Here is a 461,373-nt window from a genome sequence, read left to right on the forward strand (position 1 = left end):
TCACCGACGGGGTCTGGACATTCAATACGCCCGAATTATCAGAAGCCAGCCATGCGCTAACCTTCAGCGCGACTGACGATGCTGGAAATACCACGGCGCAAACCCAGCCGATCACTATTACCGTGGATATCACTGCCCCGCCCGCGCCAACGATCCAGACGGTGGACGACGATGGCACGCGCGTCACCGGACTTGCCGATCCTTACGCTACCGTTGAAATTCACCATGCCGATGGCACCCTGGTCGGCAGCGCTGTCGCTAATGGCACCGGTGAATTCGTCGTTACGCTCAGTCCGGCGCAAACCGATGGCGGTACGCTGACGGCAATTGCTATCGATCGCGCGGGGAATAACGGCCCGGCTACGAATTTTCCCGCTTCCGACAGCGGTCTGCCCGCCGTCCCGGCCATCACGGCGATTGAAGATGATGTCGGGAGCGTACAGGGGAATATTGCGGCGGGCGGCGCCACGGACGACACCATGCCGACGCTGCGCGGCACCACGGATATCGGCTCTACCGTTGAAGTTTTCATTGATGGCGATTCGGCAGGCTTTGCCACCGTTGACGCCAGTGGGAACTGGATCTTTGAGATCGCGACGCCATTAAGCGAAAGCACACATTACTTCACCGTCCAGGCAACCAATGCGAATGGCCCGGGCGGCCTGTCCGCACCGGTCGGGATCACTGTCGATCTTAGCGCGCCGGCGCAACCGGTTATTACCAGCGCAACGGATGATGTCCCCGGCATGACCGGTACGCTGGATAACGGCGCGCTCACCAATGATTCACGCCCGACGCTCAACGGAACGGGAGAAGCTGGCGCCACGATCCGCATTCTGGATAACGGCGTAGAAATCGGTTCCGCCACGGTAGATCAAAGCGGCAACTGGCGCTTCACCCCGAACGCGCCGCTAGAGAGCAACGCGCACATCTTTACCGCCGTGGCGACCGATCCCGCTGGCAATAGCGGCCAGCCTTCGGACGGCTTTACGCTGAACATTGACGCGCAGGCGCCAGATGTGCCGGTTATCACGTCCGTGATTGACGATAACAATCAACCGACCGTTCCGGTGTTACCGGGGCAATCCACCGACGATCGGCAGCCAATACTGAACGGAACTGGCGAACCTGGCGCGACAATCACCATTTTTGATAACGGTACGCCGCTTGGCACGGCTCAGGTAGGCGAAAACGGTAGCTGGACCTTCCCGGTGCCCCGCAATTTGTCAGAGGGAAGCCATAATCTGACGGTTAGCGCTACCGAGCCGGCGGGCAATACCAGCGCGGTCTCCGCGCCGTGGACGATCGTGGTCGATATTACGCCTCCGGCGATCCCGGTTCTCACCTCCGTCGTGGATGACCAGCCCGGAATTACCGGCAACCTGGTTAGCGGGCAGCTAACGAACGATGCGACGCCCACCCTGAACGGGCGCGGAGAGGCAGGCGCGACGATTAATGTCTATCTTGACGGTAATCCCGCGTCCATCGGTACCACGACGGTGAATAGCGACGGCACGTGGAGTTTCACGCCGCAGACGCCGCTTGCAAACGGTAGCCACACGTTCACCCTTAGCGCCACCGATCCGGCGGGTAATAGCAGCTCGGTGTCCAGCGGATTTGTGCTGACGATTGACGCCACACCGCCCGCCGCGCCGGTTATCGCCAGCGTGGCAGATAATACGGCGCCGGTAACGGGCATCGTCCCCAACGGCGGCTCGACGAACGAAACCCGACCAACACTCTCGGGTACCGGTGAGGCGGGTACAACCATCTCGATTTATAATGGCAGCGCGCTGGTCGGTACGGCGCAAGTTCAGGCCAACGGTAGCTGGAGCTTTACACCGTCTACCTCGCTGGGCGCGGGCGTCTGGAACCTGACGGCGACAGCAACCGATGCGGCAGGCAATACCAGCGCCGCGTCCGAAATACGCTCGTTTACTATTGATACCACGGCTCCCGCCGCGCCTGTTATTGATACGGTCTACGACGGTACGGGCCCCATTACCGGCAATCTGAGTTCAGGACAGATCACAGACGAGGCGCGCCCTGTCATTAGCGGCACCCGTGAAGCCAACACAACTATTCGTCTCTACGATAACGGCACGCTGCTGGCTGAAATTCCCGCCGACAATAGCAGTAGCTGGCGCTACACGCCCGACGCCTCGCTGGCGACGGGCAACCATGTAATTACCGTCATTGCCGTTGATGCCGCAGGCAACGCCAGCCCCGTTTCGGACAGCGTTAATTTCGTCGTCGATACTACGCCGCCGCTGACGCCGGTAATCACATCAGTCAGTGACGATCAGGCGCCAGGCCTCGGCACGATCGCGAACGGCCAAAATACCAACGATCCTACGCCAACCTTCAGCGGCACCGCAGAAGCCGGCGCCACGATCACGCTCTATGAAAATGGTACGGTCATTGGCACGACAACGGCTCAGCCTGACGGCGCGTGGAGCGTCTCCACCTCAACGCTGGCAAGCGGAACGCACGTCATCACCGCCGTCGCCACCGATGCCGCAGGAAACAGCAGCCCGAACAGTACGGCTTTCACCCTGACGGTCGATACCACCGCGCCGCAAACGCCAATCCTGACGTCCGTGGTGGATGACGTCGCGGGTGGGGTCACAGGAAATCTCGCTAATGGTCAGATAACCAATGATAACCGCCCCACGCTGAACGGCACTGCCGAAGCGGGCAGCGTGGTCAGTATCTATGATGGCGACACTCTGCTTGGCGTCACCCCGGCTAACGCGAGCGGCGCGTGGAGCTTCACGCCGACGACAGGGTTAAACGACGGCACGCGCACATTAACAGTGACCGCCACCGACCCGGCAGGCAACGTTAGCCCGGCCACCAGCGGTTTTACTATCGTGGTCGATACCCTTGCGCCAACGGTTCCGCTTATAACCAGCATCGTTGATGATGTCCCGAACAATACCGGCGCCATTGGCAATGGACAATCGACCAACGACACACAGCCGACGCTCAACGGTACTGCGGAAGCCAACAGCGCGGTAAGCATCTTCGATAATAGCGCGCTGGTCGCGACCGTGAACGCCAATGCCAGCGGCAACTGGAGCTGGACGCCAACCGCCGCGCTCGGCCAGGGAAGTCACGCCTATAGCGTTAGCGCCGCCGATGCGGCTGGCAACGTTAGCGCCGCTTCGCCATCGATAACGATTATCGTGGATACCATTGCGCCCGGCGCGCCCGGCAACCTGGTCATCAATGCTACCGGTAATCGGGTGACGGGCACCGCGGAAGCAGGCAGTACAGTGACGATTACCTCTGATACTGGTGTGGTACTGGGAACCGCCACCGCCGACGGTACAGGCAGCTTCACCGCCACACTCACGCCCGCGCAGACCAATGGTCAGCCGCTACTGGCATTTGCCCAGGATAAAGCAGGCAACACAGGCATTGCCGCCGGATTTACCGCGCCCGATACGCGTGTGCCGGAAGCACCGATCATCACCAACGTAGTAGATGATGTGGGTATTTATACCGGCGCTATCGCCAACGGCCAGGTCACTAATGACGCACAACCCACATTGAATGGTACCGCTCAGGCGGGCGCCACGGTGAGCATTTATAACAACGGGGCGCTGCTCGGCACCACCACGGCGAACGCCAGCGGAAACTGGAGCTTTACCCCGACAGGCAATTTGACCGAAGGCAGCCACGCCTTCACCGCCACCGCGACTAACGCCAACGGTACAGGCAGCTTCTCCACCGCCGCGACGGTGATTGTCGATACGCTGGCGCCCGGTACGCCGTCAGGTACGCTCAGCGCCGATGGCGGTTCACTTTCCGGGCTGGCAGAGGCAAACAGCACCGTAACCGTCACGCTGACGGGGGGCGTGACGCTCACCACCACCGCTGGCAGCAACGGCGCATGGTCTCTCACCTTGCCGACAAAACAAATTGAAGGTCAGCTCATTAACGTGACGGCCACTGACGCTGCGGGTAACGCCTCCGGCACGTTAGGCATTACCGCGCCGGTTCTGCCGCTGGCGGCAAGGGATAACATCACCAGCCTTGATCTGACCTCTACCGCCGTCACCAGCACGCAAAGCTATTCGGATTACGGCCTGCTGCTGGTTGGCGCGCTTGGCAATGTCGCCTCGGTTTTGGGTAACGATACCGCTCAGGTTGAGTTCACCATTGCTGAAGGTGGTACGGGCGACGTCACCATCGATGCCGCCGCAACGGGAATCGTGCTTTCGCTGCTCAGTACTCAGGAGATTGTGGTACAGCGCTACGACACCAGCCTCGGCGCCTGGACGACGATCGTCAACACCGCCGTTGGCGACTTCGCGAATTTGCTTACCCTGACCGGGAGCGGCGTTACCCTGAACCTGAGCGGCCTGGGCGAAGGCCAGTACCGGGTACTCACTTATAACACCAGTCTGCTCGCCACCGGGTCATATACCAGCCTGGATGTCGATGTACACCAGACCAGCGCAGGTATTATTAGCGGGCCAACCATCAGTACCGGCAACGTCATGGCTGATGATACCGCGCCGACGGGCACCACGGTCACCGCCATCACCAACGCCAACGGCGTCAGTACGCCGGTCGGCGCGGGCGGCGTGGATATCCAGGGACAATACGGCACGCTGCACATTAATCAGGACGGCAGTTACACCTACACGCTGGCTAAGCCCACGGCAGGATACGGACATAAAGAGAGCTTCACCTACACCATTACCCAGAATGGCGTCGGTAGCAGCGCCGCGCAACTGGTTATCAATCTGGGTCCCGCGCCTGTACCGGGCAGCGTGATAGCGACAGACAATAACGCCTCGCTGGTCTTTGATACTCACGTTAGCTACGTCAACAACGGTCCCTCGACACAAAGCGGCGTCACGGTATTAAGCGTCGGACTTGGTAATGTACTGAACGCGAATCTGCTTGATGATATGACTAATCCGATCATCTTTAACGTTGAAGAAGGCGCTACGCGAACCATGACGTTACAGGGAACCGTCGGCGGCGTCTCACTGGTTTCCACGTTCGATCTGTACGTTTATCGCTTCAACGATGCCATTCAGCAATATGAGCAGTTCCGGGTGGAAAAGGGCTGGATTAACACCCTGCTGTTAGCCGGACAGTCCCAGCCGCTGACCCTGACGTTGCCTGGCGGCGAATACCTGTTCGTGCTGAATACCGCCAGCGGCATTAGCGTCCTCACTGGCTATACGTTGGCGATTTCCCAGGACCACACCTATGCCGTTGACAGTATCACCGCCAACACCACCGGCAACGTACTGACCAATGATGTCGTCCCTACGGACGCCCTCCTCACTGAAGTAAACGGCGTGGCGATTGCGGCGACCGGCACAACGGAGGTAAACGGGCTGTATGGCTCGCTCATCATTGACGCAAGAGGCAACTATACCTACACGCTGAAGAACGGCGTCGGCGCCGACAGCATTAAAACGCCGGACAGCTTTATCTATACGGTCAAAGCGCCAAACGGCGATACCGATACGGCCTCGCTCAATATCACGCCAACCGCCAAGGCGCTGGATGCGATTAATGATGTCAGCGATATCCTCAGCGTCGCCACGCTTCAGGATACCGCTGCCTGGCTGGACTCCAGCGTCGGCAGCGCCAGTTGGGGGCTACTCGGCAAATCGGGCAGCGGGAGCGGCACCTTTGACGTTGCAACGGGCACCGTACTTAAAGGCGCGTCACTGGTCTTTGATGTCTCCACGCTCATTACGCTGGGCAATCTGAATATTAGCTGGGCCATTCAGGAGAACGGGACCGTCATACGCAACGGAACCGTTCCGGTGGCGAATATCACGCTGGGCAGCGCGACGGTGACCGTCAACCTGAGCGGTCTGGAGCTGGATGCCGGAACGTACACGCTTAACTTTACCGGCACCAATACCCTGGCCGGGGCGGCGACGATCACGCCACGCGTCATCGGCACCACCGTCGATCTGGATAATTTTGAAACGTCCGGAACGCATACCGTTCTCGGCAATATTTTTGACGGCAGCGACGCGGCGGGGGCGATGGATCAGCTTAATACGGTGAATACCCGCCTGAGCATTAGCGGGTATAACGGCAGCGCCGCCACGCTGGACGCCGCGGCGAATACCACCAGCGCCACGATTCAGGGACATTACGGCACATTGCAAATTAACCTCGATGGCGCTTACACCTACACCCTGAATAATGGCGTCGCGATGTCGTCCATCACCAGTAAAGAGGTCTTTACCTATCAACTGGATGACAAGATGGGTCATACGGATAGCGCCACATTGACCATTGATATGGCGCCACAAATCGTCAGTACCAACCAAAACGATGTTCTCATCGGCTCCGCCTATGGCGATACGCTGATTTACCATCTGTTAAACGGCGCGGACGCGACCGGCGGCAACGGCGTCGATCGCTGGCAAAACTTCTCTACCGCGCAGGGCGACAAGATCGATATCCACGAACTGCTGACCGGCTGGGATCACCAGGCGGCGACGCTGGGTAACTTTGTGCAGGTTCATACCAGCGGCGCCAATACGGTGATATCCGTCGATCGCGACGGCGCCGGCAGTGCGTTTAAATCCACTGACCTTGTCACTCTGGAGAATGTGCAGCTCACGCTAAATGATCTGTTGCAGAACAACCACCTGATAACCGGCGGTTGATAAAAAAGCCCCGAACGCCACGACGTTCGGGGCAACAAGCGGTGATATTTAAAAGGGATAAACTATGGGAAGAGTCGCGCCTGCCGCCATCGTACTGGCATTTGCTTTGTTTCATCACCAGCCCCGGGGCGCAGAAGCGCCGCCAATGATTACATCCGAAGGATTAGCAACGGACCAGATGCTTCCTTCGCTGGATGGCTCCGCCGCTGAGTTGCCGCTCAGCGCCGCCGCGCCGGGCAACCTGACGCTCAATGACGCGGTCAATCGCGCCGTTAACTGGCATCCTTCTATTCGCGAAGCCATCGGCAAACTGCTCGCACAGAATGAACAAATAGAGGTCGCCAAATCGAAATATTATCCGCAAGTCAGCGCTGGCGTGAACAATGGGTACAGCAATACCTACACCGATCACGGGTATAGCCCCTCGCTAGTGCTGTCGGTATCGCAAATGCTTTATGACTTCGGCAAAGTGGCAAGCCAGGTTCGCGCCGAAACCGCAGGCGCAGCGCAGCAACAGGCCAATGTGTTGCTCAGTATTGATACCGTCGCGCACGAAACCGCCAACGCCATTGTACAAACGCAGAGCTGGCAGCAAATGGTAGAAGCGGCGGAAGAACAGCTCGTCGCGCCGGACGGCATCGGTAAACTTATCCGGCAGCGCAGCGATGAAGGCGCTACGTCGCTCTCTGACGTGGTGCAAACCGAAGCCAGAATCGAATCCGCCCGCTCGCAACTGGCGCAGTATCAGGCCAATCTCGACAGTGCGAAAGCCTCACTGATGAGCTGGCTGGGCTGGAATTCGCTTAACGGTATCAATAATGACTTCCCGGCGAAACTTGCTCGCAGCTGTGAGACGGCGACTCCCGACGATCGACTGGTGCCCGCGGTACTGGCCGCCTGGGCGCAGGCCAACGTTGCGCGGGCGAATCTGGACTATGCCAGCGCGCAAATGACGCCGACGATTTCGCTCGAACCTTCTGTACAACATTATCTTAATGATAAATATCCCAGTCATGAAGTGCTGGATAAAACCCAGTATTCCACCTGGGTAAAAGTTGAGATGCCGCTTTATCAGGGCGGAGGGCTGACTGCCCGACGCAACGCCGCCAGCCATGCGGTAGACGCGGCTCAGTCGACCATTCAGCGCACCCGGCTTGATGTCCGCCAGAAACTGATGGAGGCGCGCAGCCAGGCAATGAGTCTTGCCAGCGCGTTACAAATCCTTCGTCGGCAACAGCAGCTTAGCGAACGCACGCGCGAACTGTATCAGCAGCAATACCTTGACCTCGGTTCCCGCCCGCTGCTCGACGTGCTTAATGCGGAGCAGGAAGTTTACCAGGCGCGTTTTGCCGAACTGCAAACGGAAAGCCAGTTGCATCAGTTACAACTGAACTGTCTGTATAACACCGGCGCGCTTCGTCAGGCGTTCGCGTTAAATCATCGCAGCATTCAATCCGTGGAGATCCAGCCATGACCCGCGCCGCCCCCGATGTAGAAGAGGTACTCAGTGAGCGCGCGCTAAGCCAATGGGCGCAGGCCATCAGCTATGTCGCCGGTCATTATCGCGTTGCCTGTTCTCCCGGTTCAATTCAGGCCAACGCCCCGTGGTTTAGGGGTAAAAGCAGAACGACCGCCTTAACGCAGCTCGCGCGGCAGGCGGGTTTATCCTTTCATGCGCCGGACATAGACAAAACGGCATTTAGTCAGTGGCGATTGCCGTTGGTTGTCGAGCTCCGGGACGGGCAGTTATTGGTCATCGAGCATGTTAATGGCGAAGATGCGGTAGACGTTTTTGTGATTGAAGAAGAGGGTCAGCGTAACCGCCTGACGCTCAGCGAGTTATTGCCGGAGATCCTCTATGTTGCCGCGCTACGCCCGCTATCGGCGCTCAAGGATAGCCGCGTCGATCGCTATATCTCCCGCTTTAAACCCGACTGGATGCGCGAGCTGGTTCTGCAGGATATTCGCCCTTATTTACCTGGTCGCCGCCTTTCTGATTAACGTGCTGTCGCTGGCCGGGATTGTGTTCTCTATGCAGGTTTACGATCGGGTGATCCCCGCTCAGTCATATCCTACCCTGTACGTGCTCTCCTTCGGCGTGCTGGTAGCGGTGCTGTTCGGTTTTCTGCTGCGTGAAGCGCGTACGCACATTATGGACGTGCTCGGTAAACGCGCCGATATGCGCATTTCCGATCGGGTATTCGGTCATGCGTTAAGGCTGCGCAACAGCGCTATCCCCCGTTCCACCGGCAGTTTTATCTCGCAGTTACGCGAACTAGAGCAGATCCGCGAGATGATTACCTCTTCAACGCTGGCGACCATTGTCGATCTGCCTTTCTTTTTCCTGTTTATGATAGTCCTGGCGATTATTGCCCCACCGCTGGCATGGATAGCGCCCGTGGCGGCTCTGCTGATGATCCTGCCGGGCGTCGCACTGCAAAAAAAACTGGCTGTCCTCGCCAACCAGGCCGCCCACGAAGCGACGCTACGCAATGCAGTCTTGGTCGAAAGCGTTCAGGGGCTGGAGGATATTAAACTGATGCAGGCGGAGAACCGCTTTCTTCAGCAGTGGAATAGCTATATCCGTATTACCGGCGAGTCGGGTCTACGCACCCGCAAACTCACGCAAGGGCTTATCAGTTGGGGGATGTCGGTACAAAGTCTGGTGTATGCCGCAGTGATTATGTTCGGCGCGCCGATGGTCATTGAAGGCAGTATGACTACCGGCGCCGTGGTCGCCGCGTCGATGCTCGGCTCACGGATGATCGCGCCAATGGCTAACCTGTGCGGCGTGCTGGCGCGCTGGCAGCAGGTGAAAGCGGCGAAGATGGGTCTCGACAACATTATGCAACTGCCCACCGAGACACAGCATGACGATAGCCTGATACACCGCGACATCCTCCACGGGCATTACCTCTTTGAAAATGCTCAGTTTCGTTACCATAACGACGATCAACGCATACCGCTGCGCCTCGTGCGTCTGGAGATCATGCCAGGCGAGCGGATTGCGATACTGGGGCGTAACGGCGCGGGTAAATCCACACTTTTACAGGCGATGGCGGGCGGCCTGGAGATGATTCAGGGAGATGCCCGGCTTGATAATCTCAGCTTGTCGCACATCGATATGGCGGATTTACGCCGCAACATCGGCTTTCTTAGCCAGAACGCGCGGCTTTTCTTCGGCACCCTACGAGAGAACCTGACGCTCGGCGCGCCGCACGCCAACGATGAACAGATTTTTGACGCGCTCGAAGTCAGCGGCGGCGCCGTCTTCGTCAGGCGGCTGGCAAAAGGGTTGGATCATCCCATTATGGAGGGCGGTAACGGCCTGTCCGGTGGGCAGCGCCAGTCCCTGTTGCTGGCGAGAATGCTGCTGCGCTCCCCCAATATTGTGCTACTTGATGAACCCAGCGCCTCGCTGGACGAGCATACGGAACGAGAGTTTATTCAGCGGTTACATCAGTGGCTTGGCAACCGTACCCTGGTCGTCGCGACGCACCGGGTACCAATACTGGAGCTGGTTGAGCGTGTCGTTGTCCTGAAAGAAGGACAACTGGTGATGGATGCGCCAAAAGCGCAGGCGCTTAACGCGGATCGGATGCAAAGTCACCGTCGGGAGTGGAAAAATGAAAATCAATCAGCATGATGCCGCGATGGACGATCCCGATATTCAGCGTGAACGGGCGTTTTCCGGCGCGGGTCGTATTGTTCTGATCTGCTCACTGTTATTTCTCATTCTCGGCATCTGGGCGTGGTTTGGCCGACTGGATGAGGTTTCCACCGGCAACGGGAAAGTGATCCCCAGTTCACGCGAACAGGTTCTGCAGTCGCTGGATGGCGGCATTCTGGCGCAGTTGACGGTGCGGGAAGGCGACAGAGTTCAGGCTAACCAGATTGTCGCCCGGCTTGATCCGACGCGTCTGGCGTCCAATGTGGGTGAAAGTGCGGCAAAATATCGCGCTTCACTCGCCTCCAGCGCACGGTTAACCGCGGAAGTCAACGACTTACCTCTCGCCTTCCCCGCTGAGCTGAACGGCTGGCCGGATCTGATTGCCGCAGAGACGCGTCTCTATAAAAGCCGCCGCGCGCAGCTGGCCGATACCGAAGCCGAGCTACGGGATGCGCTGGCGTCGGTTAATAAAGAGCTGGCCATTACCCAGCGTCTGGAGAAAAGCGGCGCGGCCAGTCATGTTGAAGTGCTGCGCCTGCAACGACAAAAAAGCGATTTAGGCTTAAAAATTACCGATCTGCGCTCACAATATTATGTGCAGGCACGCGAAGCGTTATCAAAAGCGAACGCTGAGGTCGATATGCTCTCCGCCATTTTAAAAGGACGCGAGGATTCCGTCACCCGCCTTACCATACGTTCGCCGGTACGCGGCATTGTTAAAAATATCCAGGTCACGACGATTGGCGGCGTGATCCCGCCTAACGGTGAGATGATGGAGATAGTGCCGGTAGACGATCGTCTGTTGATTGAAACCCGCCTTTCGCCGCGTGATATCGCCTTTATTCATCCCGGCCAACGCGCATTGGTTAAAATTACTGCTTACGATTACGCCATTTACGGCGGGCTTGACGGCGTGGTGGAGACCATTTCACCGGATACCATTCAGGATAAAGTGAAACCGGAAATTTTCTACTATCGCGTGTTTATCCGCACCCACCAGGACTATCTACAAAATAAATCAGGACGCCGTTTTTCGATTGTTCCAGGCATGATCGCCACGGTGGATATCAAAACCGGTGAAAAAACCATTGTCGACTATTTAATCAAACCGTTTAATCGCGCGAAAGAAGCGCTGCGCGAGCGGTAAATCGTTGAAGATAAGAAGATACGGGGGCTGGTCACGCGTGTCACAAGTCTGTTATACTTACCTTACACATTGGGGCTGATTCTGGATTCGACGGGATTTGCGAAACCCAAGGTGCATGCCGAGGGGCGGTTGGCCTCGTAAAAAGCCGCAAAAAAATAGTCGCAAACGACGAAACCTACGCTTTAGCAGCTTAATAACCTGCTTAGAGCCCTCTCTCCCTAGCCTCCGCTCTTAGGACGGGGATCAAGAGAGGTCAAACCCAAAAGAGATCGCGTGGATGCCCTGCCTGGGGTTGAAGCGTTAAAACGAATCAGGCTAGTCTGGTAGTGGCGTGTCCGTCCGCAGGTGCCAGGCGAATGTAAAGACTGACTAAGCATGTAGTACCGAGGATGTAGGAATTTCGGACGCGGGTTCAACTCCCGCCAGCTCCACCAAATAAAACAAGGGGTTACGTGAAAACGTAGCCCCTTTTTCTTTGGTAGTGGCGGCAAAATGGCGACAGCGTGTCGGACTGGCGGCAACAAAAAACCCGCCATTAAAGCGGGTTTTGTTCAGAAACTCATGTGGCCTTGACCACCTTTTCCCGGATGTGGTGGCGCAGAAGAAATTAGATTCGGTTTTATGATGTGCCGTACAAACGTTTCATGAGTAACGAACGTACAGCCACAATTTATATTTTGGCACTGGTTGTAACGTTCTTTTGTCGTAGCTGATACCTGAAAGCTGCTTCTGGTATGTGCTGCATGACCGCACTCTGGACAGTTCATCATTGCTGTTATCCCACCACTTTTGCCGTAATCGCAATAATGATACATCATTATTCAATATTGAGAACCAATTATTCGATTTCAAGACCATCAATCTTTACTTCAAGCTCCATGCTGGTCGTAAATCCATTATCCGAGCTGACAGAATGCGTCAGGGTGGTAATGGTCCATTCTGCATCATCAATCGGCTGCTTAAATCCCGTCACCTTCACCGGCATTTCCGTATAGAGATCAGCCCGCCCCTCAGCGAGCTGCAGGGAAAATGAAGCAACCCCGCGCTGCAGGCGTTCCCACTGCATTTTTGCTGCGCGCTCTGCATTGCTCCGGTTGGCGTAGGTACGATTAAGAACCAACACGTTTTCATCCGTTCCCACCAGATAATCACCCTGTTTTGCTTCCGGCTCTTTGGGTGTGGTGGCTTTCTTTCGACGACGCTTAACACTGGTTGTCTCTTTTTTCCTGGGTTCACGCGTATGCAACCAGCTGGCAATAACACCGGTATAGGCACCACGATCAGCAAGGGTGAACCGATGACCGTCACCGGCTTTGCGCGTGATGGTGATAACCGGCAGCGGCTTGCCGCTTGCCGTTCTTCCCTGTCCCTGCCGGATAAATAGCAGGTTCCCGTCTTTAACGGAAGCAATCGCCCCATACTGCCTCGCCAGTTTCATCAGAAAACTTGCATCGCTTTCATTGGTCTGGTCCATATGATCCAGCGCCTTATCCGTCAGGTCTTTACCCAGCGCCACTTTGAGGTTATGCCGGGCGGCGATTTCCTTTACCACCTCCCCCACCGTTGTCTGATGCCATGATTTTTCGCGCCGTGTATTGAGGGTTTCACGGAAATCTGCGCTACGCGCCCTGATGGTCAGCCGGTCAGGGGCACCGCTGTGTTCAATTTCATCTACGGTAAAAACCCCTTTAGGGAAAAGCGGCTGGCCTTTCCAGCCCAGCGCCAGCTGAATCACAGCCCCACGTCGCGGCAGGGCGATCAGCCCGTCGGCGTCGTCCAGCTCCAGATCAAGCTGGTCCGCTTCAAAGCCCCGGTTATCCGTCAGTGTCAGACTCATCAGGCGCGCGTCCATCACCGTCGTCACGTCTTTGCCTTCGATGGTGATACTGAAAGCCGGGCTTTTGCTGTTCAGATTCAGGAGATCAGAATTAACGTTCACTGCAGCAATCCTCCAACCGTGTTTTTAATCCCCCCAATAGCAGATGCTGCGGAGTCCTGCAGGTTGCTGAGCTGGTCACTCAGGCTCCCGAACATGTCAGAGAGCGACTCATCAACCCGTTTGAGGGTGATCGTAAACTCAATGCGCCTGGGCATTCCGCTGGCAAAAAACTCCGTCTTTGTCTGGCTCAGACTCTCAATAACAAACATGCCGTAAATGGTTCCACTACCTTCAATCAAAGGCCATGCCTTGCCCAGTTCAGCCATTTGTTCCAGCGCCAGTAATGACAGTCTGCCGCCAGTCACTTCCGGCAGCAGAACCCCGGACAGTGTCAGTGAATCGTTATCCGGGCCAAGAAACTGCGTTGACGGACGGCGGTTCACCCGGCTGTTGGCGGCGTGTCGCCAGCTGCGCTGATACTGCAGTTCCTGATAAGGGACAGTGCGCAGCATAAATACATATAAACCCAGTACCATCATCATGATTCATACCCCCCCTGATCGCTGAAATTGCTGCGTGCTTTTGCCCTGGCCCGGCGCTCCCGTTCGTCAAGCTGGCGTGCCACTTCACGGGCAATATCCTGCGCGTTCTGCCCAGGCTGAGCGACAATATGAATGGGCGCATTTATCTCATAACGAATAACCGGCGGCGGGCTATCTGCCTTAGCAAGCGGGGGCTGGTATGCCCTCGCAGGCAAACTGAACGGATGAAGCGGAGCCGCTTCTGCAGGTGTCGCAGCTCCCCCCATCACGCCAGCAACGACAGAGGCCAGTGCAGCAGTACGCCGCCTGCTGGTAACATTTGCCGGTCCGTTCACAATTTCAGGGCCATTTTCTCCGACAATGCCAAACTGCCCGCGTGGAATGATCCCGCCCGTGTCATACATCCCCGCGTAAGCCGGGAACCCGCCTGGCGGCAGCACCACTTTGCCGTCACTGTTCACTGTGGCGGACTGCGGCTGCGTAACCTGCGCAGGTAGTTTCGCCTTTGCCGCCTCCTTACTGACAATACCGAGCTTTTCCAGCAGCCATGACACACCGGATTTAAGTGACTCAAGTGGGTGCATCACCATATTCAGACCTTCCGCCAGCGCCTCACCAAACCGACGCCCCATTGCAGCTGCGCTGTTCAGTTCTTCGGAAGTGGATTTAACCGGGGTAAGTAAATCATTGAACCAGCCCCACAAGGCCTGCACCCTGTCACCAATCCACTGAAACACGGGTCTGAGCGGCTCAAAGGCGGCGCTGATGGGCGCAGCAGCGGCTCTGAACCCTTCCACCACGCCCCCCAGAAATGCACTAATGGGCTGCCAGTATTTCCAGATAACCAGCGCCACGCCTGCCAGTGCAGCCACAACCAGCCCTACAGGACTGAGCAGCGCACCCAGCAGGCTACCAACAGCAAATAATGCCACGCGCAGCAAAGCCAGCGGACCAGAGATCAACAAACGCAGCACGCTACCTGTACGTGTGGCAGCGGCGGCTGCAGAAGGTAACGCTTTAACTGACAGCATTGACAGGCCAAACCGGATAACCGCCAGCGGCCCTAGTACCGCAGCCACCGCCACTGCCAGCGCCCCCAACCCAACAGTAATGGCTGCCGTAGCTGCCGCCACTTTCATCAGCGTGCCAGCCAGCACGGGATTCTGTTCAACCCAGCGACGCAACGCCCCGGTCACGCGCTTAACCATGCCCATAATATCCATCAGCGGCTGGCGCAACGTTTCCCCCAGGCTGCTGAAAGCGTTCTGCGCGCCCGTCTTAACCAGCAACCACTGCGCAGACAATGAATCCTTGTTAATGTCGGATTCTTTCTGCATAGAGCCATTAGCACCACTACCTGATGTGAGTTTCAGCTGGCGCTGCAGCTCCGGCAGGTTGTTAGCCAGCTTTGCCGCATCATCGCCAAACTCTTTGCCAAAAATCATTGTCATGGCTGACAAGCGTTTATCCTGCGGCAGATTGTTGACCTTCTCCAGAACCCGCTGAATTGTGCCCATGGCATCGGTGGTCATCTGCTTTTCAATCTCCGCCGGATTGAGTTGCAACAGATTCATGCCTTCAAAAAATCGTTTACTTTGCATGGTAGCAATGGACAGTTCACGCACCATGGCATTAGAGGCGCTGGCGGCGATTTCCGGGGCAGCCCCAAGAGAAAGGAATGTTGAACCCAGCGCCGCGGCCTTTCGGAAGTCAAGGCGGTCAGCCACGCCCCCCATACGCTGCAGGACGTTGATAATGTCCCCACCCTTTGACATGGCGTTATCGTCCAAGTAGTTCAGCGCATCGCCCAGTTGTTCAATATTGCGCGTCGGAACTTTATAGAGCTGCGCGATTTTCCCCAGTCCTTCTGCCAGTTCATCTGCGGGCAGCTCAAAGGCCGTTGCCGCTTTTGCCGCCGTGGATGCAAAAGCCAGCAGGTCACGTTTCTGCTCTTCGTAAGGATCGTCCTGATTGGTCACCCCCATGCGAGCACCACCTTCAACCAGCGCGGCATAGTCTATAGCGCCGTTCTCCATCGGTAGCTGTTCGCTGGCGGCCTTGATGGCATCCTGCATGTCATAAAACTGTTTTGTGCGGTTGCCATTATCGTCCCGCAGCCCGTTTACCTGCTTTGCCACACCTTTCATGGCATCTTCCATGCTGGCGTAGCTCTTAACTGCCGCCACAACAGGTGCGCCCATTGCCCCCCCTGCAGCCGTAGTGGTAGCCCCTGCCCCGGCGATGCGATCCCGCACCTCAAGACGGCGCGAATACTGATCGCGGACGGCGTTCATTCGCGCCTGCTGTTCGCCCAAGCTTTTAAGGGATTTCTGCTGCCGGTCCAGGGCCTGCCGGGTTTCGTCGGCATTCTGCCGCAGTTCCCGCTGCGCACTACTGAGCTTTTTCGTGTCCAGTCCGGCTTCATTGAGCGCAAGACGCTGGCGCTGCACCGACTGACGTAGACCGTTATATTTGCTCTGTAACTCCGTAACGCGGTTTTTTGCCTGCTCAAGCAGCCGTGCCTGCGCCGCCGTCGGGCGGTTGGTGGCAGAGAATTGCGTGGCAAGTTTCGCAGCTTCTTCGCGTGCGGCTTTCAGGCTGTTACCGGTGACTGCCAGCTGCGCGCTGGCCTTGCGGAAACCGTCAATGCGGCCCGCCTGAGCATCTAATTCTTTTAAACGGGCGCGGCTTTGCTGAATGGCTGCAGCCAGCTCTTTTGAGCTGGCCTGCGCGGATCGAAATGGGCGGGTGAGCTTGTCAACCGCATTAAGAATCACCTGCAGACGCAGGTTATTGTCACTCATCGCTGGCCCCGCTTCGCTGAATTGCCTTATACCGCCACGCCAACACCTCAGTCAGCGGCATAACGTCAGTGATGGATGGCGACCAGTGAAAGATGGTGGCGATATCCGCCACAAGATCATCAATCGTCAGGCTGTCGGTAAACCGGCAAGCACCGACTTCTTCAACAAAAAAGTCACCACCTCTACCGACAGCGCGGTGAGATCGGCGGGGTCCAGCTCTGCCATTTCCTGCGCGGTCAGCGTCGGGGTGGAGATTCGTGGGATCACAGTCATCATTGCGCCCACGTCCATATCCATAATGGCCTGCAGACGGGTGCCACGCAGTGCGCCGGACTGAGGCTTGCGCAGCACAATTTCGGTAATTTCAGTTTTACCGCGCATGATGGGGGTATCCAGTTTTACGGTCTTTTCAGTCAGCTTGTCGCTCATGTTCGTTTCCTGTTAATGAAATACTGGCGCGGCTGCCCGCGCCGTTAAGGTTAATCAGAGGCCAAGGGCATTACGGTGTTCTTCCATCAGGTCCACGCCGCCAACGATTTCTACCATGTTGACCAGATCGACCTCATAGAGCACCTCACCATTAATGGTCAGCTTCGCGTAGCTGTTGGTACTGCTGACTTTGGTGCTGCTGCTCTCGCCGGTTTTCCACTCGCCGGAATCCACCTCTTTATGGCGCCCGCGCACAACCAGCTCAACGGCCTGCACTTCGCCGGTATCGTCACGCTGAATGGAACCTGTGAAACGCAGCTGGATGCCGTCAACGGTTGCCTTGCCCATCTGCTTGAATAACAGCAGCTCGGTACCGCCGATTGAAAATTCCGTGTCCAGTGCGCCGTCATCCAGCCCCATGTCCACATCCACTGCGCCCGGCATACCGCCGCCGCGATACTTCTCAAACTTGCGGGTAAATTTCGGCAGGGTCAGAGACTCAACGATCCCCTGCCAGTTGTTCCCGTCGTTGAACAGGTTCAGGTGTTTTAACTTGCGTGGTAAAGCCATGATTCCCCCTTATGCAGCGACACGGCTGGCAAAATCGACCAGGTAACGATCGGTGATGCGCTGGCGCAGCATCAGGTTTTCAAGCGGAGGCACCGGAGTGTAGTCATAATCAATGGTCAGTTTCCCGGCTTTAAGGGTGTCTTTATCGTTAACGGACTCATCCAGCCAGCAGTCACCACCAATCAGGTATCCCTGGTTGACCAGACTGCGCATCTTGGCGCGTAGTCCTTCAATAATGTCGCGGGCCAGCGACGGATTAAGCACGCCATCCACCGCCCACATGTGCGCCTCCGCCATAGTGTCAGCCAGCACCTGCGCCGTGCGGGTGTAGTTCTCAAAGGCAAACAGCGGATCGTCACTGAGACAACGGGAACCCCAGAAGCGGAAGCCGTCTTTGCGGATCAATGTGGTGACGTCATTTTTGTTCAGCAGTCCCGCATCGGTTGCCGGGTCCTGCAGATCCCAGAACACATCAGCGGAAATGCCGGTGACACCGTTCACACCCACATTGGACAGGGTTTTATGCCAGCCAATCTGCTCGTCGATTTTGGCACGCAGGCCGAGCGCACGGGCGGAGGCGTAAGCCGTGGCGTCTGCTTTCAGCACGGTGTCAAAGTTGATGAAGTCAGGCCAGATCAGCATTCCCTCGCGCTGACTGAAATTCTCGCGATAGGCAATAGCTTCCTCCACCGTTTTGCAGCCATTAGCAGCAAGGTAGGCAAACCCGCGCAAGCTTTGCGCCACGCCCAGCAGTTCAGTAGCAACGGCCTGAGTGTCATGTCCCGGCACCCCAAGAATGCGCGGCTTAACACCGAGCTGCGACTGCGCCGACAGTAGCGCTTTCATGCCCGTTTTCTTACCGTCGGGAGTTACGCCGCCGATAATATTGGAGGTGGTTTCCGCTTCGGTTTCGCCCTGCGCCACACGCACAACGACAGTTACGGGTTTTGCCTGATCTGCAATCGCGTCCAGCGAGCGGGCCAGCGTGCCGGACTCCCCCGCTTTACCGCTGGCGGTGAGCACATCAGTCAGCAGGACCGGCTTATTGAGGGGGAACACGGACGCATCAGCATCATCGCCGGTGCAGACCATGCCCACGATGGCAGTGCTCACCGTGGTAATAGGTCGGGTGCCTTCGTTGATTTCAACAACGCGCACCCCGTGGTGGTAATCCTGAGCCATAAGGCAGTCTCTCCGGTTGACAGGGATACCTTATGTTCTGGTTGATACGCACGCGGCGCACGCGATATACGTTGTACAGGAGATGGCACAATGGAAGGGATAAAAAGACCCCGCTAACGCAGGGACGGAGTTACTTTTTCGGATACACAGGCCAGTTAATATTTGGCGCAGCAGTTAAATCCATTCGTCTTAGTTTCGTACGATATTCACGCAGTGCTGAAAGTTCCAGCAGTTCTGTCGCCGTAATATCGCTATCGTCCTGAGCTTCCATAAGCTGATTGATTTTTATCGTGACCGCAGCCATACGCCTGTCGCGATCTGCCGTCGCTAAAGCAACATAATCAGTCTGAACAGGGGCGATAGTGCCGTTGCTGTAGGTGAAATTACCTGGCTGGAAATCATCAGGAATATCAGTATCAGCAAATTCCACAACAGAGCAATTCAGTGGAAATAGCTTTGTCACATCTTTATCTGCAGAAATAATTAGTCCTGTTTTGTCATACTGGATTTTCAGTGTATCGGAGTGGAATAATTTTTGTAATATATACCAGTCAATACCTGCTTCATCATTGATAAACTGGATGCTGCAGTTCTCTGATAATTCCTGCTGAACGGGTGTTAATTCCGTTGTTTTAGTGAAATTTTTAAAATGTTTCATTTTTATGCCCCCACCGTATACCACTGACCATTCACTTTAAGCTGTAACAAGCGTCGTTGGATCCTGTCTGGTGTTTCGTTCGAGTCTCCATTCTCAACACCTGTAATGACGTAACCTAACTGGTCTGCAAATCCGGGCGAACGATATACGTTTCCATGCTCAACGGCACCGAATCGAATTGACTGAACATACCCACTTAGCATGTCAGTTGTAGCAAGGAATACACCAGAACCATCATCATGAAGCATAAATGGCTTTGTTTTGTCGTTCTGGTACACACCGACCATGGTGATGTATTGTCGTAACGGTCTGCCTGCAATATACGCACTCAACCAGCCAGGCCCGCTGCCTGTGCCCCATATATCGCCGTAAACATCGCCGTTTTTGTTGAATATCGCATTTCCGGCCTGCAAATTTTCAGCAGCTGCGATAACACCGAGTCGGGTGCTGATATATGCCCGGATAGCCAGGTCTTCTGAGTTCTGAAATCCGATACCATTCCATGACTTAATGTTCAGATTGTTACCATTAAAACCTGCACCATCAACGTCACCTTTAGCCATCCCACCAGTGCCATCCCCAACCGTAACCAGGGTATCGCCACGCATATTTGGAGCAGAAATACCCCCCGTAAAGGCGCCCCCCTCCAGCATCGCCACTTGACGCCATGAGGTAATACCCGCTCCTGTTCCGTGACCAAACAATACGTTATTGCCACTGACTGCAAGAACATCCACAACAGTGGTCGGACTTACCACCTCGCTAAGGGTAATAATTTGCCAGAAACTTACCTGGTCTGGCGCATCAGGTGCCTGATGTGCGCGCATAAACTGACAGCCTGTAGCCGCTCTGGCACCAATTGATGTTCGGTCAATTGCGTCACTGACAAACGTTCCCGCAAGGAATCGCCCGTCACCTTTTAAAAGTGCGTCTTTTAAACCGAGGTATTGGAGAATCCCTGCATTGTCTTTTCCACTCAGATTCGTCAGCGTGGTATCGAGAGGTTGTTTTCCTGCCAGCGCATTCATCACTGTTGTCGCAAAGTTTGGATCATTCCCCAGCGCAGCAGCCAGTTCATTTAATGTATCCAGCGCCGCTGGCGTTGGCGCTTTGGGTGTCCCGGTAAACGTCGGACTTTCTTTGGGTGCATACTGTGAATGCGGGTCCGGTGCAGCAAGATGCTTTGCCATCAGGTCGTCTACATATACCTTCAGCTCCAGCGCCTTATCATCTACATATTTACGGGTTGCCAGTACTACTGCAGGATCAATTTTCAGGGTGATGTTATCGGTGCTGCTGGTAATCAGTACCATGCGCACGGTCTGCGTACGTCCGCTCCCTTCTGTCAGCTGCGGCTTGTAGCTCTCAGGGCTGTTACCCACGGCGATCAGTGCGCCGGTTTCATCAAACAGGCCGACCTCACGAATCCACCATCCCCCCTCAGTTTCCGGGATCACTTGCTCAGCAATAATCTGGCTGCTGTTCTGCGGGTCGATATACAGCATATTCAGCGCTGCTCGACGCTTCTCAGCAACTAACGCGGTCTGTTGCGCGCTGGGTGTGGGCAGCACACCGCCACCGTCGCCCACCGCCATATGGGTAATTTTCAGCGGGACACCGAGCGCGGCGGCGCTTGCCAGTTTCGCCGCGCCGATCTCCGTCAGCAGGGTATAAAATTTTGCGCTCATGGATTCACTCTCATTGTGTCAATAACATGGACCGCCCCGCCCTCATAAGCGGTGCCGCCGGAAATAATGGTTTCGTTGATATACGGGTAGATCGTGATTTCTTCGCCGGTGTAGGTGGCTGCCCCCACAAAATACGGGCCACCTGTCTGCAGGTTGATGGACATACCAACCAGATGACGGCTGCATGGTTTGGCATCGCTTATCAGGCGCTCAAGCTCCAGATAGGTGTCTTCGGTGATACCATGATCCTGTACGCCAATATCCAGACGGAACGTTCCCGGCGTTTCGCCGGTCTGCCACCACTCAATGATGCGGATCAGGAAGCCGAACGGCTCCACCACGCGCCGCACGGCGCGGGTTGTCCCCTTGTGCTGATGGATATAAAAAGCGTCCTGCACAACGCGGCGCTTGACGCTTTCTGTCCAGCTCTCATCCCAGCGGTCAACAGAAAACGCCCAGGCCAGATAAGGCAGGAATCTGATCGGGCAGGTTGCCGGGTTCCACAAATCACGCAGCGATACCTGCAGATCGGAAATCCCGCTGCAGGTCTGCGCCAGTCGGCGCTCAAGCGGCGACGAACCCGGCGGCAACAGACTATTCATCCGTGCCCCCGTTGGTAACGCTCCATTCAGTACAGGATGCCGCCTGCGTCTTATCCAGCACCACATCCTCCAGAGGGGACGTTAGCTCCACACGCTGGACGCCCTCCACGTGCAGCGCGGCATAAATGGCGCTGCGGCGGATATCACGTCCCAGCCTCGTCTGACTGGCGATGTACTTCTGCAGGCTGGCTTTTGCCGCCGCCATAACAGGCTCCGCTTCCGGCCCCGGATAAAGAAAAATGGTAGCCTCCACCCGGTACGGTATGATCTCCGCACTACGAACCGTCAGACGGTCAGCCACCGGGCGTACACTCTCACTGTTCAGGGCTTTTTCAACCACATCCAGCAGGTCTTTTACTGCTGTACCGTCACCCTCCCGGCTCAGTACGGTAAGTACCACCTCTGCAGGGGCCGGACTGGTTGCGCTGGCATCTGCCACACGTCCGTCCGCACTTCTGGCGTGAAATTCATAGGCTCCCGTCGGGCCAGCAACGGACAGTCCCTCAAATGCTGCAGGGATGCGCTGGCGCAGCGCATCATCATCTTCCATCACTGCGGCGACCGGCGGTACTGCATCATTATCAGCAGGCACTACCGTCAGACGTTTCACGTTGCAGTTGGCTGCCAGCTGCTCAAGATCATTTCCTATCGAATAGGCCACCATGACCGCCTGCGCAGCCTCGTTAATACGCTGGCGCAGCAGGATTTCGCGGTATGTACTTTCCTGCAGCAGCTTGGTGACGGGTTCAGATTCCAGCGCCAGTGTGCGCCGCACCGCGTCCTGTTCATCCGCCGGATAAAGGAGCACAAAAGCGGCCTTGCGCTCAGCCAGCAGCGTCTCAAAATCCGGCACGTCCACTATCTGCGGCGCAGGCAACTGGGAAAGGTCAATGACTGCCATTGTCTGCTCCTGTTGATACGGAAAGGGAAACCGGCGCGCCGTTGTTGCGCTGTCCGGTAAGCTCAACCACCATGGAGCCATCAAAATTGCTGCTGATGGTGATGGAATCCAGCGTCAGTCGTGGCTCCCAGCGACTCAGGGCCACGTAGACCGCAGACATGATCTGCAGTCTCAGCGCCGGGTTCTGCGGCCGGTCAATCAGGGTCGACAGCAGGGAACCGTATTCCCGGCGGGCAATGCGGCTGCCCTGCGGCGTCAGCAGAATATCCCGCACCGACTGGCGCAGATGGTCGGTATCCGTAATCGCTTTTCCATTGCTCTGACTCATGCCGAGATACAGCGTCATACCGGGCCTCCGGTTGTATCGCCGCCTTTCAGGACGCCAGTATGCTGATGCGCATCAACCACGATCCCGTTAGAACTCATCGCACCGCCGCCCTGGGTAACGCCACCATTGATCACCACTTCGCTGTTAATACGCGTGCGGTCAGCCTCCAGCACAAACTCACTGGTTTTCAGGGTGATATTGTCAGCGGTCTCAATGACCATTGATTTGATGCCCCTGACAAACCAGCGCCCGGTGGCGGGTTCATATTCAAACCAGCCGCCGTCCGGGTATTCCGTCACGTTACCGTCCTCAGAGTCTGAAGGTGGCGGAAACTGGTTTGAGTAGACCGCAGGCAGGGCAAACGCGGTTTCCAGATTGCCGCCAAGGCTGAACAGCACAACCTGCTCACCCACAGACGGTTTCCACCAGGTGCGCGATTTGCCCGCACGCAGTGTCAGCCAGTTAATCCAGTTGGTTTCAAGGTCGCCCGTTTTCACCCGGCAAAGCCAGTTCTCCCGGTCCACTTCGGTAACTACACCTGTGCGGATCAGATTGGTGATAAGGCGCATGATTTCAGTCAGTTGTGCATTCATGAGAGCGATCCTTGCACAACCAGGTAGAGTGATGTAATACAGAGCGTATGTATGGAGAACCACACAAAAGAGAAACAATTTCTAAGGTATTTAAGATGACACAAATCGCAATTTATGGATTTAATTTCACTAAAAAAATCACATTTGACGGTGGTGAGTTAACTCCTATTTTCAGTTCATGGAGTGAGTTAAAAAAAAATGGCTGGGCTAATGATAGGTACATCCTCACTGGTTTTTTCAAACCAAACTCGAATAACTACGCCGCTCAACAGCAGCTTATTTTTGATTTACAAGCAGTTCTTAGTTTCATTGAACAAAAAAATGTAATCATTTCAGGAGAACTTGAAAATGATGAAACCCCTTTCAATTTCAAACCATCTCTACCCAAAAAGCTTGACAAAAAAAGAGATAAGGGTGCGGGCATTATCATCATGGAAGATTATTTTGCACCAAACAGCCGAGAAAATTTTATTTGCTTAGCCATGGAAAAACTAAATAGTAAAGCCATGCTAAAACAAGATGCCTTTAGAACATCATTTTTTAAATCAATGCTAGCTTTCCGCGACTCAATAAATTATATCGACGTCAGATATTATTTATTATTCTCGGCACTAGAAGCACTTTGCAGATTTATTAAAAATGACTACTCCCCTGCCAAAACACCACAAATAATCACTCAGGTTTTAAAAGAATATGGTTTTAATGTCGAAAAAACAGGACATACATTAGCTCAAAGAAACATTATGCATTACTGCAAACTCCGTCACTCGCTGTTCCACAATGGTAAATACATTGCCTATCTTGATGAAAAAAACTCAGATGGCAAAATTGAAATTCAAGATTACTCATCAAATTTGAATTTACTGGTGCCACTTGTACTAATGAAATTCATAGGATTTGATGACAATTATATAAACTGGGACTCATGGATTGATAGGAATCCATTTATCAGTAAAAAGTAAACTAAATTTTATAAATGTGGTTTTATTTATCTCTGTAACCAATTTAGCAAAGCATCCTGAATGACAGTTTCCACATCATCATTTACACCAAGAAGGCGACGCTCTGCGTAACGGACCTCTGGCCCTTTACGACTGACGCGATCACGCAGGCCGTAATGGTGAACGCGGGCAATGCGCTGCACCTTACCTTCAAACTGCACGCTGGCAGAATTGGCGCTGGCGGTAGTTTGAAGGTATTTGGTGGTGCGCAGCTTTGTAAACATCTGACGTTTGATGCGCCCCTTTTTGCTGCGTGCTGTTACCCTACGCGGTTCATAACTGCTGCCATCTGGATTGCGCTGCATCCTGATGTTCTGCTGCTGTGTCCGGCGCAGTTCCTGCGCCAGCTGACGCATCATGCGGCTTCTTGTGGCTGGCTCCAGATTCGCCAGCAAAGCACTCAGCCAGTCGTCCACCTTCTGCAGTTCAGCCACGTTTCACCGTCCACATTTCTTCAGGTTCATCGGGCTCTGCTACAGCTTCAACGCTCGACACACTGCCGTCAGTGCTGACCAGCACACGCTCCGTCAGTTGCAGGTTAAGGCTGATATCACAGACATCGTTGCGCAGAATATCCACCTCAAAGGTGAATAACTTTTCCCGTAACGCCGGATTATTGATGGCATCGGGCTGGTTATCCCGCAGCCACAGCAAGACCGGGGCCATCAGCAGATTCTGGTCGCCGCTGAAATCCTCAATCACCGCGTTCAGGGTGTAACGGTACTCCCATGACATGGAGCTGGCCCCCGTGGCAACCAGCGAACCGTTATCCACAAACAGATGCAGTTTATCCGGGTTATTACGGACATAAGGCACTGCTTTATTGAGGGCGTGGCGCAGGGATTGTGGTTTGTTCACTGTTTCGCTCCTGACACGCAATAATCATGTCCACTTTGTCTGCACAGACCGCCCAGGCGGCCTCCGTTTCATCCAGCAATGCGTTCAGATCACCGTTATTGTGTGGCGCTGCCTGATCCAGCTGACACGGCGTCACTCGCGGACAACCACTGACGGTAAGCTGCACCTCCGGTGAGTGCCGGACGTTCCCGCAGCCGGATAATGTCAGCAGGCAAAGGAGTATCAGCCCAGCGGCGTAAATCCTCGTTCTCACGTTTCAGTTCCTCAATCCGATGTTGTCGTTGTCTCAGCAGCGCGCTGGTCTGTTCTGCTTCGGCATAGAGCCGCGCCTGCTCCCGGTTATTGGTTTCAGTCAGAATGGACAGGCTGATAAGCTGGCTGTTGCTCTTTGCCAGTGCCTGACTTTTGCTCCGCAGCTCGTCTGCCTGCGTGCTGATGGTCTGGCTGGCATCAGCCAGCCGCCACGTCTGCCAGCCCAGCGACGCCAGTAATAACGCCAGCACAACCAGCAGCAACCGGTTCATGCTGCTACCTGTTGCGCCATCTGGTTACGAGTGATCCAGAAGGCAATAACGGTCAGCAGATAAAAGACCAGGGTAATGGCCCACCCCGTCCAGGCGAGACTTACGATAATCAGCAATCGCATCACCCAACTGATAAATACGTTTTCTTTTCGGGTAATTGTCTTCAGCAAAGATGCCCTTAACTCCTGCCAGAGCGGGCCATTCTTAATTAACGCAGCCAGTGCTACCGGAATTACCGCCCATGTCAGCAAACAGGCTACCCAAACGCCGGACGCTGCCAGTACCGGAAAAATCCCCTGCGGATACACCATTGCTGCGATTAACAGCGCCATCCATAACATCAGAAACAGTCCGCTGATTAATTTCTTTTTCATTTCAGTTTGCTCCCTGTAAGCACCAGGCCATCTCCCGCGCACGGCGGTTATCCAGCCCCTGATTAAACACACCTTTTACATAAACCCAGCGCGGCAACTGTCGGCACGCATCCGCCCAGCGCCGCTGATTGAGCAATTTCACCAGCGTGGAGCTGCAGGCATTGCCCGTCCCCACGTTGAAGGCAAACGACACCGTAGCGTCATACACCTTCTGTGGTGGCTGTTGCTTCACACACCTTTCCAGTGCCCGCTCCACACGCAGCACGTTGGAGATCAGCCCTTCTGCTGCCTGTCGTTCCGTGATTGTTTTGCCGGGAATGACGCCCGATGTATTACCAATGCCGTCGGTCCAGACACCCGCGCTGCACTGATACGGCTGCAGACGACAGCCTTCGTAATCGGCAATCAGTTTCAGCCCCTCCACGGAGGTGTGAAGCTGCTGAAACCCCGGCAGCGTGGCAGCAATAGCCAGCACGGCCCCGACAAGGCAGCGTTTAACGATTGATGGATTCATAGTCCTCCCGCGAGATCTGCCCGTCGCGCAGAAGCTGGTAGGCTTTGTGTTTGTAGTACCAGTTGATAGCCAGCATCAGCACACCGATCATCAGGCCGCCCAGCGTTGAGGCATCCTTGATGGACAAATCGCCCAGCCAGGCCAGCACGACGGCGATGCAATACGTGATAAAGGCGCTGATTCGCTCAAGCGTCATAATTCAGTCCCATAGCTGGACGGTCTGCACGGTGGTGGTTGTCGGAATGTCCGGCAGCTCCACCTGCAGCCCGTGAGGTAAAAAGGGGCCGTATTCGGCAAGCCCCGGATTTGCCTTCAGTACCTGCTCCGTGACACCCTGCGTGCGCCCGTAATGACGCCAGCAAAGTGCGTCCACCGTGTCATACTGATGCGCACGCACTTTCATCAGATAAGCTCCACTGTGCAGTGCGGCGCATCCTGCACCCGGCTGATGGCCCAGCGGGCGTCACGCCATAAATCACCGCTTGCTTCCGCCAGTTCCTCGCCTCGCTTCGCACCGGATGCCGTGGCGTCATAGTCCTGGTAACGTTCGTTGAGCATGGCGCGTGCCCAGCAGTAAACCGCGTTGAAATAGTGCTGAATGCGCTCGCTTTTGCCGTCCAGTTGTTCCGCCGGGACTTCTGCCAGCGAGGCATACCCCAGCATCTGCTGGCGTCTGCGAAACTCATACAGCTCTGCGTTGACCTCCGAAATTGCCGACAGCGCAACTTGCTTTAAACGCGGCTGCGTCACCGTGCCGTCGGTGCGCATGACACTGCGAAACTCCGACAGGTCCACATCAGGCCAGAACGGCGTATTTCTGATGATTTCCGCCTGTTCCGGTGCCTGTTCTGGCGCAACAAACTTCATGCTGCTTTCTCCTGAAATAAAGGGCGGTGGACGGGGTTTTGATGTGGCAGTGCCTTTCGCCACCCCGTGCCGCCCGTGCGCGGGGGCACGTTCTGTCAGCGGCTGTCATTGCGCAGTCTGCGCTCCAGCTGCTGTTTGTCTTTTTTCACGCCACAGCGGGGATCGAGCTGTAACGCATGGTTGAGATGATTAAGGGCGGAAGCCGGATTGCTTTCACTCAGGACAGCGCCAATCGCTTTATGCAGACGCGCCCGTGACTGGTCCGGCATATCCAGACCGTCTGTCAGCTCCAGCGTCTGCAGCAACAGATCGGCATCAAAGCCGGTGGCGGCAAGCATTGCGCTCTGCGCTGCATCTGCCATTTCCTCTGCCAGCACGGTCTGCACGTTGCGGTTACCCAGCGGCATCACCCAGCCATGACGCAGGGCATGACGCCCGATCTCCAGCGCCCCGGCATAATCTCCGGCATCAATGCGCCACAGCATCACGTACATCAGCACGTCATCCTGTTGAGCGCCTCCGGCAGCCAGGACGCCCTCCGCCCAGGCGGCATATTTCGGCAGCAGCTCCACCTTTATTTCCGCTTTTTTCACCGTGGACTGAACGCCCTTGAGACGGCGGCGGTCTTCCGCCAGTTGCAGCAGCATCAGGTCATAGCCCGACGCGTGGCGAACGCTGCCGCCCTCGCGGGCGGCCTGTTCAGCCTGAACGCGCAGGCGATGCTGCCGTGCGGGACTCAGGCTCATGGTTTACGCTCCGGCTTCTGCTGCGGCGGCGCTGAAGTCGCCAATCTGGAGGTTTTCCACCAGTGCGGCGCAGCGGTAGTCCTCAACCACGTAGGCTTCGTTAACGGATTCAAAATTTTCAATCCGGTCACGTTTCGGGTTGTCGATAACTGAACGGCGGCGGGTGTCTTCCTGCCAGTAGATGGACAAGTTATCCAGACGGGTGATCAGCAGCGCATTCGGCGGGAAGAACGGCGCACGCACGGCCTGCAGACCGCCCATGCGTTTCTGACTGATAATCATATCGGCTGCCAATTTTTCACTGTTTTCCTGCTCTTTGTTGACCAGCGGGAAATACTTGTCAGACAGCAGTTCACGACCGCAAATCACCACCAGATCGTCATCGTCCTGGTAGACCACGTCGATAAGCTCATTGACCGCATCCATCACCACAGCGTCCAGGTTGGCATATTCGCCACCTTTCCCGACTTTCACCGCACCCGGTGTGGTTTCGCCGCCCGCGGTGGTGCTGCCCATGACGTGATCCGGTGCATCCTCACGGATTTTCTGCAGCCAGCCTTTATTCACATCCTGCAGCAGCGGGTTTTCACTACGGTTGGAGGTTTTCGCACGCTTCACGCCGTTAAAGCCGATCATGATGCGGTCCAGTGCCTGACGTTTCACGATGGCGTCACGGATACGCACCTGGAAATCCTGAAACTTCGCCCACAGGTCCAGCTTCGCGTAGGTCAGCACCGTGTCAAAGTTGGTCTGCTCGCATTTATATTCCACATCGACCATCAGCGTCGGATCGACAGGTTCACGCTCTTTCGCAGTGGTGTCAGTGGTTCCGGCAATGGTGCTGCCAACACCCAGCCCCAGCAGCTGACCGGACTGCTCAGTCACTGGCGTGACGTTAATCAGCGTCAGGAATGCGGCGGACTGCTGGATCTGGTCTTCCAGCGTCTGCTGCACAGACGGCTCTACAGTGAACTTGCTGGACAGTTCTTCAACGGCCACACCGTTCAGACGCGCCAGCTGCTGCAGGTAAGCGTTAAAAGCAAAGCGGGTATTCTTCTTCATCGGGTTTTGTGCTCCATCAGCAATTGGTCAGAGTGTCAGCGGAGGCGTTACCGCCTGTTGCACGCTGGCGGTAGTCCTGGCGGCTGTCTTCATGACTCAGCTTATTCACCAGTTCGTTAAAGGCGGTCTGCTGTGCCTGCAGGGCAGTCTCCAGCTCAGACAGGCGTTCATCCTGCTCAGACAAAGATTTTTCGGTGCGTGCGCTCAGGTTCTGCTGCTCAGTGGCGACCAGTTCCACGGCCTTATGCATATCAGAGAACCGGGCGTCATCGGACTGCTCTTTTTTGGTAAACAGCGCCGTGACACGGGCAAACAGGGACGGTTTGTCGTCCTGGGCTTCTTCCAGTTCGATCACCGTTTCCTCTGCAGCGGTAAAAAGATTGGCGGGATTCTGCTTGCGGTTTGCCAGCGGGTTATGGGCTGCACTGGCGCTGAATGTCAGCATTTCCGTACCCAGACTGGCGGGATCATCAGTGGCGGCCAGGCCAACCAGGTAGGCTTTGCCCGTATCAGCGAACTTCGGGCTGACTTCCATAGAGGTGAATAATTTCTGGCCTTTTTTCACCAGTTCCACCAGGGACTCCGTTGGCTCAACGTCGGCATACAATGCCATCTTGCCTGCCAGCGGACCTTCCGTGATTTCTTCAGCAAACAGCGCCGTTACCTTGCCGTAGCGGTTAAAGGTGCTGTCCGGCAGATAAGACTTGATGTGCTCAAGGTTAATCAGCGCGGTGTACACCGCCGGGTTGTAGCTGGCTGCCATCTGTTCCAGCCATTCACGCTGGATTTCGCGTCCGTCGGTGGTGGCACCTTCCACCCCGATGCGAAAACGCTTTGCTTTCACTGTCATGAGCCGTGCTCCATTAGAAAAAACTTACTGGAGCCTTATGGTTGCGGTGATGGGGGCAGTGAAACAATGCGCGGTATTTGTACCGACAACCACACAAACCGCAGGCGGGGAAAGCCTTCATTCAAGGCTGTAGGTTTGTGCCATGAACACCACACTAACATCCGCAGAGCTCGATCCCCGTCGGCAGGCCATGCTGCTGTACTTTCAGGGATACCGCGTAGCCCGCATTGCTGAAATGCTGGGCGAGAAAGTTGCAACCGTTCACAGCTGGAAAAAACGCGACAAGTGGGGTGACTATGGGCCGCTGGATCAGATGCAGCTCACCACCGCCGCACGCTACTGCCAGCTCATTATGAAGGAGCACAAAGAAGGGAAAGATTTCAAAGAGATTGACCTGCTGGCGCGCCAGTCGGAGCGCCACGCGCGCATCGGCAAGTTTAACAATGGCGGTAACGAAGCCGACTTAAACCCAAACGTCGCCAACCGCAACAAAGGCCCGCGCCGTCAGCCGGAAAAGAATGTTTTCACCGATGAACAGATTGAGAAGCTGGAAGAAATCTTCCATTCCTCCATGTTCAACTACCAGCGCCACTGGTGGGAAGCTGGAAAAACCAACCGCATCCGCAACCTGCTGAAGTCACGCCAGATCGGCGCGACCTTTTACTTTGCCCGTGAAGCCCTGATTGACGCTCTGCTTACCGGACGTAACCAGATTTTTCTTTCCGCCAGCAAGGCACAGGCTCACGTCTTTAAGCAGTACATCATAGACTTCGCCAAAGAAGTCGAGGTGGAGCTGAAAGGCGATCCGATGGTGCTTCCTAACGGAGCCACGCTTTACTTCCTCGGCACCAATGCCCGCACGGCCCAGAGTTACCACGGCAACCTGTATCTGGATGAATATTTCTGGATACCGAAATTCCAGGAGCTGCGCAAAGTGGCTTCCGGTATGGCTATTCACAAAAAATGGCGACAAACCTATTTTTCCACGCCATCCAGCCTGACACACAGTGCTTATCCGTTCTGGTCCGGTGCGCTGTTCAACCGTGGGCGCAATAAAGCCGATAAGGTGGACATCGACCTGTCCCACAGCAATCTGGCCCCCGGCCTGCTGTGCGCAGACGGGCAATACCGCCAGATAGTCACCGTGGAAGATGCAGTGCGCGGCGGATGTAACCTTTTCGACCTCGATCAGTTGCGCATGGAGTACAGCCCGGACGAATACCAGAACCTGCTGATGTGCGAGTTTGTGGACGATCTCGCGTCCGTGTTCCCGCTCAGCGAGCTGCAGGCGTGCATGGTGGACAGTTGGGAAGTCTGGACCGACTTTCATGCACTGGCCCTGCGCCCGTTTGGCTGGCGCGAAGTGTGGATCGGTTATGACCCGGCAAAAGGTACGCAAAACGGCGACAGCGCCGGGTGCGTGGTGGTGGCACCGCCAGCCGTGCCGGGCGGTAAGTTCCGCATTCTTGAGCGTCACCAGTGGCGCGGGATGGACTTCCGCGCCCAGGCTGACGCCATCAAAAAACTGACTGAACAGTACAACGTGACATACATCGGTATCGACTCAACCGGCGTCGGTCACGGGGTTTACGAGAACGTGAAAGCGTTTTTTCCTGCCGTCCGGGAGTTTGTCTACAACCCCAACGTTAAAAACGCCCTGGTACTCAAGGCCTACGACATTATTAGCCACCGCCGCCTGGAGTTTGACGCCGGGCACACCGACATAGCGCAGTCCTTTATGGCAATCCGTCGCGCCACCACTGCCAGCGGCAACCGCCCGACCTATGAAGCCAGCCGCAGCGAAGAAGCCAGCCACGCCGATCTGGCCTGGGCAACAATGCACGCACTGTTTAACGAGCCGCTGCAGGGCGAGTCCGCCAATACCAGCAATATTGTGGAGATTTTTTGATGGGAAAGAGTAAGAAAAACCGCGCTGCGGCGACGAATCAGCTCAAGCATAAAAGCCAAACTTCAGCCGAAGCATTCAGCTTTGGTGATCCCGTTCCTGTTCTGGACCGCCGTGAACTGCTGGACTATGTGGAATGCGTACAGATGGACCGCTGGTATGAGCCGCCCGTCAGCTTTGACGGACTGGCACGAACCTTCCGCGCCGCCGTGCATCACAGCTCACCAATTGCGGTGAAATGCAACATTCTGACCAGTACCTACATCCCTCACCCGCTGCTCAGCCAGCAGGCTTTTTCACGTTTTGTGCAGGACTATCTGGTATTTGGTAACGCCTACCTGGAGAAACGCACGAACCGCTTCGGTGAAGTTATCGCCCTTGAGCCTGCTCTGGCAAAATACACCCGACGCGGGTTAGACCTGGATACCTACTGGTTTGTGCAATACGGTATGACAACCCAGCCGTATCAGTTCACGAAAGACAGCATTTTTCATCTGATGGAACCGGACATCAACCAGGAGATCTACGGCCTGCCAGGTTATCTTTCTGCCATTCCATCAGCCCTGCTCAACGAGTCCGCCACGCTGTTCCGCCGGAAGTATTACATTAACGGCAGTCATGCAGGCTTCATCATGTACATGACCGATGCCGCGCAGAACCAAGAGGATGTGAACAACCTCCGCAATGCGATGAAAAGCGCCAAAGGCCCTGGCAACTTCCGCAACCTGTTTATGTACTCGCCTAACGGCAAAAAGGACGGGCTTCAGATCATCCCGTTGTCAGAAGTCGCGGCGAAGGATGAGTTTCTGAATATCAAGAACGTGAGCCGGGACGACATGATGGCGGCACACCGTGTGCCGCCGCAAATGATGGGGATAATGCCTAATAATGTTGGGGGGTTTGGGGATATCGAAAAAGCTAGCAAGGTATTTGTTAGGAATGAATTAACCCCCCTTCAGAAGCGATTTAGTGAGTTAAACGAATGGATTAATGAAAAAATAATCACTTACTCACAATATTCTATTGGAGACTAAGGTTTCATTTCAGCTAGCTTATCAGTTAACTTTCCTAGCAGGCCATCGCATAATTTTTTTATTTGCTCAGTGGCCTCTTTAAGCTCATTAGCAGTTACAACATCAAAACCCTCTCCATGAGCGATTCTATTTCTCTTTTTCAGAAGCTCATCAATAACGTTAAGATATCCAACTCGTCTACGTTTTTTCTTAGGTGCCCATTTTGATTCAATTATATTCACTATACCTTCAACTTGATTTGAATTTCCCTCTAAAAGGATAAATATAGACCCCTTCAACAGCTCATTTACTTGTGATTCTAAGTTATACATATTATCAACATCAAAATCATTGATTGATAACTCATCTAATACTAAAGGAATATCGAACATATTAAATATCCGCTCAATAGTATCAACTGTAGGATTAGCATTTGTTGAAGATAATTTATCACTATCTAGTTGTATAGGTAGTGATTTCTCAACATTTATTATAAAATCATTAAAAGGTTGGCATTTGTTATTTTTATTTTATCTGAACAGGCGTTAACATGCTCTGAAAGCATTCGCAAAGGAATTTTTGAAGGTGGGATACCCAAATCATTGAGCTCCTCAACAAACTCTTTACACATTTCACGAAGAAAACCTTCAAAATAGCCACACAATAATACTAGCCCAGAACGAGTCAATGCGTTCATAGCCATAATATTCCCACCAAGCTCAGAATTCTTCTCTGCCATCGTTGCAAGAAGATTTATCTCCTCAAATCTTTGCATGTAAACAGCTCTGCATTCCATGCCATTACCCCATTAATGCCTCAGTAAGAATTGTACTTCTATTCAATGCCGAGTTCTTTTTTGAAGTCCCTTGGAATAAGGTTTTCCAATAGCCTTCATTTTTAAACACACTAAATGCCTTAACTGCAAGATCTTCCTTTTTCCCCTGTTCAAATGCTCTGGAAAAAGCAACCATTTGTGATTCATAAATAGAGCCATTAATTCTATTTTGAAAATACCCTTTACTTGGATCTGTTTGATCTTTGGGTTTTCTAAAAGCAATACCTGGACCTAACACATCGTGAATTAAGTCAACAGTTCCATAAAAAAGAGAGGTAACACTTTCTGCTCTTGCTGTAGAAATTTCGCGATTTTCCTCCATATGTAAATTCAAATACTCAGAGTAGTTATCTGAGTAATCAGAAGACGCTGATAATTCTCTATACGCTAAGAAGCGCAACACTAACTCAACAGCCTTCATTGACTTAGCATCTTGCTCAGGCAGCGAAATCAACTCAACGAATTTATCATATTGTGCCAATTTTTTCAGTAGTTCATTATAACTACCTCGATATACACAATTACGAACTTCTTGATCAGAGAGCGATGCACTCCCTGTATTTAAGCGTTCAAATACTTCAAACTTTAAAGCCTCATCTGATTCATTGAGAACAACAATGCACCTAATAGCTCTTTTCGCAATATTAGATCTTAATACACGATCTAACTCAAGATATTCTTTACCATTTATTTCTGAGATTATTTTTAACCCAGTTAGCTTTAATGGCATCAATCCTGAGTCTGGGAATAAATTCTCAATCTCGTTAGCTTTAATAAAGCGGAACAAGGATGTCAATCGCTGTTGTCCATCAATGACACTAAATGTACCATCTTTTTCCTCAGCCAAATACACAACTGGCACAGGTATATTTAAAGCTATCGATTCAATAAACCTTGACGCTTTAATATCATCCCATTGATATTTCCTTTGATAATCAGGCTCAAGAATTAAATCCCCTTCAATTATCATATCAACAAGAGTTCGTACCGCATAATCATATGGCTGAATAACAACCTTACGCTCTTTTATATGTTCATAAGGCTCAATTTCATTCTCAATCTCAATCTCAATCTCGTCATTTTGCTCTGTTAGAATTTGTTGAACATTTACATCAGTCATTATAATCACCCTTCAATTTCTCGTGGAACTTCGAATTTATAACACTATAGATAATTGTAATAAATAATACCATAGCCAGATGCTGGCGCGCGCTCGTATCCCCGCCACGCCTGCCCGCTTTCTGTAGTGGTTTTCATGCACCTGCATGATCTACGCAGAAGCCCACCAATTCTGGCGGGCCTTAGCAAAAACGATCCTCAAACGATCATGCGATCTCATGCGGCATAGACATGCATGACATGGAAATCGGTAGAACAGTGAAACGAGTCATAGCACATCAGCCATCTTATATGCACTAGCGTCAGCTCTTTCGGGTAACTGATTCCATCTTAAAGCGAACAGGATTTTCAAGTTTCAACATGAGGATCCGTACAGGTTTTCTCAGACCAGTAGCTTGCACAGCACACCTTGGCACATGATATGGCTACGGGTTTGTCATGCCAGATAATCCTGTTAGGATTAGTCTTGTTTGTTTACGATTGGGATAGGGATATGAAGAAATTAACTGGCGTAATTGTTCTTGCACTGCTGCTTACTGCTTGTGACAAACCGAAGATCGATGCATCAAGCGATCAGTCGATGAAAGAGTCCATTCAAAAGGTAAGAGAGTCCTTACCTGCAGATAAAAAAGCTCAGTTTGATGATGCGGTTAAAGTCGTTGCCTTTAGCCAAATCAACATGAGAGAGCTAATGCAAGCTGGAGCGTCTTCTGGGGACGTTTACGAAACAAAAATTAAGACAGCGCTGGAAGGTAAAACTGGTGATGAGGTTATAAATTACGCAGAAACTATTCGCCTTGAGCGTGAGAGGAGGGAGAGAGAACAGGCTCTGCAAGAAATAAAAGAACTGGAAGCCAAACAAACCTCGGCGGCACAGGCAGCTGAAAAAATGAAAGCCTTCAAGGTCGAACGCTCCCGTTTTTATTTCCAGAAAGAGAATTACGGCAATGACCAACCAATTCTGGATATTAGCGTTGAAAACGGAACAGACAAAGCGGTTGCTAGAGTATTCTTTAAAGGAGTTATTGCAAGCCCTGGAAGAAGCGTCCCTTGGTTCTCTGACGTCTTCAACTATAAAATTTCTGGAGGTCTGGAACCAAGTGAGAAAGCCAACTGGAAATTAGCCCCTAACAGGTACTCTGATTGGGGAAAACTTGAGGTTCCGGCTGATGCAGTATTTACCGTCACAGTCACTGGCCTTGAAGACGCAGATGGAAAATCGATCTATGGTGACGCCGAGTTTTCAGAACGCGATGCTGATAGACTGAATCAACTTAGAGAAAAGTACCTTTCTAAATAAGGTCGTAATTAAAGCTGATACAGCATAGTCCCTGAGAATATATCTTGGGGACTACTAGGCACTCGTAAGTAATCCTTAATTAAATAATACCAAACGCTTAGAAAGATACCATGAAAAATATAACTCTCCCCTTTACGTTAGTAGCAATCATCATAGCTCTGGCTGGATGTGCTTTTCCGGATAAAGACGGCGACTTCGGAGCTTATGTCCATGCCTGTCAGCAATACGCATACGGAAAATCCTATGCCTTTGAGCATAGAGACTTCGCGTATAAAGTCTGCAAGGATGCGGCTAAACTATGGGGTGATGAAGTTCCTAGCTATGTCATTAGGCAGATCCAATTACATCCTGAAATACCTGCCGATGAAATTAAATATGCTGCGATGGCAGGCTCACTGGGGAACAACTAAATCGACGTATGTGAAAGGGGCCTTATGCCCCTTTTGGATTATCCAATCAAGGGCCATCAGGACACTGATCAACTGGTTACATCCATAGACCTGCTGTATTCATGGCTGCGAATTTTTGCCATCAGTTCGTCTGTCAGTTCGGATACCCACTGGATAGCCAGCCGCTTCTCTTCGTCGCTGCACTCACTAGCCGCCACAAGCTTGATAAAAAAATCAATGCGCTGGAGCTTCAACGACTCCAAAAGATAGTCCTGCATCTTCCCTCCTTTCACTGCTACGGAACACAATGCTGTATATATAACCACTATTTATAATTACAGTATATTAGGAAGCTAGAAATGTAAAACTCTTTTTATCTGTCAATTAGATAGCCCTGACACCGATCAATAACCGCATAAATTATTAACCCGCGTCAGCCGTACCATTGCCGCCATCTATCATCTTCCTGCAACCGCTGGTTACGGTAAAAAATACGCAACCCAGCCCCGGATGGAATACTGCCGCCACGCAGAAGCAAATCAATCTCCGATGCACTACCTTCAAACCCTCTGGCAGTCAGTTCTGCCTTAAGCTGCAGGCGCTGCTGCTCCGAAATATTCTGTTTGTATACTGTTTTCCGCTTCGGTTTTACCAGTCTCAACCTGGCGGTAAGTTCCCGCCGTTCCTTCTGGCCCATATTGTGGAGATAATCCTGCAGTTCCTTCTCATTCATGGTTTTAATATCGGGCAGATCCCCCCCTGATTTGTTCGTATTTTCAACAGGGGGACAGTTATTGCCACGAGTCCAAGGGGCGCAAGCGCCCTGGTCGGCTGCCGCCTCCTGAACGTCAACGGCCTTACGAACCATTTTCCACTTCACTGCATGAGTGCAGATCTTACCCTCTGCAATGGGTGACCAGATGCCATAAATACGAATGCCGTGATCGCCATAGGCGGTCGGCTCTTCGTTGATTTCATAAGCGGTTCTGATGAGGTGATATTTACGGGGAACCAGTACGCCGCCCTGCTTCATGATGTAGGTGGCAAAACAACCAGCATCAGCTGCAGCCAGAATGGCATCAAGGCGCGGGTTATCCAGTACCGGCGCACCTGCTTTTTTGTCACCCTGTTGCCTTGCCGCCTGACCAGCCAGCAATCGCAGTTCACGGTAAGCCTGACGCCCCGGAATGCCAAAGAAGCGGAATTGCTGAACACGATGCAGAGACGCCCAGGCATTAACGTATTCAGCGTTATCACGCAGAGATTTACCCGTTTCCTTGCTGATCCCGCCAGCCAGACCACGCCCGTCAATGTTCTTACTGATGTATTTCGCGATGTAGCTAGTCGGCGTTCCTTTGCGCGGGTTTATCAGCTCAGACTTAAAGCGTGGCCCCGTGTTATTACCCAGCTCCTCGCGGTCTTCACGGATAGCAAACTTACGCAACAATGCAGTAATGGCGCGGCGGTCTTTTTTGCGCATGAAACACAACAGGTGCCAGTGAACTGTGCCGTCATGATGCGGCTCAGCCACCCGCACGCCATACCAGCGCAATCCGGCTTTGTGCATCGCCTTACGAAATGCAGCAAACATGCCGACCAGATAATCACTGCTTTGTCTTACCGTCGCATTTGTCCAGGTCGGGTTGGGCCTGCCGTTATTTAGCGTGGAATGGAAACGTGACGGACAGGTGATGGTGTAGAAAACGGCGCAGTCACCGCGCATTTCCGCGATAAGCTCCAGACCTTTAACACAGGCCATCATCTCATTGCGGCGATGCGCAGGGTTGCTGCTGCTGGCGTTTACCACATCCTCCATGTCCAGCGTGTCGCCGTCTTCGTTCACCAGTTCATGAGAACGGAAAAACTCCAGCGACTTACGGCGCTGCTCACGTTTATGCATCACGACTTCATAGCTGACATAGGGAGATGCTTTTTTGCTGACCAGGCAAACAGCACGCAACTGCTCTTCCCGCCATTCGCAACGCATCTTCCATAATTTCCGGTACCACCAATCGGCGCACAACATACGCGCCAGCGAACCCGGAATGAGTTCATAGGGCACGGGTTTACGGCGGTTTCTTTTCCGGCGGAGTTGCTCAAACGCAGGCGGTATGACATCCAGTCGCAGGGTTTCTGCTGCCACCTTTTCCCATGTCTTGCGGATTTCTTCTGGCTTAACATCATCGGTGGCATACAAATCACCACAAGCGGCATCAAGACACATACTCATATGCGCAGCGACAAGAGTAGACAGGCGTTTCACCTGATCCTGACTCATTTCAGGCAAGATCAGCAGGCCGTCCAGCCCTTCATGGCTTGCCATAAAGCGAAAAGAAGTGGATAGCTGACTGTCGCGTACATGCTCCAGTCGTTCCAGACATGGCTTAATCGTCTCACGCAAATAGCGGGAATAAGCCTTTGGCCTGCCCAGGCTGCTGAAGTATTCAATACGTTGCATCAGCGGCTTGCTGATATGGGAAGGCTGGGCGTTAACGTCCGCCAGTATGACCATGTCCGGATTAAAACGCTGCTGCTCATGCGCCAGCTTTGCCCGGCTAATGAGCTTATCCTGCTCCATTTCGCGCTGGACAGGATCACGGGATTCATTAAAGAAATAACGCTCCCAGACCTGATCACTCAGTGCCTCGCGGCGCAGTTGTTCCTGCTCGTTATCGGCAGCGTACAGAGTGATCAGGTTTGAAAGCGCAGAAACCGGCGCAACTTCCGCCGGGTCCAGATAAGGGTTAATAGCCTTTTTCGGGCTGTTCCATGAGAATGCTGCGGCGGCCTCGTTAAAGCCGCTGCAGTTGTTCATATCAGCATGGCTCATGCACGCACTCCGTACACGGCAGAACTATCCACGCCACGCGAAGGATCAAATCCCACCCAGCAGCGTGCCCCAGAAACAGCGATGATTTCTGTTGCAGATTTACTCTCACCAGCTGCTACGCCGATGCTGCGTTTTGCCTTGATGTAGTGGTGAGTAAAATTGCGATACAGCGAACGGATCAGGGATGTGTCACTGTTAGAAACAATGACCGGATGTCCTTCTGATGACCGATGTTCAAGAACGGATGCTAGGTGATACTGGTCATCTTCAGTGAAACCATCAGTGTGATAGCCGGAAAACGTACCGTCATACGGCGGATCGCAATACACCACATCCCCCGCCTTCAACATCGCCAGCGTTTCATCAAAGCTGGCGCAGATAAACGTTGCTCGCTGGGCCTTTTCTGCAAATGCGCGAATTTCTTTTTCAGGGAAATACGGATTTTTATAATTACCGTAGGGAATGTTGAAATGCCCGCTCTTGTTATAGCGACATAAACCACGGTAACCGTGACGATTGAGATACAGGAAATATACCGCTTTCATGAAATCAGTAATTTCAGTTGAGTAATTAAACTCCTGCCTTATGTTGTAATAAGCCACCTCCCTGTTTGCGATCTCAAATAAAACTCTGGCGCGAGATATAAACGATTCACAATCAGCAGCAACCTTTTTATAGAGGTTGATTAAATCAGGATTAATATCCGCAACAAGATAACTGGGGTAATCCGTCTCCATCATCACAGCACAGGAACCCGCGAAAGGTTCAACCAGTCGCGGGCCAGCAGGAAGATGTTTTTTCAGTTCGGACATAATGGTAGTTTTATTACCCGCCCATTTCAGGATGGTGCTCATACAGCACCTCCGTTGTAGTGTTTGCCTTTCAGCTCTGCGATTTCCTGACAGGTGATGCAGCACTGCACGCCCGGAATGGCGCGGCGGCGTGCTGGCGGAATCGGTGCATCGCAATCAATGCAGAGAACACGGGAAACGCCCGGCGTTTTATTGCGGGCGGTATGGATGTGGCGCTGGCGTTCTTCTTCAACGCGCTGCTGTACGAGGTCCATTGAATCAGCCATCAGTGGATCTCCTGCGCTTCGTTCTGAATCTTCACCGCTTCTTGACGCAGCAGCTCAGCCGCTTCCGTGTGGTTAAGCTGACGTGACACGATATGGGCAGCCAAAGAGTCCAGACGTGCTGCCATCAAATCAGCGCGTCCACGGCGTTCTTCCATGCGCGCATCAGTCAGCAGCTGATTAAGGCCAGCATCATCTGGTCCGGTTTTAGTGATACGGGTTTCAATATTTCGCATTGTTGTTTCTCCTGAATTTGGGCAATAAGAAGCCCGGCGGGTTTACGCCATTAATTTCTGTTGTGGGTTAATTCGGCATGGTTAGCCGTTTTGGAAATAAGCTCACCACTGCACGAAAATGATTCATTGCTTTAATCAGTTCCCGCTTTTCGTCAGTAGTCAGATCACTAATATTGACGCTATGACGTTCTGCTGGAATCTTTGCCATATAGAATATGGCTGCCAGTGCCCTCTCATTTTGTTTATTGTTAACATCCCTTTGGTCGCGCATATCTTCAATGAACCTTTCAAGCTCCGACTCAATATTCAGGCCGAACACTTTTGCGCGTAATTCAGCAATATGATTCAACCCATCCAGGCGTTTGCCGGGGCTTAGTGGAACTGTCGCCACCGGACCATCAATAGCCATTCTCCCTCCTATCTCGTCGTACATATACCTATTTGAAGTTGTGCCGGGAATTTTTTCACACGCCCGGCGCGTGCCTTAGTGGTAGACTATTTGCGCCAACAATCACCTACCCCTCGAAGGAGAAACCTGATGTCAGACTCTGACAACTTCCATGTATTGCCTCGTCCTGCCCCTGCACCTAAGCCAGAACCGGGGCAAGATAAAAAATAGGAATCCGGCATGACTAAACAAAGCTCCGAATATTTCCAGTTGCATTACTGCTATTACCTTGAGCTTATGACAGCGACACTTCACGGTAGGGCTGACAAATTGATGACTGCTATTCAGATTATTAGCGGTACTGCTGTCATAGCCGATACCGGGCTGGAATGGGTATTCGCTTTGCCCGTTGTTGTAATCGCAACAATTCAACTTGTGTGGCAACCCGCAATTATTTCCGAGCGTGCTAGCGTACAAAGCCGTCAGTACGGTGAATTGCTTTATGCTGGGGATGAATTGACCCCGGAACTGATTGCACAAAAATTGAAAACACTGCATCACTCTGATTCCGCACCTTTCGGTTCTTTGTTAAATCCAGCCTACAAAAGAGCAGCTATTGCATGTGGTCGGTCTGACGACACTAAGCTCAGCTTCCAGGAAAAGCTTTTCGCCTGGTTTGCAGGATGCCTGCCACGTTAAAACTTAGACGTTGTAGCAATCTCTTTTTACCTATTCCCCGGACAGCCTGCTGCCGGGGAGACAGTTCAATACATGGATGCCACTTTTTTCCGCAAGGTAAATAAATCCAGCCGTGACCGTAGTGCATTGCTGGGCTTTGCTTAACGAGAAGTGATGCAAAAGATGGTTCTCTAGTCAGCATAGCCACCTCAGATCAGACCGAATGAAGCGCCGAGGCCCGTCACGGTATCCACCGCGCTTGCCATCGCCGGGTTAGCCTGCAAACGTGCCTGTATGGAAACGGCAGCCAGTGCCATTAAGCGAGTAACAGAGTTTGATGCTACTGATAACATCGCGGCGGCCTGCAGTAGTTTTCACATCACCCGATACAGCACCGGCAGCAATACGTCCGATTTCAGCAGTAGCGCTCATGACATAATGTGGCAGCTTCTCTTTTGCCACTTCGTTCATCGGTACGCATGGCAGGCAGTGAATCTGAGCCAAAAAACCGTCAACGAGCGTAGAGTCCTCAGTAAGATCGGTAAGCAGCCAGATCTCCGACGGCGTGAGCTGATGCGGTTGTTCCGGGTTCAGCTTGTTACGCAGCGTCTGGACTTTCATTCCCGCGCGTTCTGCCAGCTTCGCCATGTTGTGACGCAGCGCGAAAACCCGGCAGGCTTCGTCAAAGTGTGGATGTTTGGAAATCTTATAATCAAACATGCAAGCCCCTTAGAAAGTTCTCATAATCGAACTTACTAACCAACAATGACGCGGAAGTTGGAATGACCAAGAGACTCACGAACCTGGTCGGTTTTGTACATCAGGTACCGCAGGCTTACACGTCCTTTATTTTTTTCTTTCTTCACCATGTACTTAGCAAGCTGACCATGGTGAATTTTTTGATACACAGAGCCACGGGAGATACCTTCCCACTCCGCGAACTCAGCAGGCGTTGCCATCTCTTTTGGTACACGAATTGAAATATCAGTACTCATAGTGCAGTATCTCTTAGTTTGGGTTCGTTTTATCTTGTTTTATGTGGTTTGGTTTTGCTTTTCAAACCATTAATGGATATTAAGATCACTTTTTATATACGTCAAGAGGTTTGATTATGAGTTTAATCAAGGCGGGGAATGATAGTGGTGGGCGCGATGCGATTAACAGGCTTATTAAGGCTTACAATTTCAGCTCACGACAGCAGCTCTGCGAACATCTGGAAGTATCAAAAAGCACTATGGCTAACAGATACTTAAGGGATAGTTTCCCTGCTGAATGGGTAATTCAATGCGCTCTTGAAACAGGAATTTCCCTTCTATGGCTGGCTACGGGACAAGGAGATATGTATGCGTGTGAGAACGAAGAAAGAAATCTCAAAAACGAAACCTCCGTCACGGTAAGACCACTTTCTAAAATTGTTGCTCCTAGCATCAAACATGTTGAACTGAAGAACGGTGAACTGCAGCCAAGTGATGAAATTCTTCTTGATAGCAGACTGCTCGATGGTGACTCATCCAACTCTTTATTTGTAAAAACAGCTACTGATAGCTTTGTTGTGGATACGTCTGTTAAACAAGTCAGTAATGGCTTCTGGTTAGTCGATATGGACGGAGTTAAAAGCATCGTCAAAATCGCTCGCATTCCAGGCAACAAAATTGTAGTTCACCAAGATGAAACATCATTTGAATGCTCGGTCGACGACATTGAAGCTATCGGGCGTGCAGTCAAAGTAATCAAGAGCCTCTAACTTATGAGCATCAGAAAACAGCCTAACGGAAAATGGTTGTGTGAATGCTACCCGAACGGACGGGATGGCAAACGTGTACGCAAGCAATTTGCGACTAAAGGCGAGGCCATAGCATTCGAAAACCACACCATGGATGAGGTGAACAAAAAACCGTGGCTGGGGGAGAAGGAAGATCGGCGGCATTTGTCAGAAGTGATTGATCAGTGGCATTTACTTTATGGGCAGACGCTGGCAGACCCCAAACGCCTGATGGCAAAACGCAGCATTATTTGTAATGGCTTGGGCGATCCCATTGCCTCAGAGTTAACCGCAGGCGATTTTACGAAATACAGGGAAGCACGGTTAAAAGGTGAAGTAAAAAATGAAGATGGCGTGCTTATGTCGCCAGTTAAGCCCCGTACGGTAAACCTTGAACAACGTAACCTATCATCTGTTTTTGGCACACTGAAAAAGCTGGGCCACTGGTCAGCACCCAACCCGCTCGCTGGGCTACCAACATTCAAAATCGCAGAGGGCGAACTGGCGTTCCTGGCACCGGAAGAAATTAAACGTCTACTGGATGCCTGTGCTGATTCTCAGAGTCCCAGTTTGCTGATGATTGCAAAAGTATGCCTGGCAACTGGCGCCCGATGGAGTGAAGCTGAAAACCTGCAGGGCCATCAGCTATCAAAATACCGCATCACTTATACCAAGACGAAGGGCAAGAAAAACCGTACCGTGCCAATATCTCAGGATCTGTATGAAGAACTCCCCAAAAACAGAGGGAAGCTATTCACGCCATGCAGAAAAGCTTTTGAGCGTGCAGTAAAAAGAGCTGGTATTGAGCTACCAGAAGGCCAATGTACCCACGTGCTGCGCCATACCTTCGCCAGCCACTTTATGATGAACGGCGGAAACATACTGGTACTGCGCGATATTCTGGGCCACGCAGATATAAAAATGACGATGGTTTACGCTCACTTTGCCCCTGACCACCTCGAAGACGCAGTGACAAAAAACCCGCTTCACAACCTCAATTGGAAACGCTAATTTATGGCGGCATTTTGGCGGCAGGGCATTAAAAATGCGTAAAACGGACGAACACTGAATAATACTAACTCGCTGTTTTTAAACGCAATACACTGTTTTTACTATACTAAAAATGGTATGTAGGAATTTCGGACGCGGGTTCAACTCCCGCCAGCTCCACCAAATATAACAAGGGGTTACGTGAAAACGTAGCCCCTTTTTAATGTCCAGTGTCCACTTAGCGTCCACCTAAGATCAGGTGACCAGATAGGGATAAAAAATGCCAACACCTGAAAGTTTGTGGAAAATTCTGGCTTCACCCATTTCGACAAAGACGGCTGTTAGGTATGGATTCCTCTCTGTAGCAATTGTCCTTTCTATCCGCTTTATACTCCCAATACTTAAGGACATTGCGCCTCTAACTGAACAAGACTTGCCGGGGTATTCCTATGCAGCGCATTTTGCTCTAACGATTTTGTTTTCACTTATTGCGGAAACTCTAACCTTTGAACTAGTAGCTTGGATGTATCTCAAGCTCGAAAAATTCATAGAAAGGAGGAAATTAAGAAAAGAACTCGCCCGCAAACAAGAGATTGAGAGCAAGGAAATCAAGAGAATCCAAGAAAAGTTTATTGAAAATTTCATACTGGCATGGCCCCTCATAGCCCCCCGCTATAAATATTTTGTCTATGAGCTACGAAGGGGCCACAAGGGCTACTCAGATACGAATTCGGCCATCAATTACCTTAGACAACAAGGTTGGATTCACCCAATAACTGAACTACCTTATAGCCATTGCCTTTATCGGTTAGACGAACTCATTTTTGAAGCCCTAAATAGGATAGAGTCAGCCGCAACAGCAACAGACTCCTAGCTTTGCATAGCTGCCCGCTATGCAAACTAGTGAGCCAAATAAATTTAGACTTCAGGCAAAGCCTGCTGGCTGAATCGCCACGGATAATCTAGACATTTCCGAGCCGTTGATAAGATTGTTTTTCATATTCCTTCCACGTCAGCCCTCTTAATGTGGTGGATTTCATGCACCTGTAGCAATCGTAGCGATCCGGATCAATACTTGCTAGGACGATGAAACACTCCACGGGAGCTCATACAAACCCGTGCGCGGATTTGCGTTTCTGGCTAGCCAAAACCCCACCAGCACTTTCAACACGGCTCCATCCTCAATGGAAATCAAATCTTATCCTTATCAACCCGTTAAGAATGTGGTTAAATCATAACCTTACGTCTAATATCCATTCATGAAGGGTAAACATGGAATCGAACGATCCTGGAAAGCTGATTTGGCATGTCGCCTGCGATGAATCAGGGATAGATGGTCAGCGATTTTATGGATTTGGTAGCTTATGGATGAAATACCAGAGGCGTGGCGATTTTGCGCGTATTGTCCGCGAACTTCGTGAGAAACATAACTGTAGCGATGAAATTAAATGGCAGAAAGCTCATTCCAAGCGTAACGCTGCATTCTATCAGGATTTAATCGAGACCTTCTTCAAACACCCTTGGCTAGCTTTTCATTGCATAGTCGTGGAAAAGTCGAAGGTAGAAAAATCTTTCCACGGTGGCGACTATGATCTTGCAATGCGTAAGCATTTTGGCAAGCTAATAGAGACTAAAATTGGCAATGTCATCAAAGCCCACCCCGACAGAGAGTGTGAGTTTCGTGTTGAAGTAGATCCATTACCATCCCGCTACAAAAAAGCTGATGAGGAATTCCATGTAATCACCAACCACACTTTGGCACGTAGGTTTGGGCGCAAAGATATTATCAAAAGCGTAGTAAGTAAAGACTCAAAGGCGTCAGAACATATTCAGATAGCAGATTTTTTGCTAGGTGCGGTCATGTGCGCTTATCAAGGTAAAGCAACTTCTGAGGCAAAGCTAGCCGTCGCAAACAATGTTGCATCCTACTTGGGATGGGACTCACTGATGCATGATACTTGGCCAACAGAACGTAAATTCAATATTTGGTTTTTCTTCGACAGGTCAAAAGGACCAAGGGATATTGTCACCCAAGAAGTTAAGCTCACTTACGCCCTTCCCAACACACGAAAATAGTAGATCCGACCTCTCAGCCGGCACGGTTGGAGTCCCAGTCATTCGACGAAGTTACCAACTAGGCGGTATCAACTTTCGGGGGGCCGCCTCTAGATCCCCAAAATCTTAAACTCGTTATAAGTAGCATACCCCGTAACCAATATGACTTCAACAAATCCTTAAGAAAATCATAATTTAACAAGATACAACTTATCTATCTTATCTATCTCAACCTAAAAACTATTGACCTATAAATGTGCCCTAATTTTAGCTATCTAAGTAGAGTTGTGAAACGTCCTCTCTTGGCCTTGCCACAAGACGGACTAAAAGGAAGCGACAACACTTTAACTGCCATTCAGGACAGTTAGTCAACACGCAAAACCCCGCCTCTCAATAATCAACTTAAAAATCAAAAAATATACAAAACCCCTTCCATATCAACACCATCGCCACTCTTTTGCGCCTTCGCGCAAAAAATAAAAATCCCCAACAAACTCAACCACCTCCCCCACCAATTACAAGGACGCCAGCAAATAAAACAAGGGGCAACGTGAAAACGTAGCCCCTTTTTGTTGTCTATGGAAAACCCCCAGCTAGGCTGGGGGTTCCGGAAAGCTTTCAGCTTTAAGCCAGTTATTAAAACCCCTTTTGATTTGTTAAAACATCTTGCGCTCTGGCAACTGCAAAAGTTCAACAAGAAATCAAAAGGGGGTCCCAATGGGGGACGAAAAGAGCTTAGCGCACACCCGATGGAACTGTAAATATCACATAGTTTTCGCGCCCAAATACCGAAGACAAGCTGTAAATAGACCCGTTTTAGTTCCATACATTTTTTGAGTTCCCGGCCAAATAATGGTGCTGTCGGTATTCCTCCGGTGTCATATTGTTCAGCGATTCATACGGGCGTTCACAGTTATATTCTGATAACCATTTTTCCGTGATTTCACGTACTTCATTCAGCGTTCTGAACAGATAAAAATCGAGTATTTCTGTGCGATATGTCCTGTTAAAACGCTCAATGAAAGCATTTTGTGTCGGCTTACCCGGCTGGATAAACACCAGTTTTACGGCATGTTTCTCTGCCCATTCAGTCAGTGCCAGAGAGATAAATTCTGGGCCGTTATCCATGCGAAGCATGGCCGGATAGCCACGGTTTGCCGCGATCCTGTCAAGCACCCGGACCACTCGTGGGGCTGGCAGATTCCGATCTATTTCAATCGACAACGCCTCACGGTTAAAGTCATCAACGACATTGAACGTGCGAAAACGACGCCCACAGACCAGGGCATCATGCATAAAATCAACAGACCAGCTCTGGTTCAACGCTTCCGGCGTGGCCAGTGGCGAAGGGTTACGCACCGGCAGCCGTTGTTTGCCCTTACGGCGAAAATTCAGCTTCAGCAGACAATAAATACGGTGGATCCTTTTGTGATTCCACATGTATCCCTGCCGCCGCAGAACCTGAAAAAGCTTCGGAAAACCGTATCGTGGATACCGTTCAGCTGCCGCCTGCAGTGCGGTAATAACGGGTTCGTCACGTGTGTTATCCGGACGGTAATGATAAACCGTTCTGCTCAGGTTCAGGCTCCGGCAGGCCTGACGGATACTGAGTCCGAATGCCGTTATCAGATGAGTGACCAGCTCACGCTTAAAGGCTGGTTTTAAAGCTTTTTTTCGATAACGTCTTTCAGCGCCCGGTTCTCAAGGCTCAGGTCGGCAAACATCTGTTTGAGGCGTCGGTTCTCGTCCTCAAGATCTTTTATCTTTTTAATATCAGAAGGTTCCATGCCGCCGTATCTGGACTTCCAGTTATAGTAGGTGGCCTCAGAGATACCGGCCTCCCGGCAGACATCTTTAACGGTTCGTCCAGCTTCAACCGACTTAATCACAGTGATGATCTGATGCTCAGTAAAACGGGCTTTACGCATAGCGATCTCCTTCGTTGGCAGATTGATTATGCCGGATGATCTCTAAATGTGAATGGCACGATTATGCGGGATACTTACAAAGCGTTCTATGGAGAGAAGCGTAGGGCAGTAGGCAGCATATTAAGAAAATTGTGTGAATGGAAAAACGTACGAATTCTGGAAGCAGAATGTTGTGCAGATCATATTCACATGCTTCTGGAGATCCCGCCGAAGATGAGTGTGTCGAGTTTCATGGGATATCTGAAGGGTAAAAGTAGTCTGATGCTTTACGAGCAGTTTGGGGATCTAAAATTCAAATACAGGAACAGGGAGTTCTGGTGCAGAGGGTACTATGTCGATACGGTGGGTAAGAACACGGCGAAGATACAGGACTACATAAAGCACCAGCTTGAAGAGGATAAAATGGGTGAGCAATTATCGATCCCTTATCCGGGCAGCCCGTTTACGGGCCGTAAGTAACGAAGTTTGATGCAAATGTCAGATCGTATGCGCCTGTTAGGGCGCGGCTGGTAAGAGAGCCTTACAGGCGCATCAGAAAAACCTCCGGCTATGCCGGAGGATATTTATTGTCTATGTCCACTTTACGTCCACCAAATTAAAGGATTTAACGCCAGGATTAATGCAGTCATTAAAAGTATGGCACTGACTACTTTAGGAAGAGGCGTCCGTCACATCACTGCACGGAAAGTCTGCACAGAACACGATCTGCCGCCGGACACCATTAAATTGCCCCGCAACGTGTTATCAATACTACTCCCTACGTTTCCCGTTACCTTGCTGTCGGTACGTTTACCTCATTGTCTGAAAGGTTATTTGCGAAGTTATCATTAATAATCCACGGGCGTCTGGTATGCGAATCCAGTTCCCCAATCCTGGCGCTTTGCCTGTGCGACCATACGCGCGTAAATAAGCCTGAAACCAAACTTCACCGCTTAACGCTCTCCCCTTCCCCGATTTTTATGAAAAAAATCATCACATGATCAAGGGTCGTATTTGTTATTGCATTTTTCAAATGATATTGGTAATTATTATCATTCTCATTAATGACTTGTTCGATTTATGACGTGGAGAGAGAGGATTTCTCATGCGTATTCTGTTTGTCGGTCCACCACTGTATGGACTGCTATACCCTGTGCTGTCCCTGGCGCAAGCGTTTCGTGTTAATGGCCATGAAGTGCTGATTGCAAGCGGTGGAAAATTTGCACAGAAAGCAGCCGAAGCTGGGTTGGTGGTATTTGACGCTGCGCCTGGTTTCGATTCGGAAGCGGGTTATCGCCGTCAGGAGGCATTACGAAAAGAAAATAACATTGGAACAAAAATGGGGAACTTCTCATTCTTCAGCGAAGAGATGACTGACCCGCTGGTCGCGTTCGTCGGGCAGTGGCGACCAGATCTCATCGTCTACCCTCCCCTTGGGGTCGTTGGACCACTGATTGCCGCTAAGTATGACATTCCGGTAGTGATGCAAACCGTCGGCTTCGGTCATACTCCCTGGCACATCAAAGGCGTGACGAAATCACTTTCTAACGCCTACCGCCGCCATGGGGTCAGCGCGCCACCAAGAGATCTGGCGTGGATAGACGTCACACCGCCCAGCATGAGCATACTGCAAAATGACGGAGAGCCGGTTATCTCCATGCAATACGTCCCGTATAACGGCGGCGCCGTCTGGGAAGAATGGTGGGAACGTACACCTGATCGCAAGCGTCTTCTGGTTAGCCTCGGCACCGTCAAACCGATGGTGGATGGCCTGGATCTGATTTCCTGGGTAATGGATTCTGCCGGCGAAGTAGATGCCGAAATCATCCTGCATCTTCCGGCAAACGCCCGCTCGGATTTACGTTCGCTGCCGTCGAATGTCCGTCTGGTCGACTGGCTTCCGATGGGCGTTTTCCTTAACGGCGCCGACGGTTTTATCCACCATGGCGGCGCAGGCAACACCCTGACGGCGCTACATGCTGGCATTCCGCAGATAGTCTTTGGCCAGGGTGCCGACAGACCCGTCAATGCCCGCGCCGTGGTCGAGCGCGGATGCGGCATTATTCCCGGTAAGAGCGGGCTTACGAGCAGCATGATCAATACCTTCCTCGGTAATCGCGCGCTTCGCGAGGCGTCGCAGGAGGTCGCGGCGGAAATGGCGGCCCAGCCTTGCCCGACCGAGGTGGCAAAAAAACTGATCGCCATGCTGCAACACGGCTAACCGCGGCAGCGCAATGACAATATGGCGGCTGAACCCAGCGTGTGTCGCCATATCTCATCTTTCACCGATAAGGAGGCTTAATGCCCGCGACTCATTCCCCCATGCCCGCTCGTGCCTGGATAGTTCGCCTTGCCCGCGTGTGTTGGGAACGTAAAACACTGAGCATCATTGTCATCGTAGCATCAGTATCGACCATTTTACTGGCTGCGCTGACGCCGCTAATAACGCGTCAGGCCGTCAATGACGCGATAGCAGGCGATACGACCCACCTGCCGTTACTTGCCTGCGGCCTGCTGTTAATTGCCCTTTTTGATTTTATCGGGAATTACGTGCGCCGCGGCTATGCCGGGGAACTCTCGCTGTGGGTTCAGCATACGTTACGTAGCCGTGCGTTCGACAGTATTCAAAAACTGGACGGCGCAGGCCAGGACGCCTTGCGTACCGGGCAGGTCATTTCGCGTACCAACAGCGATCTTCAACAGGTACACACCTTGCTACAGATGTGTCCGGTGCCGCTGGCGGTGCTCACTTACTATGTGGCCGGTATCGCGGTGATGCTATGGATGTCGCCATCCATGACGCTTATCGTGATTTGCGTACTGGCCGCCCTTGCTATTACCGCCCTGCGCGCCCGTCGCCGTGTTTTCGCACAAACGGGGCTTGCCTCAGACCGGCTGGCGCACATGACGGAACATATGCGCGAAGTATTGGAACAGATCTCAGTGGTGAAGTCCTGCGTGGCGGAGTTACGCGAAACGCGTTGGCTCGATGGTCAGTCGCGGCAGATGGTGCGGGTACGCATCGGCGCCGCTATCTCACAGGCGATGCCGGGCGCAACCATGCTGGCGCTACCGGTGATAGGGCAAATCGTCCTGCTGTGCTATGGCGGCTGGTCGGTAATGAATGGGCGCATCGATCTGGGAACCTTCGTTGCGTTCGCGAGTTTTCTCGCTATGCTGACCGGCCCTACCCGCGTACTGGCATCGTTTTTGGTTATCGCACAGCGCACACAGGCGTCGGTGGAGCGCGTCTTCGCGCTTATCGACACGCGTTCTCGCATGGAAGACGGTACTGAGTCGGTTGAAGGTCAGATTATCGGGCTGGACGTGGAGAAGATGAGTTTCCACTACGACAACGGTAACCGTATCCTCAATGAGATCTCGTTTTCCATTCACGCCGGTGAAACCGTGGCAGTGGTTGGCGCCTCCGGCTCCGGGAAATCAACGTTGCTGATGTTGCTGGCGCGCTTTTACGATCCCACCTCCGGCGGGGTGTGGCTCAACACCACTACGGGTCAACAGAATATTCGCGACCTGAAACTGACGGCGCTTCGTCGTCGCGTTGGCGTAGTGTTTGAAGACGCGTTTCTGTTTGCCGGTACGGTGGCGGAAAACATCGCCTATGGGCACCCGCAAGCGACTCAGGACGACATTCGACGCGCCGCCGATGCCGCAGGCGCCAGCGGGTTCATCAATGCGCTACCGCAGGGGTTCAACACCCGACTGGCCGAACGCGGAAGCAACCTCTCCGGCGGCCAACGCCAGCGTATTGCGCTAGCCCGGGCACTGATTACCGCGCCGGAACTGCTGATTCTCGATGACACAACCTCGGCGGTCGATGCCGGTACTGAAGCGGAAATTAACACGGCTCTTGGTCGTTATGCCGATAATGAGCATATGCTGCTGGTGATTGCACGCCGCCGTTCAACGCTGCAGTTAGCCGATCGGATCGTCGTGCTGGATAAAGGCCGCGTCGTGGATATCGGTACCCAGGCGGAGCTGGATGCAAGGTGTCCGACGTTTCGCTCGCTGATGAGCGGCGAGGGTGATTTTCTCGCCCTTGCCCCGGCAGAACAACGGACGCTATGGCCAACAACGCAGGCGGCAAAATCCGACGACGCGCATGAGCGCCAGACACCCGCCGGAAAAGGTTTTGTCGACCGGATGACGCGCGTTCCGGAACGCGCCGTACAGATGGCGCTGGCAGGCCACGGGCGTCAAGTCTCATCGCTGCTGACGCCAGTAGCCTGGATGTTCGTCATCGCCGCCCTGCTTATCGCGCTTGATTCCGCCGCAGGCGTTGGCGTGCTGGTGCTTTTGCAGCGCGGTATTGACTCAGGCGTTGCCGCAGGGGATATGTCGACTATTGGCATATGCGCTCTGCTCGCGCTGTGTCTGGTAGCGATCGGTTGGTGCTGCTATGCGCTGCAAACGATCTTCGCCGCCCGCGCGGCAGAGTCGGTACAGCATACGGTACGCTTACGCAGCTTCAGCCACCTGCTACGCCTGAGTCTTCCCTGGCACGAGAAGCACATCGACTCGCGTCTTACTCGCATGACCGTCGACGTTGATTCACTCGCCCGATTTCTGCAAAACGGTCTTGCCAGCGCGGCCACCAGCATCGTGACGATGGTCGCTATCGCCGCGGCAATGTTCTGGCTTGACCCCATTCTTGCGTTAACGGCATTAAGCGCCGTACCTGTAGTGATACTGGCGACGTGGATTTACCGCCGTTTGAGCTCGCCTGCCTACGCCCAGGCACGGCTGGAAATTGGTAAGGTGAACAGTACGCTTCAGGAAAAGGTCTCCGGTATGCGGGTAGTGCAGTCACACGGTCAACAGAAGCAGGAAGCCGCCAGGCTACGGGCGTTATCAGACAACTTCCGCGCCACCCGCGTGCGGGCGCAAAAATACCTTGCTGTCTATTTTCCGTTCCTGACCCTCTGCACCGAGGCCGCCTATGCCGCCGTGCTTTTAATCGGGGCTACCCGGGTCGCCGGAGGCGAAATGACGCCCGGGATACTGGCGGCGTTCTTCCTGCTACTGGGACAATTTTATGGCCCGGTACAGCAGTTGTCAGGCATTGTTGATTCCTGGCAGCAGGCGACCGCCAGCGGCAAACATATCAATGCGCTATTGGCGACTGAGGAAACGGAGAATATTGAACCGTCCTCCATAACGCCTGGCACTGGCGGCGCGCTACGTCTGGAGGCATTGACATTCCGCTATCCCGAAAAAACGCAACCTGTGCTTGATAATCTCTCGCTCACCATTCCGCCAGGAACGGTGGTCGCGGTGGTCGGACGTAGCGGCGCCGGCAAATCGACGCTGATCAAGCTGCTGGCCGGGCTCTACTCTCCCGGCAGCGGGCAAATCCGTGTCGGTGAGCGCCTAATTGATGCCGCGTCGCTTAGTGATTATCGTCGCCAGACGGGGCTGGTCACTCAGGATGTCGCATTATTTAGCGGCGATATTGCCGAAAATATCCGCTATTCGCTGCCAGACAGCAGCGACACGGAGGTGGAGATCGCGGCGCGACAGGCGGGACTCTTTGAAACTGTGCAACATCTGCCGCTGGGGTTCCGTACTCCGGTCAATAACGGCGGCACGGATCTGTCCGCGGGCCAGCGTCAGTTGATTGCCCTCGCCCGCGCCCACCTGGCGCAGGCGCATATTCTGCTGCTCGACGAGGCGACAGCGCGTATCGACCGTAGCGCCGAGGAGCGCTTAATGACCTCGCTTACCAGGGTGACGCATACCGAGAAACGCATCGCGCTTATCGTCGCGCACCGGCTGACCACCGCTCGCCGTTGCGATGTTATTGTCGTAATCGATAAAGGATGTATCGCTGAATATGGCAGCCATGAGCAGTTGATAGCGACTCATGGCCTGTATGCTCGTCTGTGGCGGGACAGCATCGGCCAGACACGCGATACGCAAGGAGAGGTCATAGGATAGTTTTTATCGCCACGATTTACGCAAAAGAAAGCCCGCAAGCGGCTGTTCCTGTAACAGCCGCTTTAGCTATTAGTACTGACCGAAATATAAATGAGATGGAATACAAAGAATGAGACTGAGCCCGCCCGTCGCTCCTGTCGCTATACAGACCGCTACGCGCCTTCGCCGCCAACTCGCCGCCGGAAGCCAGGTTGACGCTTCTCACTTCTGGCGAGAAGCAAACTCGCTCGCACTGCCGCTGGTGACAGCCATTAACGGCGCAGACGATGAACGGGAAGTCACCTTCCTGTGGCGTGCCGCCTCTCCTCTGCGGGGGGTTTATGTTCGCCTGAACCGTGTCACCGATAAAGATAACGTGGCGAAAGGTATGATGACGCAACTGCCCACAACGGATATCTGGCATCTGACGCTTCGCTTACCGGCGTCCTACTGCGGTTCCTATACGATGGTCGAAATACCACCGGAAACCCCGGACGAGACGGTGTTGCAGCTTGGAAGCCGTTTCGCCTCCCTTGTCGGGAAGGCGGACCCGCTGAACAGCACGCCGGGAATAAATGTTCGGGGCAATGCGCAGGAGTCCGTTCTGGCGCTGGATCATGCCCCGGCACAGGAGGAGTGGTCAGGCTGTCGCGCTTACGCCGGGCAGCTTTTCACCTCAGAGCATCGGCTCGCCGGACAATGTCGCCGTGTGCGGCTGTATCTTCCTGACGTTCCTGTCGTACAACCGCTGGGCTTGCTGGTACTCACGGATGGCGAGATCTGGTTCGACCATCTTGGGGTAAGCGCCGCCATTGACGCCGCCATCCGCAGCGGACGCATCGCGCCGGTGGCCGTACTCGGCATTGATAACATCAACGCGCGTGAACGCGTCGCAATCCTCGGCGGTCGCCGCGAGCTGGTGCTCGACATTGCCGAACGCCTGCTGCCAACTCTTCGCGCCAACTACCCGGAACGGCGGTGGGCGGACCGTACACAAACGGTGCTGGCAGGGCAAAGCCTCGGCGGCGTGACCGCGCTGATGGCGGCCCGCCACGCGCCAGAGAGCTTCGGCCTGGTGCTGAGCCACTCCCCCTCAATGTGGTGGACGCCGGACAACCGCAATCGCCCGCCCCATTTCAGCGCAGAAGAGCGCTCATGGGTCAGCGAACATGTGTTATCCGCGCCCTCGCCAGCCGTACGTACGCATCTGTGCGTGGGAGCGCTGGAAGGTTCGACGGTCCCGCAGGTCAAACAGTTGCATGAAAAATTGCGCGCCGCCGGCGTTGAAAGCCATTGCAGCGTGTACACCGGCGGTCACGATTATGCCTGGTGGCGCGGCGCGCTGATTGACGGATTACGTCTACTGCCCCGATAAAACTTCACCTGCCAAAAAGGAATCACATCCGATGTATGGTCGCCAGTACCACAACAAGTGCTATCGCATGGCGCTATTTTTAGTGAGTTTTTGTTTTAGCGCGCTGAGTTATGCGCAGCCGGATATGCAGCCATTAGGACCGAATATTGCTGATAAAGGTTCGGGATATTACCATTTTAGGGTCAATGACTTTCAATCTGCCGATGGCGCAAGACATTACCGGGTATGGACCGCTATTCCCAATAAAGCCGCCCCGCCGTCGGGTTATCCTGTCTTATATATGCTGGACGGCAACGCAGTGATGGACAGACTGCCGGAGACGCTGCTCAAACAGCTGGCAGACCACTCGCCGCCGGTGATTGTGGCGATTGGCTATCAGACTAACCTGCCGTTTGATCTTAACGGCAGAGCTTATGACTATACGCCGGCGCCGGGAATCGAAGGCAGTGAAAATAACCCGCGTTTTCATCGTAAGACCGGCGGCGGGCCAGCGTTCCGCCAGCTACTGGAGAGACATATCGCGCCGCAGGTGGAACAAGGAATAACCATCAACCCCGAACGGCGCGGGGTATGGGGACATTCTTATGGCGGCCTGTTCGTTTTAGACTCCTGGCTGTCATCATCCTTCTTTCATATCTATTACAGCGCCAGCCCGTCACTCAGCAGGGATAACTTTGCCCTGTTGAATCGCCTTACGGCAGTGAAGCCGTCGCCGTTCTGCCATAAAAAACTCATCATAATGGAAGGTTCAGCGTCGAATGGGGATAGCAGGCAACGCCAGATGGCCGAGCTCCTGCAAAAAGTTCAGGAGACCGTGAGAACGCTTGAGAACAACGGCGTTAACGCGGCCCTGCAGCATTACCCGGGCCTGGGCCACGGGCCCATGTTTAACGCCTCTTTTCGCAGTGCATTGCTGGATATCAGTCGCGAACCGGCAAGCCAAAAACCACGCTGTCATTAACCCGCCGCCAGAATATGCCCGCCAGCGACGGGCATAATCCATCAAAACGAGGCCGTCACACCGGCATAATAAGCCCGACCCGGTTCGTTATAGGTATTTGCCCCTTCGGCGGAGCGATAGATCTGTTTATCGAAGATATTGCTGATACCGACATTAAGACGCAGGTTCTTATTGATATCGTAGTTAACGTTAGCGCCGACCAGTGAGTAAGCCCCCAGCGCTTTCCCGGACAATCCTTTGGTCTCTTCACTACGCGACTCCGCATGTGTTCGCGGTTTTTGCTTGCCGTATAACGTCCAGTTGACGTTAGCGGAGAGCGCGCTGGTGATAGTCCAGTCGAGGAAGGTATTCACCGTATATTTCGGGATTATCGATAAGGGATTACCGGTATCTTTTTGCTCAGAAGTGATCATATAAGTCGCATTGGTATTCCAGTTCAGACGGTCCGGCATCAGCGGAACAGCCATGCTGGCTTCAATACCTTCAATCAGCGCTTTACCGCCGTTCTGCCACTGCAATACATAAGCGCCAGATGCGCTTCTGCCAATAATCTGATCACCTGCGACAATCTTATTCTGATAATCGTTACGGAAATACGTTACGCTTGCGTGATAATCGTCTACGGTAAATTCCAGCCCAATCTCTTTATTGATACTAATTTCAGGATCGAGGTTCTTATTACCGACCAGGTAACAGCCGCCTGACGTAATATCTTTTGGACAACCGTTGCCTTTCGAATAGAGTAAATACCCCTCACTGGTTTGATACAAGTTCGGTGCCTTAAAGGCCCGGGCAATACCGGCTTTCACCTTGACGTATTCACCTAACTCCTGGGAAAGGTTAAGACTGGGACTAAAATTACTCCCGGATTCGCTCAAATAGTCAAAACGCAGACCCGGAATAATATTGGTACCGGCCATGGGTTCGATATTATCTTCAACGTACAGCGCACTGATTTCCGATTTATTTTTGCTGCTACGGTTAGCCGCCGAACCGGGAATCCCGGCGATATTGCTATCCTTAACCGTCAGACTGGTAGAGGAAGGATCGTTCAGCTCATCGCGGTTCCACTCCGCGCCGACGGTGAGCGTTTGCTCAAATAGCCATATCACCGGGACATTCACCTCGCCGCTGGTGCGATACGAGATCAGGCGGTTAGTGGTGAACGTCTGGTCGTTGGTAATGCGCCCCTCGCCGCCGCCGGAGAGTCCCTCATTCATGCGGGTATTATCGGTTTTTTCATAGTAGAACCCCAGGCGGCTTTGCCCCCAGTCCCAGATGCCGTTATGAGTTAGACCGTAATTCTGCCGGTACAGGCGATTGGTCTCCCGCCCGGACTGCGCCAGACTTTTAGTAACCGCGTTCGAAGTACTGTTTTGCGTATCGCCGGCATAGATATTCCCCTGCCGACTGTATCCCGCTTCAAAATCAAGGATTTGCTGCGGGGTCATTTTCCATGAGAAGACGCTATTAATATCTTTATTGGTGACCCCCTCCCGTCCGGCGGCATTCTTGGTACCGGCGGAGGAGTTAATATCCCAGCTGTCGGCATCGGTTCTGTTGAGATTACCGTACAGACGCATCGTCAACGTATCTCCAGCCAACGGGCCGCTAAGGCTAAAGTTACCCCGCCGGGTGTCACCTTCTTTGCTGCTTTCCGGCTGGTTGGTATAGAGCGACAGCGAACCATGCCAGTCGTTAGTCGGACGTTTGGTGATGATATTCACCACCCCGCCAGCGGCACCGGAGCCATAGCGCGCGGCGGCGGGCCCACGGATCACTTCAATACGTTCTACCATCTCCGGCGGTACCCAGTTCGTATCGCCACGGGTGTCGCGTTCTCCGCGCCAGCTATAGCGAACCGAATTTCGTGACGTCACCGGCACGCCGTCAATCAGCACTAAGGTATTTTCCGGCCCCATACCACGAATATCAATTTGTCGGTTATTTCCGCGCGTCCCCGAGGCGCTATTGCCGGTAAGATTAACCCCAGGCATCTTACGAATAATATCGGCAAGATCGTTAACGGGAGGATTCTTCTGAATATCGTCACGAGTAATAATCGAAACGCCCGGCTGTTGCTTTAATACTTGCTCGGCAGTGGATTCAACCACCATCGTTTCGCCGTTGTCGTCTGTAGATTCTGCTGCTGATAATGGACTATTAACCCCTGTAGAAACCACGGTTATTAACCAGAGGAACTTATTAACTTTCATACCCATTCCCTAAATAATGTCTAAAGTAGCGCTGTTGCCCTCAAGCTCACATCCTTGCCAGGTTACGGCTATATAGTAATTATTATCATATGCTAATGATAATAATTATCATTCAATTAAGAAAAAGGCAATCTTTCGACCGCAAAAATCTGGTCATAAGAAAACAGAAACGGGATTTTGCAATATGACTCTCTGTCCGGGCTCCGCTTTGCCAATAAATCCGGGAAGGGTGGCAGAATGCGCCTACTGAGCGGAGGTTTTACAAAACAGGAATAGATAAAATAAAACTATTTTTCAAAGCGTTAATGACAAGAAACAACCAGGAAAAATGGTATAGCGCGGTTCAGAGTCCATCGGCGCTTCCCTGCCGACGGCGAACCGTTCTTACAGTTTGCCAGAGGCTTTCCGTCAGGGTAATGGCGGGATCGGATACGATTGTAGTCATTCGATATATGACGATGAAAGTGATGTTGGCGCCAAAATACAAAGCGCCTGGTAATATTTATCAGGCGCTTTGCAGACAGAAAACCATCAAACATCGGTTTCTCGTTCTCCAGCATCTACCGGGAAAAATGACAACCCACTGTTAGTGGATTTTACTGTCGGGTCTTGCCAGGGATTTTGTGTTACCCCCAGGTCTTTTAAAAGACCGCGTAACAGCACTAAATCCTTGGGTGTCATTTTTTGCTTTGGTTCACCCTCTTTAGGTGGACGAATATCCTCCTGACTAGTACATGTAACACAATAACCTTTTAACTCTATCCACTTAGGCTTAGGGGGGGCCTTAGGATCGGTAGGCGTCGAGCTGACAACGCACGAACAGGCACTTATACATCCAGGCATAGCGTTTTCCTTTTCAAACAATTCGCTTTAGTTGGAAGTTCTACTTGAGAAAATAGGAATGGTTATTCAGATATTTTTACCGTCGCATACTCCTGTAATAATAAAAGATACTGTAAATAATTTACTCTCAGCTACTATTCAGTAGCAGATTGTTATTCTTACATTGCTTTTATTTCAGGTTTACGTCAAAAAGGGCTAAATATTTTCACTATAAAATTCGTTAAAGAGTGTTTGTGTACTTGTAGACATTGTGGCGTCTTCGGTACGCAAATGGGTTAGTGTACAATCTTTAAAACAGGTATTGTTTAAATTAGCCTCAGCCAAATCAGCCCCGTCCAGGTTCGTAGAAATGAAACTCGCCTTTCGCAGATTTGCCCGGGTTAAGACAGCGTCTTCCATAATTGCAGCCATTATAGTAGCACCCTGTAATGTCGCACCGCTCATATCAGCACGTATAAGGGTTGCGCCTGAAAGATTAGTGTGATCCATATTTGCACCGGAGCAATTACATTCTATCATGCTACAGCCTAACAGACTCGCGTGTTGTAAATTGGCGCCAGTAAGATTAGCGTGATCGAGGGTAGCGCCACACATAATGCTATCTTCCAGACAGGCGTTCTTGAAATTACTGTCGCCTAGTGATGTTCCCGATAGATTTGCGCCCTTAAAATTTGCACCTTCACAATCCGCCATAAACAGCACTGCCCCCTCTAAATTTGCGCCGCTTAAGTCTGCGTCACATAAATTTTCTGACGTCAGATTTGCTCCGGTAAGGACAGCGCCTTTAAGATTCATGCCTCCCTGGGCAGTTAATATTACAGAATCCTGAGGGAGAGAAAATTCGCATCTGAATAGTAAAGCTCGGCATATTTTTTCAAAAGAGGCAAGCGGAATTTCTCTTGTCTCAGAATGGTCGCCTTTACTGACTCGTACAATAACTTGTCCAGCTTCGTTATTCTCACCAGGAAGATTAAATTCGACACGACACCCATCCATATCATCCAGGATGATGTTTTCTGGCAACGGAGCACCTCTGTCAGGCATTGTACTTTTCAATGTCTCAGCCATAGTCTCTATCAATTCCTGATATTGTGTTTCATTTCTCCGACGTATCCCACCACAGGTAAAAAAGTTAATGATATATTCCAGAATGGTTTTGGGCGAGGTAGCTTGCCGCATAGCAGCAGAAGTCCCCGCGCCAAAAGCAGATTTAGCCATACCAGCCAGACTATCGAGTGAACGCTCCATATATTTTCTCCCAGAGACAGCAACACAGTGCATGATAAAATTTATCATATAGATTTGCATTTAGAGATAAGGTGAATACCCCCTTTACGTCTGGTTACATAATAACGTATCACGACGCGTTGCTGTCTGGCTTACACAATAGCAGCCAAATAAATATATTGGCTTATACTCGTCATACTTCAAGTTGCATGTGCTGCGGCCGCGTTCCCTCACCCCAGTCACTTACTTTAGTAAGCTCCTGGGGATTCGCTCGCTTGCCGCCTTCCTGCAACTCGAATTATTTAGAGTATATAACATCATTTAAAATAATAAACACGGCATTCGTTTTAATACTACGTTCAGGACTCATCCCACTCATTAGCAGAAAACCTATTAAAAAGCGTGTTCAGGCGTTTTATTACCGCCATTGATAAACTGTTTAACAACATCGTCTGTACAGACCTTCTTCGTTGCCTTTACGTTTAACTCAATCAGGCTACCGTCTCGGTTATAAGTCTATCGAGTAGTAGGGACGTAGTATGACGATGCAGCAAAGTGATATGGAAAGATATAATCCATTATTAATGTTAAAAGAAGTCATGGCGCAGACGCCTTATCGCCATAAACGCTGGGGAGAGCGTAAGTTTCGCTATAAATTTGTATTACGTTGCCTTATTAACCCCGTAACGACAATTAAATACTTCAATGAATTATGCCATCTGTCTCAGCCCAGAACGCTGATTATTCATCGTCCACTGTTGCCGGCAAAAATCCAGCGGCCCTATTTGTATACCGGGCTTAGCATACGTTGCCGGGCAAAAGCTATTCTGGAACACTACCAGTTCGTTCAGTCCTTTCCGGAAAGTAAAATTAAAAAGATCCTCCTGTCCGAGGAACAAATCTTGCTCGCTCACCTGGAAGGAAAAAACGACGCTCTGGTAGATATCTACTGCGGTCCCTGTGGCTATGACAGAGAAGGTGAGCTGACATTAACGCTGTGTTTCAATGATACGCCGTTGGCACGTTTATCATTTTCCTTTATCCGCCATGAAGGGAAGCAAATAGCGCTGGTTGCCGGGTTACAAGGGCCCAGTAAACATGTCGGCCCACAAGTCATACGTAACGCCACCAAAGATTGTTACGGTCTCTTTCCTAAACGGATGCTGTATGAAGCTTTTGCAACATTGATGCAGGCCTGTAATGTCGACGAGATTTATGCGGTAAGTGAAAACAACCATGTTTATCGTCAACTCAGGTACTTATTCCAGAAGAAAAAAACTTTTGTGGCCAGCTATAGTGAATTCTGGGAGTCGCTAAACGGCGTTAAGAAAGGTGCCTTATATCATCTGCCATCACAGGTGATGCGTAAAGCGCCTGAAAGTATCCCCAGCAAAAAACGCGCAGAGTATCGGAAACGCTATCATATTCTGGATACAATAATACAAGAGGTTAACAGCCTCTCCCGGTAGAACTATTTCATACGCGGATGTGCAGATCCTGCTACCGTTCAGCGGATCTCTTTGAAATCTGTATCGCTACTGGATGGTTAAATACAGAATGGCTTGCGAGTGAATAGCGCGGCATTTAACCGTCGCTTTCACTCATGCTATGATCAACATCTTAATCTTATTCCCTTCACCATAACGCCATCGATTAGCATGTTAACCATTAAATACAAGCTAAACATTTGTCACATTTTTATTTGGTTAAGCAAAAAAATAATACAAAATAGAATTTTCAGTAAACCAAGTCAGGAGTTTTGGTGAAAATACAAGAAGTTAAGCGTATATTAACCCGCTGGCAGCCGTCTTCCTTTACCCTATACCGGGAGGTGTTTACGCAATACGGCGGTAGTATCAATATGCACCCAGATATTGTTGATTATTTTATGAAGCGCCATAACTGGCATTTTAAATTCTTCCACTATAAAGAAGATGATAAGATTAAAGGCGCCTACTTTATCTGTAATGATCAGAATATTGGCATCCTGACGCGCAGAACCTTCCCGCTATCGTCAGATGAGATACTTATTCCAATGGCACCAGATTTACGCTGCTTCTTACCCGATCGTACTAACCGACTTTCGGCGTTGCATCAGCCACAAATACGCAATGCCATATGGAAACTCGCCAGAAAGAAACAAAATTGTCTGGTCAAAGAAACGTTCTCTTCTAAGTTTGAAAAAACACGCCGTAATGAATATCAGCGATTTCTTAAAAAAGGCGGAAGTGTAAAAAGCGTTGCTGATTGTTCTTCTGATGAACTGACTCATATTTTTATCGAGTTATTTCGGTCTCGTTTCGGCAATACTTCATCCTGCTATCCCGCTGATAACCTTGCCAACTTTTTTAGTCAACTGCATCACCTTCTGTTTGGGCATATTCTTTATATTGAAGGGATACCCTGTGCATTTGATATCGTATTGAAATCTGAAAGCCAGATGAACGTCTACTTTGACGTATCTAATGGTGCAATTAAAAATGAGTTCAGACCACTCAGTCCCGGCAGCATACTAATGTGGCTAAATATTAACCGTGCCAGACATTACTGCCAGGAAAGACAAAAAAAATTGCTTTTTTCCATCGGCATACTAAAGCCTGAATGGGAATATAAGCGCATGTGGTCGACCCCCTATTTTACCGGAAAATCGATTTGCTAAAAAGAAAGCCTGGACGTAAATATGTTTTTTACGTCCAGATTTTTCATAAGTCCTGATGAACTGATAAAAAACGAAAGTTTAATCATAATTTGAAAAATAAGTTAACCACCATATAATCATAATGACAATTACTCGAAATTCACTTACACTACACTCGGTTTTACGGAATTGATTAACACAGTATGTTACAGATAACGTGCTAAAAAGCGTGCAGCGGTTATACATTTTCATATGTGTGTGTCATTAACCTGGCGTCAGGAACAGATGATGATGACAACTACCCTTTTATCTCTTCTGGCCTGGCATACCGTCAGTAGATTAAAGGTGTAGCCTTGCTTTATGGCATTACAAAAATGTGGGTGAGGTCTATGCTCAATGTATACGTTATTTGTAACAACGCTCTTGTGCATAAACAATACGTTATTGCCAACAGCACTGAACGGGTACAGTGGTTCTTGCTGACAACAGGCTTAAAGATCGCCTTAACACGGGATACCTGATAACTGGATTATATTATGACACATGCAGACTGGCTGATTCTTGGGTATACAACTGTTATTATTATTTTTGGTATTGTATGTTATATCGGATTGCTTAAATTGATAACGAAAGGCAAGCATGAAAAATAACGCACTTACCGGGAAGAATATACTCTCAGGAGATAAAATGCTTCGGCAATGATATGACACCACTGCCGAAATGCTATTTTTAAAGAAATCAATCAGGTATTGAGGGTGATTTTATCATAGCCGCGCCAGCGATAATTCAACAACGAGAGCAGCCAGAATAGCACAAAAGCACCCACTACCCAGAAGCCCACATTCCCCATATGATCGTTAAGCGTGCTGACGGTCTGCCAAAATGTTCCGCTTAACTGTAACGCATCATCAATCAACCCCAGCGCCTCAAGCCCGCCAATCGCCAGCGCGACAATGACGGATGCGGCGGTAATGGTCATATTATAATAAAGCTTGCGTAATGGATGCGAGAAAGCCCAACCGTAAGCGCCGACCATGACAAAGTTATCCAGGGAATCTACCAGCGCCATCCCGGCGGTAAACAGCACAGGAAAAATCATCATTGACCAGAGAGATAGCCCCTGGTTGGCTGCTGAAGCGGAAATGCCCAGCAACCCAACCTCGGTTGCGGTATCAAATCCCAGACCAAACAGAAAACCGACAAAATACATATGCCAACTGGAAGTGACCAAACGAAACGTACGCTGAAATATACGCGTCATCAGCCCGCCAGGTATGGCCTCGTCATGCGCCCTCACTGACTCGCCGCGGGTAACCGAGCGAAATTGCCGCCAGACGTTGAACAAAATAAACAGGTTAAGCAGGGCCATCGCCAGCAGAAAAAAAGCGGAAACAGCCGTACCAATCAACGAACCATATTGATGCAAAACATCAATACGATCGCGAAATGCCATCGACGTCACAACAATCGCCAGACATGCCAGAACGACAATGGTCGAATGACCCAATGAAAAAAACGCCCCCACGCCTAAAGGCGTTTTACCCTGCTGCATCAGTTTACGGGGGACGGTATCGATGGCTGCGATATGATCGGCATCAACCGCATGACGCAGCCCAAAGCTATACGCCAGTATGGCTGCACTTAGCATGACTGCATGGTGATGAAAAACACAGAACGCCCAAATCCAGGCCAGGATGTTAACCCCGACAAGAAAGACGGTTAATGCTATTCCCCGTCGTTTAGTATGATTATTCATGCCCCTGCACCCACTATATTTTTAATTAACGCTACGGTTTGTAGGGGGAATGTATGATTATTTGATTAAAACGTCACACCTCAAGATGCGACTTTTTGTAAACGTGCTTTACCGCTGACACATTTGTGCGCATTACTGCGGAACAAGGCTTAAAAAGCGTATCCGAACGTATAACCCTCCCAACGCTTCACTACGGGAAAAATGGGGATGAGTACGGTGCAGGCGTGCAATATCATTGACCAAAGCCAGACCAATGCCCGCCCCGGCCACATTTCCTACGTTATCGAGCCGGTGGAACGGCTGTAGCGCCAGATGGATGTGTTCATCATCAATGCCGGGGCCGCTATCTTCGACAACCAGCGTCACGGCATCGCCATCCCGTTCAAGCCGCGCGGTGACGATACCTTGCTCAGGCGTGTATTTCAGCGCATTATCCAGCAAGTTTCCGCATAGCTCGCTAAGCAGTACCTCATCCCCCTCGATCCACATCGCTTCCTGTTCGCCTTCGTAGCCCAGGTCGATATGTTTACTCCGCGCCTGCGCCAGGCGGGTAAAGCAGCCGCTCTGTACGATATCGTACAGATTCACCGGGGAAAAGCGCCGCTCGCCCTGCTCTTTATGCTTTACCGCAGAAAGTTGCAACAATCTTTCCGTGAGCTGAATGGTACTATCCAGCGTTACGCTCATCGCCTGCAGACTTTCGTACCAATGATGAGGGTGCTGGCTGGCTAACGCCACCGCCGCCTGCGTTTTTAACACCGCCAGCGGCGTTTTTAACTGGTGAGAAGCATCGGCACTAAAGCGTTCCTGCCGGGAGAGAATGCCGCGGAGCCTGTCAATGTAGCGATTAAACGCCACGATTAACAAGCGTGTTTCCGACCACGGCAGCAGTTCCGGCAGCGGCGTTAACAGACCCGGTTCGCGGCGTACCATTAATGACGAAAGTTGACGCATAGGGCGCAGGATCCGGCGTAATAACCAGCCAACCAGCACCAGGGTCAGCAACACCAGCAGCCCCTGTGAGATCCAGGAAGAGAACAGCAGTTGGCCCGCCAGATAACGACGGGACTGCAGCGTCTCTGCGACATAAATCTCCGCCATGCCGATAATGCCGCCTTCGTTGACCGGCTGTAGCAAACGCGCCACGCGGATCGCCTCGCCGCGATACTCGGTATGATAGAACCACGCCAGCGCCGGATAAAGCCGGGTACGGGGCGTAGCGGGCGGCATGACGGGCAGATCGTCATAACCGGAAATGACCTTTCCGGAAGGGTCGACGACTTTGTAATAGAGTCGATCATTCATATTAAGCTCGAAGCTATCCAGCACCACCCAGGGCACGTTAACTTCCAGATGGTTATTGCGCACCACCAGCCGTTCCGATACCGTTCGCGCCGAGGAGAGCAACGTACGATCATAAGCCTGAGTGGCGGCCTGTAGCGCATTGACATAGCTGTTAAACGCCGACAGCCCCCATAGCAGAATCAGCGGCAACCCCAGGAACAGTAAGAGTTGCAGGTACAACGATTGCGGCTTAACCCACTTCATCGCCGCGCTCCAGCACATAACCCAGGCCGCGCAGCGTCGTAATTCGTACATCGCTTCCCTGGAGTTTTTTACGCAGTCGATGAATATAAAGTTCGATGCTTTCAGGGCTTACCTCATCGTTCAGGCTGAACACCTGTTCAAAAAGCTGCTGACGCGAAACCGGCCGCGTTCGTCGGTACATCAATACGGTTAAGAGCGCCTGCTCACGCGGCGTCAGCGCTAACGGCTGTCCCTGTAACAGAAAATACCCTTCATCATGAAAGATCAATTCCCCCAGTTGCTGAACTTCATGAACCTGCCCAGCGCTGCGTCGCAGCAAGGCCCGTAAACGGGCATCCAGCTCTTCCAGTTCAAAGGGTTTCGGCAGATAGTCATCGGCGCCGACGTTGAGACCTTTTACACGATCCGCCACCGCGCTTCGCGCCGTGAGCAGCAAAACGGGCAAGGTCTGACCGCGTTTACGCAGCCGTTGCACCACCTCCAGTCCATCCATTCCCGGCATATTGATATCCAGCACCGCCAGCGCGTACATTTCACTGTGCAGAAGATGGTCAGCCGCCAGGCCGTCAAATACGCAGTCCACGGCAAAGCCGTTTTGCACCAGCGCTTTCTCCAGCCAGTGAGCCAGCTCACGGTTATCTTCCGCCAATAAGAGACGCATATCACATCCTGTAAAGTTTCTGCCGCATTGAAAGGGAATTGAAAGGTTATTGTTTTAACAATCACGCAACCGAACTGCTACATGTCGGCTCACATAATCACAAAAATCTTCTTCCGAACCTGAAAAATCCGGACGTCCGGCGTGAGGATAAAAAATGAAAAAACAATTACTTCGTACCCTTACTGCAAGCATTTTATTAATGAGTACCTCTGTTCTGGCGCAGGAGGCGCCGTCGCGAACGGAATGTATCGCGCCAGCCAAACCTGGCGGCGGTTTCGACCTCACCTGTAAGCTGATTCAGGTGAGTTTGCTGGAGACTGGCGCTATCGAGAAACCCATGCGGGTAACGTATATGCCCGGCGGCGTCGGCGCTGTGGCCTATAACGCGATAGTCGCTCAACGCCCTGGCGAACCCGGGACTGTGGTCGCCTTTTCCGGCGGTTCGCTGCTCAACCTGTCGCAGGGGAAATTTGGTCGCTACGGCGTGGATGATGTGCGCTGGCTGGCAAGCGTGGGCACTGATTACGGCATGATCGCCGTGCGTGCGGATTCCCCGTGGAAAACGCTGAAAGATCTGATGACGGCGATGGAAAAAGATCCCAACAGCGTGGTCATTGGCGCTGGCGCCTCTATTGGCAGCCAGGACTGGATGAAGTCGGCGTTGCTGGCGCAAAAGGCGAACGTCGACCCGCACAAGATGCGCTACGTTGCCTTTGAGGGCGGCGGCGAGCCGGTGACGGCATTAATGGGCAACCATGTTCAGGTTGTCTCCGGCGATCTCAGTGAAATGGTGCCTTATCTGGGCGGCGACAAAATCCGCGTGCTTGCCGTCTTTTCAGAAAATCGTCTGCCGGGCCAGCTTGCCAATGTCCCTACCGCTAAAGAACAGGGCTACGACCTGGTGTGGCCGATTATTCGCGGCTTCTACGTCGGGCCCAAAGTCAGCGATGCCGATTACCAGTGGTGGGTGGATACCTTCAAGAAGCTCCAGCAAACCGACGAGTTTAAAAAGCAGCGCGATCTGCGCGGCCTGTTTGAGTTCGACATGACCGGCCAGCAGCTCGATGACTACGTGAAAAAACAGGTTACTGATTACCGTGAACAGGCGAAAGCCTTCGGACTCGCGAAATAATCGCGGAGGCAATGATGAGCGATCGTATCTTTGCGGGTATCTGGCTGTTGCTCTGTATCGCCGGGCTATTCATCGCCTGGCAGATCCAAAGCGAATACAGCTATGAACCCGTCGGCCCCCGCCCTTTTCCGCTGGGGATTATCGGCCTGATGGCGCTCTGCGCGCTGGCGCTGTTATTGCGCCATCCCGACACGGTGAGCTGGCCGCGCCGCCATGTTCTGCAAAAGCTAATTACCATGATCATCATCCTGCTGATGTATGCCTGGGGATTCGAATGGCTGGGTTTTCCCATCGCCACCGCGCTTCTCACCATGGTTATCGGGATGCTGTTCGGCGCCACGATTCCGGCGGCGGGTATCTCCGGCGCGGTATTGGGTATTCTGCTGTGGTATGCCTTTGACCGGCTGCTTGATGTCACCTTACCTCTCGGCGCCTGGCTGAGTTAACGGAGCAACGATGGATACCTGGATATATCTTTCTCAGGGCTTTGCGGTGGCGATGACGCCGGAAAACCTGGTTATCGCGTTGATTGGCTGCTTCGTGGGCACGATCGTCGGTCTGCTGCCGGGCCTGGGACCGATCAACGGCGTGGCAATCTTACTGCCGCTGGCCTTTGCGTTGCATCTGCCTGCGGAGTCGGCGCTAATTCTGCTGGCGACGGTGTACATTGGCTGTGAGTATGGCGGCAGGATCTCCTCCATATTGCTCAACGTCCCCGGCGATGCGGCGGCGATCATGACGGCGCTGGACGGTTACCCAATGGCGCAGCAAGGGAAAGGCGGCGTAGCGCTGTCGATTTCCGCAGTCAGCTCATTTTTCGGTTCATTAATCGCTATCGGCGGCATCATTCTGTTCGCCCCTTTACTGGCGCAATGGTCGCTGGCCTTTGGTCCTGCGGAATATTTCGCCTTAATGGTTTTTGCCATCGCCTGTCTTGGCAGCATGATGGCGCAAAACCCGCTTAAATCATTTCTGGCAGCGCTGATCGGTCTTGGCCTTGCGACCGTCGGCGTGGACGCCAACACCGGGGTTTATCGCTTTACCTTTGACAGCGTTCATCTTTCCGACGGCGTACAGTTTATCGTCGTGGTGATCGGCCTGTTCTCGGTATCAGAAATACTTTTAATGCTGGAACATACCAGCAGCGGGCAAACAATGGTCCGCAAAACGGGTCGAATGTTGTTCAACCTGAAAGAAGGCGCGCAGTGTATCGGCACCACCCTGCGTTCTTCGGTAATCGGCTTTTTTGTCGGCGTATTGCCCGGCGCCGGGGCGACCATTGCCAGCGCCATTACCTATATGACCGAGAAAAAACTCAGCGGCAACAGCGATAGCTTCGGCAAAGGGGATATTCGCGGCGTCGCGGCGCCGGAGGCGGCAAACAACGCCTCAGCCTGCGGCTCCTTCATCCCGATGCTGACGCTGGGCGTTCCCGGTTCCGGTACTACGGCAGTGATGATGGGGGCGCTGACGCTGTACAACATCACGCCAGGCCCGGCGATGTTCACCGAACAGCCGGATATCGTCTGGGGACTCATCGCTGCGCTGCTGATTGCGAACGTGATGCTGCTGATCATGAATATCCCGTTGATCGGTCTGTTCACCCGTATGCTCACCATTCCGCTGTGGTTCCTGGTACCCGCCATCGCTGCCGTATCGGCGGTAGGGGTGTATGCGGTACACAGCACCACCTTCGATCTGGTGCTGATGGTCGCGCTCGGCGTGTTAGGGTACATTTTACGTAAAATGCACTTCCCCATGTCGCCGCTGATCCTGGGATTCGTACTGGGGGAAATGCTGGAGCAGAACCTGCGTCGCGCACTCTCCATCAGTAACGGCAATATGGCGATTTTGTGGCAAAGCGGCGTTGCCAAAGCCCTGCTGATCATGGCGATCATGGTCATTGTCGTACCGCCAGTGTTACGTCTGCTCCGTAAACACAGCCGTAAACCGCAGGTTGACGCCGGTTAATTGACTGCTGAAATACGTTGTACTTGTCCGGCCTACGCGCTCATGTGTCAGGCCGGGCAACCCCGCCAGCATCACTTTCCCCATAACGCTCTCATTTTACACCCCTTCTTGCCGTTGTCAGGCTCGTGGCGCCGTTAACCTCACCCTTTGTATTGTTAAATATTTGTTGTTTTTGATCGCAATAATTAAACAAAAGCGGTTATTTCATACGCGTTCCTGGAAAATGTCGATATTTTTAATTTATGGCTACGAAATGAGCATCGCCATGTCTCCCTGACCATCTTACCGAGAGGAATGATTCTGATGAATGCACTGACTGCCGTAAAAGCGAACACAGATGATTTAGCCCAACGCCATACTGGTTTCACCCTTGCCCCTTCGGCGCAGTCGCCGCGTCTGCTGGCGTTAACGTTTACGGCGGATACCACAAGACAATTTCTCCATCAGGTTGCACAGTGGCCGGTGCAGGCGCTGGAATACAAATCTTTCTTACGTTTCAAAATCGGCAAGATCCTCGACGATCTGTGCGGCAATCAGCTACAACCGCTGTTGATCAAAACGCTACTCAATCGTGCACAAGGCGCGCTGTTGATCAGCGCCGAAGGGCTCGATGATGTCGCACAGGCAGAAGAGATGGTCAAACTGGCGACGGCGGTGGCGCATCTTATTGGTCGCTCCAATACGATGCGATGAGCGGCCAGTATTACGCGCGTTTCGTGGTCAAAAACGTCGACAACTCCGACAGTTATCTGCGCCAGCCCCACCGCGTAATGGAACTGCACAATGACGGCACCTATGTTGAGGAGGTGACCGACTACGTGCTGATGATGAAAATCGACGAACAAAATATGGAAGGCGGTAATTCGCTGCTGCTGCACCTTGATGACTGGGAACATCTGGAGTCGTTTTTTACCCATCCGCTGGCGCGTCGCGTCATGCGCTGGGCGGCACCGCCAAGCAAAAATGTTAGCCATGACGTCTGGCACCCGGTGTTTGATGTCGACCAACAAGGCCGCCCGGTCATGCGTTATATCGACCAGTTCGTCCAGCCAAAAGACTTTGAAGAAGGCGTCTGGCTCAGCGAGCTTTCAGACGCGCTGGAAACCAGTCAAAACATCCTCTCCGTGCCGGTACCGGTCGGCAAATTCCTGCTGATTAACAATCTGTTCTGGCTACATGGACGCGATCGTTTTACGCCGCATCCTGACTTGCGTCGCGAACTGATGCGCCAGCGCGGTTACTTCGCCTACGCCGCCAGCCATTATCAAACTCACCAATAAGCGCCACGGCGAAGGAATTACGCGGATGTATGATTTTGTGATTATCGGCGGCGGCATTATCGGCATGTCGACCGCCATGCAACTTATTGATGTCTACCCGGATGCGCGCATCGCATTGCTGGAAAAAGAGTCCGCGCCAGCCTGCCACCAGACCGGGCATAACAGCGGCGTGATCCATGCCGGGGTGTACTACACGCCCGGCAGCCTCAAAGCGCGGTTTTGTCTGGCGGGCAATCAGGCGACCAAAACCTTTTGCGATCAAAACAACATCCGCTACGACACCTGCGGCAAAATGTTGGTCGCCACCTCGGAGCTGGAAATGGCGCGGATGCGCGCGCTATGGGAGCGGACGGCGGCCAACGGCTTAGAGCGCGAGTGGTTAAGCGCGGCGGAGCTGCGTGAACGCGAACCCAATATCATTGGCCTGGGCGGGATTTTTGTCCCTTCCAGCGGGATTGTCAGCTATCGCGATGTCGCGACGGCCATGGCGAACCGCTTTCAGGCCAAAGGCGGCGAGATCATCTACCATGCCGAGGTCAGCGCGCTAACAGAACATGCCGCTGGCATTGTTATTCGCACCTCGCAAGGTCGGGAAATAGAAACCGCTACGCTTATCGGCTGTGCAGGGCTGATGGCGGATCGGCTGGTCAAAATGCTGGGCGTGGAGCCCGGTTTTATTATCTGCCCTTTCCGCGGCGAGTACTTTCGTCTGGCCCCGCGACACAACCGGATCGTTAACCATTTGATCTACCCGATCCCCGATCCGGCAATGCCGTTTCTCGGCGTCCATCTTACCCGCATGATCGATGGCAGCGTCACGGTCGGGCCGAATGCGGTGCTGGCGCTTAAACGCGAAGGCTACCGTAAGCGCGACGTTTCCTTCACCGACACCCTGGAGATTTTCCGCTCCGCCGGCATTCGCCGCGTACTGCAAAACCATCTGCTTTCCGGGCTGGGCGAGATGAAAAACTCGCTGTGCAAAAGCGGCTATTTGCGGCGAGTACAAAAGTATTGCCCCAGCCTGACCGTCAACGATCTCCAGCCCTGGCCGGCAGGCGTGCGGGCGCAGGCGGTTTCACCGGACGGCAAACTGATTGATGATTTTCTGTTTGTCACGACGCCGCGTTCCATTCACACCTGTAACGCCCCCTCCCCGGCGGCGACATCCGCGATACCTATCGGCGCGCATATCGTCAGTAAAGTTCAGGCGCTACGCGCAAGCCAGAGCAACCCCGGACGTACGCTGCGTGCGGCACGCAGCGTGGACGCATTACACGCCGCATTTACCCGTTAACCCTTCAGACAGGAAGCAATTATGCAACTTAACGACTCTACCCTGTTCCGCCAGCAGGCCTTTATCGATGGCGACTGGCGCGACGCGCGCGGCGGCGATGTCATCCCCGTGAGCAACCCCGCCAACGGGAAACCGCTCGGCAATGTGCCCAAAATGGGGGCGGAAGAGACGCGCGACGCCATCAACGCCGCCAATCGCGCCCTGCCCGCCTGGCGCGCGCTCACCGCCAAAGAGCGAGCCAATATCCTGCGTCGCTGGTTCAATCTGATGATGGAACATCAGGACGATTTGGCGCATCTGATGACGCTGGAACAGGGTAAACCGCTGGCGGAAGCGAAAGGCGAAATTAGCTACGCCGCCTCGTTTATTGAATGGTTCGCCGAAGAGGGGAAGCGTATCTATGGCGACACGATTCCAGGTCATCAGGCCGATAAACGGCTGCTGGTGATTAAACAGCCCATCGGCGTCACCGCCGCGATTACCCCGTGGAACTTTCCCTCAGCAATGATCACCCGTAAAGCCGGCCCCGCGCTGGCCGCAGGCTGCACGATGGTACTCAAACCCGCCAGCCAGACGCCGTTTTCCGCGCTGGCGCTGGCGGAACTGGCCCGGCGCGCCGGAATTCCCGCAGGTGTATTTAACGTCGTTACCGGTTCGGCAGGCGATATCGGCGGCGAGCTGACCAGCAACCCGCTGGTACGCAAACTGTCGTTTACCGGCTCGACGGAGATTGGCCGCCAGCTAATGGAACAATGCGCCAAAGACATTAAAAAAGTGTCGCTGGAATTGGGCGGCAATGCGCCGTTTATCGTCTTTGACGATGCCGATCTGGATAAAGCCGTCGAAGGCGCGCTGGCTTCGAAGTTTCGCAACGCCGGGCAGACCTGTGTCTGCGCCAATAGATTGTATGTTCAGGACGGCGTTTACGATCGTTTTGCGGAAAAACTCAACCAGGCGGTAAATAAGCTCGCGGTCGGCGACGGTCTGCAAGCCGACGTTGCTATCGGGCCGCTGATTGATGAAAAAGCCGTGGCGAAAGTCCAGGAGCATATCGCCGACGCGCTGGAAAAAGGCGCCCGCGTCATTACGGGCGGTGAAGCGCACAAATTGGGCGGCAACTTCTTTCAACCGACCATTCTGGCGGATGTTCCTGATAACGCGAAAGTCGCCAAAGAAGAGACATTCGGGCCGCTCGCGCCTCTGTTCCGCTTCAGCGACGAGGCGGATGTCATCAGGCAGGCTAACGATACCGAGTTCGGCCTGGCAGCCTATTTTTATGCACGCGATTTAAGCCGCGTTTTCCGCGTCGGCGAAGCGCTGGAATACGGCATCGTCGGTATTAATACCGGCATTATCTCCAACGAAGTCGCGCCTTTCGGCGGCATTAAGGCCTCCGGATTAGGCCGAGAAGGTTCCAAATACGGCATCGAAGATTATTTAGAAATCAAATATATGTGCATCGGCCTTTAACAGGAGAGTCGCTAATGAATACCAATAACGCTTTAATGCAGCGCCGTCATAACGCTGTTCCTCGCGGCGTGGGGCAGATTCACCCGATTTTCGCCGAGCGGGCGGAAAATTGTCGGGTGTGGGATGTCGAAGGCCGTGAGTATCTCGATTTCGCGGGCGGCATTGCCGTCCTGAACACCGGTCATTTACATCCGGGCATTGTTTCAGCGGTCGAAGCGCAGTTGAAGAAATTGTCCCATACCTGTTTTCAGGTGCTGGCCTATGAACCGTACCTGGCGTTGTGCGAACGCATGAACCAGAAGGTACCGGGCGATTTCGCCAAAAAAACGTTGCTGGTCACGACCGGTTCAGAAGCGGTTGAAAACGCGGTGAAAATCGCCCGCGCGGCGACAAAACGCAGCGGCGCTATCGCGTTTAGCGGCGCTTACCACGGTCGTACCCACTACACGCTCTCTCTGACCGGGAAAGTACACCCGTACTCTGCTGGTATGGGATTGATGCCAGGCCATGTCTACCGCGCGCTTTATCCTTGCCCGCTACACAACATCAGCGACGACGACGCCATCGCCAGCATTGAACGCATCTTTAAAAATGATGCCGCGCCGGAAGATATCGCCGCCATTATTATTGAGCCGGTACAGGGCGAAGGCGGATTTTACGCCGCCTCTCCCGCGTTCATGCAGCGACTGCGCGCGCTATGCGACCAACACGGCATTATGTTGATTGCCGACGAAGTGCAAAGCGGCGCGGGCCGGACCGGTACGCTGTTCGCCATGGAACAGATGGGCGTTGCGGCAGATATAACCACGTTTGCGAAATCGATCGCCGGCGGCTTTCCGCTGGCAGGCGTTACCGGCCGGGCAGACGTGATGGACGCTATCGCGCCGGGCGGTCTGGGCGGCACCTATGCCGGAAACCCGATTGCCTGCGCCGCCGCGCTGGCGGTACTGGACATTTTCGAGCAGGAAAATCTACTGCAAAAGGCGAATACGCTTGGCAACACGCTGCGCGATGGCCTGATGGAGATAGCGGAAACGCACCGTGAGATTGGCGACGTGCGCGGACTGGGCGCCATGATCGCCATTGAGTTGTTCGAAAATGGCGACCCCGGCAAACCGAACGCGACTCTGACCGCCGACATTGTGGCCCGCGCCCGCGAGAAAGGGTTAATTCTGCTCTCCTGCGGTCCTTACTACAACATCTTGCGCATCCTCGTTCCACTCACTATTGAGGCCTCGCAGATTCAGCAAGGCCTGAAGATTATCGCCCAGTGCTTTGATGAGGCGAAACAAGCGTAATGTCCAATAAGCAGCATCGGGTGGCGACGTAACTGTCTTATCCGGCCTACAAAAACCGTTTCGATTGTAGGCCGAATAAGCCAGGCGCCATCCGGTAAACGAGCGCAATAACAATAAAGAGGTTTTAGGATGGGGCAATTGTCAGAATCACATGCATTAGGGGGCGGGCTGAAATCACGCCACGTCACCATGTTATCGATCGCCGGCGTCATCGGCGCCAGCCTGTTTGTCGGTTCCAGCGTGGCGATTGCGGAGGCCGGCCCTGCGGTACTGCTGGCCTATCTGTTCGCAGGACTTTTAGTCGTCATGATTATGCGAATGCTGGCTGAAATGGCCGTCGCCACGCCGGATACCGGATCTTTTTCCACCTATGCGGATAAAGCGATCGGCCCCTGGGCCGGGTATACCATCGGCTGGTTATACTGGTGGTTTTGGGTGCTGGTTATTCCGCTGGAGGCCAATATTGCCGCCATTATTCTGAATTCATGGATACCGGGTATTCCGGTATGGCTATTTTCATTAGTGATTACGCTTGCCTTAACCGGAAGCAATTTATTGAGCGTCAAAAATTACGGCGAGTTCGAATTCTGGCTGGCGCTATGTAAAGTAATTGCCATTCTGGCGTTTATCGCGCTGGGCGCGACGGCGATTAGCGGTTTTTATCCGTATGCCGAGGTAAGCGGTATCTCCCGGCTCTGGGATCACGGCGGTTTTATGCCTAACGGCTTCGGCGCGGTGTTAAGCGCCATGTTGATCACCATGTTCTCTTTTATGGGCGCGGAAATCGTTACTATTGCTGCCGCGGAATCCGATACGCCGGATAAACATATCGTACGCGCCACCAATTCTGTTATCTGGCGAATTTCCATCTTTTACCTGTGTTCCATTTTTGTGGTGGTGGCGCTGATCCCGTGGAATATGCCGGGTCTGAAAAGCGTAGGTTCGTACCGTTCGGTACTGGAGCTGCTTCATATTCCGCACGCAAAATTCATTATGGACTGCGTGATTTTATTGTCGGTGACCAGTTGTCTGAACTCCGCATTATATACCGCCTCCCGGATGCTCTATTCCCTTAGCCGCCGCGGCGATGCGCCTGCGATAATGGGAAAAACTAACCGTAGCAAAACGCCCTGGGTGGCGGTTCTCCTCTCTACCGGCGCGGCCTTTTTAACCGTTATCGTCAATTATTACGCCCCGGCAAAAGTGTTTAAATTTCTTATCGACAGTTCCGGCGCCATCGCGCTGCTGGTCTATCTGGTGATTGCGATTTCGCAATTGCGGATGCGTAAAATTCTGCTGGCGCAGGGCGGAGAAATTAAGTTGAAAATGTGGCTTTATCCGTGGCTCACCTGGCTGGTTATCGGCTTTATCTGCTTTGTTCTGGTGGTGATGCTATTTCGACCGGCACAGCAACTAGAAGTCATTTCAACGGGGCTGTTAGGGCTGGGCATAATAGGTACTGTCCCCATTATGTCTCGCTGGAAAAAACTGATAAGGTGGCAAAAAGCCCCCCTGCAAAACCTACGTTAGTTATTCCCGGCGTCAGCCGGGAAGCTTCTCAGGAGTAAAAGATGACCGCCCTTTCCCAACCGACGGCCATAGATGGCTATCGCTGGCTTAAAAATGACATTATTCGCGGCACTTATCAGCCGGATGAGAAACTGCGGATGAGTTTATTAACCGCCCGCTATGCGCTCGGCGTAGGGCCGCTGCGTGAGGCGCTGTCGCAACTGGTGGCGGAACGGCTGGTCACCGTGGTGAATCAAAAAGGCTATCGCGTGGCATCCATGTCAGAGGCGGAACTCCTCGATATTTTTGACGCGCGCGCCAATATGGAAGCGATGCTGGTACGCCTGGCGATTGAACGCGGCGATGATGCGTGGGAGGCGGAGATCCTGGCGCGAGCGCATATGCTCAGTAAACTGGAAGCCAGCGATGCCAGTGAACATATGCTCGATGAATGGGATCAGCGCCACCAGGCGTTCCATTCCGCCATTGTCGCCGGGTGCGGCTCCCACTATCTGCTACAGATGCGCGAACGCTTATTTGACCTGGCGGCCCGCTACCGCTTTATTTGGTTACGTGAAACCGTTCTGTCCGTCGAGATGCTGGAAGATAAACATATCCAGCATCACACGCTAACCGATGCGATACTGGCGCGCGAGGCGGCACGCGCCAGCGAATTAATGCGTCAGCATTTGCTGACGCCGATTTCCATTATTCGCCAGGCGATGGCAGGGAAAATGTAGCCTGGCGCGACCTGATAGCCATTATTCTTCAGGAATACGCAACACTTGTCCCGGATATATTTTTTCCGGGCTTTTCAGCATCGGTTTATTTGCCTCGAAGATTTTATTATACAGATTGGCGTTACCATACACTTGCTTTGAAATAGCGCTCAGGGTGTCGCCTGATTTTACGGTATAAAACTGACTTTCAGCCGCTGGCGTCGTGGTTTTAACCTGATCGTCAACGCTGCTAATCCCGGCGATATTCCCCACGGCAACCAGAATTTTTTCTTTTGCCTCCTGACTCAGCCCATCCCCCGTCACTGTCGCTTTTCCATCCGCAATTTGCACATTCACTTTATCAGCGTCGGGTATTCCCGTTTTATTTAAATGTTCCTGGACTTTTTTCGCCTGATCGTCCTTATCATGATTAGCGGTTACCGCGTCCCAGAGTTTTTCACCTGCATCTTTTACAAAATTGAAAAGTCCCATATTCACCTCGCTTGTCAAAAATACACACAAAGAAAAGTGTAGCAGAGGGAATGAGGTTATCCTGATAAGCGGCGCTTATGCGCCGCCGGTGGCCGGTAATTAATGACGCATCTGAACCCAAAATGCGTGGATAAGCCCCGGAATATATCCGAGTAATGTCAGCAGGATATTAAGGATAAATGCCCAACCGAACCCTTTTCCTAAAAGTACGCCGAGCGGAGGCAAAATAATCGTAAATACAATTCTCCAGAAACCCATATACACTCCATACAAGCAAAATTAGTCATTGTTTAAAAAGAGATTTTATCTCTAAGCATAGTCAGTTTACCTGAGCCTGCCAGTCGCGCGCCGCGCTTTTACCCTCCTTTACGCTCTTTACGCTGGCATTAGGTTGATGTTTATTTTAGAATTAACTAAATTTAGATAATGCTTAAATAACTATGACAGAGCTTGAACAACTTCAGGCCAGCGCAGAACAGGCGGCGGCCCTGCTCAAAGCGATGAGCCACCCAAAAAGATTACTGATTTTATGTATGCTTTGCGGTTCGCCAAAAACCAGCGCAGGCGAACTGGCGCGCATTACCGGGCTAAGCCCCTCCGCGACGTCGCAACATCTGGCGCGGATGCGGGAAGAAGGGCTGATTGATAGTCAACGCGATGCCCAGCGCATTCACTATTTCATTAAAAATGAGGCGGTTAATACGATTATCGCCACGTTAAAGAATCTCTATTGTCCATAAGGAGGCACGATGTCCATTGGGATAGTTTCCCCCCGTGAGGCGCAAGCGCTGATAGCGCAAGGCGCGAAACTGATTGATGTACGCGACGCCGACGAATATCTGCGCGAGCATATTCCACATGCGCAACTGGCGCCGCTTTCCCGGCTTGAACAGGGCGATTTGCCCGCCAACCTGCGAGCGGAACAGATTATTTTTCACTGTCAGTCAGGTAAACGAACCAGCAGCAATGCAGCAAAACTACAGGCCATTGCCGCCCCAGCTCAGGTCAGTCTACTGGAAGGCGGTATCGACGGATGGAAAGCGGCAGGATTGCCCGTCACAGAAGACAAATCGCAACCGTTGCCACTGATGCGTCAGGTGCAAATCGCCGCCGGCGGGTTGACGTTGCTTGGGGTGATTCTGGGCTATACGGTCCACGGCGGCTTTTTCCTCATTAGCGGTTTTGTCGGGGCCGGGTTAATGCTGGCAGGCATGACCGGCTTCTGCGGAATGGCGCGACTACTGGAAAAAATGCCCTGGAATACCCGTACTCATTAAGCGGTACCTTCACCGCGCGTCGGTAGGTGTGTAGTAGACTGAAGGCGGGTTTATACCATTGTTCAACAGGAGAGCGTGATGTTCACCCCAGGCGATATCGTACAGCCCCGAATGGGTGGGCCGAAACTGAAAGTGATTGAAGTCAACGAGGATCATATTGTCGCGGTACAGGTCGGTAATGAGCCGGGCGAAAAATTGATCCTCAAAGCGGCAGATGTCACCCCCTATTGCGAAGAGGGCGATTTTGGCGTGTGCTGATTTATCAGAATGAGCATGGCGCAACGTTCCCGGAGTCCCGATTAATAGAGACAGGAAACGAAGCGCCATCTGTTAAAAGCTATCCGTGATTAGATTAAGAAATCATCCAGAGATTTCCCCGCCGCCAGCGCCTGGGCAATCGGTTTAGGCGTACGACCTTGTCCGGTCCAGGTTTTTTCTTCGCCATTGAAATCAGTAAAACGATATTTTGCCGGACGCGGCTGGCGCTTTTTAGCAGAACGCGGCATTGCTGAATCCATGGCAAATAACTCTTCCGGGTTAATACCGTCTGCTTTCATCAGCTCCAGAAAGGCATTAATTTTCTCCTGCTTCTCGGCAAGCTGGCGTTGCTGCAATTCTTCTTCTTCGCGTCTTTCTTTAGTGACAACCCTGAATTTTTCGAGCATTTCTTCAAGAACGTCAATGGAGAATTCGCGAGCCATAGCGCGCAGCGTGCGGATATTATTTAAGTTCTGTAACATCAAATTCATATCAATAAAAACCTTTTAACGCAGAAAACAAAAACTATTACAGGCGGTATTGTATGCGATTGTTGATTATATTTCCAGATCCTAAAGTTCATACAGATATACACAGCATAACTCGATTAATTATATTAATCTGTTAACCAGAAGGTTATATTCATTACCCCCTGCGTGTTTCAGGTTATTCTGCCTACGGTATATCTGTAGGTTTCCCGTTCGGCTGTTTATAGCGTATTGCGTATCTCAGTAACCGCGGTGGCCCTCACGGTGGCTGATCTTATACAGAAGTGAATATTTCAGCACAATAATAGATTAACCATTCAAAAATTATCATCAGAGCTTTATGCTAAAAATCAGCCTGCAATAGCTATAATTATGCTGAGAAAAGTAGAGCGCGTGCCGTTAGCCGAGAATAAATCGCATCTGACAACATTTGGAATGTGGCTGAAAATCGCCAGAAAAACAATGCATTATAATGCATTGATTTAAAAGTAATTAATGACTAACAACAACGAAAATCTCGCCGCGAGCAAAAAACACACGATCACAGAGTATTTTATCGACAAAAAGCCTATAAATAAAAATATTACACTAGTTTATAGTTATTATATAGGGATATACTCTATTCAAAGACAAAAGTGCTTTATGATTTCACTACCAACCATCACCTCATTCTGATTGATACGCTACAAGGAGCATTAACATGTTCTCTCCACAGTCACGCTTGCGTCATGCCGTAGCAGACACGTTTGCGATGGTTGTTTACTGTTCTGTTGTGAACATGTTGATCGAGATATTCCTCTCCGGAATGAGCTTTGAGCAGTCGCTTTCTTCCAGGCTGGTAGCGATACCTGTCAACATTTTGATTGCATGGCCATACGGCGTTTACCGCGATCTGATTATGCGCGTCGCGCGTAAGGCAAGCCCGGCGGGATGGGCCAAAAACCTGGCGGATGTATTGGCTTATGTCACCTTTCAGTCACCCGTTTATATTATCATCTTGCTGACCGTCGGCGCCGGCTGGCATCAGATAGTGGCCGCCGTGAGTTCAAACATTGTTGTTTCAATGTTAATGGGCGCGGTTTATGGCTACTTCCTGGATTATTGTCGCCGCCTGTTTAAAGTGAGCAGCTATCATCAGGCTAAGGCGTAAGTTAACGTCGCGACTGGCATTGCCAGTCGCGCTTTTAGTCGGTTTTTTCGTCGCCAAAAAGCCCGTTCAGATAACGTTCTAACGCTATTCGGGAACTAAAGCCGTGGGGAATACCGTAATGTTCGTGGGTCTCGCCGCCTAAATAGAGCGGAAAGTTTTGGTAATGATCGCAGGTTTTAATATCCGAAGCCGGGTCAGCCAGTGATGAGCTACGGTCTTTTAATCTGGGGTGAATGATCAGCGCGGTACGCCCCATACGCGCCTCGCGGTTAACATAAACATAATTCTCGCCGCGTCGATAACCATACGTCTTATTCGTCACCACATCGACGGTAAACCCTGCCTTTTCCAGTACACGCGCCACCTCGTCAGGTCGTAAATACATATTTTATCCTCATTCTCTTGTACTGCGGGCTTACCTTACCCGATAGCGCGTTATCAACGCTTTCAGAAAAGTCCAGAAACGCATGATATCGCCGTAACAAGCCTCAGCAGGTAAAAATATGAACTACACTGAAAGCTACATCGAAATCAATGGAGGATCATATGCTTAACAAACCGAACCGAAACGACGTCGATGATGGTGTTCAGGATATTCAGAATGATGTCAATCGATTAGCCGACAGTCTGGAAGATGTCCTTAAATCCTGGGGAAGCGATGCGAAAGACGAAGCTGAGGCTGCGCGACGCAAAGCACAGGCGTTGCTGAAAGAGACCCGGGCGCGGATGCAGGGTCGTACTCGCGTAAAACAAGCCGCCTGTGATGCGATGGGATGCGCGGATACGTTTGTGCGTGAAAAACCCTGGTGTAGCGTAGGAACCGCCGCAGCGGTAGGGATTTTTATCGGGGCGCTGCTTAGCCTGCGTCGCTAACGACGTGCGCAGCCGGATGGCGACATACTTTATGGGGCCTGCATCATTGCCGCAGGCCCAGGTCGCGCCATTCGGCGAAACGGTTACCGTATCACCTGTCGAAGCTGCCATGCGACCTGTTTCGCCATGCCAGCGGAAGTAATATTGGTAAACGACAGTAGAATGCCCCCCTTTCCTGACGAAACCACTCGCCAACGGCTTAGCGCCTGTACCGCCAGTCCGGCCTGATTCGCTTTTGCTACCTGCGCTTTATCATCACCTTCAACTTCAATAACCAATTGAATACCGCCTTTCTGTAATGTCACGACAAATCCCTGTTCTGCCAGCGCCTCTTCAATCCATAACCGTCGCTGAGCATAATGTTGGCGCATCTTTTTCAGATGCCGCCAGAAATGGCCATCACGGATAAAATCAGCCAGCGTGTGCTGCCATAACAACGGTACGCTACAGGGCATCAGCGACGCCTGCTGGCGGAAATGCTCAATCTGCTTTATCGGCACCACCAGCCAGGCGGTACGTAATGCCGGAAAGAGCGACTTACTGAACGTTCCGGCGTAAATCACTCGCTGCGGGGCATCCAGACTCTTGAGCGGCGGAAGCGGTTTACCGTGATAACGAAATTCGCTGTCGTAGTCATCTTCAATAATCCAGGCCTGCACATTCGCCGCCCATGCCAGAAGTTGCCGTCGGCGAGTTAACGACAGCGCTACCCCCAACGGACTTTGGTGGGCGGGCGTCACCAATGCAAAGCGCCCCTGCGGGCAATCCCGCATCCCCGCCGCGACATTCAGCCCATCCGCATCGACCGGAATCGGCGCCAGCGTAATCCCCTCCTGCGTTATCACCGGGCGAATTAACGGAAAACCGGGATCTTCCACCCACATGCTGTCTCCCGGCACAGACAATGTACGCAGGATTAGCCGCATAGAATCCGCATATCCGGAGGTAATAAATACCTGTTCCGGCAGGCATTCAATGCTACGCGAAACCCGCAGGTAATCGACTATCGCCTGGCGCAAAATCACCTCGCCGCAGACGTCGCCTAATGCCAGATCGAAGCGCGTCTGCGTGCGCAACCGACGTCCCATCACTCGCGCCCACTTCTCGCGTGGAAAGAGATCCAGCGCCGGTAACCCCATCTGAAAGGGTTTCGGTTCCGGACTTTCTCCGGCAAAAACAGCGGGTATCGGCGGCGCCGTCTCAAACCGTAGAGCGTTGCTCACAAACGTGCCTGCCTGGCCACGTCGCTCCAGCCAGCCCTGCGCCACCAGCTCGCCATAGGCATTTTCCACCGTGGCGCGAGAAACGCCCAGTTCCTGCGCCCACGTCCGACTGGAAGGCAAACGCGTTCCGGGCGCGAGTTCTCCTTGCTCAATGGCCGTTTTTAACTGACGAGCAATGTGCTGATAGCGCGGCATATGGTCTGCTTTTTCTGTAAAAATATGGCTCTCTTTTACAGACCATTATAGTGCTACAGTGCTCGTCATCAACACGAGGAGAAACATGATGACAACGTTACGCCAACCCTATTATGAACTGAGCCCGGAGGTTTATAGCGCTCTGGTGCAGGCGAAAAACGCGCTGGAAAAGAGCACGCTTGACCTCACTCTGATGGAGCTGATTTACCTGCGTGTTTCGCAAATAAATGGTTGTGCATTTTGCCTGGAGATGCACAGTAAAGCGCTGCGTAAGGCTGGCGTGAATCAAGCTAAATTAGATGCGCTGGCAGGATGGCGGGTAAGTCACCATTTCAGCGAGCAAGAGTGCGCGGCGTTAGCCTGGGCGGAATCGGTGACGCACATTGCTGAAACCCACGCTGAAGATAATGTTTACCTGCCGCTGCTCGATCATTTCAGCGCGCGTGAAATCAGCGATCTGACCTTCGCTATTGGTTTAATGAACTGCTTTAACCGTCTGGCGATCGGTATGCGAATGTGACGCATTGTTGCCGGATGGCGCTGATGTCAGCCAACTCTGTTATGCGTCAACCTGCAGGCCGGAGCGGGCGTTCACGCCGCCATCCGGCAAAAATTAGCCATGCCGCCCCTACCCCGCTGCGTTCATCAGCGACGTTAAAATCAATCGAAAATTCCCATATCTTGTATGGTTGAATCTTAATTCAACTACATCTAGTATTTCCTGTATCAACACCCGACGATCCGACGCGTTTCATCGCGCCGTTTTCTCATTTTAAATGGAAATACGAATCATGAGCATTACTATTTACACTCGCAATAACTGTGTTCAGTGCCACGCCACAAAGCGGGCGATGGAAAGCCGTGGATTTGAATTTGAGATGGTGAACGTCGATCTGGTGCCGGATGCAGCGGATACGCTCCGGGCGCAAGGATTTCGTCAATTACCGGTGGTGATGGCAGGCGATGTGAGCTGGTCTGGCTTCCGCCCGGACATGATTAACCGTCTGCACCCGACACCCCACGCGGCAAACGCATGAGCGCGCTCGTCTACTTCTCCAGCAGCTCTGAAAATACGCACCGCTTTATGCAGCGTCTGGGGCTGCCTGCCACGCGTATTCCGCTCAATGAGCGGGAGCGAATTCGGGTAGACGAACCGTACATTCTGGTTGTGCCGTCATACGGCGGCGGCGGGATGGCCGGTGCGGTGCCGCGACAGGTGATCCGCTTTTTAAATGATGAACACAACCGGTCGCGCATTCGCGGCGTCATTGCCTCCGGTAATCGCAATTTCGGCGATGCCTGGGGATGCGCTGGCGATGTGATAGCACAAAAATGCGGCGTACCCTGGCTGTACCGCTTTGAGCTCATGGGCACACAACGCGACATCGATAACGTCCGAAAAGGAGTAAATGAATTTTGGCAACAACTATCCCGGAGCGCGTAATGCAGGAAACCATGGATTACCACGCCCTGAACGCGATGCTGAATCTTTACGATAAAGCAGGCCATATTCAGTTCGACAAGGACCAGCAGGCGATCGACGCCTTCTTTGCCACCCACGTCCGCCCGCATTCCGTGACGTTTGCCAGCCAGCATGAACGTCTGGAGACGCTGGTTCGGGAAGGGTATTACGATGACGCTGTCCTCGCGCGTTACGACCGCGCCTTCGTCCTCCGCCTGTTCGAGCACGCCCACGCCAGCGGCTTTCGCTTCCAGACGTTTCTTGGCGCCTGGAAGTTCTATACCAGTTACACGCTGAAAACCTTCGACGGCAAACGTTATCTGGAACACTTTGAAGATCGGGTGACAATGGTGGCGTTGACGCTGGCGCAGGGTGACGAAACGCTGGCCACCCAACTGACCGATGAAATGCTTTCTGGTCGCTTTCAGCCCGCCACCCCGACTTTTTTAAATTGCGGTAAACAGCAGCGTGGGGAACTGGTCTCCTGCTTCCTGCTCCGTATCGAAGACAACATGGAGTCGATCGGGCGGGCGGTGAATTCGGCGCTGCAACTCTCCAAACGCGGCGGCGGCGTCGCGTTTTTACTCTCCAATCTGCGCGAGGCGGGCGCGCCGATCAAACGCATTGAGAATCAGTCTTCCGGCGTGATCCCGGTGATGAAAATGCTGGAAGACGCGTTTTCGTATGCCAACCAGCTTGGCGCGCGCCAGGGGGCCGGCGCGGTTTATCTCCATGCGCACCACCCGGATATTCTGCGTTTTCTGGATACCAAACGGGAAAACGCTGACGAAAAAATCCGGATCAAAACGCTCTCTCTCGGCGTGGTGATCCCGGACATCACCTTCCGGCTGGCGAAAGAAAACGCGCAAATGGCGCTCTTTTCGCCCTATGACGTACAACGACGCTACGGCAAACCGTTTGGCGATATCGCCATTAGCGAACGGTACGATGAATTAATTGCCGATCCGCACGTGCGTAAAACCTATATTAACGCCCGTGACTTTTTTCAAACACTGGCGGAGATTCAGTTCGAATCCGGGTATCCCTACATCATGTTTGAAGATACGGTAAACCGCGCGAATCCCATTGCTGGGCGCATTAATATGAGCAACCTGTGCTCGGAAATTTTACAGGTCAATAGCGCCTCCCGTTACGACGATAACCTTGACTATACCCACATCGGGCATGACATTTCCTGCAATCTCGGCTCGCTGAATATCGCTCACGTCATGGATTCACCGGACATTGGTCGTACCGTAGAAACCGCTATTCGCGGCCTGACGGCGGTGTCGGACATGAGCCATATACGCAGCGTACCCTCAATAGCCGCCGGTAATGCCGCCTCTCATGCCATCGGTCTGGGCCAGATGAATCTGCATGGCTATCTGGCGAGAGAAGGCATTGCCTACGGTTCGCCGGAGGCGTTGGATTTCACCAATCTCTATTTTTACACCATTACCTGGCATGCCGTGCATACTTCAATGCGGCTGGCCCGCGAACGCGGCAAAACCTTCGCCGGATTTGCGCAGTCGCGCTATGCCAGCGGCGACTATTTTACGCAGTATTTACAGGACGACTGGCAACCGAAAACGGCGAAAGTCAGAACGCTATTTGCCCGCAGCGGCATTACGCTGCCCACACGAGAAATGTGGCTAAAGCTGCGCGACGATGTGATGCGCTATGGCATCTATAACCAAAATTTGCAGGCGGTGCCGCCGACCGGTTCGATTTCTTACATTAATCATGCGACCTCCAGCATTCATCCGATTGTGGCCAAAATTGAGATTCGCAAAGAGGGCAAAACCGGGCGTGTGTATTACCCCGCGCCGTTTATGACCAATGAAAATCTGGACATGTATCAGGATGCTTACGATATCGGTCCGGAAAAAATTATTGATACCTATGCCGAGGCCACGCGCCACGTCGATCAAGGACTGTCGCTCACCCTGTTTTTCCCCGATACCGCCACGACCCGCGATATCAACAAAGCGCAGATCTATGCCTGGCGAAAAGGTATTAAGTCACTGTATTACATCCGGCTTCGCCAGTTGGCGCTGGAAGGTACTGAAATTGAAGACTGCGTATCCTGCGCGCTATAAGGAAAGCCATATGAAATTATCTCGTATTAGCGCCATCAACTGGAACAAGATCCAGGACGACAAAGATCTGGAGGTATGGAACCGGCTGACCAGTAACTTCTGGCTGCCGGAAAAAGTGCCGTTATCGAATGATATTCCGGCCTGGCAGACGCTGAGCGCCGCCGAACAGCAGCTCACCATTCGCGTGTTTACGGGACTTACGCTGCTCGACACTATCCAGAACATCGCAGGCGCGCCGTCGTTAATGGCAGATGCCATCACGCCGCATGAAGAGGCAGTGCTGTCGAACATCAGCTTTATGGAAGCGGTACACGCCCGCTCTTACAGTTCTATTTTTTCCACGCTGTGCCAGACGAAAGAGGTTGATGTCGCCTACGCCTGGAGCGAAGAAAACCCGCCGCTTCAGCGTAAGGCGCAGATTATTTTGGCTCATTACGTCAGCGATGAACCGCTAAAGAAAAAGATTGCCAGCGTCTTTTTAGAGTCTTTTCTGTTCTATTCCGGCTTCTGGCTGCCGATGTATTTCTCCAGCCGCGGTAAGCTCACGAACACTGCCGACCTGATTCGTTTAATCATTCGCGATGAAGCGGTTCACGGTTATTATATTGGTTATAAGTATCAGATAGCGCTACAAAAACTATCGGCAATCGAGCGTGAAGAGTTAAAGCTTTTCGCGCTGGATTTGTTGATGGAACTGTACGACAACGAAATCTGCTACACAGAAGCGTTATATGCGGAAACCGGCTGGGTTAACGACGTCAAAGCCTTCTTGTGCTACAACGCCAATAAAGCCTTAATGAACCTGGGTTATGAGGCGTTATTTCCGCCAGAGATGGCTGACGTGAATCCCGCAATCCTTGCCGCGCTCTCGCCGAATGCCGACGAAAATCATGATTTCTTTTCCGGATCAGGTTCATCTTATGTGATGGGGAAAACAGTCGAAACCGAAGACGAAGACTGGAATTTTTAACCTTGCGGGCATGGGAAATAACGTTACATTTTCCATGCCTTTATTTCAAGCAATACCGGGTTAAATCGCGCAAATATTACAACATGTCCTACACTCAATACGAGTGACATTATTCACCTGGATTCCTCCAATTCAGGTGGATTTTTGCTGGTTGTTCCAAAAAATATCTCTTCCTCCCCATTCGCGTTCAGCCCTTATATCATGGGAAATCACAGCCGATAGCACCTCGCAATATTCATGCCAGAAGCAAATTCAGGGTTGTCTCAGATTCTGAGTATGTTAGGGTAGAAAAAGGTAACTATTTCTATCAGGTAACATATCGACATAAGTAAATAACAGGAATCATTCTATTGCATGGCAATTAAATTAGAAGTGAAGAATCTGTATAAAATATTTGGAGAGCATCCGCAGCGTGCCTTCAAATATATTGAAAAGGGACTATCGAAAGAGCAAATACTGGAAAAAACGGGGCTATCGCTTGGCGTTAAAGACGCCAGTCTGGCCATTGAAGAAGGCGAGATATTTGTCATCATGGGATTATCCGGCTCGGGTAAATCCACAATGGTACGCCTTCTCAATCGCCTGATTGAACCCACCCGCGGACAGGTACTGATTGACGGCGTTGATATTGCCAAAATATCAGACGCTGAGCTTCGCGAGGTGCGCAGGAAAAAGATTGCGATGGTCTTCCAGTCATTTGCGCTCATGCCGCATATGACCGTGCTGGATAATACGGCATTCGGTATGGAATTAGCGGGCATCGCGGCGCAAGAGCGTCGCGAAAAAGCGCTGGACGCCTTGCGTCAGGTGGGGCTTGAAAATTACGCTCATGCCTATCCGGATGAACTTTCCGGTGGGATGCGTCAGCGTGTTGGACTTGCCCGCGCGCTGGCAATCAACCCTGATATCTTATTAATGGACGAAGCGTTTTCCGCCCTCGATCCATTAATTCGTACCGAAATGCAGGATGAACTGGTGAAATTACAGGCGAAACATCAGCGCACCATTGTCTTTATTTCCCACGATCTTGATGAGGCTATGCGTATTGGCGACAGGATTGCCATTATGCAAAATGGCGAGGTCGTACAGGTTGGTACGCCGGATGAGATCCTGAATAATCCGGCAAATGATTATGTCCGCACGTTCTTCCGTGGCGTGGATATTAGTCAGGTCTTTAGCGCCAAAGATATTGCCCGTCGCAGTCCGGTCGGCTTAATTCGTAAAACGCCAGGTTTCGGTCCCCGTTCGGCACTGAAATTATTACAGGACGAAGACCGTGAATATGGTTACGTCATTGAGCGTGGCAATAAATTCGTGGGCGTCGTGTCCATCGACTCATTAAAAGCGGCATTAAGCCAGGCGCAAGGGATTGAAGCGGCGCTTATCGACGACCCTTTAGTTGTTGATGCGCAAACCCCACTCAGCGAGTTGCTCTCTCACGTCGGCCAGGCGCCCTGCGCGGTGCCGGTTGTCGATGAAGAACACCAGTATGTTGGCATTATTTCAAAACGTATGTTGCTACAGGCTTTAGATCGCGAGGGGGGTAACAATGGCTGATCAAACGAATCCGTGGGATACCGCACAGGTGGCCGATACTACGACGCAAACGGCTGATGCCTGGGGAACACCGGCAGGCGTAGCCACGGACGGCGGTAGTACCGACTGGTTGAACAGCGCGCCCGCGCCAGCCCCTGAACACTTTTCTCTTCTGGACCCGTTCCATAAGACGCTGATCCCGCTGGATAGCTGGGTCACAGAGGGAATCGACTGGGTCGTCACCCATTTCCGTCCCCTTTTTCAGGGGATTCGTGTGCCGGTGGATTACATCCTCAACGGCTTTCAGCAACTGCTGCTGGGAATGCCCGCCCCTGTGGCGATTATTCTCTTTGCGCTGATTGCCTGGCAGGTTTCCGGCGTGGGCATGGGGATCGCGACGCTGATATCGCTGATCGCGATCGGCGCGATCGGTGCCTGGTCGCAGGCGATGATTACCCTGGCGCTGGTGTTGACCGCCCTGTTGTTCTGCGTCGTGATCGGATTACCGATGGGAATCTGGCTGGCGCGCAGCCCGCGTGCGGCCAAAATAGTTCGTCCGCTGCTGGATGCGATGCAGACCACGCCCGCGTTTGTCTATCTGGTGCCGATTGTCATGTTATTCGGCATCGGTAACGTGCCGGGCGTGGTGGTGACGATTATTTTTGCTCTACCGCCGATTGTACGCCTGACGATCTTGGGCATTAACCAGGTGCCTGCCGACTTAATTGAAGCGTCGCGCTCGTTCGGCGCCAGCCCGCGCCAAATGTTGTTCAAAGTGCAACTACCGCTGGCGATGCCCACCATTATGGCAGGCGTTAATCAGACGCTGATGCTGGCTCTCTCGATGGTCGTCATCGCCTCGATGATTGCGGTCGGCGGACTTGGCCAGATGGTACTACGCGGCATTGGTCGTCTTGATATGGGGCTGGCAACCGTCGGCGGCGTCGGCATTGTGATTCTCGCCATCATTCTGGACCGTCTGACGCAGGCCGTCGGGCGCGACTCGCGTAGCCGCGGTAACCGTCGCTGGTATACCACCGGTCCTGTTGGGCTAATCACCCGCCCTTTCGTTAAGTAACTCTCCTGACGCCCGGTGACATTGCGCTTACCGGGCTTACAACTCCCTACCATAATTAAAGGAACAACGATGCGACATACCGTGATATTTGCCTCAGCGTTTGCCACCCTTGTCACCGCCAGCGCTTTCGCTGCCGACCTGCCTGGCAAAGGCATTACCGTCCAACCTATCCAAAGCACGATTTCTGAAGAGACCTTCCAGACGTTACTGGTCAGTCGGGCGCTGGAAAAGTTGGGTTATACCGTAAATAAGCCGAGTGAAGTCGATTACAACGTAGGCTATACCTCCATCGCCTCTGGCGATGCGACGTTTACCGCCGTGAACTGGCAGCCGCTGCATGATGATATGTATGCCGCAGCAGGCGGAGACAACAAGTTTTACCGCGAGGGCGTCTTCGTCTCCGGCGCTGCGCAGGGCTATCTGATCGATAAAAAAACCGCCGAGCAGTACAACATCACCAATATCGCTCAGCTAAAAGATCCGAAAATCGCCAAAATCTTCGATACCAATGGCGACGGAAAAGCGGACATGATGGGCTGCTCGCCGGGCTGGGGCTGCGAAGCCGTGATCAATCATCAGAATAAAGCGTTTGATCTGCAAAAAACCGTTGAGGTCAGCCACGGTAACTATGCGGCGATGATGGCTGATACCATTACCCTTTTTAAAGAAGGCAAGCCGGTGCTGTATTACACCTGGACCCCGTACTGGGTGAGCGACGTAATGAAGCCGGGTAAAGATGTCGTCTGGCTACAGGTGCCGTTCTCCTCCCTGCCGGGCGAACAGAAAAATATTGATACTAAACTGCCGAACGGCGCGAACTATGGGTTCCCGGTCAATACTATGCATATTGTCGCCAATAAGGCATGGGCGGAGAAAAACCCGGCGGCGGCGAAACTGTTCGCCATCATGAAGCTGCCGCTGGCGGATATCAACGCGCAGAACGCCATGATGCATGCCGGTAAATCGTCTGAAGCCGATGTTCAGGGCCACGTAGACGGCTGGATCAACGCCCACCAGCAGCAGTTTGACGGCTGGGTGAAAGAAGCGCTGGCCGCGCAGAAATAAGATCGTTTTTTATGCCGGATAAGGCGCAGTTCATGCGCCGCTATCCGGCCTATTCAATCTCTCCTCAAAGCGCACGATTCATCACGTCACTGTTCCCCTTTATTCATCAACATCCGCTATGATTGTTTTCCCAGGAAATAATTATCTAAATCACGATTACCATAATGACGAAACCCACTCATGGGCTTAGCCCGGCGCTGATCGTTTTAATGTCTGTGGCCACGGGTCTGGCGGTCGCCAGCAACTACTATGCCCAGCCGCTGCTTGATACCATCGCGCATCACTTTTCGCTTTCCGCCAGCTCCGCAGGGGTTATCGTTACCGCCGCGCAGTTGGGCTATGCCGCTGGCCTGTTGTTTCTGGTGCCGCTCGGCGACATGTTTGAACGCCGAACGCTGATTGTCTCCATGACGTTGCTGGCGGCTGGCGGAATGCTGATCACCGCCAGCAGTCAGTCGCTTAGCATGATGATACTCGGAACGGCCTTAACCGGACTGTTCTCCGTGGTGGCGCAGATTCTGGTTCCGCTGGCCGCCACACTTGCGACGCCCGCCACCCGCGGTAAAGTGGTCGGCACCATTATGAGCGGCCTGTTGCTGGGGATCCTGCTGGCGCGAACGGTCGCCGGACTGCTGGCAAACCTCGGCGGTTGGCGCACCGTATTTTGGGTAGCGTCGGCGCTGATGGCGCTGATGGCCGTCGCGTTATGGCGCGGACTGCCAAAGCTCAAATCCGACACCCATCTTAACTACCCGCAACTGTTGGGTTCTGTATTCAGCCTGTTTATTCACGATAAGCTGCTGCGTACCCGCGCACTGCTGGGCTGTCTGACCTTTGCTAATTTCAGCATCCTCTGGACATCAATGGCCTTTTTGCTCGCCGCGCCGCCGTTTAGCTACTCCGAGGGGATGATTGGCCTGTTTGGCCTGGCGGGGGCCGCCGGCGCTTTAGGCGCGCGTCCGGCTGGCGGATTTGCCGATAAAGGTAAATCTCACCTCACCACCACGTTCGGCTTACTGCTGCTGTTACTCTCCTGGCTGGCTATCTGGCTTGGGCACACCTCGGTACTGGCGCTGATTATTGGCATTCTGGTACTGGACCTCACCGTTCAGGGGGTACATATCACCAATCAGACGGTCATCTATCGTTTGCATCCGGATGCGCGTAACCGGCTCACCGCCGGCTATATGACCAGCTACTTTATCGGTGGCGCCGCGGGGTCGCTGATTTCCGCCTCCGCCTGGCAACATGCCGGCTGGGCCGGCGTTTGTCTGGCGGGTGTCACGGTAGCCTTACTTAATTTACTGGTCTGGTGGCGAGGTTTTCACCGACAGGAAGCCGTAAATTAAGCGGATAGTGAGCGTTTACCTTTGTTTAAGCTCCTTAGGGTGTTAAGGAGCTCCCCAGTCTGTTAAGGTTATGCTATTCATTTATCATGGTTATTTTTATACCGGTGAAGAATAATATAATTCTATGGAAAGCCCTGCATCCCCATCTGCTCCCAGGCCAATAGCGCCCGTTCAAGGATTCGAAGGTCGTTCACCGATAGCTATCCGTGATATTCCGGTGGCTTTTGCATCGGGTTGTAAGGCCGTTTACCCGGCTTTCGCCCCTCCCGCTTATCGTTCTCTCCTGATTTTTTCATGCAGGCACTCACGCTTTTCTCGTCATTCCTGGATTTGCCGCAGGCGGCGCTTTACCGGGCCCAATGTTCCCGCTGACGTCTCAGTCTGCGTATCATTGGTTGCTTTATAGCCTGAAAGAATGATTTTGTATTAATAATACATTTACTTTATTTGTCACTGTCGTTACTATATCGGCTGAAATTAATGAGGTCATGCCCAAATGGATAGTTCGTTTACGCCCATTGAACAAATGCTAAAATTTCGCGCCAGCCGTCACGAAGACTTTCCTTACCAGGAAATTCTTTTGACTCGTCTTTGTATGCACATGCAAGGCAAGCTCCTGGAAAAACGCAATAAAATGCTGAAGGCTCAAGGGATTAACGAGACGTTGTTTATGGCGTTGATTACGCTGGAGTCTCAGGAAAACCACAGTATTCAGCCGTCTGAATTAAGCTGCGCGCTGGGTTCATCTCGCACCAATGCGACACGCATTGCAGATGAGCTGGAAAAACGCGGCTGGATTGAGCGTCGTGAGAGCGATAACGACCGCCGTTGCCTGCATCTGCAATTAACGGAGAAAGGCCAGGCATTTTTGCAAGAAGTGCTTCCGCCTCAGCATCATTGTCTGCATCAACTCTGGTCATCACTTAGCACAGCCGAAAAAGATCAACTTGAGCACATCACTCGTAAACTCCTGACGCGTCTTGATCAAATGGAGCAGGAAGGCACTGTTCTTGAGGCGCTGCGCTAAAGCGCCGACCCGCTCAACAATCCAGATTAATAACAGGAAAGCGGACAGGCCGGCACGCATTACTGCTGGCCTTTCTGACAACAGGTCGGCTCAGCCGATGTGAATAATAAGATCGTGGAGAACAACATGAGCGCAAATGCGGAGATCCAAACCCCGCAGCAACCGGCTAAGAAGAAAGGCAAACGCAAAACAGCGCTGCTACTTCTTACCTTGCTCTTTGTTATTATTGCCGTGGCATATGGAATTTATTGGTTTTTAGTATTGCGTCATATTGAAGAGACAGATGATGCTTACGTGGCAGGGAACCAGGTTCAAATCATGGCGCAGGTGTCAGGCAGCGTGACGAAAGTCTGGGCTGATAACACCGACTTTGTAAAAGAGGGCGATGTTCTGGTCACGCTCGATCAGACTGACGCCAAACAAGCGTTTGAAAGAGCCAAAACGGCGCTGGCCTCCAGCGTGCGCCAAACGCACCAGTTGATGATTAACAGTAAGCAGTTGCAGGCGAATATCGACGTGCAAAAAACCGCCCTGGCGCAAGCGCAGAGCGACCTTAACCGTCGTGTGCCGCTGGGTAATGCCAATCTTATTGGCCGGGAAGAGCTGCAACACGCCCGCGATGCCGTCGCCAGCGCGCAGGCACAGCTGGATGTCGCCATTCAACAGTACAATGCCAACCAGGCAATGATACTCAACAGTAATCTGGAAGATCAGCCTGCGGTTCAACAAGCGGCGACCGAAGTGCGTAACGCCTGGCTGGCGCTGGAGCGTACTCGCATCGTCAGTCCAATGACCGGTTATGTCTCCCGCCGCGCCGTCCAGCCTGGCGCGCAGATCAGCCCCACCACGCCGCTGATGGCCGTGGTGCCTGCAACCGATCTGTGGGTGGACGCTAACTTTAAAGAGACCCAATTAGCGAATATGCGCATTGGGCAGCCAGTGACGATTATTACTGACATTTATGGCGACGACGTAAAATACACCGGTAAAGTCGTCGGTCTGGATATGGGGACAGGCAGCGCCTTCTCCCTGCTGCCAGCGCAAAATGCGACGGGTAACTGGATTAAAGTGGTTCAACGTCTGCCGGTACGCGTCGAACTGGACGCCCGCCAGTTAGAACAACATCCGCTGCGCATTGGTTTATCGACGCTGGTCACCGTGGATACCGCTAATCGCGACGGTCAGGTACTGGCCAGCCAGGTACGAACGACGCCGGTTGCCGAAAGTAACGCACGCGAAATTAATCTCGCGCCGGTCAATAAACTGATCGACGACATCGTACAGGCTAACGCGGGTTAATCCTGAGGTGCGTGTGATGCAACAGCAAAAACCGCTGGAAGGCGCGCAGCTCGTCATCATGACGATCGCGCTGTCGCTGGCGACATTCATGCAGGTGCTGGACTCCCCCATTGCCAACGTGGCGATTCCGACCATCGCCGGGAACCTGGGTTCTTCCCTAAGCCAGGGGACATGGGTTATCACCTCTTTCGGGGTGGCGAACGCTATCTCGATTCCCTTAACCGGCTGGCTGGCGAAACGTTTTGGCGAAGTCAAACTGTTCATGTGGTCGACGGTCGCCTTTGCCGCGGCTTCCTGGGCCTGTGGCGTATCCAGCAGTCTGAATATGCTGATCTTCTTCCGCGTGGTGCAGGGCGTGGTCGCCGGGCCGCTGATTCCGCTCTCGCAAAGCCTGTTGCTGAATAACTATCCGCCTGCAAAGCGCTCCATTGCGCTGGCGCTCTGGTCAATGACCGTCATTGTCGCGCCGATTTGCGGCCCGATTCTGGGGGGCTATATCAGTGATAATTACCACTGGGGATGGATTTTCTTCATCAACGTGCCGATTGGCATCGCCGTCGTCCTGATGACGTTACACACGCTGCGCAGACGTGAAACGCATACCGAACGGCGACGTATTGACGCCGTCGGGCTGGCGTTACTGGTGATTGGCATCGGCAGCCTGCAAATTATGCTCGATCGCGGTAAAGAGCTGGACTGGTTCTCCTCACAGGAAATTATCATCCTGACCGTGGTCGCCGTCATCGCCATCAGTTTCCTGATCGTCTGGGAACTGACCGACGATCACCCTATCGTCGATCTTTCTCTTTTTAAATCGCGTAACTTCACGATTGGCTGCTTGTGCATCAGCCTTGCCTATATGCTCTATTTCGGCGCCATTGTTCTACTGCCGCAGCTTTTGCAAGAGGTGTACGGCTATACCGCAACGTGGGCAGGTCTGGCGTCGGCGCCAGTCGGCATTATTCCGGTAATTTTGTCGCCGATTATCGGACGCTTCGCGCATAAACTGGATATGCGCAGGCTGGTCACATTCAGCTTCATTATGTACGCCGTCTGTTTTTACTGGCGCGCCTGGACGTTCGAACCGGGTATGGATTTCGGCGCTTCCGCATGGCCGCAGTTTATTCAGGGATTTGCCGTCGCCTGCTTCTTTATGCCGCTGACCACCATTACGCTCTCCGGGTTACCGCCCGAACGGCTGGCGGCGGCATCAAGCCTGTCGAACTTCACGCGAACGCTGGCGGGCTCCATTGGCACCTCGATTACCACCACTATGTGGACCGATCGTGAGTCGCTACACCATGCGCAGCTCACCGAGTCGGTTACAGCGTATAATCCAAACGCTCAGGCTATGTACGATAAACTGGAAGGCTTAGGGATGACGCACCAACAGGCGTCAGGCTGGATAGCCCAGCAAATCACGAATCAGGGGCTGATTATTTCCGCCAACGAAATCTTCTGGATGTCGGCGGGGATCTTCCTGGTGCTGCTCGGCCTGGTGTGGTTCGCCAAACCGCCCTTCGGTGCGGGCGGCGGCGGTGGCGGCGCGCACTAACTATCTGATAAAAGGGATCTGCGGATCCCTTTTTTAGTAAACCAACAATCAAAAGAAATATTTGAATCTCAGACGCCCGCCGTAACGCGCATCTTCACTGTTATCGCCATTATTCGGATTGGCCTCTACCCATGAAGCATAGGCACCGAGGTAGATGTTAAAGTTTTTCATATCCATCACGTTGGGGAATAAATATGAGGCATGAATAGTGTGAATATCATAATTGCCGGGATCGGTGATCCAACAATCGTCCTCACAAACGGCATCGATATTGGTAGCATTGAAGGCTTCGATTTTGTTATGCGCATAGATATAACCCAGTTCAAATCGATGCCACAGCGCATTCACCCCAGCGGTAAAATCTGTCTCATCGGTCGCATCCATATAGGCGGTATTCAGGTTAATCACTGCGCCATCTTCCGGGTCAGTTTTTTGACCATTCCAGGTCATGGTAAAACCATAGCCCGTACGATCTGACTGATCGATCCACTTCCCATTCTCATAATAGCCATAGGCGTTGTTAACGACGTTACTTTCCATCGCTATCGCCGTTGAAAAACGCCCGTTTTGCCAGGCGATAACCGGACGGACGTAAGCCACGTTTTTATCGTTGGTTAAATCCATTCCGTGGTACTGCTTCTCTGTATATAACGTACTGCCATTTTCCAGCAATGTGTTAACTTCGAAATACCAGTTGTCGATGGTTTTGCTCAGCAGGAAGTTACCCCCACTGTCGCTACGTCCCCGTCCTTCTTTCATCATATAGATATAGCCGTAACCGTCACTGTAAAGATCGTTCGCTGTATTCCCCGAATATTCAATAAACGTATCCTGATTCAGCGGGAACATATCGTAGGCTTCAAAACGACCAACCTTAATTTTCCAGTCATTCTCACGACCAAAGAAGAAAACGGCATCATCAAGGTTCATTTTTCCGGTCAGGTCCGCCAGAGGCTGTACAGAGAATCCGGCAAAATTACCGTTGTCCAGCCGCTGGTAGCCATCAAAGCCCAGCAACAAGCGCCCGTTAATATCCCAGCGTTCATTGGTTCCTGATGCCCAATCTTTATTCGCTGACGTTCTCATCGAGGTCAGGCTACCGGAACGGCTTGCCGCATCCATATTAAATTCGACATCGCCATAGAACTTAATATCGCTGAATCCGGATAAGGTCAGCTTCGGCGGCGTTTTATCTGCTGCAATGGGCTCGGCGGACTGGACATTCACCGTCGGCGTAGCGGCGACCTGCTGCTGTTTCAACGAGCGAATTTGCGCCTCGGCATCGGATGCCCGTTTTTCAGCATTAACAACACGTTGCTCCAGTTCAGCCAGACGCTGCTCAATAGTGATATTATTCGCTGCCCAAAGGTTATGAGAAAAGCAAGCACCGATCATCAGCGCCAAATATTTAGCCTTCATTTTTTATCCCTTAAGTTTGATGTATACCAGATAAGATTTGCTAAAAACCCCATCGACCGGCTATTAGTAGAGTCTTGTTATTACCTGGATATCTGGCGCATTCCATTATGTTTTTCTATTAATTATTTATGATTTTTAGTTTATGTGATCAATACACTCTGGCATCGTGAGTTATCCGCCTTTTCTGTTTACCAGATCACATTTTATTATTTAACAGGCCAGGCATTACTTAATTTAAAATGTATTCTTGCCGCAAATATAATAAATACAAATTATATTAAGCAATAAAAAACCCCGGTCATAAACCGGGGTTAATTTAAATACTGGAACCGCTCACCAATAAGACTAAATATGCAATTCCTGCAGTTTTTCTTTCGGCAGCGCCAGCTCTTTATTGCTGTTCACGCGCACATCACGCTCCAGAATATGACGGGCAATGTCCTGCGCTTCACTGAGCGAGTGCATCTGATACGTACCGCACTGGTAAACGTTCAGCTCCGGGATCTGGTTTTGATCCTGCACTTTCAGCACATCCGCCATCGCCGCTTTCCACGCGTCGGCGACACGCTGCTCGTCCGGCGTGCCAATCAGGCTCATGTAGAAACCGGTACGGCAGCCCATCGGCGAGATATCGATAATCTCAACGCCGTTACCGTTGAGGTGGTCGCGCATAAAGCCAGCAAACAGATGCTCAAGCGTATGAATCCCTTTTTCCGGCATCACTTCTTTGTTCGGAATGCAAAAACGCAGATCAAACACGGTGATTGCGTCGCCATGCGGGGTGTTCATCGTTTTTGCAACCCGGACCGCCGGCACTTGCATCCGGGTATGATCGACTGCGAAGCTATCTAATAATGGCATTTAGTCACCTCCGATAATTTTTTAAAAATAAACTGAACTCTTTGTTCCGGGGCGAGTCTGAGTATATGAAAGACGCGCATTTGTTATCATCATCCCTGTTTTCAGCGATGAAATTTTGGCCACTCAGTGAGTGGCCTTTTTCTTTTGGGTCAGGCGTGTTTTGCAAGCCACGCGGCAAACGGCTCGGTATCCGCCGCCTCAATCTCCTGCTGACGACGTACTGAAGCGTCACGTTCAGCAATAAACTCTTCTTCCTGTAAAATCTCCAGCGGCTCTTCGCGTAACAGATTACGGTAAGCCTCACCGAACGCTTTCCCGGTGCCGCCAATGCCTTCATCAATCATAGACCGTAAGATTCGGGCAGAGAATGTCAGTTCAGGATTATCAAAGCAGGCGACCAACTCGTCACATACCTTTTGATACTCCTCTCCCCCGTGGATACTGTCCAGCGTTTGCGCCACGCGTTTCAGATCGCGGAAGAGATCTTTCCCTACTTTAGGCAGCGGGAACTGCGCGGTTTCACAGCCAATCCCCAGGGTAAGGCCCGGCTTACGCCCTTCCAGAATAACGCGATTCCAGTTAGTACGCGTACATAACAGCTCATCGCTACTCATTTCCGGCGCATCGGCCAATACGCACCAGACCATAAACAGATCGAGGAAGCGCACCTGTTGCTCGTCTACGCCGATCGGTGAGAACGGATTAATATCGAGAGAACGAACTTCGATGTACTCAATACCACCACGCAGAAGCGCATCTGAAGGCGATTCGCCGCTGCGCGTCACGCGCTTGGGACGAATGGGCGCGTACAGCTCATTTTCAATTTGCAGAACGTTGCTGTTAATCTGTAGCCGCTTACCGTCTTTTTCCACACCAATCCGCGCGTACTCCTCGGAAGGGGTTTTAATCGCACGCTTCAGACCTGCAACGTATTCATGCAAATCGTTAAACGTAATTCCGAGATTGCTTTGCGACTTATTGGTATAGCCCAAATCACTCAAACGCAGCGACGTCGCATACGGCAGGTAGTACATACCGCAGTCCGTTTTTTCAAACGGTAATGTGGTTGGCTTTCCTTGCAGGAAAGAGGAACAAATGGCCGGAGACGCGCCAAATAGATAGGGGATGACCCAGCCAAAACGGTAATAGTTGCGAATCAGACGAAAATAGCCGGCAGAAATTTTTTCTTTTGCCGCTTCGCCTTCCGTAACGCCGCATTTCGCCTGCCAGAACGCCATCGGTAATGAAAAATTGTAATGTACGCCGGAGATGGTTTGCATCAAAGCGCCATAACGATTTTTCAGCCCTTCGCGATAGAGCGTCTTAAAGCGCCCGGTATTGGATGTGCCGTACTGCGCCAGCTCTATGTCCTGCCCTTCCGCAATATAGCAGGGCATACTTAATGGCCACATCCGCTCATCGCCCAGTTTCCTGGCCGTATACCGATGGAGATCGCGCATAAAAGTGAGCATATGCTGGATATCGCCATCGACTGGCGTAATAAACTCCAGTAGGGCTTCCGCAAAATCCGTGGTAATCCATTTATGGGTCAGCGCTGAACCTAACGCTTCAGGATGACCTGTTGTCGCCAGCGTGCCATCAGCATTGACACGCAGCGTTTCGCGCTCTAACCCGCGCTGTATCCCCTTTAACGCCTGAGGATGTTTTTCCAGCCAGGCCAGAGCCTGTGATACGTCCGGGATCAAATTGACCTCCCGCCTGTCCAAATCGTTTTAATAAGCATAACTGTAATGGCGGCCATACATGCCAAACCTACAATTATTACCACCACATCATGCCCTGAACCGTCGCCGCTGCGAGCGCAACATAGCGCAGCGCCTTACCAAGACACAAAAAAAAGATCGTCCGCCCCCACGGGATGCGCATCCATCCCGCTAACAGGCACAACAAATCACCGATGACCGGCATCCAGCTTAATAATAGTGTGGCTGCGCCATAACGCTTTAGCCAGCCAGTCGCTTTTTCCTGCCAGCGCGACGTTTTGCGCAGCGGAAAGAAACGCCCAAGAATAACGTTAGTTACCCCTCCAAGGCTATTACCCATTGTTGCTGTTAAGACTAAGACCCAGGGATGACTGACGCCGGAGACCAGCATAGCAACCAAAACCACCTCAGAATTACCGGATAACAGCGTCGCGCTGAGAAAACTACTGGCAAACAGAGACAGGAGTGACAGTCCGTCACTCACAATAGTCGGACATCCACGGCATCCATTCCCGCCGCCCGCGCCGCCTGTAAACCAAAATCGGCATCTTCAAATACCACGCACTGCGTCGGCATGACGCCCATCCGCTGGGCGCACAGTAGGAAGGTGTCAGGCGCGGGTTTGTGATGCTGTACGTGATCTGCCGCCACAACCGCATCAAAATAACGACGCAGCCCCAGATGCGCTAACAAGGCTTCCGCGATAGCGCTTTCGCTACCGGTACCGACCGACATGGGACGCCGCCCATGCCACGCTTTGACCACCTCAACCAGCGGCAGCGGTTCTACGCAGTCCAGCAGGATGCTTTTTACCGCGTCGGTTTTCTCACGCGCCAGTGACAGGGGATCAAGATCGGCATGGTTAAGCTCAATGATTGACTGGGCGATAAGCCAGGTTGGCGAACCGTTAAGCGCGACCATTGCCTGTTCATCAAAACGAAGACCATAGCGCCCCAAAACCTCACGCCACGCTTTGCGATGCGTGGGTTCGGTATCCAGGAGAGTACCGTCCATATCAAAAATCAAACCAGCATAACGTGCGTACATCGTGTTCTCGCAAACCGAATAACCAGACAGTACTTTATCGCAATTGGTTGATTTTGTCGCTAATAGAGATGAAGAGGTATATTCAGGATAAGGGGAAAAGCGATTGCAGGGCAGTGACGTAGCCGGGAGGATTATTCACCTTATGGGCCGTTGCTGACGCAACGTTATCCTTCTGATGCCAGCGGTGATTACCGCTATCTTATCTGCATTGCTGAAAGTACGGAGAATATGGTGCATCCGGGAGGATTCGAACCTCCGACCGCTCGGTTCGTAGCCGAGTACTCTATCCAGCTGAGCTACGGATGCATTGGGAAACTTGCTTTACTGCTGATATTGATACCGCGGTGAAAGCCGTATCAAGTAAGAGATGGTGCATCCGGGAGGATTCGAACCTCCGACCGCTCGGTTCGTAGCCGAGTACTCTATCCAGCTGAGCTACGGATGCATCGGAAAACTTGCTTTACTGCCGATATTGATACCGCGGTGAAAGCCGTATCAAGTAAGAGATGGTGCATCCGGGAGGATTCGAACCTCCGACCGCTCGGTTCGTAGCCGAGTACTCTATCCAGCTGAGCTACGGATGCATCGGGAAACTTACTTTACTGCAGATTTTGATACCGCGGGAAAGCCGTATCAAGTAAGAGATGGTGCATCCGGGAGGATTCGAACCTCCGACCGCTCGGTTCGTAGCCGAGTACTCTATCCAGCTGAGCTACGGATGCAAATGGCGGTGAGGCGGGGATTCGAACCCCGGATGCAGCTTTTGACCGCATACTCCCTTAGCAGGGGAGCGCCTTCAGCCTCTCGGCCACCTCACCACACGCCTCTTACGAGTGCTTCGAAGAACTTGTTCTGCTCATCGTCGCTGCGTGGCGCACATATTACTTTCTGGGACTTATAAGTCAAACAATTTTTCCAGAGCTTTTATCGTTTGCACACTTCACGCTCAATTAGTCTGTAAAAAAGCCAAAAAGAATGTTTTATCAACAGATAATTTGATGACACGCTGGCCGCCAAAAGCGCACCATATCAACAGTGAGGTTGAAAAAAGTCATGAAGGGACAACGCGGGCGAGCGAGAAGAGAGGCTGCGTCTCACCCGAAAAGTGAGACGCGAAAACCTTAGTAACTGGACTGCTGGGATTTTTCAGCCTGGATACGCTGGTAGATCTCTTCACGATGGACAGAAACTTCTTTCGGGGCGTTCACGCCAATACGCACCTGGTTGCCCTTCACCCCTAAAACTGTCACGGTGACCTCATCGCCAATCATGAGGGTCTCACCAACTCGACGAGTCAGAATCAGCATTCTTTGCTCCTTGAAAGATTAAAAGAGTCGGGTCTCTCTGTATCCCGGCATTATCCATCATATAACGCCAAAAAGTAAGCGATGACAAACACCTTAGGTGTAAGCAGTCATGGCATTACATTCTGTTAAACCTAAGTTTAGCCGATATACAAAACTTCAACCTGACTTTATCGTTGTCGATAGCGTTGACGTAAACGCCGCAGCACGAGCTGCGGCGCCAACGAACGCTTATAATTATTGCAATTTTGCGCTGACCCAGCCTTGTACACTGGCTAACGCTGCAGGCAGAGCTGCCGCATCCGTACCACCGGCTTGCGCCATGTCCGGACGACCGCCACCCTTACCGCCCACCTGCTGAGCGACCATCCCAATCAATTCCCCTGCTTTAACCCGGTCGGTCACATCCTTCGACACGCCCGCAATCAGAGAAACCTTACCTTCAACAACCGTTGCCAGTACGATAACGGTAGACCCCAGTTGATTTTTCAGATCATCAACCATGGTTCGCAGCATTTTCGGCTCAATACCAGCAAGCTCGCTAACCAGGAGCTTCACGCCGTTGAGATCGACCGCTTTACTGGAAAGATTTGCACTCTCCTGCGCTGCGGCCTGGTCCTTCAACTGCTGCAACTCTTTTTCCAGCTGACGTGTACGTTCCAGCACGGCACGCACTTTGTCGCCCAGATTCTGGCTGTCGCCCTTCAGCAGATGCGCAATATCGTTTAAGCGATCGCTTTGCGCATGAACGGTGGCCATAGCGCCTTCACCGGTTACCGCCTCAATACGACGAATGCCCGCTGCGGTGCCGGACTCAGAGATAATACGGAATAGACCGATATCACCGGTACGACTGGCGTGAGTACCGCCGCACAGTTCGGTAGAAAAATCGCCCATGCTCAGAACGCGTACACGTTCGTCGTATTTCTCGCCAAACAGCGCCATGGCCCCTTTCGCCTTCGCCGCGTCGAGATCCATGATGTTCGTTTCAATCGGCAGGTTGCGGCGAATTTGCGCATTCACCAAATCTTCAACCTCACGAATCTCCGACGGCTTCATCGCTTCATTGTGCGAGAAGTCGAAGCGCAGCACTTTATCGCTAACCAGCGAACCTTTCTGCGCAACGTGTGTCCCAAGCACCTGGCGCAACGCCGCGTGCATCAGGTGCGTGGCGGAGTGGTTCAGACGGATACGTGCGCGGCGCGCTTCATCTACGTCAGCCTGTACCGCATCGCCCACTTTCAGAGCGCCCGCAGACAATTTGCCGAGGTGACCAATCGCCTGACCATATTTTTGCGTGTCGTCCACAGCGAAAGTAAATCCAGCGCCTTTCAGCTCGCCTTTATCGCCAACCTGACCGCCTGATTCCGCATAGAATGGGGTCTGATCCAGCACGACAACAGCTTCCTGTCCCGCGTTAATCGCTTCAACCGCTTTACCATCGACAAACAGCGCAGTCACTTTGCCGTTCAGTTCCAGATGGTCATAACCTTTAAATTCAGAAGCGCTATCAACGCGGATCATCGCGTTGTAGTCCGCGCCAAAACCGCTAGCTTCGCGCGCGCGACGGCGTTGCTCTTCCATGGCGGCTTCAAAACCGGCTTCGTCGACTTTGATGTTGCGCTCACGGCAGACGTCCGCCGTTAGATCGACCGGGAAACCATAAGTATCATACAGACGGAAAGCGGTTTCGCCGTCCAGGGTGTCGCCCTGCAATTTCGCCAGTTCTTCATCCAGCAGCGCCAGACCGCGCTCCAGCGTACGAGCGAACTGCTCTTCTTCCGTTTTCAGAACCTGCTCGACCTGCGCCTGCTGACGTTTCAACTCTTCGCCTGCGGAGCCCATTACCTCAATCAGCGGCCCAACCAGCTTGTAGAAGAAGGTCTCTTTCGCGCCCAGCATGTTGCCGTGACGAACCGCGCGACGAATAATGCGACGCAGCACATAACCACGGTTTTCATTCGACGGCAGCACGCCATCGGCAACCAGGAATGCGCAAGAACGGATGTGGTCGGCGATAACGCGCAGCGATTTATTACCCAGATCGGTAGCGCCGGTGACTTTCGCTACCGCTTCAATCAACGTGCGGAACAGGTCGATGTCATAGTTAGAGTTAACGTGCTGCAGTACCGCGGCAATACGCTCCAGCCCCATACCGGTATCTACAGACGGTTTCGGCAATGGTTCCATCGTCCCTTCAGCCTGACGGTTGAACTGCATAAAGACGATGTTCCAGATCTCAATATAGCGATCGCCGTCTTCTTCCGGGCTTCCCGGAGGGCCGCCCCAGATGTGGTCGCCATGATCGTAGAAGATTTCGGTGCACGGACCGCAGGGACCGGTATCGCCCATCTGCCAGAAGTTATCCGATGCGTATGGCGCGCCTTTATTGTCGCCAATACGGATAATACGCTCGCGCGGGATGCCGACTTCTTTTTCCCAGATCTCATAGGCTTCGTCGTCGGTTTCATAGACGGTGACCCATAAACGCTCTTTTGGCAGAGCAAACCAGTTTTCACCGGTCAGTAATTCCCATGCGAACTGAATGGCGTCGTGTTTGAAGTAATCGCCGAAGCTGAAGTTGCCCAGCATTTCGAAGAAAGTATGGTGACGTGCAGTGTATCCGACGTTTTCCAGATCGTTGTGTTTCCCCCCCGCGCGTACGCAACGCTGGGAAGTGGTTGCACGGGAATAATTACGTTTATCGAGCCCAAGGAAAACATCCTTGAACTGGTTCATCCCGGCATTGGTAAACAACAGAGTGGGGTCATTGTTAGGCACCAGGGAACTGCTGGCAACTACCTGATGCCCTTTACTATGGAAAAAGTCGAGAAACGCCTGACGGATCTCAGCGGTGCTCTTGCTCATAATTATCCTGAAATCAAGCTACACTTCATCCTTCAGGCCGCCTCTGCGTTAGCTGCGAGTTTCCCGGTCACGCGTTCCCGAGGCTCACTTGCCGCTTTGATGCGGCTTGAATGATTTTGTGTATTTAAGGAATATTCGTCGCAGACGCTGTTCGCCGTTAAGCAACCCGCGTCCAGACGGAAAAAGTGGGAATAAGATAAGTTTTCTTTACCGGGAAGTAAAATCCCGTATGCGCTCAATCTGCAAAATTTCGCCATATTTGCTGGATATCGTCCATCAGATACCCGCGATAGAGCAAAAAGCGCTGTACCTTAACCTTTTCTGAAAAGTTTGAAGGGAGCGGCTCGCCATATTTGCGAACGGCCTGTTCACGTGCCATTTCACTCCAGTCAATTTCACATTCTCGCATCGCTTTTTCAGTCGATTCACGGGAAATGCCTTTCTGATTCAACTCCTGGCGAATACGCGCCGGGCCATAGCCTTTGCGGCTACGACTGGCGATAAAGCGCATCACGAAGCGCTCGTCATCAAGATAGTGATGTTCGTGGCACCAGGCGATCACGCGTTCATAATCGTCTGCCGTCGCATCAATCTCTTCCGGCCCATTTTTGCCCATCACCGGCGCGGAGAGTTTACGCCGTAATTCCTGCTCGCTGTGATCGCGGACAGCAAGAATACGTACCGCACGATCAAGGAGACGAGCATAAGCGGGACGGCGCGATGTGGGTTCACTCATAAAAAACCTTAACAGGGAGAAATGCCAAAAGGGCCGCATAAATGCAGCCCTTGATGGTAATTTAACGTTTTGCTGAATGGCGGTTTCGTTTTGCCCGACCCACCATCACCTGATGATTAAAAATCTTCGTTGGTTTCTGCAACGCCTTCGCTATCGTCAACGGCGAAATCGGGCGTGGCATTCTGATTACTCAACAGTAATTCACGAACCCTTTTCTCGATCTCTTTCGCTGTCGCCGGGTTCTCTTTCAGCCAGGTAGTCGCGTTCGCTTTACCCTGGCCAATCTTCTCGCCGTTGTAGCTGTACCATGCGCCCGCTTTCTCGATCAGCTTCTCTTTCACGCCCAGGTCAACCAGTTCGCCATAGAAGTTGATGCCTTCACCGTAGAGGATCTGGAACTCGGCCTGCTTAAACGGCGCGGCGATTTTGTTTTTCACCACTTTCACACGCGTTTCGCTACCTACGACATTATCGCCCTCTTTCACCGCGCCAATACGACGGATATCAAGACGAACAGAGGCGTAGAATTTCAGCGCGTTACCGCCGGTGGTGGTTTCCGGGTTACCGAACATCACGCCAATCTTCATACGGATCTGGTTGATGAAAATCAACAGCGTGTTGGACTGTTTCAGGTTCCCCGCCAGCTTACGCATCGCCTGGCTCATCATACGCGCCGCGAGGCCCATGTGAGAGTCGCCAATTTCACCTTCGATTTCCGCTTTCGGCGTTAGCGCCGCTACGGAGTCGACCACAATGACGTCCACCGCGCCTGAACGCGCCAGCGCGTCACAGATTTCCAGCGCCTGCTCGCCGGTATCCGGCTGAGAGCAGAGCAGGTTATCGATATCGACGCCCAGCTTGCGTGCGTAAACAGGGTCAAGCGCGTGTTCCGCATCGATAAACGCACAGGTTTTACCTTCACGCTGCGCAGCGGCAATCACCTGCAGCGTCAGGGTCGTTTTACCGGAAGATTCCGGCCCGTAAATTTCGACGATACGCCCCATCGGCAGACCGCCCGCACCGAGTGCGATGTCCAGTGAAAGCGAACCGGTGGAGATAGTTTCCACATCCATAGAACGGTCTTCACCCAGACGCATGATGGAGCCTTTACCAAATTGCTTTTCAATTTGGCCCAGTGCTGCCGCCAACGCTTTCTGTTTGTTTTCGTCGATAGCCATTATTACTCCTGTCATGCAACTTGGTATTGAACCGGATAGTGAATTCGTACTGTTGAAGCAATTATACTGTATGCTCATACAGTATCAAGTGTTTTGTAGAAATTGTTGCCACAGGGTTTGTAGCGCGTACGTCGTCGCCTGTCGACGCACCGATTCACGGTCGCCGCTGAAGCATTCCCGACGCGTAATCCCTTCTCCGCTGACGCTGGCGAAAGCAAACCACACCGTACCAACCGGCTTTTCTTCACTGCCGCCATCCGGCCCGGCAATTCCGCTAATAGCGACAGCAAAATCGGCGCGAGCGGCCTTCAGCGCCCCGATCGCCATTTCGACCACTACGGGTTCGCTGACCGCGCCATGCTGCGCCAGAGTCTCTTCACGCACGCCAATCATCTGCGCTTTGGCTTCATTACTATAGGTGACAAAGCCGCGTTCAAACCAGGCGGAGCTTCCGGCGATGTCGGTAATGGCTTTCGCCAGCCAGCCGCCGGTACAGGACTCTGCTGTCGTTACGGTCGCCCCGCGCGCTTTTAACGCCAGCCCGACCTGTTCGCTAAGCCGCATCAGTTCACTGTCAGTCATCATGACCTCTGTCAGTTAGAAATCCTGCCGCACAAGATAGCACTTTCTCACCAGAGATGGGGACGAGCAGTCGATTTTACGAGTCGGATTCCGAAAAAATGCCAGCAGGTTATTTATGCAGAATGAAATGAGGTAGCACATGACTAAATAGCAGTACCATGTCGCTAAATTTACACGCACGGAGAGAAAGCAAGGATGTCACTCAAAAAAACGGAAAGCACACAGCACAAACTGAAACAAACCTGTCAACTACGGCTGTGGTTAATTGTGGGTGGAGTATGTTCATTAGGAATGGGAGTACTGAATATATTGTCGTCAGGCTATTTTGAACCGTATGATGGCGGTCAAATTATCTTAGGCCTGGGATGTCTGGGATATAGTCTGGCACTATCAAAGAAGATATCCCACTTGCAGGCAGAGAATCAGCCCAAAAAGCCATAATAATAGCGGAGGGGGTGCTCCCCTCCCTAAGCGTAAATTAGCGCACCCGCGCCAGCGCTACCGCCTGGCCCAGTTGCCAAACCGCCATCGCATAATGCGTGCTGTGGTTATATCGGGTAATAGTGTAGAAGTTCGGCAGGCCGTACCAGTACTGGTAGCCCGTACCGATATCCAAACGAAGCAGGCTGGCTTCCTGATGATTGCCCAACGATTGCTGCGGCGTTAAGCCTGCGGCGGCAAGCTGAGAGAGGCTGTATTTTGTTTTGAAACCATTCGCCAGTCCCGGCGCCTGACCATTCGCTGGCACCGCAACCGTATCGCCTTTCACCCAACCATGCGCCTTGAAGTAGTTCGCCACACTGCCGATGGCATCTACCGGATCCCACAAGTTAATGTGCCCATCGCCATTGAAATCGACCGCATATTCTTTATAGGAAGATGGCATAAACTGGCCGTAGCCCATCGCGCCCGCAAAGGAACCTTTCAGATTGAGCGGATCGTCTTGCTCATCGCGCGCCATGAGCAGGAAGGTTTCCAGCTCGCCGGAGAAATATTCCGCCCGGCGCGGATAGTTAAATGACAGCGTCGCCAGCGCGTCCAGAATCCGCGTTTTCCCCATGATACGTCCCCAGCAGGTTTCCACGCCGATAATCCCCACGATGATTTCCGGCGGTACGCCGTATACCTGCCAGGCGCGGTTCAGCGCGTCTTCATACTGATTCCAGAACGCGACGCCGTTTTGCACGTTATCCGGCGTAATAAATTGTTTGCGGTAGCGCAACCAGGCGCCATTTGGTCCGGCGGGCGGCTGAGTGGTCGGCGCTTGTCTGTCCATCAGACGCAGGACGTAATCCAGTCTTTTAGACTGCGAGAGGATCTCCTGCAGCTGCTGACGGTCGAAACCGTGTTTATTGACCATTTTATCAATGAACTGCTGCGCATTAGGGTTGTTGGCGAAGTCGCCGCCCATTTGCATGACGTTATGCTGCGGCTCAAGCAGAAAGCCGCCGGAAGGCGTGCCCGTCGTCGCTTGAGTCTCGGAAGATTTTGGCGTGCTGCTACAGGCAGCAAGCAATACGCAAAGTGGAAGTAACGCTACATAACGACGCTTGAACATGAGACATCCATTAAACAAATTCAGCCAGGGAGAAGTATGGTAAAGCATCCCCCGCCACACAAGGAAGCGGCACAAGAGAATAAATCACCTTTCTCCTCTTTTCAGTTTGTATCCGCTCCCCCACTCCCGCAATCTTTCAACTTAAAATATTTTTCTTTTATTTTGCGATCACAATAACACTTTTGAATCTTTCAACATGATTACAATGAACAGGAAATTAGCAAGAAAACTAAAAACCCTACAGGAGAGAACAATGATCGAAACCATTACACATGGTGCGGAGTGGTTCATCGGGTTATTCCAGAAAGGCGGAGAGGTGTTTACCGGTATGGTGACAGGTATTCTTCCGCTACTGATAAGCCTGCTGGTTATCATGAATGCGCTCATCAATTTTATCGGCCAGCAGCGTATTGAGCGTTTTGCCCAACGCTGCGCCGGAAATCCGCTATCCCGCTACCTGCTTTTACCGTTTATCGGAACGTTTGTTTTTTGTAATCCGATGACCCTGAGTCTGGGACGCTTTATGCCGGAGAAGTACAAGCCGAGCTATTACGCGGCGGCCTCCTATAGCTGTCACTCCATGAACGGTCTGTTTCCGCATATCAATCCCGGCGAACTGTTTGTTTATCTGGGGATCGCCAGCGGACTCACCACGTTAGGGCTTCCTCTCGGCCCGCTCGCGGTGAGCTATCTGCTGGTAGGTCTGGTGACGAACTTCTTCCGCGGTTGGGTCACCGATCTCACCACCGCTATTTTTGAGAAAAAAATGGGGATTCAACTTGAGCAGAAAGTTCATCTGACAGGAGCGGTATCATGACACGGGTTCGTATTGAGAAAGGCGCCGGCGGCTGGGGCGGCCCGCTTGAACTGGACGTTACGCCAGGCAAAAAGATCGTCTATATCACAGCCGGTACGCGCCCGGCGATCGTCGACAAACTGGCGCAACTAACAGGCTGGCAAGCGGTGGACGGCTTTAAAGAAGGCGAACCGCCGGAAGCGGAGATCGGCGCGGCCATTATCGACTGTGGCGGTACGCTGCGCTGCGGTATCTATCCGAAACGCCGGATTCCAACCATTAATATTCACTCGACGGGTAAGTCCGGCCCACTGGCGCAGTATATTGTTGAGGATATTTATGTCTCCGGCGTAAAAGAAGAAAACATTACTCTTGTCGGCGAAACGCCTGCCAGTCCTCAGCCTGCCAAAACGACATTAGGACGTGACTACGACACCAGCAAAAAAATCACCGAGCAGAGCGACGGGCTGCTGGCAAAAGTCGGTATGGGAATGGGCTCCGCCGTGGCGGTACTGTTCCAGTCCGGTCGCGACACCATTGATACGGTCCTGAAAACAATCCTGCCGTTTATGGCGTTCGTTTCGGCGCTGATCGGCATCATTATGGCCTCAGGTCTTGGCGACTGGATCGCCCACGGCCTGGCGCCATTAGCCAGCCATCCACTGGGGCTGGTGACGCTGGCATTGATCTGCTCTTTCCCGCTGCTGTCGCCCTTTCTCGGCCCTGGCGCGGTTATCGCTCAGGTCATTGGCGTCCTGATCGGCGTTCAGATAGGCCTGGGCAATATCCCCCCGCATCTGGCGCTTCCCGCCCTGTTCGCGATTAACGCGCAGGCGGCCTGCGACTTTATCCCGGTCGGCCTGTCACTGGCGGAAGCGAAACAAGACACCGTTCGCGTCGGCGTACCTTCTGTGCTGGTCGGACGCTTCCTGACTGGCGCGCCCACGGTACTTATCGCCTGGTTTGTTTCCGGCTTTATCTATCAATAAGAGGTTCAGACATGAGCGTGATTTATCAAACCACCATCACCCGTATCGGCCAGAGCGCGAAGGAGGCGCTCGGCGAACAGATGCTGATTACGTTTCGGGAAGGCGCGCCGGCGGATATCGAAGAATTTTGCTTCATCCATTGCCATGGCGAACTGACCGGCGCGCTGCAGCCTGGCGCGCGGTGTGAATTGGGTCAACATTGCTATCCGGTCACGGCGGTCGGCAGCGTAGCCGAGCAAAACCTGCGTGAACTGGGGCATATCACTTTGCGCTTCGATGGTCTGCGCGAAGCAGAATTTCCCGGCACCGTACACGTTGCGGGGCCTGTACCGGACGATATCGCGCCGGGCTGTATTTTGACGTTTGTCGCTTAAGGAGAAAAAACATGAATCAAGTTGCCGTTGTCATTGGCGGAGGCCAGACCCTGGGGGCATTCCTTTGCCGTGGGCTTGCAGAAGAAGGATACCGCGTGGCGGTCGTTGATATTCAAAGCGATAAAGCCGCGAATGTCGCCCAGGAAATTAACGCCGATTTTGGCGAAGGTATGGCGTACGGTTTTGGCGCCGACGCCACCAGCGAGCAGAGCGTGCTGGCGCTTTCCCGCGGCGTAGACGAGATTTTCGGGCGCGTCGATCTGCTGGTTTACAGCGCGGGTATCGCCAAAGCGGCGTTTATCAGCGATTTCCAGTTGGGCGATTTTGACCGCTCGCTACAGGTGAATCTGGTGGGCTATTTCCTCTGCGCCCGTGAGTTTTCCCGCCTGATGATCCGCGACGGCATTCATGGGCGCATTATTCAGATTAACTCTAAATCCGGCAAAGTGGGCAGTAAACACAACTCCGGCTACAGCGCGGCGAAATTCGGCGGCGTGGGGTTAACCCAGTCTCTGGCGCTGGATCTGGCGGAATACGGCATTACCGTACACTCGTTGATGCTCGGCAACCTGTTGAAATCGCCGATGTTCCAGTCACTGCTGCCGCAATACGCCACTAAACTGGGCATTAAGCCCGACGAGGTGGAACAGTATTACATTGATAAAGTACCGCTCAAACGCGGGTGTGATTATCAGGATGTGCTGAACATGCTGCTATTTTATGCCAGCCCGAAAGCGTCTTATTGCACCGGGCAGTCGATCAACGTAACCGGCGGTCAAGTGATGTTCTGACCGTGAATTGCCGGATGGCGCCGTAAGCCGGATAAGACGGTTACGCCGCCATCCGGCAAAACAACAGGAGCACATTATGGTTTCCACTCTGATTACCGTCGCCGTTATCGCCTGGTGTGCGCAACTGGCGCTGGGCGGCTGGCAGATTTCCCGCTTTAATCGGGCCTTCGATAAACTTAGCCAACAGGGGCGGGTCGGCGTCGGGCGCTCCGGCGGGCGTTTTAAGCCCCGGGTGGTGGTTGCCGTGGCGCTGGACGAACAGCAGCGGGTGACGGACACTTTATTGATGAAAGGCCTTACGGTATTCGCCAGACCGGTTAAAATTGCCGCAATGCAAGGAAAACATTTGCATGAATTACAGCCTGATGTGATCTTTCCCCATGATTCGCTCGCGCAGAATGCACTATCATTGGCGCTTAAACTGAAACATGGGTAATTTCGTTGTGAATGCGTATAGCTTGCGAAATTATCATTTTGCAACCAATACCCTAAATAATTCGAGTTGCAGGAAGGCGGCAACGCAGTGAATCCCAGGAGCGTACATCAGTACGTGACCGGGGTGAGCGAGGAAAGCCAACGCACATGCAGCGTGAAGTATGACGGGTAAATACATAAGTCAGGGTAATCACGCCTATGAAACCTCGTCAGCGTCAGGCCGCGATTCTGGAGCACCTGCAAAAACAGGGAAAATGCTCGGTTGAAGAACTGGCCCAGTACTTTGACACGACAGGCACCACTATCCGTAAGGATCTGGTCATTCTGGAAAATGCCGGAACCGTCATCCGCACCTATGGCGGCGTGGTGTTGAATAAAGAAGAGTCCGATCCGCCTATTGATCACAAAACGCTTATCAACACCCACAAAAAAGCGCTGATAGCCGCAGCCGCTGTGAAATATATCCATGATGGCGATTCCATTATTCTGGACGCCGGAAGTACCGTGTTACAGATGGTGCCGTTGCTTTCGCGTTTTAGCAACATCACGGTGATGACCAACAGCCTCCATATTGTCAACGCGCTATCGGAACTGGACAACGAACAAACTATCCTGATGCCCGGCGGCACCTTCCGTAAAAAATCGGCGTCGTTTCACGGTCAACTGGCGGAAAACGCCTTTGAGCAATTCAGCTTTGATAAACTTTTCATGGGAACTGACGGTATTGACCTGAACGTCGGTGTGACCACGTTCAATGAGGTTTACACCGTCAGTAACGCAATGTGCAATGCAGCACGCGAGGTGATTCTGATGGCGGACTCCTCAAAATTTGGTCGTAAAAGCCCCAATGTGGTGTGCAGTCTGGAAACCGTCGACAAACTGATCACGGACGCGGGTATCGATCCGGCATTTCGTCAGGCGCTGGAAGCAAAAGGGATTGAAGTAATCATAACCGGAGAAAGCAATGAGTGATGCACTACTAAACGCGGGCCGTCAGACCTTAATGCTGGAGCTACAAGAAGCCAGCCGTCTGCCGGAGCGTCTGGGCGATGATTTTGTCCGCGCCGCCAATATCATTATTCACTGTGAAGGCAAAGTGATCGTTTCCGGTATTGGTAAATCAGGTCATATTGGTAAAAAAATCGCCGCGACGCTTGCCAGTACCGGTACTCCCGCTTTTTTTGTTCATCCGGCGGAAGCACTGCATGGCGATCTGGGGATGATTGAAAGCCGCGATGTGATGTTATTTATCTCCTATTCCGGCGGCGCAAAAGAACTCGACCTCATCATCCCGCGTCTGGAAGATAAATCCGTCGCGCTGCTGGCGATGACCGGTAAACCTCTCTCTCCGCTGGGGCGAGCGGCAAAAGCCGTTCTGGATATTTCCGTCGAGCGTGAAGCCTGTCCGATGCATCTGGCGCCGACATCCAGTACCGTCAATACGCTGATGATGGGCGATGCGCTGGCGATGGCGGTCATGCAGGCGCGCGGTTTTAACGAAGAAGATTTCGCCCGTTCGCATCCGGCTGGCGCACTGGGCGCGCGTTTGCTCAATAATGTGCATCACCTGATGCGCCAGGGCGATGCAATACCGCAGGTGATGCTCGCCACCAGCGTGATGGATGCCATGCTGGAACTTAGCCGTACCGGGCTGGGGCTGGTGGCGGTTTGCGATGAGCAACATGTTGTGAAAGGCGTCTTTACCGACGGCGACCTGCGCCGCTGGCTGGTGGGCGGCGGCGCGCTCACCACGCCGGTAAGCGAAGCCATGACGCCCAACGGTATTACGCTCCAGGCGCAAAGCCGCGCCATTGACGCCAAAGAGCTCCTGATGAAGCGCAAAATTACCGCCGCGCCAGTGGTCGATGAAAACGGCAAACTCACCGGCGCCATTAACCTACAGGATTTCTACCAGGCGGGGATTATCTAATCCTTCAGTCCCAGACGCTTCGCCAGCCGATGCAGGTTGGCGACGTCGGTTTCCAGCGCCCGCGCGCTGGCCGCCCAGTTATGATTATTTTGCGCCAGCGCCTGGCGAATCATCTCTCGCTGGAAGTTCTCCGTCGATTCGCGCAAATTGCGGCAAGTCGGCAGCGCCAGAAAGCTTTCCGCAGGCGGCGCGGGTAAAACGTCCTCTGGCAAAGCAAAATGCTGCGCCTCCAGTATCACCTCATCCCCTGCCCGGGTCGCTCTCGCCAGTACAACCGCACGGTGAATGGCATGTTCCAGCTCCCGGACGTTGCCCGGCCAGCCATAGTTGAGCAAATGGCGGCGCGCGTCGGGACTCAGCACCACGCGGGACAGCCCCAGCCGCAGTCGGCACTGCTCGCAAAAATAGCCCGCCAGCAGCACCACATCATCGCCGCGCTCGCGCAGCGGCGGCACAAAGAGCGGGAAAACGCTCAGGCGATGGAACAGATCGGCGCGAAAACGCCCCGTCAGCACCTCTTCACGCAGGTCACGGTTGGTCGCCGCCAACACCCGCACATCCACGCGCAGGCTACGATCGTCGCCGACGCGCTGAATATCGCCATACTGCAACACGCGAAGTAGCTTGGCCTGTAGCGCCAGCGACAGTTCGCCAATCTCATCCAGAAACAGCGTACCGTTGTCGGCCATTTCAAACTTACCGCTACGATTACTGATAGCCCCGGTAAAAGCCCCTTTTACATGACCAAACAACTCGCTCTCCGCCACGCTTTCCGGCAGCGCGGCGCAGTTGAGATAGACCAGCGGATTAACCGCTCTGGGGGAGCCCTGGTGAATAGCTTTCGCCACCAGCTCTTTACCGGTCCCCGTTTCACCGCCGATCAGCACGTTAAGATCGGAGCCCGCCACAATCTCGATCTCTTTTTTCAACTGCGTCATCGCCGGCGACAGGCCGATCATGTGCGTCTCTTTTATCGGTTCAAACACGCCTGACGACCCCGGCAGCATGTTCTGGCTTTCCAGTTGTTCAATTAACAGCGCATTACTCAATGCCCCGGCGGCCAGCGCGGCGACAAGCCGTAGCTCTTCATCGCTAAATACCTCGAACTGCTCCGGCGTCATAGCATCAAGGGTCAGCGCACCGATGAGGTTCTGCCCGGCAAACAGCGGCAGACCAACACAAGCGTGGACTTTCAGGCTTTCCTGTCCGGGAATTAATCCGTCATACGGATCGGGTAAATCGCTATCAGCCGGAAAACGCACCACGTCCCCCGCGCGGGCGATGGCTTCCAGGCGCGGATGCCCTTCCAGGGTAAAACGTCTGCCGAGAACGTCCTGCGCCAGGCCATCAATCGCCAGTGGAATAAATTGTCGTGATTCATAGCGCAGCAGCGCCGAGGCGTCGCACGCCAGCACCTGACGCAGCGTAGTAATCAGCCGCTGAAAACGATCCTGATGCCCAATGCCGCGTTGTAACTCAATGGCGATGCCCGCCAATACCTCCACGGAAAAACTCATGGTTACCTCATTGTCATTTTGACAACCTATAGTGTCATATTGACAGCATCACTTATAGTCTTTTTGACTACATCAAAAATACAAAACAAATATAACTCAATACAAATCAATAAGATGAAAAGTTGGCACACTAGCTGCAATAAGCAAAACAACTTTTTGTAAACGTTGAATGAATTGAGGTGGTTATGTCTATTCTGGTTAAAAATAATATTCATTGGGTTGGCCAACGCGACTGGGAAGTACGTGATTTTCACGGCACTGAATACAAAACGCTGCGCGGCAGCAGCTATAACAGCTATCTCATTCGTGAAGAAAAGAATGTGCTGATCGATACCGTCGATCATAAGTTTAGCCGTGAGTTTGTGCAAAATCTGCGCAGTGAAATCGACCTCGCGGATATCGACTACATCATCATTAACCATGCCGAAGAAGACCATGCAGGCGCGCTGACCGAACTGATGGCGCAGATCCCGGACACGCCTATCTACTGTACCGCCAACGCCATTGACTCTATCAACGGCCATCACCATCACCCGGAATGGAATTTTAAGGTGGTGAAAACCGGCGATACGCTGGATATCGGCAACGGCAAGCAGTTGATCTTCGTGGAAACGCCGATGCTGCACTGGCTGGACAGCATGATGACCTATATGACCGGCGACGCGGTGTTATTCAGCAACGACGCCTTTGGTCAGCACTACTGCGACGAGCGCCTGTTCAATGATGAAGTGGACCAAACCGAACTGTTTGAACAATGCCAGCGCTACTACGCCAATATCCTGACGCCGTTCAGCCGTCTGGTAACGCCAAAAATTACCGAAATCCTCGGCTTCAACCTGCCGGTGGATATGATTGCCACCTCACACGGCGTGGTATGGCGCGACAACCCAACGCAAATCGTGGAACTGTATCTGAAATGGGCGGCAGATTATCAGGAAGATCGTATCACTATTTTCTACGATACCATGTCGAACAATACTCGCATGATGGCGGATGCCATCGCGCAGGGTATCAATGAAGTGGACCCGAACGTGGCGGTCAAAATCTTTAACGTCGCCCGCAGCGATAAAAATGAAATACTGACCAATGTCTTCCGTTCGAAAGGCGTGCTGGTCGGCACTTCTACCATGAACAACGTGATGATGCCGAAAATCGCTGGTCTGGTGGAAGAGATGACCGGCCTGCGCTTTCGCAACAAACGCGCCAGCGCCTTCGGTTCTCATGGCTGGAGCGGCGGCGCGGTGGATCGACTGTCCACGCGCTTACAGGATGCCGGTTTTGAAATGTCCCTGAGTCTGAAAGCGAAATGGCGTCCGGATCTGGATGCGCTGGAGTTGTGCCGTCAGCATGGTCGCGACATCGCGCGTCAGTGGGCGCTTGCTCCGCTGCCGGAAACCACACAGAAAACCGCGCCAGTCGAAGAAACCACAACCTGCGCCGCCGCAGACCTCGGCCCCAAAATGCAATGCAGCGTATGCCAGTGGATTTACGACCCTGCGCTGGGCGAGCCGTTGCAGGATGTCGCGCCGGGTACGCCGTGGAGCGACGTGCCGGATAACTTCCTGTGCCCGGAATGTTCATTAGGTAAAGACGTGTTCGACGTACTGGCGACGGAGGCAAAATGAGTCGGGGGATCATCATTATTGGGTCGGGCTTCGCCGCCCGCCAGCTCGTCAAAAATATTCGTAAACAAGATGCGCATGTGCCGTTAACCCTGATTGCGGCGGACAGCATGGATGAGTACAACAAGCCCGATCTCAGCCACGTTATCAGCCAGTCGCAGCGCGCCGATGATCTCACCCGCCAGTTAGCGGGGGAATTTGCTGAACAGTTTAATCTGCGACTGTTCCCGCATACCTGGGTTGCTGACATTGATGCCGATGCCCATGTGGTGAAAAGTCAGGATAAGCAGTGGCAGTACGACAAGCTGGTACTGGCGACCGGAGCGACAGCCTTTGTGCCGCCGATTGCAGGACGTGAGTTAATGCTTACTTTGAATAGCCAGCAGGAGTACCGCGCCTGTGAGACACAACTGCGCGACGCGCAGCGAGTGCTGATTGTCGGCGGCGGTCTCATTGGCAGTGAATTAGCGATGGATTTCTGCCGCGCCGGGAAAACGGTAACGCTGATGGATAACGCCGCCAGCCTTCTCGCCTCACTGATGCCACCGGAAGTGAGCAGTCGCTTACAGCATCACCTGACCGATATGGGGGTGCATCTGCTGCTGAAATCGCAGTTGCAAAAACTGGAGAAAACCGAAGCCGGTATCCGCGCTACGCTGGTAAGCCAGCATAGTATTGAGGTCGATGCGGTGATTGCCGCCACCGGCTTACGCCCGGAAACCGCTCTGGCGCGCCGCGCCGGGGTAGTCGTCAACCGCGGCGTCTGCGTGGATAGCTATCTACAGACCAGTCACCCGGATATTTATGCGATCGGCGACTGCGCGGAGATCAACGGTCAGGTGCTGCCCTTCCTGCAACCAATCCAGTTAAGCGCGATGTACCTGGCGAAAAATCTGCTTGGCGGCAACGCGCCGCTGAAGCTACCGGCGATGCTGGTCAAAGTCAAAACGCCGGAACTGCCGCTGCATCTGGCGGGAGAAACTCAGCGCCGCGATTTGAGCTGGCATATTACCGCAGAATCTGACGGTATGATTGCCAAAGGCATGAGCGGAGAAGGCCAACTACGCGCCTTTGTGGTGAGTGAAGACCGCATGAAAGAGGCCTTTGCACTGCTAAAAACGTTGTCGGTATAAGCCTGTGATGCCGGATGGCGCCGCTTCGCGTCTTATCCGGCCTACGAGTGAGCATCTGTTTACAGACCGGATAAGGCGCAGTCGCCATCCGGCGCCCTACACTTCACTTAACGCTCGCGCTGCGGCAATCACGCCCTGTCCAAACGACAGCCCGCCGTCGCCCGCTGGTAACCGCTGCGGAAATAACAATTTAAAATCATAAAGATAAAAGGCAAGACGCGCGCGAAGTAAGCGGTTGTGTATCACCCCGCCGCTGAAGACCAGAGTGGTTATCCCCCGCGCCGTAGCCTGCTGGCGCATTAGCGTGGCAAACCCGCACGCCAGCGCATCATGAAAAGCCCAGGCGCGTTGCGCGGGCGTGGCCTGCCAGTTCAACCATTGCCGCCAGAAAACAGCGACGTCCAGTTGAGCGCCGTTAAGCGGCATCGTTACCGGATGCTCAACGTTAGCGCATTGAGAGGCCAGCGCCTCCAGCGCGCAGGCGGCCTCGCCCTCATAGCTAAGCGATGCTGGCGCGCAGCGAAGCGCGGCAGCCACCGCGTCAAACAACCGCCCGCAGGAAGACGCCAATGGGGCATTGACGCCGCGCTCAATGGCGCGCGCCAGGACATTCCAGTTTTGCTGTTGCAGCCCCGCTGTCTCCGGATAATCCTGCCAGTCCGGCACAAAGCGCAGGCACTGCGCCAACAGATTACGCCACGGATGTTTGGCAGCCAGATCGCCTCCCGGCAGCGCCACGGCGGGTAAACCGCCTAAATGTTCGCATTCGCGATAATTGACCCGCAAACATTCTCCGCCCCATAGCGCGCCATTCTCACCCATGCCGATACCGTCTACCGTCAGGGCAATCACCTCTCCGCCGTCCAGCGGCCAACCATGCTCGGCCAGGCAAGCCGCCGCATGGGCATGATGGTGTAACACCGTCTCTGTCGGCAGACGCATCTCACTGGCCCACTGACTGGAAACATAGCCCGGATGCGCATCACAGACGATACGCTCTGGGGTAAAATCGTAGATTGACTGGATCAGACGCAATGCCTCGCGCCACTGCGCCTGGATACCGTCATCGCTGAGATCGCCTAAATGCTGGCTGACAACCGCCTGTTCGCCGCGTACCAGACAGAACGTGTTTTTCAGATCCGCGCCCAGACAAAGTATCGGCGGCACATCGCGAAATCCGGGCGGCAACGCAATCGCGTCCGGCACGTATCCCCGCGAACGACGCAGCATTTCGCCGCTGTCGCGCACGACAGAGTCGTCCATGCGCTGTACAATGTCGCGATTGTGCAACAGAAAACCATCGGCAATATCGTGTAAATCGTCCAGCGCCTGTTCGTTGGTGATGGCGGGCGGTCTGCCGCTCAGGTTGCCGGATGTCATCACCAGCGGGTAATTGAGCTCCTGCAACAAGAGGTGTTGCAATGGGTTGGCTGGCAGCATCACACCCACCTCCGTAAGTCCTGGCGCGATGCCCTCACTCAGCGAAGGTATATACTGCTTATCCACCAGCACAATCGGGGCCGCTGGCGTGGTCAGCAGCGAACGCGCCGCGGTCGGCAGCGTTTGCGCCGTGGGCAACATCACCGCCAATGGTTTCGCCGGACGATGTTTACGCGCCCGCAGCATCGCCACTGCGTTATCGTTGCGCGCGTCGCAGGCCAGATGAAAACCACCCAGCCCTTTAACGGCAATAATGCCTCCGGCGTTCAGTTGGGCGACCGCCGCCTGCAAAGCCGCCTCTTTTTCCGCTCGTTCATGTTGGCTCCGCCACTCAAGATGCGGCCCGCATGACGGACAGGCAACGGGCTGGGCATGAAAACGGCGATCGTACGGATCCCGGTATTCGCTGTCGCATTCCGGACACAAGGGAAACGCCGCCATCACCGTAAATGGCCGGTCATAGGGCATAGCGCGAATAATGGTGAAGCGTGGTCCGCAGTGGGTGCAATTGATGAAAGGATAACGGTAGCGCCGCTCGCCTGGGGTATTCATCTCGGCAAGACATGCCGGGCAGGTCGCCGCATCCGGCACGATTTGCGTGTTCATCGAACCGCCTGCGCTCTGACGAATGGTGAAATCCCTCGGTGCGCGCTCCCATACCAACGACGCGTGTTCAACGCTGTCAATGCGCGCCAGCGGCGGGCAATCCTGATAGAGCGCGGCAATAAATTGCGACGGATCTTCCAGCAGCCGAACGACGACGCCGTCGCCGTCATTACACACGTCGCCGTGTAATTGCAACTGCTGCGCCAGCTGCCAGACAAAAGGACGAAAACCGACGCCCTGTACTTTGCCCCGAATGCGTAGCTGTACGCCGGAAGGTGTGTCTATCGCCATCTTATTTTCCCGCCATCATCGAACCCGGATGCCTGATGGTGCGACGCTTATCAGGCCTACAACCGCACGGACCGTAGACCGGATAAGGCATTGATGCCGCCATCCGGCAATGCTTTGTGGCGTATTCTACGCGCAATCGCAGAAATCAGAAAAGCAGCGATGCCGTTGAATCCAGCGCCGCACGACGGCGTTTTTCCGCGCTCAGCTGTTCGAGCTTATTGCGGTCAACGCAGATGAGGGCGTGCGTTGGGCAAGCGGCCATACAGGCCGGACCGGATTCACGGTGGTGACACAGATCGCACTTGTTGGCTTCGGCTTTTTCGGCACGCACGTTCAGCCCCGCGCCGCTATTGCGAACCACCGGACGTACCACCACTTCCATGGCGCCGTAAGGACATGCCACTACGCAAGTTTTACAGCCAATGCAACGTTCCTGCATCACATGAACAAAACCTTTGTCACGGCTGATGGCGCCATTCGGGCAAACGTTGGCGCACGGCGCGTCTTCACACTGGCGACACAGCGTTGCCGTGGAAACATTCACGCCTTTGATGACATGGATACGAGGTAAAAAGGTTTCAGGGGTCAGCGATGCGCAATCCTGATTTTCCTGATGGGATACGACGCAAGCCACTTCACAGGTACGGCAACCAATGCACTTACTCGCGTCTGCAATGATGAAACGGTTCATCAAATTCTCCAGCAATAACAGATGATGTGCCGATATACACACGAATCGTGCCAATTTTTATTTCATTGTTATTTAAGAATATTATTTCTATTTTCGTGAGCATTTACGTGTCATCGTCACAAGTGTCGATGACACGTAATGTCGCCAGTGGTGGTCAAGATTTACAGTGATAGCCATCCGATTCTGCACCGAAACTGGCATCAATCCTGATTAACGCCTGGCAATACGTTACCGCGTATTAAACAGCGCTGCGTAAGGGAAAGATCGTCCGTTTGCGGATTCCTTCCGGCAATAGGTTTGATAATTAATTTACGGCCAGGATAGTGATTAAAACGGGTCAGCGCCGGATAACTCAACCGGCCAAACCAGCCGTGTACGCGCTGCCAGCGGGCGTCCTTCACCTGATATAAATTGGTTATCCAGTAGCCTGAGTCAAACTGCATATCCAACAGTTGCGTGCGCCCATTGCCCTGTAAATCAAGCAAATCATCGACGCCAGTATCGGTGGCGGTATAAAACCCCCACGGTTCAAAGACGCAGGGGCGGCCATTATTGAGAAAGGTGAAAATGATGTATTGCGCGCTCGGCGCCAGGCCCAACCCAGGATTGCCCAACCAGATAACCAGATCCTGAATGCCGTTACGATCGAGGTCAGCGCGATAAAATTGCGCATTACCCGCCAAATTAATCAGCCTTCCCACCGGGACAACCCACGAATTACCGGCTCTGTCTTTTCCGCTAATCCGCCATTCGTTATCTTTTTTCGGCTCCGGCAGTAGCGTCACGCCACTGACTCCGACCTGGCGAAAATGCCATGTCTGGTCGGGCGATACAGAATAAGGCAGGGTCAACAGAGGCTTTAGCGCACGCTTTTGCACATATTCACCGTCGCTCATCGGCAGGTAACCGACAACACCGGTGGCCAGTGCGCGTGCGGCGAGGCAGAGAAATAGCAGTCCGCTCCATACGATAATCTTCACGTCCTTCTTACAACCTTTGCCGTGTAACACAAATTCTCCCTAAATATGTGCGCATTTTACGCCTCCGGCGCTTCCAGCGCGGCAAATCCGCCGTTTCCCTGCCAGCCTTCCAGGCGCTGATAGACGATGTTTACCGCGTCCTTAATCGGTTGAGTCATCGGATAATAAAACCCGACGATATCCGGCTGGATACCAACAAAAATCACCTCGCCGACATCCTCTTTCAGCTGATCGATAAGGTAGTTGAGCGGCATATTGTGGGTGGTCATCATAAACATTTCGGCGATATCATCCGGATCGATAATGCGGATCTCGCCCGGATTAAGTCCCATGTCGGTGGCGTCGACAATCAACAGACGCTGCGGGCGCAGTTCGCGAATCGCCACAATGTCGTTTTCCGGCGCGCTGCCGCCATCAATCACCACCCAATTCCCCTTCGGCTGCGCCGCGCACATTTCCGCCAGTAATGGGCCTGCGCCGTCGTCGCCCATCATGCTGTTGCCGACACAAAGTAAAACGTCAGTCACGAAGCCTCCTCACCATCAGGTAGATGGCGCTTTCCTGATGAATGTCATGCAGCATACTGAGCATCAGTTTGCTCCATTCTTGCTGCTGCGGGGTCTGCGCGGCGCGCGCCTCATCAAACGCGCGCGCCAGCATTTGCACATGGTTGAAATCGATGACGATCTCGCCATACTTCGGCACGCCTTCCATTTTACGCCGGGCATCGCTACCGGCTTCCAGGGTGGCGATCCACGCCAGATACTCATCCCATGGGCAGGTGAGCGCGGCCTCCAGGCAATCGATAACCCCCAGGTGGTGACCAATCGCCAGGCTGTAATAGACAACCTGCTGCGCCTCGGCGGGCGTCGCATCGTTCTCATCAATAAACTTACGGCTCAGTTGACTGAACACCACCTGTTCGCTCATCGGATACGCGCCTCTTCAACAACATGATTGAGATGGGTGACAATTTCGGTTAAACGCGGATCGTTTTCCGCTTCCAGCCAACGCGCCACTTGCTGCTCGCCCTGCCCCAACTGTGTCAGGTAATCATCGGCGATCTGACGACCATAGCGATAACCCGCCAGCCGGCGCGCCGCGCGATCCACCTTCACGCGCAGCGACTGCACCATATCCGGATGCAGGATCTCTGCGGGCTGATCGTCCAGCTCACCCGGCGCGCGGGCGTGGATTTTCTGCTCCAGCAGGCCAAGCGCCATCGCAAAGCCATACAGCGTCGCCGCAGGCGTTGGCGGGCAGCCTGGAATATACACATCCACCGGGACGATTTTGTCGGTACCGCCCCAGACGCAGTACAGATCATGGAAGATGCCGCCGCTGTTGCCGCAGGCCCCATAAGAGATACAGATTTTCGGGTCCGGTGCCGACTGCCAGGCGCGCAGCGCCGGAGAGCGCATGGCGCGGGTCACCGCGCCGGTAAACAGCAGAATATCGGCATGACGCGGCGACGGTACTACTTTGATGCCGAAACGCTCGGCATCAAACAACGGCGAAAGCGTCGCAAAGATTTCGATTTCACAGCCGTTACAGCCGCCGCAGTCCACGCGGTAAACGTATGCCGAACGCTTAATATTTTTCAGTAAAGACGCCTTCATGCTGGCGATGGATTCATCCACCGTCATCGGTACCGGAATGCCGTTGGCGTCACGCGGGCCTAATAAATTGCTCATTAGCTGACCTCTTTCATATGGCGAGTCAGTTCAATACGGTCGGACGGCACCAGGCATTTCTGACGCTTACAGTCCGGGCAGGTCTCAAAGCTTTCGCGGTGGTTTTCCGCGCGGCTGTCGCCGTTGTGCGCAAGCAGCGCAATGGCGTAGTCGATCTCTTTCTGTACCGCGAAAGGACGATTACACACGCGACAGTTGCACAGCGCGAAGCGGGACTGTTGCAGGAAATCTTCTTTCTTCCACACTGCCAGTTCGTACTCTTGCGACAGTTTGATCGCCGCCGTCGGGCACACCTCTTCGCAGCGACCGCAGAAAATGCAGCGGCCAAGATTGAACTGCCACGCCAGCTCATTGGTCGCAAGATCGGTTTCCACCGTCAGCGCGTTCGACGGGCAGGCATTAACGCAGGCGGCGCAGCCGATGCACTGCTGCGGATTATGTTCCGGCTTGCCGCGGAAGTTTTTATCAACCGCAATCGGCTCCAGCGGATAAGACGAGGTCGCCGTGCCGGTTTTGATAACTTTTTTGATAAAGGTAAACATGGCGATTCCTTATTTCAGCGGCGAGTTTTTACGCTCAATGCTGTAGCGCTCAAGTTCTTTGTACGGCACGACTTTGCTCTTCTTCTTACGCACATCGACCACGGTCATCCGGTCGGTACAGGAGTAGCACGGGTCGAGGCTGCCGATAATCAGCGGCGCATCGGAGACGGTGTTGCCGCGCAGCATATAGCGCAGCGTCGGCCAGTTGGCGTAGGTCGCCGCACGGCAGCGCCAGCGGTACAGCTTCTGGTTGTCGCCGGTCATGCTCCAGTGGATATCGTCACCACGCGGCGCTTCAGCGAAGCCGAGCGCAAAACGGTGCGGAATATAGGTAAAGCCTTCCACCATCAGCGGGCCGCCCGGTAGATTATCCAGACCGAAATCGATCATATTCAGCGAGGTGTAAACTTCGTTGATACGGACTTTCAGACGAGAAATCACGTCGCACCCCTGCTCGCTATGTACTTCCATCGGCAGCAGACCGTAGCCGACAAACGGGTGGTCGGCGCGGGTGTCGCGGGCGTGACCGCTGGCGCGCACCATCGGGCCGACATTACTGAAGTCACGGGCAATTTCCGGGTCCAGACGGCCGATACCCACGGTACGCTGTTCCATATTCGGCGTGCTCAGCAGCATGTCCACCAGCTCCTGCACGTCACGACGCATCTGCTGCGCCAGTTGACGGGTCTGGATCATGTCCTCTTTGAGCAGATCGCGGCGAATCCCGCCGATCAGGTTCAGTCCGTAAGTTTTGCGCGCGCCGGTAAGGATCTCTGCCATTTTCATGGAGGTTTCACGCACGCGGAAGAACTGCATAAAGCCGGAGTCAAAACCGGTAAAGTGGCAGGCGAGGCCTAGGTTCAGCAGGTGCGAGTGCAGACGCTCCACTTCCAGCAGAATGGCGCGGATCATCTGCGCACGCTCCGGCACCTGAATGCCCATCGCGTTTTCCACGGAAGTGGTGTAGGCAGTGCTGTGCGCGAAGCCGCAGATACCACACACGCGATCCGACAGGAAGGTGACTTCGTTATAACCCATGCGGGTTTCCGCCAGTTTTTCCATACCACGGTGGACGTAGAACAGGCGGTAGTCGGCGTCGATAATGTTTTCGCCATCGACGAACAGACGGAAGTGGCCCGGTTCATCGGAGGTGACATGCAGCGGGCCAATCGGCACCACGTTATTTTTCTTGTCACCCAGCTCGTTAATGAACTCGTAGGTTTCCGCATCGGTGGTCGGCGCCGGGCGCTGACGATAATCCATGCTGTCTTTACGCAGCGGATAGAGTTCATCCGGCCAGTCGTCCGGCAGCACCAGACGGCGCTCGTCCGGCAGACCGACCGGGATTAAACCGTACATGTCGCGTACTTCGCGCTCACCCCACACGGCAGCCGGCACGCGCGGCGTAACGGATGGGAATTCCAGCTTATTGGCATCTACTTCAACGCGAACGGTAATCCAGCACTTCGTGCCCTGCTCCATCGACAGCACGTAATAAACGGCATAGTGGCCGCACAACTGGCGTTCGTCATTACCGAACAGCACCGACAACCACCCACCCTGCTGGTAGTAAAGAAACTCCACCACTTCCGGCAGATAGTTTACTTTCACCGTAATAGTCAGCTGATCTTTGGTCTGCCAGGCCTCGTCCAGCACGACGCCCGGAAACGCCTGGTGCAGCGCCGCAAGGTATTGTTGACCTAATTTTTCTTCAGACATGCTCAAACTCTCTTAAATCACGCCGCCAGCAAGGAGACGAAGGCTAAAAACGCAAACCCAAAACCGGCCCAGGTCACGCGTGAAGTGGCGCAAAAACGCAGTCGCGCCATGCTGTTTTCAAACAGGGCGATCACCAGTACGCCGACAATCAGCTTGACGACGGCAATCACCAGCGCCAGCAACAGTCCGCCTGCGCTGAAGGTTTCCATCTGTCCCCACGGCAGAAACACGCCGACGAACATTTGCAGCACCACCAGTTGCTTAAGGCTGATGCCCCATTTCAGCACCGCAAAGCCGCTACCGCTGTATTCGGTCAACGGCCCTTCCTGCAACTCCTGCTCCGCTTCCGCCAGGTCGAACGGCAGCTTGCCCATTTCGATAAAGGTGGCGAAGGCGCAGGCGCACAGCGCCAGAATCAGCGGAATACTGCGCGCGACAGGCCAGTGATAAATGGTATCGGCGATATTGCTGATATGAGTTGAACCCGCCACCTGCGCGGCGACCCACAGACCCAGCAGCAGAATCGGCTCCACCAGCACGCCGAGCATCGCTTCACGGCTGGCGCCGATCGCGGTGAACGGACTGCCGGTATCCAGGCCTGCAATAGAGAAGAAGAAGCGCGCAATCGCGAACAGGTAAATCAGGGTGATTAAATCACCCAGTTGCGGCAACGGAGATCCAACGGTGACAACCGGCAGCGCGGTGGCGATAGTCAGCATCACGCCGACCATCACAAACGGCGTCAGGCGGAAAACCCAGCCGGAATCCGCGGGCGCAATACTCTGACGACCGAGCAGTTTGATAATGTCGCGGTACTCCTGCAACACGCCCGGCCCACGGCGATTGTGTAGACGGGCGCGCGCCACGCGAGTAATACCGGACAGCAATGGCGCAACGGCAAATAGCACCAGCGCCTGAATTAACGGATAAAATACACTCATTTTCAGGCTCCTCGTGAAACCACAATCACCACCAGCACCGCCAGCTCAATCAGCGCCAGACGACGGAACAGCACCGCGGCCGCCGCGTTCTGCCAGCCCGGCACCAGCGATACCGGGTTCAGCCATTTACGCAGTTTGAGTACCGGGGCAAAGGCCTCTTTCACCGGCATGGCGAAACCGTGCGCGGTAATCACCATCGACTGCTCATGGTCGTAGCCGCACACCCAGGCCGCGCCGCGAGAACGCGACGGCAGACGGTTGCCTTTGAATATCGCCATAATGATGAACGGCAGTAGCGGACAGGCGACCAACAGCAGCGTGATCATCGGCTGCGATACGGTGGTGTGCGCGGTTTCCAGCGGCAACGGTACCGCAGTGGAAATCATCGGCAGCAGCCACGGCGTGGCAACCCCGCCCAGTACGCAGCAAATCGCCAATGCCACCACGCTGACGCCCATCAGGATCGGCGCGCAGCTGGCATTTTCAGCTTCCTTCGTGCGCGGCGCGCCAAGGAACGTCACGCCGTAAACTTTCGCCATACACATCACCGCCAGCGCGCCGGTAATCGCCAGGCCAACCGCCAGCAGCGGTCCTAACAGACGACCAACAAACGCGCCGCTGTTGCCCAGTTTGAAGAAGGACTGATAAATCACCCACTCGCCGGCAAATCCGTTCAGCGGCGGCAGCGCCGCCATCGCCATCAGACCGACCAGCATGGCGATAGAAATAACCGGCATCCGTTTACCAATACCGCCCAGTTTTTCGATATCGCGATGACCGGTACGGAACCAGATGCTGCCCGCGCCCAGAAACAGCACGCTTTTGAACAGGCTATGGTTCAGCAGGTGATAGAGCCCGCCGGTCAGACCCAGCGCGATCAGTACCGGCTGATTGAGAGCAATCCCGGTAACGCCTGCGCCCAGACCGAGCAAAATGATGCCGATATTTTCCAGCGTGTGATAGGCCAGCAGGCGCTGAATGTTATGCTCCATCAGCGCGTACAGACCGCCGACAAAGGCGGTGATCATCCCAAGCACCAACAGCGCCACGCCCCACCACAGCGGCGCATTGCCGCCAAGCAGAGATAGCGTGAGAATGCCCAGCAGCCCGATTTTCATCACCACGGTCGAGAACAGCGCGGCGGCGGGAGCGCTGGCGTTGGCGTGCGCCTGCGGCACCCAACCGTGTAGCGGGATAATCCCGGCCAGCAGACCAAAGCCGATAACGCCGAGCAGCCAGATATCGGAGCCCAGCGGCAGTTGCTGAGCGCGTTGATCCAGCAGCCCCAGATCCAGCGTGCCGTAGCGCTGCCACACCAACCAGCAGGCGATTGCCAGCAGCAGCGTACCGAGACGGCCCAGCGCAAACCACAGTTTGCCCTCTTTGCTACCGCCGGTGAGGAACACGGCGCAGAGCGCCATGATTTCAGCCATCACCACCATCGTCCCCAGGTTACTGGCGACCACAGCGCAGACGGCTGCCGCCATCAGCAGGTTGATCAACAGTCCGTTGGCTTTTACCTGTGGATGGCGATGCCAGTCGATATTGAACAGGCTGACGAACAGACCGCACAGCCCCAGCGTAATCAGCCAGATAGCATTCAGCGGCGTTATTTGCAGCATGTGACCGGTAAACGGCATCACGCCGCTCACCGTAACGGCGCTGGTCAGCGCGGTGAACCCCGCGCCTGCCGTACACAGGCTGCCGACCGCGCCGCCGATACCGGCAATCCAGCCGCTCAGCGCTTTATGAAACGAAAACAGAAACGCCAGAACGGCGGCGGCGGCAAACCACGCGACGCCGCTAGTAATCAGTGAAAGTGAACTCATTATGCATCCCCACTCTGAGCCTGCTGAAACAAGGTGAGATCGCCAAAATCGGTATTAAACGTCAGCTCACGTTTACGTTTGCTGGCGCGGGCGATATCCGTGTTCTCCACCAGGTGTAGCGCTTTAGTCGGGCACATCCGCACGCAGGCCGGGCCTTGCTCGTCAAAGCTGCACAGGTCGCATTTCACCGCGATAGCGCGCACGCCCGGCACCCAGTCGAGCAACGTACTGACGCGCGCAGGCGCTGGCGGCGCTTTCGGCGTATTGGCGTTCGCCGGAATATGCAGCGGACGGCTGCCGGAAAACTCAATAGCGCCAAACGGACAGGCAATACCGCACAGTTTGCAGCTCACGCACAGGCTTTCATTAAGCTGGACAGCGCCGTCAACGCGATTAATCGCGTTAACCGGGCATACCGTGGCGCATGGCGCATCTTCACAGTGGTGACAAAGCTGCGGCGCAGATTCTTTTTCATTCAGCATCACTTTCAGGCGCGGCATTGACTGCAGGCCATGCTGGCGATGCGTCTCTGAACAGGCGGCCTCACAGGTGTGGCAGCCGATACAGAGAGTGGAGTCAGCAATTACAAAACGATTCACCAGGCATTCCTCAGGTGATTGTCATTTTTGACGAAAACATGCCGTTGAAATGTCATTTTCGACACTTATCGACACGCCCATCCCCAAAACATTCATGACATGGCGCAACGCCATATCGAGAATCAAAGCGGGCAACGCCTCAGGCTTATACCGCCGGGCTGTGTCCCTTTACCAATTGACGCAAATTTACCGGCGAGTTGGTTTCTACAGCGGTATAGAGGCTGTCGTAAACGCTGGCGATTTTTTCCAGATAGTGCTCCAACACCTGCTCGCGATCGCGGTTGTTAACCCGTTCATCAACCTTGCCGTCGATATCGAGCTGCGCCTGTGCAATCAATTGCTTATCTTCGCCATCTTTGGTTTCAACGTAGTACTCAATGGTGTGGCTGTTAAAACCATCCGCCAACGCGACGTAAATACGAAAGTGCTCAAACAGGACAAAGCAAAGATCCCTTTCCGGCGCGCAGCTCATTGCGTGATGCAGGCGCGCTTTCGAGAGGGTGATCCCCTGAACCAGCGAGTTGCAGTAAATATGCCACTGGTCCTGTAGGCGACGATGCCGTTGCGCGATGTAATCGGCCTTTTCGCTTATTTCCCAAATAGTCATGTCAGGTTACCCGTTTAACAGAGATGCCTGCGTTAAGCATTTTCCATGCCAACTTTTAACTTATTGTTTTTAATGGCAGACGAGCGCAGTTACTGCCGTTTCGACGCGGTGACGACATGTCATTTCGTCATCGTCGACATTAACCTGCCAGGGGATAAAAATATTGGCACAAATATTGCTTTACAGGGGCAACCACTACGGGAGGCGATATGCACGAAATCACCCTCTGCCAACGGGCACTGGAATTGATTGAACAACAGGCTTCAGCATACGGTGCAAAACGTGTGACAGCCGTCTGGATCAAAATTGGCGCATTTTCTTGCGTGGAAACCAGCGCTCTTTCCTTTTGTTTTGATCTGGTATGCCGCGGCACGATAGCAGAAGGTTGTAAACTGCACCTCGAAGAACAGGAAGCCGAATGCTGGTGTGAGCATTGTCAACAATATGTCACGTTGTTAACCCACCGTGTACGTCGTTGTCCGCAATGTCATAGCGATACGCTGCGAATTGTGGCCGATGACGGCTTACAAATTCGGCGCATAGAGATTGATGAAACTGAAGATTAATGCCGGATAGACGCTCGCGTCGCCATCCGGCAGAAAGCCTGTAACAAGAAAAAGATCAGGAGTAAGCGATGTGTACGACTTGCGGTTGCGCTGAAGGCAACCTTTATATAGAAGGCGATGAACATAATCCGCACTCAGCGTTTCGTAGCGCGCCCTTTGCCCCAGCGGCTCGCCCGGCGCTGAATATTACCGGCATTAAAACGCCTGACTTTGCCCCAAGTCAGACCGCAGAAGGCGATCTGCATTACGGCCACGGCGAAGCCGGAACCCACGCGCCTGGTATGAGTCAGCGGCGGATGCTGGAGGTTGAAATCGACGTGCTGGACAAAAATAATCGTCTGGCTGAGCGCAACCGCGCCCGTTTCGCCGCCCGCCAGCAACTGGTGCTCAACCTGGTGTCCAGCCCCGGGTCCGGTAAAACCACCCTGCTGACTGAAACGCTAATGAAATTGAAAGACCGTGTACCGTGCGCGGTGATTGAAGGCGACCAGCAGACAGTGAACGACGCCGCCCGCATCCGCGCTACCGGCACGCCCGCCATTCAGGTCAACACCGGTAAAGGCTGCCATCTTGACGCGCAAATGATCGCCGACGCCGCGCCGCGCCTGCCGCTGGATGACCACGGTATTCTGTTTATCGAAAACGTCGGTAATCTCGTCTGCCCGGCCAGCTTCGATCTGGGCGAAAAGCATAAAGTCGCAGTGCTTTCCGTGACCGAAGGTGAAGATAAGCCGCTGAAATATCAGCATATGTTTGCCGCTGCGTCGCTCATGCTGCTCAATAAAGTCGATCTGCTGCCCTACCTCAATTTTGACGTTGAGAAGTGCATCGCCAGCGCGCGTGAAGTGAACCCGGAGATTGAAATTATCCTGATTTCCGCCACCAGCGGCGAAGGCATGGATCAGTGGCTGGCCTGGCTGGAGGCGCAGCGATGTGCATAGGCGTGCCGGGTCAAATCCGCGCCATTGACGGCAATCAGGCAAAAGTTGACGTCTGCGGCATTCAGCGCGACGTCGATCTCACATTAGTCGGCAGTTGTGATGAAAACGGTCAGCCGCGTCTGGGTCAGTGGGTGCTGGTTCATGTCGGATTCGCCATGAGCGTCATTAACGAAGCGGAAGCGCGCGACACGCTCGACGCGCTACAAAATATGTTTGATGTTGAGCCGGACGTCGGCGCACTGCTGTATGGTGAGGAGAGATAATGCGTTTTGTTGACGAGTACCGTGCGCCGGAACAGGTAATGCAGCTCATTGAACACCTGCGTGAACGCGCCGCCCTTCTTCCTTACACTGCCGAACGTCCGTTGCGCATTATGGAAGTCTGCGGGGGTCATACCCACGCAATTTTTAAATTTGGTCTCGATCAGTTACTGCCCGAAAACGTGGAATTTATTCACGGCCCCGGTTGTCCGGTCTGCGTGCTGCCGATGGGACGCATCGACAGTTGCGTGGAAATCGCCAGCCATCCGGAGGTGATTTTCTGCACCTTTGGCGATGCCATGCGCGTGCCGGGGAAACAGGGTTCTCTGTTGCAGGCTAAAGCGCGCGGCGCGGATGTCCGTATTGTTTACTCTCCGATGGACGCGCTGAAGCTGGCGCAGGATAACCCGACCCGCAAAGTGGTATTTTTCGGGCTGGGCTTTGAAACCACCATGCCGACCACCGCCATCACGCTGCAGCAGGCAAAACAGCGTGGCGTGCGAAACTTCTACTTTTTCTGCCAGCACATTACGCTGATCCCGACGCTGCGTAGCCTACTGGAGCAGCCGGACAACGGCATTGACGCCTTTCTTGCGCCAGGCCACGTCAGCATGGTCATCGGCACCGAGGCGTACCAGTTTATCGCCGCCGATTTTAATCGCCCGCTGGTGGTGGCTGGATTCGAACCGCTTGATCTACTGCAAGGCGTGGTCATGCTGGTTGAGCAGAAAATAGCGGCCCTAAGCCAGGTTGAAAACCAATACCGTCGCGTGGTGCCGGATGCCGGAAACATGCTGGCGCAGCAGGCCATCGCCGATGTGTTCTGCGTTAATGGCGACAGCGAGTGGCGCGGTCTGGGCGTGATTGAATCCTCCGGCGTCCACCTGACGCCAGAGTATCAGCGCTTTGACGCCGAAGCGCATTTCCGCCCAGCGCCACAACAGGTCTATGACGATCCGCGCGCCCGCTGCGGCGAAGTGCTGACCGGCAGATGCAAGCCGCATCAGTGCCCGCTATTTGGTAAAACATGTAATCCAGAGACCGCGTTCGGCGCGCTGATGGTCTCTTCCGAAGGCGCATGCGCCGCCTGGTATCAGTATCGTCAGCAGGAGTGTGAAGTTTGAACAATATACAACTCGCCCACGGCAGCGGCGGCCAGGCTATGCAACAGTTGATTAATAGCCTGTTTATGGAGGCCTTTGCCAACCCGTGGCTGGCGGAACAAGAAGATCAGGCGCGTCTGGAGCTGGCGCAACTGACGGCGGAGGGCGACCGTCTGGCGTTTTCTACCGATAGCTATGTGATCGATCCGCTCTTTTTCCCCGGCGGCAATATCGGCAAACTGGCGATTTGCGGTACGGCGAACGACGTTGCGGTGAGCGGCGCGATCCCCCGCTATCTCTCCTGCGGCTTTATCCTTGAAGAAGGGCTGCCGATGGAGACGTTAAAAAGCGTGGTCAATAGCATGGCGGCGACCGCGCGGGAAGCGGATATCGCCATTGTAACCGGCGACACCAAAGTTGTGCAGCGCGGCGCGGCGGATAAATTATTTATCAACACTGCCGGCATGGGGGCGATTCCCGCCGATATTCGCTGGGGCGCGCAAACGCTGAGCGTTGGCGATGTGCTGTTAGTCAGCGGTACGCTTGGCGATCACGGTGCCACTATCCTCAACCTGCGTGAGCAACTGGGACTGGATGGCGAGCTGGCGAGCGACTGCGCAGTATTAACGCCGCTTATTCAGACGCTGCGTCATATTGACGGAGTGAAGGCATTGCGTGACGCCACGCGCGGCGGCGTGAATGCGGTCGCCCATGAGTTTGCAACGTCCTGCGGTTACGGTATTGAATTGTCCGAATCCGCACTGCCGCTCAAACCTGCCGTGCGCGGCGTCTGCGAGCTGTTGGGGCTGGATGCCCTGAACTTTGCCAACGAAGGAAAACTGGTGATTGCCGTTGAACGGCAGGCCGCAGATCGGGCGTTGGCGGCATTACGCGCGCATCCGCTGGGACGTGATGCAGCGCTGATTGGCGAAGTCGTGGAACGCAAAGGCGTTCGCTTAGCCGGACTCTATGGCGTGAAGCGAACCCTTGATTTGCCACACGCCGAACCATTACCTCGTATATGCTAGCAGCCTGTTGGCAGCATACTGTAGGCCGGATAAGACGCATTTGCGTCGACATCCGGCATTAACGCTGCATGAACGCCTGATGGCGCTTTGCTTATCAGGCCTACGGAGTGTGTGACCAGCGAGTTTGCGGTCAGCCATCCAGCAATAACTTACGACTTATACCTATAATTCATTTACCGTTTTCGCACCGTTTTGCGGTATTTTCCTGGAAAAGCAACATGTCGTATACACCCATGAGCGATCTTGGACAGCAAGGCCTGTTCGATATCACTCGTACCTTATTGCAGCAGCCCGATTTGGCGTCGCTCAGTGAAGCGCTTTCGCAACTGGTAAAGCGTTCAGCGCTCGCCGACAGCGCCGGCATTGTGCTATGGCAGGCGCTGTCGCAACGCGCACAATATTATGCGACGCGAGAAAATGGCCGTCCTGTTGAATATGAAGATGAAACCGTACTGGCGCACGGCCCGGTACGTCGCATCCTTTCTCGCCCCGATGCATTGCACTGTAATTTCCATGAGTTTACCGAAACCTGGCCGCAGCTTGCCGCGAGCGGCCTCTACCCGGAATTTGGTCATTACTGTCTGCTTCCTTTAGCCGCGGAGGGCCGTATTTTCGGCGGCTGCGAATTCATCCGTCAGGAAGATCGCCCCTGGAGTGAAAAGGAATATGACCGTCTGCATACGTTTACCCAAATTGTCGGCGTGGTCGCCGAGCAAATTCAAAACCGGGTAAACAATAATGTCGATTATGATCTGTTGTGCCGCGAACGCGATAACTTCCGTATTCTGGTTGCGATCACCAACGCCGTCCTGTCGCGTCTGGATATTGATGAGCTGGTAAGCGAAGTCGCAAAAGAGATCCACCACTATTTCAATATCGACGCAATCAGCATCGTGTTGCGCAGCCATCGCAAAAATAAGCTGAATATCTACTCCACCCACTACCTTGATGAGCATCATCCGGCGCACGAACAGAGCGAAGTCGACGAAGCCGGCACGCTCACGGAGCGCGTCTTTAAAAGTAAAGAGATGCTGCTTATCAACCTCAACGAACGCGATCCGCTTGCTCCCTACGAACGCATGCTGTTCGATACCTGGGGCAATCAGATCCAGACGCTTTGCCTGCTGCCGTTGATGTCCGGCAAGACGATGCTTGGCGTGCTCAAACTGGCCCAGTGCGAAGAAAAAGTGTTTACCACCGCCAACCTCAAGCTGCTGCGTCAGATTGCCGAACGAGTAGCCATTGCCGTGGATAATGCGCTGGCCTATCAGGAAATCCACCGACTGAAGGAACGCCTGGTCGACGAAAACCTGGCGCTCACGGAGCAGCTTAATAACGTCGACAGCGAGTTTGGCGAGATCATCGGACGCAGCGAAGCGATGTACAACGTGCTAAAGCAGGTTGAGATGGTGGCGCAGAGCGACAGTACCGTGCTAATTCTGGGCGAAACGGGAACCGGTAAAGAGTTGATTGCCCGCGCCATTCACAACCTGAGCGGACGTAGCGGGCGCAGGATGGTAAAGATGAACTGCGCTGCGATGCCGGCGGGGCTGCTGGAAAGCGATCTGTTTGGTCATGAGCGCGGCGCGTTTACCGGCGCCAGCGCGCAGCGAATTGGCCGTTTCGAGCTGGCGGATAAAAGCTCGCTGTTTCTGGATGAAGTGGGCGACATGCCGCTGGAGCTACAGCCTAAGCTGCTGCGTGTCCTTCAGGAGCAAGAGTTTGAACGTCTCGGCAGCAATAAACTGATCCAGACCGACGTGCGGCTGATCGCCGCGACTAACCGCGATCTGAAAAAAATGGTCGCCGATCGCGAATTCCGTAACGATCTCTACTATCGGCTGAATGTATTTCCGATCCAGCTTCCTCCGTTACGCGAACGTCCGGAAGATATACCACTACTGGTCAAAGCGTTCACCTTCAAAATCGCCCGCCGAATGGGGCGTAATATCGACAGCATTCCCGCCGAAACGCTGCGCACGCTCAGCAGCATGGAATGGCCGGGGAACGTTCGCGAACTGGAGAATGTCGTCGAGCGCGCCGTGCTGCTGACGCGCGGCAATGTGCTACAACTGTCGCTGCCGGATATTACCGCCGTAACACCCGATACCTCGCCTGTTGCGACTGAAAGCGTCAAAGAAGGCGAAGATGAATATCAGCTTATTATACGCGTGCTGAAAGAGACCAATGGCGTAGTGGCTGGACCAAAAGGCGCGGCGCAGCGTCTGGGGCTTAAACGAACCACCCTGTTGTCGCGTATGAAGCGATTGGGTATTGATAAAGACGCGTTAGCGTAACGGGTTGCCGGATCTGATCCGGCCTGGAGATGATGCGCGCCGTAGGCCTGGCGCTTCCCCTTCACTTCTTGCGCTGATATTTTTCCGGCAATTCCGGAACGGGGCGCTTATCGTCGATAAGGTGCCGCACGGTCAGGACAGGATGCCGCCAAAGCATTCGCGGACCTGCCCAACGCATAATCTGCTTCATCTCCTCGCGTTTAGCCGGCTGATAGCAGTGCACCGGGCACTGCTTACAGGCGGGTTTTTCCTCGCCAAATACGCATTTATCAAGACGTTTTTGCGCGTAGGCGAACAGCGCGTCGTAATGCCCCTGCACCGCTGACGCCTGTGGGCACTGGCTTTCATACAGCGCGATCATTTTTTTGATCGTCAGTTTTTCACGAGCGATACGTTTACCAGGCATCGTGCTCTCTCCGAACATTAAGGTGTATTTATTTTACACCTTATCCCTCTTTAGCACTATCACTGCATATCATCGCCATTACGCAAATAAGAATTATTTTCATTTATTCATACCTTGTGCTATATAACATAGCAAAGGCTATATTCGATGATTAATTAACCACATTGTTGCGAGGGATACTATGACGAATCTACATCGTCTGAAAACACTCCTGATTGCCGGTATTGTCGCGATACTCGCGCTATCGCCAGCCTATGCAAAAGAGAAATTTAAAGTCATCACCACGTTTACCGTTATTGCCGACATGGCGAAAAACGTGGCGGGCGACGCAGCGGAAGTCAGCTCAATTACCAAGCCCGGCGCTGAAATCCATGAGTATCAGCCAACGCCCGGCGATATTAAACGAGCGCAGGGGGCACAGCTTATCCTCGCGAATGGTCTGAACCTGGAGCGATGGTTCGCCCGCTTTTATCAGCACCTTTCCGGCGTGCCGGAAGTCGTCGTCTCCACCGGTGTCAAACCGATGGGCATTACCGAAGGCCCGTATAACGGTAAACCGAACCCGCACGCCTGGATGTCGGCAGAAAACGCGCTGATTTATGTCGATAACATTCGCGACGCCCTGGTGAAGTACGATCCGGATAATGCGCAGATCTATAAGCAAAACGCCGAACGCTATAAAGCGAAAATTCGCCAGATGGCCGATCCGTTGCGTGCCGAACTGGAAAAAATTCCCGCCGATCAGCGCTGGCTGGTCACCAGTGAAGGCGCGTTCTCTTACCTGGCGCGCGATAACGACATGAAAGAGCTTTATCTCTGGCCAATTAACGCCGATCAACAGGGGACGCCAAAACAGGTGCGTAAAGTGATTGATACCATTAAAAAGCACCATATTCCCGCCATCTTTAGCGAGAGTACGGTTTCCGATAAACCGGCCCGTCAGGTCGCGCGTGAATCCGGCGCGCATTATGGCGGCGTACTGTATGTCGATTCTCTGAGCGCCGCTGACGGCCCTGTGCCAACCTATCTGGATCTGCTGCGCGTCACGACCGAAACCATCGTCAACGGCATTAACGACGGACTGAGGAGTCAACAATGAGTCAATCTGCGATTACCGTTGATCAAGTCACGGTGACGTATCGCAACGGTCATACCGCCCTACGGGACGCCACTTTTCAGGTGCCTGGCGGTTCAATCGCCGCGCTGGTAGGCGTAAATGGTTCCGGTAAGTCTACGTTATTTAAAGCGTTAATGGGCTTTGTGCATCTTGCGCAGGGCGATATCACTATCCTGCAACAGTCAGTCAACAAGGCACTGAAAAAAAACCTCATTGCTTATGTTCCGCAATCGGAAGAAGTGGACTGGTCATTTCCGGTGCTGGTAGAAGATGTGGTGATGATGGGACGCTACGGCCATATGGGCTGGCTACGCCGTCCCAGTGCGCATGATCACGCCTGTGTTGACGCCGCGCTGGCGCGGGTGGATATGCAGGAATATCGTCACAGGCAGATTGGCGAGCTGTCCGGCGGGCAGAAAAAACGTGTGTTTCTTGCCAGGGCCATCGCTCAGGATGGACAAGTAATCCTGCTGGATGAACCTTTTACCGGCGTGGATGTAAAAACCGAAGCGCGAATCATCGATCTACTACGGGAACTGCGCGATGAAGGCCGCACGATGCTGGTCTCAACGCATAATCTCGGCTCCGTCACCGAGTTTTGCGACTATACGGTAATGATTAAAGGAACCGTACTGGCCAGCGGCCCTACCGAAACCACGTTTACCGCCGCGAATCTGGAACAGGCGTTTAGCGGCGTTCTACGTCATATCGCGCTAAGCGGAGGCGAAGAGCACATCATCACCGATGACGAGCGCCCCTTTATTTCCCGGCGCGTGGCCAGCGGAGGAAAATCGTCATGAACTGGCTTGTTGAGCCGTTTGGCTACCAGTATATGCTCAACGCGATGTGGGTCTCCGCAATGGTGGGCGGTCTGTGCGCGTTTCTCTCCTGCTATTTGATGCTCAAAGGCTGGTCGCTCATTGGCGATGCGCTATCTCACTCTATTGTGCCTGGCGTCGCTGGCGCCTGGATGTTAGGGCTGCCCTTCTCGCTCGGCGCGTTTCTTTCCGGCGGACTGGCGGCAGGCAGTATGCTCTTTCTTAACCAACGCTCACGCCTGAAAGAAGACGCGATTATCGGGCTTATCTTCTCCTCTTTTTTTGGCGTCGGCCTTTTTATGGTGTCGCTCAATCCGATGTCGGTGAATATCCAGACGATTATTCTCGGTAACGTGCTGGCGATCGCGCCAGCGGATATTGCGCAACTGGCGATTATCGGCGCAGTCTCGCTGACGATTCTGCTGTTAAAGTGGAAAGATCTGATGGTCGTCTTTTTCGATGAGACCCATGCGCGTTCTATCGGGCTTAATCCGGGTCGACTAAAGCTGTTGTTTTTCACTCTATTGTCCGTCTCTACCGTGGCGGCCCTGCAAACCGTTGGGGCGTTCCTGGTGATCTGTCTCGTCGTCACGCCGGGCGCGACGGCCTGGTTACTCACCGACCGTTTTCCACGTCTGCTCATGATTGCCGTCGTGATTGGTAGCCTGACCAGTTTTCTGGGCGCATGGCTTAGCTACTGGCTGGATGGCGCCACTGGCGGAATTATTGTCGTCATGCAAACCTTACTGTTCATCACAGCCTTTATTTTCGCCCCGAAACACGGTCTGTTAGCCAACCGTCGACGCGCCCGCCTGCAGAAGGAGCCGACATGTTCTTAACAACGTTACTGGAACCCTTTCAGTTTGATTTTATGGTGAACGCCCTTATGGTTTCGGTCATTGTGGCGATTCCCTGCGCCTTACTGTCCGTGTTTTTAGTGTTAAAAGGCTGGGCGTTAATGGGCGATGCAATGAGTCATGCGGTATTCCCCGGGGTCGTGCTGGCATATATTGTGGGGATCCCCCTGGCGATTGGCGCCTTCATTGCCGGATTATTTTGCGCTATCGCGACCGGCTATCTGGACGATAACAGCCGCATCAAACGTGATACGGTGATGGGCATCGTCTTTTCCGGGATGTTTGGCGCAGGTCTGGTGCTCTATGTTTCTATTCAATCGGAAGTGCATCTGGATCACATCCTGTTTGGGGATATGCTGGGCGTATCGCTGGGGGATATCGTACAAACGTCGGTTATTGCGCTGGGTATTGCGTTAATCATAGGGCTGAAATGGAAAGATCTCCTGCTACACGCTTTTGACCCGCACCAGGCGAAAGCCAGCGGGCTGAATACCACGCTACTGCATTATGGCCTGCTATGTATGATTGCGCTGACTATCGTCGCCACGCTGAAATCGGTGGGCATTATTCTGTCGATCTCACTGCTTATCGCCCCCGGCGCAATTGCCATTTTGCTGACGCGACGCTTTGCGCGCGCGCTGGGATTAGCGGTGAGTCTGTCAGTTATTACCGCTTTTGCGGGCGTCTATCTGTCTTTTTATCTTGATAGCGCGCCAGCGCCGACCATAGTGGTATTATTTGCCATCGTATTTATTGCGGTATTTATTTACGCAACATGGCGCGACAGGCGTAATGAAATCGTACCAGAGGCGCAAGGTTAACACTTTTTTGCCTGCTATTCAGGAAACATACGGTCATAATATAGAGTAGTCTTATGGCGCTGGAAGGATTTCCTCTGGCAGGCAACCTTATAATTTCATTACGGTTTAAGTAAAGACTTATATTCAGCTATCCTTTTTTATGAGCGGATATAGAGAGTTTTTTATCGTTTAGCATAACGGCATTGTTATCGAATCGCTCATAAAGCGTTTCATTCTTTTTGTTTACTATACTGCTTCCCGCCGCCGGATTGGCCTCCACATATTCATTTAATCGTTGTACGCCTTGAGTATGTTTGTAAAAACTCACCGGCAGATAGCGGTCTGCTTTATCGGACGGGAGAAAAGGTTCTTCACCACACAGACGTTCACAAATATTATCTTCATGAATTTTTACTAAGTTCATAAATTCAAGCTGAAGTTTTTTGGCGAGCGCCAGGCTAAAAATACCGCATTCAGAAGAGCTTCGTTGAATGTCCAGCTCGACCATAGCAAAATAACAATCAGGCAGTTGTTCACGTTCAAGAGCTGCTTTGGTCCTCAACGCCAGTAAAGCAGGTCCAAAAGCGCTACACGCTGCTGGTTCGAACAAAATCACCGATGTCTTTCCGTCCATAACTCTAAAATCGACGACTGAAATATGGATACCTGAACTTCCCATATTTACGAGAAATCGGGCAGATTCAACGCCTTCCATTCTGGTCTCCTTTATAGAGGAAACAAGCTCATGGACTGACATAACAAATTTAAGATTTAACTCTGGATACTTCTTATTGGCCTGTGCAACAAGAAAAGGCATCATTTCGAGATCGGTTTCCTCGTAACTGATATGAATCCAGCTGCCATCTATAATTTCACTTTCCAGACGCTCAACAATACAGGTCAATGCTTCGGTGTTTAGCTCCCCGCTGACGTCAGGCTGAGGCGATAAACTCGCCCCCATATTACGAGTCGTAGGACTTAGCATACTTTTCCCTCCACATGATAGCTCCTGCACCGAAAATATCATCTTTAACTTTTCAGATTCAATATATTGCCTGCAAAAATATGCCTCAATGATTGAGCCAGGCTACCAACCACCTCCGGATGATTATATATAAGAATTACTACTCAAAAAATCTTTTTTATAATAAAAGCTCAACACATGGTCATAAATGATAAAAAATATTTTAATTCATTCCTACCGCAATCGGTAACGCGCAATTATCGTCAGGTACAGCAGGGTTATGTGCAAAAGCAGTGCGCTGTAAATGCGCGTCTAGTTTCAGTCCCCGGAACAGCGATAGCGGTGAAGAGTCCATCCCCAAACGATACATAACCTTCTTACGATAAATACTGACGGTTTTTGTTCCCAGACCAAATTTTTTCGCCAGTTCAATTGCCGGATGTCCGGAGGATAATAATATCAGCAGCGCATATTTCGCCTGCGTGACACCGGGAGGTAGATTCCACCAGGCGTATTGATTGATATTAAACAATACCTCTTCCGGCGTCTCGCCGGCATTAAAAGCATACGTAGCAGCCACGGTTTTCTTTTGTGGCCTGTGGCAGAAACGCAGCCAGGCTTCCGGAAGACGGAGCTTCTCTCGATCCGAGCGGATAGCGCAGGATAGTTCGTCTTTTAAAACATAATCCATAACGCCAAAATATTGCAGCACACAGCGATCGATATAATACAAGCGATCTGCCACTACCAAAACTTTACGGTTCTGCAACCGCGTCAGCAACGCATGAAAAAGATAAACATGCTCATGCGGGTTCAAAGCTAAAATCAGCCCGGCATCCGGCATATCGGATAGAGAATGCAAAAGTGCAGTTAATGAGTTACACGTTTTAACGCACTTTTCCGGATATTTTTGCTTAAAAATAGACTGAAGGGCATAACAATTAGTCCAGTTAATACCGTATATAATTACATTTCTCATTTATTTATCCTTTTTTGAAAACTGACCACAGCTTCGGTAATGATTTTTCTTCCTGGCGACTACTGCGCAAGTAGATAACGCCTTCTTACTACAAAGGTAATAAGACCAGATACGTTATTACATGCGCAATGTCGTTACCGAAATGAATTCCTTTTACAAATCTGATAATGATTAAATTTGCTGTTTTACTTTACTGTAATCTCTTAGAGTACAACGATTGCCCGGCGCCTGGTGGCCATGTATGTCTGACAATGAACGCTTTCGATTCCCTTTCATTAACTACATATCACTGGTGTAGCGATACTGAAATATACACTACGATTAAAAAAATATTTGGTATCTGTAACGCAAACAGATAGTAACGTTTAAAATAATTTCACAAATCAATGGTTCATTGTACGCATAAAGCTAAGCGGTGTAATCTTAAAATGCCGTTTAAAAATAGCGATAAAATAAGAAGGCGTATCATAGCCACACATCGTCGCGACTTGTGAAATATTTCCAGCCCCCATACGTAATAATTTTATAGCCTGATTCATACGAGCATCCAGGTATATTTTGCTAAAACTCACCTCTTCAGCGGCCAGTTTTCGCTTCAGACTTGATACGCTCATAAACAGCTTTCCCGCCACCTCAGCCTGTGACCATTTGCGGGTGAGATCGCTGATAATAATGTTATAAACTTTCTCTTTTGTCGTAATTTTTATTGCTCGCTCAAGGAAATCAAACCCACCGGGCTTACGTACAAATGCCGATATAAGATACATCAATGAGAAATATGAATAATCATGATCATCAATACTCACATTACTACAAACCCGTGGACATGCCACACCATGCAAAATAGAGTCAAAAGTATCACTCATCCCTGGCAACAAGTCCGCATGAAAAAAATACTTTGGTTTCGTTTTTAATGATAGCTCTCGATCATTATAGTTTCTTGTACTGTAAAAAACTTTGTAGAATTTTTGCATTAAGTCATAGGAAACTTCCAGTGAAGAAAAATCAATATGCCCTTCTATTTCGCTCATACTAAGCGTGATTGTTTGATCTTTTTCCAATAAAAATAAACACGGCGCAGATTGTTCGATGAACTCCCCAAATTCGTTTTCAATTCGCAAACTGCCTTTATTAAGTTTAAACAATAAGCAGTTTGCGACATAATAGTCTCTTACGTCAGCTAATCCATTTATTAATGGAAATTTGTTCGGCTGTTGAAGGTGATTATTGCTAATGGCCTCAACTGATTTATTCATTGAAGGCAATACCATATTTTATCCTGTGTGCTATAAGGAACTCAAAATCGTTATATTCTTATAAACAAATAATTAAAACTCACAGAGATGATTTAAATCCGATTTTTTTATTATTATAGCCAATAATTACATTCCAACGCGCGTTCATTTCGTCACAAAAAGATACCCTTACAAACTTTATGCACAATTTTGTAATGAAAGCTTACAATATTAATATAATCATTTCAGAATAAAACGGCTGGCAGACATCTTAATAATCCATATACATCAATAAGATAGACACACTGGCATGGTGCATTTTCTGCATTATTTACTGATATATACACCATACCTTATCACAAATCGCCAGCAATGGGGGTTCACCAGTCAATTGCCTCTTTGTTTTCCCCGCCCGATAAAATAATCTCCTGCATCCAGGAGGTCATTTGTGACTGTGCGTTCATTGTACCAACTAATACCCCGTTTAAAGCCTCATATAAATGGGTGCCCGGTTCAACTTTTGCTAACATGTTTTGTAGCATAGCCGTTTGCTGCTCAAAAGAAACAAAAGCCGAATCACCACTGTTAGGATCTTTGAAGGCATTCATCTCTTGATAAATGCTATCTTTAAGCGTTTCAGAAGAGGCTGACTCAGGAAGCGCCAAAAGTCGTTGGTAGAATGCATCATAAAGATCAACGTCGCCGCCATTGCTTAAAGGCGCGCTATCCACATTATTCAGCATAGCGGCCCTGGCACTCAACGAAACCACACCCGTCGCTTCAGTATCTGCTGTCGGGACCAAATAAGAAGTCGGAATCGAACCCGGTATCACCTTATAACCTCCGCTTGCGTTTTTGTCTTCCATTCATCAATAAGTGCGTTAATGGCGTTATCAGAAATTGTCCGGCAGTCTTGTGGAAGTTCATCAAGATGATGCTTAATGACGCCTACTGCCGTTTCAACAAATTGTTCAGGTGAAAATTCTGCGATCTGATCGCCGCAACTCATGATAAAGCGCTGTTCCTGATGATATTTAAGATTAAAAGTGCCTGGCCAGTTCTCCATAAGCAACACCATCAGTTTTTGGTGATCTTTTTTCGCATTAACTGGCAGTGTTAAAAAAAGTTGCCCCTCAGGCTTATCGAAATCCCTTAGCCACTCATCCAGGACGGTTAAAAGCGTTTCGGGATGGTCGACCGCAGCTGAAAATAACTCGCGGGCATAAATCTGTATTTTTTCCATCCACTTCCAGGCCATTGTCTGATTATCAGTAAGATAAGCGGCGACCTGCTGTAACGCGTCTATCATTCCCTGCTCGTAACCTTCCTGATAGGCGTACATCCGCAAGGTCTTTGCCTCTTCTTCCGCCTCTCGCAAAATACGCTTAGCCCGTTGATGCGCCTGCTGTTCTAATCTTTCAATAGAGAAATAACGTTCCAGCGTTTTACGCTTTATCAGTATCCCCTCAACAGGCGAAAGCGGGGACGGTATTGGGATATTTTTGAGCATATTGTAAGGCCAGTAGCAAAATTGACATTTCTACAGCATCCTGCTTCAATGCCTCCTCAATAAATGGAGGAAAAAGCAAAGGAAAACGCTGTGCTAAAGATTCAGGTAAAAATTCATTTAGGGCATTTAACTGTGCATACCCGACGCTAAGTAAAAACCGGTGATTCGGCGCCTTATTGCAGACAGATAAACTTGTTCCCTGATGCATTGCCAAAAATGCTTGCGCCCAATCCGGCAGGCCAAGCAAGGCTCCCTGCCTTGCCAGATCGGCTCTCAGTTTATGGCAACCGAGTAAATACGCTACTTGCGGCAGTCGGCGCCACTGACGCAGCCACAGCTGCGTCAGTGAGTTTTGAATACACTCCTTTTCTCCGTTCTTAAGCCGCCATGCCGCCAGTATTAACTCATTTGCCGCCGCCCTGGCGGCGGGTCTGACAATCATTTCCGGCGCTATCTGCAACCGCTGAGGATGGATATACGATAACGGATCAAAAATGATTCTTTGCCAGATAATGGGTAATGGCTGCCTATTCATTTGACGATTTCGCCTTATCATCAGCCGTTATGCCTTTCTTATTGCGGGCATAATGGTTTTTGCAATACCAGACGCCAAAGCCTGCTGACATCACGGATAACAAAATAATCAACACAATCCAACTGGTTGCAAAAGAATTACGTTTTACTGGTGTGCCGGGAGCCTGTAATTGGGCATCAGAACGTTCTGACAACACAACAGAAATGTTGTCATAATCCACATCGGCAAAACTATTCTTTAAGAAACGCTTGATATCGCTGATCTGATGCGCAAGCGGCGAACCTCGTTCATATACGGCTAATGCCGACAGATGAACAGGTTTTGGCGGGCGGCCATTTTCACCAGCATCAATATCATAACTAATATGGACCCTGGCGGAGAGCACGCCCTCCATCGTCTGTAATGACTGTTCCAGTCGCTGTTCAATAGCCGAATATAACCTGGCCTTTTCAGCTCGCGGAGACGATACCAGCGAATCCGCCGGGAACATCTGCGCTATTTCCACCCGTGGCCGGGGAGGAAGCTGATAAGTTTTAATCCAGTACACCGCAGCGGTAAAATCAGGCTCAGCAACGGTAATGCTATAGCCCAATTTTCCGCTATCAATTTTATTCGCCTCTATATTGTGCATTTGCAGAACGGCAATGACCTCATTAGCCTGTTCCTGGTCCAGTCCTTTTAAAAGATCCTTATCCTTACAGCCGGCAAGGGTCATTACCAGCAGAAAAGTATATAGATATCGACGAATCATGAGCGTAATAGCGTTTCAACAGCCCCGACTCCTTTACGAGTAAGGGTACTGACCATAGAAACATACAGGTTATAATCTGAAATCATCTCTTGCGAAATAGCCAGCTCTTTAGGATCCGTCACCAGATTAGGGTCCTCAATCCTGTTGGTAATCGTCTGTTTATCCACAGCCGTGGCAATCGCCGAACCAGAAAAAGCCTGGAGTAGCCGGTCATCCAGCGAGACAATGTCCGTTTCCATAGACCTGATATTGACCGCCTGCCCTATAACGGCATTCTCAGGGACAATAGTTGCAATCGACATAATCCACCTTATAACTGATTAACGGAAGTTCTGAATAATGGCAGCATCAATATCCTTAAAGACTTTTACCGTGTTCGATTGCGCGTTACGGTACAAGTTATATTCCGAGAGCTTACTCTGATACGCCGCCAGTAGCGCCGGATCGGAGGGTTTTGCTGCTAATTTATCCAGCGCCTCTGTTACCTGCGTTTGTAGATTATCAACGCCCGTATCAAATTTTGCTGAGACGTCATCCAGATAGCCTGACCAAGGTGTTGCCATAATGACTTCCTTATTTGCGTTAAATTAAAGTGGGCTTGGGAAATACCAATGGCCTGGGCTCATTTTGATATAACCTTCCGCCCCGTACTGAAATGAGCGCCCCTTGAGCCAGTCATCTTTTAATTCGATCGCAAACTGCACATAGCGTCCTCCCCATGTGCGGTAATAGCTATCGACAAATTGACGGGCTCTGAGTATTTCTACATCATCGAGCGCCCCCTGAATAACAAACGTTACGCCCCCCTTATGATTCCTGCGGGAATAAGGTAACGCCTGCTGTTTTAGCCCCGCTTCCGCCTGGCCTGCTGCGGTAACATCGTCCATCAACGTGATGTTAACCGAATCCGCGTAAGGCATTAGCGCTCTCAGCTTTTGACTTAACACCTCGAGCTCTTTCTTGCTCATCGTGTTTCGCTGGCGGCTTAGCCAGAAAACGGGTTTACGCGGCTCATCGAAATGAATCCGATAATAAGCCAGCTGCGGATAATAGGTATCCAGCCAGATAGAGATACGCTTATTTTCTTCGTTTTCGTTAATCACTCGCGCATTTTTATCATAATCGCCCCTCGCTAAAACCTGACGAGCCCACAGCGTATCTCTTTCATTTTGCGCAGCGACATAGAGCATTTTGTCCCGGCCTGGCAACACCTGAAAACGCTCCTTCTCCTGCCCCAATAACGAATCGAGCTCTGCGGCCTGCCGCTGCGGCGAGTTAAGTATCCATAACGTCCCCACAGTCCCAATTCCCAATATAAAAAACCCGGCCAGTGCGGCTACAATTCCGTTTTTAAAACGCGGCTCGTTCTTTTTTGCAGACGTTTCTAACTTCTCAGGCTGCTCGGGCACCCACGGCTCGCTTTCCGGGCGAATCAGGATAAGCAATTCACCGACCTGTATTGGCGTATTTAATTGCACCGAACGAGATTCAGAATTTCCTTCTTTCAGCTCATGGAGTATAATTTCGGTCGTATCCGTATCCACCTGGATTTCAAAATTTACTCCGCCATGGTCCAGCGGGATAAAAAAGCTATCGGCAGGTATATCAGGGAGTTGGCCTGAAGCAGTGAGCGCATCACTCTGACCTACCACAAAGAGTGTTCGGCCTGTCAGCAATGGAAACTCACAGCCGTTCAGTGAGCTGTTAAGTAATCGAACTATGTATGGCCCAGGGCTTGTTATCGTCTTCTCTTTTGATGTTTCCATATATACTGTTAGCGATGTCTGTCGTTCTCGATAGCAGCAGATTACCGCACAGGACACAGGGATTCCTGATGAAAATAGAATGAAAAGTGAGAAATAAAATCAATTTATTCTGTATAATGCGTCTCAACACATATTAAAAGAACCATCATCCCCATTGGGGCTTAAACTACTGTAGATAAATTACCCAAATTTGGGTTCTTTTGGTGTAACAATCAGACCATTGCCAACACACGCTAATAAAGAGCATTTACAACTCAGATTTTTTCAGTAGGATACCAGTAAGGAACATTAAAATAACATCAACAAAGGGATAATATGGAAAATGTAACCTTTGTAAGTAATAGTCATCAGCGTCCTGCCGCAGATAACTTACAGAAATTAAAATCACTTTTGACAAATACCCGGCAGCAAATTAAAAGTCAGACTCAGCAGGTTACCATCAAAAATCTTTATGTAAGCAGTTTCACTTTAGTTTGCTTTCGGAGCGGTAAACTGACGATTAGCAATAATCACGATACGATTTACTGTGACGAACCTGGGATGTTGGTGCTCAAAAAAGAGCAGGTAGTTAACGTGACGCTTGAAGAGGTCAATGGCCACATGGATTTCGATATACTCGAGATACCGACGCAACGACTTGGCGCTCTCTATGCACTTATCCCAAACGAGCAGCAAACCAAAATGGCGGTACCCACAGAGAAAGCGCAGAAAATCTTCTATACGCCTGACTTTCCTGCCAGAAGAGAGGTATTTGAACATCTGAAAACGGCGTTCTCCTGTACGAAGGATACAAGCAAAGGTTGCAGTAACTGTAACAACAAAAGTTGTATTGAAAATGAAGAGTTAATTCCTTATTTTCTGCTGTTCCTGCTTACTGCTTTTCTCCGACTCCCGGAGAGTTATGAGATCATCCTTAGCTCGGCTCAGATAACGTTAAAGGAGCGCGTTTACAACATTATATCTTCGTCACCCAGTAGACAGTGGAAGCTTACGGATGTTGCCGATCATATATTTATGAGTACGTCAACGCTCAAACGGAAACTTGCAGAAGAAGGTACCAACTTTAGCGACATCTACTTATCGGCAAGAATGAATCAGGCAGCAAAACTTTTACGCATAGGCAACCATAATGTTAATTCTGTAGCATTAAAATGTGGTTATGATAGCACGTCCTACTTCATTCAATGTTTCAAAAAATATTTTAAAACTACGCCATCGACATTCATAAAAATGGCGAACCATTAACATTTTTTGTATCTGTCACTTAAGTAAAGATTTTTATTAAAATTGTAATAATTTAAAATTCAGACTGCGCATTAACACGCTCTATCAGGATGGGAGGCTATTCAATATCATTGTTCTGTCCGGAAGACAGCTTATACTGATATCTCTGGTAATTTAAAGTAAGGCTGATTATATAACACGATTTTTGTGAACTTGTCATCGCTATGATGACTGGTAAAACGATATTGCCTTATTCACAGCGTAAGAATTCGTCCAGATGACACTATCTCCTTCCGGCTTTAACCCTGTGGATTAAGGCCGGCATTTTATTCATATTTATACATCATCCGTTCCCTCTGAGAACTATTTGCCTGAACGGTTTATACCGAAACAGTCACGCTTGTTAGCTTTCTGCCAGGCATACCTCCTCTCTTCCTCCTGATATCGATATAATGCCTGGGGCCAGCCTGAGGATGATACTGCTCATAAACCCCCTGCCTTTTTGACGCTATAACTGAAGGGAGTAAAGAAAAGACGATATCATTATTTTGCAAAAAAATATAAAAATAAGCGCACCATTAAAAACAGTCTTTCATTTATATTTTGGAACCTAAGACAAATTACACTCTTAAACTTTCAACGAATGGTCATTTAGTGGAAATCTTCGAGAAAAATGGTTCTGATGGTGTAATTATCAGACCATTAACCATGAAGATATAATAAGCAGCATTTACACCCCAAAAAAATGCAGTAAGATAGCTACAAAACTAATCTCTATTGCAATGAGGCCAAGTTAAATATGTAAATATTTAGATGCCAGGCGCTGACTCTCTCTGCACCAGGATATACGGCAGCGTCCATTCGATAATCACGGTTAGTTATAACAATATTATTACCAACATGTCAGTTATTTAAAGCACAGGCATAAGCTAAATAATCAAATGTTAAAAACATATAAACCCGAGCCCGTAGAATATGACATTAAGCTCATAATAAAAGCTCAACCTGACCGTTAGTACTAACAGCAGAATTACTGAAACAGTAGATTCTATCCTAACGACTTGTATTAGTTATTATAACTTTTCACCCTGTAAGAGAATACACTATTATCATGCCACATTTTAATCCTGTTCCTGTATCGAATAAAAAATTCGTCTTTGATGATTTCATACTCAACATGGACGGCTCCCTGCTACGCTCAGAAAAGAAAGTCAATATTCCGCCAAAAGAATATGCCGTTCTGGTCATCCTGCTCGAAGCCGCCGGCGAGATTGTGAGTAAAAACACCTTACTGGACCAGGTATGGGGCGACGCGGAAGTTAACGAAGAATCTCTTACCCGCTGTATTTATGCCTTACGACGTATTCTGTCGGAAGATAAAGAGCATCGTTACATTGAAACACTGTACGGACAGGGCTATCGGTTTAATCGTCCGGTCGTAGTGGTGTCTCCGCCAGCGCCGCAACCTACGACTCATACATTGGCGATACTTCCTTTTCAGATGCAGGATCAGGTTCAATCCGAGAGTCTGCATTACTCTATCGTGAAGGGATTATCGCAGTATGCGCCCTTTGGCCTGAGCGTGCTGCCGGTGACCATTACGAAGAACTGCCGCAGTGTTAAGGATATTCTTGAGCTCATGGATCAATTACGCCCCGATTATTATATCTCCGGGCAGATGATACCCGATGGTAATGATAATATTGTACAGATTGAGATAGTTCGGGTTAAAGGTTATCACCTGCTGCACCAGGAAAGCATTAAGTTGATAGAACACCAACCCGCTTCTCTCTTGCAAAACAAAATTGCGAATCTTTTGCTCAGATGTATTCCCGGACTTCGCTGGGACACAAAGCAGATTAGCGAGCTAAATTCGATTGACAGTACTATGGTTTACTTACGCGGTAAGCATGAGTTAAATCAATACACCCCCTATAGCTTACAGCAAGCGCTTAAATTGCTGACTCAATGCGTTAACATGTCGCCAAACAGCATTGCGCCTTACTGTGCGCTGGCAGAATGCTACCTCAGCATGGCGCAAATGGGGATTTTTGATAAACAAAACGCTATGATCAAAGCTAAAGAACATGCGATTAAGGCGACAGAGCTGGACCACAATAATCCACAAGCTTTAGGATTACTGGGGCTAATTAATACGATTCACTCAGAATACATCGTCGGGAGTTTGCTATTCAAACAAGCTAACTTACTTTCGCCCATTTCTGCAGATATTAAATATTATTATGGCTGGAATCTTTTCATGGCTGGTCAGTTGGAGGAGGCCTTACAAACGATTAACGAGTGTTTAAAATTGGACCCAACGCGCGCAGCCGCAGGGATCACTAAGCTGTGGATTACCTATTATCATACCGGTATTGATGATGCTATACGTTTAGGCGATGAATTACGCTCACAACACCTGCAGGATAATCCAATATTATTAAGTATGCAGGTTATGTTTCTTTCGCTTAAAGGTAAACATGAACTGGCACGAAAATTAACTAAAGAAATATCCACGCAGGAAATAACAGGACTTATTGCTGTTAATCTTCTTTACGCTGAATATTGTCAGAATAGTGAGCGTGCCTTACCGACGATAAGAGAATTTCTGGAAAGTGAACAGCGTATAGATAATAATCCGGGATTATTACCGTTAGTGCTGGTTGCCCACGGCGAAGCTATTGCCGAGAAAATGTGGAATAAATTTAAAAACGAAGACAATATTTGGTTCAAAAGATGGAAACAGGATCCCCGCTTGATTAAATTACGGTAAAATCTGAGAGAGGAGATATGCATTATTTTTTTATCATCGTAATCTGGTTGCTTAGCATAAATACGGCATGGGCTGATTGCTGGCTTCAGGCTGAAAAAATGTTCAATATTGAATCCGAACTACTTTACGCTATCGCCCAGCAGGAATCGGCGATGAAACCTGGCGCCATTGGTCATAACCGAGATGGTTCAACCGATCTTGGCCTGATGCAAATTAACAGCTTCCATATGAAAAGGCTGAAAAAAATGGGGATTAGTGAAAAACAGTTGTTACAGGACCCCTGCATTTCTGTCATTGTGGGCGCTTCCATTTTATCAGATATGATGAAAATCTACGGTTATAGCTGGGAGGCCGTTGGCGCTTATAATGCCGGGACGTCGCCGAAACGATCGGATATAAGGAAACGTTATGCTAAAAAAATTTGGGAGAATTACAGAAAATTAAAAGGAATGTCAGCAGAAGAGAAAAACAAAAGACTTTCTATCGCGTCAAACAAATAATTATACAGAAATAGCTTACTTTCAGATAGTTCTAAAAGTAAGCTATGTTTTTATCAGCGTGCCGTCGTCATAAGCAACTGGGCTTGCATTGCTTTTAGTTGTACAAACTGTGAGGCGTCTTCCAGCATTCTATTGTTCCGTGAATTCCGGAAATCTGCACGTACCTGCTCCAGATTACTATGAGGATTATCCTTAAGTACAAGGGCCGCCGCCATCGTTCCGGTTCTCCCCACTCCGCCCAGACAATGAATCATCGGTAAATGCTTATCTGATGAACTACGCCCCGGCGCGCCATTTTGGTTACTATTTTTCACCCTATCCGCCAGGTATTCTAACTGATCCGTAGACGGTAACGGCTGGTGATCTGGCCAATTTTTCACATGCAATACCGGGATTGTATACCGCTTTTCCCCGCAGGACAGTTGCATATTGTATTGGTCTATCGCTTCTCCCTGACTGGCTGAGCTCACTTTTTGGCTGTTGGTATGCACCTCGCCAAAGGTGTAGCTCCCTCTGAAATAGGGTGGTAATTGTTTTGCCTGCATCTGATCTTCCGACGTTAACACCACTAGGCATGAGCATTCTTTTTCAAGAAGCATTTTCATATGCGCTGCCAGCGCATCCGGCGTATTTTTTGGGTACGAACCGGCTAATGCCACAGGCTTACCGTCAAAAGTTAACGTATTCACTGGCACAGGCATTCCATCGCTCAGTTTCACCTGGGTTTGCTGATTAATTGGAATGCTGCTGACCGCAAACCGTGCCAGGCCCAGTGTCGGTCCGCTCATCGTCTGTGGCATTGGCGCGCCGGCTTCTATTTTCTCAAGTTCAGCTGTAACATTTTTCAGTTCTTTAGCAATAACGTGAATTTTTTTTACAGCCTGGGTTAATTCATGAGTAGAGGCTTTATCAACCCACCTCTCAACCTCTCCTCCACAGGTTCCCCATTGTGAGAACCGGGCTACACCGACCTGAATATTTGTTAACGTTGTAACATAATCATTAAGTTGTTTAGCCTCTGGAATTTTATTTAAATTCTGTAAATTCGTCATTAATGAACGCAGCGGGCCGTTACCTGAAGCCATCTCCTGGAAGTTTTCTCGCAGGCTATTTCCATCCATTTGTTCCAGTTGCGGTAATGTTCTTTTAAGTCCCTTTAGCGCGATATCGAGTAAAGGTTGCTTACTTTCTGCTCCAACATCGTTATTTTTTTCTGCCACTTTTGTATCGCCGCCTTTTATGACTAAAGCGGCATTCCTGACACCAACATTATCCTTGCTCTTAATAAGGTTTATAAACCCTTCGTCAGCAGCTTTTACACACTCCGTGATCTGCACTGCTAAACGTTGGGTAAGGGGTTTGTTCATATTTATACGGGACATTAACAGTGCGTCATTAACCGCTGTTTCCCCATATTTTTCCGTTAGTGCATGGAGAAATGTCTGTAAAATCTTTTGGTCCTGTACTCTGATATTTTCCGTATGTTTTTGCACCACTTCAGTGTTTTTAAATAACGGCATTTTTCCAAGCCAGGTTAATACTTTTGACGAAAATTTTTCAGGCGCAACATATGCCTTATCAGTATTTTCCTTAGCAATATAAAGTCGGGCATCATTCGACACACCAACTTTTGAAAACGAAGACAACGTTAAATTATTCAATTTTCTCTCCTCATACTTTAGCATATTCCTGCAGTATGTTTTTGAGCGCTTCCTGCTGATTCACAAATGACTCAAGCTGCGATATAATATGGTAAGTATTTGTCAGATCGGTAATTGCATGTATAAGCAACAACGTCTCTGCGGCATCAATATACGCTAACGTACCTTCATTATTCGCAGCCAGTTCACCATTAATCACCATAATCTGCCGCCAGATAGAATCGCCACAAACAGGCGATAACGGTATAATCATACCGTTCAATAACCAGATATCATCTTTAGCTTCAATAGACGTAAAAATATCGCTATCGAGTAATAATAAGCACTGATTGTTGTCGTCAAAAGTGAGCGGTAAACCCAATTTCTCACCAATATTAGCGATAATATCCTGGTGTGCTTGCAATTTACTTTCCTCTTGAATTATATCTTTTATAAGATTGCTTCTTCAAATTTAATCTGGTTACACAATGTCTTGATACTTTTTCGCGCCCATCGCCGGGCGCAATATTTCTCTCCTTTAATCCAGTAGAATAGCCATTCACTACGCATCGGAACACATATCAGCAGCTCCTTCGGATCATTTTCAACATGACGTAACTTGCCTTTAATAACAAAACGCGAACTGTCAGCAATATCATCATATATTGCAGCCATACCTGAACCGGGTACTACATGTGTGATGATTTTCATAACAATTAATCTTATTCAATTGTTGTCAAGCGAGAGAAAAATACTACACCCTGGACTCAAGACTTTTTTTAACAACACGGCATATATCCGCAAAGGTCGTCATATCAGGAAGATCGTTTTCATTGCAACTAATGTCAAACTCCTCACTAAGACCAAATACAATATCAATTAAATCCAATGAGTCAGCGTAAAGATCCTCAACCAGATGGGTCTGACCATTGATACTATCAACATCAACGGCAATACAGGAGGTGATCACTTTTTTGACTCTTGCTTCAATATCCATATTCATCGCATCTTTCCCGGTTAATTAACGCTGCATGTGCAAGCCATCAACGGTAGTAATAACCCGATCCACGCCAGGTTTATTCAGGTATGACTCGTAAGCCGGGCCAGCTCGCCAGCTACCGTCTCCGATAAGGCCGTCCAGCACATTACTTAACACATAGTCAGTTTCCCCTTTTAGCCTGGTCAGCCCCGCCTCTCTGGCAAACTGCAGTGCAATCTCAGCCAGTTTTTCTTTTTGTGGATGATGAGTAATGACCTCTTTGAGAGTCTCCATTTTCGCTTTCAATTCTGGGTGCTTGTCAATATCGCTACATTGCGCTTTCAACGCTGCACTCTTTATCGTGTCATTGGGTAATATTTCCGCACGCAAGCCGTCAAACGCTCTGCGTACAGGGAACGGTGTGGAGGTATCTGGCTCCAGGGCTTTACGTATCACACCCAAAAACGTCTCACGGGCGTCGAAATGCATTGAATGCATATTCGTAACGCTCGGTACTGTTGAGAGGAAACTATTTTGCTTAAACTTCAAACCAGAAAATGGGCCAGTCTTATCTGTCTGACTATTATCATTATCGGTCGTACCGGCTTTATTACCTGTAATTACCGTCGTGTCTGATTGTAAGGTATCGGTTTTAACATTCTCGACGCCAGCCAGTTGACTGGCAAGCGGCTTCACATTCACAATCTCTGCCGTCTGGCTTTGCTGTTTATTATCATCAACGCCGTGCACCGTGGCCTGTACCGGCTTGCCGATAATGCTCTTGCTGGTTACGCCATCGACTTCATCAAAAGAGGTTGTTTCACCCGTAGTGCCCTTTTCTGACGTGACCACCTTTCCATCTTTACTTTCGGATGAAGCGTTGGTCACAGCCTCTGCCGTCGCATGAGCCGTGACGTCAATTTTACCCGCGATGCCATGGTCAATTGCCCCTGTGCTGGCGCTGTGTGCCGTCTCCGTTTGATGCGTAGTCGAATCCACACGCGAATGACTATGACTTACGTTGCTGCTGTTAGTCGAATGGTGTGACTCGCCATTGCGTTGGCTGTTATCAATAAATGTTCGGCTATTATCAATCGTCTTCCGGCTATTATCATGGTTGCTATTATCGATATGGCGCTGGCTATTATCGACATGGCTTCGGCTATTGTTAATATGCTTACTGTTATCCACGCTATGGTTACTGCTATCAATATTAATATTGATATTAATACCCGTAGGTTCTGCTTTTTTCCCACCATCAGGTACTGGTCCAGCCGCAGGCTCCGGAATTTTAGGGTCAGGCAGTTTATCTGCAGGAATTTGTGCAAAAACATTACGTAGCAGCAGGGGTATCAACGTTTGCATTTCAAGGTGCCGGGCTTCCCGTCCTACGCTGGTACCCTGCTCTTGCGTTAATTTTTGGTGGCACATATCAAGCGCCTCAACCGCCTTCGCCGCCGCTTTGTCAACAAGGTGCGTAAGATTGCTGCGGGTTAACGGATCTAACGTACAGCCAAAGTTATGTTCAATGCAGCTGGCAATATAGGGCATCACCTCCTGCATAACAAGATTCGTCGATAATTTACTTAATTCACCACCAGTGTTATTTTTGATAATATCTAACAGCTGCTTTTCCAGGTTTTCCAGCTTCGCTTCCGCTTTCTTTGTTTCTGGCAGCCATGGCCCAAAAGCTGACTTTTCTTTCAGGCCATCTTTTATGATTTGCGCGGTATACTCTGCCCCCACCTTCATCAGTAGCGTCTTCGCCTCAGGAGAATCACTGGTGGCGTTGAGCGCTGAACGAAAGAGCCCGGCAAACTCCATTATCGCTTTCTTACCGGCGACATTATTTGAATTGGTAAAAACTTCTTTTAACGCCTCAGCGTCTTTCCCGCATTTAAACAATGCATCCAGACTCGCCTGTTTGATCAGCGCGGGAAAATCTTCCAGTTGCGGGCCTTTAATTTCCCCTGACAGCGTCGTTGTGGCACTTTCTCTGACTGCGGAAAGATTCGCCGCAAGATTCGTGGCCTGCGTTTTGATCTCGGTCTGCATACCTGGCATTATGACGGGGGGCTGAGTCCTTACACTTGTAACCATTATTAATATCCTCTTCTGTTATCCTTGCAGGAAGCTTTTGGCGGTTTCCAGGCTGCTACTTATCGTACTGCTCAGCACTTTTACCAGGTTGTCGTACAATGAATTGGCATTGCTATATTTTTGCGTCAGCGTCTGTAATGTGGTTTTCATATTTTCTTCCTGCGCTTTAAAACCCGACTGCCAGGCTTGATATTTGGCGTTATCCATTTCGAGTTTTGAGTCTTTTCCCGGCGCGCCTAAACCATCAATATCCTGAACCATTTTTTGTAATGGCGTCAGATCAACGGTGACGACATAACCGGATCCATAAGATTTCAGGCAGCTATTCGGTAAATTCAATTCACTGAGCCACTGTCTCGCTTCCGCTTCAGTGGCTACTTTAACGCCGCTGCCTGACTGCGCTGGAAATAAAACGGTATTACTGTTTATTTGATTATATTTATTGACTAAACTGTTTAAATCATTTTTGAGTGAGGTAACATCTAGCTTAACGGTATTACCGTCCTTACCTGGTAATAACCAGCCTCCCATTTTGGAAAGAATATCACTGAAGGCCTGATAAAAATCGGTATAGACTGCGACAACGTTTTCATAAACGCCCAGATAGCTGTCACCTATCGCCGATATATTTTGGGAAACCATATCCCAAATCTCAGCATCAGAAATGGTTGTTCTCGGCTGCGCCATAGGCGAAGCGCTAAATAAGGCCGACGTCGGCGCAGAAAACGCGCTCCGCAGGTTCTCATTTTGTTCTGCGGATAATGACACGCCAGACTTCGCCAGCGCATTCAGGCTGCTGGTCAACTGCTGGCGCGCCAGCGTGCGCTCGTCATTATTCTCTTCAGAGATCGGTGGCGTTGACTGCAGCGTCTGCTGTGCCTGCTGGATTTTAGTAGCCGCCTGCGATAATGAAATGATATCTGTACCGCGATGTTCTGTGGTAGACGGTACCACGGCAGTCTCGACGTGCTCGCTCGCCGAGGGAGTCTGCGGCCGTTCGGCAACGATCCCCGGATGAGGAGAAGTGGAATAATTTTGAATATTAAGCATAATATCCCCAGTTCGCCATCAGGAGCGCGATTAAATCACACCCATGATGGCGTATAGATGACCTTTCAGATTAAGCGCGAATATTGCCTGCGATAGCAGCAAGTGCGGATGCTTTCGACTGGTTAATGCTCTCCATTGTTTTCAGCATTTCCTGAATCAGGCTGGTCGATTTACGTGAACTTTCACGGGCTTCGTCCGATGCGGTGCTGGCAACACGGTTATTCACCTGGCTAATTTGCTGCTCGGAACGTTCCTGAGTAGCGGCGTACTGCCCGGACGCCCCTGCAATACCACCGACCGTGACCGAGTTCTTCATAATCAGATCGCCCGTCATCTGCATCTTGCGCGCATCAATTCGGGTCATATCCATGGTATTCTGCTCAAGACGAATATCGGATTCGACAGACTCAAGACGTTTCGACAGAATAGCCTGATGTTCAGGGGAGATTTGTTTATTACTGTCTTTAATACCCAGACTTTCCGTGGCGCTGGTTCCGGCATTAGATTTAAGCGTCGCATCATTAAGATTTTTTGTCGCATCGGTACCGGTTTTCTTCATATTTAACGATTTCAGAGAATCGACGCCTTCAGCACCGAGTTTGACGCTATTCTGCCCGTTCAGCACGTTTTTAATACTGTGGCTTTCAGTGGTCAGTTTATCGATCTTCGCGGCATTATGTTTAAGCGCGCCTCTTTCATTCTGCAGCCCCTTATATTCCAGTTTGGCGCCCACGCCAGTGATCCCCAACTGAAGCGCGCTCTGGGAAATACTACCGGACAACGCATTCATCCCTTCGCGCATCATGGAGCTTGCTGTCGTTTTAGCTGCATCAAAGCTGACTAATGACAACTTACCAGACAGTTTGCTATCAGCCTGGTTCAACGTCAGCATTAACGTATTCGCGGCAGCCAACAGCGCAACGGCACTGGAAGACATTCCGCTAATATCAAAAAACTTTCCGACTTCTGCCTGCTGCTCGCGTAACTGGGTTTGCACAACCTCATTCGCTTTAGTCGTGACATTATTTGCCAGAGCATTCAAATCCTGATTCATGTCGGTATTTTGAATACTGGCTTTTAAAAAGGACGTGATCGTTCCGGGGGTTTGCGTTAATACCCCTGGCGCAGGCGCGCTCAGTGTAGGACTCAACCCCAGGTCACTGACTTTACTGCTGCTAATACCAATACTATTCAGAATATCTTTAGCGCTAACGGATTGCGAAGCTGTCTGTGAACTATTCTCAACAGAATGATTATTTAAATAAGCGGCGGGATTTATTCCCACATTACTAATTAACATATTTTTCTCCCTTTATTTTGGCAGTTTTTATGCGCGACTCTGGCGCAGAATAAAACGCGAAGCATCCGCATTTTGCTGTACCGCAGAAGACATGGCTTTTTGCAGTTCCGCCGTTACCTTCTGGTTTTCACCAAATATTTCTACGGATTGTTTAAGCCACTGCTGAATCTGATCCATGGCAAAACGGGCGAGCATAAAATCAGCAAGCGCCTCGCTGGCATTTTTAATAAATACGCCCTCGGCAACACCACCGGCTGACTGGGCTGCGGTATTCGTGACTTCCATGCCCAACGCCACTTTATTTAGGGTATTACCTACCAGCTCTTTACTTAAGGCATTCGTTTGCAGGCCCATCTTGCTACCTACATTACCCAGACCGCTAGTAATACGTTGCATCCCCTGGGTAAAGAGTTTGCTGCCGTTTTGCGCCAACTGTTTCAGCACGTTAGGCACCAACTTCTTAATCGTTTCGCCCATCATTTTGCTCAGCGCGTTACCCAGTTTCGCCGCCGCGCCTTTCCCGACAACTGCGACCACCACAATGACCGCCACCATGGCAATAGCGGCGACAATCGCACCAACAATGCTGCCGGCCATCTCTGCCGTTTTCTTATCGACGCCTAATCCTTCCAGCGCTTTGGTAATCGCCTTGCCAATCAGCTCCATTAACGGCTTCAGCACATGCTCCATAATCGGGTTTAGCGCCTGCTGAATAAACGACACCCCCGTCGCCGCCTTCACAATTTCATCGGCCACCATTACCGCAAGTCCCACCGCAGCCAGCGCCAGACTCGCCCCACCGGTAAAAACAGCGGCCACAACGCTGACAATGGTTAGCAGCGCGCCGAGGACTTTCCCGATACATCCCATAATGCGGTTCGTTTCCTCGGCTTTGCGCGTCTCTTCCTGGAATTCAGCCGATTTCTTTTCCATCTCCGCCTGACGCCCTTCCTGCAAGGCGTTGAAAAGCGCAAGATCGTTTTGCAGGCTTTCTTCCGTATTTTTGCCCACAATCTCAATAAACATGGCCATGAGCATAGTGAGGCGGGCGACATTTGACAGATTATCCTGCTCACCCTGGGAAACCTGATTCTGAGAGGCGGCATTAGCCGTTCCCTGGAATTTGGTCAGAATGTTATCCGCTTTCTCGGCTTTCGCTTTGGCGTCTGTGCCTGCTTTAACCGTCGCATCCGTGGCCTTATCTAAGGCCTCTTTCGCCTCTGTCGCTTCTTTTCCGGCCTGTTCTACCGCGGCTTCAGCTTGTGCATAGCCGGGGTCAGCCGGGTCCAGCGATTGCAATTTATTTTGCGCCTGCGTCAGTTTTTTGGTCGCAGCGTCATAAACACTCTTGGCGGTATCCGTCTTTTTGATACTGGCTTCATAGAGATCCGTCGCCTCCTGAGCCTCTCCCAGAGCCGTCTGGAATTCTTTCGATACCTGAATCCCCATCTCTTTTTGTGACTCAATCATCGCCTGCCATACCGCCAGACGAGACTCCAGTTGAGACAGCGAAACATCACCCAGTAGCGTCATTAACTTGCCAAGCAGTAATGTCAATTGCCCTTCGCTGGAGAGTTTTTCCCGGGCGGCGTCCGTAGGCGGCTTCAGACCCACCGTATTAATAGCGCTCTCGCCGGACTTTGTTCCGGCTTTAAGGTCGCCCGCTTTCGTTGCCACCACATCTTTAAAAGCTTTATCCGCCGCTTTTAAAAAGTCCGTGTTCTTACGAACGCCTTCAAAAGCCGCCTCAGCGAGGCGCGGATTTTGGGTATATCCGCTACGGCTAATGCTACTTGCGTCATTTACCATAATTATTCCTTTTCTTGTTCACTGTGCTGCTCTGTCTCCGCCGTTTTTAGCGCCTCCAGATAGACCAACGCTTTTGCCCGCAGAGACTCATCTTCAGTACGTTCATTGACAAGTTCAAAACACTGTCTGGCTTTTGCTGCCTTACGCATTAATAATTGACACTGCCCGGTAAAAAAAACGGGGCGATAATCATTTTTAAGTAACGTAAACGCTACTGCATAAAGGTCACATGCTTTCTGAAATTGTTTTTTCAGTTGGCATACCGCCGCCAGTCCCATGGTGTAATCGGGATTGTAAAAATCATAAATGCATAAGAAACGAAAGAATGTCTCAGCTTCATCCAGTCGTCCCTGGTTATAAAACTCATAAGCATGAGCATATAAACCGTCCATCATATCTTGAGGGATCCCATGAACGTCTTTTAGCGTGGCGCCTTCACTAACGGCATCCCAAATCATTTCCGCAACACGTTCTTCGCTGACATTATTTTGATAATCCATTACTTACTCCTGTTATCTGTCACCGACTTTGTAGAACTTAACGACTGCGTTTATCTGATGCAGTTATTAAACCCCGACGGTGGTTAGTGAACATTCAAAAAACGCCCAATGAATACATCGCTACTGCTTTACGCGGCTCAATGCCGTACCTCGTTTTCTTGTGGCTGAATAACGTCTTTGCCCGCGTTTTCTACCTCTTCCAGCCAAACCAGAAGACGTAAAACTTCATCAATTTCTTCCAGACTCACCAGATCATAACGGCGATGGGTTTTGAAAAGACTGCGCGCCAGTTTGATATCGACGATCACAGGTACGCCAACCTTCTCCGCATAGGCGCGGACGGCCAGTGCGCGCTGATTCGTTTCATACACCGAGATCATCGGAATCGGCATCAATTCGGGTTTAAAATAAATCCCGATCGTAATATGCGTGGGGTTGGCAACAATCAGGCGTGAGTTTTCAATATCAGATTTCACCTGTTCAGACAGAATTTCCATATGAACTTCACGTCTTTTAGATTTAACCTCTGGGTTCCCTTCCTGCTCCTTCATTTCACGCTTCACTTCTTCCTTATCCATTTTCATATCTTTCATGGTCAGGAAATATTCCGCAATAGCATCCAATAATAAGACAATCAATGCGCAAGCAAGGCAAGTTAATACCAATGCGAGGAGAAGTTCACGCCAAATGACGGCAATACCTACAATATTGCCATTTAGCTGAGAAAAGATTTCAACCTTATATTTCTTCCAGCAAATGATGGCGGCCACCACAAAGGATGAGAGATACAGTAGGGTTTTGACCGTATCTTTAACCGTGCGCATACTAAAAAGTTTTTTTGCCCCTTCTACCGGGTTTAACGCCGATAAATTAGGCTTTAATGCTTCTGTCGCCAGCACAAAACCGGCCTGTAATAACGCCGGTAATGCGGAACACACTAAGCAGAGCAGCATAAATGGAATCAGATATTTTAACCCTATCCCAAAAACGGCCAAACTGTAGTCAGCCATGCTCTGATCAAAATTATCCGCAATAATGATCTTAATTATCCCCATAAACTCATTAAATGAGCCATACGACACCAGATAGGCAATTCCTCCCAGCGTCAGGCAGGCGATAATGAGATCTTTACTTTTAAATGACTGGCCTTTTTTAGCGGAGTCTTCCAGCCGTTTTTTAGTCGGTTTTTCTGTTTTATTCGAGGACATGCGTCGCCCCTCGCTCGTAAAACCAACTGCTTAACCCTGTGGCCTGGAAAGAGAGTCGCAGTACATTGTCCGGTAGTACCGGAGAGAAATAAAGCAGCATAATTAAAACGGCAATACCGCTTTTTACCGTCAGTGAAATCGCAAAAGCGTTCATTTGCGGAGCAAAGCGCGACAATAAACCCAGGAATACTTCTGACAGCAACAGCACTAATACCACCGGACTGGCCAGAACCAAGGCGTTTTGAGCCACCTGATTAATAAACGTTAATAGCGGCGGTAATGAAGGCGTGCACTCGTTCATCGGATCGCATAGCTGATAGCTTTTATTTAACACGTCAACCATCGTGACCAGACCGCCGTTTTGTAAATAAACGACAGCAGCAAACATATTCAGGAAATTAGCCATTTCCGAGGTATCAATACCGTTTGCCGGATCGATACTGCTACTTAGCGTTGCCCCTCGCTGGTTATCGATAATACAACCCAGCGCATGCATAACCCAAAAAGGCCATGACAGCAGACAGCCCAGCATGACGCCTACCGCCGCTTCTTGCAGAACTAACGGGATCATCGCCACCGATAAAAACGGCGGCGCCTCGTTCAATGCATGCGGCCATACTCCCAATGCCACCAGGATGATAATGGCGTTTCTCGGCGCGCCGCTTAATACCCCGCTATTCAAAAACGGCAGGAAGAAAAAAATCGGCGCTACGCGAGCAAACCCTAGTGCCGCAGACGCAACCAGGTGATGAATTTCAAAGTACAACGCGTAAAGCATTTTTTACCCCTTAGCCAACGCCAGGAATATCACCTGACGCCCGTAAGAGAGTAAAACTTCGCCATACCAGCCAGACAGTAAAAACAAGCATAAACACACGCCAAGTAATTTAATGCCAAAAGGCAGCGTCTGTTCCTGTAATTGCGTTACCGTCTGGAATAACCCTACCAGGAGGCCGATAATCGTTGCGACAATCGTCGGCCACCCTGACAGGATCAAAACAAGATAGAGCGCCTTATTACCTGCAAACACTAAATCATCCATTTAACTATCCCGTCTCGTAATGATGTCATGTTGCAATGTCCATATACTGTAATATCAATCCCTTAGACAGTAAGGTCCAGCCATCAAGCGCGACAAAAAGCACCAACTTAATAGGTGTAGATATCGTCACCGGACTCATCATCATCATCCCCAGCGCCAGTAGCACGCTGGATACCACCAGGTCGACGACAACAAAGGGCAAATAGAGATAAAAACCAATTTTAAACGCGCTTTTTATTTCGCTCAGCGCATAAGCAGGTAATAACGCAAATATTGATGGTTTTTCAATTTCATCTTTGTCACGCTTTACCGTCTCGGTCTCTTCTCCATACTGACGCTTCAGTTGCGCGTTTTCAAAAAACTGAACTAACTCGCGATCTGAATATTTGATCAGATAATCGCGATAACCATCCAGACCTTCATCAACGTGTTTACTTAATGACGAAATATCATTAAAGGTGACATCTTCGTCCTCAAAATAGACGTAGGCATCATGCATTATTGGCCACATAACAAACATAGAAAGCAGCAATGCGACGCCGTTAAGCGTCATATTTGAAGGTATCTGCTGCAATCCCAGGGCGTTACGCACCATGACAAATACAATAGAAAATTTAACGAAACAGGTTCCTGACGCAATAATAAATGGCAACAGGGTGGAAAATGCCAGTAAGGCAATTAATGAGATATCATTCCCCATTACCAGACTCGCTCAGCCATTCATGGATCTCAACGCCTAAGGTGTCATTCATCTGTACCAGTTCGCCATTACCCAGCAAAACACCATTCGCCATAATTTCAACGTTAAGTTCAGCATTGGTCGGCAGTGATAATAGCTGTTGCTGCCCCATGGCTTCGAGTTCGGCGAGGGTAACGTTCTTACGATACAAAACAAATTCCAGTTTGACGGGCAATTGATTCAAGCCAGGCAGAGTTTCTGCAGTTTCAGTTGTATTATTTTCTTCTTCGATATGTTGAATATCTAACGTTTCCACAATAATTCCCCCTTCAACACGGTTGAAATGACCTAACTTTTTCGCGTAGCAATAAACTTCCGCACGGGAAGTACGAATCAGGAGTACATCTCCGATCCCGATTCGGCCCAGCAACGAACGCTGCGTATCACTGCTACCGATTACAAAGCGCAACGGCCAACGCAGCATTTTCGGCCTGCCGCCCCCGACTGCAGGCAGTTCAGGAAGATATTCAAACCACAGGCCGCCCCGATCGCTCATAATGTGCAACAATTTCCCTTCCGGCAGCGCGCTTCCCGGCACGGGGTTCTCTACGCATAAACGCCGACAGGACAAATGCGGCACGGGCAACTCAAACGGTCGCTCTGTCGCAGCAAGCCAGGGAACGACCAGGTGCTCAGCGCCAGCAGAAACCGCCGCCCCCGCCAGAGCGGGAGAGACATGCTCAAGCCAGTCCCCAGGTTGAATCCACGCCGACCACCGTTTTTCTGCATCGCTCAACCGAACCCACATTCCTTGTCGCGTCGGATATTCCAGCGTAGCTTCCTGGCCATGGCGCTGGCATTCTGTCGCGGTTTGCGCCAATAGCCATTCGCGACGATCAATCTGTCTCACACGCAATGACATCAGGCGTCATCCTCCTCGCCAGATTGCTGTCTGTGCTGTTGCTGCTGCGGATTTTGTTGATCGTCTCGCGTCAGGTGCCAGCGCTGGGGATTACCGTTTTGCCATTGATCATGCAAACGATGTTCAACCTGCGTATTTGACGGTATTAACGAAAACTCCCCTGCTTGCCGCGCCTGAATATTGACGGAATAGTCATTTCCCCAGCGCTGAAAACGGTAAGTCAGCGAGCTATCCTCTCCTTTCACGCCATCGGCAGTCGGAAAAATAGTCATCATCGGCTTTGATTGCGCCGCTAAAGGCATTTTTTCATCGCCGCCGGTTAATTGGCTAAGATCGGCGATAGTGGTTGGTTGCAGCGGAAGCTGAGAAACATCTTTAACCTTTTTATGATCTTTATCGTCAAGCTTACCGGTATTGGCTGCGGCCATTCGGGCAGGTGCGACATCCCGCGCCAGCGGCGCGCCCTCTTTACGAACGCCTTCGCCCGCGATGGCTTTATTATCCCCAGGCAATGCCTTGATATTATCGTCAGAGATTCCCGTGGCGTTATCGGCTACTTCACTAACGGACTCCACGGCTTTTAAATCAGCAGATAATTTTTTACCGCTTACGCTTTCTAACGGCCTATTTTTAGACGATAGCAACGCTGCGGATTTATCTACTTTGGCCTCCGCAGAAATCAAACCGACAGATTTTTCAGCAGTGACTTTCAACAGTTTTTCAGCAATCCTGAGTTCGCCTTTTCCGTTATGATGCAGACCAGAAACGTTGCCATTGTGATGTTCTGATTTCGCTGGCGCGCCATGTCGCCATGCCGCCAGTAATACCGGTAAAGCCGTTTCTTTATGCATTACGAAAGCATCGCCATAGTCGCGATCTTTTTTATCACCGGAATATTCTGTCTTATGTTTTTCCACCGCTTTTTTTAATGCTTCTGATAAACCGCCAACCTCATCCTGCTGCGGCAGTAAAATGTTCCCGGATGAACTGACAGCTGACACATCGCCCATTAAATTATCTCCTCTGACTCGGCCTCTTCCTGCTGTATCTCTCGCTGGATATAGAATCTTTTCTGACGGATTATCCAGCGTTGATAGTTCCCTTCTTTGCGCAACCAATATTTACTTTTTTTCTGAAACTCTTCCCTTTTCTTTTCCAGCTCGCTCCGTTTTTCCTGAATTTGTATAATCTGGAGTTCTAAATCTTTTATCTGCCGGCGAACAATAGACTGCTTACGTAATAACGTATAAATTTCCTCACGACTGAGCTGTCTGTTTTCTGCACGCAGCGTATCTAATAACAATTTCAGACCCGCTATTTGTTCAAGGATCGCCTCCTCCTCGGCCTGCAGCCCGCGGTCCTCATCCTGATAGCGAAGTAATATCGACTCACACTGTGAATGAAATACCGTACAGCGCCGCTGCAATACTTTAATTCTGGTCAGCGAATGCATTCATACCGCTCAACGTGTCATCAAAGGATGAATACTGCGCTACCGGCTGGCATAACCAGGCTTTCAGGCTATCCCGCATCTGCATCGCCCGATCGTTATCGATATTTTCGCCAGGACGATATTCTCCCAAGTCAATGAAAAGCTGGAGCTCTTCCAAACGCGTCATTAATTTACGCACGGCAGATGCCTGTTCAGCATGTGTCGGCGTCGTGACTTGTCCAAAAACGCGGCTTACGCTTTTCAGTACATCGATTGCCGGGTAATGTCCCTGCCCGGCCAGCTTTCTGCTCAGATACAGGTGACCGTCAAGGATAGAGCGAATTTCATCCGCCATCGGGTCCGCCTCTTCCTCGCTTTCCAGCAGTACCGTATAAAAGGCAGTAATGCTTCCCTCGCTGGTCGCCCCTGGGCGTTCCAGCAAGCGGGGCAAATTATCGAATACGGAGGCGGGATAACCTCGACGGGCCGGACGCTCTCCCGACGCCAGTGCCACGTCTCGCAAAGCACGCGCATAACGGGTCATGGAATCGATAAAAAGCACGACCCGTTTTCCCTGGTCGCGAAAATATTCCGCTACGGTTGTCGCCAGTTGCGCCGCATTGCAGCGATCGACCGAGGGGAAATCGGAAGTGGCAAAAACCAGCACGCATTTTTCTTTCTTATGCGAAGCGCGCAACATATCCACGAATTCAGTGACCTCACGGCCTCGTTCACCGATAAGACCGATAACAAAGACATCCGCCTCCGTTTGCTCGATCAGCATATGCATCAGCATGGTCTTACCGCATCCTGCGGAGGCAAAAATGCCCATTCGCTGGCCTACGCCACAGGTCAATAACCCGTCAATCGCGCGCACACCGGTAATCAGCGGTTCACGGACGCCAACGCGTGAAGCGTAAGACGGCGGTGCGACATCAATAACGCGTTCTTCGCTAATCGGCGCCACTTCAGGGGTAAAACGCTCAACGATTTTCCCTGTCGGATCCAACACCGCGCCTAATACCGAGTATCCCACCCACGCCGATAACGCACGTCCAGTGGGATAAAGCACGACATCGCGGCTCAGCCCCTGGGCATTGCCGATAAGGCTCAGCACGGTGCGTTCCCGCTGTAAGCCAACCACCTGCGCACGTGCAACAACCTGTTTTTGGTGCCAGCCACGGCGTATTTCACACAGTTCGCCAATGGCCACATCGCGCAATTCCGCCTCAATAATTGGGCCGGTTATTTTTTGTGGGTAGGCCAGATATTGCAGTAAACGAGGTGTTTTCATCTCATTAGCGACCGACTAAAAACTTCCAGATAGTTGTAAAACCCATTCAAGGCAGTAGAGAACTTTTCACCGTCAGATAAAAAATCCGGATGCACTAAGGCTTTAAGCGTTAGCTCCCCATTCTGCTCCCCCAGTAGTAATTGCCCGCCGCGGGCAAAATGGCATCCTTCCATGATGGTCATTAAGATTTCATAAGCCCGCTGTTGTAATACCACCATGCTGTCAGCACCCAATTGCGCCCAGATCCATACATCATCGTCCTTGACGCTGATACAGATACTTGGCAATGCAAATAAATCCAGAACAATTGTTGAATGGCTATCTATTCCTCCGATGAGTGAAGGATCGCAACCACTTACTTCCAGTGCGGAACGAACTAATTCAGCGATATCCAAATGTTGCATAGATCTTTTCCTTAATTAAGCCCTTATATTGTTTTTATAACATTCACTGACTTGCTATCTGCTATCTCACCGAAAGATAAAACCTCCAGATCCGGAAAACGACCTTCAATCATTTTCTTAATAAATCGACGGACATCGACAGACGTAAGGAGGACAAGATCTTTATGTGCAATCAATAAATCATCCAACTTAAGTGTAATGAGATCCATCAAATTAGCGGAGGCTTCCGGGTCAAGGCTGAGGAAGGTACTGCCAGAGGTCTGACGGATCCCTTTGCGAATAACATCCTCAACTTCAGCAGATACCATTACTGCTCGTAATTCGCCGCCATTGGCGAATTTATGACAAATATAACGCGCCATTGCTCCACGAATATGCTCTACAAGGTTAATGACATCTTTTTCTCTTGGCGCCCACAATGCGAGCGCTTCCATAATTAATTTCATATTACGCACGGAAACACGTTCGCTTAATAAACGCTGCAAAACTTCAGATATACGTTGTACCGTGGCATGTCTGAGCACTTCTTTAAGTAAATCAGGAAATTTCGCTTCCAGTTGGTCCAGCATATGTTTTGTTTCCTGAATACCGAAATATTCATTGACGTTGCGCGCCAGCGTCACCGCCAGACAGTGGTAAAGCTCATCAAGCGCGTTCCGCAACACATAGCCAAGCTCCCGGAGTTTCTCCCCCTCTTCATGCGTTACCCAGAAATACTGACTGCTACCTTGCTGATGGATTGTTGGATTAATACCAAAGGACACGACTTCATCGGAATAATTTACCACTCGCATCAAATCAAAATAGACCGTAAATTGTTCAACACGGATCTCATTAATCAACAATACGATGCTGTTATCGTCCAGGCCCTCGCCATCGCGTAACAATACTTCCGGCAGGCGCACGCCATAATCAATAAAGAACTGACTACGTAGACGCTCCGCAAGTTGAGCTTTTTCCAGATCTTCACGCCGGCTCTTCGGCACAAGTAATATCAACGGTACGGTCTCTGTAGAGACTTTATCGAGATCGCCAATCAGTCCCAACGACGACCCTTCTTTTTCCTCAATACTAAGCGGCTGCTCGCCTTTGCTGGTTTTAGGTTTGGCGGCGCTACGTTTTGCTTCACGGAATTTAAAATAGAAGAGTACGCTTAAAACCACCGATAAAATAACAAATACCGGCAGCGGGAATCCCGGCAGAGTTCCCATTGAAATGGTCAAAATAGCCGTAACAACCAATACAAATGGGTTGTTCAACAGCTGCGTCATGATATTCCGCCCCATATTATCGCTATCGCCATTTACGCGAGTCACGATAAAACCGGCACTAATCGCAATCAACAATGCGGGGATCTGGGCGACAAGACCATCACCAATGGTCAGCATGGTATAAGTAGACAGAGCGGAGGACAAATCCATACCATGGCGGGCCATCCCCACCGAAATACCGCCAATAAAGTTCACAAAGATAATAATGATGCCGGCAATAGCGTCACCTTTGATAAACTTCATCGCACCGTCAAAGGAACCGTAAAGCTGGCTTTCCCTTTCCAGTACGCTTCGCCGTTCGCGCGCAGCATCCGCATCAATAATACCGGCCTTCAAATCGGCATCAATACTCATCTGTTTACCGGGCATACCATCCAGAGAAAATCGGGCCGCGACTTCCGCGACGCGTTCTGAACCTTTGGTAATAACGATAAACTGGACCACGGTGACAATAGAGAAGACAACAAAACCCACCGCCAGGCTATCGCCAATAACGAATTGCCCGAACGTGGCGATAATTTCACCGGCATCGGCTTCAATCAAGATAAGACGGCTGGTACTGATCGATAATGCCAGACGAAAGAGCGTGGTAATTAACAGTACCGCAGGAAACGTTGAAAAACTGAGGATTCTGTCAATGTAGAACGACCCCATAAACACCAATATCGCCAGTACGATATTCAGTGCGATCAGGAAATCAACCAGATAGGTAGGTAATGGAATGACGAACATAGAAATGATCATCACCATTAGTACCAGAATCAGTAATTCAGGTCGTAAACGAGCACTGTTAAGTAGAGAAAGCAGCACTATAGGTATCCTGTTAATATTAAATTAAGACAGCTTTTCAATAGTACGACGCTGTTCTGCCATTTCATGCTTGTAGGCAATATCGGTCATACTACGTAACGCCATTAACAATTCTTCCTGCCAATATTCTTCATAAAAGAGTGAAGAGGGTATGGCTTTACATACTTGATAAAATATCTGCAAAAAGGATGCATGTTCTTTATGACTAAGCAATAACGCATTCAAACCTATAATATCGGCTAACAGCGAATCCACTTCATGTGGCTGTTGCAATAGCGAAAGCATCAGTAGTAGCCACGACGACTCCTCCGCATTAAACGCTTTGGTAAACGAATACGACAACAATGTACTCACAAACAGTAGGTCAGCGGAGCGCAACATTTTAAGTTGCGTCAGGCGTCGTAAAAGCTGGCCAAACTCCAGGCGCGAACAACTGGCGTCATTCGCGTCAATATCGGTTAATAGCGAACCCTCAATAAAATCCAGTACCACCAGTCGACGTTGATAGCCATAACTGGCTATCCAGTCAGAGTAAATCTCCACTTCATGTGATTCACTCTGGATAAATTGCCGATAGCTGGCGCGCAATAAGCCTGGTTTTAACGATAATGTTTTCCCAAAAAGCCGGGCCTTCAACGCACAATTAATCCCTGCCTTGAGGGTCTTCGGATCGGTTTGCTCTTCAACGTGCTTAAGTAACGACTCCAGCTTTTTCCGCACGATCTCTTCCAGGTCTTTACGACGAAGCAATTCGCGTAACACAAGGACTAAATCACTGGGGTCAGGAAATAAGCTACGCGCCTGACGTAAAAAATCTTCTAACGCGCCGCCATGTACGCTAATTAGCTTTAAGATTTGCTTCGCCTTCGGTAAAGCCTCATCTTCCAGCACGCGTTCAAAACTGTTAGATAAATTACTGGATTTTTTTTCATAATCGCGACGGTTACGAAATTGCGCCAGCGCCGCTGACATTTCGTCCGTCGACTGGACAAATTTTTGTACTTCCGCCCCTGGAGACGAATCCTCTGCGGCCTGTTGTATTTCCGCCTGTTGCGCATCAGTATGCTGGGTCGCATCCTGATGAGATGTCTGCCGGGACAATATTCTGGAAAATGAAATACCGGAGGTTGAGCCAGGAATCATTTAATTGCCTCCTGACCTCTATCCAGATAAACACGAACCCATTTCTGTAACTTATCGTCCCCACTCCAGGCACCGCTTTGCTTCAGAATATTGTTTACCGATTCGCTGGCATCCGGCGTTAACGGGTCGACAATTTCTTTTGGTTCAATCATGAACACACGAACAACATTACTTTTATTCTTACTGGAATAGCGGAACAGGCTACCAATAAGCGGTAATTTGCCTAAAAACGGAATACTTTGGACAGTATCGGTATTTGCATCCCGTGTATAACCACCGACCAGCAAACTTTTTCCGTGCGGCACTCTCGCAATAGTGCTAATTAACGTTCGCCCGACTTCGGGTAACGCATCTACGGAGGTGGTAGTATCGGATTGCGGCGTCTTATCGTTGCCATCTTCAATGTCCAGCGACATTTCTATCTGACCATCTGCGGAAAAACGGGGCAGCACTCGGATCATTGTTCCGTATGTTACATGCTCAAGCGCCACATTACGTTCCCCAATCAGCTTGGTGTAAAACGTTCTGTTGTTATCAAAAATAGCGGGAACATTTTCCTGGGTCAGTAATACCGGGCGTGAAACCACCGTCGCCTGTTTCTTCTCTTCTAACGCATTGACCGCGGCGATGAATCGACTGCCATCGAGGGTACTTATTGAAGACTGGTTTAATGACACGCCAAGTTTGTCCCCAATAGTAATGCTGCCGCTCCATGAAGTGCCCAAACGCTCCAGATCGCTTTTATTAAGATCGACAATCCACAGGGATAATTCTACGTGACGTTTGGCGACATCCAGCGCTTTAACCAGCATTTCGATAAAATGCACCTGCTCAGCCGTTCCCTTTACTAACAAACTGTTGGTATCCGGATAGGCCACGATTTTAATATTGCCCGCCGCGGCATTTTGCTTTAAAGCTTCCTGCAGACTCATGCCACCGGCATAATTTGCTGCTTTACCTTTTTCTCCATTCGCTGAAAACGCTGGCATCGCCGGGGGTTCGCTACTGACAATATTACCTAAAGGTTGCTCTTCTCCCTGCAACAACCTTTCAATGGCCGTGGCAATACCGGGGATAACCATTTTCTGATCGCGCAGATTATAGGTACGATCGCCCACGAAGGTATTGTTCAGACGCATCACCCCTATTTTCTGACGTCCCAGCTCAATACCATCGTTTTGCTTGTCCATCATGGTGGCGGCGTTGACCACCATATCAACATAGACGGGTGGCCCTGAAACATAGAATGTTCCTTTACGGTTATCGCCACGTAGCGGGTAATTTTTGTTATATAAACCTGAGCGTTTTAGAAAATTGTTGAACTCATTGAGTGAGACGTTGCGTAAAGAAACCACGGCATTGCGCATTTCACTGGCGTCATAAATATAGATAGCCTGCCCATCGAAATACCAAATCAGCCCCAGTTGTAGGGAAAGCTTCTCCAGTAATGCGTTAGGATCGTGAAACTCAAAGTTGCCCGTAATTTTTTTTCGTGCCGCCATTTTGCTAACAATGACAGGCTCCTTTAGCTGTAGCGCCATGGCATCGAAAAATGTCCGCAGGCTATCGTCTTTCGCAACAAACCCACTTCCCGTTACAGGTATTTTTTCACTAGAATAACCAGGTGTAACCAGAACAAGCGCGGCACATGCCAGCACTCTGGCCAAAAGAATATGTGTCTTCATTTGTCTGCCAATTGAATAATATTTGATAATTTCCGCGGCGAAACGCCGATCAGCTCTTTGATCTCACTAGAAAAATGTGAAGGCGATGAGTAACCATGATTAACGGCTAATTGGGTGATGTTCTCGTGGCCTTCTACACTATTCAGCAGCGATTGCGCCATACGCCAGTTTCGTAATTCACTCTTCGCTTTTCCGCCCAACGCTCTGCTGCACAAACGACGAAAATGGGTATAAGAAACGCCATAGTCTTCTCCCAGCATTCTCATCGTGTTGCCGCTGGTTGACTGAGCGAGTAAATAGCCAACCAACCAGTAACTCTCGCTTTTTCGTAACAGCGCCAGTACCTTATTGAAGGCCGGAGAAGGCGTAATAATTTGCTGCAAAAACCAGTACTCGCAGCGTTTACGATCTTGCCAAATAGCGCGAAACTCAGGACTCAGCAAAACCCATTTATCGGATTCAGCATATGTCGTGTCCACTAATCCTGCGCCATCGATAAATGCCAGTAATTTGCTGAGTACTTCAATTTTTAACGGTCGAAAAACCAAGTCTCCTGATACTGGTGCGACAACGGCCTGCTCGCAAAAAAGCAGCGCGCCTTCCTGAATCAGGCAATTTTCATTGTGTCGGCTTTCAGAAAATGACATATGCAGCTTTTGCGCGGAACACGTCTGTATAAACCATGCTTCCGGGCTGCGGATTTTCCGCTTCTCTCCTTCTTTAAGTACTTCCTGCGTATTTAGCATAGTTGTCAGCACCAGTTAAAAATCATTTTAATATGTAAACAATACCGGGAGCGGGTGGCAAAATCCTGATGCAATCATTATGAAACTGATCCCGCCCGCTAATTAAATTGGCCAACTTGCACAGTGCTTGCTGATTTAAAATAGAAAATTAGCTCATAGTGTATAAATTCTGGCTTATTGTTCTGCAGCAGCAAAAATTCAGATATTGTCATCTGGATGGAGAATTAATTATTTATATCAGGAGTTTTTTTTGCTAGCATTCCTGAAACGCATTCGCCTCTTATCACTATTGTCAGATAACATTCTGACGGTTGTGTAAAAACATTGCGCCTCATTCTTCTGTAGTTGGAGTTAATATGAAAAAATTTTATAGCTGTCTTCCTGTCTTTTTACTGATCGGCTGTGCCCAGGTGCCCCTCCCTTCCTCCGTGAGCAAACCGGTACAGCAACCTGGCGCTCAGAAAGAGCAACTGGCCAACGCAAATAGTATTGATGAGTGTCAGTCTCTTCCGTATGTGCCGTCAGACCTTGCGAAGAATAAATCATTATCAAACCAGAACGCTGATAATTCCGCATCAAAAAATAGCGCAATCAGCTCAAGCATTTTTTGCGAAAAATATAAACAAACCAAAGAGCAGGCGCTCACCTTCTTCCAGGAACATCCACAATACATGCGTTCGAAAGAAGATGAAGAGCAACTCATGACCGAATTTAAAAAAGTTCTTCTTGAACCCGGAAGTAAGAATTTAAGCATATATCAGACGTTACTTGCTGCCCATGAAAGACTGCAAGCCTTATAAGGCCATATCACCGTTGGCTGAACTCATCATGATATAATTAAGACCATATTTTGCATTGCCACTTAATATCAATATAATTATTATAGCTATGGTCACTTTTACGGTTGGCCATTTGTCTCTTACGTTGCATTTATCAATCTGCTTTTTGATACAGCAGCACCTCGCTGCTGCTTTTTTTATTTGTGATAAAGAACTGCCTCCCAAACTCGGGAAAATAGCCGAAACTTATACTGACAAACTATCGTCTCGTATATCGCGATAAACTGACATCCCCCTCTTGCCCCACATGTTGGCATTCTTACGATACCCCATCCACTTTTCGCGGATAACGTTCTTTTGAACTTACCCAGCAATAGTGGACACGCAACTAAGTGAGTAAACGCTCAAGCAAGAGGTGACTCACATGACAAAACCAGCATCAACCACCAATAAGCCACGCAAGCAGCACACGCCTGAAAGCCCTGAAACTGGCGGAACGCATTGGGGTGGCCGCTGCCACCAGCGAGCTTAACCTGTATAAATCACAGATCTACAGCTGGCGAAACTCAGCTCTCTTCTTCTGAACGTGAGCAGGAGATGTCCGCCGCTTAGGGTTGTGTCCCTATTACGCGGGTAGGATCAATCAAGCAGTTACGGCAAAAAAGAGAATCATGAATATATTTAGCAAACTCCCTGATGATACGTAATCAGTGAGATTAAAGTAATACAATCGCGATAAACCGAAGTTAATCCCCTGTTTAAAGACAGTGAACGACCTTCTTGCCATGCCTGGACTATATCAGCCTCACATGTACGCCTTGAAAGCGTACAGATATGTATTATAATTGTACATATTGTTCATAAACAGGAGGATGAAAACCATGCCTCAGATAGCTATAGAATCTAACGAAAGACTGTCGTTACGTGTATCGACGGATGCCAAAAAGTTGATAGTCCGCGCTGCGGCAATCCAGCAAACCAACCTGACGGATTTTGTGGTCAGTAACGTACTACCTGTCGCACAGAAGATTGTTGATGCCGCCGAACGGGTATATCTGACGGAGCGTGATACTCAAATGATCATGGAAATTTTAGATAACCCGCCAGCGCCGAATGAAAAGCTTCTTGCCGCTGCTTTCGCCCTGCCGGACATGAAGAAATGATGTTTACAGACTGGCATGAGGCCGCGATAGGGAAAACCCACAATCGAATGAATTTTGATTGTGGGGATGCCGATCTGAACCAATTCCTACAACGCCATGCACTACAAAATCATGAGAAAGGGACAACGAAAACCTATGTTGCGCTTGATAATTCGGATGTTACACGTATCCACGGCTTTTACTCAGTCAGTCCTGCATCACTGATATATGCACAGGTTCCCGGCGCAATCAGCAAAGGATTAGGGAGATATGATGTGCCAGTGTTTCGTCTGGGTCGTTTAGCCGTAGACAAATCTATGCAGGGGCAAGGGCTGGGAGCACAACTTTTGTTATCTGCCGGAAAGCGTTGCATACAGGCGGCTTTGCAGGTCGGCGGCGTAGCCCTGCTTATTGATGCCAAAAATAAACAGGTCTGCGACTGGTACAAAGGATTTGGCGCAGTACCATTAAACGATCAACCCCTTTCCTTGTTGCTGTCGTTTAAAACGCTTTATGCTGCTTTATCTGCATCTGGTAGGTTATGACAACATGAGGCTTTGTTGAATAATTCAGAATCGGCCAACGATAAGGATACAGGACTCCCATCGGAGCACTCGTTATACGAGCCTGACGCTGGTCGGCATTGCCAACAACGTCATCCGGTTCAGCGCTTTGACCATCGCCATCGCTTCACCCACCTGCGCACCATAGTTCCGCTGGCTCAGATGGCCGCCCAGCAAGGTTTTGATACGGAACATCGCTGTTTCCACTACTGAATGACGGTGATAGCCCACTTTCTTTTCCAGACCTCATTGCTGCCGCTCCGATGTTGATTCGCCACCGCGTGGTTACGCTCATGGTACTTGCCCGGCCAGTATCGCGCACCGCTTCGTGGCGGGATTAGCGGCCTGATTAATAACACATCATGGCAATAGCGCGTGTCATAAGCGCCGTCAGCCGAGGCTTCCCTGATTTTACGGTGAGTCTGGCTAATCAGCCCCGGCAGTGCCTGCGCATCTGTCGAGCCTCTGAGCGGGAAAGTATGCCTTTGCAATTAATCAGGAAAGTGTTGCGCGAGAAATAGTGCATCTTTCAAGCACATCGTCTACTTTAATTAACCGATTCATAAAATATATATTCTCTGTTCATTTCTAGCTTGTAGGCTATTTTAATAACTGTGTATTTTAAAGAATAAAAATTAATATTACCCTACTTCTTTGTTATAATACCAGCCTCCAAAATTGTGCTATAGGAACATCATGGAATTAATCCGTTATGCTGACATCAACAGCGATCTCTATCGCCACATTTGGGTCGTTGGTGATATTCATGGATGTTACTCCTTATTGTTAACCAGACTGGCTCAATTAAATTTCTCTCCTGATACCGATCTCTTGATCTCCACTGGAGATAACATTGATCGAGGAAAAGAAAACCTTGAAACACTGAGACTGTTAAATACCCCATGGTTTATTTCTGTAGTGGGTAATCATGAAGCTATGGCGCTTGACGCTTTTGAAACACAGGATGGCAATTTCTGGTATGTAAACGGTGGTTACTGGTACGACTCGGTCACCGAAAAAGACAGGCAAGAAGCCACTGAGCTATTACTAACTTTTAAGCAGCGTCCTCACATCATAGAAGTTGAAACGTCCTCAAAGAAGTACGTGATTGCCCATGCCGATTATCCAGATGACAGCTACGATTATGGGAAGCAAGTTGATATTGATAGCGTTCTATGGTCACGCGATCGTCTGCTTGGTTCGTTACAGGGGAATATCCATCCAATACGCGGTGCGGATACTTTTATCTTCGGCCATATGATTGTTGACTACACAACAACATTCGCCAATCAAATCTACATTGACACCGGTTCTTTCTGTTCAGGCAATCTGTCTTTTTTTAAAATAAAGTAATCTGGAAATAGAATTATATAATATCAACCCTCCCTGCATTATGGGCAATGATATAGCCTTCAATAAGTACCATTGCCCATTCGTAATAGCGTCTAAATTTCGCGTTTTTCTGCCCATTTCAGCATTAAGATCGCAGGCCAAAAAAACGAAGCCGTCATCCGACGCAGGTAGTTACTCGAGCGCCTGAGACGAGTAAAGATCGCACATCTCAAGATACCTATCGGAAGAAAGCGCAATAACCGTGGTGGCGAAATGGATCGGCTTGCCTTCATGCAACACAATCTTAATACCGGCGGCGGCCGGGATGAAGTTAATGCTCTGTGAATGCCAGGTGTTTTCGGCGATATTTGTCCAGGCCGCGAATTTGCCATTACAGAAGCGAATACCTTCACGACTGATGGTGACTGCCGGCTTTGCCGCGCTTAAAAATGAGCGAGCCAGGCGCACAATAAATAACAGACTGCCGCAACAAATAAGCCCCATAAAGACGGCACCGCCAGTTTTGGGCTCCTCGGGATCGGTGGCCATACTCACCGCCAGCGCAATAAAAACTCCCATCATACAAATCCAGAACACAATACCAACCAACGTTTTAGATCTGGAATAATAGATATTGAACTCCACAGGCATGTTTTGCTGGCTGGTTTTTGATACGTACAGTTCCATTGATTCATCCTTGTATAAAAATGTCGTCAGGCGGGTAAACGCTGGGAAAGAAAGTTGAGCAGCAGCGGCTCATTGACGATAGTGGAGCGGTCGATTTTGCAGATCCGGCCCGTAGCGGTGCTAATCATCAGATAGCTCATTGAACTGCCAGCCCCCTCCTCGCGCTGGGTGCGAATACTGGCGATCTGCGCATACGGCACCGCCCGGTTTTTGTGTTCAAGCCGATCCGCCAGCGCGGTCACTTTGCCGAATTTAAGACGTCCATCGGCGGCGAGGCGCGCCCCCAGCGCAGAACCGTGTCGCCGGACAAGTTCAGCAGCCAGTCGGTCGTAAATTCCGTTGCCATCGTTCCAGAAATCAAGGTAGATGACGTACTTCTTGCCGCCACTGTGGCGCAAGATGAGTTTGTCGGATTGGTGGAGCAGACGCATTGATTCAAGCGCATCGTAATGGATAACACGATGCCCGGCCTGCAACGCGGTTTCGGTTAACGTCATCCTGCGCGGCGTAAACAGAAACAGAACTGTGACGCTGAATTTCCAGATGATAAACAACAGGCCCACCAGTAGCGATATACCGGAAAGCCGATAATTCACGGTGGCTGTTGCTATGCTGAGAATAAAAAAACCGATCCCGATAGCAAACCATTTCAGCTCCGAAAGCGAAAGATGCCGGGTGTATTGACGACTTTCCATGATGGTATGGTATCCCTGATTTTACTGTCGGCGTATTACGTCAGGTTGAGTAAGGAAGCTATATCCGTTATGTTTTAGGTTATATACACTTCATCCTTCAGGCTGCCGGAGCAACTATTGTACGCTCCCGGAGATTAATGAGAGACATCCTGCCTCTCACCGAAGACCAACCACGAGCCTATACACCATTCGGTGTAAATGCCTTTCTCGGAAGTGAACGTCCAGGCGGCTACCGAACCCGAGCGTGATAATAAAGCGACTCGTTGTCATGAGCCAGTCCCTTAGCGACATTGTCCATTTTCGGATGTCGGCCTGAATTGCCAGTCACACGACCTTTTTCACTGACTCGTCCGTCGGAAACACCGTACGCTTTTTAATAGCATGTTGATTATCTATGCCGGAAATGCGGGTCTGGTTTTTCTTCAGCAGACGATCGAACGGGCTGAGATCTTCAGGTATTTTGAGATTTTGGCCAGTGCATTAGCCAGAGCCTGCAACTGTTTTTCGTCCATAAAGCAACCAGCTTTTGATGTTGAATCGAACATATCAAAATCAGGCAATTACACAATTTTAATTACAGTCTCATTTTGAGTTCGGAAGCATCCGTTTCCCTCTTAATTTTGTTGGGATTTCTCTTTGTTGCGAGCATGGTCTGAACTAATTGCCTGGCTACTTGCCTTGTTTCGTCAATATTTGGAAAATCGAACACATTTCCAACTTTTACTTTCAAGACAGAACTTGGCTTCCTACCCTCACTGACATTACGATCTGACGAGGCTACTCTTCGCTGGATTACGTAGGATTTTTTCGTCAAACTGGCTTTTACCCCGAAACCAGCAGGAGCTTCTCTGTGGTCATCGAAAACAATGTAGAGTTTTTGAGCTGGGTTAGCTTCGAAAACGATTTTTCCAGAGCGACTGAGTGCAGGCTTAACATTGATACTTAACTTGTTGATAATGAAAGGCTGGCTGAGAGTTGTTTTCAAAGTATCACCCCTGTTGTAGTCCAGGAATGATGAGAATGTAACCTGTCACATTTTAGGCTACAGGTGAGCTACAAATTTATGGGTTTATGTGAGTTTATAAGGGTTTTACCTGGGGCCACATGAGCACTTGAAAGAATAAAAAAACGAGTAAAATCAATATGAATGAGTCATTTGATAAGGACTTCTCCAACCACACCCCGATGATGCAGCAGTATCTCAAGCTGAAAGCCCAGCATCCGGAGATCCTGCTCTTTTATCGTATGGGAGACTTTTACGAGCTGTTTTATGACGACGCAAAGCGTGCGTCGCAGTTGCTCGATATTTCGCTGACCAAACGCGGCGCATCGGCTGGCGAACCTATCCCTATGGCGGGTATCCCGCACCACGCCGTAGAAAACTACCTCGCGAAACTGGTCAATCAGGGCGAATCCGTCGCTATTTGCGAACAGATTGGCGATCCGGCCACCAGCAAAGGTCCCGTTGAACGTAAGGTCGTGCGTATCGTTACGCCTGGCACTATCAGCGATGAAGCCCTGTTACAGGAGCGTCAGGATAACCTACTGGCGGCTATCTGGCAGGATGGTAAAGGTTACGGTTACGCCACGCTGGATATCAGCTCCGGGCGCTTTCGTCTGAGCGAACCCGCCGACCGTGAAACGATGGCCGCAGAGCTGCAGCGCACCAATCCCGCCGAACTGTTGTATGCCGAAGATTTTGCTGAAATGGCGTTAATAGAGGGACGCCGGGGTCTGCGCCGTCGCCCGTTGTGGGAGTTTGAGATTGATACCGCCCGCCAGCAGTTAAATCTGCAGTTCGGTACGCGGGATCTGGTCGGTTTCGGCGTCGAAAATGCCTCGCGTGGATTATGTGCGGCAGGCTGCCTGTTACAGTACGTAAAAGATACCCAGCGCACCTCCCTGCCGCATATTCGTTCCATTACGATGGAACGCCAGCAGGACAGCATCATTATGGATGCCGCGACCCGCCGCAATCTGGAAATTACCCAGAACCTGGCCGGTGGTGTCGAAAATACCCTCGCCGCGGTGCTTGACTGTACCGTGACGCCAATGGGTAGCCGAATGCTTAAACGCTGGCTGCATATGCCGGTACGAAATACCGACATATTACGTGAACGCCAGCAGACCATCGGCGCCTTGCAGGACACCGTCAGCGAACTGCAACCGGTGCTGCGTCAGGTCGGCGATTTGGAGCGTATCCTTGCGCGTCTGGCGCTGCGCACCGCGCGTCCGCGCGATCTCGCCCGAATGCGTCACGCCTTCCAGCAACTGCCGGAATTGCACGCTCAGCTTGAAACCGTTGACAGCGCGCCGGTACAGGCGTTGCGTAAAAAAATGGGCGATTTCGCCGAGCTGCGCGACCTCCTGGAACGCGCCATTATTGACGCGCCGCCGGTACTGGTCCGCGACGGCGGCGTTATTGCGCCCGGCTACCATGAAGAGCTGGACGAATGGCGCGCGCTGGCGGACGGCGCCACCGATTATCTCGATTGTCTGGAAATTCGCGAGCGCGAGCGTACCGGGCTGGATACGCTGAAAGTCGGCTATAACGCGGTACATGGTTATTACATTCAGATTAGCCGTGGTCAAAGCCATCTGGCGCCCATCAATTATGTGCGTCGCCAGACGCTGAAAAATGCCGAACGCTACATTATTCCTGAGCTTAAAGAGTACGAAGATAAAGTTCTGACCTCGAAAGGCAAAGCGCTGGCGCTGGAAAAACAGCTATATGACGAATTGTTTGATCTGCTGTTGCCGCATCTGGCCGATTTACAGCAGAGCGCCAACGCGCTGGCGGAGCTGGATGTGCTGGTTAACCTGGCCGAACGCGCCTGGACGCTGAATTACACCTGCCCGACATTTACCGATAAACCCGGTATCCGTATTACCGAAGGTCGCCACCCGGTGGTTGAACAGGTACTGAATGAGCCGTTTATCGCTAACCCGCTCAATTTATCGCCGCAGCGCCGGATGTTGATCATTACCGGCCCCAATATGGGCGGTAAAAGTACCTATATGCGACAAACGGCATTGATTGCCCTGCTGGCCTATATCGGCAGTTACGTTCCGGCGCAAAACGTGGAAATCGGCCCCATCGACCGTATTTTTACCCGCGTCGGCGCAGCGGACGACCTGGCCTCCGGGCGTTCGACCTTTATGGTGGAGATGACCGAAACCGCGAACATTCTGCATAATGCCACGGAAAACAGTCTGGTATTGATGGATGAAATCGGGCGCGGTACCTCTACGTATGACGGGCTGTCGTTGGCCTGGGCCTGCGCGGAGAATCTCGCGAATAAGATTAAAGCGTTAACGCTGTTCGCTACCCACTACTTCGAGCTGACCCAATTACCGGAGAAAATGGAAGGCGTGGCGAACGTCCACCTGGATGCGCTGGAACACGGCGATACTATCGCGTTTATGCACAGCGTGCAGGACGGCGCAGCAAGTAAGAGCTATGGCCTGGCGGTCGCGGCGCTTGCGGGCGTCCCTAAAGAAGTCATCAAACGCGCGCGCCAAAAACTCCGCGAGCTGGAGAGCATCTCGCCCAATGCGGCGGCAACGCAGGTGGACGGCACGCAAATGTCGTTGCTTGCCGCCCCGGAGGAGGCATCGCCTGCCGTTGAAGCGCTGGAGAATCTCGATCCGGACTCCCTGACGCCACGCCAGGCGCTGGAGTGGATCTATCGGCTGAAAAGTCTGGTGTAAACGTGTCGGGCCCGATAGCGCCGCGCTATCGGGTCTGCGCGCCGGAACAGGCTTTTCAGGCTGTGACTGTCGTTTCATGTAAATGACGCCAGACTATCCGTCCTCTTTCCCTTTTTAAAATGACCGTCGACCAGCGTACCGTCTCGGCCTGGCCCGGCAGTTGCTGGCGCTCACGATAACGCAGCGCGGCACCTTCCGGCCACTCCGCCACAAGGTCAATGTGCTCAACCACGATAACCAGCCCCGGGCGACACGCGCGCTGCGCCTGGAAAAAAGCGCCCAGCGCCGGATAATCCAGACAAATACCGCCTGGCGTTATCATCGTAAAATCAGCAGCAAAACGCGCTATCAACGCCGCCAGGCTCCCCATCCCCTTACTAAGCCAGTTCTCAATCGCCGCATGGGCGTGAATAATTTCTTCTTTATATGGATTCATGGTCTTTCCTTTTTCAGGCACAGAAGCGCCTGTCTATTGTTCAGACAGACAGCGTAAATAAGGGGCAGCAGGGTGATACCGGCGGCGGCAATAAAGGTCCAGCGATAAGCAACCTCAAGCGACATAACGCGCTGGAGCGCATTTAACAGCAGCGTCAACAGCGTCGCGCCAAGGAAAAAGCTGATCTGACGATTAAGATTCCATAGCGCGCTGGCGTCAGGCATGTCCCGGCGAGCAATAGTCAGGAAAGCGCCACTCTGCGCGGTACTGCTGCACAAACTGCCGCCAGCGCCCATTAAGGCGAATATCATCATCAGTACACGGTGCGATGTCGCAGGCGTAACGTTAGTTAAAAGCAGTATCCCTGCGGCCTGAAGAAGACAGCCGACGATAATCAGCGGACGCGGCCCAAGCCGATTGAAGTAACGTCCGGTAAGCATAATGGCGACAAATGAAGCGATCGACCAAGGGATCATCAGCGACCCCGCCGCCGCAGGCGATAGCTGCGCGACGTTCTGTAGATAAAACATCCCGACCACGCTGATACCAATGAACATACCCGGTACGCACAGATAGACGATCATGGCAAAACGCAGCAGCTTGTCCATCAACAAAGGCAGATGGAGCAATCTTGCTGACGCCATTGTCGTCGACGCAACGTTCAGCCAACAATAAGCGAGCAATAAAGTGAGAACGGCCACTGGCAGCGTGGCAAAGAATATCCAGCGCCAGCCGCACGTTTCCACCAGCAGCCCGCCAATCGCAGGCGAACATGCCGGCGCCAGTAGCGCCACCATCATGACAACCGATGACACGCCAGCGCGTTCATGCGGTTTAAACTGTTGCCAGGTTAACGCCTGACCAACCGGGATCAATAAGCCACCGCCCGCCCCCTGCACAATACGCCAGAAAACAAGGCTGTGTAAGGAATCGGCAAAACCTGCGGCAGCGGCGGCAACGCTAAACAGAATGAGCGAAAATATGATCAGCCGTCGTGCGCCGAGATAACGCGAAAGAAACGCGCTAAACGGAACGATCAGCGTTAATCCTGCGATATAACCGTTACTCACCCATGCCAGCGCCGATATGGACGTATGCAGATCCACGGACATCGCAGGAAAAGCCACGCTGGCAATAAACAGATTAATCAGATCAAGAAAGAAGCCGAGCAGGTAAACCACTGCCACTTTACTGCGATACGTCATTATGCATCCTCCGTCAGAGGCGCTAATGTAGCCGTCCGGAGAAAGCCAGATAAGTCCGCGCTTCAACGATATACTGTCAAAATAATTTTGACAGTAAAGGAGTTCGCCATGCTCAATTTGCAGCGTATGTCGCTGTTTATCGCCGTGGTAGATAGCGGCAGCTTCACGGCCGCCGCCGCCGCATCGGGCCAAACAAAAGCGGTAGTGAGTTTTAATATTCGGCAGCTTGAAAAAGAGCTTGGCGTAACGTTATTGCTACGTTCCACCCGACGACTGACGCTCACAGACGCCGGCGTCCTCTTTTACCAAAAAGGCGTGAATTTACTCAACGCAGCGAAAAATTTGCAGGATGAAGTGCGTGCCAGCCATAGTGGGCTGGGCGGCGAGTTACGTATTACCACTACGCCCGAGTTTGGCGAACAGGTGGTCATTCCGGTACTGGCGCAGTTTAGTCAGCGCCATCCCGATCTCCGTATTCGGCATATGTCCTCATCACATCATGCCGATTTAATTGCCGAGCGCTTTGATGTGGCGATTCGGCTTGGCTCGCTGGCCGACTCCCGCTATCGCGCCGCGCTGATATCCCGCTTTACCATTCTGCCGGTCGCCGCGCCGCAGTGGCTCGCCCGCCACCCCGTGTCGTCGCTGGAGTCGTTGGCTCAGGCGGAATGGATTATTCATAAGCGATTACCTACGCCGCTACGGTGGACAGTAACGAATAATCATGGCCAACACTCACGCCTGGAGATAAGCAAAGCCGGCAAAATTTCTGTCGACAGCGCGCGCTCGCTGATGGCCTTCGCTCTCGCAGGAAGCGGCGTCGCATTACTGCCGCAATGGTTAGTCAACACCGCACTGGAGGAGGGAACGTTAATTCACCTGTTACCCGACTATCATTTTCCCCGTCAGGGCATTTATGCCGTTTACCCGGACGCCCGCCATGTATCGACAAAAGTACGCGCATTTATTGATTTTTTACGTTCGCAATGGGATTGCGGGGAGCACGCCCAATCATTGTAGCCAGTCCGGGAGCATTGCGCTCCCGGACGGATAATACCGTCTTAATCCTTAACTACCAGCTTGTCTTTGATCCCCTGCGCCTGCCAACGCACCCACAGCATAATTGCCGCCAGAACGACAATCGGCAGTAACGGATCGAGCCAACTGCCGCCGGAACCGAACAGCAGGTTAATCAGCGCCACGCCGGTGCCGCCAATCGCCCAGGCAATGGTCGTCGGTACAGACCAAACCACCATCTGCTGTTTGACATCAGAGACGCCCATCATGCGGTTAACCACCCAGAACAGGCTATCGTTGAAGTAGCCGAAAAACAGCGACCCCATCGTTGCGGCCTGAGCGGCAAGCAACATATTGATGCCGGGGATCTGCGCCAGGATCGGCGCGGAAATCGAGGCGGCAGTGATCATCGCCACCGTCCCCGATCCCTGAATCAGGCGTACCAGCGTCGCCACGATAAACGGGATCAGGATCGGCGAGATCGGCAGGTTGGCAACCTGCTCCGCCAGCTGTTGCCCCGCGCCGCTGTCGCGCAGGATCGCGCCCAACGCGCCGCCAGCGCCCGTGACCAGTAAGATAATCCCGGCGCTTTGCAAGCCCTCTTCCAGACGCTCTGCGGTGGTATGTTTATCCATACGCGGCACCAGCGTATACACCGCCAGCAGAACGCTGATGGCCAACGCGATCACTGGACTTCCCACAAAGTTGATTGCCTGTACCACCGGATGCGTCGCCAGGCCGGACCATCCTTCTACAGTGGCGAGGGTGGAACAGATAGCCTTCAGGAAGATCAGCACGATCGGCACCACAATAGGCAGCAGAGAGAGCGTCAGGCTCGGCAGATCCTTTTGCTCTTTCTCTTTATTGTACTGCTCCAGCGCGGCATTGACTTCATCGGCGTTCAGCGTACGCGGCACGAAATCAGGGTAGCGTTTATCCAGCCACTGCGCATAGAACACAATGCCGATCACACAGGGCACCGCCAGCGCCATCCCGGTCAATAACATTGCGCCGATGTCGACGTTAAAAATCCCGGCTACCCCCAGCGGGCCTGGCGTCGGAGGTACCGTATGGTGAGTGACCACCAGCCCGCCCGCCAGCGCGACGCCCAGCGTCAGTAGCGAACGTTTACCGCTTTTCGCCAGCGCTTTCGCCACCGGATAAAGAATGACAAAAGCGGAATCGACGAAAATGGGGATGCTGACAATATAACCCGTGATCGCCAGCGCCCACTCTTCACGGCGTTTCCCCAGCCATTTGATAAAGCTCAAGGCGATACGCTCCGCCGCGCCGGAAACCTCCAGCAAGCGCCCCATCATTACGCCGAGACCAATCACCAGGCCAATGCTGCCCAGCGTCGTACCGAATCCGCTGGTGATGACAGAGAGCGTTTTATCAATGCCCATTCCCCCCAACAGACCGGCGATGCAGGCCGCCGCCAGCATCGCGATCAGCGCATGAACACGGGTGCGTAACACCAGCCATACCAGCACGAAAACGGCAACGATCAGACCGATAATTGGGGTCGGTAAACTTGTCATGACCTCCCCTCCATATCATCTTGTCGAAAGCGTTCGATAATGTCATCGAAGCGTTTATCGGCGACAAAACCTAACGCCAGCGCACGCTGGTTATCGATACGTCCCGGCCAGGAGGCGACAATTTTCTCGACGCCTTCATCGCGCTGATGCGTAACCCGATCGCGCGCCGCCTGGCCGCCCGCCTGACGCAACGTTTCCAGCATCTCGCCCACGGTTACGCTGATCCCCGGTAAGTTGATGCTGCTCGCCTCGCCAGGCGCGGGTAACGTTGCGGCCAGCGACAGGTTATGGATCACCGTCGCCGGGCTGGAAATCCACAGCCGCAAACTTTCCGACACCGGGCAGACGGTCGTCTCGCCCTGCAACGGTTCACGAATAATCGCGCTGACAAAAGAAGAAGCGGCGCGGTTTGGTTTACCCGGGCGAACACAGATCGTCGGCAAACGCAGCGCCAGCCCATCCACATAGCCTTTGCGGGTATAGTCGTTGACCAACAGTTCACAGGCAGCCTTCTGCGCGCCATAAGACGAGCGCGGCGTGAGCGCGGTGGTATCGGTGACGCATTCCGGCAGCGTACCGCCATAAACGGCAAGCGAGCTGGAGAAGACAAAACGAATTTTCTGCGGTTGCCGACGACACGCCTCAAGTAACTGGCGGGTAAGATCCAGGTTAACTTTCCATCCCAGATCGAAATCGTCTTCCGCATGACTGCTGACAATCGCAGCGAGATGATAAACAACAGAGGTATTAGCGGTAATCACATTCTCCAGCACGCCCGGCTGGGTTAAGTCAGCCTCTAGGCAGCGTAAACGAGGAGAATCTGATAACCGTGCAGGCATTTTTAAATCAACAAGAAGCAGTTCGTTAAACGCCAGCGATGAGTTTAATAAGGCGCTTGCGAGTTTCTGACCTAAAAAGCCGCCCCCGCCGGTAATGATAATCTGCATCCGGATGTCCTCTTTATTGTTGTGTAGGGTAGTTCAGGGTTAGCGCCAGGCGTTAAACCAGCCAAGCCCGTCCTGAGTGGTATTCCGTGGTTGGTATTCGCAGCCTATCCAGCCGCGATAACCTACGTCATCGAACAGCCGGAACAGCCACGGGTAGTTGATCTCGCCATCATCCGGTTCATGTCTGTCCGGTAGCGAGGCGATTTGTACATGGGCATAGCGGCCCCGTACTCGCGAATCAGGTGACTCAAATTGCCATCCACTTTTTGCGCATGGAAAGTGTCGAGCTGGATGAACACATTCGGGCGGTCAACCTCTTCTGCGATGCCCAGCGCCTGATATTGGCTGGAAAAGAGGTAGCCGGGTTTAACGCCGGGACTCAGCGCTTCGATCAAAATACGTTTATCGTGGGCGGCAAACCGGTCGGCGGCATAACGCAAATTATCGATAAACGTGGCGCGATAACGTGCGCCATCAGCGCCATCCGGCACTACACCCGCCATGATGTGAACCTGCTCACATTCCAGCGCCAGAGCGTATTCCAGAGCCAGATCAATATCGGCGCGCGCGTCGTGTTCGCGCCCCGGTAGCGCGGCACGTCCCCACTCGCCCGCCGCGGTATCGCCCGCCGAAGTATTAAACAGCGCCAGCGTCAGATCATGACGCGATAGCTGGGCTTTAATCTTGCTGGCGGCAAAGCCGTAGGGGAACAGAAACTCAACGGCCTGAAAACCGGCTTCGGCAGCAGCGGCAAAACGCTCGATAAACGGCACTTCGGTAAACATCATCGACAAATTGGCGGCAAAACGCGGCATCGGGTTATCTCCTTAACTGCGCAATTTCTTCGGTGGTTAAATAACGAATCGGGCGTTCGCCAAGGATAAAAATCAGCTTTGCCGTCTCTTCCAGCTCCTCGGTATTATTAGCGGCTTCCTGCAAATTCTCCCCGCACACGACCGGCCCATGATTAGCCAGTAAAAAGGCCTGATGCCGGGCCGCCAGCGCGGCCAAATCGCGGGCAATTCGGTCATCCCCCGGGCGATAGTAGGGAACCAGCGGAATGTCGCCCATCCGCATCACCACATAGGGGGTAAACGGGCGAATCACATTTTGCGGGTCCAGCCCTTCGAGACAGGAAAGCGCCGTTGACCAGGTGCTATGCAGATGTACCACGGCCTTGCAGCAAGGGTTATTGCGATACAACGCCAGATGAAAACGCACCTCTTTAGACGGTTTATCGCCGCTGAGCCATTCGCCCTGCGGGTCCACTTTGGATAGCCGCTGCGGGTCGAGATTACCCAGACACGAACCGGTGGGCGTCGCCAGAATATTGCCGTCCGGCAGTAACAGCGAGAGGTTGCCTGCCGAGCCGGTGGCATAGCCGCGCTGGAAAAACGAGGCGGCTATCCTGACCATCTCTTCTCGCAAAGCGTGCTCTTCTTTTGCCAGTGTCGTCATACCTGAAACTCCCTTTGAGCGCGGATGAAAAAGGATTCATCGCCAAAATTACCTGACTTTAGCGCCAGCGAGACTGGCGCATGGAGCGCGTTGACCCACGGCACGCCGGGTGAAATGCACGGTCCGATGTGAAAACCGGTAATACCGAGGCTTTGCGTCACCACGCCCGAGGTTTCGCCGCCCGCCACAATAAACCGGGTGATACCGCCTTCCGCTAAGCGAGCAGCCAGCAGGGAAAAGAGCGCCTCTACCGCATGGCTGGCTTCGGTAGCGCCATATTGCTGCTGGATGGCGGCCAGCGCCTGCGTGGAGGCGGTGGCGCTAATCATTGGCGCCAGTTCGCTGTCCTGACTGAGCACCCACTGCGCCAGCGCTTCAGCGTAGGCCTCGCGCGTCTCGGATGACAGGCAGCGCGCCACATCAACGTCGCGTGTGGGAGCATGTTGTCGATAGAAAGCCACCTGCTGATTCGTCATTTGCGAACAGGAACCGGAAAGCACCACCGCGCGGCCGCTCAGCGGATAGCCTGCGGAACGGGCCTGAGAAACGCCGTGCTTCGCCCACTGACGCGCCAGCCCCATTGCCAGCCCGGAACCGCCGGTCACCAGCGGAGCATCACGCAAAACCTCGCCCTGGATTTCCAGGTGCCGCTCATTGAGCGCGTCAAGTACTGCGTAGCGATATCCTTCCTGCTGTAAACGCGACAGCGCCGCACGGGTCGCGGCAACGCCTTCATCAAGCGTCTGAGCTGGAATAACGCCGCAGCGCCCTTGCGCCTGCGCTTCCATCAGACGCGGCAGGTAGCTGTCGGTCATCGGATTGATTGGGTGGTGGCGCATACCGGACTCCGCCAGCAAGTGGTTCATGACAAACAGATAGCCCTGATAAACCGTGCGTCCGTTAACCGGCAGCGCGGGAGAAATCACGGTAAATGAGGTATCCAGCGCCACCATCAGCGCATCGGTGACCGGGCCGATATTGCCTTCGGCGGTACTATCGAAAGTCGAGCAATATTTGAAATAGACTTGCTGGCAGCCCTGTTTTTTCAGCCATACCAGCGCCGCCAGCGATTGTTTTATCGCCTCTTGCGCCGGGCATGAGCGGGTTTTCAGGCTGATAACCACCGCGTCGCACCCTTCCGGTTGCGTCCCGGTTGGGACATCATTGATCTGCACTGTCGGCATCCCGTTTTCGACCAGAAAACTGGCGATGTCAGTCGCGCCGGTAAAATCGTCGGCAATGACGCCAATTTTTAACATGACGGCTCCTCAGGCGTGACGCCAGGCAGAGTAATCCCTGAGAAAATTTTGATCACAGCGCTGTCATCCTCTTTGCCATAACCGGCGTTACTGGCGCTGGTGAACATATTTAACGCCGTAGAGGCCAGCGGTAAGGGGAAGCGCAGCGCTTTCGCCGTGTCGGCAACCAGCCCCAAATCTTTGACAAAAATGTCGACGGCCGAACGCGGGGTATAGTCGCCGTCAACGACATGCTGCATACGGTTTTCGAACATCCAGGAGTTGCCGGCGGCATGGGTCACGACGTCATACATCACGTCCAGAGGAATACCAGCCCGCGCGGCCAGCGCCATCGCTTCGGCCGCCGCCGCAATATGCACGCCAGCCAGCAGCTGATGAATGATTTTGACGGTTGAGCCTGCGCCCGGCGTATCGCTGATGCGATAAACGTTGCTGGCAACGGCGTCCAGCACAGGCTTCAGGCGGGTAAACGCCGCCTCGCTCCCGGAGGCCATCACCGTCATTTCGCCCTGCGCCGCTTTTACCGCGCCGCCGGAAACCGGCGCATCCAGCATGTTAAGATTCAATGCCGTCAACGCCGCGGCGATCTCTTGCGCGTCGGCGCTTGAGATCGTAGACGAAACCATCACCGCGCTTCCGGGTTTCATCAGATGGGCGACGCCATCCTCACCGAATAACACCTGTCTGACCTGGGCGGCATTGACGACCAGAATGACTAACGCATCCACGACGCCGGCGAACTCCCTGGCGCTGGCGGCAGCCCCACAAGCCCCTTCAGCGAGCAGATTCGCGCACGCTTGCGGGTTAAGATCGGCCCCCCATGTGGAAAGCCCGGCGCGCAGGCATGAACGCGCAGCGCCCATTCCCATTGAGCCAAGCCCCACAATGCCGACATGAAAATCAGTTCCTGTTGTCATTATCACTCCATGTTAATTTACGTGATATTATGTTTTGTTATGTGAATATAGGCGTTTTTGTAAACAATTGCGGTGAGTTGTTTCACAAAAAATAACAAAATATGTTATTTTTTGTGAAGGCAATCCTCATAGAACTTCACACGCTGTGACGAGAAATCGCGTAAAATCGCGACAGGACTAAAGAAAGGAGCAGACGTTGATACCTACTGAGCGTCGACAAATCATTCTTGATATGGTGGCGGAGAAAGGCATCGTCAGTATCGCTGAACTGACCGAGCGCATGCATGTATCCCACATGACTATCCGCCGTGATTTACAAAAACTGGAGCAGCAAGGCGCGGTAATCCAGGTCTCTGGCGGCGTGCAATCATCGACTCGCGTGGCGCACGAACCCTCGCATCAGATCAAAACCGAACTGGCGACGCCGCAGAAAGCGGCGATTGGCAAACTGGCCGCCAGCCTGGTACAGCCAGAAAGCTGTATCTACCTTGATGCAGGTACTACCACGCTGGCGATCGCCAGGCAGCTGGTTACGATGAATAAACTTACGGTGGTGACCAATGATTTCGTTATCGCCGATTACCTGATGGACAATAGCGATTGCACAATTATTCACACTGGCGGGGCGGTATGCCGGGAAAACCGGTCGTGCGTCGGTGAAGCCGCGGCGACGCTTTTGCGTGGGTTGATGATTGACCAGGCCTTTATTTCCGCCTCTTCCTGGAGCGTGCGCGGTATTTCAACGCCGGCAGAAGATAAAGTCACGGTGAAACGGGCCGTCGCCAGCGCCAGCCGCCAAAAAATTCTGGTGTGCGACGCGACCAAATACGGCCAGGTCGCTACATGGCTGGCGTTACCGCTGGCGGAATTCAACCAAATCGTCACCGATGACGGCCTGCCGGAAAGCGCAATTCGGGCGCTGGCCAAAGTGGATATCTCACTGCTGATGGCCAAACAATAGCAAAACGGCGCAAGCCGCTTACGTCATCATCTTGCGTACCAGTTGCGTAAACTGTTCGCGTTCTTCAGCGCTCAGTCGCCCCAAAAACTCATCGTCAACGCGATCCCCCAGTGGTATCGCGGCGGCGAGCAACGTTTGGCCCTGAACGGTGAGATAGACAAAACGCCGACGTTTATCCAGCGGATCGTTTTCTCGCTTCACCAGCCCACGATTTTCCATCCGGCTTAACATCTCCGCCAGCGTCGCTTTAGTGCTGACCGCCGCTTCGGTCAGATCGACCTGTTCAATACCCGGATGTTCAGCAATAACGCGCATCACCGCATATTGAGGTTTGGTGAGCTCCGGTAGTTCATGCTGCCAGCGTGCGGTATGTTGCTGAAAAAGTTGGCGTAACAGATGAAACGCGGTGTTTCGTAACTCCATGAGCGCTCCGGATAAATTAACTTTTTCTATCATAACGACTTATGCACGGTTTTTTAATGACGAATGCTTTAGCTAAACGTGCGCAGGCGTCGGGAGCGATCTTGTCGCAAAGGCCGTGTGGGCGTATTTTGATCAAAATGTTCGTATACGAACGATATTTGAGGTAAGAAATGAGATTGATTGTGGGGATGACCGGTGCGACCGGCGCGCCGCTTGGCGTCGAGCTATTCCAGGCATTGCGGGCGATACCTGATGTTGAAACGCATCTGGTAATGTCAAAGTGGGCGAAAACCACTATTGAACTGGAGACGCCCTACACGCCCGCTGAGGTAGCCGCCCTGGCAGATTATTGTCATAGCCCGGCCGATCAGGCGGCGACCATTTCCTCCGGCTCATTTCGTACCGACGGCATGATTATTATCCCCTGCAGTATGAAAACACTGGCGGGGGTTCGCGCCGGCTATGCCGAGGGGCTGGTGGGACGCGCTGCCGATGTCGTGTTGAAAGAGGGTCGCAAGCTGGTGCTTGTGCCGCGGGAAATGCCGCTCAGCACGATTCATCTGGAAAACATGCTAGCGCTTTCTCGTATGGGGGTGGCGATAGTGCCGCCCATGCCCGCCTTCTACAACCTGCCGCAAACCGTTGACGATATTATCCAGCACATCGTAGCGCGCGTTCTCGACCAGTTTGGTCTGGAGCATACGCGCACGCGCCGCTGGCAAGGACTGCGACAGGCAGCAAATTTTTCACAGGAGAATGGATAATGGCATTTGATGATTTGCGCAGTTTTTTACATGCGCTGGATCAGCAGGGACAACTGCTGAAAATCAGCGAGGAAGTGAATGCGGAGCCGGATCTCGCCGCCGCTGCCAACGCAACGGGACGCATCGGCGATGGCGCGCCCGCGCTGTGGTTTGACAATATTCGTGGTTTTACCGACGCCCGCGTGGCGATGAATACCATCGGTTCCTGGCAGAACCATGCCATCTCACTGGGTTTGCCGCCTAACACGCCGGTTAAAAAACAGATCGATGAATTTATTCGCCGCTGGGACAATTTTCCGGTAGCGCCGGAACGACGGGCGAATCCGGGCTGGGCGGAAAATACCGTCGACGGCGACGCAATCAACCTGTTTGATATCCTGCCGCTGTTTCGTCTGAACGACGGCGACGGCGGATTCTATCTGGATAAAGCCTGTGTGGTATCACGCGATCCGCTCGATCCCGATAACTTCGGCAAGCAGAATGTCGGCATCTACCGCATGGAAGTTAAAGGCAAGCGTAAGCTGGGTCTGCAACCAGTGCCGATGCATGATATCGCATTGCACCTGCACAAAGCTGAAGAGCGCGGGGAAGATCTGCCGATTGCGATCACGTTGGGTAACGATCCGATCATTACCCTGATGGGCGCAACGCCGCTGAAATACGATCAGTCAGAGTATGAAATGGCAGGCGCGCTGCGTGAAAGCCCCTATCCTATCGCCACCGCGCCGCTGACCGGTTTTGATGTGCCGTGGGGATCTGAAGTCATTCTTGAAGGGGTCATCGAAAGCCGTAAACGTGAAATTGAAGGACCGTTCGGCGAATTTACCGGCCACTATTCCGGCGGTCGCAACATGACCGTGGTGCGTATCGATAAGGTCTCTTACCGCAGCAAACCCATTTTTGAATCGCTCTATTTGGGGATGCCGTGGACGGAAATCGACTACCTGATGGGGCCGGCGACCTGCGTGCCACTGTATCAACAGCTGAAAGCCGAATTTCCGGAAGTGCAGGCGGTAAACGCCATGTACACCCACGGCTTGCTGGCCATCATCTCGACCAAAAAACGCTACGGCGGCTTTGCCCGTGCGGTGGGCCTGCGAGCGATGACGACGCCGCACGGTCTGGGATATGTGAAGATGGTGATCATGGTCGATGAAGATGTCGATCCATTCAATCTGCCACAGGTGATGTGGGCGTTGTCGTCGAAAGTGAATCCGGCAGGCGATCTGGTACAGCTACCGAATATGTCCGTCCTGGAACTGGACCCGGGCTCAAGCCCGGCGGGGATTACCGACAAGCTGATCATTGACGCCACCACGCCGGTTGCGCCAGATAACCGTGGTCACTATAGCCAGCCGGTTGTTGATTTACCGGAAACTAAAGCCTGGGCTGAAAAGCTGACCGCCATGCTGGCCAACCGTAAATAAGGAGTAACCGATGATTTGTCCACGCTGTGCCGATGCACATATTGAACTCATGGCGACTTCTCCGGTAAAAGGAGTCTGGACGGTATATCAGTGTCAGCATTGTCTGTATACCTGGCGCGATACCGAACCGTTACGCCGTACCAGCCGCGAACACTATCCACAAGCGTTTCGCATGACGCAAAAAGATATTGATGACGCGCCAATGGTGCCGAGTATCCCGCCGCTGCTGGCAGAAGACAAACGGTAAAAAAAAGGCCAGTCTGTCGACTGGCCTTTTTTTGACAAGGGTACTTACTCGCGGAACAGCGCTTCGATATTCAGCCCCTGCGTCTGCAGAATTTCGCGCAGACGGCGCAGGCCTTCAACCTGAATCTGACGAACACGCTCACGCGTAAGACCGATTTCACGGCCTACATCTTCCAGTGTCGCAGCTTCATATCCCAGCAGACCGAAACGGCGCGCCAGCACTTCACGCTGTTTGGCGTTCAGTTCGAACAACCATTTGACGATGCTCTGTTTCATATCGTCATCTTGCGTGGTGTCTTCCGGACCGTTCTCTTTTTCATCGGCCAGGATGTCCAGCAACGCTTTTTCGGAATCACCGCCCAGCGGGGTGTCTACCGAGGTAATGCGCTCGTTGAGACGAAGCATACGGCTGACGTCATCAACCGGTTTATCCAGTTGCTCTGCAATTTCTTCCGCACTCGGTTCGTGGTCCAGTTTATGCGACAACTCACGTGCGGTGCGCAGGTATACGTTCAGCTCTTTAACAATGTGAATCGGCAAGCGAATCGTACGGGTTTGGTTCATAATCGCCCGTTCGATTGTCTGGCGAATCCACCAGGTTGCGTATGTTGAGAAGCGGAACCCGCGTTCCGGGTCAAACTTCTCGACTGCACGGATAAGCCCCAGATTGCCCTCTTCAATCAGGTCCAGCAACGCCAGTCCACGATTGCCATAACGGCGGGCAATTTTTACCACCAGACGCAGGTTACTCTCAATCATGCGACGGCGAGAAGCGACATCTCCACGCAGTGCGCGACGCGCAAAATAGACTTCTTCTTCGGCTGTTAACAGTGGTGAATACCCAATCTCACCAAGGTAAAGCTGAGTCGCGTCCAACACACGCTGTGTGGCCCCTTGCGATAACAGCTCTTCTTCAGCCAGGTCGTTATCACTGGGTTCCTCTTCACTCAAGGCTTTTTCGTCAAAAGCCTCTACTCCGTTCTCATCAAATTCCGCGTCTTCATTTAAATCATGAACTTTCAGCGTATTCTGACTCATAAGGTGGCTCCTACCCGTGATCCCTTGACGGAACTAGCAAGTCAAAGCCTGGTTCCGCCGCTTTATCGCTGCGGTAAATAACGCAGCGGGTTTACGGATTTCCCCTTGTAACGAATTTCAAAATGCAAGCGTGTAGAGCTGGTGCCGGTGCTACCCATAGTAGCGATTTTTTGCCCCGCCTTAACTTCCTGTTGTTCCCGGACCAGCATCGTATCATTATGGGCGTAGGCACTCAGGTAATCATCGTTATGTTTGATGATAATAAGATTACCGTAACCACGCAGTGCGTTACCGGCATATACGACGCGCCCATCAGCGGTTGCGACGATAGCCTGTCCCTTACTGCCTGCAATGTCGATCCCTTTATTGCCCCCTTCGGAAGCGCCAAAGTTTTCGATCACTTTGCCATCCGTCGGCCAGCGCCATGCGGAAATCGGCGCGCTGGTTGACGTACTGCTTGCATTTGGTTCGGTCGTGCTTACCGTTGGTGCCGTTACAGGCGCTGTGACAACCGTCCCAGCAGGCTTGTTGTTTGGCAACATTTTGTTAGCACTTTGTTCACCTGAGCCCTCAGAATACGTAATTGTTGGTTGAGACGCAACTGCAACGGTGGAATTTTGTGCAGACCTGGTCACAACTCCTTGCTGTGCTGCATCCGCCTGGGTGATCGCATTTCCGCCAGTAATTGGCATACCGGATGCGTTACCAACTTGCAAAGTTTGCCCTACATTCAGGCTATACGGGGCAGAAATACTGTTTCTCTGGGCCAGATCGCGGAAATCGTTCCCGGTAATCCAGGCGATGTAAAAAAGCGTATCACCCTTTTTCACGGTGTAAGTACTGCCACCCGTATAGCTACCTTTCGGAATATTCCCATACTGGCGATTGTATACAATTCGCCCATTTTCCATCTGCACGGGTTGTTCCGTGACCGGTTGAGTTTGCATGGGCTGCGTTACAGGACGCTGAACGGGTTGAATTTGCGGCGCTTGTTGCGGCGTTTGTTGCGTCGTCGCGCCCATTTTTGGCGGCGGTGTGATCAACATCCCGGAATTGGTATTTGATGACGACCCACTGTCCACAGACGTGACCGGCGCCGGAGGGTTTGACGAACTGGTACAACCTGCCAGCCATAGTGAAACCAGTGATAGTGCCGCAATGCGACTAACGGTGAATTTTGGGCTTCCCGCGCTCATTTATCCCCCAGTAAAAAATTTGGTTAACAACCAGTGACGTAAGAACCGTGCAACGCATTAAGTGAACACGGGAAAATGTGTTCACGATACGCTTAACCCACCGGGAATAACCAGGAAAACTCCAGGTATTCGTTTCGGCTTCATCAGGCGTAAGAGTGGGTGTTTGCAGGGCAAACTAGGCCAGCTCTCCCTTGACTAACGGGACGAAGCGAACGGCCTCCACGGTATCGATAATAAATTCGCCGCCCCGGCGACGCACGCGTTTCAAAAACTGCTGCTCATCGCCCACGGGCAGAACAAGAATGCCGCCTTCATCCAACTGTGCCATGAGCGCGGTAGGAATTTCCGGTGGCGCGGCCGTCACAATGATAGCGTCAAACGGCGCACGCGCCTGCCAGCCTTGCCAGCCATCGCCATGACGGGTAGAAACATTATGTAAATCGAGCTGCTTCAGGCGGCGGCGCGCCTGCCATTGCAGCCCCTTAATCCGCTCAACGGAGCAAACGTGATGTACCAGATGCGCCAGAATCGCCGTCTGATAGCCGGAACCGGTGCCAATTTCCAACACCCTGGATTGCGGCGTCAGTTCGAGCAGTTCCGTCATTCGCGCCACCATGTAGGGCTGCGAAATCGTCTGACCCTGGCCTATCGGCAAAGCGATATTTTCCCAAGCCTTATGTTCAAACGCTTCATCAATAAATTTCTCGCGCGGCACTGCGGCAAGCGCATTAAGCACCTGCTCATCTCTGATGCCCTGCGCGCGCAATTGTTCAAGAAGAGCCTGTACACGTCCACTTACCATTGCGTGCCAACTCCCACGCTGTCTAACCAGTCTGAAACCACATCATGCGCGCTGTGCGCGGTTAAATCCACATGCAACGGCGTGACGGAGACGTAGCCTTCATCCACCGCCGCGAAATCGGTATCCGGCCCGGCATCGTATTTATCGCCCGGCGGGCCAATCCAGTACAATGTATTACCGCGCGGATCTTCCTGCGGGATTACTTTATCCGCTGGATGGCGGCTACCACAGCGAGTCACGCGGATGCCTTTAACCTGCGCTAACGGTAGATCCGGGACATTCACGTTGAGAATACGCCCGGTACGCAACGGCTCCCGGCTTAACCCTCGCAAAAGCGCGCAAGTCACGGCCGCAGCCGTATCATAATGTTGATAGCCGTTAAGGGAGACCGCTAATGCCGGAAAGCCGAGATGACGACCTTCCATCGCCGCGGCGACAGTACCGGAATAGATCACATCATCGCCCAGATTCGGACCCGCGTTAATACCGGAAACGACAATATCCGGACGCGGACGCATTAAGGCATTAACGCCCAGATAGACGCAATCGGTCGGCGTCCCCATCTGTACGGCGATATCGCCATTATCAAAGGTAAAAGTACGAAGCGAAGATTCCAGCGTGAGGGAATTAGACGCGCCGCTGCGGTTACGATCCGGGGCTACGACCTGTACATCAGCAAACTCACGCAGCGCTTTCGCCAGCGTTTGTATACCGGGCGCGTGAACCCCGTCATCGTTACTCAGCAATATGCGCATAATCACCCATTGTGTTGATCAGTTCCCTTACTACGCTGGTGGCAAAACTGCCTGCGGGCAGCCAGAAACGTAACTCGACGGTAACGTCATCCCACCAGTTCCAGCTTAATTGTTGCGGATAAAGCAGCATCGCTCTGCGCGACGCCTCTACTTTTTCGCGCAGCAACAGCGATTGCAACACCGTTTCCTGGGCAATGGCATCTTGCTCAAACGCCAGCGCCGCACGCTGTGTTCCCCACTCTCCGCTGCCCGGCAACGACGCTGTAATCATCAGCTCTTTTTCGTCTACCCGGCGCTGCAATTCAGGCAGTTCTTCAGATGTCGCGACGAACCAGCTTCCACGCCCCGCTAATTGTAGCGCATCGCCGTCAACAACTTGATTAAAGTCTGGTTTCTTCAGCCGCTGGTGAACAATTTGATTAAACAACGCGCTACGCGCCGCCGACAACCAAAAACTGCGTTTATTGCGATCGCGCACCGGCGCGTTACTTTGCGCCCAGCGCAGCGCGCCCTGCAAGTTGCTGCCGCCAATGCCGAATCGCTGTGCGCCGAAATAGTTCGGCACGCCGCCATCGCGAATCGCCTGCAATCGTGTTTCGACATCGCGGCGATCGCTTATTTCACGCAACACCAGCGTAAAGGCATTGCCTTTCAGCGCGCCTAAACGCAGCTTACGCTTGTGACGCGCGTATTCCAGCACTTTACAACCTTCCAGCTGAAAGGCGCTGAAATCGGGCATCTCTTTCCCCGGCACGCGCGCGCACAGCCACTGCTCGGTAACGGCGTGTTTATCTTTTTGCCCGGCAAAGCTCACTTCGCGAGCGTGAATTTTCAGGAATTTCGCCAGCGCGTCAGCGACAAAACGGGTATTGCAACCGTTTTTCAAAATACGCAGCAGAATGTGCTCGCCTTCACCATCTGGCGTAAAGCCTAAATCTTCAACCACCACAAAATCTTCCGGATTCGCTTTCAGCAATCCGCTACCTTGTGGTTTTCCGTGCAGCCAGGTGAGATTGTCAAACTCTGTCATTTCGCCGCCTTCATCAGCAACGCGACCGCTTCGCAGGCAATGCCTTCTCCGCGTCCGGTAAATCCGAGCTTTTCCGTCGTCGTCGCCTTCACGTTAACATCATCCATATGGCAGCCGAGATCTTCGGCGATAAAGACGCGCATTTGCGGAATATGCGGCAGCATTTTCGGCGCCTGCGCAATAATGGTGACATCTACGTTGCCGAGGGTGTACCCCTTCGCCTGAATACGACGCCAGGCTTCACGCAGTAGTTCGCGGCTATCCGCTCCCTTAAATGCCGGATCGGTATCCGGGAAGAGCTTGCCGATATCGCCAAGCGCCGCCGCACCCAGCAGCGCATCGGTCAGCGCATGTAACGCCACATCGCCATCGGAATGCGCCAATAGCCCTTTTTCATAAGAGATACGCACGCCGCCAATAATAATCGGCCCTTCTCCGCCAAACGCGTGTACGTCAAAACCGTGTCCAATTCGCATTATGCTTTCTCCTGGTGGATGGTTCGGGTCAGATAAAATTCCGCCAGCGCCAGATCTTCCGGACGGGTGACCTTGATGTTATCCGCGCGACCTTCTACCAGCGCCGGATGAAAACCACAATATTCCAGCGCTGACGCTTCGTCGGTGATGGTCGCGCCTTCATTCAGCGCACGCGTCAGACAATCGTGCAAGAGTTCGCGGGGGAAAAACTGCGGGGTGAGCGCGTGCCATAAATCGGCGCGCTCTACGGTATGGGCAATAGCGTTCTTCCCCGGTTCGCCGCGTTTCATGGTGTCGCGCACCGGACTGGCGAGGATACCGCCGACCCGGCTGTTTTCGCTGATGGTCAGCAACCGCGCAAGGTCATCCTGATGCAAACAGGGTCTTGCCGCGTCGTGCACCAGCACCCACTGCGCCTTTGCAACGGCCTGCAACCCGGCCAAAACAGAATCAGCGCGTTCGTTGCCGCCATCCACAACGGTGATTTGCGGATGATTCGCCAGCGGAAGTTGGGCAAAGCGATGATCGCCAGGGCTGATAGCAATAACAACGCGTGTCACCCGAGGATGCGCCAGCAGCGCATGAACTGAGTGCTCCAGAATGGTTTTATTACCGATTGAGAGATACTGCTTAGGACATTCTGTTTGCATTCGGCGGCCAAATCCGGCCGCCGGCACCACGGCGCAAACGTCCAATAAAGTGGCTGCCATGTTAAATCCCTGGATGGTTTATCGATGAGTTTGCCCCGCCGTTGCCGCGCGTTTTGAGGCGTCAGGCACCAGACGATAGAAGGTTTCGCCCGGTTTGGTCATGCTAAGTTCGTTGCGCGCGCGCTCCTCAATCGCTTCCTGGCCGCCATTGAGATCGTCAATTTCGGCAAAAAGCTGATCGTTACGCGCTTTAAGTTTGGCGTTTGTCGCCTGCTGCGCGACCACATCATCGTTGACGCGGCTATAGTCATGTATGCCGTTCTTACCGAACCACAGCGAGTACTGTAGCCAGACCAGTAAAGCCAGCAACAGCAGCGTTAGTTTACCCATCCTGCCCCCTGAAAAACGGCATCATCATCCCATAACGTCCTCTGTGACTCCACATTCAGGACGGGATTGCCGCGACAACGCCGGCAAATGTACCACATTTGCCGGATGTTACGTATACCCGAGTAAGGAGAACATAATCTCATTGTTGGTTACGGTTTGAATTATGACCGGAGGCGCAGTGATAACCCGTCTACCCTAATAGCCATATAAATAACGCGCCGAACAGCGCGCCTACGGCCAGTAGAGTAAACATGATGCTAAAAAGTATTTTGCCCTTTACCAGCAGATGCAACGCAATGCCGATAATCACCGATACCGGCATTAACGCGAGGAAAAAGGGCCAGGTATAGAGGAAAAAAAACAGCGTGTTAGGGCCATAAAGCAGAAAAGGGATCCCCAACGCCAGCAGCCATGACACAAAGCCGACCACCGCCCCCGGAAATGCACTGGTGGCGTCATCGTCGACCATGAAGGCGTCTGACCTTGTGAAAGTAATGTTATGGCTATTACGCATATTAAATCCTGTAACCTTGACCATACCGGGCATACAAGCCCGGTGGTGTCTCAGGATCTGATAATATCGCGCCGTCTCAGCAGGTCTAATAATTGGGAAACCAAATTTGTTACTAATTGTTCACCATTAAGATGAACCTGGGGCGAGTCAGGCGCTTCGTAAATGGCGTCGATACCGGTAAAGTTACGCAACTCGCCCGCGCGCGCTTTTTTATACAATCCTTTAGGATCGCGCTGTTCACAGATAGCCAGCGGCGTATTGACATAAATCTCGATAAAACGATCGTGGCCGACGCGCTCTTTTACCAGTTGCCGCTCGGCGCGGTGCGGAGAAATAAATGCCGTCAAAACAATCAGGCCAGCGTCCGCCATCAGACTGGCCACTTCGCCTACCCGCCGAATATTTTCCTGGCGATCGGCATCGCTAAAGCCTAAATCACGGCACAAACCGTGGCGCACATTATCGCCATCCAACAGGTAGGTACTGACGCCGCGCTGATGTAACGCCTCTTCCAGCGCGCCGGCCACCGTTGATTTTCCCGAACCGGAGAGTCCGGTAAACCACAGCACCACGCCACGGTGGCCGTGGAGCTGTTCACGAGCGGCGACAGTAACGGGATGAGAGTGCCAGACCACGTTCTCATCATGCAGCGCCATGTTTATCTCCCAGCAAATCGCGGGCGTCCCAGTGCGGAAAATGACGGCGTACCAGCGCATTCAGCTCCAGCTCAAACGCACTGTATTCCACGGGCGGCGTCGCTCCGCGTTCGTCCAGTTCCCGCACCATGCCAGCGCCCACGGTGACGTTAGAAAGTCGGTCGATAAAAATCAGCCCGCCCGTCACCGGATTTTGCTGATAAATATCCAGCGCGAGCGGCTCATCGAATGTCATCTCCACCAGACCAATACCGTTTAACGGCAGGCTCTCGACGTCTCGTTGGGTCAGATTGTTGATATCAATCTGATAGCGAATAGCCTCGATACGCGCGCGGGTTTTCTTACCCGCAAGTTTAACGTCGTAGCTTTGGCCCGGCGCCAGCGGCTGTTCCGCCATCCATACCACGTCGATCGCGGCGTGCCGCGCAGGTGCCAGCGTCTCGTTTGCCGCCAGCAGCAGATCGCCGCGGCTAATATCAATGTCGTCGTTGAGTACCAGGGTAATGGCTTCGCCCGCACAGGCTTCTTCTTTATCGCCATCAAAAGTGACGATACGCGCCACGCTGGATTCCACGCCAGACGGCAGCACTTTAATGCGCTCTCCGACTTTGACGCTACCAGACGCCAGAGTGCCGGCATACCCCCGAAAATCAAGATTTGGGCGATTAACGTATTGTACCGGAAATCGCATCGGTTGACGGTCTACCGCACGCTGTATGTCTACCGTTTCCAGGACTTCCAACAGCGTCGGGCCGCTGTACCAGCGCATATTGGCGCTCTGCGCGGCGACATTATCCCCTTCCAGCGCCGAAAGCGGGACAAAGCGAATGTCCAAATCGCCCGGCAACTGTTCAGCAAAGGTCAGGTAATCTTCGCGAATACGGGCGAAGGTCTCTTCGCGGTAGTCAACGAGATCCATTTTGTTGATTGCCACCACCAGGTGTTTGATCCCCAACAGAGTGGAGATAAAGCTATGGCGACGCGTCTGATCCAGCACGCCTTTACGCGCGTCGATCAGTAGGATCGCCAGATCGCAGGTGGACGCCCCGGTCGCCATATTACGAGTATATTGTTCATGGCCCGGCGTGTCGGCGATAATAAATTTTCGTTTTTCCGTGGAGAAATAGCGGTACGCGACGTCAATAGTAATGCCCTGCTCACGCTCGGCCTGCAGCCCATCTACCAGTAGCGCCAGATCGAGTTTTTCTCCCTGCGTGCCATGACGTTTACTGTCATTATGCAGAGAAGAGAGCTGATCTTCATAAATTTGCAGAGTATCGTGCAGCAAACGACCTATCAGCGTACTTTTACCGTCATCAACGCTGCCACAGGTTAAAAAACGCAGCAGGCTTTTGTGCTGTTGGGCAATCATCCAGGCTTCGACGCCGCCTTCATTGGCGATTTGTTGTGCAAGTATGGTGTTCATGGCGGCTCCTTAGAAATACCCCTGACGTTTTTTAAGCTCCATCGACCCCGCCTGATCGCGGTCAATCATCCTCCCCTGCCGCTCGCTGGTGGTAGAAACCAGCATCTCTTCGATAATTTCCGGCAGCGTTTGCGCGTGGGATTCCACCGCCCCGGTGAGCGGCCAACAGCCAAGTGTACGGAAGCGCACCATCCTTTTTTTGATGACTTCGCCAGGCTGGAGATCGATACGATCGTCATCCACCATCATCAACATGCCGTCACGTTCCAGAACCGGGCGTTCAGCAGCCAAATACAGCGGCACGATGTCGATGTTTTCCAGCCAGATGTATTGCCAGATATCCTGCTCAGTCCAGTTGGAGAGCGGGAAGACGCGTATACTTTCGCCTTTATTAATCTGACCGTTATAGTTACGCCACAACTCTGGCCGCTGATTTTTCGGGTCCCAGCGATGGAAACGGTCACGAAAGGAGTAAATACGTTCTTTCGCGCGGGATTTTTCCTCATCGCGCCGTGCGCCGCCGAACGCGGCATCAAAACCGTACTTATTCAGCGCCTGCTTTAACCCTTCGGTTTTCATAATGTCGGTGTGTTTAGCGCTACCGTGAACGAACGGATTGATGCCCATCGCCACGCCTTCCGGATTTTTATGTACCAGCAATTCGCAGCCGTATGCGTTGGCGGTACGATCGCGAAAGGCGTACATCTCACGGAATTTCCAACCGGTATCAACGTGCAATAGCGGGAACGGTAACGTACCCGGATAAAACGCCTTACGCGCCAGATGCAGCATGACGCTGGAGTCTTTACCAATGGAGTACAGCATGACCGGATTAGCGAATTCCGCTGCCACTTCACGGATAATGTGGATACTTTCCGCCTCCAGTTGCCGCAGGTGGGTGAGTCGTTTTTGATCCATAACCGTTCCTTTGCAATACCGTTTTTTGCTAAACATTTCGATTACACGACTATAGGGAGCGCAGGAGAGTGAATGAAATGACGAATTGGAATGAGTAGTTCCTCAAAGGAATAACGCGGCCCAAAAACCAATATCAAAAAATGCTTAACGTACCGGATTGCCAGCATTTAGGAGCAAATGAAATTGTATTAACACGATCGCGGTTTCATACTAGCCACGTAAAATTTTGTTCTGTATTTAAGGACTCATTATGTTTTCCGCAACGCGCCGCTTTGCCGTCATTCTGGCGCTCGGCGTAGGCTTTATCCTTCCTGCACAAGCAGCATCACCAGGGCCTGGTGAAATAGCGAATACTCAGGCACGACATATCGCCACTTTTTTTCCCGGGAGAATGACTGGCTCCCCCGCCGAGATGTTGTCTGCCGATTATTTACGCCAACAATTTACCCAGATGGGATACCAAAGCGATATTCGAACGTTTAATAGCCGATTTATTTATACCACGAAGGATAATCGCAAAAACTGGCATAACGTGACGGGCAGTACGGTCATCGCCGCCCATGAAGGGCGCGTGCCGCAGCAGATCATCATTATGGCGCATCTGGATACCTACGCTCCGCAGAGCGACGCTGATGTCGATGCCAATCTGGGCGGTTTAACGTTACAGGGAATGGATGATAATGCCGCGGGATTAGGCGTTATGCTGGAACTGGCGGCGCGTCTGAAAGATATACCGACCCATTATGGGATTCGTTTTATCGCCACCAGCGGGGAAGAAGAGGGAAAGCTAGGCGCGGAAAATTTACTCAAACGAATGAGTGACGCTGAGAAGAAAAATACGCTGCTGGTGATTAATCTCGATAACCTGATTGTTGGCGACAAGCTCTATTTTAATAGCGGGAAAAATACGCCGGAAGCAGTGCGTACACTGACCCGCGATCGAGCATTAGCGATTGCGCGCCGTTATGGTATCGCCGCCAACACCAATCCGGGACGCAATCCATCCTACCCCAAAGGAACGGGTTGCTGTAATGATGCGGAGGTTTTCGATAAAGCGGGAATATCGGTGCTTTCTGTTGAGGCGACGAACTGGAATCTGGGTAAAAAAGACGGATACCAGCAACGCGTGAAAAATGCCTCCTTCCCGAACGGCAATAGCTGGCACGACGTACGGCTTGATAATCAACAGCATATTGACAAGGCGCTGCCAGGGCGAATTGAGCGCCGTAGCCGCGATGTAGTACGGATAATGCTGCCGTTGGTAAAAGAGCTGGCGAAGGCGGAAAAAACGTCCTGATATGCTGGTGAAACGTGTTTATCCCCGCTGACGCGGGGAACACTATTTATAAGCGTGTCATCTATGCAACCCAACCGGTTTATCCCCGCTGGCGCGGGGAACACGGATTTTTCTTGAACGTGATTTCGGGATACGCCGGTTTATCCCCGCTGGCGCGGGGAACACACTAAAACTATATATTTGTTCTAAAAGCCCTTTTTTACTACATAACAAACTACCAACGGTAAGATAACAATTCCTTATCATTAAAGAGCATTCAACTTATTGATTTTCAACAGGAAGAAAAGAAACCAAACGCAGTCCATCCAAATCTACCGGAATACGTCTGTTTTCACCCCAGGTCTGGAACTCAAAACCAGACTCAGTATTTGTTGCCCAGGCCATTACTACGTTTCCGACTCCGCCAAGCTGTGTGATCTGTTGCCAAATCATTTCCCGAATACGCTTCGAGGTATCGCCAACATAAACACCTGCACGAACCTCAAGTAACCAGACGGCAAGACGTCCCCGCAGGCGCGGCGGTACGTTTTCCGTGACCACAACCACCATACTCATCAACCATGCCCCCGATGGCCGCTATCACCCAGTGATTCAGGTTCCGGTATTGCTGGCGGCAGCATATCCGGCGCAGGCTGAGGTGGTTCAATTTCACCGGCAGCGAGCACCTCTTCGATCAGCGGGATCAATTTTCCGGTCAGCTTCGAACTGCGAAAAATATCCCGGCAGGCCAGGCGCACTTCTTTATCAGGTTCCGCCGGGTGACGAGCGGCGATCTCAAATGCTTTGGGCACCACCGATTCAAATTTGATGATATCGGCAATGTCATAAACAAAAGAAAGCGGCTTACCGCTATGGATAAAACCGATAGCCGGCGCATATCCCGCCGCCAGGATAGCCGCTTCTGAAATCCCGTACAGGCACGATGTCGCCGCGCTAATACATCGGTTGACGACATCCCCCTTCTCCCAGTCTTTCGGATCATAGTTACGACCATGCCATTTCACGCCATACTGCTTCGCCAGTAATGCATAGGTCGCCCGCACACGGGATCCTTCAATACCGCGCAGTTGCTCAACGGAACGACGGGCGGGAGGCGGCTCACGAAAACGCAGTTCATACATTTTGCGGACTACTTTAAGCCGCAGGTCATCATCTAACGCCAGCTTTGCCTGATAAAGCAACTTATCGGCTCGTGCGCCACCGGGTTGTCCGGAGGAATAGACCCGCACTCCCGCCTCGCCCACCCATACCAACAGGGTGCCGACCGTTGATGCTAAATGCACTGCCGCATGGGAAACCCGCGTTCCCGGTTCCAGCATGATACAAGCGACCGAACCGACGGGAATATGCGTGCGGACTCCCGTTTTATCGATCAGCACGAATGCCCCATCCAGCACGTCAATTTGACCGTACTGGAGGAAGATCATCGAGGTTCGATCTTTTAACGGGATCGGGTTGAGCGGTACGAACGTCACGCGTCGTCTCCGGGTTTGATCATCATCATTCCGCAGCCAAACGCCCGGCTTTTACCGTACCCCTGCGCCAGACGTTGCAGGAAAAGCACGGGATCGTTAAGCACCAGCACGCCGGTATAGTCCACGCTGCTAAACTGAATCATCTGCCGGGATTTCTCTCGACGTATCTGCTGCTGCCGATAAGCATCAACGCTCGTTTCGCGCAGGGTGAAGCCATTTTGCTCCCCCTGGCGCGCCAACCACGTCAGCGCCGCCTGCTGCTGATAAGACCAAATATCCTGGCTATCACCCTGCGTTTTACGCTGGCGTTTCGCCTCCATCAGCAAATCGTGACGCTTGCCGTTTTTGCAAACCGTCGGATTGGCGCGCAGGTTAAACCGCAGCGTCTGCCCCGCGCTCAGCGTTGGCGCAAATGGGCGAGTCTGCACGTCAAAAATCGCGCTGGCGGCAGGCTGTTCCTGTGAGAGAACAAAAAAGCGAAACGCGCCCTGTAACTCTTCGCGGCGATAAAGAAACTGCCGTTCCTTGCTGCCGGGAAAGAGATCCCATAACCACTGGTGCATCACGTACTCGCCGCGCTCCACCAGATGCAAGAGCTGTGCCGGCGAAAGCTCGCTGGTGTGCAGCGTTATTCTTGAGAGATACACGCGTCCTCCTTGCGGAGCCACGGCCCCTGATTCACGCTACGTTCACCGAACAACCATTGCTGGCGGCTCAACGGCATGTCGCGACGACGTAAAATTTTGTTCGCCGTTAAGCCATCGTGTTCACCTTCCCACCAGCATTCATTCTGTAATCTGGGGAGAGTCAGTTTCAGCGTATTGAATTGATCCTGATACCAACGATATGCTTCACGCAGGACATCCGGCGCACGCCCGTCCAGCAGTTGCGGCGCAAGCGGCAACGCCAGAGGGTGACTTTTGCGCCCCAGATACAGCGGGAATACAGGATGTTGTAACGACGCCTGAAGCTGCGCCAACGAGTAAGGCGCGTCCGGCGTCGCGCTGACAGCGATCATCCACCAGGCGTCGGTGTAGTAGTCGCGTCGGGAAATCAGCGCGCTCAGTAACTCAGGATCCTGCAACTCTTCACGGCGGCTGAAATAACGTGCCTTACGTACCTCTTTCGGCATCTGCACCGTGTGATAATCCCGCGCCCAGCGCGGGTTGCCGCTGGCGCACAGCAAAAATTGGTAATGACGGTTGAAGGCGTTTAGCCGTTCCTCCTCATCGCGGCGAATACCCAGCGCCGCCGCCAGCAGCCCCAGCAGCGCCGAGCGCGAAGGCAGATCATGGCTGTGGCGCACTTCGCCTGGCGCATCCACGCCCCAGGACGCCATCGGCCCGTGAAGCTGAAAAACCAGATATTGGCTCATAAGCCGCCCCTTACGCGCAGATGAAATCAAGCACGTCTTTCATGCTTCCCTGCTGATTCATAACGTTAAAGTCTTTGAACGCCGTCTCCTGTGCATAGACCGCATTCATATTTTCACGCAGCGCGGTAATACGCTTAACCGCAACGTTCAATTGGTCTGTACCGTTGATCGGTTCATAAAACGCGGCCGCCAGTGAACGTGGTTGGTCGGTGCCTTTTTCCGCCAGCGCCCACGAGGCATAGGCACGGCTGGCAAAGCTGTTCTGTTTGCCGGTTGGCGACACTTTCAGCGCCGCTTCAGTAAAGGCGCGCAGCGTTTTGTTTGCCAGTTCTTCATTGCCGTTCAGGTTTTTCACCAGCAGATCTTTGTCGATGCAGATATAGGTGTAAAACAGCGCGGAGCCAAAGCCGGTTTCGCCGAGATGGCCTGCGCCTGCATCTTCTGCCGATGCCTGGCGTAGGTCATCCACAGCAGTAAAGAAATCGTCTTCGACGATCGTTTCGCTGACGCCGAAGGCGTGGGCGACCTGACAGGCAGCTTCCACGTTAAAATCGGGCTTATTCGCCAGCATACGGCCAAACATGGCAATATCGACAGCCATGCGATCTTTACGTAGCAGTGCAAGCTCTTCCTCTTTTGGCGCGCGTTTTTCTTCCGCCAGACGGTGCGCTAGCGCTTTTACGCCCTCAAATTCAGCTGGGCTGATATGCACCAGTTGCTCGGTTTCAGCATTCGTCAGTTCATCTTTTGGTTTCTTTTCCGCCTTTACCTTGCCAAAACAGTTGGCAATTTTTTCCACATACTCAACCGCTTTTTTGGCGTCAATGCCGCTATCAACGAGGATTTGCGCCGCCTCACGAGCAATGCGACCAGTACGAATACCAATATGGCCAGCTAATGCCTGTTCAAATAACTCAGATGTACGCCAGGCGCGTTTCAGGCTCTGAGAGGAGATACGCAGACGTGTTGCTCCGCCAAGCACCACGGTTTTTGGCGCACCGGTATCATCACGGTTCAGGTTAGCGGCGGGGTAAGCGGTCAGTAAATGGAGCTGAATAAACGTTGTCATAAAGATATCCCTGTTAATCTTGTTCGTTATCGGTATCGCCATCGCCGGCCTGGTAGTATTCCAGCGCCCAGCGGATACGAAGAAATTCGGTTGGCCGCTGCTGGCGGCGATGGTGGTTCAGCAAGTCATTCTGCTCCTGGCACCAGCAGAAAATATCGTCTGCAAGAGAAAACAGGTTGACCGAACCATCTAACAGCTTCACCGCACGCCGTAACTGGCGCAGCAGTTCATCCGGCGTTTTTACCGCTAATAGGTGGGAGAAGCGTAATTTTGACATCACCGGAGTGTCGCCACCTTTCTTCTGTCCAAGCTGCGCAGCAAAACTCTTTTGCTCATCAATAAATTTGATATGTGCAGCCAGTGCCGCTGTGATTGCCAATGCAGTAACATTCCAGGGTGCTTTGTTTTTCCATAAAGAATGTGTTTGCATTAACAATGAATGAAGCCCCTCAGCCAAACAGGCATCATTCACCGTTTTACTACGTCGTAAGCTGGCACGTAATCCACGTTTTTCTTGTAGTTCATCATGCCACTGACGCAAAGTGGCTTTATCATCTTTCGTCACAACACTCATTCAGCAGCCTCCTGTTTCTTTGCTTTGGCGGCTTTTGCGCTTTGCTTTTCCGCCGATGAAGTAAAATATTTTTTGCGCGCCTTCATGATGCGCTCCAGATCGCTGCTCTCGTAGGGGTTGGTAAAGACGTGATCATCGAAGTAACAACGGGTAAACAGCCAAAGTTCTCTTTGCCATTTATTCAGCCTTTCGTCCGGCTTGTGTCCGTTTTCCAGATCGTGGATCAGATTGAGAAAGCGCCCCTGCGTCAGGTTCCAGAAATCAATGTCGATAAAACTGAAATCACCCCGCGCATCCTTCGCATTGGTGAACCACGCTTCTTTTAGCGCACTGCGAAGCAGGCTCAACAGGCGGGCCGCAGTTTGCACGGCCTTACGTAAATCAGGGATCAGACCTTCCGTCATCAGCAACGGGAAGTGATGCTCATACCAGCAGCGGATTTTCATATTGTCGAAATCCGCGCCAAAGCCCCGGATCCCCGCTTTAACGTCAGTCAGCGAGCGGGCGTTAAACACCTTGACTACCTGCGCGGGAGATTCGTAATTCGCTTCCGTCTGGTTGTTCTGACTTAACCCCAGCCAGTCGCGCCAGATAAGGCCGCCGGGCTGCGGTTTAACGGAAAAGAAGGCGTTTTGATCTTTTACCGGGGCGCGATAAGGCGTCAGCGGGTGCCGCCAGCCATCGTAGTTAACGCCGTAGTTCTTGACGGTCATAAAGCCAAGAAGCTCATCGCTTTCAGCGCCGCAAATATCGCAGCAACCTGACTGTAAGGTGGCAAAATCCAGGCGGATACGACGCGGCATCCCCCAGTACGCCTGGAGTTTATTGACCTGCTCCGGCGTGGTAACGGCATTCGCCTGCTCGCTGGTCCGCGTCGCGGCAAGCCACGGGAAAACGGTCGCATCACACTGGTCTGGTAAAGGCAGATCCGCAGTATCCTGCGGCATCACGTTGAGCCACAGCTTGCGCCAGATCGGCGTTTGCCGCTCGCCCTGATATTCCTGCAATTCAACCAGCGTGGTCAGTGGCCCGCCGCCGCGCAGCCCGGTACGATAGCCTTTGCCGCCCGCAGGCGCGTTAAGCTGCAACGAGAACAGCGCCAGCGCCGCGCAGTGCGGACAAAAACGTTCCGTTACGCCGCGTTTGACAAAATGATCTTTATTGAACTTCGTGGTTTGCGCGCCAGGTATTTCCGGCAACAATGAGGCAATAGAGACTTTTTCGCCGCTTAACGGTTCAAAATCCTGCATAAACGAGGGGGATTCCGCGCCAAACTGAAAAGCGTGTTCTAACGGTGCTAATGCCTTATGGAGCACATCGGCATGCAATCCATCAAACCAGATATCCTCCCAATTTTTGTATCTTTTCGGCGCGATACTGCATTGCAGCAATCCCAACAGAAACTGCCAGGCCGCTCCCTGTAAATCTGCTCGCGTTGCGGCGATGTCCACCACGTTTTCATCCGCCAGATCGACGGGGGCCAGCTTGCCCGTGGAACCGTCTTTGAAACGGACGGGGAGCCAGGGCGTTGTTAAAAGTGAAAAATTGTCCATATCTGTATTCGTTATTCCCCCATCATGCCAATCAATCCCTCATTCGCCGAATAACCACAAGCGGCAAAGTCCGTCACCACAATCACCGTGGCAAAATCCTTATCCTGATGCTGTTGCGCACACCACTTACGCAAGGGTTCGCCGTCTAATTTTTCAAACTCGTCTTTATGTTTATTCCACCAGCTCTGACGTACTCGCAGCACGCTCATCTCCCAGGCGTGTTCACCGCTGGCATAAGGGGTTACGACGCTATCCACGATTTTCGCCAGCCACAGCGTGACAGACTCTTCCGCCAGCCGCGTTGACATTTTCTCCGGTAAAGAATCGCTAATTTCAGCACAGTAGCCCGGCGCAAAGTTAAGCAGCATCTGGCCGGCAAATGCCCGGTCGCAATAAAATTTGCCTTCCTGCAATTACTCGGTTTTTGCAAATCCAACCGGCATGTTGACATCCTCACCGTAGACCGACTCAATCAACAAGCGGGCAGATTGCGGCATCCGAATCGTCCCCTGCTCACGTAATATGCGCTGCGTCAGCCACATGCGCCCATGATCGGGATAGACATAGGCGCTGTTACGCATGGCGCTGGATAACCAGTTCTCTCGCGGCGCGTCATCCCACTCCGGAGCAAGAATGCGCAGCACTGGCGTCTCTCGCTCATCCTGCCCACTCTTTTTCACCAGACCGTTACGATCGCGAATATGACGCTGTAGTCGACCGGCCCGCTGAATTAATAAATCCACCGGCGCTAAATCAGAGATCATCTCATCGCAGTCAATATCCAGACTTTGTTCGATTACCTGCGTGGCGATAATGACCTTACCGGCACGTTGCGCGCCGCTCTGTTTGCCAAAGAGATTCAGCGTCTGCGACTCAATCCGCTGACGATCGTGAAAAGCAAAGCGACTATGGAAGAGTAAAAGGTTTTCCGTGGCGACGACCTTACTCAGTTGAAGCTGGCGATAGATACGAATCGCATCATCAACGGAGTTACGTATCCAGGCGATACAGTTTCCTTTTTCCACTGCTTCACCTATACGTTCAAGACACGCCTCTTCACTATGTAGCCAGCCAATATCTACGCAACGCTCAACCTCTTTGCGTGTATCAACCCGCTGAGAAATCAGCTCTGTTTGTGTGACCTGAGTCAGCCAGGGATAATCGTCATGGCCTAGCAACGGCGCCTGCACACTACGCCTCACCCCACGGGAAAATGCCGCCACCAGCTTATCTCGCTGCTGCTGCGATAGCGTCGCAGATAACAGAATAGTGGCGTTGCCATTACTGGCCTGCCGTTCGATCAAACCTTCAAGTATTCGGGACATCCAGGCATCACAGGCATGGATCTCATCAGCCAGTAAGATCTTGTTGCTAAGACCCAGTAACCGCAGGTTGTTATGTTTAAATGGCATTACCGCCATCATCGCCTGATCCAACGTGCCTACGCCAACCTCCGCCAACAACGCTTTTTTATTGCTGTCGGCAAACCAGGCGGCGCATCCCTGACTATAAGGCTGCGCTTCATCGGGTTCTTCCGTACCAGAAAGAGTGACCGACCATATTGACTGATTGAAACGATCCATTAAGCGACGCGCGCTATGCGCCAGAATCAGGCTGGGACGGGAGTCCGGCTGATACAGCGCCAGCCAGGTGTTCGCCATACGTTCAAACATCGCGTTGGCTGTCGCCATTGTCGGCAGTCCAAAATAGAGTCCCTGCGCTTTACCTGCCGCCATCAGTCGATGAGCTAATATGAGCGCCGCCTCTGTTTTTCCGGCCCCGGTGACATCTTCAAGAATAAAGAGTTGGGCGCCATCCACGTTGATATCCAGCTCAAGCGCCTTTTGTTGTAACGGTGTGGGATGCTGAATAAAAGGGAAAAGCGTTTCTATGTCCGTAAAGGCAGACACATTCGCCGCTGAGGGAAATAGCGTGATGGCAGTTTGTGCTTTAGCGAGAGCTTGCTGCCAGTAGGTATCAACAGGCATTTTTTCCGCAGTACGCGGAAAATAACGGCTGGCAGAACCAGTCCAGTCAGCCAGTACAACCGCAGCGGAAATAAACCAGGAAAGTTGCTGAAATTGGTCGATACCCTCATCTTCATCCCAGGCTTCAGGCAAAGTAATTAAAGGAAAGAGCGCTTTTATTCTCAGAAGAAAATCTCTTGCCGCGTCTTTATCCTGCTGGCGAAAATGGTCCAGCTCCTGGATTGCCTCTGGAGGGCGTCCATGATGACCTGTAGTGACTGGCATCCAAAGCGCCATAACGCGCTTACTTTTACGAACTGAAAGCGAAGAAGGAGGAAACAATTCAGGGCATTCACTTAGCCAGGAGTTCCACAACATGTATCCCAGCGTGGTATGCGCGATTTTTTCATAATGCCGTGTAGGCTCATTAAAGATATTTAAAGCCTCATGACGGTATAGTTGCTGGAAGGAATGAGCAAACTTTCCAATATCATGCCAACATAAAATCCAGGCAAAAAATTGCGCCGCCTGCTCCTTATCCTGGATGCCTAATTTTTTTAGATAGTGGTCAATAAAATAAATATTATTTATCACCATCCAGTAACCCACAGCCGCAACATCTAAAGAATGCCAGCAAAGCAAATGGTAATCATCACCGCCGTCAGTTTCTCCTCTTCGAGACTTTCCCCAATAGTGATATATCGACACGTAAACTCCAGCATGTGGATAATAAAAGCACTCTACGCCTTTTTAATGGTCTTTTTTGTTGATATACCTCACAAAAATTGCACTTCCTGAGATTATATTTAAATATGCCGCTCAATTTTATATATTCTTCAGAAATATTTACCCCACGAATAATTATTATAAATTTTTCCGCCTTTTTCTTCTGGAAGAAGCGCTCAAAGAGGCTTCCTCCAATGCCTTCTGCATAAACCAAAATTTAAAAAAAACGACCATTTGCGGCGAATCATCTACCTTTTGTCTGAATTATCGTCACCACAAAGGATTACCAACCATAAATGTGCTGTATTAATAATGTCGTTCAAATTCTCTCCTGTAGTAAACTTTATCTGTTTAATAAAAAAGAGAGAATTGAACGATATATTTTACTCCGGATATTGAATAATATAAATTTGAAGGAAAATATTATGCCAGTCACTTTAAGCTTCGGTAATCATCAAAATTATACGCTTAATGAAAGTCGACTTGCTCATCTGTTAAGCGCAGATAAAGAAAAAGCAATCCATATGGGGGGTTGGGATAAAGTCCAGGATCATTTTAGAGCGGAAAAAAAGGACCATGCGCTGGAAGTGTTACACTCCATCATTCACGGGCAGGGCCGTGGTGAACCTGGAGAGATGGAAGTTAACGTAGAGGATATAAATAAAATTTACGCCTTTAAACGGCTACAACATCTGGCCTGCCCGGCTCATCAAGATCTGTTTACTATCAAGATGGACGCTTCTCAGACACAATTTTTACTTATGGTCGGCGACACGGTAATCAGCCAAAGCAATATTAAGGACATCCTCAATATATCAGATGATGCAGTGATAGAATCTATGAGTAGAGAGGAGAGACAGTTATTTTTACAAATATGCGAGGTGATTGGTGCGAAGATGACCTGGCACCCGGAATTACTTCAGGAGTCGATTTCTACACTACGAAAAGAAGTGACGGGCAATGCACAAATCAAAGCGGCGGTTTATGAGATGATGCGTCCCGCAGAGGCTCCAGACCACCCGCTTGTCGAATGGCAGGACTCGCTTACTGAAGATGAAAAATCGATGCTGGCCTGTATTAATGCAGGTAACTTTGAGCCTACAACTCAGTTTTGCAAAATAGGTTATCAGGAGGTACAAGGTGAAGTCGCTTTTAGCATGATGCATCCGTGTATCTCCTATTTACTACATACCTATTCGCCGTTTGCAGAGTTTAAACCAACAAATTCTGGTTTTTTAAAAAAACTTAATCAGGATTATAACGACTATCATGCAAAAAAAATGTTTATTGATGTAATTCTTGAAAAGCTATATCTAACCCATGAACGTTCTTTGCACATTGGTAAAGATGGGTGCAGTCGTAATATATTACTGACATAAAGATAGTCAGTAATATAACCAATTTAAAATCCGGCTGCCTGCCGGATTTTTCATAACAGCAAGTATAATCATACCGCGTAAGGACAATCACCCTTCATGCAGCCCGCACTCGCGCTTCAGTCCGAAGAAGCGTGTCTCTTCTTCCGCCATACCCGGCTCCCATTTGCGGGTGGTGTGCGTATCGCCCACCGACAGATAGCCCTGATCCCACAGCGGATGGTATTTCAGACCGTGCTTTTGCAGATACTGGTAAACCGTGCGGTTATCCCAGTCGATAATCGGTAGCACTTTAAACACGCCGCGTTGGATAGCGAGAACAGGTAAATGCGCGCGGCTGCCGGACTGCTCGCGACGCAGACCCGCAAACCACGTCTGCGCTTTCAGCTCTTTTAGCGCCCGGTTCATCGGCTCGACTTTGTTGATCTCATTGTATTTCTCAATGCCCTCAACGCCCTGCTCCCACAGCTTGCCGTAGCGCGCTTCCTGCCAGGCCGGACTTTCGCCCGCGCGGTAAACTTTCAGGTTGAGTTTGAGTTTGTCCGTTAGCTCATCAATAAACTGATAGGTTTCCGGGAACAAATAGCCGGTATCGGTGAGGATCACCGGGATATCCGGGCGAATCTGATTCACCAGGTGCAGGCTCACCGCCGCCTGGATGCCAAAGCTTGAAGAAAGCACGTATTCGCCGGGCAGATTTTCCAGCGCCCAAGCCACGCGTTCTTCGGCAGTCAGCGTTTCCAGTTGAGCGTTGGTTTCCGCCAACGCCAGTACGCGATCGACTTTTGGCAGTTCATTCAGGGCATTTAGATCGAGTTTGGACATAAGTTCCTCGCGGTATACCTTGCCTGATGGCGCTTCGCTTATCAGGCCTACGCGGGCGGTAGGCCGGATAAGGCATTTATGCCGCCATCCGGCAATTCAGGTTATTCCCAGAAATCACGCGCGGGATCGAGCACCGGGCGAATGATGCCCGCACGCACCGTAAAGTCGCCGAAGCCTTCACCCGCTTCACGCTCTTTCGCCCAGCGCCCAATCAGTTCATCCAGCGAGGCCAGAATATCCGGCTCGGTGATATTTTCTTGATACATCCGTGGGATACGTGTCCCAATACGGTTTCCACCAAGATGCAGGTTATAACGACCAGGCGCTTTCCCTACTAAGCCAATTTCCGCCAGCATCGCGCGACCACAGCCGTTCGGGCAGCCGGTCACGCGCATCACGATATGCTCATCAGGAATGCCGTGTTTTTCCAGAATCGCTTCCACTTTGTCCGTGAACGACGGCAGGAAACGCTCGGCTTCCGCCATCGCCAGCGGGCAGGTCGGGAACGATACACAGGCCATTGAGTTTTCACGCTGCGCGCTCACCGCATTCATCAACCCGTGGTCGCGCGCCAGCGTCTCGATCTTCGCTTTCTGGCTTTCCGGCACGCTGGCAATAATCAGGTTCTGGTTAGCGGTAATACGGAACTCGCCCTGATGAATCTTCGCGATCTCCAGCAGGCCGGTTTTCAGCGGGCGCCCCGGATAATCCAGGATACGACCGTTTTCGATAAACAGCGTCAGGTGCCAGTTGTTGTCGATCCCTTTCACCCAACCGATACGATCGCCGCGACCGGTAAACTCATACGGGCGGATCGGCTCAAATTTGATCCCCGCGCGACGCTCGACTTCCGCTTTAAATGTCTCCAGTCCCACGCGCTCAAGGGTGTATTTGGTTTTGGCATTTTTCCTGTCGGTACGGTTACCCCAGTCGCGCTGCGTCGTCACTACCGCTTCGGCCACCGCCAGGGTGTGCTCCAGCGGCAGATAGCCAAACTCGCTGGCCGTACGAGCGTAGGTTTTCTTATTACCATGCTCAATAGACAGACCGCCGCCCACCAGCAGGTTAAAGCCGACCAACTTGCCGTTTTCGGCAATCGCCACGAAGTTCATGTCGTTGGCGTGCAGATCGATATCGTTTTGCGGCGGGATCACTACCGTGGTTTTGAACTTACGCGGCAGATAGGTCTGCCCGAGGATCGGTTCTTCATCGGTGGTCGCGACCTTCTCCTGATCGAGCCAGATCTCCGCATACGCACGGGTGCGCGGCAGCAGATGTTCGGAGATCTTCTTCGCCCACTCGTAGGCTTCAGCGTGCAGCTGAGACTCGTAGGGATTGGAGGTGCACAGCACGTTACGGTTCATATCGTTAGCGGTCGCCAGCGCGTCCAGCCCCACCGAGTGCAGCATCTGGTGCACCGGCTTGACGTTCTTCTTCAGAATGCCGTGAAACTGGAAGGTCTGGCGGTTGGTCAGACGGATACTGCCATAAATCGTGTTATCCGCCGCGAATTTGTCGATCGCTTGCCATTGCGTCGTAGTAATCACCCCGCCCGGCAGACGGCAGCGCAGCAGCATCGCGTGACGCGGCTCCAGCTTCTGCTCGGCGCGCTCGGCACGAATGTCACGGTCATCCTGCTGGTACATGCCGTGGAAGCGGATCAGCAGGAAGTTATCGCCTTTAAAACCACCGGTGAGACCGTCGTTCAGATCTTCCGCAATGGTACCGCGCAAATAGTTGCTTTCCAGCTTCATGCGCTCGGCATCGGACAGTTTACCTTCGACCACCAGTGGGCCTGGATGTTTTTCGCTCATTAGTAGACATCTCGCTGATAACGGCGCTCGACGCGCAGCTCACTTAAATATTCATCTGCCGATTCGAGGTCCATACCGCCGAATTCAGCGATCACTTCCAGCAATGCTTTTTCGACATCTGCGGCCATGCGCCTGGCATCGCCGCAGACATAAATATGCGCGCCATCATTGATCCAGCGCCACAGCTCGGCACCCTGTTCACGCAGCTTGTCTTGTACGTAAATTTTTTCTTTTTGATCGCGGGACCAGGCCAGATCGATCCGGTTCAGCACACCTTCTTTCACGTAACGCTGCCATTCAACCTGATAAAGGAAGTCTTCGGTGAAGTGCGGGTTACCGAAGAACAGCCAGTTCTTGCCTTCCGCACCGTCGGCGGCGCGTTGCTGCATAAAGGCGCGGAACGGCGCGATACCCGTACCTGGGCCAATCATAATCACCGGAGTCTGCGGATTCGCTGGCAGGCGGAAATTATCGTTGTGTTCAATAAAGACGCGCACTTCGCCCTCTTCTTCCACGCGGTCGGCGAGGAAGCTGGAAGCACCACCCGCGCGGGCGCGGCCTTCAATATCGTAGCGCACGACGCCGACGGTTACGTGTACTTCGCTTTCGACTTCCGCCTGCGCGGAGGCGATGGAGTACAGACGCGGCGTCAGCGGACGCAGCAGGCCGATTAATGCTTCAGCGTCGAGCTGCGCCGGAGAGAAACGCACCATATCAACAATGGGCGTGGTCGCGGCGTAGTGCTGGAGCTGCGCTTTGTCGCCCACTAATGGCAACAGCGACTCACTGCGCGTCAGGGTCGCGTAGTTCTCAACAATGTTGGCGGTATTCACCGTCAGCTCGAAGTGCCACTCCAGCGCTTCGGCGAGCGGCAGGGTTTTACCATCAACCGTCACCGGCTCATCGCCTTTCAGCCACAGCAACTCAACCAGCTCCTTCACCAGAGCCGGATCGTTCTGATACCAGACGCCCAGCGCATCGCCCGGCTGATAGCGCAGGCCGGAGTCGCCTAAATCAATCTCAATATGACGCACATCTTTTTCCGAGTTGCGACCGGTGATTTTCTGATTCACGGAGAGGGTCGCGATCAGCGGCGCGTCTTTAGTATAGGGGCTGGTGTGGATGTCGTTTACCGCGCCAGTAGCGACGGATTGCGAAGGTGCCGCGACAGGTGCGCGAGACTTCAGAACATCAACCACGCGGGCGCGCCATTCGCTGGCAGCTGCCTGATATTCAACGTCAGCATCGACACGGTCGAGCAGACGTTCACCGCCCAGTTCCGCCAGTTTGCTGTCGAAATCTTTTCCGGACTGGCAGAAAAATTCATAAGAGGTGTCGCCGAGGCTAAACACGGCAAAAGCGGTGTTTTCCAGTTTCGGCGCTTTTTTGGAGAACAGGAATTTATGCAGCGCGACGGCCTCTTCCGGCGGCTCGCCTTCTCCCTGGGTGGACGTCACTATCACCAACAGTTTTTCACTGGCAATCTGTTTGAATTTGTAGTCGCCGGCGTTCACCAGTGTCACATTAAGGTTGGCCGCCAGCAGATCATCACGCAGCGCTTCCGCCACACGACGCGCATTGCCGGTTTGCGAAGCGGAGATAAGCGTAACCCCCGGCATCTTCCGCTCAGGAACAGGCGTGACGGCAACAACGCCTGAGCGCGGGTTCAGTACGCCCCAAAAATAGCCGGAGACCCAGGCAAGCTGTTCGGGAGTAAGGTCGGTTGTCGCGGCCTGAAGGCGCGCCAGTTGCTCCGGATTAAGCGGAAGCAACCCAGTCAGTGGAGCCGGTGTCGTCATGCGTCGTTATGTTCCAGTAAGCAAAGCGGATCTATACACAAAATCATTCAAGTTCGCCGTAAGCTGAGCGCGCCCCAGGAGCGTACATAAATACGTGACTGGGGTGAGTAAACGCAGTCAACACAGATGCGGCTTGAAAGATGAAATGTATAAGCGATAAATCCCAAACTGAGGATAAGGTTAACGGTGAGAGGAATAACAATTAAAGAAGGGTTGGAAATAACAAATAACCAAATGAACTAACCTGTTTTAGTTATCGTTATTAACGCCAAAATCGATTTTATAATTGATTGATAATTATTAAATTTTCTGGAAATTCTTAAATTAATTGCCCGTCACAAGGCGGAGAATGGTTTTAGTTAATGATAAAAAATGCGCTTTCCGGTACCCTACGGCGGTTTTTTTATTGCCTGAGAGTTCATCATGTCCACCACGTTGTATAAAGATTTCACCTTTGAAGCCGCTCACCGCCTGCCTCACGTGCCTGAAGGGCATAAGTGCGGCCGCCTGCACGGACACTCGTTTATGGTGCGTCTCGAAATTACCGGTGAAGTCGATCCGCATACCGGTTGGATTATGGATTTCGCGGATCTCAAAGCGGCGTTTAAACCGACTTACGATCGTCTTGATCACTACTATCTGAATGATATTCCAGGGCTGTCCAATCCCACCAGCGAAGTGCTGGCAAAATGGATTTGGGATCAGGTTAAGCCCGTCGTGCCGCTACTGAGCGCCGTGATGGTGAAAGAGACCTGTACAGCCGGCTGCGTCTATCGCGGCGAATAAGGTTTATTAACGCGTGGGCTGGATGTCAAATTGATTCCAGCCTATCCACACGACGTTTTATCAGTGAAAACATTGTCCAGCGCGGTGTTAAAAGCGCAGCACATCACCGGTTGCAGGTGCGGTTATTTCCGGTAGCCACAACCGCCCCCAGGCCCCTGTACAGTGACAACCGCATAGTTTTTCAGGTTTTTGTTCTTGCAGAAAGCGCCTGACTCGCCACAGCGTGAACGGTGATGCGCAGCGGAGATGAAATCCGCCGACAAGCGCGTAAATCCGCTTTATACCGGTAATGTTCTGACAGTGCCGGACAATATTTGCGATCCCCCGATGCCCGCATCCCGTAATGATGACTAATCCTTTTGTCGATTGGTAAATCAGTACGCCCTCATCCAAAATGGAGTCCGGCTCCGCATCGTGGCCGCCAAAAATGCCGTAGGCTTCAGGCGCAACCACCGGTATTTCCCCTGACCAGATAAAGTTTTTGCCAATCGGCAGGGGGTCACGCGTGTACATCATTCGGTAGCGTGAATAGTCCACCTCACACGACAATTTTTTTATTTTTCGGGTAATACCGAGAAAAGTCATTGCCGCATAACGTTCGCGCGCAATATCGGGATGGCAGATGATTCGACTGTTATCAGGAAGCCACGGCACGCCGCCGCAATGATCGTAATGACCATGCGAAAGCACCACAGCAGACACATCGGACAGGTCGATCCCCATCGCCAACGCGTTTTGCATAAAACTGCCATCAGGGCCGGTATCGAACAAGATCGACGTAGACTCATCCTCGACTAACAGGCTTAATCCTGGCCGGGCCTTCAACGATTTATCCGCTCCAGCTCCCTTATGATTTTCGAGCAATACCCTGATCCTTAACGCCATGGCCTTCTCCTGTAGAAAAGCCTCCCCCGGGAAAACGCGGCCTTTTTACTTTACAGGTTTGTACCAGCCATTACTGGTACACAGATTATGATTATGCAACGGCTATCCTTGTTGGCGCGGGGAACACGGCTACACGCAAAAATTCCAGTCGTTGGCGCACGGTTTATCCCCGCTGGCGCGGGGAACACCCGATTAAGATCCGCAGTCTGCATCAGTAACTCGGTTTATCCCCGCTGGCGCGGGGAACACTGATTATTGACGACAACAGCACAGACCGGCAGCAGTTTATCCCCGCTGGCGCGGGGAACACAATAATCGGCAATTTGTCCTGGACAGGCACGGCAGTTTATCCCCGCTGGCGCGGGGAACACACTAAACGTATGTCATTGTTTATAAACTACTTTTTATCAGCACCACATTCCACCAACATAATCGCAACAATTTAAATTATTAAAGAACAGCTAATTTGCTGATTTTGATGCAAAAAAGTTCATAGAATGATTTTTTCTTTAAATTTACCAAAATAGCGCGATCCGTGCATCGCTATGGAAAAATTTATCAGCGCTTTTATACACTCATCGAAATTCACATAGAGAAAATAAACAATGCAAGGTAATGGATGAGTCACAGACGGCATCGGCAGGCCGTCTGTAAGCTTAGTAATGCATCAGGCGATATTTAAATATTTATGCGTTTGCATAGACAGCCGCCAGTTACGTGCAATACACGTTTCAATACACAGACGCGTCGCGTCTTCTTTCTGGCTAATGGGCTGCAAAGCAATCACGCGCGGTTTATCATCGCTCAACGTGGCTAACAGTTCATCCAGCGCCTCAATATCACGAACTCGCCCAACGGGATGCTTGATTTCATTGGCGCGCTCCAGCGCCTGGGAAAGCACGTCATATCCCCCGCGCATATTCACTTTTGGTGAAACCGTGACCCAGGTGTTAGGCGTACAGCGCACTTCATGCGTCCCGCTGGTTTCAATCTGGCAACTAAAACCACTCTTTTCAAGCAGATCGGTGAGCGGCATGAGGTCGTGAATACAGGGTTCGCCACCGGTGATGACAACGTGACGCGCGGTATAGCCCTGACGGTTAATTACTGCCAGCAAGTCTTCACTGCTCGCAGCACCCCATTTGTCGCTCTCTTTGGTTTTTGCCAGAATGCTGAACAGAGACACTTCCCGATCGCTCAGTTTATCCCAGGTATGCTTAGTATCACACCAGGCACAGCCGACCGGACATCCCTGTAAACGAATAAAAATAGCGGGGACGCCGGTAAAATAACCCTCGCCTTGTAGAGTCTGGAACATCTCGTTAATCGGGTACTGCATAGCGTTCTCTGTTAAGGGGATAATCGTTAATTATTGCAGATTTCGTCTGCCCGGTCATGCACAGCGGCTGCGCTATTGAACAGATACAAAAAAACCCGCCGAAGCGGGTTTTTACATTAAGAGGTAAAAGCAGGATTACGCCTGGCCTTTGATCTCTTTACGACCGTTGTACGGTGCTTTTTCGCCCAGAGCTTCTTCGATACGAATCAGTTGGTTGTATTTAGCAACGCGGTCAGAACGGCTCATAGAACCGGTTTTGATCTGGCCTGCAGCGGTACCAACAGCCAGGTCAGCAATGGTAGCGTCTTCAGTTTCACCAGAACGGTGAGAGATGACAGCAGTGTAGCCAGCATCTTTCGCCATCTTGATTGCAGCCAGCGTTTCGGTCAGAGAACCGATCTGGTTGAATTTGATCAGGATGGAGTTAGCGATGCCTTTCTCGATGCCTTCTTTCAGGATTTTGGTGTTGGTTACAAACAGGTCGTCACCAACCAGCTGGATTTTGTCGCCCAGTACTTTGGTCTGGTATGCAAAACCGTCCCAGTCAGACTCGTCCAGACCATCTTCGATGGAAACGATCGGGTACTGTTTGGTCAGTTCTTCCAGGAAGTGGGTGAATTCTTCGGAGGTGAACGCTTTGTTGCCTTCGCCAGCCAGAACGTATTTACCGTCTTTGTAGAATTCAGATGCTGCGCAGTCCATCGCCAGGGTGATGTTTTTACCCAGCTCGTAACCAGCCGCTTTAACCGCTTCAGCGATAACAGCCAGCGCTTCAGCGTTGGAACCCAGGTTCGGCGCATAGCCGCCTTCGTCACCCACAGCGGTGTTCATGCCTTTGCCTTTCAGCACTTTTGCCAGGTGATGGAAAACTTCAGAACCCATACGGATGGCTTCTTTAACCGTTTTCGCGCCAACCGGCTGGATCATGAATTCCTGGATGTCGACGTTGTTGTCAGCGTGCTCGCCGCCGTTGATGATGTTCATCATCGGAACCGGCATGGAGTATTTGCCCGGCGTGCCATTCAGTTCAGCAATGTGCTCGTACAGCGGCATACCTTTAGCGGCAGCAGCAGCTTTGGCGTTAGCCAGAGAGACAGCCAGAATGGCGTTTGCACCGAAGTTAGATTTGTTTTCAGTACCGTCCAGGTCGATCATGATTTTGTCGATGCCAGCCTGGTCTTTAGCGTCTTTGCCAAGAATAGCCTGAGCGATCGGGCCGTTAACCGCGCCAACAGCTTTGGTTACGCCTTTACCCAGGAAACGGGATTTGTCGCCATCGCGCAGTTCCAGCGCTTCGCGGGAACCAGTAGAAGCACCTGACGGAGCCGCCGCCATACCTACGAAACCACCTTCCAGGTGTACTTCAGCTTCAACAGTCGGGTTACCACGGGAGTCGATGATTTCACGACCGATGACTTTAACGATTTTGGACATTAGGTTTTCCTCAAGTCACTAGTTAAACTAAAACTTCAGACAAACGGTGCACCGCTGAGGGTGCACCGCCGTTCTAACTTTTTTACTTCGCCTGACGTTTCTGATGCTCGTTGGCGGCTTTAACAAAGCCAGCAAACAACGGATGTCCATCACGCGGCGTGGAAGTAAATTCCGGATGGAACTGACAGGCCACGAACCACGGATGATTCGGTACCTCAATGATCTCGACTAACTGATCATCACCGGAACGGCCTGCGACACGCAGACCCGCTGCTTCAATTTGTTTCAACAACATATTGTTGACTTCGTAACGATGGCGATGACGTTCAACAATCGTTGACGCGCCGTACAACTGACGTACCAGACTGTCATCGCTAAGCTGGCACTGCTGCGCGCCCAGGCGCATGGTGCCGCCCAGATCGCTTTTCTCGCTACGGACTTCAACGTTACCGTCTTCATCGCGCCACTCGGTAATTAACGCCACAACCGGGTACTTACAGTCTGGCACAAATTCCGTTGAGTTGGCGTTGTCCATGCCGGCCACGTTACGAGCGAACTCAATCAACGCAACCTGCATCCCCAGGCAAATGCCCAGATAAGGAATATTGTTTTCACGCGCATAGCGCGCAGTGGCGATTTTACCTTCAACGCCACGATAGCCGAAGCCGCCGGGGATCAGGATAGCGTCCAAATCTTTCAGAATTTCGACGCCGCGCGTTTCAACATCTTGCGAATCGATCAATTTGATGTTGACGGTAACGCGGTTTTTCAGACCACCGTGTTTCAGCGCTTCGATCACCGACTTATAGGCATCCGGCAGTTCAATATATTTGCCGACCATGCCGATAGTCACTTCGCCTGCCGGGTTCGCTTCTTCGTAAATGACCTGTTCCCATTCAGACAGGTTAGCTTCCGGACAGTTCAAGCTGAATCGTTTACAAATATAATCATCAAGCCCCTGAGATTTCAACAGGCCTGGAATTTTATAAATGGAATCGACATCTTTCATTGAAATAACGGCTTTTTCCGGCACATTACAGAACAATGCAATTTTTGCACGCTCGTTGGCAGGAACCGCACGGTCGGAACGACAAATCAGAATATCGGGCTGAATACCGATAGACAGCAGCTCTTTCACGGAGTGCTGAGTCGGTTTAGTTTTCACTTCGCCCGCAGCCGCCAGGTAAGGTACCAGCGTCAGGTGCATAAACAGCGCGTGTTCACGACCGATATCTACCGCCAATTGACGAATCGCCTCAAGAAACGGCAGCGATTCGATATCACCGACGGTACCGCCGATTTCCACCAGTACCACATCGTGGCCTTCGCCACCTTCCAGCACGCGCTCTTTAATCGCGTTAGTGATGTGAGGGATTACCTGTACGGTTGCGCCCAGATAGTCGCCACGGCGTTCTTTACGCAGAACGTCGGAGTAGATGCGGCCAGTCGTGAAGTTGTTGCGGCGAGACATCTTGGTGCGGATGAAACGCTCGTAGTGCCCCAGGTCCAGGTCGGTTTCAGCGCCGTCTTCAGTAACGAACACTTCCCCGTGTTGGATTGGGCTCATAGTACCCGGATCGACGTTGATGTACGGATCCAGTTTCATGATGGTCACGTTGAGACCACGGGCTTCCAGAATGGCTGCGAGGGAGGCTGCGGCAATGCCTTTACCCAGAGAGGATACGACCCCGCCGGTCACAAAAATATAGTTCGTTGTCATGCGGAACCTGAGAAGTTAGGTTTAAAAGACGATGGAATAACTAGGACGGGAAAGCAGTATACCCGAACATGACCTACGCCACAAACTTTCATTATTCCTCCTCTTCGTCAGGCTGACATTCACACAGGGAGGGAGAAAATAGCCCCTTTGAGGTAAATGTTTTTGACGTAAATCAAGCGCTTGTTATTTAAAAAATCACACAAATCGCTCTTGACCGCCTAAAACCTTTAGAGATCAATTTCCTGGCGTTTTACTTCCTGCCAAACTTCTTCCATTGTTTCCAGGTCTACCCCGGTCATTTCCAGGCCTCTGGCTGCGACAATACGTTCAACTTCGCGAAAACGACGTTCAAATTTATCGTTCGCTTTTTGCAAAGCGAGCTCCGCTTTCGTACCTAAATGACGCGCCATGTTGACCGTGGCAAAGAGCAAATCGCCCATTTCCTCTTCCAGTTTAGCCTGATCAACAACCGCCTGCCGCGCCTCGAACATCACCTCATCGATCTCTTCATAGACCTTATCGACGACCGGTCCCAGCGTCGTCCAGTCAAAGCCCACGTTTGAGCAACGTTTCTGGATTTTTTGCGCGCGCATCAAGGCCGGTAAGCTGCGCGGAATATCGTCCAGCGCGGAATGCTGCGCTTTTTGCGCGCGCTCTTCCGTTTTGATTTGCTCCCAGCGAACTAATGCTTCTTCGCTATTATCCGCGGAAAGCTCGCCGAAAACATGCGGATGGCGGCGCTCCAGCTTGTCGCTGATGGCAGCGCAGATATCATTAAAATCGAAGCGGCCTTCTTCCTGCGCCATCTGCGCGTAAAACACCACCTGGAACAACAGGTCGCCCAGTTCGCCGCGCAAATCGTCAAAATCCTCACGCGCAATCGCATCCAGTACTTCATAGGTTTCTTCCAGCGTATAAGGCGCGATGCTGGCGAAGGTCTGCTCTTTATCCCACGGGCAGCCGTTTTCCGGGTCGCGCAGGCGCTGCATGAGGGTGAGAAGACGGTCAATTTGATGGTTAGTTGTCATGGTTTTTAATCGGTTGTAAATACTAGCGACAATTGTAACGTATTATTCTTAACCATTCACGCACAGAGACACTACGACAACGCCTATATAATAAAATATATTGTTAACAGGCGTTGAATGCTACCTTTCCCGTATAACTTTAAAATTATTAATCGATACACAACAATATAATATATCATATAACTAATTTATTAAAAAAATAGATATTTGCACCAGGCATTATAAATAACATCAATTAAGTAAAAAAATTATGCAAACACTATAAGCCTCCCCCCCCAAAGAGCCTTCCCTTTCAAAAAAATAAATTATTTCACTTTTACGGAAAAACGAGTAGCATGCACGCCAGTTTAATATTCAAAAAAGACCGCTTTTTTGTTTTTTCTGGAACATACATGAAATAAATATATTGAAAGTATTACATATAATATTCTATGAGCAGGTACGATCATTCAGCTCATAAGAATATACTCATAAAAATGTAGAAATATAATATTTTTATTATGACCTATTTTTTACCCAAAGCCCGCAGCATGGCTCTATGCCGCATATCCCTTGGTATACGCGTACAAAATGTTGCCATAAAACACGTTAATTAAGGATAACACGATGAAGTCATCTCATTTTTGTAAACTGGCAGTAACTGCATCTTTAGTTATGGGAATTGTCTCCGGCGCTCAAGCCGCGGGTAGCAACACAGCGAAGGTCACTTTCCTTGGTAATATTGTTGACTCCCCCTGCTCCGTCACATTGGATACGGAAGATCAAACAGTCAATATGGGTTCAAGTATCGGTAATGGCACGCTGAGTAATGGTAAAACGACCATCAACAATGCCCGTACCTTTCATATCGATCTTGAGGGTTGTACCTGGGCTACCGAGAAAAATATGAATGTGGTATTCACTACAGGTAGTGGAACCACAGCGGCTACAGGCGCCACGGATAATCTCGCGCTGATGAAGACTGACGGCACTGGCGCTATTAGCAACGTAAGCCTGGCAATCGGCGATGCTGGCAAAAACAATATCAAACTGGGCGATACCTATACACAGGCCATTGCGGACCTGGACGGAGATACCATTCTTGATGAGAAGCAAAGCCTGAATTTCACCGCCTGGCTGGTTGGCGCAGCAACCGGTACCGTGGGCACAGGTGAATTCAGCAGCGCCGCCAACGTCACTATCTCTTACCTGTAATTCAGTTAACAGAGTCACGACGATAATACCCTGCCGCTTTAGGTAGGGTATTCCTGTTGAGTTTTATTGCGGAATATATTTGATGAATAACACATGGAAAAGTGTTCTTTGCCCAATAGCGTGCGGAGTGGGAATGCTTCTAAGCCTCTCCCCTTATAGCGCGTCAGGCAAAGACATCGAATTTAATACCGATTTCCTCGATGTAAAAAATCGCGATAACGTTAACATTGCACAGTTTTCTCGTAAGGGTTTTATTCTGCCAGGCGTCTACCTTTTACAAATTAAAATTAACGGACAGACTCTGCCGCAGGAATTTCCTGTTAACTGGGTTATTCCAGAACATGATCCACAAGGAAGTGAGGTTTGCGCAGAACCAGAATTAGTTACGCAATTGGGTATAAAGCCGGAACTCGCGGAAAAACTCGTCTGGATAACGCACGGTGAACGACAATGTCTGGCGCCAGATTCACTGAAAGGCATGGATTTTCAGGCTGACCTGGGACACTCCACGCTGCTGGTGAATTTACCCCAGGCGTATATGGAATACAGCGATGTCGACTGGGACCCGCCCGCCCGCTGGGATAATGGTATTCCCGGCATCATTCTGGATTACAACATTAATAATCAGCTCCGCCACGATCAAGAAAGCGGCAGCGAAGAGCAAAGCATCAGCGGCAACGGGACGTTAGGCGCGAACCTGGGCGCATGGCGACTGCGGGCCGACTGGCAGGCCAGCTACGACCATCGTGACGATGACGAGAACACTTCCACCCTCCACGATCAGAGCTGGAGCCGCTACTACGCCTATCGCGCACTACCGACGCTCGGGGCCAAACTTACGCTGGGCGAAAGCTATCTCCAGTCCGATGTTTTCGACAGCTTTAACTATATCGGTGCCAGCGTCGTTTCTGACGATCAGATGCTGCCGCCGAAACTGCGCGGCTATGCGCCGGAGATCGTGGGCATTGCGCGCTCTAATGCCAAAGTCAAAGTCTCCTGGCAGGGGCGCGTACTGTATGAAACGCAGGTGCCCGCAGGACCGTTCCGTATTCAGGATCTCAACCAGTCCGTTTCCGGTACGTTGCACGTCACCGTGGAAGAGCAGAACGGTCAGACCCAGGAGTTTGACGTTAACACCGCATCGGTTCCCTTCCTGACGCGCCCCGGCATGGTGCGCTACAAGATGGCGCTGGGCCGCCCGCAGGACTGGGATCATCACCCCATTACCGGCACATTCGCCTCGGCGGAAGCTTCGTGGGGGGTCACCAACGGCTGGTCGCTCTATGGCGGCGCAATTGGAGAAAGCAACTATCAGGCCGTGGCGCTGGGAAGCGGTAAGGATCTTGGCGTGGTGGGCGCGGTGGCGGTCGACATTACGCACTCCATCGCCCACATGCCGCAAGACGACGGGTTTGACGGCGAAACGCTGCAGGGTAACTCATATCGCATCAGCTACTCCCGTGACTTTGATGAAATCGACAGCCGACTAACCTTTGCCGGATACCGCTTCTCAGAAAAGAACTTTATGAGCATGAGCGACTATCTGGATGCGAAAACCTATCATCATCTCAATGCCGGTCACGAAAAAGAACGCTATACGGTCACCTATAACCAGAACTTCCGTGAACAGGGCATGAGCGCCTATTTCAGCTACTCACGCAGTACCTTCTGGGACAGCCCGGATCAGAGTAACTATAACCTGTCTCTTTCCTGGTACTTCGACTTAGGGTCGATAAAAAATCTCAGTGCGTCGCTGAACGGCTATCGCAGCGAATATAACGGTGATAAAGATGATGGCGTTTATATCTCGCTGTCTGTTCCCTGGGGCAATGATTCCATCAGCTACAACGGTACGTTTAACGGTAGTCAACACCGTAATCAGCTCGGCTATTCCGGCCACAGCCAGAACGGCGATAACTGGCAGCTTCACGTCGGGCAGGATGAACAAGGCGCACAGGCAGACGGTTATTACAGCCATCAGGGCGCGCTGACGGACATCGATCTGAGCGCGGATTATGAAGAAGGATCGTACCGTTCGCTGGGCATGTCGCTGCGCGGCGGCATGACGCTGACCACCCAGGGCGGCGCGCTACACCGGGGAAGTTTAGCGGGCAGCACACGTTTGCTGGTTGATACCGACGGCATTGCGGACGTCCCCGTTAGCGGTAACGGCTCGCCAACCTCAACCAACATTTTCGGCAAGGCCGTGATTGCGGATGTCGGAAGCTATTCGCGCAGCCTGGCGCGTATCGATCTGAACAAATTGCCGGAGAAGGCGGAAGCTACTAAGTCGGTTGTGCAGATCACGCTCACCGAAGGCGCCATCGGCTACCGTCACTTTGACGTGGTCAGCGGCGAGAAAATGATGGCGGTTTTCCGGCTGGCAGACGGCGACTTCCCACCGTTCGGCGCCGAAGTGAAAAACGAGCGCCAGCAGCAGTTGAGCCTGGTGGCCGATGACGGCAACGCCTGGCTGGCGGGCGTAAAAGCCGGGGAAACATTGAAAGTCTTCTGGGATGGCGCGGCGCAGTGTGAAGCATCACTACCGTCCACGTTTACACCGGAGCTATTGGCCAACGCGCTATTGCTGCCGTGCAAAATGCTGGAAGGTCAGCCCCCCACCGCACCGCAGAAAAGTTCTCCGCTGCCTGCGCAACCGCTAATCCAGGAACATACGCAAACCGATGGCCAACCGGCCGCGCCGGTGGCGACAACCACTCAAACCCCGCCCATACCGCTGGCTGACAACCATGCGGTGAATCGCAAGGATATGGAATAAAGGGAACCTGTAATGAACAAGACCAACCATTTTAAGCGCCAGGCGCTTATCGCTTCGGTATTACTGGCTGCGCCGCTGGTATCGCACAGCGCGATTGTGCCGGATCGTACCCGCGTTATTTTTAACGGCAATGAAAATTCAATCACCGTCACGCTGAAAAACGGCAACGCCACTCTGCCCTACCTCGCACAGGCGTGGCTGGAAGACGATAAGTTCGCCAAAGATACCCGCTATTTTACCGCCCTGCCGCCGCTGCAGCGTATTGAGCCAAAATCCGACGGGCAGGTTAAAGTCCAGCCGTTACCAGCCGCGGCTAGCCTACCGCAGGACCGGGAAAGTCTGTTTTATTTCAACGTGCGGGAAATTCCGCCGAAAAGCGATAAGCCTAATACGCTCCAGCTGGCGCTGCAAACGCGTATTAAGTTTTTCTACCGCCCGGTAGCCGTCGCCCGGCAGGTGGATAAGACGCACCCGTGGCAGACGAAGCTCACGCTGACCTACCAGGGCGATGGTGTGATCTTCGACAACCCCACACCGTTTTACCTCGTCATCAGCAATGCCGGTAGCAAAGAGAACGAAACCGCCTCCGGCTTTAAAAACCTGCTGATTGCCCCGCGTGAAAAAGTGACCTCTCCCATCAAAGGTGCCTCGCTCGGCAGCTCGCCGGTGGTGGGCTACGTCGATGATTACGGCGGCCATCGCCTGCTGGTTTTTACCTGCTCAGGGAATACCTGCAAGGTCAATGAGGAAAAAACCCGTGACGCTGAGAAGAAAGCGAATAAGTAATCCTGTGCGAAAGAGATCTATGACGATGTTGACTCGCTGGAAAATGCTGGTGCTGCTGTGCGGTGGATTCGTTACCGGCACCGAGGCTGCCGGCACAAAAACCGTGCAACTGGAGCTGCATCTGGTCGTCACTCAACCACCGCCCTGTACGGTAGGCGGCGCTTCCGTAGAGTTTGGCGATGTCCTGACCACCAAAGTTGGCGATGCTTCTCAAACGAAACCTGTGGGCTACAGCCTGAACTGCGATGGCAGAGCGAGTGACTATCTGAAGCTACAAATTCAGGGAACCACCACCACCATCAGCGGGGAGCAGGTTCTGCAAACTTCGGTGCAGGGGTTAGGCATCCGTATTCAGCAGGCGGGCAATAAGCAACTGGTTCCGGTTGGCATAACGGATTGGCTGAACTTCACCCTGAGCGGCAGCAATGGGCCAGAGCTGGAAGCCGTACCGGTTAAAGAGCCCACCACGCAGTTAGCGGGTGGCGATTTTAACGCCAGTGCGACGTTAGTCGTGGATTACCAGTGATGGAGAGATTCATAGTGAAAAGGGTGCTTATCCTGACGCTTTTAATCACCCAGTTTGCCTGCGCCGACAATTTGACCTTTCACGGCAAACTGATAAACCCGCCCGCCTGTACTATCAATAACGGTGAAATGCTGGAGGTCAGTTTTGGTAGCGTCATTATTGATAATATTGACGGCGTCAATTACCTGACCGAGATCCCGTGGACCCTTACCTGCGACAGCAGCTTTCGCGATGACGCATTAACTTTTACGTTGAGCTATCTGGGCACGGCGACGCCTTACTCCGCAAAAGCCTTAACCACCAGCGTCCCTGAGCTGGGCATTGAACTTCAACAGAACGGCACGGTGTTTCCTCCCGGCACGTCGCTAACCATCAATGAGTCATCGCTTCCCACACTAAAAGCCGTGCCGGTAAAACAGCCCGGTAAAGAGCCTGCCGAAGGCGATTTTGAGGCTTTTGCCACGTTACAGGTGGATTACCAATGAACCGTATTTTTCAAACTGCCGGGCATTTGATCGGAGGCGTAATGTTATGGGCGGTTTGCAATACGCTACCTGCCGCCACGCCTAATGTGCACTACAGCGGTAAGCTGGTTGCCGGCGCCTGTAACCTGGTAGTGGATAATGACACGATGGCGACGGTGGATTTTCATACTATTGGCAGTGACAATTTCGACGCCAGCGGGCAAACGACTCCTGTTCCATTCACACTTAGCCTCCAGGATTGCAAAACAGCGCTAGCCAACGGCGTGCTGGTGACCTTTCAGGGCGTTGAAGACAGTACCCTGCCCGGACTGCTGGCGCTGGAGCCCTCGTCGGAAGCCAGTGGTTTTGCGATTGGCGTGGAAACGGCTGCACAGCAACCAGTGAGTATCAATGCAACAGTGGGTACAGCTTTTGTGCTGAAAGAAGGGATTACCACCATCAACTTGCAGGCCAGGCTGCAAAAATACGCTGGTGAAGAGGTTATGCCGGGGGAATTTTCGGGTAGCGCAACAGTGAGTTTTGAATATCAGTAACTTCTCAAGTTATATACTCATTTCTAATATTTTATTTAAATAATGGAAATTTAAATGAATCAAAAAGTATTATTTTTTCTAAGTATAATTGCATATCCTGGGATAACTCAGGCCATTAACCAAAATGTAATGATTGAACCATTAGTAATACGTGACTCAACAAATTATTTAGTACTACCTCAGGCTCAACAGGCTGAATTCTCACAATGCAAAAGCTGGCCGCATGATAGCACTGTTATTCCAGCAAAATATGAGGCAACCCTGCTTAATGGAAGTCTCATATCTATGTTTATTGGTGGCATAACAGTTAATTTATATACAACAGCAGATGTCAAAGTTAATACAGATGCCCAGTGTACATTACTCAATGGTAATTTTCCTGGTTATTACGGCATAACATGCTTTGTTACTGGTTATGACACAGACAAAGCTGTACCTGTAAGGACAGATAATGGCATGTCAATTATCGAAAGTAAATTATATGCTACAGGAACAATGAGATATATAACAGAGATCCCGATGGATGGCAGTGGCTTTCAGGGTATGGCGATTGGTGGTGCAGTAGTAATTAATACAGGCGCAATAACACCAACCCCTAATACGGGTGTTATTTCTAACATAACAATGCCACCACTATATGATCCCGGGTTTATTTTTACGGTACCTGGATGCGGTCAATACAAATATCATTCTGGGACAGGTTCTGTTTTTACGAATAACAATTCAACTTATACGGTTGCATCGCCGATTGGTTTCATAACTGCGTCTTTGGATAAGAACTCCGTGTTAAATTATAATGAACTTCATTATAACGATAAGGCAGAAAATATAGAACTAGGGAAAATTTATTTGATGTATAAGGAGAAAAATGTCACGTGGGGTGAAGGATTCGATTATACATTGGAAAATAGCACGATCAATGTAGTTTGTGCTGATAGCAGGATTAAAACAAATGTAGATTATCAATGTAGGAATGGTGATATGGGGGCATGCAACAATGGCGAACTGGGAAGAATAATCGGCAACTGGGAACGAATAAACGTTGATACTAATTGCAGCGTGACAGTTATTTTGCCCTGGCAATAGTATTTTTCTTAATAGATCTGAGTTTACGATTGCATACTTTTATACTCATATACCCTAAATAATTCGAGTTGCAGGCAGGCGGCGACGCAGTGACAAATTCGTCTGATACGAATTTGAACAGCCGAAGGCTGCCTGCGGTGGGGGACAAGGATGTCCCCCATCAATCCCCGGGGCTTACGCTGGTCAGTGACTGGGGGGAGCGAGGACAAATTGGCAAGGCCGATGTGAACGCCACTTACGGCGGCCCTTTAGGGCGAGGCCCGGAGAGCCGGGCCATGCCAACACACAGGCAACGTAAAGTATAACGGGTAGATATATCAGACTACTTTGTAGATAATAACGTTTCACTTTACCCCCCGTGCAGTCGCCGTGCATCAATCACATCCGGCACCTGGTTCAGCTTACCGAGCACGCGGCCCAGCACCTGCAGGTTGTAGATCTCGATGGTCATATCAATGGTGGCGATCTGCTGTTTAATGTCGCTGCGGCTGGCGACGCCCAGCACGTTGACTTTTTCGTTAGCCAGAATAGTGGTGATATCGCGCAGCAAGCCGCTGCGATCGTTGGCCTGGACGCGCACCACCAGCGAATATCCCGCCGAGTAGCTTTCGCCCCATACCGCCTCTACGATCCGCTCCGGCGCATGGGAGCGCAGTTCCGCCAGCTGTTCGCAGTCGGCCCGGTGCACGGAAATTCCCCGCCCCTGAGTAATGAAGCCGACAATTTCATCGCCAGGAATCGGCTGGCAGCAGCGGGCAATGTGGTGCATCAGGTTACCAACCCCTTCCACCACCACGCGCCCGTCGTCTTTACGACGATTTTGCGGCGCGTATGTTTTTTGCTGAAGCTGTTTCAGCGCCGCTGCATCCTGCTCCTCCGCACTCGGCTTATTGAACTGCGATTGCAGAAAATTCACCATCTGATTAAGACGGATATCGCCGCCGCCTATCGCCGCCAGCAACTCTTCCAGCTCATTAAAGTTGTAGCGCGGCAGCAGATGTTTTTCGGCCTCTTTCAGGCTAATCCCCAAATGCGCCAGCTCATCGTCGAGGATCTGCCGTCCAGCCTGGATATTTTTGTCACGATCCTGCTTGCGGAACCAGGCGTGAATTTTCGAGCGTCCGCGGCTGGTCGTCACATAGCCCAGGTTTGGATTCAGCCAGTCGCGGCTGGGATTCGGCTGCTTCTGAGTGATAATTTCAATTTGATCACCCATCTGCAACTGATAGGTGAATGGCACAATACGGCCGCCGATTTTAGCGCCAATGCAGCGGTGCCCAACATCGCTGTGGATGTGGTAAGCAAAATCGAGCGGCGTAGATCCGGCAGGCAAGTCAACCACGTCGCCTTTTGGCGTAAAAACGTAGACCCGATCGTCAAACACCTGGCTGCGCACTTCATCCAGCATTTCGCCGGAATCGGCCATCTCTTCCTGCCAGGCGATCAGCTTACGCAGCCACGCAATTCTGTCTTCATGACCGGAGCGCACGCCGCCGGACGCGGCGCCTTCTTTATACTTCCAGTGTGCCGCCACGCCCAGTTCGGCGTCTTCATGCATCTGTTTGGTACGGATCTGGATCTCAACGGTTTTACCGCCCGGTCCCAGGACCACGGTGTGGATAGACTGGTAACCGTTCGGTTTCGGGTTAGCGACATAATCATCGAATTCATCCGGCAGGTGACGATAGTGCGTATGCACTATCCCCAACGCGGCGTAGCAGTCCTGCAGACGTTCAGCGACAATACGCACGGCGCGCACGTCAAAGAGTTCATCAAACGCCAGATGCTTTTTCTGCATTTTGCGCCAGATGCTATAAATATGTTTTGGTCGTCCGTAGACCTCCGCCTGCACGCCTTCGTTTTTCATTTCGGCGCGCAGATGTCCAACAAACTCTTCGATGTAATGTTCGCGATCGAGACGGCGCTCATGCAGCAGTTTGGCGATGCGTTTGTATTCCGCCGGATGCAGGTAGCGGAAACAGTAGTCTTCCAGTTCCCACTTCAGTTGCCCGATGCCCAGACGATTAGCGAGCGGCGCATAGATGTTGGTACATTCTTTCGCCGCCAGCACGCGCTCATCTTCCGGCGCCTCTTTCACTTCGCGCAAATGAGCGATTCGCTCGGCCAGTTTGATCACCACGCAGCGGAAATCATCCACCATCGCCAATAACATTCGACGGACGTTATCAACCTGCTCCGAAGAAACAGAGTCGTTATGAGTGGCGTTTAGCTGACGGATCGCCGCCATATCGCGCACGCCATGAATCAGGGTAACGATAGATTTGCCGACGCTTTCGCGCAGTACATCTTCGCTGACTACGTTGGCGTCGGCCAGAGGGAACAGTAGCGCCGCCCGCAGCGTGTCGATATCCATACTCAGCGTGGAAAGAATTTCTACCATCTCCACGCCACGCCACAGCAACAGATCCGCATCCGGATGTCCTTGTGTCTGTTGCAGGCAATACGCCCAGGTTTCGGCTAAGCGCTCACACGACTGCTGGCTGGAAATTCCCAGGCTTGCGATCCACTTCTTCGGATCAAATTCACCAGCTTTATTAATATGTGCACTTCTTACCGCGACCATCGTCCTCTCCTTAAGGGACCAGGCCTACCGAAGTCGGTAAGCCGGTAATCATTACATGCGCTCGAACAGAACCATTGATTCCAGATGTCCTGTGTGCGGGAACATGTCGAGCATCGCTAAACGCGTAACCTCATATCCCGCATTGACCAGCGCTTCACTATCGCGCGCCAGCGTCGCCGGGTTACAGGATACATAAACAATGCGAATAGGTTTTAATTTTATAATATGTCGCATCACTCCTGTAGCCCCCGCACGCGCAGGATCGAGTAAGACTTTGTCAAAGCCGTTTTTCGCCCACGGCTGCTTCGTGACCTCTTCCTCCAGGTTCTCATGGAAGAATGTCACATTATGTAAACCATTGCGGATGGCGTTTTCACGGCCTTTTTCTACCAGCGCCGGAACGCCCTCAACCCCAATCACGCTTGCCGCGCGCGTTGCCAGCGGCAGCGTAAAATTCCCCATTCCGCAGAACAGATCCAGGACACGATCCTCGGCGCGCACATCAAGCCACTCCAGCGCGCGGGCGACCATTTGCTGGTTTACCGCCTCATTAACCTGAATAAAGTCTCGCGGACTGAAGGCTAAACGTAAGCCGTGCGAATCATACCAGGGCGCTTCGCCAGATACCGTTTCCAGTATCTCGCTAAACGGCGCCAGAAACAGAGACAATCCCTCAGAATGCGAAAAGCGTTCCAGTTTTTCTTTATCCGCCGCACTTAATGGCGCGGTATGGCGCAGAATCATCAGCGTACCGCTTCCCGCCTGTACCAGCTCAACATGCCCAAGATGTCGGGTGCCGTGTAAACTCGCCAGACACGCCCTGATTCGGGGCAGCAATGCTGCAAGCTGGGGCGCCAAAACAGGGCACTGTTCGACATTGACGATATCGCTGGAACCCGCTTTGCGAAATCCCATTTGCAGCGGTTTATCCGGCGGGCAATTCAGACTTAACCGCGCACGACGCCGATAACCCCAGGGCGCGCCGGCGATGATGTCATTCACCTCGTGTTTCATCAAACGCGCCAGCGCCGCGCTTTTGCTGCGTTGTTGCAGGGCGATGCTGACATGCTGTTGCTGACAACCGCCGCAGACGCCAAAATGCGGGCAGCGCGGCGTTTCTCGTTCCGGGCTATCATTCAAACGGCGCGAAACGCGTGCGCGGGCAAATTGCTTTTTATCTTCTGTAATAATGACTTCTGCGCTTTCCTCAGGCAATAAACCGGGGATAAACAGCGCTTTTCCGTTATGACGGGCTACGCCCTGACCAAATGAATCGAGGTCATTGACTTTAACGGTTATGATCTGACGCGTCGTCACGCGCCGTTTTGCAGAGTAGAATTGCGCCATCGACCAGCTTTTTCTCAATTTAACAGTGTGACCCTAATTGTCCCATAACGGAACTCCATGACCAACTACAGCCTGCGCGCACGCATGATGATTCTGATCCTGGCCCCGACCGTCCTGATAGGTTTGCTGCTCAGTATCTTTTTTGTAGTGCACCGCTATAACGACCTGCAGCGTCAACTGGAAGATGCCGGCGCCAGTATTATTGAACCGCTCGCCGTCTCCAGCGAATATGGTATGAACTTACAAAACCGAGAGTCTATCGGCCAACTTATCAGCGTCCTGCACCGCAGACACTCTGATATTGTGCGGGCAATTTCCGTTTATGACGATCATAACCGCCTGTTTGTAACGTCTAATTTCCATCTGGACCCCTCACAGATGCAGCTTCCCGCCGGAGCGCCGTTTCCACGTCGTCTGAGCGTCGATCGCCACGGCGATATTATGATTCTGCGCACCCCGATTATCTCGGAGAGCTATTCGCCGGACGAGTCAGCGATTGCCGACGCAAAAAATACCAAAAATATGCTGGGGTATGTGGCGCTTGAACTGGATCTCAAGTCGGTCAGGCTACAGCAATACAAAGAGATTTTTATCTCCAGCGTGATGATGCTTTTTTGTATTGGCATTGCGCTGATCTTTGGCTGGCGGCTTATGCGCGATGTCACCGGGCCTATCCGTAATATGGTGAATACCGTTGACCGCATTCGCCGCGGACAACTGGATAGCCGGGTGGAAGGATTTATGCTGGGCGAGCTGGACATGCTGAAAAACGGCATTAATTCCATGGCGATGTCGCTTGCCGCCTATCACGAAGAGATGCAGCATAATATCGATCAGGCCACCTCGGACCTGCGTGAAACCCTTGAGCAGATGGAAATCCAAAACGTTGAGCTGGATCTGGCGAAAAAGCGCGCCCAGGAAGCGGCGCGTATTAAGTCGGAGTTCCTGGCAAACATGTCGCACGAACTGCGAACGCCGCTGAACGGCGTCATTGGCTTTACCCGCCTGACATTAAAAACGGAGCTGAACCCCACCCAGCGCGACCATCTGAACACCATTGAGCGTTCCGCGAATAATCTGCTGGCGATCATTAATGACGTGCTTGATTTCTCCAAGCTGGAAGCCGGTAAGCTCATTCTGGAAAGTATCCCTTTTCCACTGCGCAACACGCTGGATGAAGTGGTTACGCTGCTGGCTCACTCGTCGCATGATAAAGGGCTGGAGTTGACGTTAAATATTAAAAACGACGTCCCGGATAATGTGATTGGCGACCCGCTGCGCCTGCAACAGGTCATTACTAATCTGGTGGGCAATGCCATTAAGTTCACCGAGAGTGGCAATATCGATATTCTGGTAGAAAAGCGGGCGCTCAGTAACACCAAAGTACAGATTGAAGTGCAGATCCGCGATACGGGGATCGGCATTCCGGAACGCGACCAGTCTCGACTGTTTCAGGCGTTTCGCCAGGCCGATGCCAGTATTTCTCGCCGTCACGGCGGCACCGGGCTTGGGCTGGTGATTACGCAAAAGCTGGTCAACGAAATGGGCGGGGATATCTCTTTCCACAGCCAGCCTAATCGCGGCTCGACCTTCTGGTTTCATATTCATCTTGATCTTAACCCAAATGTCATTATTGACGGGCCGTCGACCGCGTGTCTGGCCGGGAAACGACTGGCTTATATCGAACCGAATGCTACCGCCGCGCAATGTACCCTGGATCTGCTGAGCGACACGCCGGTGGAAGTGGTTTACAGCCCGACCTTCTCCGCGCTGCCGTTAGCGCACTACGATATTATGATTTTGAGCGTTCCGGTGACCTTCCGCGAGCCGCTCACCATGCAGCATGAACGTCTGGCGAAAGCAGCGTCAATGACGGACTTTCTACTGCTGGCGCTACCTTGCCATGCGCAAATTAACGCCGAAAAGCTGAAACAAGGAGGCGCGGCGGCCTGTCTGTTAAAACCATTGACGTCAACGCGCCTGTTGCCAGCGCTGACGGAATATTGCCAGTTGAATCACCATCCTGAACCGCTGCTAATGGATACCAGTAAAATCACCATGACGGTTATGGCGGTTGATGATAATCCCGCTAATCTGAAGCTTATCGGCGCGTTACTGGAAGATAAAGTCCAGCACGTAGAACTTTGTGATAGCGGACATCAGGCGGTGGATCGGGCGAAACAAATGCAGTTTGATCTGATTTTGATGGATATTCAGATGCCGGATATGGACGGCATACGCGCCTGCGAATTGATTCACCAGCTTCCTCATCAGCAGCAAACACCGGTTATTGCCGTTACGGCACATGCGATGGCCGGGCAAAAAGAGAAATTGCTCAGCGCGGGCATGAACGACTATCTGGCTAAACCGATAGAAGAAGAGAAGTTGCATAATCTGTTGCTGCGCTATAAACCTGGCGCCAACGTAGCAGCGCGCCTGATGGCGCCGGAACCGGCTGAGTTTATCTTCAATCCGAATGCAACGCTCGACTGGCAGCTTGCGCTCCGCCAGGCTGCCGGTAAGCCCGATCTGGCACGGGATATGCTGCAAATGCTGATTGATTTTCTGCCGGAAGTGCGCAACAAAATTGAAGAACAACTGGTGGGAGAAAATCCCAACGGTTTGGTCGATCTGGTCCATAAGCTACACGGGAGCTGCGGCTATAGCGGCGTACCGCGGATGAAGAACCTTTGCCAGCTTATTGAGCAACAGCTTCGCAGCGGCGTCCACGAAGAGGAGCTGGAGCCTGAGTTTCTGGAGCTGCTGGATGAGATGGATAATGTCGCGCGTGAAGCGAAGAAGATATTAGGCTGATATTCGCCGGATGGCGGCGTGACCGCCTTATCCGGCCTACAACTCAGCGTAATTGTTGCCCCGCTTTCAGCGTTGCAGCCACGTTGCGCGCGGTCATTCGTACGTTTTCACTCGCATTCTTCAGCGCGTCCTCCAGCGTGCAGATGGTATAAATCACGCTGAAAACGGCATCAAGCCCATGTTCATGAACCACGCCAACGTCCTCCGTCAGGCTACCCGCAATACCAATTACCGGCTTGTTATACCGTTTGGCGATGTTTGCCACGCCAATAGGGACTTTACCGTGAATGGTCTGGCTGTCGATGCGTCCCTCGCCGGTGATGACTAAATCAGCATCCGCAAGACACGCTTCCAGATGAAGCGCATCGGTGACAATCTCAATGCCACGCCGTAGCTGCGCGCCGCAAAACGCGTATAACGCCGCCCCCATGCCGCCTGCCGCGCCGCCGCCTGCCAGATCCAACACATCGACATGCAGATCGCGAGCAATCAAATGCGCATAGCGAGTCAATGCCGTCTCCAGGCGTTCAATCATTTCCGGCGTCGCCCCTTTTTGCGGACCAAAAACCGCAGACGCGCCCTCTTTGCCGGTAAGGGGATTCGTGACATCGCAGGCGACCTCTATATGGCACGCCGACAAACGCTTATCCAGGCCGCTGATATCAATGCTGGCGAGTGTTTCCAGCCCAATGCCGCCTTGCGCAATATCATTGCCCTGCGCATCCCGTAGCCTGGCCCCCAGCGCCTGTACCATCCCCGCGCCGCCATCGTTGGTGGCGCTACCGCCGATACCAATAATGATATGCTCAACGCCCGCATCCAGCGCATGACGGATCAGCTCGCCGGTTCCCCATGACGTGGTCTTCAACGGATCGCGTTGCGCGGGCGGCACCTGCTCCAGCCCGCTGGCGGCCGCCATTTCAATGAATGCGGAACGCGCATCGCCGGAAAGCCCATAAAACGCATTGACGCGATGCCCCAACGGCCCGGTGACCTCAACATGCACGATTCGACCCGCCGTCGCTTCAACCATCGCTTCGACAGTACCCTCTCCGCCATCAGCCAGCGGCAATTTCAGGTAATCGGCGTCAGGCCAGATCTCGCGAAATCCTTGTTCAATGGCGGTCGCTACCTCAAGAGCACTCAAACTTTCCTTATACGAGTCTGGTGCGATCACTATTTTCATAAGTCGTCCTTACGCATGTTGATCCTGTTAAGCATACACCCAGAGAAGAACCGGTTCCTTACGGAACCGGTTCTGACTTAACGCACCATGCAAGGACGCTTATTATCAAACGTCCAGCCAGGAATTAAGTACTGCATTCCCATCGCGTCGTCACGCGCGCCTAAGCCATGTTTTTGATAGAGCTCATGCGCTTTCATCACCTGATCCATATCGAGCTCAACGCCCAGACCCGGTTTGGTCGGTACTTGCACCATGCCGCCTTTAATTTCAAACGGTTCTTTAGTCAGACGTTGGTTGCCTTCCTGCCAGATCCAGTGGGTATCGATCGCGGTGATCTTGCCCGGCGCCGCCGCGGCAACATGGGTAAACATCGCCAACGAAATATCAAAGTGGTTGTTAGAGTGCGAGCCCCAGGTCAGACCGAACTCATGACACATTTGCGCCACGCGTACAGAGCCTTGCATAGTCCAGAAGTGCGGGTCCGCCAGCGGGATATCGACGGATTGCAGCGACAGCGTATGCCCCATTTGACGCCAGTCGGTCGCTATCATATTGGTGGCCGTCGGTAATCCGGTCGCGCGACGGAATTCCGCCATCACTTCACGTCCGGAAAAACCCTGCTCCGCGCCGCACGGATCTTCTGCATAGGCCAGAGAACCTTTCAGGTATTTACCAATGCTGATCGCTTCGTTCAGCGACCAGGCACCGTTTGGATCGAGCGTGACGCGCGCTTGTGGGAAACGTTTCGCCAGCGCCACGATTGACTCGGCCTCTTCTTCGCCCGCCAGCACGCCGCCTTTCAGTTTGAAGTCGTTGAAGCCGTATTTTTCATAGGCGGCTTCCGCCAGACGCACTACCGTTTCCGGCGTCATCGCCTCTTCATGGCGCAGACGATACCAGTCGCATTGCTCATCCGGCTGGCTCTGATACGGCAGCGGCGTAGCCTTGCGATTACCGACAAAGAACAGATAACCCAGCATTTCGACTTCGCTGCGCTGCTGACCGTCGCCTAACAGCGAAGCGACGTTGACGCCCAAGTGTTGGCCCAAAAGGTCAAGCATTGCCGCTTCAATACCCGTCACCACATGGATAGTGGTACGGAGATCGAATGTTTGTAAACCGCGTCCGCCCGCATCGCGATCGGCAAACTGGTTGCGAACGGCGGTCAGGACATTTTTATATTCACCCAGCGTTTTTCCCACCACCAGTGGGATCGCATCTTCCAGCGTTTTGCGAATTTTTTCGCCGCCCGGAATCTCGCCGACCCCGGTATGGCCGGAGTTATCTTTAATAATGACGATGTTGCGCGTGAAGAACGGGGCGTGCGCGCCGCTCAGGTTCATCAGCATACTGTCATGACCCGCAACCGGGATAACCTGCATTTCAGTCACTACAGGCGTCGTAAATTGAGTACTCATAACTGTGTCCTTATTCAGAATTAGTGACGACCAAAAACAGGGCGTTTGCGGTCAAAAGTCCAGCCGGGGATCAGGTATTGCATCGGGCCTGCATCATTACGCGCGCCGCCTGGCAGCTTTTTATACGCGTCATGCGCTTTTCGCACCTGTTCCCAGTCAAGCTCCACGCCCAGTCCTGGCGCATCCGGAACGGCAATTTTGCCGTTTTTAATTTCCAGCGGATTTTTAGTCAGGCGGCAATCGCCCTCCTGCCAGATCCAGTGCGTATCAATAGCGGTGGGTTTGCCTGGCGCCGCCGCGCCGACATGGGTAAACATCGCCAGTGAAATATCAAAATGGTTATTCGAATGGCAGCCCCAGGTTAGCCCCCAGTCATCGCACAGTTGCGCCACGCGAACGGCGCCGGTGAGAGTCCAGAAATGCGGGTCGGCAAGAGGAATGTCTACCGCGTTGAGCATCACCGCATGCCCCATTTCGCGCCAGTTGGTGGCGATCATATTGGTCGCCACCGGCAGTCCTGTCGCGCGGCGGAACTCCGCCATGACTTCACGACCAGAGAATCCTTGCTCCGCGCCGCACGGATCTTCCGCGTAGGTCAGTACATCTTTCAGCCCTTTGCACAACGCAATGGCTTCATCCAGTAGCCAGGCGCCGTTCGGATCCACGGTAATACGCGCGTCCGGGAAGCGTTTTTTTAGCGCGCGAACAGTATCAATCTCTTGTTCGCCCGGCAGCACGCCGCCCTTGAGTTTAAAATCTTTAAAGCCGTAGCGATCCTGAGACGCTTCCGCCAGCCGCACGACCGCGTCGCTGTTCAGCGCTTCCTGATGGCGCAGACGATACCATTCATGACTGCCCGGCGTGCTTTCCAGATACGGCAGATCGGTTTTAGTGCGATCGCCAATATAGAAGAGATAGCCCAACACGGTGACGGCATCGCGCTGTTTACCTGGCCCTAACAGTTCACAGACCGGCACATTAAGCGCCTGTCCCAGTAGATCAAGCAGCGCCGCTTCCAAAGCCGCCACCGCGTTAACCCGCAGTTCAAACGTCCATGCGCCTTTGCCAAAGGTGTCAAAATCAGCAGCCTGGTTGCCTTTATGCACCTGCTACACCACTTTGTTCAGGCGGGCGACTTCCTGGCCTAATACCATCGGAATAGCATCGACCAGCGTCTGATAAATCACTTCTCCGCCCGGCGCCTCGCCGACGCCAGTATGCCCGGCGTTATCGGTGAGGACGACGATGTTACGGGTGAAGTACGCGTTATGCGCGCCGCCGATGTTGAGTAGCATACTGTCATGTCCGGCAACCGGAATGACCTTCATGTCCGTAATAACGGGACTGGATTGCGTTGTCATGATAATTGTCCTGCGACAGGTTTCAGTTCAATACGCTTAATATCGCCTACCAGCACCAGATAGCTGATGATGGCCACCAGGGCATGTACGCCGACATAGATCAACGCGCCGTTGAAGGAACCGGTGGTGCCAACGATGTAACCAATCGCGATTGGCGTCACAATACCGGAAATATTGCCGAACATATTAAACAAGCCGCCGGAAAGACCGCTGATCTCTTTCGGCGCGGTATCCGCCATTACTGCCCAGCCCAACGCGCCGATACCTTTACCGAAGAAGGCCAACGCCATAAAGCCGATGATCATCCATTCCACGTTCACATAGTTACAGAACACCATAACCATTGACAGCAACATTCCCAGCACAATCGGCGTCTTGCGCGCGATATTCAGGGAGCCAGTACGACGCATCAGCCAGTCGGAAATGATGCCGCCCAACACGCCGCCGATAAAGCCGCAGACTGCAGGAACCGAGGCGACAAAGCCCGCTTTGAGAATCGACATGCCGCGCGCCTGGACCAAATAGACCGGGAACCAGGTAATAAAGAAATAGGTCAATGCGTTAATACAGTACTGACCGATGTAAACGCCAATCATCATACGAGAGCCCAGCAGCTGTTTGATCTGGCCCCATTTGACGCTAAACGGTACTTTCGCTTTGGTGTCTTTCTGATCCATATTGATCAGCGCGCCGCCTTCTGCGATGTACTCCAACTCTTTCTTATTTACGCCCGGATGGTTATTTGGTTCATGGATAACTTTCAACCAGATAAAGCTGATGATGATCCCTAACCCGCCCATAAAGAAGAAGACATGCGACCAGCCCACTTCGTGCGTCAGCCAGCCCATAATCGGCGCGAAAATAACCGTGGCAAAGTATTGCGCGGAGTTAAAGATGGCCACCGCCGTTCCCCTCTCCTGCGCCGGGAACCAGGCCGCAACGATGCGACTGTTGCCCGGGAAAGAAGGCGATTCCGCCAGACCGACCAGGAAACGAAGCGTAAAGAGGGCGACAATAATGCCGAAACCACTAAAGATATCGACAAAACCCTGCAACAGGGTGAAGACTGACCAAATGAAAATAGACCAGAAATAGACGCGTTTGGAACCAAAGCGGTCCAGCAGCCAGCCGCCCGGGATCTGCCCGATAACATAGGCCCATGAAAAAGCAGAAAAAACATAGCCCATGCCTACCGGATCAAGGCCGATATCTTTGGCCATTTCTGAGCCGGCAATGGACAATGTGGCGCGGTCGCCGTAGTTGAAGGATGTGACGATAAACAGCATCACCACTATCCAGTAGCGGGCGTTCGTGCGTTTCTCCGCACTGCTCGCCGCGTGACTTAATGAACTCATTGTTGCACTCCTGAAATTTCGCGTTAGCTACGCTCACTCTGAACTGCACAACCGGTAGGGAATCAGAGATAACGTTTCCTTGTTGCAGCTTTTATTAGGTCGTTTGCTTTGCACGCTGCATGCTTTTATTCACTGGCAGGAGAAGTATAAAAAGCGCGCCACACACACTCACCGTGCAACAACACAGTATTTTGGCGATGAATTACGCCTGTTTATGGCAAAAGCCCAGGACAGTGGAAGCCACTTCACGGAAATGAAATCAGAAGGCGTCGGCGTCGACGCAGGAGGAATAAAAAGAGAAGAATGTGAAACAGGTCGCTTGATTACATGAAAACGCCCGTAAAAAACTGCCGCTTTTGCGGGCATATGCCCAAAGCTAACACGATTCAGTTACTTTACACTGTGTACAGGTCGTGATTTTGCTTACTGGCAACGCAAGCAAACGAAAAGGTACCCTCCCGTAGGGGGGAGGGATTTACCTCAGGAAAGTAAAGTTCCCCAGTTTTCAACCCAGGGATTGGACTGGCTCTCCGGCTCCGGATGTTCGCTGGCGTCAATGAATAACATCTCCCCCACCCGCTGCGCGCTTTGCTCTTGCAACAGGGCATCAAACTGTTTGCCGCCATTACAGAAATTGGGGTAGCTGCTATCACCTAGCGCAATCACCCCGTAACGCAGGTTTGGCTGAAAACCCAACGTATCTTTAATGCCGTGAAAGAGCGGCGCAATGCTATCCGGTAGATCGCCCTGCCCGGTCGTCGAGGTAACGACCAGCGCAACCTTATCCTGATATTGCTGCCAGTCGGACAGTTCAGGATCTTCAAACACGATCGCGCTGTGCCCCTGTCTGGCGAGGATCGCTTCCGCTTCTTCCGCCACCAGCAGTGAGTTGCCATACATGGTCCCGACAAAAATACCAATTTCTGCCATTATGCGTATCTCCCTGAATTATGCCTGATGAGTCTCATCCTGCCGGGACGCCGCCGTAAACTCAACCCTTTCATTGTCAGGGAGAAGTCCACGCCAGCCAAACTGTGTCAGCGCCTGCATCCAGGTTTCATCCAACCCGGCCTGAATCATCAACGGCTGTCCGGTGAAGGGGTGCGTCAGCTCAAGCCGACTGGCATGAAGCATCAGGCGACGACAGGCAAAATGCTCTGCGGCGCTGCGGTTTTGTCGCAAATCGCCATGTTTACTGTCGCCGATGATAGGATGACGCAGATGCGCCAGATGACGACGGAGCTGGTGCTTACGTCCCGTTTTTGGTTCTAGCTCAACCAGACCATAACGCGTGGTGGGATAACGCCCGGTCGGTACCGCCATTTCGACCGTCGCCAGTCCGCGATACTGCGTTACAGCCGGCTGGGGCGCTTTATCTTCGCGGGCGAATTTATCGGCAATTTTATCGCGCTCTTCCACCAGCGGATAATCCAGTACCGCGTCATCCATCAGCCAGCCGCGCACAATGGCATGGTAGCGTTTACGGATGTGGTGCTGCTCGAACTGCTGCGCCAGACGGCGTCCCGCTTCGCTGGACAGCCCCATTAACAGTACGCCCGACGTGGGTCTGTCGAGACGGTGGGCGGTAAAAACATGCTGGCCGATTTGGTCGCGCACCGTTTGCATGACCACGACTTTTTCGTCGCGATCCAGCCAGCTCCGGTGAACAAGCCAGCCTGCGGGTTTATTCACGGCAACCAGCCACGGGTCTTGATAGAGGATCTCCAGCATCAGGATTTATCGCGGACGAATAGCGCATCCAGATCCTGCAAAACCGCCAGGATCGCCTCCCGCTGCGGATGATCCGCCGCCAGCGCCATTTCATAATAAGGGGCGACGGCAAATGCCTCGGGCAGCGGCTGCGCATTATCAAGTAGGGTATGCATACGTGGAATCAATACCCATTGCAGCCATTCCAGCGGTTCCATGGTATCCATAAAAAATGGTTGGGTGCTGGTAAACAGGTGCGCCTGCGGCGCATCCTGCCGCCAGTGGCGATGCTCGCGCAGCAGCGTTTCAAGCGCATGTAACTGCTGACGCACACGGTCATGAGTCGTCATGTTAAAAACCTCAATGATGAAAATCTGGCGCGAAGAATAACAAAAAAAAGGGAGCACTGTATAAACAGTGCTCCCGGTTCGTTTCGCAGCATTCCAGCTACTTTTCGTGCTCCCTGCTCATCCGTGACAACTTTTCCTGTGACCTTACGGCCTGTTCATCCTGAACGTTTGCATCCTGCGCACATCGCCCGATGTGATAGCTTCTTCCTGAAGCGTCCCTGGTCATCCAGACCCGCCGAACATCCTGATCGGCTCTCGTTCTCCGTCCTGGAGGTGTCCTTTAACGCATCCTGCGCTTTCCACTTTGCTTCATCCTGAAGCCTTTCCTTGTAACACCATCCTGGCGTGTCCTGCCGAAGCGTCATCATCCTGACGTTCGCTTCGTTGTACGACTCCCTGTCGACGAAGATAGAATCGCCTGTTTCACCTTGTCTTACAATACGCTTACAGACAATACCTTAAGTAAATTTTCATATGAAAGTGCGCAAAAACATTTTAACATGTTGTTTTATATATATTTATATAAGAAAACGGGGCTCGGTATCCGCTGCTATCCTGGCGATCTCCTACAGACTTTGTAAGAGATCTCTCACACCCGTTAGGGCAAACGATTACAGAAGAGGATTAAGTTGCGTAAGGAATTCCGCAAGCGTTGCGGCAAGAACGGTACGATTACGGGTGCCCAGCGTTTCTTTAATCACCTCGCCGGACAGATTACAGACCGAAATGACCTCAAGCTCATTTTCCTGCGTCGCAATAAAAAGCGTGGGAGGAAGCTTGAGCCGCTTTTGCGTGACCAGGTGGCCTATCAGATTTTCCTGCACGCGCCGAAAGTCATCCTGACTCCAGGTTTGCAGTAGCGTAAGCTTTTCATCCGCAAACTGCGCGGGCATGTCGCCAGCAAACTGCGTGGTGTAAAACGCGTGGAGCGCAGGTTGTACCATAATATCAAAGGCGCGTTCAACCGCGTTTACATTTTCTTCGCCTTCAAAAGGCTGCGGCTGCCAGTAAACGGCATCGCGGGTTGAAGAAATAATGCACGGAGAAGGTACGCCATACAGTTCTTCGCTCAACGGCCAGCTACCGTGTTTTTCTTGCCACGCGTCGCAGTAACGCGTCGTAAAGGCTTTCAATGCCTGCGCTGTCAGTTCGTCCACCAGTTTCTCTCTTCATAAAAGCCAGGATACACTTGACGCATAGTGTATCTGGTTTATGACGGTGAAACATGTCTTCTTATGAAAACCATCAGGCTCTCGATGGCCTGACTCTCGGAAAATCAACGGATTACCGGGACAATTATGACGCCAGCCTGCTGCAGGGCGTACCGCGCAGTTTGAATCGCGACCCGCTCGGATTAACAGCCGATAATTTGCCGTTCCACGGCGCGGATATCTGGACGTTGTATGAACTTTCCTGGCTTAACAGCCAGGGTCTTCCGCAGGTCGCCGTCGGGCATGTCGAACTGGATTACACCAGCGTTAATTTAATCGAATCCAAAAGCTTTAAACTGTATCTGAACAGCTTTAACCAGACGCGCTTTGACACCTGGGAGACGGTGCGCCAGACGCTGGAGCGCGATCTGCGCGCCTGCGCGCAGGGCAACGTTAGCGTGAGGCTTCATCGTCTTGATGAGCTGGAAGGACAGCCTGTCGCCCATTTCCACGGCACCTGTATTGACGATCAGGATATCAGTATCGACAACTACCAGTTTACTACCGACTATCTGCAACATGCGGTCAGCGGCGAGAAGCAAGTAGAAGAAACGCTGGTCAGTCATCTGTTGAAATCCAACTGCCTGATCACCCACCAGCCGGACTGGGGCTCGATACAAATTCAGTATCGCGGACGCAAAATCGACAGGGAAAAACTGCTGCGTTATCTGGTCTCCTTCCGTCACCATAATGAATTTCACGAGCAGTGCGTAGAGCGTATTTTCAATGACATTCTGCGCTTCTGCCAGCCGGAAACGTTAAGCGTTTATGCACGCTATACCCGCCGCGGCGGGCTGGACATTAATCCCTGGCGCAGCAATACCGATTTCGTGCCCGCCACGGGCAGGCTGGCGCGACAGTAATTTTTTTGTCAATTTTGCGTGCCGGATTGCGCATGTAAGGTTGTGAAAGGTCATCAGCCAGGGCTATTGTAATCAACAGGGAATGGCGTGTTGCGTCCCATAAGGAGTTTACTTGATTACACATATTAGCCCGCTTGGCTCAATGGATATGTTGTCGCAACTGGAAGTGGACATGCTGAAACGCACGGCCAGTAGCGACCTGTATCAACTGTTTCGTAACTGTTCACTTGCCGTTCTTAACTCCGGCAGCCTGACCGACAACAGCAAAGAGCTGCTGTCCCGCTTTGAAAATTTCGATATTAACGTACTGCGCCGCGAGCGCGGCGTGAAACTGGAATTGATTAATCCGCCTGAAGACGCCTTTGTTGACGGGCGGATTATTCGTGCGCTACAGGCTAACCTGTTCGCGGTGCTGCGCGACATTCTCTTTGTGAATGGGCAGATCCATAATGCCGGCCGTTTCCAGCATCTGGATCTTGAAAGCTCAACACATATCACCAATCTGGTGTTCTCCATTTTGCGCAACGCCCGGGCGCTGCACATCGGCGAAGCGCCAAACATGGTGGTATGCTGGGGCGGCCACTCAATTAACGAAAACGAGTACCTGTATGCCCGTCGCGTCGGCACGCAGTTGGGATTACGCGAGCTGAACATCTGCACCGGCTGCGGCCCTGGGGCGATGGAAGCCCCCATGAAGGGCGCGGCGGTCGGTCACGCACAGCAGCGCTATAAAGACAGCCGCTTTATCGGCATGACTGAACCTTCCATTATTGCGGCTGAACCGCCTAACCCGCTGGTGAACGAACTGATCATCATGCCGGATATCGAAAAACGCCTGGAAGCGTTCGTCCGTATCGCACACGGTATCATCATCTTCCCGGGCGGCGTGGGTACGGCGGAAGAGCTGCTTTATTTGCTGGGGATTCTGATGAATCCAGCCAATAAAAATCAGGTGCTGCCGCTGATCCTGACCGGACCAAAAGAGAGCGCCGATTACTTCCGCGTGCTGGATGAGTTTATTACCCATACGCTGGGCGAAGCGGCCCGCCGTCATTACCGCATCATCATTGACGATGCGGCGGAGGTAGCGCGGCTGATGAAGAAAGCGATGCCGCAAGTGAAAGAGAATCGCCGCGATACTGGCGACGCCTATAGTTTTAACTGGTCGATGCGTATTGCACCGGATCTGCAGGTGCCGTTTGAGCCGTCGCATGAGAATATGGCCAACCTGAAACTGTACCCGGATCAGCCGGTTGAGATTCTGGCGGCGGATCTGCGGCGCGCCTTCTCCGGTATTGTCGCGGGGAACGTGAAGGAGGTCGGGATACGCGCCATTGAAGCTAATGGTCCGTATAAAATCCACGGCGATCGAGAGATGATGCGTCGCATGGACGATCTGCTGCAGGGATTCGTCGCGCAGCATCGTATGAAATTGCCGGGTTCCGCCTACATCCCCTGTTACGAGATCTGCGCTTAACGCTTATGCCCGGTTGCCGCCAGCAGCCGGGCGCTTCTCCCATTCCTTTCATTGCGGTATGGCGATTCACGTATGCCTTCATTTTTTATGATGATCATCAGAGGCATAGCCCGCATTGTTTTATAAACACCATTTATAATTCACCATAAATAGATTGCCAGGCAAACGTTTACCTGACTCATCTTACCGTGATTTATCGGTTCAAACTCTCATTCTTCGCAAGAATCCACTAAAAACCTTGATTTTTATAGTCAAACCTCCGTATCTTGCGCCCCAATCTTTCCGGCCTTATATCGTTAATGGTAGCCTTCGCGCCCGGAAATTCGTTATGACGTTTTTTTAATAGATTAATGGTCCAAATTTATCCATGTAAGAAGCGGATTATTGCATTTGAGATCGGGATCACTGATAGATTCATCACTTAAATGTATCTTTCCGCCCGAAAATTATTACGGCGAAAAATTATATAAAAAGCGTCCCTAAGCAGATTTCATTTTACGATCAGGTCTTTTTTCATTGGATTAGACCAGCAACCTGATTTTTAGCATCCTCCAGGAGAAATAGATGGAAACCACTCAGACCAGCACTATTGCTTCGATTGACTCTCGAAGCGCATGGCGCAAAACGGATACCATGTGGATGCTGGGCCTTTACGGCACGGCTATCGGCGCGGGCGTTCTGTTCCTGCCGATCAACGCAGGCGTCGGCGGCATGATTCCGCTCATCATCATGGCGATTCTCGCTTTCCCGATGACCTTTTTCGCACACCGTGGCTTAACACGCTTCGTGCTGTCCGGTAAAAACCCGGGTGAAGACATCACTGAAGTCGTTGAGGAACACTTCGGTATCGGCGCAGGTAAACTGATTACCCTGCTCTACTTCTTCGCGATTTACCCCATCCTGCTGGTTTACAGCGTGGCGATTACTAATACCGTGGAAAGCTTCCTGACCCACCAGTTAGCGATTAATCCGCCGCCGCGGGCGATTCTTTCCCTGATCCTGATTGTTGGCATGATGACCATCGTGCGCTTCGGCGAGCAAATGATCGTTAAGGCGATGAGTATCCTAGTATTCCCGTTCGTCGCTGCGCTGATGCTGCTGGCCTTGTACCTGATCCCGCAGTGGAACGGCGCGGCGCTGGAAACTCTGTCCTTTGATTCCGCCGCGTCTACCGGTAACGGTCTGTGGATGACGCTGTGGCTGGCGATTCCGGTGATGGTTTTCTCTTTCAACCACTCCCCGATCATCTCCTCCTTCGCGGTTGCGAAGCGTGAAGAGTACGGTGAAGGCGCAGAGAAGAAATGTTCTAAAATTCTGGCCTTCGCCCACATCATGATGGTGCTGACCGTGATGTTCTTCGTCTTCAGCTGCGTGCTGAGCCTGACGCCGGCAGATCTGGCAGCGGCAAAAGAGCAGAACATCTCTATTCTGTCTTACCTGGCGAACCATTTTAACGCGCCGATCATCGCCTGGATGGCGCCGATCATTGCGATGATTGCTATCACCAAATCCTTCCTCGGCCACTACCTGGGCGCGCGTGAAGGCTTTAACGGGATGGTGATTAAATCGCTGCGTGGTAAAGGTAAATCCATCGAAATCAACAAACTGAATAAAATTACCGCGCTGTTCATGCTGGTCACCACCTGGATTGTGGCGACGCTGAACCCCAGCATCCTGGGCATGATTGAAACCCTGGGCGGCCCGATCATCGCGATGATTCTGTTCCTGATGCCGATGTATGCCATCCAGAAAGTACCGGCAATGCGTAAGTACAGCGGTCATATCAGCAACGTATTCGTTGTGATTATGGGCCTGATTGCCATCTCCGCTATTTTCTACTCACTGTTCAGCTAAGTCCTTTAGCGCCGCTTACCGCGGCGCTTCTCTATGATACAACCGCAATGGATGCCCTATGATTAGCGTATTCGATATTTTTAAAATCGGCATTGGCCCTTCCAGTTCTCACACCGTCGGACCAATGAAAGCAGGCAAGCAGTTCACGGACGATCTGATTGCCCGCCATATCCTTACAGATGTCACCCGCGTCGTGGTGGATGTCTACGGCTCTCTGTCATTGACGGGTAAAGGCCACCACACTGATATCGCCATTATTATGGGCCTGGCGGGGAATCTGCCGGACACCGTCGATATCGACGCCATTCCGTCCTTTATCCAGGATGTGAACACCCATGGGCGTTTACTACTGGCTAATGGGCAGCATGAAGTCGAATTTCCGGTCGATAAGTGCATGAATTTCCACGCCGACAACCTGTCTCTGCATGAGAACGGGATGCGTATTACCGCGCTGGCGGGCGATAAGGTGCTCTACAGCCAAACCTACTACTCCATCGGCGGCGGCTTTATCGTCGATGAAGAGCACTTTGGTTTGACGAATAGCGAACCCGTTAACGTACCGTACCCTTACAAAACCGCCGCGGATTTACAGCGCCACTGCCAGGAGACGGGTTTGTCGCTCTCCGGTCTGATGATGCAAAACGAACTGGCTCTGCACAGTAAAGAAGCGCTGGAGCAGCACTTCGCCAGGGTCTGGGAGGTAATGCGCAGCGGTATTGAGCGCGGTATCACCACCGAGGGCGTATTGCCGGGCAAACTGCGCGTTCCGCGTCGCGCGGCGGCGCTGCGTCGGGTGCTGGTCAGTCAGGATAAGACCACCACCGATCCGATGGCGGTCGTCGACTGGATCAATATGTTCGCGCTGGCGGTGAACGAAGAGAATGCCGCAGGCGGACGAGTAGTCACTGCGCCGACTAACGGCGCATGTGGTATTGTGCCGGCGGTGCTGGCGTACTATGACAAGTTTATCCGCGAAGTAAATGCTAACTCACTTGCTCGCTATATGCTGGTCGCCAGCGCGATTGGCTCGCTGTATAAGATGAACGCCTCTATTTCCGGCGCCGAAGTGGGTTGTCAGGGAGAGGTCGGCGTGGCCTGTTCCATGGCGGCAGCGGGTCTGGCCGAGCTGCTGGGCGGTAGTCCGGCGCAGGTGTGTATCGCCGCAGAAATCGCCATGGAGCATAATCTGGGGTTAACTTGCGATCCGGTTGCCGGTCAGGTACAGGTTCCCTGCATTGAGCGTAACGCGATTGCTTCAGTCAAAGCGGTCAACGCCGCGCGTATGGCGCTGCGCCGTACCAGCGAACCGCGTGTATGCCTCGATAAAGTGATTGAGACCATGTACGAAACCGGTAAAGACATGAACGCTAAGTACCGCGAAACTTCGCGCGGCGGCCTGGCGATGAAGATCGTTACCTGCGATTAATTCTCAGCACATTTTAGGATCTGTAGGCCGGATAAGGCGCTCGCCGCCATCCGGCTTTGTTGCCTGATGTCGCTTCGCTTATCAGGCCTACGGATAGCGCTATTTCGCAATGCTCGCCTCCCCCCGCCGTGAATGTTACCCTACGCGCAGGTTTGTAAGGGAGAACACCGTGGCTGCTCATCTGCTTATCGTCGACGCGCTCAATTTGATTCGCCGTATTCACGCCGTTCAGGGATCGCCCTGTGTGGAAACCTGCCAACACGCGCTCGATCAATTGATTATCCACAGCCAGCCAACCCATGCCGTAGCGGTATTTGATGACGACGCGCGCAGCAGCGGCTGGCGTCATCAGCGTTTACCGGACTACAAAGCAGGACGTCCGCCGATGCCTGACGATTTACATAATGAAATGCCCGCCCTACGCGCCGCATTTGAACAGCGCGGCATACGCTGTTGGGCATCAGACGGTAACGAAGCGGACGATCTGGCGGCGACGCTGGCGCTAAAAGTTACCGAAGCCGGACACCAGGCAACCATTGTGTCAACCGATAAAGGCTATTGCCAGTTGCTCTCTCCGGGATTGCGCATTCGCGACTACTTCCAGAAACGCTGGCTGGACGCGCCGTTTATTGAAAAAGAGTTTGGCGTACTTCCCCGGCAGTTGCCGGATTACTGGGGTCTGGCAGGAATCAGCAGTTCGAAAGTCCCCGGCGTTGCCGGTATCGGCCCCAAAAGCGCGACCCAGCTGTTGATTCAGTTTCAAAATCTGGAGGGAATTTACGCCCATCTGGACGAGGTGCCGGAAAAGTGGCGCAAAAAGCTTGAGACGCATAAAGAAATGGCATTTCTTTGCCGCGATATTGCACGTCTGCAAACCGATTTACATATCGACGGAAACTTACAGCAGCTACGGCTGGCGCGGTAGTTTTGTTGCCGGATGGCGGCGTGAACGCCTTATCCTGCCTACAGGACTGCACGAAATGTAGAGCGGATAAGCGCAGCGCCATCCGGCAAAATTACCAGGCGATATGATACAGTTCGACAATGTCCGCCAGACTCGCTTCACGCGGATTGCCGCCCGTACAGACATCATCGAACGCCGCCTGCGCCAGCGCCGGGATATCCTCTTTTCGAACGCCGACATCACGCAAATGCAGCGGAATTCCCACATCGCGATTTAGCGTAAATACGGCTTCCACTGCGGCATTACGTGCCTCTTCAAGACTCAATCCTTCTACCTTCACCCCCATCGCCCGGGCGATATCACGGAATTTCTCGTTGGTAGACCCGGCATTAAAACGCATCACATGCGGAAGCAAAATAGCATTCGCGACGCCATGCGGCGTGTTGTAAAACGCGCCCAGCGGATGCGCCATCCCATGCACCAGCCCCAGCCCCACATTGGAAAACCCCATCCCGGCAACATATTGCCCCAGCGCCATCGCCTCACCGGCCTCTTTTTCTCCGGCCACGGCGCCGCGCAGCGCGCCAGCAATAATCTCAATGGCTTTGATATGTAATGCATCCGTCAGCGCCCATGCGGCCCGGGTAATATAGCCTTCAATAGCATGGGTTAGCGCATCCACGCCCGTTGCCGCTTTCAGCGCGGGCGGCATACCGTCCATCATATCGGCATCGATAAATGCCGCCTGCGGAATATCATGCGGATCGACACAAACGAATTTGCGCCGTTTCTCTTCATCGGTAATCACATAATTGATAGTGACTTCCGCCGCGGTTCCCGCCGTTGTCGGGATCGCCATAATCGGCACGCTGGGTTTACGGGTCGGCGATAGCCCTTCCAGACTGCGCACATCGGCAAATTCCGGATTGTTACTGATAATACCGATCGCTTTGCAGGTATCCTGCGGAGAACCGCCGCCAATGGCGATGAGATAGTCCGCGCCGCTTTGGGTAAAGACCTTAAGCCCTTCCTGGACAACGGAAATCGTAGGATTAGGGATCACGCCAGCATAGATCTCCCACGCCAGCCCTGCGGCATCCATTCTGCTTGTCACTTTATCGACCACACCGCATTGCACCAGCGTTTTATCGGTAACAATCAGCGCTTTATGATAACCGCGGCGCGTCACCTCATCGGTTAATGCGTCCACCGCTCCCCGGCCAAACCATGCCGTTTCATTCAGAATCATTCTGTTCGCCATCGCCTGTCTCCTGACATCACTCTTCAATACGTAATCCGTAAGTTTTAAATTTCTCCAGTACGATAGCGATCGCCTCGTCATCCAGTACCGGTACCGGATCGACAATGGCCAGCGTACTTAAATAGAGCTGCGCCAGCACTTCCACTTCATGCGCCAGCCACAACGCTTTGTCTAAATTTTCTTCACAAGCGATAAGCCCGTGATGCTGTAACAGCGTCGCTTTACGATTTTTAAGCGCCACGGCAACATGGTCAGAAAGTTCGCGGGTGCCAAAAGTGGCGTAGGGCGCGCAGGGAATAGAGTTTCCTCCTGCGGCGGCAATCATGTAGTGAATCGCCGGAATCGGGCGATTCAGGATCGAGACTGCCGTACAATGGACAGCGTGGTTATGTACCACGGCATTGGCGTCAGGGCGCGTCTGGTATGCCGCCATATGAAAACGCCACTCGCTGGAAGGCAGCTTGCCCTGCTCATGCTGACCGTCAGCATCAATAAAGACAATGTGCGACTCTGTCAGCTTCTCGTAGGGGATCCCCGTCGGCGTAATCAGCAATCCGCCCTGATAACGTACGCTCACGTTACCTGCCGTCCCCTGATTTAACCCTAACCGCGTCATTTCCAGACAGGTATCAATAATCTGCCGCGCCAGTCTATTTCGTTCCATTATTTACCTCTCTCTGTGATTCAAAATGAGACAACAAAACCGCCTTTCGCATCGCGCTGCTGTCCTGTTGAAATAATCGAATAGTTAGCAACTATCATCATACTGAATAAAGAGAAGGGAATTTAAATAACGATATTTTGTGATTCACATCAATTAATTCGCCACGATAAACCAGACGACTACCGTTTCTCTCGCCGATAAATGCCCGCTCTTAATAATATTTTTTAAAACGGGCAAAGATGAAGAATAAGTTACTACTGCCCGTTTTCGTGGCAATAATTTAATTCGGGCATTCAGTCTGTGGTTTTTTAAATTAAACATCTCAAACGGTCATTTTTTATGAAAATTAAAGTGATGATAATCACAGAACGCTCTGCTCTCAGGTATAAATGTGACCGCCATCATATTAAAAGGCCTTTTTTATTTGAAAATGACTCCATGAGTTCATTCCGGACGCCAATTTATTACCGGTAAGAAAAGCGAACTCACCTAATTTTACGGTCTGGTGACCAGAACCGACCGCACGCAAAAGCTTCTGAACCGATGAGGATGCTATGGGAAACACAACAATACAAACACAGAGTTTTCGTGCTGTGGATGCAGAGCAAAGCAAAAGCAAGCGCTACATTATTCCATTCGCCTTACTTTGCTCGCTATTTTTTCTGTGGGCCGTCGCCAATAATCTGAATGACATTTTATTACCGCAGTTTCAACAAGCTTTTACGCTAACTAACTTCCAGGCCGGACTTATTCAGTCAGCCTTTTATTTCGGTTATTTCGTCATTCCAATTCCCGCTGGGATTTTGATGAAAAAGCTCAGTTATAAAGCAGGGATTATCACCGGGCTTTTTTTGTATGCTGTTGGCGCCGCATTATTCTGGCCTGCCGCCGAGATAATGAATTACACATTATTTTTAATTGGCCTGTTTATCATCGCCGCCGGTTTAGGCTGCCTTGAAACTGCGGCCAATCCTTTTGTTACGGTATTAGGTCCAGAAAGCGGCGGACATTTCCGGCTTAATCTGGCGCAAACTTTTAACTCCTTTGGCGCTATTATCGCCGTTGTGTTTGGGCAAAGCCTTATTTTGTCTAACGTGCCGCATCAATCACAAGAAGCGCTTGATAAAATGACGCCGGATCAGCTTAGCGCCTATAAACACAGCCTGGTGTTATCGGTACAAACGCCATACATGATTATCGTCGCCATCGTATTAGTAGTTGCGCTGCTGATTATGCTGACCAAATTTCCGGCCCTGCAAAGTGACGATCATAGCGATGCTAAACAAAGCTCTTTCTTATCTTCTCTCTCCCGACTCATCCGTATTCGCCACTGGCGCTGGGCGGTGCTGGCGCAGTTCTGCTACGTGGGGGCGCAAACCGCCTGCTGGAGCTATCTGATCCGCTACGCCATTGAGGAGATTCCTGGAATGACGCCCGGTTTCGCCGCCAACTACCTGACCGGCACGATGGTGTGCTTCTTTATCGGCCGTTTCACCGGGACCTGGCTTATCAGCCGCTTCGCGCCGCATAAAGTGCTGGCCGCCTACGCCCTGTTTGCCATGCTCCTGTGTCTGATTTCCGCCTTTAGCGGCGGACATATCGGCCTGCTGGCGCTGACGTTGTGTAGCGCATTTATGTCAATCCAGTACCCGACCATCTTCTCGTTGGGTATCAAAAATCTGGGACAGGACACTAAGTACGGCTCGTCTTTTATCGTCATGACCATTATTGGCGGCGGTATTGTCACGCCAGTAATGGGCTTCGTTAGCGACGCCGCAGGCAAAATCCCGACCGCCGAACTGGTTCCGGCATTGTGCTTTGCCGTCATCTTCATTTTTGCCCGTTTCCGTTCACAAGCGGCGACAAACTGAACATTTATCCGAATAACGTGAGGAATCTGTCATGAAAAAAATCAGCTTACCGAAAATCGGTATCCGCCCGGTGATTGATGGACGTCGTATGGGCGTACGCGAGTCGCTCGAAGAGCAAACCATGAACATGGCGAAAGCGACGGCGGCGCTCATCACCGAGAAAATGCGCCACGCCTGTGGGGCACAAGTGGAGTGCGTCATTGCGGATACCTGTATTGCCGGAATGGCAGAATCCGCCGCCTGTGAAGAAAAATTCAGTAGCCAGAACGTGGGCGTGACCATTACCGTTACGCCGTGCTGGTGCTATGGCAGCGAAACCATTGATATGGACCCGATGCGTCCAAAAGCCATCTGGGGCTTTAACGGCACAGAGCGTCCTGGGGCGGTTTACCTTGCCGCGGCGCTTGCGGCGCACAGCCAGAAAGGCATTCCAGCGTTCTCCATTTATGGCCATGACGTGCAGGATGCCGACGATACCTCCATTCCTGCCGACGTCGAAGAAAAACTGCTGCGTTTTGCGCGGGCAGGGTTAGCGGTAGCAAGCATGAAAGGCAAAAGCTACCTCTCCGTCGGCGGCGTGTCGATGGGGATCGCGGGTTCCATTGTCGATCATAACTTCTTTGAATCCTGGCTGGGCATGAAGGTGCAAGCGGTAGATATGACCGAACTGCGCCGCCGTATCGATCAAAAAATTTATGATGAGGCCGAACTGGAGATGGCGCTGGCGTGGGCGGATAAAAACTTCCGCTACGGCGAAGATCAGAACGCCTCGCAGTATAAGCGCAATGAAGCCCAGAACCGCGCGGTGTTAAAAGAGAGCCTGCTGATGGCGATGTGTATTCGCGATATGATGCAGGGCAACAAGACGCTGGCGGACAAAGGGTTAGTTGAAGAATCGCTGGGCTACAACGCCATTGCCGCCGGCTTCCAGGGCCAGCGCCACTGGACCGATCAATACCCGAACGGCGATACCGCCGAAGCGCTGCTCAATAGTTCTTTTGACTGGAACGGCGTACGCGAACCGTTTGTCGTCGCCACCGAAAATGACAGTCTGAACGGCGTAGCGATGCTGTTCGGTCATCAACTCACTGGTACCGCGCAGATATTCGCCGACGTGCGAACCTACTGGTCGCCGGAAGCCGTAGAACGCGTCACCGGCCAGGCGCTCAGCGGCCTGGCGGAACACGGCATTATTCACCTGATTAATTCCGGTTCTGCCGCTCTGGACGGTGCCTGTAAACAGCGCGACAGCGAAGGCAAGCCGACCATGAAACCGCACTGGGAAATCAGCCAACAAGAGGCGGATGCGTGTCTGGCGGCCACCGAATGGTGCCCGGCGATTCACGAATACTTCCGCGGCGGCGGCTACTCATCCCGTTTTCTGACCGAAGGCGGCGTGCCATTCACCATGACCCGCGTGAATATCATCAAAGGCCTGGGACCAGTACTGCAAATCGCCGAGGGCTGGAGCGTCGAACTGCCGAAAGCGATGCACGATCAGCTTGATGCCCGCACCAACTCTACCTGGCCTACCACCTGGTTTGCGCCGCGTCTTACCGGCAAAGGCCCGTTTACCGATGTCTATTCGGTGATGGCGAACTGGGGCGCTAACCACGGCGTACTCACCATCGGCCATGTAGGGGCAGACTTTATTACTCTCGCCGCGATGCTGCGTATCCCGGTATGTATGCACAACGTGGAGGAGGCGAAGATCTACCGTCCTTCCGCCTGGGCGGCTCACGGTATGGATATCGAAGGCCAGGATTATCGCGCCTGCCAAAATTATGGCCCGCTGTATAAACGTTAATGCGGCTTAGCCCGGTGGCGCAGGCTTACCGGGCCTACGGGCGCGTGAACCGTAGGCCGGATAAGCGTAGCGCCATCGGGCGGCGTTTATGGAGTTATCTATGAAACAAGACGTTATCCTGGTTCTCGACTGCGGTGCGACTAACGTTCGGGCGATCGCCGTTGATCGCCAGGGGAAAATTGTCGCCCGCGCCTCAACCGCTAACGCCAGCGACATTGCCGCAGAAAATAGCGCCTGGCATCAGTGGTCGCTGGACGCCATCCTGCAACGTTTCGCCGACTGCTGCAGGTCACTCTCCAGCGCCCTGTCGGAGTGTGTTGTTCGCGGTATTACGGTGACTACGTTCGGCGTCGATGGCGCGCTGGTCGATGCGCAGGGTAAGCTGCTCTACCCGGTCATCAGTTGGAAATGCCCGCGAACCGCCGCCGTGATGGAAACGATTGAGCGCTTTATCTCGCCCCGGCAATTGCAGACGCTCTCCGGCGTCGGCGCGTTCAGCTTTAACACGCTGTATAAACTGGTCTGGCTTAAAGAGAATCATCCGCGCCTGCTGGAACAAGCTCACTGCTGGCTGTTTATCTCGTCGCTGATTAACCACCGTCTGACCGGCGAGTTTACAACCGATATCACTATGGCAGGCACCAGCCAGCTACTGGATATCCATCAGCGCGACTTTAGTCCGGAAATCCTGCAGGCGACGGGCCTGGCGCGCCGCCTGTTCCCGCGTATCGTGGAAGCAGGCGCCCAGATAGGCACGCTACAGACAGACGCGGCCAGGCTACTCGGTCTCCCGGCGGGTGTGCCGGTGATCTCTGCCGGACACGATACTCAGTTCGCGTTATTCGGCGCTGGCGCGCAGCAAGGTGAACCGGTGCTCTCCTCCGGAACATGGGAGATTCTGATGGTACGCAGCGGTCAGGTGGATACCTCGCTGCTCAGTCAGTATCCGGGCTCGACCTGTGAACTGGACAGTCAGTCGGGGCTTTATAACCCCGGAATGCAGTGGCTGGCCTCCGGTGTACTCGAATGGGTACGAAAACTGCTGTGGACGCCGGAAACACCATGGCAAACGCTGATCGACGAAGCGCGCGCTATTTCCGCTGGCGCGGAAGGCGTACGGATGCAGTGCGATCTGCTCGCCTGCCAAAATGCAGGCTGGCAGGGCGTGACGCTCAATACCACCCGCGGCCATTTCTATCGCGCCGCGCTGGAAGGCCTGACGGCGCAACTGCAGCGTAATCTGCGCACGCTGGAGAAAATCGGTCATTTTAACGCCACAGAACTGTTACTGGTTGGCGGCGGCAGTCGCAACGCTTTGTGGAATCAAATTAAAGCGAATCAGCTTGATATCCCTATCAAAGTGCTGGACGACGCGGAAACAACCGTGGCCGGCGCTGCCATGTTTGGCTGGTACGGCGTAGGCGAATTTAGTAGCCCGGAACAGGCGCGCGCGCAGGTCAATTATCAGTATCGCTATTTCTGGCCGCAAACCGAACCTGAAATTATTGAGGGAGTATGAAATGCTAAAAACCATTTCACCGTTAATTTCCCCGACACTGCTCAAAGTGCTGGCCGAGATGGGCCACGGGGACGAAATCATTTTTTCCGACGCTCACTTTCCCGCGCATAGCCTGGGCCCACAGGTGATTCGCGCCGATGGTCTTAGCGTCAGCGATCTACTGCGGGCAATTATTCCGCTCTTTGAGCTGGATAGCTACGCCCCGCCGCTGGTAATGATGGCCGCCGTGGAAGGCGACACGCTCGACCCCAGCGTTGAAGCGCGCTATCGCGATGCTTTGTCATTAGAAGCGCCGTGCCCGGATATCGTTCGTATCGACCGTTATGCGTTTTATGAGCGGGCGCAAAAAGCGTTTGCGATCGTTATCACAGGTGAGTGCGCGAAGTACGGAAATATTCTTTTAAAAAAAGGGGTAACGCCGTAATCTCTTGCCGGTGCGCCCGCATGACGCGGGCGTTCATCGAATGATGGGGTGAGAAAAATGAAAGCGGCACGCCAACAAGCGATAGTCGATCTGCTGATCAATCATAAAAGTCTGACCACCGAAGCGCTGGCCACCCGGCTTAACGTCAGTAAAGAGACCATCCGCCGCGATCTCAGTGAACTACAGACGCAGGGAAAAGTGCTGCGTAATCACGGACGAGCTAAATATATTCATCGTGAAAATCAGGACAGCGGCGATCCATTCCATATCCGCCTGAAAAGCCATTATGCGCACAAAGCCGATATTGCCCGTGAAGCGTTAGCGTGGATAGAAGAAGGAATGACGATTGCGCTGGATGCCAGTTCAACCTGCTGGTATCTGGCCCGCCAGTTGCCGGATATTCCCATTCAGGTTTTTACCAATAGCCATCCTATCTGTCAGGAGCTGGGAAAACGCGAACGCATTACGCTGATAAGTTCCGGCGGCCAGCTTGAACGTAAATATGGCTGTTATGTTAATCCGTCGCTTATCTCACAGCTAAAATCGCTTGATATCGATCTGTTCATCTTTTCCTGTGAGGGGATCGACGGCGGCGGCGATCTGTGGGACTCCAATGCGATCAACGCCGATTTTAAATCTATCCTGCTCAGGCGTGCCTCGCAGGCTTTATTATTGATTGATAAAAGTAAATTTAATCGTTCAGGAGAGGCGCGCATCGGCCATCTGGATGACGTGACGCATATTGTTTCAGATGCGCCGCAGTCATAGGCCGGATAAGCGTGCGTCATCCGGCGCTGATGACGCGCCGGATGACGGCAGCGCGTTTTTATCGCTCGTCGCGACGCCCGCCAACAGCCGCCCACAACCGACGCACGTGTACCGTCACTTCTTCGCGATCGTGATAAAGCTGACGCGCCTGGATCTGCGCATTAACGCCATGCTCATCCAACTGCGCCTGAAGATACGCCAGGTTATGCGATACCTCTTCATAGCGTTTTTTCATCGGCAGTTTAAGGTTAAAAATCGTCTCCCGGCACCAGCCGTTCACCAGCCACTGCGCCATTAACGCGGTGACTTTGGCCGGCTTCTCCACCATATCGCAGACCATCCATGAAATATTATTCCGGTTCGGACGGTACCTGAAGCCATCCTCACGCAACCAGGTCACCTGTCCGGTGTCCATCAGGCTTTGCGCCATCGGGCCGTTATCTACGGAGTAAACCCACATATTGCGCTTCACTAACTGGTACGTCCATCCGCCGGGACAGGCGCCCAAATCCACCGCATACATGCCGTTCGCCAGACGTTCATCCCACTCATCTTCCGGGATGAAAACGTGGAGCGCCTCTTCCAGTTTCAGCGTTGAGCGGCTCGGCGCATCAGACGGAAACTTCAAACGCGGGATGCCCATATAAAACGGTGAATTGTTATGCGCGAACGAATAACCGGTATAGCAGCATCCTGGCGCGATAAAAAAGACATGAACGACCGGACGCTTCGGCGTTTCATAATTCGTCAATACGCCCGCATCACGCAAAGCCGCGCGCAGCGGCACCGTAAATTTGCGGCAGAACTTCATCAATTCTTTACTTTCATTGGTGTCGGCGATTTCAACTCGCAGCTCGCCGCCCTTTTCCACTACGCCCTGCAACATGCCGACAATCGGCGTAATTCTGTCTTCCGGCGGTAAATGTTGCAGCAGTTCACCCACCACAAACCACTGGCGGGCGAAAATCAGCGAACTGAACGGCAGCTCTGAAATCAGCTTTTCGCCATCTTCCGGCTGGTAGCATTCATAAATGACATAGCCTGCGTTCTCTTTTACGCGTGCAAAACCAAATATTTCCCGTTTTCCCGCTTTATCGGTAATTTCTGCAGCGCACTCTTTTTCAAACCCCGGACGGCAGAGCAATACAACTTTATTCATGGCTCGCGCCCTTACGTTTCATACGAATGGCGCCAATCAGCAATAGCGCCCAGCCCACCAGGAAACTGACGCCGCCGACAGGCGTGATATACGCCCACAGGCGCAGATGCGAAAGCGCAAGGCAGTACAGACTGCCGCTAAACAGCACCGTGCCCAGCGCCAGAAAAACGCTGCTCCAGTAAAACCAGATGCTGATACGGCGCTGCATCGCCACCGCCAGGCCAAAGATCGCCAGCGTATGGAACGCCTGATATTGCAGGCCGGTCTGAATCCAGCCCATTTCAACCACGCCCAGGGTTTTACTCAAAACATGCGCCCCGAACGCGCCCAGAGCAACGTAAATAAAACCGCTGATAGCGGCGACAATCAGCATAAAACGGCTGGTCATGGTCATACCCTAAGTTAATTATTGTTCGTAACGAAAACGGAATTTTTCTTGCTCCGTCGCCGCCTTCGCCAAAATCCACTGACGGAAGGCGGCTATTTTACCCAGTTCTGCCTGGCTGTCATGACAAACCAGATAAAAAGCATTCTTACTCACCAGAACATCGTTAAATGGACACACCAGTCGCCCGGCTTCAATTTCCGACTGCGCCATAACATTATTCGCCAGCGCGATCCCCTGTCCGTGAATAGCGGCCTGTAGCACCATCGCGCTGTGGCTAAATATCGGCCCTTGCTGAACGTTAATATGGTTGAGCCCTAACTGACGAGTATAGGCCTGCCAGTCACGCCGGGAGGCATCGTGCAATAACGTGTGTTTCGCCAGATCTTCCGGCGTTTTTAACGGTTTTTCGCCTGTGAGTAATAAAGGAGAACAGACGGGCAGTAAATATTCTGCGTATAATTTTTCGACGCGCAAGCCCGGCCAGTTTCCCCGGCCATAAAAAATCGCGACATCGACATCGTCTGCCAGTTTATCTTCCTGACGGTCAACGGCTTGTATCCGAACGTCAATTCCCGGATAAGCTGAGTTAAAGCTGGAGAGCCTGGGCACCAGCCATTGGATGGCAAAACTGGGCGGTAAACTCACCGTCAGCGCCCCTTTGGCACTGCGCGCCTGGAGCTTACGCGTTGCTTCCGTGAGCTGGGAAAATATCTCTTTAATGTCGAGAAAATAGCTTTGGCCTTCTTCCGTCAGCAGCAGCGAACGATTGCGGCGGCGGAACAGTTTTAGCCCCAAAAAATCCTCAAGTGACTTAATTTGGTGGCTTACTGCGGCCTGCGTCACAAAAAGTTCTTCCGCTGCTCGCGTAAAGCTCAAATGGCGCGCGGCAGCATCAAAAACGCGTAACGCATTTAAAGGAGGTAATCGTTTTGACATGGCCTCTGGACTTAATGTCGAATGAATTTAACAAATAGGTAACAATATGTAACCTATTAGTTTTTTTAATCTGAGACATTATAAATTGTCCGTTGAGGTTCTACCAGCAAATACCTATAGTGGCGGCACTTCCTGAGCCGGAACGAAAAGTTTTATCGGAATGCGTGTTCTGATGGGCTTTTGGCTTACGGTTGTGATGTTGTGTTGTTGTGTTTGCAATTGGTCTGCGATTCAGACCACGGTAGCGAGACTACCCTTTTTCACTTCCTGTACATTTACCCTGTCTGTCCATAGTGATTAATGTAGCACCGCCATATTGCGGTGCTTTTTTTTGTATAACAAACGGTTAGTTTTCCAGAGCCACCATCTCTTTCACGTCAGTACGATTGATCTGCTGTTTGTTGCCATTAGCGTCTTTATACGAAATCATACCGGTATCGTTATCGGTCTGGGGTTTACCGTCGGTCACAATGCTACGTCCATCATTGGTGTGCATAACGTAATTAGGACCGGAACAGGCGCTCAGGGCAAAAGTCAGCATACATGCAGAGATAATTGCGGCAGTCTTTTTCATCTTCTTCTCCTTAAAGCTGTTTGTGCTATTTAAAGCGGACTCCGTAACAGGCTTAAACATTCGCCTAACATTATTCAGCATAACCTCCTTTACATAATTCGCCAGGATATACAGACGATTCCGATGGTTAGGACAAACCTTGTATCAGCCGCGCTTTTACGCCACGATCGGTAAACTGAACCGAGGAATATCATGAACGCTTTTAATCCCACGCAGTTTCGCGCGCAGTTTCCCGCGCTAGCCGATGCGGGTGTTTATCTCGATAGCGCCGCCACGGCATTAAAGCCACAGGCAGTCATTGACGCCACGCACCAGTTTTATTGTTTGAGCGCCGGTAACGTTCATCGTAGCCAGTTTGCGCAGGCGCAGCGCCTGACGGCGCAATATGAAGCGGCCAGAGCAAAAGCAGCGCGGCTGTTAAACGCGCCCGATGAAAAAAGTATCGTCTGGACACGCGGCACCACCGAAGCGATCAACATGGTGGCGCAGTGTTACGCCCGTCCTCGTCTGCGCCCCGGCGATGAAATTATCGTTAGCGTCGCCGAGCATCACGCCAACCTTGTGCCCTGGCTGATGGTGGCGCAACAAACCGGCGCGCAGGTCATAAAACTGCCGCTTAATGACCGACGTCTTCCTGATGTTGAGCGTCTGCCGGAACTGATCACGTCGCGCAGCCGGATTCTGGCGCTGGGGCAAATGTCGAACGTAACGGGCGGCTGCCCGGATCTCGCAAGCGCTATCAGCACCGCTCACGCAGCGGGAATGGTCGTGATGGTAGATGGCGCGCAAGGCGCGGTACACTTCCCGGCGGATGTCCAGCAGCTTGATATCGATTTTTATGCTTTTTCCGCTCACAAACTGTATGGCCCGACCGGTATCGGCGTGCTGTACGGTAAGCCGGAGCTTCTTGAGGCGATGTCGCCCTGGCTCGGCGGCGGCAAGATGATCCGTGACGTTAGCTTTGAAGGCTTCACCACTCAAAGCGCTCCCTGGAAGCTGGAAGCGGGGACGCCGAACGTCGCCGGGGTCATCGGCCTGAGCGCTGCGCTGGAATGGCTGTCCGATATCGATATTGAACAGGCCGAAAACTGGAGCCGGGGGTTGGCGACGCTGGCGGAAGACGCACTGGCGAAACGTCCGGGCTTTCGTTCGTTCCGCTGCCAGGACTCCAGCCTGCTGGCCTTTGATTTTGTCGGCGTGCACCACGGCGATATGGTGACGCTGCTGGCGGAATACGGTATTGCGCTCCGGGCCGGGCAACATTGCGCCCAGCCATTGCTGGCGGAACTTGGCGTCACAGGGACTCTGCGCGCCTCTTTTGCGCCGTATAATACCCAACATGATGTGGATGCGTTGGTTAACGCCGTTGACCGCGCGCTGGAACTGCTGGTGGATTAATGACAAACCCTCTTTATACCGGACACCCGTTCGGCACAACGGTAACGGAAGAGACGTTACGCGCTATCTTTCTCCCGCTGACCCAGTGGGAGGATAAATATCGTCAGTTGATTCTGTTAGGAAAACAGCTCCCCGCTCTGCCGGATGAATGCAAAGCGCAGGCGAAAGAGATAGCCGGCTGCGAGAACCGCGTCTGGCTGGGCTTTACCCAGTCAGATAACGGAACGATGCACTTTTTCGGCGACAGTGAGGGGCGGATTGTCCGCGGCCTGCTGGCGGTATTGCTCACCGCAGTGGAAGGAAAAAACGCCGCCGAATTACAGGCTCGTTCACCGCTGGCGCTGTTTGATGAGCTGGGTTTACGCGCCCAGCTTAGCGCCTCACGCAGTCAGGGGCTGAACGCGCTGAGCGAAGCGATTGTTGCCGCAACGCATAAGGGTTGAAATAGCGTAAATATTCTGTCGCCTGACAGCGCCGTCCGCGGCGGTCAGGCGATGCAGATAAAATAATCCAGTCACTTTATTAGTTTCGGCGTCAGATTTCCCTGATAAACATTCTTTTGATTTTTATCAGCTATCACAATGAAATTACAATGTTAGAATCCATGTTAAAACGGCGTGAAGATTTTAGAGTAAATAAAGCCACTCGATGTAGCGTAGCAGGAGAACTGGAAAATTCATACGCATCGGGTGAAGTTATAACAGGATATGGATAAGTGGAAAAATATCTGCGTAACGGTACCATGTTTGTGGTGCTGGCATTTATATTATGGGGGTTAACACCTTTATACTATCAATATTTATCAGGGGGGAACCTCGCACAAATATTGATATACCGGGTATTCTGGTCAATTCCATTATTACTGGCAGTAAGGTTCTTATTTCGGCAGCGAACGCGATTTCATGATGTCTGGAAAGATAAAAAATCCTTTTTCTTCTGCATGATCGCCGGACTTTTGATGATTGTATCATGGTCATCTTTTATTTATGCGCTAACCCATCATCTGGTGCTTGATGCCAGCCTCGGCTATTTTATCAACCCGCTATTTGTTATTGCGCTGGGATGCATTTTTCTTAAAGAAAAACTGTCGTTGTTTCAGGCCATCGCCGTTTTTTCCGGTGTCTGCGGCCTGACTTTTCAAATTATCATGCTACGGCATTTCCCGGCGCTGGCGCTAACCATGGGATTATCATTTGCGCTATATGGCCTGGCGCGAAAGTTTATACATTATGATGTGATGACATCGATAACGATTGAAACATTATGGGCATTGCCTGTCTCACTATTAATTTTTCTCTTTAGCGATACTGGACCAATTATATCCGCTAATACTCCTTTCTTTTTGTATGTCATGACGGCGCCAGTGACGATCATTCCACTGGTATTATTTGCCATCGCGTTAAATCACACCTCGTTGATTGTCACCGGACTGGCGCAATATATAGAGCCGTCTTTACAGTTCTTACTTGCCATTATGATATTTGGCGAGCACATTAATTACGCGGAACTGCTCTGCTTTTGTGCAGTATGGTTCGGGTTGTTTCTATGCATATCTGAAAATTTATATTCCCATTATCTCCGCGCCCGTCTGAAACCGGTGTTCGGCAGGGTACAGCGCTTCTTTCGCTAACGAAGGGCGCAGGGCCGGATACGCGTCTGCGTGACACTCCGCCCCGTCCTTTTATTCTTGTCGCGCCGCTTTAGCCATGATCTTCTTCAGCGCATGGGAAACGGCGACAAAACCGAACGTTGCCGTCACCATCGTCGCCGCGCCGAAGCCAGAGGCGCAATCCATCCGTTTTGGCCCTTCTGCGGTAGCTTTCATCGCGCATACGGAACCGTCCGCCTGTGGGTAAACCAGCGCTTCGGTGGAAAAAACACAGTCCACGCCCAGTTTACCTTTACTGTTCTTCACTACGCCAAAATTATGTTTCAATCTCTCACGCAGTTTTGCCGCCAGCGGATCCTGGATAGTTTTCGCCAAATCAGCGACCTGGATTTGCGTCGGATCGATCTGCCCGCCCGCGCCGCCTGTGGTCACTAAAGGAACCTTATATCGGCGACAGTACGCAATCAGCGCGGCTTTTGGACGAACGCTGTCAATGGCGTCAATGACATAGGTAAAACCCGCGTTCATATAACCCGCCACATTATCCGGCGTGATGAAATCATCGATAACCGTTACCCGGCACTCCGGGTTAATTTGCCGAATCCGTTCGGCCATCACTTCCGCTTTCGCCAACCCGACGTTATCACGCAACGCATGGATCTGACGGTTCGTATTGGTCACGCAGACATCGTCCATATCAATCAGCGTAATCGCGCCGATGCCCGTACGCGCCAGCGCCTCTGCCGCCCATGATCCCACCCCGCCGATTCCCACGACGCAGATATGCGCCTCAGCAAACCGCTGCAGCGCTTTTTCACCGTACAGACGCGCGGTGCCGCCAAAGCGTTGGCGCCAGGCATCACTTATCACCACTGACATATGACCTCAGAATAAAAAAAGGTGAGGTTATTCCTCACCCCTGCTCACTATTTTCAGGCCCGATAGCGATCGCGTTATCGGGCAATCCGGTTGTCGCAGAATACCACAATCAGCCGCTAAACACGTTACCGGCGCCCGGCGCGCTTTTTAACACCCAGACGCGACCATAGTGATTATACCATCCGGCACGATGCCCGGCATCCGGGCCAATTCCCTGGTAAATATCAAAGTGCTGGCCTTTAATCGCTCCGCCGACATCCAGTGCGACCATCAAACGTAGCTCATACTGACCGCTAAATTTACCGTTGTTATCCAGCAACGGTACTTCCGCCAACAAGGTCGTGCCAGGCGGAATGATGCTGCGGTCGGAGGCGACGGATGCTCGCCCAATCAGCGGTACAGCGCTGGCGCCTTTGACCGGCGCAAAAGATTGCGGCTTAAAGAAGACGAACGACGGGTTCTGCTCCAGTAATTCACGCACTTCCGCTTCGCTGTGCTTCTCTCCCCATTCGCGTATAGCCTGCATCGACATATCTTCTTTTTTCACTTCACCGCGATCGATAAGCACTTTACCAATACTGCGATAAGGCCAGCCGTTTTTACCGGCATAACTAAAGAAGTTCAGCGGACTACCGTCACCGAAATCAATATAACCGCTGCCCTGGACATCCATAATAAAGTTATCCATCAGCGAATTACTCCAGGCCAGGATGTACTTATCGCTCAGCGCGCCTGCGTAGATCTGAGCGCGGGACGGTAAGCGTCCGCGTTTTGGCGGCATACTATAGATAGGATACTGGAACGCGCCCTGGCGCGTATGGCGAGCCTGAACGACGGGCGTATAGTAGCCCGTGAACTGGACGTTACCGTAGTTGTCGGTGCCTTCCATCTGCCAGGCATCGATACCAAACTGACGCATAGTGCGCGTATCGCCTCCGGAACGTAACCAGTTCTGGACAGCGTTATAGACGTTGCTTTGATTGGTGTATAAACGCGGCGACGCGGAACGGATCTGGTTGACCTGCTCGGCAAAGTCTCCAGCATTAATCGGCGCGCCCACTGCGTCCGGCTGGTTTACCAGGGAGAAGGGCTGGGTAAATTTCCCGTCCTTATATTGCTGACCGCGATCGGTCGGTTTTGATGAACAGGCAGCCAGCATTGCCAGCATTACGCCTGTCGCCACATATTTTGCCCAACGTCCTTTCATGGTGTCTCGTCTTCTGCGTAATCGAAAGTGCCCGGTGAAGATAACAAACCGTCCGAAGTAATGAAATGCGATCGCGATCTCATTATGTAAATTCGTTTAAAAATCATGCTATCTGCGGTGTATTTGCGCAATTCATGAGAAATTAGCGATTTATATGAAAAAAGGGTTGCAACAAAAGCTCAGCGGAGTATAGTCCGCATCCACGGACGCGGGGTGGAGCAGCCTGGTAGCTCGTCGGGCTCATAACCCGAAGGTCGTCGGTTCAAATCCGGCCCCCGCAACCAATTACAATGAGAATGCAAGTTTAGACGGACGCGGGGTGGAGCAGCCTGGTAGCTCGTCGGGCTCATAACCCGAAGGTCGTCGGTTCAAATCCGGCCCCCGCAACCAACTTAATGAACACCCTTACGGGTGTTTTTTTGTATCTGTCGTCTGGTCCGCAACGACAGTGCGGGCAGCATCCTACTTACCCGCGCAATAAACTCGCCGTCATCTCAGGTTAACTTCTTCTCGCCAGCGTCGCCCCATCGGCAAAATACGCTTTAATGCCCGCCAGAATCGACTCTGCGACCTGTTGCTGGAACGTCGCGGTCTTGAGCTTGCGTTCTTCTTCAATGTTACTGATAAACGCCGTCTCGACCAGAATAGACGGAATATCGGGCGCCTTTAACACCGCAAACCCCGCCTGCTCGACCTTGTTTTTATGCAGGTCATTAACTTTACCAAGCTGCTTCAACACCGCTTTACCGAATTTCAAACTATCGGCAATGGTCAGCGATTGCACCATATCGAACATCGTATGGTCGACATAACGGTCACCGCTTTTGCTCACGCCGCCAATTAAGTCCGAGGCGTTCTGCGTTTGCGCCAGATATTTCGCCGCGGTACTGGTGGCGCCTTTGGTCGATAGCGCGAATACGGATGAACCGCTAGGCTGCCGGCTGGTGAAGGCATCCGCATGAATAGAGACAAACAGGTCGGCGCGCTGTTTCTGCGCTTTCGCCACCCGGACTTTTAACGGAATGAAGATGTCTTCATTGCGCGTCATATAGACCTTCATGTTGCCTTCTTTTTCGATCAACGCGCGCAGGCGGCGGGCTATCTGGAGCACCACGTCTTTTTCACGCGTTTTGTATTTGCCTATCGCGCCGGGGTCTTCGCCGCCGTGTCCCGGATCAAGCATAATGACAATGGGACGATCGCGCCCCGCTTTACCGGGCTGCGGCCCGCTTTGCGAAGGCGGCACCTGTTTATCCAGATCGCCTTTATTGTAGTCTTCCAGCAGCGCCAGCAGCGGATCCTGCATATCCTGCGCATTGGCAGGATAAAGATCCATCACCAGACGTTCTTTAAAGCCTGCCACAGGCGCCAGCGCAAATAGCTGCGGCTTCACGTTTTGTTTTAGCTCAAAGACCATACGCACAGTCTTAGGATCAAACTGCCCTACCCTTGCGGATTTGATATACGGATCGTCGCTGCGAATCTGCGCGCCAATGCCTTTAAGCACCGAGTTCAGATTCACATCCTCAATATCTACTACCACGCGGTCCGGGTTACTTAAGGCAAATTGTTTATATTTCAGCAGACGATTCGACTCTACCGTGACGCGGGTATAGCTGGACGCAGGCCAGATACGCACCGCAACGACCTGGCTTACGGCAGCCAGCCCGACCTGGCTCACGCTTAATAGCCACATGGCGCCCGCGCCTTGTAGTAAACGGCGACGGCTGATTGCTGAATTGGCTCCCGACATGCTTCTCCCGAGCAAAAACTAAATAGAGATCATACAAAGTTCATCCAAATTGACCGGAAACTTTAGCGAATGACGCATAATCTGTCATCTATAAAAGGGTAAACATTCTTTTTATATTCACGGCATTACTAAGAAAAGCGATCGGACCGCATAAAATTTACGCTTGCACAGAGGGCAAAAACAGAATAAAAATACACTAATTTCGAATAATAATTCACTAGTGGGGCGCGCAATGATAAAGGAACGTAAAACCGAACTGGTAGAAGGGTTTCGCCATTCAGTTCCCTATATCAACACCCATCGCGGAAAAACCTTTGTCATTATGCTCGGCGGCGAAGCCATTGAGCATGACAATTTTTCCAGCATCGTTAGCGATATCGGGCTACTGCATAGCCTCGGTATTCGCCTTGTCGTGGTGTATGGCGCGCGACCGCAAATCGACGCCAATCTGGCCGCGCATCATCATGAACCGATTTACCACAAAAACACGCGGGTGACGGACGCCAAAGCACTGGAGCTGGTGAAACAGGCCGCCGGTTTACTCCAGCTTGATATTACCGCCCGTCTGTCGATGAGTCTGAACAATACGCCGTTGCAGGGCGCGCACATTAATGTCGTCAGCGGCAATTTCACCATTGCGCAGCCGCTGGGCGTTGATGATGGCGTGGACTACTGTCATAGCGGCCGTATCCGGCGCATTGATGAAGATGCGATCAACCGCCAGTTGGATAACGGCGCGATCGTTCTGATGGGGCCGGTCGCCGTCTCAGTGACCGGCGAAAGTTTTAATCTGACCTCAGAAGAGATTGCCACTCAACTCGCCGTTAAACTGAAAGCGGAAAAAATGATCGGTTTCTGTTCTTCTCAGGGCGTTACCAATAGCGAGGGCGGCATCATTTCTGAACTCTTCCCGAATGAAGCACAGGCGCGGGTGGAAGAGTTGGAAGCGCAGGGCGATTACAACTCCGGAACCGTACGTTTTTTGCGCGGCGCGGTAAAAGCCTGTCGTAGCGGCGTTCGTCGTTGCCATCTGATCAGCTATCAGGAAGATGGCTCGCTATTACAGGAATTGTTCTCGCGTGACGGTATCGGTACGCAGATCGTCATGGAGAGCGCCGAGCAGATCCGCCGCGCTACCATCAACGATATTGGCGGTATTCTGGAGCTTATCCGCCCACTGGAACAGCAGGGCATTCTGGTACGCCGTTCCCGTGAACAACTGGAGATGGAGATCGATAAATTTACCATTATTCAGCGCGATAATATGACTATCGCCTGCGCGGCGCTGTATCCTTTTGTGGAAGAGAAAATAGGCGAAATGGCCTGCGTAGCGGTACATCCGGATTACCGCAGCTCATCGCGTGGAGAAGTGCTTCTGGAGCGGGTTGCCGCCCAGGCGCGGCAAATGGGGCTGCGTAAATTGTTTGTGCTGACGACGCGCAGTATTCACTGGTTCCAGGAGCGCGGTTTCACGCCTGTCGATATTGAGTTACTGCCTGAGAGCAAGAAAAAAATGTATAACTATCAGCGACGTTCAAAGGTGCTGATGGCGGATTTAGGGTAACGAGGGAGGCCTGATGGCGCTGCGCTTATCAGGCCTACGCTCGAAAGCATCATTTGGAGGCCGGATAAGACGCTACGCGTCGCCATCCGGCGAGAACTCGTCTTATCCGGTACGACTAACTTCATCAAATAAGGTGGCTAGCCCGCTGCGCCGCTCCGTACGCGTCACAATCGCGCCTGCCAGGATCCGTTCATCGGCATACAGCGATAACCGCCGCCGCGCTCGCGTAACAGCGGTATACACCAGCTCCCGCGTCACGACCGGCGAACGCTGGCTGGGTAAAATCAGCGCGGCGTGATCAAATTCAGACCCCTGTGATTTATGTACCGTCATCGCCCAGGTTGTATCATGTTCCGGCAGACGGCTGGGCTGAACGGACTTGATCGTGCCGTCCGGCATCACAAACCAGACGCGTAACCCCTGCCCGCGATCGAGCGCAATACCAATATCGCCGTTAAATAGCCCCAACGCGCTATCGTTGCGCGCAATCATTACCGGACGCCCTTCGTACCAGCGAGAATGCGGGTGCCGCTGAATTTTTCGTTGCTGCACCATCGCCTGCTCAATGCGGTCATTCAATCCCCTCACGCCAAATGGGCCTTCGCGCAGCGCACAAAGCAGTTGATACTCATTGAAAGCCTGAAGGATTGCCTCCGGCGTCGCTTTTTCATGCAGCAACCGCAGGTAGCGACCATAGCCCGCCAGCGCTTCATCCAGCATCCCGGCATAATCGTCGCTGCTTTGCAATGTACGCTTCTCTATATCGCTAAACCCCTGCTGAAAAACAGCCTGGATTGCCGACCTGTCGCCGCAGTTAATTGCCGCCGCCAGCTTGCCGATGCCAGAATCGCTGCCGAAACGATAGCTCTTTTGCAACAAACAGAGGCTATCGCGTAAAGATGCGGCTTGCGTTCCGGCCCCCGCCGGAATGGCGCTACCAGTGAGTCGACTTAGCTGTCGGGCGCGTTCCGCCGTAAACCCTGCGTTGACATAGGCGCAAATATCGCCCAACACAGCGCCCGCCTCAACGGATGCCAACTGATCGCGATCGCCAAGAAAAATGACCCGCCCGTGCGGCGGCAGAGCGTCAATCAAACGTGACATCATCGGCAAATCAATCATTGATGCTTCATCGACCACCAGCACGTCCAGATGTAGCGGGTTGCCCGCATGATGGCGTAATCGCTGGCTGCCGGGCTGTGCGCCTAGCAGTCGGTGCAGCGTACTGGCGTCCTCCGGTATACGCTTTTTCTGCGCATCGGTAAGTGGAAGCTGACGCAACGCCGCGCCGAGCGACTCCGTCAGGCGTGCGGCCGCTTTCCCGGTCGGCGCTGCCAGCCGGATACGGCAACGTTCGCCATCCGCCATTTGAATTAATGCCGCCAGCAGCTTCGCGACGGTGGTGGTTTTACCGGTGCCGGGACCGCCTGAAATCACGGAGATACGGCGAGTTAGCGCTACGGCGGCGGCCACCTTTTGCCAGTTCACCTCGTCTGTCGGAGGGAATAGCGCGTCCAGAATACGGGATAACTGATCTTCATCTACGGCGATGGCCTGGTTAACCTCGTTAAAAAAGCGCGCAACCGTACGTTCGTTGCACCACATGCGATTCAGGTAGAGACGCTCGCCGCACAGAATTAACGGCGCGGGGCTATCGCCGCAGCTAACCGCCGCAGACGCCAGTAACCGCTTTTTCCAGTCGATTGGCGTAGCCGTTTCGCTTATACAGGCGACCAGTAAGGGATGCGCCTCCTCCGTTAACGTTAAACGCGACAACGGCAGACACACGTGACCTTCACCTGCGTCATGACTAAGCAGCGCTGCCGCCAGCGTCACGGCGGGATCGTCGTTACCGGCGACGGTTAAAGCAAACTGGGCATCAATGGGCCGTAAGAGTTTTTGTTCAACGGCCTCCAGCAACCGCTCCTGGATTGTCATTGCGCCTCCTCACTCATTTCACCTGCAAACATATCATCCAGTTGGTTAATTAACGCCGCCGCAGGGCGAGTGGTAAAAATACCCTGCTGCGGACGTTCGCTATCCACCCCGCGTAAAAAGAGATAGATGACGCCGCCGAAATGGCGTTCATAGTCGTAATTCGCCATGCGATGACGAAGGTAACGATGCAATGCCAGCGTATAAAGCTGGTACTGCAAATCATAGCGATGCGCCTGCATCGCCGTAGCCATCGCCGCCTGGGTATAAGCGGCGCTATCCTCGCCCAGCCAGTTAGATTTATAGTCGAGCAGGTAATAGCGCCCCTCATAACGAAAAACCAGGTCGATAAAGCCCTTTAACATGCCGCGAACCTGCATGAAATCCAGCGCAGGGCAACCTGCTGAAAGCGGGTCGTATCGACGAATCAACGCATCCAGCTCTCCGGCGGTAAGCGGCTGGGCAATCGGCAGATAAAACTCCATTTCGACCTGTTTTTCACGCTCGGTCAGCACGCTCAGACTAACGCCCGTCTCGTTAAGGGGAACGTGCAACACGGTGTCCAGCCAGCGGGTAAGTACGGGCTCCCATCGCGTCTCAAAACCACTCAGCTCCAGTTTTTCCTGTACCCATTGGGGGTTTATCGGTTGAGTAAAATCAAGCTCTTCAAACAGGTTGTGCAAAAATGTTCCCGGCGATGCCCCGCGAGGAAAGTGATGCGGCGTCATTGCCGGCGCTTCCGCCGCTTCGCCAACGCCTGCGGCGTCAATGTCGAGACGAGGAATAAGATCTTGCGCCACGCTATGTCCCCGCTGCTGCAAACCGGAATAACTGGTGACGCGCCAGCTATCATAAAGCAGGCGTTGCAGCGTTCTGGCACTGAGTTCCGCGTGCGATGCAGCGGCAATTTGCCAGCGGTCGTTATCCGTATTGCCTGGCGTTCGACACACGATATCCTCGTCGCATAGCGCCTCAATACAGGCGCGAAGGCCTGCGGCATCCATCGGTTCGCCTTTTTGCAGGAGTCGCCCAAGCGCGCTTTGGTGCACATCCGTCTCTCCTTTCTTATCGCTACGACGCCGCACCAGCGGCGCGACGCCGAGGCTGCAATGCCACACTGCACGGGTCAGCGCGACATAAAGTAGGCGCAGGTCTTCCGCCAGGCGTTCGGCTTCCGCCAGTGCTATGCTCTCTTCGGCGTGACTAAGGTCCAGCACCGCCTCGTAGGAGTGCCTGTCGTGATAAAAAGCCTGGTCCTGCACGCGGAAATGGGTGATAAAAGGTAACCAGACCAGCGGGTATTCCAGACCTTTCGATTTATGAATGGTGACGATTTGCACCAGATGCTTATCGCTTTCCAGACGTAGTTGCTGGCTGGAAGCATTGCTATCGGGTTCAAGGATATGCTGCGCCAGCCAACGCACCAGCGCATGTTCGCTTTCCAGCTGCGAACCGGCTTCCTGTAACAGCTCGCTAATATGCAAAATATCCGTCAGCCGACGTTCGCCTCCCGCCGTCGCCAGCAGGTTTTCAGCAATATTGCGCGCCGACATTAGCGCGCGCAGCATAGGCATCACGCCGCGTTTATGCCAAATCTGTCGGTAGCCATCAAACTCTTCGACAACCGCATCCCACGCATTTTCATCATTGTTAAGCGTTTCGATATCCAGCGCGGTAAGGCCCATCATTGATGTCGCCAAAGCGCTACGCAGCGTATTCTCACGTTCGGGCGCCATCACCGCCTGCAACACCCACAGCATCTCCTGCGCTTCGAGCGTTTCGAATACGCTGTCGCGGTTAGAAAGATAGACGGAGGGGATCGCCAGTAAGGTCAGCGCATCCCGTATCAGCGCGGCTTCCCGCCTGCTGCGCACCAACACGCTGATATCCGAGGCACGAACGGGCCGCGACGAATCGCCGTTCGTCAGCAGCGCGTCGCCCGTTTGCCCGGCACGCAGCCAGTCGCGAATTTGCGTGGCGCACACCTGCGCCATATAACTTTGATAATCGCCCGAACCGCAGCTTTCCCCCTCCATTAGCCACAGGGTCATCGCCGGTTGAGGCGCGTCATTCACTTTAAATTGCAGCGACTGGTTTCTGGGCGCAAACTTTACCGGACTGAAGGGAATATCGCGGAACATAAAGGCGTCGTTCATCTGACTGAACAGCTTGTTAACGCTATTCACCATCCCCGGCGCGGAGCGCCAGTTAGTGTCAAGCGTATAGTGCGCGCTCACTTCGCTGCGAGCCTTCATGTAGGTGAAGATATCCGCGCCACGAAACGCATAAATCGCCTGTTTAGGATCGCCAATCAGCAATAGCGCCGTATCGGGTTGATGTCGCCAGATACGGCGAAAAATACGGTACTGTTGTGGGTCGGTATCCTGAAATTCATCGATCATCGCCACCGGAAAACGGGTACGAATCGCCGCAGCCAGCGCCTCGCCGCTTTCACTACGCAGCGCGGTATCTAAACGGCTGAGCATATCGTCAAACCCCAGCTCGCCGCGCCGGCGTTTTTCCTGAGCCACCGTTTCACGGATCTCTGATAGCGCTCGGGTAAGAACCAGATCTTTAATCGATAGCGGTTCGCCCAACAGGTTATCAATGGCGACAAACAATGGGTGCTGGGGCGTCACGCCGCCAGCTTTGGTGCGCTCAGCTAAAAAACGCTGTGAAAATTTTCCCAACGCCTCGGGTAATTGATAGTTTTTCGTCTCTTCTTGCGCCCACGCGGTGATCTTTTCGATCCATTTCGCCTGATTGCCGCGGTTGAACTTTCTGCGATCGATGCCGGATGATTCGATCAGCGCGTCCAGCTCGCTAACCGCCTCACACCACTGCTGCTTCACCTGGTTGATGCGCGCCAGGATCTGTTCATGACGCGATGCCAGCGTCTCCTCCTGCGATGGCGGCGCTTTAATGACCGGCGCTTCGCCCTGCAGATAACGATCGATATCCTTTAAGAGCGCCTTCGGTCCCTTCCACACGTCAAACACCACCTGCGCGATGTCGCGCGGCAGCGGATAGCAATGACGCCGCCAGAAATCGGCGCAGGCCTGATAACGCAACAAAGATTCGTCTTCAATAAGCTGTTGCTCAAACAACATACCGGATTCGAAAGCGTTCAGGCTGAGCATACGCTGGCAAAAACCGTGGATGGTAAAGACCGCGGCCTCGTCCATTTGTCGTTCTGCCAGTAATAACCACTGCGCGGCCTGCTTTTTGTCGCTAATTTCTTCCAGCAAGCGGGCATACAGCGGATTATCCGTGCTTTCCCGCAGACAGGCGATGCGCAACTCATGGATATTACTGCGGATGCGCCCACGCAGCTCTTCAGTGGCGGCCTCCGTAAAGGTTACCACCAGCAGTTCTTCAACGGTCAACGGACGGGGAAATGCGGTGCTGCCGCCTAAACCGAGCAGTAGCCGCAGATACAGCGCCGCGATAGTAAACGTTTTGCCTGTGCCCGCTGATGCTTCAATCAAACGCTCGCCTGTAAGGGGCAAGCGCAGAGGATCAAGAGTCTCGGCGACATCATTCATTCTTTTCGCTCATTAGAGGTAACGTTTGCTGCAAAGCGCTGACGTTATCCCACACTTTCCAGCCTGTCGGATGCACGTATTCTGCTTTTCCATTCTGGCTACCGGCAATCTGTGACAATATTGCCATACCTTGTGGTTCCACCACCGCCTGGTGGAAGAAATCGGCAAGCTTTTGTGGCGTCAGCAATTTTATCTGAGCGATGATTTTATCACGCGAGTCAAAGCGCATATTACCCCGATCGAAATCCTTGCTTAAACGGGATGCTTCTTCGCCCAACGTTTGCGGCGCCTGGCGCATTTGCGTAATGATCGCCTGCTGAATTTGGGCGAACTCTTCCGGCTTCATCGCCCTCAGCTTCGCCTCGGCGTCAGGGAAAAATGCCTGATAGCGTTGCCACAGGTAAGAGGGCTGTTTATCGTTGCTCTGTAGCAGGAATCCCATTCCCCACTGACGGCCAACGCTCATCGGAAAGGCGAAAACAGCGTATCCCAGTTGCTCTTCGGTTCGTAGCTGATTGTAAAACCACGGTTGAACAATCTGACCTAACATCGCGCTGTAGGCGGCGCTGACGTACTCGTCGTAGCCGACCGGGACAAAGACCGCTGCTAACGCGGAGTCGGTGCTACTGCCCGCTTTTTCAAATATTACGGACTGCTTTTTCTCAACCACCACGTCTTTGTTACGACACCACGCCGATCCGTTCGCCGCGAGCTGTTTTTGGACATCTTGCGCCAGAGAGGTCGCCTGGGCTTCGCTCATATTCCCTATAACCAGAAATTCCGGACGAACGCCCGTTTTTAACGCATTACGATAGGCCATCACCTCTTTTAACGTAATGGACGGCAGCAAAGCGCGACGTTCATCACGGGAAAAATAAGGCACCTGCGAAATCATCTGCACCGGCATAATCGCCTGTTCGTAGGCTTTTCCCTTCTCCGCAGAATCCATCATCTGCGTATACCAGGATTTCGCCTGCGCCAGCTGTTCCTCCGTGGCGTCGTAGCTAAAATATCCTTCCAGCAGCGCCAGGAAAAGCTGCGGCAAACGCTGGGTATAACCGTTCGCAGTGACCATCAGACCATTGTTGGCGTTAGTGGAAAAGCTAATGCCGCCCACTGCCGCCTGGTTGCTGAGCTGATCGAGCGCCATTCCCGCCAGATAATCATTAAGGGCGAACAGTACCTGATTGCGGGCGCTGTCCATCGCCTGCGGGTTACGCAATACCACGCTCACGTCAGCTTTTGGCTCGCTGGCGAAATAACGACTCGGCGCATAAACCACGCGCAAATCCGCTTTATCGACAATCAGTTCTGGCCGCACGTAGTTTTTGTCATTCTTAACAAGCGAAAAATCATCAGGAATATAGGGGTTTAACTCCGGCAGCGACAACGCAATGCCCTGTGCTTTTTGCTGCCAGTTTTTAAACGTCTGTTCGCTAATCTTATCGACCTGATAAGGCGCATCCACAAAATACGCAATCTTATTATGGGGTTCCTGGGGACTGATGTACCAGATGCGCGCATTCTGCGGCGTCATCATCGCCAGGCGATTTTTGATAGCGGCAGGATCGTAACGATCGGCGATATTCGCCGCATCCAGCGTATGCGCTACCGGGACGCGGATCATAGTGTCCGCCAGCCACTCGACATAGTCCATATCGCGGGTAATCGACGGATAGCGGAAGTCGAGATCCAGCACATGCGCCAGCTCGTCAAAGTAACGTTTATCTATCCCTTTTTCACGTAACGTATTGAGATAGCTAAAGATAGCTGCGACGACTTCATCACGATTGGCCAAACCTTTATCAGTCAGCGTTGCCGAAATGGCAAATACGCCGCTGTTACCATTAACAATCGGATCGGAATCCGCGCTAATACCTTCGACCAGTCCTTGTTTTTGCAGCCAGTCAGAGAGCGTCCCCGGGCTACGATTGCCAATCAGATAAGAGACCAGTTCATCGGTCTTGCTACGGAACTGCGCGCTATTGTTATCAATACGAAACTCCACGCGCAGCACTTTACGCGGTAGCGCCGGCACGTAATGAATAATGATGCCCTTCTGCGCCTCGGTGATGACAGGTACGGTAATTTCCGGTTTTTTAATCTGTTTATTCGGCACGCGACCATAGGTTGCGGCGGCAATACTCGCCAGTTCCGGCAAGGGTTTATTACTGTAAATCACCGCCTTCATCAGATTAGATGAATAGTATTTTTCATGAAAAGCGATCAACGCCTGTTGCACCGGATTTCCCGGCTTATCGCTTAGCGTTTCCAGATTGCCGCCAGAAAAGTGCGAGCCTGGATGCGCCGGGTTAATGGTTTCGGCGCTTACCTGCGCCATACGCATACCGTCGCGGGTGCGCGCCATCGTCAGCTCGGCATTCACCGCGTTTCGTTCGCGTTCGGCATACTTTTTATTGAGCAATGGCGCGGCAATGGCGTCGGCCAGTCGATCTACGGCACCTGGAAGCGCGTCGTTTTCAACCTCCAGGTAGAAGGCTGTTCGATAAGGCGCGGTGCTGGCGTTGTGGCTACCGCCATGTCTTTTAAGGTATTCGGCAAGGCTATCCGCCTGCGGATATTTTTTTGACCCCATCAGGCACATATGCTCAAGATAATGAGCAAGCCCCTGATGAGCCTCAGGATCTTCAAGCGATCCAACGGGCACCACTAACGCTGAAAGCGACTTTACAGCCTGCGGATCGGATACGAGCAACACCACCATGTCATTATCAAGACGTATCGCCTGATACTGCCGGGTATCTTTATCGCTTTTACGGATAGTTTCTTGCAGCGGTTGCCAACCGATATCCGCCTGAACTGCAGGCCCCCAGAGGGCGACCAATAACAATAACGCTTTGAACCAGGTGCTGCGGGGCATTCACGGACCTCATCATTAACTTTCATTCCCACTCATCTGTATGGTCACGTAAACCATCGACCTGAGCGGAACGGGATATTATTGTGCTGAACCAGGCAGCATTTTTTTATCAGTAATCAGTCCGTGACGAAGAGCGCATCATAGTCGAAGCCTTTTAATGGCGCGATTTTCATACAATCAACGAGACTGATTAAAACGAAACAGCGGTAACAGGTAATGCCGTGACTGCGCAATGATAGCCTGCAACGTTTCAGATTCCAGCTGACGCCAAAGACGTTGATACCAGATATCTTCGCCTTCGCCGCTCACCATCATGTTGCCTTCATAAGCCTGTAGAAACTTTGTTCTGGCCTTCTGTAAGGTGTCATCGTCGTCTAAAATGACATCATTTTCAGCGTCATAACAGGCTTTTATCCATGCGCCGCCGCTTTCCGGCAGTACCAATAGCGGAGAAGACATGCCTTCCCGGTAGCCTTCAATCAGTTGCGCCAGGTAAGCCATTGCCTGCGTTTTATCAAGAGGCGGAAATCGCCACTCTCCCTCTTTGCGCAAAAACAGGCGACTTTCGCCACTCCCGCCGCTGGCACAATAGACAAGGTGTTCCAGCCAAAGTTGCACACCTTGCGCCACGCTGATTAAAGCGGGACGCCAGCGCAATAATCCATCCTCCTGTACCTGCGGCAGCCAGCCGGTTAGCTGAACGCCATTGCAAAGCAGATCCACTTCCAGGCTTTGGCTCGGCTTACGGCAGGCGATGACCCGGCTTGCCAGTTGCTGCATCTCCTGACATTGCGCATCCCAGAATATTTCGCCAAACGCGCCGTAAGGCAACTCTCCCGCAGCCCGGAAACGGCGGAACAAGCGTTCGGCGTCGTCCTCTTCAACCAGCGTATTGAGCAACTGTTGGTTAAGTTGATATCGCGTCAATCCCTCTAATTCAAACGGTTCCGCATCAGGAATCTCACTCTCTTCCGAGCGGAAATTAACCTGAAGCCGCATCTGAAAAAATGCGCGTACCGGATGGGCCCAAAAACGCTGCAGACTTTCCAGAGTCAATGTTTCCGGCATCGTAAAAGGAAGCGGCTGCACAAAGTCAGAATGCGCTTTTCCCGACTGACTCGCCGCGGGCAACCACTCTCTGGCATAACTTTGCTGTTCGCCGGGTTGGTAATTTTGCGCATCAAAAGGCATACGGGTATGCAGACGCGTAATATGCGCTTTGACTCGTGCTTCGCTCTCATCACAGGTCAGCGTTTCGTCGCCCGGCAAATAGTGGCTTTGTCCGATGTAATCCACCAATTCTTGCACCAGTACAGAGGGAAAGCGTTCGCTATTATCCTGGATGGAGCGACCGATGTAGCTGATATACAGCGTCTGCTGCGCCGAGATTAACGCTTCCAGAAACAGGTAGCGGTCATCGTCGCGACGGCTACGATCCCCGCGCATGGGTTTTTGGCTCATCAGGTCAAAGCCCAACGGCGCAAGCTGGCGCGGGTATACGCCGTCGTTCATTCCCAGCAGGCAAACGACTCTAAACGGAATGGAACGCATCGGCATCAGCGTACAAATATTGATGGGGCCCGCCAGGAAGCGCTGGCTAATACGTTCCTGATCCAGACGCTGCGCCAGTTCATCCCGCAGTAGCGAAATCGGTACCGCGTCGCCATATTCCGCCGCGACGCCTTCGGCGATAATGGCCTGCCACTGCTGTTCAATCAATGTCATTGCCGCTTCCGTGTCCGCATCGGGCAGGAAGAAATCATTGAGCATATCGCGACAAACGGGCAGCCACTCTTCCAGCGGTCGCTCCTGCGCCAGACCGCGCCGCCAGATATTAAGCTGCATCAGCAGCGAAGCCAGATGCCCGACCAGCTCAGCAATCAGACCGCTGGATTCGTCATAAGGCAGAACCGACTGCCACTCGCCCTGGGCGCTTTCCATCGCATACCCCAGCAGCATACGCGTCAGGCCAAATTGCCACGTATGCTGCCCCGTGGCAGGAAGTTCCAGCTCGCGTACGTTGTCATCGTCAATTCCCCAGCGAATGCCTGACTCATTGACCCACAAGCGCAAATAACGCAACCCTTCTTCGTTGATCGTAAAGCGGGCAGCCAATACCGGTACGTCTAACAACGCCAGAACATCCTCGGAGACAAAGCGGCTGTCCGGTAACGAAAGTAGGCTGATAAATGCCTGTAACACCGGATGTGACTGACGCGCCCGCCGATCGGAAATGGCATAAGGCAGATAGCGCTCCGTTGGCGCGCTACCAAACACCGCCTGGATAAACGGGCTATAGCTGTCAATATCAGCCACCATAACGATAATGTCGCGCGGCGTTAGTGTCGGATCGGCTTCCAGCATCGCCAGCAGGCGATCGTGCAGTATCTCCACCTCGCGCTGCGGGCTGTGACAAACGTGAAAAGAGAGGCTGTTATCCTCGGGATCGAGCAGACGCTTATTGTCGCTGCGCGAATACTCCTCAAGATTTACGCCCGCCACCGCATGGCTTTCCAGTTCAAGGATGTCCGCCTGAATCCGATGCAAAAGATTATCTGGCGTAATATCAACAAACGCATCCAGCTCCTGGCTGTTTTCCAGTTCAGATAGCAGGTAGATATAATCCCGTCCCAGTTTTCCCCATGAGGCCAGTAGCGGATTACCGATATCCTGTTCACCGTCGCTGTTAAATAAGGCTTCCGGATTCTGGTTTTCACGGAACAACGGTAAATGACGGTCTTCAAAACTGTGACGACGCTGGCGAGCCATGAGTTTTGCCAGCCAGGCTGGGTCTTTAATATCCCCCCAGTAATACCGACACGGATTAGTAAAAAGGAGATGGATTTCAATATGTTTACCCAGCGCCTGCAATGCTCTGAGATACACTGGCGGTAACGCGGAAATGCCGCAAATAAAAACGCGGGACGGCAACCCTGGCGGGCAGGCGGTCGCGCTTTCCAGCGTTTGAATAAAGCGTTGGTAGAGATTGGCGCGATGCCAGCGCGGCTGCCCCAGCGCGGCGGTATATTCCACCAATGCTTTCCACAACGGCGCCTGCCAGTTTTGCGCCTCTCCCAGACCTTCCACGGTTTTTCCCGCTTCCCACTGCGTAAGCCAGTCAGGCCGATAAACCAGATACTGATCGAACAGGTCGGCGGCGCGCGCGGAAAGCTGAAAGAGTTTGCGTTTATCGGTGTCGTCGGTCAGATAATGGCGCAGCAGTACAAACTCATCCTTATCCAGCAACTGCGGCAGCAAGGTCATCAGTTTCCAGCTCATGCTTTGTTTGCTGAAAGCGCTTTCTTTGGGGATATCCGGCAACACGCGGACAAACATCTCCCAGATAAAACTCGCCGGTAACGGAAAAGCGATATTCGCCGCAATACCAAACTTTTGTGAAAGGGTCATCTGCAGCCACTGCGCCATACCCGTGCTTTGTACCAGAATCATTTCTGGTTCAAAGGGATCATCCAGCCGCTCGCGTTCGACGATGAATTCCATCAACGCTTCCAGCACATCCAGACGATTGGAGTGGTAGACCCTTAACATAATTACTCCTGACGATTAACGATTTGGACAATGCAAGCGCGTCATCTGCCCCTGCCTGCCAGAGGGTGAAACCATCGTGACGCTGATGCTGACACATCCCGATTGCGTTGTCTGCATCCGGTTGGCCTTCCAGCCTTCAGCAGGCGAAAATGGATACAGCGCCGTTTGCTGCCACGCCTGCCGCCAGATCTGAAGATACTGGTGTCGTAATGCAAAACTGTGCATTAATACCCGCTGATAGCCTGACAGCGCGGTGACGATCATTACCATTAGAACCATCGCCACTAAAACTTCCGGGAGGCTAAACCCGCGTTGTAAATTCAGGGGATGCGACATAACGCCACCTCTTTTAACGGACAAAAATCGCTCCAGCCGTGGGGAGAAAAGACAATGCTTCCCTGAATGACGTTGCCCAAACGCCATAACGTCATGCTGTCATCTTGCGCCGCCATCACCACCTCATCCCCCGGTAACCTCCGCAAACAGACTCTCGCTCCTGAAGAGGAATAGCGCCGACATTCCATTTCGGTTACGCCTGACCATAGCTGCCCCCGCCCCCATTCCAGCGCCGACTGTACAAGCGCCTGGCGTTGTATCGCCAGGCTCTGCGTCGTCACGCGGGTGGCATAGCTGGCCTGCTGCTGATTTACGCCTTGCAGTAGCAGACTGCCCAGAATCAGTATTAAAAGCGCCAGTATTAGCGAAGAAGCGCCACGTTCCCGATTCACAGATTAAATCCCGTTACGCTGTATTGCGCGTCAATAACCGTCTGAGGCTCGGCTTTGCTGGCGCCGCGCAGATGCAGCATGAGCACTGGCGAGAATCCCGTTATATCCCGGCGCTCAACGGTAAACGCCGTGATGAGTACCGTATTGGGATCGGTCATTTTTTCCCATCCCTTACCCTGGCAAGATGTTGCTCCGCGTAATGTCTCCAGAACGTTATCCTTCACACGAAACCCGGTCTGGTCGGCCTCTTTCGCCGGTATGGTATCCCAGACACCGTTATTATTCCCGTCCCACTGAACGATGACGCATTGCCCCTGTTCGGCAAGATGTAACCCTTCGCCAATACAGTGGCCATGACAGTAACCCGCACGTTGAAGATGCTTCGCTACGGTATAGATTCGCTGCCAGATTTCATCTTCCAGCGATAACTGTCGCGTGTTGTGCCAGATCTCACGCTGTAGCGCCGGTAAAAATCGTGCGGACCCAAGCAGTAAAATGGAACCTATCGCCATCGCCAGCACGACCTCCAGTAGCGAGAACCCCCGCGTGGTTATTGACACGTGGCGGCCTCGTTACGCTCGCATAGCCTGATTCGCCCCCAGGAGGAGACGACCAGACGCCACTCTCCGGCAGCGTTTTTCAGTACGATGTGCCCTGCCCATGCCGTATTGCGCAAGCCAAAGAAGGCTAACGACGGCGTGATATCGGCAAGGACGACATCACGCCAGTCGGGCGTAAACACAAAGGGGGAAGATGGCGTACACGATGTTTGCGTAGCAACAGAGCTGACAAAGCACCATGAACCGCCTTCGCTGACCACGCGAAGAATGTGATCGCGGTTATGCCAGTGAGCATCCTCACGAAGTTGCAGCAGGTAATCCCGCACCTGACATGCGGTTTGCCACAGGCGCTGTTGCTGCTGCCAGCGTTGCCAGCCATAAAGTCCTGTGGCGCTGAGAATGATAATGAGCGACATCGCGACCACCGTTTCAATGAGCGTATAGCCCTGTTGTTTTTTCATGTCGGCAGTATGGCGGGCGGAAGAAAAATAACGAGCGCCAAATACAGATTGTTCGGCGCGTTACGGAAAAAAGTTCATGTCTTGCAGCGCGTTGCAAAATTTCAGGAATCCGCGCCGAAGATTGAGACGAAGGGTAAAAAAAACCGACGCGCAATGACGTCGGTTATGGCAGGATCGTCAGCGCTTAGATAGCGACCGGCGCTTTAATACCGGGGTGCGGATCATAGCCTTCAATTTCGAAATCATCGAACCGGTAGTCAAAAAGCGAATCGGGTTTACGCTTAATCACCAATTTCGGCAGCGCGCGAGGTTCACGGCTTAATTGCAGGTGCGTCTGCTCCATATGGTTGCTGTACAGGTGCGTGTCGCCGCCGGTCCAGACAAAATCGCCGACGTCCAGGTCGCACTGTTGCGCCATCATATGCACCAGTAACGCGTAGCTGGCAATGTTGAACGGCAGACCGAGGAACACATCGCAGGAGCGCTGATAAAGCTGACAGGAGAGTTTTCCATCTGCGACATAAAACTGGAAAAAGGCGTGACACGGCGCCAGCGCCATCTTATCCAGCTCGCCGACGTTCCACGCAGAAACGATAATACGACGAGAGTCCGGGTCGTTTTTAAGCTGGCTTAAGACCGTGGCGATCTGATCGATATGGCGGCCATCCGGTGTTGGCCATGCACGCCACTGCTTACCATAAACCGGGCCTAAATCGCCGTTCTCATCGGCCCATTCGTCCCAGATGGTGACATTATTTTCGTGCAGGTAAGCGATGTTGGTATCGCCCTGCAAAAACCATAGCAGTTCGTGAATAATTGAACGTAAATGGCAGCGTTTTGTCGTCACCAGAGGAAAGCCTTCCTGCAGGTTAAAACGCATCTGATGGCCAAAAATGGAAAGCGTGCCGGTGCCGGTACGGTCGTTTTTCTGTGTGCCTTCATCCAGCACTTTTTGCATCAGTTCTAAATACTGTTTCATGGTTCCTCAGGAAACGTGTTGCTGCGGGCGGCGGCGATATGCCCAAACCATCATGATCGCGCCAGCGATAATCATCGGGATAGAGAGAATCTGCCCCATGCTGATGTACTGTACCCACGCGCCGGTAAATTGCGCGTCCGGCTGGCGGAAGAATTCAACAATGATACGAAACGCGCCATAGCCAATCAGGAATAATCCGGAGACTGCGCCCATCGGACGCGGTTTGCGAATAAAGAGATTAAGGATGATAAACAGCACCACGCCTTCTAATGCCAGCTCATACAACTGGGAAGGGTGGCGCGGCAATACGCCGTAGGTATCAAAAATAGGCTGCCATTGCGGATGTGACGGCAGCAGCGCAATATCTTCCGCGCGTGAGCCAGGAAAGAGCATGGCAAACCGGAAGTCAGGATCGACGCGCCCCCACAATTCACCGTTGATAAAGTTGCCCAGACGCCCGGCGCCCAGGCCGAACGGAATTAACGGCGCAATAAAATCAGACACCTGAAAGAACGAGCGCTTCGTGCGCCTGGCGAAGATAATCATCACCAGTATCACGCCGATAAGCCCGCCGTGAAAGGACATGCCGCCGTCCCAGACGCGGAATAAATAGAGCGGGTTATCCAGAAACAGAGGGAAGTTATAAAACAGGACATAGCCAATACGTCCCCCCAGGAAGACCCCCAGGAAACCTGCATAGAGTAAATTTTCAACTTCGTTTTTGGTCCAACCGCTTCCCGGACGGTTAGCGCGACGCACCGCCAACCACATCGCGAAAACGAACCCCACCAGATACATCAAGCCATACCAGTGAAGCGCGACGGGCCCAATTGAGAAAATGACCGGATCAAAGTCCGGAAAATGCAGATAGCTACTGGTCATCTGTCACCACAATTTCTTGTTATTTCGCTGAAGAGATAGCGATTGATAAGCGCGCCTGCGCGTTGCAGACGCTCCAAAGGTGCGAATAATAGCACAAGGGTTAAAAGCGAGATGCCGATTACCGTTAAAAGATATGTATACGCATTGTCTTTCATCTTGCAGGCGTGTTGTCTGCGCCGTGAATCCACAGTCACTCTCTTTTCCCGCTCCAGTCGTTACAACCCTCCGCGAATCAATCCCCCCATCCCGCGGCGCTCCATAAACGCCGCCACCTGATGACGCACCTCGGTCGCCATCTGCGCCTCAAGGCTGCGTCTGGCAAGGGTTTGCGCGTCTTCAAAATCGATATGCCGCAGCAGATATTTCACACGCGCTACCGAACGGCCATTCATCGAAAGATGGCGATATCCCAGACCGATAAGAATCGCCACGCACATCGGATCGCCCGCCATCTCGCCGCACAAGCGAAGATCGAGGCCATTTTTTTCGGCTTCCTGCGCAATCATGCTCAGTGCGCGCAGCATAGCCGGATGCAGACTGTCGTAAATACTGGCCACGCGGGTATTGTTGCGATCTACCGCCAGGATATATTGCGTTAAATCGTTGGTGCCGACCGAGATAAAGTCGATCCGGTTAGCCAGATGCGGCAGCATAAATACCATTGACGGTACTTCCAGCATAATGCCGATACGCGGTTTCGGGATCGCATAGCCGATCATCTCCTCGACCTCGCGCCCGGCGCGTTCGATCAGACGCCGCGCTTCATCGACTTCATCAATACTGGTGACCATCGGCAACAAAATGCTGAGGTTGCCAGTCGCCGCATTGGCGCGCAGCATCGCGCGGACCTGGATCAAAAAGATCTCCGGCTGATCCAGCGTAATGCGGATCCCGCGCCAGCCCAGACACGGGTTCTCCTCGCTGATCGGCATATAGGGCAGTTGCTTATCCGCTCCCACATCCAGGGTCCGCAGCGTCACCGGTTTATCGTTAAACATTTGCAGCATCCCTTGATACTGCGCCACCTGCTCTTCTTCCGAGGGAAACCCGCTTTGCAGCATAAAGGGAATTTCAGTACGGTACAGGCCGATACCGTCGATCCGACTGCCTAACTTTTCCTCATGCTCGGGACTGAGCCCGGCATTCAGCATCACTTTGATACGCTCGCCGCTTTTCAGTTGGGCGGGAAGATTGACGTCGTCCTCCGCCAGACGACTGAGTTCTATCTCTTCACTAATGAGCCGCTGATATTCCTGAATAAGTACGGGTTCAGGATCGACCAGTAATTCACCGCGATAGCCATCCACCACCAACGTACGGCGATGTAGCACCGAAGGCTGGATATCCGCACCCATGACGGTCGGGATACCGAGCGCGCGCACCATAATCGCCGCATGCGAGTTTGCCGCGCCGTCGCGCACCACAACGCCCGCCAGCCTGTCCTGCGGCAGCTCCGCCAGGGTGGTCGCCGACAGCTCATCCGCGACCAGAATAAAACGTTCCGGCCAGGCGTTTGGCCCCTGAACTGAATCATCAAGGTGGAATAACAGCCGCTGCCCCAGCGTGCGTAAGTCTCCCGCACGTTCTTTGAGGTAGTTATCGGTTAGCGCCGCAAATTGCTCGGCAAATTTTTCGATGATTTTTTTAACGGCCCACTCCGCAACAGCGCCTTTGTCGACCTCGGCGAAGAGTTCGCGACGCAGTCTGGCGTCTGAAAGCAGGTGTGAGTACAGATCAAAAATGGCCGCCGTCTCTTTTTGCGCGCCGGCGGCAAAGCGTTTGCTGTATCGTCGGAATTCGTTCGCCGCCTCTTCCAGCGCGCCGGTCAGTCGTTCACGTTCAAGAGAGGTATCCAGCGTAGACGCTTCGTAAACCTGTTCCATCAGCGGCATGGTCGCGTCTTGCCAGCCCGTTGCGATAGCCACGCCCGGCGCCGCAGGAAGCGCGCGGATTCGCGTCTGCCGGTATTGCCCGAACAGCGCTGTGACCTGCGACTGTGACAGGATAGCCGCCATCTGCGTAGCGAGCGTGACAAGGAAAGACTCTTCGCTTTCATCGTACTGGCGCAATTCGCGCTGCTGTACGACCAGCACGCCGAGAAGTTGGCGACGCTGAATGATCGGCACGCCGAGAAACGCGCGAAAACGCTCCTCTTTTACCGAAGGAATGTATTTAAAGCTGGGATGTTTTTGCGCATCGGCAAGGTTAATGGGTTCCGCCAGTCTGCCCACCAGACCGACGATCCCCTCATCAAACGCAAGCGCAACGGTTCGACCACGCGGTTTTTTCAACCCCCGCGTCGCCATCAGGTAATAACAGCGTCGGTCATGATCGGCCAGGTAAACCGAGCAAACCTCAGTATCCATCGCAAGACAGATATCCGTGACCAGAATATTCAGCGCCTCGTTCAGACGCGGCGCACTGGCCACTTTTTCGACTATTTCGCGCAGGCGAGTGAGCATAATTTGCGTGGCTTAACCTCTTTTACGTCGATAAGCAGGCGCGCTTTGTAGCTTAGGGGGATTATCCTGAAGCGCCATGACAACACTTGCAAACTCTTTCATTACCCTGCGGTAGACATCGCGTTTAAATGACACCACTTGTCGAACCGGATACCAGTAACTTACCCAGCGCCAGCCGTCAAACTCCGGCGTACTGCTGGTTTGCATATTGATTTCGGCGTCGGCGCTCATTAACTGCAAAAGAAACCACTTTTGTTTCTGGCCGATACATACCGGCTTTGTGTCCCAACGCACCAAACGTTTTGGTAACTTGTAACGCAACCAGTTGCGAGTAGAAGCAAGGATCCGCACATCTTTACGGCTTAACCCAACTTCTTCAAACAGTTCCCGGTACATCGCCTGTTCTGCCGACTCCCCTGGATTTATCCCGCCCTGCGGGAACTGCCAGGAGTGCTGACCAAATCGCCGGGCCCACATCACCTGCCCCTGACGATTACAAATTACGATACCTACATTTGGGCGGTAGCCATCGTCATCAATCACCGGACTACCTCAACATAAACCTTATATATGAACGATTGTTTCATACTCCAGTGAGGCGGTAAACCACTCTGTAATAGTGACACAGCCTAATAACAATTGAATAACTCACAGTAAATAGCCGAGTTATAAACAGATGATGACGCCCTTGCGCCATTTTATTCACCTTTTCTGTGGATATAGTTGTGAAGAAGTATGGAATTACCACGGGAAAACCCAGAACAGTCTGAATTCCTCATGCGGAAAACAGTAAAAATAGTGCCTTATATTCATTGTGTTATAGATAAATCTTACATGCCACCTTCATAAAGCGTGACCAGCATCACATCTAAGATCCTTATGCTGATGAAAGATCAACCAGCGTCGGTTTTATCCACAGATTGTGCCAATAACTTACGCACTATTTGTCTGAATTTTCGATTTTCGTCGCACGTCAAGGCTGTAAATGGAAACAGTAGTGGTGGTTTTACACAGTTATCCCAACTTTCTGTGGATAACATAGTGTAAGATCCTGTTTATTGTCAGTGACCAGAATTGGAAAACCCGCTTCAGCGTTGCGCAACACGAAGAAACAACACAAAAAAGGCAATAAAAATCAGTCTATTGAATATAAGACACAGAAAAAGATAAACTCTGCCCATACGGTATAAAATCACTGCTCATTTTTTAACCTAAGGTAATTGTCATGTCCGCTCTTTGTCCGCTACTGACTCCGCCTGCTTCGGAAGCATTGCTGTTAGCCCAGGCGCGGCAGCTTTCCGGCTATACGTTAGGCGAGCTGGCGGCGATGGCCGGCATTACCACGCCTAAAGATTTGAAGCGAGACAAAGGCTGGATCGGCGTCTTGCTGGAGATCTGGCTCGGCGCCAGCGCCGGGAGCAAGCCGGAGCAGGATTTCGCCGCGTTAGGCGTAGAACTGAAAACCATCCCGGTGGATAGTCTGGGTCGTCCTCTGGAAACAACCTTTGTTTGCGTGGCGCCGTTAACCGGTAACAGCGGCGTGACCTGGGAGACAAGTCACGTACGGCATAAATTGAAGCGCGTGCTATGGGTGCCGGTCGAAGGCGATCGCAGCATACCGTTAGCCGAACGCCGCGTAGGTTCGCCGCTACTCTGGAGTCCGAGTGAAGAAGAGGACAGGCAGCTACGCCTCGACTGGGAAGAGCTGATGGACATGATAGTGCTGGGCCAGGTGGAACGCATTACCGCCCGCCATGGCGAAGTCTTGCAACTACGACCCAAAGCCGCCAATGCCAGGGCGCTCACCGAGGCTATCGGCGCGCGCGGGGAACCTATTTTGACGCTACCGCGTGGATTTTATCTGAAAAAAAATTTTACGCAGGCGCTGCTGGCTCGCCATTTTTTATTGCAGAATCCGTAACGTCCATTACACGCAAATGCGCCTCCGCTATGGCTACGCATCGGACCGACGCCCGATAAACGTAAGCGTATTGTCGCCGCTATTTTACACCGTTCCTGGTTGCGCAAATTCAGCCTGGGCTTTCGCCCGTCACTCGACGGGCCTATAATTACCGCTTCTTTTTTTGGCAGGACTTTGTTCGATGTTATTTGCATGGATAACCGATCCTAATGCCTGGCTGGCGCTCGGTACGCTGACGCTGCTGGAGATTGTACTTGGGATCGACAACATTATTTTTCTTTCTCTGGTGGTAGCAAAACTTCCTACGGCGCAACGAAACCACGCACGGCGGCTTGGGTTGGCGGCGGCGATGGTTATGCGCCTGGCGCTGCTGGCGTCAATCGCCTGGGTCACTCGGCTGACTAATCCGCTGTTTGAGCTTTTCGGCGAAGCGATTTCCGCCCGCGATCTCATTCTGTTACTGGGCGGGTTATTTTTAATCTGGAAAGCCAGCAAGGAGATCCATGAGTCCATCGAAGGCGAAGAAGAAGGGTTAAAAACCCGGGTTTCTTCTTTCCTGGGCGCAATTGTACAGATTATGCTGCTGGATATTATTTTCAGCCTTGATTCAGTTATCACAGCGGTTGGCCTCTCCGATCATCTGTTTATTATGATGGCGGCAGTCGTTATTGCCGTGGGCGTCATGATGTTTGCGGCACGGCCCATCGGCGAGTTTGTCGATCGTCATCCGTCGGTAAAAATGCTGGCGCTCTCCTTTCTGATCCTGGTTGGCTTTACCCTGATTCTGGAAAGTTTCGACGTTCACGTTCCGAAAGGTTATATCTATTTCGCCATGTTCTTCTCTATCGCAGTAGAGAGCCTGAACCTGTTGCGTAATAAAAAGAATCCGCTGTAATCCTGTCTCGCTCCCCCGCCGGGGAGCGAATACTCACTTTATTTCCTTTCTTCTCACAGATTAAGATTTTGCTGCTTCCGACATGCAGAGCTGCGCGTTATTACTAGACTATTATCAGACATATGATTAACAGACTATTATCAGATGCAGGCTATGTGAGGACAAACGGATGAAAAAGTGGGCAGTTGTAATTTCCGCAGTAGGGTTGGCTTTTGCGGTATCCGGATGCAGCAGCGATTATGTAATGGCGACGAAAGATGGTCGTATGATCCTGACCGATGGAAAACCGCAAGTTGACGATGATACCGGTCTGGTCAGCTATACCGATGCACAGGGAAACGAGATGCAAATCAACCGTGACGAAGTGTCTCAAATCATCGAACGTTAAGCGGTGGCCTGTGATCGAGGTCAGCGTTCTGCAAGCCTTCAGGCTGCGTCCCGTAACGGTGCGTGGCGACCACGCCCGGTAACAATTACGCCGCGCAGCCTGCAATTTTACTTTCCCTTTTGCCTTCCCTCTGCCATTTTTATTGTCCTTTGTCGGGAATTTCTGACTTCATAATAAAAAGGAAACGGCTATGCACTATCACCGTATACCCCACAGCTCGCTCGAAGTAAGTACGCTAGGGCTGGGCACAATGACATTTGGTGAACAAAACAGCGAAGCCGACGCTCACGCACAGCTCGACTATGCCATCGCAAATGGCATTAACCTTATCGACGCCGCCGAGATGTATCCGGTACCGCCGCGCCCGGAAACACAAGGGCTGACGGAGTCCTATATCGGTAACTGGCTCGCCAAACGCGGCAACCGTGAAAAACTGATCATCGCCAGCAAAGTTAGCGGACCGGCACGTAATAATGATCAAGGCATCCGGCCTCATCAGGCGCTGGATCGTAAAAATATTCGCGAAGCGCTACACGACAGTTTGACCCGATTGCAGACCGACTATCTGGATTTGTATCAGGTGCACTGGCCGCAGCGCCCCACTAACTGCTTCGGTAAACTCGGCTATAACTGGACGGACTCCACGCCAGTAGTAAGTCTGCTGGAGACGTTAGACGCGCTAAGTGAGTTTCAGCGAGCGGGTAAGATTCGTTATATTGGCGTTTCAAATGAGACAGCGTTTGGCGTTATGCGCTATCTGCATCTGGCGGAAAAACATGACCTGCCGCGTATTGTCACGATCCAGAACCCCTATAGCCTGTTAAACCGCAGCTACGAGGTCGGGCTGGCGGAAGTCAGCCAGTATGAAGGTGTTGAATTGCTCGCCTATTCCTGTCTGGCGTTTGGCACATTAACCGGTAAATACCTGAACGGGGCCAAACCCGCAGGCGCGCGGAATACCTTGTTCAGCCGCTTCACACGTTACAGCGGCGAACAGGCGCAAAAAGCCGTTGCCGCCTACGTCGATATCGCGAAGCGTCACAATCTTGATCCGGCGCAGATGGCGCTGGCCTTTGTTCGCCGCCAGCCGTTTGTCGCCAGTACGTTACTGGGCGCAACCACGATGGCGCAGCTCAAGACGAATGTGGAAAGTCTGCATCTGACGTTAAGCGAAGAGGTTCTGGCGGAGATTGAGGCGGCGCATCAGGTTTATACCTATCCGGCGCCGTGATGGTCAGTGCCCGGTGGCGCTACGCTTCCGGGCTAACAGAGACAATGTAAGCCGGATAACGCGCGCTCGCCGCCCGGCATATTCACTCAGTATGATGCCTGCCGGCGCTGCCAGATCCACAGCGCCGCGATCGCCAGCGCGAACAGCACGCCAAAGCCGATACCTATCGCCACTGCCGGAACGCCAACCAGCACCGCCAGCGAGTACAGTCCCAGCATTAATAGCATGGCGCTATTCTCGCCCAGATTTTGTACGGCAATGGCATTCCCGGCGCCAACGCTCTTCTTACCGCGCTCCTGGAGCAAAGCGTTGAGCGGCACCACAAAAAAGCCGCCCAGCATACCTATCAACAGCAACAAGGCATAAGCAGGCAGCAAGGCGTGCTGTAATGAGAAGATCGCAACCACAACGCCAATCAAAATCCCGGCGGGCATACAGCGCGATACGGTCTCCAGCGTCACCAGTTTTGCCGCCGCGCCCGCGCCGACCACAATGCCTACCGCCACCATGGCGTTCAGGTAAGTCGGCGTGGCGTTATCCGTAATCCCCAGCGCCACCGGCACCCACAGCACCAGCAGAAAACGCAGCGTCACACCTGCGCCCCAGAATAGCCCGGTCCCCACCAGCGAAAAACGCGTTTCACCGTTACGCCAAAGGACAACGCAAGCGCTGAAGAAGCTACGCGTCATCGCCGACAACCGCCAGGATTGTCCTGGACGCGCCGCCACAAGCTTCGGGATAAACAGGTTCGCCGCCACTGCGCCAGCGTAGGCCAACGCGCAGGCAACCAGCGCGGCGATGACATGCCAGTCGGCCAATACGCCGCCCGCGACGGAACCGAGCAAAATCGCCGCAATCGTAGAGGCTTCCATCAGACCATTGGCTTTCACCAACTTATCGCCCGTCGTCAGTTCGCCCAGAATACCGTATTTCGCCGGAGAATAAGCCGCCGCGCCAATCCCGACCAACGTATAACCGACAAAAGGATTCACGCCGAGGCAGATACCTGCCGCTCCCGCCAGTTTAAGACCATTGGCGACCATCATCACCCGGCCTTTGGCAAAGCTGTCCGCTATCTGGCCGACAAACGGCGCAAAAAGAATGTAAGCGCCCACAAACACCATTTGCAAAACAGGCTGGCTCCAGTCCGGGTAAAACTGAGCTTTCAGCAGTGCCAGCGTCGCAAACAGCAGCGCATTATCGCCAAAAGCCGAGAGAAACTGCGCGACAATCACCGACAGCATCCCTTTCGACCAGATGGAGGTGTTAGTACGTACTGACTCACTCATGATGTTGTTCCGGCGCATCCACCCAACTTTTCAGCGTCACAAAATCGGGTTTCCCGCTGCCAAGCAAGGGAAGCTGCTTCAGATAACGGATATCACGCGGGACGGCAAGTTCCGGAATACCGTGTTCACGAGCATAGTGCTGTAACTTTTCTCGGGTGAGTTCGCTGTCAGTCGTAAACAGTACCAGCGCTTCACCTTTGCTGGCATCGCTTTTAATGGCGGTAGCGTGCATTTTGTCCGCCGAAACGCCAAGCGCCAGTTGCTCGACCATCTCCAGCGAGACCATTTCGCCAGCAATTTTCGCAAAGCGTTTCGCGCGCCCCTGAATCTGCACAAAACCGTTTTCATCGAAGCGTACAATGTCGCCCGTGTCGTACCAGCCGCGCTCGGTTTCGCCTCTGGCGTTTTCCGCTGACGGCACCTCCAGCACGCCCGGTTTTTCCACGCGCAGATAGCCATTCATGATATTCGGCCCTTTCAGCTGTAGCCGACCGCCGTTTTCAATACCGGGCACCGCCAGCAGACGCGCGTCCATGCCAGGCAGAATGCGGCCAACAGTGCCCGGCTTAGCCGCCATCGGCACGTTAATCGAGACTACTGGCGCGCATTCCGTTACCCCGTAGCCCTCAAGAATGCGCAGACCGAATTTATCCTGCCACAGTTGTTTGGTGCTCTCCTGAAGTTTTTCCGCACCGGCCACCACATAGCGCAGGCGATAAAAATCATACGGATTGGCAAAGCGCGCATAGTTGCCGAGGAAGGTTGATGTACCAAACAGCACGGTACAGTTACGGTCATAGACCAGTTCTGGCACAATGCGGTAGTGCAGCGGACTTGGATAAAGAAACACTTCCGCGCCGGTCAACAACGGCGTAAACAGGCCCACCGTCAAACCGAACGAGTGAAAGAGCGGCAGCGCCGACATAAAACGGTCATTGGCGGTGAAATCCGCAATCGTTTTTATCTGCTCGACGTTCGCCAGAATGCTTTTATGGCTGTGCACCACCCCTTTCGGGTGCCCTTCCGAGCCGGAGGTAAAAAGAATGATCGCCGCGTCTTCCGGCTGCTGTTTTACCTGCGCCAGTCGCGGCGCCAGGAGGTGGGCAAAAATCCACATCTTGTCGGCGAGTGTGACGTCCGCTTTTAAATCTTCCAGGTAAACCCAGCGAACCTGCGTTAGCTGTTCCGGCAGGTGCCACAATTTACCTTTATCGAGGAACTGGCGGGAGGTAAAAATCGTTTTAATTTCCGCCGCGGTAATCGCGCTGGTCAGCCCTTTTACCCCCGCCGTGTAGTTCATCATGGCCGGAATGCGGCGACGAGAAACCGCGCCGAAAATCACCGCCGCGCTGATGGCGGCATTCGGCAGCATTAAACCGATTTTCTCGCCCTCAACGCTGTACTTTTCCAGAATTCGGCCAACAAAAAGCGTCTTGGTCAGTAACTTACGATACGTATCCGGCGTAAAGTTAATGTCCTCAATACAGTTTTTACCCGCGCCGTAACGATATTGCGCCGCCAGCAACGATTCGTATAACGTCTCGCGCGGGCGCACCGCCATACGCGCTTCCATCATGATCTGGTGCAGCATCTCACCCGCTATCTTACGTCTGTCGCGCGCGCGCGGCGCTTCCGGCATCGGTATTTGCGTCGGCGGTAAAATATGAAGCTGAATGCGGGGGAATAAGCGCCGTTTAACCAGACCTTTCAGGCGACTGAAAGGGGTAAGCTCCGCGCCGTCAATACGGAGCGGAATGACGGTTGCGCCCGATTTTGCCGCCACAAAGCCTGCGCCGTCATAAATTTTCATCAGCGAGCCGGTCACGGAAATCCGCCCTTCCGGGAAAATCACCACTGGACGCCCCTGCACCACCAGACGCACCAGGTGTTTAATGGACATGGGTTTAGTGGGATCGAGCGGTACAAAATCGATCAGCGGCGTTAACCAGCGCATATACCATTGCTGGCTGATGGAGGTATATACCGCAAAGACAGGCCGTACCGGCAAAAACAGCGCCAGTAGCATACCATCGATAAATGAAACGTGATTGGGGGTAATTAAGACCCGGTTCCCCTGTAGCGCCCGGACATCGCCAGTGACGCGCACACGATAAAGCACGCGAAACAGGTTACGGAAAAATCCAAACAGCATTTCAACTCCCTTTGGCCGACAATTCGCTAAAACATGAATTGTGGCAGATTACACGAGTTGCGTAACAGGAGCGATAGCAAAATAGGTTCGAAAAAAAACCTGCGCATCCGCGCAGGTTGGTGCAAGAGACAGGTACGAAGAGCGTACCGAATAATCTCACCAATCAATACCTCTGGGATCTTGATTGTGGGCTTCGCGCGTCTGCATCGCCAGTCCGAAAACGCAAAGGAATAAACGGAAATGCAACGAGTTGTGTAAATTATCCGTTACTGTTACAGGTTCAGGCGAAACAAAAAAAAACCTGCGCATCTCTACGCAGGTTGGTGTAATTCGTGTGATCAACAATGACGTTGATTCCACCTATCAATACCTCTAGGATCACCACTCTATCAACCTGACTCGCTGGCCTGCCAGCAGACAATCGCAACAGCGCTTCGCAAACTGTAACGAAAGATTTGTATTGTCACTTTACAGACGCATTTCTCCCGTGCAGGTCACATTTGCCCGATACGGCGGGGTAAGAGGCTTGAACAGACGTTCATTTTCCGTAAAACTGGCGTAATGTAAGCGTTTACCCACTATAGGTATTATCATGGCGACCATAAAAGATGTAGCCCGACTGGCCGGTGTTTCAGTCGCCACCGTTTCTCGCGTTATTAACGATTCGCCAAAAGCCAGCGAAGCGTCCCGGCTGGCGGTGACCAGCGCAATGGAGTCCCTGAGCTATCACCCTAACGCCAACGCGCGCGCGCTGGCACAGCAGGCAACGGAAACCCTCGGTCTGGTGGTCGGCGACGTTTCCGATCCTTTTTTCGGCGCGATGGTGAAAGCCGTTGAACAGGTGGCGTATCACACCGGCAATTTTTTACTGATTGGCAACGGGTATCATAACGAACAAAAAGAGCGTCAGGCTATTGAACAGTTGATTCGCCATCGTTGCGCAGCGTTAGTGGTACACGCCAAAATGATTCCGGATGCGGACCTGGCCTCATTAATGAAGCAAATCCCCGGCATGGTGCTGATTAACCGCATTTTACCGGGGTTAGAACACCGCTGTGTCGCGCTGGATGACCGTTACGGGGCATGGCTGGCGACCCGACATCTGATCCAGCAAGGTCATACGCGTATTGGGTATATCTGTTCCAACCACACCATCTCTGATGCCGAAGATCGCCTGAGGGGCTATTACGATGCGCTGGCGGAAAGCCATATCCCGGCTAACGATCGGCTGGTGACGTTCGGCGAACCGGATGAAAGCGGCGGCGAGCAGGCGATGACTGAGTTATTAGGCCGCGGCAGACATTTTACCGCGGTGGCCTGCTATAACGACTCGATGGCGGCCGGCGCGATGGGAGTATTAAATGATAATGGCGTGGGGGTGCCGGGCGAAGTATCGCTCATCGGTTTTGATGATGTACTGGTCTCACGCTATGTGCGTCCCCGACTGACCACCATTCGGTATCCGATCGTCACCATGGCGACACAGGCGGCGGAGCTGGCGTTAGCGTTGGCGGGGAAATGCCCTACGCCAGAAGTAACTCATGTATTTAGTCCGACACTGGTACGCCGACATTCGGTATCCACGCCGACGGATACCGGGCACCTGTCGACAACCGATTAATCAGGGTAGCATGATGGCGACAATGCTGGATGTTTCCCGCCATGCGGGCGTATCAAAGGCCACCGTCTCACGAGTGCTGAATGGGACGGGGCAGGTAAAAGAAAGCACGCGCCAGAAAGTGTTTACGGCGATGCAGGCTCTGGGCTATCGCCCCAACCTGCTGGCACGCTCGCTGGCGAATCGCACCAGCAACAGCATCGGTCTGGTCGTCTCTACGTTTGACGGCTTCTATTTCGGCAGTTTGTTGCGCCGGGCGTCGCGCCAGGCGGAGTTTCATAACAAGCAGTTGATCGTCACCGATGGTCACGATACGCCGGAACGAGAGCAGAAAGCCGTACAAATGTTGGCCGACAGACAGTGCGACGCTATTATTCTTTACACTCGCTATATGGATGAGCCGGCGATTTTGTCGTTGATTGACGCCACGGAAATGCCGCTTGTGATTATTAATCGCAACGTCACTCAGGCCCGCGATCGCGCTATTTTCTTCGAGCAGGAGACGGCGGCATTCCAGGCGGTGGAATACCTGATTACGCAGGGCCATCGCGATATCGCCTGTATTACGCTGCCTGTTCATACTCCCACTGGCACATCACGCGTAGCGGGTTATCGCAAGGCGCTGGAAAAGTATGGTATTCCCTGGCAACCGGCAAAAGTGAAATACGGCGATTACACGCTGACGCGCGGCTATGACGCCTGCCGGGAATTACTGGAGGAAGGCGTCACGTTTAGCGCGCTATTCGCCTGTAATGATGACACGGCGCTGGGCGCGGCAAAAGCGCTGCGCCAGGCCGGATTACGCATCCCGCAGGATGTGTCGCTGTTTGGTTTTGACGATGCGCCGGGCGCAACCTGGCTTGAACCGGGGCTTTCAACAGTCTATTTACCCATCGAGGATATGATAGCCACCGCGATCGATCAGGCCGTTCGCCTGGCGAACAGCGAGCCGGTCGCCCCGATCCCGCCCTTTACCGGCACGCTGATTCTGCGCGAGTCCGTCGCCGCAGGCCCGTTTTTTCAACGTCCGGCCTAATGATGCGCTTCAGAGCATCTCCAGCGCTAACAGCTCTTCAATGGTCTGACGACGGCGGATCAGCCGCGCCTGTCCATTGTCAAACAGTACTTCCGGCAGGAGCGGGCGGCTGTTGTAATTCGATGACATAGACGCGCCGTACGCGCCGGTATCGTGCAATACGAGGTAATCGCCGGGGATGACCGCAGGTAAGGCGCGTGTTTCAACCATTCCCCCTTCCTGCTGCGTAAAAACATCGCCTGATTCGCATAGCGGCCCGGCAACCACCGTCTCGACCCACGGGCCATTTTCAAGCGCGCGACCATCCGCCGCCAGCGCCGAAATACGGTGATAGCTACCGTACATCGCCGGGCGCATCAGATCGTTAAAACCCGCATCTACCAGCACGAAATGGCGGCTTCCCATCTGTTTTACGCTACGTACCTGCGTTACCAGCACGCCCGATTGCGCCACCAGAAAACGTCCGGGTTCGATCTCAAGTTTGACCGCATGTCCCAGATGGCGGGCGATTTGCTCGCGCGCCGCGTTCCACAGACCATAGTAATGGCGCGTATCAACGGGCTCTTCTCCCTCACGATAAGGTATCGAGAGTCCGCCGCCTGCCGAAATCGCCTCCACATCCTGACCACATTCCAGCACCTGGCGTACCATCGCGCCGCAAACCTGCTCCAGATGGCCATAATCGACGCCGGAACCAATGTGCATATGGATACCGACAAGTTTCAGTCGGTATTTCTGCATTATCGCCAGCGCCGCCGGAAGATCGCTATGCCAGATGCCGTGTTTGCTGTTTTCGCCCCCGGTGTTGGTTTTCTGGCTGTGGCCGTGACCAAAACCAGGATTCACGCGCAACCAGACGCGATGCCCAGGCGAAACCTGACCAAGCTGCGTCAGCATATCTACCGAGCCGGCATTGACCGGAATATGCAGTTCGCTGACGCGCGCCAGCGTGGCGGCGTCAATCACATCGGCGGTAAAAACGATATCATCAGGGCACGTTTGCGGATCGTAGCCCGCCGCCAGCGCACGTTCGATCTCCCCCAATGAAACAGAATCCACCTTGACACCCTGCGCGCGCATTAAGCGCAGGATATGAATGTTCGAACAGGCTTTTTGCGCAAAACGCACGACGTCAAACTGCTGCAGGGCGGCTATCTGACGGCGAATAATGTGCGCGTCATAGACCCAGACCGGACAGCCGAATTCAGCAGGCAATCTGAGCAAATTTTCAGCGTTAAGGTCAGTTTCAGCGTGATAATGCGGCAATGACATAACAAACTCCGGAACAGGCTTTTTAACGATTACGCCATACCTTAGAAAGAATAAAAAATATCGTTTTATTGTCAGTCTATGCAAAAATGATATGGGATAAATGATTCAGGGAAACGTATGGCTGCCGTTAATTTACGTCACATTGAAATTTTTCATGCCGTAATGACCGCCGGAAATCTCACCGAAGCGGCGCGGCTGCTGCATACCTCGCAGCCTACCGTCAGTCGCGAGCTGGCGCGTTTTGAGAAAGTGCTGGGATTAACGCTGTTTGAGCGCACACGCGGGCGCTTACATCCGACGGTGCAAGGGCTACGCCTGTTCGAAGAGGTACAACGCTCCTGGTATGGGTTGGATCGCATCGTCAGCGCGGCGGAAAGTCTGCGCGAGTTCCGTCAGGGCGAACTCTCTATCGCCTGCCTGCCGGTCTTTTCACAATCCTTTTTGCCGCCGTTACTACCGCCTTTTCTGGCACGTTATCCGGATGTCAGCCTGAATATTGTGCCGCAGGAGTCGCCGTTGCTGGAAGAGTGGCTCTCCGCCCAGCGCCACGACTTAGGGCTGACGGAGACGCTTCATGCCCCGGCAGGAACAACCCGTACCGAGTTACTAACGCTGAATGAAGTGTGCGTACTGCCCTGCGACCATCCGCTTGCCGCCAAAACGGTACTGACGCCAGACGATTTTCAGGGGGAAAACTTTATCAGCCTCTCCCGCCTGGACAGCTATCGACAGTTGTTGGATACGTTATTTGCCGAACATCAGGTGAAGCGCAGAATGGTGGTGGAAACGCATAGCGCGGCCTCCGTCTGCGCGATGGTGCGCGCCGGGGCGGGCGTTTCGATCGTTAACCCGCTGACCGCGCTGGACTATGCCGCCAGCGGCGTCACCGTTCGCCGCTTCAGCATTGACGTGCCCTTTACCGTCAGCCTGATTCGCCCGCTACACCGCCCCGCCTCCGCGCTGGTTGACGCCTTCAGTAAGCATTTACAAACGCATCTTTCGCGCCTGGTCGAACCGCTGGAGGTTATTCTGGGGCCGATGACGAAAGCATAAAGCTCACGGCATCTGCGGCATGAATTGCCGTGGTATCGAAAACCGGTAGCGCGCTTTGCGTCTGGGGAACAAGCAAACCTATTTCAGTGCAGCCAAAAATAACGCCCTGCGCGCCTTGCGCAGCCAGTTGTTCGATAACCTGTAAATAATAGTGGCGCGACGCGTCAGTGAATGTCCCCTGACAGAGCTCGTCAAAAATGACCTGATTGATACGCGCCCGATCGTCCGCCTCCGGCACGATGGTCTCAATCGCAAATTGCTGTTCCAGCCGCCCGCGATAAAAATCCTGTTCCATCGTATAGCGAGTCCCCAATAGCGCCACGCGATGCAACCCCTGACGGGCGATAGCTCGCCCGGTAGCATCCGCGATGTGTAGGAAAGGCAGAGAACAACGAGATTCAATAATGTGCGCGATTTTATGCATGGTGTTGGTACACAGCACAATGCCTTCTGCGCCCGCCTGCTGTAACCCCTGCGCGGCCTGCGCCAGGATATCGCCCGCTTTATCCCACTCGCCGCGGCGTTGACATACTTCAATATCGTGGAAATCTACGCTATGCAGCAGTAAGCTCGCCGAGTGCAGGCCTCCCAGCTGCTGTTTAATGCCTTCATTGATTAAACGGTAATAAGGGATAGTCGATTCCCAGCTCATCCCCCCCAACAGCCCGATCGTTTTCACTGCGCTCTCCTTTTTTTAAAGCATTATGGCAGTGAAGCAAACTTACACATCCGTTTCCAGTCTATTTTTCATCATGCCGGATAACAGGCGTCATCCGGCATGGGAGGGGGGATTACACGCCAATATTTCTTAGCTTCTCGCCCGCCATCAGCTTGCGTTCGATGTGCTCCAGGGTGACATTTTTGGTTTCCGGAATCAGCCAGAAAGTGATGCCGATAAAAGCGATATTCAGCGCGGTGTAGAGCCAGAATGTACCTGCCGCGCCAATGCTGTCCAACAGTGTCAGGAATGTCGCGCCGATGATCATGTTCGATACCCAGTTTGTCGTGGTTGAACAGGTAATGCCAAAATCACGGCATTTCAGCGGCTGGATTTCCGAACACAGTATCCACACCACCGGAGCGGCGCTCATCGCGTAACCGGCGATACACATCATCATCATCCCAACGGAAAGCCAGGAGAGACCGCTTGATGCCGTACCGTTATCAAACTGCATCAGGCAGTAGCCCAACACCAATGTCCCTAACGCCATTACGCTGAAACCGATTTTTAACGCCGGTTTACGCCCGGCCTTATCGACCGTAAAGACGGCGATAAACGTCGCGAACATAAAGGTCAGTCCGACCACCAGCGTAGCGATCATTTGCTGTTCCGTGGTGGTAAAGCCGGCCATTTTAAAAATGCGCGGCGCATAGTACATAATGATGTTCATGCCGGTGAACTGCTGCATTGCCTGTAGCAGCATACCGAGGAACACGGCGCGGCGAACATTGCGGTTAGCTTTAAATAATGCCCACCCGCCCTGCTTGAGTTTGAGGCTTTCCCGAATCTCATTCAGTTCATCACGGGCTTTTTCCGAGGTATCGCGCAGCATACGCAGCACCTCTTCCGCTTCAATATGGCGACCTTTTTGCGCCAGCCAACGCGGACTATTCGGCAGGAATACCACGAGAATAATGAGCAACACCGCAGGCAGCGCCAGCACGCCCAACATCGCGCGCCAGTTGCCGCTGTAGCTGAATGCCGTATCGGATAAAAAAGCCAGCACAATGCCTAACGTCACCATCAGTTGATACATACTGATCATTTTGCCGCGAACATTTTCACTTGCCATTTCAGAGAGATAAAGCGGCGCGGTATAGGAGGCAATCCCTACTGCTACGCCCAGTATCACGCGGGCGCCAATCAATACTTCCACGCTGGAAGCAAACGCCGACCCCAGCGAGCCGAGCACGAACAAAATCGCGCCAGCCATCAGGCTATACTTACGCCCCAGCCGGAATGAAAGCCAGCCGTTAAATAATGCGCCAATTGCCGCGCCAAGCATCATACTGCTGACGACCCATTCCTGCAGCCGGCTGGTCAGTACGAAATGGTCGGTAATAAAAGGCAGCGCCCCGGCGATAACGCCGATATCCAGACCAAATAACAGTCCCGCTACCGCTGCAGAAACCGAAACAAACATATTCATACGTCGTGTGTCGCGAAGCGAACGCGGCGTTAAAGCAGAGTCATGATTAATAGAGACCATATTTTCCTGCCACAACAGAGTAAGACATAGCCTGAAAGTACGGGATACTCTTCCTCAAGTGTCAGGCAGGAAACGGCATAAATATGGATTAAATGGCTACGCTATAGCGATATGTGATGGATATTACACTTTTTAAATTTAACGCCGTTGCCGGGTATTTTTTCAAACCACCAATATTTCAATAAGTTAAAGCATTGATCATAGCTATTATTTAACAATATATGGATTAAGTTAAACCCACAATATGGACTATGTTAATGAGATCATAAAAAAACCCTGTACGAGGACAGGGCTTTATCAGTTTTTTCGGCCAAAGAGTCGATTTTCCCAGAAACGCATTTGTCAGTAGCGGATTAACGCGCCAGCCAACCGCCATCTACCGCTATGGTATAGCCGTTAATATAATCAGCGGCGCTGGATGCCAGGAAGACTACCGGCCCCATTAAATCGCTCGGTAGCCCCCAACGTCCAGCCGGAATACGGTCGAGAATTTCGGCGCTACGTTGTGCATCAGCGCGCAATTGCTGGGTATTATTTGTGGACATATAGCCCGGCGCGATGGCGTTTACATTGATATTGTGTTTCGCCCACTCGTTCGCCATCAGACGCGTTATTCCCATTACGCCGCTTTTCGACGCGGTATAAGACGGAACGCGAATTCCGCCCTGGAAGGAAAGCATAGACGCGATATTAATAATTTTGCCGCCGTTGCCCTGGACAATAAAATGTTTTGCCGCCGCCTGAGACATAAAGAACACGCTCTTGATGTTCAGGTTCATGACGTCATCCCAGTCTTTTTCCGTGAAATCAATCGCATCTTCACGACGGATCAAACCCGCGTTATTCACCAGAATATCAATATGACCGTATTCCGCCACCGCCCGTTCCAGTAGCGCCGGAATACCATCGATTTGGCGCAGATCGGCCGTCAGGCTTAAAAAACGACGTCCCAGTGCGGTGACGCGCGCAATAGTGTCCGTCGGTTCAACAATGTTAATACCGACAATGTCACAGCCCGCTTCCGCCAGCCCTAACGCCATCCCCTGCCCCAATCCGGTATCGCACCCCGTCACAACCGCGACTTTACCTTCAAGAGAAAATGCATTCAAAATCATTGTTAATCCTTATTTTTGTCATGCCTGTCACGCACAGGCGTTATCACCGGTCGCGACTAGCGCAGATCTTGTACCGCAACGTGATCCATGTCATCGAAGACCTGATTTTCTCCCACCATGCCCCAAATAAACGTATAGGCTTTGGTGCCAACGCCGGAATGTATTGACCAGCTTGGGGAAATAACCGCCTGTTCATTACGCATCACAATATGACGGGTTTCCTGAGGCTGCCCCATCATATGGAAAACGCAACTGTCCTCTTCCATATTGAAATAGAGGTACACCTCCATACGGCGCTCATGGGTATGGCATGGCATGGTGTTCCATAGATTGCCGGGCGCCAGTTCGGTGAGTCCCATACTGAGCTGACAGGTTTCCAGTACATCCGGTACGAAGTATTTATTGATGGTGCGACGGTTACTGGTGAGGTTATCGCCTAAGGTGACGGGCGCAACGTCGGCAGGCGACACTTTTTTCGTCGGATAAGCGGTATGCGCTGGCGCGCAGTTGTAATAAAACTTCGCCGGTCTGCTCGCCTCATTGCTGACGAAGACCAGCTCTTTCGCCCCTTTACCAATATACAGAGCATCACGATGACCAATATCATGGCGCTGCCCGTCAACGATAATAGCGCCCGCGCCGCCAATATTAATGACGCCCAGCTCGCGGCGGTCCAGTAACCGGGAAACGCCAAGCTGTTTACCCACCTCTCCGCCGATTTCAACAGAATGGCTGACGGGCATAATGCCGCCGACGATAATACGGTCGATATGGCTGTAGACCATCGTATATTCATCAGCGACAAAAATATTTTCTATTAAAAACTCGCGTCGTAGCGCCTGGGTGTCCAGCGTTTTAGCGTGCTCGCTATGGATGCTTTGCCTTACGTCCACTTTTCCCTCCAATGATAAATCGATCGCAATGGCATAAAATCAAAACACTGTTTTGATTTATTTAACGGCATCATAGTCGCCTGGATGAAGGTTTTCAACAATAAATAAAACAACGTTTCATTTTTATGCCTGGTTATTTTTAAAACTGCTGTAGCGATCACGAACGGCGCTAAAACTTACGCACATGTCTGATTTTCAGACATGTGCGCCAGATGCTGTATGCGGTTACCCAGATAAAAATTGAAGCTTGTTTTAGAACGAGGTCTGATGTGCGAATTGAATTAAAAGCGGTATGCGTCTGCAATGCCCGACGCGGCAAGACGTTCCGCGCTATAACGAAAAAGGGGGGTCTGTCACTGGCTTTGCCCTCGTGATAGAGGGCTTTTTATGACGGAATACTGAAGCAGGAAAAGGGTGGCTGGCGTAGGATCAATCGCGTTCAATGGTTAAAGCAACGCCCTGGCCGCCACCGATACACAGCGTCGCCAGACCTTTTCGCGCGTCGCGTTTAACCATTTCGTGCACCAGTGAAACCAGAATTCGACAACCGGAAGCGCCAATGGGATGCCCCAGCGCAATCGCGCCGCCATTAACGTTTACCCGTCGCTCATCCCATTCCAGCATTTTTCCTACCGACAACGCCTGGGCGGCAAACGCTTCGTTGGCTTCGATAAGGTCGACCTCCGTCAGTTGCCAGCCGGCACGCTCCAGACAGCGCCGGGTAGCATATACCGGCGCAATCCCCATTAGCGCAGGATCGACGCCGACGCTGGCAAACGCGCGGATGCGCGCCAGCACCGGCAGCCCCAGCGCCTGGGCTTTCGCCTCGCTCATCATCATCACCGCGGCGGCGCCATCGTTGATTGAGGAGGCATTACCCGCCGTCACCGAACCTAAACTATCAAACGCCGGATGCAGCAGGGCTAACCCCTCCGCACTGGCGTCGGCCCGCGGTTGTTCATCCGTATCGACAATTGCGGTCTGCCCATTACGTTGCGTGACGATGGGGACAATCTCATCTTTAAAACGTCCGGTATCAATCGCGGCCCTGGCTTTTTGCTGCGAACTGAGCGCATAAGCATCCTGTAACTCGCGGCTGATGCCATATTCCCGCGCCAGGTTTTCTGCCGTCACGCCAATGTGATAATCGTTGAAGGCATCCCATAAGCCATCATGTACCAGACTATCCACCAGATTGTCGGCATCAGGCAACGCGCCGGTACGGCTGTCATTGAGGACATGCGGCGCACGGCTCATATTCTCCTGCCCGCCCGCAATAACAATGTCCGCTTCGCCGCACTGAATAGCCTGCGTCGCCAGGTGCAACGCTTTTAAACCGGAACCACAAACGTCATTAATGGTAATAGCGGAAACGGTAGTCGGCAGCCCTCCTTTGATGGCTGACTGGCGCGCCGGATTCTGCCCGGCGCCAGCCGTCAGTACCTGACCGAGGATGACCTCATCGATAGCATTAGCGTCCACGCCGGTGCGCTCAATTAACGCTTTTACGACCATACTCCCCAGCTCGACGGCGGAATGACGGGCCAGCGTTCCCTGAAAACAGCCGATGGGGGTCCGTAAAGCCCCCACTATCACAACCTCTTTCATTACCACCTCAGCGCAAAATGACACCGCCATAGTAGAGCATTGTTAAAATTAGTTATCTTGATTGTTTAAAAAAAGTGAGTTTTATCACAAAGGAAATGACGCTGATTTGACGGTGGCGCAGCTTATTTCTGCTGTAAATGGTAGCGAAGCCAGTTCCCCGCCGTTCCGGGCGGCGTCTTCTTGTTCCACAACAAATCAATAGCAATCGCCCTCGGCCAGCCAGGAACATCCAGCTGCGCCAGCGGTTTTTCCGCCGCAAACTCTTCCACCAGCGCGCAGGGCAATACGCACCAGCCAAATCCCTGAACCGCCATGCTCAACAGCAATAAATAGTTTGGCGCTGACCAGGCCGGGCCGCGCGTAATGTTGACGTTAGATTCAAGGTAGGTATTCAGACGCAGCTCGCGCCAGGTATGCAGTTGCTCCCATTGCAGGTTCGTCTGCGACGCCAACGGATGCGTGGTCGCCACATAAACCCCCATCCAGCTTTGAACAGGCAGACGCGTCGCGCCAATGTCTGTGGGATAGTCATCACGCGCTTCAATCAGTCCTATCTGGGCGCGCCCTTTTTGCAGCAGGTCGATGACATCATCATTTTCTCCGATCAAACATTCAAACTCGGTATGCGGAAATTGACGATCAAACTGCGCCATTAACTCTTCCAGACTGTCAGGGTACAGGGTATCAGAGAGGACGAACGTGAGCCTTGCCTCCGTCTCGCCGGATAACGTCAGCGCCACCTCATCCAGGCGGTCGCTCGCCGATAAAATAGCCTGAACATAGCTAAGCACCCGTTTTCCTTCTTCGGTCAGAACGGGCTGGCGCGATGATCGATCAAATAATGAAAATCCCAGATCCGCCTCCAGATGCGCAATGGCGGTACTAATGGTGGACTGGCTTTTACGCAGGCGGCGCGCCGCCGCAGAAAACGAACCGCAAGAGACGGTCTCAACAAATGCCATTAACGCTTCAGGTGAGTAACGCATTACCTATCTACTTTATCGATGGATGTTATCTTTTAGGTATCACATTAAACGATAAAATAGCGGAAATTTCTTTAGCTTGATTAAGAGTAAGGTTTTTTCGTTTATGCAACATGACGCCATACAACGTCGCTCGCTGCCGGAGCGTATTTTCCATGCTGTCTGTTTTGAAGGTATTGCGACTGCGATACTGACGCCAACGACCGCCTGGCTAATGCAGCGCTCGGTGCTGGAGATGGGCGGCCTGACGATATTGCTGGCAACGACGGCCATGATCTGGAATATCATTTATAACGCTCTGTTTGATCGATTGTGGCCCGCGCATCAGGTGAGACGAACCGCCAAAGTGCGCGCACTCCATGCGTTAGGATTTGAAAGTGGGTTTATTGTCATTGGCGTGAGTATTGTCGCCTGGGTACTGAATGTCAGCCTGCTACAAGCATTCACCCTGGAAATTGGTTTCTTCCTGTTCTTTTTGCCGTACACGATGCTGTACAACTGGGCATACGATGTTTTACGCCAGCGAATAGTGACCCGCCGCCAACAGCGCGTTAGTGCATGATATTGCTCTTTTTTGCCGGGATCGCAACGCTCCCGGCCCTCCTCCTCCACGACATCCATCTGCTTAAAACGCCCCCAACTGACGCTATTTATGGTAAATTGCGCTTCTTTTTGTGTGTTTTATAGTTGATAAATTCAAATAATGTCTAAAATTTGGTCAAAAGATGAGACTCTCTGGAGTTTTGCATTATACGGAACGGCTGTAGGCGCAGGCACTCTTTTCCTTCCCATCCAGTTGGGATCGGCAGGCGCAATCGTGCTATTTATTACCGCGCTGGTCGCCTGGCCTCTAACATACTGGCCGCATAAGGCGCTGTGTCAGTTTATTCTTTCCTCAAAGACTTCTGCAGGTGAGGGAATTACTGGCGCCGTTACTCATTATTACGGCAAGAAAATCGGCAGTATTATTACCACGCTTTATTTCATTGCGTTTTTTGTCGTGGTATTAATTTATGCTGTGGCGATTACCAATTCCCTGACAGAGCAATTAGCGAAGCATATTCAGATAGATATTCGCATCCGGATGGCAGTTAGCTTCGGCGTAGTACTTATCCTGAATATGATTTTCTTAATGGGAAGACATGCCACTCTTCGCGTAATGGGCTTTTTAGTCTTTCCACTTATCGCTTACTTCTTGTTCCTTTCGCTCTACTTAACCGGAAGCTGGCAACCCTCGTTACTGACCGGGCAGATGTCTTTGGATAGTCACACGTTGCATCAGGTATGGATTTCTATTCCGGTGATGGTTTTTGCTTTTAGCCATACGCCCATTATTTCGACGTTTGCCATCGACAGACGGGAAAATTTTGGCGATCAGGCCATGGATAAATGCAAAAAGATCATGAAGGTCGCCTATCTGATTATCTGCCTGAGCGTGCTGTTCTTTGTCTTTAGCTGCCTGCTCTCCATTCCGCCGTCATACATTGAAGACGCGCGCAACGAAGGCGTTACCATCCTTTCCGCGCTCTCGATGATGCCCAATGCGCCGGCCTGGCTCTCTATTTCCGGTATTATCGTTGCCGTCGTGGCCATGTCGAAATCTTTCCTCGGCACCTATTTCGGCGTCATTGAGGGCGCAACCGAGATGGTAAGAACCACCCTACAGCAGGTTGGCGTAAAAAAAAGCCGGGCGTTCAATCGCGCGCTGTCTATCATGCTGGTTTCCGGGATTACGTTTATTATTTGCTGTATTAACCCGAATGCCATCTCTATGATTTATGCCATTAGCGGCCCGCTCATTGCGATGATCCTGTTTATTATGCCCACGTTGTCAACGTACCTGATACCGGCATTGAAACCCTACCGTTCAATAGGTAATTTCATTACGTTGGTCGTCGGTTTACTTTGCGTATCGGTGATGTTTTTCGGCTAAAGTAAAAGATAGCCGGGATATAACTCCCGGCTATTTTATATAAGAATCCAGCACCTTTAATATTACGTCCAGATCTTCTTCACGTCTGGCTTCATCACTCTGATGAACGATATGCTCGGTCAGATGCCCTTTAATCACCTCACGCATTAAGCCATTTACCGCGCCGCGAATCGCCGCGATCTGTTGTAACACGGCCGCGCATTCATGCGGTTCATCCAGCATTTTTTTTAGCGCTATCACCTGTCCCTGAATCTTGCTGGTTCTGGCTTTAAGCTTTTGTTTGTCCCGGATGGTATGTGACATTACAACACCTCACTAACATTAACGAATACAAATTATAGCATTACGATGCTACTGGGGGGTAGTATTCCATACTAGGGGGAGTAGAATGACGCCCACATAAAACAACTAAGAATCATTCTCATGGGTGAATTTTCGACACTTCTTCAGCAAGGAAACGGCTGGTTCTTCATTCCCAGCGCCATTTTATTAGGTATTTTGCACGGGCTTGAACCAGGGCACTCCAAAACCATGATGGCGGCTTTTATCATTGCCATTAAAGGTACGGTTAAACAGGCTGTCATGCTCGGTCTGGCAGCAACGCTTTCTCATACCGCGATCGTCTGGTTAATCGCTCTGGGTGGGATGTATCTTAGCCGGGCATTCACCGCACAATCAGTGGAACCATGGCTGCAGTTAATTTCTGCGATCATTATTCTGAGCACCGCGTGCTGGATGTTCTGGCGGACATGGCGAGGCGAGCAGCAGTGGCTGGCGGGAAACCATCATCACGACCACGACCACGACCACGACCACGACCACGACCACGACCACGACCACGACCACGACCACGACCACGACCACGACCACGACCACGACCACGACCACGACCACGACCACGACCACGACCACGACCACGACCACGACCACGACCACGACCATCATGGTCACATACATCCGGAAGGCGCAACGTCAAAAGCGTATCAGGATGCCCATGAACGCGCCCATGCTGCCGATATTCAACGCCGTTTTGATGGTCAAACAGTGACTAATGGACAGATCCTGCTATTCGGCCTGACCGGAGGGCTTATCCCCTGTCCGGCTGCGATCACTGTTTTACTGATTTGTATCCAGCTTAAAGCGTTTACGCTGGGCGCCACTATGGTGCTGAGCTTTAGTCTTGGCCTGGCATTAACGCTGGTGACGGTAGGCGTTGGCGCGGCGATAAGCGTTCAACAGGCAGCAAAGCGCTGGAGTGGTTTTTCGACGCTTGCCCGGCGGGCGCCCTATTTTTCGAGCATTCTGATTGGTCTGGTCGGCGTGTATATGGGAATTCATGGCTATACCGGGATCATGCAGTAAATATGTAACGCTTCTGCTCAGGCCGTATCATTCACGTCGGGTTTCATTCCAGAAGCGTTTTTACTTATCAAACGGTATGAAAGGCCATACATTCAGCGTCCCGCCTGAATTCTGTATTTTACTCCACTACACCACAGGCAAAACATACCCCACCGCCACCGGGTTTAGCCGGCGTGTCAGTGTTTCTGGATAGGGTCGCCGGAGGCGGGTTATTGCGGAGCGATAAACGGAGTTCGCTGCAGTGATTTACAAAACCGGGTACCAAACAGCAGTTCCCGTAATCGGTTCCGCATTCCCAGCTTCACCAGTAACCGGTATTTGTCCTGCCAGATTTGCTTCTCCTGTGTATTCAGCCTTCCACACAACGCTGACAACCTTCCTCGTCCACGGTAAACTTCCTGAAGCAAGCGTAACTGGGCCAGGCTCACTCCACATGCCAGTATCTCCCGGTGCATCAACTGATCCATATAGTTCATCAACCGCTTCGGATTGTTAAATATCGGTGGCACTTCCAGAAAGCCCGTCACCGGATCCGGAGATAACAAAAAGGCGTCCAGCGCTCCTGTCCTGCGCAGGCGTGCGCCCCCGGCCCACTGTTCATCCCGCCGCCACCGAATAAGTATCTCCGCCAGTTCCTGCTCCAGCAGCGCCGGGATGCCGCCGTATACCTTCAGTACCACCCGGTCGCTGAAAAACAGCTCATCGCTGATAATCATAACCGGGTAGTCCGGCAGTATCTGTCTCAGGGAATAGAACAAAAAGAGATGTTCACGGGGACGCAGACACAGTATCAGTATGGCCTCCGGTTTCCGACGTAATTGCTGCAACAGAACAGGCAGCCTGTATGCGGTTTCACAGTTGCAGCCCGGCAGAAATCTTCGGACCAGGTGTGCCACGGCGATCGTCACCGGCCAGCAGTCACCGTAAACGATAATCTGCCGGGCCGGCATCCGGTTATGTTCCGTCATCCTCATCCTCCTTCTTTTTCAGGATCTTCCCCGCATTTCTGTTACTGCACAGCCGGTTCCACAGTTCATTTGCCATCGACCTGTCACCATTACCGACCCGGCGTTTTGATACCGGCGGCGGTCCGGCTTTTTCACGGCGCGTGGACGGGGTGGGACTGTCAAGAACCCGGATAACATAAATCTCATAGCGTCGTGCTTTATTGGGCAGGGTCTGGTGACGGCAGATGCTGACCACCCGCGATGTTTTGCTTCGCAGATAGGCAATCAGGTAGCTGGCCCGTCTGGCCGTGATGTGAAACGCCTCTGCTATCTGGTTACGCTGAACCCAGTTCTGCTGCAACAGGCACCAGTGTGCCACAATGATATACAGGGGCTCGTCGGCATACTGGCGGACGCTTTCCGGAATAAAACAGGCATCATGGTTGGTCTGTCCGGGATAATGAATATCGTTACCAGGGGTAAGGTACTGCTTTTTTGCGTGTGTATTATCAGGGCACATAAAACCTCTCCATAACTGGGTAAATGATTTCCCGGAGGTGAAGAACAACTCTTAAATAGTATTTATTATTAATGTGGGTTTATTCGGGATTAGTTCCCCGATAACTCAGTCAGTTCTTTTATTTTTATTATCTGCCCCCCCGATTAGTTATAGGTAACAGTAACGGGTATTGCAGCAGAAAACGTTCCTGTCTTTACACTTCCCCCCGGGGTCGGGGTTATTACTGCAGTATATACCTTCGACACATTACCGGTGACAGCTCCTGTAATAGTAATATCCCCCAGTACTTCTTGTTTATCAAAAGTAATCTCTTTTCCTTTATCATCTTTTATTGAAAGCCGGAGTCCATTAGGCTGACCTTTGTTGGGGCCATCCAGGCTGACAAGATTCAGAGTTTGCCCGGTATCCTGTGTCAGTGCACCTTTCCCGAAGGTGATGGCCAGAGGGATCGTGAATTCCTGTCCCATAGCCGGTCGTAAAACCTGCGTGGCGATCACTGTAAAATTTGCCTGTCTGGTCTGTGAAGGTTCATAAGTCGTATAAATATGCCCAAAGTTGACCTGTAATGGAACAATGTCAACTTTACCCAATCCGTTTCTGAGAATTCTCACATTAAAACCAGATAAAACAAATCCGTTTTGTCTCAAAGAATAAGAAAAAGGTACAATATTTAAAACATTACTTATCCCCGTAAAAACTGTAACTGCACTACTCTCTGAATATGCTTTTGTATATAAGAAATCCAGTGTTATCCTTACTTTTCGTTCTGTAGTCCCAACAGGTAGTTTTGTGCCAAACTCTTTTCGTAACTCATTTCCTGACTGAGTACTCTTTATTTCATCCCAGGAGAACGAAACAACACTTGAAGCATTTCCTGTTTCTTTAATGGACATTCTGAATCCAAGTCCCATCGCATCTAGTGTCTTGGTAAATTTACTGAAGTAGCCCTGATTAAATACCAGCTGTGGAAATTGCGTGTCATATCCCATGTAACATTTAAAAACTGCATCCTGATTGATTGTATAGATAACCGAATCCGTGCCAGGTTTAAAATCATCGGTTGTCAAATTTATACTTCTTAAATTAATATTCTGACCGGAAGTGACTGCACATTCATTTATACCTAGCTCAACCGCATACACTTTAGTCACACATAAAGAGCACAACATCATCACCAGCACGGTCAGTTTTGTTTTCAGATTAAAAATCCATTCTGTCATGATGTCGCCCCTGCGTCCTTAAACGCGCAGTTCAGGGCATCGCAGGTGTAGCGATTCATCTGCAGTCCCCCGTAATCATCAATATACCCCACCCACAGCGTCCGGGTTTCTGCCGGCAGAACAGCCTTTAAAGGCAGGTTCCCCAGGGGCGGTACCATCACGCCCTCGCGGAAACCGCTGAGCCTGTGGCTACGGTCTGCTCCCAGCCACGCCACAGTGATGTAGTACGGCGTCGGGTTTCTGAGGGTCAGATGTCCCGCATTCCGCTCAGCAGTCAGCTTTCTTTCCGGCTGGTCACTGCTGCTTCTGATAATGGCTTTCGGACGGTAAAACAGTTTCAGCTGGCTCTGCATGGCCAGTTGCAGAACGTTGTCGTCTTCTGGCTTCGGGGGAACGCCCCGCACGTTAAACCAGAACAGTGTTTCCCTGTCCTGAGGGAGCTTATCTGTCAGCCCGCGAACCTGGGTGATGCGGACCTGGGATTTCTGTCCGGCATCAATACGCTGCAGCGGCGGCAGCGCCATCAGCGCATCGGTTCTCACCCCGTCAGCGTCCGTCACCCAGGACTGCGCCAGGAACGGCGTGGTTTTGTCATCGTTATTCAGCGTGATGGCCACCGTTTTCTGCGGCGCATCCATGATAATACGGGTCCGGTCAACATTGACGGCCGCCGGGCTGTACTGGCTCCATGCTGCCGCCAGTGCGAGTAAAATCACACGGCTTCTTCTGCTGTTTTTCACCTGTTTTCTCCTTTAGACCTGCTCTGTGACAGGGATATTTTTATCTGCAGGGCAGTAACAGCGGCCCCCGGCTGAGTGTCACCGTTTCCGGCAGGGTGAGTCTGCACTGCACCCGGCCATCCCAGGACACATTCAGGGTCCGGCGGTCTTCCCCGCTGAGACCTGTCAGGTAGGCCAGACCGCCATCTCCGACCATCCCCGCGGTTCTGCCGGTTTTCCCGGACACCACCAGGGCGCCAAACGGCGGACTTGCGCCATCAGCCAGCCGGATATGACCGAGCACCTGCTCCCCCTGGCTGGCGTCAATCTTCCGGTAGCCCACCGCGCCCTCCGTCAGTACCTGACTGATGACGGAGCTGCTGACGTCCACGTCCTCCGGCAGGGCGGCCACATCAACCGAAATATCGCTGCGGCGATAGCTGCTGCCGGCGCTCACCACGCCCACCCCGAAGCGGTTGGTCACCCCGCTGTTGCCGTTCACCGGCACACCGGCCACGTCTCCGGTATCTATCATCATGCGGGGCTCATTCCCGGCCATCGACTGGCTGAAAGCGGCACCGTGGGCGGTGGCAGTCACCGAGCCGTACCAGCTCAGGCCCAGGCTGCGGTACTGTCCGGGCTGCAGGGTGGCGTCCGCTGCCGCCTGGCCCCACGGCAGACGGCTCTGCACGCTGCCGCTGAAGCTGCTGTTGCTGCCGGTGTCATAACGGTTATGACCGGCGCTGATGTTCCATGTAGTGTCCGGGTTATGGAAATCGCTGTAATTCACGGTCTGCTGCAGGCCGCCCCGGTTATCTTTCTGTACGCTGTAACTCACCTGGCGACTGTCTCCCCACGGGATACTGATGGTGGCGTAGACCTGGTTCTGGCTACCCCCGCCGGTGTACTGGTTACGGGCAAACGACACCGAGGCCGAGAGTCCCTGAAGGTCGCCGAGACTGAACACCTTGTTGAGGCTGAGCATGTAGTTATTGTTGGACTGTGCGTTCCAGTAATTGAGCCGGCTTACCGAGAGGGCCGCGCTCATGTTGAGTACCGGAACGGACTGGCTATAAGTCACGGTGTAGCTCTGTTTTTCATGCCATGCATCGCCGCCGTCAGTGGTCCGACGCTGCAGGTACTCCGGCATGGACAGAAAATGGCGGTCCGAGAAGCGGTATCCGACGAACGCCAGGGTACTGCCGGTTTTATCAAACGTTTTGGCATAGTTGATACGGTAGCTGTAACCGGACTGCTTCTGCCCATGCGGCAACCGCGCATCTGAGCGGGTGACGTCCGCAGACAGAGCGCCCAACAGCCCCATATTCTGGCCGATCCCGAGCGCCGCGGACTGGTAGTCGCCGGTGGAGGCAATGAGGCCGCCATACAGCGACGTGTTGTTAAATGCTCCCCAGGTGGCCTCCCCGAGCAGAAAGTCAGGGCTGACCGTGCTGTTGTTATGCGTCCCGCCGTACAGCGGACGTCCGGCGGCCACCTTATAGCGAACCTGTCCCTGGCGTGCCATAAAGGGGACGCTGGCCGTGTTGACCTGCCAGGTCCGGACGCTACCGTCGCTTTCCCGGACGCTGACATCCAGGTTGCCGCTGATATTCTGGCTCAGGTCGGGAAGCTCAAAAGGCCCCGGCGACACCCGGGTCTGGTACAGAATGCGACCATTCTGGCTGACGGTGACCTGTGCATTACTGTTCGCAATGCCGCTAATTTTCGGGGCATACCCCTGAAGAGAGGGCGGCAGCATGCGCTCATCGCTGGCCAAAGTGAGCCCGGCAAAGCGGAAGGAGTCAAAAATAGCGGAGCTGAGGTACGTCTGTCCGAGCGTCAGTTTTGAGCGCAGTGCTGGCAAGGCACGGAACAGATACGTCTGCGGCAGATAAAAATCGGACTGTGATGCGCCCTGCCCACTGTCAAAACGGCTGTACTGGTAATCGCTCCGCAATCGCCAGGCGCCGAGATTAAACCCGGCGGTGCCGTAGAGGCTGTAGCTGGTAGAGGTTTCCCCCTGCTGCGGCATATAGCGGTTGACCATCAGGCTGTAATCAAGCAGGCCGGCGGTGACGCCGTCGCTCCAGCGTGAAGGGGGCACCCAGTCCGGGTCCTGATAACGCATCCAGGCCTGGGGAATAATGAAGGTCAGACGCTGATTTTCAGCGCTGTACCGTACCTGACTGTCAGCGGAGCGCAGCTCAAGGCATTGCCCGTCCGGGATACCGGTAACGGGTTTCAGGCCATGAATAATCTTATCCTTAAGACCCAGCATGGCCACCATGTCTGTTGTCACACAGATGACGGCCGCGTCGCGTCCGGCAACCGGTACAACCCTGACCGGATACTGTTCCCGTACCGGCTGGTCATTGAGCCAGATATCGAGAATATAGTTACCGGGCGCCACATACCCCTCGCGGCTGAAGGCCGTGAGGTCCACGTTAGACAGGTTCCCGCTGTCCAGCAGGCTGGCATTGAACTCCGTGGCCTGCGACTTCAGGACGGAAAATGTCAGGGTAATCAGAATGGCAAGCCGGGTAATTTTCATGGCATGGCGCTTTCGTGTTGTCGTCCGTGTAACAGACAGCCCGCAGGCACAGTCAGATATAAAAGCCGTCCGATCCCCTCCGTGGACGGCTTCTCCCTGTCGTTATTTACCGCGTGAAATCACAGGTATTTCAGGGTGTAGGTGACGGATGCGTTGAAGTCACCGGGAGTGACGCCATTATCCAGTGCTATTAGTCGGGCAAAGAAGTTGAGTTCGTTGTTTCCGGCCTGCAGTTGCTGAGCGTCGCCATCCGGCATCGGGGTGTTGGGATCGATAATTGTGGCGTTGTCACTCTTCAGTAGCTGGACACCAACATGCTGTGCGATACCGCTGGTGGTGTAAGCCTTTTTGCTGGTATTCGCTGCGCCAGAGAAAGATACGGTTACTTTGGACATTTTCCCTGCGGAGCCAGCTGTGTCCGGGGTATTCGGATCGAAAGCACAGTTCTGTAGATGAATGGTGAACGGTTTTGATTCCGTAGTTGCGTCGGCGGTATTCAGTTTACGGTAAGAAATCTGTCCAAACGGAACGGTGATCGCATCGTCGCCCGGTGCGATATCACAGGGGGAGTTGGTGATGGTACCAGTGAAGGTAATTTTACCTGAGCCGAACGGGCCTGCTGTGGGTGGATCGACTGCATATACAGAAGCGCCATACATCATACCGGCAGCCGCCATGGCAAGTATTATTTTATTACGCATAGATAATATGTCCTTTGGGTAAATGAGAATTATTTTGCAAAGGCTGAAAACAACTCTGAGGGTATTAATGAAAGCGTTCAGAAAAGATTCGTATGAATAATAAACGCCTGGTGTTAAACGAAGCACCTGAACTTTCCATCGAAAAATATTGATTTCAGCTAATGCCTAATCAGTTGTAAGAAAATTCTTATTCAAATTAAAACAATAAAAATAGATCGATACGATCGATGATTATGATCGTAATTTAAGAATAATCATCAAAGAAATACTTTTTAATGTAATTATAAGCGGGTGAATACCTAACAGACAGATATTCGCAGCGGACATGAAATATTTTGTAATATATTATCGGGAATGTATGTTTTGCTTTTCCATTACACTGGATATTTACAAAACATAATACTAATCATATATAACAATGAAATTACTGGTAGCATAAAAAACTGGATATAACGCAAGTAAAAGGCATTTAATTCCAAAACATTAACTTAATAAATCATTATGAACCATCATAAGTGGAAGGAATAAAAAATAATAAATGAAATGATATTCTTCTGTATTTGTGATGAGCATCACAATAGATATAAATGCAGGTACCCTGACATTTCTAAACTTCGCGGATGAAATTTAAAAACAATGCCGACAGCAAAGAACAAACTGGTAATAGCTGTCAGACATAATGCTGCCTGCTGTAATGTATACAGCAGGCTGGGGGATATTAATGCGCGGCGTCGTGCTGCACGGAGTGCGTGGGTGATTCCTGAACTGACTGAGAGTCTACAACTATGCCATCCTGAGCTGATTTCAGTAATAGACCTGCCTGATAGTATTTTCCTTCGTTCATCAAGGAAAGCGCTGTGGTCACATCCTTACGGGTTTGCTGAAGAGGAATGAGTTCCTGATTTTCAATAACACTGACGCCTGCTAGTTTCAGGGCCTCTATAGTCCCTTTTTTATCTCCTTCTTTCATTTTCTGGTTTGCTTTATTAATAGCATCATTTTTCTGGCCCGCAGGGAGATAATCTTCTGCTACCGTAATCGATGAATTTATCCGAATATAGTGGTCTCCTTCAACTGGGGCTTTTTTATCTGATTTGACATACAGATTCCAGTCAGTGCTGTCATCGTTCAGGAGTTTTTCTGCTTGCGCAGCCAGTTGTTCCGCCTTTTGGGTGCGACCATTAAACAACTCGAATCGCGACATTCCGATATCACGCATGGCCTGCCAGGCCTGTCCGGATATCTTGTCATTATTCAGAGTAACGTTATCAGTCATGTTTGTTGCGGCCATAATATTTCCTGAAAACAGGATAACCATCAGCGCAACGCCTGGCATAATATGGCTTTTCATAATCCATCATCTCCACAAAGTAACATTTTTTATCGGATTATCCTATTCAGAACCGGTAACCCACGCCAAGATTAAAACCATTGCTATTAAGGCTTCCGCTGTTATGGGTAGCATCAAAATCCGCTCCCTCATAACCCAGAGTTATAGCGACACTACTGACCGGGGTATAAGCCACGCCAGCAGAATAACCATATCCGACCTTACTGTCAGACTCATTTATCCCGTGATCACGCTGATGCAATAATACGGGGCCCACTTGACTATACAGACTTAACTGGTTATTTATTTTCCATGAGGGGCCTGCAAGCAGGGAGTAATAACGGGTTGTTACACGACCATTACTGCTTTCATCGGAATAGCGCTGGCTTCCATTTAGCCATGCAAATGAGGTTGTCAGCCCCCAGTCCGGTGACATTTCATAGTTGTTTGCCAGCCGTACCCCACGCAACGTCCCGGCGTGATTAGTATGGGACTGGGCGTATCCAAGTGAAAATGTACTGGCATTATCGTCTGCCCATACCGGACTGGCTGCAGCAGACAGCAGAACAATACCGGCACTTCCGGCTAATAGCATTTTGTTCATCTTCTTCTCTCCGGTTATTTTTACCTGATGCCTTACTGGCATGTATTAAGTTAAAATCTTTCCGTGATAACAAACTATAAATAAATCTTTTAAATTATGAGCGCTGTTACGCCAGCAAATACCTTTATCTCCGGCTGTCGGGAGGCTATTCACGAAAATATATCCAGGCCAGAAACAGAATTTAATAATAAATAAACTGAAAAATAAAAACTGACAAAAATAGAAGTTCACTGATATATACCCAAAATAATTCGAGTTGCTTAAAGGTGGCAAGGGAGTGAGTCCCCGGGAGCATAGATAACTCTGTGACTGGGGTGAGCGACAACTCTGCCGGGAGCAGATTTGAACGTCGCGTGCGACGGCCCGTCAGGGCGAGGCCCATGGATGGACCGAGTAATCCGTAGCCAACACATAAGCAACTTGAAGTATGAAGGATATATAACGGGAAAGAAGGCATATCGGCCTGGTAAATCAACGTCTGTGATTTAAGTTGCAGGAAACGGCTATGGAGAGGGGGGGGGCGGCAGTTATCGGGCAGTAACGGCATTGTTCAGTGAGTATCCTGGAAACAAAAAAAGAAGGGAGCGGTACTCCCTTCGTAAACATGTCAGAATACGACATTTTGGTACTCTTTTATTTATTATCTGGCCGTAAAAGTTATGCTGTTGGCAGATATCTCCAGTCAACATAAAAAAATACCACCAGCTAAAAATGTGATGCAAACCACCATTAAGCAGCTAACCAAATTGACTGTGCCACTAAATCCGGAAAAGAGTTTGAATCCGGGGATAACATCTGATGCAGAAATTAGCACCAGTCTTCGATTCGGATACCCGGAATGCGTTCAAATTCGCGGAGATTGTTTGTGACGACGACCAGTCCGCGGCTACCGGCATGGCCAGCAATCATCTGGTCATAAGGCCCGACAGGTGTTCCCTTGCGGGCCAGTTCGGCACGGATTTGACCGGTATGTATCGCTGCCTGTGTATCGTAATCCAGAACCTCAAGGCGGGAGATAAATCCCTCCACGACGGCAAGATTACGCTCCGGCGCCAGGCTTTTTTCAGCACCGTAAATCAGCTCCATTAAGGTGATGGAGCTGATACACATTCGGGATGTATTGAGGTTGAAGCGTTCTCTGATGTGTTCGGGCTTATTTTTGATGGTGAAAATACAGGTATTGGTATCAAGCATGAATTTCAGCATCAAAATCCTTCCCGTTCCTGTACTGCGGGTTGTTCTCTGGTACTCATAAAATCAGTACTGGCGCCTTCGCCATCGAACCAGCTGTCCCAGGATTCTCCGACTGGAGTAATGATTCTGCTTCTACCAACCGCAATGATTTCGACATGTTTCACATCCTCCGGAAAGGATATCGATTTAGGCAATCTGACTGCCTGGGTCCGGTTACTAAAAAAAAGTGTTGTGTGCATAACTGCCTCCTTTCTGGATATACAACGCGTATATCCATTATGAGTAGAGGCGATGTATATGTCAAAGAGATATACAGGAAAAAATAATCCAGTCGCTTAACGCGCACTCCGCAGGGCATCCTTGTCCAACCCCGGCAATCGGGGAAAACGAGTTTCCCCGACTCCGGCATTTCTGAATACATCCAATGAAGGAAATACCATGCAAACAATGCATAAAAAACATATGTGCCGATGGCTTCTGCCCGGTTTGCTCGGTCTGGCTCTGTGTGCGCCAGTACCACATACTTACGCAGCCATCATTGAGGCAGGATTTTATCCGGAAGGTACAGATCTCCAGCTTGTTCTTAAGATAATTGAGACCGCGCGACAGGAAATCCGTCTGATGGACTATTCCTTCACCTCTTGGGAGGTGGTCCGGTTCGAACATTCAGTGAGTACAAAATTCTCCATGTCAAAGTGATCGTCAGCGACGACCGCCACACCGAGGTGGACGCGTCAGAATCGCTGATCGGACACGTCGCAATCTACACTCTGACTTATAAGCCAGCCTGAAGGGGCATGTTGGCTTTGACGATCAGGCAAAAAACAACGGCGAATAAAATAAAGTCGTATGATGATCTTCACATTTATCATCATCAGCGTTCATATTACTCAACCTGTAATCAACCTCTGGCGTTTTTCTGTATTCATCACAACCATTTCCGGTAAAGGTAAAAAAGGGATTTGAACCTTTCCGGAGATGATAATGAAGGTAAATACATGGACAATTTTGCTTATGTCGGCGCATCTGACGGCCTGTGCCGTCCCTGGCACAGAAAAATATCAGACCAGCATGGACAGCGTTACGGCAGAAAAAATAAGCCGGATTATCCAGTCGGATGTCATTCCTTATAAAGGCGAAAACCATGGAGAAGTTATCAGCCGCGTATCGTCTGCTTTTCTCGGAACACCTTATCAGGCGGATACGCTCATCGGTGGGCCCGGCATCCCCGAAGTCCTTGTAGCGAATTTCAACGGCGTGGACTGCTTTACACTGGCTGATTACGTTGAAGCCCTGGCCCGCAGCGATAATCAGAAATCGTTTCTGCATAATCTTGCCAGGACTCGCTACGCCGCGGGCAAAGTTGCTTATCTCAGCCGCCGGCACTTCTTCTCTGACTGGTTCGCCGCAACACCGCGTAATGCACGGGATGTAACGCCGGATATCAGCCCTGATTATGTCGTTGTTGACAAGCAGCTTAACCATAAACCTGATGGCGGCGAGTACATTCCTGGTCTGGGCATCCATCCTCGTAAAATAAATTACATTCCCGGAAGAGCCATCAACCAGCAGGTCATGAACCACCTAAAAAACGGGGATTATATCGGTGTCTACTCCCCGCTTGACGGGCTGGACGTTTCACATGTGGGTATCGTAGTTCGCCATGATGAACAGGTGTGGTTCAGGAACGCCTCCTCATTGGCCGCAAACAGAAAAGTGGTGGATACACCGTTTATGGAATACATGCATTCCAGACCGGGCATCGTTGTGTTGCGGGCTGAATGATAAAGTCATTACCGGAGTCGCCAGCTGATAATAGCCGTCCGACATAGGTATTGAAACCCTGTGTACTGTGGGGCCGACACGGAAAATTGCTGTAAATTCGTGGTTTTAGTAAATACTAGAAGATATTTGTCTGGAGCGGGCGAAGGGAATCGAACCCTCGTATAGAGCTTGGGAAGCTCTCGTTCTACCATTGAACTACGCCCGCTTTGAGATGCGTAAGGCATTATAAACCTTACGCTCTGGTTGGCAAGAGACTTACTGGCTGACTGGCGATTAATTCGCCGTCAGCACTTCGGTTTACTCCCCTGCGGCGGCAGATAACGCAGCGGATCGATGGCCGTCGCCCGGTAGCGAATCTGGAAGTGTAGTCTTACGGATGCGGCATCCGTGCTGCCCATCGTAGCGATTTTTTGCCCCGCTTTAACGCTTTGTCCATTATTAACCAGCATGGTGTCATTATGAGCGTAAGCCGTAATGTAATCTTCATTGTGCTTAATCATGATGAGATTGCCGTAACCGCGCAGCTGGTTCCCGACATAGACAACTTTACCCGCTCCCGCCGCATAAACAGGCGTTCCGCGCGCGCCCGCAATATCGATCCCCTTATTTCCGCCCTCCGCGGTGGAATAAGGTAAAATCACTTTACCGTTAGCAGGCCATACCCAACAACGCTGCCCCACCGGCGGCCAGGAGGATTTTGGCACCGAAGATGACGGTCTGACCGCAGCAGTTTTTGTTGCTGTTTTATTGCTGGTTTTGCGTGTTGAACTGCTACTCTTTGCGCTGCCGCGCACTTTAATTCGCTGCCCCACCTCAATAGTATAAGGCGGAGAAATGCCATTCAGTCGGGCCAGTTCTTTCACGCTGGTTCCCGTAGCGCGCGATATACGATACAACGTATCGCCGCGCTTAACGGTATAGACGGAGCCGGAATACGTTCCTGAGCCGGAATTACTGGAACACCCCGCCAGCAGCAGCCCTGTGCATAACAGCACCGCAATACCCAGGCTATTTTTGTTCAGGCGTCCTGCGCTCAAAACCATTCCTCACTCTATTGACAGACGCCTTATGATAGCAGCCAAATGCCGTATGCCCAATCCATTGACGCCGGAAAGGGTCCGCGTGGATGATGATGCCGCGAATATCCGATATGCCAGCATAATATCGACTCACGGCACAATGGCGCTCGTCTGCGTTCTGTCAGGGCCTGTTTTGGTAATGCCTTTCTTTCTGTTATGCGCTACGCTGATCGTCTGAGTATATGGCCTGGCCATGCTGCCGGGTCATTTTAATTTTCAGGAGCTTTCATGACTGAGGAACATGTCGTTTTATTGGATGAGCAGGATAAGCCTTCCGGCACACTGGAAAAGTATGCGGCTCATACGCTTAATACGCCTTTGCATCTGGCTTTCTCCTGCTGGCTATTTAACGAAGATGGCCAGTTGCTGGTAACACGACGGTCGCTGAGCAAGAAAGCCTGGCCAGGCGTGTGGACGAATTCGGTTTGCGGTCATCCGCAACAAGGCGAAACCACCGAAGAGGCGATCATCCGCCGTTGTCGGTTCGAACTCGGCGTGGAAATTACCGATCTCACCCCCGTCTATCCGCACTTCAGCTATCGAGCGACAGATCCAAACGGTATTGTGGAAAATGAAGTCTGTCCGGTATTTGCCGCGCGGGCAACCAGTGTGTTACAGGTTAACAGCGAAGAGGTGATGGACTATCAGTGGAGCGAATTTAAAAGCGTATGGAAAAGCCTTCTCGCTACGCCGTGGGCATTTAGCCCGTGGATGGTCATGCAAGCGTCAGACGAACAAGCGCGTGAACGACTGCTCAATTACTGCCAGCGTTAAAAATTGCCTGATGGCGCTACGTCTGAACGAAGAGATGCCGGATGGCGGCTAATGCCCCATCCGGCAATTTACATCTTATTTCACCGGACGCATCGCCGGGAACAGAATAACGTCGCGAATCGTGTGGCTGTTAGTAAACAGCATCACCATACGGTCGATACCAATTCCCAGACCCGCTGTCGGCGGTAACCCGTGTTCCAGCGCCGTCACGTAGTCTTCGTCGTAGAACATGGCTTCGTCGTCGCCCGCCGCTTTTGCATTAACCTGATCCAGGAAACGCTGCGCCTGGTCTTCCGCATCGTTCAACTCGCTAAAGCCATTGCCGATTTCACGACCGCCGATAAAGAACTCGAAGCGGTCAGTGATTTCCGGGTTCACATCATTACGACGCGCCAGTGGAGACACTTCAGCCGGATATTCGGTGATGAAGGTCGGCTGAATCAGATGCGCTTCAGCGACTTCGTCAAAGATCTCGGTGACGATACGGCCCAGACCCCAGCTCTTCTCGACGTGAATGCCGATGCTTTCAGCAATCGCCTTCGCGGAATCGAAGTTGTCCAGATCAGCCATATCTGTTTCCGGACGATATTTCTTGATCGCTTCACGCATGGTCAGTTTTTCGAACGGCTTACCGAAGTCAAACACTTCATCACCGTACGGAACCTGGGTGGTGCCCAGAACATCCTGCGCCAGCGTACGGAACAGAGACTCAGTCAGCTCGATCAGGTCTTTGTAGTCCGCATACGCCATATAGAGTTCCATCATGGTGAACTCAGGATTATGGCGCACGGAGATGCCTTCGTTACGGAAGTTACGGTTAATTTCGAATACGCGTTCGAAGCCGCCAACCACCAGACGCTTGAGGTACAGTTCCGGCGCGATACGCAGGTACATGTCCAGATCCAGCGCGTTGTGATGGGTGATAAACGGACGGGCAGACGCGCCGCCTGGGATCACCTGCATCATCGGCGTTTCGACTTCCATAAAGCCGCGAGCAACCATAAACTGGCGAATACCAGCCAGGATCTTCGAACGGGTTTTGAAGGTGTTACGGGATTCATCGTTAGAGATGAGATCCAGATAACGCTGGCGATAGCGCGCTTCCTGGTCCTGCAGGCCGTGGAATTTATCCGGCAACGGACGCAGCGCTTTCGTCAGCAGGCGCAGTTCGGTGCAGTGGATAGACAGCTCGCCGGTTTTGGTTTTGAACAGCTTACCTTTCGCGCCGAGGATATCGCCAAGATCCCACTTCTTGAACTGCTCGTTGTAAACGCCTTCCGGCAGATCATCGCGCGCCACATACAGCTGAATGCGGCCGCCTACGTCTTGCAGGGTAACAAAAGAGGCTTTACCCATAATACGGCGAGTCATCATACGGCCCGCGACGGACACTTCAATATTCAGCGCTTCCAGTTCTTCAGCTTCTTTCGCGTCAAACTCTGCGTGCAGTTGGTCTGAGGTACGGTCACGACGGAAATCGTTCGGGAACGGGATACCCTGCTCACGCAGTGCAGCCAGCTTCTCGCGACGTGCCTTCATTTCATTGTTAAGATCGACTACCTCGTCAGCGCCCTGTGCGTTTTGTTCAGACATGTTGATTCCTCATAGCCCTGCTTTCAAACTTGCTTCGATAAATTGATCCAGACTACCGTCCAGTACCGCCTGTGTATTGCGGGTTTCCACCCCAGTACGCAGGTCTTTAATGCGGGAATCGTCCAGGACATAGGAACGAATCTGGCTTCCCCAGCCGATATCGGACTTAGTGTCTTCCATCGCCTGTTTTTCAGCGTTCTTTTTCTGCATCTCCAGTTCATAAAGCTTCGCTTTCATCTGCTTCATGGCCTGGTCTTTGTTTTTGTGCTGCGAACGGTCGTTCTGGCACTGCGTCACGATCCCGGTGGGAATATGGGTGATACGCACTGCGGATTCCGTACGGTTAACGTGCTGACCGCCTGCGCCAGACGCGCGATAGACGTCGATACGCAGATCCGCCGGGTTAATGTCGATATCGATATCGTCGTCCACTTCCGGATACACAAATGCGGAGCTAAACGAGGTATGACGGCGACCGCCGGAGTCGAACGGGCTTTTACGCACCAGACGATGTACGCCGGTTTCAGTGCGCAGCCAGCCATAGGCATATTCGCCGGAGATTTTGATAGTCGCGGACTTAATGCCGGCGACTTCCCCTTCCGACTCTTCAATGACTTCTGTCTTGAAGCCGCGCGCTTCCGCCCAACGCAGATACATACGCAGCAACATGCTGGCCCAGTCCTGCGCTTCAGTACCACCAGAACCGGCCTGAATATCGAGATAGCAATCGGCGCTATCGTACTCGCCGGAGAACATCCGACGGAATTCCAACTGCGCCAGTTTCTCTTCCAGCGTATTCAGTTCCGCGACGGCTTCGTTAAACGTCTCTTCGTCGTCAGCTTCTACCGCCAGTTCCAGCAGCCCGGAAACGTCGTCCAGCCCCTGAGTCATTTGATCAAGCGTATCGACGATCGCTTCGAGCGATGAACGCTCTTTTCCCAGCGCCTGCGCGCGCTCAGGTTCGTTCCAGACATCCGGCTGTTCCAGCTCGGCGTTTACTTCTTCCAGACGCTCTTTCTTAGCATCGTAGTCAAAGATACCCCCTAAGAACGTTGGTGCGTTCCGTGAGGTCCTGAATGCGGTTATTCACCGGGTTAATTTCAAACATGGTCTGATTTCTTTTATTTGACTTGTCAAAATGCGGTTATAAGGGCGAAATATTAGCGGATTTCGCCCCTTAATTACAGCGAAAGTGTTGTTAAATCGCCCCGATCATAGCGGCCAAATATCATCGATAATAATCTGTAAACTACGGTTGCCGCGAAACTCGTTAATGTCCAGTTTATAAGCCAGTTCTACCTCCCGCACGCCGTTATCCGGCCAACAGGTCGTATCAATATTAAATGCGATGCCATCCAACAGCGGGCCGCCGCCGACAGGCTCCACCATCACCTTGAGGTGACGCTCGCCCACCAGACGCTGCTGTAGCAGACGGAAACGACCATCGAATAACGGTTCCGGGAACATTTGCCCCCACGGTCCGGCATCCCGCAACAGTTGCGCCACTTCCATAGACATCTCCGCCGCGCTTAATGGACCATCGGAGATCACCTCGCCTTGCAACAGGGCAGGATCGAGCCATTCCGTCACCAGCTCGCCAAAACGTTGCTGAAACTGCTCGAATTTATGCTCTTCCAGCGACAATCCCGCCGCCATCGCATGACCGCCGAACTTGATCATCAGATCAGGGTAAAGCGTATCCAGCCGTTCCAGCGCATCGCGCATATGCAACCCCTGAATCGATCGGCCTGAGCCTTTTAGCGTGCCGTCGCCCGCAGGCGCAAAGGCGATCACCGGGCGGTGAAAACGCTCTTTAATGCGCGACGCCAGAATTCCGACCACGCCCTGGTGCCATTCAGGATGATACATCGCCAGACCGCCCGGAAGCGTTTCACTACTGCGCTCAAGCTTTTCGCACAGGATAAGCGCTTCCGCCTGCATCCCCTGCTCTATTTCTTTGCGCGTCTGGTTAAGCGCATCCAGCTCGCTGGCCAGAACACGCGCTTCGCCGAGGTTATCGCACAACAGTAACGCCACACCAACGGACATATCATCCAGCCTGCCGGCGGCATTCAGGCGAGGCCCCAACGCGAAGCCTAAATCACTGGCGGCAAGCTGCTGCGGATCGCGATTCGATATCTCCAGCAACGCTTTAATTCCCGGACGGCATTTCCCGGCACGAATACGACTTAGCCCTTGCCAGGTCAGAATACGGTTGTTAGCGTCCAGCGGCACAACGTCTGCTACCGTTCCCAACGCCACTAAATCCAGCAGCTCCGCCAAATTCGGCGGCGCAATGTTGCGCTCGTCGAACCATCCTTTGTCGCGCAAAAATGTTCGCAACGCCAGCATCAGGTAAAACGCCACGCCGACGCCCGCCAGCGACTTAGACGGGAATTCGCAGTCGCGCAGATTGGGATTAATAATCGCTTCGGCATCCGGCAACGTGTCGCCTGGCAGGTGGTGATCGGTCACGATCACCGGAATCCCCAACGTCTTTGCATGCGCTACGCCGGCGTGGGATGAAATGCCGTTGTCTACGGTGACGATAAGCTGCGCGCCGCGCGCCTTCGCCTGATCGACCACTTCCGGGCTTAAACCGTAGCCGTCCTCAAAGCGATTAGGCACCAGATAACTGATGTTGTCACATCCCAACGCACGCATTCCCAATACGCTTAGCGCAGTACTGGTCGCGCCGTCGGCGTCAAAATCGCCAACAACAATAATGCGGATACCTTCGCGAAAGGCGTTGTAGAGGATCTCCACCGCGTTATCTATGCCGCTAAGCTGTTGCCAGGGCAGCATTCCTTTCACGCTGCGCTCCAGTTCGCGGGCGCTACGAACGCCCCGGCTGGCATATAAACGTCGTAGTAATGGAGGAAGATCGGCGGGGAGTTCCGCCGTCTCATCAGCCTCGCGCCGACGAAGTTGTCTCTGTTGTTTCACGCGTATTATTTACCACTGGTCTGTTTTTGATGCTCATCAAGAAACGCTTTCATCTCTTTCGGTCCCTGATAGCCAGGCACCACATAGCCGTTACTCAATACAATGGCTGGCGTACCGCTAACGCCCAACTGCACGCCCAACGCATAATGATCAGCAATGTTCACGTCACAGCTTGCCGGTTTCACGCCCTTACCTGCCATGGCGTCATCAAACGCTTTGTTTTTGTCTTTGGCGCACCAGATAGATTTCATATCCTGCTCCGCCTGGCTTTCCAGCCCCTGGCGCGGGAAGGCCAGATAACGTACCGTGATCCCCAGCGCGTTATAATCTTTCATCTCTTCATGTAGCTTATGACAATAGCCGCAGGTGATATCGGTAAAAACAGTAATGACATGTTTCTCATCCGGCGCTTTATAGACGATCATCTCTTTTTCCAGCGCATTTAGCTGGCTCATCAGCAGTTTGTTCGTCACGTTTACCGGATGCGCGCCGCTCACGTCATACATCGGCCCTTGAATAATATGTTTGCCGTCATCAGTGACGTACAGTACGCCGCTGTGAGTGAGGACGGTTTTCATCCCTGCCACTGGCGAGGCCTGAATTTCCGTACTCTGAACGCCCAACTTAGCCAGCGACTGACGGATAGCCGCATCATCCGCATGGGCCACGCCTGAAAACGCCGCCGCCAGTAAAGTGAACATCATAAAACGCTTTTTCATAAACTATCCTTTCCTGTCAGCACTCATGCCCGCGGATGGTGCTGTTGATGAAGTTGACGCAAACGCTCCGTTGCGACATGCGTATAAATTTGTGTCGTCGAAAGATCGCTATGCCCAAGTAGCATTTGTACAACGCGCAAGTCGGCGCCGTGATTCAGCAAATGCGTGGCGAAAGCGTGACGTAAAACATGCGGCGATAGTTTTTCGCTATCGATTCCAGCCAGTACCGCATAATGTTTAATACGGTGCCAGAAGGTCTGCCGCGTCATCTGCTGCGCACGCTGGCTGGGGAATAATACGTCAATCGATACGCCATTGAGTAACCAGGGACGCCCATGCTCCAGATACGTTTCCAGCCAATATACCGCCTCTTCGCCTAACGGCACCAACCGCTCTTTATTGCCTTTACCGATAACCCGCACCACGCCCTGCCGCAGACTGATATCGCTCATTGTCAGCCCCACCAGTTCCGACACGCGCAAACCGGTGGCATACAGCACTTCCAACATAGCTTTATCGCGCAACTCCAAAGGTTGATCAATAAGCGGCGCCTGCAAGAGCCGCTCAACCTGCGCCTCGCTAAGGTCTTTCGGTAAACGCTGCGGAAGCTTAGGCGAGGCCAACTGCGCGCTCGGATCATCCTCACGATACTTTTCACGGTACAGATGCTGGAAGAAGCGCCGCATAGCGCTTAACAGGCGTGCGGAACTGGTCGCTTTGTATCCGCCCTCCACCCGTTCAGCCAGCAGCGTTTGTAAATCATCAGCCTGCGCCGTCGCAAGCGTTTTTCCGCGATGATGCAACCACGCAACGACCATCGATAAATCGCGACGATACGCGCTTAATGTATTTTCCGCCAGATTTCGTTCCAGCCACAGGGCATCCAGAAACTGCTCAATACGCGCTAAATCCTGTTCCATTCGCGCTCCCCACTTCACGCTGACTTTGGGTGCATTATGCCTCATTGTGCCGTGAATGCAGCGATTCTGTTACACTACCCGCAACGCTATAGCAGAATCGAGATGTAACGTAATGAACATGGGTCTTTTTTACGGTTCCAGCACGTGCTACACCGAGATGGCCGCAGAGAAAATTCGCGATATTCTCGGCCCGGAGCTGGTGACATTACATAACCTCAAGGATGACGCCCCCGCCTTAATGGAGCAGTACGACGTGCTCATTTTAGGCATCCCCACCTGGGATTTTGGCGAAATTCAGGAGGACTGGGAAGCCGTCTGGGAGCAACTGGACGATCTCAATCTGGAAGGCAAAATCGTTGCGCTTTACGGTATGGGCGACCAGCTCGGCTACGGTGAGTGGTTCCTGGATGCGCTGGGTATGTTGCATGACAAACTTGCCCTCAAAGGCGTTAAATTTGTCGGCTACTGGCCCACAGAGGGCTACGAATTTACCAGCAATAAACCGGTCATTGCGGATGGGCAACTGTTTGTCGGCCTGGCGCTGGATGAAACGAACCAGTACGATCTCAGCGATGAGCGTATACAGACCTGGTGTGAACAAATTCTCGGCGAAATGGCCGAACACTACGCCTGAAACCTTACTCGCTGTACTTCCCTCTCGACGGAACCGCGTTTACGCCGTTCCGTCAGTGTTGACCTGATATCGGCTGCTGTAACAGTATCCGACGCAACTCACGCCATTCCGCTTCTTCCATGCTATCCGCCGCCAGCCATAAATGCTGATGACGTCCAGACTCTGCGCGTAAACGCAACACCATCCCGCTCTTCAGTAACCAGGGCGGACGCAAGAGCGTCCAGTCCTGCCCCTGCCAGCGTAAGCGCCCGTCCATGAGTAGCTTGATCTCTCCCTGGCAGGTATTAATCCTGCGCTGGCTACGTACACAGTCAAACACGACCAGCGACAGTAGTATCATCCATAACGGGGTATAACTCAGCGGCCAGGGCATCAATAAAATCACCGCGGCAACCAGCCCATGAATGAGCAATGAGATCCACTGAGCGCGCCATGAGACGCGTAAATCAGATTGCCACAGGACCACGTTCCCGATTCCGTGTCTGAATGAGTCGGACCATCTGTTCCAGTTCAGCGTCAGCCGGTTTACCGTGATTCATTAACCAGTTAAATAAATCCGGGTCGTCACTCTGCAACAAACGGACAAAAATACGCTTTTCTTCATCACTTAAACTATCGTACTCATGTTCAAAAAACGGCATGATGGAAATATCAAGTTCGCGCATACCGCGACGACATGCCCAGTGAATACGTGCTTTATTGTGAATATCCATGTTCTTCCTGCCTCGCGAAAATGAAGTACCGGGCTATTGTAACGTGTTTTTGGCGTTGTTTTACGGGAATCTCAGTAATCTGGAACGCGATCGCGAAATAAAAGGCTGGGAATCAATATGTTCATCCATTTTGGATACCGCCTCGCAAAACGATCAATCCGCTCTCAATGGGCTATTTAAAGCACTTGCAATGACCGATGGCTCTTTTACCATTAACCATTATTGTTGCAGCTAACCAGGACATTATTTATGGCTTTTATCTCCTTTCCACCACGTCATCCTTCATCGTCAGCCCGCCTGCCGCTGACGCTGATCGCGCTTGACGACTGGGCGCTGTCGACCATTACCGGCGTAGACAGTGAAAAGTATATTCAGGGCCAGGTCACCGCTGACGTAAGCCAGATGACTGAACAGCAACACCTTCTCGCCGCCCACTGCGATGCTAAAGGTAAGATGTGGAGCACTCTGCGACTGTTCCGTGAGCGCGACGGTTTCGCCTGGATTGAACGCCGTAGCGTGCTTGAAGCGCAATTAACGGAGCTGAAAAAGTACGCCGTATTTTCCAAAGTGGTCATCGCGCCGGATGACGAACGCGTATTGCTTGGCGTGGCAGGTTTTCAGGCCCGCGCGGCGCTGGCTAATGTCTTTAGCGTACTGCCCAATAGCGAAAATCAGGTGGTCAGAGACGGCGCCTCCACGCTGCTATGGTTTGAACATCCTGCGGAACGATTCCTGCTTGTCACCGATGTCGCGACGGCCAACATGTTAACGGAGAAGTTGCATGGCGAAGCCGAACTGAATAACAGCCAACAGTGGCTGGCATTGGATATTGAAGCAGGCATTCCGGTGATTGACGCGGCGAACAGCGGTCAATTTATCCCCCAGGCGACTAACCTACAGGCGCTGGGCGGTATCAGCTTCAAGAAAGGCTGCTACACCGGACAGGAGATGGTCGCACGGGCAAAATTCCGCGGCGCCAATAAACGCGCTCTTTGGTTGCTGGCGGGCAAAGCCAGCCGGGTACCGGAAGCAGGAGAAGATCTGGAGCTACAGATGGGCGAGAACTGGCGTCGTACCGGCGCTATTCTGGCGGCGACGCAGTTGGACGATGGTCAGTTACTGGTTCAGGCCGTCATGAATAACGATTTAGAAGCCGAAAGCGTCTTCCGCGTTCGCGACGATGCCAACACCCTGCATATCGTCCCGCTGCCCTACTCGCTGGAAGAGTGATATCACGTTAAAAGCCGGATAGCCTGATAGCGCAACGCCATCAGGCTCGCACGTGCTGTTCTCGTAGGCCGGATAAGGTACGACAGCGCCGCCATCCGGCACGGGCATCCGGGAATTACGCCTGTCCCACATACAAATAGATGGCCAGGAAGTGGCACACGCTGCCGCCCAGCACAAAGCCATGCCAGATGGCGTGGTTATAAGGTATGCGTTTGCAAACATAGAAAATTACGCCCAGCGAGTAAACGACGCCACCTACCGCCAGCAGCGTCACGCCGCCTATCGCCAGCTTAATCGCCAACTGATAAACCACTATCAGCGACAGCCAGCCCATTGCCAGATACGTAACCAGTGAAAGCACTTTAAATCGGTGCGCAATCGTCAACTTGAAGAGGATACCGAATAGCGCCAGGCTCCAGATCACAATCATTAGTCCGCGCGCCAGCGGCGAATCCAGACCTACCAGCAGAAATGGCGTATAGGTTCCGGCAATGAGCAGATAGATAGCGCAGTGATCAAATTTCTTTAACCAGATTTTTGCCCGCTGATGAGGAATGGCATGATAAAGCGTTGAGGCAAGAAAAAGCAGGATCATGCTCCCGCCATATAAACTGTAGCTGGCGATAGCCGTCATACCCGCATTCGCCTCTACCGCCTGAACCAACAACAGCACCAGGCCGACAATACCAAATACCAATCCAATGCCGTGGCTAATACTGTTGGCGATTTCCTCAGCCAGCGAATATCCCTGCGTCATTAATGGTTTTTGCACCATAACTTACTCCGGAGAAACGTTCATAACGATGAACTGCGCCTCTAGCGTAACTGAGAATGGTTCCAGTGAACACATGTTAGCTAAAAATAAATTCGCAAAATTAAATTTTGCTTATTATTCAATAAGTTAATTACAAAAACTCAACTAACACGCGTTCATATTTATCGAAGGCATTTAAAATCAATCACATAAAATTGCGTCTGGTTGGGATAGATTTCAGCAATGACCCGTTTCAGCTCATCAAGCGACATATTTTCCTGTTGCGCATGTTTTTCGTTCAGCGTATCCAGCGTCACAGTTGACGTTCCTGTCACTTCGATTGTGCAAAAATAGCCATCATCTTCGAACCGCCCCACGCGTAGCACATCGCCTGCTTTAAAGTGGGACTCGGAGACATCACGAATAGTGATGGTTTTACGCCCTGCCAGAATGTCATTCTGGAAACGTTGAAAGAAAGTAATGTCGTTTGGCTGCATGTGGTTATCCCCCTGAATATGGCCCCTTGAAGTGGATGTTACGATCTGAATGTGTTCTTGTCCCGACACGCGAGCATCCTGGAGTTTTGCGTACGCTTTACATGCCATTTGGTGCAGAATGATAACAGACTAAATAAATTGAGATTATGCAACAATGAGAAAACTCACCTTGCCAAAAGATTTTTTATGGGGCGGCGCGGTTGCTGCACACCAGGTTGAAGGCGGCTGGAATAAAGACGGTAAAGGCCCCAGCATCTGCGACGTGCTAACCGGCGGCGCACACGGCGTGCCACGCGAAATCACCCAGAATGTCGTTGCTGGCAAATACTATCCGAACCACGAGGCGGTGGATTTTTACGGACATTACAAAGAAGACATCCGTCTTTTCGCCGAAATGGGGTTCAAATGCTTCCGTACCTCTATTGCCTGGACGCGTATCTTCCCGAATGGCGACGAATCCCAGCCAAACGAGGCCGGTCTGAAATTCTACGACGACATGTTTGATGAGTTACTCAAATACAACATCGAACCGGTCATTACCCTTTCTCACTTTGAAATGCCATTACATCTGGTACAGCACTACGGCGGCTGGACCAATCGTAAGGTCGTTGATTTCTTTGTCCGTTTTGCTGAAGTCGTGTTTGAACGCTACAAACATAAGGTCAAATACTGGATGACCTTCAATGAAATCAACAATCAGCGAAACTGGCGCGCGCCGCTGTTTGGCTACTGCTGTTCCGGCGTAGTGTATACCGAGCATGAGAATCCAGAAGAAACCATGTATCAGGTCTTACATCATCAGTTTGTCGCCAGCGCGCTGGCGGTAAAAGCGGCACGTCGTATTAATCCACAGATGAAAGTGGGTTGTATGCTGGCGATGGTCGCGCTGTATCCTTTCTCCTGTAAACCAGAAGATGTGATGTTTGCTCAGGAGTCGATGCGTGAACGCTACGTCTTTACCGATGTGCAGCTGCGCGGCTATTACCCGTCCTATGTGTTGAACGAGTGGGAGCGCCGCGGATTTAACATCAAAATGGAAGATGGCGATCTTGAAGTGCTGCGCGAAGGCACCTGCGATTATCTTGGTTTCAGTTATTACATGACCAACGCGGTCAAAGCCGAAGGCGGTAGCGGCGATGCGATTTCCGGTTTTGAAGGCAGCGTACCGAACCCCTATGTTAAAGCATCTGACTGGGGCTGGCAGATTGACCCGGTGGGCCTGCGTTATTCATTGTGTGAACTGTACGAACGCTATCAAAAGCCGCTGTTTATTGTCGAAAACGGTTTTGGTGCTTACGACAAAGTAGAAGAAGATGGCAGCATCAACGACGACTACCGAATTGACTACCTGCGCGCCCATATTGAAGAGATGAAAAAAGCGGTGACTTACGATGGTGTCGACCTGATGGGCTACACGCCGTGGGGCTGCATCGACTGCGTGTCGTTCACCACCGGTCAGTACAGCAAGCGCTACGGCTTCATCTACGTGAACAAGCACGATGACGGTACGGGCGATATGTCGCGTTCGCGTAAGAAAAGCTTCAACTGGTACAAAGAGGTGATTGCCAGCAACGGCGAGAAGCTTTAACCCCTGCACGTTACCCGCCAGTCGGCGGGTAACACTTTGAACGAGTCTTACCAGGTCTTACCTATTTTAAATTCCCAGCGTACATCTTCCATTTTGGTTGGCGACTTCGCTTCCTGCATTACCGGGAAGAAGGCTCCGGCACCAAACCATAATTTCAGTGAATCGACGGCAATATTAAATGACGGACCAACAACCCATTCGGTAGTTCCAGAATGGTTATTAATTACGCTGCCATTAGACAGTTTTTTCGTTCCAGAGGCATTATTGCTGTAGGCACTTTCCAGACCAAGATCCAGCGGTAAATCGCTAAACATATACCGCACCTGGGTATTCCACTGGAATTCGTTACCTCGTTTCACGTCCTGGTTACCGCGCTCAAATGGTCCCTGATAGACAAAACCCATATCCCCTTTAATGTTAGGAGTAAATAATTTTGTTAAAGTGAGTGTTACTCTTCCTCCCCAGGCGCTATTCCCAGGCAAATGATTATCTCCATCTTGCCCGGTGGGTAGTAATACTGCCCCACCTACCGTAACCCAAAACGGATCACCTCTTCGCTGGCTCATTAAAGCATAATTGACCCCCACCGATTGGTCGCCCATTCCCTCTATGTGCTCAGGAGACAGATTGTCTCGTTTGTTATTGATATAGGAACCCACAGTTGATAATTCCAGTCTGTCGGTCAAACCGTAACGAATCTTCAATAACCATATCTGGGAGTAAACATCCGGACTTCCGTGCCCCTCGATTTGATGATCTTTATCGCGAAATGAGCTATTCACGGCGGTTAATAACTTTCCTTCCGGCAATACTGAACCACCAGAAATAGCGGTATTAACTGGTGCACCTAATAGATTACTGGGATTATTTTCTCCGTTAGCTGCCATTGCATTCATTAATAGAAAATATGTCATTAATGGCAGAAATATAAATCGTTTCATTATTCCCTCCAGGTATAAAAAACAAAGCGCTAAGTTAATAAATATTTACGTTATTTATGTTTATTTTTAATTTATAATTTAAATTAATAACTTGATGAATTTAATATACGGAAATTTTTGTAACTATATTGAGAGGTAAATAACGATTCCGGAGAGAAACTATTTGTAACTACATGTAAATATACTGTGTTGTTTTGATTAAATAACAGCAAGGTAAAAATGATGCACAATGAATCATTAGGCTCTAAAAAAGCGGTAATTTAATTCTGGCTAATACACTGATACAAACGCCAGGTTGCCTGACAGGAGCCAACGATTTAGTGTAATATATTGAATTATTAACACTTTGTAGCCTGAATAAGGCACTCACACTGCATCCGACATAAACAAAGCGCACTTTATTAACAAGCTGAAAAGGCGCCGAAGCGCCTTTAGAAAACAGTCGAATCAGTAAATTACTGGTAGTCGCTAATCGGTACGCAGGAGCAGAACAGGTTACGGTCGCCATAAACATCATCCAGACGTTTCACCGTCGGCCAGTATTTGTCTGCCACGCCTGCCGGGAATACGGCAACTTCACGGCTGTACGGATGCGCCCACTCGGCGACCAGTTCGCTCTGAATGTGCGGCGCGTTCACCAGCGGGTTATCTTCCAGCGGCCAGACCCCCGCTTTCACCTGGTCAATCTCTGCGCGAATAGCCAGCATCGCATCGATAAAGCGATCCAGCTCAGCCTTACCTTCAGATTCCGTCGGCTCTACCATCAGCGTGCCCGCCACCGGGAACGACATGGTTGGCGCATGGAAACCGTAGTCGATCAGACGCTTGGCAATATCCAGCTCGCTGATGCCGGTTTCTTCTTTCAATGGGCGAATATCAAGAATACATTCGTGCGCCACACGGCCATCGCGACCAGTATACAGTACCGGATAGGCATCTTTCAGACGGCTGGCAATGTAGTTAGCGTTAAGAATCGCGACCTGACTTGCCTGCTTCAGGCCTTCTGCGCCCATCATGCGGATGTACATCCAGCTGATTGGCAGGATAGAGGCACTACCGAACGGCGCCGCAGAAACCGCGCCCTGACGGGTTAACATGCCTTCGATTTGCACCACGCTATGGCCCGGTACGAACGGTGCCAGATGCGCTTTCACGCCGATCGGTCCCATGCCTGGGCCACCGCCGCCGTGCGGAATGCAGAAAGTTTTATGCAGGTTAAGATGCGAAACGTCCGCGCCAATAAAGCCCGGTGAGGTAATGCCGACCTGGGCGTTCATGTTCGCGCCGTCAAGGTAAACCTGACCGCCGAACTGGTGCACAACTTCACACACTTCACGGATCGTTTCTTCATAGACGCCGTGGGTGGAAGGATAAGTCACCATGATGCAAGAGAGGTTCGCAGCATGTTGTTCTGCTTTTGCCCGCAGATCGTCCAGGTCGATGTTGCCGTTCTTATCACAGGCGACCACCACCACCTGCATTCCTGCCATATGTGCAGAAGCAGGGTTAGTGCCGTGAGCAGAGGCCGGGATCAGGCAGATATCGCGATGCCCTTCGTTGCGGCTTTCGTGATAGTGACGAATCGCCAGCAGCCCCGCGTATTCCCCCTGTGCGCCGGAGTTAGGCTGCATACAGACGGCGTCGTACCCGGTGAGTTTCACCAGCCAGTCAGAAAGCTGGCTAATCATCTGATGATATCCTTCGGCCTGTTCCGGCGGGCAGAACGGGTGCAGTTCAGCGAATTCCGGCCAGGTGATAGGAATCATCTCGGCGGCGGCGTTCAGCTTCATGGTGCAGGAACCCAGCGGGATCATCGCCTGGTTCAGCGCCAGATCTTTACGCTCCAGCGAGTGCATATAGCGCATCATCTCGGTTTCGCTGTGGTAACGGTTAAATACCGGATGCGTCAGAATCGCATCGTCACGCAGCATACTTTGCTGAATGGAACGGCTATCAAGCGCCACGTCTTTATCCAGTGTTTCAATGTTCAGACCGTGGCTGCCGCCCAGCAAAACATTGAACAACTGCGCCACATTCTCACGGGTGGTGGTTTCATCGAGCGTAATACCAACCGCGTTATGAATATCGCTGCGCAGATTGATCTCTGCCGCTTCCGCACGCGCCAGTACCGCAGCTTTATCAGCCACTTCCACACACAGGGTGTCGAAGTAGTGCGCATGACGCAGCTTTAAGCCTTTCTGTTGCAGACCTGCCGCCAGAATATCGGTCAGGCGGTGGATACGATTAGCGATGCGCTTCAGACCAACCGGACCATGATAAACGGCATACAGACTGGCGATGTTAGCCAGCAGTACCTGCGAGGTACAAATGTTGGAGTTCGCTTTCTCACGACGGATATGCTGCTCGCGAGTCTGCATCGCCATGCGCAGTGCGGTATTGCCCGCCGCATCTTTTGAGACGCCGATAATACGGCCTGGCATGGAGCGTTTAAATTCGTCTTTGGCGGCAAAGAACGCCGCATGCGGGCCACCGTACCCCATCGGTACGCCGAAGCGTTGCGCAGAGCCGAAAACAATGTCCGCGCCCTGTTTACCCGGCGCGGTAAGCAGCACCAGCGCCATAAAGTCGGCGGCGACGCTGACAATCACTTTACGGGCTTTGAGTTCGCTAATCAGCGCGCTGTAATCGTGAATTTCGCCCGTGGAGCCAACCTGCTGCAACAGCACGCCAAACACATCCTGGTGATCCAGTGCTTTCGCCGCGTCATCCACAATGACGTCAAAGCCAAAGGTTTCGGCGCGAGTACGCACGACGTCCAGAGTTTGCGGATGGACATCAGAGGCGACAAAGAACCGGTTGGCATTTTTCAGTTTGCTGACGCGCTTTGCCATCGCCATCGCTTCAGCGGCGGCGGTCGCTTCATCCAGCAGCGAGGCGGAAGCCATGTCCAGCCCCGTCAGGTCCAGCGTCACCTGTTGGAAGTTGAGCAGCGCTTCCAGACGCCCCTGAGAGACTTCCGGTTGATACGGGGTATAAGCGGTGTACCAGCCTGGATTTTCCAGCATGTTGCGCAGGATAACCGGCGGTAGCTGCACGGCGGTGTAGCCCATGCCAATGTACGACGTGAAGCGCTTGTTACGCCCGGCGATGGCTTTTAATTCCGCCAGTGCGGCATATTCGGTTGCCGCCTCGCCAACCTGCGGCGGAGTCGCGAGCTGAATGTCTTTCGGCACAATCTGACCTGTCAGCGCGTTTAACGACTCGGCGCCAACCGCATTCAGCATCTCTTGTTGCTGTGCGGCGTCCGGTCCGATGTGGCGTTCAATGAAAGCGCCGCGGTTTTCAAGCTGGCTTAACGTCTGTGTCATGGGCGATGGTTCCTGAAACGTGCAGTGAATCGTGATTGTCTCTAACTCAATTGCCCGGTGGCGCTGACGCTTACCGGGCCTACGCGTGCGAAAACGAATACGCAAAATCATTCGCGTTGCAGTGAGTAGGCCGGATAAGCATTAGCGCCATCCGGCACAACATTATTCGTCTTCTAACAATGCCTCATACGCGGTGGCATCCAGCAGCGATTCAAGTTCGCTTTCATCGCTGGCTTTGATTTTAAAGATCCAGCCACCGGCATACGGTTCGCTGTTCACCAGCTCCGGGGAGTCGCTCAGCGCATCGTTTACCGCCACGATCTCGCCGCTTACCGGCGCATAAATGTCGGACGCCGCTTTTACGGACTCCGCCACGGCGCAGTCGTCGCCCGCGCTTACGGTCGCGCCGACTTCCGGCAGATCAACAAAAACCATATCGCCCAACAGCTCCTGAGCGTGTTCAGTAATGCCAACAGTGTAAGTGCCATCCGCTTCTTTACGCAGCCATTCGTGTTCTTTGCTGTATTTCAGTTCTGCGGGTACGTTGCTCATCAATTAATCTCCAAAAAAGGATGAATCACGCGACGGCTTTGCCGTTACGCACAAAAACAGGTTTAGTCACTTTTACCGGCATTTCACGGTTACGAATTTGTACAATCGCCGTCTCGCCGATGCCCGCCGGAACACGCGCCAGCGCAATGCTGTAGCCCAACGTTGGGGAAAACGTCCCGCTGGTGATAATGCCTTCTTGCTGATTGCCCTGCGCATCGGTAAAACGCACCGGCAGTTCATTACGCAATACGCCTTTCTCGGTCATCACCAGACCGACAAGCTGCTCATGGCCTTTTTCACGCTGCATCTCCAGCGCCTCACGGCCAATAAAGTCGCGGTCAGCAGGTTCCCAGGCGATAGTCCATCCCATATTAGCCGCCAGCGGAGAGATACCTTCATCCATCTCCTGACCGTACAGGTTCATGCCAGCTTCCAGACGCAGCGTGTCGCGCGCGCCAAGACCGCACGGCTTCACGCCCGCCTCCACCAGCGCACGCCAGAAATCCGCCGCTTTTTCATTCGGCATGGCGATTTCATAGCCCGCTTCGCCGGTATAACCGGTGGTGGCGATAAACAGATCGCCCGCCTGAACGCCGAAGAACGGCTTCATACCTTCTACTGCATGGCGCTGTTCGTCAGTAAACAGAGTCGCCGCTTTTTCCTGCGCATTCGGCCCCTGTACCGCAATCAGCGACAGGTCGTCACGAACGGTAATGTCGATGGCATAAGGTTCAGCGTGTTGGGTAATCCAGGAGAGGTCTTTTTCGCGGGTGGCGGAGTTAACAACGAGACGGAAGAAATCTTCAGTGAAGTAGTAGATGATAAGGTCATCAATCACGCCGCCCGATGCGTTAAGCATACCGGAGTAGAGGGCTTTACCCGTCTTCGTTAGCTTCGCGACGTCGTTGGCCAGCAGATAACGTAGAAACTCTCGTGTGCGGCTGCCATGAAGATCGACAATGGTCATATGCGATACATCAAACATCCCGGCATCGGTGCGCACAGCGTGGTGTTCATCAAGCTGAGAGCCGTAATGCAGGGGCATCATCCAGCCATGAAAATCGACCATGCGGGCGCCGCATAGCGTGTGTTGTTCGTACAAAGGCGTCTGTTGGGCCATCTTTTCCTCGTTGAATTAGCGGGGGCTAACAACCATTTTCATGGGAAATCTTCGCCACGAAACCTGGCATCGACGCCCTTTTTCCTGCGCCGACGCAAACGTTCTCTTGCTCCTGAACTTACCACCGAACCAGGCGCTAAACCATAAGGCTGAATTTACCATCACATTAGCTTATGACTAAAAAACGCCAAAACCCCATCAGCACAAAAAACCACTATTACGCTAAATAACCTCCATAAAAATGAAGCTGATACGATTTATCACAACATAAATTAATATTAAATGCGGAAAAAATGTCGAAAATCGCGTTCGCCAAAAATAGTGTCATTAGAAAATATAATGCGAAATAAGCGGTGAAATTAGATTATTTCAAACGAGGAAAGCCCCCCGGCGCGATAGCCGGGAAAGCAAAGTGTGACGGGTTTCAAACTCTTGCTGGCGTGCAGTCAGACGCTTAACGAAGCCATTGCGGAAGGTCGTTTAGCCCCATTGCCTGGCGAAGCAGTTGGGGTTTGACGCCGGGGAGCGTATCCGCCAGTTTCAGCCCGATGTCGCGCAGCAATTTTTTTGCCGGGTTTTCGCCGGCAAACAGGTCACGAAAACCTTGCATCCCGGCAAGCATCATCGCCGCGCTATGTTTACGGCTACGCTCATAACGACGGAGATAAAGATGTTGGCCAATGTCTTTGCCCTGGCGCTGAAGCCGGCGCAGATCGTCCACCAGTTCGGCCGCGTCCATAAAGCCGAGGTTGACGCCCTGCCCTGCCAGCGGATGGATGGTGTGCGCGGCATCGCCGACCAACGCCAGACGATGCGCGGCAAACTGGCGAGCATAGCGGCCCGTCAGCGGAAAAACCTGCCGTTCGCTTTCCAGGCGGCATAAGCCCAGCCGATTATCGAAGGCGATAGTCAACGCCTGGTTAAACGCCTCGTCGCCGCTCTGTTGCATACGCTCCGCATCCTGCGGAGAAAGCGACCAGACAATGGAACACAGATGCGGATCGCTTAACGGCAAAAACGCCAGAATACCTTCACCATGAAACACCTGGCGAGCAACCGCGCCGTGCGGCTCTTCGGTGCGGATAGTCGCTACCAGCGCATGGTGACGGTAGTCCCAGAAAGTTAAGGGAATATCCGCTTTGTTACGCAGCCAGGAGTTGGCGCCATCCGCGGCAATCACCAGACGCGCGGTTAACATCGCGCCGTCTTTTAAAGTCAGGAAGGCGTCGTTCTCCCCCCAGGCGACCTGCTGTAACTCCGCTGGCGCCATTAAGGTGATATCCGCCGCTTGCTGCGCTTTTTGCCACAATGCGTAGTGAATGACGCTGTTTTCAACAATATGCCCCAGATGGCTATATCCCATGCTTGCGTCATCAAACGTAATACGGCCAAAGCTGTCTTTATCCCAGACTTCCATACCGTGGTAGCAACTTGCCCGTCGCGCCACAATGTTTGACCATACGCCAAGACGGGTAAGCAGTTTTTCGCTGGCGGCATTAATCGCCGACACCCGAAGCTGAGGCGACGCATCGTTCGCCAACGGCTGGGGGACAACGTGATCCAGTACCGCAACGCGCAAACCGCTCCCCTGCAAGCCGCAGGCGACAGCCAGTCCCACCATGCCTCCGCCAACTATTGCTACATCAACACTTTGCACTATTTACTCCTGGAAACCGGAACAATCAAAACCGTAGGCCGGATAAGGCGAAGCTGCCATCCGGTATTTTTACGAACACGATGCCGGATGGCGGCGTAAATGCCTTATCCGGCCTACAGATCGGCTTAACGCGCAACCCAACCTAAGGTCCGCTGTGCCAGCGCATCGCGCGCAGGCGGTAATAATTCCATCGCCATTAAACCGATATTGCGCCCAATAACCAGCGGCGCCCAACGATTTGCAAACAGATGGACCAGACCGTTCGTTACGCCAATCGTCGTATCCCGGTCAACCTGACGACGCTGCTGATAGCGCGATAACACGTGCCAGGCGCCAATATCCTCGCCCGCGTCCTGTGCCGCGATCAGCGTTTCCGCCAGGCTCATGACATCGCGCAGACCGAGATTAAACCCTTGTCCGGCGATAGGATGCAACGTCTGCGCCGCATTGCCGACCATGACAGTCCGGTGAGTAAACACTTTTGCCGCCGTAGTCAGGGCAAGCGGATACACGCTGCGCTTACCGGCCTGAGTAATTCGCCCCAGCCGCCAGCCGAACGCGGCCTGCAATGCATGGCAGAACTGCGCGTCGGACCAGCTCAGCACCTCATCGCGCTGGTCGAGTGGGTGACACCAAACCAGCGAACATCGGCCATGCGACATCGGCAACATCGCCAGCGGGCCATTGGGAGTAAAACGTTCAAAGGCGCGTCCCTGATGCGGGATAGCGGTCGCGACATTCGCTATCACCGCTAACTGTTCGTAAGGCTCCTGATGCCAGTCAACGCCGCAGGCTGACGCCAGCGCAGAGTGGGTACCGTTAGCCGCCACCAGCACGCTGCCAGCTATCACATTGCCGTTTTCCAGAGTGACGTTAACTTGCTGTTGGGTACGCGACACGCTGGCTACGCGCTCCGGGCAGTGCAGCGTAACGCCTGGCGCTTTACGCAAGAGCGCAAACAGACGCAGCCCGATATCATGCAGCTCCGCAACGTGACCCAACGCTGCCAGGCTGTAATCCTGCGCGTCGAGAGTCACAAATCCGACATGACCGCGATCGCTGACGTGTACGGTGTTGATTGCCGTTGCGCAATCGGAAATCGCCTGCCAGACGCCAATTCGCGCCAGTTGCTGGCAAGTGCCCGCCGCCAGCGCAATCGCTCTGGCGTCAAAGCCGGGATGACCGTCGGCTTCAGGCGCTTTCGCTTCAATCAGGTGTACCGGCAACGTCCCATGACTGAACTGAGAGATGGCCAGCGCCAGCGTTGCGCCTGCCATGCCGCCGCCAACGATAATGACGCTCATTGCTGCCGCGCCGCCGCCATTAATGCCTCAATGTCATCCGCCTTCTTCACAACGCCAGCGGTCAGGTTTTCATTACCGGTTTCGGTAATGACAATGTCATCTTCAATTCGAACGCCAATGCCGCGATACGCTTCCGGCACGTCGGCATCCGGCGCGATATAGAGGCCTGGCTCTACGGTCAGCACCATGCCCGGCTCCAGGATGCGGGAGCGATCCGGCCCATAAACGCCGACATCATGAACATCCAGCCCCAGCCAGTGGCTCAAGCCATGCATAAAGAAAGGACGATGCGCATTCTCGGCAATCAGTTGATCAACCTCTCCTTGCAAAATCCCCAACTTCACCAGCCCGGTTATCATGATGCGCACGACTTCGCCGGTCACCTGCTGAATAGAGGTACCAGGACGGAACAGTCGCAGGCTGGTCTCCAGCGATTCCAGAACGATGTCATAAATTTCACGCTGAGCTGGCGTAAATTTCCCGTTCACCGGGAAAGTACGCGTGATGTCGCCCGCGTAACCTTTATATTCACAACCCGCGTCGATAAGCACTAAATCGCCGTCGCGCATTTCACTTTCGTTTTCAGTGTAATGCAGGATACAGCCATTTTCGCCGCTGCCGACAATGGTGTTATAGGAGGGATAGCGCGCGCCATGGCGATTAAATTCGTGGTGAATTTCACCCTCCAGCTGATACTCAAACATCCCCGGACGGCATTTTTCCATCGCGCGGATATGCGCCAGAGCGCTAATTTCCCCGGCGCGGCGCATGACCGCAATCTCTTCCGGCGATTTGAACAGGCGCATCTCATGGACGATCGGTCGCCAGTCAGTCATGGTGGCCGGCGCGGTCAGATTCTGGCGGGAGCCTTTACGCAGCTTCTCCAGCGCAGCCAGAACAATCTCGTCGGCATACGCATATTCGCCCTGCGCGTGGTACACCACATCCAGACCATTAAGCAACTGAAAGAGTTGCTGGTTGATTTCGCTAAACGCCAGCGCCCGGTCAACGCCCAGTTTTTCCGGTGCGGCATCCTGTCCTAAACGGCGACCAAACCAGATTTCCGCAGTCAGGTCGCGAACGCGGTTGAACAAAACGCTGTGGTTGTGGGTGTCATCACTCTTAATCAGTACCAGCACGGCTTCCGGTTCGTTAAAACCGGTGAAATACCAGAAGTCGCTACTCTGGCGATACGGATATTCACTGTCTGCGCTGCGCGTCGCCTCCGGCGCGGCAAAGATCAGCGCGGCGCTGCCGGGCTGCATTTGCGCCAGTAATGCCTGGCGACGGCGTTGGTATTCCTGCTGAGTCATGACATGGCCTCCATTTCGTTTTTTCTTAGTGTAGCGTCGGTTTACGCACTTCCGGCGCGGTCGGCTGTTGGCGCGTGAAAGTGTCATGACATAACAGCGCCGCAACACGGACATATTCGATGATCTCTTCGAGCGACATCTCCAGCTCTTCCTGATCTTCGCTCTCATCATAACCAAGCTGCGCAATATTACGCAGGTCGTCAATCGCTTCACCCGTTTCGCCGGTGACTTTATCAAGTTTAGGCTGCGTTACGCCGAGGCCAAGCAAAAAGTGGTTAACCCACCCGGCTAAGGCATCTGCGCGATCGAATACGCTGACATCGTCGCCTTCAGGCAGATAAAGCTGAAAAAGAAAGCCGTCGTCTTCCAGCGCGTCGCTGGTCGCCGCGTGCATTTTGCGCAGCGCCTGAGCAAGCTCATGCCCGAAGGCCAGACCTTCGTTCGTCAGGTCGTGCAGCAGCGGCTGCCATGAGCTGTCGTTGTTGCCGCCGCAAATCATCCCGCTGATTAAACCATGCATTTCAGCCGGGGTCAGACCGGCCCCTTGTTGATTCAAAAACCGGTTCATTTCGTTGTAACCAGGCATTTCGTTCTGTATAGACATAAGCATTCGTCATCAAAGGGAGGATATTCATGATATGCTACCACTTTGGACCCTGGTGAACCAGAAAAGGGCTTGTATCTTCACACCAGGGTAGCTATAGTGTCGCCCCTTCGCGGACCCTGGGTCTGGAGACGAAGGCAGCGCAGTCAATCAGCAGGAAGGTGGCATGTCTGCACAACCCGTCGATATCCAAATATTTGGCCGTTCACTGCGAGTGAATTGCCCGCCTGACCAAAGGGATGCGTTGAATCAGGCTGCGGACGATCTGAATCAGCGGTTGCAAGATCTGAAAGTTCGCACTAGAGTCACAAATACTGAGCAGTTGGTTTTCATTGCCGCATTGAATATCAGCTATGAGTTAACTCAGGAAAAAGCGAAGACCCGCGATTACGCGGCGAGCATGGAACAACGTATTCGGATGCTACAACAGACCATCGAACAGGCGTTGCTTGATCAAGGTCGCATAACCGAAAAAACGGGCCAAAACTTTGAATAACACTTTTCGCTTTACTATGGTAAAGTGATTGTGAAAGCAGAATTTCTCTGAGATGTTTGCAAGCGGGCCAGTCCCCTGAGCCGATATTTCATACCACAAGAATGTGGCGCTCCGCGGTTGGTGAGCATGCTCGGTTCGTCCGAGAAGCCTTAAAACTGTGACGACACATTCACCTTGAACCAAGGGTTCAAGGGTTACAGCCTGCGGCGGCATCTCGGAGATTCCCCTTCTGACTGGCGACAGCCATGACGCAACTTCCCGAACTCTCTTTATCACGACAAGAAATCCGCCGAATGATTCGGCAACGTCGTCGTGCGCTGACGCCAGAGCAGCAACGCCGCTTTGGTCAACAGGCCGCCGCCCGAATGCTCAGCTTTCCTCCCGTCGTGATGGCGCACACTGTCGCCGTGTTTCTCTCCTTTGATGGCGAACTCGACACCCAGCCGCTGATTGAACAGCTATGGCGAGCAGGCAAGCGCGTCTACCTTCCGGTTCTTCATCCCTTCAGCCCTGGCAACCTCCTGTTCCTGCACTATCATCCGCAGAGTGCGCTGGTGACCAACCGCTTAAAGATCCGGGAGCCACGGCTTGATGTCCGCGACGTATTGCCGCTGGCAAAGCTGGATGTGCTGGTAACGCCATTAGTGGCGTTTGACGAAGGCGGGCAGCGCCTGGGGATGGGCGGCGGATTTTATGACCGTACGTTGCAAAACTGGCAGCAGCATAAGATCCAGCCCGTGGGCTACGCGCATGATTGCCAGTTAGTAGAAAAACTGCCAGTTGAAGAGTGGGATATCCCGCTGCCTGCGGTGGTGACGCCGTCCAAAATTTGGGAGTGGTAGCCGTGTTTTGTCGATTGACAGCGTCGCTTTTTTGACCTAAATTTCTCGGTGAAGGGTGAGGGAGGCGAACCTCCCTCCTGCGTACTCTCTGTTAATATGCTGGCGTAGCGATGATTAACAGGATCAGCAGCATGATGACGTATCTCATCATCGTCCCTTTCCTTTTTAGAACCCCTGCTTCGCCAGGGGCTTTCCCGTTTCAGCGCTATGCTGAGCCCTTATCGTAAATTCCTTTTATTGCTGTACAACACGCAACGCTGCCTTTAATTACCAATTGCGGCAAGGCTCGAAAACAGAATGTATGCGTTACACGAAGAGATGTTGAGGCAGGGAAACCAGAGAAAGGATGGGCAGGTCATCTCCTGCCCATTTAGAGGAAATTAGTACAGCAGACGGGCGCGAATGGTACCTGGAATCGCCTTCATCGCCAGCAGCGCTTTCTCCGCCACATCGCCATCGGCTTCTATATCAATTACCACATACCCCATTCGGGCGGAGGTTTGCAGATACTGCGCGGCAATGTTAACGCCCTGCTCGGCAAAAATCTGGTTAAGCGCGGTCAATACGCCTGGGCGGTTTTCGTGGATGTGCATCAAGCGACGACCGCCGTGCAGCGGCAGCGACACTTCCGGGAGGTTCACGGCGGACAGCGTCGAGCCGTTATCCGAGTACTTAATCAGTTTTCCTGCGACTTCCAGACCGATGTTTTCTTGCGCCTCCTGCGTCGAGCCGCCGATATGCGGCGTCAGGATCACGTTATCGAATTCGCACAGCGGAGAGGTAAACGGATCGCTATTAGTGGCCGGTTCCGTCGGGAAGACGTCGATAGCCGCCCCCGCCAGATGTTTCGTCGCCAGCGCGTCGCACAAAGCCGGGATATCTACCACCGTACCGCGCGCGGCGTTAATCAGCAGCGAACCCGGCTTCATCAGGGCAATCTCTTTTGCGCCCATCATGTTTTTGGTGGAGGCGTTTTCAGGTACGTGCAGACTGACCACATCGCTCATATTCAGCAATTCAGACAGGTGCTGCACCTGAGTTGCGTTACCGAGCGGCAGTTTATTTTCAATATCATAGAAATAGACATGCATCCCCAGCGATTCCGCCAGAATGCCCAACTGCGTTCCTATATGGCCGTAACCGATAATGCCAAGCTTTTTACCGCGCGCTTCGAACGATCCCGCCGCCAGTTTATTCCATACGCCGCGGTGCGCTTTGGCGTTCGCTTCCGGCACGCCGCGCAGCAGCAGCAACAGCTCGCCAATCACCAGCTCCGCCACGGAACGGGTATTCGAGAATGGCGCGTTAAAGACCGGAATACCGCGTTTTGCCGCCGCATTTAAATCCACCTGGTTGGTGCCGATGCAAAAACAGCCAATCGCCACCAGCTTCTCTGCGGCGTTAATCACTTCTTCTGTCAGATGAGTACGGGATCGCAGACCGATGAAGTGGGCATCGCGGATGGACGCTTTCAACTGTTCAGCGTCCAGCGCGCCCTTGTGATATTCAATGTTGGTGTAACCTGCCGCACGAAGGCTTTCCAGCGCCTTTTGATGCACCCCTTCAACCAGCAGAAATTTAATTTTATCTTTCTCCAGCGATACCTTTGCCATTTCCCCGATCCTGTCTTTTTTTGCCATCTGATGTTGTGTGTGGATTTGCATCCGTCCTTCAACATATCAAAAAAAATTATCACGGCAATATGAACGTTTGCGCCAGCGTCGTGAAGGAATCGCATACAGCGGGAAATAGCAGATGAAAATACCGGGAATAACTTTTTCTTTGGAGGGATCGGCAGGGCAAACGATTAAACGTGATACATGTCACCAAATTTGCCCTGACCGAATTTTTTACGCGGCAGGAAATACGCCTGGCGCGATCATTTTACGATGGTTTTCACCCCGTCCGGCGTGCCGATCAGTGCGACATCGGCGCCACGGTTGGCGAACAGCCCCACGGTCACGACGCCCGGAATCGCGTTAATGGCGTTTTCCAGCGCGATGGGATCAAGGATTTCCATACCATAAACATCCAGAATCACGTTGCCGTTATCCGTGACCACGTTCTGACGGTACTCCGGACGCCCGCCCAGCTTCACCAGTTGACGAGCGACCGCGCTGCGCGCCATCGGAATCACTTCGACCGGCAACGGGAATTTGCCAAGAATATCCACCTGCTTAGAGGCATCCGCAATACAGATAAATTTCTCCGCCACGGAAGCAATAATTTTCTCACGGGTTAATGCCGCGCCGCCGCCTTTGATCATCTGCATATGACCGTTGATTTCGTCCGCGCCATCGACATAGATACCCAGGCTATCCACTTCGTTGAGATCAAACACGTGAATACCGAGGCCTTTGAGTTTTTCAGTCGAGGCGTCCGAGCTGGAGACCGCGCCTTCAATCTGGCCTTTCATTGTGCCCAGCGCATCAATAAAGTGTGCGGCCGTTGAGCCTGTACCAACGCCCACAATGGTGCCGGGCTGTACATACTGAAGTGCCGCCCATCCTACCGCTTTTTTCAGTTCATCCTGCGTCATAGATCGTTTCGCCTGTGGTGTGAAAATACAGCCGCATTATAGAACATTGTCGGGAAAAATCTCCGTGTCCGTACACAGGCTACGGATTTCATCTGTACCGACGGCAAATTTATGTCATAGTGCGGAAAAAAATAACAGGAGCATGACACAACAATGAAACGTCCGGACTACAGAACACTACAGGCGCTGGATGCCGTTATACGTGAACGAGGGTTCGAGCGCGCCGCCCAGAAGCTGTGCATCACGCAATCCGCCGTCTCACAGCGCATAAAACAGCTTGAGAATATGTTCGGACAACCTTTATTGGTGCGTACCGTTCCTCCTCGCCCTACGGAGCAAGGGCAAAAATTACTGGCTCTGCTGCGTCAGGTTGAACTGCTGGAAGAAGAGTGGCTGGGCGATGAACAAACCGGCTCTACACCGCTGCTGCTGTCGCTGGCGGTTAACGCCGATAGTCTGGCGACCTGGCTGCTTCCGGCGCTGGCGCCGGTGCTGGCGGACTCCCCTATCCGTCTCAATTTACAGGTGGAAGATGAAACGCGCACGCAAGAACGTCTGCGGCGCGGCGAGGTGGTGGGCGCGGTGAGTATTCAGCATCAGGCGCTGCCCAGTTGCCTGGTAGACAAACTGGGCGCGCTCGACTATCTGTTTGTCGCGTCAAGGCCGTTTGCCGAGCGCTATTTCCCCAATGGCGTTACCCGGTCGTCGCTGCTGAAAGCGCCCGCCGTCGCGTTCGACCATCTGGATGATATGCATCAGGCCTTTTTGCAACAGAATTTCGATCTACCGCCCGGCAGCGTGCCGTGCCATATCGTTAATTCATCCGAAGCATTTGTACAGCTTGCGCGTCAGGGCACGACCTGCTGCATGATCCCTCACCTGCAGATTGAGAAAGAGCTGGAAAGCGGCGAGTTGATCAACTTAACGCCTGGTTTGCTGCAGCGCCGGATGCTTTACTGGCACCGCTTTGCCCCGGAAAGCCGGATGATGCGCAAAGTGACCGACGCGCTGCTGGAGTACGGGCACAAGGTGCTGCGTCAGGATTAGCCTCTCTATGAATGCCGGATGGCGGCGTGAACGTCTTATCCGGCCTGCATGACCCATTATTCCCTCGTCACTTCTTTGAAGTTCATCACAAAATCATTGCGTTCAGGCGGCAAAAAACGACGCGCCATTGGCTATTTTTTGCTGGCGACAAGGCGATTCAAAACGCTCACCGTATTAGCAAATCTTCATTTCAATGCGTAATACGGAGCAAAAAACGCGAACACCGGGAGAAAATGCGGCCTGGAAGCGCCCAGGCCGGGCGAGATTACTGCGTGCTGGCGGCCGTGGTCGACGTCTGCCCTGTTCCAGGTTCAAGCTGGAATACCACATCGACCTGATCGTCGAACTGAATGGTCGGCTGCTCGTAAGTTTCCTGCGCGGATACCGGCGCAGCATCTGCGGCTTTCATCATTCGCACCACCGGACTCGGCTGATAATTAGAGACATGGTAACGAACGCTGTAAACCGGCCCCAATTTGCTGTTAAAACCGGCTGCCAGCGCTTGCGCCTGATGAATCGCGTCATCAATGGCGGCTTTGCGGGCTTTGTCTTTATAGGCGTCCGGTTGCGCCACGCCCAGCGATACCGAACGAATCTCGTTCAGACCCGCCTTCAGCGCGCCGTCCAGCAGCGAATTGAGTTTATCTAACTGACGCAGCGTCACCTCAACGGTTCGCACCGCGCGATACCCTTTCAGAATGCTTTTACCGTTTTGGTAATCATAATCCGGCTGCGTGCGCAGATTCGCCGCGCTAATGTCTTTTTTCGCAATCTGATTTTGCTCAAGGAAGGAAAGATATTGCGCCACGCGCTCATCGGCCTGCTTCTTCGCCGTCGCCGCGTCCTTCGCCGCGACGTTCACTTCAATCGCTAAGGTGGCGATATCAGGCACAGCATCGACGCTTGCCGTACCGGAAGTCACGATGTGCGGGCCTTCCGGCAATTCGCTTGCCTGCGCCGACATTGCACTTAAACCCACTAATGCCGCCAGGGCCATCACTTTGAACTTCACAGTCTCTCCTCCATATTGCAGTCATTGCCCTGATATACAGGGCGCATGCAGGCAAGCTTAGCGGATATCGGCCTGTTGTCCATCAGACAACGCTTAGTTGAAAAGCGCGTGCATATGCGCGACGCCTTCCCGCGCCAGTTGGAAGGCGATAAGCCACATCACCACCCCTACCAGAATGTTGATAATGCGTTGAGCTTTCGCCGTACGCAGTCGAGGCGCAAGCCAGGCCGCCAGTAGCGCTAACCCAAAAAACCACAAGAACGACGCGCTAATCGTGCCGAGAGCAAACCAGCGCTTTGGCTCCATAGCCAGTTGTCCGCCGAGACTGCCCAACACGACAAACGTATCCAGATAAACGTGCGGATTCAGCCACGTTACCGCCAGCATCGTAGCAATAATTTTCCAGCGCCCTGCTTCATAACCTCGGCGCTGGCCAGCTCCAGATTACTGCTCATTGCCGTTTTCAGCGCGCCTAAACCGTACCATAACAAGAACGCAACCCCGCCCCATGTGACCAGCGCCAGCAGCCACGGCGACTGCATCAGCAACGCGCTACCGCCAAAAATACCGGCGCTAATCAGGACTAAATCACTTAACGCGCAAAGCAGCGCTATCATGAGGTGGTACTGGCGACGGATTCCCTGATTCATCACAAACGCATTTTGCGGGCCAAGCGGAAGGATCATGGCGGCGCCAAGGGCAAACCCTTGAAAATAATAAGATATCACGTTAACTACCCTGAGCTGTTTTTCTTAAAGGCAGACTATAGCGCGGGAATATTATTAGCGGAAATTGATAATTTTAATCACTAATAAGAAAAGCTAATGAAGAGACTGAATAACGGATGGCGGCTACGCTTATCCGCTCAATAACCAGAGAATACTGGAGGCGGATAAACGCAGCACTGGCAGGCAGCGCGGGAGGAAAATTACTCCGCGGCGTTATCTTTCACGCGTTTAAAATTGACGTCCATCTGCGGGTACGGGAAGCTAATACCAGCGGCGTCGAATTCACGTTTAATACGTTCCAGCACGTCCCAGTAGACATTTTGCAGGTCGCTGCTTTTACTCCAGACACGCACCACAAAATTAATTGATGAGGCGCCCAGCTCATTCAAACGCACCGTCATTTCGCGATCTTTTAAAATACGATCGTCGGACTCGATAATCGTCGTGAGCAGCTGTTTCACCTGATCGATATCCGAATCGTAGGCCACCCCAATAATGAATTCGTTGCGGCGAACCGGCTCACGAGAATAGTTGATGATATTTCCCGCGATAATTTTGCCATTCGGAATCACAATAATTTTGCCGTCTACCGCGCGCATTGTCGTGGAAAAGATTTGCACGTTAAGTACCGTACCGGCAACGCCGCCTAAATCGACATACTCACCGGCGCGGAACGGACGGAACATAACCAGCAATACCCCAGCCGCAAGGTTAGAAAGCGATCCCTGTAATGCCAGGCCAACGGCTAAACCAGCGGCGCCCAGTACGGCAATAACCGAGGCGGTTTGAACCCCCACGCGACCCAGAGCCGCAATCAGCGTAAAAGCGATAACCCCATAGCGCACCAGCGCAGAAAGAAAGTCGGCCACTGTCGCATCAATATGACGCGCACGCATCAGACGATTTACCGTATTGGAAATCACGCGCGCTACAATCAAGCCGATGATGATAATAGCGATAGCCGCAACAATATTCACAGCATAGCTGAGCAATAACGCCTGGTTGCGTACCAGCCAGGTGCCCGCACCATTTATGCTGTCGACAACATTCAAATCTTCCATTCAATATTCCTTGGTCATAGCAAAACAAGCAAATGAGATCATTCTCACGAAAAGAACTTTTTAAAGGTAAACAAAAACAGAGGAATATGCCATTTTTCGGCATCATCCCAAAACCAAAAAAGGCAGGTACATTGTGAGTTGGCCGGATGAAAGCGCTAACTAACGCCGCTCTCCGGAAATAACGATAAAAAAATGGCTTCCCAAGGGAAGCCATTTCAATCAGCAGACTATATTACAGAACGTCAATCGCGTTCAGTTCTTTAAATGCTTTTTCCAGACGAGCGATCATCGAAGTCTGGCCAGCACGCAGCCATACGCGCGGGTCATAGTATTTCTTGTTCGGCTGATCTTCGCCTTTCGGGTTGCCCAGCTGACCTTGCAGATACGCTTCGTTTTCTTTGTAGTAGTTCAGAACACCTTCCCAGGTTGCCCATTGGGTATCGGTATCGATGTTCATTTTCACTACGCCGTAGCTTACGGAGTCTTTGATTTCCTGAGCAGTAGAACCGGAACCGCCGTGGAAAACGAAGTTCAGGCTGTTGTGCGGCAGGTTGTGTTTCTTAGAAACATAGTCCTGAGAATCACGCAGAATGGTCGGGGTCAGAACCACGTTACCCGGCTTGTAAACGCCGTGTACGTTACCGAAGGAAGCGGCAATGGTGAAACGCGGGCTGATTTTGCTCAGTTCAGTGTACGCGTAATCAACGTCTTCCGGCTGGGTGTACAGAGCAGAAGCGTCCATGTGGCTGTTGTCCACGCCGTCTTCTTCACCACCGGTGCAACCCAGTTCGATTTCCAGAGTCATGCCAATTTTGGACATGCGCGCCAGGTATTTGGAGCAGATTTCGATGTTTTCGTGCAGAGACTCTTCAGACAGGTCAATCATGTGAGAAGAGAACAGCGGTTTACCGGTAGCCGCGAAGTGTTTTTCACCCGCGTCCAGCAGACCGTCGATCCACGGCAGCAGTTTCTTCGCGCAGTGGTCAGTGTGCAGGATAACCGGCACGCCGTAGTGTTCAGCCATCTGGTGAACGTGATGCGCGCCAGAGATAGCGCCCAGGATTGCCGCGCCCTGAGGTACGTCAGTTTTCACGCCTTTACCCGCGATGAAGGACGCGCCGCCGTTGGAGAACTGAACGATGACCGGTGCTTTAACTTTTGCAGCGGTTTCCAGAACAGCGTTGATGGAATCAGTGCCCACGCAGTTAACTGCCGGCAGAGCAAAATTGTTTTCTTTTGCTACCTGGAACACTTTCTGTACGTCATCACCAGTGATCACGCCTGGTTTTACGAAATCAAAAATTTTAGACATGTTTCGTTGTCCTGTATCGTCGGGCTTTGGGAAAAAACACGGGCCGCCCTGAATGTCAGATCGGCGATAAATCAACGGGCAGGAATCCCTGCCCGTAACGATTACTTCTTAGCGCGCTCTTCGAGCATCGCTACGGCTGGCAGAACTTTACCTTCCACGAATTCGAGGAATGCGCCGCCGCCAGTAGAAATGTAGGAAATTTTGTCAGCAATGCCGAACAGGTCGATTGCCGCCAGGGTGTCGCCGCCGCCAGCGATGGAAAACGCTTCGCTATCAGCGATGGCATTCGCCACGATTTCAGTCCCTTTACGGAAGTTCGGGAACTCAAACACGCCAACCGGGCCGTTCCACAGAATGGTTTTGGCATTCTTGAGGATTTCAGCCAGCTGCTGAGCGGAAGCATCGCCGATATCCAGGATCTGCTCGTCTTCTTTCACGTCGTTAACGGATTTCAGAGTCGCCGGTGCGGTTTCGGAGAACTCGGTGGCAACGCGAACATCGGTCGGAACCGGGATATCGCAAGTGGTCAGCAGACGTTTTGCTTCGTCAACCAGGTCAGCTTCGTACAGGGATTTACCGACGCTGTGGCCCTGAGCGGCAACGAAGGTGTTGGCGATACCGCCGCCGACAATCAGCTGGTCAGCGATTTTAGACAGGGAATCCAGAACGGTCAGTTTGGTAGATACTTTAGAACCACCAACGATAGCCACCATCGGACGAGCCGGTTCTTTCAGCGCTTTACCCAGCGCATCCAGTTCAGCGGCCAGCAGCGGGCCTGCGCACGCAACATCAGCAAATTTGCCGATACCGTGGGTAGAAGCCTGCGCGCGGTGCGCAGTACCAAAGGCGTCCATCACGAATACGTCACACAGGGCGGCGTATTTTTTAGACAGCGCTTCGTCGTCTTTCTTTTCGCCTTTGTTAAAGCGAACGTTTTCCAGAACCACCAGCTCACCTTCGGCCACGTCAACGCCGTCCAGGTAATCTTTGACCAGGCGAACCGGGTTAGACAGTTTGTCTTTCAGGTAGTTAACAACCGGCAGCAGAGAGAATTCTTCGTTGTACTCGCCTTCGGTAGGACGACCCAGGTGGGAAGTTACCATCACTTTCGCGCCCTGTTTCAGAGCCAGTTCGATGGTCGGCAGAGAGGCGCGGATACGCGCGTCGCTGGTCACTTTCCCTTCTTTAACAGGTACGTTCAGATCCGCACGGATAAAAACGCGTTTCCCGGCCAGATCCAGATCGGTCATCTTAATTACAGACATGGTGAATCCTCTCAATGATGCTTAAAGTTTTGTCGACGCTGACGCGTCGAGCCTGAAACCAACTGCGGCCATCGCTAACGTGGTGTCGAGCATCCGGTTAGCAAAGCCCCATTCATTATCGCACCAGACCAGCGTCTTGATCAGGTGGGCGCCACTAACCCGGGTTTGCGTGCCATCAACAATGGCGCTGTGCGGGTCGTGGTTAAAATCTATCGAGACCAACGGTGATTCCGTATAGTCAACTATACCATGAAATGCACCTTGTGCTGCTTTTTGCAGCAACTGGTTGACTTCACTGGCTTTTACTGGTTTTTTCACCGTTACGCTTAAATCGATCGCCGTCACATTAATGGTTGGAACGCGCACGGCAATCGCCTCAAAACGGTCGTTAAACTGCGGGAATATACGCGTAATGCCTGCCGCCAGTTTTGTATCTACCGGGATAATCGACTGGCTGGCCGCGCGCGTGCGCCGCAGATCGGAGTGATACGCGTCGATCACCTGCTGATCGTTCATCGCGGAGTGGATCGTCGTGACGGTACCAGACTCGATGCCGTAAGCATCATCCAACAATTTAATGACGGGAATTATGCAATTCGTGGTACAGGATGCGTTTGAGACAATACGATGTTCCGCACGCAGTTCATTCTGGTTCACGCCAAAAACGACGGTGGCGTCAAGATCGTTGCTGCCCGGATGAGAAAAGAGCACTTTCTTCGCGCCAGCGGCAATATGCGCCTCGCCATGCTCCCGGTTGCCATATACGCCCGTACAATCCAACACGACATCCACGCCCAGTTCGCGCCACGGCAGATCCGCCAGCGTTCGTTCATGCAGAATACGAATGACGTCGTCGCCGACAAAAAGCTGCTCGCGCTCGTGGCGAACCTCCCATGCAAAACGCCCGTGGCTGGTATCGTATTTCAACAAATGCGCCATGCCTGCGGCATCCGCCAGCTCGTTGATGGCCACCACGGTAATTTCCGCGCGACGTCCGGATTCATACAAAGCACGAACCACGTTACGTCCGATGCGACCAAAGCCATTAATCGCTATGCGTACGGTCATAGGTCTCCTGCAAGGCTATCCCGATTCAGATGAGGCTGACAGAGTAATGCAGCTCATCGTCGAGTAAAACCTCACCTGTCGCAAACTGCGACTGATTGGTTAATTGTCGAACATTTAATTAACTGAAACGCTTCAGCTAGAATAAGCGAAACGGGGAATAAAAGGAATGTTTGTCCAGTCGAAGAAGACAGTTATCTGACCTGCATCACATTTCATGGCCGCTTACGCTGCAATTTATTCCATATTTAAGAATCACCAGTACATCCGTCAGATCTTTTCATCGTCGCGTCACAAATACTGATTTATATCAGAAAGCGCTGTCGCCAGCGTCTATATTATCAGCGCCACGTCCGAGTCTCGGAGTCCTGTAACGATGACTGTATCTCACCACAATGCCTCTACAGCGCGCTTTTACGCGCTTCGTCTGCTTCCCGGCCAGGAAGTGTTTTCCCAATTACACGCCTTTGTGCAACAGAACCAATTACATGCCGCCTGGATTGCAGGGTGTACCGGCAGTCTGACCGACGTTGCGCTGCGTTATGCCGGGCAAGAAGCGACCACATCGCTCACCGGCACGTTTGAAGTTATCTCGCTAAACGGCACGCTTGAATTGACCGGCGAGCATCTGCATCTCGCGGTATCGGATCCCTACGGGGCCATGCTCGGCGGCCATATGATGCCAGGGTGTACCGTGCGTACCACGCTGGAACTGGTTATCGGCGAGCTGCCAGCGCTGACGTTCAGCCGTCAACCGTGCGCCATTTCCGGTTATGACGAACTGCATATTTCTTCCCGTTAATTGACGACTCTTTAAGAGGTACTTTATGGCGCGTCGCCCGTTTTCCAGCCAGTCTCTGGTGCTGATTGTCATCGCTATTGCCATCAATATGATTGGCGGACAGCTTATTAGCATGTTGAAGCTGCCTATTTTTCTCGACTCGATCGGCACCTTAATTAGCGCGGTACTGTTAGGGCCGTTCATCGGCATGTTGACTGGGCTTCTGACCAACTTGCTGTGGGGGCTGCTTACCGACCCTATCGCTGCCGCGTTTGCCCCGGTAGCGATGGTTATCGGTCTGGTCGCCGGGTGGCTGGCGCGCGCAGGCTGGTTTCGTACCCTGCCCAAAGTGATCGTCAGCGGGGTCGTCATTACGTTGGCGGTGACGCTGGTCGCCGTACCGCTTCGTACCGCGCTTTTTGGCGGCGTTACCGGTAGCGGCGCTGATTTGTTCGTCGCCTGGATGCATTCAATGGGCCAAAACCTGGTGGAGTCAGTCGCGATTACCGTCATAGGCGCTAATCTGGTCGATAAAATTCTGACGGCGATCATCGTTTGGGTGCTGCTGCGTCAGCTACCGTTACGTACGACACGGCATTTTCCTGCGATGTCAGCCGTACGCTAAATGCATCCGTTTACCTCGTTAACCTTATGGGCGTTGGCGGCCTGCACCACGCTGCTACTCCCTGCGCAGACCGTGCTCCCGGTTTATAGCGCGGCGGCCTTCCTCTGTCTGCTGGCGCTGAAATCAACGCGGCGGCGGGCGAAGTATGTCGCCTGGCTGATGCTGTCTTTAGGGTTTGGGCTATGGCTGGTACATGGCGGTTGGCTAACGGAATGGATAAGCGGGCAGCCTTGCGATCCGCAGCGCTGGATATATGCCGTTACGCTATGGCTACGCCTGCTGGCGATCGTGTCGACGTCGCAGCTATGGATGCAGTATGTGCCGGTTCAGCGGTTTATTCGCGCCCTGTTCGCTTCACGTTTGCCGCCCGACATCGCTTACCTGTTCGCTGGCCCGCTGCTGGTCGTCGAACAGCTCAAACGACAACTGACGATCGTTCATGAAGCCCAGCGCGCGCGTGGCGTACCGCTGGATGAAGGCTGGTATCAGCGGCTACGGGCAATGCCTGCGCTGATCGTGCCGCTTACGCAAAATGCGCTTAACGATCTGACAATACGCGGCGCGGCGTTGGATATGCGGGGGTTTCGGCTGCATCGAGCCCGAACCACGCTGTGGGCGCCGAAAGATAGCATGTTACAACGGGTTGCGCGGTATGGCATGGTACTGCTAATACTGGCGGAAGCGGGAGTGTGGATATGGTTACGTTAGAGCAGTTTCGTTATCTTCCGTCCGATGCGACACGCCCGCCGGCATGTTTTGATTTCCACTATTCAACACCCGGAATAGTGGCGATAGTCGGCGATAACGGCAGCGGAAAAAGTACGCTGGCGCAACTGATGGCTGGCTGGTATCCGGATTATCTTCCCGGTGATATTGACGGCACAGGCTTACTGCCTGGCGTCCCTATCGGGCAGCTCCCGCTGGTAGAACAGTCGCCCACCATCCAGTTGGTGCAGCAATCGCCTTATTTACAGCTTTCCGGCTGTACCTTTAGCGTAGAGGAAGAGGTGGCGTTTGGCCCGGAGAATCTCGGCCTCCATGAAGCGGAAATTCTACGGCGCATTGACGAGGCGCTGACTCTGACAAACTGCCAGTCGTTACGCCATCGCCATCCCGGCACGCTCTCCGGCGGCGAAACGCAGCGGGTAGTGATTGCCAGCGCGCTTGCCATGCAGCCCAGGCTATTAGTTCTTGATGAAACCTTCAGTCGGCTGACGTCAGCGGCCACCGGGATGCTGCTGGAACGGCTACAACAGTGGGCGCTGGAACGTCATTCTCTCATTGTGCTTTTTGAGCGTAACCATTTTCCTTTTCTGACGCGATGCCAGCGGGTATGGCAATTGCGCGACGGAGCGCTAACCCCATTATGTTGACGTTAAATCAGGTCGCTTATCGCTGGCCGGATGCCGCAGCCGACTGTTTGCACGCTATCTCGCTTGAACTTCGTGACGGCGAATGGCTGGCGTTGACCGGCGATAACGGCGCGGGAAAATCAACACTGTTACGGATTATGGCCGGCCTGCTTTCCCCCACTTCCGGCTCGGTAACGCTTAATGGAGAGCCGATTGCGCAGCTTAAAAATCGTCAACGCGCCGCCGCTATCGGCGTACTCTTTCAGGAAGCGGAAAACCAGATTTTCCACAGCAATGTCGCGCAAGAGGTCGCTTTTGGGCTGAAACTACAACGCTTATCGGCAGAGGAAATTTCACGGCGCACGCAGGCCGCGCTGCGGTTATGCCAGCTAACGGACGTCGCCGAGGCGCACCCGCTTGATCTGCACGCCGCACCGCGCCGGATGGTGGCGGTCGCCAGTCTGGAGGCGATGGCGCCGCCTGTGTTATTGCTGGATGAACCCAGCCGGGATTTTGACGCCCACTGGCTAACCGTATTTGAACACTGGCTGGCGACATGCCGGGCACGGGGAACCAGCGTCGTGGCGATTAGCCATGACGCTGCGTTTACCCGGCGTCATTTTTCACGGGTGGTACGGCTGGAAAACGGCAGGTTGTCAAAGGGAGAATAAAAAACGGGTCGCCGAAGCGACCCGTTTTATGCCGTATTAAGGATTACAGCAGTGCTTTCGCTTTGGCGATCACGTTGTCCACCGTGAAGCCAAACTCTTCAAACAACAGCTCTGCCGGGGCGGATTCACCGAAGGTGGTCATCCCGACAATAGCGCCGTTCAGGCCGACGTATTTGAACCAGTAGTCAGCGATACCCGCTTCAATCGCTACACGCGCAGAGACGTCCTTCGGCAGCACGCATTCACGGTAAGCCGCATCCTGCTTGTCGAATGCGTCGGTAGACGGCATGGAAACCACGCGCGCCTTCACGCCTTCGGCAGTTAGTTTTTCGTAAGCGGCAACCGCCAGCTCAACCTCTGAACCGGTCGCAATGAAGATAATCTGCGGCTGGCCCGCACAATCTTTCAGTACGTAACCACCGCGGGCGATATTCGCCAGTTGCTCTTCAGTACGTTCCTGCTGCGCCAGGTTCTGACGGGAGAGGATCAGCGCGGTTGGGCCATCCTGACGCTCTACGCCATATTTCCACGCCACCGCGGATTCCACCTGGTCGCACGGACGCCATGTGGACATGTTCGGCGTTACGCGCAGGCTTGCCACCTGCTCGACCGGCTGGTGCGTCGGGCCATCTTCGCCCAGACCGATGGAGTCGTGGGTATAGACCATCACCTGACGCTGTTTCATCAACGCTGCCATACGCACTGCGTTACGGGCATATTCGACGAACATCAGGAAGGTGGAGGTGTACGGCAGGAAACCGCCGTGCAGGGCGATACCGTTGGCGATAGCGGTCATACCGAATTCGCGCACACCGTAATGAATGTAGTTACCTGCGGCATCTTCGTTAATCGCTTTCGAACCGGACCACAGGGTCAGGTTAGAAGGTGCCAGGTCAGCGGAGCCGCCGAGGAATTCCGGCAACAGCGGACCGAAGGCTTCGATGGCATTCTGGGACGCTTTACGGCTGGCGATTTTGGATGGATTCGCCTGCAGTTTAGCGATGAACTCATTCGCTTTCGCATCGAAGTCAGCCGGCATGTCGCCTTTCATACGACGAGTGAATTCAGCAGCTTCCTGCGGGAAGGCTTTCTCATAAGCCGCGAATTTCTCATTCCATGCGGATTCTTTCGCCGGGCCGGCTTCTTTCGCATCCCACTGGGCGTAGATTTCAGACGGGATTTCGAACGGCGCGTATTTCCAGCCCAACTGTTCGCGGGTCAGCGCGATTTCCGCGTCGCCCAGCGGCGCGCCGTGGGAATCGTGGGTACCCTGTTTGTTCGGCGAACCGAAACCGATGATGGTTTTGCACATCAGCAGGGACGGTTTGTCAGTCACGGCGCGAGCTTCTTCCGTGGCGCGTTTAATGGCGTCGGCATCGTGACCGTCAATGCCACGGATAACGTGCCAGCCGTAGGCTTCAAAACGTTTCGCGGTGTCATCGGTGAACCAGCCTTCAACATGACCATCGATAGAGATACCGTTGTCATCATAGAACGCGATCAGTTTGCCCAGTTTCAGAGTACCAGCCAGAGAGCACACTTCGTGAGAAATGCCTTCCATCATGCAGCCGTCGCCCATAAAGACGTAGGTGAAGTGGTCAACGATATCGTGGCCAGGACGATTAAACTGCGCCGCCAGAGTTTTCTCGGCAATCGCCATCCCGACGGCGTTGGCAATACCCTGACCCAGCGGGCCAGTAGTGGTTTCAACGCCAGCGGTGTAGCCCACTTCCGGGTGACCAGGGGTTTTTGAATGTAGCTGACGGAAATTCTGCAGCTCGGACATCGGCAGGTCATAACCGGTGAGGTGCAGCAGGCTGTAAATCAGCATTGAGCCGTGGCCATTGGACAGCACGAAGCGGTCGCGGTCGGCCCAGGACGGGTTGGTCGGGTTGTGGTTCAGGAAATCACGCCACAGGACTTCGGCAATGTCAGCCATACCCATCGGGGCACCCGGGTGACCGGATTTGGCTTTCTGTACTGCGTCCATGCTCAGCGCACGAATAGCATTGGCAAGCTCTTTACGTGAGGACATTTTGACTCCAGATCGGATGTTGAAAGGCCATGCCCGTAACGACTTGACGACAGCGCGTTTTGGGCTACGCCGGAAAATTTGCCAACAATTTACCCCAAGCCGCGCGTCATGTACATGGAACATCCTTTTACCGCTTCAGAAATCTCCGGATCGTGCTCGTATGTTGCGCAATTAGCTAACTTGCCTGCCATGCTTTTCTTTATACTTAACCCAGGCGCTAATTCATCTGCAACGAGCGCATTTCAAAATAATATTAATTCGTATGGAAGAGAAAAATGAAAATTCGCGCTTTACTGCTTGCTTTGGGCATGGCGACGGTGCTGACCGGTTGCCAGAATATGGACTCTAATGGACTGCTTTCTTCGGGCGCTGAAGCTTTTCAGGCCTATACGTTAAGCGATGCGCAGGTAAAAGCGTTGAGCGATCAATCCTGTCAAGAGCTCGACAGCAAAGCGAAAATCGCGCCGGCGAGCAGCGAATACGCTAAACGACTGGCAAAAATTGCCGCTGCGCTGGGGGATAACATTAACGGCCAGCCGGTGAACTATAAGGTTTACGAGACGAAAGACGTCAACGCGTTTGCCATGGCGAACGGTTGTATTCGCGTCTACAGCGGACTGATGGATATGATGACCGACAACGAAGTTGAAGCCGTGATCGGCCATGAAATGGGCCATGTCGCGCTGGGTCATGTAAAGAAAGGGATGCAGGTCGCGCTGGGCACTAACGCCGTGCGCGTCGCGGCGGCATCGGCAGGAGGCGTTGTCGGCAGCCTGTCGCAATCACAGCTTGGCGATCTTGGCGAAAAACTGGTGAACTCGCAGTTCTCCCAGCGTCAGGAGTCCGAAGCGGATGATTATTCTTACGATCTGTTGCGCAAACGCGGTATCAGTCCGGCAGGACTTGCCACCAGCTTTGAGAAACTGGCAAAACTGGAAGCGGGTCGTCAAAGCTCGATGTTCGACGATCACCCGGCGTCCGCCGCACGCGCACAGCATGTGCGCGATCGTATGAGCGCGGACGGGATCAAATAATCCCCGAACAGTGCCGGATGGCGGCGTGGACGCCTTATCCGGCCTACAAGCATCAATCAGCTGTAGGCCGGATAAGCGCAGCGCCATCCGGCAAAACAACTTACTCGCCTTTCTTCGCCGCCTGGATATAGAGCATTTCTAATGCCAGCGTCGCGGCCGCCAGAGCGGTGATCTCCGACTGATCGTAAGCCGGCGCGACTTCCACTACATCCATACCGACAATGTTCAGATCTTTCAGACCGCGTACCAGTTTAATGGCGCGATCGGAGGTCAAACCGCCGATCACCGGCGTACCGGTGCCAGGCGCAAACGCCGGGTCCAGACAGTCGATATCAAAGGTCAGATAGACCGGCATATCGCCGACGATCTGTTTCACCTGAGCGAGAATATCATCCACGCCGCGATCGTTGACCTGGCAGGCATCCAGCACGGTAAAGCCATTGTCTTTGTCAAACTCAGTACGAATACCGATCTGTACCGAATGATGCGGATCGATCAGGCCTTCTTTCGGCGCGGTGTAGAACATCGTGCCGTGATCGAATTCGCAGCCGTTAGCGTAGGTATCGGTATGCGCATCAAAATGTACCAGCGCCATTTTGCCAAAATGTTTCGCGTGGGCGCGCAGCAGCGGCAGCGTGACGAAGTGGTCGCCGCCGAAAGAGAGCATACGCTTGCCTGCAGACAGCAGTTTTTCAGCGTGCGCCTGTAATTTTTCACTCATCTCACGGGCATCGCCAAACGCATACACCAAATCGCCGCAGTCCACGACGTTCAGGCGCTCGCGCATGTCAAAACTCCACGGGAAACGGTGATGTTCCCAGGCGAGGTTGGTCGACACCTGACGGATCGCCGCCGGGCCATGACGGCCGCCAGCGCGACCGGACGTTGCCATATCAAACGGTACGCCAGTGATCACCCAGTCGGCATCGCTGTCATACGGCTGGAAGTTCATTGGCAGACGTAAAAAACCAAACGCATTAGAAACCAGTGAGTTATCGTACTGATGACCTAAGGTGCTCATGGCAAAAACCTCTTCTTAGTCAATATAAAAAAACCCTCCCGCGTCGTTAGGCCCGACGAGGAAGGGTTTGAATTTGTTTACGGCTCAAAGTTTACTCTGACAGACCGCATTATTGAAGTCAGTTTAGCCAGGTACAGTAGACAACGCCCGAAAAAAATATATATCCAGCGCAAATCAGTAGGCTCATACGTCCATCGCGGTCAGTTAAGAGGCCTTAGGGAGTTGCCGCTGTAAAAACTCAAGCACTAATGCGTAAAACAGCGGTGTTTTCCCCGGCGTCTGGAAAATGGCGTGACCGCTACCGGGAATGAGGGTCATCTCCGCCTGAGGCAGCAGCCGGTACAGCTCGGTAACTTCTTCAACGGTGAAAAATTCATCCCGGTCGCCGTCCAGTAATAGCACAGGAATGTGGATTTTTTTCACCTCTTCTTCCGTCAGCGATGTGGGCGTTGTCCACATTGGCCAGACACCTTCGAGAAACGTGCGCCAGTAGTCTTTTTGCTCTGGATGATGCATGTTCTGATAAAATTTAACCATCCCGGGCGCATCCGAAGCCATTTTATCCAGATCTCGATCCGTCAATTGCCCCTGAGGCATTCCTTTACCATAAAAAATTTCCATCCCCTGCATGTAATGGGTCGTAGCAAAGCGATGCGTTGCGCCGCCGACGATAGCAGCGCGCGCTAGATCCGGGTATCGGCTGGTTAACTTCAGAACGACCATGCCGCCATCGCTGTAACCCATCACCAGCGGTTTTTCCAGCTTCAGCGCTTTAACAAAAGCCGCCATATCTTCCGTCATCAGATCATAGCTAAACGTTCCTTGCGGGTTATTGGTTAATCCATGTCCACGACTGTCCGGCATGATGACGCGAAAATATCGAGATGCCTCTTTCGCTAATCCCTGCCAACTTTTCGCCGTCAGACCACCACCGTGAATCAACAGCAGCGGAGGCCCCTCGCCCTCTTCAACGTAATGAATTTTGATACCATTCGCTTCCACAAATTTATCTTTGTCCATCGTTGTTGCTGAAGCATTTATTAAAAATATAATATTGATAATAAAAATAAATTCTAATTTAAAAATATGATTCATAACACCTCGCCAATCACTTTCCGTGTAAAAGACCATATTATTCAGATTGAACAAAAATAACATCAAAATCGATTTGTATCATTTTCACTTATTTACCGGGGAGACCCCGCATCCTCTTTTTACAGAACGTAAAAAGCCTTTCCGCGATTAGCCTCAACGCGAAAAGGCTCTGAAGTCAGAAAAGTGCCACCTTATTCATTCTGGCTGTAATTCAGGATGACTTGAAGGTCTCTTCCTGAATTGCATTTGGCGCTTTCTTTATTCCTTCGTCTGACAGGGCAAGCTTGACTCGCTAAATGCCGTGGCCGGAATTTTCACAATCGCTTTTTTAACCGGCGCAGGTTTACCACGCGTACAAAGCGGACGGTGGATCTGGTTGGGATAAAAAAGCGCGAAATCGCCAGGATTTAATGTAACGAACTGCTCATTAGCGACACATTCAGGAAAGATGATGTCATCAGGAAGATGCTCAAGCTCCTTTATCCTGGTATCAATTTTGTTGGAATAGCCAATCTCCTCATAACCGCTTAGTAAAATCTGAACATCGATATATTTTTTATGAAGTTCAGCTTTGCGGTTTAACGAAGAGTGTGTTTCTCCTTCGCTTATCATAAGAAATGACTCCGGGAAAGAAAGTTCATATCTACCAGCAGGCTGATCTTCAGCTATCTTCACCGCTTCGATGATAAGTTTTTTAATAATGTGGTTAACGTAAGGTAATAAAGTAAGCTGCTCTATATTTCCATATAGCATACTATAGTTATCCTAAATAATGGTCGTGATTATAATTATCAGCCAATCAGGTACTGGTAAATACCTTCAGCCACAGGAATACCTTCTTTTAAACATTTTTCTTTATAGGCGATTTGCGGATCGTTTGGCGCCAGCACTTTATCAACACCGGGCATCGGTTTTACAGCCCTTAGCTCATTGACCATTGTGCTCATTATTGAGGAAAACAGCGGATTGCCCAACATCTGCGGATCAATAACGATAACCAGACTCGCTAACTTGCGCATCTTGTCATAGTCGCCATACATCCGAACAATATGGTTGCTAAAGTTTGCCCCCATCAGGACGCCCGTGAGCGCATCAATCGCCAGGGCAATACCAGAACCTTTGTGTCCGCCAAAGGGCAGCAGATTTTCAATTTTATGCGGATCGGTAGTGATATGTCCCTCTTTATCCAGCGCCAGACCATGACCTATTGGTTTCCCGGTTTCTTTGGCGTGCAGAATTTTACCAAACGCAATGGCGCTGGTCGCCATATCGACGATCATCGGATGGCTGTCTTTAACGGGGAAGCCGAAGGCGATTGGGTTAGTCCCCAGAAAGCGCTCCGCGCCGCCATACGGCGCAACGCAGGTATCCGTTTGCGTCATGGCGATAGCCACCATTCCCTGGCTTGTCGCCTGCTCAATGAACCACGAGAGCGCGCCGCAATGGGACGTATTTTTGACGCTGACGAAGCCCAGCCCCGTCTCTCTCGCCAGACTAATAGCGTGGTCTGTCGCCTTTATCAGCGCGCAGTGCCCCATTCCATCATCAGAGTCCAGAATAGCGACAGAAGGCGAAATCTGTTCGATGCTGAATGTTGCTTTTGGATTGAGCCCGCCTGCGTTCAGGCGGGTACAATAGTGCTCTACGCGAATAACGCCGTGGGAGTGAACGCCGGTAATATCGGCATGAACCAAAACGTCGGCTACCTGCTGCGCCGTTTGCGCGTCAAGGCCCGCCTAGGTGAGTTTATTAAACGCCAGCGCTTTCAATTCATTTTCTTTGACTAATATTGTTGACATAACTATCCCGCTATTAAAATTTGATAACGCCTTTAACCAATTTTTTGTTTTCTACCACGTTCTTCTGGTACTGGTTGCCGAACGTATAGAAATCGAATTCCTGGTTTTTCATCATTGTTTCGCTAATAGCGCCCTGAGCCATTAGCTCAATGACACATTCGAAGTCTTCCCGCGTCGCGTTACGACTGCTCAATAGCGTGGTCTCTTTTTTATGGAAGGTCGGATCGTCAATGACGAGCTCGCCGATATATAGCCCGATGAAGACGATTTTTCCGCCGTGAAGAATCAGATCAACAGCGCGGCTCATGGAGGATTTATTGCCGGTGGCATCAAGCACAATGCCGGCTAATTCACCGGAGAAACAGGCTTTCAGCACATCAATATAGTCGTCTGACGACGGATCGAGCGTTGCAACGCCTACCTTTTCGGCGACCAGACGACGGCGTTCGGCGTCAATATCAGCTACCGCGACGCGAGCGCCTTTGGCTTTTGCTATCGCGGCGGCGGCCAGCCCAATCGGCCCGGCGCCGACCACCACAATGTTTTGCTGCGGCTTCACGTCAGCGCGGCGTACTGCGTGGGCGCTGATGGCGAAACACTCAACCAGCGCGCCCGCGCTGTCGGTGAGGTTATCCGACAGTTCAACCAGATTTTGTTCACGAACGGCCAGATATTCGCTAAAGCCGCCGTCCTGGTGAACGCCATACAGCGAGACGTTCTCACAGCAGTTGGTTTTTCCTTCCCGGCAGGCTGCGCAAGCGCCGCAAGGAATACAGGGAATAACGCTATAGCGTTGGCCGACCTTCGCCGTGCTGCACGATTTACCCAATATTTCCGCCACGCCGCAAATTTCATGACCCAGCACGCGCGGATAGGCAAAAAAGGGCTGGCGACCGGCAAACGCATGGATATCGGTGCCGCAAATACCAACCGCTTTAATTTTTAACAGTACTTCATCGTCTTTTAAATGAGGAATATCTCTTTCAATGTATTCGATATTTCCCGGATTATTACAGATAAGCGTTTTCATACTTAACCCTTTGAAGATAAACGGTGAATGGTGGCCGTGACGCCATGTAACTCAATATGGTTAAAGGCCTGCTGAATGTCGTTTAAAAAGTCTGCGTTGTCGCCGGCCAGCGTTCCAAAGATGCTATTTATCTGCAGCAAAGACAGCGCTTGTTCCCATCGCGTGTTTTTATTTTTAATAGCCGCATTGAAGGTATCATTGAGCGGGTCGGCCACACTCTGCCCCTGAGAGAGTGTATTAATGACGTAATGGAGCCAGCCCGCAATCAGCGTCGCTAACGCCCCGCCCTTAACGCCGCGCGCCTGAAGCGTCAGATAAGGATCGACGGCCCGCTGAGGCAGCTTCTGAGAACCGTCCATCGCAATCTGTCCGGTCTTATGTTTAATGTTCGGGTTGCTGAATCGCTCAATGAGCAACTGCGCATATTGATGTACATCTACCGCCAAATTCGGGCGCAGCGATTTTGCCTGCTCTTCCGTCATTAAATGATGTACGGCGGTTTTAAAAGCGTCGTCTTCCATGCACTGATAGATAAACTCATATCCAGCCAGGCTGCCGTTATAGGCGAGAAACGAATGGCTGCCATTCAGCATACGAAGTTTCATTTCTTCATAGGGAAGCACGTCCGAGACGAACATCGCCCCTGCTTTATCCCAGTCAGGACGACCGGCAACGAAATTATCTTCGATAACCCACTGACGGAAATCCTCGCATACGATGCCGCAGGGATCGGCAAAACCGATCTGGTCTTTAATCATGTCAAATTGCTCTGGCGTCATTGCCGGCACGATGCGATCGACCATGGTGCCAGGAAAGGTGACATGCTTCGCTATCCAGGCCGCCAGTTGCGGATCGAGATTATCGGCAAACGTAACGATCGCCGTTTTGGTCAAATGACCGTTTTCCGGAATGTTATCGCACGACAGTACACTAAACGGGGGAAGCCCTTGCTGGCGGCGTATCCGTAGCGCTTCGACGATCAGTCCGAGTGCTGAGCGGGGATGTTCAGGATCGGCAAGATCGTGTTTGATGAGCGGATGGCTGAGATCGAGCGTTCTGGACCGTGGATCGGTGCAGTAACCTTTTTCCGTTATCGTCAACGAAACAATTTTTACCTGCGGCTCAGTCAGCTTCTCGATCGCCGCCTGAATACCTGACTTCGGCGTATGCAACGCGCCGGTGATGGTACGAACCAGGCGACTATTGATGGCGCTGGCTGACGTTTCCACCACTGAAAACAGCCCCTGTTGCGCATTTAGCGCATCCACCAGCTCCGCATCGCCGAACAGATTCAGTTCAAAAATCCCCCAGCGGTTGCCGGTTATCTCATTCGTGAGATCGTTATAAACCGCCTGATGACCACGGTGAAAGGCGCCAAATCCAATATGTACGATGTTGGCTTCCATTCCCTGACGTGAATAAGTCGTTTTGAATTGGTGCCTTGCGGCGTCTAACTGGCGAGCTATGGTGTCCATGAATTTTTCCCACTCCTGTTTTGTTTACCAATTCTGCTTAAACAGCACACCAAAATACGTGAATATGATCACACTCACGGCACCGGGTTCTTCACCCTGGTATGCTGACTAATAGCCAATGAATAAAAATAATTTATTTATCAATTGTTTATAAAATACGCTTGTCAGGATAAATTTTACGATTCACAAAAGCGTGATTTTGATTAGAAAAATCGGCCACGAATTGGCATACCACCCACACAACTGCAATCATTAAACACCATGAAAAACAATACCTTATTGAATAGCACGCCCGCTGCGAGCGTATATGTCACGCATGATTGATTCAATAATTACCCGAAATACAGCAAACCAAATCTGATAATTTGTCTAGTGAATTAATGAACTCAATTTATTATCAGCATCAACGTTAACCTAAGAACATCAGTTACGGTTTTGATCATCCGGGTCGCTGCTAAAGCGATGAGGAGTGAGCCGCCTTTAGACGTAATTGGCAAATTAATCCATTGATTGAACACAGGAAAAAATTGATGAAGACGCAGATTAGGCACGTTGAAACAAAGCTTTCAAAGCCCCTCTGGCCAAGGTCTTAGTTGACGCAAAACATGGCATAATAGCCATTTCGAACTGGTAACCACGACGATTACGCTGGAAGACGGTTCAACTGGCACCGGATATTCCTATACCGGCGGAAAGGGAGGGTATGCAATTAAAGCGATGATCGACCACGATCTTGCCCCGGTACTGTCAGGGAAAGAGGCGCTGCGATTGACGATATCTATGACTTTATGGAATAGCATATTCACTATGTGGGTCGCGGAGGCATCGCATCGTTTGCGATGGATATCGCTCTTTGGGATTTGAAAGGCAAACGTGAAAAACTGCCGCTGTGGAAAATGGCTGGCTGAAGGCGGCGCGTCTGTCGACGAATGGCGGTCGTTTGGTATGCTCGCTCGGTATGCAGGAATTACACGTCAGACTGGTTTCCGCATTCGAGACTGGCTGACTGGAGGTTCACAGCTTCCCGATCGATCAATATACCAAACATCCGCTGGTGGACGACAATTATCGCGCCGTGGCACCGGACACCTACGGCATTGGCGTAGAGTTTGACTGGGATAAGCTGAGCGTTTACGAAGCCTGATTCCCTCTCTCCGGGCTTGTTTTTGGCGGCAGGCCCGGTTAATCGCTGACAAAAATGTCATCCGCCTGAAAATAGCCGTCAGGTGGCGAAGAAAAAATCATCAAAATCTTCCAGCGAATCATCCTGTTGGAAGATTTTTACCAGCTCATTTTTACTGTTTTCAAGATGGGTCCACGAGGCCTGTCTGGCCTGCTCAGCATCGCGTTTTTGCAATGCAAGGAAGATACTACGGTGATCTTCCACCCATTTCATTCTTAACTCTTTCTTATGTAAATACTTATAGTTTAACTGCTTCCAGCGCGGATTTTCGGTCCTGACAGCCCGCCACAGCTCGGCAGATTGTTTCATTAATACACGATTTTGCGTGGATTCCGCGATGATATTGTGGAACTGACGATCCAGTTCTTCAAATTTGTCGCTGTCGCCGCCAATCTGCTTTTCCTGCTGCTCAATAATACGTTTAAGCTGCTTAAGCTCATTAAATCTTATTTGCGTAGCGGCAAAACCGGTGATGTTACTTTCGATAACCTGCCGGGCCTGTAGCAATTCAAAGGGGCCAATGTCTGAGTAAGGCAAGAGCGCTTTTTGATTGATTTTTTCCAGACTATCAATAAAGTAAGTGCCTGCGCCTTGCTTAACCTCTACCACCCCCTTCAGCTCAAGCATAATAATCGCCTCACGAATCGTCGTGCGGCTGGTTTGAAAACGCTCGCTGAGTTCTCTCTCCGCCGGAAGTCGCTCGCCAGCTTTAAATACCCCTGAATAGAGTAGTTCTTCTATTTGCAGCCCTATATCAAAATAGCGCCGCTTGGTTAAAATTTGTTCCATGCACATACCTATGTAGACAGCAATTGCTCCACTTGAGGGTAGTGTAAACAAATCCTAATGTTTATGGTAAACAATTTCCCTGCCAGAGAGTGGTCGTTTCTTTCCCGCAACCTACGGCTATGCGCGTCACACAGTCCTTCCCCACCAGACTCGGCAGGAAAGGCGCTAATTCCCATAACGCATATTTGACGTTTGATGCCGGGTTTATTTGCGGCAGGGCGGCGGCGCATACCCGTTGTTGTCCGCCGGGAAAGCCTGCGAGGAACAAGACGGTAGCGTATTTGTTGCTTTACCCTGCAATGCAAAAGCGGCAAAGCCGATGACGCCGATGTTGCGTACATCGCCCTGCGCGGAGTGGGCCGCATAAGCGTCAGCTACGTCGGCGAACTGGAATGCCGCCTCAGTGTGTTTATCTTTGCGAAACCCTTTAATCGCCAGTGAATCGCCGGCGTTAACAATATAGCCATGATGATTCAGCGAGCCTGCTTTTCCGTTCAACACGTCCAGGCCATCAACCGTTGCGACGATTTCGTAATTGGTATCATGACTGTAATTACGAATATATAACTGATAGTTCATCCCTGATCTTGCAGGAATACTATATTGCCATTGTCCCATTGATGCGTTGTAGCGACGAGTAATTGGAATCGAATTAAAATTAGCGTCGCGCACAGCATATTCAAGATCGCTGATACGTATACTATAAACTTTATCGTAACCTGACGGATATTGAGTGGAGTAATTTATTATCACCATTTCGGCAGGTTCTCGATCGGCACGTTCTACCGAAACGCTTTGTACCGATGAATGCACGTCGCCGCCCCAGGCGGTGCCGACGTCGGATGAAGAGCCATTATTAGATTGCATTCCGCTGGAACAACCGCCTAACAGCAAAAACAAGCCAACAATGACGGCATTAAATTTAAATTTGCTCATACTTAACCCCCTTTTTAATTATTAGGGGGATTGTAGGCCCATAAAATTACATAGAGAAGCGGCACCGCTGATAATTAAGAATTTATAAAATATAAAAGGGTCGATTTAAATAATTAAATCGACCCACAAGCGGAATACTCTTAATTACTCATCTTCAAGATAAGTATAACCGTACAGTCCCGCTTCAAATTCCTCAAGGAACTGCTGCTGCAACGCATCGTCCAGATCCGTCTGTTTTACCTGGTCGCGGAAATGCGTTAACAGCGTTTTTGGATCCAGTTGCACATATTGCAGCATATCCGCAACGGTATCGCCTTCGTCCGACAGCTCAACCTCGACGCTACCATCCGGGAAGACAAACACGTCAACCGCTTCAGTATCGCCAAACAGGTTGTGCATGTTACCGAGGATCTCCTGATAGGCGCCGACCATAAAGAAGCCGAGCATCGGTGGATTCTCTGGATCGTATTCCGGCATCGGCATCGTCGTGGCGATACCGTCGCCATCGATATAGTGGTCAATAGCGCCATCGGAATCACAGGTTATATCCAGCAGCACGGCACGACGTTCCGGTACCTGATCTAACCCTTCCAGCGGCAGCACCGGAAAGAGCTGATCGATTCCCCACGCGTCCGGCATCGACTGGAACAGCGAGAAGTTGACGTACATTTTGTCCGCCATCCGCTCTTGCAGTTCGTCGATAATCGGGCGATGCGCACGGTTTTGCGGGTCCAGTTGCTTCTGCACTTCATGGCACATGCTGAGATAAAGTTGCTCCGCCCAGGCGCGCTCCTGCAAACTAAACGCGCCGGAAGAGTAGCCGATATGAATATCGTGCAGATCCATTTGGCTATCATGCAGCCACTCACGCAGCGAGCGGCGGGTGCCAGGTTTATGCATCTCCTGCCAGGTTTCCCACAGATTTTGCAGCGCGCGCGGCGCATCTTCAGCAGGGGCAGTCGGATCCGTGTATTCGTTACGCTCCACACCGATAATGTTAGAGACCAGTACCGTATGGTGCGCAGTGACGGCGCGGCCAGACTCGGTAATCACCATCGGATGCGGTAAACCATGCTCTTCGCAGGCATCGCCAATCGCCCAGATGATGTTATTGGCATATTCGTTCAGGCCATAGTTCACCGAACAGTCGGACTGCGAGCGGGTACCTTCATAATCCACGCCCAGACCGCCGCCCACGTCGAAGCACTGGATATTAACGCCCAGCTTATGCAGCTCAACATAGAAACGCGCGGACTCGCGCACGCCGGTCGCGATATCGCGAATGTTCGCCATCTGCGATCCCAGGTGGAAGTGCAACAGTTGCAGACTGTCCAGACGCCCGGCGTCACGCAGGGTCTCCACCAGTTGCAGCACCTGGGTCGCCGCCAGGCCGAATTTTGATTTTTCGCCGCCGGAGGATTGCCACTTACCGGACCCCTGAGAGGCCAGACGCGCACGCACGCCCAGGCGAGGAACCACATTCAGGCGCTCGGCCTCTTCCAGCACAATCGCGATTTCAGACATCTTTTCGATGACCAGATAAACCTTATGGCCCATCTTCTCGCCAATCAGCGCCAGCCGAATGTATTCACGGTCTTTATAACCATTACAGACGATCACGCTACGGGTCATGCCGGCATGCGCCAGCACCGCCATCAATTCCGCTTTTGACCCCGCTTCCAGCCCCAACGGTTCACCGGAATGGATAAGGGACTCGATCACGCGGCGATGCTGATTGACCTTAATCGGATAAACGAGGAAGTAGTCGCCGTTATAACCGTAAGATTCACGCGCACGCTTAAACGCCGCGTTAATTGAACGCAAACGGTGTTGCAGGATCTGCGGGAAGCAGAACAGCGCCGGCAGACGCTGACCTTGCGCTTCGCGCGCTTTCACCAGTTTGGCAAGATCGACACGCGCTTCCGGTACGTCGGGATCGGGGCATACGCTAATATGGCCCAGCTCGTTGACGTCGTAGTAGTTATTGCCCCACCAGGCAATATTGTAAGTGCGCAGCATCTTGCTGGCTTCCTGGGAGCTCATTGCAACCTCCTGCATGGAGCGTAGTACACCCTGTTCGCCTGCTGACGAAGGCGAACCCATAGACATGTCGTCAGACATAGCGAACCTCAATTTTTATTAGCAAGTGTAAAACAGTTGACTACTATCGCAATCCGAAGACGCGATAACAACCCATAGACAAGCGGATTTTCCAGCAGATAGCGCTGATGCTCCGCCTGCGCGACCGGTTTCTTTTTCATATCATTGTAAACACGTAACCGAACTCACAGATAACGGTTCGGCGAAACCACGAGAAAACTCTTGCGTTAACAAGAGCGCCCTTGTTCAGTCTTCAGCGCCATTGCCGGCTCTGGAATCCTGAGAAGCGCCGAGATGGGTATAACATCGGCAGGTATGCAAAGCAGAGATGCAGATTGCGGGGGACATGCGCGCACCAGAACGATGCGACAGATTCAGCAGAATACAACGGTTCATTATCTCGTATCACCTCCACGGCCGCCTCGTAAGACGAACCCACAAGCCAAAGCAACGTTTTAACCCGGCTGGAAGTGGCGACACGAAGAAAACGTCGTGTGCTTTTGTATGAGCCGCGCGTCGCGTTTTATACCCAGAACGCAGAAAAAAAGCAAAGCATAAATGCGCATAATGTCAGCATTATCAGAAACGTTTATCGCCTGATTTTGACCGACATTGCGACGGCCTTCAAAAAAAGCTGGAAATTGGGCGAAGAAGTGACCTAAAATAGCCGTCCAGATGTTAATCCATCCATACTGATTAACACTCAGACTGCCAGTGTCAGCGACCTTCAGACTCATGGTAGAATCTTCTGTCATGACTATTCCGCACAACAGTTTGAGCTAACTAAATTCTCCTTAGGTGAAATTAAATATGGCAAAACACCTTTTTACGTCTGAGTCCGTATCAGAAGGGCATCCTGACAAAATTGCAGACCAAATCTCTGATGCCGTGTTGGACGCTATCCTGCAACAGGATCCGAAAGCACGCGTCGCCTGTGAAACCTACGTTAAAACCGGCATGGTTTTAGTTGGCGGTGAGATCACCACCAGCGCCTGGGTCGATATCGAAGAGATTACCCGTAATACGGTGCGCGAAATTGGCTATGTGCATTCCGACATGGGCTTTGACGCCAACTCTTGCGCGGTACTGAGCGCAATTGGCAAACAGTCTCCGGATATCAACCAGGGCGTTGACCGCGCAGACCCGCTGGAACAAGGCGCGGGCGACCAGGGCCTGATGTTTGGCTACGCGACAAATGAAACCGACGTACTGATGCCTGCGCCAATCACCTACGCGCACCGTCTGGTACAGCGTCAGGCTGAAGTGCGTAAAAATGGCACCCTGCCATGGTTGCGTCCGGATGCAAAAAGCCAGGTCACTTTCCAGTATGACGACGGCAAAATCGTCGGTATCGACGCCGTGGTTCTCTCTACGCAGCACGCAGAAGATATCGACCAAAAATCGCTGCAAGAAGCGGTGATGGAAGAGATCATCAAACCCATTCTGCCGTCTGAATGGTTAAATACGTCCACTAAGTTTTTTATCAACCCAACCGGTCGTTTTGTTATCGGCGGCCCGATGGGCGATTGTGGTCTGACCGGTCGTAAGATCATTGTTGATACCTACGGCGGTATGGCGCGTCACGGCGGCGGCGCCTTCTCCGGTAAAGATCCGTCTAAAGTTGACCGTTCTGCAGCTTACGCTGCGCGTTATGTCGCGAAAAACATCGTGGCGGCAGGTCTGGCGGATCGCTGTGAAATCCAGGTCTCCTACGCTATCGGCGTAGCGGAGCCGACGTCCATCATGGTGGAAACGTTCGGTACTGAAAAAGTGCCTGCTGAACAGTTGATTCTGCTGGTGCGCGAATTCTTCGACCTGCGCCCGTACGGCTTGATTCAGATGCTGGATCTGCTGCACCCGATCTACAAAGAAACTGCGGCTTACGGCCACTTCGGTCGCGAAAACTTCCCATGGGAAAAAATCGACAAAGCGCAACTGCTGCGCGATGCTGCCGGTCTGAAATAATCGCCCGCGCCTGACGCTGTTTTTCAGCCAGGTAAACCATACCGTACTTATCAAGGCCAGCGCCCTGCTGGCCTTTATCATTGCTGATACACGCAACGTTATCAGATATTCCAGCGTGAATTTATACTGACCTTTTTGTGATGCGCAGCACAATCCACTCTCCCCTTTCGTTTCTTCGACTACACTTTTTATCATTCAGTTTCAGTCATCATGAAAGCGGTTACATTCATTTTCATTAAGAACTGACCGCCTCACTATCGGTATGCTAATTCTACGATGAAAATATTACATAATTTTTCAACTTTGTCTGAATACCAGGCGATTGATATGGTTATAAGATTATTAAAACTATTATTTTTCAGATAATTAAATAATCACCGAGATAAATAGTAGTGTAAACGATTACACCATTGTGATTAGCCTCACATCTTTTTACGGCGTACTCACCTACTCTTAACATCGATAAAATTGCTAACCCAACCGGAGGGCATAATGCCTGACAATAAAAAACAAGGGCGTTCCAACAAGGCCATGACATTTTTTGTCTGCTTTCTTGCAGCCCTGGCAGGATTACTTTTTGGCCTGGATATCGGCGTTATCGCCGGTGCTTTACCCTTCATTACCGACGAGTTTCAGATTACCGCACACACTCAGGAATGGGTGGTCAGCTCCATGATGTTTGGCGCGGCCGTCGGCGCTGTCGGCAGCGGCTGGCTCTCCTTTAAGCTGGGTCGTAAAAAAAGCCTGATGATCGGCGCTATCCTGTTCGTCGCCGGTTCGCTGTTCTCCGCTGCGGCGCCTAACGTTGAAGTCCTGATTATTTCTCGCGTGCTGCTGGGTCTGGCCGTCGGCGTCGCTTCCTACACTGCACCGTTGTACCTGTCCGAGATCGCGCCGGAAAAAATTCGCGGCAGTATGATCTCAATGTACCAACTCATGATCACCATCGGGATTCTGGGCGCTTATCTGTCAGATACCGCGTTCAGCTACAGCGGCGCATGGCGCTGGATGCTCGGCGTGATCATCATCCCGGCCATTCTGCTGCTGATCGGCGTCTTCTTCCTGCCGGACAGCCCGCGCTGGTTTGCGGCAAAACGCCGCTTCCATGATGCTGAACGCGTCCTGTTGCGCCTGCGTGACACCAGTGCGGAAGCAAAACGTGAGCTCGATGAAATTCGCGAAAGTTTGCAGGTTAAACAGAGCGGTTGGGCGCTGTTCAAAGAGAACAGCAACTTCCGCCGCGCCGTGTTTCTTGGCATTTTGTTGCAGGTCATGCAGCAATTTACCGGGATGAACGTCATCATGTATTACGCGCCGAAAATCTTCGAACTGGCGGGGTACACGAATACCACGGAGCAGATGTGGGGCACCGTTATTGTTGGTCTGACTAACGTGCTGGCAACCTTCATCGCTATCGGCCTGGTTGACCGCTGGGGCCGCAAGCCGACCCTGACGCTGGGCTTCCTGGTCATGGCGATTGGTATGGGGATTCTGGGTACGATGATGCACATCGGCATCCATTCGCCGTCTGCGCAATACTTCGCTATCGCTATGCTGCTGATGTTCATCATTGGATTTGCGATGAGCGCTGGTCCGCTGATTTGGGTACTGTGCTCCGAAATCCAGCCGCTGAAAGGCCGCGATTTCGGCATCACCTGCTCCACCGCGACCAACTGGATCGCCAATATGATCGTCGGCGCAACGTTCCTGACCATGCTGAACAATCTGGGTAACGCCAACACCTTCTGGGTCTACGCTGGCCTGAACGTGCTGTTTATCCTGCTGACCCTGTGGCTGGTGCCGGAAACCAAACACGTTTCGCTGGAACACATTGAACGTAACCTGATGAAAGGTCGTAAACTGCGCGAAATCGGCGCCCACGACTAATCCCTCCACGCTTCCTCCTGCCACAGGAGGAAGCGTTTTTCTTGCAGTCCCTCTTCCGTCGCACTATTCTCTGCCGCTATGAAAACCCCTCGTCTCCCTATCGCTATCCAGCAGGCCGTGATGCGCCGTCTGCGGGAAAATCTCGCCCAGGCGAACCTCAAGCTCGATAGACATTATCCGGAGCCGAAACTGGTGTATACGCAACGCGGCACCTCGGCGGGCACCGCCTGGCTGGAGAGCTACGAAATCCGCCTCAACCCGGTGTTACTGCTGGAAAACATCGACACCTTTATAGCAGAGGTCGTGCCGCATGAACTGGCGCATCTGTTGGTGTGGAAGCACTTCGGACGCAAGGCTCCGCATGGCAAGGAATGGAAGTGGATGATGGAAAGCGTGCTGGGCGTTCCGGCCAGACGTACTCATCAATTTGCGCTGCAATCCGTACGGCGCAACACCTTTCCCTACCATTGCCAATGCCAGCAACATCAACTCACCGTCCGCCGTCATAATCGGGTAGTACGCGGCGAAGCGGTTTATCGTTGCGTTCACTGCGGCGAACCACTGGTCGCCGGGTAGTTTCCCGAAACGTCCGGGAACTTTCCTGAGCGGACTGATTGCATACAGACACAACTTTCGTTACGTTGCGGGCTCGTTTTGCTATGGAGTGTGCAATGTACCGTAATTTTTCTTTTGCCGCTGCGTTGCTGGCCGCAGCGTTTTCAGGCCAGGCCCTGGCCGATGGCATTAACAATTTTTCTCAGGCCAAAGCGGCGAGCGTCAAAGTCAATGCCGACGCGCCCGGCAGCTTTTACTGCGGGTGCCAAATCCGCTGGCAGGGTAAAAAAGGCGTCGTAGACCTGGAGTCCTGCGGCTATAAGGTGCGTAAAAACGAGAATCGCGCCAGACGCATTGAGTGGGAGCACGTTGTCCCCGCCTGGCAATTCGGTCATCAGCGCCAGTGCTGGCAGGACGGCGGGCGAAAAAACTGCGCTAAAGACCCGGTCTACCGCAAAATGGAAAGCGATATGCATAACCTGCAACCCGCGATTGGCGAAGTGAATGGCGATCGCGGCAACTTTATGTATAGCCAGTGGAACGGCGGCGAAGGTCAGTACGGGCAGTGCGCCATGAAAGTAGATTTCAAAGCGAAGCTCGCCGAGCCGCCCGCCCGCGCCCGTGGCGCAATCGCCCGCACTTATTTTTATATGCGCGACCAATACCAACTGAAACTTTCCCGCCAACAAACGCAGCTTTTTAACGTCTGGGATAAGCAGTACCCCGTTACCGCCTGGGAGTGCGAGCGCGATGCGCGTATCGCGAAGGTCCAGGGTAATCATAATCCCTATGTGCAACGCGCTTGCCAGGCGCGAAAGAGCTAACCTACACTAGCGGGATTCTTGTTAACCCATGCCCTGGATAGCCAAACGCCGGGGCCATGACGCGGATTTTTTTATTATGCGTATTCCCCGCATTTATCACCCTGAATTGTTGACGTCCGGTACGCAGATTTCGTTATGCGAAGATGCGGCCAACCATATTGGTCGTGTACTGCGCATGGGAGCGGGACAAGCGTTACAGCTGTTTGACGGCAGTAATCAGGTATTCGATGCTGAAATCATTAGCGCCAGTAAGAAAAGCGTTGAAGTGCAAGTGATGAAAGGCGAAATCGACGATCGTGAATCGCCGCTACATATCCATCTGGGCCAGGTGATGTCGCGCGGTGAAAAAATGGAATTTACTATCCAGAAATCGATCGAACTAGGTGTAAGCCTCATTACGCCACTGTTCTCTGAGCGCTGCGGCGTTAAACTGGATAATGAACGTCTGAACAAAAAGCGCCAGCAGTGGCAAAAGATCGCCATCGCCGCCTGCGAACAATGCGGGCGTAACCGGGTGCCGGAAATTCGCCCGCCGATGGCGCTGGAAGCCTGGTGCGCCGAGCAAGATTCCGGGCTGAAGCTCAATCTTCATCCGCGCGCCCATGCCAGCATCAACACTCTGCCGCTGCCGGTTGAACGCGTCCGACTGCTGATCGGCCCGGAAGGCGGGCTGTCGGCGGACGAAATCGCGATGACCGCGCGCTATCAGTTTACTGATATTCTGTTAGGACCTCGCGTTCTGCGTACTGAGACAACCGCGCTCACCGCCATTACCGCGCTACAGGTGCGTTTTGGCGACTTAGGATGAAGCGTTAACGGAGAAAATAATGATCAAGCTCGGCATCGTGATGGACCCCATCGCACACATCAACATCAAGAAAGACACCAGTTTCGCTATGCTGCTGGAAGCCCAACGTCGTGGTTATGAACTTCATTATATGGAGATGGCCAACCTTTATCTGATTAACGGCGAAGCCCGCGCCCGCACGCGAACGTTGAGCGTGGAGCAAAATTACGATAAATGGTACGAGTTCGGCAGCGAGCAGGAGATTAAACTCGCCGATCTGGACGTCATTTTGATGCGCAAAGATCCGCCGTTTGATACCGAGTTTATTTATGCGACCTATATTCTGGAACGCGCTGAAGAAGAAGGGACGCTGATCGTCAACAAACCGCAAAGCCTGCGCGACTGTAATGAAAAACTGTATACTGCCTGGTTTGCCGATCTGACGCCGGAAACGCTGGTAACGCGCAATAAAGCGCAGCTCAAAGCGTTTTGGGAAAAGCACGGCGATATCATTATGAAACCGCTGGACGGTATGGGCGGCGCGTCCATTTTCCGCGTTAAGGAAGGCGATCCTAACATAGGCGTTATTGCCGAAACGCTGACCGAGCTGGGCAACCGCTACTGCATGGCACAGAACTATTTGCCCGCGATCAAAGATGGCGATAAGCGCGTCCTGGTCGTCGACGGCGAGCCGGTGCCTTACTGCCTGGCGCGTATTCCGCAGGGCGGCGAAACCCGCGGCAACCTGGCGGCTGGTGGTCGCGGCGAACCCCGTCCGTTGAGCGAAAGCGACTGGGAAATCGCCCGCCGCGTTGGGCCAACGCTTAAAGCCAAAGGGCTTATTTTCGTCGGTCTGGATATTATCGGCGACCGCTTAACGGAAATTAACGTGACCAGCCCAACCTGCGTGCGTGAAATTGAAGCGGAATACCCGATCTCTATCACCGGGATGTTGATGGACGCCATCGAAGCGCGTCTGGCGAAGTAAAGGTTTATTGCCCGGTGGCGTGCGCTTACCGGGCCTGAGCAATCACGCCGCCCCGGTCGGATAAGGCGGCGCATCAGCATCGCCATCCGGCAGTCTATTGCCCGATAAGGCCACCGTCCTTTGGCAAAAGACGGCTTATATGAGTGACAACCGTCCGCTTTCCCCACATACTGAACACTGTCGTTTTTTTGAACCAGGAAACAGAACCTCTGACAATGAATTTACAGCATCACTTTCTTATTGCCATGCCTGCGCTCCAGGACCCGATTTTCCGCCGTTCCGTGGTGTATATTTGCGAGCACAACCAGGACGGCGCTATGGGGATTATTGTTAATAAGCCTTTGGAAAATCTGCAAATTGAAGGGATTCTGGAAAAACTAAAAATTACGCCGGAACCGCGCGATTCGTCAATTCGTCTTGATAAAGCCGTGATGCTCGGCGGCCCGCTGGCGGAAGATCGCGGATTTATTCTCCATACTCCGCCGTCACGTTTCGCCTCCAGCATTCGTATCTCAGACAATACCGTGATTACCACCTCCCGCGATGTGCTGGAAACGTTAGGTACCCAACAACAGCCTTCCGATGTACTGGTCGCGCTGGGCTACGCCTCCTGGGATAAAGGCCAGCTTGAACAAGAGCTGCTTGATAACGCCTGGCTTACCGCGCCCGCCGATCTCAATATTTTGTTCAAAACACCCATTGCCGAGCGCTGGCGCGAAGCGGCAAAACTTATTGGCATTGATATTCTGACCATGCCTGGCGTTGCGGGGCACGCCTGATGAGCGACACCTTACTGGCCTTTGACTTCGGCACAAAAAGCATCGGCGTTGCAATAGGACAACGCATTACCGGCACCGCCCGTCCGCTTCCGGCAATCAAAGCACAGGACGGCACGCCCGACTGGATGCTCATTGAACGTTTGCTGAAAGAGTGGCAGCCGGACGAAATTATTGTCGGGCTACCGCTCAATATGGATGGCACTGAACAGCCGCTGACGGCGCGCGCACGTAAATTCGCCAACCGTATTCATGGGCGTTTCGGGGTAACTGTCACGCTGCACGATGAACGACTCAGCACCGTTGAAGCACGCTCCGGTCTGTTTGAACGAGGTGGGTATCGCGCACTGAACAAAGGCAAAGTGGACTCGGCCTCCGCCGTGATTATCCTCGAAAGCTATTTTGAACAGGGGTATTAAAGCCGTTTTTGTCAGCAGGCGGATAACGCGGTCACGGTTGCCAGGCTTACTGGGCAATAAGCTGGTTTAATGCCTTCAACGCCTGTAAACGCGCAGCCGCCTCCGCCTCATCAATTCGCCACATTCCCGCAAAGGCCAGCGCTGCGGCGTGCTTGTCTAGCGGTTGCGCCATAGAAACTTCACCATCAGCGTGATGCCACAGCACGTATCCCCGCTGGCGCTGCTGCGCCACATGCGGCGCCAGATTACGCCACTGCTCCGGAGTAAAACGCTGCATTAGCGCCTCATCGCTTTCTGCCGCCAGTAACGCCACTCCTGTTACCGACTGCCAGGCCGGGCACATGCGAAACCCCGCCAGCGCCTGACTTCCCTGCGAACCCGGCGTAGAGTGATAAATATAGATAATCTGGTCTTCCCATAGCACGCCTAATGCCACCACGATGTCTTTGGGCGCATGGCGTTCAAGGATAGGCAACGCATGGGAGAACAGCGCTGAACCACGAATCGCCTGCGCCGCCAAAGCATGAATGCCTGGCCCGGGTAAATAGCGTCGGTGCTCATCCTGCATCGTGAGTCCAATAGAGGCCATCGTCATTAACAGGCGATTAACGCGCGTGGTATTAATATCCATCAGCCGGGCAAGCTCGCGACATCCGATAGCACGGTCGCTGGAAACCAGATATTGCAGACAGCGAATGCCATCTATCAGGCTTTGATTCGGTTGTGATGACATCGTTAAATGGCTTCGCTGTGGTTTTAACAAAGCTGCGATTTTAACGCCGGTTCGCCAGGATACAAGCCTGCATGCCGTTCAATCCACCGCGCCAGTCAACACTTTCCTCCCCCCCCTACGCCGCCATCTTCGCTACAGCCGTCCCTGCACCTGACGCCATTGCGCGCTCTGGGCGAATGTCATCATCCCCTGCTGCTGCCCGGTTTGTATCACGTGGGCCAACTGATGGAGTTTGCCTTCACGGATCAAATTCCCTGTGGCTGGCGTATTAATCAGTAATTCAAACAACGCCACGCGCCCATCCTGTCTGTCGACCTCCAGTTTTTGCGATAGTACAGCGCGCAGACTACCCGCCAGTTGACTGCGTACCGGTTCTTTTTCCTGCGCCGGAAAACTATCCACTAATCTTTCCACCGCCTGCGCCGCACCGCGAGTATGCAGGGTTGCCAGTACCAGATGCCCCGTTTCCGCCGCCGTCAGCGCCAGGCGAATGGTCTCGCTGTCACGCAGCTCTCCCAGTAAAATGACATCGGGATCTTCACGTAACGCCGCGCGCAGCCCGGCGGCAAAAGTGGCGCAATGCTGGCCGATTTCCCGCTGCTGTATCAGGCAACGCTTGCTGGTGTAACGGTACTCAATAGGATCTTCCAGCGTCAGGATGTGTTTATCGGCATGTTGATTAAGATGTCCCACCATCGCCGCCAGCGTAGTGGATTTCCCGCAGCCAGTAGCGCCAGTGACCAGAATCAGTCCGTTCTCGCTGGCAAGCAGTGCGGGTACTATCGGCGGCGTCTGGATTTCCGCCAGATCAGGACAACGCTCGGGCAATAGCCGTAGCGCCAGCGACGTTCCCTGTTGATGTGTGAACGCACTGGCGCGCAGGCGCCGCGTGCCAGACAGCGAGACGGCGAAATCAAGCTGGCCGTGCGTTCGCCACTGATATTGTTGCGCATCATTAAGCCAATCAAGCAGAAGCCTGTCGACATCAGGCGCGGTAAAAGGCGCGTTCTCCATGCGTCCTTGTTTGCGCCATCGCGCAGGCCAGGCGTTACACAGGTGTAGATCCGAGACGTTATGCTTTACACTAAGCGTCACAATTTCTTCCATATTCATATAAACATCCTCGGAAAATGAACGATATCGCGCATAACCTGGCATACATCCGGGACAAAATCTCCGCCGCGGCGACGCGTTGCGGCCGCTCTTCAGAAGAAGTTACGTTGCTTGCAGTGAGTAAAACCAAACCTGCGAGCGACATCGCAGAAGCCATTGCCGCCGGACAACGGGCATTTGGTGAAAATTATGTACAAGAGGGGGTGGAAAAAATCCGCCACTTTCAGGAAGCGAAAGTGGAAGGCCTGCACTGGCACTTTATTGGCCCTTTACAGTCCAACAAAAGTCGGCTGGTGGCCGAGCATTTTGACTGGTGTCATACCATCGATCGCCTGCGTATCGCCTCGCGGCTGAGCGAACAGCGCCCGGATAATCTGCCGGCGCTAAATGTTCTGATCCAAATTAATATCAGCGATGAAAACAGCAAATCAGGCATTCCGCTGGCGGAACTGGATGAGCTGGCCGCGGCGGTGGCAACACTGCCGCGTCTGCGGCTTCGCGGACTGATGGCGATCCCGGCGCCAGAGTCAGATTATGTAAGGCAGTTTGAAGTCGCACGTCAAATGGCTGTAGCATTTGCCGGGCTGAAAGCGCGCTACCCTGACGTTGATACCCTATCTCTGGGTATGAGCGACGATATGGAAGCCGCGATTGCGGCAGGTAGCACAATGGTGCGCATCGGCACCGCTATCTTTGGTGCTCGTGATTACACAAAAAATTAAGGAAAACTGAGGAACGCCATGAATACGTTGACCTTCCTGCTCTCAACGGTAATTGAGCTGTATACCATGGTGCTATTATTGCGCGTGTGGATGCAGTGGGCCCGCTGTGACTTTTACAACCCTTTCTCCCAGTTCGTGGTGAAAATTACGCAGCCCATCATCGGACCGCTGCGTCGTATTATCCCGCCAATGGGGCCGATTGACAGCGCTTCCCTGCTGGTGGCGTTTATTCTTAGCGTTATTAAGGCGATAGTGCTGTTTAAGGTCATTACGTTTCAGGCGATTATCTGGATTGCCGCGGTGCTTATCTTGCTTAAAACAACCGGCCTGCTGATCTTCTGGGTGCTGCTGGTCATGGCTATCATGAGCTGGGTGAGCCAGGGTCGTAGCCCGATTGAATATGTATTGATTCAGCTTGCCGAGCCGCTGCTCAGCCCGATTCGCCGTATACTGCCTGCGATGGGCGGCATCGACTTCTCGCCGATGGTTCTGGTGCTGCTGCTGTATGTCGTTAATATGGGGATCGCTGAAGTCTTACAAGCGACAGGCAACATGTTGCTGCCGGGGCTGTGGATGGCGTTATGAGTGCTGTGACTCGCTGCGAAGACGGTCTGGTGTTGCGGCTTTATATTCAGCCGAAAGCCAGCCGCGACAGTATTGTGGGCTTACATGGCGACGAGGTGAAAGTCGCCATTACCGCCCCGCCGGTTGACGGTCAGGCAAACAGCCATCTGACCAAGTTTCTCGGTAAACAGTTTCGCGTGGCGAAAAGTCAGATCGTCATCGAAAAAGGCGAGCTGGGCCGTCACAAACAGGTAAAAATTATTCACCCGCAACAGATCCCGCCGGAAATTGCGGCGTTAACTGAGTAGGTACTCCATGCAAAAAGTTGTTCTCGCAACCGGCAACGCCGGTAAAGTGCGCGAGCTCGCGTCGCTGTTAAGCGATTTTGGGCTTGATGTGGTAGCGCAAACGGAACTGGGCGTCGATTCCGCGGAAGAAACCGGCCTGACGTTTATTGAAAACGCGATTCTCAAAGCGCGCCATGCCGCCAAAATGACCGGCCTGCCCGCCATTGCCGATGACTCCGGTCTGGCCGTTGACGTTTTAGGCGGCGCGCCGGGTATCTATTCCGCGCGCTATTCTGGCGAAAACGCGACAGATCAGCAAAATCTGGAAAAACTGCTGCATACTCTACGGGATGTTCCGGACGACAAACGCCAGGCGCGATTCCATTGTGTACTGGTTTATTTGCGTCATGCGGAAGATCCCACACCGATAGTCTGTCACGGTAGCTGGCCTGGCGTCATTACTCGCCAGGCGGCCGGAAATGGCGGATTTGGCTATGATCCCATTTTCTTCGTACCGTCTGAAGGCAAAACCGCCGCAGAACTGACCCGTGAAGAAAAAAGCGCGATTTCCCACCGTGGACAAGCGCTCAAGCTGCTGCTGGATGCGTTACGCAATGGCTAAACTACCGCCGCTCAGTCTTTATATTCATATTCCCTGGTGTGTACAAAAATGTCCATATTGCGACTTCAATTCCCATGCGTTGAAGGGCGAGGTGCCACATGACGACTACGTCCAGCATCTGTTAAACGATCTGGATGCCGACGTCGCCTGGGCGCAAGGGCGTGAAGTAAAGACCATTTTTATTGGCGGCGGTACGCCAAGCCTGCTTTCCGGGCCGGCGATGCAAACGCTGCTGGACGGCGTGCGTGCGCGCCTGAATCTGGCGGCGGATGCGGAAATTACTATGGAAGCGAACCCCGGCACGGTCGAAGCCGACCGCTTCATCGACTATCAGCGCGCCGGCGTAAACCGGATCTCCATTGGCGTGCAGAGCTTTAGTGAGCCTAAGCTGAAACGTCTTGGCCGTATTCACGGTCCACAAGAGGCGATACGGGCAGCAAGACTGGCAAATGGACTTGGGCTACGCAGCTTTAACCTCGACTTGATGCATGGATTGCCGGATCAAACGCTGGAAGAGGCGCTGAATGATTTGCGACAGGCGATTGCGCTTAATCCGCCGCATCTCTCATGGTATCAATTGACGATTGAACCCAACACTTTGTTCGGTTCGCGTCCGCCGGTTTTACCGGACGATGACGCTCTGTGGGATATCTTTGAGCAGGGCCACCAGTTATTAACCGCCGCGGGCTATCAGCAATACGAAACGTCGGCCTATGCCAAACCCGGTTATCAGTGCCAGCATAATCTGAACTACTGGCGCTTTGGCGACTATCTGGGTATTGGCTGCGGCGCCCACGGTAAAGTCACCTTCCCGGGCGGCAGGATCCTGCGCACCACCAAAACCCGTCACCCACGCGGTTATATGCAGGGACGTTACCAGGAAAGCCAGCGTGACGTGAGTGATGATGACAAACCCTTTGAGTTCTTTATGAACCGTTTTCGGTTGCTGAAGCGCGCGCCTCGCGCCGAATTTGTCGATTATACCGGGCTTACGGAAGCGGTTATTCGTCAGCCAATCGACGAGGCTATTGCCCAGGGCTACCTGACCGAATGCGAGCAATACTGGCAGATTACCCGGCACGGTAAACTGTTTTTAAACTCTCTTCTTGAGTTGTTTCTCGCGGAATAACAAGGAATAAGCCTGTAGCGCCAGCGGGTAAAATATCTGATGGCGCGACGCTTACCGACCTGTGGCGGTTAATGCGCCGCCGGCAAGCGCATTATTTAATAACCCCTTTACGACGCAAATCGTCGGTATCTTTTTTCCAGCGCTCGTAACCGTCATTAATATCCATAATTTTCACACGGATATCACTCTGTTGCATCTGAAGTTTCTGTACCGCTATATTCAGCGGATATTGTTCTTTCTCTAACGTTATCCAGTCATTCTGCGCTTTTCGACGCAGCTCTTCTGATTTCAAAAATACCTGCCGCCGTTGCTCGTGTATGTCTAAATCTCTTTTCTGCTGAATAACCGCTTCATTGCACGGCTCACTCTGCTTACGACACGCGTCTAATGCCGGTTGATAGACCTCTTTTTCGTATTTCTCGGCATATACGCTGCTATCGTTGGCTTTTACATAATCATCGCGCTCTTTTAACGTCTTTTTAAACGCCTCGGCGCGGGTCAACGGTTTCCCATCAGCGCCTTTTCCCCAATACGCGTCCGCTTCTTTTTTAGCTACCGCTATTTTCTTATCCAGGGCAGAGAGTTGTTCTTCAAGACCGGGGATCGACGCTTTCTGCGCACGCCAGGAGGCTTCAATGTTGCCAAACCGATAGTTAAAGTCATCACTGTTGACGATCAGGTATTTATCATTCGTTTTAATGTCGTCAATAGCCCGTCCCTGATCGCTGGCTGCCATTTGTAATGAGTAATAGCTCACCGTCCAGCCAGAGGCTGGCGTCCCTTTGCTGGTTAACATGGCAGAAAATTTAACGGGACGATCTTTGGTCCAGGTTTTTTCAACAAAATAATAATCCGCCGCCATACCAACGCCGGTATACATATCTTCACGGGAAGAAATATCCCCTTCGGCAGACCAGGTGGCCTGATTGCCCGTCGAATCAAGATTTTTTAAGGTAATGGAATCCAGTTTAAGTATGCCGTGGTACTGCTTACTAAACTGTTCTTTTAAGATGTTATCGGAGGGTTGAGCAACCTCTGCCCAACTATAGCCTGAAATCAGGGCAAATAGCGCTGCGCCAGCAATCCATTGTCGAACCACTTGTGGACCTCCCGTCCAGAGACATGACGCCCACGATTATCATAACCAGGATGATAATTAGCAAGATAATAGTGTTGGTTGTGCGAGAGGTCTTCCAAAGATGGCCCCGGCCTTCCGACCGGGGCATTATCTTTAATACTGATTGAACATCGTCTGGATCTGTTTTGGATCTTTAGTCTGGGTTAACGCCAGTTGCAGTAAGACACGCGCTTTTTGCGGGTTCAGCGTGCCGGAAGCGACAAAGCCGTATTTTGCATCGTCAACTTCCGCATCCTGCGTGGTTGCGCCAGTCGGCACACGTGAAGAACGCACCACTACCGTACCGTTGTGCGCGGCGGTCGCCAGGGTATCAAAGACCGTTTTATACAGGTTGCCGTTACCCACGCCTGCGCTCACGATCCCGTCATAACCCGCGTCTACCAGCGCTTTTGCCGGCAGATCGGACGCATTCGCATAGTTATAAACGATACCGACTTTCGGCAACGCGGTCAGCTTCGACACGTCGAACGGGGTGGAGGTGGTATGTTTACGCTCTGGCGTACGCTGGTAGTCAATTTTACCGTTGTGGATATAACCCAGCGGGCCGTAGTTAACCGCTTTAAACGTCGCCACGTCAGTCGTATTGGTCTTAGTGACGTCGCGTCCGTCCATGACGGTATCATTCATTACCACCAGCACGCCGCGGTTGGCAGACTGTTTATCAGCCGCTGTTACTACCGCATTATAGAGGTTGAACGGGCCATCTGCGCTCATTGACGTGGAAGGACGCATCGCGCCGACCAGTACCACCGGTTTATTGCATTTCACGGTCAGATCGAGGAAATAAGCGGTCTCTTCCATCGTATCAGTACCGTGGGTGATCACGAAACCGTCGGTGCTGTCACACTCGGTATTGATTTTTTTCGCCAGCGTGAGCCAGACTTCATCGTTCATATCCTGCGAGCCAATGTTAACGACCTGCTCGCCTTTCACTACCGCAATGTCCTTCAATTGAGGAACGGCATCCACCAGATTTTCGACGCCAACTTTACCTGCCGTATAATTTGATTTTGTTGCTGAATCACCGCCACCAGCGATCGTTCCGCCGGTCGCTAAGATGGTGATATTCGGTAAAGCGAACGCTGCGCCGCTGAAACCCATTACCAGAGCAGCTAATGCCGTTTTCCTGAAAAACTCCATGTTATATCTCCAGTTATGTCAACTGGTCGCATTATCCCTATATTGCAGACGAATAATGTGATGTCATACGATTAACCAGCGATATATATCCAACAGAGAGTATTTTTTAGAGATGGATAACAAAATGCAGGAAAAAACAGAATAAAAAGGCGCAGATACGATCTACGCCATTGTTTAAAAAGGAAAGATTACTTCAGGCTGCCAACCAGCGCTTTGCGGCTATCTTCTAAGGTCACTACGCGGCTACAGACATCTTTGCCAAACTGCTGGAAATCTTTCTCCTGATTTTTCCATTCGTTCTGGATAGCGGTTTGCAAACCACCGAGGCTGCCCATCACGCCCTGTAAAGGATTGCCGCCGCCTTTAAGCACCGCTTTGGCGCCCATTTCGTTAATGCTGTCCTGCAAAATACCGCCCATCGCCTGATTCACCAACTGCTGACCGTCGGCACGCACCTGGTCGATAGCCTTATAGTGGAACGTCAGGCCGTCCGTACGATGTTCGATAATGCGGTTCATTTGCGCTTTTAATTGCGCATCAAGCTTCGTCAGACGGCTACGCATGTTGCTGCTTTCGCCCACCTCTTTAGCGATGATTTTATCCAGCGCCACGCGGCCTTTTTCGACGCGCGATCGGGCGCCCTCATCAATCCACGGCAGCGCGCTTCGCAGCTCCGCCTGGTAATCTTTCGCTTGCTCGCGCTGCGCGGCGCTAAGGGTGTACTGCTTACCGTTGTACATCACATTGCCGTCCGGCGTGATCACCAGGTTGCCGTTTTCACCTTTCACCTGCACCGTTTGTGGACTCAGGATCACATCGTCACGCGGCGTGACGCTGCATTTGTAATCTGCATGAGCGGCCATCGCCGTAAACGTTAGCACTGCCGCCAGCAGCGTTTTGCGCATCATAACTTTCCCTCAAGACAAAGCGGGCCGGCATTTGCCGACCCTGTACTTATTAGTCCCACCAAACGTCGAAAAGTTCGCTGGTTCGGACTTCTTCAAGGTTGCGCGCTTCCAGCCACTTACGCACAATCGCCTGATGTTCTTCGGTACATTTACCGATTTCCTGCATACAAATCAGCCCTTCCCAGGCCAGGTAGCCGCTGCCGTCAAACGCCAGTTTATTAGGCTCAATAACGTCATTAATAAAGTCATCGACAGTCTTATCGACCTGCTCTTCAGATGTACCTTCCGGAAAACGCCATGCCACCGAAAATCCTAATTCCTGGAATTCGTCAATGTGCATTTTTTTACGCAGACGACGACTACGGTTCTTTGCCATTATTTCACCCTCTCGAACATTAAGTCCCATACGCCATGACCAAGACGATGGCCACGTTGTTCAAATTTCGTTACCGGGCGCGATTCCGGGCGCGGTACATAATCATTGCTCTCTGACAGATTTTTGTACCCGTCGATAGAAGACATGACTTCAAGCATGTGTTCCGCATACGCTTCCCAGTCGGTCGCCATATGGAAAACGCCGCCCAATTTCAGCTTGCTCAATACCAGTTCAGCAAACGGCACCTGAACGATACGGCGTTTATTATGACGCGCTTTATGCCACGGGTCAGGGAAAAAGAGCTGAACCATCGATAAAGAATTGTCAGGAATCATTTTATGCAACACTTCTACCGCGTCGTGGCACATGACGCGCAGGTTTTCAACGCCCTCTTCATGAGCGGATGCCAGACACGCGCCGACACCGGGTGAATGCACTTCAATGCCGAGGAAATTCTGCTCCGGGCGCGCTTTCGCCATCGCCACGAGAGACGCCCCCATGCCAAAACCAATCTCCAGCGTCACCGGCGCTTCGCGACCAAACAACGTGGCGAAATCTACCGGCGCTTCGCTGAACTCGACGCCCATCACCGGCCAGTAGTTTTCCAGCGCGTGTTCTTGCCCCTTTGTCAGTCGCCCCTGGCGACGAACAAAACTACGAATACGGCGCAGCGGGCGACCGTTTTCATCAAATTCCGGTGAAATGACGTCGTTTTTCATAAAAGTGTAGTCTGCTGTGTTTGAGTTCTGAAAACGGGCATTATCCAAAGTTAGTTGCCGGATGCAAGCATGAAGCGCACTGCGGAAAGTTCCGGTTTACACCCTGCGGCCTCTGTGCTGCAATCTTGCCCCCGGCAATAATGAATGAGTTTCCATGCAAGCGTCTCAATTTTCAGCCCAGGTTCTGGACTGGTACGACAAATACGGGCGGAAAACGCTGCCCTGGCAAATTAACAAGACGCCTTACAAAGTATGGCTCTCGGAAGTCATGTTGCAACAAACGCAGGTGACGACGGTGATTCCTTACTTTGAGCGATTTATGGCGCGCTTTCCGACGGTAACGGATTTAGCGAATGCGCCGCTGGATGAAGTACTCCATTTATGGACCGGGCTCGGCTATTACGCCCGCGCACGTAATTTGCATAAAGCGGCGCAACAGGTGGCGACGCTTCACGGTGGAGAATTCCCGCAAACTTTTGCCGAAATCGCCGCGCTCCCCGGCGTCGGACGTTCAACCGCCGGCGCAATTCTCTCCCTCGCGTTAGGTAAACATTATCCGATTCTTGATGGAAACGTTAAACGTGTGCTGGCTCGCTGTTATGCTGTTAGCGGCTGGCCTGGAAAAAAAGAGGTGGAGAATACGCTGTGGACGTTGAGCGAGCAAGTGACGCCCGCACGCGGCGTGGAGCGTTTTAATCAGGCGATGATGGATCTGGGCGCAATGGTTTGTACGCGTTCAAAGCCAAAGTGCACCCTGTGTCCGCTGCAAAACGGTTGTATCGCCGCTGCGCATGAAAGCTGGTCACGCTATCCGGGCAAGAAACCGAAACAGACGTTGCCGGAGCGGACGGGTTACTTTTTATTGTTACAGCATAATCAGGAGATTTTCCTGGCGCAGCGCCCTCCCAGCGGTTTATGGGGCGGACTCTACTGCTTCCCGCAGTTCGCCAGAGAAGATGAATTACGTGAATGGCTGGCGCAACGGCATGTTAACGCTGATAATTTGACCCAGCTTAATGCGTTTCGCCACACATTTAGCCATTTCCATCTGGATATTGTGCCTATGTGGCTTCCCGTGTCGTCACTGGACGCCTGCATGGATGAAGGCAGCGCGCTCTGGTATAACTTAGCGCAACCGCCGTCAGTCGGACTGGCGGCCCCCGTGGAGCGCTTGTTACAGCAGTTACGTACCGGAGCGCCAGTTTAACGCCCCGGTCGATGAAGAGGATGACTTATGAGCAGAACGATTTTTTGTACTTACCTGCAACGCGACGCTGAAGGGCAAGATTTTCAGCTCTACCCTGGCGAACTGGGAAAACGTATCTATAACGAGATCTCTAAGGACGCGTGGGCGCAGTGGCAGCATAAGCAGACCATGTTGATTAACGAGAAAAAGCTCAACATGATGAACGCCGAGCACCGTAAGCTGCTGGAACAGGAGATGGTGAGCTTCCTGTTCGAAGGCAAAGACGTTCATATCGAAGGTTATACGCCGGAAGATAAAAAATAGGCCCGTTGCTGAATGAGGCTGCGCTTATTCGGCCTGTGAGTTATGCCGGATAAGCCCTTAGCGCCGCTGCCCGGCAACATGGCATAACGACAACACAACATGCACTCCCGGAATGATGAAAAAATTACTCGCGCTTGCTGTTATTGCGCCGTTGCTCATCTCCTGCTCCAGTTCGACCAAAAAAGGCGAGACGTATAATGAAGCCTGGGTCAAGGATACCAACGGCTTTGATATTTTGATGGGGCAATTTGCCAACAATATTGAAAATCTGTGGGGATATAAGGAAGTCCTGATCGCCGGGCCGAAAGACTACGTCAAATATACCGATCAGTTCCAGACCCGTAGCCACATCAACTTTGATGATGGGACCATTACCGTTGAAACCATCGCCGGGACGGAACCTACCGCACATCTGCGCCGGGCCATTATTAAAACGTTGCTCATGGGTGACGACCCAACCTCCGTCGATCTTTACTCCGATGTCGATGACATAAAAATTTCTAAAGAACCCTTCCTGTATGGTCAGGTCCTCGACAATACCGGCCAGCCTATTCGCTGGGAAGGCCGCGCCACGACATTCGCGGATTACTTGCTGAAAACGCGGCTCAAAAGCCGCAGTAACGGCCTGCGTATTATTTACAGCGTCACCATTAATCTGGTGCCGAACCACCTTGATAAACGCGCGCATAAATACATTGGCATGGTACGCCAGGCCTCCCGTAAATACGGCGTTGACGAGTCGCTGATTCTGGCGATTATGCAAACGGAGTCCTCGTTTAACCCGTATGCGGTCAGCCATGCGGATGCGCTGGGCCTGATGCAGGTAGTGCAACACAGCGCCGGGAAAGATGTTTTCCGTTCTCAGGGTAAGTCCGGCACGCCAAGCCGTAACTTCCTGTTCGACCCCGCCAGCAATATCGATACCGGCACAGCGTATCTGGCAATGTTGAATAATGTCTATCTGAGCGGTATCGAGAATCCGACGTCGCGGCGCTATGCGGTCATTACCGCCTACAATGGCGGCGCAGGCAGCGTATTACGCGTATTCTCGAACGATAAGATTCAGGCCGCGAATATGATTAACCGCATGTCGCCGGGGGATGTGTACCAGATATTAACCACCCGACATCCATCTGCGGAGTCGCGCCGCTATCTGTATAAGGTGAATTCCGCCCAGCGATCGTATCGCCGCCGATAAACCATCGCATCCCGCCTCTGGTTGGCAAATGACAGAGGCGGGAAAGGTAAAAGCGTTAACTCCGTCACCCTTTTGCTTTGCAAGCAGAAATTGTTTGCAAATATTTGTCACAGGTAACAAAAAAAGCCCGCCTCTCATTGATAGAATCACACCAAATCACAACGGCAAATGTGCCTTTTAAAACATTCATCCGCTCTCAGGTGTGAGAAAATTAACATGAATCTTAAGCTGCAGCTTAAAATACTCTCTTTTCTGCAGTTCTGTCTGTGGGGAAGCTGGCTCACTACCCTGGGCTCGTATATGTTCGTCACCTTAAAATTTGACGGCGCATCTATTGGCGCAGTTTATAGTTCACTGGGGATTGCCGCCGTCTTTATGCCGACCTTGCTAGGCATTGTGGCTGACAAATGGCTGAGCGCGAAATGGGTCTATGCCCTGTGTCATGTTCTCGGCGCCATCACGCTATTCATGGCCGCGGAAGTCACTACGCCTGGGGCGATGTTCTTTGTGATCCTGCTTAACTCGTTGGCCTATATGCCGACGTTGGGCTTGATCAATACTATATCGTATTACCGCCTGCAGTCTGCCGGCATGGATATTGTGACTGACTTCCCGCCTATCCGTATCTGGGGCACCATTGGCTTTATTCTGGCGATGTGGGGCGTGAGTTTCTCCGGTTTCGAGCTGAGCCATATGCAGCTTTATATCGGCGCGACGCTTTCCGTTCTGCTGGTACTGTTTACCTTTACCCTGCCGCACATTCCGGTGGCGAACCAACAGAAAAACCAGAGCTGGACATCAATGCTGGGCCTTGACGCTTTTGCGCTGTTTAAAAATAAGCGGATGGCGATTTTCTTCATCTTCTCCATGATGCTGGGCGCGGAACTGCAGATCACCAACATGTTTGGCAACACCTTCCTGCATAGCTTTGATAAAGATCCGCTATTCGCCAGTAGCTTTATCGTGCAGCACGCCTCGGTGATGATGTCGATTTCGCAGATTTCTGAAACGTTATTCATCCTGACCATTCCGTTCTTCCTGAGCCGTTATGGTATTAAGAACGTTATGCTTATCAGTATTGTGGCGTGGATGCTGCGTTTCGGCCTGTTCGCTTATGGCGACCCGACGCCGTTCGGTACCGTTCTGCTGGTATTGTCGATGATTGTGTACGGCTGCGCCTTCGACTTCTTCAACATTTCTGGCTCGGTGTTTGTCGAAAAAGAAGTACGCCCGGAAATCCGCGCCAGCGCGCAGGGGATGTTCCTGATGATGACCAATGGCTTCGGCTGTATCCTTGGCGGCATTGTGAGCGGTAAAGTGGTGGAGTATTACACTCAAAACGGCATTACCGACTGGCAGACCGTGTGGCTCATCTTCGCAGGCTACTCGCTGGTGCTGGCCTTCGCGTTCGTAGCCTTGTTCAAATACAAACACGTTCGCGTTCCGGCAAGTTCGCAACCCGTTGCACATTAATCCTTGCCCTGTTTCGCAGGCCGGATAAGGCGTAAATGCCTTATCCGGCCTGCAGGCAACGTTACTTTAAAACATATCCGTACAAGCGTTGAATTCCATCGGCATCGGTCTCGCTATATACCCCCTGCAATTCCGGCGAAAAACCGGGCAACAGATTGATGCCCTCTTCCAGCGCCAAAAAATAACGCTGCGCCGCGCCACCCCAAATCTCCCCCGGCACCACGCACAGTACGCCCGGCGGGTATGGCAATGCCCCCTCGGCAGCAATACGCCCGCCCGCCTCGCTGATACGCACCAGCTCTACATCGCCGCGAATAAAGGCGCTGTTGGCATCCTGTGGGTTCATCGCCACATGCGGCAGGCTTTCTTTGCGAAACATCGCTTTTTGCAGATCCTTAACGTCAAAGCTAACGTACAGGTTGTGCATCTCCTGACATAGCTCACGCAGGGTGTAATCGCGGTAGCGCACCGGGTATTTCTGAAAAACCGTCGGCAATACATCCGCAAGCGGCGTATCGTCTTCAATGTGCCGTTCAAATTGCGCCAGCATCGCGACCAGCCGCGCCAGTTTCTCTTCGCTCTCGGCGGGTGTCAGCAAGAACAGAATCGAGTTGAGATCGCATTTCTCAGGCACAATACCGTTCTCACGCAGATAGTGGGCGAGAATGGTCGCCGGGATGCCGAATTCGGTGTACTGCCCGCTATCGGCATCAATACCTGGCGTGGTCAGTAACAGTTTACAGGGGTCGACAAAATACTGGTCATCCGCATAACCCTCAAAGCCATGCCATTTCGCCCCGGGCTCAAAACTGAAGAAACGACGATTGCTGGCAATGGTCTCCGTCGGATATGCCTGCCACGGCTTGCCGTCAACCACCAGTGGGATAAAGGGCTGAAGCAGTTTGCAACGGGCGAGAATGGCTTTACGCGCGTCAATGCCCAGCGCAACGCACTCCGCCCACAGGCGGCGACCGCTCTCCCCTTCGTGGATTTTGGCATTGATATCCAGCGCCGCAAACAGCGGGTAGAACGGACTGGTCGAGGCGTGCAACATGAAGGCGTTGTTCAGGCGTTTGTGCGGGCAAAAACGCGCCTGGCCGCGAATATGGTTATCTTTTTTGTGGATCTGCGAGGTTTGTGAGAACCCCGCCTGTTGCTTATGTACCGATTGGGTCACAAAGATCCCAGGGTCGTTTTCATTAAGCTCCAGCCGCAACGGCGAGGTATCCGCCATCATATTGATAAACTGCTCATAGCCTACCCACGCGGAGTCAAACAGAATGTAATCGCAGAGATGCCCGATTTTATCCACCACCTGACGGGCGTTGTAAATAGTGCCGTCATAGGTACCCAGTTGAATGATCGCCAGGCGGAACGGACGCGATGCATCGGCGCTTTCCGGCATCACATCACGAATCTGGTCGCGCAGGTACGTTTCATCAAAACAGTGCGCATCAATACCACCGATAAAACCAAACGGGTTGCGCGCCGCTTCAAGATAGACCGGCGTCGCCCCGGCCTGAATCAGGGCGCCGTGGTGGTTGGATTTGTGATTATTACGATCAAACAGCACCAGATCGCCGCGCGTCAGCAGGGCATTGGTGACCACTTTATTCGCCGCCGAAGTTCCATTCAGCACAAAATAGGTTTTATCCGCATTAAACACTTTTGCCGCAAATTTCTGCGCGTGTTTGGCAGAACCTTCATGTATTAGCAGATCGCCAAGTTTCACATCGGCGTTACACATATCCGCACGAAACAGGTTTTCACCAAAAAAGTCATAAAAATGGCGGCCTGCGGGATGTTTTCTAAAAAACTCGCCATGCTGGTGCCCCGGACAAGCAAAGGTACTATTCCCCATGTCGACATATTGGGTCAGGGTGTCATAAAAGGGCGGCAGAAGTTCCGCTTCGTAGCGACTGGCGGCGTTTTCCAACTCCAGCCATTCCTGCGCGTTCCCGCCGATTACCGCCGTAACGCCGACAGGCGCGCTGACGGGTTCATCCGCAAGCATAAACACCGGCAGGTGAAAACCGGTGCGTTTAAGCAACGCCAGAATACCGCTACGGCTGTCGGCAGTGGTAATGACGACTGCGGCCACATCGGTAAAGTCGGTACTGTCCAGCGCCACTACGTTTCGGTGGGTGGAGAGACAGGGGATGAGTTCACCGCTGGCGGCAATATTCATTGATTTCATAAGCGCAAATACCCGTTTCGGGAGTAGAGTAACCCCAGACAAGGCCCGATGCCTTGCCCAACGAGATGCCGGGTCAAACTGGATACCAGCTCCGACCGCCAGACATCAGTAAAAACAGACTGTTTCTGATTTTACTGTTGTCCTGCAGTGAGCGTGCGCTGCCCTCACCGCATAGCGGGGATGACAAAAAAAGAAAGAAAGGGGCAAACCTCGCGCAGTCAGGCGACAGTGAAGACAATATAAAGGCGCTATGTTCATCCCGGCGAGCCCCATGCTGGCAGGAGAAATTTCGCGCAATCATGGCACCTTTCACCAGGCGGCGCAAGGTAAAATCAGCGCTCTATACGTCACAGATAATCAAGCTATTAACAGCTTAATCGCGTGATAATAAGGCAATTTGAAAGACAAATAACAGGAGTCATTGTGGTAATTGGACCTTTTATTAACGCTGGCGCAATTTTATTCGGCGGCGTTATTGGCGCGCTGTTAAGTCAGCGTCTGCCAGAACGGATTCGCGTCTCAATGACGTCTATTTTTGGTCTGTGCTCTCTGGGAATTGGTATTCTGCTGGTGATGAAGTGCGCTAATCTTCCGGTGATGGTGCTGGCGACGCTGGTCGGCGCGCTCATCGGCGAGTTTTGTTTGCTGGAAAAAGGCATTAATGGCGCAGTCGCGAAAATCCAACAATTATTTATGGCATCGGGTAAGAAACCGACACACGACTCATTTATTCAAAGTTACGTCGCTATCATTGTACTTTTTTGCGCCAGCGGCACCGGTATTTTCGGCGCGATGCATGAAGGGATGACCGGCGATCCAAACATTTTGATCGCTAAATCTTTTCTGGATTTTTTCACTGCCATAATTTTCGCCTGTTCGCTTGGCATCGCCGTTTCGGCGATTTGCGCACCGATGTTGATTATCCAGTTAACGCTTGCCGCCTGCGCCACCCTCATTCTTCCACTGACCACGCCGGCAATGATGGGCGACTTTAGCGCCGTGGGCGGACTGCTGCTGGTGGCGACCGGCTTGCGTGTATGTGGAATCAAAATGTTTCCGGTAGTGAATATGCTCCCGGCGCTGTTGCTGGCGATGCCGATCTCCGCCGCATGGGCGATGTTTTTTGCCTGATTCTGCGTGCAATAACAACAAAGTGGTGATAGATTGTGCAGTCTACGTTGATTTGAAGAAATTTCATTGACGAAGCGAGGCGATTACGGTTTAATGCGCCTCGTTGCCCGGATAGCTCAGTCGGTAGAGCAGGGGATTGAAAATCCCCGTGTCCTTGGTTCGATTCCGAGTCCGGGCACCACCTTTCCTTTTTTATGCTTTCTTATGAATTCCTCGATGTCTTCAAGTCAATAAGTTTGAACATAGACTCTTTCCAGAAATTATTGCCATATGATCTCCATTAGACCAATATAAACGGATGCGTGATCATAATAAAGGCAGTAATAGTAAGTTTTAACATTAAACATACTGCGAAATTTCAATTAAGTTTCCATCAGGGTCCCTGATGTAGATAGACATTATCTCGCCTGTGGCTCCAGTTCTCTCAACCGGGCCTTCAACAATGGGAATGCCTGCCTGTAAGATCTCAGACACAACATCATTTATCGGTGTCGATGTAATAAAACATAAATCGGCAGATCCCGGCGTTGGTCTACTCGCTTTTGGTTCGAACTCCATTTCTTGCTGATGGAGGTTAATTTTTTGCGCTCCAAATATTAACGCTTTTCTGTTTTGTTTAAATGTTACCGCAGAAAAACCAAGTACCTCTTCGTAGAATCTTATTGTGGTTGATATATCAGATACCGTTAATACAAGGTGATCAATTCTGTCAATTATCATTTGAATAGACTCATGATGTTTATATTTTAGGGATGCTACATTAAAAAATAGCATTAACCTACTTTTAAATCAGATGCATTTTTTTTGCATCTACTCTAAGTTGCTGCCGAAAATTGGGATGTGCCAATTCAATGATGCTGAGCGCACGCTCGGTTGAAGAGAGCCCCTTCAGGTTTACGGAGCCAAATTCAGTGACTATCCAGTGCGTATCCGTTCGTGGGGTTGTTACAGGCCCCTCAAGGCGGGGAACAATACGAGAAATCGTATCATTCGCGGCCGTTGAGCGGGTCGTAATAATGGAACGACCTCCTTTAGATGCATATGCGCCTCTGACAAAATCCAATTGCCCTCCTGAAGCGCTGTACTGGTGTCCAAGCAAATATTCAGAGTTACAGGCACCAGTGAGATCGATTTGTAAGGTAGCGTTAATGGAGACAACATTCTCATTTTGCGCAATGATCCCCGGATCGTTAACATAATCGACAGGCCGACTAAAAAAAGAGGGGTTGTCGTTGAGATAGTCATACATATCCTTTTGTCCCATAGCAAAAGTAAATACAGACATTCCCCGGTCGATATTTTTACGCTGATTGGTAACGACGCCTTGTTGAATCAAACTTACCAACCCCGGATTCAGCGCCTCTGTATGGACCCCCAGATCATTATGTTCCTTGAGCGCATTACAGATGAGCTCCGGTAATGCGCCGACCCCCATCTGGAGACAAGCGCCATCTGGCACAAGAGAAGCGATAATCTGACTGATAGCAATATCTTCGGCTACGGCAGTACGTATTGGTAGTTCAATTAAAGGGACATGGTTTTCAACAATGGCGTCAATTTCTGAAATATGGATTGCAGCACCTTCTCCATGAACGCGTGGCATATATTTGTTAACTTCGACAATAAGCTTTTTAGCTGTCCTCGCAATCCGGGTGGAATAATCGTTTCCAGTTCCAAAATTAAAATAGCCATACTTATCCATAGGGGACACGGTGTGAATAAAGGTATCAATACCAATATCATCAGCCAGTAATCGCGTCGCCTGATGAAAATTTGAAGGTACATAGTTAACTATTTTTCGCCCGGAACTCTCAATCCCCTGACGTATTAAAGCCCGTTCAATACCGGTAATAAACATACTGTAGAGATGAATATAGTCACTTAGCTCATAACGGAAAATAGTGTTCCCGGCAATGCTGGCTGTTTCATAACAGTAAACCCGCAGATCGTTGATTTCTCCCCTTTTCGCTCGCTTTGCCAGCGCATTCAGCAAAGCTGGAGGCTCTGCTGCAAACATTCCCATAGAGAGGTGACTGCCGGAGGTAATTAAAGTAACCGCCTCGTCAGGCGTCACGCATTTTTCGGCATACACTGCATTAACATTCATCATGACTCTAAACCCCAGGGCGATTTCTCAATAAGCGGCGTCTTCTTCAGGCGAACATCCACAGCAATAAACTAACATTGTTCGTTCGAAGCGCATGACCTCTACACCATTCTGGTTAATACCACATGTCCGAACGGTAACGATGCCTTGTCCCGGGCGACTATTTGACAGGCGTTTGCTGAGTACAGTGCTTTCAGCATAAAGTGTATCCCCTGCGAAAACCGGATGGACGGCTTGTACCTTATCCCAGCCAAGATTGGCCACGACCTTGGCGCTGACAGTACGCACGCTCATACCGGTTAAAAGCGCCAGAGTGAACGTTGAATCAACCAGTAACTTTTTCCATTCCGTTTTGCTGGCGTAAGCCGCATCGAAATGGACCGGCTGCACATTGAGAGTGAGCAGGGTAAACCACACATTATCGGCGTCCAGAACCGTCCGGCCGGGACGATGTTCAAAAACATCACCGGGATGAAAATCCTCCCAGTAAAGACCCGAAATTTCTCGGTAGCGCCCCTCGCTAATGGTTTTATAAGCGGGTAATAACGTGTTCATAATCAATTCCTCTGTTAATAAAATCAGGAAAAGATCCCTGCCCGGGCGAGTAATCTCCGGGCCTGACGGGCAACGGCTGCATCTATCATCATGCCGCTAACGATCCCGACGCCTTTGGCATTCTCTGTCAGTACTGCACGAGCATGATTAATTTCTGCCGTTGTAGGAGTAAATGCGGCGTTGATTACACTAATCTGAGCGGGGTGAATAGCCGATTTTGCAGAAAAACCAAAACTGAGCGCCTGCAGCGTTTCCTCTTTCAGACCTGAAAAATCGCCTATATCAAAGAAGGGAGCATCTATTGCAAGAAGCCCTTTCATAGCGCAGGCAGCCACTATTCTGGCCCGCGCCAGCGCAAGAGGCTCCCAGGCGGGTGTGGCGCCAATGTCAGCCGCCATATCTGCGGCGCCAAACATCAACCCGCAGAGTCTGGGGGTGGCGTCCGCAATAGACTCTACGGCATTAAGTCCGACAACTGACTCAATAATGCCAATAAGGCGAGTATCAGAACCAGCCATCATGATAAGACTATCCACGATTTGCAGGTGCGCGGCTGACTCTGTTTTTGGAAGAATAATGTAATCAGGAAAAAAACGGCATTCCAGTAACATATGCAGGTCTTCAATGCCAGCATGAGTATTCATTCCATTAATTCTTAATGCTATTTTCAGCGATGAGTTTGGTCGGGATGAAAGGAACTGCATCGCAATTTTCCGGGCCTGCGCCTTGTCATTCGGGGTGACGGAATCTTCAAGATCGATAATAGAAATGTCCGCCGCACTTTCAACTGCTTTTATGAAGCGTTCTGGTCGAATTGCTGGGGTAAAAAGCCAGCTACGTGTCGGTGTATGAGAAATATCGGGCATATTGCACCTCCTGTTAACCTCACTATGCGCTCGCTGGTTTCATTCTTCCAATATATGATGGTGCCATTCTTAATTGCTTTTGGAGATGAGGATGGAACTGCGCCATATTCGCTATTTTCTCGCCGTCGCTGAAGAGCGGCATTTCACGCGGGCTGCGACAAAATTAGGCATAGGTCAGCCGCCGCTAAGCCAACAGATTAAGGATCTGGAAAGAGAGCTGGGAGCGCAGCTATTCCGGAGAGTGCCTCATGGCGCGGAATTAACCGAGGCTGGAAAAGCATTTTATGATGTTGTTAAAGGGATGCCTGCTACCGCGACAAGAGCCGTGCTGGCGGCGCAGCGTGTCGCCAGGGGGGAGTCGGGCGTGTTAAGGGTGGGTTTTACTGCCTCTGCGGCATTTAACAGTGTGGTGCCCGGCGCAATCCGTACTTTCAAGCGGGCTTATCCTGACGTTCGTTTGCAGCTTGAGGAAGGAAATACAACCCAACTGGCTGATGAATTGAATGAAGGATCGCTGGATGTTGCCTTTCTGAGACCCGGTTTTACAGGCAATGAACGGTTCCAGCTCAGGTTACTGTCTGAAGAGCCAATGGTTATTGTGCTGGCAGAAACGCATCCTGCTGCGGCGTGTAAACAGATTGCACTCTCGATTCTCAAAGATGAGTTTTTTTTACTCTTCCCACGTGAAATCGGCCTGTCGCTTTATGACGCAGTGATCAAGGCCTGCGGTAAAGCGGGCTTTGAACCGAAAATTGGTCAACTCGTGCCGCAAATTTCGTCAGTCATTAACCTTGTGTCGGCAGAGATGGGCGTGTCGATGGTTCCAGATTCAATGAGACAGGTTAATGTCAAGGGAGTAGTATACCGCCCCGTTGCAGACCAGATGCCCGTCGCAAAGCTGGCTCTGGCATACCGGCGCGGCGATACATCGCCAACGCTGAGAAACTTCATCCTGAAAGTCACTGGCTGAATGCGGTTATGTGAGCGTTGAATAATCATTTGAAACGTAACCAATAATTATTGGTCCGATTTTGTGTCTAAAGGAATCGCTAACGGAGCAGGAACTGGCTGCAATGTCTGTGGATCGACAGCCAGATAACGCCCGGTTTTACTGTCGATACCCACATAATCGATAAGCTTGCCTTTGGCATAAAGCACCATTGTCTGTTTTGCAAATGCCTCATATGCACTGCTCAGTATTTTCACTTTATCCACATAATCTGCTGCGAGATTATGCGTTTCCAGGGGGTCACGTTGCAGGTTGAATAATTCCCATGGAGCATTACCCGCCTGTGGGAATACTGTGACAAGACGACGCAATTTCCATTCCCCATCTATCCAGGCCGCCTGATTATGGAGTTCAACACCATATTGTGTGCGAGGCGCGTGCAGACTTTCACCGGTCAGATAGCGTTTAAAACTCACGCCGATCATTGGCAGTGTCGGTCTTTCAGATAATGATTTACTGGCATCAATACCTGCAAATTCATAGAGCGTGGGCGCAACATCATACGCCGCCATCGTGGCGTTATCTATGGCGCCATGATGGATGATACCAGGACCGGAAATCATAAAACTGGTATTAATTCCCCCCTGACCGCTGGTCGTTTTGTGATAGCGACCATAAGGCGCATTGCTGACATCAGCCCAGTGGGGGCCATAAGAGATAAATGAATTTTTACGACCAATATTTTCGTAACGATTATCGAATTGCTTCCAAAAATCCGGTTCAGATTCATAGTGAAAGCCCTCCGCCGGATTCACACCATTATCACTTAAGAAGACCAGAATCGTGTTTTTATCGCGCCCGGTCTTTTTTAACGTCTCAATAACGGTGCCGATCTGTGCATCCATATTGGCGATCATAGCAGCGTAAACCTGCATCACCTTCGCCGTATATTTCTGCTGTTCCGGGGTCATCGCCTGCCATTCTTTATCAAGTTCCAGTCCTGGCAGAGGTATGTCATCACGCAGGAAACCCAGTTTCTTCAAACGAGCAATACGCTGACGATAGACGTCTGCATAGCCCTGTTCATACTGACTTTTAAAACGACTAATCCATTCATCCGGCGCCTGCAGAGGATCATGTGGCGCAGTAAAGGCCAACCACGCGAAGATAGGTTGTTCCCGTGGCGTCTCGCTGATCCAGCGATTAATCTGGCTGGCATAGGCTTCGCTGGAGTAAAAACTGGAGGGCAGTGAAATGCGCTGATTGTCACGGGTATAATAGGTATGAAATATCTCCACGGTTCCCAGCGGCACGGCATCATCAAAGTGACTGGCGCCTCCCCCCATCAAGGCGAAAGAATGACGAAAGCCCCGATCTTTTGGCGTCGAGCCTGGCGTAAAACCAAGATGCCATTTACCCGCCATCAGCGTATTGTAACCAGCATCTTTAAAGCGTTCAGCCATGGTCGTCACCCGATCAGTCAGGCGCAATTCATAGCCTTCCTTACCTATGGTATTTTCATACCACCACATACCGCCTATACCCGCTTGCTGACTGGTGTTCCCGGTTAATAGCATCGCACGGGCGGGAGCAGACATGGGAGACGTGTAATATTGACTCATCCGCACGCCGTTCTCAGCCATCGCCTGCAAATTAGGCGTTGGGATTTCCCCACCGAAGGGAGTGATATCAGAATATCCCATATCATCAGCGATAATCACGATAATATCAGGACGTTCGTTTTGCGTACTGTGTGCCGTACCGGAGAAGATAATGCTGAGTGTGGCAAGTGTTACTTCTTTTTTCACGGCTTATTCTCCATTTCAGACTACGGATGTTGTACAAGAGCGGCAGGCAAATGCGGCAAGAGGGACCATCAGCCCGAAAATCTGCCCATAACGTCAGCACACCAGGCCTTCAGTCCATTCAGATTCCGGGGCCAGGCGCGTAGCGGAGCCAGAATCTCCGTGAAAAAAGAGTAATAGCCGCTACAAAGTCGGTTGTAGCCGGCACTGTTGATATGTGCGGGGCAGCCTCCCTGGCAGACTATTTTCACAGAACACCGTTGACACTCCCGGCGCTGGCTTTTCTTAATACCAAAGGGAAGCCGGGTTGCGGAATCTACGGCTGGCGCTAACGTATTATTAGAAAGCTGTCCCAGGTAATGCTGGCTATTAATCAGATGATCGCAGGCATAGAGTTTGCCGTCCGGCTCCATGACCAGATTCGTGCCGCAGCGGGCGGAATGGACACAGGTGGCGCTGATATGCGTAAAATATTGTGCCCATGCCTGTTCAATGTTGATCACAAAAACCCGTCCCATATCACCGCGTTTGCGCCATTGACGCCAGATATCAATCATGAAACGTCCCCAGTTATCCGCACTCAATTGGTAACGTTGCTGTAGGGCGTTGCCTTCGTCCATCAGTGGCTGAAATTGCAGATAACGAGCGCCAAGGCTAACAACATGATCGTAGATGGCTGCCGCATGGCAAGCCATGTCATCATGCACGACAATCAGTACATTAAAATCGACTCGATAGTGTTGTAACAATGTGATTCCCCGCAACACCGCCGGATAGCTGGCCTCGCCGCGTTTGCCCGGACGATGATGATTTTGCAAGTCTTCACTGCCCTCAAGACTGATGCCAATAGTAAAATTATTGTCGCGAAACAGACGGCACCAGGCATCGTTTAACAACGTCGCATTCGTTTGCAGACTATTACTGATCGTCACGCCGTCAGGCGCATATCGTTGTTGAAGCGCTATTACCTTTTTATAAAAACCGATTCCGGCTAAAAGCGGTTCACCGCCTTGCCAGACAAAATTAATTTCACGCGCACTGGCAGGTTGCGCCGCAATATAGCGACAAATAAAAACCTCCAGCGTTGATTCATTCATTTTTTCTACGGGCGTTTCGCCCTGTGGGTAATAACAATAGCGGCAGGCCAGATTACATGCAGGGCCTATGGGTTTTGCCAATATATGAAAGGGTATCTGCGCGCGATATTCCGTCATTACGGGGATTTGTTGTTGCCGTAATGTGTTGAGATTCAACATTATTCTGTCCTGTAATTATCATTTCTGATGCGGAGACATGACTCACATTTCGCAATAGCGTTCGTCTGGCGCTGCGGGCAGAATGCCGAGAGCAGGCTGTATCTATTGATACGCCGGTTTTCTGCATAGCGCATGACGCTATTGAAATGTTATTTAGCAAATCCTGTCTGAGCCAGAAATTAAGTCTCTGTTAACGTGCGCTATTACAGAAAATCATAGAACAGGCGTCTCAAAAGAATATCGTCCTGAAGGACGAGAACTCACGGCATTTTCAGGAGATGAGTCAACCGCGACAGAAAAAATTATATTAATAATTTTAAATTATTTTTTAGAATAACCAGACAGGATTTAAATTAAAATCATTTATTTTCAATATGTTATAAAAAATACCGCAACATACGTCACATTATTAACATGTGAATGATTGTGTTAACCGAATGTAAATTGTATGTTTCAACATACCACTATTTTACTGCGCCCCGACGCGCTCATCCGGATGGAAGGAGATAACATGTCAGCCTTATCAACTACTGGCCATAATGACGGGATCACTCTCCATTGCTTACAGAGCATTGCGCAACTCATTCCTCTGTCGTCGGCGGTTTTTTATCGTGTTAATGCTTATTTAAAGCCGGAAGCCTATGTTTTACATAATATTTCTAATAGCACACACCAACAATATCTGGAGCATTTTCAACCATTAGACCCGCTATCGCCTTCCCGATTCGGCCAACAGGTTATTACAGTAGCGACGATGACGCCCGGCATCTGTGCTCGTCATCGCCATTATTATCATGAATTTATGCTACCTAATCATGTGTGCGACATGATTGAGATCTTTATTCGTCGGGGCCATCGTATTATCGCGGGCATTTCATTAATGCGCGATATACCTTTTTCCAGCGAAGAGCGTTTGCGAGCCCAGGCAGTACAACCATTACTGGGACTGGCAATTCATGATTCTCTTCAGGAAGACAACGATCTGGCGTCAATATTGACCGCCAAAGAGCGTGAAATTGTGGGAATGGTCTGCGAAGGGGCCAGCAACAAATTGATTGCCCGTCAGTTGAATATTTCTCTCTCAACAGTGAAAACGCATTTACGTAATATTTTTGCTAAAACAGAAGTGATAAATCGCACGGAACTGGTTTCCCGAACCAGAATGTCCTCGGTACAACATTCACTGAATATGTGAAAGCGTTCTTTTTAACCCGCGTCAATTGCGGGTCTTTTCCCCATATGTCATATATGCCTGAATTAATACCACCCTCTGAGCTGATGCCGCAATAAAATGTCATATTATCTGGCGTCGGTATCCTGTTGCAGCCATTGATTCATGGCCTGATTGATCATATTTATCACACTAAGCAGAAGAACACGCTGGTGCCGCTCAAGCCGCAGATAACGGCGCAGCGGCGGCATTTTACAAACCACTTCGCTAGCAGGCCATAGCTCAATGCTGCAATACCATTCCTTATGATGTAAAACCAGCGTGAACCGACGATAATCCAGTTCACTCAGAGCCTGTTGTAAATTGGGGAAACGATTAAGATAGTTAATCAGCCCGGCGGTACTTTTGCTGCCAGTAAAAATGACGGGATAACGTTTCAGCCATCCGGGCTGATGAACGCGAATTTTGCCCTGCAAAGGATAATTGATTGTGCCTTTCACCCTGAATTCACAACTGTGAATACTGGCCATGAATAACCGTTTTTGCTGAACATGGCAGATAACCTGGGTAAATGCATTCAGATACAGCACGGCGCTATGTTCGGTCAATTTTTCACAACGCCAGCCGCTCAAATCACGTAACACCATGTTCATTAATGTGCTCTTAAACCAGGGGACGGAGGACATCTGGCGTCATCTCTTCATTGTTTCGCTTTTCATAATTGCCCATAGCCCGTTCCACGACCTCTTCTACCGGAAGCGGGAGGAAAGGATTAACCCGTTGCACACATAATGTCCAGAATAAGGCATAGGCGGCAGTCAATCCAAGCATAATACCGAATGGTATAAGTACATCCCGACTGTTCATTCCTGGAGGCGCGATATTAATAATGGCGATAATAATACCCACGCTCGAAATAATCTGAGGTAAGGGAAACCAGGGGGCCCGGTAAGCGCGTGGTAAATCGGGGCGCCGAATACGTAAGATAACGACCGATAACGTTACCAGCAGATAAGCTACTCCCCAGGCGCAGACCGCAGCGAGGATCAGCGGAACAATGTGGTCGATATCACCGTTCAGATACCAGGCATGTAAACAGGGAATCGCAACACCGAATGCGATGGCGATGACCGGTGTTTTAAAGCGGGGGTGCAACCAGGTCAGAAACCGCGGCAAAGCGCCGTCCAGCGCCATGCCGTATATCATACGCGGTACTGCCGCCATTAGCGTATTAATCGTCGCACATCCCGCTAACAACAACCCCACGCCCAGCCAGTATTGCCCGACATGTCCCATGACACGATTGGCAAAGGCGGGAATAGCCATCGGCGTATCCAGTAAAAAGATATGGTTTGCCGCATCGACCACCACATTATTTACCTGCCGGTTAATCGCAGCGCCATAGAGGAACATACAACCTGCCACCGCTAAAAGGCCAAGCGCCATCGCTCTGGGAATCGTACGATGCGCTTTTTTAATTTCCGGCGCCATTGGCGTGACCAGTTCACAACCGACGAACATAAACATCGCCATGCCAATATAACCAAACAGACCAGAAAGATTACTGACATCAAGCGGTGCGCCAAACCACCCGGAATGATGAGTGACCGGGGATAACAGGATCCCGCATAAACCGAAGATGGTCAGGGTAGTCCACATACCGAATGTAAGAAACACTTCCACCTTGCCAAATACTTCAACACCAATGGCATTCAGTATCCCGAAAACCACTACCATGCCGACGCCAACCATCCAGGTATTGTGCTGCATGGCCACGTGTTCGCTAACAGACTCAAAGTTCACCAGCGCCATGACGCCAGCGAGAATCGTTTCTGCCGTGCCGGCAAAAATGTGTACGATCAGGTAAGCGCAAAGCGCACCGGTGATAGCGAAAAAACGCCCCATCCCGCAGGAGATATAGTCGTAGACGGAGCCAGTCGTGGGAATGAGCGTTGCCGCTTCGGCAAAGGTGGTAATCTGCGCTTGCATCATAATAAATGCCAGTAATACCGCAAGGGCAAAGGTATCTCCCCCTGAGCCAAAACCACTGGTCACGGTCAGGATCACCGGGCTTGCCATAATCAGCCCGACGGAGCTGGCAAGCGTCGTGGGGAAACCAATAACGCCACGTTCAAGATGGCTGGCAAGTCTGTTTTTAAACATGGTCAACCTCTTCACTATTATTACAACAATAAATTACCGCTCCGGAATAACGCTTATTTATGGCAGGCACCGTATCTAACAGGTATCGTCCTGAAGAGGGATAACGGTAAATAACGTTGTGACGCCGTCCCCGCATGCGCTAATAGCAAGTGGGGAGCGCGTTATTCTCCCCAGTGATGCCAACGCTACTGACGAACAATTAAAGGATTCAACCCTGTTTGTGGCTTTCAACGTTTGCCAGATAATGTTTTACAAAACGGGGCGTTAAAACTTTCCATGCCACTTCGGTTCCCTGTTCAACAAACCAACTATCGCCCGGTGAAAAACGTATCGGTTCCTGACCCGCGACAGTGAGTTCCACTTCCCCTTCCAGCACGGTTGCGTGCTCGGTAAAGGGATAAATCATCGTGAAACCGCCGCGGGTCGATGAAAACAGTCCACAGGTAAATACGTCCTCAGGTTTACCGTAAATCATCGCAACGGCGACCTGGGGATCGCCTTCTGTTGGCAACGCCCCCAACAGGCTGACACTCCCGATTGGCTGTAATTCAGGAACAGGTTGATTGAGTTTAAAAGCGTGCATTAATGTTCTCCTGGTTAATTCCGGCCTTTCCAGAAACCGGCTGTTTGATGTATCAGTTTTCCCGCACTGACCAGCAATAGACGTAGACTGTCGCGACCATAAATTGTCGCGTGGGGAATGCTACTCATCAGACGATACCGCTCGGAACCGCCATTTATTCCTTCGGCCAGGATTTTGCATACAATATGGGAAGGCGTGACGCCAAATCCGGAATAACCCTGAACATAAAAAACATTATTGTGTTCACGAAGCGTGCCAATCTGCGGAAACAGATTCGCGCTACAGGCCATCGGTCCGCCCCAGGCAAAATCGATTTTAACGTCTTTCAAATAAGGGAAGACCTCCGTCAACAGAGTGCGGTTCCAGGCAGCAAAATCGTGCGGGGTATATTCAAGAAACCTTGTGGCGCTGCCAAACAGCAGACGGTTTTCTTTTGTGAGACGGTAGTAATTTATCACCGGGCGGATATCGCTAAAAGCCCCGCGCAAGGGACTGATCCGCTCAACAAGCTCGCTGGAGAGAGGTTCTGTAGAGACCTGATAAGAATAAGTAACCAGCGTTTTCTTATAAATTTCTGGTTCCAGATTATTGAGAAAACTATCACAGGCCCACAGCAATTTGGCTGCTTTTACGCTGCCCATCGCAGTACGTACCCGCACAGTTTTACCGTAACTGACCTCAACCACAGGTGAATATTCGAATATCTTCACCCCCAGCGAATTCGCAGCCTGAGCGGAGCCCAGCAATAAATTCAGCGAGTGGACATGCCCTCCCCCCATATGCTTGAGAACACCGCAGTAGACGTCGGAACCAATAACCTGCTGCACGTCTTTACCGGTATAGAGTTCAATATCATCTTCCGGCGTAGCAGCTTTGAATTCTTTTTCCCATTGTTGCAGCGTTTTTAACTGCCGCTGGTTGTAGGCCAGATAACCATATCCGGGGACAAAATCAGCATCAATATGGTATTTACGAATTCGCTCCCGAATAATACCTGCGCCGAGGTTCGAGATTTTAAACAGCGTCTCCATTCCCGCTGCGCCTACATATTTTTTAACGGCTTCGATGTCGTGACCTATACCGGCCATCACCTGACCGCCGTTTCGCCCGGTGCCGCCATACCCAAGATGGCGGGCTTCCAGAACGACAACATTAGTGATCCCCTGCTCCGCCAGTTCCAGCGCGGTATTGATGCCTGAAAAGCCACCGCCAATGATCACCACATCGGCATCAATATCGTCTTGCAGAGCAGGAAAATGCAACGGGTATTTTTTCGTCGCGCCGTAGTAATTCAACGCATCGATTTTTGTATTCATCGCGTTACCTTGTCATCACGCTTGACTAAGACCGCTATCACAGCACGGTAACGTTTTACAAAATATCGTCCGGAAGAATGACGTTCTTTGGAACGATATTCAGTTCCAGGCAAGTATGTTGAGATGGAAAAACGTACATTCCTGACCTACAGGCACTTCTGATGAGCGACGTGACATTACTTGCCGAAGTAACGACTTTTTTACGCCAACGACACGGACAATTTATTGCAGGTGAACGTCAGGCCGGAAACGGCACGAACTTCTCGGTCACTAACCCAGCCACCGGCAAAATCATCGCCGACGTTGTGTCGGCAACCCCTGCGCAGGCAGAAGAGGCCATGCAGAGCGCCAGACGGGCGTTTGATGTCTGGCGTAAAATGCCAACGTTACAACGCGGCGCATTACTGCTGAAACTGGCTGATACTCTTGCCGCTCATCGTGAAGAGTTAGCTCAACTGGAAAGCGTCTGTTCAGGTAAAACGATTATGCTGTCGCGCGGTCTTGAACTCGATCAGTCAGTGGCCTTCCTGCGTTACTTTGCCGGTTGGGCAGGAAAAATAACCGGTGAAACGCTGAATGTCTCCCTGCCATCAATGGGAGAAGAGAGATACACCGCGTTTACCCAACGCCAACCCATTGGGGTGGTCGTCGGTATTGTGCCGTGGAATTTCTCCATTATGATTGCTATCTGGAAGCTGGCCGCAGCGCTGGTATGTGGCTGCACCATCGTCATTAAACCAAGTGAATATACCCCGCTGACACTGCTGCGAGTCGCTGAACTGGCTAAAGAGGCAGGTTTCCCTGATGGCGTAATTAACGTGGTAAACGGTGCTGGCGGTGAGATAGCGCAACAGCTGATCGCGCATCCAGATTGCGCCAAAGTGAGTTTCACCGGGTCAGTCGCGACAGGTGAGAAAGTCCGGCGTTCGGCAACATCGTCAGGAAAACGCGTTACCCTCGAACTGGGAGGGAAAAATGCGGCGCTGTTTCTCAATGATCTCTCGGCACAAGCCATGGTCAACGGTATTCTTGAAGCCGGTTATCTGAATCAAGGACAGATTTGTGCTGCCGCAGAGCGTTTTTATCTGCCCCAGGAAAAACTGGATACAGTCATGACGCTCCTCAGGCAACGGTTATCGGAGATCGTGCCCGGGTCGCCTTTAGATGAAAAAACTGTGATGGGCCCGCTGGCGAATCAGGTTCAGCTTGAAAAAGTGCTGCGTCTGATTCAACGCGCACGGGAAGAAGGGGATACCATTGTTTACGGCGGTGAAACTTTACCCGGCGAAGGGTACTTTTTACAGCCGACGGCGGTAAAAGTGCGTAGTAAAAACAGTACGCTGATGCACGAGGAGACCTTTGGCCCTGTCTGTAGCTTTATCGGTTATCAGAATGAAAAAGAGGCGCTTTCGCATATCAACGCTTCGCCATTCGGCCTTGCTGCAAGTGTGTGGTCGGAAAATATGTCTAAGGCATTACGCTACGCTGAAGATATTGATGCTGGCATGGTGTGGGTCAATATGCATACCTTCCTCGATCCCGCGGTACCCTTTGGAGGGATGAAAGGATCGGGTAGTGGTCGTGAATTTGGCAGCGCGTTTATTGATGACTATACCGAACTTAAATCTGTCATGGTCCGTTATTAACCATCCTGAAAATGATGCAGGCAGATCAACCATACCGAAAGGTGGACTGTCTGCCTGATTATCAGGTTCGCTCGCTGCGTTTTTTTGCTTTTGGGATAATGTTAAACGCCCGGCCCGGCGTTCCTTCCTGCATTACTAGCGCCATCTACCGTTAGAGTAGGCTATCTCCAGCCTTAACGGTTCAGACTCATCCTGTAACATCGCTTCCAAAGACAACGCCAGCGTCTGATGATGGGCATCTTTTACACTGACTTTCAGCATGTTGATGCTCGGTTCATAACGTAAAATAGCAGCGCGAAGCTCACGGCAAAACCAGTTGAGAACCCGTTTGTCACCCACATTCACCTCGTGCCATTCCGGCATACCCCGAGTGAGCAGCGGCGGTAATGTCTCGCCACCTGGCACGGCGCAAGAGTTGAATAAACACATTAACTTGCGTCGTACCAATTCATGTGGGCTTATCCCCTCAACCAAGAGCCTGTCGAATAGCGCGACCGGAATGGTTGGCGTCATCATCATTTCCCTATCTGGTCCATCGCCAGATCCCATACTGACGTTCTGGACTCCTGCTGAGCGCCGTCTGATTTCTCGGCAGTGATTTGCCATTCGATTTTCGTGAAGTTCAGCGACATCGTTTCCACCGGCTTACCGCCGGCGCCGCCGCTAACACTGAGTTGTGATATCAGCACGTTTGTCAGGGTATAAACGATAAGCGACCGCATTTTGCCGTCGTCATTGCGGCACAACGTCAGCACCGCGGTTCTAATTAGCCTCCCGCTACAGCAGTACTCATTGAGCACAGGCGTGGCGAGGTCGACAAATTTGGTGAGCGACATTTCACCAACATGCGCGCGCCCGGAAGTCCGCTCAGTGAGGCTAACATCGTTATTTACCTGCATTGCCACATTGTGGCTATAAGACATGATCTCTATCTGATCTTCAAAGCCTTCAACCTGGCTTTCGCCTTTGATATTGTCGAGCTTTAAAAAAATCGCATCCATGATTTATCTCCTTGTTGATCAGGTGGCAGTTCAGCAGCCAGACGAATACCGGCGGCCAGCGCTTGTGACTCTTATTAAAAGCGCAACGACCAAAAAACACAGCGTGAAAAGCGCCAGGTTTGCAGGGATTTTGCCGACGTTTACCCACGTCTGATGAACGTTATTCCGCTGGTTGCAAAGCAATAGAGGGTTTTGGCCCGCTGTGGCCAAATACAATTGAGGTTATACTGAACGCTCTCTGCCATATTCAATCCCTTTTATCGCAAAGTATCCCTGGTGCCGGTATCACAGCGTCGTTATTCAAAAATTGACATTTCAGAATAATAATCAGCTATATATAAAAAACACATCAAAAAGCAAATATCAACTTAATTTTTACTTATTTAATAAAAAATCCAAATTGATTTACATCAATTAACACATACAAAAACATTAAAAATCAAAGCGTTAAATAAAAATTAATCACTATGGAAATTTTATTTTTCTTAATACTCACATTATAAATGCTATTTGCTTATTTTCCTGTGAACACTAAAAAATGATTTAAATCAAAAAAAAACTATTCTCGTTGATTAACGTTTTGACCGAAATAAAAAAGATTTTATACGTCCCGGGATAGTCTCCCTTTCTGATGGACAATATGCATTAACGAGCGGGCAAACAGGTAACTTCTGCCCGGGTAATCCGTTACCCGACTGATATTAACATTGTCATGAGGTGATATCATTTGCCTGGCCAGCCATAATCATCCGGAACCGGCGCTACGCCACGAACATCAGGACGGAGCATTTTTTGTCGATCCTCTTCGTCATCCACCCAGACACTGGCTATCTCTTCACAGGTTGCAAACCATACGCCATCATGCCCTTTAATATGTTCAATCAAACGTGACAACATCATCATATGATGCCCATGACCGATTATCTGCGGATGAAGGGCCATCGCATATAAACCGTTTTCCTGATGGTGATAAGCATAGGTAAAAATATCCTTCCAGCGTCGCAGAACACCGTCAGTATCGCTCATCCCCTCCTGGTTGCCGGTATACGCCAGTGCGGGAAAATCATCCAGATACCAGCTAACAGGAATTTCCAGAATCGCGCTGGCCGGGCCTGCGATATTTCCCGTCTCCCAATTCACCTGCCAACGTTGAGGATGGTAAGGCACAAGATCTCTCGCCATCAGGCTACTGTCATAGAGAAAACCGGCTTCCTCCAGAAGATCCAGCGTATTCTCGCTATAATCCCAATAGGGAGAACGGTATCCCACAGGGCGTATGCCGAAATGTCTTTTATAACAGGCGAACGCCAGATCCATAAGTCGGCGTTCTGTATCACGATTCACCAGCGTCGGATTTTCATGATAGTAGCCATGGTGAGCGATTTCATGCCCGGCATCAAAAATTGCTTTAATGATTTCCGGGAAGGTGTCTACAGTGTGTCCGGGAATAAAAAAGGTGGTTTTGATATTATTTTCTTTGAACAATTTCAGAAGCCTTGGTACGCCAACTTGAGCACCAAACTCTCCTCGTGACATAAAGGATGGCGACGGTCGATTAAATCCGCCCAGCCATAAAGACTGAGCATCTACATCAACACCAAGATTGACCGCAATCCTTTTACCCTCAGGTAATTTTAAATATCCCATAACGACCTCCAGCTAATACATAGAAGGGACACATTCTGTTATTTAATGTGTGATGGCCAGATATTATATATGCCTGCTTTTCTGCGTCTGTCCTTGAACGTTGTTGCTGCCCCCCCAAGTCTATTTTCATATAGAACATCGAGGTTAATTTCTCCTGAAATGACATCCTCTTGATTGACGTGCGCCTCTGCGATAATACCTTGTGGATTTTTCCACACGACATCACAGGGGCTTAAAATTGAACTTCGGGCCCAGCAGCCTGGCAGTGGCCCGCCCGGGTTTCCGCCCAGGCAACAGTGAACAAGATAAATTTGATTTTCAATACAACGTGCGTGGCAACAATGCCTGACTCGCCAAAATCCCTGTTCAGTAAACGTAGCGGAAGGCGTTAAAATTAACTCCGCACCCTGTTCCGCCAGCGTCGCGGCACACTCCGGTATTTCTGCTTCATAACAAATATTAAAACCCACCTTTGCAAATGGCAGTTGAAAAACAGCCATTTTATCGCCTTCCTGAGTATACCAACCCCGTTCAGCCGGGAAGATATGCGTCTTACTGTGAGCATAATGTTCGCCATCGGGTCCCCATATATGCGCAACATTCTCATAGCGATCTGCTCCAGTCTGCTCCAGATGAGAGCCAGCAATAATGAACTGTCCTCTTTCTTTCGCTTCCTGTTGAAAAAGCTGCTTATAGGCATCCGTGAACTGATCAATTAAAGTAAGGTGTGAAATGGGTCTTTCTTGCCATTTTTTCAATAATGTAAATAACTCAATGGTAAATAGCTCCGGGAAGATAACGACATCAGCACCCTGACTTTTATTAAGAAGTATCCTTACCTTTGTTATGAAATCTTCAAAAGTGTTTATTTCGGTAACAATATACTGACAGGCTGAAACAGTAAAATTACGTGACATCGTGATATCCCCGGCATGAAATTTAAACTTAAATTAACGTATAGCGCATGGAGAATATTAGGGAGCGGACATTACGACATCAGGTTATTTTTTGTGAAGCTGCGCAAAATATATGGGGAAAAGAGTAGAAGCATTGAACCTTTATTTACATAAAGGGGACTTTATCGATGATCGCAGCGAGACAGAGAGTCGATAAAAATCCAGGCGAAAAACAATAACCCTTACCACAATATTATTTTCAGCATCTGAAAATAATCAGGCAAACTAAATGATAACGCGCTGGTATAAAACCAACGCGTATTTTTACCGATAAGGGTAATGAAGACGGCCACCCGAAGGTGGCCGTTAGAACCCGGTAGCGCTTCGCTTATCAGGCCAGTGAAACCGAGACAGCTTTAGCGGTGAGACGCCAGCGGCTGTTCCGTCATTGGCGGGTGGTGCTTTTCTGGATCTTTAATCAGTACCCACAGGATGATGGCGCCGATAATATCGAACAGACTGAGTGCAATGAAGAACGGGCCGTAACCGATAATAGCGACCAATGCCCCCATAAACAGGTTGAAGCTTAACTGTCCCATCCATGCCGCAGATCCTGCCAGACCGGCAACCGTCGCGACCTCATTTTTCTTGAACAGGTCAGCGCTCATGGTAATCACGACGGTAGACAGCGTCTGGTGCGCAAAACCGCCAATACTCATCAATGCAATGGCGACATACGGGTTAGTCGTAATGCTGACAAAACCGATCGAAATCATCAAAACAGCGCCGATGGTAAAGCTACAACGACGCGCATTGATCGTGGTCATGTGCATCTTTTCCATGAAGAACTTCGCCAGGAAACCGCCTGCAACGCAGCCAAAGTCCGCCGCCAGGAACGGCAGCCAGGCAAACATGGCGATCTCTTTTAACGGCAGATGCATCACGTTAATCAGATACAGCGGCATCCAGAAACTCAGCGTTCCCCATGCCGGGTCAGCCAGAAAACGGGTAATCGCCAACGCCCAGAAGTTACGCTTTTTAACGATCTCTTTAACGGCCGGTTTTTTATTATCGTCCTGGAGATAGCTTTCCTGGCCGTCTTCGATATAACGCAGCTCTTTGTGGGTGATCCACGGGTGTTTATTTGGCGAGTTATAAATCAGGAACCAGGTGATGGCGAACAGCACGCCGATCCCACCGGTAATCACAAACGCCATTTCAGTACCGATGCCGCGATCAGCAAAGGTCAGCATCGCCCAGACCACCAGCGGCGGCGCCAGCATCGCGCCAATCGAAGTACCGATATTAAACAGTCCCCCCGCAATACCGCGTTCTTTCGTCGGGAACCATTCGGCGCTGGCTTTAATCCCGGCCGGAATCGCTGACGCTTCGGTTAGCCCCATCAGACCACGCAGAAATGCCAGACTTATCCAGCCGCCGGCCAGCGCGTGCGCCATGTTGATCAGCGACCATAACAAGGCAAAGATAAAGAAGCCGATTTTCAGTCCGATGACATCCATCAAATAGCCGGTGATCGGCTGCGCAATGGTGTAACAAAGCTGGAAGGCGCTCACCACCCAGGAATATTGTTGCTCATCAAAATGGAGTTCTTTCATCATCGCTGGCGCCGCAACGCTAAGCGAGCTACGGGACAGGTAGTTTACGATGGTCCCTACGCAGACCAGGCCGATAATCCACCATCTTAATTTTGTCATCTTCATGATAAAGCCTCGTTAAAAAACATTAGCTCCGCGCCGTCTGACCTGTAGCGGGAAAACTGAAATCACAAAAATTGGTTGACCAATCAATATTTTCTCATCCGGACCGGTCAAAATCTGGCGGCAACTCCCGCCCTTAATATTCTTGAAATAAATACATCAACTCATTTCAAGTTGAATGGTGAATGCTTTTCACCCAGCAAAAATTGACACAGATCAAATAAATAAAATTGGCAGACCGTGAATGATGATATTTGTGATTTGGTTAGCCAATTTAGACAATAAGGTTGACATGAGAAAAATTTTGGTTGAATTTAGGGGTCAGAACGGGTTTACAAAGCACGTTTCGATGTTGGCTGGCAATGGGTCAACCACGAAGACGTTATCGCAAGAAGAGGAAACGAGATATGAAACAAACCTGGCGCTGGTACGGACCTAACGACCCGGTAACGCTGTCAGATGTACGCCAGGCTGGCGCAACCGGCGTGGTAACGGCGTTACACCATATCCCGAATGGAGAAATTTGGTCGATAGACGAGATCCAGAAACGTAAAGCTATCGTTGAAGAGGCGGGTCTGGAGTGGTCTGTGGTAGAGAGCGTACCTATCCACGAAGATATCAAAACCCACACCGGTCAGTACGATTTATGGATCAAAAACTACCAGCAAACGCTGCGTAACCTGGCGCAATGCGGTATCTATACGGTTTGCTATAACTTTATGCCGGTGCTGGACTGGACACGTACGGATCTGGAATACGTATTGCCGGATGGTTCAAAAGCGTTGCGTTTTGACCAGATTGAATTCGCCGCGTTCGAACTGCATATCCTGAAGCGTCCGGGAGCAGAAGCCGACTATACGGCAGAAGAAATTGCTCAGGCAGAGCGACGTTTCGCCACCATGAGCGAGGAAGACAAAGCACGTCTGACCCGCAACATTATTGCCGGTTTACCTGGCGCGGAAGAAGGCTATACGCTGGATCAGTTCCGTCAACACCTGGCGACGTATAAAGATATCGATAAAGCAAAACTGCGTGAACATTTTGCCTATTTCCTGAAAGCCATTATTCCGGTTGCCGACGAGGTTGGCGTGCGTATGGCCGTTCACCCTGACGATCCGCCGCGCCCTATTCTCGGCCTGCCGCGCATTGTCTCTACCATTGAAGACATGCAATGGATGGTGGAAACCGTTAATAGCATGGCGAACGGCTTCACCATGTGTACCGGATCTTACGGCGTGCGCGCCGACAACGATCTGGTTGATATGATCAAACAGTTTGGTCCGCGCATCTACTTTACGCATCTGCGCTCTACGCTGCGCGAAGAGAATCCGAAGACCTTCCACGAGGCCGCCCATTTGCACGGCGATGTGGATATGTATGAAGTCGTTAAAGCGATTGTGGAAGAAGAGCACCGTCGTAAAGCCGAAGGTAGCGACGATCTGATCCCAATGCGCCCGGACCACGGTCATCAGATGCTGGACGATCTGAAGAAGAAAACGAATCCGGGTTATTCCGCCATTGGCCGTCTGAAAGGGCTTGCGGAAGTCCGCGGCGTCGAACTGGCTATCCAGCGCGCTTTCTTTAGCAAATAACCTTCTTTCGCATGGCGCGACGCGTCATGCGATTTCCCCTACTCAATGCAATAGCAACATGCCTCGCCCCGGAGATCGCGGGCGAAGACGTCGAATGACAGGAGTTTGCAATGGAACAGAATATCGCCACCGCCCAGGTTTCCGTCGCCCGCCCAAACTGGGACAAATCACGTCTGGTATCCCGTATTGTGCATCTGGGCTGCGGGGCGTTTCACCGCGCGCACCAGGCGCTCTTTACCCATCATTTACTGGAAAAGAGCGACAGCGACTGGGGCATTTGTGAAGTGAACCTGATGCCGGGTAACGACGCGCGGCTGATCGCGAACCTGAAAGCGCAAAATCTGCTGTACACCGTTGCAGAACGCGGCGCAGAAAGCACCGAACTGAAAATTATCGGTTCAATGAAAGAAGCGCTGCACCCTGAATTCGACGGCCATGCAGGGATTCTGGCGGCAATGGCGCGCCCGGAAACCGCCATCGTCTCCTTAACCGTGACCGAAAAAGGCTACTGCACCGACCCCGCCAGCGGCGAGCTTGATGTCAATAACCCGCTGATCCAAAACGATCTTGCCCATCCACAGCAGCCTAAATCCGCCATTGGCTATATTGTCGAAGCGCTAAACATGCGCCGGGAGCAAGGACTGAAAGCTTTTACCGTGTTGTCATGCGATAACGTACGCGAGAATGGTCACGTCGCAAAGGCTGCCGTCCTCGGCCTGGCAAAAGCTCGCGATGCCGCCCTCGCCGCATGGATTGCCGACAATGTGACCTTCCCCTGCACCATGGTTGACCGCATTGTTCCGGCGGCGACCGAAGAGACGCTACAACTGGTTGCCGACCAGTTAGGGGTTTATGATCCTTGCGCTATCGCCTGCGAACCCTTCCGCCAGTGGGTCATCGAAGATAACTTTGTGAATGGTCGCCCGGACTGGGACACCGTCGGCGCGCAATTCGTTGCAGATGTCGTACCGTTTGAAATGATGAAGCTGCGTATGCTTAACGGCAGTCACTCTTTCCTCGCCTATCTGGGTTATCTCGGCGGGTATGACACTATCGCCGATACCATGACCAACCCGGCTTACCGTCGCGCGGCGCTGGCGCTGATGCTTGATGAACAAGCGCCGACGTTATCAATGCCGGAAGGCACCGATCTGGAAGGGTATGCGAATTTGTTGATCGCGCGTTTCACTAACCCCTCGTTGAAACACCGCACCTGGCAGATCGCGATGGATGGCAGTCAGAAACTGCCGCAGCGTTTGTTGGACCCGGTACGTCTGCACTTGCAACAGGGCGATGACTATCGCCGCCTGACGCTGGGCGTCGCCGGATGGATGCGTTACGTCGGCGGTATCGATGAACAAGGTAAAACCATTGATGTCGTCGATCCGCTGCTAGCGCAGTATCAGGCGATTCATCAGCAATATCAGACGCCGGAAGAACGCGTTCGCGGGCTACTGGCCATCGAGTCTATCTTTGGCAGCGACCTGCCGAAGAACCACGAATTTGTGCAAGCCGTTACCGACGCTTACCAACAGCTATTGCAGAATGGCGCGAAAGCCACGGTAGAAGCGCTGGCTAAGTAAGGAGATAAATCATGGCTACGTTTATGACTGAAGATTTTCTACTTAAAAACGACATTGCCCGCACGCTGTACCATAAATACGCCGCGCCCATGCCGATTTATGACTTCCACTGCCATTTAAGTCCGCAGGAAATCGCCGACGATCGCCGTTTCGATAACCTCGGTCAGATCTGGCTGGAAGGCGACCACTATAAATGGCGAGCGCTACGAAGCGCAGGCGTGGATGAGTCGCTGATCACCGGCAAAGAGACCAGCGATTATGAAAAATATATGGCCTGGGCCAATACCGTACCAAAAACGCTGGGCAATCCGCTGTATCACTGGACGCACCTTGAACTACGCCGTCCATTTGGTATTACAGGTACGCTGTTCGGACCGGATACCGCGGAAAGTATCTGGACGCAGTGTAATGAGAAACTGGCGACGCCGGCCTTTTCCGCGCGCGGTATTATGCAGCAGATGAATGTGCGGATGGTCGGAACCACCGACGACCCGATAGATTCTCTGGAATATCACCGCCAGATAGCCGCCGACGACAGCATTGATATTGAAGTCGCGCCAAGCTGGCGCCCCGACAAAGTTTTCAAAATCGAACTGGACGGCTTTGTCGATTACCTGAGGAAACTGGAAGCGGCGGCAGATGTCAGCATTACCCGTTTCGACGATTTACGTCAGGCGCTCACTCGCCGCCTCGACCATTTCGCCGCCTGCGGCTGCCGCGCGTCGGATCATGGCATTGAAACGCTGCGATTTGCGCCGGTGCCCGACGACGCGCAGCTTGACGCCATTCTGGGCAAACGTCTGGCTGGCGAAACGCTGAGCGAACTTGAGATCGCCCAGTTTACCACGGCGGTGCTGGTCTGGCTGGGCCGTCAGTACGCCGCGCGCGGCTGGGTGATGCAGCTACATATTGGTGCGATCCGTAATAATAATACCCGGATGTTCCGCCTGCTGGGGCCGGATACCGGCTTTGACTCCATTGGCGATAATAACATTAGCTGGGCGCTCTCCCGTTTGCTCGACAGTATGGATGTGACCAATGAACTGCCCAAGACTATCCTCTATTGCCTGAACCCACGTGATAACGAAGTCCTGGCGACCATGATCGGTAACTTCCAGGGGCCGGGAATTGCCGGAAAAGTGCAGTTTGGTTCCGGCTGGTGGTTTAACGATCAGAAAGACGGGATGCTGCGCCAACTGGAGCAACTGTCGCAAATGGGACTGTTAAGTCAGTTTGTCGGGATGCTGACCGACTCCCGCAGTTTCCTTTCTTATACGCGACATGAATATTTCCGTCGTATTCTCTGTAACCTGCTGGGACAGTGGGCGCAGGACGGAGAGATTCCTGATGATGAAGCGATGCTAAGCCGTATGGTTCAGGATATCTGCTTCAATAATGCCCAGCGTTATTTCACGATTAAATAATCGCTATTAATCTGTGAACACAGGTCTCAGGTATTTCGAGGGGCAGGAAGGCGGTAAGAGAGTGAGAAATTTAGCAGTAACGCACTTTTCCAGCCAAAGTCTGGCCGCCGATAAAAAGCAAAGATGTTGCTGATTAATCCCGAATCACTTACTAAGGTAAGTGATTCGGGTAAACAAACACAGCCATCTTCTGCGTCATGCTTTTTTTTCTCTGTCCGGAATAACTCCAGTGCAGAAAGTGTGATACATCAGTCCTGTTGATGATGGCTCCAGTTGGTTATACGGTAATAACTTATGACTTCACAGTGTGGTTTCTTTTAACAAATCGACAGCCAGCATTTCCAGCTGGTTAACCACCTCATTACTGGATCGCTCCATTCTGTCGAGTTCTTGCGACATAGCATTCATATCGCCTGCGGCAAAATAGTTCAGCGCAGAGTGACCAGCGGTATGCACCTCTTTATGCGGCGCTTCCAGACTACGGAAACTGTAGTAATTGCTAAACTGCTGTCCTTCAAAGCCGTAGTACCATTTCCCCAGCCGACACTGATCGTGCATCGTTATTTTACTGTTTATGTCTTTATTTAAGAGTAATTTGTAGACTTCCATTTTCCAGATAACATGGTCAACTTTGACAATATTCAAAAACTGCACCGTAGAGATGTACTGCATGACCGATTTCATGCTCAGCGATTTATCGATGACGATGCCAATAGACTCCACAATTTGATTTATGTTAGTCGTAATATTATCAATAACCGGCTGTTGGTTATCCAGCACCTCACTCACTCTGGCCGTATTATCTTTGATTACAGAGGTTAACGTACTGACGCTTTTCGAACTGTGTTTAACATCTTCGGACAGGTTTTTCACTTCTTTCGAAATAACGCTAAAACCACGCCCGGCATCCCCTACGCGCGCGGCCTCGATCGCGGAGTTAATCGCTATCAAATTGGTCTGGTTAGCGATCTTCTGTATCTCTTTAATACACGCATTAATTTGCGTTAAGGAGGTATTTAAGTCGCCCATACGACAGCCAATATCCGATGAAGTCGTGCCAATTTCGGTGATAAATTCCACGAGCGATTTTAATGAACTTCTGGCTTTATCATTCTGTTCGTTAAGTTCATTAATGCGTTCTTTTTCAATGTTGAGCTGCTCACAGGACTTAATGATGGCATTACGAATGATATCGATCGTCGAGATCCCCATCAGAATTTTTTGACACAGTATCCGCTCATAAGGCTCAGGAGTATCCACCACCACGTCAGACGCATTAGCGCCAGATTCTGCTGCTGGCGGCGGTATTTTTACAACATTATTATTCCAGTGGCGCAAGCCTAATACTTTTTTAAACATATACCATTCTCCTTATTATATGTGGACATCCTGATCTATGCCTGGATAAAGTATTATCAACTCATGCTAACATAATGAAAAATCGGCTGTCATCTGCCATAACCATACGCTCACCAGAATAAGACAAAACGTCCACCAAACTTAAATAATTACAAGGTAAACTATTCAACAATACCATTAATAGTCATGATGGAAGTCGCTTCGCTTTATACGGAAATATTATTTACAAGGCTGACAACAATAGCTGAATAATAATTAACTGCATTTACTTAGGTGTAGCTATATCTCGCCACGAAGATTGCAGACAGGGTTTAAACGCAAACTTTTGCAATAGAAAAATAACCTAACGTAAACTTTTTATATGACCAATAATATCATTTGGACTCATCAATATATTATGCTGTCCGTTTACCAGCCAAACAGGCATGACCTAAATCCAAAGGAATGGGGGCAGCGTAACCAGCCGCAAAAAGTATCGATTAGTCGAAAATCAGGAAACGGATGCGCCAACGCGGCGAGCGTCACCGCCTGCGTCAGAAAAGTTAAGAATAATTTGTGATATTATTTCTCATATGTTACCAGTAAATGGCAGGCTGATAACCGTTCGCTGGTAAACACAACAGGCGGGATATCGGCACCCACGCCGATATCCCGACGAGAATGACCCCGTTACGCTTTGATGACGATTAACGGTTCAATATCGCTCTCTTTTTTAATGACTAATGAATCATCGCCGCGCAGGCACGTACCGCCGTAGTTACCGCCCACGGTAAACGTACAGACCTGAATATACTTCCCGGCGACCTTCGGCAGGCACCACAACTGCTGATAGATATTTTTCTGCGTGGCGAACTTGCCGCTGGTTTTATCCAGGAGCTCTTCCTGATGGCTCACCAAATCAATATTACTACCGCAACGTCCGGCAATCGGTTTTACCGCATAGCCGGTCTGCACCAGCTCATCGTTAACGGTAAAATCCGTGTCGAGCAAATAGCGATGATGCGGGAAGAGCGACCACAGGATGGGCAGGATCGCTTTGTTACCCGGGATCACCGTCCACAGCGGTTCAAACACCAACACTTCCGGGCGCAGTAATACATCAATCAGCCGGACTTCATTTTCCGGGTGCCCGGTACGAATAGGCACTGCGGCATACTCCGTCTCGCTGACTTCGCGTATCTGCTCCATCGCCGTTTCCCACGCCCAGGTTTTCCAGACACAATTCACCAGCCGTCCGTCGCCATCGATCAACTGCCCGGCGTCATCCCAGCGCAACTCGCCCAGCCCGCGGAGAATTTTGCTCGCGAAACCGGCCTGATGCAGCGCCTGCTGCATAAACTGCGCGTGATAGTCCTCCTCGATATCATCATCCTGCATGATATGGACGAAAGGACGCGCTTTACTGTGTTTCCAGGCGCCTGCCAGCTCGTTAATTAAGCCCTCCGCCGGGTTATGCCCTTTACCGGTATAGCCCTGCTCAGCCCATTTTTCGAGAATTAATCCCGCTTCGGTATGGCATGATGCGGAATCGGCATTGTATTCATAGACTTTCAGCCCGCGTTCATCCATACAGAAATCCATACGACCGGTGATCATATGGTGACGACGGCGCTGCCAGGAGAGGCGCAGGCGCGGCCAAAGAATTTTGGGGATATCGAATAGCGCCAGCAGATTATCGTCTTTTAAAACTTTGTCCGTGGCGTGCAGGTACATCAAATGCAACTCATTGGTCGCTTTGATAAGCTCCTGTTCAGCGCTCTCGGTGATGGTAAAATACTGGTACGGGTCCTGATTGATAACGTGCCCGTTCGCCTGTACATAGGCTTTTTGTAACGGATCGCGCTCATCCAGCCACTGACCGTCAAACTGACCTTTCTCTGGCAGTCTTGCGCCGCGAATCGCCAGCGACTGATTCGCGATGTCAGGCTGTGACAAACTGTATTGCGTGTCGTCGGTCTGGATCATCCAGCCTAAAATCGTCGTGTCATCAAAGGTGTCGCGCAGGGTGTAACACCCGTTTTCTACGACCATTTCCAGTTCGCGAGTCCACTGCCGCCCTGGCGGCAATGGCGTGTGGATAACGTTTTGCTCAGCAATACGAATTTTGTTATCCAGGAGTTGGGTGATAATCGCGACGTGCCCGGTTTCGTTAAACTCGCCGCCCTTTTGCCAGATGAGCAGCGCCCCGGCCTCCGGCGCGCGCGGCGAACCGTTCGGGAAGGCCTGCAAAGGCAAAATATTGTCATTCACGACCTCGCGCAGAAAACGTAGCGAGAAGATTTCCCAGGCCATGCCGACGTCAGTAAAAACAACGCCATAATTCAGAAAGAGAAAACGGCGGGCAAATTCCACGCACTGCCATTTATGCCCCATGTATTCATCGTCGATGTAGCTACGAAAAGCTGCGTCGTCGTCGTCCCACGGATCGAGGGAATTGTAATCTGAAGAGTAGATCGCTACGCCGCCGGGGGCGTAACCCAATAATGTCCCGAAGGGGGCATCCTGACTGGTGGTTCCTTTGCTCATGCACTTACCTCAAAACAAGACCGCCTGAGCAGCCTGGCGTGATTTCGCTCTGATTGTCTGCTCTGTGACACTAACCGGACAGAGGTCGACATAATCATACACCTCAATAAGGCACACTGAGGCCAGAAGGTTAAAATTTCACTCGCCGGAATGTCCCAATCGGTTAAATGTCCGACTAGCAAGCTGCTACACTGCTTCAACACCACCACTGTGAAGGCAGGTCAATATGGCAGATAATACTTATCAACCCGCAAAAGTCTGGACGTGGGATAAATCCGGCGGCGGCGCGTTCGCTAACATTAATCGCCCGGTTTCCGGCCCGACGCACGAAAAAACGCTGCCCGTCGGCAAACATCCGTTACAGCTTTATTCGCTGGGGACGCCTAACGGCCAGAAAGTGACCATTATGCTGGAAGAGCTCCTGGCGCTGGGCGTGACCGGCGCCGAATATGACGCCTGGTTGATTCGCATCGGCGAGGGCGATCAGTTCTCCAGCGGCTTTGTTGACATCAATCCGAACTCAAAAATCCCGGCGCTGCGCGATCACTCACACAACCCACCGATTCGGGTTTTTGAGTCGGGCGCAATTCTTGTTTATCTGGCGGATAAGTTTGGCCATTTCCTGCCGCAGGATCTGGCTAAGCGCACAGAAACCCTTAACTGGTTGTTCTGGCTACAGGGCGCGGCGCCGTTCCTCGGCGGCGGTTTCGGTCACTTCTATCATTATGCGCCGGTAAAAATTGAGTACGCCATTAATCGCTTCACCATGGAAGCCAAGCGTCTGCTGGACGTGCTGGATAAGCAGTTAGCTCACCACCCGTATGTCGCGGGAGAAGAGTACACTATTGCCGATATGGCCATCTGGCCGTGGTTCGGCAACGTGGTGCTGGGGAATGTCTATGATGCAGCGGAGTTTCTGGATGCCGGAAGTTATCAAAACGTACAACGCTGGGCGAAGCAGGTAGCCGAACGTCCGGCGGTAAAGCGGGGGCGCATTGTCAACCGGACCAACGGCCCATTGAACGAACAGCTTCACGAACGCCATGACGCCAGCGACTTCGAAAACAATACCGAAGATAAACGTCAAAGTTAAACCATGATGCCGGATGAGGTAGTAATGTCGTCATCCGGCATGGTATTCCCTGCTGACGCTTCGCTTATCAGTTCTGCGAGTGTGTCATATTCGGCGCTTCACTAAACCCATGTTGCATGAGAATCAACCTCGCCCGTGCTGACAGTAAAAAGTCGGCAAGCGTTTTTCCCTGCTCGCTCAGGCAGGCAAAGCCATATTCAGCCACGGGATTATAAGGTTCCGGGATATCAACCACTCGCAGCGAATTAACCTGCCGTAGCCTGGGAGCATAGCTGGCATAGCCGATAAAGATATCGGTGTAATCATGATTGATGAGCCATTCCGCAGCCAGCCGGCCCGCCGGTAACGGCAAAGTCTGCCTGCCGCCAACCAGCGCTACCGCGCGTTTTCGGACCGCTTCGCCCTCCTTGCCCATCCGCGAAAAAAGCTGCTGCGTATAATCGCCGGAAGGATCGCAACCTGCTGTTGAGGTGCCGATCCGCAGATCCCGCCGGGTTAATAGCGACAGCCAGTCCTCGCCTTCACGCATCGCCTGTGCCCGCACGCTCAGGCACAAACGGTTCGTCGTAAAAGGCGCGACCCGCAGCGCCCGCCCGCTTTCCAGCAGCGCCTGCGGATGCGCCAGGTTCGCCGAAGCAAAAAAGTCGCACGCTTCGATGCGTTCACGTAACAGCCCCGCCGGACCGAAATCACATACCGCATCCGCCTGAAATGCCGCCATTAGCTGCGGCCAGACGACGCGCAAGCTCCCCGCAGCCAGTATTCGCATCACTGTACGCCCTGATAGTCAGTACGGTAAAAACGTTGATACCAGTCGTTAGCGGCCTTTTGCATGTCAATATCGTGGAATTTTTCCGGATAGAGTTTTTTCGCCATCCACAGTTCGCCGATTCCCACCGCCTCCGGCATCGGATATCCCCAGGCTTTGGCATAATCCGGCATCAGGTAAACCCGATGATGCTTCACCGCGTCAATGACCTGCCACTGGGGATTGTGCAGGATCTCATTGACGACCTTTGGATAGCGATTCTGGACAAAGATTACCTGTGGATCCTAGGCGATCACCTGCTCCATTGTCACCTGCTTAAAGCCTTTCACCGAGGATGCCGCTACATTCAGCGCCCCCGCATGGGCCATCATCAGACCGGTGTATTTACCGGAACCGTAGGTGGTCAGCTCCGGATTCGCCATATAAGCGCGAACCCGCTCATTTTCAGGAACCGACTGCAAACGGTCGCTGACCATCTTGCGACCTTTATCCATCGCCTCAATCAGCGCTTTCGCCTCCTGCGGTTTATTGACGATATCGCCAATCAGCGTTATTCCTTCACGCAGCCCGCGATTATAAGCCTGCTCTTCATCGGCCAGGGTCGGGTTCATTTTAGCCCGCTCGCCAGCAACATCATGGCGCAGCGAAATCGCCACCACCGGAATGCCAAGACGGCTGATTTTGTCGATCATCTCCTGCGGAGCGTAATTCGTGACAAACACCACCTGCGGGCGCAGCGCCACCAGTTTTTCAGGATCAACGTGCGTTAGATCGCCCAGCGAGGCTTTTTGCGCCAGTTCCGGCGCCAGACGCGCATAGCCGTCGCCTAATTGCTGTTTCCAGTTCGCCATGACCCCAACGATTTTGTCAGTGGCATTCATCTGTACAAGGAGATTGAGCGTTTGATGCTGGAGCACCACCACTCTGTCGACGGTGTCGGGAACCGTGACCTGGCGGCCAAGTTGATCGGTAAAAGTACGCGCCGCCTGTGACATTAACGGCCAGCAAAAAAGCAACGCCAGCAGAGAGAGCTGGCGCAAAAATTTATTCATAGGTTTCGCCCCACAATCGATATATAAATAATTATACAGCGATTATAGAGCGATATAATAGAGGTGATTAAGGGATCACGCGCTGGTGATGTCGTACTCCATGCGGCGCAGCGCATCTAACGTGGCTTTCGCTTCGTCTTCGTCAATGATGCTCATCGCAAAACCAACGTGTACCAATACCCATTGCCCTACCAGATCGGCTGGCTTACCTTCACAAATCAGAGCAATATTGACATCACGTTTGATGCCACACACTTCCACCTGCGCAAGCTGGTGAATATCATCTCCGACGGCCAGCACCTGACCGGGGACGCCAATACACATAATTAACCACCTGAAATAAAATGCGGGTTATTCGACCTCAATACTCTTTACTTTCAACGAATCGCCGGTATCCACCCGCAGGCGATCGCCATGACAACGCGGACATTGCGCGTCATGCCTGAGAATTTCCACCACCTGACTGCAATCCCAGCACCAGGCCTGGGCCGGTCTGTAGTCGATGTGCAATTCGCACCCTTGCGCTAAAGTTCCCTGGCAGGCGATGTCAAAGCTGAAACGAACCGCGCGCTCTTCAACGCACGAAAGCGCGCCTATCTCCAGCCATACGCCGGTGACGCGCGCCACGCCGTGCTGTTCTGCCTGCTGCTGAATAATTTCAACGGCGCTTTGGCAAAGAGACAGCTCATGCATTCTCACAGCTCCGACGGCCAAACAGCAACGCACGCCGGCTTGTCTGCGGCGCATCAGGATTGCTTACCGGCAGGGATAACAGCATCCGCGCGCAGTCATCCGCCAGCCGGACGCCCTCTTCCGGCGACAGGCTACGGGAAAGCGGCGACATCAACGAGCAGGCAAGATATTGTGAAACGCCTTCCAGTTCGCCAACGGTAAAGGTCATCGTGCCATAAGGCAGTTGCAGACCGAGTTTTTCACCGATGGTACGCCCGGGCCAGATCTGGTCCGGGCCAGGGAAGATTAATGCGCTTAACATCCACGGCGTAATTACCGTGCCCGTCCATTGTCCTTCAAACAACGTAAAATCAGAGACATGCACCGGCATAGTCGGATGCAGAAACGAAAGATCGTGCATCGAACGATGGGCTATCTCTTCAAACGCCGCCTGAACCCGGGCGACGGGCGCCGTGTCGAATCCGGAAAACGTTTCAGACATGCGCCGTCTCCTTAGGAATTGCTTCGACGCCGGATTCTCGCAGCGCAGCAAGAACCTGCTCAAGCGCAGGTTCAATCATCGCCTCGACGGTTGGCGTTAAGCCGATGTGCGGTTCCAGCGACTGTGGAATAACGCCGACCAGGGTCAGTTTCTTCGGAAACTCGCCGGTAAAGCGGAGGGCCGACAATACGTCGGCCAGTCCAAGCTGATGGGGGGAGATTTTGTTGGTGAACAGCGCCGGAACTTCATCGTCGCGCAGTACCATAATGGTTCCCGGCGCGTTCTTTTTCGACACGATGGCGTCGGCAATGATCAAATGATCCCGACTCGCCATATCGCCAAGAAGTTCCATTCCCGCCGTACCACCATCCAGAATCTCAACGAAATCCGGCAGGGTGTATCGTTGCTCTAACGCTTCAACAATACGCACCCCGATGGCTTCATCGGTCAGCAAAATATTGCCGACCCCTAAGACTAATATCCGCATTACAAAACCTTCACCGAGACCACTTCATTGCCATCGGCGTCCACCACGTGTACCGCGCACGCCATGCAAGGGTCGAAGGAGTGGATGGTACGTACCACTTCCAGCGGCTTCGCCGGATCGGCGATCGGCGTACCGACCAGCGACTGTTCGTACGGCCCCACGTCATCGTTGAAGTTACGCGGACCTGAGTTCCAGGTCGATGGCACCACCGCCTGATAGTTACTGATAATACCGTCTTTAATCACCATCCAGTGAGACAGCATACCGCGCGGCGCCTCCAGGAAGCCCACGCCTTTGAACTCGCCCGTCGCCGGAATGTTCGGCTTCACAAACGTGGTGTAATCGCCTTTGCCGATATTTACAATCAGCGCGTTGTATTGATCCTGCAATATGTTTTGCAGTTCACAACAGTGAACGGTACGCCCGATGATACGACCCAGCGTAGAGTGAAGTTGCGCCATTTCCAACGTTTTGCCGGTCAGCTTCTGATAAAGCGCAATGATTTCATTGAGCTTGGTCTGCGTGGATTCACGACCTGCAGCCAGTTTACACAGCATGTTCGCCAGCGGCCCGACTTCGACGGTTTTGCCGTAGAATGTCGGCGACTTGACCCATGAGTATTTACCGTCATCCGACCAACCGTCGTAAGCCGGGATCGTAGTGCCTTCCCACGGCGCCTGCGGCGCTTCATCTTTGTACCAGGCGTGCTTCGCGCTCTCCTGAATACCTTTAATCAGGAATTCGTCGGAGTGAGAGGTGATCGGACGGTATGTCGACAGATCGGCATTGGTAATGTAACCGCCCGGGAACAGGAAACTGCCGTTTTTACCGTCGGTCGGGAATTCCGGCGCGCTCAGGTAGTTCACCGCGCCTTTGCCGCGCTCCAGCCATTCCGGATAGTAGGCCGCGATGACTGCGGTATCCACTTTATACACCTGCTCGACAAAATCGCTCAGCTTATCGATAAACGATTTGATGTACATCAGGCGTTCAAGGTTCAACGTACCGATGCTGTCGAGATTGATCGGGTTCGCCACCCCACCGACCGCCAGGTTCTGGATATGCGGCGATTTACCGCCCAGCAACGCCACCACGCGGTTAGCGTCACGCTGACATTCCAGCGCCTGCAGATAGTGGGCGACCGCAATCAGGTTGACCTCCGGCGGTAACTGCATTGCCGGGTGCCCCCAGTAGCCATTGGCGAAAATACCTAGCTGACCGCTGGCGACAAGATCCTTGATCTTGTTCTGAACTTTCGTGAACTCTTGCGCGCTGTTCAGGTGCCAGCTCGACACGCCATCCAGCATCGCGGAGGCTTTTTCCGGATCGGCTTTCAGCGCAGAGGTAATGTCCACCCAGTCCAGCGCAGAGAGCTGGTAGAAATGGACAATGTGGTCATGGGTGGTATGCGCCGCCAGAATAATATTACGGATATACTGCGCGTTGACGGGAACATCAATATTCAGCGCGCTTTCCGCCGCACGAACGGAGGAGATCGCGTGAGTTGTCGTACAAACGCCGCAAATACGTTGCACAATCATCCACGCATCGCGCGGATCGCGGTTCTTCACGATCTCTTCCATACCGCGCCACATGGTGCCGGACGCCCATGCTTTGGATACGACGCCGTTCTCAATTTCGCAGTCAATGCGTAAATGACCCTCAATACGGGTTACCGGATCAATAGTAATTCTCTGGCTCATGCTTTGCTCGCCTCATGACGATTATGATCGTTTTGTTTTAAAGGAGGAAGTATCGGCAGTAGACGAATGAGTACGATGTATGCACAAATCTCAATAGCCACAAAACCAATAGAAATCAACAATTCTTCCCAAGTTGGGAAGTAGTGGTAGCCGCCACCCGGGTTGAATGCCACCAGCGAATAGGTCAGACGCCACGTCGCGCAGCCCAACAGCGCGCTCAGCGCCGACAGGTACAGCATACGAGAGTCATTACGCAGTTTCGCCACACGCAGCACCACTAACGGGAAGACCATCAGGACGACTTCAATCCAGAACATAGCGGAGTAAAAATCGCCGGCAAACGCATAGGACAGCTTGTCGCGATAAATCAGTTCGCCAAAGCGCAGGACGACGAAAATCGCCAGCAGCACGCTGATGGTATTCGTCAGCTTAACAAACAAATTTTTCTCATCCGGACCGTTTCCTTTCAGGCCTGCCTGAACCAGCGAACCCTCAAATATGACAATGGAGAAGCCCATGATAAACGCGGTCAGAACCGAGAACAGCGGCAGCATTTCATAGCTTTGCCATAGCGGATGCACTTTATAGCCCGCCGAGATCATCAATGACCCCATTGAGGACTGGTGCATCGTCGGCAACAGCGCGCCCAGCGCGATAATAAAGAACATCACCTTATTCAGACGCTTGAGCGACACTTTCCAGCCCAGACGTTCAAACAAGGCAGGCGCAAACTCCAGCGCCATCACGCCGATGTAGATGGTCATACAGACCGCCGTCTCAAACAGTACCGAGTTCACGTTGAAGTGACCTGGAATGTAGAAGTACGGCAGGTTCCAGTAACGACCGACGTCGATAGTGATCGACAGGCCGCCCAGCGAGTAACCAAACAAGCTTGCCAGCAACGCCGGGCGCACCAACGGATGGTATTGCCCACGGTTAAAGACATATACCGCCCATGCCAACGCCCAACCGCCGCAGGCAAAGCCAGTGCCGATCAACAGGTCAAAGGCAATCCAGACGCCCCATGGGAAACCGCCGTTCAGGTCGGAAACGGAGCCCAACCCGAAGACCAGACGCTTCACGATAAGGAGCATACACAGGACGATTAACGGTCCAAAAATAATGACCGGTTTACTGATGATTTTTCCGCCCAGCGGTTTTGGATCATGACTCATGATCGTCTCCTCCATCGTGATGGTCGTTTTTGCTATTACGACGAACCAGCACGGTTAAGCCCGCCAGCGCAGCCAGGGGTAGTATCATGCCTTTATAAAGCGTGTGTTGAACATGCTCGGAGCGCGCTCCGGTTGAAAGGTCATCCAGCTTCGGCAGATCCAGATCTTCATAAGGAACGCCTGTCAGCACCAGCACCTGAGTACCACCGCCCTCTTTTTCACCGTAGAGGTGTGGGTAGTATTTAGGCACCGTATGCAGATAGGTGTCGTCCGTTTTCAACGTCTGGCGCGGATAGTGATATTCACTGCCTGGTTTGAGGGCCAGACGTTTTTTCGCTTCCGCCATCAGCTCTTCACGAGTACCGAAAATGACGGCCCCTGCCGGACAAACTTCCACACACCCAGGCAAACCGCCTTTATCCAGACGCTCAACGCCTTTCTGGTTACACAACTCACACTTGTGAAGCGCGCCAAACGGGTTGTTGTAGTCGTACTTAGGTACGTTGTACGGACAGGCGACCATACAGTAACGGCAGCCGGTGCAGACATCTTTGTCATAGTGGACGATGCCGGTTTTCGGATCTTTTTTCAGCGCCGACACCGGGCAAACGGAAACGCAGTTAGGATCAACGCAGTGCATACACTGTTTCTTGATGTAGGCATAGCCGTTCTCTTCCTGATCTTTGTTCACGCCCGTGCCGCTACGCCATACCTGAATAATGTTATTGGTATACGGCGACAGCTTGTCGTTGTTCGACCAGGTCTGCTCCCCTTCCGGGTTACGCGCCGGGAAGTTGATATCCTGACACTTTGTGACGCAGGCCTGACAGCCCACGCACAGAGTGGAGTCATACAGCATACCCAGCGAACCTGGAATCGGCGGACGGTTTTCTGCAGCCGCATGGCTGACAGACGGCGCGGCGCCCAACAGCAATGCTCCACCGGAGGCTGCTTTAATAAAGTCACGTCTGTTCACGGTTATTCTCCCCGTGAGTCAGCGTTATCTTTCTTTTGCTGACGCCCCAGTTCACGTACCGCCATCACGCTGACGCCGGCAACCAGACCGACTACGCCGCCAAGCAGACCGACAGCGCCCGCAGAGATATTGCCGCCTTCTTTCATATTGACGTCAGGTTTCTCTGAACGCGGAGTTTGGTTTTCGACATGAGCAAGCTGGTGAATGCCCTTATGGAAGCCGATACCTTCTTCGTTACAGCCATAGCAAGGATGACCGATCGCCACTGGCCAGACGCCGCCAACGTCACAGAACTGTAACGTAGAACAGTTGCCCCAGGTTTCCGGCCCTTTACAGCCAAGATGGTAGAGACACCAGCCCTGACGGTGGCCTTCGTCGCCAAATTCTTTGGCAAAACGGCCTGCGTCGAAGTGTGGACGACGTTCGCAATGCTCATGAATCAGACGGCCATAGGCAAAGGTTGGACGATTTTTCGCATCCAGCTTCGGCGGCGTGCCGTAAGTGATGATATGCGCGGCGGTCGCCAGGAAGTTATGCGGGTTTGGCGGACAACCTGGAATATTGATAACCGTTTTGCCCGGTAAGACTTCCTGCAGACTGACAGCGCCGGTTGGGTTTACGCCAGCCGCAGCAACGCCGCCCCATGCCGAGCAGGAACCGATAGCGATAATCGCGGCTGCGCCGTCAGCGGCTTTGCGGATGTGATCCACGATCGGCTCGCCGGCAACCATGCAGTAGATACCGTTATCTTTTAGTGGGATAGAACCATCCACCACCAGAACATATTGCCCTTTATACTTCTCCAGAGCGTTATGTTTGTTTTCTTCGACCTGGTGACCGAATGCGGCGGAAAGTACCTCGTGGTATTCCAGAGAGATAGTCTCCAGAACGAGGTTTTCAACGGTTGGGTGTGTAGCACGAAGCAGTGATTCGGTACAACCGGTACACTCCTGAGCGCCAATCCAGATAACGGGCGGACGCTGTGGATTGGATACCGATTCTGCCATTTCTGCGGCGGCTTTGCTACTGAGCCCCATAGTAGCGGCCAGTGCTGCACAAAGCTTCATGAAATCACGACGGTTAATGCCGTGAGAAGTGATGAGAGTATTATCTCCAGTCATTTTATAGTTATTCCGTTACGAAGACCTGGCTTTTATTTTGCACTGTTCGCGAAGAAGTTATTGCGATCGGTACGCCATTTACCACACTTTTTTTATGGTTATGTGCGCCATAATACTTCGACGGAACAGTAAAACGAAGGGAAGAGGCGATAGTGTAATTAATTAAAGCAAGATAATACCCCTGTTGGATCAACCTTCGAGTCGATAACCGACCATAAAGAAGCGAACCGCCATCCCGGAATGATTCTCTTTAAAGAAATCCATCACCATTTCTTTATCCAGACCATAGCGACGCGTCAGAATTCCGGCCTCCCACGCGCTAAGTTGACGATCGCCGGTCTTTTCGAACATACGGTGTGTAAAACCCAATACAAAGCCACGTTTATACTCAGAACAGAAATTCACCGCATGATGCGCGCTATATGCATATGGCGCGTGCAACCCAGCCATTAACCCTTTCCCAAAATGATTATTCATCTGACCTCCTTAGTCTCTATATAATAAATTATATAGCGACTGATTAAATGAAGGCCAGCGCATTACGCGCTTTTTTGCTTCACATCAGAAGGAAACCCATTCATCAGTAGACTGTGCGGGAGCCGACGCCATTCTCTGAACGCCAGGCGCCGCTTTCGCCGTTACGCGTTGTTGCGGCTCACGAGCGGAAAGCCGGAACTGCTGTACGGAGCGTTGCAAATCCTCCGTCTGCCGTTCCAGCGCCGCCGCCGCCGCGGAAACCTGCTCAACCAGCGCGGCGTTTTGTTGCGTAACGCTATCCATTTGCGTGATCGCCACGCCAACCTGAGAAATACCTTTACTCTGTTCTTCGGAGGCGGACGCGATCTGTTTCATAATCGTCGTCACTTCCGTGACGCCGCGCAGGATGGCGTCCATCGTCGCGCCGGTCTCCTGGACCAACTGCGCGCCCTGCGCTACGCGACGTACCGATTCGCCAATTAAGGCTTCAATTTCTTTCGCTGCCCCCGCGCTGCGGCTGGCCAGGTTACGTACCTCACCGGCGACCACCGCGAAGCCGCGTCCCTGCTCGCCCGCTCTGGCCGCTTCTACCGCTGCGTTCAAGGCCAGAATATTGGTCTGGAAAGCAATACTATTAATTACGGTAGTAATTTCCGCGATCTGCTGCGAACTGGCGGAAATACCGTTCATTGTTTCTACCACATCGGAAACCAGTTCACCGCCTTTTCCTGCCGTTAGCGAGGCGGCATCCGCAAGCTGACTCGCCTGGCGAGCGTGTTCGGCGTTCATTTTCACCGTTGCGGTAAGCTGTTCCATGCTGGCGGCAGTTTCTTCCAGCGCGGCGGCCTGTTCTTCCGTTCGGGAAGAGAGATCGTTATTACCGGTAGAAATTTCCGTCGCGCCGCGCCAGATATTGTCGCTTCCGGCGCGGATCGTACTCACGGCTTCGCGTAAACTGTCCTGCATCGCGCGCAGTAGCGGCACCAACCGGCCTACGCAGTTACGCCCCAACGCTTCAATCGGCTGGCTAAGATCGCCTTGCGCGATACGCTGAAACTGCTGACGGATACGCTCCAGCGGTTTCACCATCATTGCAACCAGATAGCGATCGGTAAAAATCAGGATAGCAATGCCCAGAATCACCGCCGTGATAAGCAGGATGCGGATGGTATAGGTTTTACCATCGACCATCACACGGGTGTTATCCAGCATGGCGCCAGCTTCATGACTAAACCGTTCCGCGCTGGCGCCGAACGCGCGACTGAGTGCGGGCGTGACCGTACTGGCATGTTCGCTCCAGGCGGTTAGCGATCCTTGCTGCGCCAGTTGCATTTGAGGAACGACGCCTTTCTCCAGCAAGGCCTGCCAGTTGGACAAGACCTCCCTTGAGATATCAGGGTTCATCGGCCCTGGCGATAGCGCTTTCATCTCCTCCAGCTTCTGACGCATATTCTCGAGCGACTGCCGGGCGGGCGCAAAATCGGGCGTGCCGCCGCCGATTTTTACATCCATCGCGCGGCTAAGGCGGGTAACAAAGCGGAAATATTGATCGTTACCCTGGCTTAGCACCGTCATTTGCCGCACAAGATGCCGGTCAATATCATTTCCTTCCGAAACTTCGGATAAAGCATGGACGCTGTATAACCCCACCCCCGACCAGAGTAGACAAAAAAGTCCCAGTATCGTCAGCATGACCATACGAATAGTAAAGTTTTGCAGCAAACGCATATGAATTTCCTTGCTGAATATAAGAGATTAGTCATCTGATGATGACGCACTCTCGTTATCGGCAAGGCGCGGAGAATATATAATGCATTCTCCATTTTTTTACAGTTATCGCCGTTTACGTACCCGCAGATGTTATATATCTGTGAACACAGAGAAAATCTTTTAGTCTTATTACTGAGTAAATGAATAGATGTAGTAAAAATATTGCGTAAGGCTGCAGGGAGACGGTTATCCGCCGTTAAAGAAGCGCTGTTTTACAGCCGGGCTCAGCGTCCTTTGCCCGACTGCCCCGCCGTTGACGGCGGCTCAATGGTTATGCCGCGTCAATCTGTCCAGATAGCCCATAACGAATGCCGACAGGACAAAGGTCAGATGGATGATGACATACCACATTAATTTGTTATCCGGGACGTTTTTCGCGTCCATAAACACGCGTAACAGGTGAATGGAAGAGATAGCGACTATCGATGCCGCCACCTTATTTTTTAGCGACGTCGCATCCATTTTCCCCAGCCAGTTCAGCTTCTCCTTGCCCGCAGAGATATCCAGCTGAGAGACAAAATTCTCATACCCGGAGAACATGACCATCACCAGCAATCCGCCGACCAGCGTCATATCAACCAGCGATAACAGCACCAGAATCAGATCGGCCTCCGCCAGGGCAAAAACGTTCGGCAGAACGTGTAGAATGTCCTGGAAAAATTTTAGCGCTAAAGCGATCAGCGCCAAAGAGAGGCCAAAATACACCGGCGCGAGCAGCCAGCGAGACGCATACATTACATTTTCAAGAAAGCGTTCCATAGGGACCTGTCAGGTAACTAAAACCAGCAACAGTATATCTCAACCATGCAACATCAGATCAACATGCCAGTTAAGAGCCTATCCCACCAGGCGTTATTGGCGCAGCCAGTTTGGACACGGACAGCGCGCAAAAACCGGAGCGTACACGTAGTACGTGAGGTTTGACTCGCTACGCTCGCCCTTCGGGCCGCCGCTAGCGGCGTTCAAAACGCTAACGCGTTTTGGCGAGCACTGCCCAGGTCCAAAATGGCAAGTAAAATAGCCCTAATGGGATAGGCTCTAAATCTCATCCGGGTTAACCTGCGGGCGCTGATATTCCGGCCATACCAGCGCGACCAATGCCGGGTAGGCTTCAAGACTGAACTCGCGAAAACACTGGCGTAAATTAAGGACGTCCAAATCCGAATACGGCACCTTTTCTCCGTTCAGACAACGCTTCTTAATATTGTCGTAATACTTATAAACGGCAGAGTTAAGGTCGCTGCAACGACGCTGTGCGTCAAATAATCCAGGCGTTTCATTCAACTCAGTCATTGTCATTCGTTTTATCGTTGCATGAAGGAAATCGATATATTCATGGTTAACGCGCCAGTACCATACCGGCGTTATCGAATTCATTAATACTGAGAAATGATCTTCGCCCTCTTCCTTTGTCATGGGTTCAGTTTGATTTAAATTTACGATTTTTCCACCAGGACGTTTTTTATTAACCTCCCACATCAGGAAGAGTATCGCGCCGGTCAGTAATAGCAATATAATAACAGAATAAAAAATACTGTTCATAGCAGGCTCCATTTTTTTTGATTTTAAAATTACGCCATGTTATTGTCAACGAAACCTACACTATTAAAAATAGTATACCACTGATCGTAAAGGATATTTAGTCATGCTTCCTGAGCATCTGGTTTCCTCTCATTTTCGCCTGTCATCGCCGCCCCCTGAAGCCACAGAAAACAGTAAAAATTTGCCTCAGGGAAAGACAAAACTCAGCGATTACGAGCCCGATATTTTAATTTGCGCTAACGCAACCGGGCAACACAGAAACGTATTATTTGAAGAACGCGACCGTCATATTAAAGAACGTCTGTATTGTGTGGCTAAAATTGAAACGTTTGCCCGCCTGATAAACGCACTACAGGCAGAAGGCGATATTGATGCCCAAACACTAAGTAAAATACTGGCGGATAAAACCGCAATGATAAATGAAAAAGGTAATGCCATTTGGCTTAATTTAATCACTCGCGAAACCAATATGCCGCTATTTTATTCACTGGAAGATAAAGATGAAAGAAGTTGAAGACAATAACGTTTATTTGGCTTTAGACAACCATAAAAGTGATGAATTTATCTTAAAGCAAAATCTTGCAGCGCTAATCGCCAGTAAAAATGCCACCCTGGAAAAGGTAACGCAGGAGGTGGTATCCATACCGGCGGCGTTAGTGCGCCTGAAGTGGCAAAACCGACGAGAGATGTATACGTTACAGGTCAAAGAGGAGATTTATGGCGCGACCATCAATGCTATTATCGAGCAGCATCCTGAATTACGAGACAAAATTATGTCTCGTCTTGAAAGTGACTGGCAGCATCTGCTGGCTCGCGAGACGGCAACCTTACGTCTGACGCGTAAGCTTTCCGATGGCGACTACCGGACGCGCAACGTCACCACCGTCGCACGGCAAGAAAAATAACCTTCATGGCTAGTTAACTCTGTTGTGAATACGGGCGAAGCATAAGGATCGTTCTGATTCTCCCTCTTATGGTAGTAAAAGTGTCTACGCTTAAAGGGTGTTCAACCTGAAGGGAGAAGCTCAATGTCTCATCTATACGACCCTACCACGCAGTATTACACCGGCGAATATCCTAAGCAAAAACAGCCGGCGCCCGGCGTCCAGGCGAAAATGACGCCTGTTCCTGACTGTGGCGAAAAAAGTTATGTCGGCAGTGGTCGCCTTAAAGATCGTAAGGCGCTGGTGACAGGGGGCGACTCCGGGATTGGGCGCGCTGCCGCTATCGCTTACGCGCGTGAAGGCGCAGATGTCGCGATCAACTATCTGCCAGCGGAAGAAGAGGACGCCCAGCAGGTTAAAGCGCTGATTGAGGAGTGCGGTCGTAAAGCGGTGTTATTGCCAGGCGATCTTAGCGACGAATCCTTCGCCCGTTCGCTGGTCCATAAGGCGCGTGAAGCGCTGGGCGGGCTGGACATTCTGGCGCTGGTAGCCGGTAAACAGACGGCAATCCCGGAGATAAAAGATCTGACCAGCGAGCAATTTCAGCAAACCTTCGCCGTTAACGTTTTTGCCCTGTTCTGGATAACCCAGGAAGCGATTCCGCTGCTGCCAAAAGGCGCCAGTATTATCACGACGTCGTCTATCCAGGCGTATCAGCCCAGTCCGCACCTGCTGGATTATGCGGCAACCAAGGCGGCAATCCTCAATTACAGCCGTGGCCTGGCGAAACAGGTGGCGGAAAAAGGAATTCGTGTGAATATTGTCGCGCCTGGCCCTATCTGGACAGCGCTGCAAATTTCCGGCGGTCAAACCCAGGATAAAATTCCGCAGTTTGGTCAGCAGACGCCAATGAAGCGGGCCGGCCAACCGGCAGAGCTGGCGCCGGTGTATGTCTATCTGGCAAGCCAGGAATCCAGTTACGTTACCGCAGAAGTGCACGGCGTGTGCGGCGGGGAGCATTTAGGCTAACGCATGAAGTCGATTAAGGTGGCGCAATTCTGTTAAGCAAGGCGCCATCTTAGGCAATAAAAAAGCCGGGTGGCGACTTCGCCTTACCCGGCCTACAGCGTCAGCAGAATACTTATTTCGCTTTCGCGGTCTCTTCGCCGACCAGACCAATCTTGAGATAGCCCGCCTGATGCAGCATATCCATCACTTTCATCAGGGTTTCATACTCTACGGTTTTATCCGCACGGAAGAAAATCGTAGTATCCTTTTTCCCTTCCGTCAGGGCCGTTAGCTCGGCAATCATCGTATCATCCGTCACCGGATCGTTACCGATAAACATGGTGTTATCCGCTTTCACCGACAGATAAACCGGTTTTTCCGGACGCGGCTGTGGCGTACTGGTAGAAGCGGGCAGATTCACCTTGACGTCCACCGTCGCCAGCGGCGCAGCCACCATAAAGATAATCAGCAGAACCAACATGACATCGATAAACGGCGTCACGTTGATTTCATGCATTTCGCCGTTGTCATCCAGGTTCTCGTTAAGACGCATTGCCATGACGCATTACCCTACCCGTAATTTCTGCGCGGCGCGTACCGGCTGCGCACTGGCGCTCGCATTCAGATCAAGATCGCGGCTTTGCAGCAGCAATACCTGCGCCGCCACGTCACCCAGCGTCGCTTTGTAACTGCCTATCTGACGTGCGAAGATGTTGTAAATGACGACCGCCGGGATCGCGGCTACCAGCCCAATCGCCGTCGCCAGCAGCGCTTCCGCAATACCAGGAGCGACCACCGCCAGGTTGGTGGTCTGCGTTTGCGCAATACCGATGAAGCTATTCATAATGCCCCATACGGTGCCAAACAACCCGACGAAGGGGGAAATGGCGCCGATCGTCGCCAGATAACCGTTGCCTCGTCCCATGTAGCGGCCAACCGCTGCGACGCGACGTTCCAGACGGAAGCCGGTACGTTCTTTAATCCCTTCGTTATCTTCGCTGCCCTGAGAGAGTTCCAGTTCATTCTGCGCTTCATTGATGAGCTGTGCGCTGAGGCTTTTTGCGCTGAAACCTGCCGCAATGTCGGAAGCCTGATCTAAAGAGCGCGCATCGGCTAATTGCAGTTGTTCGCGCTTTAAGCGGCGCTTTTGCGTGAAAAATTCAACGCTTTTACTGAAGAAGATAGCCCAGGTGACGACTGACGCCAGAATCAAACCAATCATCACGCACTTCACGACAATATCGGCGTGCTGATACATGCCCCAGACGGAAAGATCCGTCTGCATCAAATTATTACCCACTCTGTATCTCCAGGACGCAAATCACAAAATCTGAGCATAATAATATCAAAACAACGTCGAATTGATAGTCGTTCTCATTACTATTTACATACTGCCGCACCTTTACTGCTTTTTCTTTGCGCTTACGCATTAAAAAAGCCACCTGTTTTTATTTTGGCAAAATTTTCATCTGTATCACACGTCGCCAGGGTGCAGATGGTTATATTCATGCTAGTTTAGACATCCAGACGGTTAAAATCAGGAAACGCAACATGACGGATAAACAGTTGGATACCAAACTGGTAAACGCAGGACGCAGCAAAAAATACACGCTTGGCTCAGTGAATAGTGTGATTCAACGCGCTTCTTCACTGGTGTTTGACACCGTCGAGGCCAAAAAACACGCTACCCGCAATCGCGCCAACGGCGAATTATTTTACGGACGCCGGGGAACGCTGACCCACTTTTCGCTCCAGGAAGCCATGTGTGAACTGGAAGGCGGCGCCGGATGCGCGCTCTTCCCGTGCGGCGCGGCGGCGGTCGCCAACACCATTCTGGCATTCGTTGAGCAGGGCGACCACATCCTGATGACCAACACAGCCTATGAACCCAGCCAGGATTTCTGCAGCAAAATTCTCGGCAAACTGGGCGTGACGACAAGCTGGTTCGACCCGCTCATCGGCGCTGATATCACGCAACATATTCAACCGAACACGAAAGTCGTATTTCTGGAATCCCCCGGTTCTATTACCATGGAAGTACATGATATTCCGAGCATTGTTAGTGCGGTCAGACGCGTCGCGCCAGAAGCCGTCATCATGATTGATAATACCTGGGCGGCTGGCGTTCTGTTCAAAGCTCTGGAATTCGATATTGATATCTCTATCCAGGCGGGCACTAAGTATCTGATTGGTCATTCTGATGCGATGGTCGGTACTGCCGTTGCAAATGCGCGCTGCTGGGAACAATTGCGGGAAAACGCCTATCTGATGGGGCAAATGCTCGACGCCGACACGGCTTATATGACCAGCCGCGGTCTGCGCACACTCGGCGTGCGACTGCGCCAGCATCAAGAAAGCAGCCTCAAAATCGCCGCATGGCTGGCGAACCATCCTCAGGTCGCGCGCGTTAATCATCCGGCCCTGCCGGGTAGCAAAGGTCATGCGTTCTGGAAACGAGACTTTACAGGCAGCAGCGGCCTGTTCTCCTTTGTGCTCAATAAAAAGCTGACCGAGGCAGAATTATCAGCCTATCTGGATAACTTTTCGCTGTTCAGTATGGCCTACTCCTGGGGAGGCTACGAATCGCTGATTATTGCTAATCAGCCGGAACAGATCGCCGCGATTCGTCCCGCAGGCGGCGTAGATTTTACCGGTACGCTGGTCCGGGTGCATATTGGTTTAGAGAGTGTTGATGATTTGATCGCTGATTTAGCCGCCGGCTTCGCCAGAATTGTGTAAAGTTGCCGGGGATGGACATATATGCAGACAATTTCCGTGGAAAAGTCTGCGTTTGTTGCGTCCGGGATCAAGGCATCCCGGACGATTCAGGAGTACAATAGGCGAATAAAAGCATAAATGCTGTTCCACAGGAAAGTTCATGGCTGTCATTCAAGATATTATCGCTGCGCTCTGGCAACATGATTTTGCCGCGCTGGCGAATCCACACGTTGTTAGCGTCGTCTACTTTGTCATGTTCGCCACGCTATTTTTAGAAAACGGTCTGCTGCCAGCATCATTCTTACCTGGCGATAGTCTGCTGCTACTGGCAGGCGCGTTGATCGCCCAGGATGTGATGCATTTTTTGCCGACGATTGGCATTCTCACCACCGCGGCCAGTCTCGGCTGCTGGCTAAGTTATATCCAGGGACGCTGGCTCGGTAATACGCGTACCGTCAAAGGCTGGCTGGCGCAGCTTCCGGCAAAATATCATCAGCGCGCCACCTGCATGTTTGACCGCCACGGTTTGTTAGCGTTGCTTGCCGGGCGCTTTCTGGCGTTTGTCCGCACTCTGCTGCCAACAATGGCGGGTATTTCCGGCCTGTCCAACCGCCGGTTTCAGTTTTTTAACTGGTTAAGCGGCCTGCTGTGGGTGACTGTCGTGACCAGCTTCGGCTACGCGCTCAGTATGATCCCGTTTGTTAAGCGCCATGAAGACCAGGTAATGACATTTTTAATGATCCTTCCCGTCGCGCTACTGGTCGCCGGACTGTTAGGTACGCTGGTCGTGGTGATTAAAAAGAAATACTGTAACGCCTGACGTATCCATAATCGGCCAGGATGGCCCGATTACGCTTCGTTGACCCGTGGCGGGATGCCCCACTTAGCTCCCTTGCATTGTCCGCATTCTTGCCGCATCTTCGCCCGGCGTAACGCCAAAATAACGTTTAAACTCCCGGCTAAACTGCGATGCGCTCTCATAGCCGACCCGCATCGCCGCGGCGCTGGCCTTCATACCGTCGTGAATCATCATCATCCGCGCTTTATGCAGTCGGTAGCTTTTTAAATACTGCAACGGCGAGGTGCTGGTGACCGCCTTAAAATTATGGTGAAACGCCGACACGCTCATGTTCGCTTCTGCCGCCAGTTGCTCAACATTCAGGTTCTCGGTGTATTTCATTTCGATCTGTTTAAGTACGCGACTGATCAGGCTAAAGTGCGTCTGGCGACTAACCAGTGCAAGCAGCGCCCCGCCGCGCGGTCCCATCAGCACATGATAAAGAATTTCGCGAATAATTTGTTTTCCCAGAATCCGCGCATCCAGCGGGCGCTCCATCACATCCAGCAATCTTTCCACCGCGCATAAAATCTCGTCCGACAGCGTGGCGGAGTTAATCCCACTGGCCGCCATCGGCAACTGGAAACGTTCATCTTCGCCAATGTCCATGAGCAACTCTTGCAGTTGCAGCACATCAATGTCGAGCCGAATACCGGCCAGTGGTACCTCCGGCGTTGCCCAGGTCTCGCATTCAAAAGGGAGCGGCACGGTCAGTAAGAGATATTCATTAGCGTCATAACGAAACTTGCGCTTGTTAATATAGCCAATTTTATGGCCGGAAAAGAGAAATATGATGCCAGGCTGATACATGACCGGCGTGCGCGGCCCCGGTTCAACACCATACAACAGACGAATGCCCGCCAGCCGCTCGCTGATTATTTTATCATTATTTTTTAAATGATTAATTTTATCCGCCAACTGTAAGCAAATTGCTTCACGATTCATAACGCGCCATTTTTTCATCAAATCCACTCCGCTGGATTGTGCGCATTTTTAGCGATTTTCTCCAGCATTCTGGAGAAATAGGCAAAACATTGGCAGAAATGTGCATTGAGAGACATCCCTCACAAGACCACAATGATGACCATCAGGCAGACAGCCGCCTGCCCTCTTTTTACCCACATAAGGGAATGAGCAATGAACAATTTCAAATTACATACCCCTACCCGCATTCTGTTTGGTAAAGGCGCTATCGTCGATCTTCGCGATCAAATCCCGCAGGACGCCCGCGTGCTGATTACCTATGGCGGCGGTAGCGTGAAAAAGACCGGCGTACTGGCGCAAGTTCAGGAAGCGTTAAAAGGACTGGATGTTCGGGAGTTTGGCGGTATTGAACCGAACCCGTCCTATGAAACGCTGATGAAGGCCGTGCAGCTTGTGCGCGACGAAAATATTACCTTCCTGCTGGCCGTTGGCGGCGGTTCCGTACTGGACGGCACCAAATTTATCGCCGCAGCGGCGCAGTATACGGACGGCGTCGATCCGTGGCACATTCTGGAAACCGGCGGTACTGAGATTCGTAGCGCAATCCCGATGGGGTCTGTGCTGACCCTACCGGCAACCGGCTCAGAATCGAACGCCGGCGCAGTCATTTCCCGTAAAACCACTGGCGACAAACAGGCCTTCCACTCCTCGTTCGTGCAACCGGTGTTTGCCGTACTGGACCCGGTCTACACCTATACATTGCCGCCGCGCCAGGTTGCGAACGGCGTCGTGGATGCTTTCGTCCATACCGTTGAGCAGTACGTCACTTACCCGGTTAACGGCAAAATTCAGGATCGTTTCGCCGAAGGTATTTTACTCACACTGATCGAAGAAGGTCCCAAAGCGCTGCAAGAGCCTGAAAATTATGACGTCCGCGCTAACGTGATGTGGGCCGCTACTCAGGCGTTGAATGGCCTGATTGGCGCTGGTGTTCCGCAGGACTGGGCGACACATATGCTGGGCCATGAGCTTACCGCGATGCACGGTCTCGATCATGCCCAGACGCTGGCTATCATTCTGCCTGCGCTATGGAACGAAAAACGAGACGTTAAACGTGCAAAACTCCTGCAATATGCTGAACGTGTATGGAATATCACCGACGGTTCCGACGACGAGCGTATTGATGCCGCCATTGCCGCCACCCGCCGTTTCTTTGAACAGATGGGCGTGCCTACCCGTCTGTCCGATTACGGTCTGGATGGCAGCACTATTCCGGCGCTACTGGCTAAACTTGAGGCGCATGGATGCAAAAATTTAGGTGAAAATCAGGATATTACGCTGGATGTCAGCCGTCGGATTTATGAAGCGGCGCGCTAAGGTTTTTTCGCCTCTGACTTTCGTTTTTGGCCATTTCGTCCAGA

429 protein-coding genes, 9 tRNA genes, 2 other RNA genes and 18 pseudogenes (1 of these 458 running past the window's edge) are annotated in these 461,373 nt (G+C 52.1%); 171 read left to right on the forward strand and 287 right to left on the reverse strand.

The genetic code is table 11. The features are described from left to right. The 5 genes and pseudogenes from bapA to ssrA all read left to right on the forward strand — a co-directional run. Positions 1–6,662, forward strand: the 3' portion of a protein-coding gene (bapA, locus tag N7E69_RS02620) for a biofilm-associated protein BapA (protein WP_261743189.1). Its footprint begins 4,558 nt before the window's first position; the window shows 6,662 of its 11,220 coding nt (coding positions 4,559–11,220); its start codon lies off the left edge, out of view; its stop codon occupies positions 6,660–6,662. A gap of 64 nt (positions 6,663–6,726) precedes the next feature. Next, the gene (locus N7E69_RS02625) at positions 6,727–8,136 is read left to right on the forward strand and encodes a TolC family outer membrane protein (protein ID WP_000533843.1); all 1,410 of its coding nucleotides are present in this window, start codon (positions 6,727–6,729) and stop codon (positions 8,134–8,136) included. Beyond that, a pseudogene (locus tag N7E69_RS02630) lies at positions 8,133–10,308 on the forward strand (type I secretion system permease/ATPase). Before N7E69_RS02625 ends, N7E69_RS02630 begins: the two are co-directional and overlap by 4 nt. A gap of 7 nt (positions 10,309–10,315) precedes the next feature. Further along, the gene (locus N7E69_RS02635) at positions 10,316–11,479 is read left to right on the forward strand and encodes an HlyD family type I secretion periplasmic adaptor subunit (RefSeq protein WP_012543392.1); all 1,164 of its coding nucleotides are present in this window, start codon (positions 10,316–10,318) and stop codon (positions 11,477–11,479) included. 71 nt (positions 11,480–11,550) lie between these two features. Continuing rightward, positions 11,551–11,913, forward strand: a transfer-messenger RNA (tmRNA) gene (gene ssrA / locus N7E69_RS02640). Positions 11,914–12,030: 117 nt separating this feature from the next. On the opposite strand, the gene N7E69_RS02645 is transcribed toward ssrA, so the two are convergent. From N7E69_RS02645 to N7E69_RS02710, 14 genes are all read right to left on the reverse strand, one after another. Continuing rightward, positions 12,031–12,249: an ogr/Delta-like zinc finger family protein gene (locus N7E69_RS02645; RefSeq protein WP_000980498.1), complete on the reverse strand. Its 219-nt coding sequence runs from the start codon at positions 12,247–12,249 to the stop codon at positions 12,031–12,033. Positions 12,250–12,317: 68 nt separating this feature from the next. Then, positions 12,318–13,418, reverse strand: a complete 1,101-nt coding sequence (locus N7E69_RS02650; RefSeq protein WP_001102266.1) for a phage late control D family protein — start codon at positions 13,416–13,418, stop codon at positions 12,318–12,320. After that, entirely contained in the window at positions 13,415–13,900 is a 486-nt protein-coding gene (locus tag N7E69_RS02655) for a phage tail protein (RefSeq protein ID WP_000980409.1), read from the reverse strand. Before N7E69_RS02655 ends, N7E69_RS02650 begins: the two co-directional genes overlap by 4 nt. After that, the gene (locus N7E69_RS02660; RefSeq protein ID WP_001282767.1) at positions 13,897–16,704 is read right to left on the reverse strand and encodes a phage tail tape measure protein; all 2,808 of its coding nucleotides are present in this window, start codon (positions 16,702–16,704) and stop codon (positions 13,897–13,899) included. Before N7E69_RS02660 ends, N7E69_RS02655 begins: the two co-directional genes overlap by 4 nt. Further along, a complete protein-coding gene (locus N7E69_RS02665) occupies positions 16,697–16,816 on the reverse strand; it encodes a GpE family phage tail protein (RefSeq protein ID WP_000763317.1) in 120 nt (39 codons plus the stop codon). The genes N7E69_RS02660 and N7E69_RS02665 overlap by 8 nt, the downstream gene beginning before the upstream one ends. Before the next feature lie 14 nt (positions 16,817–16,830). After that, a complete protein-coding gene (locus N7E69_RS02670) occupies positions 16,831–17,133 on the reverse strand; it encodes a phage tail assembly protein (protein WP_001280967.1) in 303 nt (100 codons plus the stop codon). Between the two features lie 54 nt (positions 17,134–17,187). Next, positions 17,188–17,703, reverse strand: coding sequence for a phage major tail tube protein (locus N7E69_RS02675; protein WP_001207653.1), 516 nt, complete (start codon positions 17,701–17,703; stop codon positions 17,188–17,190). Between the two features lie 9 nt (positions 17,704–17,712). Further along, positions 17,713–18,885 (reverse strand): phage tail sheath protein, encoded by a 1,173-nt coding sequence (locus N7E69_RS02680; RefSeq protein ID WP_000046103.1) that lies wholly within the window; start codon positions 18,883–18,885, stop codon positions 17,713–17,715. Between the two features lie 130 nt (positions 18,886–19,015). Next, a complete protein-coding gene (locus tag N7E69_RS02685) occupies positions 19,016–19,543 on the reverse strand; it encodes a tail fiber assembly protein (RefSeq protein WP_000680167.1) in 528 nt (175 codons plus the stop codon). Positions 19,544–19,545: 2 nt separating this feature from the next. Further along, positions 19,546–21,231, reverse strand: a complete 1,686-nt coding sequence (locus tag N7E69_RS02690; RefSeq protein ID WP_001274650.1) for a phage tail protein — start codon at positions 21,229–21,231, stop codon at positions 19,546–19,548. After that, positions 21,228–21,833 carry a phage tail protein I gene (locus N7E69_RS02695; protein WP_001086804.1) on the reverse strand — a complete coding sequence of 202 codons (606 nt, stop codon included), beginning with the start codon at positions 21,831–21,833 and terminating at the stop codon, positions 21,228–21,230. Before N7E69_RS02695 ends, N7E69_RS02690 begins: the two co-directional genes overlap by 4 nt. Next, positions 21,826–22,734 carry a baseplate assembly protein gene (locus N7E69_RS02700; protein WP_000268273.1) on the reverse strand — a complete coding sequence of 303 codons (909 nt, stop codon included), beginning with the start codon at positions 22,732–22,734 and terminating at the stop codon, positions 21,826–21,828. The genes N7E69_RS02695 and N7E69_RS02700 overlap by 8 nt, the downstream gene beginning before the upstream one ends. After that, positions 22,721–23,080, reverse strand: a complete 360-nt coding sequence (locus tag N7E69_RS02705) for a GPW/gp25 family protein (RefSeq protein ID WP_000177484.1) — start codon at positions 23,078–23,080, stop codon at positions 22,721–22,723. The genes N7E69_RS02700 and N7E69_RS02705 overlap by 14 nt, the downstream gene beginning before the upstream one ends. After that, the gene (locus tag N7E69_RS02710; RefSeq protein ID WP_000993756.1) at positions 23,077–23,655 is read right to left on the reverse strand and encodes a phage baseplate assembly protein V; all 579 of its coding nucleotides are present in this window, start codon (positions 23,653–23,655) and stop codon (positions 23,077–23,079) included. Before N7E69_RS02710 ends, N7E69_RS02705 begins: the two co-directional genes overlap by 4 nt. A 95-nt stretch (positions 23,656–23,750) precedes the next feature. Here N7E69_RS02710 and N7E69_RS02715 point away from each other — a divergent pair, with 95 nt between their 5' ends. After that, on the forward strand, positions 23,751–24,617 hold the full coding sequence (locus tag N7E69_RS02715) for a hypothetical protein (protein ID WP_000192047.1): 867 nt from the start codon (positions 23,751–23,753) through the stop codon (positions 24,615–24,617). A 26-nt stretch (positions 24,618–24,643) separates the two neighbouring features. On the opposite strand, the gene N7E69_RS02720 is transcribed toward N7E69_RS02715, so the two are convergent. The 12 genes from N7E69_RS02720 to N7E69_RS02775 form a co-directional block, all read right to left on the reverse strand. After that, positions 24,644–25,090: a phage virion morphogenesis protein gene (locus tag N7E69_RS02720; protein ID WP_000829151.1), complete on the reverse strand. Its 447-nt coding sequence runs from the start codon at positions 25,088–25,090 to the stop codon at positions 24,644–24,646. Next, positions 25,083–25,514 (reverse strand): phage tail protein, encoded by a 432-nt coding sequence (locus N7E69_RS02725; protein WP_001039937.1) that lies wholly within the window; start codon positions 25,512–25,514, stop codon positions 25,083–25,085. The genes N7E69_RS02720 and N7E69_RS02725 overlap by 8 nt, the downstream gene beginning before the upstream one ends. Beyond that, on the reverse strand, positions 25,477–25,725 hold the full coding sequence (lysC, locus tag N7E69_RS02730) for an Rz1-like lysis system protein LysC (protein ID WP_214292207.1): 249 nt from the start codon (positions 25,723–25,725) through the stop codon (positions 25,477–25,479). The genes N7E69_RS02725 and lysC overlap by 38 nt, the downstream gene beginning before the upstream one ends. Beyond that, the gene (gene lysB / locus N7E69_RS02735) at positions 25,610–26,038 is read right to left on the reverse strand and encodes an Rz-like lysis system protein LysB (protein ID WP_001574811.1); all 429 of its coding nucleotides are present in this window, start codon (positions 26,036–26,038) and stop codon (positions 25,610–25,612) included. The genes lysC and lysB overlap by 116 nt, the downstream gene beginning before the upstream one ends. Then, positions 26,035–26,412 carry a DNZ54_00345 family protein gene (locus N7E69_RS02740; RefSeq protein WP_000727849.1) on the reverse strand — a complete coding sequence of 126 codons (378 nt, stop codon included), beginning with the start codon at positions 26,410–26,412 and terminating at the stop codon, positions 26,035–26,037. The genes lysB and N7E69_RS02740 overlap by 4 nt, the downstream gene beginning before the upstream one ends. A 1-nt stretch (position 26,413) precedes the next feature. After that, positions 26,414–26,926 carry a lysozyme gene (locus N7E69_RS02745; RefSeq protein WP_001069909.1) on the reverse strand — a complete coding sequence of 171 codons (513 nt, stop codon included), beginning with the start codon at positions 26,924–26,926 and terminating at the stop codon, positions 26,414–26,416. Beyond that, positions 26,907–27,122: an HP1 family phage holin gene (locus tag N7E69_RS02750; protein WP_000171568.1), complete on the reverse strand. Its 216-nt coding sequence runs from the start codon at positions 27,120–27,122 to the stop codon at positions 26,907–26,909. The genes N7E69_RS02745 and N7E69_RS02750 overlap by 20 nt, the downstream gene beginning before the upstream one ends. 3 nt (positions 27,123–27,125) lie before the next feature. Continuing rightward, positions 27,126–27,329 (reverse strand): tail protein X, encoded by a 204-nt coding sequence (locus N7E69_RS02755; protein ID WP_000868175.1) that lies wholly within the window; start codon positions 27,327–27,329, stop codon positions 27,126–27,128. Next, a complete protein-coding gene (locus tag N7E69_RS02760) occupies positions 27,329–27,793 on the reverse strand; it encodes a head completion/stabilization protein (protein WP_000673520.1) in 465 nt (154 codons plus the stop codon). The genes N7E69_RS02755 and N7E69_RS02760 overlap by 1 nt, the downstream gene beginning before the upstream one ends. Positions 27,794–27,888: 95 nt before the next feature. Further along, complete coding sequence (locus N7E69_RS02765; protein ID WP_000059191.1) at positions 27,889–28,539, reverse strand: terminase endonuclease subunit; 651 nt, start codon at positions 28,537–28,539, stop codon at positions 27,889–27,891. A 3-nt stretch (positions 28,540–28,542) separates the two neighbouring features. Beyond that, a complete protein-coding gene (locus tag N7E69_RS02770) occupies positions 28,543–29,601 on the reverse strand; it encodes a phage major capsid protein, P2 family (protein WP_000742505.1) in 1,059 nt (352 codons plus the stop codon). A gap of 16 nt (positions 29,602–29,617) precedes the next feature. Beyond that, positions 29,618–30,451: a GPO family capsid scaffolding protein gene (locus N7E69_RS02775; RefSeq protein WP_000216232.1), complete on the reverse strand. Its 834-nt coding sequence runs from the start codon at positions 30,449–30,451 to the stop codon at positions 29,618–29,620. Between the two features lie 142 nt (positions 30,452–30,593). On the opposite strand from N7E69_RS02775, the gene N7E69_RS02780 reads away from it, so the two are divergent. Together N7E69_RS02780 and N7E69_RS02785 are read left to right on the forward strand one after the other, a co-directional pair. Then, positions 30,594–32,360: a terminase ATPase subunit family protein gene (locus tag N7E69_RS02780; protein WP_001574814.1), complete on the forward strand. Its 1,767-nt coding sequence runs from the start codon at positions 30,594–30,596 to the stop codon at positions 32,358–32,360. Beyond that, on the forward strand, positions 32,360–33,391 hold the full coding sequence (locus N7E69_RS02785; RefSeq protein ID WP_001751931.1) for a phage portal protein: 1,032 nt from the start codon (positions 32,360–32,362) through the stop codon (positions 33,389–33,391). The genes N7E69_RS02780 and N7E69_RS02785 overlap by 1 nt, the downstream gene beginning before the upstream one ends. Here N7E69_RS02785 and N7E69_RS24525 read toward each other — a convergent pair. From N7E69_RS24525 to N7E69_RS02805, 3 genes and pseudogenes are all read right to left on the reverse strand, one after another. Continuing rightward, a pseudogene (locus N7E69_RS24525) lies at positions 33,388–34,166 on the reverse strand (MAE_28990/MAE_18760 family HEPN-like nuclease). The gene N7E69_RS02785 and the pseudogene N7E69_RS24525 overlap by 4 nt on opposite strands. A gap of 4 nt (positions 34,167–34,170) precedes the next feature. Next, positions 34,171–35,325, reverse strand: a complete 1,155-nt coding sequence (locus tag N7E69_RS02800) for a DUF262 domain-containing protein (RefSeq protein WP_001675485.1) — start codon at positions 35,323–35,325, stop codon at positions 34,171–34,173. Between the two features lie 36 nt (positions 35,326–35,361). Further along, positions 35,362–35,544: pseudogene (locus N7E69_RS02805) on the reverse strand (hypothetical protein). 273 nt (positions 35,545–35,817) lie between these two features. On the opposite strand from N7E69_RS02805, the gene N7E69_RS02810 reads away from it, so the two are divergent. Both N7E69_RS02810 and N7E69_RS02815 read left to right on the forward strand, forming a co-directional pair. After that, positions 35,818–36,624 (forward strand): DUF6694 family lipoprotein, encoded by an 807-nt coding sequence (locus N7E69_RS02810; RefSeq protein ID WP_001751928.1) that lies wholly within the window; start codon positions 35,818–35,820, stop codon positions 36,622–36,624. A 110-nt stretch (positions 36,625–36,734) separates the two neighbouring features. Continuing rightward, positions 36,735–37,034, forward strand: coding sequence for a hypothetical protein (locus tag N7E69_RS02815; RefSeq protein ID WP_000790439.1), 300 nt, complete (start codon positions 36,735–36,737; stop codon positions 37,032–37,034). A gap of 68 nt (positions 37,035–37,102) precedes the next feature. On the opposite strand, the gene N7E69_RS02820 is transcribed toward N7E69_RS02815, so the two are convergent. The 6 genes from N7E69_RS02820 to N7E69_RS02845 all read right to left on the reverse strand — a co-directional run bounded on the left by N7E69_RS02820 (position 37,103) and on the right by N7E69_RS02845 (position 41,563). Next, on the reverse strand, positions 37,103–37,291 hold the full coding sequence (locus N7E69_RS02820; protein WP_001154444.1) for a hypothetical protein: 189 nt from the start codon (positions 37,289–37,291) through the stop codon (positions 37,103–37,105). 155 nt (positions 37,292–37,446) lie between these two features. Continuing rightward, positions 37,447–39,843: a replication endonuclease gene (locus N7E69_RS02825; RefSeq protein ID WP_000017509.1), complete on the reverse strand. Its 2,397-nt coding sequence runs from the start codon at positions 39,841–39,843 to the stop codon at positions 37,447–37,449. Continuing rightward, positions 39,840–40,697 carry a DNA adenine methylase gene (locus N7E69_RS02830; protein WP_000104186.1) on the reverse strand — a complete coding sequence of 286 codons (858 nt, stop codon included), beginning with the start codon at positions 40,695–40,697 and terminating at the stop codon, positions 39,840–39,842. Before N7E69_RS02830 ends, N7E69_RS02825 begins: the two co-directional genes overlap by 4 nt. Further along, positions 40,694–40,921 (reverse strand): TraR/DksA family transcriptional regulator, encoded by a 228-nt coding sequence (locus N7E69_RS02835; RefSeq protein ID WP_000785509.1) that lies wholly within the window; start codon positions 40,919–40,921, stop codon positions 40,694–40,696. Before N7E69_RS02835 ends, N7E69_RS02830 begins: the two co-directional genes overlap by 4 nt. After that, entirely contained in the window at positions 40,921–41,154 is a 234-nt protein-coding gene (locus N7E69_RS02840; RefSeq protein WP_001244234.1) for a DUF2732 domain-containing protein, read from the reverse strand. Before N7E69_RS02840 ends, N7E69_RS02835 begins: the two co-directional genes overlap by 1 nt. Positions 41,155–41,221: 67 nt before the next feature. Next, a complete protein-coding gene (locus tag N7E69_RS02845) occupies positions 41,222–41,563 on the reverse strand; it encodes a DUF5347 domain-containing protein (protein WP_000963195.1) in 342 nt (113 codons plus the stop codon). Between the two features lie 219 nt (positions 41,564–41,782). Here N7E69_RS02845 and N7E69_RS02850 point away from each other — a divergent pair, with 219 nt between their 5' ends. Then, positions 41,783–42,241: a hypothetical protein gene (locus N7E69_RS02850; RefSeq protein ID WP_000166366.1), complete on the forward strand. Its 459-nt coding sequence runs from the start codon at positions 41,783–41,785 to the stop codon at positions 42,239–42,241. Here the strand turns inward: N7E69_RS02850 and N7E69_RS02855 are convergent. The 3 genes and pseudogenes from N7E69_RS02855 to N7E69_RS02865 form a co-directional block, all read right to left on the reverse strand. Continuing rightward, on the reverse strand, positions 42,189–42,422 hold the full coding sequence (locus N7E69_RS02855) for a phage filamentation protein Fil family protein (RefSeq protein WP_000957775.1): 234 nt from the start codon (positions 42,420–42,422) through the stop codon (positions 42,189–42,191). The genes N7E69_RS02850 and N7E69_RS02855 overlap by 53 nt on opposite strands. A gap of 7 nt (positions 42,423–42,429) precedes the next feature. Continuing rightward, positions 42,430–42,940: pseudogene (locus tag N7E69_RS02860) on the reverse strand (phage regulatory CII family protein). 35 nt (positions 42,941–42,975) lie between these two features. Further along, complete coding sequence (locus N7E69_RS02865; RefSeq protein WP_000102104.1) at positions 42,976–43,215, reverse strand: hypothetical protein; 240 nt, start codon at positions 43,213–43,215, stop codon at positions 42,976–42,978. A 116-nt stretch (positions 43,216–43,331) separates the two neighbouring features. Between N7E69_RS02865 and N7E69_RS02870 the strand changes: the two genes are divergently transcribed. From N7E69_RS02870 to N7E69_RS02890, 5 genes and pseudogenes are all read left to right on the forward strand, one after another. After that, entirely contained in the window at positions 43,332–43,964 is a 633-nt protein-coding gene (locus tag N7E69_RS02870) for a helix-turn-helix domain-containing protein (protein WP_000052559.1), read from the forward strand. A gap of 3 nt (positions 43,965–43,967) precedes the next feature. Then, positions 43,968–44,993, forward strand: coding sequence for a site-specific integrase (locus tag N7E69_RS02875; RefSeq protein ID WP_001574821.1), 1,026 nt, complete (start codon positions 43,968–43,970; stop codon positions 44,991–44,993). A 259-nt stretch (positions 44,994–45,252) separates the two neighbouring features. Next, positions 45,253–45,846: a hypothetical protein gene (locus tag N7E69_RS02880; RefSeq protein ID WP_001142974.1), complete on the forward strand. Its 594-nt coding sequence runs from the start codon at positions 45,253–45,255 to the stop codon at positions 45,844–45,846. 398 nt (positions 45,847–46,244) lie between these two features. After that, complete coding sequence (locus N7E69_RS02885) at positions 46,245–47,048, forward strand: DUF3800 domain-containing protein (protein ID WP_000445376.1); 804 nt, start codon at positions 46,245–46,247, stop codon at positions 47,046–47,048. Positions 47,049–47,744: 696 nt separating this feature from the next. After that, positions 47,745–47,828, forward strand: a pseudogene (locus N7E69_RS02890) (IS200/IS605 family transposase); the annotation flags it as partial. 15 nt (positions 47,829–47,843) lie between these two features. Here N7E69_RS02890 and N7E69_RS02895 read toward each other — a convergent pair. Further along, a protein-coding gene (locus N7E69_RS02895) for an IS3-like element IS1351 family transposase (protein WP_089113803.1) occupies positions 47,844–48,955 on the reverse strand; the annotation gives its coding sequence in 2 pieces (ribosomal slippage) (positions 47,844–48,694 and positions 48,694–48,955; 1,113 coding nt in all). A gap of 78 nt (positions 48,956–49,033) precedes the next feature. Between N7E69_RS02895 and tnpA the strand changes: the two are divergent. The 5 genes and pseudogenes from tnpA to N7E69_RS02920 all read left to right on the forward strand — a co-directional run. After that, positions 49,034–49,414 (forward strand): annotated as a pseudogene (tnpA, locus tag N7E69_RS02900) (IS200/IS605-like element IS200F family transposase); the annotation flags it as partial. Positions 49,415–50,039: 625 nt separating this feature from the next. Continuing rightward, on the forward strand, positions 50,040–51,155 hold the full coding sequence (iroB, locus tag N7E69_RS02905; RefSeq protein ID WP_001221120.1) for a salmochelin biosynthesis C-glycosyltransferase IroB: 1,116 nt from the start codon (positions 50,040–50,042) through the stop codon (positions 51,153–51,155). Between the two features lie 80 nt (positions 51,156–51,235). After that, positions 51,236–54,892, forward strand: a complete 3,657-nt coding sequence (iroC, locus tag N7E69_RS02910; protein ID WP_001111816.1) for a salmochelin/enterobactin export ABC transporter IroC — start codon at positions 51,236–51,238, stop codon at positions 54,890–54,892. A 109-nt stretch (positions 54,893–55,001) separates the two neighbouring features. Further along, on the forward strand, positions 55,002–56,246 hold the full coding sequence (locus tag N7E69_RS02915) for an esterase family protein (RefSeq protein ID WP_001239935.1): 1,245 nt from the start codon (positions 55,002–55,004) through the stop codon (positions 56,244–56,246). 31 nt (positions 56,247–56,277) lie between these two features. Further along, positions 56,278–57,207: an alpha/beta hydrolase gene (locus N7E69_RS02920; RefSeq protein WP_000274364.1), complete on the forward strand. Its 930-nt coding sequence runs from the start codon at positions 56,278–56,280 to the stop codon at positions 57,205–57,207. 41 nt (positions 57,208–57,248) lie between these two features. Here the strand turns inward: N7E69_RS02920 and N7E69_RS02925 are convergent, their stop codons facing one another. From N7E69_RS02925 to pipB2, 3 genes are all read right to left on the reverse strand, one after another. Next, on the reverse strand, positions 57,249–59,423 hold the full coding sequence (locus tag N7E69_RS02925) for a TonB-dependent siderophore receptor (protein ID WP_001675482.1): 2,175 nt from the start codon (positions 59,421–59,423) through the stop codon (positions 57,249–57,251). A gap of 531 nt (positions 59,424–59,954) precedes the next feature. Beyond that, on the reverse strand, positions 59,955–60,287 hold the full coding sequence (locus N7E69_RS02930) for a hypothetical protein (RefSeq protein WP_077906643.1): 333 nt from the start codon (positions 60,285–60,287) through the stop codon (positions 59,955–59,957). A 174-nt stretch (positions 60,288–60,461) separates the two neighbouring features. Next, positions 60,462–61,514: an SPI-2 type III secretion system effector PipB2 gene (pipB2, locus tag N7E69_RS02935; protein WP_001675481.1), complete on the reverse strand. Its 1,053-nt coding sequence runs from the start codon at positions 61,512–61,514 to the stop codon at positions 60,462–60,464. 518 nt (positions 61,515–62,032) lie between these two features. On the opposite strand from pipB2, the gene N7E69_RS02940 reads away from it, so the two are divergent. Then, entirely contained in the window at positions 62,033–62,962 is a 930-nt protein-coding gene (locus tag N7E69_RS02940; RefSeq protein WP_000178740.1) for a VirK family antimicrobial peptide resistance protein, read from the forward strand. A 293-nt stretch (positions 62,963–63,255) separates the two neighbouring features. Continuing rightward, positions 63,256–64,152, forward strand: a complete 897-nt coding sequence (locus N7E69_RS02945; protein ID WP_000701510.1) for an antimicrobial resistance protein Mig-14 — start codon at positions 63,256–63,258, stop codon at positions 64,150–64,152. Between the two features lie 721 nt (positions 64,153–64,873). Here the strand turns inward: N7E69_RS02945 and N7E69_RS02950 are convergent. From N7E69_RS02950 to tctD, 3 genes are all read right to left on the reverse strand, one after another. Beyond that, positions 64,874–65,887: a HoxN/HupN/NixA family nickel/cobalt transporter gene (locus tag N7E69_RS02950; protein WP_001752451.1), complete on the reverse strand. Its 1,014-nt coding sequence runs from the start codon at positions 65,885–65,887 to the stop codon at positions 64,874–64,876. A gap of 132 nt (positions 65,888–66,019) precedes the next feature. Further along, positions 66,020–67,435 (reverse strand): sensor histidine kinase, encoded by a 1,416-nt coding sequence (locus N7E69_RS02955; protein ID WP_000872348.1) that lies wholly within the window; start codon positions 67,433–67,435, stop codon positions 66,020–66,022. Then, a complete protein-coding gene (gene tctD, locus N7E69_RS02960; protein WP_001237934.1) occupies positions 67,422–68,096 on the reverse strand; it encodes a transcriptional regulator TctD in 675 nt (224 codons plus the stop codon). The genes N7E69_RS02955 and tctD overlap by 14 nt, the downstream gene beginning before the upstream one ends. Before the next feature lie 154 nt (positions 68,097–68,250). Between tctD and N7E69_RS02965 the strand changes: the two genes are divergently transcribed. The 9 genes and pseudogenes from N7E69_RS02965 to csiR all read left to right on the forward strand — a co-directional run bounded on the left by N7E69_RS02965 (position 68,251) and on the right by csiR (position 78,790). Then, positions 68,251–69,228: a Bug family tripartite tricarboxylate transporter substrate binding protein gene (locus N7E69_RS02965; RefSeq protein ID WP_000744416.1), complete on the forward strand. Its 978-nt coding sequence runs from the start codon at positions 68,251–68,253 to the stop codon at positions 69,226–69,228. 11 nt (positions 69,229–69,239) lie between these two features. Further along, complete coding sequence (locus tag N7E69_RS02970) at positions 69,240–69,674, forward strand: tripartite tricarboxylate transporter TctB family protein (protein ID WP_001574835.1); 435 nt, start codon at positions 69,240–69,242, stop codon at positions 69,672–69,674. A gap of 10 nt (positions 69,675–69,684) precedes the next feature. Then, on the forward strand, positions 69,685–71,199 hold the full coding sequence (locus tag N7E69_RS02975; RefSeq protein ID WP_000382035.1) for a tripartite tricarboxylate transporter permease: 1,515 nt from the start codon (positions 69,685–69,687) through the stop codon (positions 71,197–71,199). Positions 71,200–71,502: 303 nt separating this feature from the next. Then, positions 71,503–72,479 (forward strand): annotated as a pseudogene (gene glaH, locus N7E69_RS02980) (glutarate dioxygenase GlaH). A 25-nt stretch (positions 72,480–72,504) separates the two neighbouring features. Continuing rightward, on the forward strand, positions 72,505–73,773 hold the full coding sequence (gene lhgO, locus N7E69_RS02985; protein ID WP_000271918.1) for an L-2-hydroxyglutarate oxidase: 1,269 nt from the start codon (positions 72,505–72,507) through the stop codon (positions 73,771–73,773). Positions 73,774–73,794: 21 nt separating this feature from the next. Continuing rightward, a complete protein-coding gene (gabD, locus tag N7E69_RS02990) occupies positions 73,795–75,243 on the forward strand; it encodes an NADP-dependent succinate-semialdehyde dehydrogenase (RefSeq protein WP_001176527.1) in 1,449 nt (482 codons plus the stop codon). A gap of 14 nt (positions 75,244–75,257) precedes the next feature. Continuing rightward, complete coding sequence (gene gabT / locus N7E69_RS02995; protein WP_001675477.1) at positions 75,258–76,541, forward strand: 4-aminobutyrate--2-oxoglutarate transaminase; 1,284 nt, start codon at positions 75,258–75,260, stop codon at positions 76,539–76,541. A gap of 129 nt (positions 76,542–76,670) precedes the next feature. Beyond that, on the forward strand, positions 76,671–78,071 hold the full coding sequence (gene gabP, locus N7E69_RS03000) for a GABA permease (RefSeq protein ID WP_000531282.1): 1,401 nt from the start codon (positions 76,671–76,673) through the stop codon (positions 78,069–78,071). A 41-nt stretch (positions 78,072–78,112) separates the two neighbouring features. After that, a complete protein-coding gene (gene csiR, locus N7E69_RS03005) occupies positions 78,113–78,790 on the forward strand; it encodes a DNA-binding transcriptional regulator CsiR (RefSeq protein ID WP_000126150.1) in 678 nt (225 codons plus the stop codon). 21 nt (positions 78,791–78,811) lie between these two features. On the opposite strand, the gene lysM is transcribed toward csiR, so the two are convergent. Further along, a complete protein-coding gene (gene lysM, locus N7E69_RS03010) occupies positions 78,812–79,261 on the reverse strand; it encodes a peptidoglycan-binding protein LysM (protein ID WP_000522406.1) in 450 nt (149 codons plus the stop codon). 99 nt (positions 79,262–79,360) lie between these two features. After that, a complete protein-coding gene (locus N7E69_RS03015; protein ID WP_000508175.1) occupies positions 79,361–79,519 on the reverse strand; it encodes a YqaE/Pmp3 family membrane protein in 159 nt (52 codons plus the stop codon). 182 nt (positions 79,520–79,701) lie between these two features. On the opposite strand from N7E69_RS03015, the gene N7E69_RS03020 reads away from it, so the two are divergent. The 3 genes from N7E69_RS03020 to N7E69_RS03030 all read left to right on the forward strand — a co-directional run bounded on the left by N7E69_RS03020 (position 79,702) and on the right by N7E69_RS03030 (position 80,796). Then, positions 79,702–80,001 carry an ArsR/SmtB family transcription factor gene (locus N7E69_RS03020; protein ID WP_000137432.1) on the forward strand — a complete coding sequence of 100 codons (300 nt, stop codon included), beginning with the start codon at positions 79,702–79,704 and terminating at the stop codon, positions 79,999–80,001. A gap of 9 nt (positions 80,002–80,010) precedes the next feature. Beyond that, positions 80,011–80,538: a rhodanese family protein gene (locus N7E69_RS03025; RefSeq protein ID WP_000022011.1), complete on the forward strand. Its 528-nt coding sequence runs from the start codon at positions 80,011–80,013 to the stop codon at positions 80,536–80,538. A gap of 78 nt (positions 80,539–80,616) precedes the next feature. After that, positions 80,617–80,796, forward strand: a complete 180-nt coding sequence (locus N7E69_RS03030; protein ID WP_000494942.1) for a hypothetical protein — start codon at positions 80,617–80,619, stop codon at positions 80,794–80,796. Between the two features lie 89 nt (positions 80,797–80,885). On the opposite strand, the gene stpA is transcribed toward N7E69_RS03030, so the two are convergent. Then, on the reverse strand, positions 80,886–81,287 hold the full coding sequence (stpA, locus tag N7E69_RS03035) for a DNA-binding protein StpA (protein ID WP_001051100.1): 402 nt from the start codon (positions 81,285–81,287) through the stop codon (positions 80,886–80,888). 697 nt (positions 81,288–81,984) lie between these two features. Between stpA and alaE the strand changes: the two genes are divergently transcribed. Then, the gene (alaE, locus tag N7E69_RS03040; RefSeq protein ID WP_000492669.1) at positions 81,985–82,434 is read left to right on the forward strand and encodes an L-alanine exporter AlaE; all 450 of its coding nucleotides are present in this window, start codon (positions 81,985–81,987) and stop codon (positions 82,432–82,434) included. A gap of 34 nt (positions 82,435–82,468) precedes the next feature. Here the strand turns inward: alaE and N7E69_RS03045 are convergent, their stop codons facing one another. Beyond that, positions 82,469–82,819, reverse strand: a complete 351-nt coding sequence (locus N7E69_RS03045; RefSeq protein WP_000281305.1) for a DUF2002 family protein — start codon at positions 82,817–82,819, stop codon at positions 82,469–82,471. Between the two features lie 161 nt (positions 82,820–82,980). Between N7E69_RS03045 and N7E69_RS03050 the strand changes: the two genes are divergently transcribed. Further along, positions 82,981–83,307, forward strand: a complete 327-nt coding sequence (locus N7E69_RS03050; protein ID WP_001519557.1) for a DUF883 domain-containing protein — start codon at positions 82,981–82,983, stop codon at positions 83,305–83,307. A gap of 83 nt (positions 83,308–83,390) precedes the next feature. Here the strand turns inward: N7E69_RS03050 and N7E69_RS03055 are convergent, their stop codons facing one another. Continuing rightward, the gene (locus N7E69_RS03055) at positions 83,391–84,725 is read right to left on the reverse strand and encodes a PLP-dependent aminotransferase family protein (protein ID WP_001138479.1); all 1,335 of its coding nucleotides are present in this window, start codon (positions 84,723–84,725) and stop codon (positions 83,391–83,393) included. Between the two features lie 88 nt (positions 84,726–84,813). Between N7E69_RS03055 and N7E69_RS03060 the strand changes: the two genes are divergently transcribed. From N7E69_RS03060 to emrB, 12 genes are all read left to right on the forward strand, one after another. After that, positions 84,814–85,245, forward strand: coding sequence for a carboxymuconolactone decarboxylase family protein (locus N7E69_RS03060; protein ID WP_000209807.1), 432 nt, complete (start codon positions 84,814–84,816; stop codon positions 85,243–85,245). 271 nt (positions 85,246–85,516) lie between these two features. Further along, positions 85,517–85,762 (forward strand): glutaredoxin-like protein NrdH, encoded by a 246-nt coding sequence (gene nrdH, locus N7E69_RS03065; protein WP_000028874.1) that lies wholly within the window; start codon positions 85,517–85,519, stop codon positions 85,760–85,762. Further along, positions 85,759–86,169 (forward strand): class Ib ribonucleoside-diphosphate reductase assembly flavoprotein NrdI, encoded by a 411-nt coding sequence (nrdI, locus tag N7E69_RS03070; RefSeq protein WP_108610918.1) that lies wholly within the window; start codon positions 85,759–85,761, stop codon positions 86,167–86,169. Before nrdH ends, nrdI begins: the two co-directional genes overlap by 4 nt. After that, a complete protein-coding gene (nrdE, locus tag N7E69_RS03075) occupies positions 86,169–88,286 on the forward strand; it encodes a class 1b ribonucleoside-diphosphate reductase subunit alpha (RefSeq protein ID WP_001752465.1) in 2,118 nt (705 codons plus the stop codon). The genes nrdI and nrdE overlap by 1 nt, the downstream gene beginning before the upstream one ends. 10 nt (positions 88,287–88,296) lie before the next feature. Continuing rightward, on the forward strand, positions 88,297–89,256 hold the full coding sequence (gene nrdF, locus N7E69_RS03080; RefSeq protein ID WP_000777909.1) for a class 1b ribonucleoside-diphosphate reductase subunit beta: 960 nt from the start codon (positions 88,297–88,299) through the stop codon (positions 89,254–89,256). Between the two features lie 354 nt (positions 89,257–89,610). Then, positions 89,611–90,813 (forward strand): glycine betaine/L-proline ABC transporter ATP-binding protein ProV, encoded by a 1,203-nt coding sequence (gene proV, locus N7E69_RS03085; RefSeq protein ID WP_000985529.1) that lies wholly within the window; start codon positions 89,611–89,613, stop codon positions 90,811–90,813. Continuing rightward, complete coding sequence (gene proW, locus N7E69_RS03090; protein WP_000775022.1) at positions 90,806–91,870, forward strand: glycine betaine/L-proline ABC transporter permease ProW; 1,065 nt, start codon at positions 90,806–90,808, stop codon at positions 91,868–91,870. The genes proV and proW overlap by 8 nt, the downstream gene beginning before the upstream one ends. A 69-nt stretch (positions 91,871–91,939) precedes the next feature. Continuing rightward, positions 91,940–92,935 carry a glycine betaine/L-proline ABC transporter substrate-binding protein ProX gene (gene proX, locus N7E69_RS03095; protein ID WP_001216621.1) on the forward strand — a complete coding sequence of 332 codons (996 nt, stop codon included), beginning with the start codon at positions 91,940–91,942 and terminating at the stop codon, positions 92,933–92,935. 164 nt (positions 92,936–93,099) lie between these two features. Next, entirely contained in the window at positions 93,100–94,284 is a 1,185-nt protein-coding gene (locus N7E69_RS03100; protein WP_000165776.1) for an MFS transporter, read from the forward strand. A gap of 496 nt (positions 94,285–94,780) precedes the next feature. After that, on the forward strand, positions 94,781–95,311 hold the full coding sequence (gene mprA / locus N7E69_RS03105; protein WP_000378428.1) for a transcriptional repressor MprA: 531 nt from the start codon (positions 94,781–94,783) through the stop codon (positions 95,309–95,311). Positions 95,312–95,437: 126 nt separating this feature from the next. After that, complete coding sequence (gene emrA, locus N7E69_RS03110; protein ID WP_001275605.1) at positions 95,438–96,610, forward strand: multidrug efflux MFS transporter periplasmic adaptor subunit EmrA; 1,173 nt, start codon at positions 95,438–95,440, stop codon at positions 96,608–96,610. A 16-nt stretch (positions 96,611–96,626) separates the two neighbouring features. Further along, positions 96,627–98,165 carry a multidrug efflux MFS transporter permease subunit EmrB gene (gene emrB, locus N7E69_RS03115; protein ID WP_001187291.1) on the forward strand — a complete coding sequence of 513 codons (1,539 nt, stop codon included), beginning with the start codon at positions 96,627–96,629 and terminating at the stop codon, positions 98,163–98,165. A gap of 48 nt (positions 98,166–98,213) precedes the next feature. On the opposite strand, the gene N7E69_RS03120 is transcribed toward emrB, so the two are convergent. From N7E69_RS03120 to pncC, 15 genes are all read right to left on the reverse strand, one after another. Further along, positions 98,214–99,584, reverse strand: coding sequence for a carbohydrate porin (locus N7E69_RS03120; RefSeq protein ID WP_000645137.1), 1,371 nt, complete (start codon positions 99,582–99,584; stop codon positions 98,214–98,216). Between the two features lie 345 nt (positions 99,585–99,929). Continuing rightward, positions 99,930–100,445 (reverse strand): S-ribosylhomocysteine lyase, encoded by a 516-nt coding sequence (gene luxS / locus N7E69_RS03125; RefSeq protein WP_108630465.1) that lies wholly within the window; start codon positions 100,443–100,445, stop codon positions 99,930–99,932. Between the two features lie 149 nt (positions 100,446–100,594). After that, the gene (gene gshA / locus N7E69_RS03130) at positions 100,595–102,151 is read right to left on the reverse strand and encodes a glutamate--cysteine ligase (RefSeq protein WP_000611821.1); all 1,557 of its coding nucleotides are present in this window, start codon (positions 102,149–102,151) and stop codon (positions 100,595–100,597) included. Between the two features lie 76 nt (positions 102,152–102,227). Next, positions 102,228–102,653 carry a YqaA family protein gene (locus tag N7E69_RS03135; protein WP_001279502.1) on the reverse strand — a complete coding sequence of 142 codons (426 nt, stop codon included), beginning with the start codon at positions 102,651–102,653 and terminating at the stop codon, positions 102,228–102,230. Then, entirely contained in the window at positions 102,650–103,216 is a 567-nt protein-coding gene (yqaB, locus tag N7E69_RS03140) for a fructose-1-phosphate/6-phosphogluconate phosphatase (protein ID WP_000271296.1), read from the reverse strand. The genes N7E69_RS03135 and yqaB overlap by 4 nt, the downstream gene beginning before the upstream one ends. A 229-nt stretch (positions 103,217–103,445) precedes the next feature. Continuing rightward, positions 103,446–103,522 (reverse strand) — tRNA-Arg (locus N7E69_RS03145). 62 nt (positions 103,523–103,584) lie between these two features. Further along, positions 103,585–103,661: transfer RNA gene (locus tag N7E69_RS03150), tRNA-Arg, on the reverse strand. A 62-nt stretch (positions 103,662–103,723) separates the two neighbouring features. Next, positions 103,724–103,800: transfer RNA gene (locus N7E69_RS03155), tRNA-Arg, on the reverse strand. A 61-nt stretch (positions 103,801–103,861) separates the two neighbouring features. After that, positions 103,862–103,938, reverse strand: a tRNA-Arg gene (locus tag N7E69_RS03160). A 3-nt stretch (positions 103,939–103,941) separates the two neighbouring features. Continuing rightward, positions 103,942–104,034 (reverse strand) — tRNA-Ser (locus tag N7E69_RS03165). A 303-nt stretch (positions 104,035–104,337) separates the two neighbouring features. Then, a complete protein-coding gene (gene csrA, locus N7E69_RS03170) occupies positions 104,338–104,523 on the reverse strand; it encodes a carbon storage regulator CsrA (protein WP_000906486.1) in 186 nt (61 codons plus the stop codon). A gap of 234 nt (positions 104,524–104,757) precedes the next feature. Then, positions 104,758–107,388 (reverse strand): alanine--tRNA ligase, encoded by a 2,631-nt coding sequence (alaS, locus tag N7E69_RS03175; protein ID WP_000047242.1) that lies wholly within the window; start codon positions 107,386–107,388, stop codon positions 104,758–104,760. Positions 107,389–107,623: 235 nt separating this feature from the next. Continuing rightward, the gene (gene recX / locus N7E69_RS03180; protein WP_001294863.1) at positions 107,624–108,124 is read right to left on the reverse strand and encodes a recombination regulator RecX; all 501 of its coding nucleotides are present in this window, start codon (positions 108,122–108,124) and stop codon (positions 107,624–107,626) included. Between the two features lie 116 nt (positions 108,125–108,240). After that, positions 108,241–109,302: a recombinase RecA gene (recA, locus tag N7E69_RS03185; protein ID WP_000963150.1), complete on the reverse strand. Its 1,062-nt coding sequence runs from the start codon at positions 109,300–109,302 to the stop codon at positions 108,241–108,243. Positions 109,303–109,386: 84 nt separating this feature from the next. Beyond that, positions 109,387–109,884: a nicotinamide-nucleotide amidase gene (gene pncC, locus N7E69_RS03190; RefSeq protein ID WP_000132239.1), complete on the reverse strand. Its 498-nt coding sequence runs from the start codon at positions 109,882–109,884 to the stop codon at positions 109,387–109,389. A 195-nt stretch (positions 109,885–110,079) separates the two neighbouring features. Here pncC and N7E69_RS03195 point away from each other — a divergent pair, with 195 nt between their 5' ends. Then, positions 110,080–110,325 (forward strand): hypothetical protein, encoded by a 246-nt coding sequence (locus N7E69_RS03195; protein ID WP_001519391.1) that lies wholly within the window; start codon positions 110,080–110,082, stop codon positions 110,323–110,325. 37 nt (positions 110,326–110,362) lie between these two features. Here N7E69_RS03195 and mltB read toward each other — a convergent pair whose 3' ends face one another. Continuing rightward, on the reverse strand, positions 110,363–111,442 hold the full coding sequence (gene mltB / locus N7E69_RS03200; RefSeq protein ID WP_000476813.1) for a lytic murein transglycosylase B: 1,080 nt from the start codon (positions 111,440–111,442) through the stop codon (positions 110,363–110,365). A 253-nt stretch (positions 111,443–111,695) separates the two neighbouring features. Between mltB and srlA the strand changes: the two genes are divergently transcribed. The 7 genes from srlA (at position 111,696) to gutQ (ending at position 116,757) form a co-directional block, all read left to right on the forward strand. After that, positions 111,696–112,259: a PTS glucitol/sorbitol transporter subunit IIC gene (gene srlA, locus N7E69_RS03205; protein ID WP_000573335.1), complete on the forward strand. Its 564-nt coding sequence runs from the start codon at positions 111,696–111,698 to the stop codon at positions 112,257–112,259. Then, a complete protein-coding gene (locus N7E69_RS03210) occupies positions 112,256–113,227 on the forward strand; it encodes a PTS glucitol/sorbitol transporter subunit IIB (protein WP_000199039.1) in 972 nt (323 codons plus the stop codon). Before srlA ends, N7E69_RS03210 begins: the two co-directional genes overlap by 4 nt. An 11-nt stretch (positions 113,228–113,238) precedes the next feature. Further along, positions 113,239–113,601 (forward strand): PTS glucitol/sorbitol transporter subunit IIA, encoded by a 363-nt coding sequence (srlB, locus tag N7E69_RS03215; RefSeq protein WP_000111553.1) that lies wholly within the window; start codon positions 113,239–113,241, stop codon positions 113,599–113,601. Positions 113,602–113,612: 11 nt separating this feature from the next. After that, positions 113,613–114,392, forward strand: coding sequence for a sorbitol-6-phosphate dehydrogenase (gene srlD / locus N7E69_RS03220; protein WP_001077370.1), 780 nt, complete (start codon positions 113,613–113,615; stop codon positions 114,390–114,392). Positions 114,393–114,468: 76 nt separating this feature from the next. Continuing rightward, positions 114,469–114,828, forward strand: a complete 360-nt coding sequence (gene gutM, locus N7E69_RS03225) for a transcriptional regulator GutM (RefSeq protein WP_000255198.1) — start codon at positions 114,469–114,471, stop codon at positions 114,826–114,828. Positions 114,829–115,025: 197 nt separating this feature from the next. Further along, the gene (srlR, locus tag N7E69_RS03230) at positions 115,026–115,799 is read left to right on the forward strand and encodes a glucitol operon DNA-binding transcriptional repressor SrlR (protein ID WP_000804536.1); all 774 of its coding nucleotides are present in this window, start codon (positions 115,026–115,028) and stop codon (positions 115,797–115,799) included. Continuing rightward, the gene (gene gutQ / locus N7E69_RS03235; RefSeq protein ID WP_001278208.1) at positions 115,792–116,757 is read left to right on the forward strand and encodes an arabinose-5-phosphate isomerase GutQ; all 966 of its coding nucleotides are present in this window, start codon (positions 115,792–115,794) and stop codon (positions 116,755–116,757) included. The genes srlR and gutQ overlap by 8 nt, the downstream gene beginning before the upstream one ends. On the opposite strand, the gene norR is transcribed toward gutQ, so the two are convergent. Then, positions 116,754–118,274: a nitric oxide reductase transcriptional regulator NorR gene (gene norR / locus N7E69_RS03240; RefSeq protein WP_000010818.1), complete on the reverse strand. Its 1,521-nt coding sequence runs from the start codon at positions 118,272–118,274 to the stop codon at positions 116,754–116,756. The genes gutQ and norR overlap by 4 nt on opposite strands. 185 nt (positions 118,275–118,459) lie before the next feature. Here norR and norV point away from each other — a divergent pair, with 185 nt between their 5' ends. Continuing rightward, the gene (gene norV, locus N7E69_RS03245) at positions 118,460–119,899 is read left to right on the forward strand and encodes an anaerobic nitric oxide reductase flavorubredoxin (protein WP_000026002.1); all 1,440 of its coding nucleotides are present in this window, start codon (positions 118,460–118,462) and stop codon (positions 119,897–119,899) included. After that, on the forward strand, positions 119,896–121,029 hold the full coding sequence (gene norW, locus N7E69_RS03250; protein ID WP_000086336.1) for an NADH:flavorubredoxin reductase NorW: 1,134 nt from the start codon (positions 119,896–119,898) through the stop codon (positions 121,027–121,029). The genes norV and norW overlap by 4 nt, the downstream gene beginning before the upstream one ends. Positions 121,030–121,125: 96 nt before the next feature. Here the strand turns inward: norW and hypF are convergent, their stop codons facing one another. From hypF to hycA, 12 genes are all read right to left on the reverse strand, one after another. Beyond that, positions 121,126–123,366 (reverse strand): carbamoyltransferase HypF, encoded by a 2,241-nt coding sequence (gene hypF, locus N7E69_RS03255; protein WP_001752013.1) that lies wholly within the window; start codon positions 123,364–123,366, stop codon positions 121,126–121,128. A gap of 145 nt (positions 123,367–123,511) precedes the next feature. Beyond that, positions 123,512–124,057: an electron transport protein HydN gene (hydN, locus tag N7E69_RS03260; protein WP_001078792.1), complete on the reverse strand. Its 546-nt coding sequence runs from the start codon at positions 124,055–124,057 to the stop codon at positions 123,512–123,514. Positions 124,058–124,257: 200 nt separating this feature from the next. Beyond that, a complete protein-coding gene (locus tag N7E69_RS03265; protein ID WP_000902283.1) occupies positions 124,258–125,067 on the reverse strand; it encodes a hypothetical protein in 810 nt (269 codons plus the stop codon). A 26-nt stretch (positions 125,068–125,093) separates the two neighbouring features. Continuing rightward, complete coding sequence (gene hycI, locus N7E69_RS03270; protein ID WP_000132984.1) at positions 125,094–125,564, reverse strand: hydrogenase maturation peptidase HycI; 471 nt, start codon at positions 125,562–125,564, stop codon at positions 125,094–125,096. Next, positions 125,557–125,967: a formate hydrogenlyase maturation HycH family protein gene (locus N7E69_RS03275; RefSeq protein ID WP_000003725.1), complete on the reverse strand. Its 411-nt coding sequence runs from the start codon at positions 125,965–125,967 to the stop codon at positions 125,557–125,559. Before N7E69_RS03275 ends, hycI begins: the two co-directional genes overlap by 8 nt. After that, positions 125,964–126,731 (reverse strand): formate hydrogenlyase subunit HycG, encoded by a 768-nt coding sequence (gene hycG / locus N7E69_RS03280; protein ID WP_000067421.1) that lies wholly within the window; start codon positions 126,729–126,731, stop codon positions 125,964–125,966. The genes N7E69_RS03275 and hycG overlap by 4 nt, the downstream gene beginning before the upstream one ends. Next, positions 126,731–127,273, reverse strand: a complete 543-nt coding sequence (hycF, locus tag N7E69_RS03285) for a formate hydrogenlyase subunit HycF (protein WP_000493767.1) — start codon at positions 127,271–127,273, stop codon at positions 126,731–126,733. The genes hycG and hycF overlap by 1 nt, the downstream gene beginning before the upstream one ends. A gap of 9 nt (positions 127,274–127,282) precedes the next feature. After that, a complete protein-coding gene (hycE, locus tag N7E69_RS03290) occupies positions 127,283–128,992 on the reverse strand; it encodes a formate hydrogenlyase subunit HycE (RefSeq protein ID WP_001288155.1) in 1,710 nt (569 codons plus the stop codon). Positions 128,993–129,009: 17 nt separating this feature from the next. Further along, complete coding sequence (locus N7E69_RS03295) at positions 129,010–129,933, reverse strand: respiratory chain complex I subunit 1 family protein (RefSeq protein ID WP_000110563.1); 924 nt, start codon at positions 129,931–129,933, stop codon at positions 129,010–129,012. Between the two features lie 2 nt (positions 129,934–129,935). Continuing rightward, positions 129,936–131,762, reverse strand: a complete 1,827-nt coding sequence (gene hycC, locus N7E69_RS03300) for a formate hydrogenlyase subunit 3 (protein WP_000097042.1) — start codon at positions 131,760–131,762, stop codon at positions 129,936–129,938. Beyond that, complete coding sequence (gene hycB / locus N7E69_RS03305; RefSeq protein WP_024157956.1) at positions 131,762–132,361, reverse strand: formate hydrogenlyase subunit HycB; 600 nt, start codon at positions 132,359–132,361, stop codon at positions 131,762–131,764. Before hycB ends, hycC begins: the two co-directional genes overlap by 1 nt. Before the next feature lie 145 nt (positions 132,362–132,506). Next, the gene (gene hycA / locus N7E69_RS03310; protein ID WP_000158074.1) at positions 132,507–132,968 is read right to left on the reverse strand and encodes a formate hydrogenlyase regulator HycA; all 462 of its coding nucleotides are present in this window, start codon (positions 132,966–132,968) and stop codon (positions 132,507–132,509) included. 209 nt (positions 132,969–133,177) lie between these two features. On the opposite strand from hycA, the gene hypA (N7E69_RS03315) reads away from it, so the two are divergent. From hypA (N7E69_RS03315) to flhA, 6 genes are all read left to right on the forward strand, one after another. Next, positions 133,178–133,534: a hydrogenase maturation nickel metallochaperone HypA gene (gene hypA / locus N7E69_RS03315; RefSeq protein WP_000544461.1), complete on the forward strand. Its 357-nt coding sequence runs from the start codon at positions 133,178–133,180 to the stop codon at positions 133,532–133,534. 68 nt (positions 133,535–133,602) lie between these two features. Next, positions 133,603–134,475: a hydrogenase nickel incorporation protein HypB gene (gene hypB / locus N7E69_RS03320; protein ID WP_000337639.1), complete on the forward strand. Its 873-nt coding sequence runs from the start codon at positions 133,603–133,605 to the stop codon at positions 134,473–134,475. Beyond that, positions 134,466–134,738 carry a hydrogenase 3 maturation protein HypC gene (hypC, locus tag N7E69_RS03325; protein ID WP_000334871.1) on the forward strand — a complete coding sequence of 91 codons (273 nt, stop codon included), beginning with the start codon at positions 134,466–134,468 and terminating at the stop codon, positions 134,736–134,738. Before hypB ends, hypC begins: the two co-directional genes overlap by 10 nt. Then, complete coding sequence (hypD, locus tag N7E69_RS03330) at positions 134,738–135,859, forward strand: hydrogenase formation protein HypD (RefSeq protein ID WP_001212964.1); 1,122 nt, start codon at positions 134,738–134,740, stop codon at positions 135,857–135,859. Before hypC ends, hypD begins: the two co-directional genes overlap by 1 nt. Next, the gene (hypE, locus tag N7E69_RS03335; RefSeq protein WP_001059954.1) at positions 135,856–136,866 is read left to right on the forward strand and encodes a hydrogenase expression/formation protein HypE; all 1,011 of its coding nucleotides are present in this window, start codon (positions 135,856–135,858) and stop codon (positions 136,864–136,866) included. Before hypD ends, hypE begins: the two co-directional genes overlap by 4 nt. A gap of 218 nt (positions 136,867–137,084) precedes the next feature. Continuing rightward, positions 137,085–139,163, forward strand: a complete 2,079-nt coding sequence (flhA, locus tag N7E69_RS03340; RefSeq protein ID WP_000122683.1) for a formate hydrogenlyase transcriptional activator FlhA — start codon at positions 137,085–137,087, stop codon at positions 139,161–139,163. 61 nt (positions 139,164–139,224) lie between these two features. Here the strand turns inward: flhA and N7E69_RS03345 are convergent, their stop codons facing one another. After that, positions 139,225–139,569: a nitrous oxide-stimulated promoter family protein gene (locus tag N7E69_RS03345; RefSeq protein WP_001117938.1), complete on the reverse strand. Its 345-nt coding sequence runs from the start codon at positions 139,567–139,569 to the stop codon at positions 139,225–139,227. A gap of 181 nt (positions 139,570–139,750) precedes the next feature. On the opposite strand from N7E69_RS03345, the gene sitA reads away from it, so the two are divergent. From sitA to sitD, 4 genes are read left to right on the forward strand one after another with little or no spacing between them, the layout of a single operon-like run. Continuing rightward, on the forward strand, positions 139,751–140,668 hold the full coding sequence (gene sitA / locus N7E69_RS03350) for an iron/manganese ABC transporter substrate-binding protein SitA (protein ID WP_000182930.1): 918 nt from the start codon (positions 139,751–139,753) through the stop codon (positions 140,666–140,668). Then, positions 140,665–141,486 carry an iron/manganese ABC transporter ATP-binding protein SitB gene (gene sitB / locus N7E69_RS03355; RefSeq protein ID WP_000083151.1) on the forward strand — a complete coding sequence of 274 codons (822 nt, stop codon included), beginning with the start codon at positions 140,665–140,667 and terminating at the stop codon, positions 141,484–141,486. Before sitA ends, sitB begins: the two co-directional genes overlap by 4 nt. Next, positions 141,483–142,343 (forward strand): iron/manganese ABC transporter permease subunit SitC, encoded by an 861-nt coding sequence (sitC, locus tag N7E69_RS03360; protein ID WP_001104336.1) that lies wholly within the window; start codon positions 141,483–141,485, stop codon positions 142,341–142,343. The genes sitB and sitC overlap by 4 nt, the downstream gene beginning before the upstream one ends. Next, complete coding sequence (sitD, locus tag N7E69_RS03365) at positions 142,334–143,182, forward strand: iron/manganese ABC transporter permease subunit SitD (RefSeq protein WP_000480209.1); 849 nt, start codon at positions 142,334–142,336, stop codon at positions 143,180–143,182. The genes sitC and sitD overlap by 10 nt, the downstream gene beginning before the upstream one ends. Before the next feature lie 98 nt (positions 143,183–143,280). Here the strand turns inward: sitD and avrA are convergent. The 10 genes and pseudogenes from avrA to prgH all read right to left on the reverse strand — a co-directional run bounded on the left by avrA (position 143,281) and on the right by prgH (position 150,901). Beyond that, positions 143,281–144,188 (reverse strand): annotated as a pseudogene (avrA, locus tag N7E69_RS03370) (type III secretion system YopJ family effector AvrA). Between the two features lie 160 nt (positions 144,189–144,348). Beyond that, a complete protein-coding gene (gene sprB, locus N7E69_RS03375; protein WP_001246656.1) occupies positions 144,349–145,104 on the reverse strand; it encodes a transcriptional regulator SprB in 756 nt (251 codons plus the stop codon). Between the two features lie 383 nt (positions 145,105–145,487). Further along, on the reverse strand, positions 145,488–146,375 hold the full coding sequence (gene hilC, locus N7E69_RS03380) for an invasion transcriptional regulator HilC (protein WP_000243998.1): 888 nt from the start codon (positions 146,373–146,375) through the stop codon (positions 145,488–145,490). Between the two features lie 344 nt (positions 146,376–146,719). Next, a complete protein-coding gene (locus tag N7E69_RS03385) occupies positions 146,720–147,172 on the reverse strand; it encodes a type III secretion system effector protein OrgC (protein ID WP_000612164.1) in 453 nt (150 codons plus the stop codon). Next, positions 147,169–147,849, reverse strand: coding sequence for a type III secretion system linker protein OrgB (gene orgB, locus N7E69_RS03390; protein ID WP_000916654.1), 681 nt, complete (start codon positions 147,847–147,849; stop codon positions 147,169–147,171). Before orgB ends, N7E69_RS03385 begins: the two co-directional genes overlap by 4 nt. After that, positions 147,806–148,405: an oxygen-regulated invasion protein OrgA gene (gene orgA, locus N7E69_RS03395; RefSeq protein ID WP_001574876.1), complete on the reverse strand. Its 600-nt coding sequence runs from the start codon at positions 148,403–148,405 to the stop codon at positions 147,806–147,808. Before orgA ends, orgB begins: the two co-directional genes overlap by 44 nt. Next, positions 148,377–149,135: a type III secretion system inner membrane ring lipoprotein PrgK gene (prgK, locus tag N7E69_RS03400; protein WP_108610886.1), complete on the reverse strand. Its 759-nt coding sequence runs from the start codon at positions 149,133–149,135 to the stop codon at positions 148,377–148,379. Before prgK ends, orgA begins: the two co-directional genes overlap by 29 nt. Then, on the reverse strand, positions 149,132–149,437 hold the full coding sequence (gene prgJ, locus N7E69_RS03405; protein ID WP_000020431.1) for a type III secretion system inner rod protein PrgJ: 306 nt from the start codon (positions 149,435–149,437) through the stop codon (positions 149,132–149,134). Before prgJ ends, prgK begins: the two co-directional genes overlap by 4 nt. An 18-nt stretch (positions 149,438–149,455) precedes the next feature. Further along, a complete protein-coding gene (gene prgI, locus N7E69_RS03410) occupies positions 149,456–149,698 on the reverse strand; it encodes a type III secretion system needle filament protein PrgI (protein WP_000235228.1) in 243 nt (80 codons plus the stop codon). Positions 149,699–149,722: 24 nt separating this feature from the next. Continuing rightward, a complete protein-coding gene (gene prgH, locus N7E69_RS03415) occupies positions 149,723–150,901 on the reverse strand; it encodes a type III secretion system inner membrane ring protein PrgH (protein ID WP_000450199.1) in 1,179 nt (392 codons plus the stop codon). 315 nt (positions 150,902–151,216) lie between these two features. On the opposite strand from prgH, the gene hilD reads away from it, so the two are divergent. The 3 genes from hilD (at position 151,217) to iagB (ending at position 155,398) form a co-directional block, all read left to right on the forward strand. After that, positions 151,217–152,146, forward strand: a complete 930-nt coding sequence (gene hilD, locus N7E69_RS03420) for a transcriptional regulator HilD (RefSeq protein ID WP_000432698.1) — start codon at positions 151,217–151,219, stop codon at positions 152,144–152,146. A 1,090-nt stretch (positions 152,147–153,236) separates the two neighbouring features. Next, positions 153,237–154,898 carry a transcriptional regulator HilA gene (gene hilA, locus N7E69_RS03425; protein ID WP_001120085.1) on the forward strand — a complete coding sequence of 554 codons (1,662 nt, stop codon included), beginning with the start codon at positions 153,237–153,239 and terminating at the stop codon, positions 154,896–154,898. A gap of 17 nt (positions 154,899–154,915) precedes the next feature. Further along, on the forward strand, positions 154,916–155,398 hold the full coding sequence (iagB, locus tag N7E69_RS03430; protein ID WP_000558929.1) for an SPI-1 type III secretion system invasion protein IagB: 483 nt from the start codon (positions 154,916–154,918) through the stop codon (positions 155,396–155,398). A gap of 53 nt (positions 155,399–155,451) precedes the next feature. On the opposite strand, the gene sptP is transcribed toward iagB, so the two are convergent. The 22 genes from sptP to invF all read right to left on the reverse strand — a co-directional run bounded on the left by sptP (position 155,452) and on the right by invF (position 177,313). Beyond that, on the reverse strand, positions 155,452–157,083 hold the full coding sequence (sptP, locus tag N7E69_RS03435; RefSeq protein WP_000922298.1) for an SPI-1 type III secretion system effector GTPase-activating protein SptP: 1,632 nt from the start codon (positions 157,081–157,083) through the stop codon (positions 155,452–155,454). Beyond that, positions 157,070–157,462, reverse strand: coding sequence for a chaperone SicP (gene sicP / locus N7E69_RS03440; protein WP_001147852.1), 393 nt, complete (start codon positions 157,460–157,462; stop codon positions 157,070–157,072). Before sicP ends, sptP begins: the two co-directional genes overlap by 14 nt. A gap of 26 nt (positions 157,463–157,488) precedes the next feature. Continuing rightward, on the reverse strand, positions 157,489–157,749 hold the full coding sequence (locus N7E69_RS03445) for a hypothetical protein (RefSeq protein WP_000692254.1): 261 nt from the start codon (positions 157,747–157,749) through the stop codon (positions 157,489–157,491). A 43-nt stretch (positions 157,750–157,792) separates the two neighbouring features. Next, on the reverse strand, positions 157,793–158,041 hold the full coding sequence (locus N7E69_RS03450; protein ID WP_001055579.1) for an acyl carrier protein: 249 nt from the start codon (positions 158,039–158,041) through the stop codon (positions 157,793–157,795). Between the two features lie 18 nt (positions 158,042–158,059). Then, positions 158,060–160,117 carry an SPI-1 type III secretion system effector SipA gene (gene sipA, locus N7E69_RS03455; RefSeq protein ID WP_000258819.1) on the reverse strand — a complete coding sequence of 686 codons (2,058 nt, stop codon included), beginning with the start codon at positions 160,115–160,117 and terminating at the stop codon, positions 158,060–158,062. Between the two features lie 18 nt (positions 160,118–160,135). After that, positions 160,136–161,167, reverse strand: a complete 1,032-nt coding sequence (gene sipD / locus N7E69_RS03460; RefSeq protein WP_108610885.1) for an SPI-1 type III secretion system needle tip complex protein SipD — start codon at positions 161,165–161,167, stop codon at positions 160,136–160,138. A 70-nt stretch (positions 161,168–161,237) separates the two neighbouring features. Continuing rightward, positions 161,238–162,467, reverse strand: coding sequence for an SPI-1 type III secretion system needle tip complex protein SipC (sipC, locus tag N7E69_RS03465; protein WP_000909019.1), 1,230 nt, complete (start codon positions 162,465–162,467; stop codon positions 161,238–161,240). Between the two features lie 27 nt (positions 162,468–162,494). Continuing rightward, complete coding sequence (sipB, locus tag N7E69_RS03470; RefSeq protein WP_000245788.1) at positions 162,495–164,276, reverse strand: SPI-1 type III secretion system needle tip complex protein SipB; 1,782 nt, start codon at positions 164,274–164,276, stop codon at positions 162,495–162,497. 2 nt (positions 164,277–164,278) lie between these two features. Further along, positions 164,279–164,776, reverse strand: coding sequence for a SycD/LcrH family type III secretion system chaperone SicA (gene sicA / locus N7E69_RS03475; protein WP_000386309.1), 498 nt, complete (start codon positions 164,774–164,776; stop codon positions 164,279–164,281). A gap of 137 nt (positions 164,777–164,913) precedes the next feature. Next, complete coding sequence (gene spaS / locus N7E69_RS03480; RefSeq protein ID WP_000097719.1) at positions 164,914–165,984, reverse strand: SPI-1 type III secretion system export apparatus protein SpaS; 1,071 nt, start codon at positions 165,982–165,984, stop codon at positions 164,914–164,916. Beyond that, a complete protein-coding gene (gene spaR / locus N7E69_RS03485) occupies positions 165,971–166,762 on the reverse strand; it encodes an SPI-1 type III secretion system export apparatus protein SpaR (protein WP_000964940.1) in 792 nt (263 codons plus the stop codon). The genes spaS and spaR overlap by 14 nt, the downstream gene beginning before the upstream one ends. A 3-nt stretch (positions 166,763–166,765) precedes the next feature. After that, complete coding sequence (gene spaQ, locus N7E69_RS03490) at positions 166,766–167,026, reverse strand: SPI-1 type III secretion system export apparatus protein SpaQ (RefSeq protein ID WP_000342503.1); 261 nt, start codon at positions 167,024–167,026, stop codon at positions 166,766–166,768. Between the two features lie 25 nt (positions 167,027–167,051). Beyond that, positions 167,052–167,726 (reverse strand): SPI-1 type III secretion system export apparatus protein SpaP, encoded by a 675-nt coding sequence (gene spaP, locus N7E69_RS03495; protein ID WP_000526016.1) that lies wholly within the window; start codon positions 167,724–167,726, stop codon positions 167,052–167,054. After that, the gene (spaO, locus tag N7E69_RS03500; RefSeq protein ID WP_000058730.1) at positions 167,716–168,627 is read right to left on the reverse strand and encodes an SPI-1 type III secretion system protein SpaO; all 912 of its coding nucleotides are present in this window, start codon (positions 168,625–168,627) and stop codon (positions 167,716–167,718) included. The genes spaP and spaO overlap by 11 nt, the downstream gene beginning before the upstream one ends. Next, the gene (spaN, locus tag N7E69_RS03505) at positions 168,627–169,637 is read right to left on the reverse strand and encodes an SPI-1 type III secretion system protein SpaN (RefSeq protein WP_000503105.1); all 1,011 of its coding nucleotides are present in this window, start codon (positions 169,635–169,637) and stop codon (positions 168,627–168,629) included. The genes spaO and spaN overlap by 1 nt, the downstream gene beginning before the upstream one ends. After that, a complete protein-coding gene (spaM, locus tag N7E69_RS03510) occupies positions 169,637–170,080 on the reverse strand; it encodes an SPI-1 type III secretion system protein SpaM (RefSeq protein ID WP_001520714.1) in 444 nt (147 codons plus the stop codon). The genes spaN and spaM overlap by 1 nt, the downstream gene beginning before the upstream one ends. Next, positions 170,058–171,353 (reverse strand): SctN family type III secretion system ATPase InvC, encoded by a 1,296-nt coding sequence (invC, locus tag N7E69_RS03515; protein ID WP_000856766.1) that lies wholly within the window; start codon positions 171,351–171,353, stop codon positions 170,058–170,060. The genes spaM and invC overlap by 23 nt, the downstream gene beginning before the upstream one ends. Continuing rightward, on the reverse strand, positions 171,350–171,757 hold the full coding sequence (spaK, locus tag N7E69_RS03520; RefSeq protein WP_001164066.1) for an SPI-1 type III secretion system chaperone SpaK: 408 nt from the start codon (positions 171,755–171,757) through the stop codon (positions 171,350–171,352). Before spaK ends, invC begins: the two co-directional genes overlap by 4 nt. A gap of 23 nt (positions 171,758–171,780) precedes the next feature. Beyond that, positions 171,781–173,838 carry a type III secretion system export apparatus protein InvA gene (gene invA / locus N7E69_RS03525; RefSeq protein ID WP_000927212.1) on the reverse strand — a complete coding sequence of 686 codons (2,058 nt, stop codon included), beginning with the start codon at positions 173,836–173,838 and terminating at the stop codon, positions 171,781–171,783. A gap of 24 nt (positions 173,839–173,862) precedes the next feature. Further along, on the reverse strand, positions 173,863–174,981 hold the full coding sequence (invE, locus tag N7E69_RS03530; protein WP_000612171.1) for a type III secretion system gatekeeper InvE: 1,119 nt from the start codon (positions 174,979–174,981) through the stop codon (positions 173,863–173,865). Continuing rightward, complete coding sequence (invG, locus tag N7E69_RS03535) at positions 174,978–176,666, reverse strand: type III secretion system outer membrane ring protein InvG (protein WP_000848113.1); 1,689 nt, start codon at positions 176,664–176,666, stop codon at positions 174,978–174,980. The genes invE and invG overlap by 4 nt, the downstream gene beginning before the upstream one ends. After that, positions 176,663–177,313, reverse strand: coding sequence for a type III secretion system transcriptional activator InvF (gene invF / locus N7E69_RS03540; protein ID WP_001674874.1), 651 nt, complete (start codon positions 177,311–177,313; stop codon positions 176,663–176,665). The genes invG and invF overlap by 4 nt, the downstream gene beginning before the upstream one ends. A 455-nt stretch (positions 177,314–177,768) precedes the next feature. On the opposite strand from invF, the gene invH reads away from it, so the two are divergent. The 4 genes and pseudogenes from invH (at position 177,769) to N7E69_RS03560 (ending at position 179,878) form a co-directional block, all read left to right on the forward strand. Further along, complete coding sequence (gene invH, locus N7E69_RS03545) at positions 177,769–178,212, forward strand: SPI-1 type III secretion system invasion lipoprotein InvH (RefSeq protein ID WP_000715096.1); 444 nt, start codon at positions 177,769–177,771, stop codon at positions 178,210–178,212. A 403-nt stretch (positions 178,213–178,615) separates the two neighbouring features. Further along, positions 178,616–178,794, forward strand: a pseudogene (locus N7E69_RS03550) (IS3 family transposase); the annotation flags it as partial. 269 nt (positions 178,795–179,063) lie between these two features. Continuing rightward, on the forward strand, positions 179,064–179,354 hold the full coding sequence (locus N7E69_RS03555; RefSeq protein ID WP_000855694.1) for a DUF1778 domain-containing protein: 291 nt from the start codon (positions 179,064–179,066) through the stop codon (positions 179,352–179,354). After that, a complete protein-coding gene (locus N7E69_RS03560; RefSeq protein ID WP_000971649.1) occupies positions 179,351–179,878 on the forward strand; it encodes a GNAT family N-acetyltransferase in 528 nt (175 codons plus the stop codon). The genes N7E69_RS03555 and N7E69_RS03560 overlap by 4 nt, the downstream gene beginning before the upstream one ends. A gap of 72 nt (positions 179,879–179,950) precedes the next feature. Here N7E69_RS03560 and N7E69_RS03565 read toward each other — a convergent pair. Beyond that, a pseudogene (locus tag N7E69_RS03565) lies at positions 179,951–180,366 on the reverse strand (transposase); the annotation flags it as partial. Positions 180,367–180,592: 226 nt separating this feature from the next. Between N7E69_RS03565 and pphB the strand changes: the two are divergent. Further along, the gene (gene pphB / locus N7E69_RS03570; RefSeq protein WP_000420452.1) at positions 180,593–181,249 is read left to right on the forward strand and encodes a protein-serine/threonine phosphatase; all 657 of its coding nucleotides are present in this window, start codon (positions 180,593–180,595) and stop codon (positions 181,247–181,249) included. A 171-nt stretch (positions 181,250–181,420) separates the two neighbouring features. Here pphB and N7E69_RS03575 read toward each other — a convergent pair whose 3' ends face one another. From N7E69_RS03575 to N7E69_RS03590, 4 genes and pseudogenes are all read right to left on the reverse strand, one after another. Beyond that, on the reverse strand, positions 181,421–181,915 hold the full coding sequence (locus N7E69_RS03575) for a hypothetical protein (protein WP_000424948.1): 495 nt from the start codon (positions 181,913–181,915) through the stop codon (positions 181,421–181,423). Positions 181,916–181,941: 26 nt separating this feature from the next. Beyond that, the gene (locus N7E69_RS03580; RefSeq protein WP_000445914.1) at positions 181,942–182,610 is read right to left on the reverse strand and encodes a hypothetical protein; all 669 of its coding nucleotides are present in this window, start codon (positions 182,608–182,610) and stop codon (positions 181,942–181,944) included. Between the two features lie 156 nt (positions 182,611–182,766). Continuing rightward, positions 182,767–182,997 (reverse strand): annotated as a pseudogene (locus N7E69_RS03585) (hypothetical protein); the annotation flags it as partial. Positions 182,998–183,196: 199 nt separating this feature from the next. Next, positions 183,197–183,595, reverse strand: a pseudogene (locus N7E69_RS03590) (cytoplasmic protein); the annotation flags it as partial. 158 nt (positions 183,596–183,753) lie between these two features. Here N7E69_RS03590 and mutS point away from each other — a divergent pair. Beyond that, entirely contained in the window at positions 183,754–186,321 is a 2,568-nt protein-coding gene (gene mutS / locus N7E69_RS03595; RefSeq protein ID WP_001005805.1) for a DNA mismatch repair protein MutS, read from the forward strand. Between the two features lie 55 nt (positions 186,322–186,376). On the opposite strand, the gene N7E69_RS03600 is transcribed toward mutS, so the two are convergent. Next, entirely contained in the window at positions 186,377–186,757 is a 381-nt protein-coding gene (locus N7E69_RS03600) for a DUF4440 domain-containing protein (protein ID WP_001070469.1), read from the reverse strand. Then, on the reverse strand, positions 186,754–187,962 hold the full coding sequence (locus N7E69_RS03605; RefSeq protein ID WP_000222400.1) for an MFS transporter: 1,209 nt from the start codon (positions 187,960–187,962) through the stop codon (positions 186,754–186,756). Before N7E69_RS03605 ends, N7E69_RS03600 begins: the two co-directional genes overlap by 4 nt. An 87-nt stretch (positions 187,963–188,049) precedes the next feature. Here N7E69_RS03605 and N7E69_RS03610 point away from each other — a divergent pair, with 87 nt between their 5' ends. Further along, positions 188,050–188,982, forward strand: a complete 933-nt coding sequence (locus tag N7E69_RS03610) for a LysR family transcriptional regulator (RefSeq protein WP_000216291.1) — start codon at positions 188,050–188,052, stop codon at positions 188,980–188,982. Positions 188,983–189,023: 41 nt separating this feature from the next. Here N7E69_RS03610 and N7E69_RS03615 read toward each other — a convergent pair whose 3' ends face one another. The 6 genes and pseudogenes from N7E69_RS03615 to ltnD form a co-directional block, all read right to left on the reverse strand. Beyond that, the gene (locus N7E69_RS03615) at positions 189,024–190,520 is read right to left on the reverse strand and encodes a GntP family permease (RefSeq protein ID WP_261743203.1); all 1,497 of its coding nucleotides are present in this window, start codon (positions 190,518–190,520) and stop codon (positions 189,024–189,026) included. After that, positions 190,517–191,467 carry a D-erythronate dehydrogenase gene (gene denD, locus N7E69_RS03620; RefSeq protein ID WP_001165731.1) on the reverse strand — a complete coding sequence of 317 codons (951 nt, stop codon included), beginning with the start codon at positions 191,465–191,467 and terminating at the stop codon, positions 190,517–190,519. The genes N7E69_RS03615 and denD overlap by 4 nt, the downstream gene beginning before the upstream one ends. A gap of 39 nt (positions 191,468–191,506) precedes the next feature. Beyond that, positions 191,507–192,282, reverse strand: a pseudogene (locus tag N7E69_RS03625) (HPr family phosphocarrier protein). Between the two features lie 4 nt (positions 192,283–192,286). Continuing rightward, a complete protein-coding gene (locus tag N7E69_RS03630) occupies positions 192,287–192,925 on the reverse strand; it encodes an aldolase (RefSeq protein ID WP_000209068.1) in 639 nt (212 codons plus the stop codon). After that, positions 192,922–194,184: a 3-oxo-tetronate kinase gene (gene otnK / locus N7E69_RS03635; protein ID WP_000912488.1), complete on the reverse strand. Its 1,263-nt coding sequence runs from the start codon at positions 194,182–194,184 to the stop codon at positions 192,922–192,924. Before otnK ends, N7E69_RS03630 begins: the two co-directional genes overlap by 4 nt. Continuing rightward, the gene (gene ltnD, locus N7E69_RS03640; protein ID WP_000206958.1) at positions 194,178–195,101 is read right to left on the reverse strand and encodes an L-threonate dehydrogenase; all 924 of its coding nucleotides are present in this window, start codon (positions 195,099–195,101) and stop codon (positions 194,178–194,180) included. The genes otnK and ltnD overlap by 7 nt, the downstream gene beginning before the upstream one ends. A 196-nt stretch (positions 195,102–195,297) precedes the next feature. On the opposite strand from ltnD, the gene ygbI reads away from it, so the two are divergent. Further along, positions 195,298–196,062, forward strand: coding sequence for a DNA-binding transcriptional repressor YgbI (gene ygbI / locus N7E69_RS03645; RefSeq protein WP_000613179.1), 765 nt, complete (start codon positions 195,298–195,300; stop codon positions 196,060–196,062). Between the two features lie 18 nt (positions 196,063–196,080). Here the strand turns inward: ygbI and N7E69_RS03650 are convergent, their stop codons facing one another. Next, positions 196,081–196,485, reverse strand: a complete 405-nt coding sequence (locus N7E69_RS03650; RefSeq protein WP_000423338.1) for a MarR family winged helix-turn-helix transcriptional regulator — start codon at positions 196,483–196,485, stop codon at positions 196,081–196,083. 170 nt (positions 196,486–196,655) lie between these two features. Here N7E69_RS03650 and N7E69_RS03655 point away from each other — a divergent pair, with 170 nt between their 5' ends. From N7E69_RS03655 to N7E69_RS03665, 3 genes are read left to right on the forward strand one after another with little or no spacing between them, the layout of a single operon-like run. Next, entirely contained in the window at positions 196,656–197,249 is a 594-nt protein-coding gene (locus tag N7E69_RS03655; protein WP_001675726.1) for a non-oxidative hydroxyarylic acid decarboxylases subunit B, read from the forward strand. Next, positions 197,249–198,676, forward strand: a complete 1,428-nt coding sequence (locus N7E69_RS03660; protein ID WP_000863168.1) for a non-oxidative hydroxyarylic acid decarboxylases subunit C — start codon at positions 197,249–197,251, stop codon at positions 198,674–198,676. Before N7E69_RS03655 ends, N7E69_RS03660 begins: the two co-directional genes overlap by 1 nt. A 10-nt stretch (positions 198,677–198,686) precedes the next feature. Beyond that, entirely contained in the window at positions 198,687–198,923 is a 237-nt protein-coding gene (locus N7E69_RS03665) for a non-oxidative hydroxyarylic acid decarboxylases subunit D (protein ID WP_000562964.1), read from the forward strand. 44 nt (positions 198,924–198,967) lie between these two features. Here N7E69_RS03665 and rpoS read toward each other — a convergent pair whose 3' ends face one another. Further along, a complete protein-coding gene (gene rpoS / locus N7E69_RS03670; protein WP_000081498.1) occupies positions 198,968–199,960 on the reverse strand; it encodes an RNA polymerase sigma factor RpoS in 993 nt (330 codons plus the stop codon). Positions 199,961–200,022: 62 nt separating this feature from the next. Further along, complete coding sequence (gene nlpD, locus N7E69_RS03675) at positions 200,023–201,105, reverse strand: murein hydrolase activator NlpD (RefSeq protein ID WP_223151217.1); 1,083 nt, start codon at positions 201,103–201,105, stop codon at positions 200,023–200,025. Between nlpD and N7E69_RS03680 the strand changes: the two genes are divergently transcribed. Continuing rightward, positions 201,035–201,193 carry a peptidase gene (locus N7E69_RS03680; protein WP_223151218.1) on the forward strand — a complete coding sequence of 53 codons (159 nt, stop codon included), beginning with the start codon at positions 201,035–201,037 and terminating at the stop codon, positions 201,191–201,193. The two genes, nlpD and N7E69_RS03680, sit on opposite strands and share 71 nt — an antisense overlap. A 138-nt stretch (positions 201,194–201,331) precedes the next feature. Here the strand turns inward: N7E69_RS03680 and N7E69_RS03685 are convergent, their stop codons facing one another. The 10 genes from N7E69_RS03685 to cysD all read right to left on the reverse strand — a co-directional run bounded on the left by N7E69_RS03685 (position 201,332) and on the right by cysD (position 208,773). Further along, positions 201,332–201,958, reverse strand: coding sequence for a protein-L-isoaspartate(D-aspartate) O-methyltransferase (locus tag N7E69_RS03685; RefSeq protein ID WP_000253545.1), 627 nt, complete (start codon positions 201,956–201,958; stop codon positions 201,332–201,334). Further along, entirely contained in the window at positions 201,952–202,713 is a 762-nt protein-coding gene (gene surE, locus N7E69_RS03690; RefSeq protein WP_001221538.1) for a 5'/3'-nucleotidase SurE, read from the reverse strand. The genes N7E69_RS03685 and surE overlap by 7 nt, the downstream gene beginning before the upstream one ends. Continuing rightward, positions 202,694–203,743, reverse strand: a complete 1,050-nt coding sequence (truD, locus tag N7E69_RS03695; protein WP_000134246.1) for a tRNA pseudouridine(13) synthase TruD — start codon at positions 203,741–203,743, stop codon at positions 202,694–202,696. Before truD ends, surE begins: the two co-directional genes overlap by 20 nt. Further along, complete coding sequence (gene ispF / locus N7E69_RS03700) at positions 203,740–204,219, reverse strand: 2-C-methyl-D-erythritol 2,4-cyclodiphosphate synthase (protein ID WP_001219253.1); 480 nt, start codon at positions 204,217–204,219, stop codon at positions 203,740–203,742. The genes truD and ispF overlap by 4 nt, the downstream gene beginning before the upstream one ends. Then, a complete protein-coding gene (gene ispD, locus N7E69_RS03705) occupies positions 204,219–204,929 on the reverse strand; it encodes a 2-C-methyl-D-erythritol 4-phosphate cytidylyltransferase (protein WP_000741653.1) in 711 nt (236 codons plus the stop codon). The genes ispF and ispD overlap by 1 nt, the downstream gene beginning before the upstream one ends. Before the next feature lie 18 nt (positions 204,930–204,947). Further along, positions 204,948–205,259 (reverse strand): cell division protein FtsB, encoded by a 312-nt coding sequence (gene ftsB / locus N7E69_RS03710; protein WP_000517480.1) that lies wholly within the window; start codon positions 205,257–205,259, stop codon positions 204,948–204,950. Between the two features lie 190 nt (positions 205,260–205,449). Then, complete coding sequence (locus N7E69_RS03715) at positions 205,450–205,773, reverse strand: DUF3561 family protein (protein WP_001537530.1); 324 nt, start codon at positions 205,771–205,773, stop codon at positions 205,450–205,452. Between the two features lie 50 nt (positions 205,774–205,823). Beyond that, positions 205,824–206,429: an adenylyl-sulfate kinase gene (cysC, locus tag N7E69_RS03720; RefSeq protein ID WP_001173663.1), complete on the reverse strand. Its 606-nt coding sequence runs from the start codon at positions 206,427–206,429 to the stop codon at positions 205,824–205,826. Beyond that, positions 206,416–207,855 (reverse strand): sulfate adenylyltransferase subunit CysN, encoded by a 1,440-nt coding sequence (cysN, locus tag N7E69_RS03725; RefSeq protein ID WP_001092256.1) that lies wholly within the window; start codon positions 207,853–207,855, stop codon positions 206,416–206,418. The genes cysC and cysN overlap by 14 nt, the downstream gene beginning before the upstream one ends. Before the next feature lie 9 nt (positions 207,856–207,864). Beyond that, entirely contained in the window at positions 207,865–208,773 is a 909-nt protein-coding gene (gene cysD / locus N7E69_RS03730; RefSeq protein ID WP_000372384.1) for a sulfate adenylyltransferase subunit CysD, read from the reverse strand. A 250-nt stretch (positions 208,774–209,023) separates the two neighbouring features. Here cysD and N7E69_RS03735 point away from each other — a divergent pair, with 250 nt between their 5' ends. Continuing rightward, positions 209,024–210,070 carry an aminopeptidase gene (locus N7E69_RS03735; RefSeq protein WP_000490481.1) on the forward strand — a complete coding sequence of 349 codons (1,047 nt, stop codon included), beginning with the start codon at positions 209,024–209,026 and terminating at the stop codon, positions 210,068–210,070. A gap of 261 nt (positions 210,071–210,331) precedes the next feature. Here N7E69_RS03735 and cas2e read toward each other — a convergent pair whose 3' ends face one another. The 8 genes and pseudogenes from cas2e to cas3 all read right to left on the reverse strand — a co-directional run bounded on the left by cas2e (position 210,332) and on the right by cas3 (position 218,791). Further along, a complete protein-coding gene (cas2e, locus tag N7E69_RS03740) occupies positions 210,332–210,625 on the reverse strand; it encodes a type I-E CRISPR-associated endoribonuclease Cas2e (protein ID WP_001518648.1) in 294 nt (97 codons plus the stop codon). Continuing rightward, a complete protein-coding gene (cas1e, locus tag N7E69_RS03745) occupies positions 210,625–211,545 on the reverse strand; it encodes a type I-E CRISPR-associated endonuclease Cas1e (protein ID WP_000144833.1) in 921 nt (306 codons plus the stop codon). The genes cas2e and cas1e overlap by 1 nt, the downstream gene beginning before the upstream one ends. Continuing rightward, a complete protein-coding gene (cas6e, locus tag N7E69_RS03750) occupies positions 211,542–212,192 on the reverse strand; it encodes a type I-E CRISPR-associated protein Cas6/Cse3/CasE (protein ID WP_000281487.1) in 651 nt (216 codons plus the stop codon). Before cas6e ends, cas1e begins: the two co-directional genes overlap by 4 nt. Continuing rightward, positions 212,174–212,920, reverse strand: coding sequence for a type I-E CRISPR-associated protein Cas5/CasD (gene cas5e / locus N7E69_RS03755; RefSeq protein ID WP_000085105.1), 747 nt, complete (start codon positions 212,918–212,920; stop codon positions 212,174–212,176). The genes cas6e and cas5e overlap by 19 nt, the downstream gene beginning before the upstream one ends. A 10-nt stretch (positions 212,921–212,930) precedes the next feature. Then, the gene (gene cas7e / locus N7E69_RS03760; RefSeq protein WP_000206413.1) at positions 212,931–213,989 is read right to left on the reverse strand and encodes a type I-E CRISPR-associated protein Cas7/Cse4/CasC; all 1,059 of its coding nucleotides are present in this window, start codon (positions 213,987–213,989) and stop codon (positions 212,931–212,933) included. A 13-nt stretch (positions 213,990–214,002) separates the two neighbouring features. Continuing rightward, on the reverse strand, positions 214,003–214,563 hold the full coding sequence (gene casB, locus N7E69_RS03765) for a type I-E CRISPR-associated protein Cse2/CasB (protein WP_000117944.1): 561 nt from the start codon (positions 214,561–214,563) through the stop codon (positions 214,003–214,005). Next, complete coding sequence (casA, locus tag N7E69_RS03770) at positions 214,560–216,116, reverse strand: type I-E CRISPR-associated protein Cse1/CasA (protein WP_000368579.1); 1,557 nt, start codon at positions 216,114–216,116, stop codon at positions 214,560–214,562. Before casA ends, casB begins: the two co-directional genes overlap by 4 nt. An 11-nt stretch (positions 216,117–216,127) precedes the next feature. After that, positions 216,128–218,791: pseudogene (gene cas3, locus N7E69_RS03775) on the reverse strand (CRISPR-associated helicase Cas3'). Positions 218,792–219,234: 443 nt separating this feature from the next. Between cas3 and sopD the strand changes: the two are divergent. Next, positions 219,235–220,188 carry an SPI-1 type III secretion system effector SopD gene (gene sopD, locus N7E69_RS03780; protein ID WP_001145541.1) on the forward strand — a complete coding sequence of 318 codons (954 nt, stop codon included), beginning with the start codon at positions 219,235–219,237 and terminating at the stop codon, positions 220,186–220,188. 87 nt (positions 220,189–220,275) lie between these two features. Here the strand turns inward: sopD and cysH are convergent, their stop codons facing one another. From cysH to cysJ, 3 genes are all read right to left on the reverse strand, one after another. Continuing rightward, complete coding sequence (gene cysH, locus N7E69_RS03785) at positions 220,276–221,010, reverse strand: phosphoadenosine phosphosulfate reductase (protein WP_000039870.1); 735 nt, start codon at positions 221,008–221,010, stop codon at positions 220,276–220,278. Positions 221,011–221,111: 101 nt separating this feature from the next. Further along, the gene (gene cysI / locus N7E69_RS03790) at positions 221,112–222,824 is read right to left on the reverse strand and encodes an assimilatory sulfite reductase (NADPH) hemoprotein subunit (protein WP_001290672.1); all 1,713 of its coding nucleotides are present in this window, start codon (positions 222,822–222,824) and stop codon (positions 221,112–221,114) included. Then, complete coding sequence (gene cysJ / locus N7E69_RS03795; protein WP_000210930.1) at positions 222,824–224,623, reverse strand: NADPH-dependent assimilatory sulfite reductase flavoprotein subunit; 1,800 nt, start codon at positions 224,621–224,623, stop codon at positions 222,824–222,826. Before cysJ ends, cysI begins: the two co-directional genes overlap by 1 nt. A gap of 423 nt (positions 224,624–225,046) precedes the next feature. Here cysJ and queD point away from each other — a divergent pair, with 423 nt between their 5' ends. Further along, positions 225,047–225,409 carry a 6-carboxytetrahydropterin synthase QueD gene (queD, locus tag N7E69_RS03800; RefSeq protein ID WP_000108313.1) on the forward strand — a complete coding sequence of 121 codons (363 nt, stop codon included), beginning with the start codon at positions 225,047–225,049 and terminating at the stop codon, positions 225,407–225,409. An 87-nt stretch (positions 225,410–225,496) separates the two neighbouring features. On the opposite strand, the gene N7E69_RS03805 is transcribed toward queD, so the two are convergent. From N7E69_RS03805 to mazG, 5 genes are all read right to left on the reverse strand, one after another. Beyond that, a complete protein-coding gene (locus tag N7E69_RS03805; RefSeq protein WP_001207998.1) occupies positions 225,497–226,294 on the reverse strand; it encodes an MBL fold metallo-hydrolase in 798 nt (265 codons plus the stop codon). A 667-nt stretch (positions 226,295–226,961) separates the two neighbouring features. Beyond that, positions 226,962–227,633 (reverse strand): 7-carboxy-7-deazaguanine synthase QueE, encoded by a 672-nt coding sequence (gene queE, locus N7E69_RS03810; protein ID WP_001199961.1) that lies wholly within the window; start codon positions 227,631–227,633, stop codon positions 226,962–226,964. A 135-nt stretch (positions 227,634–227,768) separates the two neighbouring features. Continuing rightward, on the reverse strand, positions 227,769–229,067 hold the full coding sequence (gene eno, locus N7E69_RS03815; protein WP_000036735.1) for a phosphopyruvate hydratase: 1,299 nt from the start codon (positions 229,065–229,067) through the stop codon (positions 227,769–227,771). A gap of 82 nt (positions 229,068–229,149) precedes the next feature. Continuing rightward, the gene (gene pyrG / locus N7E69_RS03820; RefSeq protein ID WP_000210863.1) at positions 229,150–230,787 is read right to left on the reverse strand and encodes a glutamine hydrolyzing CTP synthase; all 1,638 of its coding nucleotides are present in this window, start codon (positions 230,785–230,787) and stop codon (positions 229,150–229,152) included. A 227-nt stretch (positions 230,788–231,014) separates the two neighbouring features. Then, a complete protein-coding gene (mazG, locus tag N7E69_RS03825; RefSeq protein WP_000210451.1) occupies positions 231,015–231,815 on the reverse strand; it encodes a nucleoside triphosphate pyrophosphohydrolase in 801 nt (266 codons plus the stop codon). 606 nt (positions 231,816–232,421) lie between these two features. Between mazG and N7E69_RS03830 the strand changes: the two genes are divergently transcribed. The 7 genes from N7E69_RS03830 (at position 232,422) to N7E69_RS03860 (ending at position 239,204) form a co-directional block, all read left to right on the forward strand. Further along, the gene (locus N7E69_RS03830) at positions 232,422–233,009 is read left to right on the forward strand and encodes a fimbrial protein (RefSeq protein ID WP_000842512.1); all 588 of its coding nucleotides are present in this window, start codon (positions 232,422–232,424) and stop codon (positions 233,007–233,009) included. 82 nt (positions 233,010–233,091) lie between these two features. Next, positions 233,092–235,788, forward strand: a complete 2,697-nt coding sequence (locus N7E69_RS03835) for a fimbrial biogenesis outer membrane usher protein (protein WP_071591183.1) — start codon at positions 233,092–233,094, stop codon at positions 235,786–235,788. 12 nt (positions 235,789–235,800) lie between these two features. Beyond that, positions 235,801–236,574, forward strand: a complete 774-nt coding sequence (locus N7E69_RS03840) for a fimbria/pilus periplasmic chaperone (RefSeq protein ID WP_001044459.1) — start codon at positions 235,801–235,803, stop codon at positions 236,572–236,574. A gap of 19 nt (positions 236,575–236,593) precedes the next feature. Next, positions 236,594–237,100 carry a fimbrial protein gene (locus tag N7E69_RS03845; protein WP_000178270.1) on the forward strand — a complete coding sequence of 169 codons (507 nt, stop codon included), beginning with the start codon at positions 236,594–236,596 and terminating at the stop codon, positions 237,098–237,100. A 14-nt stretch (positions 237,101–237,114) separates the two neighbouring features. After that, entirely contained in the window at positions 237,115–237,585 is a 471-nt protein-coding gene (locus tag N7E69_RS03850) for a fimbrial protein (RefSeq protein WP_000832393.1), read from the forward strand. Then, positions 237,582–238,118, forward strand: a complete 537-nt coding sequence (locus tag N7E69_RS03855) for a fimbrial protein (RefSeq protein ID WP_001079646.1) — start codon at positions 237,582–237,584, stop codon at positions 238,116–238,118. The genes N7E69_RS03850 and N7E69_RS03855 overlap by 4 nt, the downstream gene beginning before the upstream one ends. 54 nt (positions 238,119–238,172) lie before the next feature. Further along, positions 238,173–239,204, forward strand: coding sequence for a hypothetical protein (locus tag N7E69_RS03860; RefSeq protein ID WP_001072353.1), 1,032 nt, complete (start codon positions 238,173–238,175; stop codon positions 239,202–239,204). A 349-nt stretch (positions 239,205–239,553) separates the two neighbouring features. Here N7E69_RS03860 and relA read toward each other — a convergent pair whose 3' ends face one another. Then, positions 239,554–241,788, reverse strand: a complete 2,235-nt coding sequence (gene relA / locus N7E69_RS03865) for a GTP diphosphokinase (protein ID WP_000226838.1) — start codon at positions 241,786–241,788, stop codon at positions 239,554–239,556. A gap of 51 nt (positions 241,789–241,839) precedes the next feature. Next, positions 241,840–243,135: a 23S rRNA (uracil(1939)-C(5))-methyltransferase RlmD gene (rlmD, locus tag N7E69_RS03870; protein WP_000046850.1), complete on the reverse strand. Its 1,296-nt coding sequence runs from the start codon at positions 243,133–243,135 to the stop codon at positions 241,840–241,842. Positions 243,136–243,192: 57 nt separating this feature from the next. On the opposite strand from rlmD, the gene barA reads away from it, so the two are divergent. Further along, the gene (barA, locus tag N7E69_RS03875; protein WP_000186394.1) at positions 243,193–245,949 is read left to right on the forward strand and encodes a two-component sensor histidine kinase BarA; all 2,757 of its coding nucleotides are present in this window, start codon (positions 243,193–243,195) and stop codon (positions 245,947–245,949) included. Between the two features lie 43 nt (positions 245,950–245,992). On the opposite strand, the gene N7E69_RS03880 is transcribed toward barA, so the two are convergent. The 4 genes and pseudogenes from N7E69_RS03880 to gudP all read right to left on the reverse strand — a co-directional run bounded on the left by N7E69_RS03880 (position 245,993) and on the right by gudP (position 251,269). After that, the gene (locus tag N7E69_RS03880) at positions 245,993–247,135 is read right to left on the reverse strand and encodes a glycerate kinase (protein ID WP_000706485.1); all 1,143 of its coding nucleotides are present in this window, start codon (positions 247,133–247,135) and stop codon (positions 245,993–245,995) included. 77 nt (positions 247,136–247,212) lie between these two features. Continuing rightward, positions 247,213–248,553, reverse strand: coding sequence for a glucarate dehydratase (gene gudD, locus N7E69_RS03885; protein ID WP_000107113.1), 1,341 nt, complete (start codon positions 248,551–248,553; stop codon positions 247,213–247,215). A 20-nt stretch (positions 248,554–248,573) separates the two neighbouring features. Continuing rightward, positions 248,574–249,914, reverse strand: a pseudogene (locus N7E69_RS03890) (enolase C-terminal domain-like protein). Further along, a complete protein-coding gene (gudP, locus tag N7E69_RS03895; RefSeq protein ID WP_000097015.1) occupies positions 249,911–251,269 on the reverse strand; it encodes a galactarate/glucarate/glycerate transporter GudP in 1,359 nt (452 codons plus the stop codon). Before gudP ends, N7E69_RS03890 begins: the two are co-directional and overlap by 4 nt. A 79-nt stretch (positions 251,270–251,348) precedes the next feature. Between gudP and N7E69_RS03900 the strand changes: the two genes are divergently transcribed. Beyond that, positions 251,349–251,600, forward strand: a complete 252-nt coding sequence (locus tag N7E69_RS03900) for a hypothetical protein (RefSeq protein WP_001540820.1) — start codon at positions 251,349–251,351, stop codon at positions 251,598–251,600. 149 nt (positions 251,601–251,749) lie between these two features. Here the strand turns inward: N7E69_RS03900 and N7E69_RS03905 are convergent, their stop codons facing one another. The 4 genes from N7E69_RS03905 to syd all read right to left on the reverse strand — a co-directional run bounded on the left by N7E69_RS03905 (position 251,750) and on the right by syd (position 254,486). Beyond that, entirely contained in the window at positions 251,750–252,199 is a 450-nt protein-coding gene (locus N7E69_RS03905; protein ID WP_000807731.1) for a flavodoxin, read from the reverse strand. An 18-nt stretch (positions 252,200–252,217) separates the two neighbouring features. Continuing rightward, the gene (gene truC, locus N7E69_RS03910) at positions 252,218–253,000 is read right to left on the reverse strand and encodes a tRNA pseudouridine(65) synthase TruC (protein WP_000890030.1); all 783 of its coding nucleotides are present in this window, start codon (positions 252,998–253,000) and stop codon (positions 252,218–252,220) included. Beyond that, positions 253,000–253,329, reverse strand: a complete 330-nt coding sequence (locus tag N7E69_RS03915) for a YqcC family protein (RefSeq protein WP_000207015.1) — start codon at positions 253,327–253,329, stop codon at positions 253,000–253,002. Before N7E69_RS03915 ends, truC begins: the two co-directional genes overlap by 1 nt. Positions 253,330–253,940: 611 nt before the next feature. Further along, positions 253,941–254,486 carry a SecY-interacting protein gene (syd, locus tag N7E69_RS03920; RefSeq protein WP_000343990.1) on the reverse strand — a complete coding sequence of 182 codons (546 nt, stop codon included), beginning with the start codon at positions 254,484–254,486 and terminating at the stop codon, positions 253,941–253,943. A gap of 68 nt (positions 254,487–254,554) precedes the next feature. Between syd and queF the strand changes: the two genes are divergently transcribed. From queF to xni, 5 genes are all read left to right on the forward strand, one after another. Next, on the forward strand, positions 254,555–255,403 hold the full coding sequence (gene queF / locus N7E69_RS03925; RefSeq protein ID WP_000100463.1) for an NADPH-dependent 7-cyano-7-deazaguanine reductase QueF: 849 nt from the start codon (positions 254,555–254,557) through the stop codon (positions 255,401–255,403). A 112-nt stretch (positions 255,404–255,515) separates the two neighbouring features. After that, positions 255,516–256,880, forward strand: coding sequence for a nucleotide 5'-monophosphate nucleosidase PpnN (ppnN, locus tag N7E69_RS03930; RefSeq protein ID WP_000627972.1), 1,365 nt, complete (start codon positions 255,516–255,518; stop codon positions 256,878–256,880). Positions 256,881–257,444: 564 nt separating this feature from the next. Continuing rightward, entirely contained in the window at positions 257,445–258,734 is a 1,290-nt protein-coding gene (sdaC, locus tag N7E69_RS03935) for an HAAAP family serine/threonine permease SdaC (protein ID WP_000450462.1), read from the forward strand. Between the two features lie 58 nt (positions 258,735–258,792). Beyond that, positions 258,793–260,160, forward strand: a complete 1,368-nt coding sequence (sdaB, locus tag N7E69_RS03940; RefSeq protein WP_000626384.1) for an L-serine ammonia-lyase II — start codon at positions 258,793–258,795, stop codon at positions 260,158–260,160. A gap of 169 nt (positions 260,161–260,329) precedes the next feature. Beyond that, positions 260,330–261,085, forward strand: a complete 756-nt coding sequence (gene xni / locus N7E69_RS03945; RefSeq protein ID WP_001574919.1) for a flap endonuclease Xni — start codon at positions 260,330–260,332, stop codon at positions 261,083–261,085. Between the two features lie 91 nt (positions 261,086–261,176). Here the strand turns inward: xni and fucO are convergent, their stop codons facing one another. Together fucO and fucA are read right to left on the reverse strand one after the other, a co-directional pair. Then, entirely contained in the window at positions 261,177–262,325 is a 1,149-nt protein-coding gene (gene fucO / locus N7E69_RS03950; RefSeq protein WP_000013564.1) for a lactaldehyde reductase, read from the reverse strand. Between the two features lie 16 nt (positions 262,326–262,341). Next, positions 262,342–262,989 carry an L-fuculose-phosphate aldolase gene (gene fucA / locus N7E69_RS03955; protein WP_000440819.1) on the reverse strand — a complete coding sequence of 216 codons (648 nt, stop codon included), beginning with the start codon at positions 262,987–262,989 and terminating at the stop codon, positions 262,342–262,344. A gap of 554 nt (positions 262,990–263,543) precedes the next feature. Here fucA and fucP point away from each other — a divergent pair. The 5 genes from fucP to fucR all read left to right on the forward strand — a co-directional run bounded on the left by fucP (position 263,544) and on the right by fucR (position 269,378). Further along, entirely contained in the window at positions 263,544–264,860 is a 1,317-nt protein-coding gene (fucP, locus tag N7E69_RS03960; protein ID WP_000528622.1) for an L-fucose:H+ symporter permease, read from the forward strand. Positions 264,861–264,891: 31 nt separating this feature from the next. Then, positions 264,892–266,667 (forward strand): L-fucose isomerase, encoded by a 1,776-nt coding sequence (fucI, locus tag N7E69_RS03965; protein ID WP_000724134.1) that lies wholly within the window; start codon positions 264,892–264,894, stop codon positions 266,665–266,667. A gap of 100 nt (positions 266,668–266,767) precedes the next feature. After that, positions 266,768–268,186 carry an L-fuculokinase gene (gene fucK, locus N7E69_RS03970; RefSeq protein ID WP_000806786.1) on the forward strand — a complete coding sequence of 473 codons (1,419 nt, stop codon included), beginning with the start codon at positions 266,768–266,770 and terminating at the stop codon, positions 268,184–268,186. A 1-nt stretch (position 268,187) separates the two neighbouring features. Next, complete coding sequence (gene fucU, locus N7E69_RS03975; RefSeq protein ID WP_000920848.1) at positions 268,188–268,610, forward strand: L-fucose mutarotase; 423 nt, start codon at positions 268,188–268,190, stop codon at positions 268,608–268,610. A 57-nt stretch (positions 268,611–268,667) separates the two neighbouring features. After that, positions 268,668–269,378, forward strand: a complete 711-nt coding sequence (gene fucR / locus N7E69_RS03980; RefSeq protein ID WP_000642332.1) for an L-fucose operon activator — start codon at positions 268,668–268,670, stop codon at positions 269,376–269,378. A 58-nt stretch (positions 269,379–269,436) separates the two neighbouring features. Here the strand turns inward: fucR and rlmM are convergent, their stop codons facing one another. The 4 genes from rlmM to N7E69_RS04000 form a co-directional block, all read right to left on the reverse strand. Then, on the reverse strand, positions 269,437–270,537 hold the full coding sequence (gene rlmM / locus N7E69_RS03985; protein ID WP_001045489.1) for a 23S rRNA (cytidine(2498)-2'-O)-methyltransferase RlmM: 1,101 nt from the start codon (positions 270,535–270,537) through the stop codon (positions 269,437–269,439). Continuing rightward, on the reverse strand, positions 270,530–270,925 hold the full coding sequence (locus N7E69_RS03990) for a DUF423 domain-containing protein (protein WP_000203913.1): 396 nt from the start codon (positions 270,923–270,925) through the stop codon (positions 270,530–270,532). Before N7E69_RS03990 ends, rlmM begins: the two co-directional genes overlap by 8 nt. An 18-nt stretch (positions 270,926–270,943) precedes the next feature. Continuing rightward, positions 270,944–271,861, reverse strand: coding sequence for a glycine cleavage system transcriptional regulator GcvA (gene gcvA / locus N7E69_RS03995; RefSeq protein WP_000044409.1), 918 nt, complete (start codon positions 271,859–271,861; stop codon positions 270,944–270,946). Between the two features lie 346 nt (positions 271,862–272,207). Then, positions 272,208–272,435, reverse strand: a complete 228-nt coding sequence (locus tag N7E69_RS04000; protein WP_000750393.1) for a YgdI/YgdR family lipoprotein — start codon at positions 272,433–272,435, stop codon at positions 272,208–272,210. Positions 272,436–272,627: 192 nt separating this feature from the next. On the opposite strand from N7E69_RS04000, the gene csdA reads away from it, so the two are divergent. From csdA to rarD, 3 genes are all read left to right on the forward strand, one after another. Then, positions 272,628–273,833, forward strand: coding sequence for a cysteine desulfurase CsdA (csdA, locus tag N7E69_RS04005; RefSeq protein ID WP_000991056.1), 1,206 nt, complete (start codon positions 272,628–272,630; stop codon positions 273,831–273,833). Further along, a complete protein-coding gene (gene csdE / locus N7E69_RS04010) occupies positions 273,833–274,276 on the forward strand; it encodes a cysteine desulfurase sulfur acceptor subunit CsdE (protein WP_000184195.1) in 444 nt (147 codons plus the stop codon). The genes csdA and csdE overlap by 1 nt, the downstream gene beginning before the upstream one ends. A 299-nt stretch (positions 274,277–274,575) precedes the next feature. Further along, positions 274,576–275,463 carry an EamA family transporter RarD gene (rarD, locus tag N7E69_RS04015; protein ID WP_001752699.1) on the forward strand — a complete coding sequence of 296 codons (888 nt, stop codon included), beginning with the start codon at positions 274,576–274,578 and terminating at the stop codon, positions 275,461–275,463. Positions 275,464–275,514: 51 nt separating this feature from the next. Here the strand turns inward: rarD and tcdA are convergent, their stop codons facing one another. Together tcdA and mltA are read right to left on the reverse strand one after the other, a co-directional pair. Next, complete coding sequence (tcdA, locus tag N7E69_RS04020) at positions 275,515–276,321, reverse strand: tRNA cyclic N6-threonylcarbamoyladenosine(37) synthase TcdA (RefSeq protein ID WP_000117748.1); 807 nt, start codon at positions 276,319–276,321, stop codon at positions 275,515–275,517. A 109-nt stretch (positions 276,322–276,430) separates the two neighbouring features. Then, positions 276,431–277,528, reverse strand: a complete 1,098-nt coding sequence (mltA, locus tag N7E69_RS04025) for a murein transglycosylase A (RefSeq protein ID WP_000678626.1) — start codon at positions 277,526–277,528, stop codon at positions 276,431–276,433. Positions 277,529–277,735: 207 nt separating this feature from the next. Between mltA and N7E69_RS04030 the strand changes: the two genes are divergently transcribed. Together N7E69_RS04030 and N7E69_RS04035 are read left to right on the forward strand one after the other, a co-directional pair. Then, a tRNA-Met gene (locus N7E69_RS04030) sits at positions 277,736–277,812 on the forward strand. Between the two features lie 29 nt (positions 277,813–277,841). Then, positions 277,842–277,918: transfer RNA gene (locus tag N7E69_RS04035), tRNA-Met, on the forward strand. A 109-nt stretch (positions 277,919–278,027) separates the two neighbouring features. Here N7E69_RS04035 and amiC read toward each other — a convergent pair. Beyond that, complete coding sequence (gene amiC / locus N7E69_RS04040) at positions 278,028–279,281, reverse strand: N-acetylmuramoyl-L-alanine amidase AmiC (RefSeq protein ID WP_000011921.1); 1,254 nt, start codon at positions 279,279–279,281, stop codon at positions 278,028–278,030. A gap of 232 nt (positions 279,282–279,513) precedes the next feature. Between amiC and argA the strand changes: the two genes are divergently transcribed. Further along, positions 279,514–280,845 carry an amino-acid N-acetyltransferase gene (gene argA / locus N7E69_RS04045; RefSeq protein WP_000588964.1) on the forward strand — a complete coding sequence of 444 codons (1,332 nt, stop codon included), beginning with the start codon at positions 279,514–279,516 and terminating at the stop codon, positions 280,843–280,845. Positions 280,846–280,947: 102 nt separating this feature from the next. Here the strand turns inward: argA and recD are convergent, their stop codons facing one another. From recD to rppH, 12 genes are all read right to left on the reverse strand, one after another. Continuing rightward, the gene (gene recD / locus N7E69_RS04050) at positions 280,948–282,783 is read right to left on the reverse strand and encodes an exodeoxyribonuclease V subunit alpha (protein ID WP_000155128.1); all 1,836 of its coding nucleotides are present in this window, start codon (positions 282,781–282,783) and stop codon (positions 280,948–280,950) included. Continuing rightward, entirely contained in the window at positions 282,780–286,325 is a 3,546-nt protein-coding gene (gene recB, locus N7E69_RS04055) for an exodeoxyribonuclease V subunit beta (RefSeq protein ID WP_001000558.1), read from the reverse strand. The genes recD and recB overlap by 4 nt, the downstream gene beginning before the upstream one ends. Then, entirely contained in the window at positions 286,318–289,206 is a 2,889-nt protein-coding gene (gene ptrA, locus N7E69_RS04060; protein ID WP_001138258.1) for a pitrilysin, read from the reverse strand. Before ptrA ends, recB begins: the two co-directional genes overlap by 8 nt. Positions 289,207–289,383: 177 nt before the next feature. Then, on the reverse strand, positions 289,384–292,755 hold the full coding sequence (gene recC / locus N7E69_RS04065) for an exodeoxyribonuclease V subunit gamma (protein ID WP_001752590.1): 3,372 nt from the start codon (positions 292,753–292,755) through the stop codon (positions 289,384–289,386). 15 nt (positions 292,756–292,770) lie between these two features. Continuing rightward, on the reverse strand, positions 292,771–293,091 hold the full coding sequence (locus N7E69_RS04070; protein ID WP_000019294.1) for a prepilin-type N-terminal cleavage/methylation domain-containing protein: 321 nt from the start codon (positions 293,089–293,091) through the stop codon (positions 292,771–292,773). Continuing rightward, the gene (locus tag N7E69_RS04075) at positions 293,076–293,483 is read right to left on the reverse strand and encodes a DUF2509 family protein (protein WP_001078539.1); all 408 of its coding nucleotides are present in this window, start codon (positions 293,481–293,483) and stop codon (positions 293,076–293,078) included. Before N7E69_RS04075 ends, N7E69_RS04070 begins: the two co-directional genes overlap by 16 nt. Further along, entirely contained in the window at positions 293,480–294,043 is a 564-nt protein-coding gene (locus N7E69_RS04080) for a prepilin peptidase-dependent protein (protein ID WP_000029147.1), read from the reverse strand. Before N7E69_RS04080 ends, N7E69_RS04075 begins: the two co-directional genes overlap by 4 nt. After that, a complete protein-coding gene (locus N7E69_RS04085) occupies positions 294,034–294,504 on the reverse strand; it encodes a prepilin peptidase-dependent protein (RefSeq protein WP_000744668.1) in 471 nt (156 codons plus the stop codon). The genes N7E69_RS04080 and N7E69_RS04085 overlap by 10 nt, the downstream gene beginning before the upstream one ends. A 184-nt stretch (positions 294,505–294,688) precedes the next feature. Then, positions 294,689–295,483 (reverse strand): thymidylate synthase, encoded by a 795-nt coding sequence (gene thyA, locus N7E69_RS04090; RefSeq protein ID WP_000816247.1) that lies wholly within the window; start codon positions 295,481–295,483, stop codon positions 294,689–294,691. A gap of 6 nt (positions 295,484–295,489) precedes the next feature. Beyond that, positions 295,490–296,365 (reverse strand): prolipoprotein diacylglyceryl transferase, encoded by an 876-nt coding sequence (lgt, locus tag N7E69_RS04095; RefSeq protein WP_000204645.1) that lies wholly within the window; start codon positions 296,363–296,365, stop codon positions 295,490–295,492. A gap of 215 nt (positions 296,366–296,580) precedes the next feature. Next, the gene (ptsP, locus tag N7E69_RS04100; protein WP_000957884.1) at positions 296,581–298,827 is read right to left on the reverse strand and encodes a phosphoenolpyruvate--protein phosphotransferase; all 2,247 of its coding nucleotides are present in this window, start codon (positions 298,825–298,827) and stop codon (positions 296,581–296,583) included. Between the two features lie 12 nt (positions 298,828–298,839). Further along, on the reverse strand, positions 298,840–299,370 hold the full coding sequence (gene rppH / locus N7E69_RS04105) for an RNA pyrophosphohydrolase (RefSeq protein WP_000564481.1): 531 nt from the start codon (positions 299,368–299,370) through the stop codon (positions 298,840–298,842). Between the two features lie 682 nt (positions 299,371–300,052). On the opposite strand from rppH, the gene mutH reads away from it, so the two are divergent. From mutH to N7E69_RS04125, 4 genes are all read left to right on the forward strand, one after another. Then, positions 300,053–300,748 carry a DNA mismatch repair endonuclease MutH gene (mutH, locus tag N7E69_RS04110; RefSeq protein WP_001274930.1) on the forward strand — a complete coding sequence of 232 codons (696 nt, stop codon included), beginning with the start codon at positions 300,053–300,055 and terminating at the stop codon, positions 300,746–300,748. Between the two features lie 181 nt (positions 300,749–300,929). Then, positions 300,930–301,643, forward strand: coding sequence for a TerC family protein (locus tag N7E69_RS04115; RefSeq protein WP_000895635.1), 714 nt, complete (start codon positions 300,930–300,932; stop codon positions 301,641–301,643). A 169-nt stretch (positions 301,644–301,812) separates the two neighbouring features. After that, positions 301,813–302,031, forward strand: coding sequence for a YgdI/YgdR family lipoprotein (locus N7E69_RS04120; protein ID WP_000758662.1), 219 nt, complete (start codon positions 301,813–301,815; stop codon positions 302,029–302,031). A gap of 190 nt (positions 302,032–302,221) precedes the next feature. Next, positions 302,222–303,262, forward strand: a complete 1,041-nt coding sequence (locus tag N7E69_RS04125) for an NADP(H)-dependent aldo-keto reductase (protein ID WP_000558960.1) — start codon at positions 302,222–302,224, stop codon at positions 303,260–303,262. 86 nt (positions 303,263–303,348) lie between these two features. On the opposite strand, the gene lplT is transcribed toward N7E69_RS04125, so the two are convergent. Beyond that, complete coding sequence (lplT, locus tag N7E69_RS04130) at positions 303,349–304,551, reverse strand: lysophospholipid transporter LplT (RefSeq protein WP_000004686.1); 1,203 nt, start codon at positions 304,549–304,551, stop codon at positions 303,349–303,351. Continuing rightward, positions 304,544–306,703 carry a bifunctional acyl-ACP--phospholipid O-acyltransferase/long-chain-fatty-acid--ACP ligase gene (gene aas, locus N7E69_RS04135; protein WP_000897112.1) on the reverse strand — a complete coding sequence of 720 codons (2,160 nt, stop codon included), beginning with the start codon at positions 306,701–306,703 and terminating at the stop codon, positions 304,544–304,546. The genes lplT and aas overlap by 8 nt, the downstream gene beginning before the upstream one ends. 592 nt (positions 306,704–307,295) lie before the next feature. Here aas and galR point away from each other — a divergent pair. Continuing rightward, positions 307,296–308,324 (forward strand): HTH-type transcriptional regulator GalR, encoded by a 1,029-nt coding sequence (gene galR, locus N7E69_RS04140; RefSeq protein WP_000201028.1) that lies wholly within the window; start codon positions 307,296–307,298, stop codon positions 308,322–308,324. A gap of 10 nt (positions 308,325–308,334) precedes the next feature. After that, a complete protein-coding gene (locus tag N7E69_RS04145) occupies positions 308,335–309,357 on the forward strand; it encodes a LacI family DNA-binding transcriptional regulator (protein WP_000968353.1) in 1,023 nt (340 codons plus the stop codon). 9 nt (positions 309,358–309,366) lie between these two features. Here N7E69_RS04145 and lysA read toward each other — a convergent pair whose 3' ends face one another. Next, positions 309,367–310,629 (reverse strand): diaminopimelate decarboxylase, encoded by a 1,263-nt coding sequence (gene lysA, locus N7E69_RS04150; protein ID WP_000056580.1) that lies wholly within the window; start codon positions 310,627–310,629, stop codon positions 309,367–309,369. Between the two features lie 117 nt (positions 310,630–310,746). On the opposite strand from lysA, the gene N7E69_RS04155 reads away from it, so the two are divergent. After that, positions 310,747–311,682: a LysR family transcriptional regulator gene (locus tag N7E69_RS04155; RefSeq protein ID WP_000741798.1), complete on the forward strand. Its 936-nt coding sequence runs from the start codon at positions 310,747–310,749 to the stop codon at positions 311,680–311,682. Here N7E69_RS04155 and N7E69_RS04160 read toward each other — a convergent pair. The 6 genes from N7E69_RS04160 to N7E69_RS04185 form a co-directional block, all read right to left on the reverse strand. After that, positions 311,654–312,361, reverse strand: coding sequence for an aspartate/glutamate racemase (locus N7E69_RS04160; RefSeq protein ID WP_000848629.1), 708 nt, complete (start codon positions 312,359–312,361; stop codon positions 311,654–311,656). The two genes, N7E69_RS04155 and N7E69_RS04160, sit on opposite strands and share 29 nt — an antisense overlap. A gap of 112 nt (positions 312,362–312,473) precedes the next feature. Further along, positions 312,474–313,892, reverse strand: coding sequence for an arabinose-proton symporter AraE (araE, locus tag N7E69_RS04165; protein WP_024139218.1), 1,419 nt, complete (start codon positions 313,890–313,892; stop codon positions 312,474–312,476). 353 nt (positions 313,893–314,245) lie between these two features. Further along, positions 314,246–315,007, reverse strand: coding sequence for a 2-dehydro-3-deoxy-D-gluconate 5-dehydrogenase KduD (gene kduD / locus N7E69_RS04170; protein WP_261743209.1), 762 nt, complete (start codon positions 315,005–315,007; stop codon positions 314,246–314,248). 56 nt (positions 315,008–315,063) lie between these two features. Next, positions 315,064–315,900, reverse strand: a complete 837-nt coding sequence (gene kduI / locus N7E69_RS04175; RefSeq protein WP_000383274.1) for a 5-dehydro-4-deoxy-D-glucuronate isomerase — start codon at positions 315,898–315,900, stop codon at positions 315,064–315,066. A 429-nt stretch (positions 315,901–316,329) separates the two neighbouring features. Then, positions 316,330–317,508 carry an acetyl-CoA C-acetyltransferase gene (locus N7E69_RS04180; protein ID WP_000665980.1) on the reverse strand — a complete coding sequence of 393 codons (1,179 nt, stop codon included), beginning with the start codon at positions 317,506–317,508 and terminating at the stop codon, positions 316,330–316,332. Between the two features lie 122 nt (positions 317,509–317,630). Further along, positions 317,631–318,494, reverse strand: a complete 864-nt coding sequence (locus tag N7E69_RS04185; protein WP_001270781.1) for a LysR family transcriptional regulator — start codon at positions 318,492–318,494, stop codon at positions 317,631–317,633. Between the two features lie 103 nt (positions 318,495–318,597). On the opposite strand from N7E69_RS04185, the gene N7E69_RS04190 reads away from it, so the two are divergent. Both N7E69_RS04190 and N7E69_RS04195 read left to right on the forward strand, forming a co-directional pair. After that, positions 318,598–319,053 (forward strand): multidrug/biocide efflux PACE transporter, encoded by a 456-nt coding sequence (locus N7E69_RS04190; RefSeq protein ID WP_001574932.1) that lies wholly within the window; start codon positions 318,598–318,600, stop codon positions 319,051–319,053. Between the two features lie 141 nt (positions 319,054–319,194). Then, entirely contained in the window at positions 319,195–320,424 is a 1,230-nt protein-coding gene (locus tag N7E69_RS04195) for an amino acid permease (protein WP_000036836.1), read from the forward strand. A gap of 30 nt (positions 320,425–320,454) precedes the next feature. On the opposite strand, the gene rcnR is transcribed toward N7E69_RS04195, so the two are convergent. Continuing rightward, a complete protein-coding gene (gene rcnR / locus N7E69_RS04200; RefSeq protein ID WP_000019953.1) occupies positions 320,455–320,727 on the reverse strand; it encodes a Ni(II)/Co(II)-binding transcriptional repressor RcnR in 273 nt (90 codons plus the stop codon). A 120-nt stretch (positions 320,728–320,847) separates the two neighbouring features. Between rcnR and N7E69_RS04205 the strand changes: the two genes are divergently transcribed. Continuing rightward, positions 320,848–321,786 carry a nickel/cobalt efflux protein RcnA gene (locus tag N7E69_RS04205; protein ID WP_261743212.1) on the forward strand — a complete coding sequence of 313 codons (939 nt, stop codon included), beginning with the start codon at positions 320,848–320,850 and terminating at the stop codon, positions 321,784–321,786. A 209-nt stretch (positions 321,787–321,995) separates the two neighbouring features. On the opposite strand, the gene N7E69_RS04210 is transcribed toward N7E69_RS04205, so the two are convergent. The 10 genes from N7E69_RS04210 to vapB form a co-directional block, all read right to left on the reverse strand. Continuing rightward, the gene (locus N7E69_RS04210; RefSeq protein WP_000134794.1) at positions 321,996–322,754 is read right to left on the reverse strand and encodes a transcriptional regulator; all 759 of its coding nucleotides are present in this window, start codon (positions 322,752–322,754) and stop codon (positions 321,996–321,998) included. Next, the gene (locus tag N7E69_RS04215; RefSeq protein ID WP_000336258.1) at positions 322,741–323,253 is read right to left on the reverse strand and encodes a CaiF/GrlA family transcriptional regulator; all 513 of its coding nucleotides are present in this window, start codon (positions 323,251–323,253) and stop codon (positions 322,741–322,743) included. The genes N7E69_RS04210 and N7E69_RS04215 overlap by 14 nt, the downstream gene beginning before the upstream one ends. A gap of 143 nt (positions 323,254–323,396) precedes the next feature. Continuing rightward, positions 323,397–324,473 carry a hypothetical protein gene (locus N7E69_RS04220; protein ID WP_000141331.1) on the reverse strand — a complete coding sequence of 359 codons (1,077 nt, stop codon included), beginning with the start codon at positions 324,471–324,473 and terminating at the stop codon, positions 323,397–323,399. Further along, entirely contained in the window at positions 324,470–325,213 is a 744-nt protein-coding gene (gene stdC / locus N7E69_RS04225) for a fimbrial biogenesis chaperone StdC (RefSeq protein ID WP_000798504.1), read from the reverse strand. Before stdC ends, N7E69_RS04220 begins: the two co-directional genes overlap by 4 nt. Positions 325,214–325,253: 40 nt before the next feature. Further along, the gene (gene stdB, locus N7E69_RS04230) at positions 325,254–327,743 is read right to left on the reverse strand and encodes a fimbrial outer membrane usher protein StdB (protein ID WP_000705504.1); all 2,490 of its coding nucleotides are present in this window, start codon (positions 327,741–327,743) and stop codon (positions 325,254–325,256) included. Positions 327,744–327,862: 119 nt separating this feature from the next. After that, the gene (locus N7E69_RS04235) at positions 327,863–328,444 is read right to left on the reverse strand and encodes a fimbrial protein (RefSeq protein WP_001244651.1); all 582 of its coding nucleotides are present in this window, start codon (positions 328,442–328,444) and stop codon (positions 327,863–327,865) included. Between the two features lie 718 nt (positions 328,445–329,162). Beyond that, positions 329,163–329,795, reverse strand: coding sequence for a YfdX family protein (locus N7E69_RS04240; protein ID WP_000835265.1), 633 nt, complete (start codon positions 329,793–329,795; stop codon positions 329,163–329,165). Positions 329,796–329,841: 46 nt separating this feature from the next. Then, positions 329,842–330,378 carry an STM3031 family outer membrane protein gene (locus tag N7E69_RS04245; RefSeq protein ID WP_001038502.1) on the reverse strand — a complete coding sequence of 179 codons (537 nt, stop codon included), beginning with the start codon at positions 330,376–330,378 and terminating at the stop codon, positions 329,842–329,844. An 807-nt stretch (positions 330,379–331,185) separates the two neighbouring features. Continuing rightward, complete coding sequence (gene vapC / locus N7E69_RS04250; protein ID WP_000911336.1) at positions 331,186–331,584, reverse strand: tRNA(fMet)-specific endonuclease VapC; 399 nt, start codon at positions 331,582–331,584, stop codon at positions 331,186–331,188. Next, a complete protein-coding gene (gene vapB, locus N7E69_RS04255; RefSeq protein ID WP_000557549.1) occupies positions 331,584–331,811 on the reverse strand; it encodes a toxin-antitoxin system antitoxin VapB in 228 nt (75 codons plus the stop codon). Before vapB ends, vapC begins: the two co-directional genes overlap by 1 nt. Before the next feature lie 208 nt (positions 331,812–332,019). Between vapB and N7E69_RS04260 the strand changes: the two genes are divergently transcribed. Then, on the forward strand, positions 332,020–332,271 hold the full coding sequence (locus tag N7E69_RS04260; RefSeq protein WP_001576352.1) for a hypothetical protein: 252 nt from the start codon (positions 332,020–332,022) through the stop codon (positions 332,269–332,271). A gap of 279 nt (positions 332,272–332,550) precedes the next feature. Continuing rightward, positions 332,551–333,357 carry a DUF1460 domain-containing protein gene (locus N7E69_RS04265; protein ID WP_001574939.1) on the forward strand — a complete coding sequence of 269 codons (807 nt, stop codon included), beginning with the start codon at positions 332,551–332,553 and terminating at the stop codon, positions 333,355–333,357. A gap of 131 nt (positions 333,358–333,488) precedes the next feature. On the opposite strand, the gene N7E69_RS04270 is transcribed toward N7E69_RS04265, so the two are convergent. Then, positions 333,489–333,562 (reverse strand) — tRNA-Gly (locus tag N7E69_RS04270). 79 nt (positions 333,563–333,641) lie between these two features. Next, positions 333,642–334,400 carry an amidase activator ActS gene (actS, locus tag N7E69_RS04275; protein ID WP_000244328.1) on the reverse strand — a complete coding sequence of 253 codons (759 nt, stop codon included), beginning with the start codon at positions 334,398–334,400 and terminating at the stop codon, positions 333,642–333,644. A gap of 264 nt (positions 334,401–334,664) precedes the next feature. Between actS and idi the strand changes: the two genes are divergently transcribed. Beyond that, positions 334,665–335,210: an isopentenyl-diphosphate Delta-isomerase gene (gene idi / locus N7E69_RS04280; protein WP_000133994.1), complete on the forward strand. Its 546-nt coding sequence runs from the start codon at positions 334,665–334,667 to the stop codon at positions 335,208–335,210. Positions 335,211–335,285: 75 nt separating this feature from the next. On the opposite strand, the gene lysS is transcribed toward idi, so the two are convergent. The 5 genes from lysS to xerD all read right to left on the reverse strand — a co-directional run bounded on the left by lysS (position 335,286) and on the right by xerD (position 341,388). Continuing rightward, on the reverse strand, positions 335,286–336,803 hold the full coding sequence (gene lysS, locus N7E69_RS04285; RefSeq protein WP_000003339.1) for a lysine--tRNA ligase: 1,518 nt from the start codon (positions 336,801–336,803) through the stop codon (positions 335,286–335,288). Positions 336,804–336,812: 9 nt separating this feature from the next. Beyond that, a protein-coding gene (prfB, locus tag N7E69_RS04290) for a peptide chain release factor 2 (RefSeq protein ID WP_010989230.1) occupies positions 336,813–337,911 on the reverse strand; the annotation gives its coding sequence in 2 pieces (ribosomal slippage) (positions 336,813–337,835 and positions 337,837–337,911; 1,098 coding nt in all). A gap of 104 nt (positions 337,912–338,015) precedes the next feature. Continuing rightward, the gene (recJ, locus tag N7E69_RS04295; RefSeq protein WP_000813387.1) at positions 338,016–339,749 is read right to left on the reverse strand and encodes a single-stranded-DNA-specific exonuclease RecJ; all 1,734 of its coding nucleotides are present in this window, start codon (positions 339,747–339,749) and stop codon (positions 338,016–338,018) included. A gap of 5 nt (positions 339,750–339,754) precedes the next feature. Next, on the reverse strand, positions 339,755–340,468 hold the full coding sequence (gene dsbC / locus N7E69_RS04300; RefSeq protein ID WP_000745614.1) for a bifunctional protein-disulfide isomerase/oxidoreductase DsbC: 714 nt from the start codon (positions 340,466–340,468) through the stop codon (positions 339,755–339,757). A 23-nt stretch (positions 340,469–340,491) separates the two neighbouring features. After that, the gene (xerD, locus tag N7E69_RS04305; RefSeq protein WP_000434302.1) at positions 340,492–341,388 is read right to left on the reverse strand and encodes a site-specific tyrosine recombinase XerD; all 897 of its coding nucleotides are present in this window, start codon (positions 341,386–341,388) and stop codon (positions 340,492–340,494) included. A gap of 112 nt (positions 341,389–341,500) precedes the next feature. Here xerD and fldB point away from each other — a divergent pair, with 112 nt between their 5' ends. Then, positions 341,501–342,022, forward strand: a complete 522-nt coding sequence (gene fldB / locus N7E69_RS04310) for a flavodoxin FldB (protein WP_001055885.1) — start codon at positions 341,501–341,503, stop codon at positions 342,020–342,022. Positions 342,023–342,074: 52 nt separating this feature from the next. Here fldB and N7E69_RS04315 read toward each other — a convergent pair whose 3' ends face one another. Then, on the reverse strand, positions 342,075–342,488 hold the full coding sequence (locus tag N7E69_RS04315; RefSeq protein WP_000244756.1) for a protein YgfX: 414 nt from the start codon (positions 342,486–342,488) through the stop codon (positions 342,075–342,077). Further along, entirely contained in the window at positions 342,469–342,735 is a 267-nt protein-coding gene (sdhE, locus tag N7E69_RS04320) for an FAD assembly factor SdhE (RefSeq protein WP_000351186.1), read from the reverse strand. Before sdhE ends, N7E69_RS04315 begins: the two co-directional genes overlap by 20 nt. A 249-nt stretch (positions 342,736–342,984) precedes the next feature. Between sdhE and ygfZ the strand changes: the two genes are divergently transcribed. Next, positions 342,985–343,965 (forward strand): tRNA-modifying protein YgfZ, encoded by a 981-nt coding sequence (gene ygfZ, locus N7E69_RS04325; protein ID WP_000874174.1) that lies wholly within the window; start codon positions 342,985–342,987, stop codon positions 343,963–343,965. 115 nt (positions 343,966–344,080) lie between these two features. Here ygfZ and trhA read toward each other — a convergent pair whose 3' ends face one another. Further along, positions 344,081–344,740 (reverse strand): PAQR family membrane homeostasis protein TrhA, encoded by a 660-nt coding sequence (gene trhA, locus N7E69_RS04330; RefSeq protein WP_000250289.1) that lies wholly within the window; start codon positions 344,738–344,740, stop codon positions 344,081–344,083. Positions 344,741–344,901: 161 nt separating this feature from the next. Then, on the reverse strand, positions 344,902–345,216 hold the full coding sequence (gene yqfB, locus N7E69_RS04335) for a N(4)-acetylcytidine aminohydrolase (RefSeq protein ID WP_001182980.1): 315 nt from the start codon (positions 345,214–345,216) through the stop codon (positions 344,902–344,904). A gap of 154 nt (positions 345,217–345,370) precedes the next feature. Between yqfB and bglA the strand changes: the two genes are divergently transcribed. After that, positions 345,371–346,804: a 6-phospho-beta-glucosidase BglA gene (gene bglA, locus N7E69_RS04340; RefSeq protein ID WP_001230141.1), complete on the forward strand. Its 1,434-nt coding sequence runs from the start codon at positions 345,371–345,373 to the stop codon at positions 346,802–346,804. A 47-nt stretch (positions 346,805–346,851) separates the two neighbouring features. Here bglA and N7E69_RS04345 read toward each other — a convergent pair whose 3' ends face one another. The 8 genes from N7E69_RS04345 to N7E69_RS04380 all read right to left on the reverse strand — a co-directional run bounded on the left by N7E69_RS04345 (position 346,852) and on the right by N7E69_RS04380 (position 357,624). Next, positions 346,852–347,745: a transporter gene (locus N7E69_RS04345; RefSeq protein ID WP_000819375.1), complete on the reverse strand. Its 894-nt coding sequence runs from the start codon at positions 347,743–347,745 to the stop codon at positions 346,852–346,854. Between the two features lie 455 nt (positions 347,746–348,200). Next, complete coding sequence (gene gcvP, locus N7E69_RS04350) at positions 348,201–351,074, reverse strand: aminomethyl-transferring glycine dehydrogenase (protein WP_000194966.1); 2,874 nt, start codon at positions 351,072–351,074, stop codon at positions 348,201–348,203. Positions 351,075–351,236: 162 nt separating this feature from the next. After that, positions 351,237–351,626: a glycine cleavage system protein GcvH gene (gene gcvH / locus N7E69_RS04355; RefSeq protein WP_001295377.1), complete on the reverse strand. Its 390-nt coding sequence runs from the start codon at positions 351,624–351,626 to the stop codon at positions 351,237–351,239. Between the two features lie 25 nt (positions 351,627–351,651). After that, a complete protein-coding gene (gene gcvT, locus N7E69_RS04360; protein WP_000068730.1) occupies positions 351,652–352,746 on the reverse strand; it encodes a glycine cleavage system aminomethyltransferase GcvT in 1,095 nt (364 codons plus the stop codon). 454 nt (positions 352,747–353,200) lie between these two features. Then, positions 353,201–354,403: an FAD-dependent 2-octaprenylphenol hydroxylase gene (ubiI, locus tag N7E69_RS04365; RefSeq protein WP_001192149.1), complete on the reverse strand. Its 1,203-nt coding sequence runs from the start codon at positions 354,401–354,403 to the stop codon at positions 353,201–353,203. Positions 354,404–354,528: 125 nt separating this feature from the next. Further along, on the reverse strand, positions 354,529–355,707 hold the full coding sequence (gene ubiH, locus N7E69_RS04370) for a 2-octaprenyl-6-methoxyphenyl hydroxylase (RefSeq protein ID WP_000111149.1): 1,179 nt from the start codon (positions 355,705–355,707) through the stop codon (positions 354,529–354,531). Continuing rightward, positions 355,704–357,020 (reverse strand): Xaa-Pro aminopeptidase, encoded by a 1,317-nt coding sequence (pepP, locus tag N7E69_RS04375; protein ID WP_000193688.1) that lies wholly within the window; start codon positions 357,018–357,020, stop codon positions 355,704–355,706. Before pepP ends, ubiH begins: the two co-directional genes overlap by 4 nt. A gap of 25 nt (positions 357,021–357,045) precedes the next feature. After that, positions 357,046–357,624: a YecA family protein gene (locus N7E69_RS04380; protein WP_000027236.1), complete on the reverse strand. Its 579-nt coding sequence runs from the start codon at positions 357,622–357,624 to the stop codon at positions 357,046–357,048. A 166-nt stretch (positions 357,625–357,790) separates the two neighbouring features. On the opposite strand from N7E69_RS04380, the gene zapA reads away from it, so the two are divergent. The 3 genes from zapA to N7E69_RS04395 all read left to right on the forward strand — a co-directional run bounded on the left by zapA (position 357,791) and on the right by N7E69_RS04395 (position 358,962). Next, positions 357,791–358,120, forward strand: a complete 330-nt coding sequence (zapA, locus tag N7E69_RS04385; RefSeq protein WP_001276011.1) for a cell division protein ZapA — start codon at positions 357,791–357,793, stop codon at positions 358,118–358,120. A 41-nt stretch (positions 358,121–358,161) separates the two neighbouring features. Further along, positions 358,162–358,345: non-coding RNA, 6S RNA (ssrS, locus tag N7E69_RS04390), on the forward strand. Positions 358,346–358,365: 20 nt separating this feature from the next. Next, positions 358,366–358,962: a 5-formyltetrahydrofolate cyclo-ligase gene (locus N7E69_RS04395; protein ID WP_001574944.1), complete on the forward strand. Its 597-nt coding sequence runs from the start codon at positions 358,366–358,368 to the stop codon at positions 358,960–358,962. Positions 358,963–359,342: 380 nt separating this feature from the next. Here N7E69_RS04395 and serA read toward each other — a convergent pair whose 3' ends face one another. Together serA and rpiA are read right to left on the reverse strand one after the other, a co-directional pair. Then, positions 359,343–360,575 (reverse strand): phosphoglycerate dehydrogenase, encoded by a 1,233-nt coding sequence (gene serA / locus N7E69_RS04400; protein ID WP_001151628.1) that lies wholly within the window; start codon positions 360,573–360,575, stop codon positions 359,343–359,345. A 266-nt stretch (positions 360,576–360,841) separates the two neighbouring features. After that, positions 360,842–361,501: a ribose-5-phosphate isomerase RpiA gene (gene rpiA / locus N7E69_RS04405; protein ID WP_000189741.1), complete on the reverse strand. Its 660-nt coding sequence runs from the start codon at positions 361,499–361,501 to the stop codon at positions 360,842–360,844. A 153-nt stretch (positions 361,502–361,654) separates the two neighbouring features. Between rpiA and argP the strand changes: the two genes are divergently transcribed. Continuing rightward, entirely contained in the window at positions 361,655–362,548 is an 894-nt protein-coding gene (gene argP, locus N7E69_RS04410) for a DNA-binding transcriptional regulator ArgP (RefSeq protein ID WP_000828348.1), read from the forward strand. Positions 362,549–362,813: 265 nt separating this feature from the next. On the opposite strand, the gene N7E69_RS04415 is transcribed toward argP, so the two are convergent. The 6 genes and pseudogenes from N7E69_RS04415 to epd all read right to left on the reverse strand — a co-directional run bounded on the left by N7E69_RS04415 (position 362,814) and on the right by epd (position 368,994). Continuing rightward, positions 362,814–363,560 carry an oxidative stress defense protein gene (locus N7E69_RS04415; RefSeq protein WP_000669854.1) on the reverse strand — a complete coding sequence of 249 codons (747 nt, stop codon included), beginning with the start codon at positions 363,558–363,560 and terminating at the stop codon, positions 362,814–362,816. A 93-nt stretch (positions 363,561–363,653) separates the two neighbouring features. After that, a pseudogene (gene argO / locus N7E69_RS04420) lies at positions 363,654–364,288 on the reverse strand (arginine exporter ArgO). Positions 364,289–364,488: 200 nt separating this feature from the next. After that, positions 364,489–365,349 carry a small-conductance mechanosensitive channel MscS gene (locus N7E69_RS04425; protein WP_000389833.1) on the reverse strand — a complete coding sequence of 287 codons (861 nt, stop codon included), beginning with the start codon at positions 365,347–365,349 and terminating at the stop codon, positions 364,489–364,491. A 232-nt stretch (positions 365,350–365,581) separates the two neighbouring features. Beyond that, complete coding sequence (gene fbaA, locus N7E69_RS04430) at positions 365,582–366,661, reverse strand: class II fructose-bisphosphate aldolase (protein WP_000034386.1); 1,080 nt, start codon at positions 366,659–366,661, stop codon at positions 365,582–365,584. A 101-nt stretch (positions 366,662–366,762) separates the two neighbouring features. Beyond that, a complete protein-coding gene (gene pgk / locus N7E69_RS04435; protein ID WP_000111274.1) occupies positions 366,763–367,926 on the reverse strand; it encodes a phosphoglycerate kinase in 1,164 nt (387 codons plus the stop codon). Positions 367,927–367,947: 21 nt separating this feature from the next. Further along, complete coding sequence (gene epd / locus N7E69_RS04440) at positions 367,948–368,994, reverse strand: erythrose-4-phosphate dehydrogenase (RefSeq protein ID WP_000218333.1); 1,047 nt, start codon at positions 368,992–368,994, stop codon at positions 367,948–367,950. A gap of 373 nt (positions 368,995–369,367) precedes the next feature. On the opposite strand from epd, the gene N7E69_RS04445 reads away from it, so the two are divergent. Genes N7E69_RS04445 through N7E69_RS04465 form a run of 5 tightly spaced genes read left to right on the forward strand, consistent with a single transcriptional unit; the run spans position 369,368 to position 372,420 of the window. Next, a complete protein-coding gene (locus N7E69_RS04445) occupies positions 369,368–369,793 on the forward strand; it encodes a PPC domain-containing DNA-binding protein (protein ID WP_000218564.1) in 426 nt (141 codons plus the stop codon). A gap of 25 nt (positions 369,794–369,818) precedes the next feature. After that, positions 369,819–370,397 (forward strand): ECF transporter S component, encoded by a 579-nt coding sequence (locus N7E69_RS04450; protein ID WP_000124001.1) that lies wholly within the window; start codon positions 369,819–369,821, stop codon positions 370,395–370,397. Further along, a complete protein-coding gene (locus N7E69_RS04455; protein ID WP_000553258.1) occupies positions 370,398–371,105 on the forward strand; it encodes an energy-coupling factor transporter transmembrane component T in 708 nt (235 codons plus the stop codon). Continuing rightward, a complete protein-coding gene (locus N7E69_RS04460; protein ID WP_108610882.1) occupies positions 371,093–371,770 on the forward strand; it encodes an ABC transporter ATP-binding protein in 678 nt (225 codons plus the stop codon). Before N7E69_RS04455 ends, N7E69_RS04460 begins: the two co-directional genes overlap by 13 nt. Beyond that, positions 371,764–372,420, forward strand: a complete 657-nt coding sequence (locus N7E69_RS04465; RefSeq protein WP_000956921.1) for an ABC transporter ATP-binding protein — start codon at positions 371,764–371,766, stop codon at positions 372,418–372,420. The genes N7E69_RS04460 and N7E69_RS04465 overlap by 7 nt, the downstream gene beginning before the upstream one ends. Before the next feature lie 43 nt (positions 372,421–372,463). On the opposite strand, the gene tkt is transcribed toward N7E69_RS04465, so the two are convergent. Beyond that, on the reverse strand, positions 372,464–374,455 hold the full coding sequence (gene tkt / locus N7E69_RS04470; RefSeq protein ID WP_000098644.1) for a transketolase: 1,992 nt from the start codon (positions 374,453–374,455) through the stop codon (positions 372,464–372,466). Between the two features lie 275 nt (positions 374,456–374,730). Here tkt and N7E69_RS04475 point away from each other — a divergent pair, with 275 nt between their 5' ends. After that, entirely contained in the window at positions 374,731–375,489 is a 759-nt protein-coding gene (locus N7E69_RS04475) for a M48 family metallopeptidase (protein WP_000701824.1), read from the forward strand. Between the two features lie 100 nt (positions 375,490–375,589). Here the strand turns inward: N7E69_RS04475 and speB are convergent, their stop codons facing one another. The 6 genes and pseudogenes from speB to N7E69_RS04505 form a co-directional block, all read right to left on the reverse strand. Then, the gene (speB, locus tag N7E69_RS04480) at positions 375,590–376,510 is read right to left on the reverse strand and encodes an agmatinase (protein WP_000105553.1); all 921 of its coding nucleotides are present in this window, start codon (positions 376,508–376,510) and stop codon (positions 375,590–375,592) included. 204 nt (positions 376,511–376,714) lie between these two features. After that, complete coding sequence (locus tag N7E69_RS04485; protein WP_077906644.1) at positions 376,715–377,671, reverse strand: alpha/beta fold hydrolase; 957 nt, start codon at positions 377,669–377,671, stop codon at positions 376,715–376,717. Positions 377,672–377,863: 192 nt separating this feature from the next. Next, positions 377,864–378,358, reverse strand: coding sequence for a YhcH/YjgK/YiaL family protein (locus tag N7E69_RS04490; RefSeq protein WP_000965537.1), 495 nt, complete (start codon positions 378,356–378,358; stop codon positions 377,864–377,866). A gap of 38 nt (positions 378,359–378,396) precedes the next feature. Beyond that, positions 378,397–379,404 (reverse strand): annotated as a pseudogene (locus N7E69_RS04495) (Ldh family oxidoreductase). A gap of 13 nt (positions 379,405–379,417) precedes the next feature. After that, positions 379,418–380,434, reverse strand: a complete 1,017-nt coding sequence (locus tag N7E69_RS04500) for a zinc-binding alcohol dehydrogenase family protein (protein ID WP_000853908.1) — start codon at positions 380,432–380,434, stop codon at positions 379,418–379,420. A 2-nt stretch (positions 380,435–380,436) separates the two neighbouring features. Then, entirely contained in the window at positions 380,437–381,909 is a 1,473-nt protein-coding gene (locus N7E69_RS04505; protein ID WP_000379525.1) for a mannitol dehydrogenase family protein, read from the reverse strand. 839 nt (positions 381,910–382,748) lie between these two features. Between N7E69_RS04505 and N7E69_RS24465 the strand changes: the two genes are divergently transcribed. Next, on the forward strand, positions 382,749–382,817 hold the full coding sequence (locus tag N7E69_RS24465) for a mandelate racemase (protein WP_001675272.1): 69 nt from the start codon (positions 382,749–382,751) through the stop codon (positions 382,815–382,817). Positions 382,818–383,131: 314 nt separating this feature from the next. On the opposite strand, the gene N7E69_RS04515 is transcribed toward N7E69_RS24465, so the two are convergent. The 6 genes from N7E69_RS04515 to N7E69_RS04535 form a co-directional block, all read right to left on the reverse strand. Beyond that, the gene (locus N7E69_RS04515) at positions 383,132–383,932 is read right to left on the reverse strand and encodes a FadR/GntR family transcriptional regulator (protein ID WP_001576357.1); all 801 of its coding nucleotides are present in this window, start codon (positions 383,930–383,932) and stop codon (positions 383,132–383,134) included. A 153-nt stretch (positions 383,933–384,085) separates the two neighbouring features. Next, positions 384,086–384,817: a hypothetical protein gene (locus N7E69_RS04520; RefSeq protein WP_001751808.1), complete on the reverse strand. Its 732-nt coding sequence runs from the start codon at positions 384,815–384,817 to the stop codon at positions 384,086–384,088. Between the two features lie 144 nt (positions 384,818–384,961). After that, the gene (speA, locus tag N7E69_RS04525) at positions 384,962–386,938 is read right to left on the reverse strand and encodes a biosynthetic arginine decarboxylase (RefSeq protein ID WP_001278578.1); all 1,977 of its coding nucleotides are present in this window, start codon (positions 386,936–386,938) and stop codon (positions 384,962–384,964) included. Positions 386,939–386,946: 8 nt separating this feature from the next. Further along, a complete protein-coding gene (gene yqgB, locus N7E69_RS04530) occupies positions 386,947–387,078 on the reverse strand; it encodes an acid stress response protein YqgB (protein WP_000729109.1) in 132 nt (43 codons plus the stop codon). An 85-nt stretch (positions 387,079–387,163) separates the two neighbouring features. Then, positions 387,164–387,313 (reverse strand): hypothetical protein, encoded by a 150-nt coding sequence (locus N7E69_RS24470; RefSeq protein ID WP_001751809.1) that lies wholly within the window; start codon positions 387,311–387,313, stop codon positions 387,164–387,166. Between the two features lie 59 nt (positions 387,314–387,372). Beyond that, complete coding sequence (locus N7E69_RS04535) at positions 387,373–387,672, reverse strand: hypothetical protein (protein ID WP_001576358.1); 300 nt, start codon at positions 387,670–387,672, stop codon at positions 387,373–387,375. A 55-nt stretch (positions 387,673–387,727) separates the two neighbouring features. Here N7E69_RS04535 and metK point away from each other — a divergent pair, with 55 nt between their 5' ends. The 8 genes from metK to ruvX all read left to right on the forward strand — a co-directional run bounded on the left by metK (position 387,728) and on the right by ruvX (position 395,118). Then, positions 387,728–388,882 (forward strand): methionine adenosyltransferase, encoded by a 1,155-nt coding sequence (metK, locus tag N7E69_RS04540; protein ID WP_001062139.1) that lies wholly within the window; start codon positions 387,728–387,730, stop codon positions 388,880–388,882. A 492-nt stretch (positions 388,883–389,374) separates the two neighbouring features. Beyond that, positions 389,375–390,769, forward strand: coding sequence for a galactose/proton symporter (gene galP, locus N7E69_RS04545; RefSeq protein ID WP_001113171.1), 1,395 nt, complete (start codon positions 389,375–389,377; stop codon positions 390,767–390,769). Between the two features lie 78 nt (positions 390,770–390,847). Then, positions 390,848–391,345, forward strand: coding sequence for a SprT family zinc-dependent metalloprotease (locus tag N7E69_RS04550; RefSeq protein WP_000856775.1), 498 nt, complete (start codon positions 390,848–390,850; stop codon positions 391,343–391,345). Between the two features lie 95 nt (positions 391,346–391,440). Further along, the gene (gene endA / locus N7E69_RS04555; RefSeq protein WP_000286124.1) at positions 391,441–392,148 is read left to right on the forward strand and encodes a deoxyribonuclease I; all 708 of its coding nucleotides are present in this window, start codon (positions 391,441–391,443) and stop codon (positions 392,146–392,148) included. Positions 392,149–392,224: 76 nt separating this feature from the next. Continuing rightward, a complete protein-coding gene (gene rsmE, locus N7E69_RS04560) occupies positions 392,225–392,956 on the forward strand; it encodes a 16S rRNA (uracil(1498)-N(3))-methyltransferase (RefSeq protein ID WP_001675718.1) in 732 nt (243 codons plus the stop codon). A gap of 19 nt (positions 392,957–392,975) precedes the next feature. Beyond that, entirely contained in the window at positions 392,976–393,923 is a 948-nt protein-coding gene (gene gshB / locus N7E69_RS04565; RefSeq protein WP_000593252.1) for a glutathione synthase, read from the forward strand. A gap of 215 nt (positions 393,924–394,138) precedes the next feature. After that, the gene (locus N7E69_RS04570) at positions 394,139–394,702 is read left to right on the forward strand and encodes a YqgE/AlgH family protein (RefSeq protein WP_001053173.1); all 564 of its coding nucleotides are present in this window, start codon (positions 394,139–394,141) and stop codon (positions 394,700–394,702) included. Continuing rightward, positions 394,702–395,118, forward strand: coding sequence for a Holliday junction resolvase RuvX (gene ruvX, locus N7E69_RS04575; RefSeq protein WP_001285490.1), 417 nt, complete (start codon positions 394,702–394,704; stop codon positions 395,116–395,118). Before N7E69_RS04570 ends, ruvX begins: the two co-directional genes overlap by 1 nt. Positions 395,119–395,164: 46 nt before the next feature. Here the strand turns inward: ruvX and N7E69_RS04580 are convergent, their stop codons facing one another. Together N7E69_RS04580 and N7E69_RS04585 are read right to left on the reverse strand one after the other, a co-directional pair. Continuing rightward, positions 395,165–395,851: an IclR family transcriptional regulator gene (locus tag N7E69_RS04580; protein WP_000098324.1), complete on the reverse strand. Its 687-nt coding sequence runs from the start codon at positions 395,849–395,851 to the stop codon at positions 395,165–395,167. A 132-nt stretch (positions 395,852–395,983) separates the two neighbouring features. Further along, positions 395,984–396,964: a type IV pilus twitching motility protein PilT gene (locus tag N7E69_RS04585; RefSeq protein WP_001055643.1), complete on the reverse strand. Its 981-nt coding sequence runs from the start codon at positions 396,962–396,964 to the stop codon at positions 395,984–395,986. A gap of 17 nt (positions 396,965–396,981) precedes the next feature. Between N7E69_RS04585 and N7E69_RS04590 the strand changes: the two genes are divergently transcribed. The 5 genes from N7E69_RS04590 to hemW are packed head-to-tail and all read left to right on the forward strand — an operon-like array spanning position 396,982 to position 400,288. After that, a complete protein-coding gene (locus N7E69_RS04590; RefSeq protein ID WP_000997812.1) occupies positions 396,982–397,686 on the forward strand; it encodes a YggS family pyridoxal phosphate-dependent enzyme in 705 nt (234 codons plus the stop codon). A gap of 18 nt (positions 397,687–397,704) precedes the next feature. Further along, a complete protein-coding gene (locus N7E69_RS04595; RefSeq protein WP_001094850.1) occupies positions 397,705–398,271 on the forward strand; it encodes a YggT family protein in 567 nt (188 codons plus the stop codon). Further along, a complete protein-coding gene (gene yggU / locus N7E69_RS04600; protein ID WP_001277205.1) occupies positions 398,268–398,558 on the forward strand; it encodes a DUF167 family protein YggU in 291 nt (96 codons plus the stop codon). The genes N7E69_RS04595 and yggU overlap by 4 nt, the downstream gene beginning before the upstream one ends. Positions 398,559–398,565: 7 nt before the next feature. Beyond that, entirely contained in the window at positions 398,566–399,159 is a 594-nt protein-coding gene (locus N7E69_RS04605; RefSeq protein ID WP_001174769.1) for an XTP/dITP diphosphatase, read from the forward strand. Beyond that, positions 399,152–400,288, forward strand: a complete 1,137-nt coding sequence (gene hemW / locus N7E69_RS04610) for a radical SAM family heme chaperone HemW (protein ID WP_001096516.1) — start codon at positions 399,152–399,154, stop codon at positions 400,286–400,288. The genes N7E69_RS04605 and hemW overlap by 8 nt, the downstream gene beginning before the upstream one ends. Positions 400,289–400,379: 91 nt before the next feature. Here hemW and N7E69_RS04615 read toward each other — a convergent pair whose 3' ends face one another. From N7E69_RS04615 to trmB, 5 genes are all read right to left on the reverse strand, one after another. Continuing rightward, complete coding sequence (locus tag N7E69_RS04615; protein ID WP_000252201.1) at positions 400,380–401,387, reverse strand: DUF1202 family protein; 1,008 nt, start codon at positions 401,385–401,387, stop codon at positions 400,380–400,382. Between the two features lie 132 nt (positions 401,388–401,519). Continuing rightward, entirely contained in the window at positions 401,520–402,566 is a 1,047-nt protein-coding gene (ansB, locus tag N7E69_RS04620; protein WP_000394189.1) for an L-asparaginase 2, read from the reverse strand. A 188-nt stretch (positions 402,567–402,754) separates the two neighbouring features. Beyond that, positions 402,755–403,474: a DUF2884 domain-containing protein gene (locus N7E69_RS04625; protein WP_000984827.1), complete on the reverse strand. Its 720-nt coding sequence runs from the start codon at positions 403,472–403,474 to the stop codon at positions 402,755–402,757. A 49-nt stretch (positions 403,475–403,523) separates the two neighbouring features. Then, positions 403,524–403,850 carry a YggL family protein gene (locus tag N7E69_RS04630; protein WP_001107574.1) on the reverse strand — a complete coding sequence of 109 codons (327 nt, stop codon included), beginning with the start codon at positions 403,848–403,850 and terminating at the stop codon, positions 403,524–403,526. Then, positions 403,850–404,569 carry a tRNA (guanosine(46)-N7)-methyltransferase TrmB gene (trmB, locus tag N7E69_RS04635; RefSeq protein ID WP_000786890.1) on the reverse strand — a complete coding sequence of 240 codons (720 nt, stop codon included), beginning with the start codon at positions 404,567–404,569 and terminating at the stop codon, positions 403,850–403,852. Before trmB ends, N7E69_RS04630 begins: the two co-directional genes overlap by 1 nt. A gap of 154 nt (positions 404,570–404,723) precedes the next feature. On the opposite strand from trmB, the gene mutY reads away from it, so the two are divergent. The 4 genes from mutY to N7E69_RS04655 all read left to right on the forward strand — a co-directional run bounded on the left by mutY (position 404,724) and on the right by N7E69_RS04655 (position 408,750). Then, positions 404,724–405,776: an A/G-specific adenine glycosylase gene (mutY, locus tag N7E69_RS04640; RefSeq protein ID WP_001148956.1), complete on the forward strand. Its 1,053-nt coding sequence runs from the start codon at positions 404,724–404,726 to the stop codon at positions 405,774–405,776. Positions 405,777–405,803: 27 nt separating this feature from the next. After that, on the forward strand, positions 405,804–406,079 hold the full coding sequence (locus N7E69_RS04645) for an oxidative damage protection protein (RefSeq protein ID WP_000091706.1): 276 nt from the start codon (positions 405,804–405,806) through the stop codon (positions 406,077–406,079). A 112-nt stretch (positions 406,080–406,191) separates the two neighbouring features. Beyond that, positions 406,192–407,277 (forward strand): membrane-bound lytic murein transglycosylase MltC, encoded by a 1,086-nt coding sequence (mltC, locus tag N7E69_RS04650; protein ID WP_000976289.1) that lies wholly within the window; start codon positions 406,192–406,194, stop codon positions 407,275–407,277. A 216-nt stretch (positions 407,278–407,493) separates the two neighbouring features. Continuing rightward, positions 407,494–408,750 carry a nucleoside permease gene (locus tag N7E69_RS04655; protein ID WP_001049798.1) on the forward strand — a complete coding sequence of 419 codons (1,257 nt, stop codon included), beginning with the start codon at positions 407,494–407,496 and terminating at the stop codon, positions 408,748–408,750. Between the two features lie 61 nt (positions 408,751–408,811). Here the strand turns inward: N7E69_RS04655 and N7E69_RS04660 are convergent, their stop codons facing one another. Next, positions 408,812–410,947 carry an ornithine decarboxylase gene (locus tag N7E69_RS04660; RefSeq protein WP_000839715.1) on the reverse strand — a complete coding sequence of 712 codons (2,136 nt, stop codon included), beginning with the start codon at positions 410,945–410,947 and terminating at the stop codon, positions 408,812–408,814. Between the two features lie 423 nt (positions 410,948–411,370). Between N7E69_RS04660 and N7E69_RS04665 the strand changes: the two genes are divergently transcribed. Both N7E69_RS04665 and N7E69_RS04670 read left to right on the forward strand, forming a co-directional pair. Then, the gene (locus tag N7E69_RS04665) at positions 411,371–412,078 is read left to right on the forward strand and encodes a DUF554 domain-containing protein (RefSeq protein ID WP_000234466.1); all 708 of its coding nucleotides are present in this window, start codon (positions 411,371–411,373) and stop codon (positions 412,076–412,078) included. Positions 412,079–412,183: 105 nt separating this feature from the next. Further along, positions 412,184–412,259: transfer RNA gene (locus N7E69_RS04670), tRNA-Phe, on the forward strand. A 158-nt stretch (positions 412,260–412,417) separates the two neighbouring features. Here N7E69_RS04670 and N7E69_RS04675 read toward each other — a convergent pair. The 4 genes from N7E69_RS04675 to ripC all read right to left on the reverse strand — a co-directional run bounded on the left by N7E69_RS04675 (position 412,418) and on the right by ripC (position 415,606). Further along, positions 412,418–412,798: a VOC family protein gene (locus tag N7E69_RS04675; protein WP_000582672.1), complete on the reverse strand. Its 381-nt coding sequence runs from the start codon at positions 412,796–412,798 to the stop codon at positions 412,418–412,420. Between the two features lie 64 nt (positions 412,799–412,862). Continuing rightward, positions 412,863–414,188: an itaconate CoA-transferase RipA/Ict gene (ripA, locus tag N7E69_RS04680; protein ID WP_000982337.1), complete on the reverse strand. Its 1,326-nt coding sequence runs from the start codon at positions 414,186–414,188 to the stop codon at positions 412,863–412,865. A gap of 24 nt (positions 414,189–414,212) precedes the next feature. Then, positions 414,213–414,740 (reverse strand): (R)-specific enoyl-CoA hydratase RipB/Ich, encoded by a 528-nt coding sequence (gene ripB, locus N7E69_RS04685; RefSeq protein ID WP_001094307.1) that lies wholly within the window; start codon positions 414,738–414,740, stop codon positions 414,213–414,215. Positions 414,741–414,763: 23 nt separating this feature from the next. Beyond that, positions 414,764–415,606, reverse strand: coding sequence for an itaconate degradation C-C-lyase RipC (gene ripC / locus N7E69_RS04690; RefSeq protein WP_001112897.1), 843 nt, complete (start codon positions 415,604–415,606; stop codon positions 414,764–414,766). 91 nt (positions 415,607–415,697) lie between these two features. Between ripC and ripR the strand changes: the two genes are divergently transcribed. After that, positions 415,698–416,576: an itaconate degradation transcriptional regulator RipR gene (gene ripR / locus N7E69_RS04695; protein WP_000423170.1), complete on the forward strand. Its 879-nt coding sequence runs from the start codon at positions 415,698–415,700 to the stop codon at positions 416,574–416,576. A 47-nt stretch (positions 416,577–416,623) separates the two neighbouring features. Here the strand turns inward: ripR and N7E69_RS04700 are convergent, their stop codons facing one another. Both N7E69_RS04700 and N7E69_RS04705 read right to left on the reverse strand, forming a co-directional pair. Continuing rightward, positions 416,624–418,363, reverse strand: a complete 1,740-nt coding sequence (locus N7E69_RS04700) for an arylsulfatase (protein ID WP_000712458.1) — start codon at positions 418,361–418,363, stop codon at positions 416,624–416,626. 68 nt (positions 418,364–418,431) lie between these two features. Further along, positions 418,432–419,616 (reverse strand): anaerobic sulfatase maturase, encoded by a 1,185-nt coding sequence (locus N7E69_RS04705; protein ID WP_000933436.1) that lies wholly within the window; start codon positions 419,614–419,616, stop codon positions 418,432–418,434. Between the two features lie 511 nt (positions 419,617–420,127). Between N7E69_RS04705 and N7E69_RS04710 the strand changes: the two genes are divergently transcribed. Further along, on the forward strand, positions 420,128–420,811 hold the full coding sequence (locus N7E69_RS04710; RefSeq protein ID WP_001275354.1) for a helix-turn-helix transcriptional regulator: 684 nt from the start codon (positions 420,128–420,130) through the stop codon (positions 420,809–420,811). Positions 420,812–420,915: 104 nt separating this feature from the next. Here N7E69_RS04710 and N7E69_RS04715 read toward each other — a convergent pair whose 3' ends face one another. From N7E69_RS04715 to N7E69_RS04730, 4 genes are all read right to left on the reverse strand, one after another. Continuing rightward, entirely contained in the window at positions 420,916–421,473 is a 558-nt protein-coding gene (locus N7E69_RS04715) for a DUF3156 family protein (RefSeq protein WP_000100113.1), read from the reverse strand. Beyond that, positions 421,451–422,950 carry an APC family permease gene (locus tag N7E69_RS04720; RefSeq protein ID WP_000475954.1) on the reverse strand — a complete coding sequence of 500 codons (1,500 nt, stop codon included), beginning with the start codon at positions 422,948–422,950 and terminating at the stop codon, positions 421,451–421,453. The genes N7E69_RS04715 and N7E69_RS04720 overlap by 23 nt, the downstream gene beginning before the upstream one ends. Before the next feature lie 208 nt (positions 422,951–423,158). After that, entirely contained in the window at positions 423,159–423,533 is a 375-nt protein-coding gene (locus N7E69_RS04725; protein WP_000542980.1) for a cupin domain-containing protein, read from the reverse strand. Positions 423,534–423,547: 14 nt separating this feature from the next. Next, positions 423,548–424,849, reverse strand: a complete 1,302-nt coding sequence (locus N7E69_RS04730) for an NAD(P)/FAD-dependent oxidoreductase (protein WP_001092814.1) — start codon at positions 424,847–424,849, stop codon at positions 423,548–423,550. A gap of 161 nt (positions 424,850–425,010) precedes the next feature. Here N7E69_RS04730 and N7E69_RS04735 point away from each other — a divergent pair, with 161 nt between their 5' ends. After that, positions 425,011–426,495: an NAD-dependent phenylacetaldehyde dehydrogenase gene (locus N7E69_RS04735; protein WP_001286385.1), complete on the forward strand. Its 1,485-nt coding sequence runs from the start codon at positions 425,011–425,013 to the stop codon at positions 426,493–426,495. A 135-nt stretch (positions 426,496–426,630) separates the two neighbouring features. Here N7E69_RS04735 and iraD read toward each other — a convergent pair whose 3' ends face one another. The 5 genes from iraD to N7E69_RS04760 all read right to left on the reverse strand — a co-directional run bounded on the left by iraD (position 426,631) and on the right by N7E69_RS04760 (position 431,760). After that, positions 426,631–427,011 (reverse strand): anti-adapter protein IraD, encoded by a 381-nt coding sequence (gene iraD / locus N7E69_RS04740; RefSeq protein WP_000988938.1) that lies wholly within the window; start codon positions 427,009–427,011, stop codon positions 426,631–426,633. Beyond that, positions 427,011–427,496 carry an Hcp family type VI secretion system effector gene (locus N7E69_RS04745; RefSeq protein WP_000338753.1) on the reverse strand — a complete coding sequence of 162 codons (486 nt, stop codon included), beginning with the start codon at positions 427,494–427,496 and terminating at the stop codon, positions 427,011–427,013. The genes iraD and N7E69_RS04745 overlap by 1 nt, the downstream gene beginning before the upstream one ends. A gap of 723 nt (positions 427,497–428,219) precedes the next feature. Next, positions 428,220–429,143: a polysaccharide deacetylase family protein gene (locus N7E69_RS04750; protein ID WP_000540888.1), complete on the reverse strand. Its 924-nt coding sequence runs from the start codon at positions 429,141–429,143 to the stop codon at positions 428,220–428,222. A gap of 38 nt (positions 429,144–429,181) precedes the next feature. After that, positions 429,182–430,060: a carbon-nitrogen hydrolase family protein gene (locus N7E69_RS04755; protein WP_000089254.1), complete on the reverse strand. Its 879-nt coding sequence runs from the start codon at positions 430,058–430,060 to the stop codon at positions 429,182–429,184. Between the two features lie 395 nt (positions 430,061–430,455). Then, positions 430,456–431,760, reverse strand: coding sequence for an MFS transporter (locus N7E69_RS04760; protein ID WP_000784365.1), 1,305 nt, complete (start codon positions 431,758–431,760; stop codon positions 430,456–430,458). Between the two features lie 404 nt (positions 431,761–432,164). Here N7E69_RS04760 and uxuA point away from each other — a divergent pair, with 404 nt between their 5' ends. From uxuA to uxaC, 3 genes are all read left to right on the forward strand, one after another. Then, on the forward strand, positions 432,165–433,349 hold the full coding sequence (gene uxuA, locus N7E69_RS04765; protein ID WP_000815479.1) for a mannonate dehydratase: 1,185 nt from the start codon (positions 432,165–432,167) through the stop codon (positions 433,347–433,349). 110 nt (positions 433,350–433,459) lie between these two features. Continuing rightward, positions 433,460–434,932: a fructuronate reductase gene (locus N7E69_RS04770; RefSeq protein ID WP_000437127.1), complete on the forward strand. Its 1,473-nt coding sequence runs from the start codon at positions 433,460–433,462 to the stop codon at positions 434,930–434,932. An 11-nt stretch (positions 434,933–434,943) separates the two neighbouring features. Beyond that, a complete protein-coding gene (uxaC, locus tag N7E69_RS04775) occupies positions 434,944–436,356 on the forward strand; it encodes a glucuronate isomerase (RefSeq protein WP_000190182.1) in 1,413 nt (470 codons plus the stop codon). Positions 436,357–436,656: 300 nt separating this feature from the next. Here uxaC and N7E69_RS04780 read toward each other — a convergent pair whose 3' ends face one another. Both N7E69_RS04780 and gss read right to left on the reverse strand, forming a co-directional pair. Continuing rightward, on the reverse strand, positions 436,657–437,715 hold the full coding sequence (locus tag N7E69_RS04780) for a methyl-accepting chemotaxis protein (RefSeq protein WP_000475246.1): 1,059 nt from the start codon (positions 437,713–437,715) through the stop codon (positions 436,657–436,659). A gap of 669 nt (positions 437,716–438,384) precedes the next feature. After that, a complete protein-coding gene (gene gss, locus N7E69_RS04785; protein WP_000033694.1) occupies positions 438,385–440,241 on the reverse strand; it encodes a bifunctional glutathionylspermidine amidase/synthase in 1,857 nt (618 codons plus the stop codon). A 226-nt stretch (positions 440,242–440,467) separates the two neighbouring features. Here gss and yghU point away from each other — a divergent pair, with 226 nt between their 5' ends. Then, complete coding sequence (yghU, locus tag N7E69_RS04790; RefSeq protein WP_000774860.1) at positions 440,468–441,334, forward strand: glutathione-dependent disulfide-bond oxidoreductase; 867 nt, start codon at positions 440,468–440,470, stop codon at positions 441,332–441,334. A 67-nt stretch (positions 441,335–441,401) separates the two neighbouring features. Here the strand turns inward: yghU and N7E69_RS04795 are convergent, their stop codons facing one another. From N7E69_RS04795 to N7E69_RS04860, 14 genes and pseudogenes are all read right to left on the reverse strand, one after another. Continuing rightward, the gene (locus tag N7E69_RS04795; protein ID WP_001220939.1) at positions 441,402–442,103 is read right to left on the reverse strand and encodes a molybdate ABC transporter substrate-binding protein; all 702 of its coding nucleotides are present in this window, start codon (positions 442,101–442,103) and stop codon (positions 441,402–441,404) included. Next, positions 442,103–443,155, reverse strand: a pseudogene (locus N7E69_RS04800) (ABC transporter substrate-binding protein). Before N7E69_RS04800 ends, N7E69_RS04795 begins: the two are co-directional and overlap by 1 nt. A gap of 75 nt (positions 443,156–443,230) precedes the next feature. Then, on the reverse strand, positions 443,231–443,479 hold the full coding sequence (gene hybG / locus N7E69_RS04805) for a hydrogenase maturation factor HybG (RefSeq protein WP_000334889.1): 249 nt from the start codon (positions 443,477–443,479) through the stop codon (positions 443,231–443,233). A 27-nt stretch (positions 443,480–443,506) separates the two neighbouring features. Then, positions 443,507–443,848 carry a hydrogenase maturation nickel metallochaperone HypA gene (gene hypA, locus N7E69_RS04810; protein ID WP_000544946.1) on the reverse strand — a complete coding sequence of 114 codons (342 nt, stop codon included), beginning with the start codon at positions 443,846–443,848 and terminating at the stop codon, positions 443,507–443,509. Continuing rightward, positions 443,841–444,329, reverse strand: a complete 489-nt coding sequence (hybE, locus tag N7E69_RS04815) for a hydrogenase-2 assembly chaperone (RefSeq protein WP_000004950.1) — start codon at positions 444,327–444,329, stop codon at positions 443,841–443,843. The genes hypA (N7E69_RS04810) and hybE overlap by 8 nt, the downstream gene beginning before the upstream one ends. Then, positions 444,322–444,816: a HyaD/HybD family hydrogenase maturation endopeptidase gene (locus tag N7E69_RS04820; protein WP_001221962.1), complete on the reverse strand. Its 495-nt coding sequence runs from the start codon at positions 444,814–444,816 to the stop codon at positions 444,322–444,324. The genes hybE and N7E69_RS04820 overlap by 8 nt, the downstream gene beginning before the upstream one ends. Next, complete coding sequence (gene hybC, locus N7E69_RS04825; RefSeq protein WP_000083044.1) at positions 444,816–446,519, reverse strand: hydrogenase 2 large subunit; 1,704 nt, start codon at positions 446,517–446,519, stop codon at positions 444,816–444,818. The genes N7E69_RS04820 and hybC overlap by 1 nt, the downstream gene beginning before the upstream one ends. Further along, positions 446,516–447,694: a Ni/Fe-hydrogenase cytochrome b subunit gene (hybB, locus tag N7E69_RS04830; protein ID WP_000017678.1), complete on the reverse strand. Its 1,179-nt coding sequence runs from the start codon at positions 447,692–447,694 to the stop codon at positions 446,516–446,518. Before hybB ends, hybC begins: the two co-directional genes overlap by 4 nt. Next, entirely contained in the window at positions 447,684–448,670 is a 987-nt protein-coding gene (hybA, locus tag N7E69_RS04835; RefSeq protein WP_001081721.1) for a hydrogenase 2 operon protein HybA, read from the reverse strand. The genes hybB and hybA overlap by 11 nt, the downstream gene beginning before the upstream one ends. A 2-nt stretch (positions 448,671–448,672) precedes the next feature. Further along, positions 448,673–449,791, reverse strand: coding sequence for a hydrogenase 2 small subunit (hybO, locus tag N7E69_RS04840; RefSeq protein ID WP_000145428.1), 1,119 nt, complete (start codon positions 449,789–449,791; stop codon positions 448,673–448,675). A gap of 189 nt (positions 449,792–449,980) precedes the next feature. After that, a complete protein-coding gene (locus N7E69_RS04845; protein WP_001059120.1) occupies positions 449,981–450,268 on the reverse strand; it encodes a DUF2623 family protein in 288 nt (95 codons plus the stop codon). An 84-nt stretch (positions 450,269–450,352) separates the two neighbouring features. Then, on the reverse strand, positions 450,353–451,996 hold the full coding sequence (locus N7E69_RS04850) for a methyl-accepting chemotaxis protein (protein ID WP_001238429.1): 1,644 nt from the start codon (positions 451,994–451,996) through the stop codon (positions 450,353–450,355). 306 nt (positions 451,997–452,302) lie between these two features. Next, positions 452,303–452,797 carry a TIGR00645 family protein gene (locus N7E69_RS04855; RefSeq protein WP_000439333.1) on the reverse strand — a complete coding sequence of 165 codons (495 nt, stop codon included), beginning with the start codon at positions 452,795–452,797 and terminating at the stop codon, positions 452,303–452,305. Positions 452,798–453,076: 279 nt separating this feature from the next. Next, positions 453,077–453,580, reverse strand: coding sequence for an ESA_00282 family adhesion-associated protein (locus N7E69_RS04860; RefSeq protein WP_001519110.1), 504 nt, complete (start codon positions 453,578–453,580; stop codon positions 453,077–453,079). Between the two features lie 103 nt (positions 453,581–453,683). Between N7E69_RS04860 and N7E69_RS04865 the strand changes: the two genes are divergently transcribed. From N7E69_RS04865 to N7E69_RS04875, 3 genes are all read left to right on the forward strand, one after another. Then, complete coding sequence (locus N7E69_RS04865; protein ID WP_000936449.1) at positions 453,684–454,094, forward strand: hypothetical protein; 411 nt, start codon at positions 453,684–453,686, stop codon at positions 454,092–454,094. Beyond that, positions 454,081–454,485 (forward strand): hypothetical protein, encoded by a 405-nt coding sequence (locus tag N7E69_RS04870; protein ID WP_000665661.1) that lies wholly within the window; start codon positions 454,081–454,083, stop codon positions 454,483–454,485. Before N7E69_RS04865 ends, N7E69_RS04870 begins: the two co-directional genes overlap by 14 nt. A 123-nt stretch (positions 454,486–454,608) precedes the next feature. Next, positions 454,609–455,493, forward strand: a complete 885-nt coding sequence (locus tag N7E69_RS04875; RefSeq protein WP_000019032.1) for an SDR family oxidoreductase — start codon at positions 454,609–454,611, stop codon at positions 455,491–455,493. A gap of 112 nt (positions 455,494–455,605) precedes the next feature. Here the strand turns inward: N7E69_RS04875 and exbD are convergent, their stop codons facing one another. Both exbD and exbB read right to left on the reverse strand, forming a co-directional pair. Then, positions 455,606–456,031, reverse strand: coding sequence for a TonB system transport protein ExbD (gene exbD / locus N7E69_RS04880; protein WP_001251476.1), 426 nt, complete (start codon positions 456,029–456,031; stop codon positions 455,606–455,608). Positions 456,032–456,037: 6 nt separating this feature from the next. Next, positions 456,038–456,772, reverse strand: a complete 735-nt coding sequence (gene exbB / locus N7E69_RS04885) for a tol-pal system-associated acyl-CoA thioesterase (protein ID WP_000527859.1) — start codon at positions 456,770–456,772, stop codon at positions 456,038–456,040. 251 nt (positions 456,773–457,023) lie between these two features. On the opposite strand from exbB, the gene metC reads away from it, so the two are divergent. Both metC and yghB read left to right on the forward strand, forming a co-directional pair. Next, positions 457,024–458,211, forward strand: a complete 1,188-nt coding sequence (metC, locus tag N7E69_RS04890; RefSeq protein ID WP_000130265.1) for a cystathionine beta-lyase — start codon at positions 457,024–457,026, stop codon at positions 458,209–458,211. Positions 458,212–458,350: 139 nt separating this feature from the next. Next, positions 458,351–459,010: a DedA family general envelope maintenance protein YghB gene (gene yghB, locus N7E69_RS04895; RefSeq protein ID WP_000268444.1), complete on the forward strand. Its 660-nt coding sequence runs from the start codon at positions 458,351–458,353 to the stop codon at positions 459,008–459,010. 63 nt (positions 459,011–459,073) lie between these two features. On the opposite strand, the gene N7E69_RS04900 is transcribed toward yghB, so the two are convergent. Further along, a complete protein-coding gene (locus tag N7E69_RS04900; RefSeq protein WP_001078198.1) occupies positions 459,074–459,973 on the reverse strand; it encodes an AraC family transcriptional regulator in 900 nt (299 codons plus the stop codon). 192 nt (positions 459,974–460,165) lie between these two features. On the opposite strand from N7E69_RS04900, the gene yqhD reads away from it, so the two are divergent. Further along, positions 460,166–461,329, forward strand: coding sequence for an alcohol dehydrogenase (gene yqhD, locus N7E69_RS04905; protein WP_001058721.1), 1,164 nt, complete (start codon positions 460,166–460,168; stop codon positions 461,327–461,329). Positions 461,330–461,373 lie beyond the last annotated feature (44 nt).

Origin of the sequence: Salmonella sp. 3C, from assembly GCF_025426275.1 — a bacterium.
GTDB lineage: Bacteria > Pseudomonadota > Gammaproteobacteria > Enterobacterales > Enterobacteriaceae > Salmonella > Salmonella enterica.

Coding starts and splice junctions, on each gene's coding strand:
- N7E69_RS04235 (WP_001244651.1), bottom strand. CDS start 328,444: ATGCGTAATAAAATAATACTTGCCATGGCGGCTGCCGGTATGATGTAT.
- N7E69_RS03580 (WP_000445914.1), bottom strand. CDS start 182,610: ATGGAAAGTCGTCAATACACCCGGCATCTTTCGCTTTCGGAGCTGAAA.
- ripA (WP_000982337.1), bottom strand. CDS start 414,188: ATGATGAATGTTAATGCAGTGTATGCCGAAAAATGCGTGACGCCTGAC.
- fucA (WP_000440819.1), bottom strand. CDS start 262,989: ATGGAACGAAATAGACTGGCGCGGCAGATTATTGATACCTGTCTGGAA.
- N7E69_RS04205 (WP_261743212.1), top strand. CDS start 320,848: ATGGGTGAATTTTCGACACTTCTTCAGCAAGGAAACGGCTGGTTCTTC.
- N7E69_RS04535 (WP_001576358.1), bottom strand. CDS start 387,672: ATGACAGAAGATTCTACCATGAGTCTGAAGGTCGCTGACACTGGCAGT.
- N7E69_RS04735 (WP_001286385.1), top strand. CDS start 425,011: ATGAGCGACGTGACATTACTTGCCGAAGTAACGACTTTTTTACGCCAA.
- stpA (WP_001051100.1), bottom strand. CDS start 81,287: ATGAATTTGATGTTACAGAACTTAAATAATATCCGCACGCTGCGCGCT.
- N7E69_RS03050 (WP_001519557.1), top strand. CDS start 82,981: ATGCTTAACAAACCGAACCGAAACGACGTCGATGATGGTGTTCAGGAT.
- N7E69_RS04550 (WP_000856775.1), top strand. CDS start 390,848: ATGAAAACCCCTCGTCTCCCTATCGCTATCCAGCAGGCCGTGATGCGC.
- recD (WP_000155128.1), bottom strand. CDS start 282,783: ATGACAATCCAGGAGCGGTTGCTGGAGGCCGTTGAACAAAAACTCTTA.
- N7E69_RS04595 (WP_001094850.1), top strand. CDS start 397,705: ATGAATACGTTGACCTTCCTGCTCTCAACGGTAATTGAGCTGTATACC.
- N7E69_RS02965 (WP_000744416.1), top strand. CDS start 68,251: ATGAAAAAACAATTACTTCGTACCCTTACTGCAAGCATTTTATTAATG.
- truD (WP_000134246.1), bottom strand. CDS start 203,743: ATGACAGAGTTTGACAATCTCACCTGGCTGCACGGAAAACCACAAGGT.
- hybB (WP_000017678.1), bottom strand. CDS start 447,694: ATGAGTCATGATCCAAAACCGCTGGGCGGAAAAATCATCAGTAAACCG.
- N7E69_RS04000 (WP_000750393.1), bottom strand. CDS start 272,435: ATGAAAAAGACTGCCGCAATTATCTCTGCATGTATGCTGACTTTTGCC.
- norW (WP_000086336.1), top strand. CDS start 119,896: ATGAGTCGGGGGATCATCATTATTGGGTCGGGCTTCGCCGCCCGCCAG.
- spaQ (WP_000342503.1), bottom strand. CDS start 167,026: ATGGATGATTTAGTGTTTGCAGGTAATAAGGCGCTCTATCTTGTTTTG.
- csdA (WP_000991056.1), top strand. CDS start 272,628: ATGAACGCTTTTAATCCCACGCAGTTTCGCGCGCAGTTTCCCGCGCTA.
- sicA (WP_000386309.1), bottom strand. CDS start 164,776: ATGGATTATCAAAATAATGTCAGCGAAGAACGTGTTGCGGAAATGATT.
- N7E69_RS02950 (WP_001752451.1), bottom strand. CDS start 65,887: ATGAATAATCATACTAAACGACGGGGAATAGCATTAACCGTCTTTCTT.
- N7E69_RS02750 (WP_000171568.1), bottom strand. CDS start 27,122: ATGACGCTTGAGCGAATCAGCGCCTTTATCACGTATTGCATCGCCGTC.
- mltB (WP_000476813.1), bottom strand. CDS start 111,442: ATGTTCAAGCGTCGTTATGTAGCGTTACTTCCACTTTGCGTATTGCTT.
- N7E69_RS04425 (WP_000389833.1), bottom strand. CDS start 365,349: ATGGAAGATTTGAATGTTGTCGACAGCATAAATGGTGCGGGCACCTGG.
- sopD (WP_001145541.1), top strand. CDS start 219,235: ATGCCAGTCACTTTAAGCTTCGGTAATCATCAAAATTATACGCTTAAT.
- bglA (WP_001230141.1), top strand. CDS start 345,371: ATGAGAAAACTCACCTTGCCAAAAGATTTTTTATGGGGCGGCGCGGTT.
- sitA (WP_000182930.1), top strand. CDS start 139,751: ATGACGAATCTACATCGTCTGAAAACACTCCTGATTGCCGGTATTGTC.
- sdhE (WP_000351186.1), bottom strand. CDS start 342,735: ATGGATATTCACAATAAAGCACGTATTCACTGGGCATGTCGTCGCGGT.
- N7E69_RS04630 (WP_001107574.1), bottom strand. CDS start 403,850: ATGGCAAAGAACCGTAGTCGTCGTCTGCGTAAAAAAATGCACATTGAC.
- N7E69_RS02920 (WP_000274364.1), top strand. CDS start 56,278: ATGTATGGTCGCCAGTACCACAACAAGTGCTATCGCATGGCGCTATTT.
- alaS (WP_000047242.1), bottom strand. CDS start 107,388: ATGAGCAAGAGCACCGCTGAGATCCGTCAGGCGTTTCTCGACTTTTTC.
- queF (WP_000100463.1), top strand. CDS start 254,555: ATGTCTTCTTATGAAAACCATCAGGCTCTCGATGGCCTGACTCTCGGA.
- sipA (WP_000258819.1), bottom strand. CDS start 160,117: ATGGTTACAAGTGTAAGGACTCAGCCCCCCGTCATAATGCCAGGTATG.
- gabT (WP_001675477.1), top strand. CDS start 75,258: ATGAATACCAATAACGCTTTAATGCAGCGCCGTCATAACGCTGTTCCT.
- cysC (WP_001173663.1), bottom strand. CDS start 206,429: ATGGCGCTGCATGATGAGAACGTGGTCTGGCACTCTCATCCCGTTACT.
- rlmD (WP_000046850.1), bottom strand. CDS start 243,135: ATGGCGCAATTCTACTCTGCAAAACGGCGCGTGACGACGCGTCAGATC.
- N7E69_RS03600 (WP_001070469.1), bottom strand. CDS start 186,757: ATGAATCCATATAAAGAAGAAATTATTCACGCCCATGCGGCGATTGAG.
- N7E69_RS03735 (WP_000490481.1), top strand. CDS start 209,024: ATGTTTTCCGCAACGCGCCGCTTTGCCGTCATTCTGGCGCTCGGCGTA.
- flhA (WP_000122683.1), top strand. CDS start 137,085: ATGTCGTATACACCCATGAGCGATCTTGGACAGCAAGGCCTGTTCGAT.
- actS (WP_000244328.1), bottom strand. CDS start 334,400: ATGGTTTTGAGCGCAGGACGCCTGAACAAAAATAGCCTGGGTATTGCG.
- gcvH (WP_001295377.1), bottom strand. CDS start 351,626: ATGAGCAACGTACCCGCAGAACTGAAATACAGCAAAGAACACGAATGG.
- otnK (WP_000912488.1), bottom strand. CDS start 194,184: ATGTTAAAAATTGGCGTCATTGCCGACGATTTTACCGGCGCGACTGAC.
- pphB (WP_000420452.1), top strand. CDS start 180,593: ATGGAATTAATCCGTTATGCTGACATCAACAGCGATCTCTATCGCCAC.
- N7E69_RS04185 (WP_001270781.1), bottom strand. CDS start 318,494: ATGCGTTACTCACCTGAAGCGTTAATGGCATTTGTTGAGACCGTCTCT.
- N7E69_RS04570 (WP_001053173.1), top strand. CDS start 394,139: ATGAATTTACAGCATCACTTTCTTATTGCCATGCCTGCGCTCCAGGAC.
- epd (WP_000218333.1), bottom strand. CDS start 368,994: ATGACCGTACGCATAGCGATTAATGGCTTTGGTCGCATCGGACGTAAC.
- N7E69_RS02885 (WP_000445376.1), top strand. CDS start 46,245: ATGGAATCGAACGATCCTGGAAAGCTGATTTGGCATGTCGCCTGCGAT.
- prgK (WP_108610886.1), bottom strand. CDS start 149,135: ATGATTCGTCGATATCTATATACTTTTCTGCTGGTAATGACCCTTGCC.
- ispF (WP_001219253.1), bottom strand. CDS start 204,219: ATGCGAATTGGACACGGTTTTGACGTACACGCGTTTGGCGGAGAAGGG.
- gutQ (WP_001278208.1), top strand. CDS start 115,792: ATGAGTGATGCACTACTAAACGCGGGCCGTCAGACCTTAATGCTGGAG.
- N7E69_RS03015 (WP_000508175.1), bottom strand. CDS start 79,519: ATGGGTTTCTGGAGAATTGTATTTACGATTATTTTGCCTCCGCTCGGC.
- N7E69_RS02915 (WP_001239935.1), top strand. CDS start 55,002: ATGAGACTGAGCCCGCCCGTCGCTCCTGTCGCTATACAGACCGCTACG.
- hypA (WP_000544946.1), bottom strand. CDS start 443,848: ATGCATGAGCTGTCTCTTTGCCAAAGCGCCGTTGAAATTATTCAGCAG.
- N7E69_RS03055 (WP_001138479.1), bottom strand. CDS start 84,725: ATGCCGCGCTATCAGCACATTGCTCGTCAGTTAAAAACGGCCATTGAG.
- N7E69_RS03295 (WP_000110563.1), bottom strand. CDS start 129,933: ATGAGTGTATTTTATCCGTTAATTCAGGCGCTGGTGCTATTTGCCGTT.
- N7E69_RS03860 (WP_001072353.1), top strand. CDS start 238,173: ATGAATCAAAAAGTATTATTTTTTCTAAGTATAATTGCATATCCTGGG.
- alaE (WP_000492669.1), top strand. CDS start 81,985: ATGTTCTCTCCACAGTCACGCTTGCGTCATGCCGTAGCAGACACGTTT.
- ygfZ (WP_000874174.1), top strand. CDS start 342,985: ATGGCTTTTATCTCCTTTCCACCACGTCATCCTTCATCGTCAGCCCGC.
- ansB (WP_000394189.1), bottom strand. CDS start 402,566: ATGGAGTTTTTCAGGAAAACGGCATTAGCTGCTCTGGTAATGGGTTTC.
- N7E69_RS03045 (WP_000281305.1), bottom strand. CDS start 82,819: ATGTATTTACGACCTGACGAGGTGGCGCGTGTACTGGAAAAGGCAGGG.
- N7E69_RS02685 (WP_000680167.1), bottom strand. CDS start 19,543: ATGAAACATTTTAAAAATTTCACTAAAACAACGGAATTAACACCCGTT.
- metC (WP_000130265.1), top strand. CDS start 457,024: ATGACGGATAAACAGTTGGATACCAAACTGGTAAACGCAGGACGCAGC.
- N7E69_RS02710 (WP_000993756.1), bottom strand. CDS start 23,655: ATGAATGCACAACTGACTGAAATCATGCGCCTTATCACCAATCTGATC.
- prgI (WP_000235228.1), bottom strand. CDS start 149,698: ATGGCAACACCTTGGTCAGGCTATCTGGATGACGTCTCAGCAAAATTT.
- sitC (WP_001104336.1), top strand. CDS start 141,483: ATGAACTGGCTTGTTGAGCCGTTTGGCTACCAGTATATGCTCAACGCG.
- hilC (WP_000243998.1), bottom strand. CDS start 146,375: ATGGTATTGCCTTCAATGAATAAATCAGTTGAGGCCATTAGCAATAAT.
- ripC (WP_001112897.1), bottom strand. CDS start 415,606: ATGCCCGATATTTCTCATACACCGACACGTAGCTGGCTTTTTACCCCA.
- nrdF (WP_000777909.1), top strand. CDS start 88,297: ATGAAATTATCTCGTATTAGCGCCATCAACTGGAACAAGATCCAGGAC.
- N7E69_RS02855 (WP_000957775.1), bottom strand. CDS start 42,422: ATGCTGACTAGAGAACCATCTTTTGCATCACTTCTCGTTAAGCAAAGC.
- relA (WP_000226838.1), bottom strand. CDS start 241,788: ATGGTCGCGGTAAGAAGTGCACATATTAATAAAGCTGGTGAATTTGAT.
- N7E69_RS02700 (WP_000268273.1), bottom strand. CDS start 22,734: ATGGCAGTCATTGACCTTTCCCAGTTGCCTGCGCCGCAGATAGTGGAC.
- iroC (WP_001111816.1), top strand. CDS start 51,236: ATGCCCGCGACTCATTCCCCCATGCCCGCTCGTGCCTGGATAGTTCGC.
- spaP (WP_000526016.1), bottom strand. CDS start 167,726: ATGGGGAATGATATCTCATTAATTGCCTTACTGGCATTTTCCACCCTG.
- spaN (WP_000503105.1), bottom strand. CDS start 169,637: ATGGGCGATGTGTCAGCTGTCAGTTCATCCGGGAACATTTTACTGCCG.
- hybO (WP_000145428.1), bottom strand. CDS start 449,791: ATGACTGGAGATAATACTCTCATCACTTCTCACGGCATTAACCGTCGT.
- N7E69_RS03345 (WP_001117938.1), bottom strand. CDS start 139,569: ATGCCTGGTAAACGTATCGCTCGTGAAAAACTGACGATCAAAAAAATG.
- N7E69_RS03715 (WP_001537530.1), bottom strand. CDS start 205,773: ATGCGTAATAGCCATAACATTACTTTCACAAGGTCAGACGCCTTCATG.
- yghB (WP_000268444.1), top strand. CDS start 458,351: ATGGCTGTCATTCAAGATATTATCGCTGCGCTCTGGCAACATGATTTT.
- araE (WP_024139218.1), bottom strand. CDS start 313,892: ATGGTCTCTATTAATCATGACTCTGCTTTAACGCCGCGTTCGCTTCGC.
- srlB (WP_000111553.1), top strand. CDS start 113,239: ATGAGCGTGATTTATCAAACCACCATCACCCGTATCGGCCAGAGCGCG.
- argA (WP_000588964.1), top strand. CDS start 279,514: ATGATAAAGGAACGTAAAACCGAACTGGTAGAAGGGTTTCGCCATTCA.
- N7E69_RS04245 (WP_001038502.1), bottom strand. CDS start 330,378: ATGAACAAAATGCTATTAGCCGGAAGTGCCGGTATTGTTCTGCTGTCT.
- cas5e (WP_000085105.1), bottom strand. CDS start 212,920: ATGAGCCAATATCTGGTTTTTCAGCTTCACGGGCCGATGGCGTCCTGG.
- N7E69_RS02645 (WP_000980498.1), bottom strand. CDS start 12,249: ATGATGAACTGTCCAGAGTGCGGTCATGCAGCACATACCAGAAGCAGC.
- gshB (WP_000593252.1), top strand. CDS start 392,976: ATGATCAAGCTCGGCATCGTGATGGACCCCATCGCACACATCAACATC.
- N7E69_RS04710 (WP_001275354.1), top strand. CDS start 420,128: ATGTCAGCCTTATCAACTACTGGCCATAATGACGGGATCACTCTCCAT.
- N7E69_RS04215 (WP_000336258.1), bottom strand. CDS start 323,253: ATGTGCCCTGATAATACACACGCAAAAAAGCAGTACCTTACCCCTGGT.
- N7E69_RS04875 (WP_000019032.1), top strand. CDS start 454,609: ATGTCTCATCTATACGACCCTACCACGCAGTATTACACCGGCGAATAT.
- gutM (WP_000255198.1), top strand. CDS start 114,469: ATGGTTTCCACTCTGATTACCGTCGCCGTTATCGCCTGGTGTGCGCAA.
- hemW (WP_001096516.1), top strand. CDS start 399,152: ATGGCTAAACTACCGCCGCTCAGTCTTTATATTCATATTCCCTGGTGT.
- argP (WP_000828348.1), top strand. CDS start 361,655: ATGAAACGTCCGGACTACAGAACACTACAGGCGCTGGATGCCGTTATA.
- N7E69_RS03855 (WP_001079646.1), top strand. CDS start 237,582: ATGAACCGTATTTTTCAAACTGCCGGGCATTTGATCGGAGGCGTAATG.
- N7E69_RS04490 (WP_000965537.1), bottom strand. CDS start 378,358: ATGCTATATGGAAATATAGAGCAGCTTACTTTATTACCTTACGTTAAC.
- sprB (WP_001246656.1), bottom strand. CDS start 145,104: ATGAGAAATGTAATTATATACGGTATTAACTGGACTAATTGTTATGCC.
- N7E69_RS02765 (WP_000059191.1), bottom strand. CDS start 28,539: ATGAGCCTGAGTCCCGCACGGCAGCATCGCCTGCGCGTTCAGGCTGAA.
- endA (WP_000286124.1), top strand. CDS start 391,441: ATGTACCGTAATTTTTCTTTTGCCGCTGCGTTGCTGGCCGCAGCGTTT.
- yqaB (WP_000271296.1), bottom strand. CDS start 103,216: ATGTACGCACGTTATGCTGGTTTGATTTTTGATATGGACGGTACTCTC.
- N7E69_RS04720 (WP_000475954.1), bottom strand. CDS start 422,950: ATGTTTAAAAACAGACTTGCCAGCCATCTTGAACGTGGCGTTATTGGT.
- fucK (WP_000806786.1), top strand. CDS start 266,768: ATGAAACAAGACGTTATCCTGGTTCTCGACTGCGGTGCGACTAACGTT.
- ltnD (WP_000206958.1), bottom strand. CDS start 195,101: ATGACAACAGGAACTGATTTTCATGTCGGCATTGTGGGGCTTGGCTCA.
- hypC (WP_000334871.1), top strand. CDS start 134,466: ATGTGCATAGGCGTGCCGGGTCAAATCCGCGCCATTGACGGCAATCAG.
- N7E69_RS04585 (WP_001055643.1), bottom strand. CDS start 396,964: ATGAATATGGAAGAAATTGTGACGCTTAGTGTAAAGCATAACGTCTCG.
- tkt (WP_000098644.1), bottom strand. CDS start 374,455: ATGTCCTCACGTAAAGAGCTTGCCAATGCTATTCGTGCGCTGAGCATG.
- N7E69_RS02850 (WP_000166366.1), top strand. CDS start 41,783: ATGACTAAACAAAGCTCCGAATATTTCCAGTTGCATTACTGCTATTAC.
- N7E69_RS02670 (WP_001280967.1), bottom strand. CDS start 17,133: ATGAGCGACAAGCTGACTGAAAAGACCGTAAAACTGGATACCCCCATC.
- N7E69_RS02810 (WP_001751928.1), top strand. CDS start 35,818: ATGAAGAAATTAACTGGCGTAATTGTTCTTGCACTGCTGCTTACTGCT.
- fucI (WP_000724134.1), top strand. CDS start 264,892: ATGAAAAAAATCAGCTTACCGAAAATCGGTATCCGCCCGGTGATTGAT.
- hybE (WP_000004950.1), bottom strand. CDS start 444,329: ATGTCTGAAACGTTTTCCGGATTCGACACGGCGCCCGTCGCCCGGGTT.
- N7E69_RS02655 (WP_000980409.1), bottom strand. CDS start 13,900: ATGATGATGGTACTGGGTTTATATGTATTTATGCTGCGCACTGTCCCT.
- N7E69_RS03835 (WP_071591183.1), top strand. CDS start 233,092: ATGAATAACACATGGAAAAGTGTTCTTTGCCCAATAGCGTGCGGAGTG.
- N7E69_RS02625 (WP_000533843.1), top strand. CDS start 6,727: ATGGGAAGAGTCGCGCCTGCCGCCATCGTACTGGCATTTGCTTTGTTT.
- fldB (WP_001055885.1), top strand. CDS start 341,501: ATGAACATGGGTCTTTTTTACGGTTCCAGCACGTGCTACACCGAGATG.
- N7E69_RS04380 (WP_000027236.1), bottom strand. CDS start 357,624: ATGTCTATACAGAACGAAATGCCTGGTTACAACGAAATGAACCGGTTT.
- N7E69_RS03615 (WP_261743203.1), bottom strand. CDS start 190,520: ATGACAAGTTTACCGACCCCAATTATCGGTCTGATCGTTGCCGTTTTC.
- ripB (WP_001094307.1), bottom strand. CDS start 414,740: ATGAACACGTTATTACCCGCTTATAAAACCATTAGCGAGGGGCGCTAC.
- pncC (WP_000132239.1), bottom strand. CDS start 109,884: ATGACTGACAGTGAACTGATGCGGCTTAGCGAACAGGTCGGGCTGGCG.
- cysH (WP_000039870.1), bottom strand. CDS start 221,010: ATGTCCAAACTCGATCTAAATGCCCTGAATGAACTGCCAAAAGTCGAT.
- N7E69_RS03575 (WP_000424948.1), bottom strand. CDS start 181,915: ATGGAACTGTACGTATCAAAAACCAGCCAGCAAAACATGCCTGTGGAG.
- proV (WP_000985529.1), top strand. CDS start 89,611: ATGGCAATTAAATTAGAAGTGAAGAATCTGTATAAAATATTTGGAGAG.
- casA (WP_000368579.1), bottom strand. CDS start 216,116: ATGGACAATTTTTCACTTTTAACAACGCCCTGGCTCCCCGTCCGTTTC.
- mutS (WP_001005805.1), top strand. CDS start 183,754: ATGAATGAGTCATTTGATAAGGACTTCTCCAACCACACCCCGATGATG.
- N7E69_RS02800 (WP_001675485.1), bottom strand. CDS start 35,325: ATGACTGATGTAAATGTTCAACAAATTCTAACAGAGCAAAATGACGAG.
- uxaC (WP_000190182.1), top strand. CDS start 434,944: ATGGCTACGTTTATGACTGAAGATTTTCTACTTAAAAACGACATTGCC.
- N7E69_RS04760 (WP_000784365.1), bottom strand. CDS start 431,760: ATGAAGATGACAAAATTAAGATGGTGGATTATCGGCCTGGTCTGCGTA.
- N7E69_RS02690 (WP_001274650.1), bottom strand. CDS start 21,231: ATGAGCGCAAAATTTTATACCCTGCTGACGGAGATCGGCGCGGCGAAA.
- cysJ (WP_000210930.1), bottom strand. CDS start 224,623: ATGACGACACCGGCTCCACTGACTGGGTTGCTTCCGCTTAATCCGGAG.
- N7E69_RS04860 (WP_001519110.1), bottom strand. CDS start 453,580: ATGAACAGTATTTTTTATTCTGTTATTATATTGCTATTACTGACCGGC.
- invE (WP_000612171.1), bottom strand. CDS start 174,981: ATGATTCCTGGCTCAACCTCCGGTATTTCATTTTCCAGAATATTGTCC.
- sipC (WP_000909019.1), bottom strand. CDS start 162,467: ATGTTAATTAGTAATGTGGGAATAAATCCCGCCGCTTATTTAAATAAT.
- rlmM (WP_001045489.1), bottom strand. CDS start 270,537: ATGAATAAAGTTGTATTGCTCTGCCGTCCGGGGTTTGAAAAAGAGTGC.
- sitD (WP_000480209.1), top strand. CDS start 142,334: ATGTTCTTAACAACGTTACTGGAACCCTTTCAGTTTGATTTTATGGTG.
- spaK (WP_001164066.1), bottom strand. CDS start 171,757: ATGCAACATTTGGATATCGCTGAATTAGTTCGTTCCGCACTGGAAGTA.
- N7E69_RS03450 (WP_001055579.1), bottom strand. CDS start 158,041: ATGAATATGGATATTGAAGCAAGAGTCAAAAAAGTGATCACCTCCTGT.
- spaR (WP_000964940.1), bottom strand. CDS start 166,762: ATGCTTTACGCGTTGTACTTTGAAATTCATCACCTGGTTGCGTCTGCG.
- N7E69_RS04465 (WP_000956921.1), top strand. CDS start 371,764: ATGTTGACGTTAAATCAGGTCGCTTATCGCTGGCCGGATGCCGCAGCC.
- N7E69_RS24470 (WP_001751809.1), bottom strand. CDS start 387,313: ATGAACCGTTGTATTCTGCTGAATCTGTCGCATCGTTCTGGTGCGCGC.
- emrB (WP_001187291.1), top strand. CDS start 96,627: ATGCAACAGCAAAAACCGCTGGAAGGCGCGCAGCTCGTCATCATGACG.
- truC (WP_000890030.1), bottom strand. CDS start 253,000: ATGCTGGAGATCCTCTATCAAGACCCGTGGCTGGTTGCCGTGAATAAA.
- metK (WP_001062139.1), top strand. CDS start 387,728: ATGGCAAAACACCTTTTTACGTCTGAGTCCGTATCAGAAGGGCATCCT.
- hybG (WP_000334889.1), bottom strand. CDS start 443,479: ATGTGTATTGGCGTCCCCGGTCAGGTGCTGGCCGTCGGAGATGATATT.
- lgt (WP_000204645.1), bottom strand. CDS start 296,365: ATGACCAGTAGCTATCTGCATTTTCCGGACTTTGATCCGGTCATTTTC.
- orgA (WP_001574876.1), bottom strand. CDS start 148,405: ATGATAAGGCGAAATCGTCAAATGAATAGGCAGCCATTACCCATTATC.
- N7E69_RS04605 (WP_001174769.1), top strand. CDS start 398,566: ATGCAAAAAGTTGTTCTCGCAACCGGCAACGCCGGTAAAGTGCGCGAG.
- yqfB (WP_001182980.1), bottom strand. CDS start 345,216: ATGCAGCCAAACGACATTACTTTCTTTCAACGTTTCCAGAATGACATT.
- N7E69_RS04580 (WP_000098324.1), bottom strand. CDS start 395,851: ATGTCATCACAACCGAATCAAAGCCTGATAGATGGCATTCGCTGTCTG.
- N7E69_RS04900 (WP_001078198.1), bottom strand. CDS start 459,973: ATGAATCGTGAAGCAATTTGCTTACAGTTGGCGGATAAAATTAATCAT.
- N7E69_RS02815 (WP_000790439.1), top strand. CDS start 36,735: ATGAAAAATATAACTCTCCCCTTTACGTTAGTAGCAATCATCATAGCT.
- N7E69_RS03555 (WP_000855694.1), top strand. CDS start 179,064: ATGAAAACCATGCCTCAGATAGCTATAGAATCTAACGAAAGACTGTCG.
- uxuA (WP_000815479.1), top strand. CDS start 432,165: ATGAAACAAACCTGGCGCTGGTACGGACCTAACGACCCGGTAACGCTG.
- ptrA (WP_001138258.1), bottom strand. CDS start 289,206: ATGCCCCGCAGCACCTGGTTCAAAGCGTTATTGTTATTGGTCGCCCTC.
- N7E69_RS04070 (WP_000019294.1), bottom strand. CDS start 293,091: ATGTCGCATCCCCTGAATTTACAACGCGGGTTTAGCCTCCCGGAAGTT.
- gudP (WP_000097015.1), bottom strand. CDS start 251,269: ATGAGTTCATTAAGTCACGCGGCGAGCAGTGCGGAGAAACGCACGAAC.
- hycF (WP_000493767.1), bottom strand. CDS start 127,273: ATGTTTACCTTTATCAAAAAAGTTATCAAAACCGGCACGGCGACCTCG.
- prgH (WP_000450199.1), bottom strand. CDS start 150,901: ATGGAAACATCAAAAGAGAAGACGATAACAAGCCCTGGGCCATACATA.
- lysA (WP_000056580.1), bottom strand. CDS start 310,629: ATGTCATTGCCGCATTATCACGCTGAAACTGACCTTAACGCTGAAAAT.
- recC (WP_001752590.1), bottom strand. CDS start 292,755: ATGTTAAGGGTCTACCACTCCAATCGTCTGGATGTGCTGGAAGCGTTG.
- ruvX (WP_001285490.1), top strand. CDS start 394,702: ATGAGCGACACCTTACTGGCCTTTGACTTCGGCACAAAAAGCATCGGC.
- N7E69_RS03100 (WP_000165776.1), top strand. CDS start 93,100: ATGACGAAACCCACTCATGGGCTTAGCCCGGCGCTGATCGTTTTAATG.
- rarD (WP_001752699.1), top strand. CDS start 274,576: ATGTTTGTGGTGCTGGCATTTATATTATGGGGGTTAACACCTTTATAC.
- N7E69_RS02660 (WP_001282767.1), bottom strand. CDS start 16,704: ATGAGTGACAATAACCTGCGTCTGCAGGTGATTCTTAATGCGGTTGAC.
- N7E69_RS02870 (WP_000052559.1), top strand. CDS start 43,332: ATGAGTTTAATCAAGGCGGGGAATGATAGTGGTGGGCGCGATGCGATT.
- yggU (WP_001277205.1), top strand. CDS start 398,268: ATGAGTGCTGTGACTCGCTGCGAAGACGGTCTGGTGTTGCGGCTTTAT.
- N7E69_RS02880 (WP_001142974.1), top strand. CDS start 45,253: ATGCCAACACCTGAAAGTTTGTGGAAAATTCTGGCTTCACCCATTTCG.
- N7E69_RS03665 (WP_000562964.1), top strand. CDS start 198,687: ATGATTTGTCCACGCTGTGCCGATGCACATATTGAACTCATGGCGACT.
- iraD (WP_000988938.1), bottom strand. CDS start 427,011: ATGATGACGCCAACCATTCCGGTCGCGCTATTCGACAGGCTCTTGGTT.
- N7E69_RS04855 (WP_000439333.1), bottom strand. CDS start 452,797: ATGGAACGCTTTCTTGAAAATGTAATGTATGCGTCTCGCTGGCTGCTC.
- cysN (WP_001092256.1), bottom strand. CDS start 207,855: ATGAACACCATACTTGCACAACAAATCGCCAATGAAGGCGGCGTCGAA.
- fucO (WP_000013564.1), bottom strand. CDS start 262,325: ATGGCGAACAGAATGATTCTGAATGAAACGGCATGGTTTGGCCGGGGA.
- N7E69_RS03275 (WP_000003725.1), bottom strand. CDS start 125,967: ATGAGCGAACAGGTGGTGTTCAGTCAACTGAGCCGTAAGTTTATTGAT.
- amiC (WP_000011921.1), bottom strand. CDS start 279,281: ATGTCGGGAGCCAATTCAGCAATCAGCCGTCGCCGTTTACTACAAGGC.
- tcdA (WP_000117748.1), bottom strand. CDS start 276,321: ATGTCAGTGGTGATAAGTGATGCCTGGCGCCAACGCTTTGGCGGCACC.
- N7E69_RS02970 (WP_001574835.1), top strand. CDS start 69,240: ATGATGAGCGATCGTATCTTTGCGGGTATCTGGCTGTTGCTCTGTATC.
- rpoS (WP_000081498.1), bottom strand. CDS start 199,960: ATGAGTCAGAATACGCTGAAAGTTCATGATTTAAATGAAGACGCGGAA.
- speA (WP_001278578.1), bottom strand. CDS start 386,938: ATGTCTGACGACATGTCTATGGGTTCGCCTTCGTCAGCAGGCGAACAG.
- kduD (WP_261743209.1), bottom strand. CDS start 315,007: ATGATTTTGAATGCATTTTCTCTTGAAGGTAAAGTCGCGGTTGTGACG.
- N7E69_RS02635 (WP_012543392.1), top strand. CDS start 10,316: ATGGACGATCCCGATATTCAGCGTGAACGGGCGTTTTCCGGCGCGGGT.
- N7E69_RS04745 (WP_000338753.1), bottom strand. CDS start 427,496: ATGGATGCGATTTTTTTAAAGCTCGACAATATCAAAGGCGAAAGCCAG.
- N7E69_RS04820 (WP_001221962.1), bottom strand. CDS start 444,816: ATGCGGATATTAGTCTTAGGGGTCGGCAATATTTTGCTGACCGATGAA.
- gabD (WP_001176527.1), top strand. CDS start 73,795: ATGCAACTTAACGACTCTACCCTGTTCCGCCAGCAGGCCTTTATCGAT.
- N7E69_RS04845 (WP_001059120.1), bottom strand. CDS start 450,268: ATGAATAATCATTTTGGGAAAGGGTTAATGGCTGGGTTGCACGCGCCA.
- ftsB (WP_000517480.1), bottom strand. CDS start 205,259: ATGGGTAAACTAACGCTGCTGTTGCTGGCTTTACTGGTCTGGCTACAG.
- spaO (WP_000058730.1), bottom strand. CDS start 168,627: ATGTCATTGCGTGTGAGACAGATTGATCGTCGCGAATGGCTATTGGCG.
- srlR (WP_000804536.1), top strand. CDS start 115,026: ATGAAACCTCGTCAGCGTCAGGCCGCGATTCTGGAGCACCTGCAAAAA.
- denD (WP_001165731.1), bottom strand. CDS start 191,467: ATGCAGATTATCATTACCGGCGGGGGCGGCTTTTTAGGTCAGAAACTC.
- recB (WP_001000558.1), bottom strand. CDS start 286,325: ATGAATGATGTCGCCGAGACTCTTGATCCTCTGCGCTTGCCCCTTACA.
- serA (WP_001151628.1), bottom strand. CDS start 360,575: ATGGCAAAGGTATCGCTGGAGAAAGATAAAATTAAATTTCTGCTGGTT.
- N7E69_RS02705 (WP_000177484.1), bottom strand. CDS start 23,080: ATGACGCTGTATCTCGGCATGAGTCAGAGCAATGGAAAAGCGATTACG.
- N7E69_RS03805 (WP_001207998.1), bottom strand. CDS start 226,294: ATGGCGTTAAGGATCAGGGTATTGCTCGAAAATCATAAGGGAGCTGGA.
- N7E69_RS04645 (WP_000091706.1), top strand. CDS start 405,804: ATGAGCAGAACGATTTTTTGTACTTACCTGCAACGCGACGCTGAAGGG.
- cas7e (WP_000206413.1), bottom strand. CDS start 213,989: ATGACAACGTTTATTCAGCTCCATTTACTGACCGCTTACCCCGCCGCT.
- N7E69_RS04155 (WP_000741798.1), top strand. CDS start 310,747: ATGGCTGCCGTTAATTTACGTCACATTGAAATTTTTCATGCCGTAATG.
- sipB (WP_000245788.1), bottom strand. CDS start 164,276: ATGGTAAATGACGCAAGTAGCATTAGCCGTAGCGGATATACCCAAAAT.
- iagB (WP_000558929.1), top strand. CDS start 154,916: ATGCATTATTTTTTTATCATCGTAATCTGGTTGCTTAGCATAAATACG.
- N7E69_RS04500 (WP_000853908.1), bottom strand. CDS start 380,434: ATGAAAACGCTTATCTGTAATAATCCGGGAAATATCGAATACATTGAA.
- N7E69_RS02715 (WP_000192047.1), top strand. CDS start 23,751: ATGACACAAATCGCAATTTATGGATTTAATTTCACTAAAAAAATCACA.
- mltA (WP_000678626.1), bottom strand. CDS start 277,528: ATGAAAGGACGTTGGGCAAAATATGTGGCGACAGGCGTAATGCTGGCA.
- N7E69_RS02760 (WP_000673520.1), bottom strand. CDS start 27,793: ATGAAGTTTGTTGCGCCAGAACAGGCACCGGAACAGGCGGAAATCATC.
- lhgO (WP_000271918.1), top strand. CDS start 72,505: ATGTATGATTTTGTGATTATCGGCGGCGGCATTATCGGCATGTCGACC.
- recX (WP_001294863.1), bottom strand. CDS start 108,124: ATGAGTGAACCCACATCGCGCCGTCCCGCTTATGCTCGTCTCCTTGAT.
- N7E69_RS04220 (WP_000141331.1), bottom strand. CDS start 324,473: ATGACAGAATGGATTTTTAATCTGAAAACAAAACTGACCGTGCTGGTG.
- mutY (WP_001148956.1), top strand. CDS start 404,724: ATGCAAGCGTCTCAATTTTCAGCCCAGGTTCTGGACTGGTACGACAAA.
- N7E69_RS03830 (WP_000842512.1), top strand. CDS start 232,422: ATGAAGTCATCTCATTTTTGTAAACTGGCAGTAACTGCATCTTTAGTT.
- N7E69_RS04195 (WP_000036836.1), top strand. CDS start 319,195: ATGTCTAAAATTTGGTCAAAAGATGAGACTCTCTGGAGTTTTGCATTA.
- N7E69_RS03605 (WP_000222400.1), bottom strand. CDS start 187,962: ATGACGTATCGCAGTAAAGTGGCAGTGGTTTACCTGCTCGGCTTCTTT.
- yqhD (WP_001058721.1), top strand. CDS start 460,166: ATGAACAATTTCAAATTACATACCCCTACCCGCATTCTGTTTGGTAAA.
- hycC (WP_000097042.1), bottom strand. CDS start 131,762: ATGAGTTCACTTTCACTGATTACTAGCGGCGTCGCGTGGTTTGCCGCC.
- N7E69_RS04120 (WP_000758662.1), top strand. CDS start 301,813: ATGAAAAAGTGGGCAGTTGTAATTTCCGCAGTAGGGTTGGCTTTTGCG.
- pepP (WP_000193688.1), bottom strand. CDS start 357,020: ATGACTCAGCAGGAATACCAACGCCGTCGCCAGGCATTACTGGCGCAA.
- sptP (WP_000922298.1), bottom strand. CDS start 157,083: ATGCTAAAGTATGAGGAGAGAAAATTGAATAATTTAACGTTGTCTTCG.
- N7E69_RS03845 (WP_000178270.1), top strand. CDS start 236,594: ATGACGATGTTGACTCGCTGGAAAATGCTGGTGCTGCTGTGCGGTGGA.
- N7E69_RS03880 (WP_000706485.1), bottom strand. CDS start 247,135: ATGAAAATAGTGATCGCACCAGACTCGTATAAGGAAAGTTTGAGTGCT.
- hycA (WP_000158074.1), bottom strand. CDS start 132,968: ATGACTATTTGGGAAATAAGCGAAAAGGCCGATTACATCGCGCAACGG.
- trmB (WP_000786890.1), bottom strand. CDS start 404,569: ATGAAAAACGACGTCATTTCACCGGAATTTGATGAAAACGGTCGCCCG.
- N7E69_RS02775 (WP_000216232.1), bottom strand. CDS start 30,451: ATGACAGTGAAAGCAAAGCGTTTTCGCATCGGGGTGGAAGGTGCCACC.
- N7E69_RS04460 (WP_108610882.1), top strand. CDS start 371,093: ATGGTTACGTTAGAGCAGTTTCGTTATCTTCCGTCCGATGCGACACGC.
- N7E69_RS03025 (WP_000022011.1), top strand. CDS start 80,011: ATGTCCATTGGGATAGTTTCCCCCCGTGAGGCGCAAGCGCTGATAGCG.
- N7E69_RS04180 (WP_000665980.1), bottom strand. CDS start 317,508: ATGAAAGAGGTTGTGATAGTGGGGGCTTTACGGACCCCCATCGGCTGT.
- ptsP (WP_000957884.1), bottom strand. CDS start 298,827: ATGCTCACTCGCCTGCGCGAAATAGTCGAAAAAGTGGCCAGTGCGCCG.
- norV (WP_000026002.1), top strand. CDS start 118,460: ATGTCTATTCTGGTTAAAAATAATATTCATTGGGTTGGCCAACGCGAC.
- hycG (WP_000067421.1), bottom strand. CDS start 126,731: ATGAGCAATTTATTAGGCCCGCGTGACGCCAACGGCATTCCGGTACCG.
- fucR (WP_000642332.1), top strand. CDS start 268,668: ATGAAAGCGGCACGCCAACAAGCGATAGTCGATCTGCTGATCAATCAT.
- N7E69_RS02740 (WP_000727849.1), bottom strand. CDS start 26,412: ATGAAAAAGAAATTAATCAGCGGACTGTTTCTGATGTTATGGATGGCG.
- N7E69_RS04625 (WP_000984827.1), bottom strand. CDS start 403,474: ATGATGCGCAAAACGCTGCTGGCGGCAGTGCTAACGTTTACGGCGATG.
- stdB (WP_000705504.1), bottom strand. CDS start 327,743: ATGAAAATTACCCGGCTTGCCATTCTGATTACCCTGACATTTTCCGTC.
- invG (WP_000848113.1), bottom strand. CDS start 176,666: ATGAAGACACATATTCTTTTGGCCAGAGTGCTGGCATGTGCCGCGCTT.
- barA (WP_000186394.1), top strand. CDS start 243,193: ATGACCAACTACAGCCTGCGCGCACGCATGATGATTCTGATCCTGGCC.
- luxS (WP_108630465.1), bottom strand. CDS start 100,445: ATGCCATTATTAGATAGCTTCGCAGTCGATCATACCCGGATGCAAGTG.
- N7E69_RS02975 (WP_000382035.1), top strand. CDS start 69,685: ATGGATACCTGGATATATCTTTCTCAGGGCTTTGCGGTGGCGATGACG.
- hybC (WP_000083044.1), bottom strand. CDS start 446,519: ATGAGCCAGAGAATTACTATTGATCCGGTAACCCGTATTGAGGGTCAT.
- N7E69_RS04725 (WP_000542980.1), bottom strand. CDS start 423,533: ATGCACGCTTTTAAACTCAATCAACCTGTTCCTGAATTACAGCCAATC.
- N7E69_RS04770 (WP_000437127.1), top strand. CDS start 433,460: ATGGAACAGAATATCGCCACCGCCCAGGTTTCCGTCGCCCGCCCAAAC.
- hycE (WP_001288155.1), bottom strand. CDS start 128,992: ATGTCTGAAGAAAAATTAGGTCAACAATACCTTGCGGCGCTGCACCAG.
- surE (WP_001221538.1), bottom strand. CDS start 202,713: ATGCGCATATTGCTGAGTAACGATGACGGGGTTCACGCGCCCGGTATA.
- N7E69_RS03210 (WP_000199039.1), top strand. CDS start 112,256: ATGACACGGGTTCGTATTGAGAAAGGCGCCGGCGGCTGGGGCGGCCCG.
- mazG (WP_000210451.1), bottom strand. CDS start 231,815: ATGACAACTAACCATCAAATTGACCGTCTTCTCACCCTCATGCAGCGC.
- aas (WP_000897112.1), bottom strand. CDS start 306,703: ATGCTGTTTGGATTTTTCCGTAACCTGTTTCGCGTGCTTTATCGTGTG.
- cas2e (WP_001518648.1), bottom strand. CDS start 210,625: ATGAGTATGGTGGTTGTGGTCACGGAAAACGTACCGCCGCGCCTGCGG.
- N7E69_RS02755 (WP_000868175.1), bottom strand. CDS start 27,329: ATGAAAGTGCGTGCGCATCAGTATGACACGGTGGACGCACTTTGCTGG.
- gudD (WP_000107113.1), bottom strand. CDS start 248,553: ATGAGTACTCAATTTACGACGCCTGTAGTGACTGAAATGCAGGTTATC.
- N7E69_RS02865 (WP_000102104.1), bottom strand. CDS start 43,215: ATGAGTACTGATATTTCAATTCGTGTACCAAAAGAGATGGCAACGCCT.
- nrdE (WP_001752465.1), top strand. CDS start 86,169: ATGCAGGAAACCATGGATTACCACGCCCTGAACGCGATGCTGAATCTT.
- N7E69_RS04870 (WP_000665661.1), top strand. CDS start 454,081: ATGAAAGAAGTTGAAGACAATAACGTTTATTTGGCTTTAGACAACCAT.
- N7E69_RS03915 (WP_000207015.1), bottom strand. CDS start 253,329: ATGACGACTCATGACCGTGTGCGTCAGCAGTTACATGCGCTTGAAACG.
- dsbC (WP_000745614.1), bottom strand. CDS start 340,468: ATGAAAAAGCGTTTTATGATGTTCACTTTACTGGCGGCGGCGTTTTCA.
- gcvA (WP_000044409.1), bottom strand. CDS start 271,861: ATGTCAAAACGATTACCTCCTTTAAATGCGTTACGCGTTTTTGATGCT.
- norR (WP_000010818.1), bottom strand. CDS start 118,274: ATGAGTTTTTCCGTGGAGGTATTGGCGGGCATCGCCATTGAGTTACAA.
- N7E69_RS04115 (WP_000895635.1), top strand. CDS start 300,930: ATGTTATTTGCATGGATAACCGATCCTAATGCCTGGCTGGCGCTCGGT.
- yghU (WP_000774860.1), top strand. CDS start 440,468: ATGGCAGATAATACTTATCAACCCGCAAAAGTCTGGACGTGGGATAAA.
- N7E69_RS04780 (WP_000475246.1), bottom strand. CDS start 437,715: ATGTTTAAAAAAGTATTAGGCTTGCGCCACTGGAATAATAATGTTGTA.
- N7E69_RS04795 (WP_001220939.1), bottom strand. CDS start 442,103: ATGCGAATACTGGCTGCGGGGAGCTTGCGCGTCGTCTGGCCGCAGCTA.
- N7E69_RS04750 (WP_000540888.1), bottom strand. CDS start 429,143: ATGGGATATTTAAAATTACCTGAGGGTAAAAGGATTGCGGTCAATCTT.
- N7E69_RS02745 (WP_001069909.1), bottom strand. CDS start 26,926: ATGAATCCATCAATCGTTAAACGCTGCCTTGTCGGGGCCGTGCTGGCT.
- nrdI (WP_108610918.1), top strand. CDS start 85,759: ATGAGCGCGCTCGTCTACTTCTCCAGCAGCTCTGAAAATACGCACCGC.
- N7E69_RS02820 (WP_001154444.1), bottom strand. CDS start 37,291: ATGCAGGACTATCTTTTGGAGTCGTTGAAGCTCCAGCGCATTGATTTT.
- fucU (WP_000920848.1), top strand. CDS start 268,188: ATGCTAAAAACCATTTCACCGTTAATTTCCCCGACACTGCTCAAAGTG.
- N7E69_RS04455 (WP_000553258.1), top strand. CDS start 370,398: ATGCATCCGTTTACCTCGTTAACCTTATGGGCGTTGGCGGCCTGCACC.
- N7E69_RS03630 (WP_000209068.1), bottom strand. CDS start 192,925: ATGACGACACTGGCAAAAGAAGAGCACGCTTTGCGAGAAGAGATGGTC.
- rcnR (WP_000019953.1), bottom strand. CDS start 320,727: ATGTCACATACCATCCGGGACAAACAAAAGCTTAAAGCCAGAACCAGC.
- N7E69_RS03990 (WP_000203913.1), bottom strand. CDS start 270,925: ATGACCAGCCGTTTTATGCTGATTGTCGCCGCTATCAGCGGTTTTATT.
- N7E69_RS04085 (WP_000744668.1), bottom strand. CDS start 294,504: ATGAAAAAACAACAGGGCTATACGCTCATTGAAACGGTGGTCGCGATG.
- fbaA (WP_000034386.1), bottom strand. CDS start 366,661: ATGTCTAAAATTTTTGATTTCGTAAAACCAGGCGTGATCACTGGTGAT.
- speB (WP_000105553.1), bottom strand. CDS start 376,510: ATGAGCACCTTAGGTCATCAGTACGATAACTCACTGGTTTCTAATGCG.
- N7E69_RS02780 (WP_001574814.1), top strand. CDS start 30,594: ATGAACACCACACTAACATCCGCAGAGCTCGATCCCCGTCGGCAGGCC.
- N7E69_RS02785 (WP_001751931.1), top strand. CDS start 32,360: ATGGGAAAGAGTAAGAAAAACCGCGCTGCGGCGACGAATCAGCTCAAG.
- emrA (WP_001275605.1), top strand. CDS start 95,438: ATGAGCGCAAATGCGGAGATCCAAACCCCGCAGCAACCGGCTAAGAAG.
- N7E69_RS04125 (WP_000558960.1), top strand. CDS start 302,222: ATGCACTATCACCGTATACCCCACAGCTCGCTCGAAGTAAGTACGCTA.
- eno (WP_000036735.1), bottom strand. CDS start 229,067: ATGTCCAAAATCGTTAAAGTCATCGGTCGTGAAATCATCGACTCCCGT.
- N7E69_RS02875 (WP_001574821.1), top strand. CDS start 43,968: ATGAGCATCAGAAAACAGCCTAACGGAAAATGGTTGTGTGAATGCTAC.
- N7E69_RS04450 (WP_000124001.1), top strand. CDS start 369,819: ATGGCGCGTCGCCCGTTTTCCAGCCAGTCTCTGGTGCTGATTGTCATC.
- vapC (WP_000911336.1), bottom strand. CDS start 331,584: ATGCTGAAATTCATGCTTGATACCAATACCTGTATTTTCACCATCAAA.
- N7E69_RS02940 (WP_000178740.1), top strand. CDS start 62,033: ATGACGATGCAGCAAAGTGATATGGAAAGATATAATCCATTATTAATG.
- pyrG (WP_000210863.1), bottom strand. CDS start 230,787: ATGACAACGAACTATATTTTTGTGACCGGCGGGGTCGTATCCTCTCTG.
- gcvP (WP_000194966.1), bottom strand. CDS start 351,074: ATGACACAGACGTTAAGCCAGCTTGAAAACCGCGGCGCTTTCATTGAA.
- sdaB (WP_000626384.1), top strand. CDS start 258,793: ATGATTAGCGTATTCGATATTTTTAAAATCGGCATTGGCCCTTCCAGT.
- lplT (WP_000004686.1), bottom strand. CDS start 304,551: ATGAGTGAGTCAGTACGTACTAACACCTCCATCTGGTCGAAAGGGATG.
- N7E69_RS02830 (WP_000104186.1), bottom strand. CDS start 40,697: ATGAGCACCATCCTGAAATGGGCGGGTAATAAAACTACCATTATGTCC.
- yqgB (WP_000729109.1), bottom strand. CDS start 387,078: ATGAAAAAGAAACCGGTCGCGCAGGCGGAGCATCAGCGCTATCTGCTG.
- N7E69_RS03905 (WP_000807731.1), bottom strand. CDS start 252,199: ATGGCAGAAATTGGTATTTTTGTCGGGACCATGTATGGCAACTCACTG.
- N7E69_RS04730 (WP_001092814.1), bottom strand. CDS start 424,849: ATGAATACAAAAATCGATGCGTTGAATTACTACGGCGCGACGAAAAAA.
- N7E69_RS03655 (WP_001675726.1), top strand. CDS start 196,656: ATGAGATTGATTGTGGGGATGACCGGTGCGACCGGCGCGCCGCTTGGC.
- orgB (WP_000916654.1), bottom strand. CDS start 147,849: ATGCTCAAAAATATCCCAATACCGTCCCCGCTTTCGCCTGTTGAGGGG.
- N7E69_RS03020 (WP_000137432.1), top strand. CDS start 79,702: ATGACAGAGCTTGAACAACTTCAGGCCAGCGCAGAACAGGCGGCGGCC.
- ubiH (WP_000111149.1), bottom strand. CDS start 355,707: ATGAGCGTCATTATCGTTGGCGGCGGCATGGCAGGCGCAACGCTGGCG.
- N7E69_RS03660 (WP_000863168.1), top strand. CDS start 197,249: ATGGCATTTGATGATTTGCGCAGTTTTTTACATGCGCTGGATCAGCAG.
- gcvT (WP_000068730.1), bottom strand. CDS start 352,746: ATGGCCCAACAGACGCCTTTGTACGAACAACACACGCTATGCGGCGCC.
- srlD (WP_001077370.1), top strand. CDS start 113,613: ATGAATCAAGTTGCCGTTGTCATTGGCGGAGGCCAGACCCTGGGGGCA.
- galP (WP_001113171.1), top strand. CDS start 389,375: ATGCCTGACAATAAAAAACAAGGGCGTTCCAACAAGGCCATGACATTT.
- lysB (WP_001574811.1), bottom strand. CDS start 26,038: ATGAACCGGTTGCTGCTGGTTGTGCTGGCGTTATTACTGGCGTCGCTG.
- fucP (WP_000528622.1), top strand. CDS start 263,544: ATGGGAAACACAACAATACAAACACAGAGTTTTCGTGCTGTGGATGCA.
- vapB (WP_000557549.1), bottom strand. CDS start 331,811: ATGCACACAACACTTTTTTTTAGTAACCGGACCCAGGCAGTCAGATTG.
- nrdH (WP_000028874.1), top strand. CDS start 85,517: ATGAGCATTACTATTTACACTCGCAATAACTGTGTTCAGTGCCACGCC.
- hydN (WP_001078792.1), bottom strand. CDS start 124,057: ATGAACCGTTTCATCATTGCAGACGCGAGTAAGTGCATTGGTTGCCGT.
- casB (WP_000117944.1), bottom strand. CDS start 214,563: ATGAGTGTTGTGACGAAAGATGATAAAGCCACTTTGCGTCAGTGGCAT.
- sipD (WP_108610885.1), bottom strand. CDS start 161,167: ATGCTTAATATTCAAAATTATTCCACTTCTCCTCATCCGGGGATCGTT.
- N7E69_RS04755 (WP_000089254.1), bottom strand. CDS start 430,060: ATGTCACGTAATTTTACTGTTTCAGCCTGTCAGTATATTGTTACCGAA.
- spaS (WP_000097719.1), bottom strand. CDS start 165,984: ATGTCCTCGAATAAAACAGAAAAACCGACTAAAAAACGGCTGGAAGAC.
- N7E69_RS04660 (WP_000839715.1), bottom strand. CDS start 410,947: ATGAAATCAATGAATATTGCCGCCAGCGGTGAACTCATCCCCTGTCTC.
- N7E69_RS03195 (WP_001519391.1), top strand. CDS start 110,080: ATGTCACTCAAAAAAACGGAAAGCACACAGCACAAACTGAAACAAACC.
- cysI (WP_001290672.1), bottom strand. CDS start 222,824: ATGAGCGAAAAACATCCAGGCCCACTGGTGGTCGAAGGTAAACTGTCC.
- N7E69_RS03650 (WP_000423338.1), bottom strand. CDS start 196,485: ATGGAGTTACGAAACACCGCGTTTCATCTGTTACGCCAACTTTTTCAG.
- trhA (WP_000250289.1), bottom strand. CDS start 344,740: ATGGTGCAAAAACCATTAATGACGCAGGGATATTCGCTGGCTGAGGAA.
- recA (WP_000963150.1), bottom strand. CDS start 109,302: ATGGCTATCGACGAAAACAAACAGAAAGCGTTGGCGGCAGCACTGGGC.
- N7E69_RS04505 (WP_000379525.1), bottom strand. CDS start 381,909: ATGGACACCATAGCTCGCCAGTTAGACGCCGCAAGGCACCAATTCAAA.
- N7E69_RS04520 (WP_001751808.1), bottom strand. CDS start 384,817: ATGAGCAAATTTAAATTTAATGCCGTCATTGTTGGCTTGTTTTTGCTG.
- proX (WP_001216621.1), top strand. CDS start 91,940: ATGCGACATACCGTGATATTTGCCTCAGCGTTTGCCACCCTTGTCACC.
- N7E69_RS04240 (WP_000835265.1), bottom strand. CDS start 329,795: ATGAAAAGCCATATTATGCCAGGCGTTGCGCTGATGGTTATCCTGTTT.
- invF (WP_001674874.1), bottom strand. CDS start 177,313: ATGTCATTTTCTGAAAGCCGACACAATGAAAATTGCCTGATTCAGGAA.
- N7E69_RS02835 (WP_000785509.1), bottom strand. CDS start 40,921: ATGGCTGATTCAATGGACCTCGTACAGCAGCGCGTTGAAGAAGAACGC.
- thyA (WP_000816247.1), bottom strand. CDS start 295,483: ATGAAACAGTATTTAGAACTGATGCAAAAAGTGCTGGATGAAGGCACA.
- hilA (WP_001120085.1), top strand. CDS start 153,237: ATGCCACATTTTAATCCTGTTCCTGTATCGAATAAAAAATTCGTCTTT.
- N7E69_RS02840 (WP_001244234.1), bottom strand. CDS start 41,154: ATGCGAAATATTGAAACCCGTATCACTAAAACCGGACCAGATGATGCT.
- spaM (WP_001520714.1), bottom strand. CDS start 170,080: ATGCATTCGCTGACCAGAATTAAAGTATTGCAGCGGCGCTGTACGGTA.
- N7E69_RS02925 (WP_001675482.1), bottom strand. CDS start 59,423: ATGAAAGTTAATAAGTTCCTCTGGTTAATAACCGTGGTTTCTACAGGG.
- rsmE (WP_001675718.1), top strand. CDS start 392,225: ATGCGTATTCCCCGCATTTATCACCCTGAATTGTTGACGTCCGGTACG.
- hypA (WP_000544461.1), top strand. CDS start 133,178: ATGCACGAAATCACCCTCTGCCAACGGGCACTGGAATTGATTGAACAA.
- N7E69_RS04395 (WP_001574944.1), top strand. CDS start 358,366: ATGACGCAACTTCCCGAACTCTCTTTATCACGACAAGAAATCCGCCGA.
- exbD (WP_001251476.1), bottom strand. CDS start 456,031: ATGGCAATGCGTCTTAACGAGAACCTGGATGACAACGGCGAAATGCAT.
- mltC (WP_000976289.1), top strand. CDS start 406,192: ATGATGAAAAAATTACTCGCGCTTGCTGTTATTGCGCCGTTGCTCATC.
- queD (WP_000108313.1), top strand. CDS start 225,047: ATGTCCACCACGTTGTATAAAGATTTCACCTTTGAAGCCGCTCACCGC.
- gss (WP_000033694.1), bottom strand. CDS start 440,241: ATGAGCAAAGGAACCACCAGTCAGGATGCCCCCTTCGGGACATTATTG.
- N7E69_RS04145 (WP_000968353.1), top strand. CDS start 308,335: ATGATGGCGACAATGCTGGATGTTTCCCGCCATGCGGGCGTATCAAAG.
- N7E69_RS04655 (WP_001049798.1), top strand. CDS start 407,494: ATGAATCTTAAGCTGCAGCTTAAAATACTCTCTTTTCTGCAGTTCTGT.
- pipB2 (WP_001675481.1), bottom strand. CDS start 61,514: ATGGAGCGTTCACTCGATAGTCTGGCTGGTATGGCTAAATCTGCTTTT.
- N7E69_RS03120 (WP_000645137.1), bottom strand. CDS start 99,584: ATGAAGGCTAAATATTTGGCGCTGATGATCGGTGCTTGCTTTTCTCAT.
- ispD (WP_000741653.1), bottom strand. CDS start 204,929: ATGGCAGCCACTTTATTGGACGTTTGCGCCGTGGTGCCGGCGGCCGGA.
- N7E69_RS04715 (WP_000100113.1), bottom strand. CDS start 421,473: ATGTCCTCCGTCCCCTGGTTTAAGAGCACATTAATGAACATGGTGTTA.
- N7E69_RS04590 (WP_000997812.1), top strand. CDS start 396,982: ATGAACGATATCGCGCATAACCTGGCATACATCCGGGACAAAATCTCC.
- idi (WP_000133994.1), top strand. CDS start 334,665: ATGACTGAGGAACATGTCGTTTTATTGGATGAGCAGGATAAGCCTTCC.
- N7E69_RS04190 (WP_001574932.1), top strand. CDS start 318,598: ATGCAACATGACGCCATACAACGTCGCTCGCTGCCGGAGCGTATTTTC.
- sdaC (WP_000450462.1), top strand. CDS start 257,445: ATGGAAACCACTCAGACCAGCACTATTGCTTCGATTGACTCTCGAAGC.
- mutH (WP_001274930.1), top strand. CDS start 300,053: ATGTCCGCTCTTTGTCCGCTACTGACTCCGCCTGCTTCGGAAGCATTG.
- N7E69_RS02675 (WP_001207653.1), bottom strand. CDS start 17,703: ATGGCTTTACCACGCAAGTTAAAACACCTGAACCTGTTCAACGACGGG.
- csiR (WP_000126150.1), top strand. CDS start 78,113: ATGACCGCCCTTTCCCAACCGACGGCCATAGATGGCTATCGCTGGCTT.
- N7E69_RS04675 (WP_000582672.1), bottom strand. CDS start 412,798: ATGATAATTGACAGAATTGATCACCTTGTATTAACGGTATCTGATATA.
- invC (WP_000856766.1), bottom strand. CDS start 171,353: ATGAAAACACCTCGTTTACTGCAATATCTGGCCTACCCACAAAAAATA.
- hypD (WP_001212964.1), top strand. CDS start 134,738: ATGCGTTTTGTTGACGAGTACCGTGCGCCGGAACAGGTAATGCAGCTC.
- N7E69_RS04475 (WP_000701824.1), top strand. CDS start 374,731: ATGAAAATTCGCGCTTTACTGCTTGCTTTGGGCATGGCGACGGTGCTG.
- N7E69_RS02845 (WP_000963195.1), bottom strand. CDS start 41,563: ATGGCTATTGATGGTCCGGTGGCGACAGTTCCACTAAGCCCCGGCAAA.
- N7E69_RS04260 (WP_001576352.1), top strand. CDS start 332,020: ATGCATAAAAAACATATGTGCCGATGGCTTCTGCCCGGTTTGCTCGGT.
- N7E69_RS04210 (WP_000134794.1), bottom strand. CDS start 322,754: ATGACGGAACATAACCGGATGCCGGCCCGGCAGATTATCGTTTACGGT.
- csrA (WP_000906486.1), bottom strand. CDS start 104,523: ATGCTGATTCTGACTCGTCGAGTTGGTGAGACCCTCATGATTGGCGAT.
- pgk (WP_000111274.1), bottom strand. CDS start 367,926: ATGTCTGTAATTAAGATGACCGATCTGGATCTGGCCGGGAAACGCGTT.
- hilD (WP_000432698.1), top strand. CDS start 151,217: ATGGAAAATGTAACCTTTGTAAGTAATAGTCATCAGCGTCCTGCCGCA.
- mprA (WP_000378428.1), top strand. CDS start 94,781: ATGGATAGTTCGTTTACGCCCATTGAACAAATGCTAAAATTTCGCGCC.
- galR (WP_000201028.1), top strand. CDS start 307,296: ATGGCGACCATAAAAGATGTAGCCCGACTGGCCGGTGTTTCAGTCGCC.
- ripR (WP_000423170.1), top strand. CDS start 415,698: ATGGAACTGCGCCATATTCGCTATTTTCTCGCCGTCGCTGAAGAGCGG.
- N7E69_RS04445 (WP_000218564.1), top strand. CDS start 369,368: ATGACTGTATCTCACCACAATGCCTCTACAGCGCGCTTTTACGCGCTT.
- hypF (WP_001752013.1), bottom strand. CDS start 123,366: ATGGCGATAGACACACCTTCCGGCGTACAGCTACGCATTCGGGGCAAA.
- rpiA (WP_000189741.1), bottom strand. CDS start 361,501: ATGACGCAGGATGAACTGAAAAAAGCGGTAGGATGGGCGGCACTTCAG.
- N7E69_RS02955 (WP_000872348.1), bottom strand. CDS start 67,435: ATGAAGTGGGTTAAGCCGCAATCGTTGTACCTGCAACTCTTACTGTTC.
- cysD (WP_000372384.1), bottom strand. CDS start 208,773: ATGGATCAAAAACGACTCACCCACCTGCGGCAACTGGAGGCGGAAAGT.
- queE (WP_001199961.1), bottom strand. CDS start 227,633: ATGCAGTACCCGATTAACGAGATGTTCCAGACTCTACAAGGCGAGGGT.
- srlA (WP_000573335.1), top strand. CDS start 111,696: ATGATCGAAACCATTACACATGGTGCGGAGTGGTTCATCGGGTTATTC.
- N7E69_RS03030 (WP_000494942.1), top strand. CDS start 80,617: ATGTTCACCCCAGGCGATATCGTACAGCCCCGAATGGGTGGGCCGAAA.
- tctD (WP_001237934.1), bottom strand. CDS start 68,096: ATGCGTCTCTTATTGGCGGAAGATAACCGTGAGCTGGCTCACTGGCTG.
- gabP (WP_000531282.1), top strand. CDS start 76,671: ATGGGGCAATTGTCAGAATCACATGCATTAGGGGGCGGGCTGAAATCA.
- xerD (WP_000434302.1), bottom strand. CDS start 341,388: ATGGAACAGGATTTAGCGCGTATTGAGCAGTTTCTGGATGCCCTGTGG.
- proW (WP_000775022.1), top strand. CDS start 90,806: ATGGCTGATCAAACGAATCCGTGGGATACCGCACAGGTGGCCGATACT.
- hypB (WP_000337639.1), top strand. CDS start 133,603: ATGTGTACGACTTGCGGTTGCGCTGAAGGCAACCTTTATATAGAAGGC.
- lysM (WP_000522406.1), bottom strand. CDS start 79,261: ATGGGACTTTTCAATTTTGTAAAAGATGCAGGTGAAAAACTCTGGGAC.
- csdE (WP_000184195.1), top strand. CDS start 273,833: ATGACAAACCCTCTTTATACCGGACACCCGTTCGGCACAACGGTAACG.
- N7E69_RS02695 (WP_001086804.1), bottom strand. CDS start 21,833: ATGAATAGTCTGTTGCCGCCGGGTTCGTCGCCGCTTGAGCGCCGACTG.
- iroB (WP_001221120.1), top strand. CDS start 50,040: ATGCGTATTCTGTTTGTCGGTCCACCACTGTATGGACTGCTATACCCT.
- N7E69_RS04705 (WP_000933436.1), bottom strand. CDS start 419,616: ATGTTGAATCTCAACACATTACGGCAACAACAAATCCCCGTAATGACG.
- N7E69_RS03840 (WP_001044459.1), top strand. CDS start 235,801: ATGAACAAGACCAACCATTTTAAGCGCCAGGCGCTTATCGCTTCGGTA.
- N7E69_RS02770 (WP_000742505.1), bottom strand. CDS start 29,601: ATGAAGAAGAATACCCGCTTTGCTTTTAACGCTTACCTGCAGCAGCTG.
- N7E69_RS02825 (WP_000017509.1), bottom strand. CDS start 39,843: ATGAGCCATGCTGATATGAACAACTGCAGCGGCTTTAACGAGGCCGCC.
- zapA (WP_001276011.1), top strand. CDS start 357,791: ATGTCTGCACAACCCGTCGATATCCAAATATTTGGCCGTTCACTGCGA.
- prgJ (WP_000020431.1), bottom strand. CDS start 149,437: ATGTCGATTGCAACTATTGTCCCTGAGAATGCCGTTATAGGGCAGGCG.
- lysS (WP_000003339.1), bottom strand. CDS start 336,803: ATGTCTGAACAAAACGCACAGGGCGCTGACGAGGTAGTCGATCTTAAC.
- N7E69_RS03445 (WP_000692254.1), bottom strand. CDS start 157,749: ATGAAAATCATCACACATGTAGTACCCGGTTCAGGTATGGCTGCAATA.
- N7E69_RS04865 (WP_000936449.1), top strand. CDS start 453,684: ATGCTTCCTGAGCATCTGGTTTCCTCTCATTTTCGCCTGTCATCGCCG.
- N7E69_RS04265 (WP_001574939.1), top strand. CDS start 332,551: ATGATAATGAAGGTAAATACATGGACAATTTTGCTTATGTCGGCGCAT.
- invH (WP_000715096.1), top strand. CDS start 177,769: ATGAAAAAATTTTATAGCTGTCTTCCTGTCTTTTTACTGATCGGCTGT.
- N7E69_RS04345 (WP_000819375.1), bottom strand. CDS start 347,745: ATGAAACGATTTATATTTCTGCCATTAATGACATATTTTCTATTAATG.
- N7E69_RS03060 (WP_000209807.1), top strand. CDS start 84,814: ATGACAACGTTACGCCAACCCTATTATGAACTGAGCCCGGAGGTTTAT.
- sitB (WP_000083151.1), top strand. CDS start 140,665: ATGAGTCAATCTGCGATTACCGTTGATCAAGTCACGGTGACGTATCGC.
- N7E69_RS02680 (WP_000046103.1), bottom strand. CDS start 18,885: ATGGCTCAGGATTACCACCACGGGGTGCGCGTTGTTGAAATCAACGAA.
- N7E69_RS03560 (WP_000971649.1), top strand. CDS start 179,351: ATGATGTTTACAGACTGGCATGAGGCCGCGATAGGGAAAACCCACAAT.
- N7E69_RS03685 (WP_000253545.1), bottom strand. CDS start 201,958: ATGGTAAGTGGACGTGTACAGGCTCTTCTTGAACAATTGCGCGCGCAG.
- N7E69_RS04850 (WP_001238429.1), bottom strand. CDS start 451,996: ATGCGTTTGCTGCAAAACTTTACTATTCGTATGGTCATGCTGACGATA.